Source organism: Candidatus Gracilibacteria bacterium, assembly GCA_010119145.1.
GTDB lineage: Bacteria > Patescibacteriota > Gracilibacteria > BD1-5 > UBA6164 > JAACSU01.
Genome location: JAACSU010000007.1, coordinates 81,869 through 543,241, shown reverse-complemented (window position 1 = coordinate 543,241; position 461,373 = coordinate 81,869). Strand labels below are relative to the sequence as shown.

Annotated in this window: 458 protein-coding genes, 14 tRNA genes, 2 other RNA genes, 6 pseudogenes and 1 riboswitch (1 of these 481 running past the window's edge); of the genes and pseudogenes, 204 read left to right on the top strand and 276 right to left on the bottom strand. The window is 31.4% G+C overall.

The annotated features are described in order from the left end of the window. From GW846_03080 to msrA, 7 genes are all read left to right on the top strand, one after another. Positions 1 to 862, top strand: partial view of an RNB domain-containing ribonuclease gene (locus GW846_03080; protein NDK09737.1) — the 3' portion only. Its footprint begins 758 nt before the window's first position; only the last 862 of its 1,620 coding nucleotides appear in the window; its start codon lies beyond the left edge, outside the window; it ends in the stop codon at positions 860 to 862. Between the two features lie 2 nt (positions 863 to 864). After that, positions 865 to 1,632: a hypothetical protein gene (locus GW846_03075; protein ID NDK09736.1), complete on the top strand. Its 768-nt coding sequence runs from the start codon at positions 865 to 867 to the stop codon at positions 1,630 to 1,632. A gap of 136 nt (positions 1,633 to 1,768) precedes the next feature. Continuing rightward, positions 1,769 to 3,118, top strand: a complete 1,350-nt coding sequence (locus tag GW846_03070; protein ID NDK09735.1) for an MATE family efflux transporter — start codon at positions 1,769 to 1,771, stop codon at positions 3,116 to 3,118. Positions 3,119 to 3,249: 131 nt separating this feature from the next. Then, positions 3,250 to 3,561, top strand: coding sequence for a hypothetical protein (locus GW846_03065; protein NDK09734.1), 312 nt, complete (start codon positions 3,250 to 3,252; stop codon positions 3,559 to 3,561). 14 nt (positions 3,562 to 3,575) lie between these two features. Further along, a complete protein-coding gene (locus GW846_03060) occupies positions 3,576 to 3,851 on the top strand; it encodes a hypothetical protein (protein NDK09733.1) in 276 nt (91 codons plus the stop codon). Positions 3,852 to 3,936: 85 nt separating this feature from the next. Then, entirely contained in the window at positions 3,937 to 4,983 is a 1,047-nt protein-coding gene (locus GW846_03055) for an NAD(P)-dependent alcohol dehydrogenase (GenBank protein ID NDK09732.1), read from the top strand. 23 nt (positions 4,984 to 5,006) lie between these two features. Further along, positions 5,007 to 5,501, top strand: coding sequence for a peptide-methionine (S)-S-oxide reductase MsrA (msrA, locus tag GW846_03050; GenBank protein NDK09731.1), 495 nt, complete (start codon positions 5,007 to 5,009; stop codon positions 5,499 to 5,501). Between the two features lie 296 nt (positions 5,502 to 5,797). Here msrA and rnhA read toward each other — a convergent pair. Then, positions 5,798 to 6,250, bottom strand: a pseudogene (gene rnhA / locus GW846_03045) (ribonuclease HI). 81 nt (positions 6,251 to 6,331) lie between these two features. On the opposite strand from rnhA, the gene GW846_03040 reads away from it, so the two are divergent. Then, positions 6,332 to 7,702, top strand: a complete 1,371-nt coding sequence (locus GW846_03040; GenBank protein ID NDK09730.1) for a DUF4332 domain-containing protein — start codon at positions 6,332 to 6,334, stop codon at positions 7,700 to 7,702. 52 nt (positions 7,703 to 7,754) lie between these two features. On the opposite strand, the gene GW846_03035 is transcribed toward GW846_03040, so the two are convergent. After that, positions 7,755 to 9,632 (bottom strand): ABC-F family ATP-binding cassette domain-containing protein, encoded by a 1,878-nt coding sequence (locus GW846_03035; protein ID NDK09729.1) that lies wholly within the window; start codon positions 9,630 to 9,632, stop codon positions 7,755 to 7,757. Between the two features lie 97 nt (positions 9,633 to 9,729). Here GW846_03035 and GW846_03030 point away from each other — a divergent pair, with 97 nt between their 5' ends. Continuing rightward, positions 9,730 to 10,278, top strand: coding sequence for a pentapeptide repeat-containing protein (locus tag GW846_03030; GenBank protein ID NDK09728.1), 549 nt, complete (start codon positions 9,730 to 9,732; stop codon positions 10,276 to 10,278). A 67-nt stretch (positions 10,279 to 10,345) separates the two neighbouring features. Here the strand turns inward: GW846_03030 and GW846_03025 are convergent, their stop codons facing one another. The 5 genes from GW846_03025 to GW846_03005 all read right to left on the bottom strand — a co-directional run bounded on the left by GW846_03025 (position 10,346) and on the right by GW846_03005 (position 14,687). Next, complete coding sequence (locus GW846_03025) at positions 10,346 to 10,756, bottom strand: hypothetical protein (GenBank protein ID NDK09727.1); 411 nt, start codon at positions 10,754 to 10,756, stop codon at positions 10,346 to 10,348. A 127-nt stretch (positions 10,757 to 10,883) separates the two neighbouring features. Further along, on the bottom strand, positions 10,884 to 11,285 hold the full coding sequence (locus GW846_03020) for a GFA family protein (protein NDK09726.1): 402 nt from the start codon (positions 11,283 to 11,285) through the stop codon (positions 10,884 to 10,886). Positions 11,286 to 11,356: 71 nt separating this feature from the next. Beyond that, positions 11,357 to 11,917: a hypothetical protein gene (locus GW846_03015; GenBank protein NDK09725.1), complete on the bottom strand. Its 561-nt coding sequence runs from the start codon at positions 11,915 to 11,917 to the stop codon at positions 11,357 to 11,359. A 58-nt stretch (positions 11,918 to 11,975) separates the two neighbouring features. After that, positions 11,976 to 14,075 carry a S1 RNA-binding domain-containing protein gene (locus GW846_03010; GenBank protein ID NDK09724.1) on the bottom strand — a complete coding sequence of 700 codons (2,100 nt, stop codon included), beginning with the start codon at positions 14,073 to 14,075 and terminating at the stop codon, positions 11,976 to 11,978. A 72-nt stretch (positions 14,076 to 14,147) separates the two neighbouring features. After that, entirely contained in the window at positions 14,148 to 14,687 is a 540-nt protein-coding gene (locus GW846_03005) for a hypothetical protein (GenBank protein NDK09723.1), read from the bottom strand. A 150-nt stretch (positions 14,688 to 14,837) separates the two neighbouring features. Here GW846_03005 and GW846_03000 point away from each other — a divergent pair, with 150 nt between their 5' ends. The 5 genes from GW846_03000 to GW846_02980 all read left to right on the top strand — a co-directional run bounded on the left by GW846_03000 (position 14,838) and on the right by GW846_02980 (position 18,706). After that, the gene (locus GW846_03000; GenBank protein NDK09722.1) at positions 14,838 to 16,205 is read left to right on the top strand and encodes a hypothetical protein; all 1,368 of its coding nucleotides are present in this window, start codon (positions 14,838 to 14,840) and stop codon (positions 16,203 to 16,205) included. Continuing rightward, the gene (locus GW846_02995; protein ID NDK09721.1) at positions 16,205 to 17,467 is read left to right on the top strand and encodes an MFS transporter; all 1,263 of its coding nucleotides are present in this window, start codon (positions 16,205 to 16,207) and stop codon (positions 17,465 to 17,467) included. The genes GW846_03000 and GW846_02995 overlap by 1 nt, the downstream gene beginning before the upstream one ends. Positions 17,468 to 17,530: 63 nt before the next feature. Beyond that, positions 17,531 to 17,725, top strand: a complete 195-nt coding sequence (locus tag GW846_02990) for a hypothetical protein (GenBank protein NDK09720.1) — start codon at positions 17,531 to 17,533, stop codon at positions 17,723 to 17,725. Between the two features lie 113 nt (positions 17,726 to 17,838). Further along, positions 17,839 to 18,072, top strand: coding sequence for a hypothetical protein (locus tag GW846_02985; protein ID NDK09719.1), 234 nt, complete (start codon positions 17,839 to 17,841; stop codon positions 18,070 to 18,072). Positions 18,073 to 18,145: 73 nt separating this feature from the next. Further along, positions 18,146 to 18,706, top strand: a complete 561-nt coding sequence (locus GW846_02980; GenBank protein NDK09718.1) for a DUF421 domain-containing protein — start codon at positions 18,146 to 18,148, stop codon at positions 18,704 to 18,706. A 13-nt stretch (positions 18,707 to 18,719) separates the two neighbouring features. Here the strand turns inward: GW846_02980 and GW846_02975 are convergent, their stop codons facing one another. Then, positions 18,720 to 20,432, bottom strand: coding sequence for an ABC-F family ATP-binding cassette domain-containing protein (locus tag GW846_02975; GenBank protein NDK09717.1), 1,713 nt, complete (start codon positions 20,430 to 20,432; stop codon positions 18,720 to 18,722). Between the two features lie 190 nt (positions 20,433 to 20,622). Here GW846_02975 and hflB point away from each other — a divergent pair, with 190 nt between their 5' ends. From hflB to murD, 5 genes and pseudogenes are all read left to right on the top strand, one after another. After that, positions 20,623 to 22,515, top strand: a complete 1,893-nt coding sequence (hflB, locus tag GW846_02970; protein NDK09716.1) for an ATP-dependent zinc metalloprotease FtsH — start codon at positions 20,623 to 20,625, stop codon at positions 22,513 to 22,515. Between the two features lie 89 nt (positions 22,516 to 22,604). Continuing rightward, a complete protein-coding gene (locus tag GW846_02965) occupies positions 22,605 to 22,808 on the top strand; it encodes a hypothetical protein (GenBank protein ID NDK09715.1) in 204 nt (67 codons plus the stop codon). Positions 22,809 to 22,812: 4 nt separating this feature from the next. Next, entirely contained in the window at positions 22,813 to 23,148 is a 336-nt protein-coding gene (locus GW846_02960) for a tRNA-binding protein (GenBank protein ID NDK09714.1), read from the top strand. A gap of 101 nt (positions 23,149 to 23,249) precedes the next feature. Then, positions 23,250 to 23,837: pseudogene (locus GW846_02955) on the top strand (DedA family protein). A 136-nt stretch (positions 23,838 to 23,973) separates the two neighbouring features. After that, on the top strand, positions 23,974 to 25,329 hold the full coding sequence (gene murD, locus GW846_02950) for a UDP-N-acetylmuramoyl-L-alanine--D-glutamate ligase (GenBank protein NDK09713.1): 1,356 nt from the start codon (positions 23,974 to 23,976) through the stop codon (positions 25,327 to 25,329). On the opposite strand, the gene GW846_02945 is transcribed toward murD, so the two are convergent. From GW846_02945 to GW846_02930, 4 genes are all read right to left on the bottom strand, one after another. Further along, positions 25,326 to 26,354 carry a phosphodiester glycosidase family protein gene (locus tag GW846_02945; GenBank protein ID NDK09712.1) on the bottom strand — a complete coding sequence of 343 codons (1,029 nt, stop codon included), beginning with the start codon at positions 26,352 to 26,354 and terminating at the stop codon, positions 25,326 to 25,328. The genes murD and GW846_02945 overlap by 4 nt on opposite strands. Before the next feature lie 331 nt (positions 26,355 to 26,685). Then, on the bottom strand, positions 26,686 to 27,786 hold the full coding sequence (locus tag GW846_02940) for an N-acetylmuramoyl-L-alanine amidase (protein ID NDK09711.1): 1,101 nt from the start codon (positions 27,784 to 27,786) through the stop codon (positions 26,686 to 26,688). Positions 27,787 to 27,875: 89 nt separating this feature from the next. Continuing rightward, positions 27,876 to 28,916 (bottom strand): PilT/PilU family type 4a pilus ATPase, encoded by a 1,041-nt coding sequence (locus GW846_02935; GenBank protein ID NDK09710.1) that lies wholly within the window; start codon positions 28,914 to 28,916, stop codon positions 27,876 to 27,878. Between the two features lie 59 nt (positions 28,917 to 28,975). Further along, a complete protein-coding gene (locus GW846_02930; GenBank protein ID NDK09709.1) occupies positions 28,976 to 29,737 on the bottom strand; it encodes a 3',5'-cyclic nucleotide phosphodiesterase in 762 nt (253 codons plus the stop codon). Between the two features lie 223 nt (positions 29,738 to 29,960). Here GW846_02930 and GW846_02925 point away from each other — a divergent pair, with 223 nt between their 5' ends. Next, complete coding sequence (locus GW846_02925) at positions 29,961 to 31,838, top strand: threonine--tRNA ligase (protein NDK09708.1); 1,878 nt, start codon at positions 29,961 to 29,963, stop codon at positions 31,836 to 31,838. Between the two features lie 100 nt (positions 31,839 to 31,938). After that, positions 31,939 to 32,634, top strand: coding sequence for a hypothetical protein (locus tag GW846_02920; GenBank protein ID NDK09707.1), 696 nt, complete (start codon positions 31,939 to 31,941; stop codon positions 32,632 to 32,634). Between the two features lie 102 nt (positions 32,635 to 32,736). Here the strand turns inward: GW846_02920 and GW846_02915 are convergent, their stop codons facing one another. After that, complete coding sequence (locus GW846_02915; GenBank protein NDK09706.1) at positions 32,737 to 33,003, bottom strand: hypothetical protein; 267 nt, start codon at positions 33,001 to 33,003, stop codon at positions 32,737 to 32,739. Between the two features lie 100 nt (positions 33,004 to 33,103). Further along, the gene (locus tag GW846_02910; protein NDK09705.1) at positions 33,104 to 33,790 is read right to left on the bottom strand and encodes a hypothetical protein; all 687 of its coding nucleotides are present in this window, start codon (positions 33,788 to 33,790) and stop codon (positions 33,104 to 33,106) included. Positions 33,791 to 34,026: 236 nt separating this feature from the next. Here GW846_02910 and GW846_02905 point away from each other — a divergent pair, with 236 nt between their 5' ends. From GW846_02905 to rlmD, 5 genes are all read left to right on the top strand, one after another. Next, a complete protein-coding gene (locus GW846_02905; GenBank protein NDK09704.1) occupies positions 34,027 to 34,308 on the top strand; it encodes a co-chaperone GroES in 282 nt (93 codons plus the stop codon). Position 34,309: 1 nt separating this feature from the next. Beyond that, positions 34,310 to 34,750 carry an NUDIX domain-containing protein gene (locus tag GW846_02900; protein NDK09703.1) on the top strand — a complete coding sequence of 147 codons (441 nt, stop codon included), beginning with the start codon at positions 34,310 to 34,312 and terminating at the stop codon, positions 34,748 to 34,750. A gap of 7 nt (positions 34,751 to 34,757) precedes the next feature. Further along, positions 34,758 to 36,404: a chaperonin GroEL gene (groL, locus tag GW846_02895; GenBank protein ID NDK09702.1), complete on the top strand. Its 1,647-nt coding sequence runs from the start codon at positions 34,758 to 34,760 to the stop codon at positions 36,402 to 36,404. An 89-nt stretch (positions 36,405 to 36,493) separates the two neighbouring features. Beyond that, the gene (locus GW846_02890; GenBank protein NDK09701.1) at positions 36,494 to 37,702 is read left to right on the top strand and encodes a hypothetical protein; all 1,209 of its coding nucleotides are present in this window, start codon (positions 36,494 to 36,496) and stop codon (positions 37,700 to 37,702) included. Between the two features lie 71 nt (positions 37,703 to 37,773). Next, a complete protein-coding gene (gene rlmD / locus GW846_02885) occupies positions 37,774 to 39,204 on the top strand; it encodes a 23S rRNA (uracil(1939)-C(5))-methyltransferase RlmD (GenBank protein ID NDK09700.1) in 1,431 nt (476 codons plus the stop codon). A gap of 34 nt (positions 39,205 to 39,238) precedes the next feature. Here the strand turns inward: rlmD and dnaA are convergent, their stop codons facing one another. Further along, positions 39,239 to 40,669, bottom strand: a complete 1,431-nt coding sequence (dnaA, locus tag GW846_02880; protein NDK09699.1) for a chromosomal replication initiator protein DnaA — start codon at positions 40,667 to 40,669, stop codon at positions 39,239 to 39,241. Between the two features lie 221 nt (positions 40,670 to 40,890). Here dnaA and GW846_02875 point away from each other — a divergent pair, with 221 nt between their 5' ends. Further along, positions 40,891 to 41,775, top strand: a complete 885-nt coding sequence (locus GW846_02875; GenBank protein ID NDK09698.1) for a lytic transglycosylase domain-containing protein — start codon at positions 40,891 to 40,893, stop codon at positions 41,773 to 41,775. 3 nt (positions 41,776 to 41,778) lie between these two features. Then, the gene (locus GW846_02870) at positions 41,779 to 43,353 is read left to right on the top strand and encodes a DUF1704 domain-containing protein (protein NDK09697.1); all 1,575 of its coding nucleotides are present in this window, start codon (positions 41,779 to 41,781) and stop codon (positions 43,351 to 43,353) included. 3 nt (positions 43,354 to 43,356) lie between these two features. Here GW846_02870 and GW846_02865 read toward each other — a convergent pair whose 3' ends face one another. Then, positions 43,357 to 44,478, bottom strand: a complete 1,122-nt coding sequence (locus GW846_02865; GenBank protein NDK09696.1) for a DUF1704 domain-containing protein — start codon at positions 44,476 to 44,478, stop codon at positions 43,357 to 43,359. A gap of 6 nt (positions 44,479 to 44,484) precedes the next feature. Continuing rightward, positions 44,485 to 45,465, bottom strand: coding sequence for an ATP-grasp domain-containing protein (locus tag GW846_02860; GenBank protein ID NDK09695.1), 981 nt, complete (start codon positions 45,463 to 45,465; stop codon positions 44,485 to 44,487). 150 nt (positions 45,466 to 45,615) lie between these two features. On the opposite strand from GW846_02860, the gene rnpB reads away from it, so the two are divergent. The 8 genes from rnpB to GW846_02820 all read left to right on the top strand — a co-directional run bounded on the left by rnpB (position 45,616) and on the right by GW846_02820 (position 52,038). Next, positions 45,616 to 45,994, top strand: an RNA gene (gene rnpB / locus GW846_02855) — RNase P RNA component class A. A 57-nt stretch (positions 45,995 to 46,051) separates the two neighbouring features. After that, positions 46,052 to 46,675: an AAA family ATPase gene (locus GW846_02850; protein NDK09694.1), complete on the top strand. Its 624-nt coding sequence runs from the start codon at positions 46,052 to 46,054 to the stop codon at positions 46,673 to 46,675. A gap of 8 nt (positions 46,676 to 46,683) precedes the next feature. After that, the gene (locus tag GW846_02845) at positions 46,684 to 46,872 is read left to right on the top strand and encodes a hypothetical protein (GenBank protein NDK09693.1); all 189 of its coding nucleotides are present in this window, start codon (positions 46,684 to 46,686) and stop codon (positions 46,870 to 46,872) included. Between the two features lie 33 nt (positions 46,873 to 46,905). Then, positions 46,906 to 48,138 carry a sodium:proton antiporter gene (locus GW846_02840; GenBank protein NDK09692.1) on the top strand — a complete coding sequence of 411 codons (1,233 nt, stop codon included), beginning with the start codon at positions 46,906 to 46,908 and terminating at the stop codon, positions 48,136 to 48,138. Between the two features lie 66 nt (positions 48,139 to 48,204). After that, positions 48,205 to 49,314, top strand: coding sequence for an S-(hydroxymethyl)glutathione dehydrogenase/class III alcohol dehydrogenase (locus tag GW846_02835; protein ID NDK09691.1), 1,110 nt, complete (start codon positions 48,205 to 48,207; stop codon positions 49,312 to 49,314). A 10-nt stretch (positions 49,315 to 49,324) separates the two neighbouring features. Next, positions 49,325 to 50,158: an S-formylglutathione hydrolase gene (gene fghA / locus GW846_02830; protein NDK09690.1), complete on the top strand. Its 834-nt coding sequence runs from the start codon at positions 49,325 to 49,327 to the stop codon at positions 50,156 to 50,158. Positions 50,159 to 50,164: 6 nt separating this feature from the next. Then, positions 50,165 to 51,352 carry a hypothetical protein gene (locus GW846_02825; GenBank protein NDK09689.1) on the top strand — a complete coding sequence of 396 codons (1,188 nt, stop codon included), beginning with the start codon at positions 50,165 to 50,167 and terminating at the stop codon, positions 51,350 to 51,352. Between the two features lie 59 nt (positions 51,353 to 51,411). Next, positions 51,412 to 52,038 carry a hypothetical protein gene (locus GW846_02820; protein NDK09688.1) on the top strand — a complete coding sequence of 209 codons (627 nt, stop codon included), beginning with the start codon at positions 51,412 to 51,414 and terminating at the stop codon, positions 52,036 to 52,038. Here GW846_02820 and GW846_02815 read toward each other — a convergent pair. From GW846_02815 to GW846_02785, 7 genes are all read right to left on the bottom strand, one after another. Next, on the bottom strand, positions 52,027 to 52,341 hold the full coding sequence (locus GW846_02815; protein NDK09687.1) for a rhodanese-like domain-containing protein: 315 nt from the start codon (positions 52,339 to 52,341) through the stop codon (positions 52,027 to 52,029). The two genes, GW846_02820 and GW846_02815, sit on opposite strands and share 12 nt — an antisense overlap. Beyond that, complete coding sequence (locus GW846_02810; GenBank protein ID NDK09686.1) at positions 52,332 to 52,595, bottom strand: hypothetical protein; 264 nt, start codon at positions 52,593 to 52,595, stop codon at positions 52,332 to 52,334. Before GW846_02810 ends, GW846_02815 begins: the two co-directional genes overlap by 10 nt. Positions 52,596 to 52,604: 9 nt before the next feature. After that, entirely contained in the window at positions 52,605 to 54,593 is a 1,989-nt protein-coding gene (locus GW846_02805; protein ID NDK09685.1) for a radical SAM protein, read from the bottom strand. Positions 54,594 to 54,672: 79 nt separating this feature from the next. Further along, positions 54,673 to 56,214, bottom strand: coding sequence for a S41 family peptidase (locus GW846_02800; GenBank protein NDK09684.1), 1,542 nt, complete (start codon positions 56,212 to 56,214; stop codon positions 54,673 to 54,675). A 77-nt stretch (positions 56,215 to 56,291) separates the two neighbouring features. After that, a complete protein-coding gene (locus GW846_02795; protein NDK09683.1) occupies positions 56,292 to 56,540 on the bottom strand; it encodes a hypothetical protein in 249 nt (82 codons plus the stop codon). A 3-nt stretch (positions 56,541 to 56,543) separates the two neighbouring features. After that, positions 56,544 to 56,819 (bottom strand): hypothetical protein, encoded by a 276-nt coding sequence (locus tag GW846_02790; GenBank protein ID NDK09682.1) that lies wholly within the window; start codon positions 56,817 to 56,819, stop codon positions 56,544 to 56,546. Positions 56,820 to 56,837: 18 nt separating this feature from the next. Next, positions 56,838 to 58,313, bottom strand: coding sequence for a hypothetical protein (locus tag GW846_02785; protein NDK09681.1), 1,476 nt, complete (start codon positions 58,311 to 58,313; stop codon positions 56,838 to 56,840). A gap of 214 nt (positions 58,314 to 58,527) precedes the next feature. On the opposite strand from GW846_02785, the gene GW846_02780 reads away from it, so the two are divergent. Further along, entirely contained in the window at positions 58,528 to 59,265 is a 738-nt protein-coding gene (locus tag GW846_02780; GenBank protein ID NDK09680.1) for a hypothetical protein, read from the top strand. A gap of 47 nt (positions 59,266 to 59,312) precedes the next feature. Here the strand turns inward: GW846_02780 and ndk are convergent, their stop codons facing one another. Next, positions 59,313 to 59,756 (bottom strand): nucleoside-diphosphate kinase, encoded by a 444-nt coding sequence (gene ndk, locus GW846_02775; protein ID NDK09679.1) that lies wholly within the window; start codon positions 59,754 to 59,756, stop codon positions 59,313 to 59,315. Positions 59,757 to 59,824: 68 nt separating this feature from the next. Further along, positions 59,825 to 60,913: a hypothetical protein gene (locus GW846_02770; protein ID NDK09678.1), complete on the bottom strand. Its 1,089-nt coding sequence runs from the start codon at positions 60,911 to 60,913 to the stop codon at positions 59,825 to 59,827. Positions 60,914 to 61,140: 227 nt separating this feature from the next. Here GW846_02770 and GW846_02765 point away from each other — a divergent pair, with 227 nt between their 5' ends. Further along, a complete protein-coding gene (locus tag GW846_02765) occupies positions 61,141 to 62,325 on the top strand; it encodes a mechanosensitive ion channel family protein (protein ID NDK09677.1) in 1,185 nt (394 codons plus the stop codon). A gap of 8 nt (positions 62,326 to 62,333) precedes the next feature. Here GW846_02765 and GW846_02760 read toward each other — a convergent pair whose 3' ends face one another. The 16 genes from GW846_02760 to GW846_02685 form a co-directional block, all read right to left on the bottom strand. After that, positions 62,334 to 62,993 carry a hypothetical protein gene (locus GW846_02760; protein NDK09676.1) on the bottom strand — a complete coding sequence of 220 codons (660 nt, stop codon included), beginning with the start codon at positions 62,991 to 62,993 and terminating at the stop codon, positions 62,334 to 62,336. Between the two features lie 3 nt (positions 62,994 to 62,996). Next, positions 62,997 to 63,695: an RlmE family RNA methyltransferase gene (locus GW846_02755; protein ID NDK09675.1), complete on the bottom strand. Its 699-nt coding sequence runs from the start codon at positions 63,693 to 63,695 to the stop codon at positions 62,997 to 62,999. Positions 63,696 to 63,775: 80 nt separating this feature from the next. Continuing rightward, a complete protein-coding gene (locus GW846_02750; protein NDK09674.1) occupies positions 63,776 to 64,309 on the bottom strand; it encodes a hypothetical protein in 534 nt (177 codons plus the stop codon). A 74-nt stretch (positions 64,310 to 64,383) separates the two neighbouring features. Further along, positions 64,384 to 65,028 (bottom strand): hypothetical protein, encoded by a 645-nt coding sequence (locus GW846_02745; GenBank protein NDK09673.1) that lies wholly within the window; start codon positions 65,026 to 65,028, stop codon positions 64,384 to 64,386. A gap of 84 nt (positions 65,029 to 65,112) precedes the next feature. Then, positions 65,113 to 65,304, bottom strand: a complete 192-nt coding sequence (locus GW846_02740) for a hypothetical protein (protein ID NDK09672.1) — start codon at positions 65,302 to 65,304, stop codon at positions 65,113 to 65,115. Positions 65,305 to 65,381: 77 nt separating this feature from the next. Next, positions 65,382 to 66,026 (bottom strand): heme-binding protein, encoded by a 645-nt coding sequence (locus GW846_02735; GenBank protein ID NDK09671.1) that lies wholly within the window; start codon positions 66,024 to 66,026, stop codon positions 65,382 to 65,384. A 110-nt stretch (positions 66,027 to 66,136) separates the two neighbouring features. Then, positions 66,137 to 66,778, bottom strand: coding sequence for a heme-binding protein (locus GW846_02730; GenBank protein ID NDK09670.1), 642 nt, complete (start codon positions 66,776 to 66,778; stop codon positions 66,137 to 66,139). Between the two features lie 94 nt (positions 66,779 to 66,872). Then, positions 66,873 to 67,385: a DUF1993 domain-containing protein gene (locus GW846_02725; protein ID NDK09669.1), complete on the bottom strand. Its 513-nt coding sequence runs from the start codon at positions 67,383 to 67,385 to the stop codon at positions 66,873 to 66,875. Between the two features lie 80 nt (positions 67,386 to 67,465). Further along, a complete protein-coding gene (locus GW846_02720; GenBank protein NDK09668.1) occupies positions 67,466 to 67,849 on the bottom strand; it encodes a hypothetical protein in 384 nt (127 codons plus the stop codon). Between the two features lie 62 nt (positions 67,850 to 67,911). After that, the gene (locus tag GW846_02715) at positions 67,912 to 68,331 is read right to left on the bottom strand and encodes a hypothetical protein (protein NDK09667.1); all 420 of its coding nucleotides are present in this window, start codon (positions 68,329 to 68,331) and stop codon (positions 67,912 to 67,914) included. A 29-nt stretch (positions 68,332 to 68,360) separates the two neighbouring features. Next, positions 68,361 to 68,585 carry a hypothetical protein gene (locus tag GW846_02710; GenBank protein ID NDK09666.1) on the bottom strand — a complete coding sequence of 75 codons (225 nt, stop codon included), beginning with the start codon at positions 68,583 to 68,585 and terminating at the stop codon, positions 68,361 to 68,363. A 114-nt stretch (positions 68,586 to 68,699) separates the two neighbouring features. Continuing rightward, positions 68,700 to 70,931, bottom strand: coding sequence for a DNA translocase FtsK (locus tag GW846_02705; protein NDK09665.1), 2,232 nt, complete (start codon positions 70,929 to 70,931; stop codon positions 68,700 to 68,702). Positions 70,932 to 71,000: 69 nt separating this feature from the next. Beyond that, complete coding sequence (locus tag GW846_02700; GenBank protein NDK09664.1) at positions 71,001 to 72,374, bottom strand: hypothetical protein; 1,374 nt, start codon at positions 72,372 to 72,374, stop codon at positions 71,001 to 71,003. A gap of 7 nt (positions 72,375 to 72,381) precedes the next feature. After that, positions 72,382 to 73,410, bottom strand: coding sequence for a hypothetical protein (locus GW846_02695; protein NDK09663.1), 1,029 nt, complete (start codon positions 73,408 to 73,410; stop codon positions 72,382 to 72,384). Between the two features lie 81 nt (positions 73,411 to 73,491). Further along, positions 73,492 to 73,698, bottom strand: a complete 207-nt coding sequence (locus tag GW846_02690) for a hypothetical protein (GenBank protein ID NDK09662.1) — start codon at positions 73,696 to 73,698, stop codon at positions 73,492 to 73,494. Between the two features lie 30 nt (positions 73,699 to 73,728). After that, positions 73,729 to 76,092, bottom strand: a complete 2,364-nt coding sequence (locus GW846_02685; GenBank protein ID NDK09661.1) for a peptidoglycan DD-metalloendopeptidase family protein — start codon at positions 76,090 to 76,092, stop codon at positions 73,729 to 73,731. A gap of 210 nt (positions 76,093 to 76,302) precedes the next feature. Here GW846_02685 and lgt point away from each other — a divergent pair, with 210 nt between their 5' ends. The 3 genes from lgt to GW846_02670 are packed head-to-tail and all read left to right on the top strand — an operon-like array spanning position 76,303 to position 81,572. Next, the gene (gene lgt, locus GW846_02680) at positions 76,303 to 77,055 is read left to right on the top strand and encodes a prolipoprotein diacylglyceryl transferase (protein ID NDK09660.1); all 753 of its coding nucleotides are present in this window, start codon (positions 76,303 to 76,305) and stop codon (positions 77,053 to 77,055) included. Continuing rightward, positions 77,039 to 77,590, top strand: a complete 552-nt coding sequence (locus GW846_02675; GenBank protein NDK09659.1) for a rhomboid family intramembrane serine protease — start codon at positions 77,039 to 77,041, stop codon at positions 77,588 to 77,590. Before lgt ends, GW846_02675 begins: the two co-directional genes overlap by 17 nt. Positions 77,591 to 77,636: 46 nt before the next feature. Continuing rightward, positions 77,637 to 81,572 carry a LysM peptidoglycan-binding domain-containing protein gene (locus tag GW846_02670; protein NDK09658.1) on the top strand — a complete coding sequence of 1,312 codons (3,936 nt, stop codon included), beginning with the start codon at positions 77,637 to 77,639 and terminating at the stop codon, positions 81,570 to 81,572. 44 nt (positions 81,573 to 81,616) lie between these two features. Here GW846_02670 and topA read toward each other — a convergent pair whose 3' ends face one another. Together topA and GW846_02660 are read right to left on the bottom strand one after the other, a co-directional pair. Continuing rightward, positions 81,617 to 83,905 (bottom strand): type I DNA topoisomerase, encoded by a 2,289-nt coding sequence (gene topA, locus GW846_02665; GenBank protein NDK09657.1) that lies wholly within the window; start codon positions 83,903 to 83,905, stop codon positions 81,617 to 81,619. A 103-nt stretch (positions 83,906 to 84,008) separates the two neighbouring features. Continuing rightward, positions 84,009 to 84,515, bottom strand: a complete 507-nt coding sequence (locus GW846_02660) for a hypothetical protein (GenBank protein NDK09656.1) — start codon at positions 84,513 to 84,515, stop codon at positions 84,009 to 84,011. A 146-nt stretch (positions 84,516 to 84,661) separates the two neighbouring features. On the opposite strand from GW846_02660, the gene GW846_02655 reads away from it, so the two are divergent. Beyond that, the gene (locus tag GW846_02655) at positions 84,662 to 85,708 is read left to right on the top strand and encodes a tRNA-dihydrouridine synthase family protein (protein ID NDK09655.1); all 1,047 of its coding nucleotides are present in this window, start codon (positions 84,662 to 84,664) and stop codon (positions 85,706 to 85,708) included. Here the strand turns inward: GW846_02655 and GW846_02650 are convergent, their stop codons facing one another. From GW846_02650 to rpmF, 7 genes are all read right to left on the bottom strand, one after another. Next, a complete protein-coding gene (locus tag GW846_02650) occupies positions 85,709 to 86,665 on the bottom strand; it encodes a hypothetical protein (GenBank protein ID NDK09654.1) in 957 nt (318 codons plus the stop codon). A gap of 1 nt (position 86,666) precedes the next feature. After that, positions 86,667 to 87,854 carry a hypothetical protein gene (locus tag GW846_02645; protein NDK09653.1) on the bottom strand — a complete coding sequence of 396 codons (1,188 nt, stop codon included), beginning with the start codon at positions 87,852 to 87,854 and terminating at the stop codon, positions 86,667 to 86,669. Continuing rightward, on the bottom strand, positions 87,845 to 89,080 hold the full coding sequence (locus GW846_02640) for a cell division protein FtsW (protein ID NDK09652.1): 1,236 nt from the start codon (positions 89,078 to 89,080) through the stop codon (positions 87,845 to 87,847). Before GW846_02640 ends, GW846_02645 begins: the two co-directional genes overlap by 10 nt. Further along, complete coding sequence (locus GW846_02635) at positions 89,080 to 89,373, bottom strand: hypothetical protein (GenBank protein NDK09651.1); 294 nt, start codon at positions 89,371 to 89,373, stop codon at positions 89,080 to 89,082. Before GW846_02635 ends, GW846_02640 begins: the two co-directional genes overlap by 1 nt. A 9-nt stretch (positions 89,374 to 89,382) precedes the next feature. Then, positions 89,383 to 90,111 carry a ribonuclease III gene (gene rnc, locus GW846_02630; GenBank protein NDK09650.1) on the bottom strand — a complete coding sequence of 243 codons (729 nt, stop codon included), beginning with the start codon at positions 90,109 to 90,111 and terminating at the stop codon, positions 89,383 to 89,385. Positions 90,112 to 90,179: 68 nt separating this feature from the next. After that, positions 90,180 to 90,698, bottom strand: a complete 519-nt coding sequence (locus GW846_02625; GenBank protein NDK09649.1) for a hypothetical protein — start codon at positions 90,696 to 90,698, stop codon at positions 90,180 to 90,182. Between the two features lie 63 nt (positions 90,699 to 90,761). Further along, positions 90,762 to 90,974 carry a 50S ribosomal protein L32 gene (gene rpmF, locus GW846_02620; GenBank protein NDK09648.1) on the bottom strand — a complete coding sequence of 71 codons (213 nt, stop codon included), beginning with the start codon at positions 90,972 to 90,974 and terminating at the stop codon, positions 90,762 to 90,764. A 150-nt stretch (positions 90,975 to 91,124) separates the two neighbouring features. Here rpmF and GW846_02615 point away from each other — a divergent pair, with 150 nt between their 5' ends. From GW846_02615 to GW846_02585, 7 genes are all read left to right on the top strand, one after another. Further along, entirely contained in the window at positions 91,125 to 91,778 is a 654-nt protein-coding gene (locus GW846_02615; protein NDK09647.1) for a hypothetical protein, read from the top strand. 35 nt (positions 91,779 to 91,813) lie between these two features. Next, positions 91,814 to 91,925: riboswitch (SAM riboswitch) on the top strand. A gap of 101 nt (positions 91,926 to 92,026) precedes the next feature. After that, positions 92,027 to 93,148, top strand: a complete 1,122-nt coding sequence (locus GW846_02610) for a methionine adenosyltransferase (protein NDK09646.1) — start codon at positions 92,027 to 92,029, stop codon at positions 93,146 to 93,148. Between the two features lie 102 nt (positions 93,149 to 93,250). After that, positions 93,251 to 94,471, top strand: coding sequence for a hypothetical protein (locus tag GW846_02605; GenBank protein ID NDK09645.1), 1,221 nt, complete (start codon positions 93,251 to 93,253; stop codon positions 94,469 to 94,471). Between the two features lie 10 nt (positions 94,472 to 94,481). Beyond that, positions 94,482 to 95,537 carry a hypothetical protein gene (locus tag GW846_02600; GenBank protein NDK09644.1) on the top strand — a complete coding sequence of 352 codons (1,056 nt, stop codon included), beginning with the start codon at positions 94,482 to 94,484 and terminating at the stop codon, positions 95,535 to 95,537. A gap of 94 nt (positions 95,538 to 95,631) precedes the next feature. Next, positions 95,632 to 96,312 carry a response regulator transcription factor gene (locus GW846_02595; protein NDK09643.1) on the top strand — a complete coding sequence of 227 codons (681 nt, stop codon included), beginning with the start codon at positions 95,632 to 95,634 and terminating at the stop codon, positions 96,310 to 96,312. Between the two features lie 6 nt (positions 96,313 to 96,318). Continuing rightward, complete coding sequence (locus tag GW846_02590; GenBank protein NDK09642.1) at positions 96,319 to 97,623, top strand: HAMP domain-containing histidine kinase; 1,305 nt, start codon at positions 96,319 to 96,321, stop codon at positions 97,621 to 97,623. Between the two features lie 138 nt (positions 97,624 to 97,761). Continuing rightward, a complete protein-coding gene (locus tag GW846_02585) occupies positions 97,762 to 98,595 on the top strand; it encodes a hypothetical protein (GenBank protein NDK09641.1) in 834 nt (277 codons plus the stop codon). Positions 98,596 to 98,599: 4 nt separating this feature from the next. On the opposite strand, the gene GW846_02580 is transcribed toward GW846_02585, so the two are convergent. Then, positions 98,600 to 98,884: a hypothetical protein gene (locus tag GW846_02580; GenBank protein ID NDK09640.1), complete on the bottom strand. Its 285-nt coding sequence runs from the start codon at positions 98,882 to 98,884 to the stop codon at positions 98,600 to 98,602. Positions 98,885 to 99,671: 787 nt separating this feature from the next. Between GW846_02580 and GW846_02575 the strand changes: the two genes are divergently transcribed. Next, a complete protein-coding gene (locus GW846_02575; protein ID NDK09639.1) occupies positions 99,672 to 100,283 on the top strand; it encodes a hypothetical protein in 612 nt (203 codons plus the stop codon). A gap of 34 nt (positions 100,284 to 100,317) precedes the next feature. On the opposite strand, the gene GW846_02570 is transcribed toward GW846_02575, so the two are convergent. Next, positions 100,318 to 101,700 (bottom strand): glycine--tRNA ligase, encoded by a 1,383-nt coding sequence (locus tag GW846_02570; GenBank protein ID NDK09638.1) that lies wholly within the window; start codon positions 101,698 to 101,700, stop codon positions 100,318 to 100,320. A gap of 258 nt (positions 101,701 to 101,958) precedes the next feature. Between GW846_02570 and GW846_02565 the strand changes: the two genes are divergently transcribed. Next, positions 101,959 to 102,049, top strand: a tRNA-OTHER gene (locus GW846_02565). A gap of 40 nt (positions 102,050 to 102,089) precedes the next feature. Here the strand turns inward: GW846_02565 and GW846_02560 are convergent. The 6 genes from GW846_02560 to GW846_02535 all read right to left on the bottom strand — a co-directional run bounded on the left by GW846_02560 (position 102,090) and on the right by GW846_02535 (position 107,485). Further along, on the bottom strand, positions 102,090 to 102,758 hold the full coding sequence (locus GW846_02560; GenBank protein ID NDK09637.1) for an S-layer homology domain-containing protein: 669 nt from the start codon (positions 102,756 to 102,758) through the stop codon (positions 102,090 to 102,092). Between the two features lie 72 nt (positions 102,759 to 102,830). After that, positions 102,831 to 103,565 carry an S-layer homology domain-containing protein gene (locus GW846_02555; protein NDK09636.1) on the bottom strand — a complete coding sequence of 245 codons (735 nt, stop codon included), beginning with the start codon at positions 103,563 to 103,565 and terminating at the stop codon, positions 102,831 to 102,833. A gap of 43 nt (positions 103,566 to 103,608) precedes the next feature. After that, a complete protein-coding gene (locus GW846_02550) occupies positions 103,609 to 104,250 on the bottom strand; it encodes a hypothetical protein (GenBank protein NDK09635.1) in 642 nt (213 codons plus the stop codon). Positions 104,251 to 104,271: 21 nt separating this feature from the next. Then, positions 104,272 to 105,183 carry a protease HtpX gene (gene htpX, locus GW846_02545; GenBank protein ID NDK09634.1) on the bottom strand — a complete coding sequence of 304 codons (912 nt, stop codon included), beginning with the start codon at positions 105,181 to 105,183 and terminating at the stop codon, positions 104,272 to 104,274. A gap of 33 nt (positions 105,184 to 105,216) precedes the next feature. Continuing rightward, complete coding sequence (locus tag GW846_02540; protein NDK09633.1) at positions 105,217 to 106,515, bottom strand: hypothetical protein; 1,299 nt, start codon at positions 106,513 to 106,515, stop codon at positions 105,217 to 105,219. 10 nt (positions 106,516 to 106,525) lie between these two features. Then, a complete protein-coding gene (locus GW846_02535; protein ID NDK09632.1) occupies positions 106,526 to 107,485 on the bottom strand; it encodes a carbohydrate kinase family protein in 960 nt (319 codons plus the stop codon). 128 nt (positions 107,486 to 107,613) lie between these two features. On the opposite strand from GW846_02535, the gene GW846_02530 reads away from it, so the two are divergent. Beyond that, a complete protein-coding gene (locus GW846_02530) occupies positions 107,614 to 108,306 on the top strand; it encodes a hypothetical protein (protein NDK09631.1) in 693 nt (230 codons plus the stop codon). Positions 108,307 to 108,337: 31 nt separating this feature from the next. Here the strand turns inward: GW846_02530 and GW846_02525 are convergent, their stop codons facing one another. Then, on the bottom strand, positions 108,338 to 109,027 hold the full coding sequence (locus tag GW846_02525; GenBank protein NDK09630.1) for a 5'-methylthioadenosine/S-adenosylhomocysteine nucleosidase: 690 nt from the start codon (positions 109,025 to 109,027) through the stop codon (positions 108,338 to 108,340). Positions 109,028 to 109,148: 121 nt separating this feature from the next. Between GW846_02525 and mraY the strand changes: the two genes are divergently transcribed. The 3 genes from mraY to GW846_02510 are packed head-to-tail and all read left to right on the top strand — an operon-like array spanning position 109,149 to position 110,737. Further along, entirely contained in the window at positions 109,149 to 110,189 is a 1,041-nt protein-coding gene (gene mraY / locus GW846_02520; GenBank protein NDK09629.1) for a phospho-N-acetylmuramoyl-pentapeptide-transferase, read from the top strand. A 2-nt stretch (positions 110,190 to 110,191) separates the two neighbouring features. Beyond that, positions 110,192 to 110,437 carry a pterin-4-alpha-carbinolamine dehydratase gene (locus tag GW846_02515; protein NDK09628.1) on the top strand — a complete coding sequence of 82 codons (246 nt, stop codon included), beginning with the start codon at positions 110,192 to 110,194 and terminating at the stop codon, positions 110,435 to 110,437. 3 nt (positions 110,438 to 110,440) lie between these two features. Next, entirely contained in the window at positions 110,441 to 110,737 is a 297-nt protein-coding gene (locus GW846_02510) for an RNHCP domain-containing protein (GenBank protein NDK09627.1), read from the top strand. Positions 110,738 to 110,739: 2 nt separating this feature from the next. Here GW846_02510 and GW846_02505 read toward each other — a convergent pair whose 3' ends face one another. Then, a complete protein-coding gene (locus GW846_02505; protein ID NDK09626.1) occupies positions 110,740 to 111,210 on the bottom strand; it encodes a hypothetical protein in 471 nt (156 codons plus the stop codon). Positions 111,211 to 111,289: 79 nt separating this feature from the next. On the opposite strand from GW846_02505, the gene tilS reads away from it, so the two are divergent. The 3 genes from tilS to GW846_02490 all read left to right on the top strand — a co-directional run bounded on the left by tilS (position 111,290) and on the right by GW846_02490 (position 115,085). After that, the gene (tilS, locus tag GW846_02500) at positions 111,290 to 112,228 is read left to right on the top strand and encodes a tRNA lysidine(34) synthetase TilS (protein NDK09625.1); all 939 of its coding nucleotides are present in this window, start codon (positions 111,290 to 111,292) and stop codon (positions 112,226 to 112,228) included. Positions 112,229 to 112,351: 123 nt separating this feature from the next. Further along, the gene (locus GW846_02495) at positions 112,352 to 113,656 is read left to right on the top strand and encodes a hypothetical protein (protein NDK09624.1); all 1,305 of its coding nucleotides are present in this window, start codon (positions 112,352 to 112,354) and stop codon (positions 113,654 to 113,656) included. Between the two features lie 121 nt (positions 113,657 to 113,777). After that, positions 113,778 to 115,085, top strand: a complete 1,308-nt coding sequence (locus GW846_02490) for a hypothetical protein (GenBank protein ID NDK09623.1) — start codon at positions 113,778 to 113,780, stop codon at positions 115,083 to 115,085. A gap of 18 nt (positions 115,086 to 115,103) precedes the next feature. On the opposite strand, the gene GW846_02485 is transcribed toward GW846_02490, so the two are convergent. Next, positions 115,104 to 115,655 carry a nucleotide exchange factor GrpE gene (locus GW846_02485; protein NDK09622.1) on the bottom strand — a complete coding sequence of 184 codons (552 nt, stop codon included), beginning with the start codon at positions 115,653 to 115,655 and terminating at the stop codon, positions 115,104 to 115,106. Between the two features lie 140 nt (positions 115,656 to 115,795). Between GW846_02485 and xth the strand changes: the two genes are divergently transcribed. The 5 genes from xth (at position 115,796) to GW846_02460 (ending at position 120,625) form a co-directional block, all read left to right on the top strand. Further along, complete coding sequence (gene xth / locus GW846_02480) at positions 115,796 to 116,614, top strand: exodeoxyribonuclease III (protein NDK09621.1); 819 nt, start codon at positions 115,796 to 115,798, stop codon at positions 116,612 to 116,614. 1 nt (position 116,615) lies between these two features. Further along, positions 116,616 to 117,299, top strand: coding sequence for a hypothetical protein (locus tag GW846_02475; GenBank protein ID NDK09620.1), 684 nt, complete (start codon positions 116,616 to 116,618; stop codon positions 117,297 to 117,299). A 13-nt stretch (positions 117,300 to 117,312) separates the two neighbouring features. Then, positions 117,313 to 119,184 carry an excinuclease ABC subunit C gene (gene uvrC / locus GW846_02470; GenBank protein NDK09619.1) on the top strand — a complete coding sequence of 624 codons (1,872 nt, stop codon included), beginning with the start codon at positions 117,313 to 117,315 and terminating at the stop codon, positions 119,182 to 119,184. A gap of 72 nt (positions 119,185 to 119,256) precedes the next feature. Next, on the top strand, positions 119,257 to 119,793 hold the full coding sequence (locus GW846_02465; protein NDK09618.1) for a hypothetical protein: 537 nt from the start codon (positions 119,257 to 119,259) through the stop codon (positions 119,791 to 119,793). Between the two features lie 4 nt (positions 119,794 to 119,797). Further along, positions 119,798 to 120,625, top strand: coding sequence for a TatD family hydrolase (locus GW846_02460; protein NDK09617.1), 828 nt, complete (start codon positions 119,798 to 119,800; stop codon positions 120,623 to 120,625). Here the strand turns inward: GW846_02460 and GW846_02455 are convergent. Genes GW846_02455 through secF form a run of 5 tightly spaced genes read right to left on the bottom strand, consistent with a single transcriptional unit; the run spans position 120,622 to position 125,639 of the window. Then, positions 120,622 to 121,227: a hypothetical protein gene (locus GW846_02455; GenBank protein ID NDK09616.1), complete on the bottom strand. Its 606-nt coding sequence runs from the start codon at positions 121,225 to 121,227 to the stop codon at positions 120,622 to 120,624. The genes GW846_02460 and GW846_02455 overlap by 4 nt on opposite strands. Before the next feature lie 15 nt (positions 121,228 to 121,242). Next, positions 121,243 to 122,136, bottom strand: a complete 894-nt coding sequence (locus GW846_02450) for a polyprenyl synthetase family protein (protein ID NDK09615.1) — start codon at positions 122,134 to 122,136, stop codon at positions 121,243 to 121,245. 3 nt (positions 122,137 to 122,139) lie between these two features. Further along, entirely contained in the window at positions 122,140 to 122,814 is a 675-nt protein-coding gene (gene uppS / locus GW846_02445; GenBank protein NDK09614.1) for a di-trans,poly-cis-decaprenylcistransferase, read from the bottom strand. A 47-nt stretch (positions 122,815 to 122,861) separates the two neighbouring features. Then, positions 122,862 to 124,610: an ABC transporter ATP-binding protein gene (locus tag GW846_02440; protein NDK09613.1), complete on the bottom strand. Its 1,749-nt coding sequence runs from the start codon at positions 124,608 to 124,610 to the stop codon at positions 122,862 to 122,864. A 15-nt stretch (positions 124,611 to 124,625) separates the two neighbouring features. Next, positions 124,626 to 125,639 carry a protein translocase subunit SecF gene (gene secF / locus GW846_02435; GenBank protein ID NDK09612.1) on the bottom strand — a complete coding sequence of 338 codons (1,014 nt, stop codon included), beginning with the start codon at positions 125,637 to 125,639 and terminating at the stop codon, positions 124,626 to 124,628. A gap of 111 nt (positions 125,640 to 125,750) precedes the next feature. Between secF and GW846_02430 the strand changes: the two genes are divergently transcribed. The 5 genes from GW846_02430 to GW846_02410 are packed head-to-tail and all read left to right on the top strand — an operon-like array spanning position 125,751 to position 129,132. Continuing rightward, positions 125,751 to 126,497, top strand: coding sequence for a DedA family protein (locus tag GW846_02430; GenBank protein ID NDK09611.1), 747 nt, complete (start codon positions 125,751 to 125,753; stop codon positions 126,495 to 126,497). A 58-nt stretch (positions 126,498 to 126,555) separates the two neighbouring features. Next, positions 126,556 to 127,203, top strand: a complete 648-nt coding sequence (locus tag GW846_02425; protein ID NDK09610.1) for a YgjV family protein — start codon at positions 126,556 to 126,558, stop codon at positions 127,201 to 127,203. A 59-nt stretch (positions 127,204 to 127,262) separates the two neighbouring features. Next, a complete protein-coding gene (locus tag GW846_02420; GenBank protein ID NDK09609.1) occupies positions 127,263 to 128,030 on the top strand; it encodes a YgjV family protein in 768 nt (255 codons plus the stop codon). Beyond that, positions 127,973 to 128,881 carry an RsmB/NOP family class I SAM-dependent RNA methyltransferase gene (locus tag GW846_02415; protein NDK09608.1) on the top strand — a complete coding sequence of 303 codons (909 nt, stop codon included), beginning with the start codon at positions 127,973 to 127,975 and terminating at the stop codon, positions 128,879 to 128,881. Before GW846_02420 ends, GW846_02415 begins: the two co-directional genes overlap by 58 nt. Then, positions 128,869 to 129,132, top strand: coding sequence for a hypothetical protein (locus GW846_02410; GenBank protein NDK09607.1), 264 nt, complete (start codon positions 128,869 to 128,871; stop codon positions 129,130 to 129,132). Before GW846_02415 ends, GW846_02410 begins: the two co-directional genes overlap by 13 nt. A 20-nt stretch (positions 129,133 to 129,152) precedes the next feature. Here the strand turns inward: GW846_02410 and ychF are convergent, their stop codons facing one another. The 8 genes from ychF to GW846_02370 all read right to left on the bottom strand — a co-directional run bounded on the left by ychF (position 129,153) and on the right by GW846_02370 (position 139,834). Further along, positions 129,153 to 130,238, bottom strand: coding sequence for a redox-regulated ATPase YchF (ychF, locus tag GW846_02405; protein ID NDK09606.1), 1,086 nt, complete (start codon positions 130,236 to 130,238; stop codon positions 129,153 to 129,155). A gap of 77 nt (positions 130,239 to 130,315) precedes the next feature. Continuing rightward, positions 130,316 to 131,590, bottom strand: coding sequence for a hypothetical protein (locus GW846_02400; protein NDK09605.1), 1,275 nt, complete (start codon positions 131,588 to 131,590; stop codon positions 130,316 to 130,318). Between the two features lie 3 nt (positions 131,591 to 131,593). Next, positions 131,594 to 134,248 (bottom strand): valine--tRNA ligase, encoded by a 2,655-nt coding sequence (locus GW846_02395; GenBank protein ID NDK09604.1) that lies wholly within the window; start codon positions 134,246 to 134,248, stop codon positions 131,594 to 131,596. 83 nt (positions 134,249 to 134,331) lie between these two features. Beyond that, complete coding sequence (locus GW846_02390) at positions 134,332 to 134,535, bottom strand: hypothetical protein (GenBank protein ID NDK09603.1); 204 nt, start codon at positions 134,533 to 134,535, stop codon at positions 134,332 to 134,334. A 78-nt stretch (positions 134,536 to 134,613) separates the two neighbouring features. Beyond that, a complete protein-coding gene (dnaB, locus tag GW846_02385) occupies positions 134,614 to 135,951 on the bottom strand; it encodes a replicative DNA helicase (protein ID NDK09602.1) in 1,338 nt (445 codons plus the stop codon). Between the two features lie 106 nt (positions 135,952 to 136,057). Continuing rightward, positions 136,058 to 136,969 carry a tetratricopeptide repeat protein gene (locus tag GW846_02380; GenBank protein ID NDK09601.1) on the bottom strand — a complete coding sequence of 304 codons (912 nt, stop codon included), beginning with the start codon at positions 136,967 to 136,969 and terminating at the stop codon, positions 136,058 to 136,060. A 68-nt stretch (positions 136,970 to 137,037) separates the two neighbouring features. After that, entirely contained in the window at positions 137,038 to 138,120 is a 1,083-nt protein-coding gene (gene dprA, locus GW846_02375; GenBank protein NDK09600.1) for a DNA-protecting protein DprA, read from the bottom strand. A 115-nt stretch (positions 138,121 to 138,235) separates the two neighbouring features. After that, positions 138,236 to 139,834 carry a BspA family leucine-rich repeat surface protein gene (locus GW846_02370; GenBank protein ID NDK09599.1) on the bottom strand — a complete coding sequence of 533 codons (1,599 nt, stop codon included), beginning with the start codon at positions 139,832 to 139,834 and terminating at the stop codon, positions 138,236 to 138,238. A 225-nt stretch (positions 139,835 to 140,059) separates the two neighbouring features. On the opposite strand from GW846_02370, the gene GW846_02365 reads away from it, so the two are divergent. The 3 genes from GW846_02365 to GW846_02355 all read left to right on the top strand — a co-directional run bounded on the left by GW846_02365 (position 140,060) and on the right by GW846_02355 (position 142,838). Beyond that, positions 140,060 to 141,433: a hypothetical protein gene (locus tag GW846_02365; protein ID NDK09598.1), complete on the top strand. Its 1,374-nt coding sequence runs from the start codon at positions 140,060 to 140,062 to the stop codon at positions 141,431 to 141,433. 288 nt (positions 141,434 to 141,721) lie between these two features. Then, on the top strand, positions 141,722 to 142,192 hold the full coding sequence (gene ruvC / locus GW846_02360; GenBank protein ID NDK09597.1) for a crossover junction endodeoxyribonuclease RuvC: 471 nt from the start codon (positions 141,722 to 141,724) through the stop codon (positions 142,190 to 142,192). Positions 142,193 to 142,556: 364 nt separating this feature from the next. Then, on the top strand, positions 142,557 to 142,838 hold the full coding sequence (locus GW846_02355; protein ID NDK09596.1) for a hypothetical protein: 282 nt from the start codon (positions 142,557 to 142,559) through the stop codon (positions 142,836 to 142,838). 53 nt (positions 142,839 to 142,891) lie between these two features. Here the strand turns inward: GW846_02355 and ppk2 are convergent, their stop codons facing one another. After that, positions 142,892 to 143,803, bottom strand: a complete 912-nt coding sequence (gene ppk2 / locus GW846_02350) for a polyphosphate kinase 2 (GenBank protein ID NDK09595.1) — start codon at positions 143,801 to 143,803, stop codon at positions 142,892 to 142,894. 455 nt (positions 143,804 to 144,258) lie between these two features. Here ppk2 and GW846_02345 point away from each other — a divergent pair, with 455 nt between their 5' ends. Continuing rightward, positions 144,259 to 145,692 carry a mechanosensitive ion channel gene (locus GW846_02345; protein ID NDK09594.1) on the top strand — a complete coding sequence of 478 codons (1,434 nt, stop codon included), beginning with the start codon at positions 144,259 to 144,261 and terminating at the stop codon, positions 145,690 to 145,692. A 47-nt stretch (positions 145,693 to 145,739) separates the two neighbouring features. On the opposite strand, the gene grxD is transcribed toward GW846_02345, so the two are convergent. Continuing rightward, entirely contained in the window at positions 145,740 to 146,063 is a 324-nt protein-coding gene (grxD, locus tag GW846_02340; protein ID NDK09593.1) for a Grx4 family monothiol glutaredoxin, read from the bottom strand. A 16-nt stretch (positions 146,064 to 146,079) separates the two neighbouring features. After that, positions 146,080 to 146,313, bottom strand: a complete 234-nt coding sequence (locus tag GW846_02335) for a BolA family transcriptional regulator (protein ID NDK09592.1) — start codon at positions 146,311 to 146,313, stop codon at positions 146,080 to 146,082. An 84-nt stretch (positions 146,314 to 146,397) separates the two neighbouring features. Here GW846_02335 and GW846_02330 point away from each other — a divergent pair, with 84 nt between their 5' ends. Then, positions 146,398 to 147,357: a hypothetical protein gene (locus GW846_02330; GenBank protein NDK09591.1), complete on the top strand. Its 960-nt coding sequence runs from the start codon at positions 146,398 to 146,400 to the stop codon at positions 147,355 to 147,357. Between the two features lie 46 nt (positions 147,358 to 147,403). Here the strand turns inward: GW846_02330 and GW846_02325 are convergent, their stop codons facing one another. Beyond that, entirely contained in the window at positions 147,404 to 148,327 is a 924-nt protein-coding gene (locus GW846_02325; protein ID NDK09590.1) for an ATP-grasp domain-containing protein, read from the bottom strand. A 547-nt stretch (positions 148,328 to 148,874) separates the two neighbouring features. Continuing rightward, positions 148,875 to 151,106 carry a UvrD-helicase domain-containing protein gene (locus GW846_02320; protein NDK09589.1) on the bottom strand — a complete coding sequence of 744 codons (2,232 nt, stop codon included), beginning with the start codon at positions 151,104 to 151,106 and terminating at the stop codon, positions 148,875 to 148,877. 115 nt (positions 151,107 to 151,221) lie between these two features. On the opposite strand from GW846_02320, the gene GW846_02315 reads away from it, so the two are divergent. Beyond that, complete coding sequence (locus GW846_02315; protein ID NDK09588.1) at positions 151,222 to 151,794, top strand: hypothetical protein; 573 nt, start codon at positions 151,222 to 151,224, stop codon at positions 151,792 to 151,794. Positions 151,795 to 151,797: 3 nt separating this feature from the next. Here the strand turns inward: GW846_02315 and GW846_02310 are convergent, their stop codons facing one another. The 8 genes from GW846_02310 to GW846_02275 form a co-directional block, all read right to left on the bottom strand. Further along, on the bottom strand, positions 151,798 to 154,938 hold the full coding sequence (locus GW846_02310) for an ATP-dependent helicase (protein NDK09587.1): 3,141 nt from the start codon (positions 154,936 to 154,938) through the stop codon (positions 151,798 to 151,800). A 414-nt stretch (positions 154,939 to 155,352) separates the two neighbouring features. After that, positions 155,353 to 157,170 (bottom strand): hypothetical protein, encoded by a 1,818-nt coding sequence (locus tag GW846_02305; GenBank protein NDK09586.1) that lies wholly within the window; start codon positions 157,168 to 157,170, stop codon positions 155,353 to 155,355. A 620-nt stretch (positions 157,171 to 157,790) separates the two neighbouring features. After that, a complete protein-coding gene (locus tag GW846_02300; protein ID NDK09585.1) occupies positions 157,791 to 158,585 on the bottom strand; it encodes a hypothetical protein in 795 nt (264 codons plus the stop codon). A 110-nt stretch (positions 158,586 to 158,695) separates the two neighbouring features. Further along, positions 158,696 to 160,216 carry an ArsB/NhaD family transporter gene (locus tag GW846_02295; GenBank protein NDK09584.1) on the bottom strand — a complete coding sequence of 507 codons (1,521 nt, stop codon included), beginning with the start codon at positions 160,214 to 160,216 and terminating at the stop codon, positions 158,696 to 158,698. Between the two features lie 135 nt (positions 160,217 to 160,351). After that, positions 160,352 to 162,502 carry a sodium:proton antiporter gene (locus tag GW846_02290; protein NDK09583.1) on the bottom strand — a complete coding sequence of 717 codons (2,151 nt, stop codon included), beginning with the start codon at positions 162,500 to 162,502 and terminating at the stop codon, positions 160,352 to 160,354. A gap of 100 nt (positions 162,503 to 162,602) precedes the next feature. Continuing rightward, positions 162,603 to 163,052: a DUF3450 domain-containing protein gene (locus GW846_02285; protein NDK09582.1), complete on the bottom strand. Its 450-nt coding sequence runs from the start codon at positions 163,050 to 163,052 to the stop codon at positions 162,603 to 162,605. Further along, positions 163,045 to 163,437, bottom strand: a complete 393-nt coding sequence (locus GW846_02280; GenBank protein ID NDK09581.1) for a hypothetical protein — start codon at positions 163,435 to 163,437, stop codon at positions 163,045 to 163,047. Before GW846_02280 ends, GW846_02285 begins: the two co-directional genes overlap by 8 nt. A gap of 102 nt (positions 163,438 to 163,539) precedes the next feature. Further along, complete coding sequence (locus tag GW846_02275) at positions 163,540 to 164,949, bottom strand: glutamate--tRNA ligase (GenBank protein ID NDK09580.1); 1,410 nt, start codon at positions 164,947 to 164,949, stop codon at positions 163,540 to 163,542. 272 nt (positions 164,950 to 165,221) lie between these two features. On the opposite strand from GW846_02275, the gene GW846_02270 reads away from it, so the two are divergent. Beyond that, complete coding sequence (locus GW846_02270) at positions 165,222 to 165,845, top strand: ATP-dependent Clp protease proteolytic subunit (protein ID NDK09579.1); 624 nt, start codon at positions 165,222 to 165,224, stop codon at positions 165,843 to 165,845. Positions 165,846 to 165,881: 36 nt separating this feature from the next. On the opposite strand, the gene GW846_02265 is transcribed toward GW846_02270, so the two are convergent. The 4 genes from GW846_02265 to GW846_02250 all read right to left on the bottom strand — a co-directional run bounded on the left by GW846_02265 (position 165,882) and on the right by GW846_02250 (position 171,798). Then, positions 165,882 to 166,838, bottom strand: coding sequence for a DEAD/DEAH box helicase (locus GW846_02265; protein NDK09578.1), 957 nt, complete (start codon positions 166,836 to 166,838; stop codon positions 165,882 to 165,884). 1 nt (position 166,839) lies between these two features. Next, entirely contained in the window at positions 166,840 to 168,288 is a 1,449-nt protein-coding gene (gene dnaX, locus GW846_02260) for a DNA polymerase III subunit gamma/tau (protein ID NDK09577.1), read from the bottom strand. 7 nt (positions 168,289 to 168,295) lie between these two features. Beyond that, positions 168,296 to 169,609, bottom strand: a complete 1,314-nt coding sequence (locus GW846_02255; GenBank protein ID NDK09576.1) for a UDP-N-acetylmuramoyl-L-alanyl-D-glutamate--2,6-diaminopimelate ligase — start codon at positions 169,607 to 169,609, stop codon at positions 168,296 to 168,298. Between the two features lie 62 nt (positions 169,610 to 169,671). Next, positions 169,672 to 171,798, bottom strand: a complete 2,127-nt coding sequence (locus tag GW846_02250; protein ID NDK09575.1) for a DUF4012 domain-containing protein — start codon at positions 171,796 to 171,798, stop codon at positions 169,672 to 169,674. Positions 171,799 to 171,960: 162 nt separating this feature from the next. Here GW846_02250 and GW846_02245 point away from each other — a divergent pair, with 162 nt between their 5' ends. The 5 genes from GW846_02245 to GW846_02225 all read left to right on the top strand — a co-directional run bounded on the left by GW846_02245 (position 171,961) and on the right by GW846_02225 (position 177,343). Then, the gene (locus GW846_02245) at positions 171,961 to 173,058 is read left to right on the top strand and encodes a PilT/PilU family type 4a pilus ATPase (protein ID NDK09574.1); all 1,098 of its coding nucleotides are present in this window, start codon (positions 171,961 to 171,963) and stop codon (positions 173,056 to 173,058) included. Between the two features lie 3 nt (positions 173,059 to 173,061). Beyond that, positions 173,062 to 173,916 (top strand): cyclic nucleotide-binding domain-containing protein, encoded by an 855-nt coding sequence (locus GW846_02240; GenBank protein NDK09573.1) that lies wholly within the window; start codon positions 173,062 to 173,064, stop codon positions 173,914 to 173,916. 153 nt (positions 173,917 to 174,069) lie between these two features. Beyond that, positions 174,070 to 174,330, top strand: a complete 261-nt coding sequence (locus tag GW846_02235; protein NDK09572.1) for an RNA-binding protein — start codon at positions 174,070 to 174,072, stop codon at positions 174,328 to 174,330. 192 nt (positions 174,331 to 174,522) lie between these two features. Beyond that, positions 174,523 to 176,001 (top strand): hypothetical protein, encoded by a 1,479-nt coding sequence (locus tag GW846_02230; GenBank protein ID NDK09571.1) that lies wholly within the window; start codon positions 174,523 to 174,525, stop codon positions 175,999 to 176,001. 124 nt (positions 176,002 to 176,125) lie between these two features. Beyond that, positions 176,126 to 177,343, top strand: coding sequence for a hypothetical protein (locus GW846_02225; protein ID NDK09570.1), 1,218 nt, complete (start codon positions 176,126 to 176,128; stop codon positions 177,341 to 177,343). Between the two features lie 22 nt (positions 177,344 to 177,365). Here GW846_02225 and GW846_02220 read toward each other — a convergent pair whose 3' ends face one another. Beyond that, positions 177,366 to 177,665: a hypothetical protein gene (locus tag GW846_02220; GenBank protein ID NDK09569.1), complete on the bottom strand. Its 300-nt coding sequence runs from the start codon at positions 177,663 to 177,665 to the stop codon at positions 177,366 to 177,368. A gap of 173 nt (positions 177,666 to 177,838) precedes the next feature. Here GW846_02220 and GW846_02215 point away from each other — a divergent pair, with 173 nt between their 5' ends. The 3 genes from GW846_02215 to GW846_02205 all read left to right on the top strand — a co-directional run bounded on the left by GW846_02215 (position 177,839) and on the right by GW846_02205 (position 179,679). Next, positions 177,839 to 178,042 carry a cold shock domain-containing protein gene (locus GW846_02215; GenBank protein ID NDK09568.1) on the top strand — a complete coding sequence of 68 codons (204 nt, stop codon included), beginning with the start codon at positions 177,839 to 177,841 and terminating at the stop codon, positions 178,040 to 178,042. 82 nt (positions 178,043 to 178,124) lie between these two features. Next, positions 178,125 to 179,312, top strand: coding sequence for a PQQ-dependent sugar dehydrogenase (locus GW846_02210; protein ID NDK09567.1), 1,188 nt, complete (start codon positions 178,125 to 178,127; stop codon positions 179,310 to 179,312). Positions 179,313 to 179,388: 76 nt separating this feature from the next. After that, the gene (locus tag GW846_02205) at positions 179,389 to 179,679 is read left to right on the top strand and encodes a hypothetical protein (protein ID NDK09566.1); all 291 of its coding nucleotides are present in this window, start codon (positions 179,389 to 179,391) and stop codon (positions 179,677 to 179,679) included. A 56-nt stretch (positions 179,680 to 179,735) separates the two neighbouring features. Here the strand turns inward: GW846_02205 and GW846_02200 are convergent, their stop codons facing one another. After that, positions 179,736 to 180,020, bottom strand: a complete 285-nt coding sequence (locus GW846_02200; GenBank protein ID NDK09565.1) for a DUF2945 domain-containing protein — start codon at positions 180,018 to 180,020, stop codon at positions 179,736 to 179,738. Positions 180,021 to 180,339: 319 nt separating this feature from the next. Between GW846_02200 and GW846_02195 the strand changes: the two genes are divergently transcribed. Both GW846_02195 and GW846_02190 read left to right on the top strand, forming a co-directional pair. Beyond that, complete coding sequence (locus GW846_02195; GenBank protein NDK09564.1) at positions 180,340 to 181,362, top strand: glycosyltransferase family 2 protein; 1,023 nt, start codon at positions 180,340 to 180,342, stop codon at positions 181,360 to 181,362. Between the two features lie 193 nt (positions 181,363 to 181,555). After that, on the top strand, positions 181,556 to 182,773 hold the full coding sequence (locus GW846_02190; GenBank protein NDK09563.1) for a DUF2334 domain-containing protein: 1,218 nt from the start codon (positions 181,556 to 181,558) through the stop codon (positions 182,771 to 182,773). A gap of 123 nt (positions 182,774 to 182,896) precedes the next feature. On the opposite strand, the gene GW846_02185 is transcribed toward GW846_02190, so the two are convergent. The 4 genes from GW846_02185 to GW846_02170 form a co-directional block, all read right to left on the bottom strand. Continuing rightward, positions 182,897 to 183,595 (bottom strand): hypothetical protein, encoded by a 699-nt coding sequence (locus tag GW846_02185; protein NDK09562.1) that lies wholly within the window; start codon positions 183,593 to 183,595, stop codon positions 182,897 to 182,899. A 156-nt stretch (positions 183,596 to 183,751) separates the two neighbouring features. Beyond that, the gene (locus tag GW846_02180) at positions 183,752 to 184,717 is read right to left on the bottom strand and encodes a calcium/sodium antiporter (GenBank protein NDK09561.1); all 966 of its coding nucleotides are present in this window, start codon (positions 184,715 to 184,717) and stop codon (positions 183,752 to 183,754) included. A 304-nt stretch (positions 184,718 to 185,021) separates the two neighbouring features. Further along, on the bottom strand, positions 185,022 to 185,774 hold the full coding sequence (locus tag GW846_02175; GenBank protein NDK09560.1) for a hypothetical protein: 753 nt from the start codon (positions 185,772 to 185,774) through the stop codon (positions 185,022 to 185,024). Beyond that, positions 185,738 to 186,289 carry an S-layer homology domain-containing protein gene (locus GW846_02170; GenBank protein ID NDK09559.1) on the bottom strand — a complete coding sequence of 184 codons (552 nt, stop codon included), beginning with the start codon at positions 186,287 to 186,289 and terminating at the stop codon, positions 185,738 to 185,740. The genes GW846_02175 and GW846_02170 overlap by 37 nt, the downstream gene beginning before the upstream one ends. 505 nt (positions 186,290 to 186,794) lie before the next feature. Between GW846_02170 and GW846_02165 the strand changes: the two genes are divergently transcribed. The 6 genes from GW846_02165 to GW846_02140 all read left to right on the top strand — a co-directional run bounded on the left by GW846_02165 (position 186,795) and on the right by GW846_02140 (position 193,950). After that, positions 186,795 to 187,400, top strand: a complete 606-nt coding sequence (locus GW846_02165; GenBank protein ID NDK09558.1) for a hypothetical protein — start codon at positions 186,795 to 186,797, stop codon at positions 187,398 to 187,400. 90 nt (positions 187,401 to 187,490) lie between these two features. Beyond that, a complete protein-coding gene (locus tag GW846_02160; GenBank protein NDK09557.1) occupies positions 187,491 to 188,297 on the top strand; it encodes a hypothetical protein in 807 nt (268 codons plus the stop codon). 307 nt (positions 188,298 to 188,604) lie between these two features. Further along, positions 188,605 to 189,879, top strand: a complete 1,275-nt coding sequence (dcm, locus tag GW846_02155; protein NDK09556.1) for a DNA (cytosine-5-)-methyltransferase — start codon at positions 188,605 to 188,607, stop codon at positions 189,877 to 189,879. Then, positions 189,872 to 190,972 (top strand): HNH endonuclease, encoded by a 1,101-nt coding sequence (locus tag GW846_02150; GenBank protein NDK09555.1) that lies wholly within the window; start codon positions 189,872 to 189,874, stop codon positions 190,970 to 190,972. Before dcm ends, GW846_02150 begins: the two co-directional genes overlap by 8 nt. 6 nt (positions 190,973 to 190,978) lie before the next feature. After that, positions 190,979 to 191,965: a hypothetical protein gene (locus GW846_02145; GenBank protein NDK09554.1), complete on the top strand. Its 987-nt coding sequence runs from the start codon at positions 190,979 to 190,981 to the stop codon at positions 191,963 to 191,965. Positions 191,966 to 192,234: 269 nt separating this feature from the next. Next, positions 192,235 to 193,950: a recombinase family protein gene (locus GW846_02140; protein ID NDK09553.1), complete on the top strand. Its 1,716-nt coding sequence runs from the start codon at positions 192,235 to 192,237 to the stop codon at positions 193,948 to 193,950. Here the strand turns inward: GW846_02140 and ssrA are convergent. The 5 genes from ssrA to uvrB all read right to left on the bottom strand — a co-directional run bounded on the left by ssrA (position 193,939) and on the right by uvrB (position 199,911). Then, positions 193,939 to 194,379, bottom strand: a transfer-messenger RNA (tmRNA) gene (ssrA, locus tag GW846_02135). The two genes, GW846_02140 and ssrA, sit on opposite strands and share 12 nt — an antisense overlap. Before the next feature lie 65 nt (positions 194,380 to 194,444). Further along, a complete protein-coding gene (locus GW846_02130) occupies positions 194,445 to 195,830 on the bottom strand; it encodes a DUF4116 domain-containing protein (GenBank protein NDK09552.1) in 1,386 nt (461 codons plus the stop codon). A 12-nt stretch (positions 195,831 to 195,842) separates the two neighbouring features. Further along, positions 195,843 to 196,595, bottom strand: coding sequence for a hypothetical protein (locus GW846_02125; protein NDK09551.1), 753 nt, complete (start codon positions 196,593 to 196,595; stop codon positions 195,843 to 195,845). A 1-nt stretch (position 196,596) separates the two neighbouring features. Further along, on the bottom strand, positions 196,597 to 197,709 hold the full coding sequence (locus GW846_02120; protein ID NDK09550.1) for a hypothetical protein: 1,113 nt from the start codon (positions 197,707 to 197,709) through the stop codon (positions 196,597 to 196,599). 54 nt (positions 197,710 to 197,763) lie between these two features. After that, entirely contained in the window at positions 197,764 to 199,911 is a 2,148-nt protein-coding gene (gene uvrB, locus GW846_02115) for an excinuclease ABC subunit UvrB (GenBank protein ID NDK09549.1), read from the bottom strand. Between the two features lie 145 nt (positions 199,912 to 200,056). Between uvrB and GW846_02110 the strand changes: the two genes are divergently transcribed. Continuing rightward, complete coding sequence (locus GW846_02110; GenBank protein ID NDK09548.1) at positions 200,057 to 200,932, top strand: hypothetical protein; 876 nt, start codon at positions 200,057 to 200,059, stop codon at positions 200,930 to 200,932. Here the strand turns inward: GW846_02110 and GW846_02105 are convergent. The 4 genes from GW846_02105 to GW846_02090 form a co-directional block, all read right to left on the bottom strand. Next, the gene (locus tag GW846_02105) at positions 200,929 to 201,330 is read right to left on the bottom strand and encodes a hypothetical protein (GenBank protein NDK09547.1); all 402 of its coding nucleotides are present in this window, start codon (positions 201,328 to 201,330) and stop codon (positions 200,929 to 200,931) included. The two genes, GW846_02110 and GW846_02105, sit on opposite strands and share 4 nt — an antisense overlap. Positions 201,331 to 201,343: 13 nt before the next feature. Further along, a complete protein-coding gene (locus GW846_02100; protein ID NDK09546.1) occupies positions 201,344 to 201,592 on the bottom strand; it encodes a glutaredoxin in 249 nt (82 codons plus the stop codon). Between the two features lie 79 nt (positions 201,593 to 201,671). After that, a complete protein-coding gene (locus tag GW846_02095; protein NDK09545.1) occupies positions 201,672 to 201,965 on the bottom strand; it encodes a (2Fe-2S)-binding protein in 294 nt (97 codons plus the stop codon). Positions 201,966 to 202,079: 114 nt separating this feature from the next. Further along, the gene (locus tag GW846_02090) at positions 202,080 to 203,462 is read right to left on the bottom strand and encodes a peptidoglycan-binding protein (GenBank protein NDK09544.1); all 1,383 of its coding nucleotides are present in this window, start codon (positions 203,460 to 203,462) and stop codon (positions 202,080 to 202,082) included. 317 nt (positions 203,463 to 203,779) lie between these two features. Between GW846_02090 and GW846_02085 the strand changes: the two genes are divergently transcribed. The 14 genes from GW846_02085 to GW846_02020 all read left to right on the top strand — a co-directional run bounded on the left by GW846_02085 (position 203,780) and on the right by GW846_02020 (position 218,622). Beyond that, positions 203,780 to 204,832: an S-layer homology domain-containing protein gene (locus tag GW846_02085; protein ID NDK09543.1), complete on the top strand. Its 1,053-nt coding sequence runs from the start codon at positions 203,780 to 203,782 to the stop codon at positions 204,830 to 204,832. A 146-nt stretch (positions 204,833 to 204,978) separates the two neighbouring features. Then, on the top strand, positions 204,979 to 205,932 hold the full coding sequence (locus tag GW846_02080; GenBank protein NDK09542.1) for a glycosyltransferase family 2 protein: 954 nt from the start codon (positions 204,979 to 204,981) through the stop codon (positions 205,930 to 205,932). Between the two features lies 1 nt (position 205,933). Beyond that, positions 205,934 to 206,119 carry a hypothetical protein gene (locus GW846_02075; GenBank protein ID NDK09541.1) on the top strand — a complete coding sequence of 62 codons (186 nt, stop codon included), beginning with the start codon at positions 205,934 to 205,936 and terminating at the stop codon, positions 206,117 to 206,119. Next, positions 206,083 to 207,186: a glycosyltransferase family 4 protein gene (locus GW846_02070; protein NDK09540.1), complete on the top strand. Its 1,104-nt coding sequence runs from the start codon at positions 206,083 to 206,085 to the stop codon at positions 207,184 to 207,186. Before GW846_02075 ends, GW846_02070 begins: the two co-directional genes overlap by 37 nt. Positions 207,187 to 207,189: 3 nt before the next feature. Continuing rightward, a complete protein-coding gene (locus GW846_02065; GenBank protein NDK09539.1) occupies positions 207,190 to 207,993 on the top strand; it encodes a glycosyltransferase family 2 protein in 804 nt (267 codons plus the stop codon). A gap of 122 nt (positions 207,994 to 208,115) precedes the next feature. After that, positions 208,116 to 208,472: a hypothetical protein gene (locus GW846_02060; protein ID NDK09538.1), complete on the top strand. Its 357-nt coding sequence runs from the start codon at positions 208,116 to 208,118 to the stop codon at positions 208,470 to 208,472. 52 nt (positions 208,473 to 208,524) lie between these two features. Continuing rightward, a complete protein-coding gene (locus tag GW846_02055; protein NDK09537.1) occupies positions 208,525 to 209,583 on the top strand; it encodes a polysaccharide pyruvyl transferase family protein in 1,059 nt (352 codons plus the stop codon). A 913-nt stretch (positions 209,584 to 210,496) separates the two neighbouring features. Next, on the top strand, positions 210,497 to 211,423 hold the full coding sequence (locus GW846_02050) for a hypothetical protein (GenBank protein NDK09536.1): 927 nt from the start codon (positions 210,497 to 210,499) through the stop codon (positions 211,421 to 211,423). Then, positions 211,416 to 213,095 carry a hypothetical protein gene (locus GW846_02045; protein ID NDK09535.1) on the top strand — a complete coding sequence of 560 codons (1,680 nt, stop codon included), beginning with the start codon at positions 211,416 to 211,418 and terminating at the stop codon, positions 213,093 to 213,095. Before GW846_02050 ends, GW846_02045 begins: the two co-directional genes overlap by 8 nt. Beyond that, a complete protein-coding gene (locus tag GW846_02040) occupies positions 213,085 to 214,326 on the top strand; it encodes an oligosaccharide flippase family protein (protein NDK09534.1) in 1,242 nt (413 codons plus the stop codon). The genes GW846_02045 and GW846_02040 overlap by 11 nt, the downstream gene beginning before the upstream one ends. Positions 214,327 to 214,328: 2 nt before the next feature. Further along, the gene (gene galE, locus GW846_02035; GenBank protein NDK09533.1) at positions 214,329 to 215,378 is read left to right on the top strand and encodes a UDP-glucose 4-epimerase GalE; all 1,050 of its coding nucleotides are present in this window, start codon (positions 214,329 to 214,331) and stop codon (positions 215,376 to 215,378) included. 60 nt (positions 215,379 to 215,438) lie between these two features. Further along, positions 215,439 to 216,764: a UDP-glucose/GDP-mannose dehydrogenase family protein gene (locus GW846_02030; GenBank protein ID NDK09532.1), complete on the top strand. Its 1,326-nt coding sequence runs from the start codon at positions 215,439 to 215,441 to the stop codon at positions 216,762 to 216,764. Continuing rightward, on the top strand, positions 216,764 to 217,660 hold the full coding sequence (locus tag GW846_02025; protein ID NDK09531.1) for an EamA family transporter: 897 nt from the start codon (positions 216,764 to 216,766) through the stop codon (positions 217,658 to 217,660). The genes GW846_02030 and GW846_02025 overlap by 1 nt, the downstream gene beginning before the upstream one ends. 14 nt (positions 217,661 to 217,674) lie before the next feature. Next, positions 217,675 to 218,622 (top strand): glycosyltransferase family 2 protein, encoded by a 948-nt coding sequence (locus tag GW846_02020; protein NDK09530.1) that lies wholly within the window; start codon positions 217,675 to 217,677, stop codon positions 218,620 to 218,622. A 347-nt stretch (positions 218,623 to 218,969) separates the two neighbouring features. Here the strand turns inward: GW846_02020 and GW846_02015 are convergent, their stop codons facing one another. The 3 genes from GW846_02015 to GW846_02005 all read right to left on the bottom strand — a co-directional run bounded on the left by GW846_02015 (position 218,970) and on the right by GW846_02005 (position 222,868). Beyond that, positions 218,970 to 220,577 carry a methionine--tRNA ligase gene (locus tag GW846_02015; GenBank protein ID NDK09529.1) on the bottom strand — a complete coding sequence of 536 codons (1,608 nt, stop codon included), beginning with the start codon at positions 220,575 to 220,577 and terminating at the stop codon, positions 218,970 to 218,972. Positions 220,578 to 220,654: 77 nt separating this feature from the next. Beyond that, positions 220,655 to 221,575: a hypothetical protein gene (locus GW846_02010; protein NDK09528.1), complete on the bottom strand. Its 921-nt coding sequence runs from the start codon at positions 221,573 to 221,575 to the stop codon at positions 220,655 to 220,657. A 63-nt stretch (positions 221,576 to 221,638) separates the two neighbouring features. Next, positions 221,639 to 222,868, bottom strand: coding sequence for a M48 family metallopeptidase (locus tag GW846_02005; GenBank protein NDK09527.1), 1,230 nt, complete (start codon positions 222,866 to 222,868; stop codon positions 221,639 to 221,641). Between the two features lie 157 nt (positions 222,869 to 223,025). Between GW846_02005 and GW846_02000 the strand changes: the two genes are divergently transcribed. Continuing rightward, a complete protein-coding gene (locus GW846_02000; protein NDK09526.1) occupies positions 223,026 to 223,190 on the top strand; it encodes a nuclease in 165 nt (54 codons plus the stop codon). Between the two features lie 34 nt (positions 223,191 to 223,224). Here GW846_02000 and GW846_01995 read toward each other — a convergent pair whose 3' ends face one another. Beyond that, the gene (locus GW846_01995; protein NDK09525.1) at positions 223,225 to 224,724 is read right to left on the bottom strand and encodes a cysteine--tRNA ligase; all 1,500 of its coding nucleotides are present in this window, start codon (positions 224,722 to 224,724) and stop codon (positions 223,225 to 223,227) included. A 3-nt stretch (positions 224,725 to 224,727) separates the two neighbouring features. Beyond that, a complete protein-coding gene (locus GW846_01990) occupies positions 224,728 to 224,985 on the bottom strand; it encodes a (2Fe-2S) ferredoxin domain-containing protein (GenBank protein ID NDK09524.1) in 258 nt (85 codons plus the stop codon). 223 nt (positions 224,986 to 225,208) lie between these two features. On the opposite strand from GW846_01990, the gene GW846_01985 reads away from it, so the two are divergent. Together GW846_01985 and GW846_01980 are read left to right on the top strand one after the other, a co-directional pair. Beyond that, positions 225,209 to 225,283: transfer RNA gene (locus GW846_01985), tRNA-Phe, on the top strand. 16 nt (positions 225,284 to 225,299) lie between these two features. Then, positions 225,300 to 225,383: transfer RNA gene (locus GW846_01980), tRNA-Leu, on the top strand. Between the two features lie 53 nt (positions 225,384 to 225,436). On the opposite strand, the gene GW846_01975 is transcribed toward GW846_01980, so the two are convergent. The 3 genes from GW846_01975 to GW846_01965 all read right to left on the bottom strand — a co-directional run bounded on the left by GW846_01975 (position 225,437) and on the right by GW846_01965 (position 230,824). Then, positions 225,437 to 225,832, bottom strand: a complete 396-nt coding sequence (locus tag GW846_01975; GenBank protein NDK09523.1) for a hypothetical protein — start codon at positions 225,830 to 225,832, stop codon at positions 225,437 to 225,439. A 69-nt stretch (positions 225,833 to 225,901) separates the two neighbouring features. Then, positions 225,902 to 228,229, bottom strand: a complete 2,328-nt coding sequence (locus GW846_01970) for a penicillin-binding protein 2 (protein NDK09522.1) — start codon at positions 228,227 to 228,229, stop codon at positions 225,902 to 225,904. A gap of 84 nt (positions 228,230 to 228,313) precedes the next feature. Continuing rightward, positions 228,314 to 230,824, bottom strand: coding sequence for a hypothetical protein (locus GW846_01965; protein ID NDK09521.1), 2,511 nt, complete (start codon positions 230,822 to 230,824; stop codon positions 228,314 to 228,316). Positions 230,825 to 231,031: 207 nt separating this feature from the next. On the opposite strand from GW846_01965, the gene rpsO reads away from it, so the two are divergent. Beyond that, positions 231,032 to 231,301: a 30S ribosomal protein S15 gene (gene rpsO, locus GW846_01960; GenBank protein NDK09520.1), complete on the top strand. Its 270-nt coding sequence runs from the start codon at positions 231,032 to 231,034 to the stop codon at positions 231,299 to 231,301. Between the two features lie 46 nt (positions 231,302 to 231,347). Here the strand turns inward: rpsO and GW846_01955 are convergent, their stop codons facing one another. From GW846_01955 to argS, 3 genes are read right to left on the bottom strand one after another with little or no spacing between them, the layout of a single operon-like run. After that, the gene (locus GW846_01955) at positions 231,348 to 233,573 is read right to left on the bottom strand and encodes a bifunctional (p)ppGpp synthetase/guanosine-3',5'-bis(diphosphate) 3'-pyrophosphohydrolase (protein NDK09519.1); all 2,226 of its coding nucleotides are present in this window, start codon (positions 233,571 to 233,573) and stop codon (positions 231,348 to 231,350) included. A 3-nt stretch (positions 233,574 to 233,576) separates the two neighbouring features. Then, a complete protein-coding gene (locus GW846_01950) occupies positions 233,577 to 234,227 on the bottom strand; it encodes a class I SAM-dependent methyltransferase (protein NDK09518.1) in 651 nt (216 codons plus the stop codon). A 1-nt stretch (position 234,228) separates the two neighbouring features. After that, positions 234,229 to 235,989: an arginine--tRNA ligase gene (gene argS, locus GW846_01945; protein ID NDK09517.1), complete on the bottom strand. Its 1,761-nt coding sequence runs from the start codon at positions 235,987 to 235,989 to the stop codon at positions 234,229 to 234,231. Between the two features lie 236 nt (positions 235,990 to 236,225). On the opposite strand from argS, the gene GW846_01940 reads away from it, so the two are divergent. After that, positions 236,226 to 237,392, top strand: a complete 1,167-nt coding sequence (locus GW846_01940) for an ATP-binding protein (protein ID NDK09516.1) — start codon at positions 236,226 to 236,228, stop codon at positions 237,390 to 237,392. A 44-nt stretch (positions 237,393 to 237,436) separates the two neighbouring features. Here the strand turns inward: GW846_01940 and GW846_01935 are convergent, their stop codons facing one another. Together GW846_01935 and gatB are read right to left on the bottom strand one after the other, a co-directional pair. After that, entirely contained in the window at positions 237,437 to 239,623 is a 2,187-nt protein-coding gene (locus GW846_01935) for a hypothetical protein (protein ID NDK09515.1), read from the bottom strand. Positions 239,624 to 239,746: 123 nt separating this feature from the next. Beyond that, positions 239,747 to 241,183: an Asp-tRNA(Asn)/Glu-tRNA(Gln) amidotransferase subunit GatB gene (gene gatB / locus GW846_01930; GenBank protein NDK09514.1), complete on the bottom strand. Its 1,437-nt coding sequence runs from the start codon at positions 241,181 to 241,183 to the stop codon at positions 239,747 to 239,749. Positions 241,184 to 241,492: 309 nt separating this feature from the next. On the opposite strand from gatB, the gene GW846_01925 reads away from it, so the two are divergent. Beyond that, a complete protein-coding gene (locus GW846_01925; protein ID NDK09513.1) occupies positions 241,493 to 241,798 on the top strand; it encodes a hypothetical protein in 306 nt (101 codons plus the stop codon). Between the two features lie 69 nt (positions 241,799 to 241,867). On the opposite strand, the gene GW846_01920 is transcribed toward GW846_01925, so the two are convergent. Genes GW846_01920 through GW846_01905 form a run of 4 tightly spaced genes read right to left on the bottom strand, consistent with a single transcriptional unit; the run spans position 241,868 to position 244,230 of the window. Then, positions 241,868 to 242,302, bottom strand: coding sequence for a YigZ family protein (locus tag GW846_01920; GenBank protein NDK09512.1), 435 nt, complete (start codon positions 242,300 to 242,302; stop codon positions 241,868 to 241,870). Beyond that, the gene (locus GW846_01915; protein NDK09511.1) at positions 242,302 to 243,639 is read right to left on the bottom strand and encodes a carbohydrate ABC transporter substrate-binding protein; all 1,338 of its coding nucleotides are present in this window, start codon (positions 243,637 to 243,639) and stop codon (positions 242,302 to 242,304) included. The genes GW846_01920 and GW846_01915 overlap by 1 nt, the downstream gene beginning before the upstream one ends. Positions 243,640 to 243,642: 3 nt before the next feature. Then, positions 243,643 to 243,960: a histidine triad nucleotide-binding protein gene (locus GW846_01910; protein ID NDK09510.1), complete on the bottom strand. Its 318-nt coding sequence runs from the start codon at positions 243,958 to 243,960 to the stop codon at positions 243,643 to 243,645. Positions 243,961 to 243,969: 9 nt separating this feature from the next. After that, the gene (locus GW846_01905) at positions 243,970 to 244,230 is read right to left on the bottom strand and encodes a hypothetical protein (protein NDK09509.1); all 261 of its coding nucleotides are present in this window, start codon (positions 244,228 to 244,230) and stop codon (positions 243,970 to 243,972) included. 113 nt (positions 244,231 to 244,343) lie between these two features. On the opposite strand from GW846_01905, the gene GW846_01900 reads away from it, so the two are divergent. Then, complete coding sequence (locus GW846_01900) at positions 244,344 to 244,730, top strand: hypothetical protein (protein NDK09508.1); 387 nt, start codon at positions 244,344 to 244,346, stop codon at positions 244,728 to 244,730. A gap of 49 nt (positions 244,731 to 244,779) precedes the next feature. Here GW846_01900 and GW846_01895 read toward each other — a convergent pair whose 3' ends face one another. The 7 genes and pseudogenes from GW846_01895 to GW846_01865 all read right to left on the bottom strand — a co-directional run bounded on the left by GW846_01895 (position 244,780) and on the right by GW846_01865 (position 254,382). Then, entirely contained in the window at positions 244,780 to 246,069 is a 1,290-nt protein-coding gene (locus tag GW846_01895; GenBank protein NDK09507.1) for a DUF285 domain-containing protein, read from the bottom strand. Between the two features lie 24 nt (positions 246,070 to 246,093). After that, complete coding sequence (locus tag GW846_01890; GenBank protein ID NDK09506.1) at positions 246,094 to 246,681, bottom strand: prepilin-type N-terminal cleavage/methylation domain-containing protein; 588 nt, start codon at positions 246,679 to 246,681, stop codon at positions 246,094 to 246,096. A 150-nt stretch (positions 246,682 to 246,831) separates the two neighbouring features. After that, positions 246,832 to 247,869 (bottom strand): hypothetical protein, encoded by a 1,038-nt coding sequence (locus GW846_01885; protein NDK09505.1) that lies wholly within the window; start codon positions 247,867 to 247,869, stop codon positions 246,832 to 246,834. 324 nt (positions 247,870 to 248,193) lie between these two features. After that, positions 248,194 to 248,685: pseudogene (locus GW846_01880) on the bottom strand (DNA-directed RNA polymerase subunit beta'). Between the two features lie 174 nt (positions 248,686 to 248,859). Further along, positions 248,860 to 250,272, bottom strand: a pseudogene (locus tag GW846_01875) (DNA-directed RNA polymerase subunit beta'). A 69-nt stretch (positions 250,273 to 250,341) separates the two neighbouring features. Next, positions 250,342 to 250,848, bottom strand: a pseudogene (locus GW846_01870) (hypothetical protein). Positions 250,849 to 250,896: 48 nt separating this feature from the next. After that, positions 250,897 to 254,382, bottom strand: a complete 3,486-nt coding sequence (locus GW846_01865) for a DNA-directed RNA polymerase subunit beta (protein NDK09504.1) — start codon at positions 254,380 to 254,382, stop codon at positions 250,897 to 250,899. Positions 254,383 to 254,727: 345 nt separating this feature from the next. On the opposite strand from GW846_01865, the gene mltG reads away from it, so the two are divergent. After that, entirely contained in the window at positions 254,728 to 255,747 is a 1,020-nt protein-coding gene (gene mltG / locus GW846_01860) for an endolytic transglycosylase MltG (protein ID NDK09503.1), read from the top strand. Between the two features lie 52 nt (positions 255,748 to 255,799). On the opposite strand, the gene GW846_01855 is transcribed toward mltG, so the two are convergent. From GW846_01855 to GW846_01830, 6 genes are all read right to left on the bottom strand, one after another. Further along, positions 255,800 to 257,170 carry a ribosome biogenesis GTPase Der gene (locus GW846_01855; protein ID NDK09502.1) on the bottom strand — a complete coding sequence of 457 codons (1,371 nt, stop codon included), beginning with the start codon at positions 257,168 to 257,170 and terminating at the stop codon, positions 255,800 to 255,802. Between the two features lie 139 nt (positions 257,171 to 257,309). Further along, positions 257,310 to 258,218: a magnesium transporter CorA family protein gene (locus GW846_01850; GenBank protein ID NDK09501.1), complete on the bottom strand. Its 909-nt coding sequence runs from the start codon at positions 258,216 to 258,218 to the stop codon at positions 257,310 to 257,312. A 99-nt stretch (positions 258,219 to 258,317) separates the two neighbouring features. Further along, the gene (gene aspS, locus GW846_01845) at positions 258,318 to 260,135 is read right to left on the bottom strand and encodes an aspartate--tRNA ligase (GenBank protein NDK09500.1); all 1,818 of its coding nucleotides are present in this window, start codon (positions 260,133 to 260,135) and stop codon (positions 258,318 to 258,320) included. A gap of 252 nt (positions 260,136 to 260,387) precedes the next feature. Further along, positions 260,388 to 261,344, bottom strand: a complete 957-nt coding sequence (locus GW846_01840; protein ID NDK09499.1) for a prepilin-type N-terminal cleavage/methylation domain-containing protein — start codon at positions 261,342 to 261,344, stop codon at positions 260,388 to 260,390. A 106-nt stretch (positions 261,345 to 261,450) separates the two neighbouring features. After that, entirely contained in the window at positions 261,451 to 262,752 is a 1,302-nt protein-coding gene (locus tag GW846_01835) for a hypothetical protein (GenBank protein NDK09498.1), read from the bottom strand. A 126-nt stretch (positions 262,753 to 262,878) separates the two neighbouring features. Further along, positions 262,879 to 263,508 carry a hypothetical protein gene (locus tag GW846_01830; GenBank protein NDK09497.1) on the bottom strand — a complete coding sequence of 210 codons (630 nt, stop codon included), beginning with the start codon at positions 263,506 to 263,508 and terminating at the stop codon, positions 262,879 to 262,881. A 121-nt stretch (positions 263,509 to 263,629) separates the two neighbouring features. Here GW846_01830 and GW846_01825 point away from each other — a divergent pair, with 121 nt between their 5' ends. The 3 genes from GW846_01825 to GW846_01815 are packed head-to-tail and all read left to right on the top strand — an operon-like array spanning position 263,630 to position 266,102. Beyond that, complete coding sequence (locus GW846_01825; protein NDK09496.1) at positions 263,630 to 263,881, top strand: PhnA protein; 252 nt, start codon at positions 263,630 to 263,632, stop codon at positions 263,879 to 263,881. A gap of 15 nt (positions 263,882 to 263,896) precedes the next feature. Next, the gene (locus GW846_01820) at positions 263,897 to 264,610 is read left to right on the top strand and encodes a Bax inhibitor-1/YccA family protein (protein ID NDK09495.1); all 714 of its coding nucleotides are present in this window, start codon (positions 263,897 to 263,899) and stop codon (positions 264,608 to 264,610) included. A 1-nt stretch (position 264,611) separates the two neighbouring features. Next, positions 264,612 to 266,102, top strand: a complete 1,491-nt coding sequence (locus GW846_01815; GenBank protein NDK09494.1) for a hypothetical protein — start codon at positions 264,612 to 264,614, stop codon at positions 266,100 to 266,102. A gap of 30 nt (positions 266,103 to 266,132) precedes the next feature. Here the strand turns inward: GW846_01815 and GW846_01810 are convergent, their stop codons facing one another. Continuing rightward, positions 266,133 to 266,777: a hypothetical protein gene (locus GW846_01810; protein NDK09493.1), complete on the bottom strand. Its 645-nt coding sequence runs from the start codon at positions 266,775 to 266,777 to the stop codon at positions 266,133 to 266,135. Positions 266,778 to 266,914: 137 nt separating this feature from the next. On the opposite strand from GW846_01810, the gene GW846_01805 reads away from it, so the two are divergent. Further along, complete coding sequence (locus GW846_01805; GenBank protein NDK09492.1) at positions 266,915 to 267,415, top strand: hypothetical protein; 501 nt, start codon at positions 266,915 to 266,917, stop codon at positions 267,413 to 267,415. 28 nt (positions 267,416 to 267,443) lie between these two features. Here GW846_01805 and GW846_01800 read toward each other — a convergent pair whose 3' ends face one another. From GW846_01800 to GW846_01790, 3 genes are all read right to left on the bottom strand, one after another. After that, positions 267,444 to 268,175, bottom strand: a complete 732-nt coding sequence (locus GW846_01800) for a hypothetical protein (GenBank protein ID NDK09491.1) — start codon at positions 268,173 to 268,175, stop codon at positions 267,444 to 267,446. Positions 268,176 to 268,249: 74 nt separating this feature from the next. Continuing rightward, complete coding sequence (locus GW846_01795) at positions 268,250 to 268,966, bottom strand: hypothetical protein (protein ID NDK09490.1); 717 nt, start codon at positions 268,964 to 268,966, stop codon at positions 268,250 to 268,252. Between the two features lie 107 nt (positions 268,967 to 269,073). Next, positions 269,074 to 269,259, bottom strand: a complete 186-nt coding sequence (locus tag GW846_01790) for a hypothetical protein (GenBank protein ID NDK09489.1) — start codon at positions 269,257 to 269,259, stop codon at positions 269,074 to 269,076. A 154-nt stretch (positions 269,260 to 269,413) separates the two neighbouring features. Between GW846_01790 and GW846_01785 the strand changes: the two genes are divergently transcribed. Then, positions 269,414 to 269,980: an rRNA pseudouridine synthase gene (locus GW846_01785; protein NDK09488.1), complete on the top strand. Its 567-nt coding sequence runs from the start codon at positions 269,414 to 269,416 to the stop codon at positions 269,978 to 269,980. A gap of 40 nt (positions 269,981 to 270,020) precedes the next feature. Here GW846_01785 and GW846_01780 read toward each other — a convergent pair. From GW846_01780 to GW846_01770, 3 genes are all read right to left on the bottom strand, one after another. Further along, positions 270,021 to 270,094, bottom strand: a tRNA-Cys gene (locus tag GW846_01780). Positions 270,095 to 270,145: 51 nt separating this feature from the next. Beyond that, on the bottom strand, positions 270,146 to 270,700 hold the full coding sequence (locus tag GW846_01775) for a hypothetical protein (GenBank protein ID NDK09487.1): 555 nt from the start codon (positions 270,698 to 270,700) through the stop codon (positions 270,146 to 270,148). 1 nt (position 270,701) lies between these two features. Beyond that, positions 270,702 to 271,025, bottom strand: a complete 324-nt coding sequence (locus GW846_01770; GenBank protein NDK09486.1) for a hypothetical protein — start codon at positions 271,023 to 271,025, stop codon at positions 270,702 to 270,704. Positions 271,026 to 271,088: 63 nt separating this feature from the next. Here GW846_01770 and GW846_01765 point away from each other — a divergent pair, with 63 nt between their 5' ends. The 3 genes from GW846_01765 to GW846_01755 all read left to right on the top strand — a co-directional run bounded on the left by GW846_01765 (position 271,089) and on the right by GW846_01755 (position 273,951). Continuing rightward, positions 271,089 to 271,376 (top strand): aspartyl/glutamyl-tRNA amidotransferase subunit C, encoded by a 288-nt coding sequence (locus tag GW846_01765; GenBank protein NDK09485.1) that lies wholly within the window; start codon positions 271,089 to 271,091, stop codon positions 271,374 to 271,376. A 22-nt stretch (positions 271,377 to 271,398) separates the two neighbouring features. After that, on the top strand, positions 271,399 to 272,418 hold the full coding sequence (gene recF, locus GW846_01760) for a DNA replication and repair protein RecF (GenBank protein NDK09484.1): 1,020 nt from the start codon (positions 271,399 to 271,401) through the stop codon (positions 272,416 to 272,418). Positions 272,419 to 272,544: 126 nt separating this feature from the next. Continuing rightward, complete coding sequence (locus GW846_01755; protein ID NDK09483.1) at positions 272,545 to 273,951, top strand: hypothetical protein; 1,407 nt, start codon at positions 272,545 to 272,547, stop codon at positions 273,949 to 273,951. Between the two features lie 44 nt (positions 273,952 to 273,995). On the opposite strand, the gene GW846_01750 is transcribed toward GW846_01755, so the two are convergent. The 5 genes from GW846_01750 to GW846_01730 form a co-directional block, all read right to left on the bottom strand. Next, the gene (locus GW846_01750) at positions 273,996 to 274,787 is read right to left on the bottom strand and encodes a hypothetical protein (GenBank protein ID NDK09482.1); all 792 of its coding nucleotides are present in this window, start codon (positions 274,785 to 274,787) and stop codon (positions 273,996 to 273,998) included. A 162-nt stretch (positions 274,788 to 274,949) separates the two neighbouring features. Beyond that, a complete protein-coding gene (locus tag GW846_01745) occupies positions 274,950 to 276,953 on the bottom strand; it encodes a peptidoglycan DD-metalloendopeptidase family protein (protein NDK09481.1) in 2,004 nt (667 codons plus the stop codon). Between the two features lie 4 nt (positions 276,954 to 276,957). Beyond that, complete coding sequence (locus tag GW846_01740) at positions 276,958 to 277,329, bottom strand: hypothetical protein (protein ID NDK09480.1); 372 nt, start codon at positions 277,327 to 277,329, stop codon at positions 276,958 to 276,960. 9 nt (positions 277,330 to 277,338) lie between these two features. Continuing rightward, complete coding sequence (locus tag GW846_01735; protein NDK09479.1) at positions 277,339 to 278,145, bottom strand: YmdB family metallophosphoesterase; 807 nt, start codon at positions 278,143 to 278,145, stop codon at positions 277,339 to 277,341. Positions 278,146 to 278,168: 23 nt separating this feature from the next. Further along, entirely contained in the window at positions 278,169 to 279,245 is a 1,077-nt protein-coding gene (locus GW846_01730) for a hypothetical protein (GenBank protein NDK09478.1), read from the bottom strand. 126 nt (positions 279,246 to 279,371) lie between these two features. Between GW846_01730 and GW846_01725 the strand changes: the two genes are divergently transcribed. After that, positions 279,372 to 280,847, top strand: a complete 1,476-nt coding sequence (locus GW846_01725; protein ID NDK09477.1) for a sugar transferase — start codon at positions 279,372 to 279,374, stop codon at positions 280,845 to 280,847. Between the two features lie 4 nt (positions 280,848 to 280,851). Beyond that, entirely contained in the window at positions 280,852 to 282,408 is a 1,557-nt protein-coding gene (locus GW846_01720) for a hypothetical protein (GenBank protein NDK09476.1), read from the top strand. On the opposite strand, the gene tsaE is transcribed toward GW846_01720, so the two are convergent. After that, positions 282,380 to 282,799, bottom strand: coding sequence for a tRNA (adenosine(37)-N6)-threonylcarbamoyltransferase complex ATPase subunit type 1 TsaE (gene tsaE / locus GW846_01715; GenBank protein ID NDK09475.1), 420 nt, complete (start codon positions 282,797 to 282,799; stop codon positions 282,380 to 282,382). The genes GW846_01720 and tsaE overlap by 29 nt on opposite strands. 90 nt (positions 282,800 to 282,889) lie before the next feature. Between tsaE and GW846_01710 the strand changes: the two genes are divergently transcribed. Then, entirely contained in the window at positions 282,890 to 283,243 is a 354-nt protein-coding gene (locus GW846_01710; protein NDK09474.1) for an anti-sigma factor antagonist, read from the top strand. Between the two features lie 44 nt (positions 283,244 to 283,287). On the opposite strand, the gene GW846_01705 is transcribed toward GW846_01710, so the two are convergent. From GW846_01705 to mutS, 3 genes are all read right to left on the bottom strand, one after another. Beyond that, entirely contained in the window at positions 283,288 to 284,382 is a 1,095-nt protein-coding gene (locus GW846_01705) for a glycosyltransferase family 4 protein (protein ID NDK09473.1), read from the bottom strand. 58 nt (positions 284,383 to 284,440) lie between these two features. Next, positions 284,441 to 285,571, bottom strand: coding sequence for a hypothetical protein (locus tag GW846_01700; protein NDK09472.1), 1,131 nt, complete (start codon positions 285,569 to 285,571; stop codon positions 284,441 to 284,443). A gap of 85 nt (positions 285,572 to 285,656) precedes the next feature. After that, positions 285,657 to 287,063, bottom strand: coding sequence for a DNA mismatch repair protein MutS (gene mutS, locus GW846_01695; GenBank protein ID NDK09471.1), 1,407 nt, complete (start codon positions 287,061 to 287,063; stop codon positions 285,657 to 285,659). Positions 287,064 to 287,167: 104 nt separating this feature from the next. On the opposite strand from mutS, the gene GW846_01690 reads away from it, so the two are divergent. Next, positions 287,168 to 288,802 (top strand): hypothetical protein, encoded by a 1,635-nt coding sequence (locus tag GW846_01690; GenBank protein NDK09470.1) that lies wholly within the window; start codon positions 287,168 to 287,170, stop codon positions 288,800 to 288,802. 16 nt (positions 288,803 to 288,818) lie between these two features. On the opposite strand, the gene GW846_01685 is transcribed toward GW846_01690, so the two are convergent. From GW846_01685 to GW846_01635, 11 genes are all read right to left on the bottom strand, one after another. Beyond that, entirely contained in the window at positions 288,819 to 289,676 is an 858-nt protein-coding gene (locus GW846_01685; protein ID NDK09469.1) for a YihY/virulence factor BrkB family protein, read from the bottom strand. A 66-nt stretch (positions 289,677 to 289,742) separates the two neighbouring features. Further along, the gene (locus GW846_01680; protein NDK09468.1) at positions 289,743 to 291,299 is read right to left on the bottom strand and encodes a SulP family inorganic anion transporter; all 1,557 of its coding nucleotides are present in this window, start codon (positions 291,297 to 291,299) and stop codon (positions 289,743 to 289,745) included. Between the two features lie 155 nt (positions 291,300 to 291,454). Next, positions 291,455 to 291,622 carry a hypothetical protein gene (locus GW846_01675; protein ID NDK09467.1) on the bottom strand — a complete coding sequence of 56 codons (168 nt, stop codon included), beginning with the start codon at positions 291,620 to 291,622 and terminating at the stop codon, positions 291,455 to 291,457. Between the two features lie 81 nt (positions 291,623 to 291,703). Next, complete coding sequence (gene xseA, locus GW846_01670) at positions 291,704 to 292,942, bottom strand: exodeoxyribonuclease VII large subunit (GenBank protein NDK09466.1); 1,239 nt, start codon at positions 292,940 to 292,942, stop codon at positions 291,704 to 291,706. Then, positions 292,942 to 293,130, bottom strand: a complete 189-nt coding sequence (locus GW846_01665; protein ID NDK09465.1) for an exodeoxyribonuclease VII small subunit — start codon at positions 293,128 to 293,130, stop codon at positions 292,942 to 292,944. Before GW846_01665 ends, xseA begins: the two co-directional genes overlap by 1 nt. Positions 293,131 to 293,226: 96 nt before the next feature. Then, positions 293,227 to 293,301: transfer RNA gene (locus GW846_01660), tRNA-Trp, on the bottom strand. Between the two features lie 65 nt (positions 293,302 to 293,366). After that, positions 293,367 to 294,152 (bottom strand): translation elongation factor Ts, encoded by a 786-nt coding sequence (gene tsf, locus GW846_01655; protein NDK09464.1) that lies wholly within the window; start codon positions 294,150 to 294,152, stop codon positions 293,367 to 293,369. Positions 294,153 to 294,188: 36 nt separating this feature from the next. Continuing rightward, entirely contained in the window at positions 294,189 to 294,539 is a 351-nt protein-coding gene (locus tag GW846_01650; protein ID NDK09463.1) for a hypothetical protein, read from the bottom strand. A gap of 78 nt (positions 294,540 to 294,617) precedes the next feature. Further along, a complete protein-coding gene (rpsB, locus tag GW846_01645) occupies positions 294,618 to 295,382 on the bottom strand; it encodes a 30S ribosomal protein S2 (GenBank protein NDK09462.1) in 765 nt (254 codons plus the stop codon). Positions 295,383 to 295,470: 88 nt separating this feature from the next. Further along, on the bottom strand, positions 295,471 to 296,748 hold the full coding sequence (locus GW846_01640; protein NDK09461.1) for a S1 RNA-binding domain-containing protein: 1,278 nt from the start codon (positions 296,746 to 296,748) through the stop codon (positions 295,471 to 295,473). A 198-nt stretch (positions 296,749 to 296,946) separates the two neighbouring features. Next, positions 296,947 to 297,023 (bottom strand) — tRNA-His (locus tag GW846_01635). A 146-nt stretch (positions 297,024 to 297,169) separates the two neighbouring features. Here GW846_01635 and GW846_01630 point away from each other — a divergent pair. Continuing rightward, on the top strand, positions 297,170 to 297,847 hold the full coding sequence (locus tag GW846_01630; GenBank protein ID NDK09460.1) for an MgtC/SapB family protein: 678 nt from the start codon (positions 297,170 to 297,172) through the stop codon (positions 297,845 to 297,847). A 64-nt stretch (positions 297,848 to 297,911) separates the two neighbouring features. Then, positions 297,912 to 298,595, top strand: a complete 684-nt coding sequence (locus GW846_01625) for an MgtC/SapB family protein (GenBank protein ID NDK09459.1) — start codon at positions 297,912 to 297,914, stop codon at positions 298,593 to 298,595. Here GW846_01625 and GW846_01620 read toward each other — a convergent pair. The 5 genes from GW846_01620 to GW846_01600 all read right to left on the bottom strand — a co-directional run bounded on the left by GW846_01620 (position 298,592) and on the right by GW846_01600 (position 306,009). Beyond that, on the bottom strand, positions 298,592 to 298,951 hold the full coding sequence (locus GW846_01620; GenBank protein ID NDK09458.1) for a hypothetical protein: 360 nt from the start codon (positions 298,949 to 298,951) through the stop codon (positions 298,592 to 298,594). The genes GW846_01625 and GW846_01620 overlap by 4 nt on opposite strands. Positions 298,952 to 298,956: 5 nt before the next feature. Then, on the bottom strand, positions 298,957 to 299,892 hold the full coding sequence (locus GW846_01615) for a PH domain-containing protein (protein NDK09457.1): 936 nt from the start codon (positions 299,890 to 299,892) through the stop codon (positions 298,957 to 298,959). Positions 299,893 to 299,931: 39 nt separating this feature from the next. Continuing rightward, positions 299,932 to 301,815, bottom strand: coding sequence for an elongation factor 4 (gene lepA / locus GW846_01610; GenBank protein ID NDK09456.1), 1,884 nt, complete (start codon positions 301,813 to 301,815; stop codon positions 299,932 to 299,934). A gap of 87 nt (positions 301,816 to 301,902) precedes the next feature. Continuing rightward, entirely contained in the window at positions 301,903 to 304,845 is a 2,943-nt protein-coding gene (locus tag GW846_01605) for a lamin tail domain-containing protein (GenBank protein NDK09455.1), read from the bottom strand. 123 nt (positions 304,846 to 304,968) lie between these two features. Then, the gene (locus tag GW846_01600; protein ID NDK09454.1) at positions 304,969 to 306,009 is read right to left on the bottom strand and encodes a DUF2304 family protein; all 1,041 of its coding nucleotides are present in this window, start codon (positions 306,007 to 306,009) and stop codon (positions 304,969 to 304,971) included. Positions 306,010 to 306,112: 103 nt separating this feature from the next. On the opposite strand from GW846_01600, the gene GW846_01595 reads away from it, so the two are divergent. Next, positions 306,113 to 306,565 (top strand): NUDIX domain-containing protein, encoded by a 453-nt coding sequence (locus GW846_01595; GenBank protein NDK09453.1) that lies wholly within the window; start codon positions 306,113 to 306,115, stop codon positions 306,563 to 306,565. A gap of 36 nt (positions 306,566 to 306,601) precedes the next feature. Here the strand turns inward: GW846_01595 and GW846_01590 are convergent, their stop codons facing one another. The 5 genes from GW846_01590 to recG all read right to left on the bottom strand — a co-directional run bounded on the left by GW846_01590 (position 306,602) and on the right by recG (position 310,786). Continuing rightward, on the bottom strand, positions 306,602 to 306,952 hold the full coding sequence (locus GW846_01590; GenBank protein ID NDK09452.1) for a DUF3147 family protein: 351 nt from the start codon (positions 306,950 to 306,952) through the stop codon (positions 306,602 to 306,604). A gap of 5 nt (positions 306,953 to 306,957) precedes the next feature. After that, positions 306,958 to 307,560, bottom strand: a complete 603-nt coding sequence (locus tag GW846_01585; protein ID NDK09451.1) for a hypothetical protein — start codon at positions 307,558 to 307,560, stop codon at positions 306,958 to 306,960. 18 nt (positions 307,561 to 307,578) lie between these two features. Next, positions 307,579 to 308,256, bottom strand: a complete 678-nt coding sequence (locus GW846_01580; protein NDK09450.1) for a HupE/UreJ family protein — start codon at positions 308,254 to 308,256, stop codon at positions 307,579 to 307,581. Between the two features lie 50 nt (positions 308,257 to 308,306). Beyond that, the gene (locus GW846_01575; GenBank protein ID NDK09449.1) at positions 308,307 to 308,636 is read right to left on the bottom strand and encodes a hypothetical protein; all 330 of its coding nucleotides are present in this window, start codon (positions 308,634 to 308,636) and stop codon (positions 308,307 to 308,309) included. Between the two features lie 143 nt (positions 308,637 to 308,779). Continuing rightward, entirely contained in the window at positions 308,780 to 310,786 is a 2,007-nt protein-coding gene (recG, locus tag GW846_01570) for an ATP-dependent DNA helicase RecG (GenBank protein ID NDK09448.1), read from the bottom strand. A 104-nt stretch (positions 310,787 to 310,890) separates the two neighbouring features. Here recG and rsmG point away from each other — a divergent pair, with 104 nt between their 5' ends. After that, positions 310,891 to 311,577: a 16S rRNA (guanine(527)-N(7))-methyltransferase RsmG gene (gene rsmG, locus GW846_01565; GenBank protein NDK09447.1), complete on the top strand. Its 687-nt coding sequence runs from the start codon at positions 310,891 to 310,893 to the stop codon at positions 311,575 to 311,577. A gap of 8 nt (positions 311,578 to 311,585) precedes the next feature. Beyond that, complete coding sequence (locus GW846_01560; GenBank protein ID NDK09446.1) at positions 311,586 to 312,149, top strand: Sua5/YciO/YrdC/YwlC family protein; 564 nt, start codon at positions 311,586 to 311,588, stop codon at positions 312,147 to 312,149. Here GW846_01560 and GW846_01555 read toward each other — a convergent pair. The 4 genes from GW846_01555 to GW846_01540 form a co-directional block, all read right to left on the bottom strand. Continuing rightward, on the bottom strand, positions 312,146 to 312,700 hold the full coding sequence (locus GW846_01555; GenBank protein NDK09445.1) for a hypothetical protein: 555 nt from the start codon (positions 312,698 to 312,700) through the stop codon (positions 312,146 to 312,148). The genes GW846_01560 and GW846_01555 overlap by 4 nt on opposite strands. Positions 312,701 to 312,744: 44 nt before the next feature. After that, entirely contained in the window at positions 312,745 to 313,365 is a 621-nt protein-coding gene (locus GW846_01550) for a hypothetical protein (GenBank protein ID NDK09444.1), read from the bottom strand. A gap of 94 nt (positions 313,366 to 313,459) precedes the next feature. Further along, positions 313,460 to 315,481, bottom strand: coding sequence for a glycoside hydrolase family 104 protein (locus GW846_01545; GenBank protein NDK09443.1), 2,022 nt, complete (start codon positions 315,479 to 315,481; stop codon positions 313,460 to 313,462). A 60-nt stretch (positions 315,482 to 315,541) separates the two neighbouring features. Then, the gene (locus tag GW846_01540) at positions 315,542 to 316,705 is read right to left on the bottom strand and encodes a hypothetical protein (protein ID NDK09442.1); all 1,164 of its coding nucleotides are present in this window, start codon (positions 316,703 to 316,705) and stop codon (positions 315,542 to 315,544) included. Between the two features lie 157 nt (positions 316,706 to 316,862). Here GW846_01540 and GW846_01535 point away from each other — a divergent pair, with 157 nt between their 5' ends. Both GW846_01535 and GW846_01530 read left to right on the top strand, forming a co-directional pair. Beyond that, a complete protein-coding gene (locus GW846_01535) occupies positions 316,863 to 317,942 on the top strand; it encodes a DNA recombination protein RmuC (protein ID NDK09441.1) in 1,080 nt (359 codons plus the stop codon). A 128-nt stretch (positions 317,943 to 318,070) separates the two neighbouring features. Continuing rightward, positions 318,071 to 318,973, top strand: a complete 903-nt coding sequence (locus tag GW846_01530) for a hypothetical protein (GenBank protein ID NDK09440.1) — start codon at positions 318,071 to 318,073, stop codon at positions 318,971 to 318,973. Positions 318,974 to 318,998: 25 nt separating this feature from the next. On the opposite strand, the gene GW846_01525 is transcribed toward GW846_01530, so the two are convergent. Together GW846_01525 and hflX are read right to left on the bottom strand one after the other, a co-directional pair. Then, positions 318,999 to 320,069, bottom strand: coding sequence for a hypothetical protein (locus tag GW846_01525; GenBank protein ID NDK09439.1), 1,071 nt, complete (start codon positions 320,067 to 320,069; stop codon positions 318,999 to 319,001). 52 nt (positions 320,070 to 320,121) lie between these two features. Beyond that, entirely contained in the window at positions 320,122 to 321,300 is a 1,179-nt protein-coding gene (gene hflX, locus GW846_01520) for a GTPase HflX (protein NDK09438.1), read from the bottom strand. Positions 321,301 to 321,587: 287 nt separating this feature from the next. On the opposite strand from hflX, the gene GW846_01515 reads away from it, so the two are divergent. Further along, positions 321,588 to 321,794 carry a hypothetical protein gene (locus GW846_01515; GenBank protein NDK09437.1) on the top strand — a complete coding sequence of 69 codons (207 nt, stop codon included), beginning with the start codon at positions 321,588 to 321,590 and terminating at the stop codon, positions 321,792 to 321,794. Positions 321,795 to 321,879: 85 nt separating this feature from the next. Continuing rightward, complete coding sequence (locus GW846_01510) at positions 321,880 to 322,782, top strand: FAD-dependent oxidoreductase (GenBank protein NDK09436.1); 903 nt, start codon at positions 321,880 to 321,882, stop codon at positions 322,780 to 322,782. A 40-nt stretch (positions 322,783 to 322,822) separates the two neighbouring features. Here the strand turns inward: GW846_01510 and GW846_01505 are convergent, their stop codons facing one another. Continuing rightward, positions 322,823 to 323,764, bottom strand: coding sequence for a hypothetical protein (locus GW846_01505; GenBank protein ID NDK09435.1), 942 nt, complete (start codon positions 323,762 to 323,764; stop codon positions 322,823 to 322,825). A 137-nt stretch (positions 323,765 to 323,901) separates the two neighbouring features. Here GW846_01505 and GW846_01500 point away from each other — a divergent pair, with 137 nt between their 5' ends. From GW846_01500 to GW846_01490, 3 genes are all read left to right on the top strand, one after another. After that, entirely contained in the window at positions 323,902 to 324,498 is a 597-nt protein-coding gene (locus tag GW846_01500; GenBank protein NDK09434.1) for a hypothetical protein, read from the top strand. Positions 324,499 to 324,579: 81 nt separating this feature from the next. Further along, positions 324,580 to 326,610, top strand: a complete 2,031-nt coding sequence (locus GW846_01495; GenBank protein ID NDK09433.1) for a hypothetical protein — start codon at positions 324,580 to 324,582, stop codon at positions 326,608 to 326,610. A 25-nt stretch (positions 326,611 to 326,635) separates the two neighbouring features. Further along, on the top strand, positions 326,636 to 327,778 hold the full coding sequence (locus GW846_01490; GenBank protein ID NDK09432.1) for a hypothetical protein: 1,143 nt from the start codon (positions 326,636 to 326,638) through the stop codon (positions 327,776 to 327,778). Here GW846_01490 and mnmA read toward each other — a convergent pair. From mnmA to GW846_01465, 5 genes are all read right to left on the bottom strand, one after another. Continuing rightward, positions 327,771 to 328,829 carry a tRNA 2-thiouridine(34) synthase MnmA gene (gene mnmA / locus GW846_01485; protein NDK09431.1) on the bottom strand — a complete coding sequence of 353 codons (1,059 nt, stop codon included), beginning with the start codon at positions 328,827 to 328,829 and terminating at the stop codon, positions 327,771 to 327,773. The two genes, GW846_01490 and mnmA, sit on opposite strands and share 8 nt — an antisense overlap. 477 nt (positions 328,830 to 329,306) lie before the next feature. Beyond that, positions 329,307 to 329,654 (bottom strand): hypothetical protein, encoded by a 348-nt coding sequence (locus GW846_01480; protein NDK09430.1) that lies wholly within the window; start codon positions 329,652 to 329,654, stop codon positions 329,307 to 329,309. 61 nt (positions 329,655 to 329,715) lie between these two features. Beyond that, positions 329,716 to 330,867, bottom strand: coding sequence for an HD domain-containing protein (locus GW846_01475; protein ID NDK09429.1), 1,152 nt, complete (start codon positions 330,865 to 330,867; stop codon positions 329,716 to 329,718). Positions 330,868 to 330,967: 100 nt separating this feature from the next. Beyond that, the gene (locus GW846_01470) at positions 330,968 to 331,396 is read right to left on the bottom strand and encodes a hypothetical protein (GenBank protein NDK09428.1); all 429 of its coding nucleotides are present in this window, start codon (positions 331,394 to 331,396) and stop codon (positions 330,968 to 330,970) included. An 8-nt stretch (positions 331,397 to 331,404) separates the two neighbouring features. Beyond that, the gene (locus GW846_01465) at positions 331,405 to 331,659 is read right to left on the bottom strand and encodes a hypothetical protein (GenBank protein ID NDK09427.1); all 255 of its coding nucleotides are present in this window, start codon (positions 331,657 to 331,659) and stop codon (positions 331,405 to 331,407) included. A 142-nt stretch (positions 331,660 to 331,801) separates the two neighbouring features. Here GW846_01465 and GW846_01460 point away from each other — a divergent pair, with 142 nt between their 5' ends. From GW846_01460 to GW846_01450, 3 genes are read left to right on the top strand one after another with little or no spacing between them, the layout of a single operon-like run. Beyond that, positions 331,802 to 332,836: a glycosyltransferase family 4 protein gene (locus tag GW846_01460; GenBank protein ID NDK09426.1), complete on the top strand. Its 1,035-nt coding sequence runs from the start codon at positions 331,802 to 331,804 to the stop codon at positions 332,834 to 332,836. A 53-nt stretch (positions 332,837 to 332,889) separates the two neighbouring features. Beyond that, the gene (locus GW846_01455) at positions 332,890 to 333,588 is read left to right on the top strand and encodes a hypothetical protein (protein NDK09425.1); all 699 of its coding nucleotides are present in this window, start codon (positions 332,890 to 332,892) and stop codon (positions 333,586 to 333,588) included. A gap of 9 nt (positions 333,589 to 333,597) precedes the next feature. Continuing rightward, a complete protein-coding gene (locus GW846_01450) occupies positions 333,598 to 334,062 on the top strand; it encodes a hypothetical protein (protein ID NDK09424.1) in 465 nt (154 codons plus the stop codon). 33 nt (positions 334,063 to 334,095) lie between these two features. On the opposite strand, the gene GW846_01445 is transcribed toward GW846_01450, so the two are convergent. Further along, positions 334,096 to 335,430, bottom strand: coding sequence for a ribonuclease HII (locus GW846_01445; GenBank protein ID NDK09423.1), 1,335 nt, complete (start codon positions 335,428 to 335,430; stop codon positions 334,096 to 334,098). 136 nt (positions 335,431 to 335,566) lie between these two features. Here GW846_01445 and GW846_01440 point away from each other — a divergent pair, with 136 nt between their 5' ends. Both GW846_01440 and GW846_01435 read left to right on the top strand, forming a co-directional pair. Further along, positions 335,567 to 336,115, top strand: coding sequence for a tetratricopeptide repeat protein (locus tag GW846_01440; protein NDK09422.1), 549 nt, complete (start codon positions 335,567 to 335,569; stop codon positions 336,113 to 336,115). Positions 336,116 to 336,130: 15 nt separating this feature from the next. Next, a complete protein-coding gene (locus GW846_01435; protein NDK09421.1) occupies positions 336,131 to 337,348 on the top strand; it encodes a hypothetical protein in 1,218 nt (405 codons plus the stop codon). A 49-nt stretch (positions 337,349 to 337,397) separates the two neighbouring features. Here the strand turns inward: GW846_01435 and GW846_01430 are convergent, their stop codons facing one another. From GW846_01430 to GW846_01420, 3 genes are read right to left on the bottom strand one after another with little or no spacing between them, the layout of a single operon-like run. Continuing rightward, complete coding sequence (locus GW846_01430; GenBank protein NDK09420.1) at positions 337,398 to 338,123, bottom strand: ABC transporter ATP-binding protein; 726 nt, start codon at positions 338,121 to 338,123, stop codon at positions 337,398 to 337,400. 35 nt (positions 338,124 to 338,158) lie between these two features. Beyond that, the gene (locus GW846_01425) at positions 338,159 to 338,932 is read right to left on the bottom strand and encodes a sterol desaturase family protein (GenBank protein ID NDK09419.1); all 774 of its coding nucleotides are present in this window, start codon (positions 338,930 to 338,932) and stop codon (positions 338,159 to 338,161) included. A 10-nt stretch (positions 338,933 to 338,942) separates the two neighbouring features. Then, positions 338,943 to 340,307: an NAD-dependent succinate-semialdehyde dehydrogenase gene (locus tag GW846_01420; protein NDK09418.1), complete on the bottom strand. Its 1,365-nt coding sequence runs from the start codon at positions 340,305 to 340,307 to the stop codon at positions 338,943 to 338,945. Positions 340,308 to 340,454: 147 nt separating this feature from the next. Between GW846_01420 and GW846_01415 the strand changes: the two genes are divergently transcribed. After that, the gene (locus GW846_01415; protein NDK09417.1) at positions 340,455 to 341,570 is read left to right on the top strand and encodes a hypothetical protein; all 1,116 of its coding nucleotides are present in this window, start codon (positions 340,455 to 340,457) and stop codon (positions 341,568 to 341,570) included. A gap of 127 nt (positions 341,571 to 341,697) precedes the next feature. Further along, a complete protein-coding gene (locus tag GW846_01410; protein ID NDK09416.1) occupies positions 341,698 to 342,108 on the top strand; it encodes a hypothetical protein in 411 nt (136 codons plus the stop codon). A 17-nt stretch (positions 342,109 to 342,125) separates the two neighbouring features. On the opposite strand, the gene GW846_01405 is transcribed toward GW846_01410, so the two are convergent. From GW846_01405 to GW846_01385, 5 genes are all read right to left on the bottom strand, one after another. After that, a complete protein-coding gene (locus tag GW846_01405) occupies positions 342,126 to 342,935 on the bottom strand; it encodes an RNA methyltransferase (protein ID NDK09415.1) in 810 nt (269 codons plus the stop codon). 270 nt (positions 342,936 to 343,205) lie between these two features. Continuing rightward, entirely contained in the window at positions 343,206 to 343,829 is a 624-nt protein-coding gene (locus tag GW846_01400; protein ID NDK09414.1) for a hypothetical protein, read from the bottom strand. Between the two features lie 9 nt (positions 343,830 to 343,838). Then, positions 343,839 to 344,684 carry a GIY-YIG nuclease family protein gene (locus GW846_01395; protein NDK09413.1) on the bottom strand — a complete coding sequence of 282 codons (846 nt, stop codon included), beginning with the start codon at positions 344,682 to 344,684 and terminating at the stop codon, positions 343,839 to 343,841. An 83-nt stretch (positions 344,685 to 344,767) separates the two neighbouring features. Continuing rightward, on the bottom strand, positions 344,768 to 346,486 hold the full coding sequence (locus tag GW846_01390) for a DUF262 domain-containing protein (protein NDK09412.1): 1,719 nt from the start codon (positions 346,484 to 346,486) through the stop codon (positions 344,768 to 344,770). 11 nt (positions 346,487 to 346,497) lie between these two features. Further along, positions 346,498 to 347,460, bottom strand: coding sequence for a DNA adenine methylase (locus GW846_01385; protein ID NDK09411.1), 963 nt, complete (start codon positions 347,458 to 347,460; stop codon positions 346,498 to 346,500). A gap of 225 nt (positions 347,461 to 347,685) precedes the next feature. Here GW846_01385 and GW846_01380 point away from each other — a divergent pair, with 225 nt between their 5' ends. From GW846_01380 to GW846_01370, 3 genes are all read left to right on the top strand, one after another. Further along, a complete protein-coding gene (locus tag GW846_01380) occupies positions 347,686 to 347,988 on the top strand; it encodes a hypothetical protein (protein NDK09410.1) in 303 nt (100 codons plus the stop codon). Between the two features lie 156 nt (positions 347,989 to 348,144). After that, on the top strand, positions 348,145 to 348,987 hold the full coding sequence (locus GW846_01375; protein NDK09409.1) for a glycosyltransferase: 843 nt from the start codon (positions 348,145 to 348,147) through the stop codon (positions 348,985 to 348,987). A 110-nt stretch (positions 348,988 to 349,097) separates the two neighbouring features. Continuing rightward, positions 349,098 to 349,616: a type 1 glutamine amidotransferase gene (locus GW846_01370; protein NDK09408.1), complete on the top strand. Its 519-nt coding sequence runs from the start codon at positions 349,098 to 349,100 to the stop codon at positions 349,614 to 349,616. 49 nt (positions 349,617 to 349,665) lie between these two features. Here GW846_01370 and GW846_01365 read toward each other — a convergent pair whose 3' ends face one another. Further along, on the bottom strand, positions 349,666 to 350,109 hold the full coding sequence (locus GW846_01365; protein NDK09407.1) for a 6,7-dimethyl-8-ribityllumazine synthase: 444 nt from the start codon (positions 350,107 to 350,109) through the stop codon (positions 349,666 to 349,668). 14 nt (positions 350,110 to 350,123) lie between these two features. Further along, entirely contained in the window at positions 350,124 to 351,749 is a 1,626-nt protein-coding gene (locus tag GW846_01360) for an acetolactate synthase large subunit (GenBank protein ID NDK09406.1), read from the bottom strand. Between the two features lie 80 nt (positions 351,750 to 351,829). Here GW846_01360 and GW846_01355 point away from each other — a divergent pair, with 80 nt between their 5' ends. Beyond that, on the top strand, positions 351,830 to 352,237 hold the full coding sequence (locus tag GW846_01355; GenBank protein NDK09405.1) for a hypothetical protein: 408 nt from the start codon (positions 351,830 to 351,832) through the stop codon (positions 352,235 to 352,237). A gap of 22 nt (positions 352,238 to 352,259) precedes the next feature. On the opposite strand, the gene msrB (GW846_01350) is transcribed toward GW846_01355, so the two are convergent. The 7 genes from msrB (GW846_01350) to GW846_01320 all read right to left on the bottom strand — a co-directional run bounded on the left by msrB (GW846_01350) (position 352,260) and on the right by GW846_01320 (position 360,460). Beyond that, positions 352,260 to 352,706: a peptide-methionine (R)-S-oxide reductase MsrB gene (gene msrB, locus GW846_01350; protein NDK09404.1), complete on the bottom strand. Its 447-nt coding sequence runs from the start codon at positions 352,704 to 352,706 to the stop codon at positions 352,260 to 352,262. 356 nt (positions 352,707 to 353,062) lie between these two features. Further along, positions 353,063 to 353,620, bottom strand: a complete 558-nt coding sequence (locus GW846_01345; GenBank protein NDK09403.1) for a hypothetical protein — start codon at positions 353,618 to 353,620, stop codon at positions 353,063 to 353,065. A gap of 157 nt (positions 353,621 to 353,777) precedes the next feature. Further along, entirely contained in the window at positions 353,778 to 355,040 is a 1,263-nt protein-coding gene (locus GW846_01340) for a Glu/Leu/Phe/Val dehydrogenase (GenBank protein NDK09402.1), read from the bottom strand. Positions 355,041 to 355,151: 111 nt separating this feature from the next. Continuing rightward, positions 355,152 to 355,844, bottom strand: coding sequence for a VTT domain-containing protein (locus GW846_01335; GenBank protein ID NDK09401.1), 693 nt, complete (start codon positions 355,842 to 355,844; stop codon positions 355,152 to 355,154). A 41-nt stretch (positions 355,845 to 355,885) separates the two neighbouring features. Beyond that, complete coding sequence (locus tag GW846_01330) at positions 355,886 to 357,934, bottom strand: FAD-dependent oxidoreductase (protein NDK09400.1); 2,049 nt, start codon at positions 357,932 to 357,934, stop codon at positions 355,886 to 355,888. Between the two features lie 51 nt (positions 357,935 to 357,985). After that, a complete protein-coding gene (gene rnr, locus GW846_01325; protein ID NDK09399.1) occupies positions 357,986 to 359,983 on the bottom strand; it encodes a ribonuclease R in 1,998 nt (665 codons plus the stop codon). Positions 359,984 to 360,046: 63 nt separating this feature from the next. Next, a complete protein-coding gene (locus tag GW846_01320) occupies positions 360,047 to 360,460 on the bottom strand; it encodes a hypothetical protein (GenBank protein ID NDK09398.1) in 414 nt (137 codons plus the stop codon). Between the two features lie 156 nt (positions 360,461 to 360,616). Here GW846_01320 and GW846_01315 point away from each other — a divergent pair, with 156 nt between their 5' ends. The 4 genes from GW846_01315 (at position 360,617) to GW846_01300 (ending at position 362,517) form a co-directional block, all read left to right on the top strand. Further along, complete coding sequence (locus GW846_01315) at positions 360,617 to 361,033, top strand: hypothetical protein (protein ID NDK09397.1); 417 nt, start codon at positions 360,617 to 360,619, stop codon at positions 361,031 to 361,033. A gap of 76 nt (positions 361,034 to 361,109) precedes the next feature. Next, positions 361,110 to 361,805: an NUDIX hydrolase gene (locus GW846_01310; protein NDK09396.1), complete on the top strand. Its 696-nt coding sequence runs from the start codon at positions 361,110 to 361,112 to the stop codon at positions 361,803 to 361,805. Between the two features lie 90 nt (positions 361,806 to 361,895). Beyond that, positions 361,896 to 362,288: a hypothetical protein gene (locus GW846_01305; GenBank protein ID NDK09395.1), complete on the top strand. Its 393-nt coding sequence runs from the start codon at positions 361,896 to 361,898 to the stop codon at positions 362,286 to 362,288. Between the two features lie 10 nt (positions 362,289 to 362,298). Then, positions 362,299 to 362,517, top strand: coding sequence for a hypothetical protein (locus GW846_01300; GenBank protein ID NDK09394.1), 219 nt, complete (start codon positions 362,299 to 362,301; stop codon positions 362,515 to 362,517). Positions 362,518 to 362,544: 27 nt separating this feature from the next. On the opposite strand, the gene GW846_01295 is transcribed toward GW846_01300, so the two are convergent. From GW846_01295 to GW846_01270, 6 genes are all read right to left on the bottom strand, one after another. Beyond that, positions 362,545 to 362,769 carry a hypothetical protein gene (locus tag GW846_01295; protein ID NDK09393.1) on the bottom strand — a complete coding sequence of 75 codons (225 nt, stop codon included), beginning with the start codon at positions 362,767 to 362,769 and terminating at the stop codon, positions 362,545 to 362,547. Between the two features lie 101 nt (positions 362,770 to 362,870). Continuing rightward, positions 362,871 to 363,164, bottom strand: a complete 294-nt coding sequence (locus GW846_01290) for a hypothetical protein (protein NDK09392.1) — start codon at positions 363,162 to 363,164, stop codon at positions 362,871 to 362,873. A 21-nt stretch (positions 363,165 to 363,185) separates the two neighbouring features. Continuing rightward, a complete protein-coding gene (locus GW846_01285; protein ID NDK09391.1) occupies positions 363,186 to 363,605 on the bottom strand; it encodes a lactoylglutathione lyase in 420 nt (139 codons plus the stop codon). Positions 363,606 to 363,618: 13 nt separating this feature from the next. Further along, positions 363,619 to 364,332 carry an MBL fold metallo-hydrolase gene (locus tag GW846_01280; GenBank protein NDK09390.1) on the bottom strand — a complete coding sequence of 238 codons (714 nt, stop codon included), beginning with the start codon at positions 364,330 to 364,332 and terminating at the stop codon, positions 363,619 to 363,621. Between the two features lie 102 nt (positions 364,333 to 364,434). Beyond that, positions 364,435 to 364,518, bottom strand: a tRNA-Leu gene (locus GW846_01275). A gap of 50 nt (positions 364,519 to 364,568) precedes the next feature. Further along, positions 364,569 to 365,270: a hypothetical protein gene (locus GW846_01270; protein ID NDK09389.1), complete on the bottom strand. Its 702-nt coding sequence runs from the start codon at positions 365,268 to 365,270 to the stop codon at positions 364,569 to 364,571. A gap of 121 nt (positions 365,271 to 365,391) precedes the next feature. Here GW846_01270 and radA point away from each other — a divergent pair, with 121 nt between their 5' ends. Next, on the top strand, positions 365,392 to 366,717 hold the full coding sequence (radA, locus tag GW846_01265) for a DNA repair protein RadA (GenBank protein ID NDK09388.1): 1,326 nt from the start codon (positions 365,392 to 365,394) through the stop codon (positions 366,715 to 366,717). Between the two features lie 11 nt (positions 366,718 to 366,728). Continuing rightward, the gene (locus GW846_01260) at positions 366,729 to 367,889 is read left to right on the top strand and encodes a trypsin-like serine protease (GenBank protein ID NDK09387.1); all 1,161 of its coding nucleotides are present in this window, start codon (positions 366,729 to 366,731) and stop codon (positions 367,887 to 367,889) included. Positions 367,890 to 367,923: 34 nt separating this feature from the next. On the opposite strand, the gene GW846_01255 is transcribed toward GW846_01260, so the two are convergent. Genes GW846_01255 through secE form a run of 5 tightly spaced genes read right to left on the bottom strand, consistent with a single transcriptional unit; the run spans position 367,924 to position 370,321 of the window. Then, the gene (locus tag GW846_01255) at positions 367,924 to 368,361 is read right to left on the bottom strand and encodes a divergent PAP2 family protein (GenBank protein ID NDK09386.1); all 438 of its coding nucleotides are present in this window, start codon (positions 368,359 to 368,361) and stop codon (positions 367,924 to 367,926) included. Between the two features lie 16 nt (positions 368,362 to 368,377). Next, on the bottom strand, positions 368,378 to 368,869 hold the full coding sequence (greA, locus tag GW846_01250; protein NDK09385.1) for a transcription elongation factor GreA: 492 nt from the start codon (positions 368,867 to 368,869) through the stop codon (positions 368,378 to 368,380). A 37-nt stretch (positions 368,870 to 368,906) separates the two neighbouring features. Beyond that, on the bottom strand, positions 368,907 to 369,569 hold the full coding sequence (locus tag GW846_01245; protein ID NDK09384.1) for a hypothetical protein: 663 nt from the start codon (positions 369,567 to 369,569) through the stop codon (positions 368,907 to 368,909). A gap of 10 nt (positions 369,570 to 369,579) precedes the next feature. Further along, positions 369,580 to 370,116: a transcription termination/antitermination factor NusG gene (nusG, locus tag GW846_01240; protein NDK09383.1), complete on the bottom strand. Its 537-nt coding sequence runs from the start codon at positions 370,114 to 370,116 to the stop codon at positions 369,580 to 369,582. A gap of 25 nt (positions 370,117 to 370,141) precedes the next feature. Next, positions 370,142 to 370,321: a preprotein translocase subunit SecE gene (secE, locus tag GW846_01235; protein ID NDK09382.1), complete on the bottom strand. Its 180-nt coding sequence runs from the start codon at positions 370,319 to 370,321 to the stop codon at positions 370,142 to 370,144. A gap of 153 nt (positions 370,322 to 370,474) precedes the next feature. Between secE and GW846_01230 the strand changes: the two genes are divergently transcribed. Then, the gene (locus tag GW846_01230) at positions 370,475 to 370,987 is read left to right on the top strand and encodes a hypothetical protein (protein ID NDK09381.1); all 513 of its coding nucleotides are present in this window, start codon (positions 370,475 to 370,477) and stop codon (positions 370,985 to 370,987) included. Between the two features lie 31 nt (positions 370,988 to 371,018). Here GW846_01230 and GW846_01225 read toward each other — a convergent pair whose 3' ends face one another. Beyond that, positions 371,019 to 372,029 (bottom strand): fibronectin type III domain-containing protein, encoded by a 1,011-nt coding sequence (locus tag GW846_01225; GenBank protein ID NDK09380.1) that lies wholly within the window; start codon positions 372,027 to 372,029, stop codon positions 371,019 to 371,021. A 97-nt stretch (positions 372,030 to 372,126) separates the two neighbouring features. On the opposite strand from GW846_01225, the gene GW846_01220 reads away from it, so the two are divergent. Further along, complete coding sequence (locus GW846_01220) at positions 372,127 to 372,678, top strand: type II secretion system protein (protein NDK09379.1); 552 nt, start codon at positions 372,127 to 372,129, stop codon at positions 372,676 to 372,678. Here the strand turns inward: GW846_01220 and GW846_01215 are convergent, their stop codons facing one another. Then, on the bottom strand, positions 372,679 to 374,154 hold the full coding sequence (locus GW846_01215; GenBank protein ID NDK09378.1) for an oligosaccharide flippase family protein: 1,476 nt from the start codon (positions 374,152 to 374,154) through the stop codon (positions 372,679 to 372,681). It lies immediately after the preceding gene. Between the two features lie 97 nt (positions 374,155 to 374,251). Here GW846_01215 and GW846_01210 point away from each other — a divergent pair, with 97 nt between their 5' ends. Next, the gene (locus GW846_01210; protein NDK09377.1) at positions 374,252 to 375,733 is read left to right on the top strand and encodes a hypothetical protein; all 1,482 of its coding nucleotides are present in this window, start codon (positions 374,252 to 374,254) and stop codon (positions 375,731 to 375,733) included. A gap of 1 nt (position 375,734) precedes the next feature. Beyond that, entirely contained in the window at positions 375,735 to 376,337 is a 603-nt protein-coding gene (locus GW846_01205) for a hypothetical protein (protein ID NDK09376.1), read from the top strand. On the opposite strand, the gene GW846_01200 is transcribed toward GW846_01205, so the two are convergent. The 16 genes from GW846_01200 to GW846_01125 all read right to left on the bottom strand — a co-directional run bounded on the left by GW846_01200 (position 376,334) and on the right by GW846_01125 (position 393,406). Further along, a complete protein-coding gene (locus GW846_01200; protein ID NDK09375.1) occupies positions 376,334 to 377,488 on the bottom strand; it encodes a hypothetical protein in 1,155 nt (384 codons plus the stop codon). The genes GW846_01205 and GW846_01200 overlap by 4 nt on opposite strands. Positions 377,489 to 377,546: 58 nt before the next feature. Next, positions 377,547 to 378,785, bottom strand: coding sequence for a glucose-6-phosphate isomerase (locus GW846_01195; protein ID NDK09374.1), 1,239 nt, complete (start codon positions 378,783 to 378,785; stop codon positions 377,547 to 377,549). A gap of 69 nt (positions 378,786 to 378,854) precedes the next feature. Next, entirely contained in the window at positions 378,855 to 379,703 is an 849-nt protein-coding gene (locus GW846_01190) for a UTP--glucose-1-phosphate uridylyltransferase (protein NDK09373.1), read from the bottom strand. A 103-nt stretch (positions 379,704 to 379,806) separates the two neighbouring features. Next, entirely contained in the window at positions 379,807 to 380,355 is a 549-nt protein-coding gene (locus GW846_01185; GenBank protein ID NDK09372.1) for a hypothetical protein, read from the bottom strand. Between the two features lie 55 nt (positions 380,356 to 380,410). Further along, a complete protein-coding gene (locus GW846_01180) occupies positions 380,411 to 381,037 on the bottom strand; it encodes a hypothetical protein (protein ID NDK09371.1) in 627 nt (208 codons plus the stop codon). 62 nt (positions 381,038 to 381,099) lie between these two features. Next, the gene (locus tag GW846_01175; GenBank protein ID NDK09370.1) at positions 381,100 to 381,855 is read right to left on the bottom strand and encodes an ABC transporter permease; all 756 of its coding nucleotides are present in this window, start codon (positions 381,853 to 381,855) and stop codon (positions 381,100 to 381,102) included. A 20-nt stretch (positions 381,856 to 381,875) separates the two neighbouring features. Continuing rightward, entirely contained in the window at positions 381,876 to 382,799 is a 924-nt protein-coding gene (locus GW846_01170; protein ID NDK09369.1) for an ABC transporter ATP-binding protein, read from the bottom strand. An 87-nt stretch (positions 382,800 to 382,886) separates the two neighbouring features. Further along, complete coding sequence (locus GW846_01165) at positions 382,887 to 383,756, bottom strand: MBL fold metallo-hydrolase (GenBank protein NDK09368.1); 870 nt, start codon at positions 383,754 to 383,756, stop codon at positions 382,887 to 382,889. Positions 383,757 to 383,815: 59 nt separating this feature from the next. Continuing rightward, on the bottom strand, positions 383,816 to 384,391 hold the full coding sequence (locus tag GW846_01160) for a DNA-3-methyladenine glycosylase I (protein NDK09367.1): 576 nt from the start codon (positions 384,389 to 384,391) through the stop codon (positions 383,816 to 383,818). A gap of 3 nt (positions 384,392 to 384,394) precedes the next feature. Then, positions 384,395 to 385,786, bottom strand: a complete 1,392-nt coding sequence (locus GW846_01155; protein NDK09366.1) for a DUF4010 domain-containing protein — start codon at positions 385,784 to 385,786, stop codon at positions 384,395 to 384,397. 27 nt (positions 385,787 to 385,813) lie between these two features. Beyond that, positions 385,814 to 387,103, bottom strand: a complete 1,290-nt coding sequence (locus GW846_01150; GenBank protein ID NDK09365.1) for a hypothetical protein — start codon at positions 387,101 to 387,103, stop codon at positions 385,814 to 385,816. 81 nt (positions 387,104 to 387,184) lie between these two features. Then, a complete protein-coding gene (locus GW846_01145) occupies positions 387,185 to 387,793 on the bottom strand; it encodes a hypothetical protein (protein ID NDK09364.1) in 609 nt (202 codons plus the stop codon). A 3-nt stretch (positions 387,794 to 387,796) separates the two neighbouring features. Continuing rightward, on the bottom strand, positions 387,797 to 389,464 hold the full coding sequence (locus GW846_01140; protein NDK09363.1) for a hypothetical protein: 1,668 nt from the start codon (positions 389,462 to 389,464) through the stop codon (positions 387,797 to 387,799). A gap of 76 nt (positions 389,465 to 389,540) precedes the next feature. Continuing rightward, positions 389,541 to 390,785: a type II secretion system protein gene (locus GW846_01135; GenBank protein ID NDK09362.1), complete on the bottom strand. Its 1,245-nt coding sequence runs from the start codon at positions 390,783 to 390,785 to the stop codon at positions 389,541 to 389,543. A gap of 8 nt (positions 390,786 to 390,793) precedes the next feature. After that, complete coding sequence (locus GW846_01130) at positions 390,794 to 392,008, bottom strand: prepilin-type N-terminal cleavage/methylation domain-containing protein (protein NDK09361.1); 1,215 nt, start codon at positions 392,006 to 392,008, stop codon at positions 390,794 to 390,796. Positions 392,009 to 392,059: 51 nt separating this feature from the next. Beyond that, entirely contained in the window at positions 392,060 to 393,406 is a 1,347-nt protein-coding gene (locus GW846_01125; GenBank protein NDK09360.1) for a prepilin-type N-terminal cleavage/methylation domain-containing protein, read from the bottom strand. Between the two features lie 185 nt (positions 393,407 to 393,591). On the opposite strand from GW846_01125, the gene GW846_01120 reads away from it, so the two are divergent. After that, positions 393,592 to 394,638, top strand: coding sequence for a prepilin peptidase (locus GW846_01120; protein NDK09359.1), 1,047 nt, complete (start codon positions 393,592 to 393,594; stop codon positions 394,636 to 394,638). Positions 394,639 to 394,721: 83 nt separating this feature from the next. Beyond that, positions 394,722 to 395,258: an acetolactate decarboxylase gene (locus GW846_01115; protein ID NDK09358.1), complete on the top strand. Its 537-nt coding sequence runs from the start codon at positions 394,722 to 394,724 to the stop codon at positions 395,256 to 395,258. Positions 395,259 to 395,301: 43 nt separating this feature from the next. Here GW846_01115 and GW846_01110 read toward each other — a convergent pair whose 3' ends face one another. Both GW846_01110 and GW846_01105 read right to left on the bottom strand, forming a co-directional pair. Then, complete coding sequence (locus GW846_01110) at positions 395,302 to 395,781, bottom strand: hypothetical protein (GenBank protein ID NDK09357.1); 480 nt, start codon at positions 395,779 to 395,781, stop codon at positions 395,302 to 395,304. 59 nt (positions 395,782 to 395,840) lie between these two features. Then, a complete protein-coding gene (locus GW846_01105) occupies positions 395,841 to 396,584 on the bottom strand; it encodes a hypothetical protein (protein NDK09356.1) in 744 nt (247 codons plus the stop codon). Positions 396,585 to 396,625: 41 nt separating this feature from the next. Here GW846_01105 and GW846_01100 point away from each other — a divergent pair, with 41 nt between their 5' ends. Further along, the gene (locus GW846_01100; protein ID NDK09355.1) at positions 396,626 to 397,270 is read left to right on the top strand and encodes an endonuclease III; all 645 of its coding nucleotides are present in this window, start codon (positions 396,626 to 396,628) and stop codon (positions 397,268 to 397,270) included. Between the two features lie 37 nt (positions 397,271 to 397,307). Here GW846_01100 and GW846_01095 read toward each other — a convergent pair whose 3' ends face one another. The 3 genes from GW846_01095 to miaA form a co-directional block, all read right to left on the bottom strand. Further along, positions 397,308 to 397,598, bottom strand: coding sequence for a hypothetical protein (locus tag GW846_01095; GenBank protein ID NDK09354.1), 291 nt, complete (start codon positions 397,596 to 397,598; stop codon positions 397,308 to 397,310). 28 nt (positions 397,599 to 397,626) lie between these two features. Then, positions 397,627 to 397,920, bottom strand: a complete 294-nt coding sequence (locus GW846_01090; protein NDK09353.1) for a hypothetical protein — start codon at positions 397,918 to 397,920, stop codon at positions 397,627 to 397,629. Positions 397,921 to 398,048: 128 nt separating this feature from the next. After that, positions 398,049 to 398,990, bottom strand: coding sequence for a tRNA (adenosine(37)-N6)-dimethylallyltransferase MiaA (miaA, locus tag GW846_01085; protein ID NDK09352.1), 942 nt, complete (start codon positions 398,988 to 398,990; stop codon positions 398,049 to 398,051). Positions 398,991 to 399,104: 114 nt separating this feature from the next. Between miaA and GW846_01080 the strand changes: the two genes are divergently transcribed. The 4 genes from GW846_01080 to rpmE all read left to right on the top strand — a co-directional run bounded on the left by GW846_01080 (position 399,105) and on the right by rpmE (position 399,781). Continuing rightward, a tRNA-Thr gene (locus GW846_01080) sits at positions 399,105 to 399,180 on the top strand. Positions 399,181 to 399,264: 84 nt separating this feature from the next. Further along, positions 399,265 to 399,349, top strand: a tRNA-Tyr gene (locus tag GW846_01075). Positions 399,350 to 399,404: 55 nt separating this feature from the next. Further along, positions 399,405 to 399,488, top strand: a tRNA-Leu gene (locus GW846_01070). A gap of 65 nt (positions 399,489 to 399,553) precedes the next feature. Beyond that, positions 399,554 to 399,781, top strand: a complete 228-nt coding sequence (rpmE, locus tag GW846_01065) for a 50S ribosomal protein L31 (GenBank protein ID NDK09351.1) — start codon at positions 399,554 to 399,556, stop codon at positions 399,779 to 399,781. Positions 399,782 to 399,914: 133 nt separating this feature from the next. Here the strand turns inward: rpmE and GW846_01060 are convergent, their stop codons facing one another. Further along, complete coding sequence (locus GW846_01060) at positions 399,915 to 400,076, bottom strand: hypothetical protein (GenBank protein ID NDK09350.1); 162 nt, start codon at positions 400,074 to 400,076, stop codon at positions 399,915 to 399,917. A 211-nt stretch (positions 400,077 to 400,287) separates the two neighbouring features. Further along, positions 400,288 to 400,440 carry a hypothetical protein gene (locus GW846_01055; protein NDK09349.1) on the bottom strand — a complete coding sequence of 51 codons (153 nt, stop codon included), beginning with the start codon at positions 400,438 to 400,440 and terminating at the stop codon, positions 400,288 to 400,290. Between the two features lie 350 nt (positions 400,441 to 400,790). Here GW846_01055 and GW846_01050 point away from each other — a divergent pair, with 350 nt between their 5' ends. From GW846_01050 to GW846_01040, 3 genes are all read left to right on the top strand, one after another. Further along, entirely contained in the window at positions 400,791 to 401,435 is a 645-nt protein-coding gene (locus GW846_01050; protein ID NDK09348.1) for a 50S ribosomal protein L10, read from the top strand. 198 nt (positions 401,436 to 401,633) lie between these two features. Further along, positions 401,634 to 402,005, top strand: a complete 372-nt coding sequence (rplL, locus tag GW846_01045; protein NDK09347.1) for a 50S ribosomal protein L7/L12 — start codon at positions 401,634 to 401,636, stop codon at positions 402,003 to 402,005. Between the two features lie 55 nt (positions 402,006 to 402,060). Continuing rightward, positions 402,061 to 402,134: transfer RNA gene (locus tag GW846_01040), tRNA-Gln, on the top strand. A 313-nt stretch (positions 402,135 to 402,447) separates the two neighbouring features. Here GW846_01040 and GW846_01035 read toward each other — a convergent pair. From GW846_01035 to GW846_01025, 3 genes are read right to left on the bottom strand one after another with little or no spacing between them, the layout of a single operon-like run. Then, positions 402,448 to 402,690, bottom strand: coding sequence for a hypothetical protein (locus GW846_01035; GenBank protein ID NDK09346.1), 243 nt, complete (start codon positions 402,688 to 402,690; stop codon positions 402,448 to 402,450). A 4-nt stretch (positions 402,691 to 402,694) separates the two neighbouring features. Beyond that, a complete protein-coding gene (locus GW846_01030; protein NDK09345.1) occupies positions 402,695 to 403,168 on the bottom strand; it encodes a hypothetical protein in 474 nt (157 codons plus the stop codon). Between the two features lie 12 nt (positions 403,169 to 403,180). Next, a complete protein-coding gene (locus GW846_01025) occupies positions 403,181 to 403,633 on the bottom strand; it encodes an NUDIX domain-containing protein (protein ID NDK09344.1) in 453 nt (150 codons plus the stop codon). A 141-nt stretch (positions 403,634 to 403,774) separates the two neighbouring features. Here GW846_01025 and GW846_01020 point away from each other — a divergent pair, with 141 nt between their 5' ends. Together GW846_01020 and GW846_01015 are read left to right on the top strand one after the other, a co-directional pair. Then, a complete protein-coding gene (locus tag GW846_01020; protein NDK09343.1) occupies positions 403,775 to 404,749 on the top strand; it encodes a sortase in 975 nt (324 codons plus the stop codon). A 2-nt stretch (positions 404,750 to 404,751) separates the two neighbouring features. Then, positions 404,752 to 405,042, top strand: coding sequence for a hypothetical protein (locus tag GW846_01015; GenBank protein NDK09342.1), 291 nt, complete (start codon positions 404,752 to 404,754; stop codon positions 405,040 to 405,042). Between the two features lie 2 nt (positions 405,043 to 405,044). Here GW846_01015 and GW846_01010 read toward each other — a convergent pair whose 3' ends face one another. Together GW846_01010 and GW846_01005 are read right to left on the bottom strand one after the other, a co-directional pair. Beyond that, a complete protein-coding gene (locus GW846_01010) occupies positions 405,045 to 406,598 on the bottom strand; it encodes an alpha/beta fold hydrolase (GenBank protein NDK09341.1) in 1,554 nt (517 codons plus the stop codon). After that, a complete protein-coding gene (locus GW846_01005; protein ID NDK09340.1) occupies positions 406,589 to 406,858 on the bottom strand; it encodes a helix-turn-helix transcriptional regulator in 270 nt (89 codons plus the stop codon). Before GW846_01005 ends, GW846_01010 begins: the two co-directional genes overlap by 10 nt. A 91-nt stretch (positions 406,859 to 406,949) precedes the next feature. Here GW846_01005 and GW846_01000 point away from each other — a divergent pair, with 91 nt between their 5' ends. Further along, positions 406,950 to 407,582 carry an NAD(P)H-dependent oxidoreductase gene (locus GW846_01000; GenBank protein ID NDK09339.1) on the top strand — a complete coding sequence of 211 codons (633 nt, stop codon included), beginning with the start codon at positions 406,950 to 406,952 and terminating at the stop codon, positions 407,580 to 407,582. An 8-nt stretch (positions 407,583 to 407,590) separates the two neighbouring features. Beyond that, positions 407,591 to 408,292, top strand: a complete 702-nt coding sequence (locus GW846_00995) for a pirin family protein (GenBank protein NDK09338.1) — start codon at positions 407,591 to 407,593, stop codon at positions 408,290 to 408,292. A 28-nt stretch (positions 408,293 to 408,320) separates the two neighbouring features. Here GW846_00995 and GW846_00990 read toward each other — a convergent pair whose 3' ends face one another. After that, a complete protein-coding gene (locus GW846_00990) occupies positions 408,321 to 408,983 on the bottom strand; it encodes a YaaA family protein (GenBank protein ID NDK09337.1) in 663 nt (220 codons plus the stop codon). Between the two features lie 25 nt (positions 408,984 to 409,008). Next, entirely contained in the window at positions 409,009 to 411,348 is a 2,340-nt protein-coding gene (locus GW846_00985) for a RecQ family ATP-dependent DNA helicase (GenBank protein NDK09336.1), read from the bottom strand. 96 nt (positions 411,349 to 411,444) lie between these two features. Between GW846_00985 and GW846_00980 the strand changes: the two genes are divergently transcribed. Further along, positions 411,445 to 411,738, top strand: coding sequence for a response regulator transcription factor (locus tag GW846_00980; protein NDK09335.1), 294 nt, complete (start codon positions 411,445 to 411,447; stop codon positions 411,736 to 411,738). A 1-nt stretch (position 411,739) separates the two neighbouring features. On the opposite strand, the gene ciaB is transcribed toward GW846_00980, so the two are convergent. From ciaB to GW846_00965, 3 genes and pseudogenes are all read right to left on the bottom strand, one after another. Beyond that, a complete protein-coding gene (gene ciaB, locus GW846_00975; GenBank protein NDK09334.1) occupies positions 411,740 to 413,578 on the bottom strand; it encodes an invasion protein CiaB in 1,839 nt (612 codons plus the stop codon). A 67-nt stretch (positions 413,579 to 413,645) separates the two neighbouring features. After that, a complete protein-coding gene (locus GW846_00970; protein NDK09333.1) occupies positions 413,646 to 414,194 on the bottom strand; it encodes a hypothetical protein in 549 nt (182 codons plus the stop codon). Between the two features lie 326 nt (positions 414,195 to 414,520). Further along, positions 414,521 to 416,119 (bottom strand): annotated as a pseudogene (locus GW846_00965) (DEAD/DEAH box helicase). A gap of 520 nt (positions 416,120 to 416,639) precedes the next feature. On the opposite strand from GW846_00965, the gene GW846_00960 reads away from it, so the two are divergent. After that, positions 416,640 to 416,861, top strand: coding sequence for a hypothetical protein (locus tag GW846_00960; GenBank protein NDK09332.1), 222 nt, complete (start codon positions 416,640 to 416,642; stop codon positions 416,859 to 416,861). A 44-nt stretch (positions 416,862 to 416,905) separates the two neighbouring features. Here GW846_00960 and GW846_00955 read toward each other — a convergent pair whose 3' ends face one another. Then, a complete protein-coding gene (locus GW846_00955; GenBank protein NDK09331.1) occupies positions 416,906 to 417,115 on the bottom strand; it encodes a hypothetical protein in 210 nt (69 codons plus the stop codon). A gap of 127 nt (positions 417,116 to 417,242) precedes the next feature. Between GW846_00955 and GW846_00950 the strand changes: the two genes are divergently transcribed. From GW846_00950 to GW846_00935, 4 genes are all read left to right on the top strand, one after another. After that, on the top strand, positions 417,243 to 417,641 hold the full coding sequence (locus tag GW846_00950; GenBank protein NDK09330.1) for a transcriptional repressor: 399 nt from the start codon (positions 417,243 to 417,245) through the stop codon (positions 417,639 to 417,641). 10 nt (positions 417,642 to 417,651) lie between these two features. Then, positions 417,652 to 417,909: a hypothetical protein gene (locus tag GW846_00945; protein ID NDK09329.1), complete on the top strand. Its 258-nt coding sequence runs from the start codon at positions 417,652 to 417,654 to the stop codon at positions 417,907 to 417,909. A gap of 57 nt (positions 417,910 to 417,966) precedes the next feature. Continuing rightward, positions 417,967 to 418,707, top strand: a complete 741-nt coding sequence (locus tag GW846_00940) for a ZIP family metal transporter (protein NDK09328.1) — start codon at positions 417,967 to 417,969, stop codon at positions 418,705 to 418,707. A gap of 105 nt (positions 418,708 to 418,812) precedes the next feature. Beyond that, the gene (locus GW846_00935; protein ID NDK09327.1) at positions 418,813 to 420,156 is read left to right on the top strand and encodes a class I SAM-dependent methyltransferase; all 1,344 of its coding nucleotides are present in this window, start codon (positions 418,813 to 418,815) and stop codon (positions 420,154 to 420,156) included. Positions 420,157 to 420,193: 37 nt separating this feature from the next. On the opposite strand, the gene GW846_00930 is transcribed toward GW846_00935, so the two are convergent. Continuing rightward, positions 420,194 to 420,667, bottom strand: coding sequence for a hypothetical protein (locus GW846_00930; protein ID NDK09326.1), 474 nt, complete (start codon positions 420,665 to 420,667; stop codon positions 420,194 to 420,196). A gap of 148 nt (positions 420,668 to 420,815) precedes the next feature. On the opposite strand from GW846_00930, the gene GW846_00925 reads away from it, so the two are divergent. After that, complete coding sequence (locus GW846_00925) at positions 420,816 to 421,304, top strand: DNA starvation/stationary phase protection protein (protein NDK09325.1); 489 nt, start codon at positions 420,816 to 420,818, stop codon at positions 421,302 to 421,304. Positions 421,305 to 421,357: 53 nt separating this feature from the next. Here GW846_00925 and GW846_00920 read toward each other — a convergent pair whose 3' ends face one another. From GW846_00920 to GW846_00900, 5 genes are all read right to left on the bottom strand, one after another. Beyond that, the gene (locus GW846_00920; GenBank protein NDK09324.1) at positions 421,358 to 423,064 is read right to left on the bottom strand and encodes a hypothetical protein; all 1,707 of its coding nucleotides are present in this window, start codon (positions 423,062 to 423,064) and stop codon (positions 421,358 to 421,360) included. A gap of 118 nt (positions 423,065 to 423,182) precedes the next feature. Further along, the gene (locus tag GW846_00915; GenBank protein ID NDK09323.1) at positions 423,183 to 424,418 is read right to left on the bottom strand and encodes a HAMP domain-containing histidine kinase; all 1,236 of its coding nucleotides are present in this window, start codon (positions 424,416 to 424,418) and stop codon (positions 423,183 to 423,185) included. A 9-nt stretch (positions 424,419 to 424,427) separates the two neighbouring features. Continuing rightward, entirely contained in the window at positions 424,428 to 425,090 is a 663-nt protein-coding gene (locus tag GW846_00910; protein ID NDK09322.1) for a response regulator transcription factor, read from the bottom strand. Between the two features lie 205 nt (positions 425,091 to 425,295). Continuing rightward, positions 425,296 to 426,012, bottom strand: coding sequence for a hypothetical protein (locus GW846_00905; GenBank protein NDK09321.1), 717 nt, complete (start codon positions 426,010 to 426,012; stop codon positions 425,296 to 425,298). A 237-nt stretch (positions 426,013 to 426,249) separates the two neighbouring features. Further along, positions 426,250 to 427,062 (bottom strand): hypothetical protein, encoded by an 813-nt coding sequence (locus GW846_00900; GenBank protein NDK09320.1) that lies wholly within the window; start codon positions 427,060 to 427,062, stop codon positions 426,250 to 426,252. 199 nt (positions 427,063 to 427,261) lie between these two features. On the opposite strand from GW846_00900, the gene GW846_00895 reads away from it, so the two are divergent. Continuing rightward, a complete protein-coding gene (locus tag GW846_00895) occupies positions 427,262 to 427,546 on the top strand; it encodes a hypothetical protein (GenBank protein ID NDK09319.1) in 285 nt (94 codons plus the stop codon). A 211-nt stretch (positions 427,547 to 427,757) separates the two neighbouring features. Here the strand turns inward: GW846_00895 and htpG are convergent, their stop codons facing one another. Continuing rightward, entirely contained in the window at positions 427,758 to 429,644 is a 1,887-nt protein-coding gene (htpG, locus tag GW846_00890) for a molecular chaperone HtpG (protein NDK09318.1), read from the bottom strand. Positions 429,645 to 429,818: 174 nt separating this feature from the next. Between htpG and GW846_00885 the strand changes: the two genes are divergently transcribed. From GW846_00885 to GW846_00875, 3 genes are all read left to right on the top strand, one after another. Continuing rightward, a complete protein-coding gene (locus GW846_00885) occupies positions 429,819 to 430,277 on the top strand; it encodes a hypothetical protein (GenBank protein ID NDK09317.1) in 459 nt (152 codons plus the stop codon). Between the two features lie 139 nt (positions 430,278 to 430,416). Beyond that, positions 430,417 to 431,079 (top strand): response regulator transcription factor, encoded by a 663-nt coding sequence (locus tag GW846_00880; GenBank protein NDK09316.1) that lies wholly within the window; start codon positions 430,417 to 430,419, stop codon positions 431,077 to 431,079. Between the two features lie 82 nt (positions 431,080 to 431,161). Then, positions 431,162 to 432,274 carry a HAMP domain-containing histidine kinase gene (locus GW846_00875; protein NDK09315.1) on the top strand — a complete coding sequence of 371 codons (1,113 nt, stop codon included), beginning with the start codon at positions 431,162 to 431,164 and terminating at the stop codon, positions 432,272 to 432,274. Positions 432,275 to 432,328: 54 nt separating this feature from the next. On the opposite strand, the gene GW846_00870 is transcribed toward GW846_00875, so the two are convergent. Beyond that, positions 432,329 to 432,514, bottom strand: a complete 186-nt coding sequence (locus tag GW846_00870) for a hypothetical protein (protein NDK09314.1) — start codon at positions 432,512 to 432,514, stop codon at positions 432,329 to 432,331. A gap of 328 nt (positions 432,515 to 432,842) precedes the next feature. Between GW846_00870 and msrB (GW846_00865) the strand changes: the two genes are divergently transcribed. The 9 genes from msrB (GW846_00865) (at position 432,843) to GW846_00825 (ending at position 439,235) form a co-directional block, all read left to right on the top strand. Beyond that, the gene (gene msrB / locus GW846_00865) at positions 432,843 to 433,280 is read left to right on the top strand and encodes a peptide-methionine (R)-S-oxide reductase MsrB (GenBank protein ID NDK09313.1); all 438 of its coding nucleotides are present in this window, start codon (positions 432,843 to 432,845) and stop codon (positions 433,278 to 433,280) included. Positions 433,281 to 433,416: 136 nt separating this feature from the next. Next, positions 433,417 to 433,833, top strand: coding sequence for a PrgI family protein (locus GW846_00860; GenBank protein NDK09312.1), 417 nt, complete (start codon positions 433,417 to 433,419; stop codon positions 433,831 to 433,833). A gap of 1 nt (position 433,834) precedes the next feature. Continuing rightward, positions 433,835 to 434,542: a conjugal transfer protein TraC gene (locus GW846_00855; GenBank protein ID NDK09311.1), complete on the top strand. Its 708-nt coding sequence runs from the start codon at positions 433,835 to 433,837 to the stop codon at positions 434,540 to 434,542. Positions 434,543 to 434,561: 19 nt separating this feature from the next. Further along, positions 434,562 to 434,906 (top strand): hypothetical protein, encoded by a 345-nt coding sequence (locus GW846_00850; protein ID NDK09310.1) that lies wholly within the window; start codon positions 434,562 to 434,564, stop codon positions 434,904 to 434,906. A 1-nt stretch (position 434,907) separates the two neighbouring features. Then, the gene (locus GW846_00845) at positions 434,908 to 435,378 is read left to right on the top strand and encodes a hypothetical protein (GenBank protein NDK09309.1); all 471 of its coding nucleotides are present in this window, start codon (positions 434,908 to 434,910) and stop codon (positions 435,376 to 435,378) included. A 2-nt stretch (positions 435,379 to 435,380) separates the two neighbouring features. Then, positions 435,381 to 435,803 (top strand): hypothetical protein, encoded by a 423-nt coding sequence (locus GW846_00840; GenBank protein ID NDK09308.1) that lies wholly within the window; start codon positions 435,381 to 435,383, stop codon positions 435,801 to 435,803. A gap of 5 nt (positions 435,804 to 435,808) precedes the next feature. Next, the gene (gene secG, locus GW846_00835) at positions 435,809 to 436,024 is read left to right on the top strand and encodes a preprotein translocase subunit SecG (protein NDK09307.1); all 216 of its coding nucleotides are present in this window, start codon (positions 435,809 to 435,811) and stop codon (positions 436,022 to 436,024) included. A gap of 21 nt (positions 436,025 to 436,045) precedes the next feature. Beyond that, entirely contained in the window at positions 436,046 to 438,328 is a 2,283-nt protein-coding gene (locus tag GW846_00830) for a hypothetical protein (GenBank protein ID NDK09306.1), read from the top strand. Between the two features lie 4 nt (positions 438,329 to 438,332). Then, on the top strand, positions 438,333 to 439,235 hold the full coding sequence (locus GW846_00825; protein ID NDK09305.1) for a hypothetical protein: 903 nt from the start codon (positions 438,333 to 438,335) through the stop codon (positions 439,233 to 439,235). 23 nt (positions 439,236 to 439,258) lie between these two features. Here the strand turns inward: GW846_00825 and GW846_00820 are convergent, their stop codons facing one another. The 6 genes from GW846_00820 to GW846_00795 form a co-directional block, all read right to left on the bottom strand. Then, the gene (locus GW846_00820; protein ID NDK09304.1) at positions 439,259 to 440,035 is read right to left on the bottom strand and encodes a hypothetical protein; all 777 of its coding nucleotides are present in this window, start codon (positions 440,033 to 440,035) and stop codon (positions 439,259 to 439,261) included. A gap of 92 nt (positions 440,036 to 440,127) precedes the next feature. Then, positions 440,128 to 441,390, bottom strand: a complete 1,263-nt coding sequence (gene serS, locus GW846_00815; GenBank protein ID NDK09303.1) for a serine--tRNA ligase — start codon at positions 441,388 to 441,390, stop codon at positions 440,128 to 440,130. A gap of 19 nt (positions 441,391 to 441,409) precedes the next feature. Beyond that, on the bottom strand, positions 441,410 to 441,856 hold the full coding sequence (smpB, locus tag GW846_00810) for an SsrA-binding protein SmpB (GenBank protein ID NDK09302.1): 447 nt from the start codon (positions 441,854 to 441,856) through the stop codon (positions 441,410 to 441,412). 8 nt (positions 441,857 to 441,864) lie between these two features. Next, positions 441,865 to 443,028, bottom strand: coding sequence for a M23 family metallopeptidase (locus GW846_00805; protein NDK09301.1), 1,164 nt, complete (start codon positions 443,026 to 443,028; stop codon positions 441,865 to 441,867). 94 nt (positions 443,029 to 443,122) lie between these two features. Then, a complete protein-coding gene (locus tag GW846_00800; protein NDK09300.1) occupies positions 443,123 to 443,941 on the bottom strand; it encodes a hypothetical protein in 819 nt (272 codons plus the stop codon). 49 nt (positions 443,942 to 443,990) lie between these two features. Next, positions 443,991 to 444,920, bottom strand: coding sequence for a peptidoglycan bridge formation glycyltransferase FemA/FemB family protein (locus GW846_00795; GenBank protein ID NDK09299.1), 930 nt, complete (start codon positions 444,918 to 444,920; stop codon positions 443,991 to 443,993). Positions 444,921 to 445,106: 186 nt separating this feature from the next. On the opposite strand from GW846_00795, the gene GW846_00790 reads away from it, so the two are divergent. The 5 genes from GW846_00790 (at position 445,107) to GW846_00770 (ending at position 449,080) form a co-directional block, all read left to right on the top strand. Continuing rightward, positions 445,107 to 446,150: a hypothetical protein gene (locus tag GW846_00790; protein NDK09298.1), complete on the top strand. Its 1,044-nt coding sequence runs from the start codon at positions 445,107 to 445,109 to the stop codon at positions 446,148 to 446,150. Positions 446,151 to 446,226: 76 nt separating this feature from the next. Continuing rightward, on the top strand, positions 446,227 to 446,994 hold the full coding sequence (locus GW846_00785) for an NYN domain-containing protein (protein NDK09297.1): 768 nt from the start codon (positions 446,227 to 446,229) through the stop codon (positions 446,992 to 446,994). A gap of 8 nt (positions 446,995 to 447,002) precedes the next feature. Further along, positions 447,003 to 447,275, top strand: a complete 273-nt coding sequence (locus GW846_00780; protein NDK09296.1) for a VOC family protein — start codon at positions 447,003 to 447,005, stop codon at positions 447,273 to 447,275. Between the two features lie 9 nt (positions 447,276 to 447,284). Further along, positions 447,285 to 447,635, top strand: coding sequence for a DUF2200 domain-containing protein (locus GW846_00775; GenBank protein NDK09295.1), 351 nt, complete (start codon positions 447,285 to 447,287; stop codon positions 447,633 to 447,635). Between the two features lie 5 nt (positions 447,636 to 447,640). Beyond that, on the top strand, positions 447,641 to 449,080 hold the full coding sequence (locus GW846_00770) for a YdiU family protein (GenBank protein NDK09294.1): 1,440 nt from the start codon (positions 447,641 to 447,643) through the stop codon (positions 449,078 to 449,080). Here GW846_00770 and GW846_00765 read toward each other — a convergent pair. Genes GW846_00765 through ruvB form a run of 3 tightly spaced genes read right to left on the bottom strand, consistent with a single transcriptional unit; the run spans position 449,077 to position 451,718 of the window. Next, entirely contained in the window at positions 449,077 to 449,718 is a 642-nt protein-coding gene (locus GW846_00765; GenBank protein NDK09293.1) for a hypothetical protein, read from the bottom strand. The two genes, GW846_00770 and GW846_00765, sit on opposite strands and share 4 nt — an antisense overlap. 6 nt (positions 449,719 to 449,724) lie before the next feature. Continuing rightward, the gene (locus tag GW846_00760; protein ID NDK09292.1) at positions 449,725 to 450,687 is read right to left on the bottom strand and encodes an acyl-CoA desaturase; all 963 of its coding nucleotides are present in this window, start codon (positions 450,685 to 450,687) and stop codon (positions 449,725 to 449,727) included. A 14-nt stretch (positions 450,688 to 450,701) separates the two neighbouring features. Beyond that, on the bottom strand, positions 450,702 to 451,718 hold the full coding sequence (gene ruvB, locus GW846_00755; protein ID NDK09291.1) for a Holliday junction branch migration DNA helicase RuvB: 1,017 nt from the start codon (positions 451,716 to 451,718) through the stop codon (positions 450,702 to 450,704). A 174-nt stretch (positions 451,719 to 451,892) separates the two neighbouring features. Between ruvB and GW846_00750 the strand changes: the two genes are divergently transcribed. Further along, positions 451,893 to 452,363 carry a single-stranded DNA-binding protein gene (locus GW846_00750; protein NDK09290.1) on the top strand — a complete coding sequence of 157 codons (471 nt, stop codon included), beginning with the start codon at positions 451,893 to 451,895 and terminating at the stop codon, positions 452,361 to 452,363. A 54-nt stretch (positions 452,364 to 452,417) separates the two neighbouring features. On the opposite strand, the gene GW846_00745 is transcribed toward GW846_00750, so the two are convergent. Beyond that, positions 452,418 to 453,416, bottom strand: coding sequence for a hypothetical protein (locus GW846_00745; GenBank protein NDK09289.1), 999 nt, complete (start codon positions 453,414 to 453,416; stop codon positions 452,418 to 452,420). A 107-nt stretch (positions 453,417 to 453,523) separates the two neighbouring features. Between GW846_00745 and GW846_00740 the strand changes: the two genes are divergently transcribed. From GW846_00740 to GW846_00720, 5 genes are all read left to right on the top strand, one after another. Further along, entirely contained in the window at positions 453,524 to 454,372 is an 849-nt protein-coding gene (locus tag GW846_00740) for a bifunctional 5,10-methylenetetrahydrofolate dehydrogenase/5,10-methenyltetrahydrofolate cyclohydrolase (GenBank protein ID NDK09288.1), read from the top strand. Further along, on the top strand, positions 454,354 to 454,596 hold the full coding sequence (locus GW846_00735; protein NDK09287.1) for a hypothetical protein: 243 nt from the start codon (positions 454,354 to 454,356) through the stop codon (positions 454,594 to 454,596). Before GW846_00740 ends, GW846_00735 begins: the two co-directional genes overlap by 19 nt. Positions 454,597 to 454,673: 77 nt before the next feature. After that, positions 454,674 to 454,750 (top strand) — tRNA-Gly (locus tag GW846_00730). An 87-nt stretch (positions 454,751 to 454,837) separates the two neighbouring features. Then, positions 454,838 to 454,914: transfer RNA gene (locus GW846_00725), tRNA-Ile, on the top strand. A 27-nt stretch (positions 454,915 to 454,941) separates the two neighbouring features. Next, positions 454,942 to 455,018: transfer RNA gene (locus GW846_00720), tRNA-Pro, on the top strand. Positions 455,019 to 455,072: 54 nt separating this feature from the next. On the opposite strand, the gene GW846_00715 is transcribed toward GW846_00720, so the two are convergent. The 7 genes from GW846_00715 to GW846_00685 all read right to left on the bottom strand — a co-directional run. Continuing rightward, positions 455,073 to 455,852, bottom strand: a complete 780-nt coding sequence (locus GW846_00715; protein ID NDK09286.1) for an SDR family oxidoreductase — start codon at positions 455,850 to 455,852, stop codon at positions 455,073 to 455,075. Between the two features lie 77 nt (positions 455,853 to 455,929). Beyond that, entirely contained in the window at positions 455,930 to 456,433 is a 504-nt protein-coding gene (locus GW846_00710) for a fasciclin domain-containing protein (GenBank protein NDK09285.1), read from the bottom strand. 214 nt (positions 456,434 to 456,647) lie between these two features. Then, positions 456,648 to 457,982 (bottom strand): ABC-F family ATP-binding cassette domain-containing protein, encoded by a 1,335-nt coding sequence (locus tag GW846_00705; GenBank protein NDK09284.1) that lies wholly within the window; start codon positions 457,980 to 457,982, stop codon positions 456,648 to 456,650. Between the two features lie 351 nt (positions 457,983 to 458,333). Beyond that, positions 458,334 to 460,157 carry a glutamine--fructose-6-phosphate transaminase (isomerizing) gene (gene glmS, locus GW846_00700; protein ID NDK09283.1) on the bottom strand — a complete coding sequence of 608 codons (1,824 nt, stop codon included), beginning with the start codon at positions 460,155 to 460,157 and terminating at the stop codon, positions 458,334 to 458,336. A gap of 4 nt (positions 460,158 to 460,161) precedes the next feature. Continuing rightward, positions 460,162 to 460,551, bottom strand: coding sequence for a hypothetical protein (locus GW846_00695; GenBank protein ID NDK09282.1), 390 nt, complete (start codon positions 460,549 to 460,551; stop codon positions 460,162 to 460,164). After that, positions 460,551 to 461,066 (bottom strand): class I SAM-dependent methyltransferase, encoded by a 516-nt coding sequence (locus GW846_00690; protein ID NDK09281.1) that lies wholly within the window; start codon positions 461,064 to 461,066, stop codon positions 460,551 to 460,553. Before GW846_00690 ends, GW846_00695 begins: the two co-directional genes overlap by 1 nt. Positions 461,067 to 461,144: 78 nt before the next feature. After that, positions 461,145 to 461,373: hypothetical protein (locus tag GW846_00685; GenBank protein NDK09280.1), on the bottom strand; the 229-nt coding region annotated here is incomplete at its 5' end.

Below are 461,373 nucleotides of genomic sequence, written 5' to 3'. Positions count from 1 at the left end.
TGTTCATGGAATTTATAGGTTCCATATGCCAGAACTTGAGTTTGAAAAAATACTTCCAAATATATTAGACAGAGCTGAGTATTCACCTACTGCTTGATTCCATAAGGGACTGTGAATCTCGAAATATTCTCATTTTACATCTCCTATTCGTAGACTTGCAGATTATATTTCTCATAGACAGCTCGTGTGTTTACTCGAAGGGAGGCAAGAATTTTATAATACTGAACAAATTGAGCAACTGTGTAGCTATATTAATCTGCAAATTACAGCAACTCTTTCCAATCAGAAAGATGAGCTTCTCGATATGCACGGTAAAAGAATAGTGAGAAAAGGAAAGAAAAATCCTCAAGATTATCAAAGGAGTATGAAGCAACATATTAGACATCGGCAAGAGAATTGACTGCGAACTCCTCGGAGTATCCGAGAATTTATCATGCAGGATATGATTGATAAAAAAGAAGTAGAAGATTGGATTATTCGTAAGTTTTTACTCAGTGGGGAAACTGAAATCATAGAGGTGATGAGAGATATCATTCTGCGTGATTATTCCACGAGAAAATACGTAAATATATTTGGAAGTGTCCCTTGAATCTCATATAGCGAGAGTCAGTTTGTAAGTAAATGAGTTCTCTATTATAGAGTCCACACAAATATACTTTGAGCGAAATTTACAGATACTTCCAAAATACAAACCCTCGCGTCTCATGATGATAATGCAGTGCTCCCAGAATGAAAATTAAAAAACCTAGAAATAGATGACACACAATACCATATTATCAAGGAAGACTTTACCAGAGCAAAAGTAAAGTGTTTGAAAAAAGCCATTGCTGGAACATTTGAATTTATACTTCCTCAAAAATAAATATGTTAGATCAAATAAATGCTCTGAACCTCTGAGTAATCACAGATTTTGATAGGACTTTCACAAAATGAAATTCTATGACAGCCTTTGGTGCACTCGAAACGAGCCCCTCTATTCCAAACGAACTCAAAGAGCTTCAAATTAGAAATCTCTTAAAATATAGACCTATAGAACTCAATCTAGAAATGGACCCTGAAGAGAGAAATAAACATATGAGAGATTGGCATGACGCTTCAATGGAAGCATTTTATACTTATCTCACACAAGAGAAATTTGAAGATGTACTCACACACGCGGCTCATCAAATAGAGTTGCGAGATGGTATGGTTGATTTTGCTCACAGAGCGCATGACGCGTGAGTGCCACTTCTCATAAATTCTGCTTGAATTAGTAGTGTTATAGAAAGAGTCTTTGATCATCACGGAATTCCTCGTACTTGAATCCAAGGAAACTCACTCAAGTTTGATACACAAGGCAGATTTGCAGGACTTAGTAACCAACATCCTGTACATATTGATGATAAAGTTTGGTCAGCTCTTCCTCAAGACTTCGTTGACGTCTTTGCACAGAGAACACATTTTTTAGTGATGGGAGATGCAATTTGAGACGTTAAAATGTGACCAAGCGACAGAAATGTTTTCAATGTCTGATTTTTACTGAAATCTCAAAAAGCACACGAACGAAAATTTCGAGATACTTTTCATCATATTATAGAATCTGATGATTGTGATAAAGGATTTCTAACAGAAATTTCTCACAAGCTCAAATAGTATTTAGCTTGCAATGTAATAAAGAGTATATTTCACCATAAAATATACTCTTTATTTATTATTTAATTCTGAATTCATAAAAAATAAATAAAATACAGCTCGATTTTAAAAACACTTATTTTTTAAGCATTATCTCATGCAAGAGCACAATCTAAAAGACTTCACTTCGTGAGCCATTCTCCCACAACTTTGGTCCCTGTCTTGGCCTACGATGATGACGATATTTTTCTACACGCTCTACAATGTCGTAGATACTTTTTGGGTGAGTAAACTCTCGACAACTTCTATTGCTGCAGTGAGCATTTCTCAAATAACACTCTTTGTCATGTTGGCTCTTAGTATGTGAATCTCAGTAGGTTCGAGTGTCGTGATGTCGATGCATATTTGAGCAAAGGAAAAAACAGAAGCAAGTAGAGTCCTCGCTCAGGGATTTATACTTGCTACCATTGCGTGAGTATTTTTTACAGTCTTAGCTCTTGTATTTAGAGAACCATTTCTCATAGCCTCGGGAGCAATTTGAGATATTTATGCTCCAGCTTTAGAGTATTTTACGATTGCAGCTGCAGGTTCTATTCTTTCGTTTTATCTCATCAACATTATGTTTGCCTTTAATTCTGAGGGAGATACTTTTACACTTACCAAGTTATTCGCTCTCTCGACAGCTGTGAATGTCATCCTCGATCCGATACTGATATTTGGGAAGTTTTGATTTCCTGAGCTAGGGATTGCTTGAGCTGCCTACGCAACTCTTATATCTCAGTTTGTATTTATAGTCCTTGCGATGAGAATCCTCTCATCAAGCTCGAGAAGTGTTCATTTTTCATTTTCTAATCTCAGTATTCAGAAAGATTCTGTTCTCAGAGTCCTCAAAATCTGATTTCCAGCTTCACTCACACAGGTTCTCAATCCAGTCTGACTTGCTATCCTCATCCTCATGGTTTCTCTCACGTACGGAGAGGCTGGAGCTACAGCATTTAGTCTGATATTTCGTCTTGAGTTTTTTGCCTATTTGCCTGCTATTTGATTCGGTCTCTGAGCTATGTCGATGATAGGACAAAATACGGGAGCTTGAAATACGCATCGTTCACTCGAGATATTCAAAGCAGCAAATTATTACGGTGGAATTGCTTCATGAATTCTCTGAGTCCTTCTCATAATATTTGGAAGTATCATACTCAAAATCTTCACAGATGATCCACTCGTGACAGAGTACGCTCTCAGCTATATCTACATCGTAGCACTATCCTACGCAGGTATCTCTATCACTATGATAGTAGCGAGTGTCTTCCAATCGATGGGGAAGTCGTGGCCAGGTTTTTGGCTTACCTTCATTAAGTTTTTCGTCATTGCGATTCCTCTTACTTATTTCATCACTCAAATGACTACGCTCCCGATTTGGTATGTCTGGATTGTGATTTCAGCTTCTAATATCTTTATAGCGATTATTTCATATATTTGGAACTTAAAAGTTTTGAAAAGAGTATAGAAAAATATTTCAAAAAAAACACTTTTAGATTGAAGTGTTTTTTTTGATTAAAATTTAAGGATAGTGAGAAAATTCTTAGAATAGATTAATGAATTTAAAAAAATAAATCAAATAAATATTTAATCCTATTGATGCTCCAACCCCTCCTCCACTACTCTCTCCACCTCCTCTTCCCATGAATCCTCGCATTCATATTTTTTCGAAGTATATGGAAACAAGCTTGGTGAATTATGATACTGACTATGCTGGTAGATGTGGATCATTTACTCGCTGATCCAATATTTGATGCAACAAGATGTTCTATTTGATTTCATCCTCTGCATAGCTATATAGCAATAGTAGTGTATATATGACTCATATTTGTTCCAAATATATATGTGAGAATTATTTGAGTTGGACTCGTATTTCATATGCTGACAGACTTCCAAGATTGCCTGTGGTAAAATAAAAACAAAGTATGAATACACAAGAAATCAGAGAATCTATCGAGATAATTCAAAAGCTGAAAACTGGGAACTATAGTGTACTGTCTCAAGATGAGAGGTATAATCTCACGGTAGAAAAACTTCAGAATAATACAATTCTGAAATTTTTTGCACGAAATCTCCAAACGGGTGAAATTATAAGTGGTAATTTCTATAAAGTGAAGTGAGAATATAGATTTCGTCCATGTGAGATTTCGGTTGAGCGAGCTCATTATTTCCTGTCTGGTATAAAGTGTCTAAACTCTTAAGCTTTTCATACAGAGTTTGTGTAAAATTGGAAGAATCTATGACGGAAAAGAATTATGGAACTTTATCATTTAATTACACGAAAATATGCAAGTACACGCACGATGAGTTACAAAAGAGGGAGGTGCATTTGAAGAACTGATGATTGAGAGACGAGATTTACAGCCAAAAGACATTTTGATTGAAATAAAATACTCTGGTATCTGTCACTCTGATATTCATACCGTAAAATCTGAATGGGGACAAGTAGATTTCCCACTCGTTCCAGGACATGAAATCGCTGGTATAGTCGTTGAGACTGGTTCTGAGGTTACGAAACATAAAAAAGACGATAGAGTCTGAGTAGGGTGTATGGTCGACTCATGCCAAGAATGTAGCAACTGTAAAAACGATGAAGAACAATTTTGTAAAAAAGGAATGACGGGAACCTATGGAGCTAAAGACAAATATGGAGAAAAAACTCAAGGTGGATACTCGAAGTATATTGTAGTACAAGAGGATTTTGTACTGAGTATTCCTGATAGTATTCCACTTGATAAAGCTGCACCACTTCTGTGTGCTGGTATCACAACTTATTCACCACTCCATCACTGGAATGCTGGACCAGGGAAAAAAGTAGCAGTACTCGGGCTTGGAGGACTAGGTCATATGGCTGTAAAAATCGCGAGTGCCATGGGTGCTGAGGTAACAGTTCTCTCTCACTCTGATGATAAAAAAGAAGACTCAATGAAGTTTGGGGCAACGTATCACGTGAATACTAAAAATGATTCAGTATTTGAGGAGTACAACGAAACTTTTGACCTCATAATTAATACAGTTGGAGCGAAGCTCGATATAGATCAGTATTTATCACTTCTTACTGTGAATGGTACACTTGTAAATCTCGGGGTTCCTTCGGAAAAAATGGAACTGAGTGTTGGTTCACTTATTGGAAGAAGACGTTCGTATGCTGGTTCTCTTATTGGAGGAATCAAAGAAACCCAAGAAATGCTCGATTTTTGTGCAAAGCATGATATCACTCCTGAAATAGAAGTTATTTCAGCTGATACGAAGGAAATAGATACGGCATATGAAAGAGTAGTAAACTCAGATGTGCGATATAGATTTGTTATCGACATGAGTACATTGAGCTAATATATTCTAAACGAAACATATTTATGAAAACTAAAAAAGCCTATTTAGCAGGAGGGTGTTTCTGGTGAATGGAGGAGCTTTTTCGAGCTTTTCCTTGAATCATGGGAACAAGGGTTGGCTATATGGGCTGAGAAACAGAAAACCCAACATACAGAAATCACGCGTGACATGCTGAAGCTCTTGAAATAGAGTATGATGCTGATGAGATAGATTATTCTACGGTACTTGATTACTTTTTTAGAATCCACGATCCAACGACGCTTAATCAACAAGGAAACGATAGAGGTGATTCCTATCGCTCTGCTATATTTTTTGAAGATGATGAGCAATTACAAACGGCCGAGGATTTTATAAAAATAGTAAATGATTCTGGGAGATGGCCAAATCCTGTCGTTACCAGTCTTGAAGAATTTGAAGCATTTTATCTTGCTGAGGACTATCATCAAGATTATCTGCAAAAATCTCCGAATTGATATACCTGTCATTATGTAAGATGGCCAACATATATAACAAGCTAATACAAAAAACACTGAAACTATAGTTTCAGTGTTTTTATATCTCGTTTTGCTTCCTCAAGCATATAGTTGGTTTTGCAACTTGGACAATTATGATAATAGGCATAATAATATTTTTTTTCGAGAGTTTTTTTTGTGTGTTTTGGTATTTTCTTTTCGAGTTCTGCTCCACATTTTTTACAGCTTTGTCATATTTTTTCTCAGGGGAGCGAGGCTGTTTTAGATGTGTTTTTTTTGCTTCATGAGATAAGACTCGTTTGAGAAGAAACTGGAGTTTCAATATATCATAAATCAACTCATAAGTCACTGCGTTTCATTGCAAGAGTTGCCAGCTCATCACACATCTCATTTTCAAAATGACCAGTGTGTCACTTAATCCACTTAAATGTCACGGAGTGTTTTTCTATTTCACTGAGCAATATTTCCCATAAATCCCAGTTTTGAGCTTTTTGAGAACCTGTACGAAACCAATTATTTGCTTTCCATTTTTTTGCCCATCATTTTTGTATACCATTGATTGTATACTGAGAATCTGTAGTAATGACTACCACAGATGGTTTTTTCAGACTTTGAAGTCACGCAATTACTCCACGAATCTCCATCCGATTATTAGTAGTTTTTTTAAATCACGCAGAAATATCTTTTTGATGATCTCCACATCTTAAAATAACCCCATATCATCCAGGTCATGGATTTGGATTGGCTCATCCATCGGAAAAGATATGTATTATTTCTTCTGCTTTTGTTTTCATGTGGGCTATTATATAAACGAAGTAAGAATATTTCAATGTTTTTATTTAAAAAATTTGTGCAACTCTCTGTTTATAAGTATTATGAAAACAATTATACAATATTATGTTGTGAAGCGAATTATGTCAGATAAATTGCATACCGAAAATAGCCAAAATATACAAAAAATATACAACGAAAAGTTGCTCTTATTAGGTATTTCTGATAGCCAAAAATTTCTATCAATCACTTCTACTCATTATAAGCGTGTAGCTCTTGCAAAGAAGATAGGTCATCCAATCGAAAAAATAAATAAACTCACTGCCTTTTTTGATTTTATGAGAGTAGAGGGAATGAAAGCAGTTGTAGCAGAGGTGTTAGTAAAAGACTCCGTGAAGTGAGTTCAGGATTTAAGAAAGAAGGATTGAGGTATCCTCTATACTGACCTGATTCACCATTATCCATATATAACTCGGTATATAAATCCTGAGTATTTAGGGGAATTAATACAAAATAGTAATAAGACTCCACTATTTATCTTTGATTTTTGGTATGAATCATTTACTGTTATGAGTAAATGATATGCGACTTCAATCACAAGCGTTGAAAAACAATATTCATACCTTGAAAATGAATCAAAAAACGAGTTTATAACGCTTATGATTCAATGCGTTATTTTCTGATTACTTTCAATAGTTTCACCTTATTTTCTCGTTTTTATTCCTATACTGTTTGTATTTCATTTCTATAGAAATTCATTTTTTATTTCTGAATTACATTATACCATACGAGAGAAACTGGAACACTATATTTTTGAGAATAAAAAATGAACTGATACTTGGACATGGTTCCTTCAAGAGGATTTCAACTTTTTTAAAAAGACGCTTTGTTTATGGTTGATATCACTTCTCGGTATTATATTTTTACAGTGACTTCTCACCTGAAATATTGAGAAATCAATAGCGTGAGTATTCTCAACATCTACAGAATCTACTCAGAAACTCGAGCATCCATGGTATTTAAGTGATAGTGTATATAAAAGCTTTGATCAAGAAGAAATTAGTCGAGAAGAATTAGTTTGAATACTTTTATCTAACCAAAATATAAGCTGAGGGACAGGGGCTCAAAACTGTTTTAAAGATATTTCTGAATCAAACTACAAAGAGCAAATATGTTTTGCAAAACGAAAGTGATATATTCAATGAGATGCTCAAAATAATTTTAATCCAAGCGCTACCGTATCTCATGCTGCGTGACTAAAATTTATTCTGAATTTTAACTGAGAGACTGTACCATGAAGGGCTGCATACGTAACCTTTGATGATTTAGAAAAGCAATTTTGGTATACAACGTACGCAGAATACGCAAAAATAAATGGACTCATAGATCAGTGAGAAAAACTCTTTTATCCAGATTGAGCTATAACAATTAAACAAGTTGATTCATATATTTATAAGCTCGTACAAAAAAAATAAGTACAACAAAAATAACTATATTTAAAAAAAAGAGCTAAGCAGCTCTTTTTTTTTAGAATATTTCTGAGAATCACTTCTCTGGTTCATCATATACACTTAAGATTTGCTCTTTAATCAGCCAGAGTTTGTTTGATACCGACTCAAGTAAGTCTCTATCATGTGAGACAATAAGCGTCGTACCAGTAAATGATTGTAACATATGTTTAATAACTTCTTTAGAGTGGATATCAAGATGATTGGTTGGTTCATCCATAATAATGATATCAGGTTTTGCAAGCAGCATCTTGGTGAGCGCTACCTTTGCTCGTTCTCATCCAGAAAGTGTTTGTATTACTTGTTCTACTTTGTCTCACGTTATGAGGAGTCAACCAAGCATAGTTCTAATTTCTTGAGTATTTTCGTGTTCTTTCGATAGTTCTGCAATAATACTCATACTAGTATCAAGACCCTCTAATACTTGTCAGTAACTTCAAACATTGAGATTAGGGTGAATTTGGCTCGTTCCTGAAAGTGCTGTGAGTTCTCAAAGAATAGTTTTGAGAAGTGTTGTTTTTCCAGCTCCATTTTTCCCTATGATTCCAATTTTATCCTGTTTATGTACCTGTATATATTCTGGGAGTGTCACCAGTGGATAGTCATATCAAACTATTATTTCCTCAAGTTGGATAATGACTTCTGGAAGTCTCATATTTGTTTGCAGAGTAATAAACTTTGCAGTGGTTTCATTTTCTGGTTTATGAAGCCTTTCAACCTTATCCAGTGCTTTAATTCGACTTTGAACACTAGCAGCTTTCGCAGAGTTGGCTCTAAATCTATTAATATAGGATTCTTGAGTTTCTATATCTCGTTCTTGATTATTGAAATCTCGCATCTGTTTGTCGTAACGTTCTTGTTTTTCTGTGATATAAAAATTATAGTTCCCAGCATAGTTATGTATTTGTTTTCCAGATATTTCTGCAATTCGTTTACAAGTATGATTAATAAATTGCACGTCATGGGATATAGAAACTATCGCTTTTTTCCAAACTTGGCAAAATTTTTCTAAAAAGATGATACCATCAATATCTAGATGATTCGTGGGTTCATCGAGTATCAAAATATCTACTTCTGTGATGAGAAACTTAGCAATTTGAACTTTTGTTTGCTCTCCACCTGAGAGCTGTAAAACATTGAAATCTAACTGGTCATCTGTAATGCCAAAATATCTCAGTATTTCTTGTCTCAAAATATCTTTTTTAAATCAGTCACACTCTATAAGTTCTTTATTGAGTGTTTCTCTCTCTTCCCACGCTTCAGCCTGGTCTTGCAAGCTGTGAAGTCGCTCTATTTTGTGCGTAATATCTGGAAATATAGTTGCCATTTCTTGTCTCAGTGTGTTTTTTGAATCTGACCAGAAGAGGTCTTGAGAGAGATATCCTATTTTAATCCCAGAAGCGAGTTCGATATTTCCGTCTATATTTTCTAAATCAAGTACCTCAGCCTGCTCTCATTTGAGTATTCCAGCTTTTGCGAGAATCATTTTTAGGAGCGTTGTTTTTCCAGCACCATTTTTTCCGATAAGTGCTACCTTATCATTCGTATTTATTTTGAGATTTGCATCTATAAGCAATGGTTCAGCTCATATAGATTTTGAGAGCTTGTTTATATCTATTAAACTAGATGCTATAGATGATTTTCATTCAAAAAGGTACTTGGGTATGCTCTCAAGAGAATACTGTTTATTTGCTCAAATAATAAGTGTTTTTTGTTCTGAAGTAGTATCATGAAGTTCAAACTCACTTCTCATATATTTTGCTGTACGTTTGAGTTTGGTTTCATGTTTTATTTTAGCAGGTATTTCATCATAAAAAACCTGACAAATTTCAGCAAGTTCATGCTCACTGAACTCATCATGACACGCAAGTATTTCATCTATTATTTCTTGAAACATATTTTTATTTAATTTATTCTTTGATTATAGGGAGATATAAAATAATGCGAGAGTATTATTCATTTTTTTATTTGTAGAATTTTCGTATGATATATTTATGCAAAAAATAACAGATTTAAATATTCAGGAGATTATGTCTCAGGATTACATTTCAGATGTGCACTTTGTGGGAATAAACTTTTCAAATCATGTTTTTTCTCGTAAAAACTTTTCAAACTGTACTTTTGAAAAGTGTAATCTTTCAAATATAACTCTCAAAAATACCACTCTCAATGATATTAGATTCAAGGGATGCAAGATACTTTGACTTAAGTTTTGAGATATAGACCGACTCTTATCAAACTTTAATTTTTATGATTGTACTATTACACTTACTTCTTTTTTTTGACTGTCTCTCAAAGGTATCCACTTCGAAGATTGCAAAATTACAGAATCAGACTTCACTAATACCTATCTTGAAAATGCAGTATTTTGATATTGCGATTTGCTCAAAACTACATTTCTTGGCTGTAATTTTAAAAATGCAGATTTACGTTGAAGCTTCAACTTCTCTATAGATCCACAACACAATAAATTCTCAAAAACTAAGTTTAGTAGGGAATACTGCGAGGGATTGCTTCACCAGTTAGATATAGAGTTGATGTAATATAAAAGAGCCCCCACGTGGGGGCTCTTTTGTTTTCTTTTAGCCATAGCACAAGTCATAGAATGACTTAACTTGGAATAATAAGTGTAGCCTTGAACTGGCGTCTCAGGACCTCAAGGAGAATTGTTCCCTTGATAAGAGTTGACTTGAGCTCAACGTTGAAGCCTACTTCAATATCTTCAGTCCCTTTGGATTTTCCCATTAAAGGTTCGAAAGAACCGTACTTGACGAGAAATTCTACTGTTGAATTGAACTTGCTTCCAAGTAGATATAACCTCAGCAGAGTTGGCTCTTCACCGTGGTCGAAATATGCATGTTTAGTTTTTATCTCTGAACGACGCCGAAAAGCTAGATAGACAATTTCTTTTTCTTTGTCCGTCAGTTCTCGTCCGAAATAGGTATGATCTTGCTTAAGAATCATACTCACTGGTTTCTTAACTCCATCTTGAACTTGAGTTTTTGTTTTATTTTTCGCCATTTTTTAGTTCCTCACTCAGATTAAGAAAAAATTGGTTAAATTATTATAATGTAATAATTATTTAGTTAATACATCAGTGTTGTATTTCAGAAATAAAAAAACTCACTTTCGTGAGCTTATTTTTGAATTACATAATTTCTTTTTGTTCTCCGTCTGGCATATTGTAATATTCTCATTTAAATTTACAAAATACATTGAGTTGGTTTTTCCATGGTGTCGTATCATCGAGACTTCCTACTGATGGCATAATCTTGTCAGACATGGCTTTTGCGTCATCATTTGGTTTTTTAAATATCGCAGAACCACAGTCTTTGCAGAATCCTCTTTTATTGTCAGGACTTGACTCATACCAACTGAGTCCTGAATCTTCAGTGATTTTTAAATCTGTTTTGTTAATAACGAGCATTGGTTTGTATATCCCGTGTATTTTTTGACACTGTTTACAGTGACAGCTCACTGCTCCATCTATTTCTCACTCTGCCTCGTATCGAACGTTACCACAATCACATCCTCCAGTAACTTTAGTCATAATTTATTATTTAAAAAAATACTCTGTAAAATTACTGAGTATCTGTAGTGAAAGTGTATGAAATGTATGAACTAATCGAATATAACATCAATTTCGATCATATCATTGTTTTCTTCTGTGTCACTTGGGTTATAGCTTCTGAGTTGAAGTTTTCAATTTTTAGTAACAAGTGGACTAGAAAAATCGAGTGTGGCTGTGAAATCAATCATATCTTCTCCACTTAATTCAGCATTTTCACTAATTGGTACGAGCCAATCTCCACTTGCACCTGTTTCCGCAACGACATCGTTACTTTCCACCATAAGTGCTACAGGAAATATTCATTCAAAAAACCAACTTCGAGGAGCTTTTCATTTTATTTCCAATGGAGACGATACCGGCATATTTGGAGTAAAATCAAATAACACTACTGGTGCTCATTTTACTGATTCAATAGTTGTTACTTCTTCTATTTTGCTCGTTTCACTATCTTCAATTCAAGGAATAGATATTCAAGAATCTAATGAAGGATTAGTAGATGCATCTTGAGTAGTACTTCAAGAAATATTACTATCTGGAGCAATTGCTTCACCACAGCTCGATAGCACGAGAGCAAGAGCTCAACAAGAGAGAATAAGTACTATAAATTTCATAAAGCTATATATTAATACATAAAAAGTGATACGTTGATTATATTAAGAATTTTATTTTTTACAAAGATACTGCATCTTTGAGTGAAAGTTGAATCTTACCAGTTGATTCATCTATTGAGAGAATCTTTACACGAATATTTTGTCAGACTTCTACTACTTCTTTTGGATCAGCAACATATCTATCAGCAATTTGAGATATATGCACAAGACCATCTTGCTTCATCCCAATATCTACAAATGCTCAAAAAGCGAGAACATTACGAATAATTCATGGCACTATATCTCAAGCTTTGAAATCACTGTTACTTAATGTAGTTGCCTTTTGATGACTTGAAAGAACTCTCTTCTCAATTCCTGCTTGAGAGAGGCTGTGAGTAATAAATTCTAGAGTTTGTATATTTGCATCATTGTACAAATCTTTAATTTTTACCTCATTGTTTTTATAAAATGAATCAAGTGACTCTATGGTATTTTGTTGTTTTGTTACAAATCTCGCAAGTGCATACTGCTCAGGATGAATATCTGTTGTATCTAGGATTTCCTTGCTTTGTGGAACCCTGAGAAATCAAATTGCCAATTTAAATACTTTTGGACTGAGTTGTTTTTTGAGCTCTGCTCTCGAAGTATAGGGTCTATTATTATATATTTTTTTTGCAGCAGTTTTTGTAATTCATGATATATGTGAGAGAACATATACGGAAGCTGTATTAACATTTATACCTACTTCGTTCACGGTATCCTCTATGACATATCAAAGTTTTTCTTCTAGTTTCTTTTCACTGATATCATGTTGATACATTCATACTCCTATACTTCAAACTGGTATTTTTACAAGTTCTGAAAGTGGATCTATAAATCTTCTTCAAATTGATACCGTTCACCTTTCTAAACTTCCTAAATTTGGAAATTCTTCTGCTGCTATAGCACTTGCAGAATATACAGAAGCACCTGATTCATTCACTATATAAATATCTATATCTGAAATACTTTGAACAAGTTCTGTTGATTCTTTCACACCTGTACCATTTCCTATAACTATAACATCTATGTTATAGTTTTTAATAATTTTACTGAGTTCAATTTTAGAATTATCCTTTTGAGAAAGAAATATTTTACTAAAATACAGAGGGTTTCAGAGATTATCAAGTACTACCATTTTACATCAAGCTGCAAATCCAGGATCAAGAGCGAGAATAGTTTTTCAATACTCAGGTTTCGTCATAAGCAGTTGACCAAGATTTTTACTAAATGTTATGATAGCATCGTCTTCTCATTGCTCAGTGAGAATTCATCTAATTTCATTTTCAACAGATTTAAATAGTGTAGTATAGCCAAGTTTGAGTCACTCTTCAAGCTCTGTAATGAATTGTGATGATATTTCTAATTCTCCAGCATATCTTTTTTTAATAATGTCGTATGTTTTCTCTGTTTTCTCTATTTTTATATTGAGAATTCACAGATTTTCTCCTCTATTGAGAGCAAGTATTTGATAGGGTTTGAGATAATTTATTCTATTAGAAAAATCCGTGTATATATCAAACTTAGAAACTTGACCAGCATCTTTTTTATTAAGTTTTGCGAGTGCAGTTGGTGTTTTTATTTTAGAAATAAGTATTCCATATCATTGTAAATCATCTCTCAGTGCATGTCTAAGATTCATATTAGCTGATATTTCAGCTGATATAATCTGACTCGCTCCTTCTAGTATTTCTGTAGAATCATACTTTGCCAAAAAATTATCAGGAATCTTGGATATATTTTTTTTAAAATTGTCAGCTACGATTTGAAATCCCTTTTCTATTGCCAACATAGCGAGAGTTTTCTTTTTTGTTTTATAGGGTTTGTAAAGTTCTTCTACTTCCTTTATATTATTAGAATTCACTATATTCCTTTCAAGTTCTGGAGTGAGTTTTCATTGATCAAAAATTCCCTGTAGAGCAGTATTTTTGAGTTTAAATAATTGTTCAAGTCACTTTCTCAATTCTATAATAGCTCTTATGACTGTTTCATCAAGTCATCACGTTCTTTCTTGTCTATAGCGGGATATAAACGGAACTGTTGCTCATTCGTCGAGCATATCTTGAGTAGTAGAAACTTGATGCTCTTTGAGATTGAGCACTTTAGCAATTTCTTGATTATATATAGGTTCTAAAATCATAAGTGATGAAGCATTATTTAGATAAAAAAAAGCTCTCCTCAATGAGAGCTTTAGTATTCGATGATATGAAAATTATAAGCTTACCGGAATTTCTAAAAAGTCTCCAGAATTAGCAGATTCTAGTTTGAGGGTAGCCTTGGTAACTCCTTCAGGAACTTCAAAGATGAGTTCAGCAACATATTGAACGTTATCTCCAGTTGGATTTCACTGTTCATCAATTACTTCACCTGAAGCTGTACTGGTAGCTAGTATGGTTCCATTTTCAGCTATAAGACTAATTGGAAATTCACTATCTTTGTACCAATCAACACTTACAGTTCAAATGACAATTTCTCAAGATGTAATAGTAGTTCACTCTTTAATATCATTGAGAGTAACTCTACTTCAGTTTGTAGATTGAACTTCTAGTACCTCTTCTTCGACTGCTTCTTGTTCAACTATTTCTTCGCTCCCTGTTCATGTAGTTTCATCTTGTTCTTGAGTTGTTGCTTGAACTGGGGTAATTCAGCCACTAGAACTTGAGTTAATTTGAACTTCATTTTTGTTTGCGCAAGACGTAAGAATTACAAGAGCTGTGAGCATTCAGATTGTAGAAAGTTGTACTTTGTTCATGAGAAATATCTTTAAAAAATATAATTTACTTCTCTATGCTATTTTAAATTTGATATAAATCAATTTTTATAGCTATAAATAGAGTTACATTTTTAGTTTGCTATTTGAAATATATAATTAAAATTCAGCAGTTAATTCACTCAAGCATTTATGAAAAATACTAAAACTCTTCTTCTGGCTCAAGTTGCAAATGTATCGAAAGAAACACTTCTTTCATTTAGTACTCTCCCATATACTAAAATCCGACTCTTATATTCTTGAAACAAAGATACACTCAAAATAAAGATTCCTTCAAATATTTCTATTGTCAGTTATACTGGTGTTAACTGACTCAACAGAGCTATAAATACTGCGTACACAGATTTTCCAGAATATATGGTATTGCCATTGTTTTCTTGAGATGATAATTCTAAATATGCCATTAAGGTATTTAATAAATCATTTGGATCTAAAATAAATCCAAAAATTTTCAAAGAGAAAGATGTCATGCAAAAATTTCTCTGAGATGTTTGAGAGAAAAATATAATGAAGCGAACATACAAGGAAGTTATGCATATGGAATATGATGAACTTTTAGATTGAGTTGGTCCAATGAGTATTATTAAACCAACCAATGCAAGTGCGTCACGAAGTACTTTTAAAATTACCTCGAAAGAAGATTTTCTTGATATTCTCCCTAAACTTTCTCGAAACTTTGACTATATGATTGAGGAATATATAGGTTGAGAACTCTATTCTGTTGATGTATTTTACGCTGATTCTAAAATGTATCTCCTGACATATGCTCGTGAGATAGCAATGATTGAGCTTTCTGATAAAAACAAATTTTCAAAAGAGTTTCTTGCAAAATATGGGGAAGAGCTACAAAAACATTTTAATTTTATTCTTCCAATTAGTTATCATCTAGATTTTTCTATGCTCGCGAAACTTGAGCTAAGTTTACTTGAACAACTCAGAGTTAAACTCGAGGAAATTGATTACCGATGAGTGATACACCTCGAATATAAATACGATAAAACTGCTAAAAAAATATGATTTTTAGAGTGGGGAGCAAGATATGGGTGATATAGAAAAATTTTTATAAAAGAAATCTACAATACAGATATAAAAAGAATACCGTATTACCTACTCGTTGAAAAAGATACTTCAAGATTCAAACAACTTAAATGAAATATTTATAGCTTCAAAGAACAAGAACATAATCTCAATTTTGTTCGAATCAAAACTAATTTCGTAGATACAACAAATTATATAGATATACTGAAAAAAACTGGGAATATATTTGAAGTCTCGTTTCAAAGTTTTCTAAAGGATTATTTTCTCAGAACTTTTTGAATCAGAATCAAAAAAATAGATTTTTACGTGAAATATTCTTCTGGATTTAACTTTTTTCCTTTTTATAGAGAAAAACTTACGAAACTTGATTATATTTTAGAATTTGATGACGAGAATTTTGAACTCTATAAAAAGAAAAAATTTAAAATTATAGAAAAAACATTCTTTCACGACTATAAATAATGAAAAACACATTCCTAAATATGATGAAATCTCGATTTTTCATTGTATTTCTTATCACTTTTGTAAACGGATTAAGTTTTACTATGCTTTTTCCAGTCCTTCCTTTTATCATTAAAATTTATGAAGCCCCTGAAGTAGTCCTGTGAATATTACTTGGTACTTTTAGTTTATTTCAATTCTTGGCTGCTCCAATCTTAGGTTCTCTTTCAGATAAATATTGAAGAAAACCTATTTTGATCATTACTCAAGCAGGAACTATGTTGTCTTGGGTTGTACTTTGAGTGTCATACTTACTTCCAGAGTATCAGTTTTTATCGTTCATATCTCTTCCAATTCTTGTAATTTTTTTATCTCGTGTATTTGATGGAATTACTTGATGAAATAATTCCGTAGCACAAGCTATCATAGCTGATCTATCTACACCTTCAGAAAGAACGAAAGTTTTTTGAATGAATGGAGCTATTATGTGACTTGCAATTGTTGTAGGTCCATCTATTTGAGCATTTTCTATGTGAACAAGTTATGGTTATTTGTGAACGGCAATTGCTGGTACTATCATTTCTTTTATAACTCTTCTAATCATGATTTTCTTTTTACAAGAATCAATTGCAGAAGAAGATAAAAAATCAAAGATTAAAATCTCACTCAAAAATACAAATTTGTTTGCTCAAATATCAAAATGGTGAAAATTCAAAAATATTAGATATACTATATTTATGAAAATTTGTATGTTTTCTGCATTTGTTTGATATACAAGTATTTCCGCATTATACCTAATAGATGTATTTAGATTCGATGCTATCAATGTATGATATTATATGACATTCACGGGAATGTTTCTTATATTTCATCAAACAGTTTCTATACGATATTTTGTGAAAAAATTTCGAGATCGCAAAAGTCTTTATATATGAATGATTTTTATGTGATTATGATTTCTTGCAATGGCTTCAACTAAAAATATCATATTATTTACTGTTTTTTATTTTTTTGCTGTGCTCGGTATTTCTCTCTCTTGGAGTACGCTGAGTTCTTTATTTTCAAGAAGCGTGGATAAAAAAAATCAATGAGAAATTATGTGAATGGTTGCTGGTTTAGAGAGCTTCATATCAGTTTGAATCCCTATATTAGCCACTCTTATATATACTCATATAGATTTTTCTATATATTTTCTCCTTAGTATCCTTCCACTTGTTTGAGTTTTAATAAGTTCGCTTGTTTATAAAAATATACACTTTGAAACTGTCAAAGAAGCTTCTTAAAATCTTTTGCAAGCAACATATAAATCCTTATATTAAAGCTATTACTTTTCAGTTTTTCACAATATGGATTTTCTTCTTGCACTCATTGTTTATGCTTCTTCACATGATATTTCACGAGATGAAATGCAGATACGACACCAAAATTATTGCCAAAATTTATACTTTCAACCTAATGCAGCAGCTAAATTATCTCAAGCCTCTTGTGATTTAGCTGATACTGAGTATGAAATAGCATTTGTAACAGCAGGGAAGTACTAGTAAATTACTCCTATTCAAAAAATAAAAAAATCTCAGAATAATGTCTGAGATTTTTTTATTTTTCTGAGTTTGTATGATAGAATTATATTAAATAAAATATAATATTTGAATACATGTTTGAGAAAAAAGAAGTAGAAAAAAGATTTACCAAAAAATCACTCCTCAATGATTTACGAATATTTTTAATTTCAGTTGCCATAATAATGATATGGAGATGAATATGGAACCTTTTAGATCACTTTTTTTTGCCTCAATTTTGGGTCCTCTCAAGTATTTTATCTATAGTGATTTGAATTGCTATTCTTGTCCTTAATGATAACAATCTCGAAAAACTTTGAGAGGAGTAGTTTTTTGTTTTCATACGTATTCTATACATTTACGTTCATATAATAATGAGTATTAACTTATTAAGATAATTATATGGAATTTGATTTTGTCCCATTTGAATTTGGAAGAATGTTTCTTGGTGATGCTAGTTTATGGTATTTATTTGAAATATTATTTAGAGTAGTTGTTATATTTGTTACAGCTGTAGTTCTATTAAGAGTTGTATCATGAAAGTGACTCAAAGATATGAGTTTCTTTGATTATTTTCTTGTAGTTGCTATGTGAAGCGCTGCTTGAGATCCAATGTTTTATGCAACTGTACCACTTTTATACGGTGTTGCAGCATTAACATTTATAATTGTTCTCAAAGAATTTCTCACACATCTTACTCTTAAAAATGATTTTTTTCTCCAACTCGCAGTTCCAGATCCTGTCTTAATAATAGAAAATGGAGTTATTGATGAAAAAATGCTTTTTAAAAAAGACATTCCTTTAAAAGCATTTTATAGTAAACTGAGAATTCAATGAATTAAAAATACTGGTGAAATTATGAGATGTTATTTGGAACCAAGTGGAGAAATTAGTATTTTTAAATTTGAGGATTCACAAGTCTTGAACTGACAATCAGTTTTTCCTCCAGAAATATTCAGATAAAAAAAGAAGGAGATTATCTCCTTCTTTTTTTATCTCGACTAAATTTATTTTTGAGTCTCTTAAATTCTTTTTCTCAAAGCTTTTCTTCTAATACAAGATTGAGCTCTGCTTGTTCATCAAAGAGATGCATATCCATATCTAGTTTATGCTCAATCTTGAACCTATAATCCTCATAGTTTCAGTACGAAATTGAGAGCTCTCCATCATGTATAAACCATATATGAGTTGCGAGCTTATTCACAAAGTATCTATCATGAGAAATAAATAATATGGTTCATTTATATGCTCTGAGTGATTCCTCAAGAGACTCGCGAGTGTCATAATCGAGATGATTTGTTGGTTCATCAAAAATTAAGAGGTTGGAGGATTTTTGTCAAAGAATAGCAAATAGGAGCTTACTGGTTTGACCTCCAGAAAGTTCTGATACTTTTTTATCTAAGTCGGTTTTTTCAAAGAGATAATGCTTAATAAGTCAGATGAGATGTTCATCTGGATAATTTACTCAGTGTTTATGAAAATTTTCTCGCATAGTGAGGTCTTTGTAGAGCTCCTCATGCATTTGAGAGTAGTAGAGTATTTCAGAAGCTTTTCAAATTGATTGATACCCATCTAGTAAAGGAATCTGACCTAATATAGTTTTAATAAATGTTGATTTTCAAACACCATTTTCTCATACGACTCAGACCCTCATTCATTTATGAAGTGTAATTTCATTAATAAAAAAGAGGCTTTCACTTCGACCAATAAATGCTTCTTTGTAACTTACCAATTTTTCAGGAGATTCTCCAGAATATTCAAAGAAGAAGTTTGGTTTTTGAGGAATAAAAGGTTTTTCTAACTTCTCAATTTTTTCAATCATTTTTTCTCGACTTTTTGCCCAACCTGCTCTTGAACCTGCTCGAAATCTATTTATGAGTTGCTCTTGTTTTCCAATATAATCTTGTTGTCGTCCCCAGTCATCCATTCTAATTTTTTCTACTTTTTCTCTTTCAATTACATAATCACTGTAGCCAGAATGATACATGGTACTTGGTCGACCTGGTTGTATTTCCAGAGTTTTAGTACAAGTTTTATCAAGAAACTCTCTATCATGAGAAATAATCACATATCAACCATTCCATTTGTTCTGCAGATAGCTCTCAAGCCATTCAACAGAGCTCATGTCTATAAAATTGGTAGGTTCATCTAGAAAGAGCATATCGGGTGATTCTAGTAATACCTTTGCAAGTGCTACTTTCGTTCTTTGTCATCAAGATATTTCTGAGAGCTTTTTATCTAAAAGTTCTAGAACTCAAATACCTTGGCTCACTTGATGAATTTTGTTTTCAAACTCATATCATCCTATGTTCCCAAACTGTTCTAGGAGGTCGGTATATTCTTCTATTACTCATGTGTCTTCTGACATTTTCTCCTCAAGTTCTTTCAGTTTACGTTCCATTGACTGTATTTGAGTAAACGCTTCTCTAAGTTCCTCGTGAACTGTCTTTTCTTCATTATCACTATAAACTTGATGGAGATATCATAGAGTCATATTTCCGACATTCTCAATAAAACCCTCATAGTTTTTGATATTTCCTACAACGGTTTTCATAAAGGTAGTTTTCCCAGATCCATTTGGTCAGACGATAGATATTTTATCATTTTGATTTATCGTAAGCTCAATATCTCGCAGGACTGGTTCTCCTTGAAACTCGAGTTTTTCAATTTTAATTTTTAAATGGTCCACTGTATTTATTTTATTCTATATTTATACAAATTGTATTCAAGAAATATTTTTTACAAACTTTGATTTTCGCAATATATACAGAAATAAATCTATATCACTTCTATTTGCAAATACATACCTTTCCCATACAATAATGCAGCATAATTTAAAAGTGCAAAAGACACATATATTGTATAAATAACTCAATTACATGGCTAAAAAGAATGCTTTAAATGAAAGTGAAAAAAACCAAAAAATTAAAAAAGTAAAAAAACCTAATAACAATTATACTCCGTTCATCATACTTATTGTTCTCTCTGTAGCTCTTGCAGCACTTATTCCTTTTGTTCAAAACTGAACGGTTCAAGTGAATGAAAATATTTCATTGTCTGAACTCTCAGAGAATTATAGTAATTCTGAGTATTCTGAAATACTTATTGACGGTAATAAGGCCATAGCAACTCTTTCTGGTGGAACTGTAACAGAAAATGGGGTTGAGAAACAAAGAGTACAAACTGCAATTCTTCCAGAGCGTGATTCACTCTCAGATTTGGGTCTTCAAAATACTGATATTACTACAAATGTAGAAGTAAAGGATCTTACGAGTTCTAAGTTCTGGGCAGAAATGCTTCCTACGATACTTCTTGTAATATTATTCTTAGGTATAGGATTGTTTCTTATTTCACGAATGTGAGGTATGGCAAATAATGCTATGACTTTTTGAAAGTCTCGAGCTAAATTGTATGATACATCTAAAAATAAAATATTATTTAAAGATGTTGCTGGAGCTGAAGAGGAAAAAGAAGAACTTCAAGAAGTAGTAGATTTTTTGAAAAATCCTAAAAAATATAGAGATATCGGTGCTAAAATACCAAAAGGAACTCTTCTAGTTTGACCTCCAGGTACAGGGAAAACTATGCTTGCTCGTGCAGTTGCCTGAGAAAGTAATGTTCCATTTCTTTCTATCTCAGGTTCAGAGTTTGTAGAGATGTTTGTATGAGTTGGAGCATCAAGAGTGAGAGACTTATTCACAAATGCTAAAAAAATAGCTCCTGCTATTATCTTTATCGATGAAATTGACGCAATCGGGAAGAAGAGAGGACCAGGAACTGGTGGATGACACGACGAAAGAGAACAAACACTCAATCAAATACTTACTGAAATGGATGGTTTTGATAACGACACAAATGTCATTGTTATCGGAGCAACAAATAGATCTGATGTTCTTGATAGAGCACTTCTTCGACCAGGTCGATTTGATCGAAAGATTACAGTAAATCTTCCAAATCAAACAGACAGAGAAAAAATTCTTGAAGTTCACGCGACAACTAAAAAAATTCAAAAAGATATAAATTTTAAATGACTCGCGAGTTCTACAGTATGATTTTCATGAGCTGATCTTGGAAATATACTTAATGAAGCTGCGATTATTACAGCGAGATATGGTGAAAAAGAAATAACTGAACCAAGACTCCAGCAAGCATTTGAAAGGATTGTAATGTGATTACAAAAGAAATCACTTGTTATGAATAATGAAGAACGTAAAATAACAGCGTATCATGAAGTTGGGCATGGATTACTCGGAAGACTTCTTACTCACTCTGATCCAGTTCATAAGATTTCAATCACTCCACGAGGATGAGCACTTGGAGTTACGTGGTTTATGCCTGAGAGAGATGCTATACTTACCAGTAAAGCAAAATTCTTAGATGAACTATGTGTTTTATACTGAGGAAGAGCTTCTGAAGAAATATTCTTTTGAAAAGAGTTTATCACTACTGGTGCAAGTAATGATATTGAAAGAGCTACTGCAATAGCAAGAAATATGGTGATGCGATATGGTATGTATGATGAAATAGGTCAAGAAAATTTTGCTGGAGAAAGAGGTATGTGAAACTATACTGGAGTTGAAGGGGATAAACCATATGTTTCTGAACAAACTCAAAAATCTATAGACGCAATGGTTCAAAAAATACTGACAGAACAATATCAAAGAGCTCTCAAAATCATTAATGATAATAAGAAACTTCACGAAACTATTTCTGAAGATCTTCTCAAAGAAGAAGAAATGGATAGAGCAAGATTTGAAACATATTTTGCATAAGCTAAAAAAATCTTACAACAGTGTAGGATTTTTTTCTTGATTAAATTTCAATAATTCCTAAAGTTAGTTTTATTTACTAAAAATTTAATATGCCGTACGGAACAAATTTTTGAAATATAAACCCTGAAACATGATTCCCAGATTTATCTATTTATCCAAAAGCCTGATCAGATCAATGAACAAGAATTCCTGAAGGATTTATAGCACCAAAACCTTTAACACGTATTAAAATCAATCCTTGTGAGGCAGTTGCATCGTGAAAGAAAGACATACATGATATTTTAGATACTTAAAATTATGAATACTATTTCTTGGAAAGATTTTGAAGGTTTAGATATGAGAGTTTGAACAATAATAGAGGTTCAAGATTTTCCTGAAATTAATAAACCCAGTTATAAAGTATGGGTAGATTTTGGAAAAGAAATTGGTATAAAAAAAACTTCAGCACAAATAACTCAACTCTATAGTAAATGAGAACTAATATGAAAACAGATTATTTGAGTGATAAACTTATGACCGAAACAAATAGGGAATTTTATGAGTGAGTTTCTTATTACTTGAGTGCAAACTGAACATTGAGTTGTACTAACAACTGTAGATAGTAATGTTCTAAATGGGATAAAACTTTCTTAGGTATATTCATCTTTACTTAAAAGAATTAAAGACCGAAAATAATTTTTTGGTCTTTTTTGCTGCTTGAGTATAGTAATAGTAATATTATTAAACTAAAAAACATGCATAACATTGTTGATATTATATTAGGTCTCGTAGATGGACTTGGTTATTTTGGTATATTTATCATGATGACGATAGAATCGTCGTTTATACCGTTTCCAAGTGAGGTTGCTATGATACCAGCTTGATACCTTGCAAGTTTAGGGAGAATGGATTTTTGACTTGCTCTATTAGCTTGAACGCTTTGAGCAATAGTGGGAGCAAGTATAAATTATTTTCTTTGAATGTATCTTTGAAAACCAGTGGTAAAATCACTCATTCATAAATACGGTAAATATATACTTCTAAACGAGAAGCATTACCTCCAATCTGAAACGTACTTTAAAAAACACTGAGCAATCACAACACTTGTCGGGAGATTTATTCCAGCTGTGAGACAACTCATCTCTATACCTGCAGGTATATTTCATATGAATTTTGGTACATTTATAGTATTTACTGCAGTTTGAGCTGGAATCTGGAATCTGGTTCTCCTCTCTATTTGATATGTTGCATGAAAAAATGATGATCTTATTAAATCACTCAGTTCAGAAGTTTTACTATATTTAATAGTTATACTTGGTACTATAATAATAGCGTATGTTAAATACGTAAAATCTCAATCTGCTAAACTGAGAGATATAGAAGAAACAATAGATCATAATGATGAAGTATTACTCGAGGAAGCTAGTCATAGAAAGAAATAGTTTTATTATCAAATTTTGTACATAATTATAAACAATTATGAAAATAGATGACCTAAAAAATAAAAAGATTGCTATACTTTGATTTTGAAAAGAGGGAAGAAGTAGTCTTTCTTTTTTGCAGAGTTTATGAATAAGTGATATTACTATTCTGGATAAAGAAATTTCTGAATGAATAGAAAAGATTTCTGGTATTAATTATATTTCATGAAATAGATACCTGAGTGATCTTTCAAAATATGATTATATAATAAAGTCACCTGGAATTAGTCCCTTTCATAAAAAGATAGCTGAAGTAAAACATAAACTCATATCACAAACACAAATATTTTCAGAAAATTATACTGGTAAAATAATCTGAATCACAGGAACAAAGGGGAAATCTACTGTTGCGACACTTCTGTATACAATGCTAAAAGCTGCTTGATATGACACTGTTTTAGTTTGAAATATATGAGCTCCAGTACTTGATGAAATTGATTTATTATCTCATGAAGTTCATGATTTTGTTGTGTATGAAATGTCGAGTTATATGTTACAAGATTTCATTCCTAATCTGTATATCTGATATTTCAACAATGTCTATCCGTGTCATTTAGACTGGCATACAAGTTTAGAAATATATAAAAACGCTAAAAAGAATATAGTAAAGTGAGCTACAATAAGTGTGATTCAAGAGGAGTTCAAAGAAGAGTTTTCAGAAATAAATAAAAAAAATATTATTTATTTTGATGGTGACCAAAAGTATAAATACATTGAGGCAGGATTTTATATTTGAAATGAGCTAGTTTTTTGAACAGATGAAATATGACTTAAGTGAGAACACAACAAAAAAAATATTTTGGGAGTTATTACTATTCTTGATGTTATTTTACAAGACTCAAAAAATATTTCAAAACTTCTGCATGATATATTACCAAAGTTTAAGGGACTTCCTCACCGAATAGAAATTATAGGTGAATACGAATGAATAATATTTGTAGACGATGCAATAGCAACTACTCCAGAAAGCACCATAGCAGCGATAAAAAGCTTTGATTGACCAATTCAGACACTCTTTTTAGGTTGAGAAGATAGTTGATTTGATTTTAAAACAATTCGAGAAACTATACTTAGAAGTAATATTCAAAATATTATTGGATTTCCTGATACTTCAGAAAAAATATTTCCTGAAATACTTCATAGAGACTATGAAGTGCCATTTGAAATGGAAATAGATGGAATGATTCTCCAATTTTTAAAAACCAGAAGCATGAAATCGTGAGTTGATTTTGCTTATAAAACAACCTTTCCTGGAAGAGTAGCCTTGTTATCTTGTGCTGCTCCAAGTTTTTCTCTTTGGAAAAATTATATCGAAAAGGCGAATGAATTTAGAAAAGAAGTCGTTTCTTATTAAGAATTGAGATCTTTTTGAAATATTTGTAGTTCTCGTTCAAGTCTATTAAGTAAATAAACTCGAGTATGGGTTTTAAGTGATTTTATATCAATGGTATAACCTATATTATTTCAATTGTTATCATAGGTATCAATAGAATTTTCCTCATAAATTTTAGATCGAGCTGTTTTAATAGCTCAAAGCACTGCATCAATACGAATGTTTGCATTGCTCAGAGATGCCTTTTTAAAAGCTGGAGCTAAAATTTTCATTATTTTATCAATCTTCATTTCTTCATTAGATACATTGAGTCATACTCTTTCAACAACAAAGCCATCAAGAATATTTCTTCATGAATATTCTAAACGTCTCCCGTTATAAAGAAATTGACTTGAATTTCACGCGTCTAAGTTTATAGCATCCCAGCATCCTAATTCGTAAAGGGCAGGAGTCAGATCGTTTAGCGAAGCTGCCGAGGTACTCCCAAAAGTTATTTGTGTTTTATCTTTGTTTGAACAAATATAGTGTCTTTTCATTGCACTTTTCATCTTGTTATCGTAGAGTCAAACGTCATGATAATGCTCTAATTGACTAATACCATTTGCAAACAGAATAGGGAAATTTCACATTCCTTCAAAAATATCTGCACGAGAATCAGCATTTATTCTATTTGTTTGGTGAAGCAAAGGAACTCAATCTTTATCCCATCAAAATATTCACCGTTCTCAAGAGTCAGGGTAGAAGCTATAATCTACTCAGTTAACTATTCGTTCATTGATAGTAGAGCTTTTTCAATTACATACTGTATAGTCCTTTGGACAAAAGAATATACCATTAATTCAAGTGATAGCATTTTGTTGTTTTGCTAAATCATCTATATTTGTTTCAGAATCTGATATAGCAACATGTATTTTGTAATCATCATCGTTAATATCGTATACAACATTGTTAAATGTGATTCAGTTCACTACAATATTTTGAAACGTATTTGCTGAAACAGAAAATGGAAATATAAGAACACAAAGTCACAGTATTGTTTTTTTCATTATTTATAAAAAAGAATTATATTATTTTCAATTATAGGAACAGTAGGGGAAATAGATAGTAAAGTATGTGAAGATTGCATAAATATTAATTACTTAACATAATATAACTTATGTTAAGTAATTAATATCAAAATTGTAGATTGAATGACTGTTTATAATATTTGTATAAATTACTTATTTTGTTTAATTTAATAATTAAATTATTAAATTAAAAAATTTTTATCTAATAATTTAATTACTAAATTTTAAGTTTAATTATTCAAAAGTTATATTTTAATCTTATATAAACATCTCATTAAAAATTAAACACATTAATATATTATGTTAAGTGCTATGATTCAGATATCTCTATAGATTGATTCACTCATAATTCTATTATTTGGAGCTCTTTTAGAATATTTTCAGAAATATTATCTCTCTCAAGATATATTTTTATTCTCTCTAAGATTTGTAACTTTTGATCGAGAGTAAAATCTGAAATCAGTAAAATAACTTTTTGTAGTTTTTCATTATCAAGATTAACTGGTTCAATAATATTTTCTGTAACTTGAATAGGTCGATTTACTGGTGTAAATCAAGATGTAAAGTTTATATTTCTAAGTCTCATTTCATCAACTTGAGCATAGAGCATATCTCAAGGACAACTCGTATGTCAGGTATCTCTATGTCAGACAAGAGTAAAATCCTGTTTAGTTTCAAGTGGAAAAGTACTACATGCAGCTCAGGAACAAGCCATATTGTAATAATACTTTTTTGAAAAATCTATTCAGTATTTGTATGCCAAGTATTTAATTAATTTTTCTAAAGATTCATATTGGCTAGAGTTTATTTCTTTTTTTTCGTAGTTTCACATAACTGCAATACCAAGTGTAGAATAATTGTTCCACTTCGAATGCGCTCATGATACGTAGTCTCCTCATTTTTTTCACTCGTATATTTCTCCATCATATCAAATAACAAAATTATACCCAACATCTCACCAAGCATTACTTATACTGTGATATCTATATATATTTTTTATTCATTCTGCACTACTTGAATATTCATCTGCGGTATGATGTACAACTATTGCATTGATATTTTGCGTATACTCTAATGGCCAGGCAAGTTTATAATTTGAAGTTGGATCATATTGAAGTTTCTGCGTAATGGTATTTTGTTTTCAAAAATTTTCATTTATATAATCATATGTTTTTTTGTTTTTTTCATCTCGAAGCTTTTTAGCTTCTGGACTCACATATGGTGCTACATATTTACTCCATCGCTCTAAAATGCTCACCCAATAACTTGATTCTCGAGAAGTATATTGCTCATCAGCTCACCAATCTGCTCTAGAAATAATTAGTGGTTTTTCAGGAGCTTGTAATGTGAGAGCATAACTTCCCTGTACTCAAAAAACAAGTAAAATGGTGATTAAAATTATGAACTTCATGAAACTATATAAAAAAATAAAACCTTAATTATATTTTAAGGTTTTATTTTTTATATCAATCTATATTTCTGTAAAACTTCTTACTTAGACTACCCGTCTATTCAGTATTTTTTAATATGGTTATCAAAAATTTCTTGATTAATTTCTCATTTTTTCAGAAGGTACTCTAGATATTTTTTCATAGGAATCATTCCATGTTCCTTCCCTGTTTCTATTGCTCCATTAATTTGATGAATATGATCTTCACGTATCATATTCTCAATAGCTTTATTTTTCACCATAACTTCTGTAGCTACCACTCTCGTTCCATCCTCTTTTTTAATAAGATCTTGCCAAACAACTCATAAGAGTGACTCTGCAATTTGTGCCCTGATATATCATTTTTCATCTCATGGGAACATATCTACAATTCTAGAAACCGTTCTTGCTGCTCCAGATGTATGAAGAGTAGCAAATACAAGGTTCCCTGTTTCAGCGGCTCTAAGTGCAAGTCTAAATGTTTCAAGATCTCTCATTTCCCCTACCATAATTACATCACTTGCTTGTCTGAGAGCGTATTTTAATCCATTTTCAAAGCTTAATGTAGAACTTCAAAGTTCCCTTTGTTCTATCAGAGATTTCTTGCTTGTGTGTACAAATTCAATTGGATCCTCTATAATAATAACATGTTTGTTATAGTTTTTATTAATCTCATTTATGAGTGATGCGAGTGTAGTAGACTTTCCTGATCCAACTCAACCTGTAATGAGAACAAGTCCACTTTTTCTGTGTGAAAAACTCTTAATGATACTAGGAATGTTTAGGTCATCAAATTCTGGAATTGAGTCAGCGATTACTCTGAAAACGAGTCAAAGTCCATTTTTTTGTTTAAAAGCATTTACACGAAATCTTCCGTATCATTCAATTTGTAATGAGTAATCAAGTTCAAAATTTATCTTAAAATTAGCTCTGTGCTTTTCTGGAATTATATTCATAATTTCAGTATCGATATCTTTTTGCTCTAATATACCGTATGTATCCAAATAGACAATTTCTCAACTCTTTTTTATAGCTGGGAAATTCCCTGCAGATATGAGTATATCAGAAGCCCCCATTTCAACAGCATCTTTTAAAACTTGCGAAATTATCATAACAAAAATAATAATAAAATATATATATAAATTATAACATATAATTTTTTAACAAACAACTAATAACATGCTTTTTTGAAATAATCTTCAAAGTATTTAAATGTTATATCTCAACTATTCCAAAAAATGAACAGTTTTTCAAATAACTCGTCTGATATCTCTACATACTTTCTAATATTTTGCAAAGCTCAAGGATACATAGTTTGAACTTCTGGAGTTATATAAATATCTTTACTTATACTCATAAGAAATTTAAAATAGTTTACATCCTTGTTCCATTTTTTGATTTCTGTATTCATTTCAATCGAAAATGGAAAATCTGCAAAATATAGAAATTCTGCAAAACTCATTCAAACAGTTCCAACATCTAAATCAGCGAGTATGAGAGCATATTTATCTTTGTTAAGCGCTCTATTTTTAAATACTGTTCCAATTATTGCCTTTCGTACGATTCAATAGTCTATTCAGTTATAGTTGTATTTATTTTCAAAATCAATAATTCCCTGAAATGCTATATCCAGGGATCTAAATTCATCAAGGTCTTGAGAAGTTCCAGTATGTCAGGCATCGTGAAAGAGTGCAGCTATAAATAAACTTTTTATTTCTATGATATCAAACATGTGGCTTGGAAGTTTTAATACTCACTCTGCTACTTTGAGTGCATGTACGAAATTATGGTATGGAACCTTTTGATTATATGATTTTTTTATTTCAAGAAGTTGCTCAGTGTTGATGAGTTGAGACTGAGCAAGATTCTCAATAAGGAGAGATTCTTCTTGAGATTTGTATATGAACGGAGATGTAGCTTTTAGTTCTTTCATAGTAAAATTATAGCACATCACTTCCCTTTTACAAAAAATTTTGACTTTTCGCTGACTATTTTTACTATTGATTTTGGTATCACTTAAAGAAAGCACGTATATGCTAGCATTACTTGAGACATCTACAACTACTACTCTCAACTGAGGGGTTTTGTAGCTTGCGTGAAAACAACTCAAAATCTCTCAATATTGAGAGATTTTTTTATTACTTATACTCACAACAATGGATTACTCAATTGATTTAAAAAGACATGGACTTGCCCATATAATGGCTCAAGCAATACAAGATAATTTTCCAGGAACTAAAATAGCTACTGGCCCGTATACTGAAGACGGATTTTACTATGATTTTGATTTTGGAGATGTAGAATTTTCTGAAAATGATTTCAAAAAAATAGAAAAATCTATGAAAAAGATAATCTCTCAAAACCAAGATTTTCAAATGTTTGAAGTGAGTTATGATGAAGCCAGAGAAATCCTAAAAACTATGTGAGAAGAATTCAAGATTGAGCTTGTTGATAGACTTGAATCATGAGAATTTAAAAATAAAGAAAAAATTACAGGGAGAATATCGTTTTATATAAATACTTGAAAAGGTGGAAAAGTATCTGAAGTTCAAGAATTTCTAAAACAAAAAGGTTTTTGGGATTTTTCAGGAATGGATGGTGATCAAGTTCGAAATCTGAAATTTATTGATATGTGTACAGGTCCTCATGTAGCTTCTACAAGTGCGCTTGATGCTAATAGCTTTAAACTTGCGAGGGTTGCTTGAGCATATTGGCTTGGTAATGCTGAAAATAATCAACTCACTCGTATATATGCGTATGCTTTTGAAAACAAAGAAGCACTCGATAAACATTTACATATGTTAGCAGAAGCTAAGAAACGAGATCATAGAATACTTTGAAAAAAATTAAAATTATTTACAACATCAGATTTAGTTGGGTCTTGACTTCCTCTTATGCAACCAAAAGGGATGATAATTAGAAAAGCTATCGAAGAATACCTTTGGGATTTACATAAAAATAGATGATATGATAGAGTTTGGACTCCTCATTTAGCAAAAGAAGAGCTTTACCAAAAATCAGGTCATGCAGGGAAATACCTTGAGGATATGTTTTCAGTCTATGGTGGGACGAGTAAAGAAAACTTTTTTTTGAAACCTATGAATTGTCCGCATCATATGCAAATATTTGCAGATAATCAGTTCTCATATAGAGATATGCCAATTCGATACTTTGAACCAGCTACGGTATACAGAGATGAGAAAACAGGTCAATTATCAGGACTTACACGAGTGCGTTCTATTACTCAAGATGATGGGCATTTATTTTGTAGAGTCAGTCAGATTCAAGAAGAAGTATGAGCTATCGTAGAGATAGTAAAAGAGTTTTATAAAACATTTGGACTTCTAGATGGATACTGGGTATCACTCTCAGTTCGAGATCCAGAAACTCCAGAAAAATATATTGGATGAAATGATGTGTGGGAAATAGCAGAAAAATCACTAGAAGAAGCAGCAAAAGCTCAAGGACTCAATTACAGAGAGATGCCTGGAGAAGCAGCATTTTATGGTCCGAAACTCGATTTTATGTTTCAAGATGCAATTGGTCGAGAATGGCAGCTTGCTACAATTCAGTGTGATTTCAATCAACCAAATAGATTTGCTCTCAGTTTTAAAAATGAAGAAAACGAAGATGAACAACCAGTGGTTATTCATAGAGCAATCTCAGGTTCACTGGAAAGATTTATGGGTATTATGATTGAGCACTTTGCAGGGACATTCCCTCTTTGGTTAGCTCCAGAACAAGTACGACTGGTTCCAGTTGCTGAAAACTTTGCTGATTATGCTTTTGATGTAAAAAAGAAACTCGAATCTCAGTGAATACGAGTTACGGTGGATGCTTCTTCAGATAGTCTCAATAAAAAGGTAAGAAATGCTGAGCAAATGCACGTAAACTATATTCTTGTAGTTGGAGAAGAGGAAGTCACAAAATCAACAGTTTCAGTGAGAAACTATAAGACAAAAGATCAAAACACTATGAATCAAGCTGAGTTTATGTCTATGGTACAAAAGGAAATACAAGAAAAGAGTTTATAAATTATTATTAAATACAGGAATTATAAATATATGTTTTTAATAATAATTGAGTATTACTAGTATGTATGATACTCTTACATTATAACATTAATTATTATACATGTGAGAAGTAGAAAATTTAAGATTCAGGAATAAACCAGAAAATGAAAAAAATTTACTTTGAATTATAAGAGAGCAGGTTATAACTGATATGTATGATTGTTTGTTTTCAGTATGAAATGACAAAAAATCAATGGTTGAATATCTAAATCTAAGAATTTTTACAAAATTAATAAGTCCGATACCATCAGAATATATGTTGTCAATTATTAATTCGTTAGATTTAATTGATGATAGTTTTGATGTAGAAAATTTGGAACGAACTGCTCAAAAAATAGCTGAAAAAATAGTTTTTGATATTTTTATTTCTTGAAATTGAAACTCAATTGTAACAATGGTAAGAGATTTTTGATTTGAAGATATAGCGAATAAATTGGACTTACAGATTCAATCTTGAACTCAAATTTTTGATATCTTAATGATACTTCTAAAAAATGAATGAAAGAGGCAAGATACAATGGATTGAGAAGAATTTGTAAAATTTATATCTTCTGATAGTAAAAAGTTAGAAATTCCATCTGACTATGAAATTCATTTATTAGCACTGAGACTTCAAAGAGAACTACTAAACTCATTAAATTGAAGAGTAACTGATATTTATAAATTAGCACAATTATGATATGAATGAATTTCAATAGATACAATTCAAGCAGCAAGAGAAATACTAGAGAGGCAAAAAAATATTACGAGAATATAATTTTTTCATAAAAAGAGATTCAAATTATTTGAATCTCTTTTTTTGTTTCATGTTTAAGTGTGAACCGCGGCCAGAAGGCCGAGGTTCGATAGTAGAGTCCGATTACATGAATGCATGCACATCTAGAAATTCACGATGAGTTGTACTTTCTGAGAATATTTTTTTCGGGAATAAAATTCCACTGTATTTTCTATTCACGATTGGACCGAAATCACGCTTACAGGGAGTAATCATGCAACCAGGATTTGAACGACTAATACGACGTCGAGCCTGATCAGCAGTTTCTCCTTTCTTTGCATATGAAATTTTAGCTGCAATTCGTTTTGAGATTGGCGTTACGTTAAAGCCGATTCTATAGTTAAGTGTCATGTGCTCTTCCTCTTACTTTTTTACATATTCCTACAAACCATTCATATGGTTGTATATACGTATAGAGGATTATGTTTAAAATTTCAAAATATCAAGTTTTTTATTGTATAATTAACTTTATTTCATCATATTTAAATCATTTAGATATAAGTTTTTGAGTGATTTTTTGTTTTCATTCTCTTGTCTTGAGTAATTCTGGCTTATTTGAAGTTATTTTATTATATTCTCGCTGAATGTTTTCTAACTCTCCATCTGGAAAACATTCACTCAAGAGTCATTCAAGTAATTCCCTATCTGCTGATGTTTCTCAGAGAGTATAAAAGATATAGCTGCGACTCTTTCCTCTTGCTGTGAAATTTTGTATTTTTTTTCTGAGCCAGTTTTCGTCTAATATACTGTTTCCTGATTCTGCTAGTGGTTCTAGTATGCTTTCAATTTTTTCTTTTGGAAAGAGTTTTTCTCGCATTTTTTGTCTGATATATCTGAAGTTTTTGTTTCTAAACAGATAGTTATCTATTTTAGCTTTTATAATTTCATCTTCTTGAGTGAGGTGTTGAATATCTTTAAATACGTGAATTGCATCAATTTCTTCTCATTTTTCGTGGAGTTTCTGCAAGAGTCTTCCATTACTTGGATAGTACCTAAAATAATACCAAAGAGCATAGTCTTTGAGTCTTTGAGGAGAATATTTTTTTTCTACTGTCAAAAAAAGAGTATTATTAAAACTATTGGTATAGATATTATTAAGATAGTGAATAAGCTGGAAACTAAGAATGTCAAAATTCATCAAAAAAACTCTCAAAAAATTTTCTTGAGAAATTTTCAGTAAAGATTCTCTATTTTTTTTCTTGTTTTAGTTATTCAATCATTTAGTAGGTATCAAAAAAAATCTGTTATCAACTTATTTAAATTAGTAATATATTAATGCATTTTTATTATAATTATACACAAAAAAAAGATAGTATTTTTCTTAAAATCTTTATACTCATTATATAAAAATATTTTTTAATTATCCAAATGAATATGAATATCCAACCTCTTTTCGATAGAGTTATTTTAAAGTCAATTTCTCCAGATGAATCAAGTAGCTCTGGAATATTTGTTCCAGAATCTACAAATAAAGAAAGAACGTTTCTCTATGAGGTAATTGCCGTTTGACCTGGTAAAACTGGCTCAGATATGTCTGTTATATCAGTATGAGACACGGTGCTTGCAGGACAATTTTCTGGTGATGAAGTCAAAGTTGATGATACAGAGTACAAAGTAGTGGCAATAGAATATATATTAGGAAAAATAAATAAGTAATATGAGAAACCCTGAATATTATGTTGCAGTATATGGAATACTAGAAAATGAAGAAGGTGAAGTATTGTTTCTCCAAAGAAAAAATACAGGATTTATGGATTGAAGATTTGGACTTCCAGCATGACATCTTGAATGATTTGAAACTTTAAAACAATGAGTTCAAAGAGAAATATTAGAAGAGATATGAATTGAGGTTTCAGAAAATAACTTAGAGCTTATTCATAGTTCTCATAGAATAAATTTTGAAGAAAGAGTATATTTTGATTTTTATTTTAAAATTCATAAATATAGTTGAGAAATACGTAACTGAGAACCTGAAAAGTGTAGCGAAATCAAATTTTTAAAAAAAGATGATGTAAATATAGTGCCATATTTGTGAAAAGTATTCAAAAGAATGAGTGATTGAGAAAAATTTTCAGAAATTTTTATAAATAAAATCTAAAATTAATATGCCAAAAATAATTAAATACTGAGACGATGCTCGAGCAAGTATGTTTCAATGAATCGAACAAATTGCCAAGACTGTTATCATAACAATGGGGCCTAAATGAAGAAATGTTATTCTAGGTTCTGAGTACGGTCGACCTGTTATTACAAATGACTGAGTTACTATTGCAAAAGAAATTGAGCTTGAGGACATATTTGAAAATATGTGAGCTGAGTTAGTAAAAGAAGCTGCAGAGAAAACAAATAACCTTGCATGAGACGGTACTACTACTGCGACACTTTTGACCTATGCTCTTGCGAAAGAATGAATGAGGAATATTAAAACTTGAGTGAATGCAGTTGAACTCAAAAATGGAATGAAAAAAGCGTGAGAACTTATCGTGCAAGAACTTGAAAAAAATACAAAAAAAATCTCAACTCCAGAAGAAATTGCTCAAGTTGCATCAATCTCAGCACAAGATAGTGAAGTATGAGATATTATAGCCGAAGCAATGAGACAAGTGTGAAATGATGGAGTAATTACTGTCGAAGAAGGACAATCCTTTTGAATGGAGGTTGAAATAACAGAATGAATGGAATTTGAAAATGGATATTTAAGTCCCTATATGGTCAGTAATACTGAAAAAATGCTTGCAGAAATTCAAGATGCACTTATTTTGATTACAGACAAAAAAATATCTACAATGAAGGAAATGCTTCCAATCTTGGAACAAGTAGTTCAGAGTGGCAAAAAAGACCTTGTAATCATCGCTGAGAGTTTAGAGTCAGAGGCTCTGACTGCACTTATTCTCAATAAACTTAAATGAGCTGTAAATGTTCTTGCAATTAAAGCTCCATGATTTGGAGAAAAGAAAAAAGATATTCTCAAAGATATTGCAATTCTTACATGAGCTAACCTTATAGCTGATGAGCTTGGGATGAAGATTGAGAATGTGACACTCAGTGATTTATGATATGCAGCAAATGTTATAGCTTCACAAGAAAATACTACCATTATATCTTGAGCTTGAGAATCTAGTGATATAGAATCGAGAGTATCAGAACTCAAAAAACAACTTGAAACAACTACGAGTAAATACGACTGAGAAAAACTTATACAAAGAATCGCAAAACTCGCATGATGAGTTGCGGTTATAAAAGTGTGAGCTGCAAGTGAAACTGAGATGAAAGAAAGAAAACTAAGAATTGAGGATGCTCTAAACGCGACTCGTGCAGCAGTGGAAGAAGGTGTAGTAGCTTGAGGATGAGTTGCTTTATTACGAGCCTCAGTAATTTTACAATGAATATCACTTTGAAATTCAGATCAGGATGTGTGAGCTGAGATTGTTTTAAGAGCTCTCTCATATCCACTGAAGCAAATTGTAGAGAATGCTTGAAAAGAATGATCAGTCGTGATGAGTAAAATACTTGAAAATGATTCAATAAATTTTTGATACAACGCTTCTGATGATACTTACGTTGATATGTTAGAAATATGAATCGTTGATCCTAAAAAAGTAGCAAGAATAGCACTTACTGAAGCTATTTCTCTTGCTTGAATGTTTCTTACAACTGAGTCAGCTGTCTGAGAACTCCCTGGTAAAAAAGATAATTCTGACATGTGAGCAGGATGAATGTGAGGATGATATCCTGGCATGTGAATGATGTAATCGAATTAAAAGCCCCCTCAAAAGGTCTTTTTTTGTGTATTTAAAGTATATGTGTTACCTTATTTACATATAAGTAATTCCATATAACTATGTGAGCAGAATCATATGATATACCTGATAATACTTTTTCAGGTTTAAATATTCAATTACCTTTAGAATTAAAGCAATGAGTTATTAATGAAACTCATAATGAACTTTTAGAATGTTCAATTGATATTTTTATTGAAAGTTTATGAATAAATTGATGAAACGATGTATTTACCTCTATGTTTCACGATAATTTAAGAAGTCATTTAATTAATAAATGAAAATTAGATTCAAAATTAGATTCAGCTAATATTCAAAAAACACTGAGAGATACTATCACTGAAATTGAATCAGTTGGTTGACTAGAGTTTGTAAATTTAAAAGAAAATATTTCTCAATCTTATATTGTAATTAATTGAGTTTCATTAAATTATAGTAGATTATTTACAAACTATGCCTCTAATAGTATCCTAAGACCGAAATCTAGAGAAGAAATAGAAAATAGTCAGGTTAAAAGTCTTGATGAATATGAGCCTGAAGGTTGATTTCAAAGAGATGAAAAATGAGGTTGATTTAATCTTAGTGATTTGATTAAGGAAGTATGAATTAGTGAAAATTTATCATTATTTCTTACCCAAGATTTACTAAATATGAAAATATCACCTGAATGATTTGAAAATATAGGTCTTTTAGTGAGATATATTGCAGAAGCAGAGTCGTGGGGATGATATAATAGAGTTCATGATGAGGGATTTCCAGGTTCGGGATGATATTTTGAATATCAAAAAAATGATTGAAAAAATGCATGGGAAAAATTGGATTCTGATGGAAATTATCAGGCACTTTTAGAAAAACCAAGTGTAGTAGATTCATCTGTAAGAGAGGTTTGGCTTGATAGTTCTTATGATATGGCATTGAGAAGAATACCTGCAGAGACCGTAAAGTTTGACGAACAATTACAATTGGAAATAAAAGGTATTTGAACTCCTGAATATCAAAATATGGCGAATCTCTCAGCTGAACAGCAAATCATAGTATTATTATCAGATTTGTATGGAGATCCACAATGACCTGACTTGTTTAAATTACTTATAGAATGAGATAGAAGTGCGATTACTGAAATTTATACAAAAATTCATCATACTGATTTAACAAACCCAAAGACTGCTCAATTAGTAAACAGACTTAACAGAGATATTTTATGAATTTATCCACGACCATTAGCCAGACCGAAAGACCTATGAAATGATTTGATTGCTCAAAATAACTAAATCAATCTCAACTTTGCAATTCTCCCCTTCTTGCCTACAATCTACTCAATATTATTTGAGTAGATTTTTTTATGAAAAAAGGAGAAATAGTTGAGAATATTGTGATCGAAAAACTTGTTTTCTGAGGAAAATGATTTGTTCGACTCGAAGATGGTAAAGTAGCATTTATCACGGGATGAGCTGTGCCGTGAGCAAAAGTAAATATGAAAATCATCAAAAAAAGAAAAGATTTTTATGAAGCTCAAATTACAGATGTAATTCAAAAATCACCTTTAGAGACAGGAGATTATGATTTATTTCCAGGAGCTCCGTGGATGAATATAGCCTATGAATCACAACTCGAGATTAAACAGAATCAAATTATCGAATCGATGTTTCATTTAAAACGATACCAAGAGCATATTAATTTTCTTCCTATTATTGCGGCTCCAGATCAATTTTGATATAGAAATAAAATTGAATTCTCATTCGGAAAATACATCTCTCATAGAGATGATATACGGCAAGATTTTAATGTAGGATTTCATAAACGATGAGAGTTTTCAAAAGTTGAGGATTACGATGAGTGCTTACTTATTGATAACATCCAAAATACAATATACGCTGAAGTAAAACAATTCTGTAAAGAATCATGATTGCCTGTGTATGATCAAAAGATGTGAACATGATTCTGGAGACATTTTATGATGCGAAGAATGCATTTTACTGGTGAAATACTTCTCGTACTCTCTATCTATCCAGATTACTTCAAGAGTGAGGAAAATACGAGTTTTCAAAAGGAAGAAGTACTTATTAATATAAAGAATTTTCTACATTCACTATCTAAAAAACACGTTGGAATTAAATCTGTGTATATTTCCCATAACAAGAATAAATCGGATACAGTTATTTGAGATATGGAGTTGGTAGATTGAGATGAAGTGATTCATGAAACACTCTTAGGGTATACTTTTGATATTGGACCAAAGAGTTTTTTTCAAACTAACTCTCGGTGAGCAGAAATTCTTTATAAGAAAGTCCAAGATTTCTTTTTAGAGTATCAAAAATGAAACCAGATTGGTACAGTTTTAGATCTCTATGCTGGGACTGGTACGATTGGTATGATATTTTCAGACAGTGCCTCTGACGTTATCAGTGTTGAACTCGTAGAAGAAGCATCTAAGAGTGGTGCTCAAAATGCACAAAAAAATGGTGTTACAAATATGGAGTTTATAAATGCTAAAGTTGAAGATTTCTTAGAAAAATATATTAAAGATTGAAAACAAGCTGATCTACTTATTATAGATCCTCCAAGAGCTGGGATGCATCCATCTGCTCTTCCAAATATTCTGAAGTTTGGTACAAAACAAATGATTTATGTAAGTTGTAATCCCGCAACACTTGCAAGAGACTTAGAATTCATTCTCAGAAACTCTGACTATGAGATTGAAAAAGTACAAGCTGTAGATATGTTTCCTCATACGCATCATATAGAAACAGTAGTAAGTCTTATTAAGAAATAATATAAAAAAAAGAAGCTTTCTCAGCTTCTTTTTTTTATATTCCGATTCCATCTTTGATTGCATTCACTTCGTAGAGAAGATTTTTATCTTTTTTAATTATTTTTTCTAGTTTATTGCAACTATAGAGAACTGATGCATGGTTTCTTCCATTGAAGATATTCCCTATTCTCTCATAGGTATAGTTAAGCTTAGTTTTAAGCAAGTACATCGATACTTGTCTTGGAATCATGAATTCTTTTTTTCTGTTATCTCAAAGGATTCATTCTTTTTCAATTCCAAAATGTTGACTTACAGCATCAAGAATATCTTCATAACTCTTAATAGTTCGTGTATTTTTAAGTCGAGCAGCACTTCTACTTTCTCAGAGTAAATCAGTTGTAAAGCTTAACTTTTGTAATTTTGCAGCGATTCTTGTAAGGCTAGGTGTATTCCCAGTTAACTCATATTCTGCAATCATTTGATTAAGAACTCACTCTAATTCTCTCACGTTTTCAGTTACATTTGCAGCAATAAACTCAGCTACTTCTTGAGGAATCATAAATTCTTTTTCTCGAGCTTTTTCCTGAATGATGGCAAGTCGTGTTTCGAAATCTGGTTTCCCAATATCAACGGTAATCCCCCATTCAAATCTACTTCTGAGTCTTGGTTCTAGCTCTGTAAGTTCTTTTGGAGCCCTATCACCAGATATTATGATTTGTTTGTTGCTATCATAGAGTAGATTGAATATATTATACAGTTCATTTTGAGTTTGTTCTTTTTTAGAAAGAAATTGTACATCATCTATAACTAATACATCAATTTCTCTAAATTTTTCTCTCATCCGTTCAACATTTCGTTTCTTAACTGCTGTTACGTATTCTGTAATAAACTTATCAGCTGTAGTATAAGCCACTTTTTTATCTTTGTATTTTTTAAGTATTTCGTTTCAAGTAGCTTGCAGAAGATGTGTTTTCCCAAGTCCTACATCTCAATATATATAAAGTGGATTATATGATTTACCTGGATTTTTACTAACTGCTTCGCACGCTGAAAAAGCAAGTTGATTGTCTGCTCAAACAACGAAGTTGTTGAGAGTATATCTCATATGTGCTCCAGCTTTTTGCTCTATTGGACTGACACTATTTCTTGATTTTTTATCTGCAATTTTATTAGACTTAAGAGTTTCTTTATAAAACTCTTGGCAATCTACAGCATTAGTATTTGATGGATTATCTATACTAGAATCAACTAAGAAACTAATAGATGTGATTTTTTTTCAAAGTTCTTTTTGACTTGCCTCAAGTACGAGAGTATTGAATTTGGCTTGGAGATTATCTTTCATGAAACTAGAAACAGTTCCAAAGACTACATGTGAGTCAGATATTTCTAATATAGATATTTTTCTAAAATATACGAGGAAATCTTGTTTTTTTACTGATTCAATGAGATGAGTCAGGATATTCTTTAGCTTGTAGTGTTTTTCCATAATATTTTAGTACGTTGTTTTGAAGAAAATAATGTAACATTTATATCTAAGTTGTTCTGCTTGATGTGAGCTAAGAATATACAAAAATATACTTGGGTCAAAAGAAAAAATTTATTTGACAGCTTTGTATGTATACAAAAATTATACATTATAATTTTTGCTTTGCATGGCTAAATGAATACAATAACTAAGTAGTTTTAAGTATAATAAAATTTTTACAAATGTTAAAAAATAATTCATTATTGTGAATAGTTTATTGAGTGTTATTTCTCTGTATTATTTGAGTGTATTTTGCATCAAAGTTTAAAGATGCTGATAATACTCTCGTGTTTAAATATCCTGAAAATGAAATACAATTTGCTTGAGACGCTATTCCGTTTGAATGAAACAATTTTGATAATAAAGAGCGTTTTGATAAAGAGTTTCTTAATACTTCAAACAATCTTTATCAGTTCTATCTCTATGTAAAACGCTATCCTGCTTATATTCCTTATATTGAATGAGAATTAAAAAAGGCTTGAATACATGATGACTTTAAGTATTTACCAATTGCTGAGAGTGCATTACGTGAAGATGTTGTTTCAAGTGCTGGTGCTGGATGAATTTGGCAATTTATGCCAGATACAGCACGTCAGTATTGACTGAGAGTTGATGATCAAATAGATGAGAGATATCATTTTGAAAAATCTACCACGGCTGCATTAGAATACTTGGGAGTGCTCTATAACAGATTTTGAGATTGGGCACTTGTCGCTGCTGCATATAATAGATGAGAAAATGGTCTTTCTCGTGAAATGGAAGAACAATGAGTTACTACGTACTATGATTTATATCTGAACGATGAAACTTCTCGCTACGTGTTTAGGATTGCAGCAATAAAATATGTTATGGAGTCTTATTTTGATAGAAAGGATGCTATTGATACTCTTATATGATGAGTTCAAGATGCTCCTAAAACGAAAATAATAAATGTTTGAAAAATAGATAATCTTGCTCAGTGGAGTAAAATAAATAATATTAACTACAAAGATCTTAAAATTCTCAATAGATGGGTAATTTGAGATTCATTACCAGAATGAGATTGGGATATTACTGTTTTACAATAAATTATGATCTACTATCTAAAATTATATTTTGCACGAAGTTTAGATGATGTTATGAATTTAGTGAACTGAGAGGTTTTTGACGGTAAACTCGAAAAAATTATTGAAGTAACTTATAGCTATAAACAACTGGATGATGGCTATTTATATAATGAGACCTTATTTGAAGAATATCTTAATATTCCATATACAGAGAATATTAATTATAATATTCTCTGAAAAAAATTTATATATAGAATTCAATCCCGAATTACAGCTATAAATGATAGTATTAAAAAACTTGAACATATAAATGTGTCATCAAGAGTCGAAAGTGTAAAACGTAGCATACTTATTGATTCATTGCTCTATGTAAAAAATATTTTAGAAATTTCGCTCATCTCTATTAATTTTGAACTGAACAAGGCTTGAGCTCAAATTAATATGCCCGATTCAGAAGTTGACTTGAAAATAGAAAAAATAATAAAGAAGGAAAAACTAGCTTTCTGAAGTTTGATTATTGAAAACTCCAGAGAATTTTCTCACTGTTATAATTTTATTGAAAAAAATCATTCGCTTCAAAAACATCTTCTTTCTCGATCTGATGTCATTAAGATGAATAAGTTTCTCAAAATTATAAAGCAGTCGAGTAAATGTGATCTTATTGAAACAGATGAAACGTTGTATAAGACTGCAAATAGTATATTTTCTGATTCTAATATATGCAGAAAAGATTATAGGTATTTATTCGATGCAGTATGTGAATTATATCATCTTCCTCAAAGAACAAGTCTAACAAATGCTGGATCGATTTACGACTGAGATGATGCTCTTGAAATACCTAGAAATGAAGAATTCTCTCATCTTACATTTGATAGGGTTTTGAAGCTCTTAACTCATGAGATAGAATCACACTATATAAATCAATATAATGGAAAAAAACTTCTAGGTAATTTTCGGTGAGCAAGAAATCTCCCAAAAGAGGAGTGACTTGCTATGTTTATGGAGAGAATATTTCATTGATATACATATGATACCATTGATAACATCATAGATTATTTCTTTACCATACTTGCATGAGAGTGTTTGAACTGAGATGATTTTAGTGAATTTGTAAGGATTATGGTAAAGGAGTATAATTTTATGCGATCCTATGATACTGCTATTCGAAGAGCAAAGAGGAATTATTCTTTTGAGCACGTTTGAGTACAACACAAAGATGTAGTATACTTTAGATGACTCACTGAGGTTATGGATTACCTAAAGTCTGGATGAGAGTTTAAAAAATTATTTCTTTGAAAAGTTTGATTCTTGGATTTAGATAATATGTATGACTTATATCAAAGGTATGATAAAAAGGAAAATATAGTATTCCCTATTTTTATATCTGATCTCATTTGTTATTATTTTGAAAATAAACAGGAAGACAAGATGTATGAGTTTGAGAGTCAAAAATATTACCTGTTTTTAAAAAAGAAATATTGGTTCTTGGATTTGGATGGTTTTAAAATTATACAAAAGATTGAAACTGATTGGATAAAAATAGAAAAAATTCTTAAAAATCTCGAGAAAATATTAGACATAAAGATAGATAAAAAATAAAAGCTATAATATAGCTTTTATTTTTTTAACCATAGAATTAAAATATAATGAAACATTATAGTTATTATCTGCAGATACAAGTCAGTGGCTTACTTCATCAATTCATATATCTCAAGCCATAATTTTTTGATAATTTAATGTATTTAAATGCAACAACTTAGTTACGTTTTTATATCATTTTTGATATACTAGGTCTTTCAGGTAAAAGTTCCTTTCTCAAAAAACATTGTACTTATTGAACCTGTAATAGTACTTGAGTGACTGTTCTTCTGAGAATCCTTTACATTTGAGTATTTCATAGATTTTTGATATTTTTTCATTCTCATCTATATTTTGCATCAACACTTGAAAACATGCATTATAATAAGGTGTAAATTTTCATAAATTTATAATTCTATTTCCATATTTATGCTCATTATAAATAGCAATTCCCTCTTCTAGAGTGTAATAATCAGAAAATCTATATTTAAATCCTAAGTTTCTTTCTCCATTATAACTTCTAAAAAAGTGAGTAGTTTCATGAAAAAAAATAGTAATAATAGTTTTAATGCTATAAAATTTTCTTCTGGGAATTTTTATCACTCATCAACTATGAGAGAGATTTGAAAAATTTCAAAATTCAAAACGTAAATCAGGAAAAATTGTGTTTGAGAATTGTATTAAGAGTTCTAAATCTTTTTTTGTATACGTATTTACATAAATTGGACAATTATCTATAGAGATTTTCTCTCATATATCCTTTTTAGTAACTCAAAACAGAGATTTGTTGTAAAAATCCATATTTGAATTTTCAAATACATCTATATTCTCATCTATTTTTTGAGCTTCTATATCAAATTTTTCTCTAAGAAATTGTATCTTTATAAGACTCGCATGTATTTCACTTAACAAAATACTTTTATCTACAACACTGAGTTCTTCTTTATAGGCGCGTTCTTGGAGTATTAATATATTTTTCTCTTTAAGGCGAAGCTTTCTAAAAAATTTTTTTTTATAAGCCATGACATCTCATCGAAACTTTTTTCAAAAAATTATGGTATTTATAAGTTCTCACTCATTTTCCTCAACTGACCCATTAATTGCTACTTGGTTTTGAGATAGTATTTCGAGTAATTCTTTTAACATGAATTATTAAGCTATATTAAATATTTTTTTCAAAATTATTCTTCCAGTATTTACTGAAGTCAGTTCCCTGTGTCATCAAATTCAAGGTGAAGCATTTACTTCTAATATTATTCCATTTCAATCTGAGAGATCTTTCGAAAAATCTTTCATAATGAGATCAATTCAAGCTATTGATAATCAAAATAACTCTGCAATTTCACAGCATATTTTTTTAGTATCATCACTCAATATTGATGTAACTTCGTGAAGTGTCCCTCACGTTCCAGTGTTGCTATTTCATCTTAGCTGCACAACTTCCAAGTCCTTCAATATAGTATCAAGATTATATCATTGTTTATCTATATAGCTTAAAAGTTCATCATCAATCTCAATATTACTAAGTAGATTATTATAACCATCTCATCTCATAGGATTGAGATTTTCCTTCTGTATTAATTCTCAAATTTTTAATATTCCATCTCATATAATTTGAGCAGGAATTCTATTAAATGCAAGTACTACTTCTCACTTTATTACAACAACTCTCGCTTCATCTCATTTTGCTAGTTCTTGGATAATCATTGTACCATACTCTTCAAAAGATGCACATAATTTAGCTGATAATTCTTCAAAATTTTCAATATTCATCATAACTCCATTTCAATGCCCTTCATTATGAGGCTTGATAATAAGTGGATAGCGAAAGTTTTGTATATCTGTTTCCTTAAAATCTTTAAAATCTTCTTGTATTATATAATATGATTTGGCTATTGGAAAGCTGTTTTTTTCTAAAATATTATATGTGAGTTCCTTATTATTACAGAGCTTAAATCAAAGAGCTGAATTTTCTCAAAAATCAGTAGTTTTGAAGAGTATTTTTTTACTTGAGGAATATATGTAATACAGATTTTTATCTTTATTTATTATATCAACATTCAATCCTAATAACTCAGCTTCTTCAGTTAATACTTTTGAGCTAATAGACCAGTATGTCATTGCGTGAGTCATAAAAATAATTTATGTGATAGATATAAGTATTATATTAAATTTTCATAATTTATAAAGGCTATTTTATTTGATGAACTGCATTAATTTAGTTTTAAATTATGAAAAAATCAGCTTAATTTTATATATTTTATAATTTTAGTATACTCTTTCTTGTGAGAGCAGGTATCTACGTCATAGTAATATGGTGAGGAAAGTCTGGACATCAAGAAAACAGCCCTAAAGCTAACGGCTTTGAAACGAGTATAATTCATAAAGCTCGTTGACGGATAGTGCCACAGAGACAATACTAATCTTGCTTGCAAGATGAAAGGTGAAAAGATATTTGATGTAAGTGATTGCTACAAATATTCCCTTCTGGTGACAGAAGGAGTTTGGTAAACCCAGGGTGATGCAATGGGAATGGTTGTGTGAAATGTTATTGTTTTCTATTGCATTGAAACATAATACCCAGCTAGAGCGTATCAGTGATGATGCGCCCAGATAGATTGATACCGAAGTACAAAATCCGGCTTATTACTCTCACATTTTTCTTGAATAAATTGAATAATCCCTATACTATCAGGGATTATTTTTTTATATAAAATAAATGAAATTAGTATTTACTGGAATTCAAGGTTGTGGAAAAGGTACTCAAGCACGATTACTTGTTGAAAAACATGGTTTTAGACTGCTTGAAATGTGAGGCGAGTTTCGAAGAGTTATTGCTTCTGGGAGCGAACTTGGAAAAAAAATCCAAAAACTTTATGATGCGTGAGATCAAATAACAGCAGAACTATGAGTAGCTGTGATGGAAGATGCTGTTCAAAATATTATTGATAATCACAATGATGAAAATGTTATATTTGACGCATTTGTTCGAAATGATTGGAATCTAGAAATATTCAATAGACTTCTTCCAGATTATCAAGTAGTATTATTCAGGTTATCAGAAGAAAAATCGAAACAAAGACTTTTGGGGCGAATGTTTAATCCTAAGACAGGAGAAACATTTATGACTGGAATGACCATAGATCCAAAGACTTGAGATGATTTAATTCAAAGAGCTGATGATAACGAAGATGGAATACTGAAACGAATAGATCTTTATAACGACGTTACTCTTCCAATTGTGAGAATTCAAAGGCAAGAATGAAGAGTATTAGAGGTCAATGCTGATCAAGCAGTTGAAGAAGTATTTGCTGAGTTAGAGAGTATATTAGAACTTAATTAAATATATACATGGTAGATATAGAATCATATAGATGACCACATAATCCATTAAATTGAGATATGGGTTTTAAAAAAAGAAACTCTGATAAAAATAGAGAAGTTGATAAAATTTTAGGAAATGAATTTTCAGAAGATAAAAAGAATTTTAGTGGAATCGTTCAAGAACGAGCTAACAAAGTTAGAGAACTTCTTGAGTAAATAGTTATCTTAAATTACATCATATATATTATTATGGATAAGCACCTCATAATTTATGCAGCCCTGTGACTTACTACTATTATCATGGCTTGGCTGCCATATGTTTCTAAAATAATAAAAATTAGTTATCCAATTATGTTGTTAGTAATTGGAGTATTATTATATTATTCAGGAGTTCCCATTTCTTGGCCAGACCCACTTTGGCCAAATTCATGGGTGATGTACATATCTGAAGCTATAGTGATTATTTCACTTATGTGAGCTGGTCTCAAAATATGAAAAAATTATACTCTGAGCGACTGGAAAGTAATTCTTAGACTCATTCTTATTTCAATGCCTATTTTTCTTGTAGGGTCATTTTTGTTTTGATATATGTTTCTATGACTCGGTCTGCCAGCTGCAATATTATTGTCTGCTGTATTATCCCCTACAGATCCAGTATTGGCTTCAGAGGTTCAAATCCAAAAATTGACTAATAAAAATGCTATAACGAGTAGATTTGCCCTTACGTGAGAAGCTTGAATAAACGACTGATTAGCATTTCCATTTACTATATTAGCACTGGCAGTTTTTACTGCGGGAGAATTTAATAGTGAAGTTGGAATGCAATGGTTTTTAGATTCTTTTTTATTAAAAGTATTTTTGTGATTTCTGCTATGATATTTATTTTGAAAATTTTTAGGTTGGCTTATTGATAAAGTACCTGATATAAAATGAATTTGAGCTCCTGCATGATTTATAGCCCTCTCTATTACCTTTTTTGTGTACGCAACAACAGAGCTTCTTCACGGATATTGATTTTTAGCTGTATTTATTGCTGCAGTTGTGATTAGGCACAGAGAAGAGGTTGAATGAAATATCAAACATAAAATGCATAATTTTACAGAAGAAATTGAAAAAATTCTTTTAGTTTTTTGGATTATTTTATTTTGAGCCTCTATACTTAACTGAATATTTGATTCTCTCACTTGGAAAGATTTTATTTTTGCTTTAGTTATAATATTTATTCTCAGACCACTTGGATGAATGATTGCTCTATATTGAGTGAAAGAGAAGATATCTGAAAAATTAGTTATCAGCTTTTTTGGTATTAGATGAATTTGAAGTATTTTTTACTTATCTTGGGCCTTTGTTCAAAATCCTAATTTTCCATGACAAGAAAAACTATATGCCATTGTGAGCTTAGTGATATTAATTTCTATCATAACACACTGATTGACTGCCCCATACTTCATAAAAAAAGTAGAAACAGATATAGCAGTATAAGTCAGTTGATTTTTCTCAATAATTCAATACTATTTATGCGAAAATATTAATAAAAATCACAGATTTATGAAAGTGAAAGCAGCTGTAGCGTGGGAAGCAGGAAAACCTCTCAGTATTGAAATGGTAGATTTAGAAGGCCCAAAAGCTTGAGAAGTACTAGTTAAAATGAAATCTACTTGAGTGTGTCATACAGATGCATTTACACTCTCATGAAATGATCCAGAATGAATTTTTCCTTGTATACTTGGTCATGAGGGTGGATGAGTTGTTGAAGAAATTGGAGTATGAGTTACAAGTCTTGAAGTATGAGATCACGTGATTCCACTCTATACTCCAGAGTGCCGTGAGTGTAAGTTTTGTTTATCAGGGAAAACAAACCTGTGTCAAAAAATACGAGAAACCCAATGAAAATGACTTATGCCTGATGGAACAACACGTTTTTCAAAAGACTGACAGCCTATTTATCATTACATGGGGACATCGACTTTTGCAGAATATTCTGTAATACCTGAAATATCACTCGCTAAAATAAACAAAGAGGCTGATTTAGAAAAAGTATGTCTTCTCGGTTGTGGAGTAACTACCTGAATTGGTGCAGTTCTTAACACAGCTAAGGTTGAGGTTGGATCAAGTGTTGCAGTATTTTGACTTGGATGAATAGGTTTATCTGTAATTCAGGGAGCAAAAATGGCAGGTGCTACAACTATTATTTGAATAGATCTTAACGAAGATAAATTTGAAATGGCTACAAAATTTTGAGCAACTGAGTGTATTAATCCTAAAAATCACGATAAAGCTATTCAAGATGTTATTGTAGAGATGACGGATGGAGGAGTAGACTATTCATTTGAATGTATTGGAAACGTACATGTTATGCGCTCTGCTCTTGAGTGTTGTCATAAATGATGGTGAGAATCAATTATAATTGGAGTTGCTGGAGCTGGTCAAGAAATATCGACTCGTCCATTTCAACTAGTAACTGGAAGAGTTTGGAAATGAAGCGCATTTGGAGGAGTAAAAGGTCGAACAGAACTTCCAGGTCTCGTAGAAAAATATAGGTCAGGAGAAATAAATCTTGATGATATGGTTACCTATACAATGCCTCTTGAAGATATAAATAAAGCGTTTGAACTGATGCATGCTGGAAAATCTATACGAACGGTAATTAACTATTAATAAAAAAAGAGTGAAACTCACCAAAACAATTAAGCACTTTGACTGAGAAATTCAATTTTTTGAACATAGTTCAGTGAGTACAAAAACAACTATGAAGTTTTCAGTTTTTTTGCCAGATCCTAAAAAAGTTCCAGACTCAGCGCTAATATGGCTTTCTGGATTAACATGTAATGAAGAAAACTTTATCTTAAAGTCAGGATTTGCTCATCACATGGCAGATTCAAACACTATGATTATTTGTCCAGATACCTCCCCGAGAGACTTAAACCTTGCATGTGAACACGAAAGTTATGATTTTGGAAGTTGAGCAGGATTCTATGTGAATGCTACTACAAAAGATTTCAAGGATAATTATAATATGTATGACTATATAAATACTGAAATATATAATCTCGTTACTAAATTTTTTAAGATAAAAGCTACTAAAATCTCTATTTTCTGACATTCTATGGGAGGACATTGAGCTCTAATAATCTGATTAAATAATCCTGAAAAATACCAATCTATTTCAGCATTTTCTCCAATAGTCAATCCTATTAATGCTCCATGGGGTAAAAAGGCATTTGAGTGATATCTTGGAAGTAATAAAAAAGATTGGGAAAAATATGATGCTACTGTGTTACTTCAAAAATGAAATGTGCATAAAAAATTAATTCTCATAGATCAAGGCACTAATGATGATTTTTTGAAAAGTGAGTTACTCACAAATAATTTACAAAAAGCTGCTGATTTATCGCAGCAGAAAATACAGATAAATATGAGAGAATGATATGATCACAGTTACTATTTTATCTCAACATTTTTAGGAAATCATATTGATTTTCATTTACAACATCTTAAATAATTCCACATGTACGCTTTTCAACTCGGTCGAGAATCTAAATTGTCACTCGCAGAAATATTTTCAGTTTTTCCACATTCAAAAATAGAATATGCAGATAAAAATATCTGTATTATTGATATAGAAAAAAAACAAGATCTCCTCAAATTTCTTGATCAAATGTGAGGTACTATCAAAGTTATAGAGTTATTTCAGTCATACCGATGAAAACCAGTAGATACTATTATTGAAATAGCTAGAGAATTTGAAGGTAAGTTTAGATTTTGACTCTCATTTCTCTGAAGTGACGCTTCCCTTAAAACTCTTTTGATGCAGGCAAAAAAAATGTTGAAGGAAGAAAAAATATCAGGAAGATTTATAAATAAAAATTTTCAAAATCTATCAAGTGCCCAAATAATTTGAGAATGACTTGTTGAAAGACAATCTGATTTCACTATTATTTCAGCTTGAAAACTTATGTATTTTGGGACAACTATTTGGGTACAAGATATAGAAAAATATTCAAAACGTGATTATGGAAAGGCACGTGACATGGTCGTTTGAATGCTACCCCCAAAGCTTGCTCAGATGATGATCAATATTTCTACTTCAGAATTTGTTCAACTTAAAAACTCAACTCCAACTATCTATGATCCATTTTGTGGTTTAGGAACAATACTTATAGAATCAATTCTTATGCAAAACAATGTTGTATATGGAAGTGATATCTCAGCAGAAAATATCGAAAAAACAAAAGAGAACTTAAACTACGCTCGAAAGAATTTCAATAATTCAGTAAAAACAGCAGAAGCAATGGTTCTTGACGCAACATGAATATCGAGCAGTCCATACTTGAAAAAATCTGATTTTATAGTTACCGAGTGATATCTTGGGCAAGTATTTCTAAAATACTCTGTTACGGAGAAAAAAATAGATGAAGAAAAAGTAAAACTCCTGGAGATGTATTCTAAGTTTTTTGAATGACTCTCTCGAGCAAATTATACTTGAGTGATAGTTATATCATTCCCATTTTGGGAAGTACGATGAAAGTATATATATTTCAATGAAATCTATGAACTTATCAAAAAATATACAAAAAATCTCCCACTTCTTCCCTCTCATGAAGAAATAAAACATACGCGTTCTTGAAGTCTCTTATACAAAAGACCAGACCAAATTGTAGGTCGTGAAATATTTAAGTTGAAAATGAAGAAATAAATTGGACAAAATATTTTTTATATTGTATAATATATTCTATATTAATTAATAGCAATAAAATGGCATTAAATTTTTCAGATAGAATAGGAGAATCTGACTTTTTGAATAAATATCTTCCCGTTGACTTAAATAAATGAATATATTTTCAAGAAATAAAAAAAGTATCACCTAGATTTTTTGAAATTTGTGAATTGATTCAACAAAAAGTACTCGCATGAGAAATGGACGATGCTAGTTTTACTGAACTAACATCAATTTTAAAACAATTGAATACTGAAGAGGTAGAAAGAGTTACTTGAGTAAATTATAGTATTACTGAATTTATAAGATGTAAGATTTTTACTGTCAAATCTGATTATCTTCAAACAACTTTACGGGGAGAATCTTTAGAGGAATTATTATTACCTAATGATACACTCGATTTTATTTATTCTATGTACTCTCCTAATCCTAATAAAGTTGATGATAATACAGGTGAGGAATTTAGAACTATACTGAGTGAAGAGATAGATAAATTTAAACCTAAAACAAAAATATATATATCTGAATTGATTTCAAAAAAAGAAAATACCTGAATATTTCTATCTTTTTTAATAAGATTTATAAATGATTATAGGTCAAATTTATGAATTACTACTACAGAAAAAATTACAAAAGATGGTATTCATAAGACTTTATCAGACTAATTTCTTCCATTCATCGATTCATCAAATTAAATCTGAAACATCGCTGAATCAAAGTTCAAGCATCATATTTCATATTTGTTGACTTCTGTTTCCATGATAGCAATATATAAGATACCTCCCTTCTTTGGGAAGTTTTTTTATTTGATCAAGAGCTTCAGGTTTATATATGTCAATATGTGTTTGATTTTCAGAAATTACTCAAAAAATATCCTGTTCTTGTTTTGTTCTGACATCTATAAGCGTGACTCACTCTTGTTTTATCACTTCTTTAAAATCAGAAGATTCTAATCGTTTTATTGTCATGTTCTTCATTTAATGTTTTGAGAAGTATTTGGAGCAATATTATCTATTTTAGAATCTATATTATTCTCTGTTGTTCTGATTTTTCATAATAATTGGTCTAGTTTTATTAAAAGATTTTGATTTACCTCGAAATTATAAAAACTTTCGAGTCACCTATTTACATTGGGAATAAAATAAACGGTTCAAGTATATATAATTGATAAAACTATAAATAGAGTTACTGACTTTAAAAAGAACCAAACATTGTAATTCATAGTTTTAATTTATAATAGTATTATTTTTTCAAACTCACCTTTCAGTACATACTTATCGAGTTCAGTTATTTTTACATTCAAAATACTCCCTACTTTCGTATCTAATGGCGCTTTAAAAAAAACTTCTTTAAAATTTCTGGTTCTTCCAAAAAAAACTCAGTCCCTACTACCGGAAACAAGAATTTCCTCTGTTCTTCCAATCATGCGTGCATTCCTACTTTTTACAGATTCTAAAAGTGCATCATTGAGTATATGCCACCTACGCGCTTTCTCAGCCTCTGGAACATCATCAGGTAACATTTTTGCTGCGAGCGTATTTGGTCTGACTGAATATCGAGCGATATAACAATAATCAAATTCACACTCTTTCATAGCTCTGAGAGTGTCTTGAAACATTTCTTCTGTTTCACCAGAGAATCATACTATTATATCAGTAGAGATGGAAAAAAGTGGGTCTTTTGACCTCATATAGTCAACCATATCTTTAAAATCTGTATAACTATGTCTTCTATTCATTCTTTTGAGCATAGCATCGCTTCCTGACTGCAGGGCAAAATGTAGATAATTACAAGTAGAATGACAATCGAAATGTGCATCAAGAATATCGCGCGTCATATCATGAGGATTACTAGAAGTGAATCTAATCCTGTCAAGTCATTTTATATCATCTAACTCTTCTAGTAATTCTCTAAATGGTGAAGTAAAACTAAGTTTAGGAAGGAGATTTTCAAAATCATACCAGTCAATAATTCTAAAAATATTAGAATTATTTTCTTTAATACCCCTGTTCCAAGGTGCGTGGAATACGCAAATTTTTCCATTAAAATGAGTATCATAGGATTGTATATGATGAGGACCATCATCAATTACAATATCAAGAGAATGTTGATTTGCTGCTGTGTACTTATTGTCATGTCATGCATCTTTGATAAAAATAATATCTTCAAAAAAATCGTCTCAAAAATATTTATTTAAAATAGTATGTGTATCATCTTTTGCCTCTATTTCTCTTGAAGTAATGACATATATTTTGTGTCACTCAGACTTAAGTCATTTTAAGACTTTCTCTCATCCAGAATGAATTTCTAGATTATGGGCATTATCAGATTCAAAAATATGATACTCATTCATTAGTTCCACGATTCCTCAACAATCAAAGGTATCTATATCATCCATTTTGACAATATCATGAAATTTTTGATTATATTGCTTAAGTAATTCTTCTCATAGCACAACAAATAGTGTGTCATCAAGATCTACTCATATTTTTAGCTTATTATCCTCAGTGTTCCATTTAGATTTTTCAGTATTCCAAAGTTTTGTATTTTTTTGTTTCCCATAAGAATTTACATTTTGACCGAGAAGCGTTATTTCTTTTGCTCATGACTCTACTGCATTCTTTGTTTCAAGAAGTATTTCCTCTTTCTCTCTCGATACTTCAGCTCAGCGTGTAAATGGAACGATACAAAACGTACAATAGTTGTCACAACCAGATTGTATTATCACGGAAGCTGAAAATGGATTCTCTCTTTGTTGAACTTGCTTTAAATAATCATCATATTTATCTTCTTGACCAATTTTTTCTCAAAATATTTCACTTAAAATTAGAGGTAAATACTTTGTTTCCTCAATTCTCAGTGTAAAATCTAATAGTAAAGTACGACGAAATAAATCATCATCATAGTTATGAATTCAGTCTTTATTTTTGAGTAATTGTATTCTTTTTGTTGAGTGTTTTTCAATTTTTTCTTCACTTTCGTGTGTTTCTAAATATCTCTTAGCTAATCAAGTTTTTCGAACCATACACCCTGTGATTCCACTTATAATTTGTCATCTTACTCATGAAGATTTTCTTAACTCATTAAACTTATCTATTTCATTAAGAAATCAAAAAACTCTATCTTCTCACTTTTGTCGAACACTACAGGTATTGAAAATAACTAAATCAGAATCATCTATACACATGGCACGAAAAAAACCAGATTGGAGAAGAATCATATGAATCTTCTCGCTGTCTGCCTGGTTCATTTGACATCAAAATGTTTGTATGAAATATTTTTTTTGCATTCACATTAAATTAATATTTGAGTGCTTCTTCAAGCTGATTATCTATTCACTGAGTTTTAAACATATCAATATCATATTCTAGATTTACATCTGGGCTGATTCAAACATGGTCGATTCATTTTCGAGTCTTTCCTGTAAACCATTTTGCTGTTGTATACTTAAGAGTTGAACCATCTTGGTAAGTTTTTAAAGATTGAACAGAACCTTTTCAAAAACTTTTTTCTCAAATGATAACTGTTTTAGGAAAGTAATCCTTAAGAGTTCAAACAAGTATTTCAGAAGCAGAAGCACTTCCAGCATTTTGAAGTATGATAATATTATATTGAGACGCATCAATTATTTCAAATCATAGTGAAACATATTTAGTATCTTTTGTCCCATTACTTACTATAGCTGTAGGCTCTCATTTTGGAACAAAGTAACTGAGTATAAGTGAAGCTTCATCAAGATATCCACCTGGATTATTTCGTACATCTATAATAATATTTTTTATACTTGTATCATTTCAGATGTTTTCAGCTGCTTTGTTGAATTCTCTTTCTACGTTGTCTCCAAATGTTTTTATTTGAATATAAAATGTATCAGAATTTTGTTTTCTGTAATCTACATTATTTATAGTTATTTTTTCTCTTTTTACGGTAAAAGTTTTTACTAGACCTTCTTTTCATCTTAGTATTGTGATGGTCGTTGTAGTTCCACTTGGACCTTTTATCCAACTCACAACCTCTCCAAGTGTATTGTTTGGTGTGACTTTTTTACCATCAACTTGTGTTACTATATCTCAGGCTTTAATACCAGCTTTTTCAGCTGGAGAATCAACTACAGGACTTACAATAAGTAATATTCCAGGTTCATTCATTTCTACATATGCTCCTATTCATTCAAATTCACCATTGAGTCAGCTAAAGAAGTCAGTACTTTCAACAGAAGGAAAATAACTTGTATAAATATCTCAGGCTCAAGAAGCTAATCATTTAATAGCTCCATTTACTAATGCTTCATCTTCAAGGCTAGAACGATCATAAAATCAATTTTTGAGAGTAGAATAGACATCGTTAAATATAGCTTCTTTATCTCATAAAACAGAGTTAGAACTATTTTTAGGAGTTTCAGTAACAGAAACTTTTCATTCAATTGGTGTTGACGTGAGTGAGTTTTCTAAGCTTTTAAGATCTTTTTCGAGTAAATATTGTTGTTTCTTTGAACTCATGGTACCACTTCCCGATATTTCAAGTCAAAGTATTTTTTTAGCGAGAAGTTCAAATGTATAGAGATTAACAGCAACACTAGGTTGTACAGACACTTCAACATTCTTAATAAGATTAAGATATACAAGTTTTTGTAGTGCTATTTCTAATTTTGATCACTCTGAAATATCATTAAATTTTAAATCTATATATTGATATGATTCAGGAATATCTTTGGATACAGCATTTGATAAAAATATAAATGTATCTTCACGATTTATTTTATCTTCAGGGGCAGCGTGTAGGCCTGTTGAAAAGAGTCCAGTAAGAATAAATGAGAGAAGGAAATATGTAATTTTTTTCATAATTGGTATTATTAATATTGAGATAGTATTGTACTGTAAGTTTTTAAATAAAAAACTCTTTTTTACGTATAAATGTACTATTTTGAAGCAATATCTGTTGATGTGGGTCAAAATATTAAATCTAGTCATCCAAAAGGATATAATATACCTACAAAAATGAGAAATAGACCTATTAAAATCATAATGAGATAGGTTCATCAACTTCAGAGATATTTTTCTGCCCACATAAAATTTCCAGTCCAAGACTTTACATTTCTTCTGTACTTAATAAGTCACATTCAGCTCGCTATAAGCAACAGAGCATAAAAAATTTTTAGGAGTATCATAAGTTATTCAGTTCAAAAATAAGAATCGTACAGTGCTTTGGCTCTTGGATTTTTTATAATTTCTTCAAAATTTATAAAGTCTCATTCCTTAGGGAAGGAAGGAATTTTATCCAAAAAATTTGGAATAGTTACAAAGAAAAAATACAACATATATAAGAGTATTATAATTCTATATCACCAAGTAAAATACAGACTTATCCGTTGATTTTTTTCATTTTTTCTCATTGTAAGAAAAATATAATCAAGCTTTTCTTTTTCAGTGAATCAATCCAGTGACATAATATTAATATAAAGTAATTATTTACATTCTTTCCAGTTTTTTCATTCTCCTGAATCCACTTTTAATTCTATAGGAGCATCTTTAAGAATAGATTCCATTATTTTAGGAATCTCTACTACCAGTTGTGAATACTCATTTACTACAATATTGAAAACAAGCTCATCATGGACTTGAAGTAACATAGTGCTTTTAAAATTTCCTTTCTCCAAAAAATTATCTATTCTAATCATTGCTATTTTTATAATATCAGCACTACTTCATTGAATTGGCATATTAATAGCTTCTCTTTCTGCACTCGAAGCAAGCATTTTGTTTTTATCATTAATAGATGGAATATACCTACGACGTCCAAAAAGTGTTTCAACATACGAGTTTTTTTTACAAGATGCTATAGTAGCATCGTAAAATTCTCGTACTTTAGGATAGTTTTCATAAAAAGCATCAATATATTCTCTGGCTTCTTTCTGAGAAATATCAATCATTTTTGTGAGTCAAAAAGGACTAATTCCATATATTACTCAAAAATTGACTGCTTTTGCAAATTTACGTTGAGTGCTTGTGATTTCAGTAGTTTTAAATATAAATTCTGCTGTAACTTGATGAATATCTCTCCCCTCTTTAAATGCCTTGAGCAGGTTTTCATCTCCGCTCATAATAGCTAAGAGCCGTACCTCTACTTGTGAATAATCAAACGCAACAAGTAAATCACCTGCAGAGTCAACTATAAATGCTTTACGTATTTTTCAAGCTATACCATCTCCTGTAGGTATATTTTGTAAATTAGGATTTGTACTTGAGAGTCTTCATGTAGAAGCGATAGTTTGATTATAGCTCGTATGGATTCTATCATCTTGAGTAGCAACACTTAAGAGTCATTCAACATAAGTAGATTTTAGTTTTGAGTAATGTCTGTATTCAACTATCTTACTGGCAATTGGATAATCTTTTGCAAGTTGTTCCAATACTTCTGCATTTACAGAGAATCAAGTTTTCGTTTTTTTTGCTGTAGGATATCATAATTTTACGAAAAGTATTTCTCAAACTTGTTTTGGAGAATTGATGTTAAAATTCTCTCACGCAAGACTAAAAATTTCAATTTCTAGTTCTTTAATTGCTGATTCAAGTTGCATCCCAAGTCATTTTAATATGTCTCTTTCTATCTTAATTCATGTCATTTCCATCTTGGACAGTACTTTCATAAGTGGGAACTCAATAGATTTGAGGATTCAATCAGTTTTGAGCTCTTGAGTTATATATGGGTTTTGTTTTTGATTTTGATAGAGTTTATGAGTCATGTAAACATCCTCTCAAGAATAAATAGCTGCTTGAGGGAGATCTACTTCTTCAAAGTTTAGTGTTTTTTTTGCTGTAATTTGATCAAATGATATCATCTTATACTCAAATTCTCTCTCTGCTATACTATCCAGTCATAGTCACCTTTGACCAGGATTTTTAATGTACTGAGCCAACATTGTATCGTAAAATTGAGCCATAAATATATATAAAAATTATTTTATATAGTATATGACTTTTTAATATATAAAAAAGTTAGAATACTTCACAATATATTATGTTATAATTGACATTTTATTAATATAATTTATATTGTTGCTTATATTTGATAATAAAAGAAATAGGAATCAAATGAAAGTATCCAATGAATAACGAGAGAACTTATAATTAGATTTTTAAAAAATAAGTAATTTTATGAACAATATAAATGAATCATCTTTAGAAAATAGTGAATTTAAGTCAAATTTTGTAAAAATGTTTGATACTTTACTTTCATTTTATGAAAGTAAAAACTTTGATTTTTTTGATGAATTAGAAAAATATATGGATTGAGTACTATTTCAAAAAATGTATACATCTCTCACTCAGCTTGATGAAAATAAAAAGTATTTGTGAGAATTTGATGGTAGATTTATAGTGTGAAGTAGTGAGTTCTCAAAAAATGAAATAGTTGATATATATGATGCTATTCATAAAAATAGAGAAGTGCAAGACTTTTCAGTGTTGAGATATTGATCGGAAATTAAATTGAGTGTGACTAGTGAAGTACAAAAAATACTTGAGGATGAAATAATAATTGTAGATTTTATAGAATCATCAAAAATTTGAAAATTTGAAAATTTCTCATCGATTATTTCTACATTAGTAAAATACAGAATTAATTTTGATAATATTCCTGAATTTCCACCAATAATTTTTGATAAAGATTTAAATATTTCTACAAATTATAACGTTATTAAGAAAGGTACAAGTTTTCATATTGTACAAGCATATAATTGAAACTGATGAAATTTTATTGAATCAATGGGTCCAATTGAATCAGTAATATTCTCTATATCTTCATGGGAAGTTTCAGAGATATATAAATTGCATAATATCTGAATAGTTCTTCCAGGGGAAGTATGTAAATTTCTAGAACTACAAAATATTTAAATAAAAAAAATAACTCAATATTGAGTTATTTTTTTATTTGAATTGGATTATAAAACTCCATCAAAACCTCGAGAATATTCAAATACGTTTTCACCTTTGAAAAATCTTTTTAGTTCAATTTCTGCAGTTTCAGCTGAATCAGAAGCGTGGATAATATTTCCATCTATAGTAAGACCGAAATCTCCTCTAATTGAACCTGGAAGTGCTTCTTGAGGGTTAGTTGCACCTGTAAGCATTCTCACAGTAGCAATAGCATTAGCACCAGAAGCAGCTATAGCAACTACTGGAGTTCTCATCATATATTCTTTTATGCTAGGAAAAAATGGTTTATCAGCAAGAAAGTCATAATGTTCTGTAACTATTGCGTCATCAAGTTGCATCATTTTTAGACCATTTATTTTAAGTCCTTTTTGTTCTAATCTCGTTAATACTTGTCCAATGAATCCTCTTTCTACCGTATCTGGTTTTAAAAGAATAAGTGTAGTTTCCATATGTGTGTATTTAATAGTAAATTGGGATGATTATAGTGAATATAAGCTTTTTGCAAGTCATTTTTAGTCTAATCTATGACAAAATCTTCTTTTTGAGATTCTTTATGATTGAAAGTCACTCATTTTAAAAGTTTTTCGAGATGTCTTCTAAGTTTTTTGTCAATTTCAGTTTTGAGTTCTGGGTATCTTTTTGCTACTCATCTTTGTTTTTTGTACTCCATAGGATCAAAACTTAAATCTGTTTTTACAATGAGATTCTCTAATGCTGACTCGGCACATTCTTCACTACAAAATCAAGCATGATCTATGTATTCTTGTCTGTCAGCTATAATTCGAGCATTACAACTAGAGAGTCGGCAGTTTTCGCAATTGTCAGTTTTGAGTCAAGAATATATAGATTCTCAAATAATCGTATGTGTTGTATCATCTCCGACAGTTTGACTGACTCTATCGTCAAAAACATAGAGATTACCAAGCCAATTCCCATCATTGTAGGTATTTATGTATTTTACAACTCCACCATCAAGTTGATAGGTATTTTTGAGACCAGCTCTTTGAAGCATTACAGTTGATTTTTCACATCGTATTCCACCAGTACAGTAGGAAATAACTTTTTTATCTCAAAAATCTTTTTTGTATTCTTCCACTTTATCTTCCAGTTCTCTAAAAGTAAGCGTATTTGCAGGAATAGCATTTTTAAAGTGCCCGAGATTGTACTCATGATTATTTCTCATATCGAGAAGTATATAATCATCCATTTTTCCTGAATCTAGTATATATTTGAATTCTTTAATTTGCATTCTATTTCACGCAGCTTCAATTTCATCTCGAGTAAATTTTTTACCGAGTCATACTATCTCATCTTTTACTTTTACCTGCATTCTTGGAAACTTATGACCATCTACTGGTGAAGATTTTGTATCTAAGTCTGCTATATTATTCCAAAGTGGATGATTTTGTAGATAGAGCTTATAGGCTTGAATTTGTCATTTATTTCAAGTCACAGTACTAGAGATTCACTCAGTTCAGATATATACTCTTCCCTTCATTCAAATATCTGTTGTAAATTGAAGGTGTTCTAAAACTTCGTCCTCAGGTTTTTCTACATCCACAAACTTATAAAAAGTGAGGAGTGTGAAATCTTGTTCGTATTTCATTATGTCAGATTATTATATAACGTGCCGTGTTATTATATCTTCGTTGTAGGAAGATTTGGCTGATTGTATTATATTATTTTACTTAAATTTTCAAATTGTATATCTGTAAAAATATTTTAGTGTTAAATATAAATTATATTTAATGTCAATTGTTTTAAACTTTGTCTTACTTGCAACTCTCTTAAAAAGAATACACTATAAAAAAATATTTAAATTAAATACTTATTGTGAAATATATTAAAATACTCTTCATCGTATGAGCTCTCAGCTATGGTTTATATTATAATTTTATAGGTGGAAATGATATAAGCTATTGGGCACGATTTAACTATACTAATGGAGCGCTCTATCTCTCTTATTTTCATGCAACACTTGTATTCTTAACTATACTCATATCTTTTTGATACTTGATTGATATAATTGTAAAAATTCTCAAAAAATTTCTAGTTATGCTCACTCTTGGTCATAAAAAAGAATATCCAATCTTAGTAACTTTTTCACTTCGTTTTTTAACTCTAGTGAAATACTTGTGAGCACTATTGATTGCGAGTTTTTTTATAAAAGAGAATTATATTACAAGGAATTGGCTTGTAAATATACAAATAATAGTAGCTACTACTCTAGCTGTATATTTCCTAAGCTGAGTGAGTAGAATATTGCTTGAGAGAAAATTTCAAAAACTTTCAAATGAAAAATCATCAAGTGCTTCAGTACTGAAGTTTTGAAATAAAGTTATATTCATATTAATTTGGTTTGTTTGAATCGCATATATACTTTGAAACTTTTGATATAATCTCAATGCTTTATTGGCTTGAGCTTGAATTTGAGGACTTGCTATAGCTCTTGCAGCTCAAAAAAGTATTACAAATATATTTGGAGCTGTAACTATTATTCTTAATAAACCTTTTCAAATTTGAGATTATGTAAGTATTAATGGTCAAGAGTGAACAGTGAGAGATATCGGGCTGTCATACGTAACACTCACAGATAGAGCTGGTCATCAAGTGATGATGCCAAATGAAAACATTATTACGAGTTCTATTGCAAATATGTCAGTTCGAGAAAGTAGAAGAGTGGATTTTATTATTTGAGTTGTGTACTCGACAAGTCTAGAAAAAGTGAAAGAGTGAGTAGATGTAATAGAATCACTCCTAAAAAGATATCAAGAAAAACGAGAAATTAGCGATGATATACGTGTAACTTTTGATACATTTAATTCATTTTCATTGGATATAAAGGTGACTTATTTTTCACTCGTGTGAAGTCTGATTGAATTTAATCATCAAAAACAAGAGATTAATTTTGAAATTAAAAAAATATTTGAACAGTCATGAATTGAAATGGCATTTCCAACGAGTGAGATGATAATTAAAAATGAAACAGTTCCAATAAAAATGAGTCCAAAGAAATAATATGAACCTTAATCCTCATATTCGTTTCATCATGCTCTGAACTCTTCAATTGTATCATCTTTTGGATGTTTTCTACTTTCGTTCCATCATCTATAAAATTGAGGTATGAGAACCTTCCAAATCCATTCAAAAAATGCAACAAGTAGTAGAAACAATGACTTGTAAAATATTAAAAATCATAGTAATAAAAAAATAACCCAAGGAAGTTTTTCAAATACTCGATACAACATACTTTGTTCAAAAAAATCAAAAATTTTTCTCCAAAACGCACTATCAGTAAGGAAACTAGCTTCTGCTAAATTTGCTAAAATTCAGATTAAAAACACGGGAAGGAGTATTCATAATAATATATGTGAAATACTTTTGTAACTTGTATGAATCTGAAACTTATTATTGAGCATAAAAAACAGCCCAAGAACTGGAATACTCAGTAGTATAGCAGAGAGAACTCAAGTTGTATTATTTGCAAGAAATCTCTGGTATCCATTCCAAACTGCGGGAGAAAGATAATTAGTTATTTCAAGTTGGTAAGATACGATAAGGTACATCATAAATCAAATGATGAGTCCTAAAAATAACTTATGAAGTGAATCTCATCAGTTTAAAAATGAAGCTATTCCAGCTGCTAATCACAAAAATATAAGTGTAATATCTAAGATTCAAGGCATTTTTTATTTTTTTCAAAAACAAATAACATATTCTTCAAAACTTCTATCTCGACATGCGAATGGCTTATACTCTGTAAAACTATTGTATCTCTTTTGAATTTCTTGAGTTAAGTCTCTAAAATCTTCTCATTTGAAAACCTTAAGCAAGAGATTTCATCATTTTTTTAAATACTCATCTGCAAACTTAAGTATCTCGATATTCAGTTCAACACTCGCATATTGATCAATATCTTTTCTTCCGGTTGTATTAGGTGCAATATCACTTGTGATGAGATCAAACGTATTTCCATCTCAAATTAACTCATTAATTTTGGGTCTGAGTGTATCAAATTCAAAAATATCGTGCACTAAAGTATTAATATTTGTTTGAGAATATTTATCTATAGGTTTAAGATCGATTCATACGATATTCCCAGTATCTTGGATGATTCTCTTAATATACTGTATAAAACTTCAAGGAGCAGCTCCTATATCACAAATATTCATATTTGGAGTAATAAGCTCAAAATGCTCTTGAATTTCCTTGAGTTTATACACACTTCGTGCTCTATAGCCTTCTCGTTTAGCTTGTTGAAAATATTTATCATGCATTACATAAGGAGCAGGACGTTTTTTTCGAACTTTTTGAGCCTTTGCTTGATGTCAGACACCTTGTTTCTTTTTGTGAGATGTTTTGACTGCTTGAAATTTATCTTTCTTCATAGTGAGTATCTGTTTAATATTGATGTAAGTATAAATAAAAAAAGGATTTTAATAAATCCTTTTTTTATAAAATTGATATGTTAATTAGAATTAGCATTTTCTTCCTCTATAATTACTTCCCCAGACCCAGATATTTCATCCTGAACTTCTTGAGGAATAATTTCATTTATGATTTCATCAGCCAAATCTTGATCAACGTCGTCAACTTCATCAGCATTTGATTCATTTACTCACTCATTGCTTTCTCCAGTATATTCAGGACTAGAATGAAAAAGCGCTAATGCTGGCTGAACTCATACAGCAAATTCTCCAGTAGATCTTTGTAACACGAAAGGAACACCTACTTCAGATTGGTTTATTCAAAGTGCTTTTACTGTTTCAGTAAAGAGCTCTTGATTTGTACTATTAAAATAAACTTCTCTTTTTTCAACAGATATTTTTGAGAATAAATCTTCATCTTCTACGAGTCCATTCAGTTCTTGACAGTGAGGACAACTTGCTCCGTAGAAATAGAGAAACTCTGATTCAGGATTAATAATATCGTTTGAGTTTGATCCCCCTGCACAAGATGCAAGAATGAGTACGAGTCAGAGTAGTGCGATAATTTTTTTCATTGATGTAAAATAAAAAATAAAATATATGTTTACGTTTAGAGTTTAGCTAGTTCAGGTAAGAAATATCTAAGAAACTAATGTTTATGTCACTCAGAGCTAAAACTTTTGAGTAAATCAGTCACTAATACAGTGATTGAGTTCTCATTTGTTCATCCACAACTTCCTGGGTCATATTTTGCATTATATTCTACAGCATCTTGATCTATAGAGTTATAAGCTTGATTCAGGTTTTGTGTATCTTCGTTTCAGTAATACACCAATAGTGTATCTTCTGAATTTATAAGATTAAACACTGGAAAATCAAGTTTTTCTCAGTTCAAAACAAATTGAAGTGAGTTATTTTCATTATTTTGAAGTAGACCTACGGATTCTCAGTAGATAAAATCTGATCATATATTGTATCAAATATTATTAAAAAAATGTTCCCAAGACACTCCATAAGCATGAATATGTATACTGTCATCATCATTATTATGCATATGTACACGAGACTGTGGATATACTACTCAACTAAGTGAACATGCTGCTACATCTTCCATAAATTCATCAGCAGATAAATCAATTTTTACTCACTGAATATAAATTGCAAAATTAGCGTGATAATGTGGTGGAACATATTTGAGTCCAGAATACACGTATCAAATTCAAAAGATCACAAATATTGATATGAGTAATAGAGCAATGACAACTATGTTTCTCAGTAATTTTTTATTATTCACGTCACTCGTTTTAGGTACTAAATATAAAAAAGTATATCTATAAAAAATAAAAACCCAAAATTGGGTTTTTATTTTATGAACAAATTAGCTAAAAAATCATTTCTTTTTAGGAAGTTCTACTTGTTTACTAAATATACAACCAGAGAACTCTCGTCCATATATTCCATCAAGAGCTAGGTATAAACCTATAATGAAGAATGCTAATCAACTCATAAATGGAGGATTTGATACTTCAGGAAAACTATACATCATCACGAGTCCAATTATTATAAGCATAACCTTCAGGACAAAAGCAAAATATCTCATAGCGAATTGTTTAAAAAATTAAGTGACACAGTAAGTATACTGATAATTTATCATATATCTACCATAATCTCATTTCTTTTTAAAAGAGGAAAGGTCATTGGTGGATTGTATTGTGCAGAATATATATCTCCAGTTTTAGGTATTTTATTATTTCAAAGAATGACTTCTAATTTTCTTGTTTTACTATCTATAATATTTGAGTTTGTTATTCAACCGTATTTTAATACTGCTCTTCTTGTCATCGGATTCTCTAATATTTTTATATCAGAGTTAGAAGGAACTGGGAGATTTTTAATTGAATACTTTCTCGGCATTATAAACTGAACAATATGAGTTCAATTCCCTGTTTTAATATCAATAAAAGGTGCAGTCATTTTTATGCTTTCACTCGTAATCTCTGCATTAACGCGAGAATGTTGATAATTTGGATTTCTTTTGAGTGTTTTATTATCTCAAAATATATAAGAAGCGAGTTTTCAAAATCAGATTCAGATTGCTTGCTCTCTTGGTCCTGTAACTTCTACTTGAGCAAAAATATATGGTGCATAATCACGAATTTCAAATTTTCAATCATTTTCTACAACAGTATATTCAGGTTCTTCAATATTAAGTATACTGATTATGGATATAGTAATCCATAGCATTATTGATACTATGACTCAAATCAGAATATAGAACACAAAGGCTAACATGCTTAACTTTTATTAAATTATTTAAGTATATTATACAATAAACTTGTATGAATAGTGTAATAGGTTTTGAAAATAAGAGAATGCTGAAATTAATCGAAATTTAAATGCAATTATAGTGAAATCTCTACCATGACTTCATTTCTTCTCATGAGTGGAAAACTCAGAGGTGGATTGTATCAAGCTGAAGTTACAGGACCATTATATTCAACATCCTTGAGTTCTAAAAATGAAAGCAGCTGCCTTTTTTTCTTTTCTATTATTTTTGCTGAGTTATATCATGAATATCTCAAAACTGCGACTGTTCTTCTTGGTATAGTTCTCAGATTTACTTCATCACTATCAGGAATTGGAAGAGATGCAAGTGTATAGCTGCTTGGCATAGTAAACTGTATAAGATGCTCATCTCAAGACTTTGTATTCATAACGGGGCTTGTCATTGATATTTTTTCTGACTTCATTTCCATAACTGGACTTGTCATCGCGATGGAATCATTACTTGTATTTCCTCAAAATATATACGTTGCAAGAGTTCTAAAGCCATTGTTCATTGCATCTTTATGTGTTCATGAGACAGTAGTTTCAGCAACTATGTACTCTTTGTATTCTCTGATTTCATATTTCCCTTTCTTCTCTATGAGATTGTATTCAGGGGATTCAATATCTTTTATAGCATAATAGCTCAGTCAAACCCAAGCTCCAATACCTGTAAGAGCTGCAGTTCCGATTCAGAGTCATAATTTTGAGGCTTTCATATACATACTATAAGGTTTTAAATTTATTATATAGTAATGTATTGTTGTATGAAACACGTAAAAAAATACCACAATTTGTGGTATTTTTTATATATTATTTATTAGGAATAAGAGGAAGTTCTCCTATGTATTCTTTTTTTCCAATCTCAAATCCATGATTTCTACATATATTATATGCTGTTGTTGTATGAAAGTATAAGTTTGGAAGATAAAATCCCATCATGTATCCAGCAGAGGTGAAATGCATATCTTTGAAATAATCCATCTCTATGTTTCTCTCTTGAGCCCCGATAAAATCATCAGGAGTTGCACTATTTACATAATTAATTGTTTTTTCAACTCTTGTGAGAAGCTCATCAATTGTCGTTTCGTTGTCTTCTAAAGTCATTGCTTCTTTTTGCGTCAGTCTCATAATACAAGCCTTTGCATTATCGGTAGCGATTTGAATTTGTTTTGCAAAATCCAACATATCTGGAGCAAGTTTAAGAGCTAATACTTCAGCATCTGTCATACCCTTTTTATGAGCTTGTTTCTTCATAGCCTTGAGAAATAAATCTAGAGCTTTGAGTCTACTAGTTGTGTGAGTTACTGCAATTTCGTAAAACATAGTTTTGTATTTATATGGTAAAAAGAGACACTTATATTATTAACACTCCTTAAGGATACAATAAGAAATAGAAAAATACTTTATAAATGGTACTTTTGTTCTCATCTAAAAATATATTCTTCTACTATTTGTTGGTAATAAAATGGCAATCTTAATACCTCTGAATCTCTAAATCTCATGATAATATCTCGTAATTCAGTATCTTTTAAGTTTATGATTTTTAAAATACCATCACGTTCCTCAACTGATAAATCTTTATCAAAATAGGATCCTCGATTATCAATAAGTATCGTATCTATATTTGAAACCTTAATTCTCATAGCTTCTGAATCAAAATCAGGAGTTAAAATACTATTTATATCAATAACTTCTCATTTGATACTACGAGATAGTTTTTGGCATGGATTTTCAATCAAAACACAGGAAACATCTGTTTTAGGAGTGAATTTCAGAATTTGAGCCATATAAAATATATAATATATAAGAACTTAATTATATACTACATCTTAAAAGCAATCAAGATTATTTACCCTAAATCTGGATTTCAAAGACTTAATAACACTCTAGAGGTAATTTGATCAATTAATATTATATAAAAATGCGGATTAGTCATTACTTGAGAAGCATTTGCAGTAGCTATATCCGATCTCAACTCTTCGTCATTTTTTGCACTCACATCTCGTAACATTTTAGAATTTATGTGTATATCTGGAAGATGCGAAGAATGATTTTGAGCTAATTGTACAAATCCAAGAATTAATTCAACCTTACATTTTATATACGCGTCACTCAGATCTCAGCCCTCATTAAAATAGCTTGGTTTATTTGTTACTCATTGTTTTTTTAAATCAGTATAAGGAATAGTATTACTATTTGCTGCACGTATGATGCAGTGGTTTATATTTGCATTATCAAAACTCGGCTTATTTCAATTAAATCTAGGCATTATAAATTCTATTTATATACTATTTATTACTATCTTCCTCTTTGAGCTGCTCTTCCCATTCGTTTTCCTGTTGCTCATCCAAATTTATTTCCTGGTCAAAATTTTGTATTATTAGCTGGATGATTAAACCTGAGATGTTGTTTTACTGGAATGGCTTTTTTTTCTTTTTCTTCTTCTTTCACTTCATTTTCAACTCATAAATCTTTATTTTCTTCATTTATCGAAGTTATTTCATCTTGTGATTTTTTTGTCATATTTATTTTTTTAATAATTTAATTTATTTATATATATTATGAATTCTTATATTTTTTACTACTCTAAAAAAGTAAATTGCTTCTATCTAGATTAACCATTTCTGGCTCTAAAAACTAATCAACATACACATCTCTTGGCTTACTCCCATTGGCAGGTCAAACAACTCAGAGCTCCTCGAGGATATCAAGAACCTTGGCTGCTCTCGCATACCCAAGACCAAGCTTGCGTTGGATGAGAGAAGTACTTCCCTTTTTAGATTCTTTGACTACTTGAATCGCTTTTTCTATAATTTCTGGAGATTCATCTTGGTCTCATTGGTATCACTCCATGATAGAACCTGCTGTAGATGATTTCCCGTCTGCTATTTCTGGATCTTGCATATTTTTGAGCATATCTGGATCCACGGTCAATTTGAGCTGATTCACGACTGCTTCTATTTCATCAGTTTCTACCAGCATACCTTGAACACGCTCAGCAGATAGATTCCCTGTTGGGAAATAGAGCATATCTCAACGTCCAAGTAAGTCCTCTGCCCCCATCTTATCAAGAACCGTTCTAGAATCGATTTGAGAAGCAACCGTAAATGCTATTCTAGATGGTATATTCGCTTTGATAAGACCAGTAATAACATCGACCGATGGACGTTGCGTTGCTACAATTAAGTGCATACCGACTGCTCTGGCCATTTGCGCTATACGAGCGATATTTCACTCTACTTCTTTTTTCTGACCAGACATCATGAGATCAGCAAGTTCATCAATAACGATGACAATATATGGAAGTCGTTCTTGTTTTGTTACTTTTGCGTTATATTCCTTGAGATTACGAGCATTTACTTTGGTTGCCATATCATATCGACGTAACATCTCTGCTACACACCACTTAAGTGAATTAAGTGCCTTTTCAGGATTGGTAATAACTGGAGTCAGAAGATGAGGAATACCGTTATAAACTGAGAGCTCCACACGCTTTGGATCGACCATGATAAGCTTGAGCTCAGATGGTGAAAACTTATAGAGCATAGATATCAAAAAACCATTCATCCCTACAGATTTTCCAGAAGCTGTTTGTCCAGCTACAAGGAGATGCGGCATCTTCGTGAGATCACCAAACACAAGATTTCCTGAGACGTCTTTTCATATGGCTATTGGAATATCGAGTTTTTTATTTTGGAATCATGGATCAGAAAGTAACTCGTGGAGTCCTATAGTTTGTCGCTCTTCATTTGGAACCTCAATACCAACTACTCAGAGACCTGGGATGGGTGCTTGAATACGAATATTTTTCGCGTGAAGGGCAAGTGTGAGATCTTTTTTGAGATTTACGATACTTTGAAGCTTCACTCATTTACTCGGTTTAAGTCGATATTGTATTACGGTTGGACCAACCTTGTATCAATCCATCGTTACTTGTATCCCAAATTGTAGGAGACTTTCTTGTATTTCTATTTCTTTCGTTCTTATTTCATGTTCGTCTACTGGAATATCTGTGCCTCGTTTTGTCAAAAGATCTAGACTAGGAAGTTGCCAATTACTAAATGTCTTCACAGGGATTTCAGTTTTTCAGGCAGGATTGATTTCTTTTTTACTTCCAAAGAGTGAGGAAATTGCTCCACCACTATTCCCTCCTGAGACAGATACTTTTCTATTTTTCTGTTTTTCAAGTTGGAGTTGTTTGGGTTGTTTCATCCGAGCAAGTTGCTCTTTTTCTCTTCTGAGTTCTTCAAGTTGTTTTTCAAGACTTGATGATTCTTTTGATATTTTCTTTTCTTCTACTGAGAGTCTTTTTGATTTTGCAACTGATCATCGAGCTTCTCTTTGTGCTTTAGTGAGTTTTTTTTCTGAAGCGTAGCTATCTTTGAAATCGCTAAAGGTTGGAAGTACTTTTGCGGTATCAAGCGCGTGGTGTACGATAGAATATCGAAATAATATAAAGAGAGAAACGAAAAATAATATCAAGAAACTAAATAAGAGTGGAAGTCTTCAAAGTATACTTTCTAATACTGGATAGAGATTTAAAATAGCTTGATAGTTTATATTGTACCAACCTATGAGTGTTGTAAGCGAGGTAAAATAAAATAATAATCACGTGGCTCTATAGCTATTAAAATGTAGATTTTTCTCCTTGAATAAAAACACCGCAAGGATAATCAGAACAGGAGAAAATATCCATATATAGAGACTTCAGAAAGCTTGGATTAAAAATCCAAAGAGGTATTTTCATATAAGTGAATTTGTGTCTCATAGAAATGCTATCACTCATAAAAATAAAAAAACGAGCGCAAATGCTGTTGTTTTATAATCTTCGGGAATTTGAGAAAGCAGTCATTTTTTTCGTCTTGCCACGGTATCTTGTGTAATGCAGTAATAGTATGATACTCAGTATATACAAAAAAACTCCCAATTCAAGGGAGTTTAATGGTATCTAAAATGAAACTCTAAATCTTCAGACACTCAAGTTTCTGGGTTTTTTAGAAATGAACTCGAGGAATAATTTGTACATATGTACACTTTTTCTCAAGAATCTGGATGTGTAAAAGATATCATGGTATATTCACTATTCTTATCAAGTGATAACTCATGGACTTCTGATGCACTAAATCATGATTTCAAATCCATGATATAATCTCACTGCAAAGTATGATTTAAAATGATATAGTTATCATTTTCTTTCACAATTACATATTTTCATTTTTTTCATCATTGAAGCTCAAGAACTATATCTTGTTCATTAAGTGAGTACACGCTTCTTATATGAGTCGTTCCAGTATCAGAATCTTGATCATAATATTCTTGTTCGTATAAAATAAATGTATCAAATGATGTCTGAGTAACATCTAAAATCTCTCCATAACATGTAAATATAATTTCTCAATTTGAATCTGCTAAGTTTTCATAGTATTTTTTTCGAACTTGAGTATTTGTTTCTTTTCATGATTCTATATTTCACTCATTTGCAATGTAGAACTCAATTCAAAACACAACTACTCACACTATATTTCAATCTATATCTCAGTAAATATCTTGGAAACGAGTAATTTCTCATCAATTTCGCTGTGTGTATTTCAATATTTCAAAATGATCTCTTGATTCTAAAATAGTAATTGATTCTTTATTTCCTTGCGACGCATTAATCCAATTCAATCAGTTTGATTCAAAGCTTCATCTATACACTCATGGAATAGAAAATAGCTGAAGAGTTTTTCAATTTAATATAACAATTTGGTCATATAAAATAAAAAGATACAAAGCTTCACCATTGCAAAGTAATTGCTCATCGCAGGTATAGAGAAGTCCTTTATTTATGAGATAAATTGTATTGTTATCATTTGGAACAAGAATAGTTCAAAACTGCTCACTTTTCAATGTTAATCTATACTGTGAATTCAATGCATCAACATCATCTAAATGCTCAAAGATTTTATATTTTTGTAATATTCACTCAAAATGTTCTTGTGTATCGAGCATCATATCTCAAATATCTTTGTCACTAAAAGATTTACTCTTATATCATTGTGCACTTTGAGAAATAAAATTACGACACTTATCAGTAAAATCAATCGTATCTATATATTTTTTTAAGGTAAAATATTGTTCTCAAGAAATGACCCTACCAAGAAATACATTCATAACTCCATCTAAAAATACTGTATCATCTGACTGATTCACTTCTAGAACTTGAAGCATATTCGCAAGAGTTTTTTCTTGCTGAAAAAGAATTGATATATTTTCATCTCTTTCTTCTAGTTCTCGTTGATTTAATTCACTTAATTGCTTGTCTTGTGTCATTATTATTTTAATTATTAATCCTGTCTTTATTTCAAACAACCTTTAGTTCAGAAAATTCATCTCCATCATAATCGATATATGTAAGTGGTGAGAGATTGAGAAATAATCTAATAATTCCTCCTTGCATTTTATTTGGTACAATACCATTTAATTGATGATATTCTCACTTGCTAAAATTGACTATGTCATATCAAAAATTTCATTCAACGAGCCCATAATCATGTTTTTCTGCCGTTTGAGAGTTATCAGCAAGTTCAAGTCTTAAAAATGAATAGGTATCTCCATGAAGTTCTAAGAGTAACGTGATTCAATCTGATCTTTCAAATGGTCAATAATATTGTTTTCAATTTGTTGAGTGTAATTTATTCTTTAAAATAATAGCTCAGAAAAATTCAACATACATGTATCAATTAATATTTAATACGAGTCAATTTTCTCAGCCAAAATCTCAGTCCATTTTTTTAAATGTTTCTATTCAATGTCGTTTTAAAAGTTGTAATATTTCTTGATTTCACTTTGAATGTCTCACTATTTCACAAATAAGTCATAAGTTATAGGAGTTATTTAAATCATTTTTTAGAATACTTTTTAGAGAGCTGAGTAATATTTTTGTAGGGTTTTCTATTATTTTCTTAATCTCACTCTTATATTTCAAAAATAATGTACTACTTCTGGAAGATACTTTAGTATTTACAGTCTCGAGTGAAGAAATTTCATTTAATAAAATACATCACCATTCTTGGCCAGTTATTTTTTTTTCTTCATCGTTCCCTTCCAAAAATATCAATCATACTTGCATACAAATTTCTTGTAATAAATATGCTGGTATTTTTTGTAAAATTTCAGGGGAAATATCACTGTATAATGTATTATTTTTTACCATAATTTGATATATTAAAATAGGAGATATCGATAAATTCGGATATCCATACACAATTCAAATAATTTCAAGAGCAGTCTCAGATTTCATTCAATTCACCCTAAAATCCAAGATTTCTTTTTGTGGCTCAGTAACTATTGTATTTAAGATATTCAAATAATATTCTTATAAATATGTATATATAAAACTAATAAAAAAAGAGACTTTTGCAAATCTCTTTTTTTATATTGTAATAATTTATGCAGCTACGAGATAATCTTGTCTGATTACTTGAGCAGTTTGAGAATCCTGTGATCCAAACATCTTCGCAAGACGAGCTGTGATAGCAATAGATTCTAGTTTTTGCACTGCCTCAAGTGCAGCATTAATACTCTTGTTGTATTGTCATAGTGCTTCAGAAACTTCTGGAGCCAAATTCATAGTTTGTATTTGTGTATTTTTCATGTTTCAAAAATTAATTATAAATAAAGTGTATTAGTTTCTGGCTACGGTAAGTTGTCACTGTGCACTGAGAGCAGCTTGCAAAAAGTAACTCGCCTCTCCCCTGCTGAGAGTTTTATCTGGTTGGAAATAATTTTCTCAAAATTGATCCTTCCATTGGTACTGAGCACCTAAGAGATTCGCAACTTTGCTTTGAGTGACAGCCTCTAAATCTCTATACTGCTTCCCTGTACTTGATATAATATTTGTTCAGAGATACTTATGAGTGAGTTCTAGAAACTCTTCTCTGTTTATAGTAGTAGTATTTGATGCTGGCTCTGCAGCTAAGTCTTTGAGAAGTGGTCTGAGTGTGCTGTTATTCTTTATACTATTTCTTATCCACATCACTGCGTCATATTCTTTGAGGTCTCTATCCTCTAGAAAGTATCATTTATTGAGTCAGGTAGCAATACCAGATTCTATCATCGTTATAACTGAGTCATAATATGGATGACTTTGAGCAAGTCCAATTGGTGTATTTACTTTTATATCACTAAATGCGAGAGTTGCATTTAGATTTTTAACACTGAGTTGTGACTTTGTTTGACTCAGACTTCTGTATTCAAATAAGAGAAGTCATCCGATAGTATCACTATAAGAAAATTTAAGAGAGTCTGTAAATTCTTCATCATAACATCTACGTTTATAGATTTGAAAGATATCTTTTATCTCTCCTCGTTTAATACAGTATTGTATGTCTCATGATGTGTCAGAATTAATGGTGAAGTTTCACTTATAATCTGCCTTGAGCATATTGTTTCCGTATTGATCTTTCATGAGGACAATTCATGGAGTACTTTCACCTAGTACCACCTGATCCTTGATATAGAGCTTCGCACTCTTTACTTCAGGCAATTGTCCAGCACCAGTCACTGATACAGAGAGGGTTTTAACGACTCGTTCTCATACTTTTATATCTATACTAGTGTGACCTGCTGAGAGACCAGTTATTGTTATATCTCTCGTACCATTTGTAAAGTTATAAAAACTTTTTGGAAACACTTGAACTTTTGTTTCATCATATTCAAAACTAATATTCCCTGGAGTATTTCACTTAAATGCCTTTCCTCTTCTATCTAATATTTCAAGAGTAGTGACTTTGTTCTCATTTTGAGAAATTTGAGAGATAGGACTAATAAAGTTTAATTGAAATGATTCTAAAAATTCTTTCACTTCTCTGGCCTCAATTTCTTCTCTTGTAAGAAGTTTTTCTCGAGAAATAGTTTGTGTAACTACTTCACTCGTATTATTTTCTACTACAGTATCATTATCGGAAGCATCAGATTTATTTTCTTGGTACGCAAGACTAGAATAATCAAGTTTTGCTTGAGCACGAGTTTTTGGACCAAACCAACCTGCTCCATCATCACTTCGAGAGCTAATAACATTGGTCTCAAGTTGATATTTAATAATTGAAGATTCAACATCTTTATACTGTCAATTTATATCTCAATCATAATATCAAAGTTCTTTCATAACTCTTTGTACTTCTCTCACGTCTCCTTCGTTTCCATATTCATAATATACTGTTACATTAAAAATATAGTTCGTGTTGTTTTTAAATGTATCACTTGAAGTTGGAGTCTTATTTTTATTTGTATTTTTAGATACCGTTGTACTAATTTTATCTAATATAGCTCCATTACTTTCTAAAAATGCAAGTGGATCAAGTGTATTTTTTGCTAACACGTTGAAACATACACCTTTTTCAGTAATTTGATAATATGAATACGGGCAATCACCATAATCATAATAATATGGATGAAATGGTGTTTCTAAGTCTATTTGGAAATGTAGATGATTCCCTGTAGAGTTTCATGTACTTCACACCTCTCAAATTTTTTCTCAAACTCTGAGAGAATCTCATTTTTTAATGAGGATTTTAGAGAGATGAGCATAATTAGACACAACTTTTTTTCATCGTATTGTATGCTCGATAGAGATATAGTTTCCCCAAGCGAGGTCCTTTCACGCTTCTATAACTATACCATCAGCAATATTATACACCGGAGTTCATTTTGCTGTGGCTATATCTGTCCCTTGGTGTCATCCACTTCATACATCCCATCAGTATTTATAACTTGACCCCCATAGTACAGTATAAATACGTGTAAAATCATTATATCATCCTCCAGCAGTTGCGTATTTTTGGTAGTCTCCAGTATTGAGAACAAGAAAATCTTGTTTACAATCTGAATCCAAAGTTCCAAATTCTTCGAATCTACACTCTAATTTAGACATCTGTTTTAGTGGATATATTATTTCTGATTCTGCTGCCTGTGTAGTAACTGGCACTAAATTTCAAAATAACAGGACTAAAACGATGTAACTTAACATTTTTTGTATTTGAGTATTCATACAAGGTTTTTAGAAATATTATATTCAATACATGAGTATTTTGTACTATCCTTTGACCGACTTCCTTAATTGGTTAAAATAAGAGAAGTTTACAGAATATACATGTATTGACTATTTGTTATATGTGTACATAATTTATTTCTGTAAATATATTAAAACACAATTAAATACTATTGTCAAATATCATTAATATATTCTTATTAACTTTCTATGAAAATTTTTGAACTTGATATATTTGGGTTTACTCTTGCTCCTACATACTATGGTCTGATGTATATAATCTGATTTTTGTACTGAATATGGGCACTTAAAAAAACATGACGATATACTGAGTCACAACGTGAATCATTGTTTCTTTATATATTTGCTTGAGTGTTACTCTGAGGTAGAATTGGATATATTCTCTTCTACGATCTGTGAAAATACATAAGTGAACCAAGTAATATACTGAGAGTTTGGGAATGAGGAATGAGCTTTCACGGTTGATTCCTTTGAGTAGTAATTGCTCTCGTAGTCTTTGCAAAACTTAAAAACGTTAATTTTTGGAAATTAGCTGATGATATAGCACTGATTATACCTGTTTGACTTTTTTTTGGACGAATATGAAATTATCTCAACAAAGAGTTACTATGATTTCCCTATACAGGACCACTCGCTGTACAAATAAGTTCATGATCATATTTCCCTTCTCCTCTATTAGAAGCATTTTTAGAATGACTCGTAATTTTTGTAATTTTGAAACTTGTGGCTCAAAAAATCTGATTTGACGGCAAGCTAGCTGCACTATTTCTCATCTTGTATGGAACATTTAGAACTATAGTAGAACTTTTTTTCAGGGTACCTGATCCACAAATTTGATATTATTTTGGATTTCTAACTCAAGGAAGTCTGTTAAGTATCCCTATGATACTCGTGTGAATCTATCTATATTTTTATCTAAAAACTCATGATACAACAAAATAAATTTACAGTCTCAAATGTACTGATTGCTGTAAGTATACTGTTTACTTGAATGAGCTTAGTTTTAAATATAATTCCTACTCTCTGACTCAGTAACTATTACATCGACAATTGAAATTATATATTTTGGTTTATAACACTATTTACATCTCAGTTTCTTCATGGTTGATGGATGCATCTGTTATTTAATAGTGTTTTTATATATTATTTTGGAAATATAGTAGAAGTGATACTAGGCAGAAATAAGATGATCTTGTTCTTTATATTTTCTGCTATAACAACATGAATTGCAGTTACATTTCTGTCAGATTGAGTTACCATTTGAATCAGTTGATTTGCAATGGCACTACTAAGTTTTTATACACTTCAACTATGGAGTAAAAATAATCCTGAATACAAGTGATGAATTACTGCTATGGTACTTAATATTGTTATAGGATTTGCCCCTTGAATCAGTTTTGTTGGTCACTTTTTTTGAATCATTTCATGAGTTTTGTATTGGGGTATATTAAAATTTACTAAGTATTGACTAAGATAATATTATATATATCATATACTATATTATACATAAATAATCCTCATATATGTCGCAGCTCAATTCTGATGGAATAGAGTTATCACCAAAAGAATCACTGTTCAAAGCACTTAAGGTGTGAGCAATATCACTGTGACTATCTTTTCAAGCCGATAATGCTGTAGCTCAAACTCAACAAAGTTTGAACACAATTATGTACTGTGATATAGGGCCAATAGATTTTTCAAAACTAACAGTACCTTATACTGTTGTTTGATGAGATACTCTTTCGTGAATATCAAATAAAATAGGAGTTCCCTATGCTGATATTATTCTTGTATGGCAATATCTCTATCCAGAAAGAAATATAAATCAACTCAAATTATGAGAAACTTTTTTAGTCCCAAGTTCAAATGAACAAGACTTGGCTACTATTGCACTGCATAGAGAAAAAATACAAAAAGAGCGTGATTATGCAGAAATCATTGAACTTTGGGATAATTGAGAACATGATAAAATTTTAGAAAGATTTTGATTCCAACTTTTCCCAAGCCTACCAGTGTGAATATGACTTCAAGCATTTAACGATGCCATGCTTTTAGAGTATCAGGATTCTCCCAGAGCACTTTGACCAAGGATTGTAGATATAGAATTACAAAAACTTGTTATATGTGCAAATCTCAGCCGATGATCTGATAGATATGCCATCTGATTGGATAAAAATTTACCAATAGAAGTACTTGAATGGCTCCTCACTGAATGAATGGACGCATGGAAATTTACACAGTGATATACAAAAGTATGATATACGCAACTTTTTGATGCTCGGTGAATGTTCGTCAATAGACTCAGTAAGTGATCTATACCTATAAAATCTGAATCCAGAGAAGCGTACTGAGAATATCTCATAGAAATGCAAAAGTATTTACAAGAAAATGGAGTTGCCGGTTCTAAAATACCAGCATTCTTTCTGTATACCAACGCAATACCAGATATCAACTCTTTTCAAAACGGAGCAAATCCAAATTCTCATGTATTTTCATATGTTTGAGAGTCAGTAAATGATCCATTTCAAGCTCAGGAATTTAAGCCATTTTTATGAGGCAGAAAAATTGATACATTTCAAGAGTGAGTTTCAGTACTTGATTACCTTACGTATGTCTCTCAAGATTTATGAGGTATGTGGAATTCTTTGACACCAAATTCATTTAAAGTCATACAAAATAACTTAAAAAATTACACACAATTCATTGAATTATATATAAACTGAGAAAAAATAGATATAGCTTGAGAGTTTGAAAACCCGACAATATGAATTAATTCAACTGATATGATTCAGTTCTGAGGAAGTATTGTGTTTGATGGTTTTCATGTTAATACTTCAGAAGATGAAGATATCAAAGAAAATATGAATATGAGACTCATGCCATTTTGGGCAGTGCTCTCTCTAGAAGTATTTTATCCAACAGAGATACTTGAAACTCCAGAATATATTCTCAATTTATGATACTCAGGAAAATACTGAGAAATACTTAAAAAAATAGTGCCAGAAGAAACATTTTATCTCGGAGAAAATGATAAAGTTACTGATGTATTCTATAGCTTAATATCAGAAAAATTATATTGAGACAAAGACTATAACAGACTCAGTGAAGAAGAAAAATATTGAGTACAAAGTGAATACAAACTCCAATCGCTTGCGTACCAAATGTACTGATATCAAACAAACGGCTGAGCAGAGTGGAATCCAGGTTCTACAAAGATTAATGCACCTATGTATTTATTTAAATCTGATAATATACCTGAAGTCTATAGAGAGTATATTTCCCAGAAAAAAATTGATTATTATAATAGTTTACAAGTATTTTGTGAATCATGAGAATTGCAGAAACTTCCATTTTTTCAAGTACAATTTTTCCCAGGTGATACCACAGCAAGCCTATTGTATCAACTTCAATATCAGTTAAGTTATACAAATCCTGAACTCGCTCGTAAACTCTGAGATTTTGACAGAATTCAAAAAAATGCTTTACTTAAGAATATATTTTCAGATGAAATTGCATCTTGAAATATTCCTGCTTGAGAAGCAATATTATTATCTGTTGATAAACAAATTGTCTCACTAGAGATTTTATCAATGAATATCTATGATGAAGGGTTTGTCTTACTAGATAAAAATTGAGAATTAAGTTTAGATACTCAACTCATAGAGCAGACAAGTACAAATCCTACGATGCAATATCTCTTGTCATACATATTAGCAAGTGAATCCTATATACAAAAATGCAACGATTGTAGTGAGGCATATAAACAAATAGTTTGGATGATTTGGGACAATACTATCACATCAAGACGATGAATTAAAAATATCCTTTACTATGTTCAGCAATATGGATACACTCAAGAACTCAATACATTACTCAAAGAAAACTGATTTTCAGATTTCTTTGAAGAATTGTGACTTCCGAGAGATATTCCAACAATAAGTTCATATTGAGATTATCAACTACGATTTTTTAATTTACTGTGACCAAATTATGAAAGTATATGGCCTTGAAAATATTTAAAAGAAATAGTAGCTAGCATTACAAATAAAGATAGTGAATATTCTTGATTTATTGAATCTATATCTTCTCACTATCCTGATATAGTGGAAGCTGATTTAAAAGTGCTACAAGAAATTCAAGAATTACTAAACACTGAGGATTCGTCATCTCATGGGAGAAAAATTTTCGAAAAAATAAAAGAACTACTACGATTAGATGATGGAACTCATAGTAATATCATAGGAAAAATTTTATCTCTTGAAATGATGAACTACAAAATTCAAGAGCATTTCGAAAATATCGCAACACAAATATCTCTTTCATGATGAAGTATTGAAAACCTCGATGATAATATGCGAATTCGTTTTGCTCAAACTTCTATGCTTGCAAACAATATGTGAGAAGGGACACAACTGCTAGCAATAACAGAAAACTATATTCAAAGAATTATTACTACCCTTGATATCATATATCCTGGATACAGAAAAACGCAGTATCCTGAAGTAGATAAGTGATCATGATTTCTCGATCAAATAGAATATTGAAGAGGGCAATTTAGAAAAAATATAGTTATTTATCAACAAATGCTCTCAGAGTATCCTGAATACAAAGAAGTTATAGATATTAAAAAAATACTAGCCACACTCACTGAATTTCCAGAGAACTACAGTTCTCTTATCTTTGATTTTTTGAAAAGTGAACATACACGTTGATTTTTAAGTAGTAAAAATATAGATGACTCAATACTTCCAACTCTTTGAGAGTACCAATCTCAAGATAATACCTACTTCAAGACCCTGTTTCGATATGTAAATAATAAGTCAGATATTGAACAAAGAATAGAGCAACCAGAAATGACTGCAAATAATTTTGTAGCTCCTTGAATACTTATAATGCTCCTTCTTTGAAAAATAGCACAATTACCAATTTGAATTATTAAGAGAAAAGTTAAAAGAAGTATAAAATATAGTAAAAATAGAAAAAATAATATTCAAAAATGAATAGAATCTAGAAAAAGAAAAACACTTAAAAAAAACACAGTTTTAGCGGAAACTATCATGTGAGAAAATGTTGAAAAAATTTCTCTATGAGATATTGATGCTTATATGAAAACAGTACTTAATTATCAATGACTTGTACTAAGCAATGAGCATTGAACATGAATAGAAAATAACTATTTTGATTGAAACTATACTATCAAATGAAATAAATGAATTCAACATTTTAAAGCTTTCAAAAACAATGAAAATTTAGTACTTACTAATATTCTTGATAATTCTGAGTCAATAAACTATGCTGACGGTCAATATCATTTTTTTGATTCACTTACTCAGCTTGTTCGAGACGTCACTAATAAAACACTTTCTGAGACTATTATGTTAGAACAAAGGAGAGAAAAACAAGTAAGCGTAATTTGAAACAACATTGAAAATATGTATCAAGATATAGCAGCTGAATAAAAAAAACAGAAGGATTAGAATTCTTCTGTTTTTATTTCATTCATTTACACTTCAGTTTCCTCTTTCTCATCAGCTGCTGCCATCAGTGCATTGAGTTCTTCCCACACATCTTTTGGAATATTTTTTGCTATTTTGACATCGGGATAGTTCTTGGCTGCGAGAAATGGTCATCGTCTCGATCATTTCACTACCATCTCTTCTCAAGTTTCCTCATCTACGAGTAATCCTTTTTTAGCAAGAATAGACTCGAGAAGCTCATCTTTTTCAGATTTAATCTTCCCTATCCACTTTATTTTTGGATACTCACTACTCGCGAGAAATGGACCGAATCTTCAGACTTTTACAACTACAGTCCCCTCTATTCCGTCTGGACAAGGTTTTCATTCGTATTTTGCTCTGAGTCAATCGAGCATATCTCTTTCCTCTTTAGGTTGTTCTATATGTTTACATTCTGGATAATTTGAACATCCTATAAATTTTCAAGCTTTTGAAAATTTGAACACAAGTTCATTTTCACATAGAGGACATTTTTTACCAACAAGTTCTACGACTTTTTCAGCTTTTTCTCATGCTTCTTCAATGCTTTTTTTGAGAGTTCATTCCCAAAACTTAGAAAGCATAGTTTGAAATTTTACCTTACCTTCTGCTATAGTATCAAATTCTTCCTCTACTGACTTTGTAAAACTGTATTCCATCATTTGAGTGAAATACTCTTGAAGAAAATCTGTAACAGTAAAAGCTGTTTCAGTTGGATGCAGATATTTTTTATCAAGTTTTTCAACATAGCCTCTATCAATAATGGTAGATATTGTTGGTGCGTAGGTAGAAGGCCGACCAATTCATTCTGCTTCGAGTTTTTTTACAAGACTGGCTTCAGTAAATCGAGCTGGTGGTCGAGAGAATGTTTGAGTTCCAGTGATATTCTTTGAAAGAGCTATCTCGCCTTCACTTATAGCTGGAAGCATACCAGATTCTTCGACTTCTTCTTCATCATCAGTCCCTTCAATATAAAGTGTCATAAATCCATCAAATTTTATTACTTCACCTTTACTCGTCCAAGTTTGATTTGATGCTTTATTTGGAGAAAAATGATAGCTTGTTACCTCAACAATTGCATCCTCCATTTGACTCGCAAGTGTACGTTTCCAAATGAGTGTATAGAGTTTAAGTTGCTGTGCATCGAGATCTCATTTGAGACTCTCTGGAGTAATAGATAAATCCGTAGGTCTAATTGCTTCATGAGCTTCTTGTGCTCCTGCTGACTTCGTTGTGTAAGCTCTCTTTTTGTGATACTGTTTTCAAAATGATGATGTTATGACTTCTTTTGCCTGTGTGAGTGCAAGTTCTGATAGATTCATACTATCAGTTCTCATATAAGTGATGAGCCCTTGTCTTTCTCCATTTCAAAGGTCTATACCTTCATAGAGCTTTTGAGCTACCATCATGGTTTGTTTTACTCCAAACCCAAATTTTCGAGCTCATTCTTGTTGAAGCGTAGACGTGGTAAAAGGAGCACCTGGAGATCTCTTGGAGTCTTTCTTTATACTTTCTTGTAGTGTAAACTCTAACTCACTGTCATGAGAAAGTTCTGTCATATCTTTTTTATTCTTAGTTTCTTTGATAGAGCTGATTGTATCTATAAGTGTAGCCAGAATTTTTTGAACATCTTCTTTCGATTTAAGTTTTTTTACTTTTCAGTCTATTTTTGCAAATACAGCTGAAAAAATACTTCAGCTAAAGTTAAGTTGAACTGTTATTTTCCAACTCTCTACCGGGTTGAATGCAAGAATCTCTCTTTCTTTTTCAACTATAAGTTTCACTGCCACTGATTGAACTCTTCAAGCAGAGAGTCATTTTCTAATTTTTTTCCATAAAACTGGTGATACTTTATATCAAACGAGTCTATCTAGGAGTCTTCGAGCTTGTTGCGCATCTACGAGATCAATATCTATAGTTCTCGGATTTTCAACTGCCTTGAGTATTGCAGTTTTAGTAATCTCATGAAATACAATTCTTTGAGTCACTTTTGGATCTAGATCTAGAGCCTGACATAAATGCCAACCAATTGCTTCTCATTCTCTATCCTCATCCGTTGCTATCCAAACAGTTTCTGCTCATTTTGCGAGTTTTTTTAGATTATTGACTGTTTTTTCTTTATCTTCAGATATTCAATACTCTGGGGTAAAATTATTTTCAATATCGATTCAAAGACTTTTTTGAGGAAGGTCTCGAATATGTCCCATAGAGGCTACTACTTGATAATCTTTTCATAAGAACTTTTCAATTGTTTTTCATTTAGCTGGTGATTCGACTATAACGAGATTTTTTGCCATGTGTGTATATTTTTTGTATATTAATTCATACACTACTTTATAAGCTTTGATTTTTAAGTCAAAAAAAAATAGCTAGTCAGCTAATTTTTTCTATATAGAGCTATTACACTCATAATACATTTTTTACTAAATTTCTATTATCATAGGGAAATTTATGATTTTCTAAATAACGAATAAGTGCATAATAGGCTGACCATGAGGAATCTTTTTCATAAATATATGCATTTCACTCTGCTCTCCCTGGATGAAACTCTTGAAGTATACTTCATAAATAACATTTTTCATTTACGAGTGGCACTACTCAGGCTTTCATAAGCTCTTCGAGCTTCATAGTATCACAGGCTCATAGGAATCAATCGAGTGAATTTATATTAATATCATCTATCGATTCTACAAATGAAATATTTTTATAATCTTTATTGAGTTTATTCTCTCCAAATACTACAAAGTTAGCAGGTAATATTTCGAGTCAATCTAGCACATGAGAAGTAATTGACTGATTAGAAAAGCAAACTCACACAAGAATTTTAGATCTTTTTGGGAGTGCCAATTTTGATTTTAAAATATCTCTTTGAATCGTTTTATTTGCCATGATGTCTGTAATATTCATTTTGTACTATTAATATTAGGTGTATCTATATATATCTTAGCATACATATAGTTTATATTTCAAATATTTGAGTTTGACAAGACGTAAAAAAAACTAGCAAAAATATATTTATAGCTATAATGCTGCAAATAAAATTAAATAATACTATGTCAAAAAGCTTCTGGCAAGACCAATTACAAATACATGAGAAACTCTGTTTTCTCGCACCTATGGATGGATATGGTGACAGTGCCTACAGACAATCGATGAAAAGAGTTGCTCCACACGTATACTGTATAAGTGAGTTTTATAGTGCTGACTGACTTATACATTCTAAATTTTTAGCAGATAGTGTTCTTCCGCATCAAACTATTGAGGATCCACTTATCATTCAAATATTTGGTAAAGACCCTGAAGTATTTGCAAAAGCAGCAAAAATAATATCAGACCCTAAGTATAACATAGCTGGAATAGATGTAAACATGGGTTGCCCTGCAAAAAAAGTGGTTCGAAGCTGACATGGTTCAAGTTTGCTCATTAATGAACAAACAGCTTTTGACATAGTAAAAGCACTAGACGAAGCGACACATTTACCAATTTCTGTTAAAACAAGGCTCAGTTTTGATGGAAATCAAGATCTTATTGCATTTGCACAGTGACTTCAGAAATCAGGTGCAAAACTTGTAACCATTCATGGAAGAACTGCGAAACAAGCTTATACTGGTAATGCTGACTTCACTAATATATATGAATTACAAAAACATGTTGATATACCAGTCATATGAAATGGTGATGTAGAAAACTATGATGATGGGATGAAAAAAGCTCAAAATCTCAATGGATTTATGATATGAAGAAGAAGTTTTTGAAATCCATGGGCATTTTTATGAAAAAAACATTTTGAAACTGATACTTGGAAGGATCACGTAAATTGATTCAAAGATGGAATCTATTATCCAACTCTTTGAGAAATGCTTGAGGCAATGGATTTTCATGCAGATAAACTCGTCGCAACTAAATGAGAAAAAAAATGATCTCTTGAAATTAGAAAACATCTCGTTCAATATATAAAAAGCTTCCCTGGAGTGAAAGAATATAGAAAAAGACTTGTAACAACTGAATCATACTCTCAAACGCAAGAAACTATTTTAGAACTCAGACAAAAATTTTCTGCAGATTTACTCAAAAGACCTGGACTTGGAGAAATAGAATAATTAAAAATTTAAAAATTTAATACATATTTTTTCTATTTCTTTATAAAGATCTTGTTCGTCTGAACTTATAAGCTTCCCTCTTTTCATATGTGAGTCAAAATCTAAAAGCTCATTAAACAAATAAGTTATACTCTTTACATCGGAATTATGACGTTTTTGTATAAGAAACTTTCTATTTCAAAGTTTCAAAATATCTCCAATTTTTTGAACTGGAATTTTTTGATGTTTTAAATGTTCTATATATAAAAATACACGTAAATTAGCAATGAGTGACTGATAAAGTTGATAAATACTAGTAAACTCAGTGAGATTTTGTAAATATAGAAATATCTTTTGAGAATCTTTTTCTAAAATAGCGTCAACAAACTGAAAAATGGACTCCTCAAATTCTGGAATAATTATGGTATTAATTTCTCAAACACCTATGTGTTTAATAGTAATAAGCAATTTTTGAATTTCTGAATTTGTTTTTTGATAATCTCATCATTTTAATTTGAGAAGGAGTGAAAGAGCAGCATTATCTATTCTATTTCAGTACTCAGAATGAAGTTTAGTAAGTACGTCAGATTCTGAAGCAAGTGTAAACTCCTTTACTTCAGCTAATTTTTGTATTTGCTTGAATGAGCTCAAGCGTTTATCAGGCGAATCAGAGGTGAAAACTATTATAACTTCATCGGGAACGTGACTAAGGCTCTGCAAGATAGTTTCTTCGACTCATTCACCGTTAGATATTGTTTTAGATGTAGTAAAAGGAAATCCATCAATTATAACAAGTCTTTTTTCTGAAAATAAACTTCTTCATACTAAAGTTTCTTGTATTTCAGCTAAAGAATAATCTCAAAGTGAACTTATATGTGTCACATTTTCAGCACCAAATTTTTGAGTAAACGCTTGTTTCCATTTTTGTGCTTCCTTTTGTATAAGAAATCGAGAATTTCAATGGAATAAATACAGCATATTAAATAAGTTTTTTTAAAAGTGAATTTTCAGATTTTCGTATTATATCTGTTACATTACGAACAGCTATTAGACTCTTCTTAAGTGAGATGAGATCTCTTGGACCAGCTCTTTGAATTGAAAGACGAGTGAGTATAGCATCTATATCTGCTATATACTTCAATTCATTTCTCACTTGATCAAGTAGTATCTGATTTTTTTTGAACTCTGCTATAAACGATTGTCGTTCTTTAATTGTATCAATATCTTGAAGAGGTCTAAGTATTTGTTCTCGCATAAATCGTCTTCACATTGGAGTTTTTGTTTCATCTAAAACTCAGAGTAACGTTCATTTTTTAGAAGATTTTGTAGCGATATTGTAAACTAAGTCTAGACTACGAATAGTTGATTCATCAAGTTCCATATATCAACTATAATTCTTGAACACAAGATGTTTTAAAAATGGAAGATCAGATTGTTGGTTCTCACTTACATATTTAAGGAGTATCGCACATGATTTTTGGACGAGGTCCTTCTTTTCAATTCAAAAAGACTCAAGATTAAGGACTCCAAATTTATTTTTTAAAAGTGAGTATGAATTATCATGAAAGTAATAATAAAATATATTGAGTCCGTATTTTTTTTGTAAAATGTCTAAAATCTTATTGTTATTTATTGCATCTTTTTCAAGTATAACTTCATTAGGTCAAATTTTATAGAGTTCGTTAGCACAATCATCAAAGTTATCAAACTCACTACAGGTCCAAGTATGTTCTGAAAAATTCATGATGCTCATTGCAAATAAATCATCTTTAAAAACAAGTGAAACACTGATTTGTTGTTGAGTAAGATTTTCATAATCATCAGACTCTAGAGCTAGAGTTGCTGGGGTTATGATTCTGCTTACTCTTCTTTCTACTATTCATTTTTCTTTTGGGTTTCAGACTTGCTCGACTATTGCAACTTTATATCACGCTTTGATAAAACTTGGAAGATATTTTTCTTTTGCATGATACGGAAATCAAGCAAGTAATATAGGATTTTCAGCATTTTTATTTCTACTTGTGAGTGTGATTCAAAGTATTTTATGAGCAAGAGTAGCATCTTCTTCAAAAAGTTCGTAGAAATCTCACATCCTAAAAAATATAATACAATCTGGGTTTGCATTTTTTATATCGTAGTATTGCTGCATAGCTGGAGTTATACTCATAGAAATTTTCTTAGTGAGAATTGTTTTGTTCTTTTATGCTTTTTATTGTACTCATCTGGGTCTATATCTCTAGAAATTGAGAGAAGTACTGCGAGTCAAAGTGATAGTGATAAGAGTGAAGATCATCCGTAACTAATAAATGGAAGTGTGATTCAAGTAAGTGGAACAATATTGAGGTTTACTCAAATATTTATACACGCTTGTAATAGTATCCAAGTCGTTATTCAAAATGCTGCATATTGCGCAAATGGATCTTTAGAATATCGAGAGATAAGGAGTCATCGATATCATATATACAGATAGAGTCATAATAGTACGAGTGCTCAAACAAATCCAAGTTCTTCAACAATTACAGAAAATATAAAATCTCACTGAACTTCTGGGAGGTATCAAAATTTTTGTATAGATTGCCCAAATCATAGACCTGCAAATCAACCACTTCAAATAGCAATAAGGGCTTGTTCAGTCTGATAGTTAATAGTTTTGTTATTAATAGCGTCTTGATTATCAGCAAGGAAGTTATCCATTCTCTGAGTAATATATCAAAGTGTATTTTCATTTTTACCAGTCACTGGATCATAATCTCATGCAAGATATATTCAAACCGCAAAACTAATTCAAAGTACCAGCAATAATAATAAATATCTAACATTGGCACCTGCAATAAAAAACATCATGAATGTAACGGGAACTACAACAAGAATTGTTCAAAAATCTGGTTGAGCTCACACTAATATGAGTATAACTCAGAGAACGAGTGCAAAAGGAACGAATCACTCATAAAATGTATGGAGATATTTTTTATATTGTTTGAAAAATGCTGCAAGATAAATTATCACAGAAAACTTAAGAAACTCCGTAGGTTGTATAGTAAAAGGGACTCAAGGAATAGAAATCCATCACGTGGCTCACTTATAACTTTGTCAGATAATAAGTACAAGTACTAATAAAAATAACGAAAATCCAAATATTTGTTTCGAATATATTTCATAGTATTTATAAGGTATTTTAACAAGTACACCAATTAAAGCGAAGGAAATAATAACATGAGTAATGTTTCTAATTACATAAAAGTGATTGTACGCTGATTCGATGAGTCCAGCACTAGCCATAGAACTAGTAACACGAAATGATCCATAAACAGAAACAGAGCTTATCATAATCATTCAAAAAACTACAAGAGCAAGAACTGTAAAAAATAGCTTATAATCGACAGATTTAGTCATTATTGATTGAGTAATTGATTAAGAGTAACTTGTACTTCAGGAACACTCATAACTATAAGTCCTCTGATAAATGCAAGAAGTAAAATTATAATTATTGGAGTAAAATCAAAGGCTCAAAATCTTGTTGGAATATATTTTTGCACTCAGGAGTAAATCGGATTGAGTATGTCTGCCATAAATTTTGGTCGAAATTTCAATCCCACGAGCGAGAGCCAAGATAAAATGATATCAAAAATAACGATATATTCTATAAATTGAAGAAATATTATAAGAGCAAGGAGAATTGTTATCATTTGTTTAGTTTAAATATTAAATTGTTGATAGGCGTTTTCAGCAGCAGCTTCTTGAGCTTTTTTCTTACTACTTCATTTTCAGATTCAAATATGCTTCGATCATATATACACTCAGACAGTATAGGTCTTGTCATGATCAGGTCAAATATCCTCTAATACCTCATAATGAGGTGTAATATCTACGGTTGCTTGAGTATACTCCTGAAGAAGTGTTTTAAAATCTTTAAACAACTTATTTTTTTGAAGATTTCATAATGTACTATATATATGTTTTTTGATAAAATCTCGAGCTAGCTCAAAACCAGAATCTAGATAGAGTGCACCAAGAAATGATTCAACAGTATTAGCTAGTATATAATCGTTTTCTCTTCATCAGGATTTTTCTTCTCATTTTCATAAAATGAGATACTCTTGAAAATTAAGATTTTTAGCTATTTCAGCTAAGTTTCTTCATCGAACGAGTGCAGATCTCATATCTGTAAGCTCTCATTCTTGAGTGCTTGGAAAATCATTATATAACTGCTCTGTGATAACTAGTTCTAAAATAGCATCTCAGAGAAACTCAAGTCTTTCGTTATGCTCAGGTGCATAATCATTTCGCTCGTTCACTATAGATCTATGAATGAATGCCAATATGAAAAGTGATATATTTGTATGCGGAATGTTTAATTTTTCTAGAAGTTGTCCTACTTTAATAGAGCAAACTTCTGAATCTACGGCTTTTTTTGTAATGACCAATTTCTCTATTTAAAAAAAATAATATTCTTGATATAGAATATTATTTTTTGTACGTTTGTAAAGACTTATTATGACTGGAAAAAGTTGAATTTTTCTTTATGTAATTGCTCTACATTGCTGTAAAGTTCAATATCATTAAAAAAAGAGTTCAAGATTCCATTTACTATATTTTTACTTAAGTTGTCTCAAAAATATTTTGATAAATCTATTGCTTCATTAATTGATACTTTTGCAGGAATTTCTTCTGTCAAATATAACATTTCAGCAATTGCTATACTCATCGCTAAAATATTAGTCTTCAGCATAGTATCCAGATCAAATTTAGGAGCATATTTTTTGATAATACCGAGAATAGAGTCTTGTTTTGAAACTATAATCTGAAACATTTCATTCAAGTATGCATCATCAGCTTTATATTCCATGATTCATTCAAAATATGATTCAAGAAAGTCACTTTCAGAGAATTCTCAATAAATTCTTGCGTATAGTTTTTGAAGGAGAAATTTTCGAGTTTTTTTTCGCGAAGCGTGCTGCATAGGTTGTATATTTACTGCAAGTAAAAATGAAACTCAAATTGAGAAACTCAATGATTTAAAGAACAAAAAAATCTCAATAAAATATTGTAATTTATGAGATTTTTGAATAACACATTATATTCGAGTTACTTTTTGTTTAGATTTTTTAACTGCGACTACTTGTCGACCTTTGTACATTCCATTTTCGTCTGCAAAATGAGAAAGACCATTTCCTTCAGCATTAAGAGAAACTCTGTCCCATAGTTTTTTCGCTGATAATTTAATCCAGTTTGTAGTTCGTTGTCTACTTCTGTGTTTTGATGTTTTTTTCTTAGGAGCAAATGACATACTTCTTTCGTTATTAATAAAGAACAAAAAATTTGTTACGAGCGGGATTATAGAGAGAAATAAAGTGAATGCAAGTTTTTTCAACTAAAATATTGCATAAATAACTAAAAATATTATAAATACATAAAAATAAAAAATAGCAAGAATCTAATGAATGAAAAAGTAAAGAGAAAATGAGAATATATAGTTTGAAGTAGTTCAAATGTGACAAATGAAAAAATTACTGATTTAATGATAGAAAAACTTATCGATACCGAGTCGATTACATACATTGATTGAGTTATTCTATCTAGTAGAGAAATTCTTGAACGATCTCAAGACAATATAGATTGAAAATGAATTCAAATAATAAGAGATATTCAAACGAGAATTGCTTTACTGCAGAGTTTGACTAAACCCTGACTTTTAGAGGAACTAGAAGATGATGTTAAGAATGAATTAGCATTCGTAAAAACTCAACTCATAGATATTGTTAACAATGCTTGATTTGATGTAATGCAAGCTTGAAACTCTATTCATTTTGCTTGATATATCCAAATAATAGATAGATGAACTAAAAAAATCAATGTAGAAAGTAAATTTGTACAAAAGAAACATTTACTTATTTCTTGAATAGATGTATATATAAGCGAACGAATGTTCAATGTATTATTACATATGATTAATTCACCTGATACAAGTATTGATTTTATAGTGGGGAGTATCGAATATCAATTTTATATAAGACTTAAAAGAGTTTTAGTTGAGTTATGATTACTTAAATTAGTCAAAATACTTGAAAGAAAGAGGACTAAGAAAAAATAAATTTTACAAATTTGGACTTTTATATACTATATCATCACATATCCAGAGAGAGCATGAGAGTAGAGGCTCATTGATTGCTCCAGCAACCTGATTTTTGTCAAAGAAAATAAAGGTGCTACTTCCTCCCCTATTTGGGAAAGATATAAAATAAAAATTTTAAACAAAAAGTTTTTCTCTTTATATTGAGAAAAACTTTTTTTATATCAAAAAACTGGAATGTATATTTTATTTATATAAATATATATTATATGAAACACTTCATAAGTGCAGAATCTGTAACCTGCGGTCATCCTGATAAAATATGTGATCAAATTAGTGATGCTATACTTGATGCATGTCTTGCGGAAGATCCTGAATCAAGAGTTGCATGTGAATGTCTTGTTACTACATGAACGATTATAGTTTCTTGAGAAATAACCACAAACGCATGGGTTAATTTTCAAGATATTGCTCGAAAAGTTGTAGCTGATATTGGATATACAAGTTTAGAGGCTGGTTTTTCAGCTAATGATGTTTCGGTACAAATCCTTATAAATTCTCAATCACCAGATATAGCTCAATGAGTAGATACTGGATGAGCTGGAGACCAATGAATTATGTTTGGGTATGCTAGCAATGAAAATGAAGCGTATATGCCTACTCCTATTTATCTAGCTCATAAACTAGCAAGAAGATTAGAAGTTGTAAGAAAGCAATGAACACTTCCTTACTTACAACCAGATGGGAAAACTCAAGTAAGTTGTGAATATGAAGACTGAAAATTACTCAGAGTAGCCACGGTTGTTGTATCTAATCAGCACAAATCAAGTGTAGATATGCCAGAACTCAGAGCTTGAATTGAAAAAGAAGTGATTAAACATGAACTATGAGACCTTATAGATGAAAATACTGTATTTCATATTAATCCAACTGGAAAGTTTGTAATTGGTTGACCAAAGTGAGATGCAGGATTAACTTGAAGAAAAATAATTATAGATACGTACGGTTGAATTGGTCGACATGGATGAGGTGCATTCTCAGGAAAAGATCCTTCAAAAGTAGATAGATCTGCTGCGTATATGGCTCGTTATCTGGCAAAAAATATAGTGGCTGCTGGACTCTGAGATATCTGTGAAATACAACTTGCCTATGCAATTTGAGTCGTAGAACCAGTAAGTATATATGTTGATATAACTTGATGAGTTGCATCTGAAGAAAGTATTATCACTTGCATTAGAAAGAATTTCGATCTCTCACAACGATGAATCATAAAATTTTTAGACTTAAAAAAACCTATATTTCAAAAAACTGCAACGTACTGACATTTTGGAAGAGACGACGTGAGTTGGGAAGAACTAAAGAGCATAGAACTATTTAAAAGTTTAAAATAAATATATTAAAAGTAAACAAGTTTAGTCATAATACTAGACTTTTTTATTTTGTATTTTTAAATATATATTTATAATATATTAAATATTTTGCTACTTAGATATATGGAAATAGAAGAAAATACACAATGATTATGAGATATAAATTCATTCATTTGAGCAATAAATGATTTAGAATGAAACATTAATAATAATTCAACTGTATCATCAAAAAATATTGAGATATTCAAGGATATTGTAAATTCTATTTTTGAAATATGAGATTTAAATAAAGATTTAATTGAGAGAGTAAGAAATATAAACAAGTCTTTTCCTCTTATTTTATGAGTAAATATTTCTCAGAAAATTAAAATTTCTCCAACTTGTGTTCCATCAAGTTTTTATCTAGAATGAATCGAGATTAAGCTTACAGATATAGATTGAAGATGACGAAAAGTAAAATACATATGAACTATAAATTGAAAATCAGTTGTAATTACATCTAGAATGATGCGAATACTTCAATGAATCATAGATGAACATCCTAATTTTTTTAAACCTCGAGGAAATGATTCTGAACATAGAAATGAATTAGCAAAAATATTCCCCGAATGAACATTTCATTTTAAACATTGATTTTGAGTTAAAATTTTATCACGCCAATGTATAGAAACAAGTTCAATTGATGAAAGTCCAAAAGAAGTTTTTACAAATGAACCTGATAACTCAGACATCCAGAGATGTAATATAATGATTGATTGAATAGAATCTGAGCTATACTTACAAAAAATAGAATGACATGAAAAATATGCTTTTGTTATTTGATGAAAAATAGTAAGTAAAGAGATAATATTATCCAGTGATGATTTGCGGAGTATGATTGATATACTATGAGAAAAATCTACCATTGTAAGTAAACACATTAAAAGTAAACTAGAGCAATATACTCCTTTTTCATTAAAAAGAGAAGAATGAATTATCAGAATATTTTTAAAAAATAATCTCCAAAAATTTCTTGATTCAGTTCTTGAAATACAAAATTGAAACGATATTGAATCAGATTCAGAAAATGACTATCTATTTGAAAAAGAAATATGTGGAGTTAAAATAATATCTTCAAGCACACAGTTTGAATGAAAAAGAAAATTGTACTTAGGAAAAATATGAGATAGTGAATTTGAGTTTACGATTTGAACTATGCGCGTTCTCAAATGAGTTATTAAAAATTTTCCGAATTACTATAAATCAACAGTGAATGATGTTCGTGCTTGAAAAAAGCTCATATGTTTTTCTGATTGATTTAAAATAGAATATGTAGCAAAATTTGGATTTAAAATAAGTATATAAAGATAACTATATGAATTGAAAGACATCAACATGAAATCAAATACATCAACTAGAACAAATATGAATTACAGATTTAAACTCCTTAGCATCTGCTTTAACTCAATTAATGCACGATGTTAAGTCGCGTGTAAATATTGAGAAACATATAGAATTTATTTGAGTTTTATCTCATAATATTGAGACACTTGATACATTATATCCGGAATCAATTGATATTATTAAAAAAACTTTATCGCAAGTAAACTGATTACTTATGCTTCAAAGTATGGATACTCTCAAGTATTCTCTACAATCTACTCCTGATGAAGAACAGAAACTGCAAAGTTGACCTGAAATATTAGACTACGATAACAACCAAATATATTTAGTTCTTTGATGAGTTGAAATTATAATAAATAATACATCAAAAAATGGAAAACATAAGATATATCATTGAAAAATATGAGGAGATATTGTAACAATTAATAGTGGAACAAAAAGAGTTTTATATTGAATCATTCAATCATATCCAGAAGTATTTAGACCTAAGAAATGAGATGTACAGTTTGGAAATAGACTTGTAGATATATTTCCGAAGTGAAAATTAGTATATACATCAAGAAAAGGTTTTTCTATCTGAGGATCTCAGGAATCAAGCAATAGAAATAAAGCTAGAAAGAAAGTTATCGGAGTCTCTAAAAAGAGTAAACCAAGTGAAGAAGATTTAGAAAAAAAACAAAAAGATATGCTAGATAAATTAACCCCAGAGTTAACCAAAGAAGCAATCACTCAAAAAAATAATCTACAATTTGTAGTTTCACATAATTGAGTGAACTATATATTTAGTGTCGAGAGAGCTACTTGATTACATACTTATAGATTAAAAGTGTGAGAGAAAACAATCACCGAAAGTCTCATTCTTGAAAAAAACGATTTAAGAGTCTTAATTGATATAATTAATGGAAACAATACTTCATTAAATTGACACTTAAAAATAAAACTAGAATCATATACTCCCCTTTCCATAAAAAGGGATGATACTTGAGAAATCATTATTTTTATAAATAAATGAGATGAACTAATGTAATTTTGTGACATTCTTCACTTAATCTACTAAAAGAGCTCCTTGCAATAATTATAAAAATATTTAAAATATAGAGTAATATTTTTTGCAATAAACAATGAAAAAGATTTGTATAATCGAGGATGACCAAGGGATTCTTAATTCCTTGAAGCTCTATTTAGAAAATTCTGACTTTTGAGTAGTCACATTTGAATCTTGAGATGGTGCAAGTGAATTCATAGGCAAAGAGAATCCTAATTTAGTGATTTTAGATATTAATTTACCTGTTATTGATGGGATAGAAGTATGTAAACAAGTACGTATTAAATCAGATGTTCCAATTATAATGCTTACTGCAAGAGGATGAGAATGAGATAGGATTGATGGGCTTGAATCTGGTGCAGATGACTATATTGCAAAACCATTTTCTCCAAGAGAGCTTTTAGCTAGAATTAATTCTATACTCAGAAGAAGTAATGAAAAAAAACAAGAAGAGCTTTCAGAAAGCCCTCATATACTTAAATTTAATGATATAGAAATTGATACTCAAAAAAACGAAGTAAGGGTACTGGGTGAAGTTATATCACTTACTAAAAATGAATATGATATACTCGTGAAAATTGTTTCAGCGCAATGAAATATGATAAGTCGAGATGTTCTTATGAAGGAAGTAATATGATATGAAAACTACATGTATGACAGAACTATAGATACACATATAAAAAATTTGAGAAAGAAGCTTGGTTCAAAAGATACAATAGTCACAATTCGTGGGAAATGATACCGATTAAATATATAATAATACATGTCACTTTCAAAAAAGTTCGTCATTATGCTTATCGTGAGTGTAGTAAGTATAGCTATATTAAACATAGCTACTTTTTACGGTCTTTATAGTTATTTTATACGGCTCTATTTGTCAGAAAAAATTGAATCAAGACAAGATGTAACTATAGAGTTTATTAATAATATTATTGAAAGACAAACTCTTGAAGATGTCGATACTATATTTTCAGATGTAGAAATCGAGTTTTTTGAGTTGCTCGATATAAATAATTGAGTTATTCCTTTAGCTAAAGATGAGAATATCAACATAGTAGTGGATTACCTAGTAAAAAGTTGAGTGACTCCAAAGTATATTGAGGAAATTATTCCAGAAAATAATTTAGAAAAAATTGTTACACTCCTTCGTGATCCTGATAGTCCAGAATCCAATTTTGTTCAAAGATTATTATTTTCACTGGTAATTATAAATTTTTTGATACTGAGTTTTTTAGCAATAATTATATGGTATTTTACAAAGAAAATAATTTCTCCTATCCAAAAAGCAACCCGAGAAATACAATCAATGAAATATTGATATACAAATTCTGAAATCCATTACGATAAAAAAGACGAAATCTGACTTTTGATTCAATCAATTAATAACCTTAACAAAAGACTTTCTTATCAAGAAAATATAAGAAATAGACTTTTAGCTGATATTTCTCACGAACTCAAAACACCGATAACCTCAATACAATGTTACCTAGAATGAATCTCTGATGGTGTCATTGAGCTTACAGAAGCTAATTTATGAGCCATTACTTCTGAAATGACTCGACTCATTGAGTTGGTAAATCAAATTATGGAATATGAAAAATTTGAAAATGCTCAACTGGAACTTAGTAAAAATTCAGTAAATCCCCTAGATTTACTGAATCAAGTGAAGGAAACACAAGAAGTCTATCTCCAAGAAAAGAATCAAACGATTATACTTAATGGATCAAGAAATATAGAGATATTTCTTGATGAGAGTCTCTTTATCCAACTCGCTTATAATCTCATTTGAAATTTCATTAAGTATGCATGAGTTGACTCTACTCTCTGTATAGAGCTTGATTCACAATCCATAAAGTTTTCTGATAATTGAAACGGTATTTCTAAACGAGAAATTCCATTTATAACTGAGAAATTTTATCAAGGTAAAACTGAAAAAACTTGAAATGCAAAATCTAGATGAATTGGTGTATGACTCTCAATAGTTAAAAAAATTTGTGAAGCTCATAACTGGGATTACAAAATAGATTCCGATACTTGAGTGTGATTTAGCATTATGATCACGTTTTAGTCCTTCACTCAATTTTCACATTAACAGTTCGCTACTTATTCATTTTTTAGTATACTCAATGAGTTAAAGAGTTCTCTCATTGATGGTTAAGCCTTACAAAACTATTTATTTTATGAACTCTTTAATTTTTATATAAATATGCAATTTCCATTGTTCGTAAAATCAGCAAAAATTATCCTTTTTGTTATAACTTATAGTCTTACTATGAGTGTTTTTTGAGCAAGTGGAGAACTTATTTGAGAAGAAATAAAAGATACCGAAACTCTGAAAGAGATGCAAGAAAATATTAGTACACTTGAACAAGAAAAAAATAACCTCGCATTTAAATGGGAAACATTTCTTATTTGAAATGAATCTTTATGAACTATAGTTAAAAAAGATCTTAGTCAATGAGATAAAAAAGTACTTGAATCATTTATAAAAAATTATACTAATTCTAACTCAAATTTCGAATTTAGAGTTGCAAATTCAATTTGATTAGGTCAAGATATAAAAACTCTTCGAAAAGAACAACTTATTCTCAAGCAAAATTTTTATATAGCACTTCTCAATTATATTCAATTTGCTAAATTAGAAGAGTACAAAAAATATGTTGAGAATGAACTAGTATTACTTGAAAAAAGTAAGACTGTAGGTGATGAAATATATGAAAAAAATATTCAAAAAGAGCAAAGAGTAGTTCAATTAGAAGAAAAAGTTCAAAAAAATTCTGATTTACGCAGATTACAAATACAAGAAAAACTTACAAATCAAGTTGAATCTAAATTAGATATTTTTGTACAACAAGCTTCATTTTCTGCACTCAATCCCAATCTTAAAATTAGAATCTTTCAGAAGTTTATAGATAAAATTGATGTGAAACTCAAAGAGTATGATTCCATTAATAGTCCTACAACTGTCATTGAAGAAAGAATATTTTTATTTAGTATTTTCAGAGATATTCTTATGTCTTATGTTATAGATTGGCAATAATTCACTATAAATCATCTGTCTGAGCTCTATTATCTAACTCCTGCTTCAGATAAACAAATAATAAATACATAAAAATTATTGTTAGAGAAAATGCTATACTTGAAACTCACGTTTCAAGTATTTTTTTTAAAAATGATATGATTGAAAAATGAGTCGACTGTTGTATGTATTGAATTAATATCTCAGGATTTTTATATTCTCCAGACAAAAATATTGAGTAGTCACTTTGCACAGGAAGAAGAACTTTTATAAAGGATTGAACTACTCAGCTTATGAGCGAAATGAGCATTGAAAGTAAAAATAAATTTTTGAATATACATCACCATTTATTTTTCGTATACTTGAGGGATTCTTTAAAATTGTCTTTTGAATAAATATTTTTATCTATAGCATTGTATAATCAAAAAGTTGATCTGATACCTCTATATATTAGAAAATATAATCCAATTATTACACTTAGTCCTATAAACAAATATGAAATATTTTTAATAACTCCTATGTAGTCTATAGACGGAAATAAAAGAGTGCATACAAACAATATCCCTCATGTTATAAAAAGTAACGAAGGTATGAGTAATGTATAAGCAAAAATATACCAATATGTATTAAAAATGTTTCAAATATTTTTAATAGAAAATATAAAACTTTCCTTAAAATTCACAGTTTTTTTATGAATTAAGTTTTTTGTAATATATATCAAATAAATATTAAGTGGTACTAATATTGAAACATATAAAATAAAAAAGAATAATCCTAAAGTCAGAGCAAAACTGATGTAAAATGAGTTTTTTTGATCTATAGCTCCCAGTTCTCAGGATCATATATCCACATAGCTCATAAAGAAAGTCGTGAAAAAAAGTGGGAGTAGTACATGAAATATTAATTGAAATAAAAATACTGGAGCAACAAATAGTGCTACATTAGTTTTCATGATATTGAAACTTGATTCAAACCTTCCTAAAAATGTATTATTTTCTTGAATCATATTAATTAAATTATTGATTTTAACTTGTTCTATATTACTATGAATAGAGTAGAAAGTAAATTTTAATAGTATTTCACCTAATTTAATACTTATGCCGGAACAAAATATGGATTTCAATCAAGTAATGCAAATGGTTCAAAGTGGGAGTGGTGCTTGAAATGGAATGTGAATGGAAAAAGTATTTGACTCATATTGAATGCAATCAATGTATCCTGCTTTTGAACAATACATACCTATGATGTGACAAGCAAGCTATATATCAAATGTCTTTTCACTTTTATCTTTTCTCCTAATTTGATACGGACTGTATCAAATTAACAAGAAACTTTGAAATGAAAACTCATGGCTTTCTTTTATTCCTGTAATTCAAATATATATGTATTTTAAAGCAGGAAACAACTCTTTTTTAAGTTATCTATTGTACCCAATACTTTTTCTACTTATATCTTTTGTTCTCGCAATACCTACTTTCTGATTATCAGTTTTAATTGCAATACTATATCTGGTGTATTGTATTGTAAAAAATCTTCATTCTATCTCTAAAAATACAGGACATTGAGCTCTTATGACTCTCTGAATAATATTTTTTCCATATATAGTACTTCCCTATATTTGATATACCATGAAAGATACTCAAGTTGAACTAAGTTGAAATTGAGAATGAGAGGATATATCTCAGAAAGAAGAAATAATTGAGTTATAAAATAAAAAAAGACTGTAATAACAGTCTTTTTTTATTATTTCAATCTCTCAATTATATATTTATTCAGTTCAGATATTTTTACTATTTCCTGTTCCATTGAGTCTCTGTGTCTTACAGTAACATTTCATTCATCATAATTAGTAGAATCAATAGTTACGCAAAATGGAGTCCCTATTTCGTCCATTCGAGCATATCTCTTCCCTACTGAACCCACATCATCATATTCACATACAAACTCTTCGGATAATTGCTTATATATTTCTTTCCCTAAATCTCAAAGCTTTTTAACAACTGGAAGAACTCAGACCTTAATTGGAGCAACTCTTGGTTCTAACTTAAGATATGTTCTCTCTTCTTCAACAGTATACGCGTCACAAAGTGCTGCAAGAGTAATTCGACCAAGACCCATTGCTGGCTCTATAACAAACGGAAGAAATCTTTTATTATTAACAGCATCAAAATAACTGAGGTTTTGTCCTGAAGCTGTCATATGAGCCTTGAGATCATAGTCTGTTCTATTAGCCAGTGTTTCTATTTCTCACCAACCAAACGGATAGTTATACTCAAAATCTCCAGCTTCTTTTGAATAATGTGGAAGTTCTTCTTGTTTTATTTGAACAAACTTAACATTTTCAGCTTTCAGTCAGATTACTTCAGTTAGGTACCTATTTGATTCCGCTTTCCATTCTGCAAATGCTGCATCATCTTCTCACGGTGTTACAAAGTATTCCATCTCCATTTGCTCAAATTCTCGCGTTCTAAATATGAAGTTTCCAGGTGTGATTTCATTTCTAAAACTCTTCCCTACTTGGGCAATACCAAAAGGTAGTTTTCTTCGAGAGCTTCTTGCTACATTTACAAAATCAACAAATTGCCCCTGAGCCGTTTCTGGTCTGAGATAAGCTTGAGCTGCTCCATCTTCTGTAACACCAAGAAAAGTTTTAAGCATCAAATTAAATTTTTTAATTTCTGAGAAGTTTTTTTCTCCACACTCAGGACATGTAATATCTAATTCATCAATTATTTCTTTTAATCTAGCTGATTCAGTTTTATCTCACGCATATCATGATGGTTCAGGAGTTCCGTCTTTTAGTTTCGCGTCAACGAGTTTATCTGCTCTGTGACGAGTTTTACATCATTTACAATCCATCAGTGGATCTGCAAATCAACCGACGTGTCAACTAGCTTCCCAAACTTTAGGATTCATGATGAGTGAGGCATCAAGTAACATAGTATCCATTCTTTTTTGGACAAATTCTTTAAGCCAAAGATTTTTGATATTTTCTTTGAGAAGAGAACCATATGGTCCATAATCCCATGAATTTGCAAGTCATCCATAAATTTCACTTCCAGGGTACACAAATCATCTATTTTGACAAAGATTTACTATGTCTTTCATTTCCACTTTTGTTGTCATTTCCACTTTTGTTGTCATTTGATAATTATTAGATTATATTTTTCAATAAAAATCCCCAAAGATACTTATTTCTAAATATCTTTGGGGTCTAGGATTATAGACGGTTCCACCCAAATGCTTTACTTTACTCATAGTCATTATTTTTCATAAACTCTTTTCCAAGAGAGCTTTTCTAGCGATAAATAACATCTATAAACTACTTCTATAGTATAGAACTTGATTTTATTGTCAAAAAAAATATAAATAAGATTCAATTTTCGGAATGTAGCTCAGATTGGTAGAGCGTCTTTAGTTATCACATATGATAATCTCAAGAAGGACAGAGGTTCGAATCCTCTCATCCCGACCAAAAAAGCTGCATATCTGCAGCTTTTAAGCCTATTAAGTGATTATAATGCTTCATCACTCATAAGTTTTTCGTTCATTCTTGTTTTAATTTTACCTTCTTGTTTAATAGTAGCTGCAGCTATATCAAAAATCCAAGCTCTATTTGGTGTTGCGTCATAATCATAAAACTCTGTTTTTATGATTCCATATTGAAATGCAGTTTCAACATAGTCTCTCTTCCAATTATCAGTTTCTACAAATTTTTGAATCCCTTTAGATTTTAGTACCAGTTTTAGAGCTTCAATTTTAGAAGTTGTATCATTTGGTCTGAAAGTATCTGCTTTTGATATCATACCAGCATCAAGTGCAGATTCTACATATTTACACCCCCAATCATCTGACGTGACGTCTTTGAAATTACCTCTACAAACTGTATTTATTTTTTTTCAGCCAAGATTCATAACTATTTTCATAGTTTCTCTTCGAGTTATAAGCTCTCATAGTTTAGTTTTTTCTACAAATTCTTGAATATATTCTAAATATTCTTCTTGATTATTAGCATACTTTTTTGAAAGTTCTTTTGAATCCAGCTTCATAATTTGTGATGAAATAACACTTTTATCTTGCAATAGCATTGCATTGTTTATTTGATCAATGTTTGGAGTGAATGAATATGTATTTTGGACTAAAAATAATCCTAAAACACTGATCATCATAATATCTTTTTTCATAGTTATTAGATTACTTATAAATAAATGTAATCTAAAATTAACACAATAAAAAATAATTGTCAAATATTGAACTTATTTACTTTTATACTTCAAAGCTTTCTCCAAAACACTGAAAATGTATCAACGTTTTGCAGCTAAATTATAATCAGAAAACTTTATGTTTATAAATCAGAGATAAAATGCGCTTGAAATATAATCCTGCTGCCATGAATTTGTGGTATATCTTTTTTCAATATTTAGGGACTGAAATACTAGCTTCAAGGCTTCAGACTGAGTAACAGAATCATTAGGACGAAACTCTTGATTTCACGCAATAATTCACTGAGAAAGGGCAGTTTCTATGTATTTGCATCCCCAATCATCTTCAACATCACTAAAAATATTCTTGCATGAATCTCTTGTTTCAATCCCAGAAGCTTGAATGATAATCTTCATAAGCTCTTTACGACTAATATCTGCATCTAGCAAATAGTTAGAAGGATCTAAACTATGATTCACTATAATATTTTTTTGAGCAAGGTATTCAGCAGCACTCCTGTTTTCACTGATGATTACTTGACCGATAGATACTCACGCATATCTATATCAAAGATCTTTGCAACAAGCACTCGTATTTCATTTTTGGCATGATTGAGTAGCATTAAATCTACTGAATAATCATTCAACCAATGTTACTGATTCAAATCACTCAGGGACCCAGTTATTTTTGCTAGCAGTTCATTGAATAAATTCTCAGCATATTTGAGTATTTTTATTTATAACATAATAACTATCTCAAGCTGCTCAAAAAACTCACAGATATAACATCTGTGAGAAAATTAAAGACAATATTATTTTTTTAAATCTCATATTATAATTCAAAAATTGAATTAAATAACTCTTCTATCTCTGGAGAAATATCAGGATCACTTCAATTCGTAGTATCAACTGAATTCTCTACTGAAGTATTAGCTTTGTATTCAAATGAAGCGTCAGCTTTTGCTCAAGCAGTAAATATCCAACCTCTATTAGCTTTTGTATCGTAAATAATATCACCGCTGATAATATTTTCACTTTGAGCTTTCGAAACATATCCTGCTCTCCAATCTTGAGCAGCATCTCTTTCTAGTCATTTTGCTTGCATAACCATTTTAAGAGCTTCGATTTGAGTTACTTGGTCATTAGGTCTAAAAGTATTATTTTCTGCAATAAATCAAGCAGTGAGAGCAGCTTCAGCATATTTACAACCCCAATCTGAACCGTTCATATCTGAAAATTCTCATGAACATGTATCTGCAACAGTTTTTCATGATATATTCATCATAACTTTAAGCATTTCTCTACGAGTAATATTAGAATCTAAGTTATATTGAACTATATCTAACGAATTGTCATTTATAATATTCTTAGTTGCGAGAAAATTGGCTGCTTGGATTTCTAAGTCAGTCGCAGCAGATGTAAATATTGGAGATAAAAGTCCAAGAGTAAGGAGAGCACATGCTATTTTTTTCATAGTTTATTTTTAAAATTAAAATTAAGAGATTCTTAAATTTTCTAAGTTTTTTATTCTTTCCTCAATTGGAGGATGAGTCATAAAGAATTTTTTAAATCCAGTATCAGTTTTAGTATTTATTTTCATAGTTGCCAACTTATCAGCATTAGACGGAGCGAGCTCTTTCATTCGTCCAAGTGCTTGAAGTGCTGCAATCATTTTTTCCTTTCAAACAAATTTTGCACTTCCTGCATCAGCATGAAACTCTCGTCTTCGAGAGAATGCATTTACAACAAGTGAAGCAAGTATACCTAAAACTATTTGCAAGACAATATACACAGCAAAGTATACAACTCAACCTAGTTTTCACTCTGTTCTTTCATTAATAATATTTGCTATAATTCGAGCGAAAAATATTACAAAGGTGTTCATTACTCATTGTAATAAACTCATAGTAACCATATCACCATTTACAACATGAGCCATTTCATGAGCGACCACAGCTTCAATTTCATCTTCTGTCATACTTTGTAGAAGTCCTGATGAACAGGCAACGAGTGAACTATTTTTTGTAGCTCCAGTTGCAAATGCATTAGGATCCTGAGATTGATAGATTCAAACTTGAGGAGCCTTTATATTTTCTCTTTGAGAAATATCATGAACTGTTCTATATACAAGTTGCTCTTTTGGTGATAAAAAAGAGACCTCATCAGCTTTAATTGGAGTTATTGAGTAGAGTTTTTTTGCTGACCATCGTGATATGGCAAGTGAAAAAAATGATCCTACAAACCCAAATATAGCTGCATAAATAAGTAATCACGTATATCAAGTCCCAGCGGAAGCAGAAATATTGATTCAAAATATTCTTTCTATTAAAAATATAATAATAGAAAATAGAAATATAACTGCAATGTTAGTTAAAAGAAATAATCCGATTCTTTTTATTAGATTCATGTATTGTTTTATTATAAATTAGCAACTCTAATTTTATAATTCTAAAGTCATTTGTCAATTTCATAGACTTACATTTAAGTTATTATTCACAGAATCTTTAGATAAAAAAAATTGTAAAATCTGTAGATCATATTTTAGATTATGTCACACTATTTCAATATCTGAATCAAAGAGTCTTTTTATAAAATTTTGAACTGAATAATAATCAATTCTAGAACCTCTATGCATGAGGTTAATATAATAAATATTTGCATCATCGAGGTATAAACTCACTCAAACGAGTTCAGCTTCACGTACATTAAGACTGGTTGTTTCTGTATCTAGAACTATTGATGTAAACTGTGATATTTTAGAATCAAGTTCATCGAGTCATTGTATATCTCATATAATTTGTACTTTAAGTCAGAGATTTTTCCAGGTTTGAAGTTCTATTACTCACTGAGTGAGGAGAGAATGGAACTCATACTCCTTAAAAAATGATTGAAGTGATGGAGATTGGATTTCAAAGCCATTAAAAAGATACTCATCAAGATCAAAGTTAGATAAATCCATAGAACAATCAAGAGTAGCGAGCTTTTGTGACAGAAATGCAAGCTCTCTTCCCTGTTGAAATTTCTCTAAAGTTTTTCACTTCAGTAATTTTTGTACATCATCAGGAAATGAATCAAATAGTGACTCTATATCATCAATTCACTCATATATTTTTTCTAAACTTCAAAAATAGTTGAGAAGAACTTGAGCTTTTTTCGGTCAGATTCCACTGATTCATGGAATATTATCAGAAGTATCACCACAAATAGCCAGATAATCTCTTACACAGCTTGCCGAGACTCAAAATTTTTCAAAAGTTTCATCAAGTCATGATATTTTTTTTCTTTGTGTATCATATACTTTTACTTGATTATTTACCAGTGCATAGAGGTCTTTATCTCCAGATAGAATAAACACTTCATGATCTTCATCTTTTCATAACTCAGTAGCGAGAGTTCAGATAACATCATCCGCTTCATATCATGGAATCTCTATAACCTTCATATCTAAGACATGTAATAGTTCTTCTATATCACCTATTTGACTACGGAGAGAATCTGGCATTCGCTCTCTTGTAGCTTTATATTCACTATATAAATCGTGACGGAAATTTTTTCATTTTGCATCCTTTATAAATACTACATAATCAGGATTTTCTTTTGTGAGCTGAGATGTTAAAAACTTAGCCATTCAAAAAGTAGCATTTACAATTTTTCAGTCCTTGGTAGCAAATTCAGGAAGGGCAAAAAACATTCGATATATAAATGAATTTCCGTCAATAAGGTATATTTTTTTTGTCATGAAACTGTTTTTAATAAGGTCTTTTTTTATAGAGATCCATTTCTACTGAGAACTTGTCTTTCATTTCTTCTCAAAGTACTCATAAACTAAAATGATGTTGCTGAGAACCTGGAGCTACTACACAATGAGAAGCGAGTAAACTTCATAACTGACATCATTCAAGAAGTGTATATCACTCTACAATTGCCTTAAATACTCAGGCTCTGTAAGCATCTCAGGCTCAAGTAGAATCATAAAAATCATCTGTTAATATCGCAGGTATATGAATGAGTGAATTTCACTGGTGAAGTTGAGACCCTTGGGTTCCATATGTTACAATATATGCAGTAAGCTTCTCTTCTAAATCTTCGTCTAAATATCATCCTATTGATTGTAAGTCAAGCAATTCATATTGATTTACTATTAAATAATCAGCTAAATCAATCAGTTCTCGGAGTTCATCATGCGACATTTGTGAAATCTGCTGAGCTGGATCGACGTAAAGATCAAGTCATAATGATTTTATTTCTCTTGCATGCTCTAACATAGTAGGAATATGATTTGCAGAGACCACTCAAAATGCTATTTTTTCTTTTATGAAACTAATTTTTGATTCTGAAGCTTCACTCATAGCTCATGCATTGAAAAGTGACATTCTATTATCGTCACTATCTGCAAAAATAATACTGTGAGCAGTAAGTTCTTTTTTTGTTTTATGAATATAATTAAGATTTATTTTTTCTGTAATAACATCCGAATACTTAAAATCTTCACCCACACTCGATAGTAAAACTGAATGCTCACCTAAAAGTGCTAAGTTATAACAAATATTTGCTCACGTTCATCCATGATATTTCTCCATGCTTTTAGCTAAAAGTGACATATTGAGTCAAGATTTGATATCTCAATTTTGAAAATGTGACTCAAACAGACCATCATATAAACAATAGGTATCAAAAGCTGTAGAACCACTTACTAAAATTTCTTTCATATGAGTATTTATAAAAAACTATTTTAAACCTAGTATACCAATTTTACGGTGAAATTAAAGTTTGAAAACTTATTTCATTCTTATCTCACTTACTATATACTAAGTGAAATAAAACTAACTAAATTATTATGGCAATGATGATAGCAACTCTCAGTAAAAAAATTGCTCTCACAGATGATGTATTTGAACTTCATTATATTCTTTCAGAAAAAAAAGAAATGATAGCTGGTCAATTTATTACATTTATATTACCTTGAGTGTGAGGGAGATCATACTCGATACTAGAACTTATCTGAGATTCTGCCATACTTATCATAAAACGTTGGCCACAAGAAACTGGATGAAGAGGAGGGAGTGTACTTCTTTGTGACGCAAGTGTAGGAGATGAATTTAAATGTGTCTGACCGGTTGGTCATTTTGTACTTAGTGCCCATAATGTTCCTCGTTTATTTATAGGTACAGGAACAGGACTTGTTCCTCTTTATAGTATGATTTTAGAGTGATTAGAAAAAAAAATATGAGATAAGTATCAACTTGTATTTTGAGTACGATACAAAAAAGATATGTTTTATATAGATAAATTTGAAGCACTGAAAGAAAAATATCCAGATTCTTTTTACTATCATACTGTAGTGAGTAGAGATCCTGCAGATTGAATCATTCATGCTTGATATGTAACTGATTTTTTAAGTCCCAAAGTTATCTGAGATTTTGATGAGTTTTATTTATGCGGAGCTCCGGCCATGATTGAATGAGTTGAAAATAAACTAAGCGAACTATGAGTCGAAAAAGAAAGCATATTTTTTGAGAAATATGCTTAGCTTGATGAGATAGTGTAGTAGATATAATTATTTATAATACAAAATCAAGTATTATTATTGCATTATCCATTGCGAGTTTTAAATTTGCAACATGGTCTTGTGCAGCGTCACCGTTAGCTCCATCAGAAACTGATTTTATAACTACTGTCTTATCAAGGGCATTATAATTTTTAACTATAGTTAAAAAACTATAGGCTTCCATATCTACTATGTCGGCACTGTGAACATCCACAAGTTCATTTTTTAAATCATTGTTATCTATGAACTGATCTCAGGTTACACAAATACCATGTAAATGAAGATTAAATTTTTCTAAGTTATAATCTTCTCAGACTGCATATTCTGTAAAAATAGGATCTCGCAGGTAAGACATAGAATCAATAAAATCTGGAATATATACATCATGTTGCATAAAAGTATTTGGGATGAGAACATCTCAGATTTGTATCGTATCAGGTCGAAGATTTCAAACGACTCAAATATTAAGGACTTTTTCAAATAGATAGTTTTCAAATAGATAGGTCGTAGCAAATGCTGTATGTATTTTTCCAACTCAACAAAGAACTAAAATCAAATTTTCCTCCTCACTTTCTGTATTTTTTCTTTTTCCCTCATATATCTTCATCGCTCCAATAACTTTTGTTTCAAGCAAGTTATATTTTTGGATAATGAGTTCTGCTTCTTCAGGCATTGCAGTAACTATAGCCTTTGAGATTATCATATAGTTTTTATAAAAATTAATTAGAATTGAGACTATTTTTTTTTAAGCTATTGTAAAGGGAAAATCTTTACTTTTGCTCATTTTTTCCTACACTTCCAAAATATTTACTTACTTTGACACAGTGGATACGAATCTTGTTTCAATATTTGGTTTTGGACTTGCCACTTTTTTGGTAGGTTTTTTAGTGACTCCCTCATACATTACTCTCTTGCAAAAGCTAAAACTTGGGAAACAAATACGTGAAAATGCTACTATGTGAAAAGCTTTTGAGTTTTTCAAGCTTCACGCATCTAAAGCAGGAACTCCAACTATGTGATGAGCTATGATACTTGCAACTGTTTTTTTCATGGTACTCCTGAGTATTATTCTACAACAACTTGGTTTTACGAATAACTCACTTTTTAATCAAAATGAAACATATCTCAGTTTATTTACTCTTTTTACAGTTTGAATTCTTGGATGAGTTGATGATTATATGAACATTCGATGAATAGGGAAAACAAAATGAATATCTGCAAAATTCAAAATGGTATGGCTTATACTTTTTGCGTGAGCGTGAGCAGTATGGTTTTATGATAAACTTGGCTGGTCAGAGATACTTTTAAAAATACCATTTATTCCAGGAATAGAAATAGGATTTCTGTTTATTCCTCTCTTTATATTTATTATAGTTTGAGCTGCCAATAGTGTCAATATAAGTGACTGACTAGATGGATTGGCTGGATGATTACTGTTGTTTGCATACTGAGTATATTGATATATCACTTTTGATAAATGACTTTTTCTCCTCTCAACACTCTGTGTCAGTATCTGTTGAGCACTAGTTGCATTTTTATGGTTTAATATAAAACCTGCTAAGTTCTATATGTGAGATGTTTGAAGTCTCGCGCTTTGAGCCAATCTCTGACTTATGGCTCTGCTTACTAATACTCTAGCAATACTTGTTATAGTTTGAATGATTTTCATACTTGAAACACTTTCAGTTATTATTCAACTTACGAGTAAAAAACTGAGAAATTGAAAAAAAGTATTTAAAATTGCTCCCTTTCATCATCACCTAGAAGCAGTAGGTTGGGCAGAAGAAACGGTTGTATTTAGACTCTGGCTAGTTGGTATGATACTCTCTGTGGTCTGAGTAATATTTTATATAATAACAAAATAGTTATGAAATATTTTCAAGAACAGAAAAACAAACTTATTTGAGAATTTGAGTTCAAAAATTTTAATCAGGCTCTTGATTTTGTTAATCTCATAGCCTGAATTGCAGAAATGAGTCAGCATCATCCAGATATTACAATGCATGATTACAAGTTTGTTACAGTAACAACTACGACACATGAAGAGTGAAATGCCATTACTGATAAAGACTATAATCTCGTGAAACAAATAGAATCATTTTATAATAGATAGATTATGTGATTTATAATGAAAAATGAATCATTTCAGTGTGAAAACTGTCATGCAGAAGTTTCTAAACATCCGTCATGAAGTGCTCGTAACCATTGTTCAAAATGTTTAAGTTCAAAACATCTAGATCAAGATACACCATGAGATAGACTCAGTCAATGTTACTGACTGATGAAAGCAGTTTGAAAAGATTTCAAAAAAAATAAAGGTTGGATGATACAACACGAGTGTCAGAAATGTCACAAAAAAATCCTCAACAAATTAGCTGAGGATGATGATGTTATCGTATTTGGTAAATTGTAGGCTTACTTATGTGTCGATTCTCTAAAATATGGAAATGCAGCATAAATTATAAGTAATGCTAATCAGAACAATGCAAATAAAATATTTATAGACATATCGTGGATTCAAAAATTAAATACTACTTCCATGAGAAGAGCTATGATAGATATTTCTACTAAGTCTTTGATGGCAATATGTTGATTTTTTGAATATTCAACGAGTATTTTAAATGACTTTACCAGTACTAGTATAAAAGTAACAATATTAAGTACTTGTTCTGCTAATCGTATTCAAAGGGTAGAAGTATCCGAAAGTCATTGAAAAGTAAGTTGATTAAACTCTTTCATATGTACAAAAATTGCAGCAAACACAAAGAAAAATAATACGAGAGTTTTATAAAAAATAAAAATCGCAACTATGAACATAAGTATGTACATAGATCATGAAACAAAAACTCTCATCAGTTCTCTAAAAAAATCTTTCTCTTTAGACATTATATCAGCTATAAATATATATTGCCTTTATTGTACTATACTTTATAATCAATCTCAAATATTTCATCAGTTCCCTGCTTTGAAACTTGATTTAGAAAAATTTCTAGAAAAATATAACTCATGAGATGAGAAAATAATACTGTGATGTTCTACGTGAGCAGATAGTATGTTTTTGTTGTACCAATTACTAGATACAAAATTTAGAGATAATATAATTGTGGCATTTTTCAATCACAACACAAGAGTACAATGTGCAGAGGAAGAAAGGTTTATTGTAGAACTCTGAAAAAAAGAATGATTCACTGTAGAAGTTGCAGATTGTGACTTCGATAAAATAATGAAGTTATATCCGAGCAAAGGTTTTGAAGAACTAGCGAGAGAAAAGAGGTATCAATTTTTTGATGCACTTATGCATATTCATTCTGCTAAATATGTAATGACAGCTCATCATTTAGATGATAGGATTGAAACGATGATGTTTAATATGATACGTGGTACAAAACTCACATGACTTATCAATATGACTCTTGAATCTTGAATTATGCTTCGTCCTTTGATATGAGTGAAAAAAGGTGATATATATGAGTACTTACAAGAAAATAATCTAAAATATTTTGAAGATGAATCCAATAATAGTAATGATTATTCACGAAACTATATTAGAAACGAAGTTATTCCAAGTTTTAAACACATTCATCCAGAGTATCAAAAAAATATTTCTCAACTTTTAAATTATTTTGAGGTATTAAAAGAATATATAGATAGTGAAGTTCTAGAATTTTTATGAAAATACGATACAAAGTTTTTTTCAATCAAGAATTTTCTTTGACTCTCCCCACTTCTACAAAAAGAAATTATCAGATATATTTATTTTATAACGAATAATAAATCTACGATATGACTCACGGAGTCTAATATCAACGAAGTTATTAGATTTATGAACTGAAAAAATAATAAAACAAAGAAAGAAATTCAAGGTATGAAACTCTTCAAAGATTGAGATAATATTTTATACTAGTTTATAAATATAATTATAGTCAAATATAATATTTGTGAAGTTTTGGTGAAGTCTGATATAATAAAACTTGCATTATATATTTCATATATATAATCTTCCGGCTTTATTCTTTAAAAAAATACTATGTGCCCCACGAAAAAGCTCATACTATGAGCTGTCGTAGCCACAATGTGTTTCTTTTGAAATACTATTTGAGCTGCTGCTAATGAAGAGACTTACTTTATAGCTACTGCCTACTACTCTCCCCTTCCAGGTCAAGATTCTTATATAACGTGAAGTTATAGTTGAGATGTGAGACTCAATGGAGAATGAGTTACTACTGCATCAGGATGAGGAGTATTTCCTTGATTGCTTGCTTGACCAAAAAACTATCCATTTGGAACCAAAATTTATTTTGAATGATTCTGAATTGGATCTATTCAAGATAGATGAGGAGCTATTGTAAAAGCCTGACAAAGAAATCAGGGATATGACAGACTCGATATTTGGATGTGATATGGTGACGAATGACTTCAAAGAGCTATTAAATGGTGAAGAAAAACCGTGAAAGCTAAAATCGTTGTCCCGAGTTCTGAAATTACACTGAATTTTTGAGAATCACAAATATGATATATAAAACCTTCACTCAGAGTAGAACCTGAAAATGAGTGAGACAATGTGAAAGAGCTTCAGGAGATATTTTCAAAGGTCAATTTATATAATTGAGAAATAGATGGAAAATATGAGAGTATTAAAAATGAACTTATATCCTTCCAACTTGAATCTTGAATAATTACAGAAATTGATTCAGAAGATGCCTGATACTTCGGTCCTAAAACAATAGTTGCTTTAAGAGAAAGGTATTGATATTCAAGTGCAAATTTAGTAGAAGAACCTATTGAACTTTTTTCAAAATATAATCATAAACAAGCATCTGAGCATTATAAAATTATATTGCAATATGGCGACCTTGTGATAAATAATGATACTAAAAATATCGAGGATATATACCTCTTTCAAGAAATGATGACTCAAATCTGAGAATACAATGGTCCAATAGATGGGAAGTATTCTAGTGTTAAAAAAGCACTTGTAGACTTACAAATTAAAATTGGTCTGATTGATTCTGCTGATCACTGGTATGCTGGTAATTTTTGAAACAGGACAAAAACAACATTGTTTGAATATTATGAAAACAATCCTTGAAATCCACCAAATAATGTACTTGAGCGTATAGTTCAAAACTATCAATTAAAAGAGTCAGAAAAAAATCAAATTAGTTCTGCGCTCGTAATAATTAAACAAAGACTTCAACAACAAGAACTTAGAACATGAAAATCAGCTGAATTAATCCTCAGTTGACTCGATGCTAAAATTAATGAAGTGCTTCCAGATATTAAAAACGCTGTCCTTAAAGCTAAGATTGTATATCTACAACAAATACTTTAATATATTTTTATTCAAAAAATACCTCACTTGTCAATCAAGAAGGGGTATTTTTTTTGTAAAGTTTATAACTATTTTATGTTTCTTATGCTACGATACTTGTATATTATATCTTACTCATTTTATGAAAAAATTTTTAACAAGTATATTTTTAAGTGTATTTATTTTACAATCAACTTGATCAGTCATTCAAGTATTTGCTGAAGAAGTAGATCAAAATTATTTTATAGTTACCGCATACTATTCTCCACTTCCAGATCAAAATAATTATCTTACAGGAAATTTCAAAGATGAAGTAATCTTGAACGGTCAATGAATTGCAGGTGCTTCAGGGAAAAAAGTATTTTCAGGTATGCTTGCTGCACCTTCTAAATATTCATTTTGAACAAAAATACACTTAGATTGATTAGGTATAGGTGAAGTTTCAGATAGAGGTGGAGCCATTGTTCCAGCTGGACAACGATGATATAGTTATGATAGAATTGATATCTGGATGTGATATGGTGACGAGTGATTAAAACGAGCACTTTACTGGGGAAAAAGAAAAGTAGCATGAAATATTGTAGACGCTACGAGTTCAGTAAATCTAGATTATACAAGTGTTCCTTCTCCAAATTGGATTAGTGTATGAAAAGATGATATTTCAAATAAAAGTGTTCAACAAAGTGTACTAGAACCTGTAGAACAAAATGTAAGTATATTTGAAATAGTTCTGAGTTCACTGAATTCTTGAAATTATGTAGCAGAGCTTCAAACGCTTCTCTCTGATCTTTGATATATTGCAAGTGATTACACAGCATGAGTATATGATGATAAAACCATAGAAGCAGTACGAAGTTTTCAATTAAACTTCTGAGTTATTTCTCATATTAATGACGCATGAAATGGTGTATACGGACCTAAAACTCAGAAAGAATTTAAAAGGCAATATGATATATATCTTAAGGAACAAAAGCTTTTTCAAGAATATGAAGAATCTTTAGAATTACTACAACAAGAAGCTCAATTAAATGCTCAGGAAACTATAAAAAATATCACTAATGTGTGATACTGAGAAATAAGTAGCTCAGTTCGAGAATTTCAAATAGTGCTTTCAAATTTAGGGTACTTTGATTATAAAGACACTGCAATTTTCTGAGCAAAGACAAAAAGTTCTCTTATAGACTATCAATTAGAAAATAATATTATAGATAAACAATCTCAAGTAGATGCATGAATCATTGGACCTAAAACTTTAGAATCACTTACTGAAGATATAGCTGACACATATTTTATACAAAAACTTATTGAACAAAATAGCTTAAATTGATACATAAGTTATGTAAAAAAAGAAAATAAAAAAATAGCTCTAGAATTAGAGCAAAGAAAAAATTCTCAGGAACAAATATCAAACAATACCATAGAGAATACTCCTATCATAAAAAAAATCTAGCCTCAGGCTAGATTTTTTTTATAGTCCATTTCAAGCAACAACTTTTGCAACTCTCAGTACTCTATCTCAAAGCATATATCAAGATTCAAACTCGTCAATAATAATTCACTCTTCTCAGGGAACTTGAGTCATAACATCGTGTCGTTCAGGATTTATAGTGCATCATTTACTCTCAAATTTTTGTATTCAAAAAGAATTAATATCTTTTTTAAGTGTTTTTTCCAATGCAACGACTCATTCGAATAATGCTTGAGTTTTTTGATCTTCTGGAGTATTTTTAATAATTCTTTCTAGATCATCGAGTCTAGGAAGTATTTTTTTAAAGATATCTCACTTTAAGAAAAAAATCATATCCTCTTTATCTCTCTGAGTTCGTTTTTTAAAGTTCTCATAATCAGCTTGATTTCGGGCTAAAAGATCCTTAAGTTTTGTTAATTCATCATCTCAACTTACTGTTATCTCTTCATCTAGTTGAGCTTCTTCACTCTCTTCTAAATCTGCAACAACTTCTTCAGCTTCTTGCATGAGTTCTTCTTCCAGTATTTCTTCTTTGTCATGATTTTCTGACATATTTTTATTATTATTTATGTAATTTTAGTGATCATATTCTAAGATTAAATCATAATAAATCAAGATACAGAAACAAGAAAAGTAGATAGACTTTTTATCAGTATTTTATACAATGGAGCTATTATTTAAAATATTTTTATATGAAACTCATCTCATGGAACGTGAATTGAATTCGGGCTGTTCTTAAAAAAAATTTTATAGAGTATCTCAAAGAGGAAAACCCAGATGTTGCTTGATTTCAAGAAATTAAAGGAAATCCTTCTCAAATTACAAAAAAGGATATCGCTGAACTTGAGACACTTTGATATCATATGTACTGGAACCCAGCAAGCAGACCTGGATATTCTGGAACAGCAGTATTTTCAAAACAAGAAGCTCTTAATGTTATATATTGAATTCCTGAAGCAAGTTATGACACAAAAAGCATAGAATATGTTGACGAGACTCTCCTAGAGAATCATGAATGAAGAGTATCATGCCTAGAATTTGAAAACTATTTTTACATAACCGTTTACACTCCTAACTCAAAAGATGATTTATCGAGACTCAATTATAGATACTCAGTATGGGATAAGGCATTTTTACAATATTTACAGTATTTAGAACAATCTAAGCCAGTTATTATTTGTGGAGACCTCAATGTAGCCCATAGAGAAATAGACCTTGCTAGACCCAAACAAAATACCATGAGTGCTTGATTTACGCGAGAAGAAAGAGAATGAATGGATAATTTTATAGATGGAGGTTTTATAGATACATTTCGATATAAAAACCCTGATAGTATCGATCGATATTCATGGTGGAGTTACAGAGCTTGAGCAAGAGCTCGAAACGTCGGCTGGAGGATAGATTATTTCCTTACTTCAAAAAGTATAATTGATAAAGTTGAGAGAGCATTCATTCGAGATGATGTCCTATGAAGTGATCACTGTCCAGTTGGTATAGAAATAAGTTTATAATATGAAATTTTATCAAAAACATATACCTGATGGTCAAAGTATTCAAGCTATAATTCACCAACATTGGCTTATAGTATTTGATAAATATCTTTTATGGCTCAGTTTTTGAGCACTCATTCCGTCTTTTTTGTATTATCAATCTGAAAGAGTCCGTGACATAGTCCCCTTCTTTATTTTAGAGATTCTTTTGCTTTTAGTATTTTGGAAAATAGTGTATGAGCTCTATAATTGGTACAATGATGTTTGGATTATCACAGAGCAAGCAATTTATGACTTGGAATGGTCGCTTTTAAAAACAAATGTTCAGAGTATTCATTTAGAAAGTATTGAATGACTCGAAGTGGATAAACATAGAATATGGGATACAATTTTTAATAAAGGAGATATTATTATTCATAAATTTGGTGATGAAGAAATCGCTATTTATAGTGCATATGCACCTCACAGAGCCATCACAGTAATCGAAGAATATATAAATCCACCTGAGGATGAAGAACAAGATAATAATTTTGATCTCGTTATGGATACGCTCAGTTGAGTAGTAAAAGATTATCTTCAAAATAACTGATTACCAGATCACATAAACACTCGATTGAAACACCATCATCAATCTGATGAAGAGTATGATGAAGAATCAGAGGAAGTAGATGACAAAGATTCAGCGTATACGTTGGACTTAAGATAATATTGAAGATATAATGAGTGAGTATATAGAAAATATTCTGAGAGACCTTCCAAAAACACCTGGTATTTACCAGTTTTTTAATACGTCTTGAGAAATAATCTATATTGGTAAATCTGTACGTCTTAAAGATAGAGTCAATAGTTACTTTAGAAGTCATACAAAGCTAACAGTTCAAAAAAAAATTATGGTTCGGCAAATTGTCGACATAAAAATTATTATCACTAATAATGAGACAGAGAGTTTAATTCTGGAGAGATCACTTATCAAGGAACACAAACCTCAATATAATATACTTCTCAAAGATGATAAAAATTATTATTATATCAAGATAACAGACGAGCAATTTCCAAAGGTTATCAAAACAAGATTTAAAACAAAATCTTGAAAATATTTTGGGCCTTACACACATGGATTTTACGTCAGCAATTTGCTACGAATCATTAAAAAAGTATATTGATATTGATGTTACGGAATCCATTTCTTCAGAGTCTGAAGACAATATAATCTTGATCAGTATATATTTAAAAATAATACCCATAGAGAAAAACCTGATATCACGCTCGCAGAGATAGAAACGTACTACAAGGAAAAAATATCAGAGATAGAGGATTTTTTAAAAGGAAATGTAAATCATATAGCAGAGTGACTTACTCGTAAAATGCTTGCGTATGCAGCTGAATTAAAATTTGAAGAAGCTGCAAAACTCAAGATAGATATTGATTCACTCAGAATAACGCAAGAAGAGCAAATAGTCAGAGACTTTGTAAATGGAAATTATGATGTTATAAATATACTCGAAAAATATGGAAATACCTATGTTTGATGTATAGAGATTCGTAATAGTGTCATAATGTGATACTTTAACTACGAAATTGAAAACTCATTAGAGGAAGATAGTCATGAAGTACTGAAAACCTTTGTAGAGAATAGATATATTGATCATCTTGAGGAAGCAGATACAGCTACCTATATTATTCCGTTCGCCGTAGAGTGATTAACCCAATGAATTAAGACTGAGGTTCCTAAAATATGAGGGAAATTTGATGTTCTGAGACTCTGTTACAAGAATTTATATAATTATGCTCATAAAAAATACTTGGGGTCTCTATCGGCTAAAAACTTCACAAAATCTACCATGTCAGATTTACTGGATATTTTATGATATACACAAGTAAATAAAAAAGATATTGTATTCGAGTGTAATGATATCTCTCATCTCTCAGGAACACATACGGTAGCGAGTAGAAGTGTGATTGAAAACTGACGAACAAATCCCAAAAAATATAGAAAATTTCATATTAAAAATCTCAGTCAATGAAAAATTGATGATTTTGGTTCTATGAAAGAGATTTTTGAACGTAGACTCTTAGAAATGATAAAATTATGAAATATTCCTGATCTTATTATCATTGATGGTGGAAAGTGACAACTTGGTTCAGTTGTGAGAATTCAAAATGAATTTATCGATAATCTAGAGCAAAAATATAAGAGTCTAGAAATTAAAGAGCTCAGTTTTGAAGCTTCAGAAAAAGCAATAAGAGAATTGCAGATAGTCAGTCTCGCAAAACAAGAAGAAGAACTCTTTCTCCCTGGTATTTCAAAAAGTATTGTACTCTCCAAAGACTCACCTCAGTTAAGACTGGTACAATCTATTCGTGATGAGGCTCACAGATTTGCTATTACGTTTAATAGAGATGCAAGAAGCGCTAATATGAAAAAAAATATTTTAGAGTCACTCCCATGAATTTGACCTGTAACTCGTAAAAAAATAATTCGAAATTTTTGAAGCGTTGGTTGACTTAAAGCTATGTCAAGAAGCGATATTGAATCCAAATTATGACTTAAAGTTACGCAAATACTTGATGACCATTGACTCCTGATGTAACACAAACTTGTCATTGCTTTGCAATCTACACAAAATATATTACAATATAGCTATTATTTCCAGTACATATCTATGAAAGACATATTTCAAAAATATAAGCGTCACTCACTTATCACGCATCTTGGTATTTTTTCTCTCAGTGTTTTTTTTGCACTATGAATTAATCTGCTACTTCAGTGAAATATTGATTCAGACTTACTGAAAGCAAGTACTATTTGAATCTCAAATGATACCGAATTGGTAAATAGTAATGCTGATTTATTTGCAACATTCACTGATTCTTCAATAGTTATTCAAAATACTGCTGCCATGCAAGATGTATCTGAAATTTCATTTACAGTGACGTATGATCCAGATATTTTAGAAATAGAAATTCCAAATAGTAGTAGTCCAGATATCACTTACACTACTATAGATAACACTCCTTGACTTGAGACTATTATTATTAATTTTAAGTCATCTTTAGACATAGAATCTGAAACGGAAATATTTAAAGTACTGTATACGAAACTCAACGACAAAGTTGCACAAGTAAATCTTATTAATACTAATTTCACAGATTCCGTTTGAGAAAAATATTTACTCAGTAGTCAGTGAGCTATTAATTAAGTCTATGTTATACGATACACATTGTCACCCGTATCTTGCAAAAGAAAAAACTCAGAATGAAGTCATTGCTAACTTTTTATCACAGTGATGAAAATTTCTCAATACAGTTTCAGTCGACATGCAAAGTTCTCAATTAAATGTTGCATTAGCACAGGAAAATACTTGAGTATTTGCGGTTATTTGAATACATCCAACTCATGTGCTAGATTATATAGATAATGTAGAAGAAGTAATTAAAACTCTAGAAACACTCTATAAAAATAATTCTCAGAACGTCGTTGCTCTTTGAGAAACGTGACTTGATTATTATTGGCTAGAAAAATTAAGTACAAACTCTTGAATCTCAGAGAAAAAAATTAAAGAAATTCAAAAGGAGTTTTTTATTGCCCATATAGCACTCGCAAAAAAATTATGACTCCCCATTGTAATTCATAATAGAGAATCCGCGAATGATGTATTTGAAATACTAAGAAATGAAAATTTTACAAATTTTATATTTCATTGTTACAGCGAGGATTTGGACTATGCTCTTGAGCTCATTAAATTTGCACCTGAATGCAAACTTGGTTTCTGATGAGTCCTTACATTTAAAAGTGCACAAAAAACAAGAGATGCTGCAATTTGAATACCACTGAAAAATATTATTATAGAAACAGATAGTCCTTACTTAACTCCAAGCCCTCATAGAGGAAAAATAGAAAATGAACCAGCATTTACGATACATGTACTCGATATGTTACAACATATACGTCCTGAAGATGACAATGTAATTAAAAAAATAGTTTTTCAAAATTCACTAGAAATATTTAACATAAAAAAAGAAACAGCTTAAACTGTTTCTTTTTTTATGTTTTTTGCTTTGTAGTATTCTTTTGTTGAATTAAAATTTTTTTTAAATTCTTCTGGATCTCAATAATCAGCAAAATGTTGTTCCCATTCATGACCTCCTTTTTTTCTTTTAGCAGCTTTAATTGGACACCAATACTTTTCAGTTCGTCATCAAACTTCAACAGCAAATGAAAACAAACCATTCATATAAGAGCAATACAGACAGTTTACTTTTTGGATTAAATTCAAGTAATTTAAATGTCTTCTATCAAATACAATATAATCTGAACGCTTTACAAGTGGGATTTTATAAAGTCTAAAAGCCGTTTGTTGATATAAAAATAATCAAACATCTAATACAAATCCAGGAATTATCATGCCATAAATAAATGGCATAGAGATAAAATGTCTCACACTTTTAGGAACTGCGTAGTCCTTGAGAGGGACTTTAAATCATTTTTGATATTCTTTCGCTTTATTTGAAAATTTAATTCTGCCGTTTTCTACTGAGAAGTCGTATTTCTTCCTTAGTTTTTCATACTCTTTTTTAATTTCTTCTTTTTTTGCATCTATATCTGCAAAAAGTTTACTAATCTTTGAATTCATACGGTATTTATTAAACTATTTAGACCTTTGTTCTACATAATCAACCAGAAAATCAATTTTATCTGATCCTAGATGTCGAGAAATACTTCGACAATCTGAAATTATATTATGAAGGAGTGTACGACTTTTGTCCAGACCTGTCAAATACACAAATCATTTCTCTTCTCAACCAACACTTTTTCAAGTTTCTTCTTGAGTCCCCTCCACATCAAGTAAATCGTCTTTGACTTGAAAAGCGAGTCCAAGTTTTTTTCAAAAATCTTTAAATATATCTATATTAGCTCTTTCTCATGAAAGAATTATACCACCTAAGATACTTGCTTCAATAAGTTTGCCAGTTTTTTTATTATGAAGTTGAGTCAGTATGTTTTCTGTTAATTTTGAAATATTTTCTTCGAAATACATATCTTCTACTTGTCATCAAACCATACCATAAAATCAAATAGCATGAGAAATCAATTTTGAAAGTTCTTGAGATACATACGGTGATTTAATGTCAGCTATTAGCTCAAATCACAAGGTATTGAGCATATCACCAACAAGTATTGCTTCATATTGGCTATATTTTTTCCATACAGTGAGCTCTCAACGTCGTAGCTCATCATTATCCATACATGGCATATCGTCGTGTACCAATGAAAATGCATGAATCATTTCCAGAGCAATACAAAACTTCATAATATCTTCATCTGTTTTGATACTAGAAAACTCTCTTCAAGAGAGAGTAATATAAAACTCAAGAGCCAGAATCGAGCGAAGTTTTTTTCATCATTTACATGAATACTTAATTACCTCTTTAAATTGCTCAAGAGGTTCCGAACTTGGAAGTGATAGATATGTATCTAAATACTTATCAATAGAGCTCTCAATCAAATTTTTATATTCATTGTACCATTTTGGAAGTTTCATATTTTATTTTCAAAAATTACGTTTTCGATCATTGTAGCTAGCGAGTGCTTTCAAAAGTTCTTCTTCATCAAATTCAGGCCAATTTTTATTGGTAAAATAATACTCAGCATACGCACTGTCATAGAGGAGAAATCACGAATGTCTAACATCTCATCAAGTCCTAATAATCATATCAGGAGCTGGTAAAATTGCGCTGTCGGTATATTTTCTAAACTCAGTTTCATCAAGATCATCGGGATTAACTCAAGCGAGTATAATTTTTTTTGTGGCACGTACTATTTCATTTTGTCCTCCATATACCAGAGCAATTGTAAGAAATATTTCAGTATTGTTTTTAGTTATTTCTATAGTATCACTCAGAATTTTTTGTGTTTCAACAGGAAGCTTTGATATATCTCAAATAACTTGAATTTTTACTCAATTTTCCATAAACTCTGGCAAAAGTTTTGGAACATACGTTATTATTTTTATTATTCCAGCAATTTCTTCAGCGTCTCTTTTCACTAAGTTCTCAGTAGAGAGGGCCCATAGAGTAAGATACTGAATTCAAGCATTTCTCGCGTGTTTCGTGATTTTTTTTACAGTATCAAATCACGCTTTATGTCAAAAAATTGCAGGCATAAAACGTTCTTTAGCCCATCTACGATTTCAGTCCATTATAATTGCGAGATGATTCATGATTTGAAATATTTTTATAAATGGTGAGTATTATAGTAAAATTAACCTTATCACAAAATGAGTTTCTCTGGGTTTGCAAGACTCCAAAATTTTCACTTTTTTGATATGAGTTCCTTATAATTGCCAGATTCTACAATTTTTCAATTTTCAAGTAAAAAAATAGAGTCAACATGTTGAATAGTTGAGAGTCTATGAGCAATAATAATACTTGTTTTTCCTTTCATGAGATTTTTTAAGGCTATTTCGATTTTTTTCTCCGTGACATTATCAAGGGCAGACGTCGCTTCATCAAGTATAAGTATCTCAGGATTTTTTAAAAATAATCGAGCTATAGAGATCCTTTGTTTTTCTCAACCAGAGAGTTTCAGTCATCTCTCTCAAATCACGGTATCTATTCCATTCTCTAATTCATACACAAACTCTGCTTGTGCTGAAAATAAGGCTTCTTTTATTTGTTTTTGAGTTGCCTTTGGATTTGAAAATAAGAGATTCTCTTTGATAGAAAGATTAAATAAACTATTGTCCTGTGATACCACTCATATATGACTCCTGAGTGATGATTTCTTAAGTTTTGATATGTTAGTATCATCAAGCATAATACTTCACTCAGAGACTTCCCAAAACCTGAGTAACAAGTTTACAATCGTACTCTTCCCTGCTCAAGTATTTCAAACGAGCGCTATTTTTGTTCAAGCATCTATTTTAAGATTTATATTTTTTAATATTTTTTTAGATTCTGTATATCAAAAGAATACATTTTTAAACTCAATGCTTCATTTCAAAATTTTTATATTTTTTCAAGTATCCATATCTTCCTTTTCATAGGAATCAACAAATTCTTCATAATATTCAGTAAATCAGGCTCACCATCGCTGAACTTGTCGTATTTGAGCAAATAATCATCCCAATGGATAATAAATCCATCCGATCAGTAAAAAAAATAAAAATAACTCTGAAAAATTGATACTCCCGTTTTGGAAAAAATAAAATCAAAAACCTAATACCAGTATTCTAAGAATCGCAATAAGTGCTCATATATATACGTTTGCAATAGCCCATCTCTTTGAAATATCATATTGTATCACTAATAGTTCTTCTTCAGTTTTATGAAAATATGTATTAATTGATTTCTCTAAATTTAGAATTTTAAGGAGTGAAAAATTTGTAATAGCATCTCATATCACTCAAAAAACAACATCTTCTTTTTTATTATTTATATTTTGTAGATTAAGTGTTTTTTTATTAAAAAACATACCAATAATAATAGCAAATGGGATACCAGAAGTTGTTATAAGTGCCATCGTAACATCTATGTAAAACAAGAAAAAAATAGCTATCAAGATTCATGATAAGTCTTTTACTAAATTGAGATAAAAGAAAAAGAAAAAGTTCATAAACGACTCTCGTGATTTTTCAATCTTTTTAAATACTTCTCAAGACTTTTTTTGCAAGTATTTTCAGTATGGAATACTCAGAGCCTTTTGAGCTGTAGTTTGTAAATTATTAACGTAAAAATCGAGAATATTTTTATCTACAAAATGATATCTGTATATGTACTGTAAACATATTGAAACAAATACAACTATTCCCCATTGCACATTGTAACTAAATATTTTTCAGGATACTATATCTCAATTTTTAATATATTCTTCAATGAGACCTATGACTCTTGCAGCCATAAAAGTTTCTGAAAGTGCTACAGCAGAAGTTATAACTCAAAATAATAACATAAAATAGAATTTCTTTTTTCAAAGAAATTCTATAAATGATTGAATTGCACGTAGATATATATGCATACATGAAAAGATTATTTAAACCACCATTTTGTCATCATCTGTTCTGTCTGCTTTTTTTTCATAGACTGTAAGAATAGTTTTTTTGTGAAATTCGTAGAGAAGTGGTGAAGCAATAAATATAGAAGAAAATGTACCAATGATAGTTCCATATAACATAGTGAGAGTGAACCCAGTAATACTTTCTGGTCAAATTACAATAATACAAAGCAATACAAAAGCTATGGTCAAACTCGTGTAAATACTTCGAGTCATCGTCTCATTCACTGAAAGATTAATAATTTCTGAGAGTTGTTTTCATTTTCAACCGAATTCTTGCAAGTTTGATCTGATTCTATCAAATATAACAATAGTGTCATTTATAGAATACCCGAGGATTGTTAAGAGTGCCGTAACAAAAAAAGTATCAATTTGAAATTGTGGGAAAAAATATGAAGTCAGAATATAAATACCACTCGCAATTACTACATCATGAAAGAGTGTAATAATAGTAATTGCAGCAAAACTCAATGATGTAATACCTCAAACAGTTCCAGAAAATGTATAAGCTATATAGAGTGCAATGGCTCCTATCGCTATAATAAGTGTTAACTTAGCTGTATTTCTAATATAATCTCAAAAACTGGCTCATATATTTGTATATCTTGAAAGTGTGATATCTCAGAGCTTTGCATACTCAGTTTTTAGATTATCACGAAACACTATTTTATATTCTTCACTTTCTATATCACTGAGAGTATTTGAGATTCAAGCTTCTACTACAAATGTATTTTCACCTGTGATTTTATACACATTAACCGTATTCATGATATTTCATGACTGGTTAATAATATCTTTTTGGGTTTGTGCAATTTGACTCGCACTAGCTATATCTAAATTGTAAGTTTCATATGAAAATTCATTTTGTGAACCTCAGGTCATATCTATTCAAAGATTGAGAGTTCAAAAAAGTATAAATAATAATGATACAACAAATAGAACTCCAGAAATAGTAAAGTAGACAAATCTAGATGAAATAATATCGAGCTTCATATATGATGAATAAGTTAATAATGTGGGTAGTGTACACAAAATACGACGAAAACAAAATTAACTTGTAAAAGAGATTGGAGTCATATAATAAAGCAACTATAACAAAAAAACATGAAAAAAATAATACATTATATCATACTTTGATTTCTCACTGCTATGATACTTTTCCTCGTCGTTACAATGTTTAAACCAGACTTATTACTCCCTATTATAGAATGGATAAAGTCTCAGATTGAAGTGCTTTGAAAATGGAATTATCTCGTAGCATTTTTATCAGCTCTTATTGAGTCTCTTCCAATAATTGGAACGATAATGCCTGGTCAAATTGTTTTAATATCAGTAGGTTGATTTTATGGATGACTTTGAGTAACTCAATTTATATGAATACTACTATCAGCTATAGCATGATCGGTAATATCTAATGCAATTTGATATTTTTTATGAAAATACTACGGTGAAGAATTTTTTAAGAAATATTGAATGTGGGTAGGAATAGAGCAAACAGAATTAAAGTATCTAAAAAAATGAGTGAATACATGGTGATCTTGGGGAATAATACTCTCTAAATTTCACCCACAAGCAAGAGCATTTTTGCCATTTATTGCTGGAAGTATGTGATTTTTAAAAACTAAATTTTGGATTTTTAACATAATTGCCTCAGTAATTTGGGCAGTAACTTTTGTAGTAATTTGAATATTTTTTGCAGAATACTATGAACTTATAATTAAATACATGTGATATTTTATGTTAGTGATAATTTTTTGTGTATGAATCTATCTTTGGAAATTTAAAAAAGAAAGTGTCAGAGCATATTGGTCAGAAAAAAACAGAGAAATGGAAGCAAAATATAAAAAATAATTGAAGTTTTTAAAAACATTTTTATACTCCAGAAAATTTTAAATTATATTTACATATTATGGAATTTATTTCAACACTCTTGAATGGAGTGATTTCTTTATTTCTAGAAAATCCATTAGGTCAATTATTTTGATTCATAGCAATGTTTGTATGAATCACAGGTTTTATTGTGACAGATGATACAAAAACCATCAAAATATTTATTGCTGCTACCATATTTTGGCTTCTACATTTCATTTTTATGTGAAATTATTGAGCTTTGCTTGCTTGAATTATTTGACTTATTAGACTGATACTCTCGCTTAAATATAAAAAGAGTGTTTCAGTATTTATGGCAATATTAGCTGTCAGTATTGCACTTGGACTCTATAGTTTTGATGGAAAGATTATTTCTATTATACCTCTTATAGCGACGGCAATATCAAGTTATTGATTCTTCTTTTTAGAAAAGGTAAGACTTCGATTACTGTTGGCATGAGTATCATTTATGTGGCTTTTTTACCATTACAACACTGGTTCTATGAGTTGAGTTACTAATGAAATAATAGTTCAATGAACTATTATTTATTCTGTTTATAAATTTATGACTGGAGCTGAGAAAAAAGAAAAAATACTTGATCGATTCAAAAGAAGAATTTGAAGAGCACCTGTGAGAGTTAATTTCTGAAGATATGTATTTTACAGAGATAAAGATAGATTTGAATAATTTGACTATATTTTTAAATTATGTTTTAATATAACTATATTACTTCATAAGTTGTACCTGTGATAGAATTAATCAGTCTATACATTGAGTTTATTCTCAGAGATCCTTTTGCGCAAATCACCGGATTTATGGCTATGATTGCAACGATGATAGCCTATTTTCAAAAAGATGATATGACTGTTAAAAAACTCATACTCATATCTTCACTCTTTTGGTGAGCTCATTTTTACTTGATGGGATTATATGCGTGACTTGCAGCAGTTATTATTTATGTATTTCGTTTCGCACTTTCTCTGAGATACAAAAGAAGTAAGTGAGCATTTATGGCGATTATACTCACTACTTTAGTTGCAGCTTATTTCACTTTTGATGGTTTATTTTCTATAATTCCGATTATTACCTCAATGTCATGAGCCTATTCATATTTTTTCTTAGAAAAAATTAAGCTTCGACTTGCTATGATGTTTAATTCATCACTTTGGCTCGTATATCAAATCAGTGTTTGATCAATAAGTTGAATCCTAAATGAGTCCTTTGTGCAAATTATTCTCCTCTTAACAGTGTACAGAATGTTACATCCTGAAGGTGGAACAAAATACTATGCTAACAAAATTAAAGATATTCTTTGGAAAAGAAGCAGACCTGATTATGATAGGTTTATCTTTATACATGATAGAGTTATCCATTACCGACAAATTATATGAACACAATTCCTGAAAATCTTACATTACGACTTGCGGAAATCTTTTCAAAAGAAGAGTTCGATCTTTTGAAAACTTCAATTTCACAAGAAAGACGAAGTGTCAGCTGTAGACTTAATGCATTAAAATCAACTGAAACTGAAATAGAAGAAGCTTTTTTTAAGGCTTCTTTGTCATATACAAAATTAGAGTTTCCTGCTTGATGCTATTTATTTGATGAGAATGTCCAAGAATCAGATTTATGGAGACTCAAAATCTACAAAGCTTGAAAAATATATATGCAATGAATTTCAAGTCAGATTCCCGTTCAGTATTTTTCAAATGAAAAATGAAAAATTAAAAGCTTAAAAATACTTGATGCTTGCGCAGCTCCAGGATGAAAAACAGGTCAACTGCGAGAACAATATCCAGATGCGGAAATTTGGGCTTTTGAATCATCAAAAATTCGCTATGAGAAGATGACTCATAACTTTGAGAAGCTTTGATATGAAAATATCAATACCATTCATGATGACGTTAAAAACATAGCAAAACACATCGAGGAACTTAACTATTTTGATATGATTCTCATTGATGCTCCGTGTAGTTGAGAATGAGCTGTAAGTTTATCAAATACAAAATTTTTAGAAAACTGGTCACTCGGCCAGATAAAAAAATACTACAGCATACAGAAATGAATTTGTGATGCACTCATTCCATATCTAAGAGTTGGAGGAGAGTTATTGTATTCTACTTGTACCATGGCACCTGAAGAAAATGAGTGAGTAATTCATTATTTATTATGTAAATATCCTGAATTACAGTTAGAAAATATTGACTTAGAGCAAAATAAGTATATAAAGACTAAGAAATGACTGAGACAATTTGAAAAACTTACTTTTAAAAAAGAAATTTCTGAAAATTGTGTAAGAGTAATTCCTTCTGAATATTCAGAATGATTCTTTATAAGTAAAATTACAAAAGTATGAACTGAATAGAACATAATGTTGAAGAAGAACTAGATGCAGGTGTATGGAATATCAGAGAAAATTCCAAATTACAGGATTGGGTGGCCAATAAAGCTATGGAAATTTTGCTACTAGATGAAGCTAGACCAAAAGTAATATATAATACATCAAGGAATTGAGATTCAAAGGAATGAATATACTTTGTAGACTTCTGAATAAAAGAATTAGAAATTAGATTTGATTGAAATAATATTCTAGAAAATAAAAAAGAAGCAGCCTAAGCTGCTTCTTTTTTTGTTTCTTATTTACTGAACTTAAAGAGCATCACATCTCCATCTTGTACGATATAGTCTTTTCCTTCAAGTTTTACTTTTCAAGCTTCTCGAGCTTTTGACCAGCCTCCATGTTCAATGATATCCGTTGCTTTAACTACGTCAGCTTTGATAAATCATTTTTCAAAATCAGTGTGGATCACTCAAGCTGCCTGAGGAGCAGAAGCTCATTTTTTTACAGTCCACGCTCTCACTTCTTGTTCTCATGCAGTAAAATAATATTGAAGTCATAGTGCGTCATAACTTGCTTTAATGAGATTATCCAGTCCAGTTGAAACAAGTTCCATGTCATCGAGAAATTCTTTTTTTTCTTCAAGGCTCATTTCTAACATATCCTCTTCAAGTTTCGCACAAATAGAAACTACTTGCGTATTTGCATCTTGAACTCAGATAATTTTTTTGAGCTCATCAGATGTTGAATCCATCATTTCTTCTGAAACATTACATGCATAAACAAATTGTTTATTAGTCAGTAAATGAGAATCTCTTAAATGAAGTTTTTGTTCATCACTCCAAGGCATAGAAGATACAAGATTACCAGCTTCTAATCACTCTAAAGCAAGTTCTAATGTTTTAACTTTTTCTAGGAGTTCTTTATCAGAACGTGCTTTTTTTGATTCAGATTGGATTCTCTTTGTAGTAGTTTCAATATCAGCAATAATAAGCTCTGCATTAATAACTTCTATATCATTTTTGGGATTTACTTCACCATGTACATGGATAATATCTCCATTTTCAAAAATACGTACTACTTGAAGAATAGCATCAGCTTCTCGAATATTAGCTAGAAATTTATTCCCCATTCACTCTCCTTCGCTCGCTCATTTAACTATTCAGGCAATATCTATAAATTCACAACTTGCTGGAATAATTTTTGCTCCATTAACAGCAACTCGAATTTTCTCAAGTCTTTCATCATGTACATTTACAAGTCCAACATTAGGTTCAATGGTACAAAATGGAAAATTTTGAGCATCAGCTCCATAATTTTTAGTAAGCGCATTAAATAGAGTCGATTTACCAACGTTTGGAAGTCACACAATACCTATCTTCATGAATATAATATAAACAAATAATTTCGCTGAGTATAGTGATTTTTTAGAGTTTTTAAAGCTAAAATTGATTTAATACCCTATTTTATATTAGCACTTGAAGTATTTCAAAGTCTGATGATATTATTTCTTCACATAATAGTATCAGTAGAAAAAAATGACTGAGATTTTTTAACACCTGTTGCCTGCAAATATCACTGCATGGAAAGGTCATCAGTTATAATATAATTTGCTGTATCTAAAGTTCTATTGAACTCATTTATGAAATTATTTCACACATACATATGTCCTACCATAATTCCCCTTTGAATTGAAGAATAAGTAGATAAAAAATAACTAAACACATCAATATTTTTTTGTGTATATTTTGGAAATCATGAAATATCTAATATTCATATATGAGAATCTGTATCTCATATACCGTGTCATGGGAAATGCTTTCAATATAAACTCATCTCTAGTACTTCACTTGAGAGAATAAAAGCATTTATAAGCATTTTAAAATCAAGAATCTCTGAACTAAAACTTCTGTCATATCAAGATATTACTGGGTTTCAGTCATCTAAATCCATAACGAGTCAATAAGTATTTACTCATACTTGCTTCAGTGAATTCATTCTTATATACGCAGCTATTTCAAGAAAATATTTTTTACTCATTTCATCTTGTATAGAATTGTATGTTTTTCAAAGATCTTGAAGGCTCGGATAAAAATAAAGTTTTTTTGTATCAAATAAAGAATTCATAGTACTAAGACTCTCTGTACTCATTGATTGCATTCGTATTTTGACAAAAAATGTATTTAAGATTGACTGCAATTCTTCAGTAGAAGGAAAATCTACAAACCTATGAATCTGTCATCCTTCTTGATCTATAAATATGAGTATTTGTGGATTTATATTTTTTATTTCAAGAGCAATCTGAATCATCTCATCTCTTGAAAAATCTTCTTTACCTCTGAAAATAAAAACACTTTGAGTTTTTTTTAAAGCTTCTTTATTTATTTGTATCAAAGAACTGTGATTTTCTCATTTTATAAACTTCAAAGAGAGAGCGCTGTGAGAGACTATAACATTAGAGTGTGTTTTTTCTCACAAGTTGCTCAGCATATATTTTAAATTATATTTAAAATACAAAATATCATCTCTATTTTTTATATTTGGATTTTGAGAAAGTCGAGTATTTATTTCAGAAATAAGATACTGAATTAAATTTGTTTTATATTCAATGGTTTCTCACTCTATGAGATTTTCTAAAGTTTGTATTTTAGAATCTATATATATTTCATTTATGGCGTAGCTTGAGTGCCATAAAGAAAAAAAGAGGATTATTATAATCCAAATTTTTTTTATCATATTCTATGAGATATTTTTTAATTTATCTTTAAGTTTTTCAAGTTTTTGTTTTGCTTGTTCTTTTTTCTTCATTTCTTCATGAACCAGATTCTTCGGTGCATTTCTCACAAATGATTCGTTAAGAAGTTTTTTATCTAGAATACTTATATACTCTTTTGTATCAAGTATCTGCTCTTTGAGTCTGAGTCTCTCTGAATCAAGGTCGAGAGCATTTGCTGTATCAACATATACCTCAACTCAAGCCTTAATAACACTGTAGACTAGGTTTGGATCAGTAAGTTTTTTATCAATAATTTCAGTTTCGTCTGATTTTAGAATTCAACTTAATATATTTAAAGTTGGTTCCAGTATTTCTGCATTTTTATTTTTTGCGTAGATTTTGAGCTTAATACTTTTATTAGGCATAATATTATTCTCAGCTCTGAGTTTTCGTACCTCTTTTACAATCTCAACAAATAATTCATGAGCTTTAATAGCTTCCTGGTCAGATTCTATCTCGACTTTAGGCCAAGGAGCAACTATGAGATCTCCAGAGAATCAAAGTTTTTTGTATAGTTCTTCTGATACAAAAGGGATATATGGATGCCATAGCTTGAGCAAGACTCCCATAGCATATCTAATAACAGTTTCACCGTGCTTAGAACTTGTCTTAGAAAGTTTAAATTCTTCAATATAATAATCACAAAAACTATTTTTTGTAAACACATAGAGCTCTTGTCCTGCATCTGAAAAACTATAGTTTTCCATAGATTCGGTAACAAGTTCAGTCAACTCAACAAGTTTTGATAGTATCCATTTCTCATGAACAAGGAGAGTCTGAAAATTATTTTTAAGTGTAGTATGAGCTGCTTCAAAATCAAATTCATCTGATGAAATATTTCCGTGAACAAATCGAGAAGCATTCCATAACTTATTTATGAAAATCTGATTATTTTTTACATTTTCCTCATCAAACTTAAGATCATTTCATGGTGTATTTCAAATAGAGAGTGTCATTCTTAGCGCGTCAGTCCCATATAGGTCTATCATATCAATTGGATTAACTCCATTTCAAAGTGATTTACTCATTTTTCTTCAGTGCTTATCTTTTACAAGTCCATGTAAGTAGACCGTTTTAAATGGAGTTTGATCTGTAAACTCATATCAAAACAATAGCATTCTGATCACCCAGAAGAAAATTATATCATGTCATGTCTCTAAAACCTGAGCAGGATAGAACTTTTTAAATAAATCTGGCTGTTCTCAACCCCACATATCAAATCATAGTGTAGCAAATGGCCATAGGGCACTTGAAAACCATGTATCAAGCACGTCAGCATCTTGGGTAAGATTTACTCAAGCTCAGGCTTTGTTTTGCGCTTCTTCTTGTGATTCTGCAACTATAACTTCTCACGCATCTGTATACCAAACTGGAAGTTGGTGACCCCACTGTAATTGTCGTGATATACACCAATCTCTCAGATTAAACATCCAATCTTCAAATGTTTTCATATATCTTTTTGGAAGTATTTCAAAATCTTTCTTTTTGTATCCAGAAATTACTTTCTTCGCAATTGGTTCTATTTTTACAAACCATTGTTTCGATATAATAGTTTCTATCTTTGCTCATGTTCTTTCTCAGTAACCAACTTTGGATACATGATCCTCTTCTCTTAGAAGATTTCATTTACTTCTTAGGAGTTCAACAATATTATCACGTGCTGTCATGAAATCTTGACCTGCGAAAATTCAAGCTATTGCGCTCATAGTTCCATCTTTTTCAATAACAATGTTATTGAGAGGGAGATCATGTCTTTTCCCTACTTCAAAATCACTCGCATCATGTGCTGGAGTGATTTTTACTGCACCAGAACCAAACTCCATGTCTACCATCTCATCAGCAATAAGTGGTATTTCTTTATTCACTATAGGAAGAATAAGCCTTTTCCCAGCTTTAAGAAGTTTTTTATATCGTTTATCTTTTGGATGAACTGCTACGGCTTCATCTCATAAAATAGTTTCTGGTCGAGTTGTCGCAACAATAACTTCATTATCACTTCACGCAACAAAATATGTTACATAATAGAGTTTTCCAGCTTCTTCCTTATGTATTACTTCTTGGTCAGATACGACAGTTTTAAGAACTGGGTCGTAGTTCACCATATACTCCCCTTGATAAATGAGTCATTTTTCATAGAGCACATTAAATGCCTTCACGACTCTTTTATTCATATCATCATCGAGTGTGAATTTTTCTTGAGTCCAATCACAACTCGTTCACATCTTTCTAAATTGATTTTGGATTTTACCTCCATATTCTGTATTCCAATTCCAACATTCAGCCAAAAATTCTTCTCTTGAAAGCTTAGATTTATCTATTCATTCTGCTGCAAGTTTTTGCTCTACTTTCACTTGTGTAGAAATACCTGCATGGTCTGTTCAAGGTAAGAGGAGTGTTGTATCTCACTTCATTCTGTGATATCGAGTCATTATATCCTCAAGCGTAAGCATAACAGAGTGACCAACATGTAAAACACTTGTTACGTTAGGTGGTGGCATAGGTATATAGAAACTATCACCAGTAATAGATTCACCAGGTTGAAATGCACCAGATGTTTCCCAATGCTTATAAGTAGATGATTCAAAACTCTTAGGATCATATTTTTTAGGAAATTCCATTCGTGTTCTACAATAAAAAAATAACTTTGTACTATGATAGCAACAAAGTTATTTTTTCAAAATCGAGTTTGAGGAATTCTTCCTTAAAACATACCATTAACGAGCCAAGAACTCGAAGCAATTTCTGGGTTTTGTACTATGAGTGCATACGATGCAGTAGCTGCTCCAGAAACTGTACCAACTACATAGGTGAATCCACATGCAATAAATAACATCCAATATGTAAGTTGCCCCATTGGTTCACATTCTTTCTTGTACACTCTATGAAATGCATTCTTCCAAGTCATAATATATAAATAAGTAATAAAATACTTATATATGCTATCACGATTCCCGCAGGAATGCAAAAAAACACTCTGTAAATATTAATAATCTTCTTGTGGTTGCATATTTGTCTCAACTTCAACAAATTTTTGATTATTTTTCTGAAACATGAGCTGCACAGCTCAAATAGGACCGTTACGGTTTTTACGGATAAAAATATCTGTAAGTCATTTACGTTCTGTAAATTCATCATAATAATCTTCTCGATAAATCATCATAACAATATCAGCATCTTGTTCGATAGATCCAGATTCTCTGAGATCTGAAAGAACTGGACGTTTATCTGGACGAGATTCTACAGCTCTTGAGAGCTGAGACAGTGCAATAATTGGCACATCAAGTTCTCGAGCCAGAGACTTGATTCCTCGTGATATTTCAGATACCTCTTGAACACGATTCATAGAGTTCCCATTACTCATGAGTTGAAGATAATCAATGATTATGAGATTGAGATTACTCTCCATTTTGAGTCTTCGAGCCTTACTTTTAAGATCTACGAGATTCCCACCAGCACTATCATCAATGTATATATCCGCAGCTGAAAGGCGCTCCATAGCTTCTCATATTTTTGCAAACTCTGAATCTTCAAGCTCTCATTTTTGTAGCTTCCAACTGTCTATTCCCATAGCACTCGCAATCATACGATCAGTGAGTTGCTCTTTACTCATCTCAAGAGAAAATATAGCTACTGATTTTTTCGCAAATCAAATATTTTGAGCCAAATTAAGAGCGAGTGCGGTCTTTCACATAGAGGGTCTTGCAGCGAGAATAACCATATCTCAACCTTTGAGTCCAGTTAATTTATGATCCATACCTTTAAACCCTGTTTGGAGTCTATGAAGCGTAACAAGTTCAGGATTTTCATGAATCTCTGCAAACTCTTCATATCTTTGAGTAAGAATATCAGTAATATGAACGAGTTTATTTTTAATAAAAGTTTGAGTGACTTGGAAAAGTGATTTTTCAGATTTTTCTAAAAGTTCGTTAATAGGTTCATCTTCTTGATATCAAAGAGATACTATTTCGTTTCAAGATTTAATAAGTCTTCGAAGTACAGCTTTATTTTTTACAATTTGAGCATACTCAAATATATTTGCAGATGTTGGTACTATCTCAGTAAGTTCTGCGAGATAAGAGATTCAGCCGATAGAATCAAGAAGTTTTTTATCATCCAGTTTTTCTCGCACAGTTATGAGATCTATAGGTTTATTAAACTTGTAAAGATCAAACATAACCTCATAAATTTTCACATTTGAATCTGCATAGAAATCCTCGGCTTGCAATAAGTCTCAAATTATAATAAATCCGTCTTTATCAATAAGAAGACTTCAAAGAACTGATTGTTCAGCTTCTAAACTAAATGGAGGTATTTTGAGCATTGGTATAGTAAAAAGAAATTGATATGACAATAGACTAAAAAAATATTCTCTCAGTGCAAGAGAGAATATTATTCTATGTAAAATACTTTTTTATGTAGAAAAGTTGTTAAAAACTATTTTTTTCATCTTGTACAGGAGTTGACTGCAGAGATTTTGCATCATTTTGTTCAGCTTCATTTTGTTTTTTTTCTAAAGCTTTTACTCTATCTTGTATCTCTGTATTATAAGGTTGAACCTGTAATACTAACTCATAACATTTGATTGCCTCCAAGGTTTTTCATAATTTTTCTAATGCGTATGCTTTGATACTCAATTTTTCAGCATTTCTTGGTTTCTCTTTAAGATATGCTCAAGCATATTTAAGCGCTTTTTTGAATTCTCAAATTTCAATATAAAGATGAGCAAGTATATCTAGTATTTCAGTATTAGATTTGTCCTTTAATTGAGCAATTTCATATATTTCTATCGCTTTTTGAGTCTCATCTAAAAGTACATGAATATTTCATAATCTTTGCAGTGTATAGAGCTCTTCTCCATAAATATCTATGACATCTTTATAAATATAAGCTGCATTTTGGTATTTTTTTTCACGTTCATATACATCAGCAAGTAAAAGATTAAGCTCTTTATCCTCTTTCTTTAGTGCTAGTCACTCAACTATAAGCAGTCTCGCACTTTCAAAATATCATCTGGAAATATGAATTTGAGCTCTTTTTGCAGTTTCTCTTAATCATTCTCATTGTTCTTGAGTTATGACTGTTTTTTGAACTTCTGATTTAATTGATTCTGAACTTTGTTTATTCTGCTTCTTTTTTGATTTTTTTTGATTATTTTTTATCACAGCATTTTCAAGTTTTTCATTATCTTCTCGAATTTTTGCTCTGAGTATTGATTTTTCTTCTTTTTCTAATTGTGCTGTTTTTTTTCTTTTGTATACCAAAAATAATCTATCTCAAAGAAAGAAAAGGATATAAAAAAATGAAATCAGAAACAATACGACTTCCAGCTGTAACAGCATATAATATATATCTAAAAATATAGGATCAAAGAGATTGTATCTATATTTTTTGAAATTAAAAATCTAAGTTACACAAGTACATATTTTCAAGAAATATTTTTTTTGATACATTTTTTTAGCTCTAAAAGTGTAAGCTGTAGTCATATTTCACTTGCCTTTTTATCCAATGAATCAGCTATCATATCTGCAGTTTGCTCTTCTAATGATATAAGATTATATATTTCTAGCTCTATTCATCATAATAGTGGAAGTATCTGAGCATGAAATGATTGTTTAACTGAGTTTTGGTATTCCTCTAATACATGAACTGAAGATAATACACACTTAGCTTCTCATTTTTTAATAAGAAGGTTGGTTCATGTTGACTGAGAGTGAAAAATATTTCACGGAACACTAAATAAGTCTTTTCATAAATCTAGTGTCAAAGCTGCTGTGATCATACTTCATGATTTTTCCTGAGCCTCAATAAGAAGTACTCCCCTACTCAAACCGACAACTATTTCATTTCGAACTGGAAAATTATATGGATTTCATGGTTCATTAATTGGAAAAATACTCAAAATGGCTCATCCATTGTTCACTATATCTTGAAAAAGTTTAGCATTTCAAACTGGATATGTCTGATCAATTCATGTTCAAACAACTACAATAGTTTTATTTCAAGCATCAATAGCACACTTATGAGCGAGGCTATCACAACCTGCAGCTCAGCCTGAAACGATGGGAAATACATTAGATATATCAGGGACTATTTTTTCAATAACGGATTTTCCATATGTACTTATTTTTCGAGTTCCAACGACTCAAAACATATCACTTTGAGGTATTTCTCATCGAACATATAGGATAAATGGACTATGAGGAATATCATTAAGAGATTTTGGATATAATTCTTCCCACTTAATAATAATTTTTACTCATAATTTATTTATTACTTCGTCAATGAGTTTTGTTTTTATAATCTGTTTTCTCTCCATTATTTTATCCCTTCTCTTTGAGTCGTTAATATATTGAGCTAATAATGAACTTGATATATTATCATATACTTCTTGTGCCTTAGCAAAAGATTCTATTTTACAAAATATTAATCATAAATCTCTCTGAGTGAGTCATATCCAATGAAGGTACACAAAATATTTTTTTTCAATCATTGTAGTTTATAATTATTCATATACACTAAATATATACAAATAAACACTTATGTAAAACTGAAATTAAATATTTGTTTAAATAATAATAATAATAATAATAATAATTGATAAGTATTTAAGGACATGTTCCCCAGATTGGTCTATTTCAAGCTTGCAAAATACTATCCCTTGCAAAATCACTTGAAGAGACCGCAAAATTAGATACGCACCATCATGTAAGATTTTGATTAAAACTTCAAGAATCTCTAAACATAGCACTCATATTTGTTACATTACTAACATCCCAAGATCAAATGTTACTACTAAAAGTTACAGATTCTCTCACCATTTCAAACATATTAGTGACGCTCGAAACATCCCAGCCACTAATATCTTGATTAAATGCTGTAGTTTCTCTAAATAGACTATGCATATTGACTACATTACTTACATCCCAATATCCAATATCTCAATTAAAATTAGATCTTCTAAATAATCACTCCATATTAGTTACAATTCAAGTAAAGACATTATATTGTGAATCTGTAAAAGTATAAAAATTTGAATCTGGGCCAGTGATTCAGTACTGTCCATTTCATCATCTATCTGGAGATGATACGTTACTGAGTCCAACATCACTTACTATAAGCATTCCATCACATACAGTTCATGCAAGTCATATCGTACCAATATTAGTTGGATTATAACAATAACTATTATCTACTACAACTTCTTCAACTACCTCAGGTTCATTAGTAGGATTATGATTACTTACTCCAGTTAACAAGATTGACTCAATTCAAGGAGATACTGTTTTATTTGTAGAGAGAGAAAGGAGAGTAGAGTGAACAATCTTTTGTTGATTTGTCGAAGTAGAAGGATTAATAACTATATAAGGATTAAGTGACTTATGGTTATTTATACCAGTTCAATTATATAAATCATAACTTTTTTGTGCAACTAAAAGTGCTCAAGAATAACTTATCAACTCTTCAGGTGTCCCATCAAAAATTAATACATTTCATGCGTTTGATGGTGTAAAATTCACTTCTCATAGTATAGCTCCAGTATTAGTTGCAAAAGAGTTAGGAAGAGCTCAATATCAATCCAAAACAAATCATTTTTGATTAATTAAATCAACAATGTCTACAGAATCAATATTTTTAGTTATGATACTTGGTACTCAAAAAATATGAAGTCTATCACTGATATTTTTTCATAAAATTGCTCAGTTATAGTTTCATCTGACAATGGCTCGAGAGAAAAAGGCATTTGTTTCAGGTACAAGAGAGTTCAATGCCGTTGGACCTCAGCTTTCTGATCAACCAGCAAGTTGATATTCTTGTCGATTATATGTTACAGAATAAATATATGGTTTTCATGTTAACTTTTCACTAGGTGTTTGAGAAATTCTATTTGTATTCGCTCTTACTTCTTCCGTAAAGAATCATTGTGTCCAAAGTGTGGAACCTGAGTATGTGACAGTAATTCAGCTTGCTGTATCAGGATAAAAATTATTCTCTAAATACGTAAGATCTAGAGCCCTAGAAATCATACTCATGTCAGATATTCTAGCACTTTCTCGAGCCATTAATGTATATCATCCTATGGAGATAAATCATATGGTTCATAAAATTGCTAAAATAGTAATAACCACTATCAATTCAACGAGTGTAAATGCTTTGAAACTCAAAAAAATATTCTTATTTTTTCAATATGAATTATCTGTATTCATGAGACTAATATTAATGATATATAATGTTTACTAGGAAAAATTATGATACTTTAAGAGTCTGTTGTAAAATGCGGTTTCACTATGAATTAAGAATAAATTTACTTATTAACTGGGAAATGTCAAAAATTACAACATTGATAAAACTAAATATTATAGTATAAACTTATTTTGCAATTTGATGATTCTTGAGCATACTGCTGTACAATATTTTTTTATAAACTCTTCATGACTTCAGAAGAAAAACAAATACAAGTTCGAGATTGATTTTGGATTGAAATGAGATCAAATCCTAAGAGATATGCTCATATAATTATGATTGCTACTAAGCCAGATATCATAAAACAAGCTCCTTTGTATATAGAACTTAAAAAAAGAGGAGAACTCGTTGTTTTAATTCATACAGGTCAGCACTATGACTACAATCTCTCTCAGTGAGTGCTCGAAGAGTTTGGAATGATAGTTGATATAAATCTTAATATTACTGGGAAACTTCATCAAAAATACTCTCTTATTATAGAAAGACTTGGAAATATTCTTATTGAAATTAATGAAGAATACAAAAAAATACCAGTTCCCTACGTACATGGCGATACACTAACAGCTACAACAGCTGATAAAGCAGCGTTTCTTAATAAATTTTCTGTAGTGCACGTAGAAGCAGGTATTCGAACATTTACACCTAATAGAGAGTTTTTTCATAAACTCTTTACAGACTATGAGGCTGGGAAATTCGATTGGGAAAAATATTATAAAATGCTTCAAAATCCAGATATTTATGAACTTGGGAGTATAGAACCATATCCTGAACAGTTTGATACAAGAGGAGTTGAACCATCAGCTGGGTATTTTGCACTCCCTCACGAACTCTATCTCAAGACACTCAAACGTGAATGATTTCCTAAAGAGAATATGGAAGTAACTGGAAATACTATTGCTGATGCTATTGAAATTTCAAAAAAGAAAATATCTCTTTCAAAAGCTTTTGAACAGTTTCCTACTATGAAATGAAAAGATTTCATTTTTGTAACCATACATAGAAGAGAAAATTGTGAGAAAAAGGAACGTTTCCTCGCAATTTATCATGGAATTAAAAAACTAGTAGAACAAGGAGTCTATGTTTGTTTTCTTGGACTCTATGCTAGTGAATTTGCTATAGATAGTTATGGCTTACGAGATGATATAGAAAATCTCGTAAAAAAATACCCAAATAATTTTGCGTATGGTAAAGCTCTCGCTCATCATCATGAAGTAATAGATATGATATCAAAAGCAGGTGCAGTCGTTACAGATAGTGGGAGTATGCAAGAAGAAGCTAATATAGTTGAAACACCATGTGTTACTATTAGATTTGGATCAGATCGAACTGAAACTATTTTAGAGTGAGCAAATATCATTGCTCCACCTATAAATGCCTGACTTATAGCTGAAATAGTTAATGGAGCTATTTGAAATATAAAAATGAAAAAGAAAAACATTTATGGGACTGATGTTTCACAAAAAATAGTGAATTGAGTACTAGCTCGACTGCATACACAATGACAACTCTTTCAATTTGATGATGAAAGACTTGGACTGGAACAGTATTTTAACTGGAAATAAAAAAAGAGGGTACCATCCTCTTTTTTTATAGTAATCGAGAGAGTTGTAGTTGTTCTTTATATGTCATATATCAGACATATTTCAAAACTCTTAGTTTTTCTCTTTCATTAACTATTGTGCTCCCAACCAAAGTTTCCAGTAAGTATGGAGCAACATAAATTTTGTTTTTATTCATGGAAACATATTATTAATATATTAACAGGAATAAATTTTGTACACATATGAAGTTGCCTTCATATATATATTATTACACAATTTACACACTTTGTCAAATAACGAAAAGCATTTATGATTATTCTCTGAATTGATCCAGGAACTACAACTATCTGATTTGCATTAATAGAAAAGAAATGAAGAGATTTTGTATTGCTCGATTTTTGAATCATTCATACAACTCCTAAAATATCTCTTGAACTCAAGCTCTTAGAAATATGAAGAGATATCGAAGAACTTATAACAAAATATAATCCTGAGAGAGTATGAGTAGAGAAACTATTCTTTAATACAAATATTACGACAGGGATTGCCGTTGCACACGCAAGGTGAGTCATACTTTACGAAATCATGAAACGGTGAATTACCTTGTACGAATATACCCCACTTCAAATAAAAAAAGCAATCACATCTAATGGCGCTGCAAAAAAAGCTCAATTACAAAAAGCTATACAAATAATATTTAAGCTTGATAGTATACCACAACCAGATGATGCAGCAGATGCAATTGGAATTGCTTATATGACTGGTCTTGAAAGAAATTAGTTAATATTCTTCACTTTTAAAATTTGTCAATAAATATATTGACATATATGTTTTATAAATTATAGTATTTTAAGTGTAACTTATAAAACATATATAATTCTGTTTCAACATGATTGGTAGATTTACTCAAACATGAGAAATAGAAATCGTATTTGTTTTAGTGCTCTCCAACAACTTACTCTCAAGTTGAATTATAGGTTGATGTTTTTTGTTATTTATTACAATATAAATAATATGAAACATCGACTTATAATAGTGTGAGTAGGTGTTATTGAGGGAATCTGAGATGAGAAGAATTATTCTGCCATTACTTGTCCTTACAATACTTGGGGCATGCCACAAACCAAATAGCCTTGACGGCAACTTGGTGAAAAAACCTCCGATGAATACAGCCGGTGGAGTCGATGCACCTGGTGTTGATTCTGGTGGTGGTATGAACAAACCACCGAAAAAGCCTGCTGTCATCGAGCAACCTCCAGTTGTGGATACAAGTAATCCACAAATTCCAAAAGAACCAACAAAAAATGGTTCCAATGGAGGTGGTACTGGAGGAATGGGTTCCGGATCCGGAACCATCGGTGCCGGTGTAATCACTGGTATCATGGCTGGATCGGGTACTGTATCCGCTGGTTCTGGCACACGCTAAACATATACGATAAAAAAAGGCCCGCGCTCTGCGCGGGCCTTTTAACGTTATTATTATTTTTCTCAGAATAAATCTGCTCCTTTTTCTATTTCGTCTTTGAGGCTTCTTATTTTTTGTTCTGCAGTCATAATAACATTGTCATCATATTCAAGTTCTTTAGATGTAATCTTTTCTGGATAATCAAAAAGTGAAAGTACATACTTGATGGAATTAATTCTAGATGCTTTTTTATCATCAGAATTAATAATCGTCCAAGGTGATTTATCGTTGTGTGTGTTTTTAAAGTTATGATACTCTGCAAGCGTATATTTCTTCCAAAGTTGTTGAGAAAATTGGTCGATTGGAGAAAGTTTGTATTGTTTCAAAGGATTTCTTCTTCTTTCCTCAAAACGATCAGCCTGTTCTGATTTAGAAACAGAGTAATATAATTTGATAACTTTTATACCAGAATCAATAAGCATTTCTTCAAATTTAGGCACATCATGCATAAATTTTTCATAATTATTTTTATTTACAAACCCCATAACTGGTTCCACTCCAGCCCGATTGTACCATGACCTATCAAAAAATACCATTTCACCTCACATAGGAAGATTTTGAACATATCTTTGAAAATACCACTGAGTTCGTTCTTGTTCTGTTGGTTTTTGGAGTGCTACTACTTTAGAGCTTCGAGGATTTAAATATTCCATAAATCTCTTAATATTTCCTCCCTTCCCTGCTGCATCTCTTCCTTCAAATATTATGAGAACTTTTTGACCAGTTTCCTGAATATGTCTTTGAAGTTTCACAAGTTCAAGCTGCATTTTCATTATTTCTTTTTCATAAGAAATTGTTTTCTTTTTAATTGCGACTTCTTTATATTTATCTCTTTTGTCTTCTTTAATTTTATTAATGCTTCTGTATTTTTGTTCTATTTTTTTTATAACATCAACCAATTCTAGTTTTTCTTCACCTTCTTCCATCTCATGAATAATATCATCAATTTCATGAAGAAACTTTTTTAAATCTTTAAGATGTGCTCGAATTGGTTTATGCGTTTTGTCATCTTCCTTGTATTCATCAAGAAGACTTTCAAGTTTATTTCGAAGTACTTTAATATTATCTATATCGTTTGCTTCTTTAAATCATTCTAAGAGTACTATGAGCTTCTTTTTAAAGTCTTTATAGTTCTTATGAGTAATTTTTTCAATGTTGTTAATTATTTGATAAAACAAAGCGGTCATAAAATAGTTTTAAAATGTAAATATACAAAAATTATGTCACATATTTATTTTTGTGTCAAATAAAATAGACTAAAAGTCAAACAAAACTTCATCTGACTTTATATTTCAAAGTAAGATACAGTTAAGGACTCTTACAATTATCATACTTAGTAGAAGTAGTTTAAGTACGTACTTTTATTTTTAATTTAGATAATATGAATACTTTCAACAATTACATGTCTCGAATACCACAATCTTTTATTGCTGATTTATGAGACTTTGCTATTGCTCTCCTTATAATCATAATTTGATGGTTTGCTGCTAAACTTTTAGCATCAATAGTAAGAAAATGAATAATTAAAATAGATTTTTTTGAAAACTTTTTCAACTCAATGGGTGTAAAAACGAATATTCATAAAATAGCTGATATTGCTTGAATTATTACTTTTGTTATAGTTTTTGCATATGTACTTGTAGCTTTTTTCCAATATATAAACCTCCCAGCTATATCTGAACCAATAAATAATTTTGCTAATTCTATACCACAATATGTAGGGGTATTAGCACTTGTTATATTTACTTGGCTCGCATCTTCTCTTACGAGAATGTTTATATTGAAGCTTGGGCAAGAAAATAATGTAGATTCAAAAGTTTGAAATGGTACTACAAAATCACTAGCAAATGCTGGATATGGATTTGTAATATTATTTTTTCTTCCAGCTATTCTTGCCGGACTAGGACTTTCTGATATAGTATGACCTGTAAATAATATTATTGGTCAAATAACATCATATATTCCTAATGTTATTGCTGCAGTTATTATAATAGTTATCGGATTATTCGTTGCAAAACTTGTAAAACAAATTGTAACTTCAATTTTGCAGGCAACTAAAATCGACACATTTACAGCGAGACTTGGACTCAAGGATGTATCGCTCTCTCAAGTTGCTTGAATTCTCGCTTACATAGTTATTATTATACCTGTAGCTATTTCAGCTATAAATAGACTCGGAATTGAATCAATCTCTTCTCCTTCTCAAAGAATGCTAGAAGAAAGTATATTACTTATACCTAATATAGTAGGAGCACTCATGTTACTCACTCTTGCATTTGTTGCTTGAAAATTTATAAGCTCAATGCTAGAAGATATACTTAAAAATATGGGTTTTGATACTTTTTTACAAAAAGCTTGAATTCCACTTAAATCAAATGTCTCTCTTTCAAAAATTATTTCAACTTGAGCATTTGTACTGTTAATGTTATTTGCAATTTCTGAAGCTTGAAACTTACTTGGTCTAGAAGTTATTTCACAACTTGTTCAAGATTTCATAGAATTTGCCACTCTAGTACTATGAGGTATTGCAACTATTATTATAGGACTCATTATATCTAGTGTTGCTTATGACGCGGTTATGAGTACATCTCATTCAAATAAGACGGTAGCGAGTCTTGTTAAATATGCAATCATACTATTATCTGTAGCAATTGGTCTTCAACAAATGGGAATCGCTGACACAGTAATTACAAATGTATTTACTCTTGTATTTGGTGCTGCTGCTGTTGCTGCTGCTCTCGCATTTGGTATAGGAGGACGAGAAGTTGCTGGAAAACAACTCGAAAAATGGGTTTCTAATAATAAAGATTTATAGAAACAAATTTATAAAAAAAAGAAGTAACAATTTGTTACTTCTTTTTTTTATAAATTTTTAGTTTTCTTTAATTCCTCAAGTTCTCAGCACTCCTGCATTTCTGATAGTATATCGATTCAGCCAATAAGCTCATTATCTATATATAGTTGTGGAAAAGTGGGCCAAGAACTAAATTCTTTGAGTCATTGTCTTACTATTTCATTAGTATAAACATCAAAACTTTCAAAATAGATATCTGTATCAATAAGCATTGCGACGGCACTTGCCGAAAATCAGCAAGCAGGAGCTTCTGGACTTCCCTTCATAAATAATACAACTCTATAACTTCAGATTATATCTTTTATTTGTTGGTTTAATTCCGGTGTTAACATTTTTGAACTTTAAAAATTATTTATTTTGAACTCTACATTTCATCCTCAGTGCATGAATGTATCAACTTTTCATAAATGGGTCGAGACAATCATATACAAGTTTAGATTGTTCAATTCTACTTAGTCATTGGAATAAATCAGAAGTGATATCTAAGTAAAAATGTTTTCAATCATTTTTTTCATCCTTAAAATCTACCATAACAGATTCTCAAAAACTTTTATTTAGTGCCTTATGTATTTCTAGAACCATATTCTCCATATATATTTTGTTAGTCTCTAATATTTAACTATACTATAACTATTATTTATTAATACTATAATTATGTTGAGATTTATGGTGCCTATACTTATTATTGTAATACTTATAGTATGAGTATTATTTTGAATAGAATGAATTATTGTAGCTGTGATATTAGATATTATTCTGATTGCACTTTCTGTGAGGATTATCTCTCCTAACACAGTGAGAACAGTAGAGTTTCTCTGAAGATTTGATAGAATTCTCAGACAAGGTCTTAATTTTATTATTCCTTTTTTAGAAACAACAAAGACTCAGGCACTCTATAGAAGAAATTTTCCAGTTGAAGTGGATGGAATAACATCTGATAACGTAACAGCTTATATAGGGCTCAATGTTATCTATTATGTAGAAGATGATAATAATAATACTCGTGAATGATCTATCTATAAGTCAGTATACTCTATAGATGATGCTCGTACTATGATGAAATCTACGATTGATGAACAACTCAGAGGTATGATAGTAGCGTTTACACACAAAGAAATATTTGCAAAACGGGAAGAGATTGGTGAAACTATTGAAGAAAAACTGAGAGTTAGACTTGCAAGTTTTGGTTTCAAACTTGATTCTATTCAAGTGAGGGATGTGAAACTCGATAGTACAGTAATGATGGCTATGAATAAAGTAGTTGAAACACAAAAATTCAAAGAAGCAGCAATGAATGAATGAGAAGCAGAAAAAATCATGAAAGTGAAACAAGCAGAGGCAGAAAAAGAATCAAAAATTCTTTTATGAGAAGGTATGGCAGGTCAAAGAACGAAGATTGCAGAATGATTCAAAGAAGCAGTTGATATGATAAAACAATCTGATAAATCACTCAATGCAGAAAAGATACTTCAGTTTCTTCTTGATTCATCAAGAATAGAAACACTCGGCAACATAGGGTCAGAATGACAGAATGCCAAAATTATCTACCTTAATGAAGATCTCGAATGAAGAGGTATGAAACTCGGTAAATGAGATAAGCTCATCGCTGGAAGTGATCTTATGTAGTAGAATGTACTAAAATAAAAAAAAGACTCAATAACGAGTCTTTTTTTTATTTTATTTCTGAAACAATAAATTCTACGAATTCGTCTAAAGATTTTCATGAGAGTTTCCAAGCTTTAGGGAGTATGGATACTTCTGTCATACCAGGAATAGTATTTATCTCAAGAAAGTAAGGAACACTATCTCGAACTATAAAATCTACCCTTGATACTGTTCTACACCACAGAGTTGAGAATATTTTTTCTGCTTGGCTTGACAGATTATTTCTAAGTCATTGTTCTAATTCAGGAAATCTTTCAATGTCTTCTTCATATTTGTTGGCATAATTAAATATTTCTGATTTTTCTTTTTGAACTTTCATTATATGTGGGAGAGCTTTTCATCACACTATAGATACACTATATTCCTCTCAAAGAATAAACTCTTGAATAAGAAACGAATCTGCTATAGTTCAAAAACACTCTAGAGATTTCTCTAAAAATTCTCCTTCGTCATGAATTTTATATGTATAAAAACTACTCCCTCAATGAGTTGGTTTCATTATGAATGGGTATCAAATGTCAGCAATTCTTTTACTATTATTCTCTAGTATTTGCTTTGGAGAATATTTCATTTGTTCTCCTTCATCTATCAAAAATTGTTTTCAAGTATGTATTCACATTCAAGAAAGTAGATTATTGCTTAGAAATTTATTGAGACAAAATGAGTGAACTTCGCAGCTTGAAAATGGATATTTCATTCAGAGGATATCAAGCATAGCAAATATCTTACCATCTTCTCACCATTCTCAATGAAATACTGGAATTACTCAATCAAATTCACTTCTTTGATGTAAAAATAAATCGAGTTCTTCTGGAAAAATAAAAGTTTTGAAGTTTATATTGATATATTTTTCAAAAAGTTTCGAACTTTTTAGTGCGATTTCTCTTTCATATCAAGGACCTCAAGTAAGTATAGCAATATTTTTTAACATTCGTTTTATTATAAATATATAATTATATTTTTACAGTCCTTGTTTTAGAAACTATTTTTTGACTCACATAAAAATAAGCGGGAATAAATATCATAAGTATAGAAATAATGAGATATATCGATGCTTTATAATACCACAAAAAAGGAATTAATGTTAGTAATATTAATACAAAACTTACATAGGATTGTTTATTTCATACGAATGAAACGCTGTTTCATCTTAGTATTTTTCAGAAAACAAAAATATTATAGAGTATTAAAAAGTAGAAAAATATATTATATAAAAATATTTCAAAGACCTTATCAAAAAACACAACAAAACTCATAATAAATATTGGAATTTCTACAAACAACCAAAAATGATATGTTTGTTTTATAATATTTTTTAGACTTTGATCTCACTGTGAAAAAAAATGTGACCAATACGAAAACTTATATTTTATGGGAAACACAGAGACAAAAACTAGTAGAATATATTCAAAAGGCATACTATATAATTAGAAACATCATTGAAAGTATGATGTTTTTTTGTTAATTTGCAATTTAAATTATTCGTCAGCAATAAGCTTAACTGGAGCTATTCTGATGTTCATTTTTTTAATTCAAGAAGAGAATCGTAGTTCAGCTAATTCTCATACTAAAGACTCTATTCTCCCCTCTCCAAACTTATGATGATAGACTCGTTGTCCAGCCTTGAAGTCGGAAACATTATTTTGTTTTACTACTTTTTTCGCAACTCGCATCGTTGACTCATAATCAGCTCAAGAAAAAGAGTTTGATGTATCAAAACTAAATCATCCTCACAGTTCTATAGATTCAATATTTTCAGCAGGTATCTCTAAAATAAATCTACTTTCAGGATTTCTAACATAATCTCAGAAATATAATCTTTCTTTTGCTCTGGTTAAAAAAAGTTCCTGTTTCGCTCGAGTCATCGCAACATACATAAGTCTTCGTTCCTCCTCAAGTTCACGCATGTTTGAGTGAGTCCTTGAATGTGGAAATATTCCATCCTCAAGCCCTGTTACAAACACTCTTTTTTGCTCGAGTCATTTTGAGCTATGAATAGTCATCAAAGTAACTCTATCCTCTGGTTCCGTCGTTTTATCAAGATCACTAATAAGTGCTACCTCCTCTAGAAACATAGACAACGACTCTCTCGGATCAAGGCCATCATATTCACTCGCAACATTTTGTAACTCTGTTAAATTCTCAAGCTTTGAATCCAGCTCATCTCATGAAAACTGAGTTTTTAAATAATCTTTGTATCTAATTCTTTCAATTACTTCTCATACAAGAGTAGAAAGTTTGAGAGTGTTACTTTGAGAAATAAGCGATTGTAGTACTGAATAAAATTCTGATAATGAGCTCTTAGCAGCAGGTCTGAGCTCATCTATTTCTTCTATATTTTCAAGAACTTGTAGATAACTAATCGAATAATCATTTCTGTAGTTATGAACAATTTCTGCAGACTTAGCTCAAACTCATCTTGTTGGAGTATTTACAATACGTCAAAAAGCAACAGGTTCATTTGGATTATGTATAATCCTGAGGTATGACAAAATATCCTTAATTTCTTTTCGCTCATAAAACTTAAGTCATCCAACTACAATATATGGTATATTTTTTTTAAGAAGTCACTCCTCTATTCCACGTGACTGAGCATTGGTTCTATATAAAATAAGATTATCACTCAGTTTATTTTCAATATCTTCATCATTATAATCCTTAATATTTGTAGCTATCCAATTTGCCTCTCACTTATCATCATATGCTTCTAAGTATTGAATCTTCGTTCCTTCGTTATTTTCAGTCCAGAGTTCTTTATCAAGTGCTTCTTTATTGTTTTTTATGACAACATTTGCAGCATTTATAATGTTTTTTGTTGATCTATAATTTTGCTCTAATTTCACGACTGTAGCACTTGGATAGTCTTTGTTAAAGTGAATAATGTTTCGCATATCTGCTCCTCTCCATGAATAGATAGATTGCCAGTCATCTCCTACAACTGCAAGGTTCTTATGTTTAAGTGCTAATAATGCAACTATTTCATACTGAATCAAATTCGTATCTTGATACTCATCTACCATAATATATTCATAGCGTTCATGAAAGATATCTAAAACTATTTTAAGGTGAAAGGCTTGAAGTAACTTAGAAAGTATATCATCAAAATCCATAGCATTGTTGGCTTGAAGACGTTTTTCATATCTCTCAAATACACTCCCTACTACTTCTGCAAGCATACCATCAGCTTGATTTTTGTATCACCTAGAATCAAGCGATTTATTTTTTGCATCTGATATATAATGAGCTATTTGTCGAGCTGGGTACTCCTTTTCTATAAGTCCCATTTCATTTTTTATAATGTCTTTCATAACAGATATTTTATCTGATTCATCATATATTATGAAGTTTTCTTTGAGTCATATTGATTCACTAACTTGTTGGTAATGAGTGAAATTATGAGACAAAATTTCTTTTAAAACATATATTCAAAAACTATGAAAGGTCCCAATGTATGGAAGGTGTCTATTTTTAAGCATATATGGATGATATTCAGCTCAAATAGTTTTTCATGTTCTTTCTTTCATCTCTCAAGCAGCTTTATTGGTGAAAGTGAGAGCTAGGATTGAAGATGGTCTGATTCCACACTCTGATATCATATAAGCAATACGTTGAGTTAGAGTTGCTGTTTTACCAGAACCAGCTCAAGCAATTATAAGAAGTGGTCAAGTAACACACACCATTGCTTGATGTTGAATGGGATTTAGCTGCATAATATAATTATTTAAAGACTATAATCTAAAGATACCTTGATTAGCAAAAGTTCAAAACTTTATTTTTCTATTTTTTGTGTTATACTCTGGTAATATAATTATTTTTACTAGATTCATGAAAAAATTTTCAATCATACTTGCAGTCGATAACGAAAACTGACTTTGAAAGAATTGAGGTCTTTCGTGGGATATTCCAGATGATCGTAGCTACTTTAAAAATGTAACTACCAGAACTAAAAATCATAAAAAACAAAATGCGGTAGTAATGGGAAGAAAAACTTGGGATTCACTTCCTAAAAAGTTTAGACCACTTCCACTCAGACTTAACTGTGTACTCTCAAGGAGTTATGAAGATGAAGTAATCTGAGAATCTTGAGAAATAAAATTCTCAGAAACAAAGAAATGTATGGAATACCTTTCTAAAAGAGATGATATAGAAAATATATTTATAATTTGATGAGCTGAGATTTATAATCAGGTTCTCTCTTCGCCATGTCTCGAAAAAGCATATGTTACTCGTATCTATGAAAAATATCACTGTGACGTATTTTTTGATGGACTCCCAGTAGTTTTCGAAGAGGTATCACGTAGTCCAGTTAAAACTCATGAAGATATTGAATATGAATACTATGTTTATAAAAGAAAAAAGAAATTTATGGATAAATTCCTTCACTACTTCAAAAAATAAGCTCTATTTTAAGTTTAAAAAATCTTTCCAAAAACCTATATCTATCATTTTAGAGTAGGTTTCTTTTATGAGAGATTTAAACTCAGCGTATTCATCTTCGTTCACTTCAACACTGACCCTTTTATAATTTCATTTTTTTCATTCACAAAAATCGAGCTCTAGCTCACATAAGTTGTACTGAGAAGATAACTCTGAATCATTTTCAAATAATAGCTTATAAAACATGAGTTGTCGTCAGTATCTCCCTCTTTCAAATCATTCATCTTTTTTTCAATCTTTGTTTACTCACTTTATTTCTCAAATATATTTCACAGATCATGTTTTGTAATCTGTGAGCTTAATATTTTGAGAAAATAAAGCACTTCACGAATCATTTCCAGTAAAATCCTCGCTTAGAAGCTCTATTTTATCAATGATTCAAGTTAATGGGATAGTCTCAAAAAATATATTTTTTCTAGAGAACTTATATTCAGTCTTTAAAGGTGCTACAAAAGTACCGTTATATGTTTCATAATATCACTTGAGAGACTCAAGTCACCTTGATTTCAGTCTCTGGAACTCTTCAAAAGTAAGGTATTCTTTTTCTAGTTGACGCAAAAATACATATTCTAAATATTCATACTCTTGGACTTCTCATGTGTCTTGTATTTTTTTGTAAAAAAGTTCTAATGTTCTATGGTACATAGTCCCAAAAATAGAGTTTTCATTTTCTTCAAATGGATATTTGAATACTGACCTATACAAAAAATCTTTAGGACTTATTAAAAATGTGTTGAGGTCACTCACTGACAGCTTGTAGCGTAAGAAAAACTCTTGTATAAAATTAATTTCCTCATTATTGTGCTTAATAAGCTTGGACTCTTGTAACATTTCTTGAATCATTTCATTTGATTTCTCGTCTTGTGTAGATACAAAATCTACTGCAATACTATCTCAGATTTCTCATAAAAATGGTGATATGAGTTTTACACTTCAAAGTATTGAACTGGGGAAACTTAAATATAATTGTTTTTTTGCTCTCGTGAGTGCAACAAAAAAGAGCCGTCTATCCTCTTGCATTTGCCGTTCTTTATTATGATTTTTTAGTTCAGCGTCACTCAGAATATCCTCTTGGGTAGCTTGAAAACCATTTCAGGCAATACCTGAAGGAAGTGGTATGAGCTCTCTGTTTGATTTAGTATCCCAGTTTCAAGTATATAAGCCTGGAATGAACACATACTCATATTCAAGTCATTTAGAACTGTGAGCAGTGAGAACTTGTACTCAGCTATCATCTCATAGCGAGGTCGTTCTATTTATTCTGTACCCATACTTAAAATATAATTCATATTTATTAATGATTGATCTCAAGGAAATATTATTATTAATTCAAGCCCAAGATTTAATCGTGTGAAAAAGTGAATATACATCTTGTAGATCTTGAAAATTTCACTGAGATTGCACGGTATCAAGAATTTTGAATTCTGATAAAAACCATGAAAGTGCTAAAATAAAATTTCGACGTGAAAACTGTTCTTGTGCCTCTACATATTTTGATATGAATTCATGAATTTTATGTCCTCATTGTACTCAAATAAATTGCAAAGCAGCTGAGTCTGAAAGTACATCAAATAGCTTGAGTTTTGTGTGACCTCTTTTAGAATAATTTTGTCTGTAGAGATACGTATTTATTTTAAGTATATCCATTCCATCTATATCAATTAGACTTGATCTTAGGAGATTTAGAAAATCTGTCTCATAACTATAAGGATCTGATAGTACCTTAAAAAATGTAAAAATCGATTTTACATAATCTGACTCAAGAATATTGCTTTCAAGTTTAGATGTAACAGCAATTTCATGTTCTTTAAGTATATCACCATAAGTTATGACTTCTTTGTTAGAACGTACAATGATAGCAATTTCACTTGCTTGAATTCAAGAACGTAAGAGTGACAAAACTCTTTCAACAACAGAGAGTTTTTCATCTATATCGTCTTTAGTAATACATATACTTGGAACTTCTCTGACTCATCAAGTTTGTGAATCTAATTTTTTACTGAGACCTGGGATTTTGTTTATGAGTCTCTCAGAATTATTTTCTATAAGATTTTCTGCAGCATTAAGTATTCATTGTTGAGATCTGTAGTTTTTGTCTAAAATAATAATCTTAGAGTTTTGATATTTTGTAGTAAACTCAAGCATATTTTCTATATTTGCTCCTTGAAACCTGTAAATAGACTGATCATCATCTCCAACCACCATGATATTTGGAGTCTCTGATACTGAAAGTATTAAATCCACTATTTCATTTTGCGGGTTATTTGTATCTTGATACTCATCTAACATAATATATTGATACACTTCAGCATAATATGTTCGTAATTCATCATCTTCTCTAAACTTTTCAAGGACAAAATTAATCATATCATTAAAATCATAGAGATGTTGATCCCTAAGTTTTGCATTATATATTTCAAAAATTGTCGCAAGTTCCGTAAGCTTCCCTATCTTTTGCTCATGTTCAGCTTCATATTTTTCTATTTTTTTAATTCTTTTATTATTTCGTTTTTCTTCCAACCAAGCAAGTGATTTTTCTGTTTCTTCTTTTATTTTTAGCTTAAATTTTGTAACACTCACTCATTCACGTTTGAGATTATTGAGTGCATTTTTTATAGCCCGCACATAAAACAATGGATCTCCATAACTCATCAAATACTGTAGCTTTTGCTCAGAGAGGAGTGATCCAACTATATCAGAAATGAGCTCTAAACTCTCTATGTCATCTATTGGGGTATCAAGTTTTTCTACTGTAAACTTTTCAGGGAAACTTTTTATAACATCCTGAGCGAAGCTGTGAACCGTTGAAACATACACCTTATACGCGTCACTTCAAATCATTGAGATAAGTCGCTCTCGAATAGCTATCACTCACGCTTCTGTAAAAGTCGTAATCATGATGTTTTCTGGATGTACTCAAGACTTTAGAATAATATTTGCAGTACGCATCCCAATAATCTGGGTCTTCCCTGTTCCAGGTCACGCTATAACCATGACTGGTCCATCAAGTGTATTCACTGCATCTTGTTGCTCTGGATTGAGTTTTCAGTAGTTTAGTTCAAAGGTTTTTGTATCCACAATTGTATAAGCAAAAAAGTATTTCATGTAGTGTAGTGAAATACTTATAAAAGACAATAATTTTTTATATACGATATATATTCAAAATAAAAATATCTCCTGATTAAAGAAGATATTAGTTTTCATATATGTTGAAGGGAGCGCATAAATGCGCTCCCAAATTCAGCCTGCTCGGCCAACTGTTTCTTTTTTCCGAGTATCAAGAGCTTTGCCCGAGATACCAGTTTTAATCGCTGCGTTCTTCATCCGTTGAACCTTGCTCTGTTGCTTAGCTTGTTTCTTCGGGTTTTTTGACACAATCAAACGCGACTTCATATTTAGTCCCTCCTAGACTATTAATCGAGCAATACGAGTTGCCGATGCCCCATACAAATTGTTGAGGTACTATTGATATTAACAATAACAGACTTATTTGTCAAATATTTATTTTAAGTTTAAGAATTATCTTAATTTTATATTATATCAGAGCCTCCATTCACTGCTTCCATCCTCTAATAACCACTTATAAAGTTTTGTATCATCTAGATTATAAGATAATTGTGAAAGTACAGTTTCAGTATTATCAGCAGTGATAAGATAATAATTAAGAGCTGAAATTTGATAGGTAGTTCCATTATTAGTGTAACTAAAAGTTTTTCATTCCACTGTTTCAAATCACACGTTTTGAGCGATAATTTCAGGATTCAAAATAACATTTGAAGAGATATTAAATGTATCTCTAAACACTACTGGATTAAATATTTCATATTTTGATAATTCACCTCTATATTTAGGAACAAGTGCCAGAAGTCATTCATAAATAAATTGTTCTATATCATTTTTACTCGCTGTATAAAATGACTCTGGTAAATCCTCATAATGAAACCTATTTGTATAAAAAATATCCTGAGGTATTTGAAAATACTTATATTCATCACGAGTTTTATTAGCAAGTGCACCTATAGGGTCATCAAAAGTTGGATCATAAAATCTATCTTTATATCTCACCCATGCGTGTCATATATTAGGAAAGTCAGGAGCATCAATGACATATCATTCTATCATTTCAAGGTCATACATTCACGAGTACATCATCATATAGACCATAAGTTTAGAGTATGCAGTACAGACTCAGTCTTTTCTAAAAAATGCTTCACTTCATGAAAATATTTTCATATCATCGAGATCTAAATCTTTTGTGTATTCAACATTATTAAGTACCCAATCATAAATAGTCTCCAGAGCTTCATCGTCAGTTTGTCAGTTTGTTAAAGTCTTCGTAAAAGACTTTATTTTTTTCATATTTTCTGGAATATCTGACTCTAAAAATTTAGCATCTGAAAGAAGATATTTTAAAAATAAATGCTTTTCAGGAATTCAAAAACTCTCAGAATCTGAAATAAGAAGTCTTTTTGTAAACTTTTTTACAAAATTGTATTTTCAAGACTCATCTCTGTACACTAGAATATCTCATATAACACTTCATGAATTTTCAAGTTGTTTCTCAAACACTCCATACCTATCAGGATAGTATTGAAGTGTTGTAAAAATAAAACCACTGTATTTTCAGTTTTCTAACTGAATTTTGTATTCTGGAGTAATAAATGCAAATGCTTGTCCAGAGAGTTCAGAATATGGAATCTTTTTATTTCTAGAATATGACTCTATAAAATGAAAATCGCCATTAGAAGCTTTTATGATTACTCATTTTTTTTGAGAAAGAGTGCTTGCATTACTCGGGAGTATTTTAAAATATGTAGCGTAAGATATCTGAAATATTTCTTTTCAATCAACATACTCTCTATTTGAGTTTACTCAGATATAACTAATCGAATCCTTTTCTAAAAGTCCTGAGACATAACTTGGAAACTCTATATTTTTATCTATATCTTTCAAAATCAGTCGAGTTTTGAGCTCGAGCGAAATTTGAGAATTTTGATTTTGATTTTGAAGAAGCCAATTATCGTAAATAGCTTCATGATTGAGCTCAATTATTTCACTGACAACTTGTGACTTCGTAGAAGATAATTCTCATGTGTAATACTGCGTAAGTCTAGATCTCAATTTTTTTAAAACAATTTCCTGATCTAATAGAGAATAATTTTTCTCAACTTGAGTTATAAATTGAGTATATATATCTTGTGATTGTTGAGTTAATGCAAAAGTGCTGTGAGAGAGTGACACAAAAATACAGAATCAAAAGAGTATCTTACTCAGTAAGATACTCTTTTTTCTAAGAACATTTGATATTTTTATAGAATTTTTGTATTTTTTTGTCATATAATTTTATTTTTAATTGGTGAATAAAGTAGATACCACATAAGCAAAATATCACATACAAATTCAATTTTTGATACAATACCTCAATAATACAGAGGATTCCAATAAGATATTGGAGATTGAAATTGATATAAGCTAAGTGGATAAAATATCCTTGGTCCATCGTCTTGGTGAGTAACTATATCTATAGCTGAGTGAAGCAAACAAGCAATAAAAAACCAGATACATATTATTCAAATTCTCTGATTTATGAAATGTTTTATATACCAAGATATCAGTAAAAACAATATTAAAAGAAATATAGAGTGTAGAAAATTATATGCAAAAATCCACACAGGATTATTAAAATACAAATCATCAAACATCGTCTTAAATACAACACTCATTTCATATCAAAGAAAAAAATGAGCATACATTGTATATACAAGTACGCAAATATAGAGTCCTACATCTGGTGCTATAGCTCATAGCACAAAGCTTTTAGATATATATATGTCATATTTGCTTCTGAAAAATTTTCTTATTCCTAGATGCAGGAGAAAATGTGATGGAGTATTCATACACAAACAAAAAAAAAGCTAATACGTATACTGTATAGCTTTTGATTTTATTACAAAGATTTATTGAGAGACTCTCCAAGAATCATAACTTTTTGCATTTCATATACCATTAATTCGAGTTGGTTCTTCAGAAGGTTTTGTATATTTTGGTGTATAATTATTAGTTGTTGGACTCTTAGGTATTGTTAGATTATTCGTTGTAGGTGTGAGTCCATATATACTTCTAATCTCATTTTCCAAATGAATTATTACGAGATTAAATACATTCACTCGACTTGGATATTGTAATCTTCTTTCTTTCAGTAGAGCTATTTCACGAACAAGAGCTGAAACACGAGTTGCGTCTGTTGAATATTGAGTTTTAATATTTGCAATTATAATTCTACTTGCTGTCAGTGCTGATTGTTGTTCAGAACTCAGTGGAGTATTTGGATTATTTGAAGTTGGAGTATTTGGTTTAGGATTTTGAGTAATTGTTCCAGTTTTTATACTCAAACTTCATGATGCTGTAAATTTAGTGAAAGAATTCTCATCTATAACCGATAATTTGTAATCGAGGTTTGAAGGAACAGTAACATATCTTGTTGATATATCAGCGTATAATTTTGTAGAGAGAGAATTATATTTCAAATTTTGTTGGTATGTCTTTCCATTAATCGTAACAATAGTTGCGTATGAATTAATAGGTTTTTTAGATAAAGCGTACTCTATTCGTACATCAACTTCTTTATCAATAGTATCTAACTCACTAATGATTGTATAATTATTAAATGAAATGTTTTCGTTAAAGGCAAAAATGCTTTGAAATGGCACAATAGCGAGTAAAACTGTAAGAGCTATGAGTATTTTTTTCATATACTTAAATTATTAATAATAAACATAAATTCATAATAGATAAATTACATATATTGTCAAATATAAATACATAATAAAAAAACACCTTCGTACTGAAGGTGTTTTTAGAACTACAATGCAAGCCACATAAAGTAAATTGCGAATGAAGCTAAAAATACTTGTAATAACATAAGAGGAAAACCTAATTTAAGGTATTCTACAAAAGAAAGATGATATTTTTCTTTTTCAAGAAGTCATGCAGCAACGAGATTTGCTGACGCACCTATGAGTGTACCATTCCCTCCAAGACATGCACCAAATGCAAGAGCCCACCATAAGAATGTTGCGTCGATTCCCTGCCCTGTATAAAAGGCTATAAGATTCGCAACTACTGGCAACATTACAGCTGTAAAAGGAATATTATCAAGAAATGCTGAGAATATTGCTGATATCCATAATATTGCTAAAGCACAAATCAGGAGATTATCTCCAAATCTATCTTGTATTTGAAGCGCTACTAAATCAAGTAGACCTGTATGCTCTACAGCACCAACAATCATAAATAGAAATACAAAAAATCAGATAACGAGCCACTCTACATCTCGAGAGAATGTTTCATGAATCCTCATTTCCATCATTTCTTTACTTTGATGACCTCGTCCAAATTTTCTTCTAATAAGTCTATCACGAATCAACATGAGAAATGCAGCTCACATAATAGCAGGAACGGCAGCTGGCATATGAAAGTATCCATGCAAGAAGAAGAATATAATTACAAGAGCTAGTACAAGCAATGATGCAATGAGAAGTTTTCTATGACGTATTTTATACGTCGCTTTCATTTCTTTGAGTGTTTTTTGAAAATCATCAATCTTTTTAACTTGATTCAACTCTTTTCTCATAAAGAGATAGAGTGTAATTGAGATAATTGAAGATATCACAATAATAGGAAATCATAGATTTGCAATAAACTGATTGAAAGAGAGATTAGCATAACTCCCAATCATGATATTTGGTGGATCACCAATAAGGGTTGCTGCACCTCAGAGATTTGAAGCAATAATCATAGGGATTACAAATCTCACTGGATTAATTTCAAATATCTTAGATATTGATATAGCTACAGGAACAATAAGAAAAATTGTAGTAACATTATCTAGAAATGCAGATAGAACAGCCGTTATAACGAAGAATGAAAAAAACAGTAAATGAATATTTCACTTTGAAACTTCAAAGAGTTTCACTGCAAGCCATTCAAATACACGAGTTTGTGAGAGTACTCAAACTATCATCATCATCGATACAAGGAGTGCTATTACTTCTCCATCAATACTGGCAAATGCTCTATCTAAGTCCAAAAATTGTAAAGCTGGAATAAAACTTCCAAAGGTATAATTTAAAAATAGGAGCGAAGCAGCTATAAAAAATACTACCAGGGTTCTATGTACTTTTTCAGTAGCAACGAGTGTTATTACAAGAAACATGACAAGTGTCATAAATATTCCAGATGCAATACTAAATGCTGTTGTTGCATGCTCTGCAGTCGCAGCAATTTCTGTTGCAGCTGAGACTTGAGGAAGATATGAAATTCAAATAATTCACACTCACAAGATCTTTTGTAGAAATCAAAATTTCTGACAGAATTCTTTCATGATTCTTACAGGTAAATAAATTAAAGCCTACCAGTTTTAGTCAAAAAATAAAATGAGTCAAATTTTATGTACTATAAAAAAACTTTGACATAAATTATATTTATATCAAAGTTAATATTTTTTATATTGAAAAAATTATCAAATTCTTCTAAAATCTTTGAGTATTTCATGTTCTATATCCTCTAAAAATTTTATATAAATCTTTGGGGTAATAATCTCTTTTTTAAAAAGATCTTGAATTACTTTTTCTTCAATTTTAAGAAGTGATTTATCTGCTAACTTCGCCTCTAGTGACATAATAGATATATTATGATTTTCCCTAATTTGATCCTTTTTTTCTTGAGCTGATTGATTAAATTCTTCGTATAGATCAATAATTTCATCAAACAAGGAACTATTAAACCCAAACTCAATGGCTTTAAGATGTCGAAGCTCTTTTCAGACTTTTCTAGTAATAATGAGACGCGTTCTGCTTCTTATATATCTATCAGTAAAGTTGTCTCTTCCACCTCTCATTTTTTCTCAAAATCTTTCAAAAATATTAAGTTCATGAGGTTTTTCCCCGTGATCTTTAAGCTGTCTCACTCATTGCTCCACCCTATCTATTTGGCGAGTTATTTTTCCAAGAATTATTTTGAAATTGTATTCATCAACTTCATGATAATGAAAGAGATCTTTAAGATATTGTTTCTCGATTCAAAGTGCGTGAAGAGTAATCGCTTTTTTAATTACAGCAGATGCCTGTTGAGTATTATTAGTAAAGAGTGACTTAATATTTCATATAGATTCTTTGAGAATAGTTTCATATTTTAACCTCAATTCGTGATGTTCTCACTTGTTTATATATCATTTTTCTTCAATACTCGTGAGCTTTTCAAGTACTTTAAGATTCATAAGTATTTTACCTTCTTCGTATTCAAATTCTTCCACTTCATGGAGTTTATCTAGCTTCATTTTTCTCATAAAAAATGATATAGTCGTAGCTTTGATAAAAAGCGTAAACATAATACTTCAGATTGTGATAACAATGATAAAATCTTTGATTGAAAAATCATAATTCCACCCTACTGATTCTTGATACTTTAATAGTAAATCGTATCAAGTCTGACCAGGACCAGGAATGAGATAAACCATCATAACAGCTAGCGCTCATCTAAGACTTCACCATGAAAGAAGATGCTGCCAGGTCATAGGAATATGTTCTTCGAGTTTAAATGTATTAATTATTCAAATAGGGATATAGACACTTATAGCTCTTGCAATCATAACAATCACAATTACTAGAAGAATTGGTGGTATGAATAGAGTAAAATTTATATTTATATCAGAAAGAATGAGACCTAATAAAATAAATACAAGAGAATTCGCTACAAATGCAAAAAATACCCAAAATTTTTCAATAGACTCTTCAACCTTTGGACTTATTTTATAACGACCATAGTTCCCTATCGTAATACCTGCAATCGCAGTTGCAATAACTCAAGATACTTTGAAATGAAAATCTCAAATAACAAGAAAGTGTCCAATAAGTTCCGACAACAGAAATGTTAAATGTGCCATAACAATCGTAAGTCCTATTTCTACTGATTCATCGTTTTTAATTTTTTCTAATATTTTTGAAAACAGAACTCACATAATTAAACCAAATATAAGTCCTCATGAAACCATTGATATAAATGAAAAGAATCATAGAGTCATACTAGCAGGAGTCACCACTCATTGGAGTATAATTCAGAGTATTACAAGAAAAAAAGCTAATGCAGTACCATCATTAAATATACTCTCTCCTTCAAATATAAGTGCCAATCGTCTCGGAGCTCATACTGTTTTAAAAATAGAGAGAACTGCCACTGGATCAGTAGCTGAAATAACGGAACCAAATAATAAACAAATGAGAAACGGTATATGGAGTCCAAACAAAGGAAATAGAAAAAATAGCGCTCAAGCGATTACAAATGCCGACATGAGGAGTCCAAATACAGCAAGCATACCAATAGACCTCCAGTTTGCGAGTAACTGTTTATAATTGATATTATATGCAGATTCAAAAAGTAGAATTGGAAGAAATACATAAAATAATATGTCTGGTGTAAGTTTAAAGTCGTCTATAAATGAAAATAGTGGAAAGTTTGAGAGTGGAACTAAAAGTAGACCAACAAAAACAAGCATAACCGTGTACGGGAAACCTATTTTTTTAGAAAAAATGTAGGTAAATATAGAGATAAGAAGCAAGCTTAAAAGCGACAAAGTCGATGTAATAAATGCTGGGAGAATTAAATGTTCCATATTTTAATAATAGAGATGAATAAAGCTGCATAGTTTTAGTCAGAAGACTAAAAAAGTCAAATCATACTTTGTTTTTATGACTTGACTAAATTGTTTCATCTTATTCTTGAGATGATATAGAACCACTTCCAATTATTTCTTGTGTTCCATCAATAAGTGTTTTTATTTCGATATAGGTTCCACTTGCTTCATCGTATACTCTTTTAATACTCTCAATTTGTTCTTTTCACTTTTCTATAGTTCCTTGCATCTCTTGAGCTTGTCACCTGAATCCATCAATAGTATTTTTTGTAGATTCTACTCCGTCGTTAAATTTATTTTGTACATCACGAGCTCAACTCAGCGTATCTGAGTAGGAGTTTGGCAATACTCAAACATCTGGATTGGTCACTATTGTATCAAATTGCGTCTTTTTTCATCGAATTGATTCACTAAATCATGGCATTCATAACAAGCTATCGATTTTAGCAGTTACACTCGGAAATATAAATATACTCAGAGCATATAAAACTGTCAGTACTACAAACAGCAAGAGTATTTTTTTAATCATTGTTTTCTGTATCTGAAAATAAATCCTCTACTTTAGAATATCTCTTTTGAAGTGTATTTCTTATTTTTGTTATATCTTCATCTTTAATTTGTTGAGCCTTAATGGTTGCTTCTAAATCAGATTGGTCTATTTCAATATTTCAACCAAGTCTTCACTTTAAAGCTGAAAGAGATTTTTGAATTTGTTCAAGCTTTTGGGCATTTACGGGTCACAAGTCCATATGCATAACCTCTGTTTTTGCCATAAAGTGTTTTTTACAACTAGGACAATGCATATCAATATTTACAGTATTTCCAGCTGCTCCAATAATATCAATATTTTTTTCAGAAATATTTTTTCCTCCACAAAACGGACATTTATATGACGAAACAATATTTTCAACCATATTTTTTAACATTCAAAAATTCATTTTTCTTTTTTTACCAAGTAATCAATATTATATTCTATATTTCTTTTGATAGAGTTGTGTAAAAATAGTAGCATAATTCTATAGTTCTTTCAAACTTTTCTCTATTCTTTGAATTGACTTTTCCCTTCAAAGTATGTAGATGAGTTCAAGAGCTCATGGAGAAAAATTCTCAGCAGACAATGCTACTCTAACAGGCCAAAGCACCTGCCCATTTTTCATTTCAGCTTCTTTTATTTTCATGATAAACGTCTCTTTAATACTCTCAGGACTTTCTAAGTCAATATCAGTGTTATTCAGTACATCTAATGATACTTTGAGCGCTTTTTTTACGTCAACAACTGACTCTATTTTCATTTTTGGATTTAAATACATATCTATTTCTATTGATTTGATATCATTATAGAGGAAATGAGTGAGCTCTTTATAGTCTGAAAGTTTTTTGAGTCTCGTTTGAAGCTCAGCAAGTATTTTACAATTATACTCAACTGGAAATTCTGAAATCTTTTCTAAAAATACTTTGTCATAACGGTTCAAATATGTTTCTAACTTATTCCATAATTTTTGTGTGTCGTAATGTTTAATATAATGAGCATTAAATCACTCCATTCTTTCTTCTTCAAACACAGCTCCAGCTCGATGTACGTCTGAGAGTTTAAATCGTTCTATAAGCTCTGTAACAGTAAAATATTCTTCTGTTGTTTTTGGATTCCAACCAAGGAGTGCAATATAGTTCAGTATAGCTTCAGTGAGAAATCACTTTTCTAAAAAGTTCTCAACTGCGACATCACCTGTTCTCTTTGATAGTTTTTTTCATCCGGCTCAAAGCAGAGGAGGTACATGAGAAAATCGAGGCATTTCCCATCCGAATGCTTGATACAAGAGTACATGTTTTGGTGTTGATGGAATCCACTCATCTCCTCGAATAATATCTGTCACCTCCATAAGATGATCATCAACCACTACCGCAAAATGATAGGTCGGGAAACCATCTGTTTTCATAAGAACTTGTTCATCTATATCTTTACTTGGAATAGTAATTGTACCACGAATTCCATCTTCAAAAGATATTTCTACATTTTCAGGTACTTTCAGTCGAATGGTGAAATCGCTTCACGCATCGAGTTGAGCCTTAGTTTCCTCAGCTGTGTGATATCGACACATTTTATCATATTTTGTTGGAAGTCATAGAGACTGTTGTTCTTCTCTGAGAGCCGTAAGCCTCTCACTACTACAAAAACAATAATATGCTTTATCATCAGCAATAAGTTCTTTAATATACTTTTGATAAATATCCAATCTTTCAGATTGAAGGTACGGACCATGATTACCTGGATTATTTGGTCCCTCATCAGCAATAAGTCAGACTGAAGCAAGCACATTCATCATGTTTTCAATACTCCCCTCTACATATCTACTTCGATCAGTATCCTCTATTCGAAGTAAAAATTTTCAGTCATTTTGTTTCGTATACAGGTAGTTGTATAACACAGTTCTTAAACTTCAAATATGTACATATCCTGTCGGGCTCGGGGCAAAACGTGTTACTATGGTCATCTTGGCTTGTTAATTTCTAAGTATTCTTTGTATAGTATAAAAAAAACTAAGATTTTTTCAAGAAGCTTTTATTCAAAACAAAACAGTTCTTTTAAAAATATTTATTCAATAAATTAATGCTAGTCAAATGTATTTTATACAACTCTCTCTTGAGAATTCATTTTTTATGATATACTAGATGGACTTACTATACATTAAAATAATCAATGGCTAAACAAATAGAATCAAAATTATCGCAAAGAAGTATTATCTCAACTCTAATTCCAACTGTTATAGATAAAGTTGGGGGGCAAGAACGAGCCTATGACATCTATTCTAGACTTTTGGAGGATAGAGTGATCTTTCTTGGAGAATGAATCGACAGTGCCGTAGCAAATACTGTTATAGCTCAATTATTATTCTTAGAAAAACAAGACCCGAAAGCAGGAATTACTCTGTACGTAAACTCACCAGGATGACACGTAACAGCAGGTCTTGCAATCTACGATACGATGCAATATATAAAATGTCCTGTTACAACCGTAGCTATGGGACTTGCTGCGAGTATGGGGTCAATCATACTTGCTGGTGGAGAAACTGGCAAGAGATATGCTCTACCTCACGCTGAAATTATGATACACCAACCACTTGGTGGAGCAGAAGGTCAGGCTACAGATATTATGCTTGCAGCACGACATATAGAAAAAACAGGGAAAATTCTCTATAAAATATTAGCAAAACATACAGGTCAAACTCTCGAACAAATCGAAAAGGATTGTGACAGAGATAACTTTATGACTGCAGAAGATGCACTCAAGTATGGTCTCATCGACAAAATAATTAAAAACTAAATCTAAAAAATAAAGAGGAATCAAATTGATTCCTCTTTATTTTTTACCATACACTTCAAGAAGTTGGTGGAGAGAATATTCTCATTGAAGAGATTTATAAAAACTTGTAGCCGTTGGAGTTCCTGAAGCGAGAACAAGAGGTATATGTCCTATGCTTGAAATCTTTTCTGCGACATCTTTCGTAGAGTATCTTGGAGCTGAATCAGAAATATAACTTTGATCGTGTTCTTCATCCATTATTATCGTCCCCAAATTTGAGTAGGGATAAAATAGAGCACTTCTTGTCCCTATAACGATTTTCGCATTTCCTGAATATATATCTATCCAGAATTGCGTTTTTTTCGCTGCACTGACTCAAGAATGTAGTGAAATAACCTGTGTACCGAAAACTTCCATTATTCTTTCGCTTATCTGACTTGTTAAGATTATTTCTGGAATCAGTAAGAGTGTTTGTTTTCAAGTTTTGAGATTATCCTCAATAAGTTTCATATAAATCTGAGTTTTTCCACTTCATGTAACCCCGTATAAGAGATGCCTGAGTGAAGCTCCATTTGAAATCGATTTGTATATTTCAGCTTGTTTTTCTGAAAGAGATATTGTATTTTCTCTAGTATAACTGTATTGCTTGGGATTCACTTTAAAGATAGTTTCTTTTTTTATTTTTTCAATGAGATTCGTAGGGAAAAATAAAGAAACCACATTGTGAATCGCAACAATATAATATCGGGCTATAAATGCTATGATCTCACACTGTAGTTCTGAGAGATTAAAATTTACATCAATTATTTGAACAATTTCTTTTATAGCACTCGCATCATAGCTCTCATCCAGTTCCCAGATTTCTTCATAACATACAGCTAATTGAGTAGATTTTTGAAATGGCACTTCTACCAATATTCAAGTGTGTATTTTGGATTTTAAGTCCTCAGGTACACTATATACCAAACCATACTCGTCAAAACTTCTAGTTAGTGGAAATACTCTATAATACATATTAATTTAATATTTGGATACGAGAAAGAGGGATTCACATCTCCGTCGCTGCTTGAAAAATAAATTCTTGATTATCAGTTTTTTTAAGTGTTTGCTCGGCAATCTGAGTTTTTGTTTGAACGCTCAGAACATCTCACTCTAAACTCACGTGTGAGCCACGCAAACTCATACTAGCAGCTGCTTTAGCTCATTTTTTCTTCATTTCTACAATGAGCCCCTCTATATCAAATCAACTTCCTGACGATATATGACTTTTTGGAGACGAGATTTTAGCATTATTCACTTCTTGATTATTTCAAAAGATATCCTTGGCAGCTTCTACCAGATTTTCTTTAGATTGAGTTATTTCTGGAGTATTTTTTGTTTCGGCCTGCTTGTCTATTTGTGTGACAACAAGTGGAATTTTTCATGCAACTTTTTCTTCGTGACGTTCTCACAAATAATCAACCGTATTTAATATTTTTAAAAGAGCTATTTTTAGAGTTAGAGATTCGTCAAAACTATGTTTTGATTGCTGAAGTCAAGTATGTAAGATATCGAGCATATCAATATTTCGACTAATATCATTTCATTTTTTGAGTTCCTCTATACTGTCAGTTTGCAAGAGTTGTATTATTGTTTTTATAAAATTCTTAAGGTTTTTTCCTTCATTTTTATATCATTCAAAATCACTCAAAGCAGAAATATCTTTATGCAGAAGTTTTTGTAAAAATTCCTGTTGTTCTTGCTTTGATAATATTCAGAGTGTTTCTTTTATATACTCGTATGAGATAGTTCAGCCTACAATAAGTTGCTCAAATAAACTGACCGCATTTCTCATCGCTCATTCTGAACTCTCAGCAACATAATGATAACTCGCTTCATCCACCACAATCCCTTCTTTCGATGCTATATAACTGAGTCGCTCTTTAATGTCAGCTTCTGAAAAGTTCTTGAAATCATATCTTTGGCATCGAGATAAAATAGTATCTGGAACTTTATGAATGTCTGTTGTGGCTAAAATAAATTTGATATGTGCAGGTGGTTCTTCGAGTATTTTCAAAAGTGCATTAAATGCTCATTTTGAAAGCATATGTACTTCATCAATAATATATATTTTGTATTTTGTATGGGTTGGTTGGAACTGAGCTTTTTCAATGATTTCTCTGATATTATCAACTCACGTATGACTCGCAGCATCTATTTCAATAATATCAATCAGTGAGTTATTACCAAAAGCAACACAGGTTTCACATACACCACAAGGATCTCCATCTATTGGGTTTTCACAGTTAATAGCTTTTGCGAATATTCGAGCTGTAGAGGTCTTACCTGTCCCCCGTGGTCACGTGAAAATATAAGCACCAACTGTTTTATCCTCAGATATTGCTGTTTTGAGTGTCTTTTTTATAAACTCTTGTCCTGTTAAGTCAGAAAATGTAAGTGGTCTATATTTGAGGTAGAGTGCCATAAATGGATTATTGTATTATTGTATTATCATCTATTTCTTTCAACATATTTTCAACTATGGTTCTTTCATGCCATTCTACTGCTCCTGCATTGGTGAGCATAGCGTGTTCATCTCATTTCCCTGCTATAAGAATAATATCTCCTGGCTTGGCCGTTACAAGTGCCGTTCTTATGGCTTCTCTCCGATCGACTATTATCCAAAAATCTTCTCCTTGCTTTCTATCAATTCCTGGAAGTATGTCTTTGATGATTTTATGAGGATTTTCTGTATAGTCATCATCTTGAGTCACGATAACAACATCTGAGAGTTTCGATACGACTTGTCCCATAATTGGTCGCTTGCTCGTATCTCGGTCACCAGTACATCCAAATACCGTAATAATTCTTCCTTCTCATTTCATTTCTCACAATGTCTCAAGTACATTTTCAAGTGCATCAGCTGTATGGGCATAGTCTATAAATACCGAAAATCATTCGTTTGATTTTACTTGTTCCATTCTTCCTGGAATCGTTTTTACTTCTGAGATTATTTTCGCAATAGTATCGCGCTCAATTCAAAGAGAAGCAAATACTCAAATAGCTGCGAGTATATTAGAAACATTGAAGTTTCATCTCAGTTGTGTCTTAATTTGTATATTTTTTCCAGGCATAGTTACGAGGAAATCCATGGATTCTTGAGTATTCACTATATTACTTGCTCTAATATTTGCATCATAAGACAATCCATAAGTAAACAAAGAATCATAGGTTTCAGCGAGAAATACATCTTTGTACGCACTCTCCATATTAATAATTCCTGTTTTTTTCACTCAAGTTTTTCTTTTGTAATACATGAGATTCTTAAATATTTTGAGTTTAGTTTGTACATAATCATCCATCGTTCGATGGAGGTCGAGGTGATCTTGTGTGATATTTGTAAGAACTGAAATATCATAATTAATCCCCCAGTTTCTATGCATTTTAATTCCATGACTTGCTGTCTCTATAATTGCGATTTCACAACCAATTTTTTTAGCTTCTGCGAGCCATTTTTGGAGTTCAAAGGCATCTGGAGAAGTCATTTTAGAGTTATTGGTAAATTCCTTGTCTCACAGAATGATATTTACTGTTGTATACATGAAAATATTTTTTCCATTCGCTCTGAGTCACGCTGCTATAATATTAGAGGTAGTTGTTTTTCCATTGGTTCATGTCACTCAAATAATAGTCATATCTCTTGAAGGAAATCAATATGTTATATTAGCAGCAACAGCTCTAAAAAAGTGATATCCTAATCTAAACGGATTATCAAGTGAAACAAGAGATTTAAGTTTCTGTAACATGGTCAAAAGTTATGATGTATAGTCTCAGTATACAATAAAAATAGTATGATTCAAGCTTGTATTTAGCGAACTTCAAAATAGAAATCTTCTTCTAAATTTGGATATGAAAATCTCTCACCATCAACTTCAATTATCATATCATATTGATTGATTCACGGTTGTTTGTAAAATGTGTAACTATATGGTTTACAAGTAGGATTTTCTAAGACATAATTCAGAGTATTATAACTTGTTTGAGTAAGCTCTGTTTGAGTAAAATACTCTACTCATTTCCTACTTCAATAATCTACAACTGCCACGTCATTTTGTGGAATTATCTGAGATTTTGAAGGGAGAATCATCCTTACAAATTGTCTATTTCTCGCTACTCCTTGAATTTGTAAAATATCTGGGGATTCTACTTCAAATTCTGAAATAAGCCCTTCCAAATATTCTCGTTTTCGTTTTCATATATCATGAGTATTTTCTACAGTCATCTCTACATCAAACGAACAGTCAAGTCCCGTTGTCACTTTATGAATAAATTTTCTTTTCATATATCTGTCAGACTTATTTCAAGAGAGAGAGGTATAGACTGGATACACAAAATCTAAACTAGAATCATAATCAATATTTCAACTTAGCCCCATCTCAGCTAAAAAGTTGCGTGCTTCATTATCAAAACTATATACCATGATATCTCTGCTTTTTGTATCGTGAATGAGTGACTGCATATAATCGAAATACTTAGCATCAGTTTGAAGCTTTTGTCAAAAAACTTCAATGAAATCAAAAAGTACTTGTTTTGGAGTTCAGAGCGTTCCTTCTTGGAAATTTTTTCATTCTACCACAAGTGACATTATTTCTGAGAAGTTATCAGCTGTTATATCCCTCTTCAGCTCATCAAAATACACTGGACCAGTGAGTTCTAAAAGATGGAGAAGTATATTTTGATTTATGTACACAATTCCATCAATAGGTATTCAGGCTCTATCAGTAAAAAACTTAATTGCTTCAGATGAATCCTTGAGATTCACATAATAGTTCGCATCTCTGAGTCAAAATGTGTCAGTCAGTTCATTAATTCACTTAGGAGCCGGAAGTCTCTCATAATCTGAGCTTTTGAGATCCCACTCTATCGCATAAACATCCTTTTTTTGGAAAAGTTGTACCTTTCATCGAAATATTTCAAGGAGTCACATACTTCACATAAAACCTCAGGTAGGTCGAATCTCATCAGCATTTTGAAATACAATCAGATATCTTTTTCTCTCCTCATGACCAAGCATAGTGAGAAATGTAGTATAATTTTTATTGAGTGCTCAGAGGTATCATAATAGTGAAGTAATATTCTTGATATTTGCATCTCGCTTTGATTGTAAATCAGGAGTTGGGAGCCAAGATATAGCATCATAATGATAGAGTGCTGATTTGAGAGACGTTTCTATACTTAAAAGCTCAGGAGATACATTTACAAATAATTGACTAAAGTAGATGTTTGAAAAACTCTTCTCATCAATGAATCATCGTGTCTTTGTATAGAGAGCTAACATATCATCTAGTGCCTTTGAAAGATATCTTCATCAAGCAATTACATGGTCTACTGAGTTAATTTGTGAACCTGGAAAAAGAGAAAATGGACTAAAAAAAGTATCAGCAATAAGGAGATCAAAACGTGAATTATTTACTTTTTTTTGAATTTCTCAGAGACTCAGTTCTCACTCCTTTATATCTATTAGTTTCTGGTATCCAGCATTCACTCTGTTTTCTACAAGGGCCTTATCTAAAAAACCAAGTCAAACAAGTATAAGAAGTGAAGCAATGACTACACTAGCAATTCAATATACTCAAAGACTCTTTATTCTTCTTCTCAGGAGAAGCACATAGGGGGTAGGATTTTTATTTTTCTTTGGTGAAAGAATGATAGCATCTTTACTGGAGTTTAAAATCGATTTTATATGTGACATCACATCAGGTTTTGACTTTTCAAGCGCATCAAATTTAATACTTTTTTTATAAGTATTTTTCTTTTTCTCCACACCAATTTCACGCTTTGATCCAATATTGAGAATTGATTTTTCTCAAGGAGAAATATCTAAAAGTGATTCCCCTTTTATTTCATCAACTTTAGGCTCAAGTTCTTCAATAGAATGCTCAAGGTGAACTTCATTTTTATCTTGAGAATTTTTTAAATCTTTGAGTGTGTTCACAGTTTTTTAAGTGTGCAGATAAATGTTTATTTTTATTGTAAGTAGATTCGATTTTTTTCAAAGTGTTTTTTTTGTATCTTAGCTTGTTATATTCAGTAAAATAGTAGATTTATTTAAAAAAATATGATATCTTTTATACATATATAGTTTTTAACCATTTTTATGGAAGTAGAACAAACATTTTTAAAACTTTTAGAGTACGTTGAATATAACAATCTCTCAGATATTCACTTTGCTACCTTAAGTCACCCAATGGTGAGAGAAAGTAATGGTGATATAGTAAGCGTTTGAGAGTTTACTCTTGGAGATGAAACTATTGTTTTTGATATTTTAAACGCAGAATCTATAGACATTATAATAAAAAAAATACTTACCCCTGAACAATATATAGTTTTTCAATCTGAAAATGAGATTGATGTGTCATATATTGGATCAATCACTAGTAGATTTCGTGTGAACTGCTTTAAAGATAGTAAATGATATTCAATAGCTATGAGAAGTATTCCTCAAGATATTCCAACCTTAGAATCCTTATGACTCGGGCAACAAGTTAAAGATATGTGCTCAAAAAGTAAATGACTCATTCTCCTTACTTGACCCACTTGAACATGAAAATCCACAAATCTTGCTGCAATGATTAATTACATAAATACTGAATTTAAAAAACATATTATTACAATAGAAGATCCAATCGAGTTTGTATTTGAAAATAAACAAAGTCTTGTCTCTCAGCGAGAAGTAGGAATGCATACAACAAGTTTTGCTAGAGCTATGAAGTCGTGTCTCAGAGAAGATCCAGATGTCATAGTAATATGAGAGATGAGAGATCCTGATACAATCAAAACAGCTATTACTTTAGCCGAGACAGGTCATCTCGTTATTTCTACACTTCATACGAATGATACCGTTCAGACAGTGGATAGAATTATAGATGTGTTTCCAGCAGAACAACAAGATCAAATCCGTATGCAACTTGCTATGAGTTTGGTGTGAGTTATCGCTCAACGACTCATCCCACGTAGTGATAAGGATGCCAGAATCGCTTCTAGAGAAATACTCCTCAATAATGATGCTGTAAGAAATCTTATCATTTCTTGAAAATCACACCAATTATATTCAGTTATAGAAATAGGCCAAAAACAAGGAATGGTTCTTATGGATCATTATCTTGCGGCACTCTATAAAAAATGATTTATATCTCTAGATAGTTTTAAAGCCTATGTTAGAGATAGTGAGAATATTGATTATCTATTACAATAAAAAATGTTAGATATACAAAATATTACATCATCTTGATTTTTTGAACATCTATCACTTGCATCGTGAGAGTATTTATTTCATGAATGAGATATAGACGGAAGACTCTATATAGTGTTGCAATGAGAACTTGAAATACAAAAAAGTATTATAACTCAAGTCTGACAATTTAAATCCCTCGGAAAGATACACTCTTGAGATATTCTGTGAGAATCTGCTCTCATCGAAACAAAAGCAAAAGAAGTGAGTATTCAATCTACAATAGATACTGAAATACTTTTTATAGATGTAGCAAAAAATTATAAAAAATTTACACTCCAGTATCCACTTTTATCAGAAAATATTCTTCTCTACATTATTGAGCTCAATAACCAAAGATTATTACAGTCAAACAACGAGATTACGACGAACTATGAAATATCTACCGTTATTTCTCAAATGAAATACATAAATTCTCGCTCAGTTTATACTCTTTTAGATACTATTGAACATGTACTGTGAGTAGAACAAATAATGTTTGTTGAAAAAAATCAAGCATTAAGAGATACCTATATTCTCAAATATGATTCACTTAGTGAGAAAAAAATAAAAAATACGGTTTTAAACATAAAAAGTAATCAACTTACTTTAGATACACTCAAACAAGAAAATATTGAGATGAAAGTACATACTCTATTGACTCCTCTCATCCTCTGAGATATATATTATGGATATATTGTCATATCCAGATCTCAAAAAAAGTTTAATGAAAACGAAGAAAAAATACTACAAAATATTGCAACGAGTTTGGTTGGAGTTATACGTCAAAAAGGAATACAAACTGAGCAAAAAAATATTAAATCACTGAGAAATTCGTTTTAAAATTCTGTTATAGTCTCAAATTCACAAAAAATCTTTTGCATTTTAACTTGATTCTCTCATAATTGTTTTTGAGATAAAAAAGTTGTTACTCATGTTACAAGCATTACAGTATATATTTCGTCTCATATTTTACATTTTTACTATATATATAGTATGGAAACGAAAAAACTTTTCGTAGGAAGCCTTTCATGGGGTTTAACATGGCAAGATCTTAAGGAAGCTTTTGGTCAACACGGTGAAGTAGTATACACTAAAGTTATTACTGATCGAGAAACTGGAAGATCTAAAGGATTCGGATTCGTAGAATTCGCTTCAGTAGAAGAAGCTGCTGCAGCTAAAGAAGCTATGGACGGTGCTGAACTTGATGGTCGAGCTATCAAAGTTGATTTCGCTGAAGAAAAACCAAGAGATTAATTCACAAAAAAAATAAAAGTACTGATGTATATCAGTACTTTTTTTGTGTTTATAATAATTTTGGCTCTATAAGCTATGTTGTTTGATGAAATACAGTTATCTACACACTTAAATCACAATTTATCTACGATTCTCATACAAGCAGTCATTAATATAAGTTATGTATTTTAATTTTCCTAATAAAAAAACATTATGAATACAAAGAAAAAAATAGTATCTGGATTATTAGCTGCTGCATTTGCAGTATCACTCAGTCCATCTGTAACTTTTGCTGACCATTGAGCAAATCTTGACCAACAAACTCTAAAAATATCAGAAAAGTTTGTTGCTAAGTACGCTGGATATGATCTAGAAAAAAGAATGAAGATGAATGATAGAATATCTGAGCTTGTTCTCAAACTATCACAATCTAAAGGTAATTCTGCTACTAAAATAAAGGATTCAAAATGAAAAGAAATTTCTGCTACTAAGTCCCAAAGAGATAGACTCGTTAATGCATTAACATATATTGATATCGAACTAGATAACTTTGATATGACAGTTAACTCTGGACAAAGTGCTGCAGTTGACCTCAATGTTACACTTCAAAGTTTACTGAAAGAACACGTAAACTTATCTCTTAATGTATTACGAAGTGCGTATGATGGAAATGCAGAGCTTGGAGCTTCACTTAAAGAACTTGACGATAATACTGCTGATCTTGGAGCTACCATTGGTTCAGTCTATGGAGCTGAAGCTGAAGCTAGATTTTTAGAAATTTGGAGAGCACATATTGGATTCTTCGCAGACCAAACTACTGGCCTTAAAACAAATGACGATGAAATAGTAGCAAAAGCAGAAAGAGATCTCGTTCAATATCAAGATGATATTTCAGATTTCTTCTCTGGAGCTATTCCATTAGTTATGAAAGAAACAATCGTTGCCGGTTCAGGGGTTCATGCTAAATTACTTGGTGATTCAATGAAAGCATATGATAAAGGTGATTATGCTGAGGCATATAGATTACAAGCTGAAGCTGATACACAAATTGAATGAGTAGCTGATTTACTATCAAAAGGAATAGTTGCACAATTTCCAGCTAAATTCAGTACATATAACGTTGAAGATCAATCTAAAGCTCTTACAAGTAAAGCTGCTGTCTTAAGATTAGAGCTCAATGACTTACTTCGAGAACATGTAAATGTCTCGCTTAATGTACTTAGAAATGCTTATAGTGGTACAGAAGATTTTGATGAATCTCTTGCTGCTTTAGATGTTAATACAGTAGAACTTGCTGCAACAGTTGGTTCAGTATATGGAGCAGATGCAGAAGCTGCATTTCTCAAAATTTGGAGAGACCATATTGGATTCTTTGCTCAACATACAACAGGATTAGCTACAGATGATGCAGAATTAACTGCATTAGGAATAGCAAATCTTAAAGATTATCAACAATCTATAGGAGACTTCTTCTCAGGAGCAGTACCATTTATTATGAAATCTACAGTTGTAGCTGGTTCAGGTGAACATGCTAGACTCTTACTTGAATCTATGGAAGCATTTGATAAAGGTGACTATGCTACTGCATATGAACTTCAAACTCAAGCAGATGAACAAATTAGTGGAATAGCTAATTTACTTGCTATGGGTATAACTATGCAATTTCCTGAAAAATTTGCAGAAACTAAATAATTACAGTTAATTATTAAAAAAAGAAACACTTTACGGTGTTTCTTTTTTTTTCGTATAAATACTGTATGAGTATGATTTTTATCTAAATTATAAATTTCATTATATAAAATTTTTAGTTATATTTATGAATATATTAATCCTAGCTTCAACACACATGTTTCACAAAATTCTTATGAGTTCCCTCTTATTTCTATGATTACTTTTAAGCATGTCATCATCATATGCTGCTAGTATAGCTGGAACTTTAAGTATTAAAGAATCTGAGCTTAGATTTATAGATTTTTCTCGATATTCAGAAGTAGAAGAGCTTTTTGATACAGGGGAACTTATCATTGATTTTGAATCTCAAACACAAACTAAGCTCAATAAAAATTGAAAAGTTTTACAATTTGAGAGTCCAAACTGAGATCATAGTGGAACGTGAGTCATTTCTGTTGCTTATAAAAATATTCAAAGAAAAATCTTGGTTGATATTAATATCAAACAGGAGTCCACTACATCCCTCATTTCTCAACGTTCATCATCGGATTTTTCAAATATAAAAGATTACAACATTTTTTCTAAAATGCCCTATCATCGACTCCAGGAAAGATCTCTCTCATGTGAATCATCAGCTACCTCAGATGTACTATCATATTTAATGAGTAGCAAAGTAACAGAGTTATCAGTAATAGAAAAGCTTTGAAAAAGTGATTTTTACAACAAACTTCCAGTAAAGCGTGACGTATGAACTGTTTGGTGAAACCCAAATAAGTGATTTGTAGGATATATCAACTCAACATCTTGAGTGACAGCGAAACAAAAACTTATGACTTGATATGGTGTTTATGAAGCTCCAATAGCATGAGTGTATAACGACTATTGATTTAAAACTAATATTATAAATTGAGAGAACCACACTGAGAATTATTGAGAAACAGAGCAACTCACTCAAATATTAACAGAACTGGCTTCTGGAAATATGGTACAACTTTGGTGAGACTGGTGTACCATTCCAAAATATGAAGATGGTGATATATCAAATCTCAGTATAACTAATTCAAAAGCACGAAATTGAGAAATAAGTGGTAAAAATGAATGTTATAATGTCTTACAAGACAGAACTCTTAATTGGTCGTATGTAAATGAAGTTGGGGAATATATTTCTCATGAATGACTTGATGGTCAACACGCTTTTATACTCTTAGGATGGAAGTGAGATATAACTAATCCCAGTCATGTGAGAGTTTGGGACACCAACACATGATATCATGAGTATCAGACTATTGAATGGCTTAGAAAATGGAAAGCTATGGATTACAGAACTGTAATTATAGAAAGTATTCAAAAAAGTAAGACTTAGGTCTTACTTTTTTTATTATTATCTAGAATGGAAGATCTTCAACTGATACTTCATCTGTATTTGAGTTATTACTTTGAGAATTTCCAGAATTATTATTTGAATTTTCATTGTCTCTCGACTCTGGTGACCATTCATTAAGAGTGAAATAATGAGTATCTCCATATTGTCCTGGTTCTTTTCTCTTGCTCATCGTCATATTTACGTATCATTTTTCATTTGCGAATGCTTGAAGTTTTTCAATATTTACCGAAATATTGAAAAATTCTCAAAATTGTCCATTTACAGCCTTGCAGCTCGTCCCATCTATATACGTTTTTGCCATTTCAAGTATTATTAATTGCTATATTTAGTATACGAGATTATGTATTTTTTTTAAGATAAATCAATTTTTTTCCATTATCTTTTGCATTTTAAATGAAAAATATTAGAATAATGCTCGATTAGTTAAGAGTAAAATTTTAATTGATACACATTTAATTTTTTGACTCTATAAATATGGAAGGTACAATAAAGGTTCTCAAAGCAGGTTTTGGTTTCATAACTGCAGAAGGACAATCAGGTGATATGTTTTTTCACGCTAAGAACTTAGTAGGAATGGAATTTGACTCTCTTCAAGAAGGGATGACAGTTCGATACGAAGTTGGTGAAGGAAATAACGGTAAAGAACAAGCTCTCAATGTAGAAGTTGTTCAAGATTAATTTTCACCCGAAAATACAAAAAAGGCATTGAAATTCAATGCCTTTTTTGTATGCTTACATATATACTTTCTAAACAAATATTATGAAATATCTTATGAGTGTATTTTTACTTGCTAGTATAATATTTATTACTTGATGTAATAATAATGACCCGGAAAAATCAGTTAGTACGAAAAGCAATGGAAGCTGAGAGATTGAAAATAAAGGAATTAACGAAAATAAGTGAAACTTACAAGAAGAAAATAAAAGTGTAAACCAAGACGATATTACTATAAGTCCATGGATAGAATGACTTGATACACCTTGGGAACTCGTATTTGTTGATAGTGATACAGCTCTTGTCACTCAAAGAAGATGAGTAATATCTATTATAAAAAATTGAGTCCTTCAGAGTGATCCATACTGGGAAGCTCCAAGTACAGAGTTTTGAGAGTGAGGACTTATGTGACTTGAAAAAGACCCAAATTATGAAAATAATTGATTTCTTTATACGATGTATGGAACAGACAAAGATACCAATATCGACTGATATATTACAAAAGTAGTAAGACTCAAAGAAAATTCTGCTGGAGAATTAGAAATCAATAAAATACTCATTGATAATATTCCTGCTGCGAAATATCATGATTGAGGAAGAATCAAGTTTGGTCCAGATGATAAGCTCTATATCACTACTTGAGATGCTACTAATCCTGATTTAGCTCAAGACCTCAATTCCCTCGCTGGAAAAATACTCAGAATTAATTCTGACTGAAGCATTCCAAACGACAATCCATTTGAAAACTCACCAGTTTATTCATATGGTCACCGGAATCCCCAAGGACTCGCTTGGAACGAAGCATGAGACTTATTTATGTCAACGCATGGACCAAGTGGAGAGTTTGGACTCACGGCAAAGGATCGAGTAGATTATATCACAGCTTGAACAAACTACGGGTGGCCTGAAGCTTATGGACCTGACCAATGATTTCCTAATCCTCTTGCCTATTGGCCTGATACAGCAACACCTCCAGGATGAATGGTATTTTGGAATGAAAGTCTCTATGTTGCAACGATGAACTCAGAAACACTCGTCAAACTTGATATCGAGAATTCTCAAGAAACGTATAAACTCATTAACGAAGAGAGGTGGTTTGAGTGAGAATATGGAAGACTCAGAAATATAATAGAGTGACCCGATAATAATCTGTATCTCATGACTACGAACGCTGATGGAAGAGGGAGTATTTGACCGTGAAAAGATATAATATATAAAGTCAGTATTAAATAATAATTTAAATAGTAACTTACTAATGTCATACATTTTAAGTATAAAATATATATGCTTTATTTATTAATTATTACTTATGTCGCACACTACAAATAATTGAAAATGGAATACATATTCAAAAAGAGTTCAAGAAGAATATCCTGAAATCAATCATGACGAACTTCATGCAACTGAGGGATGGTATGATAAGATGGCTCACCTACTCATGGAAAAATATGGAATGACTCATGATGAAGCAATGGAAAAAACAAAAGAAATTGCTGAAGATGTAGATTACGATGAAAACGAAGTTGATAATGATAAAATTAGATCATTTAAACTCGATACAAATCCTAATCACACTGGTGAGATGACTGATATATTATAATATTTCATACATAAAAAAATACTTTCAATATTGAAAGTATTTTTTTATGTAGTTTTTTAATATGTATGCTTTTTATCTTTCATTCTCACATGAGGATTGTCATCACTATGATCATCTTGATCATCGGCTTCGACGAGCTCATTATGAGAAAGTATAAATTCTTCTCCAGAATCTTGTTCTATAAGATATGCTGGAGCATCAATAGTTGGATTTCTGTGAAATTCTTGTCCTTCTATTGTTCGGGTAAATTCTTCTATAAATACATCTACGATTCTCCCTCTCATTTTTTCATTATCATGTCTCATCCAATTCACATACTCCCCTTTTTGTAAATTTTTCATATATGTTGTATTAAAAAATATAATACTTTAAATATAAGCAAGAGATGTATGAGAAGTGAAAATAATAAATGAAATAGATTATTTTAAAATTATTATTATAATTAAGAACAAATTATTGCTAGTTAGTTTAATATAAATGTGAGATTGTAATCTCTAAACTTTATTTTGAGTCATAACGTAGTGCTCTATGAACAAAGAATATTTCAATTTTTGTTTTTTTTGTTTTCTGATTTATTAAATGAGTTACTAAAATTCGAGAATACGGGCTAAATACATACTCCGCATAACATATTTTTATTTGAATGTAACTATTACAAGAATGAAAATTACAATATTGATTCCAGCATACAATGAAGAACAAACTATTAAAGATAGTGTTTTATCTTGTTTACATCAAACAAAGAAAGCGCATCATATAATAGTAGTGGATGACTGAAGTACTGATAAAACAGGTGAAATATTAGATTCATTCTGAGACACCATAACTGTATTACATTTAAGTAAAAATACGTGAAATAAAAGTATTGCTCAACAAGTTGGATTAAAACAGATAAAAGATAAAGTTTTTATAGCGACGGATGCTGATACGATACTAGATATAAATTTTGTGAAAGAGATAGAAAAATCCTTTAGAATTGATAGAAAAATAGTTGCTGTATGTGGCTATGTTAAAAGTATAAAAAATAATTGGCTAACAGCCTGTAGAGAGCTTGAATATATTATATGACAAGATTTACATAAATCAGCCCAATCTCATGTAAATTCTATTCTTATACTTCCCTGATGCTGTACAGCTTACAAAACAAAATTTTTTAAAAAACATATAACTTTTGATCATGATACGATAGCTGAAGATTTAGATTTTTCTTATAAAATTAACAATTACAAGAAAAGTAGATATATCAATTTTAATAAACATGCAATCGTTTACACCCAAGATCCAAATACAATTTATCAATATATTCATCAGTTACGCAGATGGGCTGGATGATGATGGCAAAATTTAAGAAAACATGTCCCAAACGTTAATAAATTGCCATTTATATTTGAAATAGCTATTTTGTATTTAGAATGAATTATTTATTCTATAATAATATTTATATTACCTTTTATAAATTTAAGATTATATCTAGTATTATTATTACTCTTCTTTATATATTCGATATCATTAGGAATATATGGAGCCATAACAAGAAAAAGAATTGATTTATTTTTTTATTCATTCTTTTTAATCATTCCAACAACTATTAATTCTTATATTTTTTTATCAGAATTTTATAAGCAAATAATTAGAAATCAAAAAATTTTAATTTGGTTTAAGCCACAAAGAAGAAAAATGTAATTTAGTACTAATTTAAATTATTATGAATTTCAATTGAGCTCTATCACTTATATATCATTCAATAATATTAATAGTTCATTGGATTATTAAAAAACCAATGCAATTTATCATAATTTTATTAGTATTTACTTTCTTATTTAATGGATTTATTTTTATATCTAGTAGAAGCTTAAAAGATTGAAATATTCAATATATGCAAAATTTACACTTTTGTGCAAGGAATGAAGATATTGATCCAAATAAAAAATATATTATCCTCCGATTAGATGATGTTCAATCATATTATCTAAAGGAACTTACAATCAAGATGTTAAATGAGTGAATCAGTAGAAAAATGCCATATACTGTAGGTATAATACCACTTAACCTTACTGAAGATCCAGAAATGACAAGATATCTTAGGCAAAATAAGTGTAGCATTGAAATAGCTCAGCATGGTTTTAGTCATAGATCAGATATTGCAGAGTTTGAAGATTTACCCGAAAGTGTTGCAAACAAAAAACTCAATCAATGACTTGAAATATTAAATAAAATCTCAAATCATGAGATTATTACTTTTATTCCTCCAGAAAATAAATATTCTACTTGAACCGTGGAAGCTGCAAAAAAAAATAACTTTAATATTATTTCATGAGAATGAGACGGTTTATTTGACTATTCAGCAACGAGTTTTAATTTTGATACAGATACATTAAATCCAGTAGATGTAGTAATTGATGCATCTAAATCAGATGCAGAGCTCAAATGATTTTCTATTATCATGCTACATCCACAAGATTATATAGGGGAAGATGGAGAAGAAGATCCCATAAAATATAAGAGATATATTGAATTGTTAGATAAATTGGAAAGTGAATGATTTGCCTTTACAACTATGCATGATTATTATAATTTTATAAGAAAGACGTGATGAGAAGATGTCTTTTATGATTCTGAAATAAAAAAAGATAAAAAAAATATATTACCAGTCGTGAGTAACGATGTAACTAGCAGCTGAACAGAAATTATTAATAATGAAATCACAAAAAAAAATTACTTAAAAAAATCTAAATTAATTAGTATCCCCAGATGGATTAATAACTATAATTATATCTCTGCTAAATATCTTATTTTACAGTGAAATATAAGCGAAGATAATGTTGAAAATGTTTATATAAATGAATATCAATTGGCTGCATTTAAATCCTGAGATAGAAAATTTACGTATAAATTAAATACTCATTTTTGAAATTTGCAAGAATGAGAAAACACATATAAGATCTATTTCGAAAAAGCTTGAGTAAAGACTTTTAAAGAAAGCATTGTTTTTTATTATAGCCAAGACAGAGCTCAATATGATAAATATACCGAAAAGTTGTTAACTAGACTTAATAATGAAGCCATAGATACTATTTCTTCACCTAAGTATTAAGAGAATTATTTATTTCCATGTAATATCTGTATTCGTTATTGTTTCAAGCCATGGTCATTTCCAAACACAATATTCAGGAACAAAACTCCAATCTACCAATCAACTACTATTTATACCTAAATATTAAGAAGCATGAGGTGATAAATCTATTCATGCTTGTAATCAAAAAGTATTTTTTGGCTCAGAATTTCAAAATACGTAGTTTACATCATCCGTGCTTAATGGACCTACATCCTCCCATTGAGCAAAGACGGTTTTTCAATTATGACTTATTTTGACCCATCTATTTTTTACTATGGATTCATTATTTTTCCATTCTTTTGATTTATACCAAGGAATGTCTTTACTATTAGCTTTTCTCACTCAGTTGTCACCAAAGTCATTATATGGCAATGCAAAATAGTAAGTATTTTCAATTCCTTGTTCCAAATGTTCTACCCATCTTACATCCCAAGCACTCACATTATTTGTAATATATGCATTTGATGAATTAGCCTCTTCTCATATCCAAAATACTGAAGCAGTTATATTATTATGTGTTGGATAGTAATTATTACAGGATCTGACTTTTAATGCTTCATTAACATCAATAACAAAATTTTTAAATTCACTTGTATATGCTTTATTATTTAAAAGTACATCTATACGACTTACTATAACTTCAAGATTTAAATTATTTTCTCTTCCTAAAAGAATAATTTTATTAGTTACTTTTCTGACTAAATCATTATAGTCGCTCGTTTGAACTGATGATGAAAAAGTATTTTGAAATAAGATTCAAGATAAAAATAGTATAAAAATAAATTTTATGATTTTTAACATTTTTCTAATTAATTATAATACTATATTTTACTCTTTTTTTTTATTTTTAAAACATTTTATACCTTATAAAATAGAGTAAATTATTTTCTTTTAAAATAAAAAATACCAATAAATTTTTACACTATATTCTTTTACAAAAATTAATAATTAATATTTTTAAGTTAAATTTTGCACTATAATAAACGTAATGTACATAAAGTAAGTTAGAATCATCACTATTCACTGCCATTTTTCTATGACATATTTTTTTCATACGAACATAAACCCAAAGAGTACAATAGTGACAAATATATTCATAAATACATCAAGATTTGAAGTCATTTGAAAAGGAAGTGGTTGCACAACTGCTGTGATTCCTAGTATCCAAAATACATTAAATATATTACTCCCAATAACGTTACCAATTGCAATATCTGTTTGTTTCTTGAGAGCTGCTACAACGGAAGTTGCAAGTTCTGGAAGACTTGTTCACACCGCTACTACGGTGAGTCAGATGACTGCTTCACTCATTCAAATGAGGGTAGCCAACTGCACTGCTCAATCTACTATCCATTTCCCCCCAAGTGTCAGACCTATGAGTCCTAGAGCTATATAAATTGAAGATTTCCAAACAGGGAGAATATCTATATTCTCAGGATTGACTTCCTCTGGACTATTTTTTGCGATTCAAAAAGTATACACTAAAAATACTACAAAAAATGTTAAGAGAATGAATCCATCAATACGAGAAATAATATTTCAGCTTCATCCATCTACAAATACGTCATTTGCAACAATAGATACTATAATAATAGCCAGTAAGGCAAAAGGAATTTCTTTCCAAACGGTTGATTTAATAGCTTTGAGTGGATAAATACAAGCAGCTACTCACAGTATAAGCAAAATATTTGCTATATTACTTCCAATAATATTTCCTATAGCTAAGTCTGTTTTTCATTGAAGCGCTGAGAATATATTTACCGCAAATTCAGGAGCTGACGTTCCAAATGCGACAATCGTCAGTCAAACTACTATAGCTGGTATTTTATAACGTAATGCAATAGAAGAAGCCCCAGAAACCAGTACATCTGCCCCCTTAATAAGTATAAAAAATCCGACAAAAAATAGAATATATGTAAGCATAAAATACGTAAAAAAAATAACTCACGAAGTATATCAAACTGATAATGAAATGCAAAAATTCGATTAAATACCTAATGTTTTAATATTCGTACTCATTAAAAAAATATGCTATTATTTTACAGATATTTCTAATTATCACAGACAAAACAGGAGGATTTAATATGGCCGATACTCAGCACAAAGGAAAAGGTCTGATTGAGACATTGTATCTCAAAGGTCTTGTCCCTCGTCCTTGAAACTTTTCGCTTTGTAACAAAAAGGTCGGCAGTATTGCCGACCTTTTACTGTAAAAAAAATTAAAGTTTTATCTTTCCCATACATAATCTAAGGTATGTTGATAGACTATAGGATTATCTTTTTGAGTATCTTCTCCTTGGATTACTATCCATGATGAAGATTGTTTTTCAAATATTGCTAAAGGATTACATGAAATCGTGGAATCTATGGTATCACAATTTAATAATGCTCTATACAAATTGTGTCAGTCTTCATAATCCACGTAAGCATGATGAGTTGATGTAAAACCATATCAGTCAGCAAACCATGTACCATTTACTGGTAAAATAGAAGAATACGGAGTGATGATTTCTGTAATATGTTGATTTACATAATCCATAACATCTTGATAAGAAATTTCTGGGATTATGTATTGAGGATCTAGTACAGTAAAGCCGATTATATTACTCTGCTTTCCCCATGGTGAGGTATAAATTTTATATTCTCATGGGATTAAAGTAAACCAAGTGCTACAGGTGAGACCACTATATGAAGTGTCGCTTTGACATAAGGGAGATTGTAAAGTAATGTGGAGAATATTTGAAGTTGATGATGAATCTCAATATATAATTCATTTAATCCCTTGATTATCTTCAATCCAAGCATTTTTATCTCATTCAAAACCTGAGAAGTTACAGCCCTTTATGGTAAGTTTTGCATCAATAGTACCTGAATAGGCAGAAATAGAAGTAATCACAGGAATACCTCACACTTCATCTATACAAGCAGTTTGTAAATCTGGTGTTATATCAATAGCATTAGATCAGAGAGAAAAATTCATCCTCGAGTTCAAGCGGTATTATAATCTGTATAGAGTTTATCCAATACTCTATTTTGTATAGCTGCTGCTATATATCAAACTCTCCAATCCTCATACGAATAATCTTTAGAAAGACCTCTCGATTGAAAAATCATTTTCAATGCTTCTGCTTTTGATACACTATCATCTGGTCTAAAGAAAGAATTGGGAGCAATAAAACCTCTTGATAATGCAACTTCTGCATACTTACATCCCCAATCAGATTCTGGTAAATCAATAAACTTTCCGGTACAAGTATTTCAAACTTGTACAAGAGACATATTTATCATAACCTTAAGTATTTCTCTTCTCGTAATAGTAGCTCCTAAATTATATGCCTCGGGAGTACCCGATTGGTCGACAATGATTCAAAGAGAAGATAACGAATTTGCAGCATCCGTTTCTGTAGAGACTCCAGCATGTACTGTTAAGAAAATTGAAAATAAAAGAGTCGTTAAACTGAGTGTACTAGCAATTTTCTTAATTATATTATTCATAATCATAATTAAAAAGTATAAAGCTATTTTCCACTGTGGTTTATAGTATGTATATCTTACTTAAAAAAACAGAAATTACTATACGATAAAAAAGCAGGTTTGAAAACCTACTTTTTCGCTTATTTATCGGACTCATTCCTTGTGAGAAAGAGATAAAAATCATATGGTGGAGCAATAGCTCACACTTTGAACATATAGAGGCTTTTATGAAAAGAAGTCCTCTTAGAGTAGCTAAATGATTAATGGCTTTTTATAGAAGTGAGTTTGACTGAAGTGAGAAGATACTTTGAAAGCTCTCCCGAGAAGAGAGGCTTTTATATGAAGTAGTATAGTAGTACAAATAAAACTATAGTATTTATATATAAGCTAACTATATATGAACACTTCCCTACAGGCTAATGATTTCGGTTAATAGAGAGAAAGTAAATGCTTACAAATTGCTTACTAACAAATGCTAACTAATGTTAACCTTTATTGATAAATAACACCCTAACAAAACCTTACCATGTGAAGATATTACTACTGACAGTGAAGAGATAGTGTAGAAGACTATTCAAAGACTCTTAGTATTAAATTTCTTAAAAAGTACTGATACTTAGATGCTTGAGTAGATTATAAAAAATGAGGGCTTTATTGGAAGCTATGATGAGAGGATAATTGAAATATATGAATAGAAGTAAATAAATGAGAAACTTCTTGATATATAAGAGTTACTTTCACTCAAACAAATAGAGATTGAGAAAAAAAGTCTTTTGATTATAAAATCTCCCTTGTATCTACTCTTTGTAATTACTGAGGAGTCAGATGGTGGTTCTTATGTCCTTGTAAAGAAAATAGATGCTCTATACTCTACCTACAAGGGAATTGAATATTTGCGAGTAGAAAGACCCTTAATCTATGCTACGACGATCAAAAGAAAAGTAAGAGATACAGGTATATGTGATATTTGATGTGAGATGCTTTTGTAAAAATAGAAGTTATAAGAAGAACTATGAAATACCCTGTAAGAAATGGGAAACTCACAAAGAAAGCTCAGAGAATACTTAAATTAAAGCAAAAAATGCCTTCAAGAGAAGAAGTAGAAAATATGAGTAGTCTTTTATGATGGTAAAAGTTACAGACTAATGATTTCGGTTAAAACTTTTCATTAATCTTTAAAGCTCGTTATATTACTATTATAATATTTATATAAATATAAAATATGAGTCCAGCACAAATACAACTTTTTCAATTTGAAGAAGACCAAAAACATTTCGCAAATCTAACAACTATAAATATAGATGGTGATATTTGGTTTGTTGCAATTGACGTTTGTAAATTACTTGAAATTCAAAATGCAACCATAGCTATACAATGATTAGACGAAGACGAAAAGCTGGACTATGTATTACATAGGTCAGGTCAGGAACGTAATGTGAAACTCATTTCTGAAAGTGGATTATATGCTTTGATTTTTAAAAGTAGAAAAGAATCTGCGAAAACATTTAGAAAATGGGTGACTAAAGAGGTAATTCCATCCATAAGGAAAACCTGAGCTTATTGAATTAATAGGCTTGAGACTCCCAATTTTGTAGTACGTTTTAATGATAACTGGGATAGAACAGAAAGGGGTTATTTTTCTGTTATTTCTGAACTCTTTATAAGACTGTATGGACAATTTGAAAGAATTTGATACCAAATACCAAATAAGGCTTTAAATAACAAAGAGATTAGACCTGATAATTCAGTATGAAGATTATTTTCTGATTACTTAAAGAAGAATCATCCTGAATTTTCAAATAAATATAAGATGTACTCTCATAAGTTTCCTAATGGTACAGAATTTGACTGTAAGCAATATGAAAATGATGTACTACCAACTTTTATCTATTATGTAGATAATATATGGATTCCAGAGAAATGAACTTGATATTTTAAAGAAAGAGACCCTTTAGCTTTACAATATATACCTAAGCTTTTAGTTCCCTGAAAAATATTAGTAGAAACTGAAAAAAATATCTGAATTTAATTAAAATCTAAAATATAAATAATTATTTGATGACCCGATTTAACTTAGAGCTATTTTTAATAATATCTTGATTTATACTACTATTATTATCGTTATAAGACGTTAGGTAAAAAGACTGTAAAATTAAAGTATTGTTACCTAATTAAATGTATGTTAAAGTCTAATTTTAGGATTGTTTTTGCACTAAATGTTAGTATATTTATATAAATAATATAATACTAAATTTTAATAGATAAAATTTAATATTGAATTTTACAAAATCCAATATATAGTACCGAAGAATTTTATACACGATATATATCCAAATATGAACCCCCTTGTTTCATCTAATATAAAAGAAAGTAAAAAAAAGGTAATATTTGCACTTGAGAATTATCCAATTAATTTTAAAAAGCAACCTAAAGATAAAGATTGGAGATATAATACTCTTTCGAACCCTAATGCCAACATAAAAATTGCAACAATGTTTTCTTGAATCTGAGCAATTGAACATTCATTTAAGAGGCTTTGAGTAAAATCAGAAATTGTTTTTGCAAGTGATATAGATAAATTTGTAAAAGAAAGTTACTTTACTAATTATGGTATAAACGATAGTCAATGGTATGATGATGTTAATGACATTAAAGGTAAGAAATATAAATGAAAAATTGATTTACTAGTTGGATGAAGTCCCTGCCAATCATTTTCTATGGTATGAAAAAGAAAGTGATTTGATGATACGAGAGGGACTCTATTTTATGAGTTTGCTAGGGTAATAAAGGAGAGCCAGCCTAAAATATTTATATATGAGAATGTTAAATGACTTATTAACCATGATAAGTGAAACACCTTTGAGGTTATGAAAGCTACATTTGATGAACTAGGCTATAAATATAGCTATAAAGTTCTAAACTCCAAAGACTACTGAATACCTCAACATAGAGAACGAATATTCGTAATATGATTTAAAGACCATAAAGTTGATTTTACTTTTCCAGCTCCAATTAAACTTGAACATTCTATGCAGGATTTTTTAGAAGATTATACTGATTCTAAATATTACCTAAAAGAGAAATGAGTTAAATTTGTAACAAGTTCTAAGAATAGAAAAAAAAGATATACACAAATAAATTGAGATATAGCTATATGTCAGAAGGCAAATCAACAATATAATTGGCATTGAGACTTTGTATTTGAAGAGGCAAATGAAAGTTGATTTGATGATTTTATTTTTAATATTAATGAGGTTGAAGAGAAATACTATCTTTCTGAAAAAACTAAGAAATATGTTTTGGCTTATTGAACAAAAAACTTTAGAACAAATAATAATTCCACTGACCTAGAAGTAGCAAGACCACTTTTACAGAGTATGCATAAAATGCATCGAGCTTGAGTTGATAATTATGTTACTCACAATAAATGAAAAATAAGGAAACTTACTCCTAGAGAATGTTTGAGACTAATGTGATTCTGAGATGATTTCAAACAAAATGTAAGTGATACTCAAATGTATAGGCAAGCTTGAAATAGTATTGTCGTAGACGTTTTAATCGCTATCTTATTAGAAATAGATATTACTAAGTATTCTGAAAAAAATGACTAATTATCAAAAATTACGCATAGACTGAAATGATTACTATGTTATTGATTCAATACAAGATTTGAGAGCTGAAGATAGTTTTATACATAGAAAAAACAAGCTTGCTCTATACAAGTGAAATTGAGAGGCTAGAAAATATGTAGGAAGCTATAAATGAGATAGCTGAGATAGATTAAGCACTTTTTTTGAATATAAAAAATGGTGACAAGGAAAAAATGAAGACTGAGAAAGAGAGTATACTCAAATCCAAAATAAGTGTTTTTTTAGTAAAAATAATTTATTAAAATATCTATACGACTCAAGAATTGAATATCAACAACAAGAACAATTTTACAATCAAAATATTTCTGAAAATTATAATCAATATTTTGAAGAAATTAATAATTTAGAATCTGAAGTAAATTGATTTCAGATATATGATGTTTCAGATTTCTTAGATAGTTGAAGAGACAGATGATATATTCGCTCAGATGATAATATATGGAAAACTTGGAGGAAAATAATCCTACCAAAAATTAGTTACTTATCTATACTAAAGCTAATTCCTATTGATTCTAACAATGGCACTGAGCCTCTATACTACTTCAGAATCCTATTAGATTATAATTTCAGGTCTATCACTCATCCTAAAATTACCGAGTTTAGTGAAGAGATATTAGAAGAGGAAACAAAAATTACAAAAACTAAAAGAGTAAAATCAAGAGAATGACAACAAAAATATAGAAAAGAGGTCATTGAATATATGCCCCAATGTCCATTCACTTTGATATCGGATGAAAGATTACTTATTGCAAGTCATATAAAACCATATAAAGCCTGCGTTAATGAAAATAGTATGATAGAAGCTAATGATTATTTAAATTGATTAGCATTTTCTCCTACCTATGATAAGCTATTTGACCAAGGTTATATTACTTTTACAGATCAATGAGATTTAATATGTTGAACATTATTAAGTAAATACACATGGGATAAATTAAATATTAATCCTAATATTAAAAGGAATGTTAGAATATTTCCAGAGAAACGAGAAAAATACTTAGATTATCATAGAAAGTTTGTTTTTCAAGACAACTTCAATGAATTGACACTATAGTAAGCTATGATAACAAAAGAAGATGCTCTAAAAAATATTGAAGACTGATTTGAAGAACTCAAGCAAATCTATTCTCATTACTCTTCAAAAGATGTATGAGTGATGCTAAAATCTCAATATCACTATATTATATTTACAAATTTCATCAAAAATTGATGGGATATTAATAGCTGAGCAGAAATATACAATTTTCTAGATTTTTTTTGATTAAATTTAACAAATAGAGATAAATTAGTTTTCTTTTATCTAAACTTTCATTTCTATTGACTATGATACTTTGAATTAACAGGTAATAAATCTATAGAAAAATATAATATAGTAGAGTTATTTCAAAATGATATATATATAAAGCTGAAAGAAAAAGACTTAGAAAATGTTTGTATCATACCTGCAAAATGTATGAACCATAAGAAATTTTATGAAGATTTTTATAAATGATATATAGAGGGATTTTTTGAAACTATTTATTTTACATATTATGACAATGACCTAATTGATTCTAAGTATAGATACGATAAGAAGATTATTATAAATACTATATCTTACCTGTATAATGTCTTATGAGATGAATTTGAAATAAGTAAGGAAATGTTTCAAAAGAAACAAGAAATTTCATTTATGGAGTTTGTTATATGCTATAGCTTTCTTTGATTTATAGAAATAACTGGGCTTTCAACTGTATATGAAGAAAATACTAAGTATTGAATAAGAATCCTACCTGACTTTAAAAAAATATTAGATGAAATAGAAGAGAAAAGAAGTCTAATTCTAGATAAAGTATTTGATGAAAAATATAATGAAATAAAGATAAAAAAGCAGAAATGAGAAATAAGCTTTATAGAGTGACAAATCAATATATATTGAGACGATACAAAGTTTGTAGACTTAAAAAAACAATATCCTTTCTCTAAAATTGAAACTGATATTCATAAATGAAAAATCAATAAATATAGCATTAAAGAAAAGATAAAATTGAAAGGAGGCAAAGAGTAAATATAATATATTTACCTACTACCATATAGGACTTATTACTGAAATCAGAACTACTCTTTTACTATAAAGAGCCTATGATGAAGTAAGAGATTATGTCTTCACAAAATAGTGAAAGCACTTCTGTCTGAGAGATTCTTTATGAACTCCTTGGAATATTCCAAGAAATAGATAGAAACGAGAAAGAAGCTGAGTAATCAGCTCTTTTTTTATTGTATAAATGTTCAAATTGAGTAAAATATATTATATATTCCTATACCTATTTTGAACATATGAGCGATATAAACTATATAATTTATTGCAGGAAATCTACTGACGAAAGCTCAGACAATCAAAAGCAGTCAATACCTGACCAAATACGAGCTTGCGTTTCATATGCTGAAAGAGAGGGGCTGACTATAGTAAGTAAGCCAAAAGATTTTTCACTCTTTGAAAGTGAATCTGAAGTATATAAAGAGGATAATGAAGCTGACTTAGTAAATAGAAAGACCTTTCAAGATACAAGGCATTTATTCATTATAAAAGAGCAAGAAACAGCAAAAGTCCCATGAAAACGAACGAAATGGAAAAACCTCATAAAGAAAGTGAAAAGCTGAGAGATTAATGGAATCATAAGCTACTCTCCTGACAGACAAGCAAGAAATATGCTTGAGGCTTGAGATATCATTGATTTACTCGATCAAAACAAGCTTAAAATCAATAGAGAGCAAAGTAAAACCGTATTATCCGTAAAATACCCTAACTTCCATTATGAAGATACAGCAAGTGGGAAAATGATGCTCTGAATATGGTTTGTATTCTCTAAACAATATAGTGATAAACTCAGTGACGATATTACAAGATGAAATGATAGTAAGGTAGCCTCTTGAAAAGCTATAGGAAGACATAAGCCGTGATACTTTCAAAACGAAGATGGATTTCACGAACCCCATGCTGAATACTTCCCTCTTATTAAAGAGGCTTTTGATATGAAACTAAATTGAGAAGTAGAATCAAAAATAAAAGATTTCTTAGATGCAAATTGATACACTAGATATTATATAAAAGCTTGAGAAGAAAGACCTATTAGTAAAACAATGCTCAATAAGATGTTTCAAGATGAATTTTATTATGGAATGTTTATAAATTGAGATACCGTCACTGATTTAAGAGAGACTAATAAGTATTACTCCCCTGTTATTACTGAAGAGCAATTTCAAGTCCTACAAGAGAGATACTATAAAAATCCTACTGTTATTAAAAAAAGCCGTACAAAAGATATATATGAAGATATTAAAGTTTTTGATATAGATTTTATAAAAACAGAAGATAATTATGGTTTTACTTTTTCTCTTCCGAATAAGAAAAGATACTTTGATAAAATTGATGAAGCAAATAAGAAATGAAAACTTCTTAAACTACAAGATGTAGTAAGTCCATCGCAAATAAACTATAGATGTGCAAATACAGCCTCTAAGAGTCACAAACTCAGTGTTTCGTTAGAAGATATAGATAATAAGATTATCGACGTACTATGAGGCTTTAAGGTATCAAAAAAGCAGTTTGATGAATATGTAGTTACTATAAATACTAAATTAGAGGATATAACTCTCACTACTAAAGATAAAATACAAAAGAAACAAGTTGAAATAGGACGTATTAAAACAAGAAAAGAGAAATATATTCAAGCTAATATGTCTAAAATAACAGATAATGAGGAAAGAAGTATCTATGAAGCTACAAGAAATGATTATGATTCTAAAATAAAGTTTCTCAGAAAAGAAATAGAAGCTCTCGATGAATGAGAGAGAAATGAGATAGTAGAACTTGAAGTGTTTATTGATATATTAAACAATGCTCAAAGCTATTATAAAAAAGCTAGTTATGTTCAAAAGAGGAAAATTGCTAAATTATTGTTTTTGAACATACAAATAAACAGCAAAAAAGAGCTTCAAATACAGGTAAAACCTGAAGTCGAAACTCTATTCAATCCTATTTGGTGGAGCTAGTGGGATTTGAACCCACGTCTTGGGAGGCCAGCTCGTACGTCTACTATCATAGTCTGTTTTAGATACTCCCCTTCAAACGAGAAAACAGACAAAGCTGAAGAGAGAAACGTTTTGAGTTGCGAGACGAGAGCTAAAATATTTTTAAAATACTCAAATCACGGTTTAGATTAAAATAATTCATACAATGTCTCCTAAACGCAAGTTTGTATAAATGGTGTGGCAGGCAATCGCACTCATCTCCTAAGAGAGGCCACGTTTTACACTATGCAAATGATAGTGAAGGAGTAGTTGAAGCTTTGAAAGCAGCAAGACCTTTAGCAATTCGTGTTCCGTTTAAGGATGAATGTGTTGATTTCGGAAGTCACAAACATCTCCCGGATAGCAATAGGAGTCTGACGAATTCTCCCAATAGAAACCAAGAATAGCCCCATATACTTCAAAATAGAAGTGAAGAGATTATATGCTTTTAGACTAAAATGTAAAGTTTGACTCTCTTATCTAAACTTGGCAACGGCAAGTTCAAAATAGGGAGGTATAATGAGTCATAGTTGAAGCATAGCAGTTTCCACAACTGATTTGTCTCACAAATTTTCGAGACTCGTGATTTCCCTTCCTTCTATCATTCCTGAGGACTTTATTTCTCTAAAGGTATGAAATGCCTCGTCAAGTGACCTAAAACTTCTCCTGTGAGATTTTTGATGTGTATCTTCTCTCTCTTCTGGCTGATAGTTTTTCTCTGGAACTCAGATATTTCTCCCTATTGTGTTCAAAAACTTAAGAAATCTTGCATCCGTCATTCCCTCTCACTCAAAGAAATCTACATCAGTGGCTATCATAACTTTAAAACTATGTTTTTTGAGTAAAAATCAGAGTCAAAGTGCTCACATTTGATATGAAAATGAAATATAATTCTCTAAACTTTTTTCAGTCATACTCGCTACTTGCTCATTTAAGAGAGTTACTGCAAAAAGTGGATTGGATTCCCAAACTCTATAGATTCATCAGATTTTTGAACTATTGTAATGATCTAAAATATCATAATCATAAGTTTCTAAGTCTTTTGATAATTCTTGCGTTTCATCTCATTCAACAATATTTTCAATATCATCAGATGTAGTATTTTTATTTTTTTTGAAAGTTATGGTTCAAAGAAGTATCGAGAGAAAAGAGAGTGATTTTGCACTCATATTCTTCTGCTCTAAATTAAGAAATTCAAGCGCAAGCTTTAAGATATACTCATTTCTTTCATGAACTTTCAAAGCAGCGTATTCCTCTTGGTGAGCAAATAGGTATTTTCAGAGTCAATATCATAGTACGAGATTTCATGATGCTATTTCAAATGCTCAAGATTCTAGAAGTATAGAGTAGCTTTTGTACTCTAACGTGTAGAGGTCAAAGAGACGAGATTCAAGTTTTGAAGAAAAAATATCTTCAGAGTCTCGAGTAATACTAGAAATGAGATGAGTATAGAGAGATTTTGATGCTCTATACTTTTGTAAAAATAGAATAATACTTCAAATATTTTTATTTTTTGAGAGTAAGGATTGAAAGGACGCAGAAACAATTTCCTTGTCTTTTTGAATACTCACAGGAGCATATTGTAAAAAATCACCATTCACTTGTACCATTTCTAGTACTATATCCCTATCTTGTTGTAAAACTGATGGGAGAAACTGATAGAGAGCTATATCTTTATTTTTAATATACTCAAGTGCGAGTTTTTTGTGAGCTGTATTTCCAAAGTTAGCAAGTACATGAGATATCTGAGTTTTAATATCTGAATTCTCTATTTCTGGGAGCACTCGCATAGAGAGTATTTCATCAATTTGTTCGATGGTGCTGAGATTTTCAGACTTATTTTTTGAAGTAGATTTTTGCATAAGCTAATTTTTTTATTGTCCTAAAATCCTTTTAGCTTCATCATATCCGATTTTCATACAGTGTTTGTACTTATAAAAATCTAAAAAATCTACATCATCATATTCTGGACGAATAAGTTGTACGGTTTTGCTACAATTTTTGAGAGACATTTCTTCATTATGCAAAAATCAGATGTTACAGGCTTTTGTGAGATAGTTCTTGGTAGATTTTGTGGTAAAATCTGGGGTCAAAGTTGTGGATACTGCAATTATATTATCTCAATCAAGTACTGAAATTGGAAGATTTTCAGTGAGCATTCCATCCATATAATGCTTGCCATCTATAATATGGGGAGCAAAAATACCAGGTACGCTCATACTCGCTCGTACCGCATCTACAATAGATTCGTCGTGAAACACAACTTTCGTAGAGTCATCAAGTCGGGTGGCTATTATCTTGAGTGGTATTTTTGTACTACATACTTTAGTTTTTCCATATACTTCTGCCAACTTTTTAAATATTCTTACTCCTGAGATCATCCCTTTTGAAAACGAAAAATCTATGAGTTTTCTGTACGAAAATTCTGACTCTATAAAATCATAAATTTCACTTGAGTTCATTCAAGTTGCGATTCAAGCTCCAATTATAGCTCAAATAGATGTACCAGAAACTTCGACTATTTCATATTCGTTCTCTTCCAAATATTTCAGAACTCATATATGTATATAACCTCTCGCACCTCCACCTCAGAGGCACAGTGATATTTTTTTATTTTTTTCTCACATATTATTTTTTAGATTGGAGCATATCTATGGTGTCTTTTTGAATAAGATCATAGTTTTTTTCTTTACGTATAGAAAGTATCTGATGGCTATATTTTTTTCAGACTCTTATTATTTCATTTTTCTCTTTTTTAGCAAGTTGAACCCCGTCTTTTTTATGTTTCTTGAAAAGCTCTTTGATAAGTTCTGGAGTCATTTGTTCTCCTGATCTTCTATAATAAAAGTACATTACATATATTTTTCACAGTGCGTAGGATACTCCAAAACTTACTGGTGCAAATAGAAGTCACCCAAATCAAGGGAGCAGTATCTTTACGGCTGTTCCAGCTCATTGGAGTGCAAAAAATGAAACTCAAAGAGGAGTAATAAGTTCTGCAAATATTTTTGAACTCTCTTTCAGATTCACCTCTAATTCAAATCGCTCAGAGATTTTGAGTATCATATAGAGGTGCGTCGCAATGAGATTAAAGTTTTCTAAAAATGGAATAGGTTGAATAGAAAGTACCGCAGCCACACACGAAGCGCGAAATATAATATCATCACAATTTTGAAAATCCGTATTTTCACTATGATGCAAGTGATTAAGCTCTTGTTCGCTCACTGGAGTAAGTGAATAAATACTCGTTTTTTCAATACTTCCGTGAAAACTAAAATCTCAAATAAAGGTAGAAGAAACTACGCTTGGGAGTTTGTGCCTCACTTCTTCACTGCAAAATATCTTTCCAGCTGGAGTGATATCCATAATTCTAGAGCCCATATTTATAGCCTCTCCAAAATAATCTTTGAGATTCAAACTTATATGTTCAGAGATATGCCCATAGGTCAAAGTAACACGAAGAGAAATCTTTTTTAGGTCAAGTTTCTGAGTTGTGTCATACTTTTGAGACACCTTCACAATCTCCTGAGAGAACAGAGTCGTATCGTTTACGTTATCAGAGAGGGCTAAATACGAATCCCCAATACTCTTAACAAGTGTAATATTATGCACTTCTGCTGAAGAAGTAATGATAGACTCAAATTTCGTAAGAATCTGGCCTATTTGCGTATCTGTTAAGAGAGAATTTTTATATGTAAAATTCTTCAAATCAGTGAATATAATAAATTTTTTGTTTTCCATACGTTTATTCTAACATATTGACAGGAAAAAATGCAAGAAAAAAGGAGTAAAATATTAACGTCTTTTCCCTGTTTTTTTAGAATTTTTAAGATCAAGAATTGCATCTCTCAGTTCTGCTGCTTTTTCATATTCCATATTTGCAGCAGCTATATCCATCTCAAGCTCCAGTCGTTTTATTTCTTTTGGTATAAGCGTAGGATCTCACGCGAGCTCTCGTTTCTTTTTATTACTCGCTATTCCTATTTCTTTGATAGAACTATACACCGTTTCAGGATTCATACCAACTCTCACATTGTGTGCGTGTTGAATCGATCGTCTATAGACGGTGAGATCTATTGCTTTTTTCATAGCTTGAGAGATAACAAGTCACTGATTATTTATAAATTTTCATTGATTGAGGATTCTCAGATTATCATCAAAAACTTCATATTCTTCTTTTTTAGATTCATAGTTTCGTATTTGCTCGACATACATCGTGACTTCACCATGTACATTTCTCGCAGCTCGACCAATTATTTGAATCAGCGCTGATTCACTTCGTAGAAATCCTTGTTTATCCGCATCCAGTATCGCTATTTTTGAAACTTCTGGAAGATCAAGTCCTTCTCGCAACAGATTCACTCCAACTATGACATCTATTTTTCATTCACGAAGTTCTTTGAGTATTTCAAGTCGCTCTAACGTATCAACTTCTGAGTGGAGATATTGAACTTTAATACCATTTTCGTTCAGATACTCTGTAAGTTCCTCACTACTCTTTTTAGTAAGCGTTGTTATTAGCATTCTCTGACCTGCTGCAATTACTATTTGCAAGTTCTCCATAATATCATCTACCATGAAATCCATAGCTTTCACTATAATATTTGGATCAAGAAGTCCTGTTGGTCGTATCATCTGGGGAACAATTCGCTTATTGTCTTCAGATTTCCAGATTTCTCCACTCGCTGGCCTAAATTCATAAAATGTTTCTGCTATTTTAGGAGTTTTTGAACTGTGGAGAATTTCAAATTTTCACGGAGTCGCTGAAACTGCGATGACTTGTCAGAGTTTTTGCTCAAACTCGTCAAACTTGAGTGGTCTATTATCCATTGCTGATGGAAGTCTAAATCCATTTTCAACAAGATTTTCTTTTCTACTTCTATCCCCTGCATACATCCCTCCAACTTGAGGAATAGTCATATGTGACTCATCTATAAAGGTAATAAAATCCTTTGGAAAATAATCAATAAGCGTTTGAGCTGGATCACCAGGATTTCTTCAGTCTAGATACCTCGAGTAATTCTCTATCCCATTGACATACCCTACTTCTTTCATCATCTCTATATCATACTCTACTTTTGCCTTGAGTCGTTCGTATTTCACGATCTGATGCGTTTCTTGAAAATACTCAAGACGCTCTTTAAGATCAGCTTCAATTTGAGGAACCACTCGCTCAAGAGTCCCTGCTGAAGTTACCGTATGTTTGGCTGGAAATATCTCAATTGATTCGTGTGTTTCATATACATGACCCGATATAGGATGTCGAGAAGATATCTGGTTCACTTCATCTCCCCAAAATTCAATAGTATACACAAACTCTTTACTGGCAGGCCAAATCTCTAAAATATCTCCAGAAACGATGAAGTTCCCAGACCCAAAATCTGCTCACGCACGTGTAAACTGTATACTCACGAGTTTCTTGAGTAAGCTCTCTATACTATAACTCTCCCCTACTTTAATTTGAAATATTTGATCAACGTAGCTTGATATATCTCCAATACCATAAATACAACTCACTGATGCCACTATGATAACATCCTTTCGACGAAGTAAGTCCTGAGTCGCAGCATGCCGGAGTCTATCTATTTCCTCGTTAATCGTTGCTTCTTTTTCGATATAGGTATCTGTTTTAGAGACGTAGGCTTCGGGTTGATAATAATCATAATACGAAACAAAATAATGCACTGCAGCATCAGGAAAAAACTCTTTAAATTCTTGAGCGAGTTGAGCTGCAAGCGTCTTGTTATGAGCGATAATCAGAGCTGGTTTTTTGAGTTGTTGTATCACATTTGCCATTGTAAAGGTCTTCCCACTTCAGGTCACTCACCAGAGAGTTTGCCACTGATGTCAGACATCAATATATTCCTTGAGTGATTTGATAGCAGAAGCTTGATCTCAGGCTGGAGAATATTTACTTTTAAGATTAAAAAGATTTTTTGACATAGCATTTTGAAAAAATATATCCGCGGATTATACACAAATTATACTCTATATACAATCTAATTTTAGAGAAAATATGTTATTTTTTTCCTGAATACTCAAAAATATGTTATAGTATATATAATTTAGTACTTAGAAATGTACCAACATGAACTATGAAACTTCTGGAAACGTGTATTTAAAACTCATTGTCATAACGAGTGTACTTGTTGTCGTCTTTCAATTTGCAACGATGATGTTAGATTCAGAGAGCTTGGAATTAGCAAAAGTTGATCAAAACCAAGAAGAAATAGACACTTCAATAACTAACAAAGAACAATATCAAAGTGCCTATGCTGCAAATTACTGAAGTGTCGGGGTTGCTCTCTCTACAAGAATCGGGATGCAATATACAAATGGGAATGTGAATGCGAGTAATACCTACTATCGAGATATTCAGTCTCTTTGAACAGACCTCAAAGAGCGTAGTACTATTCGTGAGCAACTTATCTCTCAAAATATGCTCATTATCCGAGAATACCTCAATCTCTCTCAAACAGATATAAAACAAATGCTAAACACTTCTTCAAATAGAGAAGCAACCCTAGAATGATTTGTTTCTCAACTTGAAAATAGATACAAAAACTCTACCCTCTCTATTAAAAGTCTGCAGTCTCAAAAAGCACTCTTAGTGCAAGAAATAGACAGACTTTCTCTACAAATTGAAGCTACAAAAACAGCTATGCAAAATAGTTTTAGCAGCTTTGATGAAGCTGGAACCTTAGAAAAAGTTGACTCGTATTATGAACTCAGACAACAATACACGGAAGCGTTCACGGATGTTGTATTTGTAAATCAGTTCTTAAAACAACACGAGTTTCTCAATAACTATAATAAAACGGTTCTTGATACTCTCATAAACAATAAAAAAGCACTCATAAATGAGAGCTTCGTTGTATTACCAGATTCTGGTACTCAGTTTCTGAAACCACTTGACCTCATCCTCGATGAAGCAGAGTTCAAAACCAATGTTCAAACAGACTAAAATAAAAAATCTGCTTTTACGATATCATTTCCATAGGACGGTGAGATTCCAGCTTTTCTGACACTCACCAGTTCAGCACTGTCAGTAAATCGCTCTATTATATCTTGCATATCGACATTTGGTCCTTCAAATGATACGCATTCATACACTCCATCTTCTGGATATTCTTCTGAAAGAATTTCTACTCTGTTATCATCTCTATCAAATGAGACATCAAAAACAGATATTTCTCAAAACGATTTTTCTAAATCAGCTCTCAGTTCCTCAACCGTACTAAAGTTTTCAGTACCTCACATGATGAAGAAATTCTTTTGACTGAGTGTGATAATATCATAATCCAGATCTGGAATCTGTAATATATTTCATGGGAGGGTCATATTCCCTGCAAAGATGTTCATAATTGTATTAAATTTATTGAAATATTTTTCCTGCTTTGTATTTTGCCATCATATCATCGTATCAACCGATGAGATTTTCTCGAGTTATGTCACCATCAAATATCTGTGGAACGGTCATGAGTCCTGATATTTGAACTATTTCCATCATTTTCTCTCTATCATTTTCTAAATCAACCACTTGATATTCTATATCGTGGGAATCGAGAAATTGTTTTGTTGCCGAACAATATGGACAATATTCTTTTGAAAAAACTGTTATCATTTTTTTATAATTTTTAGGAACTAAACTTCTTTCTATGAATCATAGAATATACTACAATAATTTAAGAAAAGTGTATGAACTATTCATACAGTGTTTGTAGTACGATTGTCTCGTCTGTTTCTTTCACTCAAGCGATACAGGTCATGACTTCGTCTTCTCACAGTGGAAAAGCTGGCTCACCACGCAGATTTTTTATAACATGCTCACTCCCCGAGACTATCTTGCACATACATGCTGCGCACATACCAGTTCTACAGGCATTAGGTATCTCTATATCATGAGATTCAAGTTGAGAGAGCAGTACTCTGCCCACGTCTATAGGAACCTCCTTGATGAGTTCTCCCTTATTATTTTCAATTCTCAGTTGTGTCATAATCTTTATTTTTATCTTTATGTAATATTTTTAAAACCAGGACAAGGACTCAGATAATTAAAACGGGCCCTACACTGAGACTCAAAAATTGTATCAGTTCTGTGTTCATATATGTTAGTTATCAAATCTAGCTACAACTGGGATTTGCATAGTGTCTATACACTCTTTTGACTGAGGTCAAAATACTCCTTGGGTAGTTTCTGGCCAATCACACGTTTCTATAAGTGCTCGTATGAGAGATTGTCTCAGTACTTCATCAAAAGTACCATTTATTTCTCCCTCATAATATCCAGCCCTCGCTAACACTTCTTGTAAATCACGAACCCCGTCTCAGCTACTTCCCACACTGAGTCAAGGAGTCAGAGAATAGTTTTCCCCAACAGATTCAAATACTGTATCTCATGGAAGTTGATCTGCAATTATTTCCTCATCTACAATCTGAACTGGTTCAGTTGTCACGTCAGTGAGTGAACTATCATCTGCAAATTCAGGAGCAGCGACTCGAGGTATAGCAAATAGTATGTTATACACAAGTATAGCTACCAAAGCTACAATTACCAGCAAACTTGCACTTTTATACACTCAAAGTTTTTTATAGTCTAAAAACGGGATGTCAAAAAATACTACAAGACCTCAAAGTATAAATACTATACTTACGACGAGATGATAGATTCAAAAAGCAACTGTTCCTATGCCTGAACCGTTAAGTAAGAGAGAATACAATATCATAAAGAGTGCGTAGCTCAGTGCAAACACTCTTAGCGCTGTGATGTCTGATGGTTTATATCTCGTAACTGTGTAATCAATATTGTATCCAATAAACTTCGATATCATAAATACTACATAGAACACTATTACTACAATCCATGCAAATTCGACGCTTTGCAGTACAAAAGCTTCGAGTAAGAGGATGCTGAGAGCTCAGGAGCTCACAGATACAAGCGTATTTACATCGTAGGTGTAAATGTATGGAGTTGTTTGATAGTTTTGATTTGCAGTGTCAGTGTTTTTTGAATCTCGAATGGATTCTACTATTTGCAGGAGTACTCAAGCCACCAGTAGGTAATATGCCAAAACAGAGAGAGATTCTGCGTACATATTGGAATCTAGGATCAATGAGAGAGCTACAAAACAAAAAATAACTAATGCTCATCCAAAAACATATCTGGTATCAAGCTTAAAATACAAACTCACTCCCGTATAGAGAGCTATGTAGATGATTGGGTTAGAAAATCAAGATACGTAAAATCAAAGAGTTATGAGTGCGACAAATCAAACAATACATATATTTATAAATAGATTTGAATCAAATCTAGAGTGTGAGTCATCAGAAATAGTATTATATAATAGGTTCACAAGTGGAAGCAGTATCACTGCGAATAGTGGATATATTCACAAACTAAAACTTCCTGGTTGCATAATTAAAACTGTCAGTATGTATCATACAGCACTTCACACCACTGAATAATATAGCATCTTTGCAAGCCAATTTACCATTTGATTTATATTACACATTAAAGTTTTGTAAAAATATTGTATAAATTTTAAGAGATATGTAAAAGTTAATCTTGTACTCCATAAGTTTATTCTTATAATCCACACAGTTTTTAAGGAGGCACTTACTTTCCACCCAGTAGTGTATTCTTCAAAAACTATAGTACGCGCGTTTATAGTTACCAAAACACATATACAAAAGTGATTGTGATTCTTCACAAAATAATCACTTACATTATTCGACAGGTAAACTATTATAGATATACTTGTCATTATGCTGAAAATATTTCACGCATCTATTTTTTAACTTTTATAGAATTATGAAAAATTCTAACTCAGTGTATTCGAGAGCTTTTACAGTTGCAACTGTAGCTGCACTTGTTTTTGCACTTAACGTATCAGGAGCTCTTGCGGGTTTCTGGAGAACATTTGATGGTATGACTGCTAATGGTGTCCCTAATCCTGCTGAATTCCTATTTGGGTACGGTACAACTGGTAATCAATTTGGTTACGGTTTTGGTTACGGATATGGATATGGTGACTTTGAAGCTGGATACATAGTTACTGATGAAAATGGTAATACTATTGCTAACGGTTCAACTGGTGGTACTGGTGGATCAACTGGTTCAACTGGTGGATCTAGTTCAGGTGGTGGATCTAGTTCAGGTGGTGGATCTAGTTCAGGTGGTGGATCGTCTAGTGGTGGTGGATCTAGTTCTGGAGGTTCAGGTTCTAACGGTGGTTCTACTGATTCAGGATCAACTGGTGGATCTACAGGTGTAGATAATGGAACTGACGAAGAAACTAATAATGGTACTGACGGAGTTGGACTTGTTGTTCCATTCTGTGATATCGAATCAAACTTCGCTTACGCTTATATCGTTGCACTTTATGACCTTGGAATTGTTTCAGGATACACTGGTACTTGTGAGTTCAGACCTCAAAATGAAATCACTCGAGCTGAGTTTCTTAAAATAGCTCTTCGATCATTTGGTCAAGCTTACACTTCTGAAGATGCTCAATATGAGACATTTGGAGATGTTGAAAACGGAACTTGGGTATCTAACGCTGTTGGACGAGCTCAATTTCTAGGTCTCGTTGATGGAAATGACGGAAACTTCTTCCCTAATTCAAACATCACTCGAGCTGAAGCTATGAAGATTCTTCTTAACGCTTCTGGTCTTGCTGTAGATGCTTCAGTTACTACTACTACTTTTCCAGATGTATCTGGTTGGGCTGTTAAGTACGTAGCTGCTGCTAGAAACTATGATATCATCTCAGCTAATCCATTGTTCAGACCAAGTGATAGTATCACTCGAGCTGAAACATCTAAGATTGCTGTAAGAGGTATGAATGTTGTATCTGCTCAATAATCATTTGTTTGATTAAAAAAGACTGAGATTTTCTCAGTCTTTTTTTTGTATATACCTTGTATGAAGAATACGTGATTTGCACTGATTTAAACTTTATTTATTCCTGTATATTTGTATAATTCAGACATATTTTTAAGTATACATCAATGCCTCCTAAAAAGAAACTTATATCTCTTGTAATTCCTGTTTTTAAAGAGGAAAAAAATATCCCACTTTTATATGCAGAGATTCAATGAGTTCTCTCTCAGATAAAAAATTACAATTTTGAAATCATATTTGTAAATGACTGAAGTTCTGACACGAGCTGGTTTGAAATCGAGAAGCTCGCTCTTGATGATTCTAATGTGAAGTGAATTAACCTCAGTCGAAACTTCTGAAAAGAGGTCGCTATTACTGCTGGGATTGAGCATGCTATGTGAGATGCAGTTATTACGCTTGATTGAGATGGACAGCATCCTGTCGAACAAATACCAAATTTTATTTGAGAATGGGAAGCTGGGTACCAAATAGTTTACAATATTCGTCCGAGTATTGCTGGAGCCAGTAAACTCAAGAAATTATCCTCAGTAGTTTTTTACAAAGTGTTTAATGCTATCTCAGAATTTGAGTTTGAGGACAGGACTACTGACTACAGACTCCTTGATCGAAGAGTGGTTGATTATTTCCTCAAGTTTTCAGAACGAAATAGACTTTATAGGGGTATAATTGATTGGCTCGGATTCGATAAAAAGGCACTCGTATTTGATGCTCGTGAGCGACTTGATAACTGAGACTCTAGTTATAGCTACAAGAAGCTCTGGACTCTAGCTATAAACTCCCTTACGTCTTTTAGTATATTTCCTCTTCGGCTTGTTGGATACTTTGGTTTTTTTATGACACTGATATCTTCAATCCTTTTTGTATTTGTTGTAGTGGATAAATTAACTATAAATAAATTCTTTTTTTCAAATATAGCTGCTCTCTTGCTGATTAATATGGCACTTGTTTGAATCGTGCTTATGGCTCTTGGGCTTATAGCACTCTATATAGCACGTATTCATGAAGAGGTGCAAGGTAGACCAATGTATATTATTAAGGATTGCAAAAATATAAAAAAGTAATATGGCAGAGCGAACTGTTGCAAAAGATGCAACAGTTCAAATAAAAAAGCATTATGCATATTTTGCATACACCACTTCACACTGAGCTTTAAAATGAAAAATACAAACAAAAACAGTAAGATTTTACAACTTTGCCTTCAAAAATAATTCATGAAGCATATACTATTTCTCACATGGAAAGATATAAAACACCCTCGTGCAGGTTGAGCTGAACGAGTCATTTTTGAATACGCTGTGAGATTAGTACAAGATGGTCATAGAGTGACATGGTTCGGGAGTTCATTTGATGGAGCAGTTGAATCTGAGATAATAGAGTGAATACGAATAATCAGAAAATACTCAATCAATACAATATATTTTCTCGCTTGGAAATGGTACAAGGAGTTTAAAAAAAACAATCCAGTAGATATTATTATCGATGAAGCTGGAGGTATTCCCCTCATCTCCCCTTTATATGAAAAACATATTCCAATATATTTCTTTATTCATCATATTGGTGATCATGAATATAAAACAGCATTTCCCTTTCCTCTTAATTGGATGTTTATTCGCTTTGTATTTTGGACTTTTTCACTCTATAAGCATATTCCAACTATAACTGTATCAAATTCTACAGCGAATGAGCTAAGAGAACAGCACTGATTTACAAATATATCAGTCGTAGAAAATGCAACACACTTGGTACCTATAAATGCTATCAATTGGGAAAATAAACAAAAAGAAATAGTGTTTTATGGCAGGCTTACGCCAATGAAGCGAGCAGACCACGCAATCCGAGCATTTCAGATTTTGGCTCAAACAGATTCTGAGTATCATATGAATGTGATTTGAAACCCACAAGACCAGGAGTATACAAATGAACTAAATCTGCTTGTAGCTGAGCTCTGAATAGCTCATAGAGTTCATTTTCTCTGATTCTCTCATGATTTGGTTACAAAGTATTTACCTAGAGCTCAAGTTATGCTCGTACCGTCTACAAAAGAGTGATATGGACTTATTGTACTTGAGTGAAACTCTTTTGGTCTTCCAATTATTGCGTATAATGTACCGTGACTTCGAGATAGTGTGAGAGACTGAAAAAACTGAATATTAGTTTCAGATTGAGATTATGAAGCTATGTGAAGCAAATTAGTAGTGTTAACATCTGATAGGCACGCACTTATTACGATTTCAGAATCTTCTCTTGCATTTATAAAAAAATTTGGATGATGGGATGAGAGATATAAGGAGTTTAAAAAAATAATCAAAATATAGTATATGCCACTCGTAAGTATAATTATCCCGACCTATAACTCTGCTCGCACTCTCGAACAGTGTCTTATATCTATTGTAGCTCAAGACTACAAAGACATAGAAATAATAGTTGTTGATAATAATAGTACTGATACTACAAAGGAAATTGCTCAAAAATATACTCAAAACGTTTTTAATAAGTGACCTGAACGAACAGCTCAAAAGAATTATGGTATAGAGCTAGCAAATTGAGAGTATCTATTGATTATTGATTGAGATATGTTTATTGATAAATGATTAATTACAGAATGTGTAAAATTAATATGAAAAGACTTAAATAATGCTTGAGTTTGTGTTCCAGTAAGTGATGTGTGAGACTCATATTGGGTTAAGTGTATAGCATTTGAAAGAAGCCTCTATGTGTGAACGCAAATGGAAGCTCCTAGATTTTTAAAAAAAGAACTAGTTAAAAAAGTTTGAATGTATCCTGAAGATATAATATTTTTTGAAGAATTTATCGTTCCACAAAAAATTGAAAAGCTAGGATACAACATCAGACTACACTCAGAAAATAAAATTTATCATGATTATTATGATTTTGATTTCATGCAGAATCTAAAAAAGAGATTTAATTATGGAAAAACAATGAAAGCTTATAGTGAAAATCAAGAAGAATACTCAGATTCTCAGCTTTGAATTTGAAACAGACTTAAAATATTTTTTACTAACAAGTCTTTTTACACAAAACCTCATTTAAGTTTAGGGATAATAAGTTTGAAGTTTATAGAGTTAGTTAGTGGTAAGCTAGGTTTATTTTTAAATAAGTAAAAATGATAGGAAAAATAGGTTGATTGTTAAGTAATTTCCCAATACTTAAATTTATTCCACCGTTTAAATGGATAATTAAAAAATGATTATCTAATTGCAATAATTGTAAATTCTCATGAAAAATGTCTTACCTTTTATGAAAAAATATATATGCAAATAACGTCTCTTTATGAGGTACATTCTTTCAGGATATATGAAATATATATATCTGAGATTGAACTATTCTATGATACGATTGTATGTTATTAACATCCGGTTATAAAAGTACTGATAAACTTCTTAAAGACCCATATATTAAAGAAATAATAATTTGAAAAAACGTATGGATAACATCAAGAGTTATAATTCTATGATGAGTTACTATTTGAGATAATGCAATAATTGGTGCTTGAAGTGTAGTTACTAAAGATATTCCAGGTAATACGTTTGCAGCATGAAATCCTTGTAAAGTAATAAAAAATATAAACGATGAAAAATAAAAAATCTATCCTTTTTCTTTGATCATACTGAAGAGGAAATTTATGAGATGATATGTTCTTAGATTTAATATTAAAGTTTTATCCAGCAGATAAATTTAATATATATGTAAATGCATCTGAAGATGCTGAAATACCAAAAAACATAAAGAATAAAATAAATATAATTGATACTAATTTTTTAAAAGATTTTAACCAAAAAATAAAGATATTATATAAGATTGATTCAGTAGTATATTTTTGAGGTGATCTTTTCATGGAATTAAAATGAGCTCGATTCTTTCGTATTGTATTTTATAAAATGTTGATAGTGAATTTATTTTCAAAAGTTTTATGAAAAAAAATATATTATATCTGAGTTTGAGTATGAAATATATCTTGATATTCATTGCTTTTAGCAAAAATCTCATGAAAATTATCTAATTATATAATTTTTAGAGATAAAGAATCGGCAAAAAAATTACAATTAAATAAAAATAAATTTAGTGTTTTTCCTGATTTAGCTGTAAGTTATTTCGATAAAGAAAAATTTGATATTAAAGATTCCAAAAATATAAAAACTAAAATTTGAATTTCTCTATTATATTTTGTTCCAAATAAAGAAAATTTCCAAGATTTAATAATCACCATATCATGAATAGTTAATAAACACACTGAATTAGATTTTGTTTTTTTACCACTGTTGATTTCAAAGAATGAAAAATTTGATGACATATGGGTATGAGATAAATTAATTAGCCAATGTAAATATGAAAATATAGAAATATTAAAATATTCTTGAATTAATGATTATATAAAAAAAATACAAGGTCTTGATATTATTATTAGTGCAAGATTACATTGAAATATTTTTTCAGTATTATCATGAATTTCAACAATTGCATTATCTTATAGCCCAAAGGTTACAAATTTTTTTATTGAAAATAATCTTAAAGAATTTTGTTTAAATATAAATGATTTAAGTGGATTAGATTATATATTCTCTGACATTCTATTAGATAATAAAAAAGTTAAGTTTAAAATGGCTTCAAAAAATTTACTAAAATATAATACCAGCTATAAAGAGAAAATAGACGAATTATTTATAAATAATAAAAAAAAATATGATGTATAATTATGTAATCTATATTTTAATTTCATTTATAGTTTCTGTTTATATATATATTAAATGATTTATTTCCTCTTCTTTAGTTGCAGCTTATGTGTGAAATAACAATGCAACTTCATGATTAAACAATATTTGAGATTATTATTCTACCATTAATTTTTGAGAAATTAAATCATCTGATTTTTGGCTTAGTATACCTATATTTATTTATAAAAATATTATTTATTTATGAATTAATCCTCAAATATTTCATTCTTTATCAATATTTATATTTATTTTTATTTCAATGGTTTGAATAGAACTATTGATAAAAAATTACAATAAATCAAACTATAAATATTCTGTCCTTATCTCATTAGGATATACATTTTCTACATTCTCAATAATAAACTTTGTTTGAGCTAGTATATTTGTATACATTTACTGGATGATACCTTTGAGTATATATGTATTACTTAAAAAGTCATATTGGGGATATTTTATTTATTATTTACTCATATGATTAGCCTCAGCTGTAAATCTTCCATTTTGATTGATGTTAATAGTTTTATGAATTATAGTAAAAATAATTTTTCAAAGTAATAATATCATATCAAAAGAAAATTTTACTTTTTTAATATTCTGAATTTTAATAAGTTTTATTTTTATCTTTCCAAATATATTTTTCTTTTTTTCTAGTAAAGAAGCTGCAAATAGTATACTATCAAGTGAAATATTTTACAGAAATTGAACAAATATAATAACATTTATAAGAGGAATTACTGACTGGTGATTTTTTAGTTGAAATAATTGATACTTATATAGAAACTATTCTCCTTTTTATAATACATTAATTGGATACTTCACATCTCTATGGATTTTTGTTCCAATTTTTATATTAATATTAAATAAGTCAAAAAAAAATGTAAATAATATTATAATGGTATGATTAATTATTTTCCTATCATTTTTAATACTATGAGAAGTCACTCAAATTTCTAATGTTTTTACAAACATATTTTATTCTATTCCACTAAGTTCAATTTTCAGAAATACTTCTAAATTCTTCTTTCTCATTTATGTTTTAATATTACTTTTACTTATATATAATAAAAATATCAAAATTCCATCTATTTTATTTTTTATTGCTTCAATTCCAACGTTGATTATTTTTTTAAGCTGAAATGTAATAACAAGTAACATAACAAAATCCAATATACCATCTGATTATAAAATATTAAATAATGAAGAACTCATTTCAAAAAATGATAATATTTTAGTCTATCCTCCTCAATACTTTCCTGTTTATAATTTTTGAAACTGAATCAAGCAATTTGGGTCTTCTTCTTTATTAGAATTATTTATAGATTGAAACTTTATTCAAAGTAGATGTGTTGGATGTTGAAATAAAAGATTTGAGTTAGACTTAAAAAATCTTACAAATTTTAGGCTTTTAAACTGGGTAAATAAACTTGAAGAATATTGAGTAAATAAGATTATTTATGACGACAATACTGATAAAAATTTTTATAGAAATACTATTTCTAGATTAGAGCTTGAAGAAGAATTATTGATTCAATGAATTTTAGTGAATACAAATCAAATCTGAAATATTTATATTTATAATTTGATACTTGATTCAAAGAAATTATCAGTTTGTAATTCTTTTTGGATAGATTGAGATACAAATTTATTAGTTGAAGACTGTAAAAATTGAGAAGTTTACTTTACACCAAGTTCTAATGATTACTTACAGATTCAAAAAGTTTGAAAATATCATATATACTTTGTGTTGTTTATTATAAATATATTAATAATTATATGATGATTACAAAGTTATTATAAATATAGAAAAAAGAATGCTTAAAAACTCTTGGCACATAATCATACTGATACTTGGAATACTGATAATTAATCTTTTCCCAAGTTTCTTCTTATTACTCGGTACATATTTCCTACTTGATACTGGATTTGCACCTTTCACAGAATTTAGATGATTTTTTGAAGTATCAATATTTTGACACTTAACTCATTTATTATCATATTTATTATGATATGCACTGTTTTCAAAACTTTTTTTTGTATTTGTAATTCTTGTTTGAATCACTACATGACTACTAATATCAAAGTATATTTGAACAACATTTCCCCAGTTTAGAAGTAAAACGCTTGATATAGCTGCTATAATTGCGGCTGTATATAATCCATTTATGTATGAGCGACTTATTAGTCAAACGGGAATAGCATTTGGAAGCTATATGCTCATAATATGAATACTAATAATTCTGATTTGTAGAGCTCGACCATGCGATGCAACATATGATTATCACAGGATTCTGAAGTACTACAACCTGTGAATACTCTCTATGTTTCCATTTGCTGTGGCATGGATGATATTTCCACACGCAATATTACTGATCGTACTGATATTAACAGTATTGACTCTGATGTACCCAAAGAATATTATCCAGTTTATGCTCATACTTTTTGGTGTTATTTTACTCAATATAAATTGGCTTGTTTGAGATTATGCCCTTCGACTCAATACAAATGTGTCCAAGCTTGAGTCATTCACTCGTGATAATATTGAAGTATTTCAATGAAACAGCTTATCTGGACTATGAGTGGATCTCACTCATCTGTTTGGATATGGTTTTTGGGGTGAAAAATATCATATCATATCTCCCGATGATATCATGAAGTATTGGTATATATTTGCAATTCTAGTACTCACTATAGTTGTATACGGATGATACAAACTCTATATCAGAGATAAATATATAGCGATTGTTCTCAGTAGTATTGCAGTTATAGCATACATATTATCTATGTGAATCGCATCGCCAATTTGGGGATGGTCAAGTGAAATACTTTATGAATATCTGCCGTTTTATATCGGTATGAGAGAACCTCAAAAGTGGTTAGCATTGACGCAGTGAATATACATGATATATTTTGTCATATGATCTATGTATTTACTCCACTCTAAGTGGCTCAATAATATACAAGAGAATATATTTAAACGACTTTTTCAATACCTTGTAAAAGTATTTATCGTAGTATTGCCAATTCTATGGGTTCCCACAATGCTTATTTGATTCTGGGGGCAACTCAATATATCTGATTATCCAGATGATATATTTGAAGCTCGTGAATTTGTGCAAACTAAGATTCCAGCAGACAGTAAAATCATAAATTTTCCCTGGCATAGCTATATGGCTTGTGATTGGACTTACGGTAAGGTGACTGCAAATCGAGCAAAGGATTTATACTATCCTGCTAATATTGTCACTTCTGATAATATAGAAATAGGGAAACTGTATTCAAATAGTGTTGCATCCCAATCTATAGACATAAATAAGTTTGTAAATAACAAAGACATAAACTTACTTATAAAAAATAGGATTGAATATGTTCTATTTAATTCAAGTTGTGCAGACTGGAGAAAATATATGTTTTTAGAAGAGGATACAGTTCATTATGAAAAACTGTTTGATAGCGAACATATCAAAATATATAAAGTAAAAAATGAAAAATAACTATTACAATATAGCACTTATAATGTGAGCGAGTATAATAGCTTGAGCTATTAACTATGCCTACTATCCTCTCATGCTCCAGTATATGACACTGGAGGATTTTTGAGTATTTGGAAGTATTATGTGAGTCCTGAATCTCATATGAGTTATATCTACTGGGATTATACTGTTTCTCAATAAAGAGATATCTAAAAATATCTGGGACACTGGTCGAGTGAAATATATTTTTGTAGCTTCACTCAAGATATTGAGTGTAGTTTGATTGATTGGAACTCTTATTTTTTGGATGTTTACTCCCCTGTTAGCTCGCTATTTTGATGTGAGTGAATATGGGTATTTTATACTTATTGGAACTACCATATTTTTGAGTTTTGTATCAACTGTCGTTCAGTCATCTCTCAGATGATTAAAACAATTTAATTATCTCTCTTTCTCTCAAATTATTGGTCCTGTAATGAAGCTCATGATTTGAATCTGACTTGTGTATTTAGGGTACAATATTTATTGAGCTATTTATTGAGTAGTACTAAGTGGATTGATCTCACTATGAATATCTATACTCTATTTAAAATTCATATTTCAATGAACAAGCTCTGTTTGAAAAACAAGTGAATTACTCAAAGATTTTAGAAATAATAAAAAGGAAATTATAAAATTTTTTCTTATTAGTTTCTTTTTTGCACTGTTCTTGAATATTGATGTTATATTTGTGCAAAATATATTTGATGCTACAAGTGCTGGAGCGTATGTAGGTATTGCTGTACTGGGAAAATTTTTGATATTTTTACTGCTCTCCATTGAAACGGTGTATTATGGACAAATCTTAGAACACTCAAAAGCAACAGTTCCACGACACCTCATACTCAATCCACTCGTCATTATGACTCTTGTTGTTGTAAGTGCTCTAGTATTTAATGTATTCTTTTGAAATTTTATACTTCATATTCTGAAGCCTGAACTCACAGAGTATTTTGATATTTATCTTTGGTCACTGATGTATTATGGTTTACTTGCGTACATGAGTTTTTTCTCAAAGATACTTGTGTGATGGAATAGTAATTATGCAAATAAGTTACTAGCAGCATGCTCAATACTATTAGTGATTGTAGTATATACACTATGAACGAGTTCTCTTGAGAACTTTATTTATAGTTTCGTTTGAGTATGATGTATCACAACAATATTGCTTGCAGTATTATTTTATTTTGAACTGACTCACGTTAAAAAATAATCATGAAAACTCTTCTCCTCACATGATGAACTGGATATATCTGATCTCACTGCGCAGTTGCAGCTCTTGAGGTTGGATATGATATTGTCATACTCGATAATCTCTCAAACTCTGATAGTGACGTTATTCAAAAAATAGAGCAAATCGCAGGTTCTTCTTCCCTTTCCAATGGAAGAATTGAGAAGAGTTCTTGAATAAAATTCTACCAATGAGACATACGAAACTCAGCAGATCTCGAAAAAGTATTTTCAGAAAATAAAATTGATACTGTCCTACACTTTGCTGGACTCAAAGCTGTGTGAGAGAGTTGTGACAAGCCATTTATGTATTATGAAAATAATGTAGAGTGAACTCTCAGACTCACGGAATCTATGGAAAAACACGGAGTGAAAAATATAGTTTTTTCCAGTAGTGCTACGGTATATGACCCAAGTGCTCTCTCACCACTGCGTGAAGACTCACCAACTTGAAATACCTCTAACCCATACGGTACAAGTAAGTTTATTATAGAAAATATCTTGCGAGATTTAGCCACTCATCAGTGACTCAAAGTAGCAAATTTGAGGTATTTTAATCCGATTGGAGCTCATAGCTCTGGACTGATAGGAGAGAATCCACGAGATATTCCTAATAATTTGCTTCCATACATAATGAAAGTAGCATCTTGAGAACTGAGTCAACTCAAAGTATTTGGGGATGATTATGAGACAGTAGATGGTACCTGAGTTCGAGACTATATACATGTTGAGGATTTAGCTGCCTGACATATCGCTGCACTTGAGTGGTTAGAAAATAATAAAACTCAGTGAATATTTGAAACTTTTAATCTCTGAACGTGAACGGGGAGCTCTGTGATGGAAATGATTGAAATAACTGAGGAAGTCACTGGTACAGCACTTCCCTACACAGTTTCCAATAGACGACCTTGAGATATCGCAACAGCCTATTGTAATCCTGAAAAAGCTCTAAAAATCCTCGCTTGGAAAACAACAAAAACTATCCAAGAATCCATTACAGACAGTTGGAACTATATAGAGAAACAAAAATCATAAGATTATTGAACTTTTTATAAAAAAAAGTATTCTATACTCAAAATATAATAAATACCATAGATGAAACTTACAATATTTGGAACTGGATACGCTGGGCTCGTATCATGAACGTGTCTGGCTCAAGTAGGTCATGATGTGATGTGTATTGATATTGATGCAAGTAAGATTGATCAGCTCAATAATGGAGAAATACCTATTTATGAACCAGGACTCGCTGAACTGGTAGAACGTAACGTCAAAGCCGGGAGACTCTCATTTTCAACAGATGCGCAGGCTGGAATAAAACACTGAGTTGCTATTTTTAATGCAGTTTGAACTCCCCCAGATAGAGAGAATGCAAACAAAGCTGACCTCAAATATGTCAGAGCCGTAGCACAAACTTTCGGAGAACAAATATCTGAATACAAAGTATTTATCAACAAGTCTACGGTTCCCGTTTGAACGGGAGAAATGTGTAAAGAAATCATAAAAAGAGCTATCTACACTCGTGAAAAAGATATAGAGTTTGATGTCGCTTCAAATCCTGAGTTTTTACGTGAAGGTACGGCTGTACAGGACTTTTTATCTCCTGATAGAATCGTGCTAGGTTCAGAGTCGAGTCGAGCTAAAAAAATACTCGATGAAATCTATAGACCCTTTGAGAGGTTGCATACTCAGATACTGCATACAGATATCACAAGTGCCGAACTTATTAAATACGCTGCCAATTGTTTCCTCGCGACAAAAATCAGTTTCATCAATGAAATCGCAAATTTTTCAGAAATTGCTGGAGCAAATATAACTGATATAGCTAAAGGGCTAGGTATGGATCCGAGAATTGGACGTAATTTTCTTTCTGCTGGACTTGGATATGGAGGGAGTTGTCTTCCTAAAGACGTCAAAGCACTCATAGAAACAGGAAAAGAACACTGATTTGATTTTCAAGTCATTTCAAGTGCTGACAAAGTAAACGAATCCCAAAAAAGTATCGCAGTTCAAAAACTAGCCCAACATATGTGAAGTTTGAAATGAAAGACTATTTCAATTTGGGGTCTTGCCTTTAAGCCAGAAACAGATGACGTTCGAGAAGCTGTGAGTATGACGGTAATTGATGAACTCCTTGGAGCGTGAGTAGAGGAAATACGAGTATTTGATCCAGTTGCGATGGAATCTATGAAATTCTTTGGAAATAGAAGTGATAAGATTATATACTGTGAATCAAACTATGAGACTCTTATACACTCTGATGCTCTCATGCTCCTCACTGAATGGGATGAGTTTTTTGCACCAGATTGGAAGTCTATGAAAAAATCTATGAAGTGAGATACTGTATTAGATGGTAGAAATATTTGGAATAGTAAAATTGTTAAAGATTACGGGTTTAAATACATAAACATCGGGAGATAATGATCTGAATATTTTTAGCTCTCGTTGTAGCATTTATCAAATCACTGTGAGAACTGGCTTGAAAATCATTTACTGATATCAAAAAAAATGACTCACTTGATGAATATACTCTTGCCTGGGGAACCAGGCTTTTTTCATTTATTTTATTATTGCCATTTATATTTTTTGTAGATTTTAACAATCTCAATATTGAGTTTATTGGTATCCTCCTAGCGTCATCACTCATAAATGCAGTTACAACTATCACTGCTCTAAAAGCAGTAAAGTATTGAGACTTATCTCTCGTATCTCCACTTACAGCGCTCACTATTCCATTTTTATTTGTGACTTCTTACTTTATAAGTGGAGAACTTTCAAATATATATGGAGCTGCTTGAGTTGCTATAATATTTGTAGGGACATATTTTCTCAATATTCAGGAAATTAGGTGATGATTTCTCGCCCCCATTCGAGCATTAATAGAAAACCTTTGAGCTCGATATATGCTGGTCACAGCGATACTCTGGAGTGTGAGCTCTCCACTTGATAAGCTCTGAGTCTTGCAAGTAGGTGCCATTTGATGGATGCTCTTAACTAACGCTGTAATATCTCTCATCTTTGTGGGAATTATGCTCGTGATGTGAAAAAGTATGAACCCTAAATCTATGCTCACCAAAAAAAATATTTTAAAAATAGGAGCTTTGAGTATCTTGACCTGAGCTGCAGCATTTCTTCAAATGCTCGCTCTCAAATACACATTGGTTATCTACGTTATAGCGCTGAAAAGAGCGAGTTGAATATTTAGCGTATTTTTAGGATATTTTATGTATAAAGAAAAAAATATAGTCGCTAAATTTGTGGCTGCTGCAATTATGCTTGCCTGAGTCCTAGTTATTAGTATACTTTGAAATATATAACCTAAACGTTTTTTATGAAACTTATCATACAAGTCCCATGTTTTAACGAAGAGAAGACGCTTAGTAGTGTTCTCAGCGAATTACCAACTCATATTGATGGGATAGATATCATAGAAACTATGATAATAGATGATGGTTCAAGCGATAAAACTATAGAGATAGCAAATGAACACAAGGTTGATTATATCATCAAACACAGAGGAAATAAAGGACTTGGAAATGCGTTTCGTAGCTGAGTTGAAAAGGCCCTTCGAGAATGAGCAGATATCCTTGTAAATACTGATGGAGATAACCAATATCCAGGGAGGTATATTCCAGATCTTGTTGCTCCAATAGTAAACTGACACTCTGATTTTGTAATGGGAAACAGACAAACCAAAGATATACAACATTTCTCACCCATGAAAAAGTTTTTTCAATGGCTTGGAAGTTTAATAGTACGAATACTCTCAGGAACAAAAGTTCCAGATTCTGTGAGTGGATTTAGAGCCTACTCTCGAGAAGCCCTTCTCAAACTTAATGTAACCAGTGATTTTTCATATGCGGTTGATACTCTCGTACAAGCAGGAAGTAAAAAAATAAAGATTGATTACATACCGATGACGACGAATAAACCAACTCGTCCATCTAGGCTTTTTAAAAACATATGGCAACATATGTACAAAACCCTTTCAATATTACTCAGAGTATATGCGATGTACCACCCACTGAGACTTTTTGTCAGTCTTGCGAGTGCATTTTTTATAATTGGACTTATTGGGATAATCAGATTTACATATTTTTACATTACGATTGAAGGACCAACCGGTCATGTACAGTCTCTCATCGTCTCAGGAGCCTTTCTCACGATTGCTACAATATTTTTTGCACTTGGTATCATCTGAGACCTTATATCTAAAAATAGACGACTTATCGAAGATAATCTCTATTTCACTAAAAAAGTATATTTCGATAAGAAATAATATATTAAAAAATCTCTCGTACTTGAGCGATTTTTTTTATTGTCAGAATGTATATAAGCTGAAAGCCCGCATAAGCGGGCTTTTATTCAGGATTTTTCAAAACACGTAGCACAGCTAGGTTTTGAGAAAAGTGCTTTGCAGTGGGTCAAGAACCCACTGCAAAGCAAGTAATGACACACTATAACTTTTTTTCGGCAGAAAAAAAAGCAAGAGCAAATGCATCATCCCTAGTGTACTTTTCTGCGGGGCAAGCAGAATTTCCAGCACAGGTTTAATAATTCTATTCAAAAAAAATATAAGTCAAAAGATAATTTTGACTTATATTTATAATTATTTCTAAGATAGTTTTATTGAGTAATTTCTATTCTTTGAAAGAGAGCTTCTCATTTCTTTGTAATATTGAATACTTCTGATTTATTTTGAAGATCTTGAAGTTTTCCAGACTCTAATTGCTCAGTGTAATTTATAAGTCAGAGTTTAGTGAACATCTCAGACATCTTATCTGGAAAAAATGCGTAGAGTCCGAGTCCTACTTGTCTGAGTCATTCTGCGAGCGTATAGAGAACTTCTCTTGTTCCCTCCTCATCCTCTTTTATCATTTTCCAGGGTTCTTTTTGGTCTGCAAATTTATTGAGCATATCAAGAAATTCAAAACTCGTATCAAGTGCTGATTTAAGTCTGTACTCATTCATTCTGAGTTTCATCATATGAGCGTAGCTTGCCATTCACGTTGAAGTCAGATTGATGGTTTCAAGCGTCACTTGCTCATCAGCATTTCACATATCAGGGGCAGCATATCACTCAGCTTCCACTTGCGTGTTATGTAATCAAGTATCAAGTATTCAAGTCTTGTCTTGGAGTTTGAGTGCCAGCACGACTACTCTGTTAACGAGATTCCCAAAATTGTTTGCAAGTTTTGAGTTGTAGGTCAATAGAGCTTGTTTTTGGTCAAAATCTCCATCTTGCCCGATATTAAAGGTCGAGAGTAAGTAGAGCGTGAGCATTTCTTTTGAATATTTTTCTGAAAATTCTACGGGATCAATCGCATTTCACAGTGATTTAGATATTTTTTGTCCATCAACAGTAAAAAATCAAGTGGTCAGAATATTTTTTGGCAAATCAAATCCAGCTGACATGAGCATCGCAGGCCAATAAATAGCGTGAAAACGAATGATATCTTTTCCAACTACATGCAGGTCAGCTGGCCAAAAGTCCTCATCTCCATTTTGACACACTGTGATATAATTAAACAACGCATCATACCAAACATAGCTCACATGAGATTCATCAAAAGGAAGTTTGATCCCAAATTTATTGGTTTCTCGACTCACAGAAAAATCCTCAAGTCATCGCTTGGTAAATGCTATCACTTCATTGAATCTATCTTGTGGGATTACAAATTCTGGATTATTTACGTAGAAATCCTCAAGTTGGTGTTGATATTTTGAAAGTTTGAAAAAATAGTTTTTTTCTTTGATAGTATCTGGAGCTTTGAGATGATCAGGACAAATGAGTACTCCGTCCTGTTCTATGAGGTCATCGTCTTTTTTAAATGCTTCACATCCAACGCAATACTTCCCTTCATATTCTCCTTGATAGATATCACCTGCATCAAAACTCTTTTGAAGGACTTCTCTCACAAGTTCATGATGCCTTGATTCAGTTGTTCTGATAAAATCTGTATAATCTAAACCTAGTCCATCCCATACTTCTTTGTGTTTTGCTGCCATCTCGTCGAGATAGACTCAGATTTCTTTTCCATCTTTTTCAGCTGAATCTACTATTTTTTGACTATTTTCATCTACTCAAGTACTAAACTTCACCCGTTTTCCTGATATTTTTTGAAAACGTGCGATGCTATCAGCGATAAGACTACTATAACTATGACCAATATGAGGAATCCCGTTGGTATAGTAAATTGGAGTGCTTACAAAAAAAGTATTTTTCTCTGACATACATGAGTTTTTAAACGTAAAATATAGCACTATTTATACTCAAATAGTGCTATAAATCAAAGAAAAGTAGGGATTATCTACCTCCCAAATAATTTTTTCATAAATCACTTGAGTGGGGTACGAATATGCTCCGGTGATATAATATCGGTGAAATGTTGTTCTCCACAGTTTAGGCAGAAATTTGCATGTTCGCTATTTCTAGTTTTACAGGTTCTACATATTTTCGAATCTGTAATTTTTTGACTCTCAGCCACGTCCATAAATACAAGTATGGTGATTGACGAAATTACTGCTAGGAGAACTGGTCCTAGAAGAATAAGCAATACTCAAAATACTTTTCATATTGCAGTTACCGGTACCATATCTCAGTATCACACGGTAGACATAGTCACAAATCACCACCACAGTGATTGCGGAATTGATGAAAATGTTGGATTGACAGGAAACTCAACATAGTACACAAAACTCGATATAATTATGAGCAGAGACATAAAAATACTGAAAATAGCTTTGTATTCTTTATGGTATTCTCGAATAGTTTTTAGAAATCACAAAGCTATCGGTGAATGAGCCGATACTTCAAAAAGTCGCATAATTCGAAGAAGTCTTAAAACTTTTAAAATTGCGAGTCACGATAAAGCAGGAAAGAAAAACATGAGAAAAAATGGAGCAAAGGAGAGTAGGTCGATAATATTAAATGCTTTGAAGGGAAAGAGTAGTTTACTTTTTGAACGAAGGAACCGGTAGAGATACTCCAATAAAAAAATAATAGAAACTAAGGCATCAGCAAAAAATAGATTGAGATACCATGAATACGGGAGTCACTGTACTGTTTCTATAATCAGAACTCACACACTTAAAATGACACAAATTACGATGAAAGTATTGAGTTTTTTTCATAGTCTACTGTCGGGATCATGAAAAATATTTTCATATGTATCTCTATCATAAAATGCTCAATCCTTCAGCACTTCGTATTTCAAAAGTCGTTTAAACATAAAAAAACTGGAAATATATAATATATATCCCCAGTATAACATATCCAATCACCGTTGTAAAAATTATTTCAGTGCTTGAAGTCTCTTTAAAACGGTAGGATGAGAATAATAGAAAAACTCATAGGCTGGATGTGGTCTCAGATTAGAGAGATTATTTCTCGAAAGTTTAATCAAAGCCTGAGAGAGATGTTCTCCAGAATAATTTTCTTTTGCATAAGCATCTGCTTCATATTCATTTTTTCGAGAAAATATGCTTGATATCATCCCAAAAATCATTGAAATTGGAGTGAAGAGAATTCCAAATGCCACTGCACCGAGATGAAAGCTTTGAACTTGACCTCAAAGAGCTTGTGAAACAGCAGGAACAGCAAGAGCGAGTGAGAAAATAAAGAGTATAACTCAGGTTTGAATCGTCCCAAGAGCCAACATTTGAAGGGTATGACGTTTTTTATAATGACCAATTTCGTGTGCTAATACTGCAACGAGTTCTTCAGTCGTGAGGTCTTTTATAAGTGTATCAAAGAGAACTATTCTCTTTTTAGGTCAAAATCCACTGAAATAGGCATTCGCTTTTGAGCTTCGTTTACTTCCGTCAATAACATAGATATTATCGAGTTTGAATCAAACCTTGTCCCCAAATGCTCCAATGGCTGTTTTGAGTTCTCAATCTTCAAGAGGAGTTTGATTATTAAAAAGAGGAACAATGAGACTTGAGTAAAACATCATAAAAAAGAGTGAAACCAATGTCGTAAGTATCCAAGCATAGATCCAGAAACTTGCTCAAAATGTAAGATAGATGAATACTATTAAACTCAATAAAGGAGCTCAAATAAGAGCTGAGAGTAGAAGCCCCTTTAGCGCGTCAGCAAAAAAGAGATTTTTTGTCATTTTGTTAAATCCAAATTTTTCTTCTATTACAAAGGTTGAATAGTAAGAAAAAGGGAGTGAAATAATGCTAGAAAGAAGAGAAATGGTCCCAAAAAAATACAATGCCAAAAGTATTTCGTTTTGCGTATATTGTCTAAAAAAATCGTCCAACCATCCAAATCCACCAAATACTAAAATAAGGAGCATAATAATAAATGATGGAATAGAGCTGTACCATCCAAAAGTATACTTTGCTCGTTCGTATTTTTGAGAACTTGCATATTTGTCCGCATCGTAAATATCAGAGAGTTCAGCAGGTATAGTATCAGACCAACGAAGGGTATTGAGATATCCAAGTACTTTTGTGAGAAGAGTCTCAGCTATAAATATAGATATAATGAGAATAAAAATAGTTTGAACTGACATGAAAAATTGGTAAGAAATAAATATATAGGTATTCTAAGTGGAAATACTGAAATTAGAAATTATTTTTCTCTCAAATATGTACTTCGTCTATATTCTGAAATGCTCTGATGATTCTCTCTATACTTGAATTACTAACAATATTGAGAAACGACTCAAAATGCATAACTGAGAAATTCCAGGTGGTGCAAAGTACACCAAAGCACGCTCTCCTGTTGAACTCGTGTATTCTGAAAGCTCTGATGATAGATCGAGTGCTTCAAAACGAGAAATAGAAATAAAAAAACTCACTCGAGCAAATAAGTTACAGTTAATTTGAAAATAAAAAAACTGAGAAAAATTCTCAGTTTTTTTATAGTTTAACTTTTTTCTACCACTGTTCCCTGCTTCGTATCAACAACACTATATCACGCAGCTATAATCTCTGCTCTAAGTTTATCGGAAAGTTCAAAGTTTTTTTCAATTTTGGCTTCGTCTCTGGCAATTGCTAAGTGAAGTATTGCTTCTGGGATATCTTCTCCCCCTTCAAATATTGATTCATCTACAATACCAAACACAGAGTTGAAACTTAGGAGCATATCAACACAACTATTTACTTCATCTGACGTGAGTTTCTTGTCTGCAAGCTCAGAGTTTATATATTTCGTAAGTTCAAAGAGTGTGGCTAGTGCTTCGGGAAATGAAAAATCATTTTCTAGTGACTCTATAAAATCAACCATTATATCCTGCATATAGTCTCGAAACTCAGGTCGAACTCATGAATATTCAGCTTCAAAACGAGCTAAATTTTTACTGGTGTTATCAATATTTTTAATGGTTTGAATATTTTGTTCTAGTTTATCAAAACTAAAACTGATTTGATCTCGATAGAGTCCATTGATGCATGAGAGTCTAAAAGCTCTGTACAATCGAGACTCGTTTGGATATTTTTCTTCTAGATCTCTGAGAGTATAAAAATTGCCAAGTGATTTACTCATCTTTTTCCCATCAACCATCAAGTGTCCAGAATGAAGCCAATATTTTGAAAATTCTTTCCCAGTACACGCTTCACTTTGTGCTATTTCATTTTGATGATGTGGGAATATGAGATCTTCTCCCCCCATATGAATATCTATTTGTGCTCCAAAATATTTCATCGCACACGCACTACATTCAATATGCCATCCTGGTCTTCCTTTGAGTACTACGGTCTTTTTATCTAAAATATTTTGAGCTTGATTTTTGATTTTTACGGCATTCTCTCAAAATGTAGGAATTTCAAAAGATTCTTCCCAAAAATTTTCTCCATCACTTTTTTTCCAAGCTTTCCAAAGTACAAAATCAGCAGCGACGTCTTTTTCATATTCGTCATTGTCTATTCTCACTGATTCTTTCATTCCAGACATATCAAGATTTGCAAGATTCCCGTACTTTTTAAATTTCGAAATACTATAATACACACTTCCGTCATCAGCAAGATAGGCAAAGCCTCTATTGAGCATAGTTTGAATCATTCGAACCATTTCTGGAACGAGTTCAGTCACTGGTTTAATATTTTCTGGAAGTTCAATCCCTAATTTTTCTAAATCACTGAGAAATATTTCAGTAAATCACTGTGTAAAATCGCTGAGAGACTTCCCTGCTGCCTGACTATCACGAATGGTTTTGTCATCGACATCTGTAATATTCATCGTAATTTTTACCTTATATCCAAGAAAGTTGAGCGTTCTCGCAATTGTATCCTCAATAATTGAAGTTTTCAGGTTTCAAATATGAGCGTTATTATACACTGTTGGACCACACTGGTACATTTTAACTTCTGGAAATCGAATTGGTTTGAATGCTTCTGTTTGTCTCGTAAGTGTGTTATATATTTGCATAGATTATTTTTTTTGAGTAGGTTTTTTATAATTTGTACGTTGCATAAGGAGTTCGGAAGCTTTTACAGGAGTCATATAATGCTCAATATTTCAATTAAGTTTAATATTTGGAGCCTTTTTACAAAAGTTCATACACATCGTTTCTGAAACTTCTGTGTTTTTAATGTTATGAAATTTTATATCGTTTTTCAATCTTTGGGTGATATATGTACTAAACTTTGCTTTGCAGCTCATTCAGGTGCAAACTTGGATGTTATTCATAGGTGTATATTGTATGTATTTTTTGTATTGTACCGATAGAACTAAAATCTCAAAAACGAAAAAATGAAAAAAATATTTGCGTAATCTCATTTTCTCATATAATTGCTACGCTTTAAATAAAGCTGTTTACACAAATGTAAATGCCGGGGTAGCTGCAGGGCTAAAGTATCTAGTAGGACTACGTACATTGCTGTGAATAATGTTGGTGCATAAAATTTTAAATGCCGGGGTAGCTCAGGGGTAGAGCAGAGGATTGAAAATCCTTGTGTCGGTGGTTCAAATCCGCCTCTCGGCACCATACAAAATTTTAAAATGCGGATGTGGTGGAATGGTAGACACGCACGATTGAGGTTCGTGTGCCGCAAGGTGTGAGGGTTCAACTCCCTTCTTCCGCACCATAAGCAAATAAACAATAAAAAAACTCTGAGATATCTCAGAGTTTTTTTATTGTTTATTTTTTATTTTTCTTTCACATAATATCAGAAATTTCTCACGCATACACATCAGTAATGTTATCAACAATATTATTTAAGTCCGTGAAGCTTTCAAATCTTTGAACAAATATAAGTCTATTAAACTTAAAATAAACAGTTTTGTCTTGATCGTTTTTAAATTTTTTTCACTCTCTTTCAACATAAAAAGTAACTGACTTTTTTCATGATTCTTCTATTTTAATAATATCATCTCTTTTAAATTTAAAATTAGACATTCAAATAACAGATATTCCCTCTCAATCTAGATCTCTTTTAGATAATTTATTTTTTTCTATAACTTGAAATTTCATTCACTCAGAAATATTTTCAGCTAAGAAATCTTCTCTTTCTTCTTTCATTTTTTGCTTTGACATACTACATTATATAAAAAATAATACATTATATATAATGTATTATCTAGTAAAGTCAAGATAGTTTTCAGTTTACTCAGGAACTACTTTTTTTGGAATTCCATAATATTCTAGAATCTCACGAGTAATGTCGGCAAATATAAATGAAGAAGTTGAACCACCATATTGACTTGATCTTGGACGTTCAAGTTTAACAAGCACAACTACTTGTGGATCCTCTGCTGGTGCAAATCATACAAATGAACCATTAGTAGCAGCTGCCCCTCACTCATATCACCCTTTATAAGCAATTTGAGAAGTTCAAGTCTTCCCTGCTACGGTAAATCACTCAATCCCTCATGCTTTTGCAACTCAGTTCTCTACTCAATCCACAAGCATATCTATAACCATTTCTGAACTTGATTCTTTCAATACTCTTCTCTGTGCTTCAGGTTCATATATAGTAGTTCTTCCATCAGGATACTCAATTTTTTCAATGAGATAGGGTTTCATATATACTCACCCGTTTGCAATAACACTATAGGCAGAAGCCATTTGCAACGGAGTCACTGCAACTCATAATCCATATGAACTTGTAAGAAGCTTCGCTTGAGACCAACGTTCATAAGGTTCTATTTTATTTGAAACTTCTCATGAGAGAGTAATTCATGTTTCTTCAGCAAAACCGAAATCTAAATAATATTTATATAAAAGAGCTCTTCCTATTTTTTGTACTATTCGGATCATTCAAACATTACAAGAAAAATTGAGTGCATTTACATAAGTATTGTACCCCAGACATTCTTTCGCAACATTTGAAATTGTAAAACTATCAATAGATACCTTTCACTCATCGTTATACATATCATATGGTTTAATCTCACCAGTATCGATTCATACAGCAACTGTAATAGCCTTCATAATACTCCCAGGTTCATATAAACTTGATATTGCGTCGTTTTGATACACTCATGCACCAAAACTATTTTTGTATATATATTTTGTAATATCATTTTCACCATATTCTGATCTATCTGCTTCTCGAAGAAAAATTTCTTTTCCATCATAAATAAACGCATCACCTCTCACCGTATCCTCTACAAATACTGATCGTCATAATAAATCTGTAGTTGGATTAGGGTATTTATCTCAGGTGACTTTTTCTAAGTCATATACATCTCAAGGATTGTTTGGGTCATAATTTGGATAATTAGCCATTGAAAGGATTTTACCAGTGTGTGGATCCATGACTACTACCGTTCATTTATTAGCTCTATATTTTTTGACCCCAGCTTCTAATATTTGCTCTACTGTCTTTTGAATATTTCTATCAATAGTAGTATACACATTTGCTCATTCTAAAGCTCATAGTTCATCCTCATCGAGAGAAATTGGATCTATCGTTCTGCCTTGAGTGTCTTTTTTACTGACTTTTTCTCATGGACTTCACTTTAAAATATCATCGAAATATCCCTCAATTCCATAATGTCATCTTCACTCACTATCTATAAATCAAATAAGTTGCGACGCTACATCTCTTTCTGGATATATTCTCTGTGCGTGAGGATTAAGAATCATAAATCACCCAATAGAATCTTCATCTTCTATTACTCATTGGCTCAGTGCTTGATTTTCATCTGAAATATACTGAGATAACTCATCTGAAGCGAGGAGTGATAATTTTCTGTATATAGGAATATATCTCAAATCTCTTTTTCGAATAGAAGTCAGTACATCTTTTTCAGCCCCTCAAAATAAATCTATATATTTCTCAACAAATGCTTCTACTTGTACAAGCTCCTCTGGATTAACATACAATCCATTTGGACCAGGATACACTCCTTTGATTCCCCATTTTATGGTTTGAGATTCTTCGTCAGGAGAGAGAGAATCCTTGAGTCTTACAGCAGTGACTTTCGTTTTAGAAATTCTCTCTACTATTTCTTTAGAAATAAGTCATTTGAGATATTCTTCTTCTTGGTTAAAATCATTAATTTCAAGTACTTTCAGGAACCTGAGCATATCATTGTAACACTCTTCGCTCTCTTTAAGATAACAAATCTCTTTATAGACCAGATTTGTGAGAAATATTCAAAGTTTTCATTTATCTCATTTTATTTGTGGATCGATTGCTAGGTCATTAAGATCTACACTCGTTCAAAATACACTTCAATTTTCTAAAGTTGTCGTAGCTGCAGAATAAAGCGTTCAGCGTGTAACGGGTATTTCGACTTCTCACACTTGTTGATTATATGCAAGAGAGTTATAAAATCAGTAATTTATAACGGTATAGGAAAAAGTTTCCCAAATTATTGCTCAAAAAAACAATAAAAAAAATACATACACAAAGTATTCTCTCGGATATCTATCAAAAATTTCAAAAAATGCATCTACAAAACGAGTCTTTTTTCGAGGGTTCATAAAAAAAATAACTATAAAAATCTTATAGTTATTTTACTAATTTTTTATAAATTTGAAAATGTAAAATGCTTAAATATATTCTTATTATGCTCTACTCTTAGGGTAGTATGCAAATCATTCAAATCATGTATGTCTCTTGTATTGGTTTCAAGTTGCTTGTGATCTTGATGATCCTCCGGGAATATTACTGTGATAATAACTATAAAAATCTCAATCAAGCCCTTTTATTTCAACGTGTCAGTATTTTTTTCTCACATTTGTTCATCGCTCAGCATTTTGTCAATATGTTACGATTCAACCAGGTTTTGCTTCATTGGGATGGGAAATTGCAACCCGAGTAAATTGGTTTGGTCTCGCCTCTAAGAATCATTTCCATTTATATCAGTCTCTTCAATACTGTGGAAGTCCCCTAATTCAAAAATTTGTCATCGCATCTCAGCAAGAAGCTCAACAACTATTATTTCAATTATTTACATAATTTCGTTGAATCCACTTCCCAAGCTCACCGGATAATTGCGGATTTTCACCTATTTTTTTAAATTCTGATTCTTCTCTGAAAGATGATTCAACTATATTTATTTCACTCCCCTCTCTAATAGATAATCTATTTCACGCTGATGTATAATCAAAATCTGAAATTGAGTGGTATTGAGTTCAATTAGATTCAACAGTTTTATAATCTCAAAATAAATCAAATGCTGTCAAACCATTTTCAAATATTAATCCTACTCAAGGTGCGTCCTTGAAGCTTTGAAAAATAAAATTTCAGTTAGAATTTTCTACTGCAAAAACATTTCTAACTGCATCAAATCAGTGCTCTGTCCTGCTTAATTGCTTAATATTATACAGTAAGACTCTTTTCTTTGCATCAGAAAATAACTTACAATACAAAAGAATAGATTCAACATCTCACTGTTCAAATACTTGTATGAGATTATCTTCAATTTTATTTTTGACTATGTCTTTTTGTTCAGATTCATTAATATTTGTGTCTATATGATTTTTATCCGCTTCAGTAGGTATTGAAATTTCAGAATTATTTTTTAACTCAAGTCTTTTATTTGATCAGTCTATAGATATATAATTTTCTCATTGTCGAGAATAAGCCTCATTATTTGAAATGAGATAATCTTGATCATTAAAAAGAATGTTCGCAGTAAATTTATCTCCAAGTTCTTTATTTCATTTAAAATCTATAGTATAAGTGTCTCTTCAAGCAATTATACTTTTCGTAGTAAACATGCTTCGAGCCTCATTAAATAATTCCTGCTCCATTATATATGAGAATAACATCTCAATGTATTTTATTTTTTCTGAGCTATCTCCAATCCTGTTTAAGGTGTTTAATATTGAATGAAAATCATTTTGAGTAAATGCTTCACTAATACTATCATTTATACCTTTTGCTACATTTATCGTTCATTTTCTTCAAGATTCTATATCATAATGAGTCATTTCTCACCATAATACATCATATAAAATATAATCACCTATTGAAAGTGGTCAGAACATTTCATTCGTTATGTCTTCACTTACATTGTAGGTACTTTGAATTCTTCACAATAAAGTTTCTAAATCTGATTGAGTAACAATTTTCTTTGAATCAGCTGTTTCTTCAAGACTAAATCATGCTTGGTACAATTCACAAGATTTAAAATATAAAAATGTTTCAGGTCAAAATTGTCAATCAATATGAGCTCAAGATATCATTTGGATATTCTTTTTCTGATCACTCGATAATTTTTTAGCAATTTTACTTGCATCTATATATTCTGATGAATTTTTAACAGCAGTTTTAGCTGCCTCAAATTCAATTTCTGTCATTCAAAGTCTCAAAGTATTTATTTCTATATTTTCAGGATTTTGAAAATTAGTAATTGATTCATTTTTCTCTCATGTAGTATTTACTGATTCATTTTCTCAATTTTTTTGTAGATTCAAATCCCCATCACTTCATTCTATGAGTTCATTACTAAGCAATTCATCATTTTTTTCTGACATATTTTCGTTTCCTATAACATCATTGAGAGAATTTGTTTCATCTTCAATAGTAAGAACAGATTTACTTAAAAATAAATCTTGTAACTCATTAGAATTATGTATATTTTGCATGATTGCTTGAAAGGTATTTGGTCAAAATACTCAATCAGTACCACTTCATGCTGATTTTTGAATATTTTTTTTCTCATCTATCGTATCTTGAGAATTAAATATATCTTCACAATGAGAATAAAGAACATTATACGTTTCTTTAGGACTCTTGATGTTGAGATTTCAAAATAAACTTATGAGATTTTTATAATAGGCAAAGGTATTTGGTCCTCTCAAACCATCTATATCTTGAGCTCATGAAATTATTTGAAGATCTTTTACTTCTTCGCGAGACATTTCAGTCATTGATTGATATTGGAGGATTTCATTTTGTAGCTCATCGCAGAGTGTCTGAGCATCATCATGAATTTGTTCACATTCTTGGTAATATGATTGTTCTATATCTGTTTGCTCTTGCTCACTTAATAGTGAATCAGAAAAAGCATCTCTGAAATCTATATATTTATTTCTGTTTGCCTCAAAATTTGATTGTTCTATTCACATAAAATGTAATTATAGAAAGTATATAGAGTTCAAAATATCATATTTTTGCGATTGAGACTATAATTTTAGCTTGACGAAGTCAGGTATTTATTCAGCTTTTTTAAATATTTATTTTGCAATACAAGCTTTTATTCCTATAATATTTTTTGTAATTTACTGATGTATTTTTACGGTTTATTACACAATTTATTATTTAAAAAATACAACATGGTAGTTACTAAATCAGACAAACAAGGAATCATTGAAAAATTTGCTAATAAAAAAGAAGATACAGGATCAGCTGAAGTGCAAATTGCAATTCTTACAGCAAAAATTGAAAATCTTAAAGAACATCTTGCAGAACATAAAAAAGATAATCATTCAAGAAGAGGGATTATGATTATGGTTGCAAAAAGAAGAAAAATGCTTGCATACTTAAAAAGAAAAAGCCAAGAAAAATATGAAGAAGTTATTGCTGCTCTTGAAATTAGAAAGTAATACACAAAAAAGAACCTCAGAAGGGTTCTTTTTTTTTGTGCACTTTTTACGTTGGATTTTTGATTTCTTTAATCTTGCACTCAATGAGCGCGTCTCATAAAAATGTACGAATTCTTTCTATAAATCTATCGACGATGAGATAATCATAATCAGCTATTTCAATTCAGAGAGTAAGAAGTGTTTGAGAAGATGAATTCTTATGAGTGTGTATTTCATCTATATTTATTCCCATAGTATAAAGGGTTTCACTTATTTTTTTGAGGATTCAAATTTTGTTTTCTAGTAAAAAAGTAATTCGAAACAAAGATACACTTTCGCCTCATTTCACATATGCATTCATAAGCCGTTCTTTGTTGACCGTTTCAAGCACAGTACAATCTCTTGCGTGAATAGTAAACTGACCTCGAGAATTTATATGAGCTACAATTTGATTAGGAATCTCATCTCAAATACAGTTTTTACATGTTCTGTAACTAATATCATCCTCTCCCCCTATCATAATCTCTTTTTGCTCCCTCTCTTGTGTTTCATCTACTTCTATATAATCAGGATTTTGAAGCTTTCGTTCTGATTGGTAATTAATCTTATTTTGCTTCAGTATTCGTTTAATAAGCGCTGATGGAGTACTTGAAAAGTTCCCAACTTGCTCTAAGAGTGGAAGACGCTCCTCTGTCGAAAACTCTCTTCCATCTATAACCTTTAAAATTGTGAGGTCCTTATCTAGCGCAGATAGTCATGATTTTTCTAGGTATCAGTTTATAATTTCTTTTCCTCTATCTCTGTGTGAATCCTTATTTCATTTTCTTAAATAGGCTTTGATATTATTTTTTGCTTTGATAGTTTGTACGAATCAGAGCCAAAAAGGACTTGGTTTTCTATTTTTATCAATAATTACTTCTACCACGTCTCAATTTTTCAATTCTTTATCAAGTGGATGAACTACTCCATTAACCTTCGCAATGGTAATATGATCTCCTAAATCAGTATGTACCTGATACGCATAATCTATAGGAGTAGACCCTGTTGGAAGATTTATTAAATCTCACTTTGGGGTAAATACAAAGATTCTATCTCGAAAAGTATCTATCTTGAGTGATGATAAAAGATCGTTGTTTCAAATACTATCGACCATATCTTTCAGGTCGTTTACCCAATCAATTTCAGTTGCTATTTTGCTTCATTTTTCTTTGTACTCAAAATGAGCTGCAACTCAAATTTCAGCTCGTTTATGCATTTCCTCTGTTCTTATTTGTATTTCAGTAGGTTGAGAGGTGAAATTTTTAAGAAATCATATAACAGTCGTATGGAGACTCTGGTATCCGTTAGGTTTTGGAAGAGCGATATAATCCTTGAATCTATTCGGGAGTGTTCTCCATTTCCCATGGATTTCACCAAGTACCCTATAGCAATCAGCAACAGTTGGAACTACGATTCTAATACCATAAATATCATAGAGCTCACTTGGGTGCTCTATTGATTTTCTCTGCATTTTATTGTAGATAGAATATGGAGATTTAATCCTAAAATCAACTTTATGAGCCAAATCAATTCATCACAGTAACTTTTGAATTTCTAAGATAGCAGAGTTTTGAAACTCAAGTCGTGTATTTGCTAAATCTTTAAGTTGTCATACGAGTTTATTGTAATCTTCAGGGTGTAGTATATGAAAACACTCATCCTCTAAGTCGTTTTTCATCTTGTATAAACCAAGCCTCCCAGCAATAGGAACATAAATGTTCAATGTTTCAAGAGCTATTCGTTGCTGTTTTTCTGGATTTGGATGGTGAATGAGAGTCTGCATATTATGCAATCTATCTGAGAGCTTAATAAAAATAACTCTCAGATCATCTGCCATAGCGATGAACATTTTTCGTAAGCTTCCAATAGCTCTATCTTCTCATCTATAACGAACTTTTTCAAGTTTCTCCATTCAGTAACAAAGATTAGCTACATCTTCTCAAAAAGATTCGAGAATATCATCAAAGGTAAAAGGAGTATCCTCAATAACATCATGAAGCAAACAAGCTTGAATAGTAGCTATATCAGGAGTAAGAGAAAGCAGTATTTCAGTCGCTGCAACTGGATGAGAGATATATGGTTCTCCTGATAATCGAGATTCACTTTTATGAGCATCTTTTGCAAACTCATAAGCTTCTAAGATTTCAACAGAAATAATTGCTTCATCCTGATCTTGCATATATGCTTGAGCACGTTTGATGATATCGGCAACTTGTTTGTCAATAATACTTATGTGTTGTTCGTAGCTTTTCATGTATTATTTTTGTAAAATTGAAATAATATTTCGTTTGTTATCAAAGAGTCTATTTTCCAAAATTTTAAATCAGGCTTCTTTAAAAAGTGTATCTAATTCCTTAAGTGTAAAATTATGATAATATCTTGTATGAGCTCCTATTTTAACACTATAATCAGTTGAACCAAATTTATTCTCGCTTCAATCAATTTTAGATGATGCGTATTTATCTTTGTTGAGACTTGAATCTAGGGCCCAATGTGTCATATAGATTGTGGCTCATTTTTGAGAAATTGAATAGAGTTGCTTCAAAACAGATTTTCTATCATCATAACTTTTTAGATGATGGAATGAAGCAATACTAAAAATTGAATCAAACTGAATATTTCAAACAAGAGACTCAAGTTCTAACATATTTCAAACTCTAAAATCAAAATCAGGAAATGATGATCTCGCTTCTCAAATGAGTTCACTTGAGAGATCAATTCATACATACTCAACTGGATATAGTTTAAAATATCAATAATACTGCTCTAATAATCTTCCACTTCAACAACCCACATCTAAAATTGATGGCTTATTTTTTAAATTAGAAAAAAAATAAATAATTTCTTCCCATTTCATATTATTCCGAGAAGCTGCAAATGTCTTTCAAAATTGATTATAATCTACCATATTACATTTCGTCAGGAAGTGGAATCGCAAGAATCTCAAATCACTCTTCTATAATTTTTAGAAATTGAGATACTAGAACAAGTCTTGAATTTTTAACAGAGCTTTCTAAACTGTCGTCAATAACTTGAACATTTGCATAAAAACTACTAAAGAGTTTCGTGAGTTCAAAGAGATAAATACAAATTATATGTGCATGATATGTTTCTGCTGATTTAAGGACAATTGATGGGTAGTCTAAAATTTTTTTAATAAGATCTTTTTCTTCTGATTCTGAGTAAACCAAATTTTGGCTCACTCATACTATTTTACTTTTTTCTAATACTTTCTTCCCTCTCACGTAGGCATATTGTATATATGGTCCACTATTCCCATCAAAAGTCATAAACTCATCCCAATCAAATATCACATCAATTTCTCGAGATTTTTTAAGGTATCAGTATTTTATAGCTCAAAGAGAGATTATTTTTTGAAGTTCTGTTATTTTTTCTTCACTAATATCATCTCGTTTTTGCAGAATAATTTCTTTTGCTTTGGATTCTCACTCGTCCAGCAGTTTTTCAAGTTTTATGATTTTTCATTTTCTTGTACTCATTGCACCATCTTTAAGACTCACAAATCAGTTGTGAGCATGAGTAATTTCAGTTTCTTCTTTCAGCCAGCCTGCAAGTCTCGATATGGCAAAAGCTTGTTTAAAATGAAGCTGCTGTCTCACATCTACAAAATATATTATCTTACTTGGATTCCAGTTTTGCATTCTGTATTTAATACTTGCTAAGTCGCTTGCAAGATAGCCGTGTGTTCCATCTCTTTTTTGCAGGATACATGAAGGGAGTTTTAATTCATCTGGAAACACAATTCAGACTGAACCATCTTCATTTTTCGTAGCAATATTCATAGAAATGAGTTCACGAACAATTTCGTGCATAGGAGTTATAAGATCCGGATAATCCTGCATTTTTGGGAGTCAAAGTCATTCATAAAAACTCTCTCAAATATCATACTGAGGAAATACTCAAAATCTCGCCAAAAGTTCATCCATTTTTTGGATGGAAAACTTGGTAAATCGAGTCCAGTTATCAACCATTTTAGTGTCTCACTGTGATAATTTTTTAAAGGCATCTCGAAATTGTTGATCAAGAGACGCGTCAGTTTCGCTGTCATTTGATATTTTCACATAAAGTTGAAATAAGTGTTCAACAGCATCTTCTTTTAAAGCAACTTCATCTCAATACTTTTCAAAAGCAACAATAAGTTTTCAAAAAATAATCCCCCAATCTCATATATGACTATCACTTATAACGGTGTACCCTAATTTATTAAATAGATTAATAAACACTTGACCTTGATTTGGAGTACACATATGTCAAATGTGCAGTGGCTTACCTACGTTCGCTCAGATATAATCAATATAAATATGAGTATTTTTATTTTTTGATACTTCTCAATATAAACTGTTATTTTGAATAAACTTCTCAAAACTCAGAGCTATACTCTCTTCATTAAAATAAATATTTAGATACGGTCCCGTTGCTGATACTTTTTCAATATCTTGAAATTTATTTTCATCATTATTAATTGCTTCAGACAACAAATTACTTATATCAATCGGTGATTTCTTAAGTTCTTTCGCGAGAGTAAAACAAGAAAATGTTAGATCTCACATATTTTTTTTTGGTGGAGTATCAAATGTAATGTCATGCAATGTAATATTGAGCTCGCGATCAATAAGTGATGTAAAATATTTTTGAAGTTCCAAGTACATAATAACTATTCTTAATATAAGTATATACCTAAATTATAGTCATAAATCATATTTCTCAAAGGCTGTTTCGTAAGTAAAAATTTTAATCTTATTATTAAGTATTTATTATTAGGTTTACACTAGATTTAATAGTATTTATAATGAATTCATACAACTGAACTATAACAAAATAAGAATTATATTTGTATTTTTTAAAATATATTTACAATAAGTAAAACACCCTCTAAAAATAACATATGTTCGAAGAACTTCTTGAAAATAATATTAGATTCATTAAAGAACTTAAACTCTATCATCCAATGGATAGTGAAGTGTCACTTGCTGTTCATTACCTCAATACTGAAAGGATACTGAGTGTTTCTTGAATTCGACATAGTTGAAAATCTAAGCTCATACATTCCTTACTCAAAAAGACTCACAGTTTTGAATCTTGTTTTTATTATAACTCAGATATAGATACACTCTGAGTTATTAGAGAACGGTCTGATTTAATCACTCTTTTAGATATGTTTATAAGAATATATGGAATACCCAAAATAATTATTCTTCAAAATATAAATATGATTGAAGGAATAAAATGATTTATTTCTCAGCTCATAAAAACTGAAAAGTATAAAATTGTCATAGTATGAAACAATATAAAGATTGAATGAGTAAAAGAAATCGAGCTATTTCCTTTATGAATAGATATAAAAAAAAGAGAGCTTATTCAATTTGGTGGAATCTCAGAGGTGAGAGTAGTTCCAGAAATATCATATAAGCAGTTTTTACTACAAGCCCTCAAACACGATATAGTAAGTAGAGATATTCTGGAGTCATACAGCATAAAAAATATAAATTTGTTTTATCAAATAATGACATTTTTATCAAAATGTGACTCTTTTCAATCTATGAGAAATCTCCATAGAGAGTTGGCTGCACACTCTATAGAAATATCTCTTCTCACAATGATTGAATACCTCAGTGCTGCAATTAACACAAAACTCATTTATAGATGCTACCTCTATGATATTAAACAAGATAATGTCATACAATCTCAAGCTATATATTATTTTGGAGACGTGGGGATTAAAACTGCATTTTCACATTCTGATGATATTCTCGAAAATCTTATTTATTTAGAATTTATGAGAAACTGATTCGTCGTATATGGATGACTCAGTGGAAGGTTTCAATTCTCATTTCGTGCAGAAAAAAATATGAGAGTAATCAGTATTGCAATCGAGAAGTCTCAAGATAGAAATGAAATACGAAAAACAGCTCGCAAACTTGCAAAACTCTGAGATAGTTCCAGTAAATTTGTCCTCATAGAAAATAAAGATGATCTCGCTATGAGAAAATTTGAAGAAGAAGGAGTCGTAATTTGAAATTTATCTGACTTTATGGAAATACTTTATACATAAAAAAAATCCCTAAAGGGATTTTTTTTATTATTCTCAATATATTTTTATACAGTTCAACTATCTGTATTACTTGAATCTGAAGTGTTTTTTCTTCATGCTTCAAATGCTACAACTACTGCATTTACTACATCATCATCATCTATTCATTCAGTATTCAGCTTAGCTTTTACATCGTTTGCTGAAGTGTAGGTACTATCACTTGCAAATGCCTGACCTGCTTGTTCTGGACTCGTGTAAGTACTAGTCGCTGCACCTCATACTCAAGATATTGTAATATTATTTACAGTATCTCAAGCTGATGATGAAGTTCATTTTATTCTTGCGTCAACACTCGCAACTGATGCAGATGTTCATTTCTCTTCATCTACAAGTAAATCTCATAATCCTGGTTTAGTTTTACTTATTACTAAATCCATTTCAGATAATAATTGAGCCATTCTTTGTTCCTCTCAATTTGAAATATTTCCCATTGATTTTATATTTGCAAACATAGGATCTTTTTCAACTATAGTATTAATAGTTTTTAGAAATTCTGGATGTCTTGATAGTTTTTTAATATCTCATCATGTTTCAACTGCTGATTTCAATTCATTAAACGACTCAGAAGTTAATTTATCGCTATCGTTCTCAAATCTAGTTAAAGCATTAATAGATTTTTGAGATAAATCCATTGAACCATCATCATTCATTCATGGTAAATTTTTAGCAAATTCAGTTCCTCTATTTTGTGCATCAGTTTGAAATTTGGAACTCACTGATGATCCTACTTGTTGCAATCAAGTAATACTCATTCAACCATTTCCAGTTGGAATAATCGGCGCATAAGTTGGCGCAGCAGCTGCAAGTTTTCAGACTGAAGCTCAAAATGCCGTGATAGGAGCTATAATCGCTTTAGTAGTTGCAGATGTGTTGAGTGCTGCAATTACAGCAATCCAGAGTATCACGACTCCGAATAATTCTACTATGAGTTTTCAAATTACTGAAACTTCTTCAGGACCAGAACCATGTGCTCAGATTATACTAAGACTAAATCATCCTGCATTAAGTGTATCCATGTCATCAGTACTAGCATTTTGTTTTATTCCTTCTGAAGCAACCATAATGAATGTGAGACCAAAGGCTAGCGCAGCTGCAACATATACTGGAACAAATGCGAGTGCTATGAATTCTTTTGGGGTAAATTTTGATTCTGATCATTCTTCTCAAGCTTTTCATAAAAAGTATAATAGACCAAATACCGGAGAGAGCATCATATAAATCCATAAACGAATTCATCTTGTGAGAAGTGCTAAAAATAGAGCAACCATAAGGAGCATATAGACAATTACAAAGAGAAGATCAAAGAGTATTTTAAATATGAGGTCAAATATTCCTTTCACAAACTGTAAATTTACATTTTCTACCGTATCTAAGTCTTGAACACGCAATATTCAATACGTATAAACATTGATAACACCAAATATATTGTTATCTAACCCTTCGGCATTTCATTCTCCAGAAATGATATCTTTTATGCTCACCATACCTTCTCAACCTTCCTCTCATTTACAGCGAATATTTTCATCAAATTGAGTTTCTTGTCATTCTACAAGATTAGTGGTAGCTTGTCATCCAAAATCTTGTGAAAAAGATATAATAATATCTTTACAAAACTTTTGATCTGCAATTTCACTGTTATCAAGTGCTTGAGAATATAGTGGTTGATTTTGAAAACTGTTATATGGAAGCGTGAGTACTGATACTGTAAGAATTGCTGAGAGAGATAAGAGAAACTGTACAGCAAACCATGAAAATGGTACTATGAGTACCCCGATAATAAACTTAGGCATTGCTTGCTTGAGTTCCCATGTCCCATCACCTTTTCAGATAATATTCATAAACGCTATAACAATCAGTATCCCAGCAAATACAAAATATACTACGTTGGAAACGAGAATCCAAATCTCTTTGAGATAATCTTGTAAGCCAAACATAGTACCATTTACCCAACCTGGATAGAGGAATATTGAAATAAATGAAGTTACAATCGCTAAAATTGCCCCAGCTCCACTCAATATCATATTCAGTATATTAATGAGCTTATCTCCTTGCTCTTGCGTTATTCATGTAGAATTACTTGGAGCTGCAAATGCTCAAGAAAAACTAAGAAGCCAGAATCATAGGATTCAAGCGATAAAAAAGAGTATTTTCTTATTTATTTTTATGTAGGATGTGATAGATTGCAATACCATATTTCAATATTTTGATTAAATATACTCTAACTCTATCATAAAAAGAATAAGTCTGCAAAAATCTGGTCTCAAAAAAAGCACAGAGATGTCTGTACTTTTAGTATTCTATAGTTTTGAATTTGTTTAAGTATTGAGTTTCTTTTTAAAAATCTCTGTAAATACTTTTGGATTTCATTGCCCTGCTGACTTTTTCATTGCTTGTCAGATGAAAAATCAAAAGACTCTTTCATTTCATGATTTATAATCTTCTACTTGTTCAGGATTTTCAGAGATAATTTGATCGACAATTCATTCAAGTGCTCATAAATCATTTTTTTGACGAAGATTATTTGAATCTACAATAGTATCTGCATTTCATCAGTTATTAAATAAGTTTTCGATGACTGACTTTGCGTTTGTAGATGATAATTCATCAGAGTTAACGAGTTCTATAACTCTTGAAAGTTCTTTGATATCAAATCTAAGATCACTTATAGATGACACACTGTTACTTTCGTTCATCATTCATAAAAGTACTGAAGTTATATAACTGCATGATTTTTTAGGATCATTTGAGAGAGATACTAATGCTTCAAAGTATTTAGAGAGTTCTGAATCTGCAGTAAGAATACGAGCATCGTCATTTCAAAGCTTATATTCACTGAGATATCGAAGTCTTTTTGTATTTGGAAGCTCAACAACTTGAGTTCTACAGGCATCTAAAAAGTCATCATCAAGTACGATTGGAAGGATATCCGGTTCTGGAACATATCTATAATCCATAGCATCTTCTTTAGAACGTTGAGAACTACTCGTTCCAGTAGCATCATCCCATCCTCGAGTTTCCTGTACTACTTCATTTCCAGCTTCTACGATTTTAACTTGTCTTTTGTACTCTGTATCAATACATCTTCCGATAGCAGAAAATGAATTAACATTTTTGTGCTCTGTTCTGTTAAAAAGTTCATTGCTTCATTCTGGTCGAATGGACATATTCACGTCACATCTGAGTTGTCATTTTTCCATATCAGCGTCACTTACTCCAGCTGCTCTCATAATTTTTTGAAGTTCCTTGAGAAATTCCATAACCTCATCTCTATCATGAAACACAGGCATTGTTACAATCTCCATAAGTGGACTCCCTGCTCGATTATAATCACAAAGAGTTTTTCCACCTGCATGTGAGAGCTTCCCTGCATCATTTTCTAAATGCATATGATGTATATCAAAACTTTTTTGTTCATCACCTATAAGTACTTCAACCTTTCATGCTCCTACAATCGGTTCAAATAACTGAGTCGTTTGAAAACTATTTGGAAGATCAGGATAAAAGTAACTCTTTCTATCAAATCTTGAAACTTTGTTAATCTCGCACTGCATCATCATTCAAGCAACAACTCAAAGTCTTACAACTTCTTTATTTATTGCAGGAAGTTGTCCTGGAAATCACATACAAATAGGACAAACGTGAATGTTAGCCTCGCTTGCAAGTTCTACAGCATTTTGGCAACTACAAAACATTTTTGTTTTTGATTTTACTCTGACATGTATTTCAAGTCCGATAACTTTTTCGTATTTCATGTATTGATTCTAATAACTAATTATATAATTGATTTTCGTGATATATACTACTTTAAATTTCTTATTTTCAAAGATTTTTCACTCTAAAAGTACATATTAAAAAAAAATAATAATTTTCTTGATTTTGCAGAGCATTATGATAGACTTAGTGGGACGTTTTTTTATAGTTGGAACTGTGTAAAGTATGTTTTAAGCCTTCATATCCATACATAAGCCTCCTATTCATGAGATAGTTACATAATAAAAAATGAGAATTGCGCTTCAAGTTTTTTATTATAAATCTCGCAATATATTCTAAAACACAAACATATGGAAGTAAAAATTTTAACGCACATTGGTTCAGATATGCAAAACGATAAAGAAGTTGTTGATAAATTAGTAGAACACAATCTTTCTACAAAACTTGATAACTATCTAAATAAGTTTAGTAAAGAAGATGCAGAAGGAACTATTGAAGTATCACTTGATAAAAATAAAAAGTGACTCTTTGATGGAAAGATTCAAGCAAATCTTGATGGAAAATCATTTCGTTTTGAACGTGAGGATTATAAAAATCTAGATGACCTTATTAATCACCTATTCGAACATTTTAAAGAATCTTTAAGTGCAATGTAATTTTTACGTTTATCTAAAAAAAAAGACTCTCGATTACGAGAGTCTTTTTTTATATCCATTCTTTTATATTTAATGCGCTTCCTCGTCAGGTAGAACTATTTTAGCCGCATTTATAACATTTTTAAATCTGTCGTTATGAAGTTGTATTCATCAATAAAACCTCGTGACTACCAGCATAGTATTTTGAGCATTGACTCTTTGAAGCTCTCTAAGGATACAAAGTCCAGCTCCTTGTTCTCCATCATCATTTTTTCACTCTAAAATACTTCAATTTTCTTCCTTAATTCTGTAACTATAGCTATTATGGCTTGCTTTTTTAAAATAATGATCAGATTGTATATCTTTTATAGCTCATTTTACAGCTTCAAAACTATCTACTTTTAGTAAAATCACAGTGTATTTGGATTTTCTATCTATAATAATTTCTTTAAATATTTCTTTCACTTTATTTGGAGTAAAACTGTCCTCGAATCAAAGTGAAAATTGTCATTCCTGAAATACCATTATTTACAAGGGCTAGAGAGATTTAAAAGTGTTGTTTGCTTCGTAGCAGTACAAACTACATAAGCCTTCATAGAATCAAAAAGTGTTTCATATCAGGATTGTTGATCCAATATTTCTCTCAGTCTATTATTATATATATTTACATCTCATACATCAAAACTCACTTGAGTTGCAGTTTGGTCAATAAAATTTTTATATATTATATTGTATTCTGGGAGTATTTTTCGCTCTAATATCTCTGATTCCCCTGCAACACTTGTTGGAAGATAATAAGGATATATTTCTTGAAACGCATTTTGTCATTCAGCTGTAGCCATATAACTCAGTAATTCACTTGCCATACTTTGTTTCACTGAATCTTTATTTATAACAAAATAATTATATTTAATACTCGAAATATTATCCTTTCCAGAATAACTTGGAAAAGGTGTTGCGTACAAGAGAGTGGATTGATATCAAATATCATCAATCTTGAGTAAATCTCTTGGATATCATACCATAGAAGCCACATCACCTTGAGTAAAAAACTCAATGTCAGTATTATTCAAAAACGGTGCTGAAATAATATTGTATCTATTATCTCAATCTTTTTGGCCAAAGGCTGTATAAATAGAAAGGGCTTGTCTACTCTGGGTTGTGTTAGTTTTAACAAGTGACTCAGTTCCTTCTAAAACTAAAAATGCTGATATGATGGATGCAGCTCTGGTTACTCCAAATCAATTTCAAAGTGCTATTGGCACAATATCTGAATATCTCTCCTTAATAGTGTTTATTTCTACAAGAATATCTTCCCAAGTTGTGAGATCTGATGGTCGAAGAAAGTATTTTCTATTGTAGAATAATCACAATGCTTCATATCACAGAGGAATTCACTTTACATACTCTATAGTTGAATCTTCTGAATCTGAAACAATGAGATCATTTCCAAAAATAGGTTTAAAATCTAATCTAAAATCGTTAGGACTTATCGTATTAGGATCAATGACAGAAATTTGATTTTCAAAAATTGAACTTTCAGAATTTGGTAGGACGAAGACATCGGGTCCAATTCCTTGCATAAATGCCGAGGAAAGTGAATTATAATAAGCTTGAGTATCAGAAAAGCTTTCAACCACTATATTTTGTGACGCGTAAGCTGGATATGACTCTTTAAATCAATCAGTGAACTCTTTAAGTCACGCGATATCATCTTCTAAAATCCAAACTTGAAAATCACCTGGGCTTGCCTTTGTACCAGTTTTTTGAGTTCCAGAGTTTCATAATTGAATTGCAAAATAAATAAGTCCGATAAAAACTAAGATTCAGATTATTATGAAAAATATTTTGTTTTTAGTCATTTTTTAAATTTCTGAAGTTAAATGTAAATGTATATGAAATATTTCTTGACCCGCTTTTTCTCAAACATTAAATCGTAATTTGTAAGCCTCTTGAATCCCTAAATCTAAAGCAATATTTTTTGCAACCAGAAACATATTTCAAATCAATTCTCTATCAGATTCTTGTAGGTCATTAATCGTAGGAATTTCCTTTTTAGGAATAATAAGTATATGTGTTTTTGCTTGAGGATGTATATCATATATAGCTATAATATATTCATCTTCGTAGATTTTTTCACTTGGGATTTCTCAATCTATTATTTTTGTAAAAATACTCGTCATAATATAAATCTAATAGTAAACTTCTTGAGCTGGAGTTTCACTTGAATCAATGGTAGGGAGCTCTATAAATGAATTTTGTAAATCCAGACTAAATATCATAACAGCACCAACTATACTTAGCACAATCATAACAATAAAGAGTACATTAGTTACTGGAGCTATGTTACTACTATATCATCAAAATTTAAGTGCATGATGACGAGCAACAAAGAAAAATCCCCAAAGTATAGCGAGTAGGAATATATAAATTCAAAGGTACACTGCCAGCATGGATTTTTAATTAAAAACTATAAAAAAAGTATAGCTTTCTTATTTTTTTTTGCAAATTTTTAAGAACACGGGTATAATACTTGTATCAATTATTTCAACTCAAATATAAAATAATGGCTACTATAAAAAAAGAGGATGTAGACTTCACAATCTCAGATGAGCTACAAGCTAAATACCCAGAATTAGTGACTCTAATCATTGCAACTGAATCTATGGATAATGACGAACGACAATATTGGTTTGATATTATGCCATCGATGACTGATCCTCAAATTGATAGGTTGTATGATATTTTAGAAACAGAAAAGAAAAAGCTTCAAGAACTTGAAGTAAAATATCAAAAAGAAATTAAATCTCTCAATGAAAAACATCTCATAGAATGGCAAGAAATGCAGGTAAAAGAAGGAAAGAAGAAAGTTGCTGCTGCGAAAGAAGAAGATAATAAAAACGGGAAAGATGAAAATCCAGATGAAATACTCGCTATGCTTAATGATTTATAAGAAATTGTATAATAAAAAAACTCTCAAATTTGAGAGTTTTTTTATTATACTATGGGCAAACTACTCACCATTTTGGTTGACGACTTGTTTTGACCCACGCGGTAGTAGTACTATCAAATAAACTTGGTTTAGTTCAAATTTTACTGACACACCACGCAGAAAGATCTTGGTTAAATTTTGTGGCCCTATTAAACATACCAATCATATTAGTTACATTTCATGTATTAAAATTTAGGGGTTGATTAAAGTTGTTAGCCAGATTGAACATTCCATACATATTCGTAACTTTGGAGGTATTTAAAGTTATTGGACTATTCATGGCTGCAGCACTATTAAACATACTATCCATATTAGTGACATTTCAACTATTAAAGTTAATTGCTTTATTGTATGCTAAAGTAGCTTGAAACATTATAAACATAGAGGTAACGTTTATAGTATCAAATGTCAGTACTTGATTAAATGCTTTTGCATAGGCAAACATACCATCCATTGTCAAAACACTAGACGTATCAAAGGAAAGAGGTTTATTGAATAAGTCTGTACCATAGAACATGGCATTCATATTTGTTCACTTAGAAGTATTTAAGGTTACTGTCTGATTAAATCTCTTTGCATCACGAAACATCGCTCAAAAATTTGTTACATTTCGAGTGTCAAAATTTATTACTTGGTCAAATACAGGTGTTTCACGAAACATCGCTCACACACTCGTTACATTTATAGTATTAAAACTTACTGGATTATTAAAGACCTTAGCTTGATAAAACATAAATTCCATATTTGTGACGCTAGAGGTATCAATCGAAACAGGTGAATTAAAAGCATTGGTTGTCGCAAACATAGCAGACATATTTGTTACTTTAGAGGTATCAAAAGATACTGGCTTATTAAATGCGTTTGCTAAATAAAACATCCCCTCCATATTTGTAACATTACTCGTATCCCAATATGATATTTCATTATTAAAATTATTCATTCCACCTATAACATACGACATATCTGTGACTTGACCGGTATACACTCCATCTGGAAGAAATGTCCGAAAGGTTTTTCCATCAACAATTACTGCCGGTTGAGTATTATCATTATCATAAGCTACAACTTTGTCTAACAAGGGTCTATCGACAATTAGTAAATCTAAACATTTCCCCTCAGTCCCAATTTTTCATACATTTATAGGATTTAAACATGAATTAGGTAATGATATAGATCCTCCTGTTGATAAATATTCTAATGGACATCTGCCATCGTTGTTCACATCAAAACATTGGAACTGATTATTCACTGCTCTCCATCATCTACCATTTCTTGGTATTAACTGAGCTAGTGCAATCAATGCCCCTCCCCTTCATCTTACGTATTAATCCTGAGAAACAAATGACGTCAGTTCGTAGCTATTTCAAAAATCTTCAAGATTTAGGGTGTCACTCCCTAACGGTAAATCCTCTAAGGGAATTAAGGTTTTAGACTGTGTTATAATTCAAAGTCAGGTTCCAAATGTTCGTGGATATCTATTTTCATTATTAGCTAAGGCTGTAGGAGCAAAAGAAATAAGGTTTTCTTTTTTTTCCATAAATGCTACAAATTGAAATACTTTTCTATTTTCTCACAATAAATAACTATAGAGAGTATTATCTTTTGGATCTCTCATATCATCCTCCAATCAAATAGTTTCTAGAACATTTGGTCAGATTTTTCATTGAAATCAAACCGTTCATCCACTCATTGTAAGAGTTATAGCAGAATCAGGGATAGGTAATTTTTTAGTAGTAGCATATTTTTGAAATGTTTCTACTGCCTGCGTCATAGTTGCTATTCTATTAACATCTCTCGCTCATACTAAATATGAGCTATATGCTACAATTCAAACAACAGAAAGAATTCCTACGATTGTAACTACTACAATAAGCTCTACCAAAGTAAAAGCTTTTTTGTTAATGTAATGCATAATAAATATAAATAAATAATACTATATTTATATCAATAAAATTTCTGCTTGCAATTTCTTGAAGTTGACGTTTAAATACTATGTATATTACTACAAAAAAAAGGATACCAAATTGGTATCCTTTTTTTTATTTATATGTAATTTTATTTACTAGAAATCACTTTCATGTTCCATTTCTTTTGCCACTTCTTTCAAGTGTGTTTCAGAAGTATCAACCCCATAAGCATTTGGGTCAAAGTATTCATCATCATCTGGAGCAATATGCCCATTGATAATATTATATTGTTTCCCTGCAGGGATAAGTCTACCAATAATAACGTTTTCTTTGAGTTCTTTGAGCTTATCAATTTTACCTGATACAGAACTTTCAACCAGTACTCGTACCGTCTCTTGGAATGAAGCTGATGATAACCAACTTTCTGTATAGAGAGATATTTTCGTAATACCGAGTAGGAGTCTTTCTCAGATTCAAGAGCTTTTTCCTTCTGAGAGAAGTTTATCATTTTCTTTTTTAAAAGTAATGATATCAACGATATCTCCAGGAAAAAATTCAGTATCACCCTTATCGAGAACTCGTATTCGAGAGAACATTTGTCTCACAATAAGCTCGATATGTTTAGAGTTTACGGTTTGCCCTTGAGAAGCATATATAGATTTAATCTCATCTACGATATATTTTTCAGCAGCGAGAACCCCACCTATTTGCATAAGTTTTTGAATTGAAAGGTTTCACTCTGTAATTTTCTGAGCAATTTTTACAGTATCACCTGATTTCACGAGAATCGTTCTACCAAGATCAAAGTTATATTCATAAACTCTTTTTTCTACATCTTTGATAACAATCATTCCATTGCTTGCTCGTTTTACCTCTCAAGCAAAGTTTGAAGTAATTCTTTGTTTCTCTTTTTTATTTCGAGCTAAAATTTGTTTTGCTTTTACTTGTTGTCCTTCTTTAACAGCTAATTCAAAATCTTCTCCAAAATAATATTCTTCTTCTACGAGTTCATGAGCTGTAACTTTTACAGTAGCTCCAGAATTATCGTGGTCGATAGTAACGGTTCCATCAATATCTGAAATTTCTGCAACCAGTTTAGGATTTCGCGCTTCAAATAGTTCTTCAACTCGAGCAAGACCTTGAGTCATATCTCATCCTTCTTTTGCCACTCATCCCGAATGGAAGGTTCTCATCGTAAGTTGAGTACCTGGTTCACCAATAGATTGAGCCGCGATTACTCCGATTGGAGAACCAATTTCTACTCAAGCATTTGCAGCAAGATCTAGTCCATAACATTTTTGACACACTCAACCTTCTGTTTCACAGGTAAGTACTGATCTGAGTGATACTTTTTGAATATTGTTTGACTGAATGATAGCAAGTACATCTTTATCAATAACAGTTCCTGACTCTAACATAACTTTACCAGCTTCGTCTTTCACGTCGAGAGCAAGAGTATGAGAGTAAATTCTATCTTCAAATTTTTCATCAAACCCTGATTTTTGTCATTCTCTGAGAATAGTTTTGTAATGTACTGTATTACAATCTTCTTCCCGAACGATAATATTTTGAGATGAATCAACAAGTCTACGAGTGAGGTACCCAGATTGCGCTGTCTTAAGTGCTGTATCTGACTTCCCTTTACGTCAACCATGGGTTGCAATAAAGTACTCAAGAGTTGAGAATCATTCTTTCAGAGTAGATTTAATCGGAAGTTCGATTGTCTTACCAGTTGTAGAAGATACAAGACCTTTCATACCCGCTAACTGAGTAATATTTCACCAGTTACCTCTGGCTCCAGAGTCAATAAAGTTAAAGATATGGTTAGAGTTGTCATACAAGCTCTTCATCTCAGACTCGATTACTTTTTTAACATCTCACCATATAGTAACGGATTGATTAAATTTTTCATCTTGCGTAAGAAATCCATTCCAATGTTTCTTTTGTATATATTTAACCTTTTCAGATGCTTCCTCTAAAAGTTTCTTTTTATTTTCTGGAAGAATCATATCTGATTCAGAAATAGACAGTCCTGAAAGAGTCGCATACTTAAACCCAAAGTCTTTAATGTTATTAACAAATACTGCAGTTTTAGCTGAACCAAAGAGTTCAAAACTTTCTGAAAGTATTCTTTTAAGGACTCCTTTTTTCAGTGTTTCATTTATATATCCTAATTCTTGTGGAACTATCTCATTAAAGAGAAGTCTTCCATAAGTTGTTTCAATCATTTTTCCTTCAAGTCTCACTTTAATAAGTGCGTGAACTGAAAGACTTCCAGCATCGTAAGCGTGAGAGGCATCTATGATAGATGCATATGTATTTCAAGTACCATTTACTCCTGGTTTCTCAGAAGTAATATAGTACGCTCCTAAAATCATATCTTGAGATGGTGTAACAATCGGTTCTCCAGAAGATGGAGCAAGAAGATTTTTAGAAGTAACCATGAGATTACTCGCTTCGTCTTGAGCTTTTTGAGTTAACGGTAAATGAACGGCCATTTGATCACCATCGAAATCGGCATTAAAGGCTGTACACGTAAGTGGATGTAATTGGATTGCTTTTCCCTCAACCAATACTGGTCTAAAAGCTTGAATTGAAAGTCTGTGAAGTGTCGGTGCTCTGTTGAGTAGAACATATTTTCCATCAATAACTTCATCAAGTGCGTCCCATACTTCTTTTGTTCCTCCTTCAATATATTTCTCAGCATGCTTTACATTATAAACAATTCCTTCTTCTATAAGTTTTGCAATAATAAAAGGCTTGAAGAGAATAAGAGCCATTTTCTTTGGTAGACCACAGTGATCCATCGGAAGATTTGGACCTACTACGATTACAGATCTCGCAGAGTAATCAACTCGTTTCCCAAGGAGATTTTGTCTAAATCGACCTTGTTTCCCTTTGAGTACTTCTGTAAGAGATTTTAGTTTCTTTTTATTTGCAGTAACATATCCACTTCTATTGTTTCGAGATTCACCAGTGATTAACATATCTACTGATTCTTGAAGCATACGTTTTTCGTTTTTCAGAATAACTTCAGGTGCTCCAAGTTCGATAAGTTTCTTAAGACGATTATTTCGGTTTATAACTCTTCTATATAAGTCATTGAGATCAGATGACGCGAATCTTCAACCATCAAGCTGAATCATAGGTCTGAGATCTGGTGGTATAATTGGAAGCACTTCTAAGATAAACCATTCTGGTCTTTGTCCTGATTTTAGGAGGTTAGACGCAAGTTTAATTTTTTGAAGTATTTTCTTTGTTTTGGCTTGAGTTGCTGTTCTAAGATCTCTTTGATTAATTTCAATAAACTTGAGAAGATCAATTCTTTCAAGTAAGACTTTGAGATATTGAGCACCAGTACCTCCTTCAAATACATGAGGAAATTTATCTCGAAGTACTCTATATTCTAGTTCTCCAACTACAGCTCCAACTTCAAGAGATTTAATATTCGTTCGAAGACTTTCAAATTCTTCAGTTAAGTTATCAAGTCTTGCCATTACAGATGCTTCTGCTTCAGCGAATTTTTTTGGTGTGAGTTTCTTTTCTTCTTTTTGAATTTTTAAATCATTTATTTCTCTTTGCATCTCTTTTTGCATTTCTGCTTTTGAAGTTTTGTATTTTTCTTCGAGAGCTTTCAGTGATTCGTCTTTTTTCTCTTCATGTACATCAGTAATAATATATGAAGCGAAATATACAACTTGTTCTAATTTTTTCACTGGAAGGTCAAGAAAGAGACCAATTCTACTTGGAACTGATTTTAAATACCAGATATGAGCGACTGGAGCATATAGGTCTATATGAGCCATTCTTTCACGTCGAACATTTGCTTTTGTTACTTCAACTCCACATCGTTCACATACAACTCCTTTATATCTTATTCTTTTGTATTTCCCACATGCACATTCGTAATTCTTTCGTGGTCCAAAAATTTGTTCACAAAAGAGTCCTCCTCTTTCTGGTCGTTGAGTTCTATAGTTAATAGTTTCACTGATAAGAACTTTCCCATGAGAAAGTCCTCTAATTTTGTCTGGTGAAGTCAGACCTACTGTTATACCTGCAAGATTATCTAAGTTTTTTCACTTAGTAACATCTTGTTTTCCGACACCTTTCCCAATTTCAGAAAAATCAGTGATTTTATCATTAAGAAAGTTATCAAATTGTTTATCAAACATAAGCTGAATATTATTTTAAAAAATTAAGTATTGAAAGAAAACTGTAATTTACGCATTTTCATCTGAATCATCTTCATCGTCTGATGTTGAGTTCGATGTAGCTTCTGCGAGTTTTTCAAGTTCTATAATTTGTTCATATCGTTGTCTTGCAAGACCTTCAGTTTGTTTAAGCTCTTCTGCGTCTAGGAGACCGACATCGAGACCAATAGCTTGAAGTTCTTTTATCAATACATTAAATGATTCTGGTATATTTGGTTTTTTAATTGGAAGATTTTTAACGATTGCTTCGTATGCTTGCGTTCGACCTGCAACGTCATCGGATTTAATAGTAATCATTTCTTGAAGTATGTTACTTGCAGCATATGCTTCAAGTGCCCACACCTCCATTTCTCCGAATCTTTGACCTCAATTTTGAGCCTTTCACCCAAGAGGTTGTTGTGTAACCATAGAATATGGTCCAACTGAACGAGCATGTATTTTATCCTCAACTAAATGATGAAGTTTTAACATATATTTTACTCATACCATTGTTTTTTCTTTAAATGGTTCACCTGTTTCTCCATCAAAGAGTTGTACTTTTCAATCGAGATCCATACCAGCTTTTTTCATTACTTCATGAATTTGAGAGATTGATACTCCGTTTAAAACTGGAGTGGCTACTTTTATTCATAATTTTCGAGCAGCCATACCAAGATGAGATTCAAGCACTTGCCCGATATTCATACGAGATACAACCCCAAGTGGATTCAAGATAATATCTACAGGAGTTCCGTCTGCCATAAATGGCATATCTGCGTCTGGAACGATTCGAGAAACAATACCTTTATTTCCATGTCGACCTGCCATCTTATCCCCTACTTCAATTTTTCGAGTTTGAGCAACAAATACTTTTACTTGTTTAAATACTCAAGTCGGAAGATTATCTCCAAGTTCTCTTTTTAAGATGTGTACATCAAGAATTTTTCAACCTTGACCAGATGGTAGTCTCATAGAAGAGTCTTTTACATCTTTTGATTTATCACCGAAAATTGCTCTAAGGAGTCTTTCTTCTGGAGAAAGCTCTTGCTCACCTTTTGGAGTAATTTTACCTACCAATATATCACCACCTTCTACAAACGCTCATACTCTGATGATACCATCAATATCGAGATCTTTTAGTTTTGCAGCTGATACATTAGGGATATCGTCCGTTGTTTGTTCGGGTCCGAGTTTGGTTTCTCGTACATCGAGAGAGTATTCCTTGATATGTACTGAAGTGAAGAAATCATCTTTCATCAGTCTTTCAGAAATAATAATCGCATCCTCAAAGTTGTATCCCTTCCAAGGCATATATGCAACTGTTAAGTTTCGACCAAGTGCGAGTTCACCGTTTTCAACCGCGTGACCATCAACAAGAATTTCTCCTTTTTTAAATTTTTGACCATGAGACACTAGAGGAGTTTGATGAAGAATCATATCATGATTCGATCTCTTAAATGTAACAAGTTCATGAAGAACCTTTTCTCATGTTTTATAGAGAATCGTGATATGTTTCGCGTCAACTCAGATAATTTCTCCATCATCTTTTGCAACTACAACATATTCACTATCTTCACCAACGGCTCGTTCCATACCAGTTCCACAAACTGGAGAGTCTGTTCTTACAAGAGGTACAGCTTGTCGCATCATGTTCGATCCCATTTCCGCTCGAGTTGCATCATCATGCTCCAAGAATGGAATAAGAGAAGTTTCCACAGACATTGTTTGTTTAGGAGAAACATCAATATGAGTTACTTCGTTTATATATGCGATAGTCGGTTCATTTCAAGCTCTCGCAGAAATACGAGTATCAGTAAAGTTTCCATATTCATCAACTGGTGTACCAGCTTCTGCAATAGTAAGGACTCTTTCTTGATGTGCATCAAAGTAATCATGTGTTGGAGCAAGAAACCCTCGAACATTAATCATTTTAGCAGATACGTTTTTTTGAACGAGTTCTGCTTCCTTTGCAGTCATAAGAGTTTTATCTTCTATCACTACTTTACCTTTTTCATCTTTAATATCTCACAGAGCAATTCGGTTTATAAGAGATTTTCCATCATTTTTTACTTCATGAATAATAGGTTGAAATGGTGTTAATAGAAAACCAAATCTATCAACCTTAGCATAGGTTGCCATATGGAGTACGAGTCCAATATTCGGTCCTTCCGGAGTTGCAATAGGACATATTCGTCCATATTGAGTCGGATGAACATCACGAACTTCAAAACTGGCTCTTTCTCGAGTGAGACCACCAGGTCCAAGAGCAGAAATACGTCTCTTATGAGCAAGTTCAGAAAGAGGATTTGATTGATCCATAAATTGTGACAATTGAGACGAACCAAAAAATTCTTTGAGTATCGCTACAATAGGTCGCGAGTTAATAAACGTACCTGGAGTTGCATCATCGAGTTCCACAATCGTCATACGGTCCTTTGCAATTCTCTCCATTCGAGCGATACCAACTTTAATTTTATCAGTTACTAGCTCTCAAACTGATCGAACTCTTCTGTTTTCAAGGTGATCAATATCATCAAGTTTATAACCGTCTTTTCCAATATAGAGATTCAAGTAATATTTCAGTGACGTAACTATATCGTCTGAAGAAAGGAATCGTCCATTTTCATCAGCATATTTAGTTTTGATTCCAAGTTTTGAGGTCATTTTCATTCTAGCGATTTCCCCGAGATTAAATCTCTTTTCATCGTAAAACGTTGTTTGAAATAGGTCTTCTACTCGCTCATCAGTAGCGAGATCACCTGGTCTAAGAAGTTTATAGAGAGCGTGAAGTGCCTCAAGTCTGTTTGAAGTTTTATCTTTTTCTAGAGTTGGTGCTATATAGGAAGCCATGATATCATCGTCAATTCCTTTGAATGCGTTCATAATATCAGCGTTTGATTCGAGACCAAAAGCCCTGAGAAGAACTGAAATAGGAAGTTTTCTCTTTTTATCAATTTTCACATTGATAATACCTTTCTTTTCAATATCAATTTCAAACCAAGATCCTTTTTCAGGAATAAATTTAAGTCCAGCTCCTGAATCTCCAGAAGTGAAGAAAATACCAGTAGAACGTATAATTTGGTTTACGATAACTCGCTCAATACCATTTACTATAAATGAAGCTGATGCTGTCATAAGTGGAACTCCACCCATATATACTTCTTGTTCTTTAATTTCTCCTGTTTCTTTATTCAGCATTTCAAGTTTTGCCTTGAAAGGAGCTTCATAATTAAGATTTTTTCTTTTACAAGTTTCTGCGTCATATTTCGGTTCTTCAATAGACATACCTTTATAGTAGATATCTATTTTTTCACCAGAAAAATCAGAAATAGGAAAACTTTCTTGAAATAGACCATCTAGTCCTGATTCTAGAAATGTGTTATATGAATCAAGTTGTACCTCAAGAAGCTCTGGAAGACCAGCTACAGAACGATCGTCTGTAAAATAATGTCTTCCTTTTATCTCATACAAACTCCCAATTTCTTGAGGAGTTGGTGCTTTTGTTGCTTTTGGCATTATGTAAGCGTATGTTAGGAAAGTATAAATATAGTGTCGATTGTATATCTCTGTTCAGGAGATATCTGTTTCAAAAAATGTATATTTAAGGAGTTTTTCGTACTTTCTAAACGCAGTGAATTCAGTCGAAGACTTTCCCGTGTATTTTGTGTCTTAAACACAAAAAAATGCCCTAGCTTTTCCCCGAGAACTCATCATAAGCTAGTGCGAACTCAAGTATTGTATGAATATAGCTACAAAGTCAATAAAAAATCTTAGTAAAAATGATTCATTTAATCACAATATATTTTGCCATTTTATTTTTTCTCCCTAAAATCTGCTCATACAAATTAATAAAAATTAAAAATGATTCGACTCGTAAAGCTCTTAGTGTGGATAGTTATAATTTTAGTATGAATATTTTGATATAAATATTATAGTTTTATAAATTCTGCTACTTGTTATGATTGAATATGATGAGTATGATATGTAACAATAAAAAAAGGGGATACATTTAAAAATGCTATTCTTTATAGATATGATTCTGAATTGTTTACAAAAATTTATTTAAAACTTAATCCACCAGATTTTGAGTTACAGGCTGGAACTTATGATATAGAATGTTGGGATATTTGAAGTTATATAGAACAATTAAAAAAACCAATAAACGAATCTGATGAACAAGTCACATTTTTAGAATGATGGAATATATATGATATAGATAAAACTCTAGCAGAAAAATGATTGATAGAATCTGGAGCATTTACAAGTTACGTCACAACGGTAGCAAGTTTTGCAGGACTCAAGGCTGATTATTGATTTATATCAGATGCTGAAACACTTGAATGATTCTTGTATCCAGATACCTATGCTATTAATCCAAATAGTTTTAGTATAGAAGATTTAGTCAGAAAAATGCTTGCACGATTTCAAAATAAAGTTATAGATTCTGGAATTATCTCGGATATGGGAAGTATTGAAATACTGGATATCATCACTATGGCAAGTATTGTTCAGAAGGAAGCAAACAAAGCAGATAATCCCGAAGAGATTGCAATTATTGCTGGAATACTCAAAAAAAGAGTAGACGAAAATTGGCAAATTGGAGCTGATGCGACGATTTGTTACGCTCACGGACTTGCTACCCAAGATTGTGGTCCAAGCGAAGTATTTAAATATCTCTACGACGATAATAAGTACAATACTCGAGTTATAGAGGGTATGCCAATGGGACCAATTGCAAATCCTGAAGCTGAAGTAATTGATGCAACCATAAATTCAAAATCAAGTCCCTATTATTTCTATCTCCATGACAATAGCTGACAAATTCATTACGGTGAAACAAATGCTGATCATGAAAGAAATAAGAATCAGTATCTTAGATAAAAATAATAAGATATAAAAAAAACTCTCAATTATTGAGAGTTTTTTTTATATCTTATTTGCTGACGTCTTTGAACTTCCCTCTTCCTCGAAACTCTATTGTTATAGGTGTTCCGTGGAAACCAAAGTTATCTCGGATTTTATTTTCAAGATATCTCTTGTAAGAAAAATGGAAATGATTCGGATTATTTACCGTAATAAGGAATTTAGGAGGATTTGTATCAACTTGTGAACCGTAGTATATTTTTGGACTATGAGATTTTTTGTTCCCAGTTGGTGGATGCTTGTAGATAACTTGTTCCAGAAACTCGTTAAATATTCCTGTTTTTACTCGTTTCTTTCTCTCAGCGTCTATTTCAATCGCTTGATCAAGTATTTTCGTAAGTCTCTTTTTTTCTGTTGCAGATGTGAATATAACTGAAACCCAAGGGATAAACTCTATTTTTTCTTTGAGGTACTCGATATATCTGTTCATCATTTGGTCTTTATCGACTCACGTCTTTGCAAGAACGAGATCCCATTTATTCACCACGATAATAATACCTTTTTTTTCATCAGAAATTTGAGAAATAAGTGATAAATCTTGTTGAACTATTCCTTCAAAACCATCAATGATAATAGCGATAACATCTGCTCTTTTCAATGCTCGCTCTGTTCTCATAATTGACCAGTTTTCAATATTTCTTGTTCCAACTTTTGAAAGTCTTCTGATTCACGCAGTATCTATGAGTGTGAAATCAGTTTGTTCGTAATGAAACTTTGTATCAATAGCATCTCGAGTCGTTCCAGAGAGGTCTTTTACCATAACTCTGTCACTTCAAACAATAGTATTTAAAATACTAGACTTCCCTACATTCGGTCGTCCAATAAATGCCATTTTAAGTGATGGATCCTCTTGTTCTTTTTTATAATTGAGACCCTTATCTTTCAAATATTTTGCAATATATCGTCTCACATCACCGATACCAGCATTATGAGATGAAGAAACAGGAAAAAACTCTAATTCTCACTTTCCAGCCATAGAATATGATTCCATAACTTGTGTCTCGTTGTCAGCTTTATTCGCTAAAACAATATAGTTTACAACTTTGTGCTTTTGTATGATTCTATAAATAGATTCATCAAGTTCAGTAAATCTGTCATATTCTACCACCCAAATAAGGAGGTCACTTTCTACGATAGATCTCTCAGTTCTCTCTGTAATATCTACAGCTATTTCATCATTTGCAGAGCTATAATCAAGTCCTCCAGAGTCTGCAATTATATAGGTCAGATCATTTTTTTCATCTGTATATTCAAACTCTGAGATGTCGCGAGTCGTACCCGCTTCATCTGCAACAATGGCAATTTTATGCCCCGTCATCATATTAAAAAGGCTCGATTTTCCGACATTCGGTCGACCGATAATAGTAATTTTCGCTAACATAGTATGTGTGATAACATCAATTCATAATTCCCTCCTCGTGGCATCGCTCTTGAGGTACTCTCTATATCGAGAGTTCTAGGAAATAATCATGAAAAATAAAGTGAGGTGATTATACAACTATATATTTAAATGCAAGAGATTATACTTTTCTTCTTTTTAGAAAAACCCAAAATACAGCTCATAGTACTACAAGACTTCAAAACATAGATATATACGCGATTTCAGGAGAATCTTGATATGGAAGTTCGATATTCATCCCATAAAAACTCGTAACGAATGTAAGTGGCAGCATAAAGGCTGAAAAAATTGTGAGGAGTCTTATGATTCAATTTGTTTGAATATCAATAAGAGACTTAAAAGCATCTTCCAGTGATTCAACTTGTTCCTCTAAAACAAGAATATCTGTAATTATTCGTTGCAGTTTATCCTCAAGATCTTCAAAATAAGCCTCAATATCATCATTAAATAGTTTTTTCATATGATTCTCTAGAGCGATGAGTACTCACATTTGAGGTTGAAACATATGTTTAAGAACAATAATATTTCTCTTTTTAATCAATATATCTTTAACAAGTGGACTCGAAGATTTTCTAAAAACCTCTTTCTCAATCGTTCGTATATCTTTTCGAATATTTGAGCTGACCTGAAACATTTTTTCTAACATGGCTTGTATAATCTCATAGAGAACCAAACCTGGTGATATTTCTAAGTCATATTCATTTTCACCTTTTTTTTCATATTTATTATAAATATCATCAATATATTGCCCCTCAAAATCTCTGAGGGTTATGAGGAAATCTTTTCCTACAAAGACATGAAACTCATTGAGATTATATATTTTTTGAAGTTGATTATATTTTGGAAAATGCAGTGTTAAAAATAGATAATCATCATAGCTATCAATTCTCGCTCTTTGATTGGCTTCAAGTGCTGCCTCAATATCTAATTCATGAAAATCGTAGGATTCTAGTATTTCTTCTATTTTCTTTTCTGGAAGGTCAATTCCATCAATCCATTTCAGTCATTTGATTTTGAGTTCTCGAAGCATACATTTTAAGTTAAGAAGTTTCCATATTACTATAGTATACAGAAATAAATTTATTTCAAAAAGATGCAGGATAAAAAAACTCCCTTTCGGGAGAATTTTTTAATCTTCATCAATCTCAACTTTGATTGAGAGTTCATCAAGGAGTGATTCCTCTACCTTCATTGGTGATTGCATCATCATATCTTGGGCTTTTCCAGATTTAGGAAATGCGTAGATATCACGAATATTTTCTTCGTTTTTATATATCATCATGAGCCTATCCATTCCGATAGCAAAACCACCATGAGGAGGGACACCATACTGAAATGCTTCGTATACTGCTCCAAATTTTTCTTTCACTTCTGACTCATCTCTTCCTACAATTCAGAAAGATTTTACAAGATTTTGAGTCGAGTGATTTCGAATAGAACCTGAAAGTATTTCATATCCATTACAAGAGAGATCATATTGAAATGCTTTTATTTTAAGGAGTTCATCTCAGCTCAGACCATCAAGTGATGATTGAGGCATAGAGAATGGATTATGTGAAAAATCTATTTTTCCAGTGGCTTCATCTATTTCAAACATTGGAAAGTCAGTTATCCAACAAAATGCAAGTTGAGAGCTATCTCGAAGCTTCATCAAGTCTGCAATGTAGTTTCTAAACTTCCCCATATAGTTACATGTAAGAGTCGTTTCACCAGCTCCAAAAAATATAACATCTCAGAGAGAAAGTTCTGTTCTCTCTACGAGTGCTTGTAAATCAGATTCTTCAAAGAATTTACCAAGTGGACCTTTGAGGCCGTCTTCTTTCATTTGAAAATACCCGAGACCTTTTGCACCAAATTTTCGAACATAGTCCTCAAATCATTTCATTTGAGTTTTAGAAAAAACTAAGTCTCAACCATGTACTTTCATAGCTTTGATTCTATTATTTTCAGTATCAGAAGCGATACTTGTAAATATTTCATTAGAGCTTTTTGCAAAAATATCTGCTACATCAATAAACTCAAGTCCAAATCTTAGGTCTGGTTTATCTGTTCCATATTTTTCAATTGATTCATCGTATGTGAGGGTGAAAAATTTACCATTTTCTCTCATAAGATCTTTCCCTGGATTTTCACTTATTATTTTTTTATCGGAAAGTTCCGTTGAAGCATCAATAAGAAAATCCTCTACTACCTTAAATACATCATCTTGTTCTACAAAACTCATTTCACAGTCAATCTGATAGAAATCACCTGCATGTCTATCAGCTCGTGGATCCTCATCCCTGAAACATGGAGCGATTTGAAAGTATTTATCAATACCACCAACCATAAGGAGTTGCTTAAATTGTTGTGGTGCTTGAGGGAGAGCATAGAAAGTTCCAGGATTCAGTCGACTTGGAACTAAAAAATCTCTGGCTCCTTCAGGAGAAGAGTTTGCAAGAATTGGAGTTTGTACATCTAAGAAATCACGACCTGTAAACCAGTTTCGAGTATAGGTCGTCATTCTCGATCGAAACTTGATAAAATCCTGAATTTTTTGTCTTCTGATATCGAGATATCTATACTTAAATCTGATTTCTTCATTTGCTTCTTTTGCGTGAGCATCGAGTTCAAATGGAGGAGTTTTAGAGCTTGAGAGTAAATCAACCGATGTTATTATTATCTCTATTTCTCCCGTTATCATATTTGGGTTTGCTTGACCTTCTGGTCTCTTTCGAACTTTCCCAGTTGCCTTGATAACATACTCACTTCGAAACATATCTGCTGTTTCCCAGGCTTCTTTGTTATCTTCAGGATCAAATACTATTTGAGTGAGTCCATATCTATCCCTGAGATCAATAAATATAATTCAACCATGATCTCGACGATTACTCACCCATCCTGAAAGGACAACAGTTTCATCTATATTTTTAGCTGTGAGCTCTCCACAGGTATGACTTCTATGCATTGTATTAATTTCTTTAAATATATAAAAAACACACGAAAAAATTCATGTGCTTTTGGTTTGTAGTATCTACAAAAGGTGCCACCTAAAGCTATTGCTTAATTTTTATTTTTTAACGAAGATAGATACTTCGAGAGGTTCTACTAAGAGATGTTTCTGTTCTTCCTCCAGCATTGCAGGTGTTTTCTGCTCAAGTGCTTTTCTATATTGTAGTGTAATTATATTTATGAGATTGCAAGCTTTAAAAGCTAAATTCTATCTATAATAACAATTTTTCCTAATTCATGGTGCAGGATCTCAAAATACTCAATTTGTACAATTAGTACTATTAATTATATTTTTTATCTTAAACTTACCCACTTCAAAAATTCAATATAGGATATCCTTTGTTCCTTCAAAAGAACAAAGGTTATTTTCACTTGCACACTCAGTCCAACCTCATCATTCGAAATCCATTTCACAAAATACAGTTTTGGAAAGTAATCAATCTGGATTGATATTATAATTTCCAGTTTTTGCATTAGTATTTTTTCTCAATACTTGTGCACAGTCCTGATTTCATCAATCTTTTATGAATGTTAAAACTACCCCAGTTCCTGTAACTGAATTTTCATTTGAAAATATGGCTGTAAAAGATGAGTTTGTATTCACTATATCTAAATATCCATTACTCAGAATAGAACTTATTTCTTGAACTGGAGTATTGGTGTCTTTTTGTGTGAGAACTCAAAGGTTTTTTCAGTATACTTTTGGATATCTGTCTGAGTAATCTGCAGCAATCGTTTTATTAAATAAAAATTTAGTATTAAGTACTGTATTTCAACCCTCCTCCATGAGTGCCAAAAGTTGGAGACTTTTTCTATCTTTCGTGAGGTAGTAGGTATAGAAAGAACCATCTTTTGGATCTCTCCCTCAATTGGTATAATCAATAGTTTCAAGTACATCGCTTCCAACATATCACTGATACGCTAGGACATTAATAGATCAACTCGTTGTGATTTCAATAGAGTCATCTGGAAGTGGGAGTGATTTTTGAGTTGCATAGACTTGGAGTGAGTCTGAAAGTTTTGTGAGTTGAGAGTATCTACTTGAATCTCTGGCTCATTTCAAATAATTTGAATATGAAACAAAACCTATAGTAGAGAGAATTCAAATAATCGTTATGACAACGATGAGTTCAACGAGGGTAAAGGCCCTGAGACTTTGTCACATAGTCTAAAATTTAATTTGATAAATTAAATTAAGTGTAAGGAATTTAATAGATATAAAAAGCAGAATTACTTGATTCTGCTTTTTACTGTTGCATAAAACACCTTAATTATTTTGTATAATCTTCAATATTTGTGAAAAAATCTCTCATTTCATCTGCTCCACTTTTTGGCCAACTATGCTGGTCTCATCCGTAGACATCATATGCATTACAAAAAATAACAGTATTTCACAGTGAACATGAAGTCTTTTGCTGGCATCATCTCAGATCTCAAAATTCTAATGGTGCTGTTTGAGGCTCGCATAAGTTATTTTCACTTTTGAGACTATACGCTCTTTCTCAAGCAGTATAGGGAGACAGTGGATCTCCAGGTAAATGAGTTATCAAACTTGATACAGGGCCAGTACAGTCTCCATCATATCCATTACTCGCAACACCTACCATTCACCTGATTACATCTCATCGCAAACAAGAAGTTTTATTACTCATATATGATCCTAATGAATGTCCAACTGAAAAGACAGCATCCCTATTAACACAGAGATTTTCAGAAATTTGGGTAATTATGGCATCGAAAAACTCAATACTTTCAATTTGTGACCAGGAGTATGGACCATTTCAAACTCACGCAGGATACGCTACAATATAATCATTTTGATATCCATTTCTACTGTATCAACCACCTCACATCTTCATATAGTTTCTCACCATTTCATTGTCATTGGTTCGTCAATGAAACGCAACTATAAGTCACTTTTGCGAATCAGCACTGACATTTTCTGGAACGTAGAGGAGATATTTTCTCGTAACACCTTTTATATCTGCAGTATATTCTCCACTTTTCATTCATTTAAAATCAAAGCATCAATCACTTTTATTATCTAGTTCTTGACCGGCTTTTACTTTTTGCATTTTTAAAATAATATCTGCTGCTTGTCCTCTTGAAACGAGAGTATTTACAGTGTATGCATGTTTTTTGATTATATTTTTTTGATCAGCATATGCCTGGTATTTCTGAAACCAAGTATCTCATTCTCCCAAATAATTTAAATCAATATCAAAGGCTCGTACAGCAAATGCGAGCGTTTCAAGCACGGTTACATTTCCACCAGGCTTAAATTTTCCATCTTCATACCCTTTTGTTATTTCTTGATTTACTCACGCACATATATACTTATTAAACCAAGCATCAGTAGAAACATCTGTAAAACATTGTGTCCCACTTTCATACACTTCACTTCATGCAGTATTCATAATTATTTTAAGTATTTCTGCACGAGTCGTCTTATCCTCAGGAAGAAATTCTCAATTATCAAAACCATTTATAAACTCTTGTTTCTCTAGTCACTTAATCGAATTTTTGTACCAATTATTTTCTATATCTGTAAAAGCAAAACTCTGTCACATCATGACACTCAATAAAATAATGCATGACGTTATTTTTGTTATGTAATTCAAAATTATGTTTATATTAAAAAAAATACCAGCGTATATTTTAACTGGTATTTTTTAAAAAACAATATTAATAAGTGAAGATTAGAAGGTGAAAACGTCTACTACCTTCCCACTTGCTTCTACTTGATCGTCTTCTGATAATATAATTGGAGTATGGTGTTCTTCTGAAGATTTTGGAAGGAGATAGATATTTTTTCCTTGTTTTTTGTACTTTTTAATAGTAGCTCATCCATTTACTACAAATAGAAACGGGTCTTTTTCATTGAGAGTGTTATCATTTTTATTGATAAGGACATAGCTCCCGTTATCTAGAATCTTTCCTTCAACTTCACACTCATTCATACTCGTACCAGAAACTCTCAGTATAAAATAGTTTTCACTTTTTCCAGAAACTATATTTTTTGAAATTGGGAGTGTTCAGTAGTCATTGGCTTCTGCAATAGCAAGCGGAGTTCCAGCGTTTGCGTACCCAAGAATTGGTATATTCATAGTAGTCTGAAATCCAATATTGTTTCAGAGTCTGATACCTCTATATCCATCACCTCTGGAAATGAATCATTTTTTTTCAAGTACTTCGAGATATTGCGTGACTCACCTTTTAGATTTTTGATGAAGTAAATTTTTAAGTTCCTCAATGGTTGGTGACTTCCCATATCTGCTGGTATAATCTGTAATGATATCCAGAACATGTTGTTGTTTTTCTGTTAACATAGAATTGATTTTGTTAATATACTAAATATACTCTTAGTATATACATAAATATATGCTGTCAAGAAAAAGTTTTGGAAACTTAGCTTTATGAATATTCTATTTACACTTTAACAAAAGAAATATGGCTAAAAAACAAAAGGATTTCTCTTGGCTTGATGATAGTGCTTCAAGCCAAGAAGTTATCACCCAAGACAGTAACTGAGCTACACTCCAAAATTGAGATAATGTTCGAGCAATAAAAGATATAAAAGTATCTTGAGCTTCTGATATTAAAAGAGGTGATATATTTAAAAATATCCGTCTTACAGATGACAGTACACTTATAGAATCATGAAAAATGGTTCTAAAAACAGAGTTTTTTAAAAAACAATAACATTAACTAAAAAATATGGCTAATCCTGCATTTAATGAAAAGAGTTTTTCATGATTGAAAAACGATTGAGAATCTATGACTATTTCTTGAAGTATTAATAAATCAATAATATTGGTTTCTCTCACTGTATTATCAGCAGTACTTGCATGGGGATATGTTGATATATTTCTTCCATTTCTTATTCCTTTGGTAATTTGAGCTTTTGTATTTTCATTAGTTATCATATTCAAAAAAGAAACTGCTCCTTATTTAGCTCCGGTATACGCACTTCTTGAGTGAGTGGTTATTGCGACATTTTCAGCATTTTTCGAGACACAATATCCTGGAATTGTTATCCAAGCCGTAACAGCTACTTTTGCGGTATTTCTCACAATGTTGTTACTATATAAATATAGAGTTATTCAGGTAACACAAAAATTTAGAAGCTGAGTCATTGCAGCAACGTGAGCTATTGCTGTGCTGTATATTATTTCTATACTAGGAAGTTTGACTTGATGGTTTGAAGTCCCTTTTCTACATAGTAATGGTCCACTTTGAATTTGAATCAGTATCTTTATAGTTGGTATAGCTGCATTCAATTTACTCCTTGATTTTGATATGATTGAACAGTGAAGCAAAGCACACGCTCCAAAATATATGGAATGGTTTGCATGATTTGGACTCCTTATTACGCTTGTATGGCTTTATTTAGAAGTGCTTAGATTACTTAGTAAAATTCGAAGCAAATAATATGAATAAACTACTCCATTTACGACCTGAAATAATAGCATTCTTCTCATGAGCTTGAGTAATGGTCTTTGAAATACTAGGTTCTAGAGTTGTATGACCATATATAGGAAACTCACTCTTTGTGTGGACGAGTCTCATAGCTGTTATACTCTGAGCACTGAGTCTTGGATATTATCAATGATGAAAAATAGCAGATAGAAATGCAAATCTCCCAATTATATCATTTATATTATTATTAGTTTCAATCTCTTTACTCCTTCTTGTTCTTATTAAAGATCCTGTCTTGCTCAGAATAAGTAATATTTTTCCAGATGTAAGAATTTCATCCATTTGGATAGCTGTATTTTTATTTAGTCCAACAAGTTATCTCCTTTGAATGCTTTCTCCAATTGTCACAAAAATTAGACTGATACATTTAGAAAGTTCTTGAGCTGTAGTATGAAAAATAGGAAGTATTTGAACCGTTTGAAGTATTGTTGGAACACTATGAGCAGGATTTTTTCTCATTCCATTTTTTGGAGTGACCCAACTTCTCATAGTTCTAGCACTATTTTTTTTAATACTTTCTATTTTTTGTGATTTTAAAAATCATATATACGCTCAATGAATCGTAGCATTATGACTTATCTGTATGTTCATTGTATTTTCAAATATGACTGCTTATGCAGCCCTCAATAATTCATTTACCTATGACACATCCTATTCTCATATAAGAGTTTCTGAGAGAATAGATCAAAGTACTGGAAGAGAAGTAAAAGATTTACGAATCGATGATATAACTCATGCTTGAATGTATCAGGATAATAATGATCTTGTGTATCAGTATACAAAATATTATGATATTTTTGATGCTCTGAGCCCAAATGCTCAGGAAATAGTTATGTTCTGAGGAGCAGCATATAGTTATCCAAAGCATTTCTTAGAAAAATATCCAGACAAACATCTTGATGTCGTAGAAATAGATCCAAAAATAACTCAAATTGCCAAGAAGCATTTCAGGTTACAAGAAACTCCAAAGCTTGAAATACATCATCAAGATGCTCGAGTATTTCTCAATACAAATGTGAATACATACGACGCGATACTTGGAGATGCTTTTGGTTCATTTGTATCAATCCCCTATCAACTTACCACCAGAGAAGTAGCTCAAAAGAAATTTGATATGCTCAGTGATGACTGAGTTGTAGTCCTAAATCTTATTGCTTCACTTTCATGACCCAATGCTCAATTCTTAGAGGCTGAGTACAAAACGTACGCAGAAATATTTCCAGAGGTTTTTATTATTCCGGTATATTCCCAAGTATCACAATGAAGCCAAAATATAATGCTAGTAGCTTCAAAAAATCCTGAACTCATAGAGCAATGAATACAAGTAGATGAATACAAAGATTATTTCTCAAAAATAATGAAGCTAGAAATTCCTTCAGATACTCAAGTACTCACTGATAACTTTGCTCCTGTTGATTATATGGTCGCGTGAATGCATAATTAAAAAAATCTCAGGAATCTGAGATTTTTTTAATTATAAAATTGCGCTAATAATTCCTTCTCTTCTTCTTCCACCTTCTTTTATAATATGTACCTCGACTTTATCTTTTGTCTTTGCCTCTCATTTTCTCGATCCAGCAATAAATATGTCACCTGATTTATCATCAGGTTTTACGAATCCAAAAGTATCATTATCTAAATACACTCATGTTATTATTTGAGTCATTGGGGGAAGTATCTCTGTTACGATGGCTTCTTCTTTTCCATTATATTTCTTGATATCTGCTTTCACTCTATCTCCATCGATGGCTCCATTTCTTTTGAGTCCATAACAAAAATATCACTGATCAACTCAGGGTACGTCTACAAATCAAAAATCACCGTTTCATCCACTATATACCCCTTCAACTACCTTCAGTGCTTCATATTTCTTTGCTTCAGCTTTTTTTGCTTCAGCTTTTTTACTTCAAAACACTTCTACTATTCGAGCTTCTGGTTTCTTCCCGCTCGCTCGGTCCATCATTTCAGCTGCAACACGTTGACCATCCTCTGCTCAGCCAAAGTTCTTTTGATGCACAAAAAAATCTCATCCCCAATATTCTCTTTCATCTGGAATGACAAACCCGAAATCCCCTTTTTTACATTGAAATTTTCCTAGTATTCTTTCTTCTGCTTTCATATTTTTGTAAGTTTGAGATATATTTGAAATATTATAAGTCTGAAAATAAAATAGGCAACTAAAAAGCTCAGTACTTAGAATTAGTAAATATTTGTTATATTATTATAATACCATTATTATTATTTATAAATTTCATAATGAAGGCACTCCTCCTCTTCCCTGTCCTCCTCTATCTTGCTCTCATGTTAGTAAATACTGACTTGCTACAAACAGCTCAACAGATTAATCTCTTTGGAGCTCAAACCATTATGGTTCCGATGTTTCTCTTTAGCTCTGCATTTATTGTAATATATGCGATGCTTATCTACCTGAGTTATAGTTGAATACACGCATATCAAGCTAGAAAAATTCATAAACTTGAAAGACAGATTGTTGATGTAAAGTGAGAACTTTATAATAATCAAAAGGATCTCCTAGCTCGTATACAGTGAGACTTTGAAATGCAATTTGAGAATTTTAAAAGAGACAATGAAAATAAGTTTGAGACAATTATCAAGTTTAACGAATACACATTAGAAAAAGTACTTGATGAAACTCATGGAGACTTCCTGAAATATAAAAAAGAAACTCAAAAACTTCTGTCACAGGCTCAATGAGTTGATAAAAGTTTACTTGAAAAACTTCAAGTTTGGAAGTAAATTAAAAATCTCACTTCAAGTGAGATTTTTAATTATTGAGATATATTTCCAGTCATACTATCAGAGATTTTCTTCTTTTTGGTTCTGGATTTTCCATTTCTGCATTATACAGCCATTTCAAATATCATATATCGATTTGTGAAATTTCTTTGAATGATTTTCATTTATATTTTCAAAATGTGAATCGTTTCGTAGGAGCAATATCGTGCGTGATATCATACATAATCTGATGTGGATCCTGTCCTGGGTATTGAAGCTCTATTTCTGCAAAGAGGTATTTATAGAGCCAAAACAATACTATAGTATCATAGAGAGCAGAATGAGCGTATCATGTCAAAGTATCTCCAGAATTCAACTCTTCTAATTTCAAATACTCCTTTAAAAATTGGAGTCAAAATCTTGGTACTCAGTGTACTTTTAGTATTTTGCGAGCAACTTTACAGGTACAGATATAATTACTCAGATGGACTCATTCATTCGAGAGTATTCATATATCAAAGGGAGCATGATGTGCTATCAAAAATTCTCCGTTATCAACTCGCTTCATGAGTTCTTTATATCATTCTGATTCTTTAAAAAATGGTTTATCAGCAACCATTTCAGGTGTTATCTTGTGTACATTAATACAACCAGGTTGTATATAACTATCTGGATTTATAAGCCACTCTTCCCGATAGTTTTCATCAACAATGGCAACCTGCACAATTCTTCCATCTCGTGAACCTGCTGAAGTCTCTGTATCTAAACAAAATATTTTCAAACTCAATCTTTTATAATATATACTGTATATATACTTATAAATTTCTTAAAATCAAGTCTTTTCGTTCCAGTCACTTATTTTATATTTCAAAAAAATGGAATAGATTGAACTGGCTTATTCATTCATGTTAAATTTTGAGGCAATGGAGTAACTTCTTTTTTCGCTAACTTATATCTATTTATTCTTTCAACAAGTTCTAATTTTTTGGGATTTTGAGATTTTAAAGCTACTAAAAACTTTTCAAGCATATAAATATACGCTGTTTCCAGATTTTCACTTCGACCAGTCAGTTCTACATCAAAATCACTATGAATAATCTCTTCAATTTTAGTCTTAATAAGTATTCATAATTGTGGGATTGTCGTAAAAAATCTTTTTTTTCTATTTTGTCCTATGTACACAGATTCAAAAAAATACTCATCTTCTCCAATTATTACACTCATATTTGGAAGTGTCCCATCTCATTTTGAGTTCACACTAAATAAAATTCAAGATGGAGTAGTTGAGAATCAAGTAACTTCTGTGTCCTCTACTTTTTTTACTATTTTTTGATTATCAAGTTGTGTCTCAGAATTTGATACCTCATTCATTGCTGAATCACTTTGGTTTTCAATTAAATCAAGCTCATGTCATGTAATATCTGTTTTTTCTTCTATAATATCATTTATTTTTTCTCCGAAATTATCCCATCTTTTAAGCGTTAATCTTACTCATTCTGCATCATCATCTCAATCCTCAAACCTTTCTTCCATTCTTCTATCGTCTATCATATCCTCATAGTAATCAATCATAAACTCTCATTATTAAATTTTACATTTTAGTATATTATAAATATATTTTATAATAGTCAAAATATCTTTCCAATAAAAAAACTCTCATAATTGAGAGTTTTTTTATATTATCTTTTATCCTTCAGCATTTCTGAAAGATTAGCATAGTTATTTTCTTTGAGATACGTTCATAGTTCCATATCACTTCTGACTCAAAGTTCGAGTCCATATTCTTCTTCAATAGTTCACATATGCGTATCGTCTCTCTTTTCTCTCCATCTTCCATCTAAATTTCTGTCTCTTTCATTAGTCATACTCATAAAGTTAGAATCTAAGATACATCTATTATAGCCTTATAATAATTAAATCAATTTTCAGATACTAAGGCGCCAATAAAATAGTTATTTTGGAAAATAGAATTATCAACTAAGATGTATATTAATATTTTGATTTATACTCTAAGTAATAATGTCGTCGAATAATTCAAGCAATATTCTCGCACTCAATAAACCCAAAGGATATATTGTCACTCGGTCAGATGAAAAATGACGAAAAACAGTCTATGATTTGTTGCCAGATTGGGCATTTGATGATGGATGGATGCCAATTGGAAGACTCGATTTGGATTCAAAATGACTCCTATTATTTACGAAAGACTGAAAAATTGGGAATGAGCTTACAAAGTCATGAGGATGTATAAAAACGTATGAAATACTCGTACGTGGTCATGTCACAGATATGCATATACAATCTGCTCTAAAGTGAGTTGAAACAGCAATATGAATTCTCAAAGTACATAATGTAGAAAAAATAGGCAATGCTTGAGCAAAAACCAAGCTGAGAGTTCAGATTAATGAAGGAAAAAACAGACATATACGACGATTGTTTTGAGCCATGACTGATCCAAAATTTCGAACTCCACTCAAAGTATTAGAGCTGAGTAGGGTAAGTATTGGAAGCCTAAAATTAGATATTGTAAGTTGAAAATGGAGATTTTTGAGTCAAAATGAAGAACATGAATTGCTCAGATATTAAATAAATCCCTATTTCTAGGGATTTATTTTTTCGATTATATTGGAGGCACCATCCGGAATCGAACCGGACTACGGAGCTTTGCAGGCCCCTGCATAACCGATCTGCCATGGCGCCAATTTATCGCGAGAGCATTATATGACTTGAGCAGAAAAATCAAAAACTTTTTTAGCTACACTTGAGTGTTTTAAGAATTGTGATGTATTTGTCATAACTCTCGGGTTTTTCTGAGAGTGATATGGTAGCAAAATAACTATCTTCTCCACAAACTCTGGCTGTTTGTATATAGGTAACAAGCGGAGTTTGAGTGTTATATTTTCATTCAAAAGTGATTATAAGTCATCCTTCCTCATCTGAAAATACTATATCTTTTTCTTCAACCAGTCTAAAGCTCTGAAGTTTCGTATCAAGAAAATTTGCACTATTTTTCATGAGTGATTGAGATGATTCATTGAGTGAATTAGAAGCTTTTAATATCACGAGATTATTCAAGTAATTTTCTCTTTGTTCACTTGATGCAATAGCAAGTACTACCTCTCATGACTTTGGAATTGGAAGATTAGAAGAAGCAATTGTATTCCAGTTTGCAGGAACTCAAATTGATATACTTCAAATATTTTTTGAAACGAGTCATGTAACTTCATCAACTTGAACAGCCTCATCTGTGGAACTACAAGAAGCTAGTACACTCAGAGTAAAAAGAAATAAGAGTATTTTTTTCATATTAAAATAATGGTATTAGAATAAAACTCAGTAACAAAGCTATCAGAACATCTACCACGTAAATCACTGACCTAGGAAGATAGGATGTGAGAAACTTATTACTAGAAAATATTAGAAATATCACAAGACTTACAATAAATGCACTATACAAAGGATAAAAAATAGTACTTAAAAATTCTGTAAAAATATTTGCTGTAAGCAAAAAATATACGAGAAAAAATGTAAACGCTACGAGTAAAAAGACTATTTTTGAAGACTCATAACGTAGGGTGCTCACATCAAGTTTTGTTCCAGATGACGAGAATATATTTTTTTTGAGTGTCATACTTGATTTTATTATGCCTTGAGATATAGTAGTCAGGAAATTATTGATTAAATATATGTAAAAATGAGTATATCGCAAGATGACTTACAAAAGATAGGAAAAAAACTGTCTAAGATTCCAGCTGACAATGAGAAGCTTCTTAAAAATATTTCTGATATTGTTGATTATATGGAGCTCTTATCTGAAGTAGATACAACAGGTGTTATTCCAACTATTTCTGTCATAGAAAACAAAGCTCTTCTCCGAGAAGACGTCCTTATTAGTTCTGACGCAACTCCAGATGAGCTTCTTAATTGCACAAAACAAAAGGTTGTGGCACATCAAATTGTACTTCCCAATATCATGAATTAGCAAATTGATTGAATCAATTCACATGAAAAACTTTAGAAATTTCACACGTCGTGAAATTTCTTTTCAAGCTAAGAAAAATATTATTATTTGAAATAACTGAAAGTGAAAGAGTAATATATTGGAGGCTTTGAGTCTCCCAGTGAGTCCACTTGTAGAAAGTCATCCAGAATATCTCATAAGTAGAGGTGAAAAGACCTTTTTTATACAGTATTCCCTGACACAAGATACACTCAGTTTTTCCTACACACTTGAGTGAAAAAAAAGAAAATACGCTATAGGCAGCAAAGCAACTACAAAACAAAACCTTCGATCAAGATATCCTCATGTTGTGAGTTTTCATCCTCAAGCTATGAATCTTATGTATCTTGGTCCGAGTGAAAGACGCTTATTTTTAGATGAACTACTCAGTCAGTGTTATCCAATCTATAGAACACATCTTCAAAAATACAAAAAAATAGTACAACACAGAAATAAAGTCCTCAAAAATATTAGCGACCAAAAGTCGAGTGTTTCAGAACTTGAGTTTTGGAATGAAAAATTTATATCCAGTGCTCTTGAAATTTATAAGTACCGAAAGAAGTTTGTCCGATTTCTAGAATCAAGAGCTCAAAGCTTAAATAAATTTCTTTTTGGAAAAGTGGAAACTATTTCTTTTGAATATATAAGTCATATTAATTTAGATACTATTGAATCTTCGCTGAAAGAAGCAACACAACAACTTCAATCAAGAGAAATCTTGTTGCGTAAGACTCTTCGTTGACCACATTTAGATGATTTTAATATTATTCTTGACTGAGTTCCACTCATTCATTACGCATCGAGAGGAGAAGTAAAAAGTATATTACTTGGACTCAAGTTTTTAGAAACGCAGTATTTACAAGAACAAGCAGCTGAAAAAGAAATAATATTTATAGTAGATGATATACTCAGTGAACTTGACGCTTCTCATCGAGACCTATTACTTGAACATATTGATTCAAGACAATCAATCATATCTTGTATCGAAGATCCATGAATTGAATGAAACAAAATTTATATATAATACATATAATATAAATGTAAAGTAAGATTTAACATTAAAATTGAGTATAGTGTAACAATCGGGTATTATAGTCAAGAATATAGACTTTTTAACATAAAAGCAATACTTTTTAACACGCATTGTCCTATGAAATGATACATCAAATCTTTCGTATTTTTCTTCTCTATTTGTCTGATTACTCCAAGTTTTGCAGCCTGAGCACTCGACCACTTTGAAGTCATATTGTGAAAAGAAAGTGCAAAAGTAGGTGAAGCACTAGATATTACCATCTCAGCTGTGGATAAAAACAATGAAATAATAACTGATTATACGTGAGATATTCTTGTATTTTCAGAAAGTGACAAAGAGGCAGAGTTTCCCAATGATCTTTCAGAAAATAGTTACTCTTTTACAACAAGTAATGAATGAAGTGTAAAATTTGAAAATGCTGTTCAGTTTAAAAATGCTTGAAAACAAGATGTATACGTCTATGATCTCAATGATGAGAATATATTAGGTCTTGCTGAAGTTACCATTACAGAAAATCAGGCAGGAGCAAATTTAGATATAGAAATACAAAGTCCTGAAAACGGAATAACTATAGGTCAAGACTCAATACTTGTTTCTGGAACAACTCAAAAAAATTATCAAGTTCGAATTTCAGTAAATAATAGTGAAGGAATATTCACAACTACCAATGATCAATGAGTATTTGAAAAGAAAATAGAAGATTTACAACAATGAGCAAATAGTATTCAAGCTTTTGTATTAGATGCTGATGATAAAGTCGTTGGAGAATCAAAAGCTATTAGTGTCAAAGTGGATGCAAGTCTTCCAAGCTTCAAATCAATCACCATCACTCCAGAAGGAAATGTAGCAGCAGATGCACCAATTACTATTACCGTAGTATCAAGTATCTGACTTACAGAAGTTCAAGCTATTATAGATGATGCAATCACTGTACTAGAAGAGTGAAAAGACTGAATTTATACTGGAAAATCTAGAGCTCCAAAAGTAGATGGTAAATACTGAGTTGATATCATTATGAAAGATGAATTTGCACATGAAGTACGAGAAGCCAACGCAGCAACTCTTATTGTCTCTTGAGTAGCTCTCAATGCTTGACCAGAAGAGGCTAAAGTAGAAACCATTGAACCAAATAGTCCTAATGCTCAAGTGGAACTGGATCTTAAAATAACTGGAATAGAACTTACTGAACTCAAAACTAAATCTATTCTCACTTGGGATGCAGTTGATGATGCTAAAAGCTACAATGTTTATAAAAAAGTTTCAGCAACCCAAATTGAACTCGTTGAAAACGTACTTGAACCTCGTTATGAAATAGCTATTGTAGGAGATGAAATGAAATATGATGACTTCGCAATCAAGGCAGTTGCTATGACAGCATCATGAGAAACTATACAAGGAGACTTATCTGAGATGACAAAGGTACAGACTGGTCCTGGTCTCTATATCCTACTTGCACTCCTTGCATTCCTAATAACTGGATGAGTATTCTACATATCTCAAAATTCTTGAAAGAGATATTCATAAAATAAATATTCTATAAAAAAAGAACTGATTGATTAGTTCTTTTTTTATAGAATATTTCTCAGTCATTCTCATACGAAATTACCTCAGTTTTTCTTTATACAGTCTAAAAATAAATTATATAAATCTTGATTTATATTTCTACTGAGTTCCTTTAATCTATTAAACGACATATTATATTTATAGGGAGCAATATTTTCAAAAATCTCGTGATCCAAAATATTTCCGTATTTTTTGATTGCTTTCGTGATTGTATTTATAGCAATTCACTCTTCTATTGAGTCTACAAGACTTGATTCTAAGAGTGAGAGCTCTAAACATGATATTTTAAACTGTAGTCCTCATATATCAATATTGTTGTGGTAGGAAAATGTTCTTGCAAAGAGATTAATTGTCTTAGCATCTTTTTTTCATTTCAGTGTTTTAAAAACTATTTCGTTTGCTCAAAATTTGATTCGTTTATTTACGTCTCTATTTATAACACATATCTTTTCAGGAATAGAGTAATTTTTCATATGGAACTCAAGAGCCTTTGTTCAAGATATATAATACTGACTTCCACATGTTTGAGTTATATATTTTTTGGCAAGTTTAAGGTAATACTTCTCTCACAAATCAACACTATTAAGTTTCTTGTCCTCCTCATCAGGAACGATATAAACTCACGCTTTGAGTGATATTATATCTCCATTTGCTTTCAGCCTGTACACTAATTTGGAAACCTGTGAATTGAACTCTGGTCTATGGTCCGGGTCTATAATATCGTGAATTTCATCTTTAAAAATAACTTTTCATCAACTTCTTCACAATATTTTAACAATTTTGTTAAAATCATTCATACCTTATATCCTCGTTAAATAGCTATAATATAACTATAAAAATTCTATACTTTTTACTATAAAAATCAAATAGTTTTTACTATAAAAATAAATGAGTTTTATTATTTATAGTAAAACAATAAAGCTCTCATTGCTGAGAGCTTTATTGTTTTTAATACATAGTTACTTAATACTGATTCTATAATTATAATCATCTGGTATATATTCTCCTTTCACGTGACTCATACATTTGGTAATATTATTATGCCAGTTGAAGTCACTTGATGCGTAGATGGCTCAGGTTTTATTTCCATATCTACTGAGTTGGTTAATCGTATTATATTTTCAGAGATATTTATTATTAAAAGTGGATGTCATTGCTGCAATAGCTGAACGGGCATTTGGGAAATCTTTGGTATCTCCCCTATCGTTGTTTCAGACATTTCAAATATTATAAGCACTCTTGAGATATTTTCCCAGAGATGTTTCAGCGAGTCAGACACACATCATAAATGTTGGGTCTATTCAACCTGCAATTGATTCTTCTACCCATATATCCCAGTTTCTAAAGTCCCCTACAGCGTAGGTTCCTAGGAGATATTTTTGTCTTTCTAATTCGTTTTCTCATTCGATGACAAACGTACTTCCAGAAGTACTTTGTTTTTTAGAGGTATCTGCATATTCAAATCATTTTCGAGACTTAAAGTCAGATTTATATTTAAATTGATATTTACTTGGTAGACTTTTATATGACAAATATGATAAATTGAGATAATTGAGAGGATCATTGTATTCCTCTTCATCATACACTACAAAGTGGAGATGAGGTCAAGTTGAGAGTAATCACGCTCCATTTGTACCATATTCTCATCACGTCAATCCAATTACATCTCACTTTTTTACAAAATCATATAACTTCACATCAATTTGATTCACATGACCATACAAGCTTACGAGTCCATCACTATGTTTTACTGCAAAGTACGCATATCACGTATTAACAACTGGTTGAATAAATACAACATATCAATCCATAGGAGCTCTAATTTCCGTTCTCATTGGTATCATAATATCTATTGCATCATGATCAGTTCAAAAAAGACGTTGATATCCAGTATCATTAAAATACGAGCTGATTCACAATGATGGATTAACAGGCCAATCCAATGGATTATTTTCTAATGGAATTCCACTTAACCTCGATTCTGCAAAAATAATTTTGTTTATATTTGCACACTGTTCATCGAGAGCTGAAAACTCTGTTTGTTGTACTTGGATATCAACAAATTCACAATTGTATTTTTCTAGAAGTTTCTTTTTAGTATTGTTGAGTTTAATCTGCTCTTTTAACTCTTTCACTTTAATATCACGCTCAAGTTCTAACTGTTCAGAAATATATTTTTGATACAATTCCTCTTGTCATTTTGTTATTTCTAAAATTCTTTGTTTTGAAGACCGTTTATCATCTAATATGTTTCTTTCTAATATACCTTGTTTTCGTAGAGTTTTTAGTTGATTCTCAGATTCTTGAAGCTCAAGTTTTTTAACATATAAGCGAGAAACAAAATCTCTATGTTTTTCAATAAGTTGTTGACCTGTAAGTTGTATAATACTTTTGAAATATAAATCATTTACTAATTCATCAATTTTTTCACCAGAAAGGAGAATTGATTTAATATTATCTATATCATTATCTGTCGTAACATAATCTCATTTTTTATAGAGATATACAATATATTCTAATAGTATCACTGTACTCTCTTCTATACGAGACTGAAGGATATCAATGGTTTTTTTATTTGTATCAATTTCATCTTTTGTACTCACAACTTGTTCATTTATTTTATTTACTTCTATAACAAGCTCTTCAATATCTTTATCAAATTGAATAATTGATGATTCAAGAGAGTTCACTCTACTATTGATCTTTTCGTTTTGTACTTCAAGATATTCTCTTTTTGACTGAATCTTATCTCAAATACTACTATACACATTGAGTTTATTATAAGTTTTAAGAATATTTCTATCTCATTCATCTAAAAATATAGTCTGACTTTCAAAAATCATTTCTTTTTCTTGTCTTTTAAAGTTTTCAAGCATCTGACCTTTACTCGTCAGCGCAAAAACAACAGGTATCGTGAGTGAGATAAAAAGTGGAAGGAGTATAATATATCTAGATTTTTTCATGAAGTTAGAGTCCTTGGATAAATAATTCTATAAGTACTATAAGTATAAATGATAGCGCAGCAGGAAGCAAAAATGGTATCTGAAAAACATAAATAAGAACTAGACTAAGTAAAAATATAGTGAAGAAAAAAGATTGACGTAAACTGGTGATAACGTGCATCATTCGAACTTCTCATCTAAAATAGATTTTTTTGAAGAAATATATAACTAAACTTAAAAAACTAGTGAGTGAAAATCAGAAACTCAGTACTAAAAAAGCTATAGCTAATGTCGGATAGGTATAGGGATCAAAATATACAAGAAGGAGTGTAAAACTCGCACCACTTACAATGGAAATAGCGAGCAATATGAGAAGGATAATTCTTTTTCTAAGCATAAATTATAACTATGATGTAAAAGATATTGCTTCGATTGAAGTACATTTTTTTGTTACTTCATCAATTTCAGCAAAAACAGCGTTTATTTTGTATTTTCCACTGAGTTGTTGCTCTATTTTTCCTCTCTGAACTCATGAAAGAAATCTTTTTTTAACAGAAGCAAAACTTGCCCCAATAACTCACTCAAATGGACCATTCATTCCAACATCACCAATTATTCCAGTTCAGGCTTTAAGAATATGGCAATCATTGGTTTGTATATGGGTATGTGTTCCGTAAATTAGACTAATATCACCATCGAGAAAATGAGCCAGACCATAGATTTCAGCTGTAGTTTCTCTATGAAAATCTACTACTACAGCGTCGTAACTACTTGGATCAACTTCACTTAATATTTTTTTCGCTGCATGAAATGGATTACTGACTTTGTGTGACATAAATACTTCTCAAAGCAACTGAAGTACTAAAAGTCGTTTTCATTTTTTTTCAATAATTTTATAGCCTTTTCACACGAGAGAAAATTCATCTGATTCATAAAAATTTGCAGGTCGAATAAGTTTACACTTTTCACTCGTAAAATAGTTACTTATACTTGGACCATTATCAAATATGTGATCTCAACCTGTCATAAGATCAACTCACAATCATTCAATGTATTCAGCATGTTCTGAGATAGGACCTCGACCTGAAGTAGCATTTTCAATATTAGCAATGACGAAATCTGGCTCATATTTCTCTCTGAGTGCTCAAATATTTTCAGAAATTGCCTTTCTTCAAAGTCGCCCGTAAATATCTCAAAAAATTAAGACTTTCAAAATTATATATAATTGGAACTAAACTATTTTTTTCTTAGTAATACGTGGTAATAAAAAGAACTAAGAAGTAACACTCCTATTCCACCAAATAGGAAATATCTCAGAAAGTACACAAAAAATGAAAGCTTTGTGTAGAGTGAAATTTTGTCTAAAAGTTCTTCACTTGTATTGGATTTATATTTTTTTGTAATATATTCGAAATACTTCACATCTTCAGCCTCAATATTTTCTATGAGTTCGCTTTTGTATGCTACTGCTGTAGACATATTGTATGAGGCAGTATTAAGTGAGTCTTGAATTGTTTGTATAGGTAGGAGTATAAATGCGTAAACTACCAATATAAAGACGAATTTTATAATACTTTTTCCTCAAGTAAGAGAAATTGATTCTTTAATATACGACAGTGATTTTTTTTCAGTATTTTCTTTTTTTTCAAATGCGAGAATAATGTATGAAAAAATAATTCGGTAGAATAAATAAAATTCAGTTATTACAAATAGTACTATAAAAATGAATAAAAATATTGAAAATAGTGAAACACTTATGACTCCAATATTTAAGAGATAATAGAGAAAAAATACTCAACCAACTACTATTATGGCTGGAGCAAGCAAATACATTACAATCCATGATAAAATCGCAAAAAACTTTGTTATGTAATGTTTTGAAAAATAGAGATTTTTTTTGTAATTAAGCAGTTTTCAACGTACAGAATAAAAGTACATTTTAGCGAGGAGAAATATATAGTAGTTCGTCGCAAATACAAAAGCAAGCATCAATACAACAAATAAGAATATCATAGTAATAAACCAAAATGGATTTCATGCAAGCGCTCACAGTAGCACGTCTTGTGAATTAACTTCTTTAGAGAAGATACTTAACCAATTAATAGGATCAATGAGTCCAAAAATAAACATAAGGAGTAAAAATGGAATCATAACTAATACTCAAAGAGCTATCCCCCACGCAGAAATAATAATCTTAGACAGAGTCCAATGGATAAAATTTCTGTAAATGAAAAAGATATCCTTCCATATTTCTTTAAATTCTACACGAAATTGTCAGTAAAAATTTTTTTCTTTCTTTTTAAATCAAAACATAATCTATTTTTAGTTTGAGAAGTAGTAAAACATCATTATACTACACAAAAATAAACGCTTTGCAATGTTTTGGATACAGTAGCATTGACAGTATGAAATCAATATTAGCGAATCAAGAAAAGGAGTATGAAACATCATGAATTAACATTCTCTGCAATAAAAATTCCACTTGATTTTTTTGTTATCTTTTTTTCTTTTTTTCTCGCAAAACAAATCCGTCTTATTTCAGATGGGATTCCTGGTTTATATCTACCAGTTCAAACAATAGATACCTGATACCTTAGTGTTTTTGCTATCTTTGGATCGATTCTTTATATTACATTATTTGCGAGTCATCATTTATATAGCTTGCAAATTTCTCACTCAAAAGTTGCTGAGTTAGGAGATATTGTAAGATATAGTATATATTGGTTCTTATTTTTCTCAGTTGGAGTCTATCTTTGAAACTGAATTGTATATTCTGGAGCTGAAATCCCAAGACTTATCATCGTATTTACAACTATTTTAGCGATGTTTTGAAGCATGAGTGTTAGAATCATCCTCAATTTTATTCAATCGTCACTCTTGCAAAATAATATTATTGCAAAACGAAATATATTACTAGTATCAAATAAATCAGAAACGAAAATGTCTTGAATTCTCAAGGATATTTCAGCTTCCAAAATTTACAATATAGTGTGATACGCAAATAGCTCACCCAACGAAAATATATCACTTAAATTTTACGACGGCATATCCAAAATAGAGAAACTTATCTCTCATCACAAATGTGATGAAATTCTCTATATAGATAGTGACTTTAATAAAAAAGAATTGTATAGACTTTGGGAGCTTTCAAGAATTTATGGAGTCCGATATAGATATATCACTAACAATTTTGATATAACAAAAACCAATACTACCCTCTCACTCATCAATCAAACTCCTGTCATAGAAATACAAAATACTCCACTTGAAAATTGGGGACGAATTCTTAAAAGAGTATTTGATATCTTCGCCTCACTTTTTATACTCATCATCACCTTTCCATTCTGGATTATTATAGCAATATTTATAAAATATGAAGACTCAGAAGGTCCTGTCATCTATAAAAACAGAAGAATAGGTCAAAATTGAATAATATTTAATTGTTTTAAATTTAGGTATCTTAAATGGAAGTTTTGCATAAAAGAAAGTTATGGAACTGAAAACGAAACGGATCCAGCAATAGAAATAGAAAATAATCTTATTAAAAACCAAAGTAAACGTAATTGACCACTTTACAAAATTCATGAAGATCCGAGAAAAACAAAAATCGGAACATTTTTAGAAAAATATTCTCTCGACGAATTGCCTCAATTTCTCAATGTACTTACCTGAGAGATGAGTATAGTCGGTCCACGACCTCATCAACCTCGAGAAGTTCAAAAATATGAACAGTATCAACAAAGGCTTTTGACTGTAAAACCATGAATTACTGGAATGGCTCAAGTAAATGGTCGTGAAGAAAATAACTTTGTAAAAGAAGCAGAACTCGATATATTTTATATTGAAAATTGGAGTTTCATACTTGATCTCAAGATCATGCTGAAAACTCTCTCCGTTATATTTAACCGTAAATAAAATTATGAAATTTCTACTCACAAAAATTCTTCTCATTACAATATTATTTTTTGTATGAATGTATTCTAGCGCCCAAGCTGCAACGGTAGAAGAACTTGAAAGTACCCTCGAAGAGTATGGACTTGCGTACCAAAAAAATAGTTTCATCGATAATCCTGTAATGATTGATCTTTCCCCACTTGAGACTCTTTTGGTTGAAAATTTTCCCGACACTGAGCTTGAATACGAATGGCTTATTTTAGGTCAAGATACACAAACATGACCAGTTTTGGATTTAAAATTTGATAGTCCTTGAAAAAAAACAATTGAACTTAATATGTACACTCAAACAAGTGTTGATGAATGAGAAGACACTGAACCAGTAAGAGTGCGAGTATATCAATCTGATATATCTATTTTTATATACGAAAAGAGTGTGCCAGTTTTACTCAGTATATCTTCAGACAAAAAAGAATTTAATGACTTTGTACTCAATGCTGAGGAGCAATGAATCTACGTTCGGGTTATTTGAAAATACGATGAAAAGAATATGGAAGATGGTGAAGTACTTGAAAAATGGGATGAGTATATCGTTTCATTTCCAGAAAATTCTGATTATCTTGTAATTTGGTGAGAAAAAGAGTTTTTATTCTCAGCACTCTCTGGATTTGCTAGAGGAATCACTGAATGATTTACTCGAAACTTTGTACTTATTTCATCATATAATGGCTCAATTCTACAAAATTATATTGGAAATATTATAGCTGGAACAAACTTCATAAATAAAGCATTTATCATTGATGAATCTCTCAGTTTCCAAATATTAAAAAATCCTGAAAGTATTCTCGCTTTAGAGCAAGAAGTGTCTCAAAACAGTTATAATTATACTCCTATTTCTACAGATATTAAAATATCTCCGTATCTTTTTGCTTCTCAATTTGTAAACAGACTCTCTTCTACATGAGTCAGTGTGAGTGATATTTATATCATACTCTTACTTCCGTTGTTCCTGACCTTCGTAGCTGCGTGAAAACATCTCATATGATTCTCTACTATATGAAATGTTGTCCCTATCTTTCTGGCACTTTTATTTTTAAAAATGGGGCTTATAAGTATGTTAGTATTATTATGAGTACTTTTTATAGTAAACATTATACTTTCTCTCTTTTTAGGGAAATATACGCTCTTATATACTCCTAAAGTCGTTTGTATTACGATAATAAATCTCCTTGCATTTATGTGATACTATCAAGCACTTCAGTATTTTGATATGCCAATGATACAATATGATAGTGTTTTATATATAGCTATTTTCCTCATAACATCAGAAAAACTTATAACTCTCATTACTTCTAAGGAATTTAGAGAATATAAAAAAAGCATAACTGGAACCATTATTATTGCTCTCTTGTGCTACGCATTTTTCTATTTTGATACCTTTAGAGTGTTTCTTTTTTCATACCCAGAACTCTTACTCATCCTTGTACCATTCAATTTTTATCTTGGACGATTTACGTGACTGCGTGTAACTGAATATCTTCGATTTAGAGAAATTAACCAAAACAATGATTCTGAGGAATAATAGATTCTATTTCTATCTCTCTTTTCAAATTATCTTGAGTTTTACTCAAGATGATTTTTATATCTGGAGTATAATATTTTTCAAGCAGCTCTGGCCATTCAATTAATATGATTCAATCATTGTTATCAAGTATTTCTTCTCATCCTATAGATACAAACTCATCATAATCTCGTATTCTATAGAGATCAAAATGATATATATCTTCATATCTATTATAATATACATAGGTTGGTGATGTAACTGAAACTTTACCACTCAATTGATTATTAATTATTGACTGTGAAAGGGTTGTTTTTCCAGCTCATAAATCTCAATATAAAAATACTAAGCATGGTTTTTGAAGATTGAGCTGTATTTTTTGTATCTCTTGAAGTCTTAGTTCTTTTTTCACTGTATTTGATTTAGGTGTTAAAATTTGCGTTGAACTGTTTTTTGAGATATAATAATTGTATATTGTATTTACAGTAATTAACGAAATTATATGGAAACTTTAATAGAAGTAAAAAAAAGACAAGAATGAGATATCGTTATTTTTGATTTTGCCTGAGAACTTGATGAAACAAATGCTGATAAGACATTTACTACTATCTATGAAATGATTGGAGAATTTACAGGGAAAAAGATTATATTTAATCTTGAATGACTCAAATATCTAAATTCTAAGTCTATTGGGTATATTGCTGATGTATTTTCAAACCTAGAAGACAGTGAAGGAGAAATGTATATTTCAAATTGTGATGAAGGAGTCAAAGACGTCCTTGAACTAGTAGGTATTACCACTATTATTCCGACGGTAGATACTGAAGCTGAAGCTATTACTGCGATGAACGCATAATATTCAAATACACACAAAAAAAGAGCTCAAAATTGAGCTCTTTTTTAATGTACAAGTCGTTGTAACTCTGTTTCAAAACTCTCTAGTCAAAATGTATCTGCTCTGTCCTCACAATCCGTTCTCATAGAAAGACATTTTTCTGGACTGAGGTACATGACCGCGTCCATAATATCCTGAATTTCACATTTTGGATGAATAAGAAAACCCGTTTTTTCATGAATAATTGTTTCTTTTAATCATCCCTCATTCACTCAAATAACTGGTTTTCAAGCTGACATACTTTCAACGGGGCTCATACCAAAATCCTCATCTATTGGAATGTAAATACTTGCTCTCGCATTTCCTAAATATGTATAGAGAAGATCATTATCTTCTAGAGTTACCAGCTCAATATTTGGGTATCACTGCGCAAGTGAAAATATCTTATCCTTTTGTGGATCATTTTTCCCATAAATTACTTTGAGGTTTTGATTGGGAAGTTTTATAAATGCTTCTACTATCCTGTCTACTCTTTTTGCGTCTGCAAGTCGAGCAAAACTTAGGAAATAATCATCTTGCTTCAAGTATACAAACTTCGATGTATCAACTGGTGGATAGAGAACTTGAGAATCATATCCAAGATACCTTTTGATTCTATCTTGAGTGTTTTTGGAGTTTGTGAGTATTACATCTATTTTTTTGAGGTCATTTTCATAGAGGTGTTTAAATACTATGCACGCAAGTTTAAAAACTGGTCGAAGAAGAAATGGGACTTTTTTAAGATACAAGTCATGTAAATCATAGAGGTATCTTGGTGGAGTATGACAATAGTATATTTTTTTAGATTCAAGATTGCAGTTTCTCACGGCACTAATGGAATCTCAACTAAAAATAATCGTTTCATACTCTTTTAAAAATGAGGTTCAAAACATGAAGTTGTACTTCAGTTTTATATGACGAAATCACTTTGTAAATACCTCACTTGAAATAGAGATCATTTTTCCAGTAAAACCTTCTTTTCTAAGATTAAAGCTTCATGAACTAAAAAATCAAGAAGCAATATCAGCATTTAATGCTTTTCACATCATAAGGATGAGTCTTTCTCATCCTCATTTATAAAGAAAAGTATCGTGAAGAATTATAATTTTGGAAGGGTTCATTATTTTGAATCAAAAAATATAAGTTGATTTTATATTTTTTTGTAAAAAACTCAATGATTTATCGAAGTTCTGACATACACATTTTTGCTACTTGCTCTAATGAGCTTGCAATTTTAGCTGTAAATACTCGTCCTATAAAACACCCAGCTGAATCAAGTTTTGTCATTTGATCAACACTATCTCATTTTTGTAATTTGATTTCTCAATTATCAAAAGAAACATTGTCTACGTTTACCATTATGATATCCCCTATTTGAGTTTGCATTCCAGAGTATTTCACTTCTTCTTGTACTTTTTGTTCAGATTGTACATTCTTTTTTATTTCCTTTTGAACTGGAGTATTAACATTTCAGCCAGTAGTATCTTTAAGGTATTTTTTACAAACATATCACATTGATCAGTTGTTTTGAGTCGTAGATGATGAAATTATTTTAATTTTAAAACATCCATAACTATTTTCTGGAGTTAATTGTTCTACTCTATCTCATTCAAACATAAATGCTAGAGTCTCATTAAAGTATACGTTGTTAAGTCTTAGGCTATGAACTCATACCTTAAACTGTTTTCCTACAAATGTTTTCAAAGAAGTTCCTGGGTAGTTTATGGTATGGTCTTGAGTAGTTTTCCAAGGAGTTTTATTTGTAGTCGAAGTTAAGTTTGAAGCCGAAGGTGCTTTTGAAAGATCTTCTCATCTGAGAGTTTGTACTTGATTTGGAGTTGAGCTTGTACTTCAAGCTTGAGACGTACCAGTATTAGTTACAACTTCGTCTGAAGAATCTACAGATCATGATGCAGAATCTTGAGCATCTGTACCAGTTCCAGTTTGGTTATTTTCAACGGGTTTGGTTTCTTTTTTTCCAAACAATCTTTCAAAGAAACTTAAATCAGCATCTTTTGTTGGAGTATCTACTGTATCTTTTGTATCTGTACTCAGCTCTCAAGATGAACTGATTACTTCTCATGAAGCGCTCAGTTCATCTTTTTCAAGAGACTCTGATATTGCACCTGTTTCATTTTCGATTTTTTGAGAGAGTTTCTCTAAATTTGCTTCTCCTGTACTGGTATTAGTCACCGTAGAACCAGAGTTACTAATAGCGTCTTCATCACTGTTAGATGAAATTATGACTAACATAAATATAAAAAATGCAAAAAGTAAAATCCATCAAAGATTTCTAGTAAAGAAGTTCATAAAAGTAAAAGTTAAGTTGTACATATTGACATTTACAATACCTACAGCTTAAGCTATTACAAGTTTTTTAGATTTTTTCAGTTGATTATTTCGTTTTTTTCATCAACTGTTTCAATTCACTTACATACTCCAGAGCTTTGAGTGGAGTCGTTTGATTAATATCAATATGAGACAATAATTGTTCTATATATTTAAACTGTTTATTTTCTTCCTGTAAATGTTGATAATCTGAAGGAAATTTTTCTACAACAGACGAATCTTGAAACATTACAAGTTGAGAGTTATGAGCTTTTTGTAAATCAATAAGGGTTTCTTTCGCGTCTCTCAGTACTTGATCTGGGATTCAAGCAAGTTTTGCAACTTCAATTCCATAACTTTTTTTTATTCATCATGGGATAAGCTTTCGCAAGAATACAATATTTTCTTCATTTTCTCAGACAGCTACACTATAATTAGCAACATGCTTTAATTTATATGTTTCATCTATAATTTCATGATAATGAGTAGAAAATAATGTTTGAGAACCTAATTGATTGTGTATATATTGTAAAATAGACCATGCAAGACTCATACCGTCATAAGTACTCGTACCTCTTCATATTTCATCAATTATGATAAAACTTTTATTTGTAGCATTTCTTAAAATATAAGCAATTTCTTGCATTTCAACCATAAATGTAGATTGTCATAAATAGAGATTATCGCCACTTCAAACTCTAGAAAATATTTTGTCAGTAATTAATATATTTCATTTTTGTATAGGTATATCATATCAAATATGAGATATTATAATATTAAGAGCATTTTGTCTTAAGTAAGTAGACTTCCCTCACATATTAGGTCAAGTGATCAAATGTATAAAAGTATCTTGTGTAAATTTTAGATCGTTTGATATAAAATCTCAAACATTTTTTTCAATAACAGGGTGGCGAGCTCAGAACATTTCAGTAGTTCATGATTTGATAATATTTGGAGTATTATATCGACCTGCATGAGATATATAAGCACCATTTGAATAAAAATCTAGATGAGCAATACTTCTACTTAGTATGTATAAATTATCAAAATGTAATGATATAGTATTACGTATATCTAGAAAAACAGAATATTCTTTGTTAGACACTTTTTCAGAAGCTGAAAACAATCTTGATTCATAATCACTGAGTTCGGGTGTAGTATATCTCACTGCTTGTAAGAGTGATTGTTTCTGAATAAATGAATCCGTTATTTTAGAGACTTGAGATTTTGAAAACTCTATAAAATATCATAAGTTTTTTGTATACTTGATTCTCAGTCCAGTAATTCCCGTTTCTGTGATTAAAGAAGCTGCATATTCATCTAACCAAATATGTCAATCCTGAAGTATAGCTCTGTATTCATCTACTTCTGAGTCGTATCATGATTTGATGATATTTCAAGCCGTGATAGTATTTTGAGAATCATCCATGATGGAACGTTCTAAAATATCGATTATTTCGTCAAGAAAATCCATAGAAGCAAGGGAAAATACTATTGTTATTTGATTTTCAGTGTATAGTGATTATCTTTTTTGTAAAGCCTTATTTTTATGCTACTGGATAATAAATATTCACAAATATGATACATGTAAAATCGGAGGATACTATAATTGATATAGTTGAAAAAATACAAGCGCAACAAAACTGAGACATAGTACTTGATTTTCCACTCTGACACCCAATCTTACATAACTATATCTCACTCAAGATCTTAAAATCCAAAGTATGAGACCGTAAGCTCATTATTGCAACAAATGATAGAATAGGGAGAAAAATTGGGAAACAACTGTGAATCGAGTACTCAGTTATAAAAGACAGTGCATTCATAAAACAATCAACATGAGATAAGCTCATGCAACACAACTTCACATTTATAGAGTATTTAAAATTTCAACTCAAGTCATATTTTACTGAACTCAAACATAGTTTTGAAAGTAATAAAAAACTCAATTCACTTTGAAAATATTCTCGTATTTATAATGAAAAGACTTGAGTTTGATTATTCTTATGAGCATTTCTTATTTCTCTTCTACTTTTTGTATTTATTTATTATTTCGCTGTTAGTAAAACATATATTTATATTACTCCTGAAGTGAGTGTAAAAAAAGAGGCCTATAATTTCATATTCAATGAAAATGATGATAATGTAATACTTTGAAATAACAAATACATAAAAATAAAAAATGTTGTCAAAAGTGTAGACATTCAAGAAACGTATACAAGTAGTGAAATTAAGAATAATTCAAATGATGTTTCTGCTTGAAGTATTCAGTTTTACAATGAAACCACTGATGCTATTACCCTTATTAAGTGAACGAGGGTCAGAACAGAATCTTGAGTTGTGTTTACTCTTGATGCAGAAGTGACAATTCCTGCAGCTCTTACAGATAACTTCTGAGAAAATTCACCCTGAATATCAGAATGATCGGTTACATCTAAAAGTAAAGATGAAGCTGGAGTTTACGTAGGAACGAGATGAAATATATCGACTGATACATCCCTTACTATCCCCTGACTCGAAGCTGAATTACAAAAACTCATATATGCTAAAACTATTGAGGATTTTACAGGATGAATTGATGATTTTGAAACTGTTGTGTCTCAAGAAGACATAGATAACGCTATTTTATTATTTTGAGCAAAATTAAAATCAGAAGTGCTACGAACTCTTAAGAATTCTATTGCTGAAGAAAATGAAATAAATAATACTCAAATAGATATTCTCTCATGATGAAAAAGTATTAGATACTGAGAGGCGACTATCACAGTGCTTGAAGATGTTCAAGCAGGTGATGTACGAGATAATTTTGTACTGAAATGAAATATTGAAATTCAGGCTTATACGTACAATAGAGAAAGTGTTATCCAAAAATTAAAAACCCTCTTGAGTGAACGTAACCTAGAATGAGTAGAAAAGATATCTTTGGTTGATTCTAGTTCTCTTCGGATGTCTGAGATTATCTCCTCACAAACTAATCCCTTTCAAATGAAAGCAACCTTTGAAATAGAAGCACTTCTCTTACATGATTTCCTTCACACACAAAACAAATATATAGAGCAACTAAAGTCAAAAGTGCAGGGACTTCAAAGAAAAGAAGCTACAAAAACACTGATTAATGACCCGAAAATTAGAAACGTAGAAATAAAAATACGACCATTCTTTATAGATAGCGTCTCAAAGATTCAAAATAATATTATTTTTGAAGTAAGATAATAAAAAAAAACACTGATTAATCTCAGTGTTTTTTCATTCCCTCTTTTCTAATTATATATTTTCAGTGAAGTTTCAGAGTATATGAGATTATTTCAAATCATAAATACAAAAGCAGAGCAAGATACTGTATCCACAGCATAAATACTATTATACTCGCTCAGGCAGCGAATTTACTTCAAAAATCCACCAGTCCAAATATCAGACTCATAGCTATAATAGAAAGTACCGTTATTACGGACATAAATAATCATCCAAGAAATGCTCATCCATTTGTTACCTGAGCCAGTATCATAAATCGAAGTAGAAATGCGTAGAGTATCGTATAGATTGCAAGAGTGGTCCCAAAATTCAGAAAACTCACTAAAAGTGTATTTGAAAAGAGAATTGAAATTATATTCTCAACAACAAGTGAAGCTCCTATAACACTGAGAAATAGAAGTATAAATAATAATCCAACTAAGTGAGTTTTTATAGTATAGACTATGTTTGTAGTATTAGTATCAATCATCAGTCCAAAACTATTATTTACAGATAGGATAAATGTTGAAATGAGTTTTGTTCAGGACCAAAATAATAAAACAACTGTTATGATTCCAATCAAAGATCCTTGAATCTCAAAATCCTGTTCAAGAAATTGTTGTATCAGCTCTCCAGAATCACCAGGAAGGGTCGCTGCTAGATTACTTACATAGTTACGAAAGAAATCAGAGCTCCCAAAGAGTATCTTCACAATAAATATCAGAAAGAGTATCAATGCTGGCAAAGAGAGCAAAGTATTGAATGCAAAAGCACTTGCATGAACACTCCCATTATGTCGAGAAAATGAGTTTTTTACATATTTTATATGTGTGAGAGACTTAGAAGCGAAGTTCATAGCTATTATTTAGAATTGTAATATTGGTATTATAATAAAAACTCTCAATATTGAGAGTTTTTATTTCTATGATTTCTTCGAATTTGCTATATTTGCTACAAAATACTTTGGATCTTCGATAACATTTATATCTACTACCTCCTGCGCATCTTTGATAAGTTTTCGACAATCTGGAGAGAGATGTTTAAGATGTAATTTCTTCCCTGCATTTTTATATTTTTCAGTAAGTGAGTTAATGGCTTCGGTTGCTGAGTGATCCATAACTTGAGAGTTTTGGAAGTCTATGATAACTTCGTGTGTATCAATACTGATATCAAAGAGCGTTTTAAACTTGGTAATAGAACCAAAAAAGAGTGGACCGTTGAGGTCATAATGTGTTGTTCAGGCAGTATCAATATATCTCGTGACTTGTATTTGTTCAGCCTTTTTCCAAGCAAAGCTCAGTGCAGAAATAATGACTCATGCTACCACTGCGAGAGCCAAGTCACCACTGATGACCGTTATGGCAGTTACAGCTACAATCACAAACGCGTCAGCTCTTGGTATTTTTGGAAGGAGTTTAAAAGTAGGCCAAGCAAATGTCCCGATAACGACAATGAACATGAGTCCTACAAGTGCTGCAAGTGGAATAATCGCTATGAAACTCGTAGCAAACACAATCAGGAGTATCAAAAAAACTGCCGCAGATACACCAGACATACGTCCCCTCCCCCCGTTTGAGATATTGATCATCGATTGACCTATCATGGCACATCCTCCCATTGCTCCAAAAAATCCACAAATAGTATTTGCTATCCCCTGACCAATTGATTCTTTATTATTATCACCACGTGTCTCTGTTATCTCATCAATGAGGGTAAGAGTCATGAGCGACTCTGTGAGTCCTATAATAGCAAGTACCAGAGCATATGGGAATATAATCACCAGCGTATCAAGAATCCCAGTCGTGAGAACAGGAATATGGAAACTTGGGAAAACTCCTAAGAGTTCAGAGTAGCCATTAGCAGCTAGGTAACTTGAAACATTTCATACATTCTCAAATCATGGAATGAATATAACTATAAGCGTCACTACCACTATGGCAACAAGACCTGATGGAAGTACCTTTGTAAATTTTGGGAGATAATAAATTATAGCCATAGTTAGAGCTACCAGTCCGAGCATGATAACGAGTGGAAATCCAGATATCCATTGCTCTCCTACTTTAAACTGTTCAAGTTGTGACATAAAAATAATAATCGCAAGACCGTTAACGAAGCCAAGCATAACAGTATGTGGGATGAGTCGGACGAGTCTCCCAAGTCCAAAGATTCAAAATAGTATTTGGAGTACTCACATGAGTACGAGTGTAGCAAAGAGATATTCTATTCCAAAATCACGAACGAGTGATACCATAACTATGGCAAGTGCTCCCGTTGCTCCTGATATCATACCAGGTCTCCCTCAAAATACTGCAGTAATAATCCCAACTATAAATGCAGCGTGTAATCCTATAATAGGATTAATATCTGCCACAAATGAAAATGCAATAGCTTCAGGTACTAGTGCTAATGCAACCGTTAAACCAGATAATATATCGGTTTTGAGTTGTTTTGGATCTCAGAGTTCACGTTTGAAATCCATGATTCCAAAGAAGTGTAAGATGGAGAGTAACATGATGCTTGTTTAAAAAAATATTTTAATAAAAAAACTCTCTGTTTGAGGCAGAGAATTTCTACTTTATACTGACTCATCAGTAATGATGCCGAGTATATATAATAATGCCTTGAAGTAAATACTTATATGACAGAGAGTTTGTAAAAATCTCTGTCATCTCACTCATCTCGTTTATATTGTTCTATAAGTGCTTGATTATTTTGAAATGATTGTTGTTCTCTGAGATATCTATTGGCTTTCACTTGAATAGCTTTTCCATAAATAGTATCGGAGAAATTGAAAATATACACTTTACAACTCACTTTATTTCCGTCATTAAAATGTGGACGAAATTATGTACAAAAATAAAAACTCTCAATATTGAGAGTTTTTTATATATCAGATTTATCCAAGATAGTTATTTTATACATAGATCAATGAGTTAAGAGTTTATAATTCTTATTGAGTTCAAGTTCATTAATAACCTTTCATTCTGCATCAAGGACGAGACTATATCATTTTAAGAGTATCTTTTTAGGATCATTATACTTTATATTTTTGTATATATTTTCTAAAGATTGAGATAGGATTTGAATATGATATTTCACTTTTTTATCTACTATGAATCCTTCAAGCTCTTTTTTATATATCTGAACTTTTTTTGAAATATGGTATGGTATATCTTTTGAGAGCCCCTCAAGTTCAAGAGTATACCTTTTTACGAGATCTTGGATTCATAACACAATATACTCAAACTCTGATTCTATATCTTCTTTGTATTCTTCATATATATCTATGAGCGTTTGAGCCGCTTCACTTGGTGTTTTACAATCATATCTTGCCACCATATCAAGTATACTCTTGTCGACTGTATGTCATACAGCAGAAATGACTGGTACTCTAAATTTACACACCATTTCACATAGTTTTCTATCATTAGTCCAGTTCATTCATTCACTTCATCATCCTCATCTCATGATTGCTACACCATTGTATATCTTTCAATTATCTATTTGAGACATAATTTTTTGAAGTTGCTTGAGTACTTCTCAACTTGCTTTTTCACCGTGAACGAGTGATGGAAATATTGTAAGCTTGTAATTAAATCATGATTCACTCAGAATAGTTTGAAAGTCTTTGAATCACTCACTTTTTTCTCACGAGATAACAGCAATATGAAATGCTGGTTCTCATAACTCTGTCTCATGATTGAGGTAGAATATTTCTAAGTCTTTTAAATGTTCAATATCTTCTTGTTTTTGTTTTTCAAGTCAACCAATATAAAACTCAGAATATATTTTTAGAATATTAATCGAAAAATTATAGGTTTTATGAAATGTTGGTCTGACCGTAAGTAAGAGTTTTTTACCAACGAGTTCTTGAATATCTAAAATATTAATATCTCTCAAAAAAGAAATCATAATACTCGGATTAAAAATATGAGAACGTGCTGAGTCTACAATCTTTCAGTTCTGTATCTCAACCAAATCGATGTAATAAAAATTCCTATTTTGTTTAATAGCTTTCACTTCAGCTTCAATGGTATAACTATGATATCAAATAATATCATCAAACTGAGATTTGATGATATCAAGAAACTGAGAGAGTTTAAGTTTTACTTCTTCGTTCATTATTTCGTTTCATCTTCTAATTTAGCACTCACTCCTTCTAGTTTTTCACCACAAAATTTATACAGTTCTTTTGCTTCTTTTTGAACCTTGATAAGTGTATCTACGTCAATGACTTCATCCTTATCAAGGAGGTCTGAAATCTCTTTAAGTCTTTCAAAGGAATCTTTAAATGTTTTTGCTTTTGGCATATATATATTATCTTAAAATGTATTACTCTATACTACGTGTAAATATGATTATAACAAAAAAATCCCCAAAGTGAGGATTTTAGTAGTAATCTTAAATGGCAGGCCCACTAGGAATCGAACCTAGCTCGCAGGATTTGGAATCCTGAATTCTAACCGATGAACTATGGGCCTATACATTTTAAAAATAAGATTTTTACAAGGCTTAATTTGCATCTTATTTTTAAAACTTGAGTGCACTATATAGCGTATCTTTTAAAACTTGTAAGTTCTGTAGAACCTAGAAAGTCTTTTACTTTCACACTTGGATCTATCACAAATGCTTGTTCTAGAAGTGATACTTCTGACTTAAATTTCCCCATTTTTCCTTCAATAATTTTGAGAAGTACTTCGTCTGGTTTGTTTCCCATATTTGGGTCATTTTTCATCATTTCAAGTTGAATTGCCTTTTCTTTTTCGATAATATCATCAGATATTTCTGACTCTGAGAGATATTCTGGGTTTGCTGCAGTAACGTGCATAGCAACTTGTTTCAGTTTTTCTTCGTCTCCACCAGCTTCAGCAACTACAACTGCAGCAAGCTTTGCATTTGAGTGAACGTATGAAGATACAGTTCCACCTTCAATAATTTCATAATCTTTTACTTGAAGATTTTCACCCATTTCCATAGAATAATTTGATTCTAATAGTGTTTGAGCTTCTGATTTAGATGCAACACCATTATTTTTCAGGTGAAGAGCTATAACTTCAAGCATAAGTTTGAATTTTTCAGAGTTTGCAAGAAAATCTGTTTCACAAGAAACTGATACAACGTACGCGTTTGTTCCATCAATAAGTATTTTAAGACCTCATTCAAGTGCTTCTCTGTCAGCTTTTTTAGCTGCTTTTGCAAGTCCTTTTTTTCTCAGTTCTTCAATTGCTTGTTCGATATCACCGTCAGTTGCTTCGAGAGCTTTTTTACATTCCATCATACCGATTCATGTTCTTTCTCTTAGTTCTTTTATGAGAGCAGCAGTAATTGCCATATTTTAGTTTATTAGTACATATAAATATATATTGTTCTATTTTTTAAATGTTTCTTCTATTTTTTCTTCGATAACATCAAGAAATTCTACCTCAATAGCTTGTCCCTTAAATGCTTTAAAAGCAAAATATACAGAGAGTCAGATATAAAGTATCACTGCAATATTTTGGAAATACCAGTTCAGTAACAATAGTAAAATGACTGCAAATACAGATAGTATAAGAGAGTATTTTACATGATGCATCAGAGCTTCCTTGTTCGTTTTAGCCAAAGCATACATAGAGATTGCTCCAACAAAAAATGGAAAATACGCGAGTGCGTGCACTATATTTTGTTTTTGTAGAAATGAAATATTTAAAGTTTCATTTTTTTTATTATCTATCGGCATAAAATGAAGTAAGAATATAAATGATACTTCCAGTATATATAAGCAGCCTCAAAAGTTAAAATTATTTTAATAATAAAATTATTTTGAAGTTTCTGTTTTTTTCGTTTCATCTTTTTTTGCTGGTGCTGCAGTATTTGCTTGAGCAGTTTTAGCAGGAGCAGCTTTTTTAGGCTGAGCTTTGAAACCTTCTTTGAGAGCTGTAGCAAGATAATCAAGAGATTTTACAGAATTAGTATTTGCAGGAATAGATTCTTTTACTTGGTATGGATCACCATTTGTATTATAAATAGCAAAACATGGAATTCCAAGAGTTTGAGCTTCTTTTACTGATTGTTCTTCGTAAATACCATCAACTATAAAGAGAGCATCTGGAGTTTTTTTCATTTCTTTCAGACCTTTAAATGCTTTATCTAGTTTTTCTAGTTCTAGCATTTTAGCAGCTTTTTCTTTTTTAGTAAGCATTTCAAATCCACCAGTATCTGCATCTTTAATAAGCTTGAGATATGTAGCGATTCTTCCTTTTATTGTCTTAAAGTTAGTAAGAAGTCCAGGAACCCATTTTTCAGTAACGTAGAAGTGACCAGTAGATTCAGCAAGTTTTGCAAAAGCGTCTCTTGCTTGAAGTTTCGTAGCTACAAATAGTACTTTTTTTCCAGAAGCATTCAGCTCTTGAAGTTGAGAGATAACCTCTTCAAGTTGAGTAGCAGTTTGCGTTAAATCTATAATATGAACTCCGTTTGTAGAACCATAAATATATGATTTCATTTGTGGATTCCAGTAATTAGATTTGTTTCAAATATGTAAGAGATTATCAAACATATCTTTGAGCATTTTTTTATCCATAGGATGGTGAGTTAATATATACAAGCCTTAGAGTATAAGACTTTAAATAAATATTTTTGTGCAGTATTGCTTCCCAAAAATATTTTAATTACGCAGCTGAGTCTTCTTTTTTTGATTTCGCAGGTGCTTTTGTTGCTTTTGGTTTTTTCTCTTCTGTTTCGTCAGATTTTTTTGCTTTTTTAGGAGCTACTTCTGCGTCTATTTTATCTTCTTCAGATGGACCATCCTTCATTTTTGGTTTAGAGTCTTCTTTCATTCCTTCTGGAGCTGGTTGAAGCGCTTTAAGTGAAAGACCAATTCGTTTCTTTTGTGGTTCAAAGTTGATAATTTTTGCTTCAACTTCTTCTCCAACTTTCACATGATCTCTAATATCTTTTACAACGTGGTGAGAGATTTCAGATAAATGAATTAACCCTTGTATACCACCATCAAGATCCATAAATGCACCAAATTGAGAAATTCTTGAAATTGGAGCTTTAATTGTATCCCCAGTTTTCACTTTTTTCGCAAGTACATCCCAAGGATTATCTTTGAGTTGTTTGATAGAAAGTGAGATTTTTTCTGAATCAAGTCCAATAACTTTCACTTTAACTTTCATTCATACTTTCGCAAATTTTCCAGGGTTGTTAACATGCCCCCAATCAATTTCAGAAACATGAACGAGACCTTCAAGACCATCAAAGGTAACAAATAAACCATAAGAAAGAATACCAGATACCACTCATTCAACCACATCTCATTCTTTGAGAGTTTCGAGTGCTTTTGTTCGTTGTTCTTCCATTGCAGCTTTTTCAGAGAAGATGATTTTCTTTCCTCAGTCATCTACATTGATAACACGAACTTGGAAATCAACTGTCAGAAGTGAGTTCAAATGTTCAAGTATTTTTTCTGGATCTGCTCCTTCAACACGTGGATAGTGAAGTGGTGTCAATTGAGAAACTGGTATAAACCCTTTGAGACCATCAATATCAACAAGGAGTCAACCTTTGTTTGCTTCACTTGCTCGAACTGTCATAACTTCACCTGTTTCAAAGTTTGAATTCAGAGCGTTGAGACTCTTGATTTGATTTGCTCTCTTAAGAGAAAGAATCAGAAGTCCTCTTTCTACAGAATCACCAAGAACCATAACATCAATATTTTGACCAGATTCAAGAGTATCTATATCAACACTATTCCCAAGTTCTTTAGAAATAACCAAACCAGTAAACTGGTTGTTAACATTTACAAGTATGTTTTTCTTTTCGATTTTTTCAATCGTACCAGTAATTACTTCTCCTTCTTTTGGATATTGTATTTCTGGAGAATTTTCAAATAACTCTGAAAAGAGTTTTTGATCAGCACTCAGTGCTTTTTCTTTTTTTGCCATAGCTCAAAGAATATTAAAAAATAAAGTAGTGAAATCCTTGCTCAGTGAGCGCAATCACTGTGACTTTCGTCAGGAATACTTTTCAGGGGCTTAAAATCTGAGAAATATGTCCGAGAATTTCGCTTAAAAATTAAGTAGTAAAAATTTGAAGTAAATTTCCACTATATAATTTTGAAGTACCTTTTTTATCAAAATATATGGGGTGCCCGAAGGGTCTCGAACCCTCGACCTCCAGAATCACAACCTGGCGTTCTAACCAACTGAACTACGGGCACCGTATATTGAAAAAATTGCTTTTTTCTAGAAAAAGCCTCAGAAGTATATAAAATTGGCTCTCAGAGTCAAAAGATTTTTACATAATATTTGGCTATTTCTGTGGAGCTATGATATCATAGAAATAACTATTATCAAACTAAAAACAATGGAAATACTTTCAAACGCAGAGATAGTCATTCGACTCATGGTAACTCTCGCTATCTGTATAGCTCTTTGAATAGAACGTGAGCTCAAAAGTCAGCCTGCTGGACTGCGAACCCATGTCCTTATTTGAGTTGGTTCATGCCTTATTATGATAATATCCATTCTGGTTCCAGAGATTTACAATTCTAATATTAATGACCCAGGCAGAATTGCAGCTCAAGTCGTATCTTGAGTGTGATTTCTCGGTGCCTGAGCAATCATGAAGCAATGATTTGATACAAAAGGACTTACAACAGCTGCCAATATATGGGTCACTGCTGCTATTTGACTTGCTGTTTGAGCTGGGCTCTATACTCCAGCACTTTTTACAGCTGGTATTATTCTTGCTAATCTTGTTATTATTACAAAAGTTAAATCAAGATACCTTCATCCTAAAAAATATTGTAGTATCCACATTATATTTGAGACAAAACAAAAAAGTCTAGAAAATATATATGAACAAATAAAATTAGAGCCTATTAAAATTATCTCAAAAAACATCAAAGAGACGGATAGTTGAGTAACACTTGATATTGTCTCTCGAATTGACTATGATACAAACCTCTTCACTCTCAAAGCTAATATTGAGAGAATAACAAAAGCAAAGAAGATATCCATATCTGAAAATATGCGCTATTAAAAGAACTTTTAATTTTTCCTAATATTCTTAAAATACTTAGTATTATTCACTAAGTATTTTTATTTTGGTCGATTTCATACCTAATTTTATTGTACAGTCAGAAATGATACTCAGAATTATATTTGTAATAATTGCTAGTTGAATTATTGGTCTTGAGAGAGAATATAAATGAGAATCCGCATGACTCAGGACTCATATACTCATTTGACTAGGAGCTTGTATAGCTATGGTTCTGTCAATCTCCTACATAAATCTCAATCCAGATTCTGGGATAGATGCACTGAGAATAGCCTGATCAGTTATGTCGGGAATATGATTTTTATGAGCTTGAGCTATCATGCAAGTAGGACTCAATACAAAGTGACTCACTACTGCAGCAAATATATGGGTCGTAGCTGCTTTATGACTCCTTATTTGAGCAGGATTTTATTATATCTCAGTACTCGTTGTAATAATTATCCTCATAAATCTCATAGTAATCTCTAAACTAGAAAAATACTTTATTTTTGGATATATGCATTTCCAAATGAAGATTCAACTAGAATCAGAAGATATGGATATTTCAGATTTAAAATCAGAACTTACCTTACTATGTATTAAACTCGAGTCACTTGAATATAGTGAAGAGGAAAAATGAATTTCAATAAAAATCACTGGAAGAATACAAAGAAGCAATTCACTCGGAGAAATATCAAAAAAATTGAAGCAAAAATTTGATATCAAAAAAATATCAATAATCGAAAATTAGTTTTTCACTTGTTTTAAAAAACTTATAATTATTTTTCTGTATTTTCCAGCTTGCTGGCTAAGTAATAGTTGATTGTGTTTTTCAAGTTCATGTACCAGAGTATTCCTCAGTTTATGCAGAGTCCAAATGTCCTGAATATTTGTAATTTCTTTTGGTGTACGTTTCAGTATCTCACCAAACGTGCCAGAATATCCGAGTTCTTGTAGAATATGATGATACACCTTATCATACTGCACGATTTGTTCTGAAGCAGAGAGTTTCTCAATAGATTTCGTATGGCTTAAAAATTTTTGATAACTCAATGATGAAATTGTTTTCTTGTGAATTCAGAATAAAAGTTTTATAAAATTCCACATTATATTTATATATCAAATCAAATAAGAAGAGTCGCGTCATATGCATCAAAATCTTTAAATTTTGGAACAAGATATTCATGTACCGCAAGTCACGGTGAGCTTGAAATTACAGAGTCTCTTTTAATTTCATGAAATTTTACACTTGGAAAAATTACTTTTTCTCAAGCTTGTAATACTATGGCTTCATCTGGATCTCTCAAAGAGACGTCATGCGTCGCTGCAAAAAGTACTTTTTTTCTGAGAGCTTCATAGACTCAATGATTTCGATCTTCTTCCAGTGAAAATATTTGTTTTCTATCTACCCCATCAAGTAGTACCACTTCCCTAATTCATTGAATATTTAAAAGAATATTTTTTTCTTTTTCAATAACTTCTTCAAGCGTTTCTTCTACAGTAAATTCTGTTAGATTATTTACTTTCTGAGATGAAAGTGGTAGAAGTATTTGATCAAGTGATGAAATATTTTTTCTCTCGCTATCATCCATACTATGAAGTGCATTAAGTATTTTGTATACTTTTTCAATGTTGGGAATCTGTTTTGCTTCTAAATCCCCAACTGCTCCAGCACTACTTCGAGCAAAAATAGTTCCATAACCAAGAGCATAATGCATAATATTATTCTTCGAAAATGCCATATCTCGGATATTTTTGAAATGAATCGACATATGAAACTTTGAAAATATTCAGTTTCGCACTTTAACAATTATCTTCTCGTTTGAAATGATAAAATACGATTTTACCCAAAAGAAATAGAACCAAGCAAAAATCAATACTGCAAAAAGTACCTCAAAAATAACTATAATCGCAATATTAATATCAATGAAATAGAATAGAACGCTTGAAATAATAAATAAAGGCAAAAATACAGCCAAAAATTTAGTAATCGGCACAATAATATGCTGATGTGTTTTATAGAGTATTTTATCTGTGAAGTGTTGCATAGGAAATTATTTTTGAAGTTTTTTAAACTTATAGATAACTTATTTCTTGAGTAAATTTACAAATGCTTCACTTGGTAAACTTACCTTACCAAATTGTTTCATCTTTTTCTTCCCTTTCTTTTGTTTATCCAAAAGTTTATTTTTTCGAGATACGTCTCATCCATAGAGTCCTGCTGTCACGTCTTTTCGGAAAGCTGAGAGTGTTTCTCGGGCAACAACGTTGTTCCCTACTCCTGCTTGAATTGCTATGGAGAACTGTGCTCGTGGGACTACCTCTTTGAGGTTTTTCGTGATTTTTCCACCAATAAATTTGGCTTGCGATTCATGACACATAAGTGACAGTGCTGCGATTCTCTCTCATGCTATAAATATATCGAGCTTAACGAGTTTATCTTCATTATATTTAAGAAATTCATAATTGAGTGAAGCGTACCCACTTGAAAGAGATTTCATCTCATCATAAAAGTCTCCAATAAGTTCGTTCATCGGAAGTTCATAGGTCAGCATTACTCGAGACTGATCAATAAATTGCTGATTTTTAAATACCCCTCTTCGTTCTTGAGCTAGTTGCATCATCGCTCAAACAAAATCTAGCGGAGTAATAAGTTCTATTTTTGCAATTGGTTCTGAGATAGTTTCAAAGGCATCGCGAGGAGGAAGATCCTCAGGATTTGAAACTGATATAATTGTCTTAGTTTTTGATTCATGCTCTATAAGTTCTGGGGAGAGTCTTGAATATTCTGATTTTTTATCACCATACATTCTGAGTTTATACGTCACCTGAGGCGCTGTCATGATAACATCCATATCAAACTCTCGAAACAGTCTTTCTTTTACTATATCTAAATGTAATAACCCAAGGAAACCACATCTAAATCATTGACCAAGTGCTGCTGAAGCCTCTGTTTCTTTCTGAAGTGCGGAATCATTGAGCATCAGTTTTTCCATAGCATCGGCGAGTTGTGGATATTCATCTGTTGCGACAGGAAATACTCACGCATAGATGAATGGAGTCACTTTTTTAAATCATTCTATTGCCAAGCTCTTCTCTGGTTTATCCTTTGGTCATTCAACATTTTCAGCTTTCCAAAGTGTATCCCCTACTTTTGCGTCACGAATAGACTTTAGTCCTGTTACGACGTACCCAACTGAACCATTATCAATCAGTGGAGCACTCATATATCATGGTGCAAAATATCCGACATCAAGAGCTTCGATTTTTTTCCCTGTATTTAAGAAATGAAGACTATCTCATTTTTTTATCTGACCTGAAAATACTTTTACATACGAAACAACTCCTCTGTATGGATCATATTGGCTATCAAATACAAGAGCTTTTAGTTCTTGATTTTGCACTTCAGAATTTGAATCAAACACGACTGGTTCGGGAATTCTCTGTAAAACTGCATCGAGTACAGCTTCAACATTTTCTCATGTTTTAGCTGAAATAGGTATGATATCTGATTTATCACAGCCAAGTAGATTAATAATTTCTTCACTTACTCTCTCAACATCAGCAGCTGGAAGATCTATTTTATTAATCACTGGTATAATATCGAGTTCATTTTCAATAGCCAGATATACATTTGAAAGTGTTTGAGCTTCGATTCATTGAGTCGCGTCAACAATAAGCAGGCATCATTCTACCGAAGCAAGACTCCTTGAAACTTCATATTGAAAATCGACGTGACCTGGAGTATCAATAATATTAAATTGAAAACCCTTCCACATCATTCGAACAGGTTGCAATTTGATTGTGATTCCACGTTCTTGTTCGAGTTCCATTGTATCGAGCATTTGTCCGTGCTTCATATCACGTTTATCAATCGTCCCAGTGATCTCCAGAAGTCTATCAGCGAGTGTAGATTTACCGTGATCTATATGTGCGATAATACAAAAATTTCTAATCTTATCTAAATTCATAGAGTGCGTGATTCTTAGTGCTAAAATTTGGCAGTAGTGTAGCTATTAAAATAGAAAAGTAAATATGTATCGAGATTTTTATTTTTATTATGCTGAGTGCAAAACAAGCAATACTTTTTCTCTGGTTGAATAGTTTAATACAAATATATCTGTTATACTTTTTTGTATATATTTAGGTACGATAATACTGAATATATGAAGTACGAGGAGTAATAAAATAGAGAGCATTCAAATAAATAGAGCTATTTTTTGTCTCAGAGGAAGCACTACTACGGGTTCAGTCGTTGTGGCATCATAGGCGTCAGCTTGAGAGACGATAAATTGTGAAACTTTTGGAAGTTTTGAAGTTTTAGTTTTTGCTGGTTTTTTATAGAACCATGAATATCTCTGAGCCTGAGTTATTTCAAAGTTTCAAGCATTTTGAAGTAAGTACTCATTTTTAGAACTTATTACTCTCATATCAAAGTCATATATTCAAGCTGCGAGAGATTTTGTTTTAAGGAGAATTTTTCCATTTTTATCAGAACGCACAGTGAGAAATACTGTATTATTTTTATATAATTCTAGTGTTGAATTTGGAAAGGTATTTCATGTTATTTTCAGTCATCATCTTTTGAGAACGAGAAATTTGAGTTTAAGATATTGGCTCATAACAGTTTCTAGTTCACTATTTGAAATGAGACTCTTCAACTCTCAGATAGTAAATCATTGAAATATTGCACCACTTAAGAGTTCGTTATCTTTTATTTTTCTTTCATACGTCACTGAATCTAAGAGATTCTCTCCACAATGAAGTTCTACTGTATCTTTAGAATTTCAAAGAGTTATTTTTGTTTGATATTTAAAGAAATACTTTTTTTCTCAGGCTCATAGTATTTCACTTCAAAAAATATATTTTTTTGACCCGTCTGATATATAACATCCTTCTAGATTTTTATATACACTACTTGTATTTTGTATTTGTATAAATTCAAGAGTATCTTTTCAAGCCGGATTTGGAAGAATATCTCATAGAATCACTCAGTTCATATCTCTTTGTAAAAACTTAATTTTTTTATTATCTGATGAAAATAATACTTCATCAAGCAGTCACTTTTTCTTGCTTCATTTTGAGACACTATTATTCTGAACCAAAACTTGGAATATTGCCTCTTGTAATATTTTTCCGTCTTTAGATACTTGAAGTTTGAACGTATATTCTCATAGTTCAAGCCAGATTCATGCTGGATTGAGTTTTGTAGTAATTATTTCATTATTGAGTAACCATACATAATCAAGTCATTTTTTTGAGCCAGTTATAATTCCATTGAGATTTACATTACAGGTATCTTTTCATTCACATATAAGAGTAGAATCCTGAAGTGTTTTATTTTTAGATAGTTTTCATTGTAGTTCTATCTCTACTCAAATATCTTGAAATTCTGGATCTGTAATTACAAAATTTTGTGCTACAACTTTTATTTCTTTTTCTTTTTTTATTTTCAACTCTCTGGTGCTCTCTAAATTTAAAACGTTGAAATATATTTTTTTAAAATTTGTATCATTTCATTTTTCAAAGACCGTAAGTGATCCTTTAAATTCTCATATACCGTATTTTATAAGTCCAGGATTACATCTGGTATGTGTTAAATCGTTGGACGCAACTCATTGTCAAAAATCCCAGAAACATTTTTCGTATTTCTCTTGCGTTTTATAATCAAGATTCATACTACATTTTTCTTTTTTACACTTATACACATTGAATCCATCTAAGATAACTCATGATTGAACTATGATTTTTTTCATCACTACCGTAAATACTGAAAATGCCTTATTTTCTCATGTAATACTCTGAGAAGTAGAAATTGAAAATTTTGGAACATATCATGAGTTCATGAGTGTCACTTTTTTTGTAGAAAATACTTCAGGATGAGTTTTAGAAAAAATTTTAAACTCTAAATCATAGTTTCAAACCGGAAAGATAACTGTATTAGGATTACACTTATTTTCTTCTCATGTGATTGTTCAAAATCCAAAATCTATTTCACAATAGAAATCATTTTCTTTGAATCCTTCTCAAAAGCTTGAGTCAAGATTGAAATTAGCCTTGCATTCATCTATTGAATCGTCGCACGTAAAGAGAGAACTATCATCTGAAGGGATTATATAACTTGGTCGCTGAAATTCTATTTTTATATTTGGAGCAGTGATACTATTATCTATATTTTTACTCAAAATAGTTGAGTCAATAGATTCTATAGTATCTTTTTCTGACTGTAGATTGTTTATAGTTATGATTTTTTCTGTAAAAGTAATAGGACTCTTTTTTGGAAATATTTTAACAGATATTCTATGTATTCATACTGGAAAAATTACGGTATTTGGATTGCACCTCTCTTCTTGTCATGTTATTTCTCAAAATCCAAAATCTATAAAGCATTCATACTCTGACTTTGAAAAATCGCCTATAAAGCTCTCTTCAAAATTAAAATTAATTTTACACTCATCTTGAGAATCATCACAATCATAAATATCAACTCATGACGTTTTTAAAATATAACTTGGACGCTGAAAATCATACTTTATTTGTGGCAACTGAGTAACTATTTTTGTAAGTAGTACTTTATCTCCTGTAGCATCTTGTATATAAACTTCATCAGACATAAGTGCTTCTCAGGATATCAGTTGCTCAGTAGTATCTGTACTCAAGTCTTCAAAACTCAAAAACTCTCACTTTTCAGAATTTTCATAATACACTGAATCTACAAGTTTATATTCTCAATCATAGAGAAATATTGTTTCTTTAGTATTATTTAAAATAATTTTTGTGACCGTTCTAAAAAAACTTTTCCTTTCTCACGCTTCGAGTATATCTTCAGCTCAAAATATATATTGTTTACCAGAAATATCCTCTAATGTGTATCATGAAAGTGACTTTGATTCTTGATAATTATTCTTTATAGTCACATATTCTAAATTTTTATCATCAAGCGTATTAGGAAAAACTTCTGCTATCTCAAAAGAAGCATTGGCTGATATGCAGAAGTACAAAAAAGTAAAAATTCAAAATAATATTTTCTTCAGCATATGCTCATAGAATTGTATATAAAGAGAGTATACGAAAAAACAGCTCATATAATAAAATAATAGCTGGACTTATAGCTTTATTTTCCTCTACCTAAAAAACTTTGCCCAAATTGCATCCCAAGCTATAAAGAGTGCATTACTCGATTTTTGTCACTTTGAAAGTGAGTACTCAGTGTAAATTATTTCTACAGATACTTCTCCGTATGCAAGATGATTCTGAGCCACTTGTTCCGTGATTTCTGAAGCGTATGCCATAGAATCAGCTGTAAGACGAATCTTTTGAAGTGTCGCGAGTCTAAAAACTCTATATCAGTTATGTGCATCCGATAGTTTTATTCAACTGAGTAAATAGGTGAATATTCTTCCTCACTTGAGAACTATTTTTCGGATAAATGGGATATTTTGAAGGGAATCTTTTTTGAGAAATCGTGAACCGAAAACAATATCAAGATGTGGGTGTTTTTTGAATGCCCGCATAAATGTCTCATAATCAGAGATTCTATGTTGTCCATCAGCATCAAAAGTCACCACAAACTCAGTTTCTCCAAATCGTCTCAAGTATTCAAATCACGTTTCGAGTGCTGCTCATCCACCCCTATTTTTAAAATGTTTTAAAACTACAATTTCAGAAAATCTATCTTGTAGATTGAGAAGAATCTTGTGAGTTGAGTCAGTTGATCAATCATCAACTACGAGAATATTTTTATAGCCTGAATCAAGTATAGAATAGAGTGTAGTTTCTAGGACTTCTGCTTCATTGTAACTGCGTACGAGAAATACTTCATTTCCTGAAATGATTTTTTTATCACTGGCATTTATAGCAAGTTCTCGAACCATGCGAGATATGTGGTGCTTATTATTTTCTACTTTTGTGAGTAACAATAGAACGAAATATAGCAAAAAGATAATTGACCCATACACGAGTACATCTGCTCACCTTTGAAGTCCAAATATTCTTCAGAGATTATTAAGAACTCATGGAAAAAATGTAAACACTAGGAGTCAACTTCCAATTAATATAAATATAAAAAAATGCAGCGCATTAAATTTTTCTTTTTTGGCAATATCGAGCGCTAAAATAAATATAATGAGCCCAGAAATGATGAAAAATACTTCGAGTAAGGTCACGCTTGATTTTTAACAAAAATAATTTCTCGTAATTTTAGGGAAAAAGGCATTGCAGTCAAAGAAATTGTTTTTATACTCATTTTAATAATATTAAATATATAATATGAAAAATATTTACGAGTGAGTGAAACAATGTCATTATAGAATTTCAGCAAAGGCAATACTCAGAAATTCAGAATGAAAATTTGCCCTGTGTTTAAAAGAAATGTTGGTTGACTGAGTTCTTCAATCACGACTTGATATTCCTTGAGGATGAATTGACCACTGAGAAACAGCAATAGAAACTATAAAAAGAGAGATTTTTGAAGAAATGTGACTTATAGTAAGGCATATCGATCCAAGTCCAAAATATTTTTTTACCTGAGAAAGTACTTGTACACGAATTCCAATGTGAATAGTTTGTTATGAAACAGAAGTAGAAAATTTTGATTATACCCCATCGGAGGAATGTAGAGTAATGAATTTTTATTCCCTCGAAGAAGCACTCAATGCAGATTTATATCCTGCAGTAAGAACGAGTTTAGAAGAAGCTCAAAAATTATTTTGAAAATTTTAATAAAAAAACAAGAAGCTTAAGCTTCTTGTTTTTTAGTTAGATGAGAAAAATTCAAAATCTTTTTAGTATGACGGAATATATAAAAAATATAATTATTGTCATAACAACCGAGAGTCCTAATGCTCCCCAAAATCAAAATTTTTCTAAGAAAAAAGGAAACGTTAAAAACATCGGGAGAGTAGGAAGTACATACCAAAACGTATAGTACATATGATTTGATATTTTTAAAGTACTTACTCAATCAAAGTGTAACCAAAATAATGTCAAAATTGTCATGAGTGGTAATGAAATAACCAAGGCTCAGAATTTATCTGAAACTTTGGCAAGTTCTGAAACTCAAACAATTATAAATGCTGTTATTATATATTTTAAAACGAGATATGTCATAATATTTATTTAAAATTTCATTTTGAAACTAAAGTTATTGTAACTTTGTTATTGGATAAATTTCTCCAATACCAACCATGTGTTCAAGTAAATTCAGCCGTTAAAGTTGCTTCATCGCTAGACTGCTTTCATTCTTTTACCGTCTTATAAGGAAGAAACTCTTTTCATTCTTCAGTTGTGGGTTCTCAGTGTTGATCAAAATATATAACTTCTGATGACTGCCAACTAAAGCGCATTTCATCTCATTTATTCATATCAAATTTAACTTCCCTATCCTCTCAAGCTTCTAAAGTATAGGTTTTTTCTAACTCTTTATATTCATAAGAGGATCAAGTATTTTCTGTATTGGATACTTGTTTATTCACTGTATCTTGAGTTACACTAGTACCTGTTTCTAATGTTTCTGATGATTCTTGAGAATCTATAGATTCAGCTACATAATTTGGAGCCAATTTATTTAATCAAGTCAATTTTCAAGTTCCAAATGGATCTATACCATACTCTGCCGGTAAAATAAGAGTTAAAAAAATTATTGTAGCTCATGTTGCAGTATATTTCACATTTTTTAAAATTTTTTCTTTACTATATTCAGGTTGTAAATTATTCATGTTTTAAGTATTTAATTATTAAGATACAAAGTATCAAGTAAGTTGAAAGGCTGTAAGCAAAAATCATGCTAGCATTAAGAATCCATTAATAAAATAGGATTTTTTAGGGAAATTTTCATCCATTCTCAGATAAGAAAATCAAACGAGGACAACAATGAGAGCTAGAATTTGACCTATTTCCACTCAAATATTGAAACTAATAATATTAGTAAGAAGACCCTCTTTAGAAAAAGTATAATCTTGAAGTTTCGTAGCGAGTCAGAAACCATGGAAAAGACCAAAGATTCCTACAGCAGCTTTAGTATTTGGTTGAAATCAGAAGACTTTTTTAAATCATCCAAGATTATCAAATCATTTATATACAACTGATAATCAGATAATTGCGTCTATAAGGTAGGGATTCAGTACAATTCATCCTAATACTCAAATTAACAATGTCGTACTATGTCAGAGAGTAAATAATGAAACATATACGGCAACATCTTTTAATCGATATAAGAAAAAAATAACTCACATCAGAAACAAAATATGATCATAACCTGTAATCATATGCTTTGCTCATAAGTACATATATTGTAATATTGCAGGTCATGAGTTTGTTTCCATGAAACTAGCATCTCAGGACGAAACTCCATGAGCAAAGGCTGAAAATGGAATTATAAAAAGACTCAAAAATATTAAATTTTTTAAGTACATAAAATATTAAATTAAGAAAAATAAAAAAATAGAGATTTTAATATATTTCTTTAAATATTAGATTTAATTATTTTGATAGTATCGGTATAGGAGTAGTTTTTTATAGGTCTAAAAAAATATGGAGGATAGTCTTTTTTTAATAAATTTTTGGTATCAGGAAAATATCTGAATGAGTAATTGAATTTTTCATTTTTCTTAATAGCAACTAACGCTAAAATTTTTCACTTAACTTTATTATTTGATTTTTCAATACCGAAATCATTATCTAATTCTCCTTCATGATTGATATCAGAGTGGTCATGGTGAGTATGATTATTATTTTCATCAAATCATAATAGATTTTCATCATGATGAACGACATGATGAGATGCGTAAATCATGCTATGATGAAATATCCCCAATAGTAAAGAGATTAAAAATAACAATCATATAAATATTTTCTTACTCAATCTCAATATTTTTAAATTTAACTATATATAAACGTAAAGATAATTAAAAGTAAATAAAAATCAATAATTTAAATTTATGTTTTTTCAAACATTTCCTCAATATCTTCTCTGATTTGCGATACGAGTTGTAAGTCTGTAATATCAGCAATTTTAAGATCAGGCAGTCCTGATTGTCGCACTCAGTAGACTTCTCATGGTCCTCTAATTTCTAGATCAATTTCAGAGAGCTCAAAACCATTATTTGTTTGCTCCATTGCTTTGAGTCTGTCTGTGTTATTTCATGTTGTTGGGAATAAATAACAATACGATTGATGTTTTCCTCGACCAACTCTACCTCGAATTTGATGCAATGAAGAGAGCCCAAATCGTTCGGCTCACTCTATACACATAATAGTTGCGTTTGGGACATCGACTCCAACCTCAATAACCGTAGTACTGGAAAGAACTTGGATTTTATTTTCTACAAACTCCTTCATGATTGCTTCTTTTTCTTTTGCTTTCATTTTCCCGTGAATGAGACCAACTCGAAATGGTGACATGATATCAACAAGTGATTCATAGGTACTTACTGCATTGGCTAAATCCATTTTTTCTGATTCTTCCACGAGTGGAGAGACCCAAAATACTTGTCGTCATTTCTCGAGCTCACTTCTCACAAAAAGTTCAATTTGTCTTCGCTCTGCATCATTTTTTGCTACTTTCGTATGTATGAGTTTTCTCCCTTTTGGATATTCTGAAATAATGGATAAATCTTGATCTCCGTACAAGGTCAATGCAAGGGTACGAGGTATAGGAGTTGCAGTCATATTCAGATTATGTGGGATCAATCCTGAACCATTTCAGAGTCAAGACTCTAACACTCCTCTTTGATGCACTCAAAATTTATGCTGCTCATCAATGATGACAAATCATAGATTTGAAAATAAGACATCTTCTTGCACAAGTGCATGGGTTCCTATGATGACATCCACATTTCATTTTTTGAGTTCGTCTTTGATTGATTTTTTCTTGCTTGCTGTCGTACTCCCGACTAATAAGTGAGAGGTCAGTCAAAACTCTATGAGCATATTTTCCATACTCGAAAAATGCTGTCTTGCAAGAATTTCTGTTGGAGCCATAAACGCGACTTGTATCTTGTTTTTTAGTTTCTCACTTTGCTTAATCGCGTGTATGAGCGCTATAAGAGCCACTATAGTTTTCCCTGTACCAACATCTCACTCAAGTAGTCTTTGCATAGAGTGAGCTTTTTCCATGTCTTTGAGAAGCTGAAAAAGAGCTATTTTTTGACCTCACGTAAGCTCAAAAGGTATGTGAGTCATGATTTCTTTTATATACTCTGCGTCCATAGGAATTGGAAGTGATTTCCCTTCTGAAGCTTCAAATTTTTTATACTTCGAAGAAATAGCTGTATAGTTAATTTTATAGAGCTCTTCATATGCTAGACGATGTTTTGCTATTTCAATATCGTGTGAGTTTTTTGGAAAATGAATTTTATAAATAGCTTCTTTACGACTCACAAAATTATATTTTTTTATAATTTCTGTTGGAAGATTTTCTTTGATATCAGAGATGTATGATTCAAGATTTCACATCTTTGATTCTATCCACCTTCCCGGAATATACTGCGCGTCTGAATAAATTGGGACAATTCAACCCGCAATCTTAGAGAGATCAGTTTCTGTTTCAGGAGACACAAAGCTTACTTTTCCATAATTGTATTTCACTTTTCAAGATAAGAGAATCTTTTTCCCTTTAAAAACTCAAAGCTGCGAAGCAAGATATTTACGATTAAACCAAACTGCTTCAGCTAAAAATCCATTTTTATCTTCTACTACCGCTTTAGATAAAAGTTTATTTCAGCTGGTTCTCGTAGTCTCAAGCGAGACCAAAGTAACGAGAATTGTATTTTTTTCTTTGAGATTTATCAAAGAAAAACTATCAAGTACTTCTGTTCGGTCCTCATACTCTCTTGGGAAAAACATAAGCATATCCGAAACTGTTTTCATTCCCCCTTTTTCAAGAGCTTTGATATAGTTATCGGTTGTTCGAAGCAAGGATTTTGTGAGTGGTGTTGTTAGCATAAAATTTTTTTATTTTCTTTAGTATAGCCTTGAATCCTCAAATTTCAAGCTTGCATTTTAACTATTTTCTCATACTATCCTGACATAATTTATAGTCACCACTTATGCAAGAACTTTTAAAAAAATATCACATAGAATTAGAGGAAGATGAAATAAAAAAATTCGAAAAATTTTTAAGTATTTTCATAGAAACTAATAGCCAAATTAATCTGTCAGCTATACGTGATGAAGCCTGAATCATAGAGAAACACTTTGTTGATAGTCTCATGCTGGCTGCGCTTTATGATATAGAATGAAAAGTTGCTGACCTATGAACAGGTGGATGATTTCCAGGTATTCCACTTGCAATTGTTTCACCCGATGCTGAATTTACTCTCATAGATTCGGTTGCAAAAAAAATGAAAGCAGTTGATGGATTTATCGATGCCTTAGAACTTGATAATGCTGAAACCCTCGTAGGTAGAGCTGAGGATATAGGAAGAAATATGGAATACAGAGAGAGCTTTGATCTCGTTGTTTCTAGAGCAACTGCGTATTTTCCTACTTTGCTTGAATATGTGCTCCCACTGATAAAAATATGATGAGTTTTTGCAGCTTATAAACTGACGGACAAAGAGGAGCTTACGAGTACTAAAAAAGCACTTGCCAGACTAGGAGGAAAAATTATGAAAGTAAAAAACTACGAACTTGCTGGACAAGAAAGAAGTATTATCTTTATAGAAAAAGTCGCAAAAACACATCTCAAATATCCTCGAAAGGTATGAGAACCACTTAAAAATCCAATAATATAAAACAAACTATGATATACATATTCCCTACTGATACATGTTATGGTATCGCGTGTGCTATTGATGATAAAAAGAGTTACGAAAAAATCTATAAAATGAAAAAACGTAAATTTGATAAACCACTCGCAATAATGGTCTCAGGTTTTGATTGGCTACGAAAAAATACTGACTTACTTCCAGAACAAGTAGATTTTTTAGAGCGTTATGAAAAACCATTTACTATTTTGACAAATTCAGACACAGTAGAGCTCTTTTTACAATATGCAGATGACAATGAAGAACACTTTATCAATAAAGATGTCTATACTCAAGTAGCTTTTCGAGTTGCGAGTAACGGAATAGAAGAAAAACTCATAAAAAGAGTTTGACCAATTTGGCTTACTTCTGCAAATACTTCAGAAAGCTGAGAAAATTATAATATTGAAGAAATTGAAGAAGATTTTGCTTATTATATAGAAAAAGGAAGCATAGAAATCCTTGGTGGAAACACTATTTTAGATGAAGATGTTCCTGCTTCTGATGTATTTCGTTTTGATTGAGAGACTTTAGAGCTTGAGTATGTAAGAAAAAACTAGATTTTTGATCATTCTGGGTTAAATCATAGACTCGTCAATAAATCTGTAAGGTCTTTTGAATATGCTGAATAAAGTGAAACTGTATTTGAAAATGTATCTTTCCAAAGATTAGAATTTCAAGAATATTTTGCAATCACTAAATCTGCTATAGAAGGAATATCTTCCCAGCCCAAATATAGCTCTAATTCTTCTGAAAATTTTCGTATAATGAGTCCTGTTTGATGTAATATTTCTGGATGTGAAAATGCCTCTAGATAATATTTTCTCGTTTCTTCATCAGTATATTCTGACAATTCAGAAGTTGGAATTCATGCAATTTCTAAACGAAGAAGTTCAGCAATTAATTTTCATGCTTCAATACTCTCTATTCAAGGGTCATTTCATATTTGAACCGAATCTCAAGCTGCTGGAGTAGCTGTAAGTATAAACATAGAAGTTGAAACTGCAGTTCTTAAAGGTTTTATTTTTCTTAAAAAATCTCTAAACCTTCATTGTTTTACATCATCTATAATTTCTTCAAATTCTGTAGTAGTTAGAGGTACTTGTACCATTGTTTAATATTATTTTAATTATAAACATACTTAAACTTCCAGATTTAGGCTTCTAATGGGATAAGTTTAAGATTATCCAGAGCATATTCTAAATTTTGCACCCAAGAAAAAATACTTTTAAAAATTGAAATAGTATTTTCAGCTGCTTTATAATCATGATTTTGTAAATCTCAATATACTTGTACTAACAAAATCAATTCATTTCATTTGAATTTATAGCCTGTATTTTCATACAATGAAATAAGCCAGGTCTCTAAAGTTTTTTTAAAATCTAGACTCTTTAAAGTGTCAAACTCTGTCATTAAATCAAGGATATTTCAAGCTGGATTTCACTGACTATCAAATCATTCATTATATAAGTATGATTTTAACTCATCTAATCACATGTCCCACATGTTTCCATCAAATACTGGTTTTTCATATCGTTGGTTCAAATCATCGTAGAGATAATATTGCTCCATTTCTTGTCATCTCACTTTTGAAGCCATTATTGTTGTGACACCTCATACAGTTAACATGATTACAAGTCCCATTTTTTCCACTCCATTCAAGCGCAATAAAAATGTATCTTTTTGAGAATCTAAAAAAATTTCTTCTTTATTTAAGTTTTCAAACATATCTGCATTCTCACCAATTCCCCACTCTGTGTGTCAAAATTTATCCATATACCTAAAATATATAAATTATTAATAAATCTATATTACATAAATAAAATATTTGTCAATAAAAAAAATCTCCTGAGTGGAGATTTTTTTATTGTTATCAATTTCAAATTTGTTTCAAATGTTGCATAATTTGTTGTGGACTTACGAGTGCATGATTTAATCAATCTCAAGCATAGTAGCTTGCACCTGACATATCTTTTGGAAGTGACGCCCACTCTTGAGAGAGTTTTTTCATGAAGCTTGCATCTGTTATTTTTCATGACATAAAGTCATCTAAACCTCTTTCATTCATTTTCCATATTGTAAATTTATTTTGAGCTGCCATATCAAATTTATCGTTTGGGTTCAATACTCCAGCACTTATTGCTCAATCCATAGTATCTCTGATTATCTGACAGGCACCAACTGCAGATGATTTGCTTCCTGCAGCTACCATTCTGTCTTGAAAAATTCTTACTTCCCTAATTGACATCTCTGTAATAGGCATTGGAGGTTGAATAGGACATCAAGAATAGATAATATTTGGATTCCCATTTGATTCTGCTTGATAAATAGTATTAATTAATGATCAAACTCATTTAGGTAGATTTTCAAAGCTTGAACTCACATCGATTCTTTGACCGTTATCATAATATTTTCACATCGTATCATTGAGAATATCCTCATTACTTAATACATCGCCGTTTACTTCTTTCCAAATATTCTCTCATTCAACGAGTTCAAAATTTTTATCTGTAAAAAATTCTATAAACATTTTCATGAGCATCCCTGCAATACCTCCAGGAAGAGTCATTCATTGAAAAGCTTCTTGAGGATTAGGAGAAATCATTGCTTCTCGGATAGATCTTTGCTGCGTAGTAGCAACTCAGCTACTTTCCAAGAGTCAATTTATTTGCTTAAATCTCTCAGTTTGTTCAGGCGACCCCTCATCTGTAAATTTTTTAATAATTTCAATTTTTGACCCATCCCTTAACGGATATAATTTTCAATCTGATTTAAACTGGCTCCCTTCAAACTGCATGTTTTTTCAGTCTAGTAATACTTCTTGAGAATTTCTTGCTATAATTGCAAGATTTAATTTTCAAGCTAATTCAGTATTTCTTCAAAAATTTACGATATATGATTTTCCTTGTTCTAAATCTTCAGAAATATTTGAACCATCTTCATGTACTAAAAATAATTTTGCTAAATTAACTCATTTTTTTTGTAGTATTAAAATATGGTCAGAATCTAGTTCTTCAAATGTAGGAGTTACTCACTCAGAATTCGTTAATGCTTGTTTTATTTCTTCGTTTTCTAATATTTCATTATAATTTTCATGACTTGAATCAAGTCTTTCTTCTCCAAGTTTCTCTTTATTATCTCATACCATCGTCTCATCTCTCAAGGCTATGTCAGCTAATCTATTTATCTCTTGAATTCCAGATATTGCTTCAAGTTTAAAAAAATCTAATTTATCTGAATCAGTCATGTCTTTTAGAACTGAAGTATTAATTTGTTTAAAGATATTTACAACTTTTTCCATAGAATTAGTATTGTTCTCTTTTCAAAAAAATGGAGATAATTTTATTCAAATAGCTTCTATTCGAGCTCTATATTCATTTTCAAGTGAACTAAGTTGATCAATTTCAATTTTGTTATTTTCAGCTTCTTGCTCAAATGCTGCATCAAGTTCTGTAGTAATACTTCATCACTCTATGACCGTATCTACTGATTCATTGAGCTTTGATATATTTAAGCTTATTATATGCTCTATTTGATGACCTCTATCTCTGAGAGTGTTTAATTGCTTGAATCGAGAAGTATAGAGCTCTAATAATCTATTAAAATCATCATCCTCTTCGCTTAGACCTGGATATTCTCAAGATTTCACTTTTTGAAGAAATGTACCAAGTATATTTGCATACTTACTAATAAGACTTGAATCATTATCAATGCCCTCAAGTTCTTCATTTAATTCTTTAAAGGCTAGATTTTCTGTAGAATCTACTTTATCTTTTGGTACATTAAGTTCTCATGATTCAATTCATCCACCATCTGGCCCATCGGTAGGATTTGCATTATAACTTACTACTAAGTTCAAAAATTGTTTTATTTGTTGATTGAGAAAATACATACATATGTATAAAAAAATAATATCCTCTTAAGGATATCATTTTTTGGATAGTGACGCAAATTATGCAAGATTTCTATCTGTATTTCATCTATTAAATACTATTATCGCTCAAATTGGAGGAGTTCATCCTTTATTTGATGCTTTTCATTTTTCAAGATCTTCTGGCATGGTCCATCCTGCAATAGGTTTTCTAATAGGAGCTAATGATACTGAATCGGATTGATTTCATCCAAGCATTTGATTATTTCAAGCATAAAAAGCAACATGTCATTTCCCTGTTTTTCATATAAATGCTTGAGAAGACAATGTTGGAGTAATGTTATATCAAGCTTCTTTTAGTACATAACTCACATATCAGGCACACCATGGAGTTTGTCGAGCTGATTTTGCCATTCACATTAAGAATTTATCCGCTTCTCCAGAATTTTCATGTATTCCAGTGTAAGTCATTCCTCTTGCGAGTACATCCTTATCTCAGACCACATCAATTCACTCAAATCATCACGCTTGAGAGCCTGGTTGTTTTCATTCAATCATATCTATGATAGCTTGAGCAAAGTTTCATAAAAAAGTAGATTGTTTTTCTAAGGCTTGTCTTTCTTGAGAGCCTTCCGGAAGTGACTGTATTTGAGAATCAATTTTAGCTATTTCTGACTCAACTTCAGTTTTAGATCATTGCAACATTTCTGGAGTTGATTGTTCTATTCACTCAGGAACTTCAGTTTTACCAAGTCAATCAATTCCCGCAGTACGCAACACTTCTTCCATTCATAGGTCTTTTGCAAGTGCAGATACTTCTGGATCATCAAATCCAATCGTACCCTCAGCTAGTTTCCCTAACATTACTTGTTCCTGTGGTGAACTATACCTTTCTCATAAACTAAAAACATCTCACTCAGTTTGGCCTATAGGAGCTGGCATAGATTCAGAGAGATTATCAGTTCTCATATCAAATCAATTTGTTTCGATATTTTTAGAAGAAATATTTCAGTATGCTAATTCTCAATCTTTTATGAGTCATCTTTCTTTTTCTTGATTAATTTGAGCATCTAATTTACTGGATGTCTTTTTAGCATGTTCAAGGGTATTTTCTGGAGTAGTTATTTTGTCTGATTTTTCAGAAGGTGTTTTAGCGATTTGTTCTGGGTTTTGAGCCCCCTGCACTTCAAAATCTACTCTTAAATTAAGAATAAACTGAGTTTTTATTTGTTCAAAAAAATACATATTTTACATATAAAATAATAATATAAATCTATACTATCATATATTTTCAACAAGTACAAAATCTCATATATTAAAAACATTGAGTTTTAAGCTCAATTCAAATTTCACAGTTTTAAAAAATACTATATACTCATACTATATACTCTTAAAAACTTATATGGAAAATATAGATATTTTTATAATCCTGCTGTCGCTCTCAGCTTTTTTACTCTGTTGAGTATTAGTAGCTATTCTCGTTTTAATAAGTAAGACAAAAGGATGAAACCAAAATAGTGAAAGCTCAAGTATGATTCAAGAACAACTTCTCAATATACGAAAAACACTCGATTATAAACTCGCAGAAAGTAATAAATCTATGACCGATAATATGAGTCGAACCTTTGCTACGAGTAGTAAAATATCTGAAAACTCAAATAAACAAATCGAAGAAATAACTAAGAAACTCACGGAACTGTGAGAAACAAATAAACAAATTCAAGATATAGGAGCTCAACTCAGAGGACTTGAAAATGTACTAAAAAACCCGAAACAACGAGGAAATCTCTGAGAATATTTTCTCAAAGAGCTTCTTGAAAACGTGTTTTCAAGTGATCAATATAAATTACAATACGCACTCTCTATTTGAGTGGTAGATGCTGGACTCTTTTTATGAGGCAAAACTATTCCTATAGACGCTAAATTTCCTCATGAAAACTATGAACGTCTGACTCAGTCAGAGGATGAATTTTCCATAAAAAAATACTCTACAGATTTAAAAAGAGATATAAAAAATAGAATCGATGAAGTTTCTAAATACATATTACCAGAAGAAAACACCACTGATTTTGCCTTTATGCTGATTCCAGCAGAGTGAATGTACTATGATATTTTTATAAACAAAATCTGAGATATCTCACCTACAAAACTCATTGAATACGGTTTTTCTAAAAAAGTTATAATCTGTTCACCAAGTGGATTTTATGCATATTTACAAACAGTATTACAATGAATGAAATCACTCCAGATAGAAGAAAAAGCAAAAGAGATACAGAAATATGTCTTAAAATTACAAAAAGACATATCCAGTTATGAAGAAGTATATTCTAAACTTTGAAACTCTCTCTCTACTACAGTGAATCATTTTAATACTTGAAAGAAGAGACTTGAGATAATAGATAAAGATATTTTGAAAATAAACCCAGAAGCTCAAGAATCTAGAACTAGTATGGAATCTATAGATAAACCACTACTAGATTAAGTATGAGTTACAATGCCATAGGTCAATATCAAAAAATTGGCTTAAAAACATTATTTTTTTATAATTCTCTTACAAAGTATCTCTATACTTTGATGTGCTACAATGATTTTATTATTTAGAACTTTATTATGAAAAAGAATTTATCACTCCTTATGTTACTAGCATTACTATCAATGCCTTTAGCACAGACTACATTTGCTGACCATGAAGACGATAGCGACGACACGAGCATTGAGACTCAAGATTCTGATGAAGACGAAATGGAAGATGAAGATGAAATGGAAGATGAAGATGAAATGGAAGATGAAGATGAAATGGAAGATGAGGATGAAATGGAAGATGAAGACGAAGATAGAAAAGATATGAGAAAAAATGAGATGAAAACTCAAAAAAATGAAATGAAAGACTCAGTTAAAGCAAATAGAGAAGAAGCAAAACAAAACAGAGAAGACTTCAAAGACGAATATAAAAATAAACTGAGAGATTTATGAAGTGAACTTACGAGTGAACAAAAATTGGAACTTCAAACTTTGAAAGCTGAAACAAAAGTTCAGTTAGAAGCACTTGAGAACCAACTTGAACTCGCTACGACTGACGCTGATAAAGTTCTTATTCGAGCTAAAATGAAAGAAGTAGCTATGGCTTCTTATGAGGCTATAAAAGAAATAATAGGTTCTAGCTCAAATGGAATTGATATCATTGAAAAAAGAGAACGAGTTTTAGAAGCGAATGCAAAATTAAGAGAAGAAAGCAAAGAACTCAGAGAAGAATATAAAGAAGTAAAAAAGAGTCTTGTTGAAAAATATAGAAAAGCATTTCTTAAAAGATTGGAGAAAACTTTAGACAAAATTCCTGCAGAAAGACTACCACAAATATCTGCTCGAATAGAAGTAATGATTGAAAATAACCAAGATAATACTGCATTACTTGCTGCTCTTATCGCTCTACAAGAAATTATAGACGACAGAACAGATTCAGTTGAGGTTGAAGATGAAATTATGACAATAGTAAATGACTTACTCGCTGAGTAATTTCTTTATAGCAAAAAATAACTACTTATACAGTAGTTATTTTTTTTGTGTCAGTTTTTTCTAGGTGGATAAGATCTGGAGTAGAAAAATATAATGAGTTACTTTGTTGATGCTTGAATAAATACTGATTATACAGTCGCTCAGCTTTGAATATATAAAATGGACTAGTTATACTATAAAAGAGTTTATATTTTACAGCGTAGTTGGCAAAGTCATCTATTTCAAGTGATAAGTATTTATCATCTCAAAAGTAATTTGTCACTTCAGAACCAGTCAAATCGAGTAACATTTCATCATACGCATCCTGACACACTTTTGCAACAGCTTCCTGAGAAATTGAATAATCTACAAATATTTCTTTTTCTCTGAGTATTTTATTAGATTTTCATCCAATTCCATTTGATAGATTTTTTACGATGAGATTACGAAATTCACTGGGACGAAACATTATTGGATTTGAATATCGTAAATCTATACACTTCACTTCTGTCAGTGAGATACTTTTTATCCAAACATGTAAATCTCTATCATAAATATAATAAACATTTCCCGTCTCGAAGTTCTTTGATTGTAAAAGAATAATTCAGGCTATCATATCCAAAGCCCATACTGGTGCTGTGAATCACATAAATGCCAATATTCAAGCCCAAAGTCCTCCTATTTGGATAAATGTATTGAGCTCAAATATTTGAATACAAAGAAATATTCCTATAAAAAAAACAAATACATTTACAAAGAGACCAAAGAGACTGACTTTATATCATTTTTTGAAATATTTTTGCCCTGAAACCTCAACTTCTTCTCCATAAATAAGAAGTATTTTTCTTTGGCAATAGAGTGAAATAATATAGAGAGCAAATATTGAAAAAGTAAAAGTTACAATATTTTGTAACATTTCAATTTTAAAAATAAGCGAAGCAAAATAAATGCTTGTCACAATAACAACAGCTCAAATCATAAAAAACTCTTGTTTTCATGCATTAAGTTGTGGAGTATTTCATTTTGTATGTTCTTTTTTTTCAATATCAGTTCTAAGAAAATACCTTGAAAAAACAAATATTATTATAAGTATAAAGAAAACGAGAATATCCCACATATAGAGGTAAAATGTATTGAGAAAATCTATCAATGCAGAGAATTAAGCAGTATTAGCTATATTCTAACATAAGTTCTAGTATTTCGTCAAATCCAGACTGAGTTTTCGTTGATATATATATTGGATCTAAATATGAAAATTTTTCCTGAATTACTGACAATTCATCTTGTGAAAGATTATCAGTTTTGTTAAAAATATATTTTTTATCTTGTGTCGCTCATATAGTATCCAGAATATCATCGACAACTTTTATTTTCTCAACGACTTTGGGATCACTTGCGTCTATAACATGAAATATCAGATCAGATTCTATGGAGTCCTCAAGGGTTGATGCAAAAGCATCGACAAGTTGAGGTGGTAGGTTTCGAATAAACCCAATCGTATCTGAAAGGAGCACTTCTGTTCCCTTCATATACTCAGATTGTGAAGTTTCCTTTGGAGCAATCCAAAGTTTTCACACACTCGTTGTGAGCGTAGCAAAGAGTTTATCCTCAGCCAACACTCATTTATTAGTAAGTGCATTTAGGAGACTCGATTTTCAAGCATTCGTGTATCCTACAATTCAAACAGTAAGAAAACCTTTTTGTTTTCGACCTTGTCTATGAGTTTCTCTTACTTTTTTATATTTTTCTAAATCTTTTCTGATTTCTAATTCTCTACGAGCTAAATGACGTTTCATGGTCTCAGTGTTTGTCTCACCTGATCCTTTTCAACCTTGACGACCAAGTTCCATTCACATATTGAATATTCTTGGTCACATATGTTTGATTGCAGCGAGTTCAATTTGTAGTTTAGTTTCTTCCGTTCGAGCATTTTTTTCAAATATTTTGAGAATGAGATCAACTCTATCCCAAGCAACGGCTCATATTTTTTTAAGTTCTTCATTCAAATTATACATCTGATGAGGTTTAAGTATGTTTCAAATAACGAGTAGATTTGCTCATTGTTGGTGCATCTCATGAATTATCTCGTCGAGTTTTCCTCCTCATATATACGTGTTGTAATCAGGAAGAGCTCGTTTTTGTATATGCTCTAAAATAACAACTCACCCAAAAGTATTAATGAGACTCTCAAGTTCCATCATCCTATCTTCCAAATTCTCTTTTTGAGCTTCATCATGAGGTAATATATCTGCCACAAACACTTTGAGTTCTCATTCTCAGTTCCCAATTTTTGCTTGCAATGCTTCTAAATCTCGCTCAGATACTTCACTATAATCTATTATTCACATAGTTTTTTTATTATTTTTTGTATTTTAAAAATCTATTTTACCTATTAATTGTAAGAATAGAAGAAATATTTTGACTATGTTTTAAAATTACATATTCTACATTTAGCACAAACCTATAAAATAAAAAATGAATATAAGACTTAAAAATACTTCTTGGAGTTATTTCTTTTACTTTTTCTACCAGAAAAATGGAAGGATTTCTTTTTGTATTTAAAGCACTCAATTTTAAAAACAAGCACAAGTTCTTCCAATCGGAGGAACTTTTTTAATTTATATAACTTTGGAAGATGAACAATTTAAATGAAAAATGAATACTTAGAGCTCCTGAAAGTGTAAAAAATGCTACTATAGAGGAATTAATGAGCTTGATCCGATGACAACAAGATGCTCTTTTTACTGGGATATATATGGACGAAGAAACAGTAGAAAGAAAACAAGAAAGATTTGATATGCTCAGTAATGAGCTTAATGAGAGACAAACTAATAATATTTAATTATATTTCTCGATAAAAATTACTCTTTATTTACAGTGTATTTTTATTATACTAGCCTACAATACTCATTAAACAAAATAAATAAATGGATTACGAATTAATAGTTGTGGGAGCTTGAAGTGCTGGACTCCCAGCTGGAATGTATGCCAGTAGATATAAAATACACAATGTTGTCATAGGAGCACAACCAGGTGGTGCTCTTGCTACCAGTCATAAAGTTGAGAACTGGCCCTGAGTTATTTCAGCAAGTGGAAAAGAAATAATGGATAGTTTCAAAGAACATGCTGAGTTATCAGGAAGTGATATACTTCAAGATACTGTTGACTCTATCACTCAAATAGAGGGATGATTTTGTATTAAAACTACTAATAAAGAGTTTACAACAAAATTCGTTATACTCGCAACATGAAATACCTATAGAAAACTATGAGTTCCTGGAGAAAAAGAATTTCTTGGAAAAGGAGTAAGTTATTGTGCAACGTGTGATGGTATGTTTTTTAAAGGTCGAGATGTGGTGATTGTAGGAGGGGGAAATACAGCACTTACTGAAGCGCTCTATCTCGCAGAAATATGTAACAGAGTTACTATTATTCATAGAAAAGATACATTTAGAGCTGAGGATATATGGGTTGACCACGTAAAAGAAAAAGACAATATCGAACTCATGATGAATGAAGAAGTAGACCATATTGATGGTAGCATGTTCCTCGAGCACGTAACACTCAAGAGCTGAAATATTGTAAAAGCAGATGGATTCTTTGTTGCTATTGGTTCAGATCCATCTATCAATCTTGTTTCTCATATGAATCCTGAAGTTGATGATGAGAATTGTCTCGTGGTAGATAAAAGACAAGAAACCACTATTAAATGACTCTACGCTGCCTGAGATGTGACGACAAACTCAAACAAATTTAAACAAACAATTATGTCAGCAGCCGAGTGATGTCTCGCTGCAGATAGCATTCACGAAGATATTCTTCGAGGATAAATAAACAATAAAAAGAGCTTCCAAATTGGAAGCTCTTTTTTTATTTTATAATCTTAAGTGAAGCTCTTTGTGTTTTTTTACGAAGTATTTCAATATTTTCAATCAAAAATTTTTCAAACATATTCCCCCATTTTCATCATTGTTGAATAAAAATATCTTCTTTTGAATCATAAGATTTATCGCTTAAAGATTGAATCCAATTATCAATAAAATCACCATAATTTTCCATTCAATCACCAGTTACACAGTATTCATAATCTAATTTTCAATGCAGAGCTCTATATATATTAAGAAATAATTCAAGTGAATTCATTTTTTCTAAAGAAACTTCTCTACTATCATCATCAGAAAATAAAATAAACTCTGGATTGTGAATTTTTAATACTTCTCAATCCTTTTTTACAGTTGCAATTTCATTTGAGAATTGCTGAGTTACGTTATATTCTCATCACTCTTTAGAAAGGAAAAATATTATTTCTCACTCTGAATCTATTGGAAATAATCAATGCTCTCTTCATAATTGTAAAGATTCTGGAATAGATAATCCATTTATATCATTTCTTGTTTCTTTCCCGGCTGAGATTAATTGATCAACTTTCTCTTTGCAAATCTCTTTAATTGTGAATTCAGCAATTCATAATTCTAAATAAATTCACATAAAATTCATTATCGTATTCACGAATTCTTCATCTGATAATCAAGTATTAATCTGATCCCATATTTCAGGATGAGATATCATTTCTTCTCTGAATGTTTGTAAAAAATGTTTTAATTTTGAAGTATCTCAAAATATATCTTCTATATCAGAATAAAATTCGTCAGAAAAACTACTTCTCCCAACTTTTGGAAAATTTTTATATCTTTTTCTTTCATTGCATTTCGTTGATTTTTGGTATTTTAGAAAAAATCTTAAAAAAAACTTACTCTTCAAAATATTTCATACTTCTAAATACTTATTTTGATCTAGTGTGTGTACATTCATTTATTATTCTTTAAAATATATAAATAAAAATAAGGTTTTTAAGAAGTTTGTCAAAATATAAAAACATGCTTTAATAAAAATTTTAAATTCTCAGATATTATTTTATACTTCATTAAATAATTTATAATGGATAATGCATGAAATCTTCGTGGGATGAAATAATAGCAAGTGATAAACAATATATAGATTTGATATGATATGGCAGTATTCTCAATACATCCTCTCATGAATGACAAACCTCAACATCAAAAACAGTATTAGTTTCTGGTTTTAAGCGAATTTATAATCTCAAAATGGTACCATGAGATATGGATCCTGATATACTTGAAAACTTCCGAAAAAAGTATTGGGTAAAATACTGACTCGAGTCATATGAGGATGTCATCAAATTACAAAAATCTAATAACTGCGTCCTCAATATCATTCCATGAGATTGTGATGATATACTCAACGGAGTACTTATAAGAATTCACAGAGAGGATTTTGTGACCTATAAACAAAGAGAAGAAATATATGAACTGTTTGAAACTCAGTTTGAATTTATTCACCCAGTAACGTGAGATAAAAACTCTAGTGACCATTCAGCTTATATTCTATCAGCTCTTCCAGAATACACAATTGATTGATGACATGCCTTTCTTCCCTATCATAACTTTTCAAGAGATGGAGCCTATGAATTTGGAGATTATTTTGGAAAACTTTTTGATGAGACGACCCATCAAGTAGGTGTTTAAACAATAATAAATAATATATTCTTTACTTGACTTAATATTTTATTATAGTAATAATAATACTTCTGATTTATATTCGTTTATATGAAAGATACCATTGATGCTCAGAGTTTTATAGATTGAAGTTTAGAATTACAAACAAGTATTTATAAATTTGTACGATATTGCAAAAATCTTGCTGAAGAATTAGAAGCAGGAATGGATTTTAAACAAGAATGAACTAAATGAGCATGATATACTGCCATTATTCAAGAATATCTTCCAAATATATTCACTTCTACAAATGAAACTATAAATCTTGATTCAAATATCAAAATCCTTTTCAATCTTTTACAAAATTGATTTTTTGATGATAGCCCATATATGTACTGACAAGTACATGTATTATGTAAAAAACTTACAGTATTTTCGAAAAAAGACTTTAGTCTAGAGCTACAAGAAAGTCTGGAAAAATGATTTATTGTACAAGAAAATACAACACTATTAGATCCTACAAAATCAGAAAAAATTCAAATCGATGTAAAAAATAAATATAATGAATCGCTCGAAGGTTTTATTGTTTTTATAAATATATTAAAAGTTATTGCTCCAGATCTAAGTTATATCTATGATGGAAAAACTAAAAATATTCATCCACTCTTTCAGAGAAGATATTTAACATTTCAAAAATTGGTAGAGCAATATAGAAAATGGGAACTAGAGAAGCTCAGAGAAAATCATAAAATAGTATCAAGATGAACCCAAAATAAAACTCTAGATTGAATTAATAATTTTTATTGAAAATTATCTACTTTATCACTTGGTGAGCAAATACTCGAATTTTGAATCCATGTTATGAAAAATTGAGAATTTGATTGAATAAACGATGAAAACGAAGTTTTTTCATCACTATGAATTCTTGCTGCAAAATTTGGTACTGTGTATACCAATCAAGTAAAAGATTATGTTACTCAACTTGATGAACCAGAAAATTTAGATTGGTTTCAAGAGAACCTGTCTATGAATATTTGGGAATTAGTAAACGAACTTGAGTGAGAAGAATATGGGACACTATCAGATACTTTAAGTATAATTTTAGAGTCTTTACAAGTTGAATGATTTAAAGTTTCTCAAGAATTATGAGATACAAAAGATGAAACTAAAAAAGTATACACGCTATTTTCTGAACTCTTGAGAAAAAATCTCATCAAAGAAAAAGCTTTGAAAGATATAATGTTAAAACTCTGTTTTCAATATTTTAAAGAACATGATCCCATTCAAGAAAATGTACTTTGAGAATTCATTCGTTCAAAAAAAACACAAGCTAAAATTAAAGAACTTCAAGATGACTCAGAATCTTTATTAGAAAGAATTGATAATTTTTATCAATTCTTGAAAGTAATTTCAAAAAACAAACCTGATTTATATATAGAATTTGAATGAGAACTTATACCTAATCCTAAATATTGAATATATATTTCAAATATGGATGAACTCATTTCCCAAGTAAACGGTTTACAACAAAAAGAATTAGAGCAAAAACATATTTTATGAAAACAAGCTTTCTATAATCAAATTTCTTGAGAATTAGATGAAATGACTCTCAATATTACATATGATGAAGATATTTTCATGAAAGCATATCTCTTATGAACTCATTTACTCTCTTTCTGAATATTAGATGACTACGCATTGAAGTCTGATATGCGACAAATACTCTTAAATTTATCTCCAAGAAGTTCAGAAAGATATGAGGATATAATTGCAAAATATACCTTTAAAGATGAAGTGGATGAATTTTCTTGAGAAGTAGAAGGTTACATTTACAATATCCTCGATGCAATTGATAATTGAGAAGAAGATACAGTACTTCAGACACATATTGATGGATTTCTCATATTTTTGGAGAGTAATGGCCTACTTATGCCTAAAGAAATACTCATCTCAGAAAATTTGTGAGACCTTATTTACAGGTCACTGGCATATATTCTCCTTCAATGAATTATTGAAGATAAAAATATGCAATCAGAAGTAGGACAATTTTGTGTTATGTATTTTGAAAACTCACAATGTGATACTGAATCTTTAGTTTTAGATTATATGAGAGGCATCCAACTGTGACCAAAAAATTGATAACTATTTTACAATTTAGATTTAAAAAATGAATTGAGGAAGAAATGAAAGCTTACAATCAGATGAAAGGACAGAAATTTTTGAATATTCACTGGATAAATTTTTAAAATTAGCTGATAATATCAGTAAAGAAAAATTAGACAAATGAGAATACAAAGAACTTGGTGACAATCATATCAAGGAGGTTTCGGAGTATCTATATTCAATTTGAGTTCTCAATGAAACAGAATTAAACTCAATGTATGATGGAAGCCTTGATTTTGATGAATGTGTTTTTTTTCTCCTTGAAAAACTTATATTCGGATTGTATTTTACAGAATTAGAACCTATTATTGTATATAATGCGAGTGTATCATGAAATTATGTATATGCCTGTAATAGTTACGTTCGTCTTGCCAAAGATTTATGAAAAACAATACGTTCTCATCCATTTTTAAAAGCTGAAATGCTTCAAATAGAAAATAAAACTATAGATTATGAACTCGAAAATTTTACTGAAGAAATTATTGATATTTTCATTCATTGAACTCACCTTACTAAAACTGAGTCTTCTACACAAATAGATGATTTTTTAAATTATTTATTCAGAAAGCGAGTTTTAACTCAAAATGAGTTCGTATCTGCAATTTCAAGTAATAACATTGAAGAATCAGTAGAACATATCATTTCTGAAAAACTTATTACATCTGGAAAAATCATAAGTAAGTGAGTTATTAATCATTTTAAAGATTTTAGTCACGCACTTATTTCAAGAAAACAAAATGAAACTAAAAATAAAGTGGATTGAGTATTAGGGTTTGACGATGGAGAAGTAGATTATGAATTTGAGTATGATGTTTTAATCTCACATTTATTTAAAGGTGTAAGAATTTTAGAAAACCTATGAATTTCTGGAGGTGAACTCATTGATTATGATGTAGAAGAATTAATTGAATTAGCGAGTGAATATGATGTATTAAATCTTGATCAAGCTCAAAAATTTTTGGACCTGCTACTCAAAGATAAAAAATTTAGTGCTCAGATTATATTTCAAGTCTATCAAAATTTTTATGAAAGCAGCTACGTAACAGATATAGATATAAGTGATAAAGAAAGAAGTATTTTACAGCAAGATATTCGTGATAGTTTATATTCTTTAAATATGCTCGCTTCTACATGAGAATTTAGATAATCACTCCACTTCCCCATAACTCATCACCATAATAGAGAGCTAATAATTGACCACTCGCAATTGCTCGCTGTGGAGTTTCAAAGACTATTTTATATCTCTCTCCCTCATGAGATATGACGCAATTTTGATCCGCTTGTCTGTAGCGGATTTTTGCTTGAGATTTTTTAGGAAGTAATTTTTCTTCTCATAAAAAATGGAGCTCATCTAAATAGAGCGTATCACTATACAGTTCATCATCAGCTCCATATCAAACAATGAGTCGATTAGTTTTTATGTCTTTATTCACCACAAAAATTGGCTCTGGCATACCTCAGATATCAAGACCTTTTCTTTGACCAATCGTATAATAAAATACTCATTTATGCGTTCCAAGGAGTTTCCCAGAGGTATCATAAACCTCTCAAATAGAGTTTGGTATTTTTTTTTGTAAAAATTCTTTAATATCTACTTTTCACACAAAACAAATTCCTTGGGATTCTTTACGCTCAGCATTTGGGAGCCCTGCTTTTCGTGCTATATCTCTCACTGAAGATTTTTCTATTCATCCAATCGGAAAATATGACTTACTTAATTGGTCTTGAGAGAGTCCAGCGAGAAAATATGATTGATCCTTATTTGAATCAACTCATTTAAGGAGTGTATAGCTTCAATTATTTTCTTCTATCCTTGCATAATGCCCGGTCGCAACACCATCAAACCCGAGCTCAAGTGCTTCATCCAGAAATACTCGAAACTTGATCTCTGAGTTACACATAATATCAGGATTTGGAGTAATCCCCTTTTGGTATCACGCGTACATATAGTTAAGTACTTTATCTTCGTATTCGTCTCTATAATCAAAGGTAAAGAATGGAATCTCTAAATAGGCAGCCACTTCTTTTGCTACTTCGATATCTTCTTTCGTCGGACAATATTCTCCTTCTGGAGCCATATAGTTTATCATAAAACCAGCCGTGATATCATATCACTGCTCTTTGAGGAGATAGGCTGTTACCGAACTATCTACTCACCCAGAGAGTCCAACGAGTATTTTCTTATTCTTATTTTTCAACACAATATTATCTTAAAAATCATTTTCTTTATTGTAAACAAAGTTGCGTTGAAGGCAAATAAACGAGACTCACATAATTGATATTTTTCTTACTTATTTTTTACAATCAATCACTATTATACCTGTACATGAAATGAGTTACTCGCTTCTATGGGACATATCGAGAGAATATAATTCTACAATTTCGACAAATATCTGTCTTGTACTCATTTTCATTTATACTAAAACAAATTAAAAACTCTCCAAATCATTGAGAGTTTTTTTATTGTTAGAAATTTGTACATCAGATATTATATATTATATTTTTCTTTCTTTTTACTTACATTTTATTCATATATTTTACGTAACGCAATGATTTACTCGCTTCTACGGGAATTCTGAAAGAATAAATATTTATAAAATTTCAGCAAGTATTCGTCTTGTTATCATTCACGTTAAAGCCTTAAAAAAAGCTCTCAATATTTGAGAGCTTTTTTATTATCTATTATCTTCTTCGAGTTTATGTATATAGGCTTCTATTTCATCTTGGCCTGCAAAAATACTATTTCAAGTTATAAGTTCATACATAACTTGAATAAGATAGTATCCAAAAGTAGAAAATAAAACATATATAAATGCCCAACTTAGTTCCACAAATCACAAGTCTATCGTCACAGAAGTGAAATATAAACTAAATACGTACATAAAAATTAAAAAGAATATTATTTGTGAAAAAAATTGTCGATGCATCAAAATGACTTTGTTTTTGAGTTCTCTATTACGAAACCATACTGACATAAGTCCTGATACAATTCAAGATAAAAATGTGAGAGCTATATAGAGCATTATTTAATTTTTTATATTTTAAATTCAATACAATATAGTATGAATCATATGTAAGAAGAATCTAAGAATCATAACTTGGTCTAATACTATCATCCGAGTTTGAATCAAAGTAAAATAGTATCTCTTTTAGGAGAAATTCTACTCCTGGATGATTGATATGTGAGATATGAGCAAGAATATTTTGATATTTTTCATGGAAAAATTGATTCCCTATTCTATCCTCTACTTTTGCTTCAATCAGTGCTGAAAATATATCAGCGTATTTCACCAGTTTCCCTGACTCTCCATCAAATGGCTCTAAAATATATGAGTATACAAAGTTTTTATATTCAGGGCTTATATATCCAAAGAGATAATCGTCCATCATCGTTTTTTCTACTTCTTCCAGTAATTCTACAAATCAAGGAACCGCTTTTTTAGTTGGAGTAATAATATCTCAAGTAATAACTTCTGGAACATCGTGATAAATTGCTCTGTAGAGCATATCTTTGATATCATTTTCTTCTCACTCTTGATTTCCAATCATACCTATGATGTATGATATATATGCAACCACTACTTTATGACTCATCACTGAAATAGGAGTATTTCTTCCGTATTGATTCCATCTCATAGAAAAACTGAGCCTGTATATATGAGAGAGGTATTTTTCTGAATCATTTGAGTTCATGAGGTTTTTTAAACTTGGGAGTTTATCTGCCAGCTTTTTGAGCTCTGTTTTCATCTCTCCCATAGGTACCTCATACATATCTGGAAATACTCTCGAGTTCGTTGATCCCTCATAATATCACACGTATTTTTTTGCAGCAAAATAAATGGTATCTTCAAGTTCTCTATCCGTTCTCGTAAGAGTAGTTTTAAAATCTCGTTTCAGTATTTCTGGGGCTTCACTTTGCAAGAAATAATCATAGGCTTTTTCGTAGAGTTCATCAAAAATATCTGGACTCAGTTTCTTGATATATCACTTCGTACCAGAATTAATATCTGATAAAATAAGATCAGCCAGTGAGGTGAAAATTATTTTTTTCATCAAATACAGGGTATCTATACTCTCTCATGATATTTTTTCTTCATCATACGCTAAAAATAATGCGGTATGAAGTGTTGCTCCAACATTATCCATTTGTTTAATATCTACAACTCTTGGAAAATTATTCCATCTAATAATAGAAAGTCCTCGAGTGAGCATAAGCCTCAGTGTATTACCTACCATGGGTTTAGGTTGTTAGAGTATACGAATTTGCAATTTGAAATCTATATTACAAAAAAATAAAAAAATCCCAAGTGGGATTTTATTTTTTAATTATGTCATTTTATCACAACAAGTTTCAGACTTTAGAAGCACTGTTTTGTCGTAATTGAATCATTGGCTCATTAGTTTTCAGCTTTTCTATCTGCAAAGTGAGCTCTTCAATATCTGGATGAGATAATCAAGTATCAGCTTGAAATATATTATAAACTCAAATTCAACTTTGAATTCATTGCTCAATTCAGATTCAGATTTTAGCCTCTTGGCTAACTTTTTCTATATTGTTGATGACATAATTCATAGCAATTAGGGCTCTAAATGCTCTAAGTATGTGCTCTTCATTTTTTTGAGCTTGCCTGATTCTCAATTTAATTGATTTGATAAATCAAAGACTTAAGGATACTTCAGAATCTGGTGTTCAAAGAATTCGCTCTACTATTGGAACATACTTATCAATGAGGCTTGAATTAGGGTATTTTAATGGTTCATTCATAATTTTTTTTATCATTCTAATCAATGTCCACCATTTCAATGTTTTAAGTTTGGTATTTCTTGTAATTTTAGTATAGCATCTGTAAGATTCATAGTTCATTTTCTCGCTTTGATAACAATTGAATCTATATGATTTGTTTCTGAGTCATTTCCTCACATAATATTAATTTGCTGTTTTACTATTTCACCTATAAGCACAACATCTTGTATTCAAGGAGAAATTAGCTCTCATTCTCTCGGGAGGTTTGGAACTTCATTTTGCATAAAATTTATTATAAAAAAATATTATAATTAATATAATTAATAATTAATAATTGTCAATTAAATTTTTAATATTTTTATAATCGCTCATACTTGCTTCTGCATCTATTTTTTATAAAATAATGACAACTTAAACAAACAAATTATGAAAATTTGAATTGATGCTCGTATATATGATGATGGCATATATTATAGAGCTTATGTAGATGAGCTCATTGAAGCATTTGCTAAGATTAATACTGAGCATACAATAGTGGTATATAGAGAAAGTGATTTCCCTAAAAATATTCTACCGTATGTGAAAGATGTTCAAATAAAAAAACTTTTTGAAGCAGAAAAACTCTGACTTCTTATTTGTTTTGATGTCCCAACTCCTGTTTGATACTCTTGAGATGCATTTATAATTATAGAAAGTTTAAAAGAAGTATTTTTCCCAAAAAAGAAATTTATTTCGCGTAAACTCTATAAGCATACGCTTCAAAAATCAATAGCTCACTCTCAAAAAGCTATTGTAATGGACACACAAACTGCTTTAGAGCTCAATGAACAACTCAATGTTTCTGAAAATAAAATTGAAAAGATTCATTGATTTTTCCCCAAACTCAATATTTCAACACATTCTTCACTTGAAACTGATATTAAACTCAAGCATAATTTGAAATGAGAATACCTCATTTATGATTCTGGAAATGAACTCCATCATAACTTTGAGAGAATACTGAGAGCTATAAAAAAAATATCAGACTCATGAGTCATTCTCTCTATTATTATACTTTGTGATGACACCATTCAGGATCTAGATATTAGAAGTAAAGCATTAGAATATGGTATCAGTCAAAATATTATCTTTCTCTGAGCAGCTCCTCAAGAACTTGAAGCCTCGTATTATAAACAAGCAGCTTGAGTCATATTTTCAAGTATTTATGAATCTTTTCCATTTTCATTTTCTAAGGCACTTCATTATAATGTACCTATTTTTGCAAATGATATAAATAGTATTAAAGAAGTAATGTGAAAGAGTATTTATTATCTCGATCCATTATCACTCTATGGAATGACTGATATTATAATTTGAGGTCTTTCTAAATGACAAACTCCAGATTATAGTCATTTACATGATATTTTTAACTCTGCTCAATCTGCAAAAGAACTTATGAGACTTGTAGAGATGAAAAACTAGTCAATTACGGTAAAATGCATATAATACATCAAATTATTCACTAGATATATGCTATGGCAAGTCTGACGCAGAGAAACATTGATATCCTCAAAATAATCATAGAAGAATACATAAAAACCTGAGAAGTCCTCTGAAGTAAACTTCTCCTCAAAAAATATGATTTATGAGTAAGTAGCGCTACCGTCAGATGAGATATGTCACGTCTTGAAACACTTGAACTAATTTATCAACCCTATAATTCAGCTGGGAGACTCCCAACTGCAAAATGACTTCGGGCTTTTGTAAGTTATCTCATGCAGGATACTCCAGAGTACTTTCTCGAAGCCAAAAATAATCATATACCTCTCACGAATTTGAGAGAATTTTCTGAGTTTATTCACTGAGTCGTGTACAATCTTGCAAAAAACACGAAGGAAATAGCATTTTTTGTCTTGCCAGAAAAAAAAGTAATCGAATATTCTGGAGTCGCTCAATTTTTAGAACGAAATCATAAAAGACTCTGAGATGATATTTTTCATCTCCTTAGAATGCTTGAGGATAAGCCCAATTTTTCAAATTTTATCGAGAGTTTTTCTACACATCCTGGAGTAAATATTTATATAGGAGAGGAAAATATACTTCCCTACCTCAAAGATTATACCATTATCTTAAAACCAATAGAAATAGATAATATCACAGGATATATTTGAATTATCTGAGGACTTAAAATGAACTATAGTTTCAATATATCTGCAGTAAAAGGAATAATCTAACCAAATTATATGAATAAAACACTAGTACCATGAGAAATCAATACAAAAGCTAATGTCTCTGATATCATCGATATATTGCATTTTCATATTATCATGCTGAACCATGAGAGTTCTGATATTTCAAAATCATGAAGAAAAATCACGTCTTTAATTTCAAAAATTCTTTCTTTTAAATTATGAGATGAGTTAAAAGAAACCGAAACTAATCAAATAGTTGAGGAAGAATTATTTTGTAGAGAAGTGATTGAATTATTTGAACCTCTCTTTAATTATCGATGATATACTTTAGAAGAATCAAATGAAATTGTAGAGCTATATAATAAATATCTCAATTATTATCATACAAGATTTCCAGAAAAAAAATGATACCATTATTTTTCTGCTAAAAATCCCAACAGAACATTAGCTCAAAGCTCTGGCTGAAAACTTCAGTATCATGATTTGTCTGATACAGGAAAACTCGAAGAAATATAAAAAAACTCTGAAAATTTCAGAGTTTTTTTATATTTATCCACTAAATCCTCACTTCGCAGTTTTGTTTCTAGGGCTTCCAGGAAAAGTATCAGAATACACACAACCACAGTAGTTTTGTCTAAAAATATCGTGCTCGTTGGTATAGTCTACACTTCGTTGAAAACCTCAGTTTTTTCGAAACGCAAGTTTGAGAAATTCTAGATTTTTTTTGATGCCTCAGGCAGCAATTTCTTTGTCTTTTTTTTCTCCAGTTTGAATTAATTCGTCGATACTTACTCATAGTATTTCTGAAGCTTGCTTACGTTCATCCTCGCTTAATTGTTGAGAAAGTGTAGATTTAGAATCCCATTTTTCACCTAAATCAAACATCTTTTCCATGTCTTTATGAGGAGAATTATTAAGCGAGCTCGTCCATTTAGAGATTCACATTTCACGAGCGAGTTTCGCTGTTCGCTCAAGTCGCATATCATAACACTCAGTACATTTCTCTCCTCTTTCTGGAGTAGATTCGAGTCATTTTATTTTTTTAAAGAAGTTTTTTACATCATATTCTCATCTGATGTATTTCACTCACTCAATCTCACAAACTTTCACAAAGGCATCATAGCGTTTTTCATACTCTGCAACAGGTTGAATATTTGGATCATACCAATATGCTATCACTTCAAATTCGTCTTTTAAATCCATAAGAGGGACCGTTGCATCTGGGCCACAACAAATATGTACAAGTACTGATTCTTTGTACTCCAGTACTTTTTTGATTGGTTTATAGGATGTTCTGTGTATTCCTGATACATCTCCTATAGTTTGAAGTGCATCTGAATGTTTTTTTGTACCATAACCAGAGTGCGTTTCTAAACCCAAATGTGGATAGAGTGTTGCGTACTGATCCATGAGTTTATCCCTGAATACTTTTGCTATAATACTCGCAGCTCCTATCTCAGAAACCTTAGCATCTCATCCTACTATATACAGTGGTTTTTGATCTAATTCTTCAAACACATAATTATCTCTTCCATCGATAACGACTGATACATCAGTAAAATCTTTTGGTATTTTTCTCAAAATCTCTACAAGTGCTCTTCTCATAGCTTCTTTATTAGCTTGTCTGATATTGATAGTATCTATGACAAAATTATCAACGACTCCGACTCAAAAAAATAATTTATTTTCCCCTGAATATTCTATGAGTTTTAGGTAAAGTTCGTCTCTCTTTTTTTTGCTTAACTTTTTAGAATCATTGACTAAGTTAATAAACTCTTTATCTGGAGGTGTATTTGAGTTCCAAGCGAGAGCGCAGGCAACAACAGGCCCAGCCCATGGACCACGACCCGCTTCATCGATTCAAATCTTAATTTTAGTTTTCATCACTTGTAGTATTGTGTAATATATATCTGTGCATAGTATAAGCAGTCAGTCAAATATACAAGTATAATTTGTGAAAAAATATGAGAAAAACTGTTTGATTTCTTACAATAAATATTTACTATATACAGGTTACATTGTGTTTATTCTCGCAAAAAAATATATGGACGAGGTTCGAAAAATTATACTTCTAGTTGAAGCACTCAAAGCTGATAAAAAATTCTCCGAAGCAATTGAACTGCTACAAAAAACTATATCAAAATATTCAAGTGATTACAGACTTTATGAAGAACTTGCTGATATATATCTTTTTAGTTCTGAAAGTGAAAAAGCACTCGCTGCTCTTGATTTTGCTCTCACGCTTAATAGTGAATCAGCAACGTGAAACTATCTGAAAGGATTTATCCTATTATCAGAAGATAAACTCACAGAATCTATTAGTTACTTAGAAAAATCTAATAAACTCTTTTGAAATAATGCTGAGGTTCTCAGAAACCTTGGTTGGGCCTATACTATGACAAAACAACACGAACGTGGAGTTATTATTCTCAGAAGAGCGCTCAATATCTCACCAGAGGACGAGCTCATTACTGAAGATCTCGCTATGGCACTTATAGGGAGTTGAGATGTCGCAGCTTGAAATAAGCTTTTGAAAAAAATAGGTAAATCACCAACAACTCATATTTAATATCCAAAATTATCCGTGGCTTTTACAAAAAAAAATATCCCCTCAAAAATACTATGTATCATAGATATAGGCAGCTACAAACTCCGTGTTTGTGCTGCTTCTTTTAAAAATAAAGAAATTAAGATTCTCTGATATACTGAAAAAAGACAGGATATCAGCTTCTTTTCCAATGGAGAATGTCGCAACTTACCAGCCTTATGTGAAAATATTGCAGAAAGTATAGCTAAACTCGAAGAATCATGTGACATAAAACTGGATCAAATAGTTATTAACTATCCATTTGGAGAGCTCTTTCTCTCAAGTAAAAAAATAAATTATAAACGAAAACTTCCGCATAATACCCTCCAAAAAGAAGAGCTTGAGACTATTATGCAATCTGTAGAAAAACTCTGTCTTAAACATTTAGCCAGTGAAGTAGATAGACTCTACGGATTATCTCCACAGGATATTCAGATTATACTGAGTCGAGTAAATAGTGTCACGATAGATGGAATGAAGCAAAAAAAAGTAATATGAAAAACCTGAGAACATCTACGGTTTTCACTTCTTAACGCATTTATTCCACGTTCAAAACATAATCTCCTCGCTCAAATTGGAAATGTTGTTTGAAAAAAAATATATAAAATACTCCCGACTGAGTACTGTATTACTAAAATATTTCAAGAAAAAAATATCGTAATTATAAATATTTGAGCCACGCAAACAAGTATTTCACTTAAAGTTGATGATGAAGTAGTCGCTATTTCCAAGATATGAATTGGGATTAATGATCTCGTGAATAAAATTTCTCAACATCATGATGAAACTAGAGCCGCAATTATATCAAAACTTAATAATGATGAATATTTTCAATTAGAAAAGGCTAATTTTCTCAATATTTGGGGAGAGAGTTTTTGAATTACCCTAAAAGAAATGTTATGAGATATTATCTGTCCGAAGTATTTTTTCGTGTGAGGTGGTGGATGAAATAATGTATTTATCGCAGAGTATCTACAAAACTTTTCATACGCAAAACACGATATTAGAATGCTTAATACTATTGAGTTTGTTCAAGAGGATATGAGTTTGGTTCTTGATTGCATGAAATCAATTAGTATAGAGGATATTAAAAAAATACCACTGGATATGTTTGTGCTTCTCAGAGAAAGTAATCATCTCATATCTCGAGAACACGACACGCTGAGTATTTCACTCAAAACAGCTATCAAAAATCTCTGATACATCAGTTCATAGATACAAAAAAAAAGAGCATTCAGAGAATGCTCTTTTTTTTTGTGAATAATTATTTTTTGAGAACTTCGTTATGTTCGATTACTTTTTCTATAAAAAAGTCTTCGAGTTTTCATTTCAGTTCACTCACTTTTTGACCTTCAATAATAATATATCATTTATTTATGATACTCACTCTATCACAGATACTCTCTACATCGGCAAGTATGTGAGTATTAAAAAATATAGTAGTTCCAGCGTCTCTCAGTTCAACCAAAAGATCTTTTACCATTTTTCGTCCAATAGGATCAAGTCCACTCATCGGTTCATCGAGAAATAATAACTCTGGGTTATTTATAATAGATTGAGCGAGCCCAACTCTTTGTAACATCCCTTTTGAATAACTCTTTAGGTATGCATCTCAAGCTTCACCTAAACCAACTCGTTGTAATAGTGCTTCAACTTTGTCATCAAGATCTTTTCCTTTATTATAAAAAAAAGAACCATTGAAATGTAAAAATTCTCTTCCAGTAAGATGTTTATAGAGATAGGTATTTTCTGGCATAAAACCAATCCTCTTTTTTGATTCTATGGAAAGTCCTTCACTTCAAAGTATATGTATAGATCCAGATTCGGGTACTATGAGCCCCAGAATCGATTTCATTGTTGTCGTCTTCCCTGCTCCGTTTGGCCCGAGAAATCCATATATTTCTCCAGCTTCGACACTGAAACTCACATCATGAAGAACTTGTTTTTTAGCGAGTGTTTTTGTTATATTTTTTACATCTAGAATTGGCATATACTGGTGATAAAGCTATATTTATGAAGCTAATATTACTTATCTGTTTTCAAAAGTAAAAGTTTTTTGAGATTGTATCTTTTATTTTGATTTTTCATTCCTAACTTCGCTATTTTTCGTTGATGCGGTACATATGTTTTATACATATAATCCCAAATAGAGAGAAAAAATCCATAATTTGACATACTTTCACTGAGGTCTTGAGAATGATGTACTTCGTGAAATTTTGGAGTCACTATTATTTTAGATACGAGCCTATCAAGTTTTTTTGGGAGATTGATATTACTATGATTCCACATAGCAGACACATTGAGCACCACTTCAAAAGCTATCACGGACCATACTGGAGGTCAAAAAGTGATAATAAAGAGTATCTTAGTCAGAGAAGAAAAAATAGCTTCTCCAAAATGAAATCTCAGTGCCGTTGTAAAATCCATATCGAGGTCTGAATGATGCACACTATGAAATTTCCAAAAAAACGGAATCTTATGAAACATAATATGTTCCAGAAATATTATCATATCAAGCAGTAAAAACATGAAAATACCAGCAAAAAACTCTGGAATATCAAAATAATTGAATATACCTAAATTATTATCAGCAGCATAGAGTACTACTGAAATAGGAGTTACAAAAAATAAAAACCTAATGATGAGAGTATTTACAATTGTCATGGAAAAATTTTCTCACCATCTACTTCCGGTTGAATCAGTTGGCATTCTATAGCGAAAGAAATATTCTGAAATTCAAAATATTATGATTCAGCCAACAAAAGCTCACAGGTTGATAAGGTAGAGATTTTCAAGCATTGATTTATATTTAATACATTACTACTTTTTTATTCACAAATGCTCTCAGTCCATCTGGACCATTCTCTTTTCCATATCCAGAGTGTTTTACTCCTCAAAATGGGAGACTTGCTCTTGATCCAGATGGTTTGTTGATAAACATCATTCCTGTATGTACATGAGTTGCTACATATTTCAATTCTTCCTCATCATCTCAGTACACACACCCGCATAATCAAAAGTCAGAATCATTTGCTACTTTAATAGCTTCTTCTATATCTGCTACTTTTATAATAGTCGCGACAGGACCGAATACTTCTTCATTATAGGAAGTCATTTCAGAGCTTACATCGGCTAAAATTGTTGCTTCATAATAGTTCCCTTCTCATTCAATTTTATTTCAACCAATTACGAGTCTCGCTCATTGCTTTATAGTCTTTTGAACTTGTTCGTGTACTTCATCTCTCAGATCAGGACGAGCAAGAGGCCCTAGGTCTGTAGCCTCAAGCATTGGATCTCAAACCTTGAAGTTATTCATTGCTTCTTTTGCGTATTTCACAAAATCATCATAATATTCTTCGAGCACAATAAATCTCTTTGATGAGTTACATTTCTCTCAATTGTTCGCAATTCTCGCTTTCATTCATTGTTCTGCTATTTCTTTGATTCTGTCGTTATGTGCGACGATAAATGCGTCATTTCACCCAAGTTCTAAAACTGATGGCTTCAAATATTTTCAAGCAAGAGCTCAAACAGATTTCCCTGCTCCTTCACTTCAGGTGAGATTAACCCCTCGAACATATTTATGTGATATAACTTGTTCACTTTTACTCGAATCTATAAACATATTCGTATAAACCCCTTCTGGAAATCACGCATCAGTGAAAAGTTGCTCTATTCTTGCACCGGCTTGAGGAACATTTGAGGCATGTTTATACACCGTAGTATTTCAAGCAATGGTATTTGGAATAGCTGCTCTGAGTACCTGATTAAATGGAAAATTCCACGGAGCAATCCCAAATATGATTCCAAGTGGATCATATACAAATTTGCCTGCTTCTCCGTCTCTTTCAAAAGATTCATCTTGTAAAAGAGTCTGCGCGTTATCTGCAAACCATCTTGCGAGGTGGGCTGTATTTTTTAGACCTGCTAATGACTGACTATATACCATTCACATTTCAAGGGTTTGAAGTGTTGCGAGTTCTTCTATATTTTTTTCTATTTCACCTGCAAGATTATGATACAGCTTTTTCTTTTCATCAAAACTCACATCCTTCCAAGTGAGAAATGTTGTGTGAGCTTGTTGTATTTTTTGTTCTATTATTTCATCTGAAAATGTTTCAAATGTTTTAAGTATTTCTCCGTTGTGTGGATTTATTGATTTGAGTGTTGTCATATTTTTTATTAGAAATTATTACACGCTCTATAATAAGGTTAATATAAATAAGTTCAAGAGTAGGCTGCTCTTAAACTCTCAAAAGCTTACATCTCTCTTACATAAGTATTGTACAATTCGTGTGCTTTTATTTACTAAAACTATTATATGAATTATAAAAAAGCAGTTGCTCTCATGGCACTTGTACCATTTGCAGGAACAATGGCATCTACGTATGCTGCAGAAGAAATTTTGAATGACAGTGTTATTAATGTATCTGCTACTACTAACGTATCTGCATCTAGTGCAGCTGTAGTAAGTGCTAATTTTCTCGCGAATCAAAATGTAATTGTAGATCAATCTTCTAATACAGAAATGTATAAGTTAGGTTCTGAAATTACACGAAGAGAAATGATTAAAGTAGCTATGAATATTTCTGGACAAACTGTTACAGATTCTTGTACTGGTGAATTCTCAGATTTAGACAGTTCTGACTTTGGATGTAAATATGCTGAAGCAGCTTTAAAAGCTGGATTTATCGCAAACAATGATATGTTCAGACCAGATGATAACATTACTGAAGCTGAATCATTAAAAATGATCATGCAAGTAAAAGGAATTGAAAGAGACGCTAACGCTGATTGGAGACTTGGATATAGCTCTAAAGCTCAATCAGAAGGTCTTATAGATTCTCAAATCGATCTTGGAGCTAACGCAAAAAGATCATGGATTTTTGAAACAGCAGCTCGATCATACACTGAGTTCAATCTTTCAGCAATGATGGATGATGACAAAATGATGGATGACGATGAAATGATGGATAACGAAGATGGTGTAATGGTTGGTGGTGCTATGATGGTTGAAAGTAAAAACATAGTTCAAAATGCTATGAATGCAAGCAACGTAACAACTCTCGTTGCTGCTGTTGAAGCTGCTGGACTCGTTGAGACTCTTGAAGGTGAAGGACCATTTACAGTATTTGCTCCAACAAACGCTGCATTTGAAAAACTTCCAGACGGAACGGTTACTACACTTCTTATGGCTGAAAATAAAGCTCAACTTGCTGATATTCTTACATATCACGTAGTTGCTGGTTCTTATACTTCTGCTGATATCACTGATGGGCTTGAGCTCACTACAGTAAATGGTGAAAAACTTATGTTTAACGTTGATGCTAACGGAATGATCACTGTAAACGGTGAAGCTATGGTTGAAACAAAAGATGTTATGTCTTCTAACGGAGTAACATTTGTAATAGACACTGTACTTATGCCTGCTGAATAATTCATATAATAATAGGTATATAAAATATAAAACCCCTCATCAGAGGGGTTTTATTATGCCAAAGTTTTTGACTCAGAAGCAAAAATAAATAGTATACTAAGACAAAATATTAAAATATAGTATAAATATGTCTTGAAAAATTATTCAGTTTCATAAAATACAGGATAGATTATCAGAACAAGTAGATTCTAAGGATACTAAACTTATACAAACAAAGAATTCTTTTGTACATGCCATAGATTACTGTTTGTTATGACTCAATGAACTTTGATACCAATATATTTCTCAACTCATTGAGGGAATTTATCAAAATATCATAGAAAATAATCACTTTTGAACCAATTCAGATTTTATGCTCAGAATAGAGTTTCAATTACAGAGTTGTAATATCTTTGAATGCAAATTTCTCCTCAGACAAATTGATAGATATCTAGAGAATATGCAAGTACAAGCATCATCTGAACTAGATTTTTATAAAACTCTCAGAAATGTAGTATTTTATAAGCATGAGGAAATAATAAATCGATTCAAAAAATAAAAGCTCCTGATGGAGTTTTATTTTAGTTTTTTAAATATAAATAGATGCTCGTGCATGATAAGTAGAAAATTAAATTCTTCACTTCTCTTTTTCCAAAATCCTGTTGCTTTGCAGTTATGCTGTACTTTTATAATATCTTCTTTCAAAGCAAAACCTGATTTTAAAAATCTCTCCATTACTTTAAAAGCCATAGGTTGATACATCTTTTCTCTTCTTGTATCTCCCATGAGAACTGCACAATATTTTCAAGGTTTGAGTAATCGAAAACTTTCATGAGCTACCTTTTCAATCTCATCACAAAATTTATCAATATCATGAATATGGGACAAATCTCATTCAATTCCATCGCTGTATTTTATTATATCTGCGTATGGAGGATGCATCATTATAAAATCTAGACTCTCATCTTTGAGCTCTTCATTTTTTTCAGTAGCATCTCTGTGAACTACTTTTATCTTACCCCACTTTTTTTTCTTGAGATGGTGTTCTTCTAGAGAAGCATTTATCATATCAAGTCAGACATCTTCGAAATCAAGAAAACTTTCTGTCAGAGCTATCGCTTCTGGATTAATATCATAACATATGAGGTTTCTACCTAGGAGTTTTGCTTCAATTGCAGTCGTTCATCCACCTATCATCGGATCAAGGATATTCTCTCACTCATTTGTATATCTCAGTATCAGATTTCTCACCACTTCAGGTGACCAATTCCCACGATATTTACTATTATGTGTCATCCAGTTTCCACGTCTTGGAAAACTCCAGACTGTAGAGCATTCCCAATCGAATTCTTCTGGTGGGAGTTTGAGTTGTTTCTTTTTAGGCATATAAGATCTATTTAAGTATATATTTTATATACATAATATATACAATTATTAATTTATAACAAATTATTTTATAAACTTAACCCCAATTAGCAGATATACCATTTACTATCAATCATTCTCAAAGAAATTTTGTGCAGAGAAGTGTCTTTTTAATATATGTTTTAGGATTTTTCATATTTCTATTAGTTAAACTAATTAATCCAATTAAGGAAAATATTAAAATACCTGCTAATAACACTAGGAGTCCATTTTCAGGGACAAATCTATAAATTAATTATTTTCCCAACAACCATATGGATATCATGCTCTTGTTAATAGATCTGTGAAAGCAACATACTCTATTCCTTTGTTTTTATAAAAATCTATTATCTCTCAAAGTTGTCTCGTTCTACCACCTAATTCATCAACTAAATCTCAACAAGCAAAATGATGTTTTGCTTCATATTCTTGGTATCAAACTAAAACAATTTTTAAAGGTTTTCAATATAATTCAGGAAGTTCAGAATATTTCATAGGTGTACCTAAGATTTTTTCTCAAGCTGTTCATGGAGTAGTCCATCATCTTCCTTTTACTTCCCAAACAGCTTCATCACTTTCTAAATCTGGATCATATCATTTATTTCGAACAGTTGATTTAAGTTTTCGAGAATTTTTAACATTCTTATATCATAAAGAGATCAAGACTTCTCTGACTGCCTCCTGACATAAGCGAGTTGTCCATTGTTTATGTTCTCACTCTGCTCATATCCAAATATTTCACAGTCATTTTTCTATATCTGCAAACTCTTTTAGGACTTTTCAGCTAGAAGCATTTATAAGACTTTTTTCAGTAGCTGCTTCATAACACCAACGAATAAAATCCTTATTTTTTAACAGAAAAAGTTGATTTGGCATAATTGTTTTTTAATCAATAAATTTACTTCTTTCATAATCTCATAGTGTAACTCAATCCTTTGACTTCCATTTTTGTGGACCACTAACAGAGTATCATAACAAAATTTGAGCAGGTGCAGATGCAGATGTAAATATATAATCTTTTGTAAACATAAGTTTTCAATCAAATTTTTGAATTATCCCCTTTTCTATTAATTCGTTTTTAAGTGTTATATAACTCTTAGTCATTGAAGGTTTTTGATTATCTTTTCAAAAACTACCAGATACAACAATATATCATTTTTCATCAAGAATTAATTTTCATTTTGTTTCTTTTGAATCAATATAAAAAAAATCATCATTAGAAATTTTCTTTTCTCTAGTTTTTTCGAGGAAGTTAGATCCAAGTATATTAAGTATGAATTTAATTTCATCTGTATATTGGTCTAAATCGGACTTTCTGAAATTTCTAATATTAGTATTATTTCATATATTAAGATTCATCAAACTCATATCACTATTTTGTTTTGCTTGCGAAATTATAGATTTTTCTAAATAATTTATGTCTCATTCATCAAAAGAATTATTACTAGTTGTAAAACAAATTATATCTTTAAATTCTTTTTTTCATTCTCTAATATGACCTTTCAATCGTTCAAAAATATTCAAAGCTTGGCCTATATATATTTCTTCTCACAATAAGAAATAAACTCATGAATTTGTAATAATATTTTCAAAATAATTGCTTTTCAAAAGTTCATTACTAAATAGAAGTTTAGGAATAAAAAAACCAATAATTTCTCATCTAGAAAATTCCAGAATTTTAATTCAGTTCGTTTCACTTTTATAAAATGTGATTTGTAGTGTTTTATCCATAAGATTTTTAGCTAATCTTTATAAAATGAAAATAGAGATTGTTGGGGTGAAAGAAGATGTGAGGGATTAAAAAGTAATAAGATTTAAATCTTCCATATTTTTTCAAAACTATTAAATAATTTTAAATGTCTTTCTTTTAATTCTTTTAATCAAAAGAAATTTAATTCATTCAATCAACTAGTTAATTGAATTCTTGACTCTTTATATATTTCTTTTTTCTTAATAAAATCTTTTTCACTTCATAAGCTTTCATTATCATCTGAAGTTAATAAAGTTAGATTTCACATTGAATTAAGTAAAAAGTGACTTGTTTCAAAATCTGTTCAAAAAAGTTTTTCAAAATTTTCTATATCAGATTTTGGAAATATATGTTCAATTGTATTTCCATTTACACTAAACTCTTTATTTTTTCATAATTCTAATCTTTGTAGTACGTAGTTTAATAACTTATTATTTCCATCTTTTACATATATTAATGAATCAAATAGTTTTCTTATATCAATAGATATTAATTCTGAACTTAATTCTTGAATTAAGTTAGTAAAAATTTCATCAATTTCTCATTTATTTGCATTTGAAATTTTGATTGCATATTCTGAGTAATATCATTCAATTTTTGATGGGGAAAGATCAGTTTTTATATATATGAAACTAAATTTCTCAATTTCAAATAAATATCTCTCAAAATTATCTGCTGAAATATCTCAAGATAAAAATTTGTTATATAAAACTAAAATAATTGGGTAACATTGTTTAACTTTAAATTTATCAATATATTCCAATACTGTAAAAATATTCTTTCCTTTATAGATTCAAGAAAAATTATCTAATTGAGGAACATATATCTTTTTATAATTTTTTGCAGAATTAACTAATTCAGTAACAAAATCCAATATATCTTTATCACTTAAATTTTTAATTTTATCTTTAAGTTCATCATATAATTCTTTCTCACGAACAAACTTTACTTTTGAAATCCAGTAGTGACGTATAAACTGAGTAATCGTAATTTTTCACTCTTCTAATACAATAATCATTTCATCCCATAGCTTTTTGATTTTCTCTTTATTTTCACTAGAAGTTTTTTTAAATAATAAATTTTTTAGTAAATCTCAAATATTTAAATCTAGACCTCTATCATTTAAAACTTCAAATATTGTGTATGCGTCATACTCATTATTTACATATATCGGAATAATAGAAATATTTTCAATAACTTCTAGCATCTCAGCAATAAAATCTAATTTTAACTCTTCATCTTTATATTTATCAAGATTCTTTTTAAATGAATCATAAATAATTTTAAAATTTTTAATAAAGAGTTTTTCTTCTTCTCTTAAATTATCATTAGAATATTTGACTCCATTTATTAATTTTGAATAAAGCTCATTTGAATTTCTGCTAATGTTAATAATATTTATCTTTTTTGCTTTTTCTTCACTAGTTAAATAATAATGAAATGAGGACCTTAATTCATTTTTTCTTTCTTCTAAATCAGGATTCTTTAATGGCAGTTCGTTACATATTTTATAAAATGATGCAACTAATAACGATATTGTTATAAGTCTTTGTTGACCATCAATGACAAAAATTTCCTTATCATCTTTTCATCCTGCTAATACAATAGATCAAATAAAATGACTCATATTATTTTTTCTTGAAGACTCTAAATCAGTAATTAATGATTCAACATGTTTTTTTTGCCAAGAATAATCTCTTTGGTAATCAGGAATAGAAAATTTATGATTCTTTATAATTCATTCAAACCTTCTAGCCTCAGCAAAAAATTCTATAGTTTTCATAAAATTTATAATTAATAATTAATAACTACAACCTCATCAACCTTCCCACGACCAGTCCCTTTAGAATTCACACTCCTTTTAGCTTTCACAATATGAATCGTAAAATCCTTGTAGAGCTCTCGGATAAGTGGAGTATCGTGATTGGACATCATGAAGTTCACTCATTTTTTATCTAAATCTTTACAGACTTGCGCTAGATTATACTGAAGATCTGTACCACAATCCTCTTTGATATAACTCGTAAAATTGGAAGTCTCTGAAAGGACATCATAAGGAGGATCGAGATAGACGAAATCATCTTTCTCAGATTGTTCAACCACTTTTTCAAAACTCTGATGCTTAATAATAGCTCATGTTTCATTCAGGAGCTTTGATGCTGCAAGAATATTATCTCGCTGAACAATATCTGGATTATTGTGAGCTCCATAAGGAACATTGAATTGTCACTTACTATTTACTCTATAGAGACCATTGAATCCAAGTCTGTTGAGGTACATAAATCGTCCTGCTCTCTCTATATTTGAATATTTTTTTTCATAGTTATCCTCTCTATCCCAGAGTCTCATCTCTAAAAATCTATCTTTTGAAATTTCCTCTGATTCTAAAAAAGCAATGAGTTTCTTAGGGTGTTTTTGTATAACTTGATAGAGATTTATGAGATCTCAATTAAGATCAGAGAGATAACTTTGTTTTTTCTGGAGATTAAAAAATACAGCTCATCCTCAGAGGAATGGCTCGTGATAGTTATTAAAGTCAGTTGGAAAAAGATCTTGAAACTGAGCTATAAGTTGTCTCTTCCCTCCTACCCATTTAATGAATGGTTTCGCTTTTATGATTTCTTGGTTTTCTTCAAAAAAAATCTTAGCTTCTTGAATACTAGAAAAGCGTTTATGCTCCCACCAAGACTTCACAACAAAAGAGTTGTATCCAAAAACTTGGGCAAATCTCGTATAGTATGGAAGAGGATAATACATAATTTTTGTTAATAAGTATATACTCAAAATATATACAAAAATATCTGCTTGTAAACTTATAATAAATATACAGAGTTTTTAAACAATATCCACATTTACTCGGAAAGTATGTTAAAAAGTTGTTACAAAGACTTAGTTTAGAAAATTCATTATTATACTTGACTTAACTATATATAGTGAATAATATACTCTTACAAACAAAAACAAAAATGGAGAAATTGAGGTATGGAAGAATATTCTAAGAAACAAATCGCAGGAAGTTTACTGCTGATGCGTCGAGCCAATGGCTACATGTCTAATGGAAAATGGGCAGTATGCTCATTTCAAATGCCAGATGTGGATATGACTGAAGTTGAACTTCTGGAGTTGTTTTCTACAGAGCTCAATAATAGCTATACTGGCGACCCACAGGTTGCATCTGTAACACTGGAAGGAGAATATAATCCAATAATATTTTTCCTCATTCCAGCAAAACATATCGGTGAAATTGGAAGGCATGAATGCTCTTTTAATTTAACCAATGAATAAAATAAGGGCCTACGGGCCCTTTATTCGTTTTAAAATCTACTATAAATAAAAAATAATAATAAAAATTTAAAGTATTGTACTTATGATATATTTAAATTATAATATTTTTCCAAAATTCACATCACTATCTGATGTGAAACAATATGAATCAAAAACATGAATCCAAAAGTATCCGTTATCATCCCCTGTTACAATGAACCTGAGAATGTATTCCGCAGGTCTTTAGAGAGTGTGATTAGGCAGACTCTCGAGGATATAGAAATTATTATTATTCTCGATAATCCAGATAATAATGAGCTCAAAGATATTATTTGAGAATACCAAAGTCGCTGTGATAAGATAGTACTCCTCACTCCTGAGAATAATCTCGGAAGAGGAAATGCAAGAAATCTTGGAATATGGAGTGCTCAGGGGAAATATGTCGCTATCCATGATGCTGACGATATTGATGCTCCAGAGAGACTTGGAGAACAATACGACTATATGGAAGAAAATCCTGAAGTTGGAGTCGTATTTTCATGAACCGTTTTTACTGATGAGCAAGGATCTATTATTCCTGATTCAAAAAGTACCCCAACTCCAGAGTCCAAATCTCTCTTTCAGAAGCAACTCAATCACCAGACCATGTTTATAAAAACTGAAATTATACAAGCTTTTGGAGGATACGCAGATATAAACTATGGAGAAGATATTGATTTATGGATGAGACTCTATCTCGAAGATATTCAAATGTGAAAAATTGATGCTCTACATAGTTATTATCTCTCACCTCTTGAGAGTTCACATAGTGATTACATAGAAAAATTAAAAAAATGGAGACTCTCAAGTCTTCAATTTTATGTAAAATACTTTAGGCACACTGCGAGAGATCCCTTATTTTTTAGATTTCTTGTAACAACATTGAGTGACTATGTCGCTTTGCATTTTTGAAAAAAGAATTATATAAAATATAGAAACTTTACTTCAAGAGTAAAAAATTATAACTCTGAAAATAAATAATATTTTACTGAAAGAATCTATATAATTTTTATTTCCTTATAAGGTCATATTTACACTTTTCTTACCTCTCTCTAGTACAATTCTCTTTTAGATGAATAACGAATACTACTATGAAAATTGCAATCCTCGCAACCAATGGTTTTGAGTATACAGAACTCACAAAACCACAACAATATTTAAAAGATTTGGGACATGAGGTGCATCTCATCTCTCCTGAACTAGGAGAAATAGAAGCAGCTCATAACGATGGAAGCGTAACAGTAGATAAGAAACTCTCAGACACGAATCCACATGATTATGACGCTTTAGTACTTCCAGGGGGGCAAGTAAATCCTGATACACTGAGAATAAACAAAGACGCTACTAACTTCGTATTTGATTTCCATAAACATGGGAAACTTATCGCTGCTATCTGTCACGCTCCATGGTTACTCATAGAAATAGATGGAGTAAAAGGAAAGAAAATGACTTCTTGGCAATCACTCAGAAAAGATTTAGAAAATGCAGGAGCACTCTGGGAAGACTCTGAAGTCGTACAAGATGAGTTTTTGATTACGAGTCGTAATCCTGATGACATCCCAGCTTTTAATAAAGCAATAGAAGAATACCTCGAAAAACATAGTTCTTAAAATACTAAAAAACTCTCAAGTTACTTGAGAGTTTTTTAGTATTTTTTACTTATTTTATATTTGCGAGTACTGCGAGTGTTTCCATACAAGCATCTGCGACCTCTTCTCATTTCCCTCGCATATGTGAACTGTAAAAATCTACATCACTGCTTTTATTCATATCTATACTAACAGGAGTAAGAACAGATGAGAGAATTGGGAGTTCTATTTCTGAACTGAGTTTAATTATCTGATCAACAACTGAGGCTGCAACAAACTCATGTCGATAGATTCATCCACCATACACAAACGCTATCCCAATAATTGCCTTGTAGTTCCCTGTTTTTGCCAGCATTTTTGCTATAAGAGGTATTTCTACAGCTCACGGAACTGTTATAATCTCTATCTCATCATCTGAAATATTTTTTTCTTTCAGTCTACTGACACATCCTTCAAGACAGGGAGTCACAAAGTCTGTATTCCACTTTGTGGTAATTAATGCTATTTTTTTCATGTCTATTTTACGTATTAAATTATTTTTCCATCTGACGGATAATCAAAGGTCAGATCTATTATATGGACTCATTTTCCAGCTATAGCAGTTTCGAGTGTGGGTTTGAAATCTTCTTTTTTTTCAATAGTGTATCATGTTGCTCAGAAACTCTCAGCCATCATTTTAAAATTTGGATTTGAAAAATCGAGTCCGTAGTCAGTGAAGTTTTCATTTTTTTGTTTCCATTTAATCATCCCATAGCTATCGTTGTTGAGGATTATGATAACTATATCAAGATTGAGTCTGACGGCTGTAGAAATATCTCATAGGTTCATCAGTACTCCTCCGTCTCCTGTAACACACACTACCTTGTGCTGAGGATTCAATCTCTTTGCCTCCATGGCTGTTGCATATCAAGCTCCCATAGATGCAAGAGCATTATCAAGCAAGATAGTATTTGGTTTACGAGCCATATAGTTACGAGCCAACCATACTTTATAGAGTCCATTATCCAGTGCGAGGATATCATCATCAGCTAATACCTCTCTGAGCTCTTTAGCGAGTCTTCGTGGTTGCATAAAAGAAATATCGTCCTCAAGAGCAAGATTGTCCTGTATTTTTTGATGATTGAGTTTATTTATTTCAAGAATCTTTGCAAAATCCCAAGCTGAGGAGTCTATTTCAGATTCACATAATTGCCAAAATACATTTCCGATATCTCAAATAATATCTAGGTATGGACTATAGACATAATCAAAATTGGATGTAACGAAGTTAACGTTTATGACTTTGATTCCGTGGATTCAGAGGATATCTGTAGGTTTTTCCGCATTATCATATCCAACTGAGATTATAAGATCAGACTGAGAAATAGCATCATGGATATAATCTCAACTTGTGAGCGCTGCAGTCCCCAGATAACTTTCGAGACTTCCATCAACCACTCACTTTCCCATTTGAGAAGTAAAATGAGGAATATTGTATTTCTCAATAAATCGAGTGAGATACTTTGTGATTCGTTTTCTATTCGCTCAGGCTCAAATGAGGATAATAGGAGAACGTGCAGACTCCAGTTCACTAATAAGTGTTTGGAGAGATTTACTATCTATGACAGGTCGTCTGATTTTTCGAGTAGCTAAATCAGTAATTGAGTATTCTGTTTCTACTTCCTCTGCTGCGATATCTTCTGGAAGTTCGATATGTACGGCTCCGGGTTTTTCTTCTTCTGCGATACGAAACGCATTTTCTAAAATATATGGAATCCTATTTCATGAAACAATACTTGTAGCATATTTTGTAATGGGAGTCATCATCCCAACAACATCTATAATTTGGAAAGCTCCTTGTTTAGATTTATTTTGAGGTTTTTGTCAGGTTATGACAATTACAGGCATACCACCAAGCTGCGCGTAAGCAACACCCGTCATCATATTTGTTGAGCCAGGTCAAAGAGTCGCAAGAGCTACTCAGGGTTTCCCAGTGAATCGACCATATGTAGCAGCCATAAATACAGCTGTTTGTTCGTTATGAACAGTGATAAAATCAATACTTGAGTGAGAGAGACTTTCGAGTAAATCGAGATTTTCTTCTCATGGGACTCAGTATATCGTCTCAACTCACTTATTTTCAAGGATTTTTACAAAGAGGTCAGATGCTTTCATAGAGTTGTTTTGATTATCAATTTGTAGTATTATAAGAGTGATATATAAAATGCATAAATTATTTCGTTTTTTTATTATATATGAACTCAAAAGATTTACAGGATTTGGCTCTTCTTCAATCAATAGTTGATTCAGTTATACAATCATATAATGATTCAGTTAAAAGCATAAAAACTTCATTTGATACTATATTAATATGACTCAAAGAAAGTAATGAAAAAATATTATTAGATTATTCAAGTTCAGATTATATAACTGACATTGAAATATGAATTCTAAGGAAAAAATTAGAAGAAGATTACTTAAAACGAGTAGAAGAAATTAATTGAGAACGTAAACGAATGTTAGATGTAACGTTTCAGGATTCATCAACATTAATAATGACTTTAAAAAAGGATTATTTAAATTCTTGAGTTTCCAAAGAAGTTTTAGATTCAGTGCATTGATTTAGTGCTCAAGTAATTGAACTATTTCCTGATAAAAAATAATCCAGAATTACTGGATTATTTTTTATTTAAAGTTTTTTTCGAGTTCTGGATATCATTCTTCTTTGAGTTCTGAAGCTGGAACGAATCTGAGAGCTGCAGAGTTCATACAGTATCTGAGTCCTCCTTTGTCTCTTGGTCCATCTGGGAAGACGTGCCCCAGATGTGAGTCGCTAGATTCACTTCTCACTTCAGTTCTTCTTGAAAAGAGTCAGTTATCTTCATATTCTGCTATATTTTCATCTGAAATTGGTTTCGTAAAACTTGGCCAACCAGTTCCAGAATCAAATTTATCCTGCGAGCTAAAGAGTGGAGTACCATCAATAACATCTACATAAATTCAGTCCTCTTCATTATCATGATATTCATTTTGAAAGGCTCGTTCTGTTCCGTTTTCTTGGGTTACTTTGTATTGAATCGGAGTGAGTTTTTCTCTAAGAACTGATTCACTGTATATTGTTTCATCTTTCATAGGTGTTTTTTTAGAAGCTAGAGTAGTATGTAACAAAGAAGCGTTACCGAGAAATATACCAGCTATAAATATAAAAAATGTAGGAACGAGTATACTCAAGTAGGTTTTCATGCATTTTTTTAATATTATTTCTACATCTTCCTTTATATTACCTAAAGAGTGTATGAAAATTCAATGAATACAATACTAATTATTTATTTGAGATACATTTACAAAAAAAAGCCTCCATATTGGAGAGCAGATTTTTTTCATCAGTCTATACTTCATCATAATTGAAAAGTATTCTTAGTCTGGATTATTGAGTTTTAGTTTTTGTGCGAGGGGCCGGAGATGAAGCCGGCCCCTGTGAGCAATGTTTAGGCCATCGCGAAGTTGGCGTTCCCGACTGGGACTTTCGCTTTCTTGCGGCCGAACGCTGCGACGCTCCCGAGTGCGGCAAGCAAAAGCAGGCCAGCTGCGGGAATCGGCACAGGCGAGACAGTTGCCGGCGCAGATTCAAACATCACGTTCGCGTCGATCTTGCCACCTGGTTTGGAATCCAGAAAGTTGAAGAAAAAGGTCTGCTTCTCGCCAGCATTGAACGCAGTCTGCGCCAATGTGAAGGTAGAGTTCACCGATTGGGACGAAATGATGTCGCCGATCGCGTCTTTCCATCCGACAACGACGGAGAAGAAGTTCCCGAGATCGATTCTGTTGATCCCGATGACCCCGATAGCATCGGACGCAGGATTCGGTGTGAAGTCGGCACTGAAGTTACCTGCTCCACCAGCCGAAATGTAGGAGATATTGAACTGATCCCCATCACCCGGAGTATACGAACCTCCGTTTTGGAGTGTGGTCACTGTCGCTGCACCAACAGGTGCGGCGAAAGCAAGAGCGGCAGCCAAGACTGCAAATCCAACAGTATTACGCATGGTTACTCTTTCTCCCCTATATGGGGTTTTTGGTTTTGACCTTGTTGGTCAAAAAGATATTAAACTAAAAAATTGATTTGTCAAAGAGAAATAATAAAGTTAACCAATAAAAAAGCACACACTATAATAGTGTATGCTTTTTATAACTCAGTTCAGACTATAAAACTCATCTATCTTTCATAGCTGCAAATACTCTTTCAAGTGCCACAATAAATGCTCAGACTCTGTAGGTAGATTTGTTCGTTTTTGCTGTGTTAAAAACATTTTCTGCTGAATGTACGATTCGTTTTTTTAATTTTTCTTGTACTTCGTCTGCAGTCCAATAATAGTTTTGATCATTTTGAACTCATTCAAAATAACTTACCATAACTCAACCAGCATTCGCTAAAATATCTGGAATAATATCGATTCCTGCTTTTTCTAAGATTTCATCCGCTTCTGGAGTAATCGGTCCATTGGCAAGTTCCATAATAAGTTTTGCTTGTACTTTTAAAGCATTTTCTCAAGTAATTTGATTTTCGAGTGCAGCAGGAATGAGGATATCACATTTTTTGTATAATACTTCCTTTAAATCTAACTTTTCTGCTTTTCACTTATAGTCTGTAACTGATTTTTTATCAGCTTTCAGTTCTGAGATAGCATCTATATCCAGACCATCTTCATTGTAAATTCATCCTCCTGAATCTGATATTCCAATGACTTTAATTCATTTTTCTACCATTAGCTTTGCCATAGTAAGACCTGCATTTCAAGCTCCTTGGAGACAAAGAGTTTTTCAATCTATAGAATCATCTCTGAGTTCTAAAAATTTATCAAGAACATATACTCATCCTTGAGCCGTTGCTTGACCTCGACCAGCTGAACCTCAACTCGTCAGTGGCTTACCAGTAAAACTCCCTGGTGTATACACTCCAATAAGCTTAGAATATTCGTCCATCATCCAAGCCATAATTTGTGGTGTCGTATTTACATCTGGAGCAGGAGTATCCGTTTTTGGACCAAGATATTTATAGAGTCCCTGCACATATCCTCGAGAAAGTCTCTCCAACTCTGTTTGGGATAACTCTTTTGGATTCACAACTATACCTCATTTACCTCCTCCAAGAGGAATATCTATCACCGCGCACTTCATAGTCATCCATGTAGAAAGTGCCTTGACTTCGTTTCTTGAAACTTCAGGATGAAACCTGATTCACCCTTTAAATGGTCATCTTGCATCATTGTGCTGACATCGAAATGCTTGGTAGAGTTTCACACTTCCATCATCAAGTGTGAGTGGGACTTGGAGTTCTATGATTCTTTTTGGCGCACTTATAACCTCCAAAAATCCATCTTGAATTTTTGAGGTGTCCATAATATCATAAGCTTTTTTGATTTGTGCTTTTGCATTTTCAAATGCATCTTGTTTGTGTTCAGACATTATTTTTGAAATTAGAAGTAATATATTTAGTATAGTAGAATTATAGGAAAGTTACAAATCTATATAAATATGACACTGAGATTTAATACAATCGTCATACATACATGGATTTTAGAAACGAATATCTTTATATTTTTTCTTTAATATGTGTGCTACTAGTAATATAAATATGAAAAACACTGATGCAAAAAGTAATAGAGAGTAATTAATATTTTTAAGGAGTGTTTCATAGCTCGTAATTTCACTTCCATAAAATGCAGCTCAAGCAGATACGTATACAAATGTAGCAGGTAATACTCACAGAGTGGATCATGCTACAAATTTTAAAAATGGCACCCTGAGTACTCAGCAAATATAATTAGTTAAATCATAAGGTAACTGTAAAAAACGCATCATCATAGTTGTAAAAAATGTATGCTCATGAAGTTGTATTTTGAGTTTTTTAAATTTCTTTTCTTTATTTTCTTGGATAAATATTCAACCTGTCATTTTTCAAACTACATATCCAAACATCGAAGTAAAAAATGTAGAAATACTTGAAACTAAAAATCAATACCAAGGTCCAAATACCATACCAGAAAAGAGATCAAAAGGACTAGCTGGTATAAAAAATAAAGGACGAACAATATAAGCCAGACTGAATAAAAGTGTTCAGTATATTAGATTATCTTCCACAAATTGCTTTGACCCAAAAATTGCTTTCTCAAAACTCAGGTCGTACAAAAAGAATAAACCAAATCATATACTGAGCGTGAGAATCCAAATACAAAGTGAAAGAGTGGTTGTGGTCCTATGATATTTCATCTATAACTTGAAACAAACTAATAATATATAATAATTGTACTTTATTTTTGGTATTTTCGTATTACTTTTGCAACAATAAGGGTAAGTAGAAAAACTCCTGCAGCGATATAGATATACATTGAGTTCACATTTTCAAATGCCTGAGAAAATGAAGTTAGTTCTTTGTTATAAAATGCTGAACCTGCAAGAACAAAAACACTCGAACCTGGTATAATTCAAACAAGTGTTGCGAGAATATATTTTACATATGGAACTTTCAAAAATCCACAAATATAGTTTGTAAGGTCATATGGTAGAAATAATATTCGAGTCATAAGTACTGATGTAAATGGATTTTTAGAAGTTTCAGTCTGAAGTTTTCATAAGATTCCAGAGTCATCCGGACTCAGAATTTTTTTTCAAAATATTAATCAAATAACATAGGCTGTTGTAGCACTCAGTCCAGCTCACGCTAATGTGACCGCTAGACCAATTCCAAAACCAAATAGGGCTCAAGCCATAAGAGTCATAAGACTTGCTGGAAAGAGAATAATTGGTCTGAGAGTATATGCTATAATAAAAATGAGGATTCAAATAGGATTTCCAGCAACAAAATTATAAAAACTCAGGGCTATTTCTTCAAAACTTTGATCTGTTGATATTTTATACCAAAAGAATCATGTAATAATAGCAATCCAAATAATTCATGTGAGTATTTGAAGAATATTATTTTTGAAGAAATATTTCATTTCTTCTTTCCCATTGGTTAGAGTGGAAATCACAAAGTCTGTGTTGACTCGTTTGAGTAAGTCTGATTTCGTCGGATATGCTTGAATGACATTTGAGAACTTGTAAGCAGATATTTTATTATCCATAGCAAGCGTTATTTGACCTATCATTTCTCCAGCATTTTCTCAATATATAGTAGCTCACAGAATACGACCAGTAAGCCTCTTGAAGTGGATCATTATAAATCACTGCGTAGAATTTGTAACTTTACTTCTGTCATTATTTTCAAAGGCTTGCATTTTTGTCACTATATCCTCTGGAGAATTATATTCAAGAAGTTCATTTTTAGTTTTTCAAACTCTTGCTATTTCTTGATGCGTGTATAGCACGCTTGGAAGAGTTTTATTTCTCACTCCTGATTTATAGTAAGGAAAAAGTATATTTCTTACTACTCCTCTCCCTTCATTATTTACCCAATGAGTAAATTGTGGATTGCCGTTAACGCAATCTCCAATAGCAAAAATATGCTTTATATTGGTTCTATTATACGCGTCAACAAAAATTCCCTTTTTATCATGCTTGATACCGATTTGATTGAGTCAGATTCAGATGACATTTGGTTTTCGCCCCAGAGCAAAAAGTATCTTATCATACTGGATATCATGGCTTGTTTTTTCATCTCAAGAAACAATATGCAAGCTTTTATTTTTTGATTTTTTTCAGGTAAAATCAGTATAAACAGCTATGCCTTTCTTTTTAAATATTTTTTTAATGAGTTGTGAAGATTCAGCTTCTTCAGCTGGAATGAGGTCCGTATTTCTTTGAATGATTGAAACCTCTGTTCACACAGCTGAAATACTCTCAGCGAGTTCACAACCTATATATCATCCCCCGATAATGACAAGTTTTTTTATTTCATCTTGTTGTTCAAATATAGTTTTATTTGTGAGTATGTCTTTTTTATCTACTCCATCAATATTAAGCTTCATAGCAGAACTTCATGTTGCGATAACTATATACTCTGCTGATATTTCTTTTGATTTACAGTCTTCAAGAATAATACAATGCTCATGATGAAAAAATGCTCTAGATTCAAATACCGTTACTCCGTGTCACTCAATCTTATCAACTGTTTCTTCATCTTGAATTATTTTTCTACGGGCTCGTACTTCCACCAAAGCATCTTTTAGACTCTTGTATTTTCAAGATTTTGCGATATCAATAAGCGCTTTACTAGGGATGCAACCATAGTTAGTACAGTCTCATCACATTTTTCATTTTTCAATAAGGGCTACTGTTTTTCATGCAGCTGCAAGTCAAAAAGCTACCGTGAGCCCTCCACTTCAAGCTCAGATAACTGCGACATCAAAATCGTATTTCATATTTTTTATTTTTTTAAATATACTCAAAATTTTTCTCTTATTACTTATATTTTATATAAGCTCAAACTCAAGTCTCATCTTACTCATGTCTACTTGAGATAATCGAACTTGGATTTCATCTCAAAAGTGGAACTCTTTTCCAGTAGCTATTTGCATGACACACATCTTCTCTAAGTTAAATTCTAACCCAGTCATCCCAAACGGAACAAATCATTCGATTGTATTGGGAAGTTCGATAAAAAATCATTTTTCTATCATACCAGAAATATTTCAGGTAAATGCTTCTCCAATTTTATCTGACATATATTTGCACGCGAGCATATCTCGAACTCTGTATTCCATCTTTTCAGCCCTATCTGCGGTATCACTACTTCGTCTCGCTACTTTTGGGAGGACTTCTGTATAGTGCTCACGTCGTGTCGGAGTATAATCCTTGGAGACTATTTCCTTAATAATTCTATGAATTTGTAAATCTGGATATCGACGAATTGGTGATGTAAAGTGGCTATAAAACTTGAGTGCTAGTCCAAAATGTCACATATTTTTTTCACTATAGCGAGCTTTTTGTAAACTTCTCAGTAAAAGTTTTTGCATATGAAAGAGTCTTGGGTTTTCTTTGAGAAGCACTAACAAAGTAGAAAAGTCAGTTGATTTTTCTCACTCAGATATTTTTCCATCTAAGAGTTTCACAAACTTATCCACATCTTCTGGATCTGGTTTTTCATGAATTCTATAGAGAAATGGATATTTCATATAGAGTTTTGAGACTGATTCATTCGCCAAAACCATACATTCTTCAATAACTTTATAGGAATCATATCGTTCGTATTTTTTGTACTCTATTGGTTTTCCTGTATCATCAAGCACGATTTTTGTTTCCGGAAAATCAAAATCGAGAGACCCTCGTTGATTTGTATTTTTTCACAGTCTATCTGTAAATTTTTTAAGCAACATGATATTATCCTTGAGTTCAGGATTAAGTTTTTTTCAAAATTGAAGCTCATCCTCGAGCTTCATTTCTCCTGATGTTATCTCATCTATTTCTCTATATGTAAGTCTATAATCTGACTCGATAACACTCTCATACACGCTTGAACTGATGACGACTCAGGCATTTGAAACTTCCATTTCACACGTGAGCGTGAGTTTGTCTTCTCAAGGGTGTAAACTACATAGTCCATTAGAAATCTCAGCTGGAAGCATTGGAATCACTTGATCCACCAGATAGATACTGGTCCCTCTTTTTCGAGCCTCTCTATCTAGATGACTATTTTCAGTAACATAGTGAGCTACATCTGCAATATGCACAGATAAAATATATCAAGTGTTTGTTTCTTGAATACTAATAGCATCATCTAAATCTTTACTCTCAGCTCCATCAATTGTATAAGTGAGAAGTGATTGTAGGTTTTTTCTTTTGAGAATTTCGCTGTTTGGGATTTCTTTTGGAAACTGTTTAATTTGTTCTTTTACGGCATCAGGAAAACTACGTCTTGCCCCCATTTCAAAGGCTATTTTATAAATATCCTCTCTTCCAGCTGGCAGCGATTCAAGGGATTCAATAATTCGTCATTCAGGATTTTTTTTGTCCCATTTGATAATTTGTACTCATACTCTTGCTCCATCAGTATATCAACCAATAAACTTTCATGGTATGAATATATCTTGCGTGATGAGTGGGTCGCTTGTAACCACAAAAGCAAAGTTATTCATGATTTTAAGCTTTCAGATAACAAGATTTTCAGATCGTTTTATAACTTTGGTAATGATAGCTTCGTCTTTCCCTCGAAAGCTTTTGGTTTCAAACGCAACTTCATCTCATTCAAACGCGTCAAGTTTCTTAGATTCATGGACATAATATCATTTTTTTTCGCCCGACTCTTCATTTACGGTATCGACAAATCAAAATGGGCCATTCCCCTGTTTATAGACTCACGTAAGCTCATTCTCTGGGTTTCTTTTTTGCTTGAGTTGCTTCTTTGAAGTCGAAGAATAGAATACTCGTTCTTTTTTCTTTTTAATGTATGGTTTTTTCTTTTGTTCTGACATATATAATCTGTGTAAATAATTACTAAGATTATATCTTAAAAAGCAAATATTGCGAGAGTTTTCTTATTTGATGGTTAATTGGCCTATTCAACCGTGATTTCATCCACTTGCAAAAGATGGCACAGCTTCTAAAGCAGCTCTAATGTCATCACTAAACATTGATACTTGTTTTCATATTTTATGTTCAGATTTTTTTTCCTCATATCTCCTCCAGAGTAATGAATAACTCAATTTTGTATCATTAGATTTCAAATTTCTTACTTTTTTTAGAACAAAAGATTCAAAAGAAATGAAATTCGTATCGTCCCATTTTTTTACTTTAATGAGATCTGAAAGAGTTTGGACTATAACTTCGTGATCATACCTGTGTTTTATAAGCTTATTTATAACCATTTGAACTCATTTTTCTCACCATACATCTAATCAGAGTATTTCCCTACTTTTAGAAATAGGCTTAACTTTTTTTTCTCAACCCATAATTTTGTAATTATTTATTATTTTTTTTATTTTACTTTAAAAATGCATTTTGTACAAAATCTTTTGACACTCTTATTTGATTAGATATTATATGAGTGTAAATAATACACTTACTATGATATTTACTATATAAGTTTAATTGATAATTTTTGAAATATGACTGATAGTCCCCTCGTTTCTAAACTCATTAAATGAGAAAGCATAGAGAATAGAATTTCAACATTTTCTGAGCATTTGACAGAAATTCTTGATACGACTCGAGATAAAGTTGATGTAGTTTTAGGATATGATAATTCAGAGTTAATGTCAGATGAAGTTAGAAGTAAGATTATGTATTTATTTGAACTTATTCAAGTCATAGAGAGTTCTCCAAGCTTATGATCTCCACATCAGATTCTTTTTAAAGAACTTAGATGACTCAATGTGTGATGAAATAATACACAAGAATGATTGCCAAATACGGAAGTTCAAAAATATACAAATCGACGTGATATTATTCTCTCTTGAGATATGGAAGCTATAAAAGAAAGTTGTAACGTATTATTGCATATATATCACTGAGACTTTAGCTAATCTAGCAAAAACTCTAAAAATAAAAAAAAATACTTATTTCTATCCCTGTATGTTTTATTAAAATATAATATTTCCTATGTTAATTCATCACGCAAAACAAAGCGATATTTGGTCTCATGAACTCTCTATTCCAGTGCTAGCTCTCGATGTAGTAATTTTTACAATTTATAAAGATCAATTGTGTGTCTTACTAACTAAAAGTCAGAATAATTGCACAAATTGATTCTCACTTCCAGGAAGCATCGTTTCAAAATGATACACACTTAATGAGGTTTTTGATGAAACACTGAAACGAAAAACTGGAATTACTGGAGTATATAAAGAGCAACTTTGCACTTTTGGAGATAATGTAGCTCGAGATCCTCGAGGTCATGTTATATCACTTGCCTATTATGCTCTCGTAAAATCTGAGGATTTTTTAAATCAGGTAGATTATACTCAGGTGGATATTGTACCAATAGTAGACGCTTTGAAACTCAGACTTTTCTACGAACATGATAAAATTTTAATCTATGCTCTAGAAAGACTAAAAGGAAAACTTGGATATACAGATATAGTCAAAGTACTCCTAGCAGAACAATTTCGTATATCACAAATGCAAGAAATGTATGAAATAATACTTGGCAGAAAACTTGATAAACGTAACTTCCAAAAAAAGATATTTTCACTAAAGATTATTTGTGAAACTTGAAAAAAAGACACAAGTACCAATAGACCAGCAAAGCTGTATCAATTTGAAAACAAAAGAATAAAAGTAATAGATATGTTGTAATAAAAAAATACAGACAAAAATAAATGATAATTGACAATAATTAAATATAGTTAAAATTATACTTTTAATTTATATGTTATAAATATAACAATGCAAACAAATTTAGGACCAAATGATTTTCCTAATACAGCAGACTGACGAATTGATATGCTCACAGATTCTCTGCAGCAAGAGTTGAACTTGAGTAATAATCAAGCGCTCAGTATACTGAGTCATTCATGAAAAAGTGAAATAGATAAAAATAAGTACATAACTATTTTGTGAACACTTATTATGAAACTCTCTACACTCACTGAATCTGAAAAAAATCATTTTCTTAACAGTACTAGTTACTGGGATAGTCAACGAAAAACTGTTGTTTCACTCATTGATAGACCTTTACGAGAATTACTCCTTTGAGGGAAGCACACTGATATCCAAATACTGATTGACACGTATGATGAGATGCTGAAAAGAAAAAATGCAGTAAAAAAAGATTCTTAAAAAATAAATAATGAAATCACATCTAGATATTTCATACAAAGAAAATTCCGTTCCAAAAATGTTTAGTGATTGGGTAAAAATTAATCACAATAAAGTTTGAGTAGGCATGCATATATGAGTTCTCCTCTCTGATAACGAATTAGAGAAAGCTCTTTGAATATTTAATGATAGAATTTGAGATATGATAGAATATGAAACTATGAAAAATATAATTCCAAGAATTCATTAAAAAAAACTCCTAGAAGGGGTTTTTTTATTATTTTGCAGAATAGAGTACAAATGCATCGTTGTTTCATATTTCTCTTGCTCCGTAAAATCACTCAGGTAACAGGGCTATAGTGTTCCTACTCACTGCTTCAACTATTTTTTCAACGATCAAAGTGTCGTATCAATCAAGTTTATGACGAATAATATCTTCTAAGTTCTCATCATTAATATCAAATGTTGAGATAGGTATTGGTTTTGGAATTTGGTAGTTCATGGGTGATTAATTATTTCTTACTATTTCTTTTTCATTTTCATTCAAGCCATATAAATTAAAGACCCTTTCATCAAGAAAAATCCTTATTTGAAGTAATAGAATTATACCTGTTGCATTTGTTCTATCAGATTTTCAAGTTGATAAATTTTTACTGTTTGGATAACAGCATTTACAATGAGAAGTGCTATAATGATACCAGCAATAGCTGCATATATTTTCGCGAGCCTAATTTTTTCTTTTACAGTTTGGAACATAACTTGTGTAGTTTTAAAAGCTAAATATAACTCTACTCATTTATAAGCATATTTTATAGTAGGATGCTTAGATACTACTTTTTTAATAACTGAAAACCTATTAGATTGTCCAATCAGAGAATGTATAAGTGATTCTATCATAGAGTTATTATATTGATTATTTTACCAGCTTCAAACATTTTCCATCTCATTCCATGGAGATTGTGGTTCGAGAGCATTGCCTTTTTGAAGTATTTCAATAGATACGTCATCTGGAGATTTGATAAATGCCATAAATCCATCTCGTGGTGGTCTAAGAATGGTGACTCACTTATTTTGAAGCATTTCACAATATTCATATATGTTTTCAACTTCGTAAGCAAGGTGTCCCCAACTACGACCAGTTTTATAGTTTTCCTCGCTTCCCCAATTATAGGTCAGTTCTACTTCTGGAGCTCCATCGTGAGTCGCTAAAAATACAAGGGTAAATTTACCTGCTTCATTTTCTTTTCTTCGTATTTCTTTCAGTCCAAGTATATCACAGTAAAAATTGAGTGATTCTTCTAAATCATGCACTCTGACCATTGTGTGTAAAAATTTCATTATTTTTTTATTACTACCAAGTATTTCTCAATCTTCTCCATTCTATGAATTCTTCTTCACTTGCATGTATAAATACATTTATACTGCGTTCTTGTAAGAGATTTGTAAAATATACACTATCTCCTTTTTGCTGTAGTATCTCTTGAGCCTTGAGTTTAAGTTCTGGAAAATATTTTAAAGTAAACTGTATATTATTTTCGAGATAATCATGTCCAGGATATATCACGACCTGATCTCTATATTTTTTAAATTTTTGAATACTTTCAAATAAATCATTCACATTTCAAGAATAGACATTTCCTACTCACGCAGCAAAAAGAGTATCTCCTACAAAGAGTGCTTCCACTCTCTCGTGTACGATATACTCAAACATAACATGTCAGGGTGTATGACCTGGTACATCTACTACTCGCAGACTCACGTCTCATGCTTCAAAAAATATTTCTTCATCATCTTTAAATTCATAACTCACGTGAAATGGTAGAGATGCTGATGCTATGCTACTTGCATATATCTCATGACAATCAAGCTCAGAAACAGCACTATAATGATCAGCATGTTCATGAGTGATAAGAATCTTCTCTAAAGTCAGATTATTTTCATCAAGAAAATTATTACAAAGTTCAGCATCACAAGGATCTATTACGAGAGCTTGTTTATTTCAAAACTCTAAAATATAAAAAATATTTTGGAGTGAGTTATGTGTAATAATTGGATGTATTTTCATAGTTTTATTGTATAAAAAACTCATATTCCTCTCTTGAATTCTCTCCTTTTATAAAAAAGGAAAGAAGCTACAGATAAAGAATATGAGTTTTTAAAATTATTTTGGTACCTAGGAAGGGACTCGAACCCTCACACCCGAAGATAAGGGATTTTGAATCCCTCGTGTCTACCATTCCACCACCCAGGCTTATACGCTCAGGTATTATATTGAAAAACTATTTATTTCAAGATGAGTCTTTATTTTCGTCAGTTTTTTATTTTTTCTCTATTTTTACAATATATCCATAAATTTGCATAAATATCTGGAAGTGGGATTTTTAATTCATTCACTATTTTCTTGTGATTGGTAACTCATGTCATCAATTGAGCTAAGACAGGAATTGATGTATCAAGGATTTTTTCTCCAGGGACATATCCATTAAGATGCTGTAAAGATATAATTTCAGCTTCGTTTCCTCTCAATCTAATATAACAATCTGTATATCCATGAACGAGAAACATAGAAATTTCTTTTGGGAGGATTCACTCTATTTCTCAGTTGTTTCATCTACGCAAAATTTTAATTCCACTTTCTTGTATAAGTGATTCTCTTGCCTTATGTTCAAATGTGGAATTTTTTGAAAGTTGCAATTGAGAAGCTATTGATGCTGCTACTCGCTCCCTTTCTAAAGAGACATCTTTTGAATCAGAAATAGCATTCTGCACTACTGGAGAAAGTGAGTCAGGAAGTTGATGACGTGTACGAGATGGTCATTGTCATGATATTATAGCAATTTTACGTTGTTGATGAAGTTGTTGAATAGATAACTTTCTCGTGTCTTCAAAAAATGGATCAGTATTTTCATCCAAAGGTTTATGATTGTGATTCTGAGAGCTTGTGTCTTGGAGTATTTCATCCCGAAAGATTGAACCACTTTCTGCAGATACATATTTTTCCATATTTTTTATATTCTATACTTATATATTTAATTTCGTCAAACCACTATAATGAAGAATAAATTTTTTACAAACCAAATTTAATTCTTAAAATACATACAAAGTATATCCAAATAAAATAAGTATGTATATCTGTACAGATTGTGGGAATGAATCCCTCAAGTGGAAGGGGCAATGTGAGTTTTGTAAAGAGTGGAATACACTCAAAGAATCTAAAGTGAGTAGCAAATTAAAAAAGGATTGAGAAGTCTGAGAACTACAGAATATAAAAAGTAAGTGAGAAAATACTGAAGAAAGAATCGTTACCAGCTCTAGTGAGCTCAATGCTGTGCTTGGAGGATGAATAGTACAATGAAGTATTATCCTCTTGTCTGGAGAGCCAGGAATTGGGAAATCTACACTCTCACTTCAACTTGGAAACTGGATACATGAAGATATAATCTATATTTCAGGAGAAGAAACACAAGGTCAAATCTCAAGTCGAGCAGAAAGACTTGATATAGAAGGAAAAAATATAAAAATACTCGCAGAAAATAATATAGAAAATGTTATTTCTACTCTCAAAAAAAATGAGACAAAGCTGGTTATCCTTGATTCTATATCAGTGATGTACTCAAGTGAAATCTCTGGAACAGCAGGAAGTATCTCTCAAGTGAGAGCGATTACAGAAATGGTCGTTGAATATGGAAAAACGACAAATACTACATTCATTATCATAGGACATGTCACAAAAGATGGTTCTCTCGCTGGACCAAAGACACTTGAACATATGGTTGATACGGTACTGTATTTCGAATGAGATAAATTTGATAACCTCAGAATCCTGAGGTGTCTCAAGAATAGGTTCGGATCTAGTTCTGAAATTGGGCTCTACAAGATGGAGGAAAAGTGACTCATTGATATAGAAAATCCAGGTTTAGAATTTATAAGTGATTCTGAAGACGCTCTTGGCTCTGCACTCAGTGTGACCATGGAATGAACTCGTCCACTCGTTATAGAAACAGAAGCACTCACGATGTATACGAAGTTTGGATACCCAAAACGCTCTGCTCGGTGAATTGTTGGTTCAAAGCTTGATCTTATTATCGCAGTTCTTGGAAAATATAGCTCAATCAAACTAGATAGTCACGACGTGTACTGTAATATATCCAGAGGACTCTCTATCTGAGAACCAGGCCTTGACCTCGCTATTGCTGCAAGTATCATCTCGAGTAAAACTGGGAAAGCTCTTTCTAAAAAAGCACTCTATATTTGAGAAATATCACTTACTTGAAAAATTAAAAATGTAATGTTTCTCGAAAGACGTATAAAAGAAGCTGAAAAAATGTGATTTGAAACACTCTATATTCCTGAGATTTCAAGCTCTCTTAGTTCACTCTTACCAAAAAATGCAAAAATAAAGTGTGTTCAAATAAAAAATATTTGAGAATTATCTAAAATGTTTCAATAATATATAAAAATATGAAATCTTCTTTCCTGAGTATCCTACTTATATTTTTCTCAATTATTTGATGAGTTATATGAGCTGCCTGATATAGTTATATTTTAAAAAACTATGATATTTTTGAGTTTTTATCTGATTCTCAGACAATATCAAATAAAAATATTACAACTCTTACCACGGACCTAACTGATTTACAGAGTAATATTACAACTCTCGCTCGTGATGTTTCCCCATCAGTAGTGAGTATTGTTATAAAAAAAGATCTCGTTGTATACCGGAGTGATCCTTGGGGCTTTTTTCAACAACCTGCTGGAACTATAAGCAGGCAAGTTGGCTGAGGAAGTGGATTTTTTATTACAAAAAATGGTACTATTCTTACTAACAAACATGTCGTTGCTGACAACACTGCCGCGTATACTGTTATAACGAATGATTGAATTGAATATGACGCAGAAGTATTAGCAACTGACCCTATAAACGACCTAGCGGTAATTCAAATTATTAATTCTCAAAATAACAACTTTAATCCCCTTCCATTTATTTCATCAGCAGAAGAAATAAATATCTGAGAATTTGCAATTGCTGTTTGAAACGCACTTGCTGAATTTCAAAACTCAGTTTCTCTTTGAATCATCAGTGGAAAAGAAAGAAGTATTGAAGCTTCATGACAAAGTCTCACAGGACTCATTCAAACTGACGCGGCTATTAATCCTGGTAATAGTGGATGACCTCTTATTGACTTATCTGGTCGAGTAATAGGTATAAACACAGCTATCGCCTCAAACAGTAACTGAATTTGATTTTCTATAGCACTGTCTCAAGAAAAAATAGATTATATACTTAAATCTATTACAGAAAGTGGGAAAATAAAAAGACCATTTATAGGAATTAATTATATACAAAATTCACAGTGAGTCGCAAGTGAGCTCTGACTCGAAACAGATATTTGAGCCTATATTATAGATGAAGTCGATAGTATTGTAGTATGAAGTAGCGCTGAACGTGCTTGACTCAGGCCTTGAGATATAATATTAGAAATTAATGAAAAAGAAATTAACAGCAATAATACTCTTCAAAATATAATTCAAAACTCTATTCCTTGAGAGACTCTTCGTTTAGTCGTACTTAAAAAATCATGAGAACAAGAAGAAATAGAGCTAGACTTAGGAGAATTTTAATAAAAAAAAACTGAGAAATTTCTCAGTTTTTTATTTATATGTAGAACAAGATTATTGCGACTATCACTCAGAGCATAGAACCTGCGAATGCTTCACTGGGAAGATGTCAAAGAGACTCTTTGAGTTTTTTTTCTGGAATAAGTTTTTCTCCAAGACTCTCGTTTATGAATTTAGCATGAAGCCCAGCTTCAAATCGTACATTTATAGCATCATAAATAATTATAACAGTAAATCACATCACAATTGCAAAGAAATCAGAATGAATTCCATACTTTAGTGCAAATGCCGTTGCGAGAGAGACTACAACAGAGGAATGAACCGAAGGCATACCTCAACTTCCTACAGCTCGCTCAATATCCCATATGCCAGTTGCGTACTTAACAACAAGCCCCTTTATAATTACCGATAACATAAATGTTACTGCGGGAACCAATATGAGAGTGTTATAAAATACGTTGTATTCTGTAGGCATGTGATAAATTATTAGGTTATGCTACTTCTAAAATTTTGTAAGAAATTGATTCTCCAGCTCCATTTTTTAGAGAAACTGAATCCCCTATTTTTTTTCAAAGGAGTTGTTTTCCAAACTGAGATTCGTTTGAAACTCTCGGAGTTTCAGCGAGAATATCGGCTTCAGTTGTACCAACTATTTTGTAAGTTTCTTTCTCTTTACTTCCAGCTTCTTGTACAGTAACTGTCATACCCATATTAACCTTTTTCTCTCCTGATTTAGATTTTTTATCTTCTTCAATGAGTTTAGCATTTTTAAGTTGATCCTCAAGCTCAGTTATTCTAAGTTCAACCTGAGATTGCTCATTACGAGCATCTTCATACTCAGAGTTTTCAGATAGATCTCAGTAACTAATTGCTTCTTTCAGTTTCTCAGCTATTTCAACTCTTTTATCTTCTTTTAAGTATCGTAATTCTTCTTGGAGTTTTGTAAGTCCCTCCTGCGTTAAATATATAAACGAATCAGCCATTTTTATTATTTTATTATTTATAAATTAGTATTGCTCTCTAAAAAATATCTTTGAGTGTATTATAACTATCTTTTTTTATTTTCAATCAAAAAGTTACGCTTTGTGTTTCTCATAGTATTCTCACTTCACCATCATCAACCGTATCTTTGAGATTTATAAATAATGACGAAATTCCAAAACTATTTGTTTCATTAATAGTGAAAGGAAGTTCAAAAGTTTGCACATCAAGTATTTTTTTAACTTCAGTATAATTTTTACTTGGAAATATATATACAGTAAGTTCCGGTGAATAATAGGTGTAATATGGATCTGGATACTCAGTGGTAATATCATAGAGGGCAGAACTCGTAGTTAACTCTATGAGATCAAATGATTTAAATCTCTCTAAAAATTTTATATCTTCAGCACTCAGTGGTATGAGATCTTTTTTGACTGTATTATTACCAGCAAGCTCACTGAGAAAATTAAATCATGTTCAAGTACTTTGTATCTCACTATTGTTTAGAACCTGACTTGCACTTGAATCAATTATTTTCACACGATTGGTATCATCTACAATTAATCCTGAATCATAGACTACTTCTTCTTGGTATTTTATTTTTTTCAAGAAAAATCTATAGTCCTCACTGATAATATATGCAAAAATATTAACAAAGAGCAAGAACATGAGTCAGACTAAAAATATTATTGTATTTCTCATGTATTTAGGATTATCGAACAACAACTTGTGAAAAATCTAACTCTATTGGAGTGTCTCGTCCAAGAAGGTTTATATTTATCTTTACGAGTCCCTTACTTTCATTTATTTCAGTAATGAGTCCTTCGTTCCCTTCAAAAGGTCATTTTGTAATTACAGCCATATCTCAAGTCTTGAATTTTGTTGAGTAGGTATCTTCTTTATTTTCAACTTTTCATCTTAGTTGAGCAAGCTCTTCTCATGAAACTGGAACTGGGATATTTCCTGCTCCAAGAAAACCAGTAACGTTCGGAGTATTTCTTACGATATACCAACTTTCATTTGAAACTCTCATTTGAACGAGGATATATCAAGGAAGGATATTTTTTTTCTTTTTAACCTTTGTACCTCCCGCTCTCACTGTAACAACATCATGAGTTGGAACAAATACATCGAGTATATATTCTTCGAGTCAAAAACTTTCTCTTCTTTGAAAAAGTGATTGTTTTACGTTTTCTTCTGTTCCTGATATTACCTGTATTACGTACCAGTCTGGTTTGATTTCTGCCATATTTTTGTATTTGTTAAATAAAAATTTAAATTACGTTATTGAGCCACAAAATGAATTGTGAGAATATATTACTAAATATAAATAAATATATAGTAAAGAGTGTTAAAATAAGTAACACGAGAAAGAAGAAGTCTCGAGTTTCTTTTGGTGTTGGCCATACAACGTGTCTGAGCTCTCGAACAGAGTCTTTGAAAAACTGTATCATAAAGATAATTCTTAAAAATAAAAAGTATTACAAAATAAGCTTGTAACACCTGTCAACATGAGTATATCTGTTTTTCCAATAAGTCAAAGATTTTTTGACCTTGGAGATGCTTTGTGTTACAATAAAAACACATGCTTATCACTCTCTTGGATTATGCTTATTTGAATTGCTATTTTCGTGCTTATTACACTCATTATATGATGAGTTTTTGTTGCGCTCCATGTGATATCTCAAAAAATAGAACTCTTTGAACATTGACTCATAGCTCATTTCCAAAGAAGAACTGATATGATTCCATGACTTTCTGAAATATCAAAAAAATATATCATGCGGCATAAAGAAATATTTTCAGAAGTATTAGAACTTCGAAAAAATGAATTTGCGCTTGTTGGAATAACGCAAGACCTACAAAACTTTATTCAACTTCAGGAAAAAATTCATCATGAAATAAATTTTATTTTTCAAGTATGTAATAAACATCCTAAAATAAATAGAGATACTCATTTTCTTTATTTGAGAGATTGTATTATTCAACAAAGTACGGTTATAGAAAAAGAATTTAAAAAATATAAAAAAATAATAGAGATATACAACTCTCTCATAAGATATAAAAATCTTTCTATTATTTGAATGATTATCCCCTATTCAAAAAAAACAGTTCTATAGAACTGTTTTTTTATTATTTATAGCGAGTAATTTATACACTTCTACGTCTCGTATTAATAAAATAGATGGCTCCAACAAATAAAAATGCAATTATCAGGAGAATCCATTGACCCGGTCAAGTCTGAGGAAGGGCTTCACTTTCTGCAGCTGTTGAGAGAGTATTAGAATCAATGTCAGCTTGAGAAATAGTTTGACCAGCATTTCATTTATTTATTGTAGCTGAGGGATTAGAATCTACTTCTGTTGTATTTTCTTCATTAGGAGAACTAGCTTCGTTTTGTGTATTTTGGCTCGGTGGAGTCACAGCTGTGTTGTCTTCTTCAATGACTTCTGTATTTTCAATTTTAACAGGTGCTTTTGATTTAAAAGTAGGAGTTTCAAAGTTAATAAATGCATTAATCCCAGCTTCAATACTGTTTCATGCAGAGTCTCTCATATCTAAAACTGTTACTTTGTATGAAGTTTCAGGAGTGAGACTCTCACCAAGAACAACAAGAACCTTTGATGGATCAGCTTCATTTACAGAACTAATATCTACAGGAAGTTGTTTTAAATTTGATTTATTTTGTATTGCAAACTCGTTTACAGCACTTCCAGACGAGTCAAGTTGTGAAGAAAACTGAAATTCTAAAGTCTCTGTATCTATAACACTCACTGAAAGTATTTTAAATTTTGATACATTTTTACTCTCTCACGTTTTGAGTGTTGTGTATGAAACTTCTTTTGAAAAATCTGATTCATTTCCATCACTATCTACGGAAGTAACGGCGAAAAAATATTTTGTTTCTGGTTTTAAGTTATCAACACTCGTCTCACTTCCATCAATGAGATCTACTCACTCAGATTCATACGTACTCCCAGAAGCTGATTTTGTACCGTAGTATACGTAATATCACTCTGCATTTGCGTCAACATCCCAATCGAGTGTTACACTTGATCCAGTAACTTGTGTTACCTCTAAACTTGATGGGGCAACGAGTGCATAAACTCATTGTAAAAAACTTAAAAGAATCGCAAACAATAGAACTCAAATTTTTTTCATAGGTATTGCTAAAGAATTAAATTTTCTTGTATTCACTCTATTTTATAATAGTATGTTCTTATAGTAGAAAAAAAAGTATTTTTGACAACTCTTTTATATGAAAATACATAGACCTAAAGCCTTTACACTTATAGAGTTATTAGTTGTAATTGCAATAATATGATTTATTGGAGTAGCTGCGAGTAAGTTTAATTTTTCTAGACTTAGTCAAAATGAACGACTCAACATTCAGGTATTACAAATTAATAATGTTCTGCAAGAAATAAAAAATAATGCCCTCATTGGAAGATGAGTGGGGACTCAAACTATCACTCCAGATGCTTGGAAGGTAGATATATCCCAAAGTGCCTCTTGAACTATTACGAGCTCATATACACTAGATAACCAGGCAACATGGATTGCATACTCAGAAAGTTGGAAAAGTGAAAATAGTATATTTATGTCTGAACTGTATTGTGAAGATTTAACCTGAACTCGAACTACTATATCAAATGTTGCCTCTCTCATTATTGTGTGAAATACCATCAAGCTTGTTTCAAGTAGCTGTAACCCTCAGAGAGATAAGTACTTATGACTTACATTGAGTAGTTGACTACGAGAAACACAAATTAAAGTCTCAAGTATTAGTTGAGTAATAGAATCAAACTAACTATATATTTGTACGTAAATTTTTAGAAAATATAAATTCCCATCAAGCATATAGAAGTAAAAACAAAGGTGTATAGAAGCAAATATTAATGATGTCATTAAAATTTGTGAGTCATTTTAAGGTATCAAATATCATATATATTATGAGCATACCTACAGCTCATAAAACCATACTATGTACATATTTCATAGGAAACGAAATAGTTTTTAAAACTATTATCGCAGTACAAATAGTGAGTAATATCTGACTCACAAGTGTAACTATTGCGGCTCAATAAAATGAATAATAGGGTATAAGAATTATATTTCCTATTATATTAAGAGCTGTTACTCACGAATTAATCCAGAGTAGTATTCCCTGTTTTTCAGAAGCTATGAGCATATATATAAAACTCAGCGAGACAAAATAAAACATAAGTACAGCCAAAACAATTCTAAAAGCGTCGAGTGAAGAATATAGACTGCTTATAGGATCTAAATATTCTGGAGTTGCAATAATACGAATAACTTCTGTTCAAAATAGATTTCAAAGGGCAAAAATGAGTAACCCAAAACTAAATAATATCTTCAGTGAAATTCAAAGCATATTTCAAAGGGAAATATAATTTTTAGATTTATATTTTTGCGTGAGTGATGGAAGCAATGAATTTAAATAAAATCACCCGAGTACCATGAGTACCTCAATTATTTTCATAGGAAGTCAATAAAGTGCTATTGAAATATCTGCCTGTTCTGGAGATTCTAACAGTGATAATAATATGACGTCTATTTTAAAATAAACTACTGACAGAAATAAAGCGAGTCAGTATGGGAGAGATGTTTTAAATATATATGATATATAATCCAAATCAAATCTGTAACGAATATCTATAAATTTTTTTGCGTAGTTATAGTTTAACAATGTATTGACTAGTACTCACAAAAAACCTGCAATAAAAACAGAAATAAACGCTATATTATTTTGACTCGCATCAAACATAAAAATCAAGAAGTATGCAATGAGAACAAGAGTTATAAGCTTCCCACTTACAACGGATATAAGTGAAAATTCCATCTTGAGTTGAGATTGCATGAGTGCCAAAATTGCCGAATTTATGAGACTTACAAGTGTAAAAACTCACACGATAGCGATTGCAAGAAGTGTATAAAAATCATTATATCAAGGCAAAAAATACGCAATAGCGAGAGCTATAAATATAATAATAACTCAAAGTCATGTTCGAAGTGACAATACATTTCCAATAATCTTCTCGGGAGCTGTCTGAGCTCTCGAAATTTCACGGATGGTTATAGTATACAGTCAAAGATCTGCTAAAAATGCGAAAATACCAAGATAACTATATATCTTATTATAGCTTCAATACAGCTCTATAGGAAGATATTTTGTTAAAATACCGATGAGAAATATGGAAATTATTGCTGTTAAAGCTTTTGAAATAATTTGTGCTATAGTATTTGATGCTATTTTTTTGTACAATGTCGAGTCACTAATAGAAATATAGTATTGCAATTCTGGCTGTGGGTTTTATTATACTGACAGTCTGATTAAAAAAAAGAAAATAAAAACTGAATATATGAAAAAAATAATTATCCTCATTGTGTGAATTTTAGGAGTACTTTGAATGTGATGAGTACTCGCATATCAGTATTCACAGGATACTCCTCTGATTATAAATACTCCAACTGAAAAAATAGAGGAAATAGTACCTGATGATATAGCGTTAATAGATAATGATGAAATCGATAAAGAAGCTATTGTTCAACAAAAAATTAACAGTATTAAAAAACGTCTTGCTCTAAAAGGACTCATTATAGAATGAGATGGATACTATAGAAATCAACAACTTCCACTCGCACTCAAAAAATATTTAGAATTTTATAAACAAAATTCAAACGATGATCTCGTGATACAAAAACTCTGAGATACATATTTTGAACTAAAAAAATATGGAAGTGCTCTCAATTACTATAAATTACTTGGTCAATTAAATACTGACACTAAAAAGAAACTAGCACTGAGTTATATTGCAAGTAATGATATAACTCAGAGTACTATTCAAAATGAATTTAAGACTCTCATGGAAGCTAAAAACTTTAATGAACAGGAGCTCTTTTATTATACGCAGTCGCTTTCATGTATTTGAGATTTTCATCAGTGTAAACTCGGTTTTTGAGAATATTTTGATACTCTTGATGCAAATGGAATTGCTCGAGAAATAAGCTATGAACCACTCATAGATTTGAAAAAATCTCTTGAAAACTATGTAAATTTTCAGGTAGATGAAGTATATCTCAAAGATGCCTACATGATAAGTTCATGGTATAGTAATGGTTTATATAGCTTAGCAATTGATTTAGGAAATAAATTACTTCTAGAAAAAATAAATTATAAACCTATATTAAAAATCGTAGCTCAGAGTGAGTTTGAACTTTGAAATTATGAGCAGGCTCGAAAAGAACTTTGAAAGTATTATGCTATAGATGAAAAAGATTCAGCTATAAACTACATTTTATGAATCGTAAATGAAAAACTCAAAGACTATGTTTTGGCTAATATATATTTTCAAAAATCTCTCGATCTTGGATATAATCCAAGTATAGATGCGAGAAGACATATAATTCATAACTTTTACCTCTTACAAAACGACAAAAGTCTTTTACAAGCATTTAAAAAAATGGTTGAAGAAGAAAAAAATCTACAAAAAGAAGATCTGGCTCTCGCAATTTATTATCATATTATTTTTGAATCGTATGATAAAGCATTTTTATGGAGTAAAAAATGACAAGAATTATTCCCTGAAGATTGAGATTTTTTTGCTTATGAATGATGGATACTTCGAGAAGAATGAAAACTTAAAGAGGCCCTGTCATCACTTCAAGCAGGAGGAATCATAGATGAAAAGAATCCATTTATTTTTATAAATATAGCCTATACGGTACAGGAACTTTGAAATATTCCAGGTGCTAAGATATATTTTGCAAAAGTAATAAGTATTGCTCCAAAAAGTGACTTCGCATCGCAAGCCAAAGCAGAACTTACAGCCTTAGAAAAATAATATGAGCTTTGAACAATCCGAAAAAAATGCTGACTCTGAAAAAAAGAGACTAAAAAAAGAATCCGAACGTCATAATGATTTTTTAGTTGAAAAAAGAATTATGCGTGAAAGTAACGCATTGTTAGAAAAACTTACTGCTGAGATTGCTCGAGACTTTTGAATTGATATATTACAGGCCCAAGAACTCATTTTAGAAAATACATGAAAAAGTCTTGAATCATTTAAAAATAATTTAGAGTCTCATTTAAATATTAACGTCTTCGCTTTAGAGGAAGCTATAAATAATGCGAAGCAATCAATTTCAAATCTTTCAATACAATCTAGACAAGAACTCAAAAATACACTTTTAACAACTGAATTTAAACCACATAATTACCAATATAAAACAAGTCAGTTTTTATTTTGAAACAATATGCGAAATAGAGCTCAAAACCCAAAAAACTTATTTGATCAATGAATTGGACTTTCAATAGGAGTGGTAGATAGCTCTGAAGCACTTATCTTACTGACCTATTGAGTTTGAAAGTGAGTGATCCTGAGTCCATATCATTTATACAAAATACTTACTTGAAAAGTAAAATACGACTGACTCACTAAAATCTAAGCTATAAGTTGTACTAGTATATCAGCAAGTGACTTCTTATCATGTTTATAAAAACTTTTTCTATCCAGTAAATCTGTTTCGAAGTATTTAATATGTCTTCTTTCAAGTTCAGATTTCTCTCCATCACTCAGATATAAAAAATCTCCTCATTTCACTGAAACATTTGCCTGAAAAATTATTCTTTCGTCTTTTGATAATTCAAGATGTTTATTGTTTGAAACAAAAATATCGATTTTTCTTCACAAAAATCTCTCAATCTTATTTATAAAATCTAGATGTGTGAGTCACTGTGTTTCTCCTCATTTATTTGTGGTATTTCATATATAAATTATTTTTGCTTCTGATGATCCTATTACATCTTTGACTCCACCGATAACAAAATTAGAAATAATTGAAGTAAATAAATCTCCGGGAGAAATCACGATAAAATCTGCTTTTTTTATTGATTTAAAAACATCTTTGTGTTGGTATGCGTGCTTAGAATCCTCCATAAGCTTCAGGTCAGCAATTCAGGATGAATACGCAGCAACGTTAGATATTCTATCCTGTGACTCTATAACCTCACCATTTCATAACACAGCTTGTATATACGCTCTTGAAGTAGTTACAGGAATTATATCAGCTCGCACTTCTAATATTTCATGCATTACTTCAAGCATTGCGTGATAATCTCTATTAAGATTGAAGTAGAGATTTGCCATAAGTACATTTCAGACTTTATGTCACTTAATAGAGCTTGAAAGCGGAAGAGTAAATCAGAGTATATCATAGTCACTTTTTGATCCGTTTTCACTTATTTTTTTGAGATGCTTTTTAAAATCACTATCAGCTCACACATATTTAAAATAGTCCCACACTGTCATGTCAGAGATTTTTACATCTCTTTCAATCACCGTTTCCATATATTGTTGAAACTCATTTCTTTTTTTAGAATCAGACATCATAAAGAGACATCTTCTCAAATCACCAGGTGGTGGTAGGTGCATTCCAAGTTCTTCTTGGAACTTACGCATAAGCTCTCCAGTTGTTCGTCCATCATCACTCATGGAAACAATAGAGGATATTTTTACATCTTTCGGAAAATACTTATACAGAGCGTCGAGTAAGTTAGATTGACCATTTCATCCCCCAATGGTTACGATTTTTTTCATGTATACAATAAAAAATATATAATTATATTGTATATATTTTTAAGAAAAGTGCGATATTTTAAATCTTAAATGCTTCTAGCATTAAATCTAAATCTGGAAAATCACTGAGTAACTTTTGTTTTGTAATAATTTTTGATTTTTCTACTCAGGGTTGATCAAAGGCATTGATATCAAATAGTTCTCATAAATAGGCTATTTGAAATTCAAATATATAAAGGAGCTGAGCTATATTTCTTTCATCGAGTTTTTCCATAGCAAGAGAAATAACTGGAATTCACTCATTTCTTAGAGAAGATTCTGTTCCATATTTTTCTATTTTAAGAAGTGAATCAAAAGTAAGTGATTTATTTTTATCAATAAATAATTCACTTTGAGAATTTAGTATTTCTAGAGTTATAAAGAGTTTATCTTGTGGCCCATCCTGATAGAGTTGTAACTGAGAGTGTTGATCTGTTACTCAAATTGCACTACAAGGAGTCACTCAAACTCAGTCTTTCCCAATACTCTCAGCGAGAAGTTGTTTATACCACTCTCCTATTTGCCCTAATCTGCTTGAGTAAGGAAAAAATACACAAATATTCTTTGTCTCAGTTTTGTAATAATAGTACTGCATGATAGCGAGATGTAGTGCTATATTTTGAGATATATCTTTGGATAAACAGTTTGTTTTTATTCCACTGAGCCCAGAAATCAGTCAATCAATATCAATTCAAACAAATGCAAGTGGCAAGAGTCAAACTGCTGTAAACACTGAAAATCTTCCTCAAATATTATCAGCAAGTTCAAAGATTTGAAAATCATTTTCTAACTCAGATGTATATAAAAAATTTTCACCAACTACAAAACAAAAATGTTTCTTCCAGTCTGATTGTATACTTTGTACTTGTTTTCTAAAAAATACATACTGTGACTGTGTTTCTATAGTTGATCATGATTTTGAAATCACGCAAAACATAGTTTTTTTTAAATCTAGTATCTCTAGTAAATCAGATATTGTGTCTGTTTCAATAGTATCGAGGATATAAAGTTTTTGAACTCCAGGTATTTCATTATGATTTTTTCATCTGAGTGCTTCAAATATAGCTCTGGTTCCAAGTGCTGAACCTCAAATACCAAGAACAACCATTGTATCAAACTCTAGAGTGACAGAGTCAATATATTTTAGTATTTCTTGCGTGTTCACTGTAGAATCTACATCAATAAATCATAAATCTTCTCTCTTGTTTAAAATATTTCAAACTATATCTTCTGGAGATGTATCATGAGTCAAAACTGGAGCAGTAACGATTTGTATCATAATCTGAGCATTAAAAAATACATACAAAAATTGTATGTATTTTTCAGTGAAATGCGAGAATCTTTATATTTAGAATGATTTTAAGAAATCTTTCATCTCGCTGGCAATCTCAGGATTTTTCATTGCGTAGGCGACACAAGCCTTGAGGTATCAAACAGTATTTCATGTATCATAACGTGTTCACTCAATCGTAAGTGAATATATATCAGTCTTTTTATTCATATCTATAAACGCGTCTGCGAGACGAATCTCTCCATCTCACACACTCGACTCTGCATTTTCCAGGTATTCAAAAATATCTGGAGTCAGAATATATTTTCCAATCGCTGCGTGACGAGACTGTGTTTCTGAGGCATTTGGTTTTTCTATAAATTTTGTTATTTTAGAATCTGTTGTTTCCATAATTCCATAACTTGAAACTTCTTTTTCAGTTACTTCTATGCTCGCAATCACTGATTTCCCAACTTCCTGAAACCTGGAAACGAGTTGCTGCGCTGCAGTAATAGGATTATCTATAATATCATCACCAAATAATACTAAAAAAGGTTCATCTCAAATAATACTCTTTGCTCGAAGTATCGCGTCACCATCTCCTCTAGGGTATGGTTGTCTGATATAAATAATATTAGCTTCACCAGAAACTGATTTTACTTTTTTTAAATATTCAAACTTTCCAGATTTATCGAGTCGTTGCTCAAGTTCTGGGTTTGAATCAAAATGATCCTCAATAGCTCGCTTGCTTCGTCCTGTAATAATAATAATATCCTCACATCCCGCAGCTATAGCTTCTTCTACAAGATATTGCATTACAGGTTTATCAACAATCGGAAACATTTCCTTTGGAAGAGCTTTTGTAGCAGGAAGAAATCTTGTTCCCATTCCCGCAGCTGGTATGACACACTTTGTTATTTTTTTCATTTTTCTAAAATATTTTAGATTCAAGTAAACTATAATAAAATCATACAGAAAAAAGAGCTTTGTTCAAGCTCTTTTTATATATAGAAAAATGATAAATATATTCTTAAACTTTATTTCTAGCACTTAATTCTGTAGTATTAGGATCTCAATATCCATCTCCCATTTTTCATAATATAATTCATGCATCAGTTATTTTCAAACAAGATTGCTTATCACTCATACCTGCTTGATCATCATAATCAAAACTTGAACTCGAATCTGATAACCAATATTCATCTCAATTCATTCATACTATTTCTCTCAAGAAAAATACTTGTTGAGCACTATTTCATGCAATTAATTCTAATATTTCTTGAACATCAACTTGAGTTAGCTTTCAAACATAATCCTTTCAAGTAACTAACGACTTAGTATCATAAAACTCTAAAACAACACTTCCAATCTTTATGTGAGATGCATTTATATGAATCATATCGTTTTGAAAACCTTGCCAAGTACATTGACTGAGAGCTATGATTCGACGATTTAAATCACTATGAGACAAAATATCACTTGCAGCTCCTGTAGTTCATGATGTCACAAGAGCCGTTGCAATTCAAGAAGCTAATACAGTTCTTCTATCAATTCATTTTTGTTTCATTGATTCTCACATAAACATTTATTAATAAATATAAAATATTATAAATGTATTTTATTAATAATCAAAATTATGATTTGATATCATCAATAATTTCTTGCAGTTCTGTTTCTTTATAAAAATGTCATTTATCATAAAACTCTCGAAAAATAGCCTCAGGAAAATAAGAATTGAGTTTAAGGGATTGTTCAAAAGGGACAACTGTATCGTCATGACTATGGTAGATATATATTTGCTGGCACCATCTTGAGATTTTGTTATATATTTTTTCCAAATCTATTTCAAAACTTCATAATACTTCGTTTTTTGAGTCTTCAATAGCAGCTGCAATAAAAAATATTTTTTTTATGATGATTTTTTTTCCACTTTTAGGATCAAATATCCCGTCATTTTCTCAGATATATTTCAAGATAAATGTTCACCCCAAAGAACTCGCTCAAAGATAAATCTCAGGATTTAAAAATGGAATCATCTTTTCAAACATTATTTTCCAAGACTCATAATCAGCGAAATCTCTATCATGCAGTGGAGCTCTAAAATATTCCCAGTCTTCTCAAAGTTTTTTTCACAGAGTCTTATTCCAACTCAAAAATTTTTCTTCATACGGGTTATACTCAAGTTTGCGCAGCATATCTGTATAGTTTTCAAAATTCTCTTTCGGCTCTCATCCATTGATGAAAATAAATTGTTGTTTCATTATTTTACATAAAAAAATACATACCTTAAGTGTATGCATTTTTTATAATTTTTCGAGAAATTTTAAGTTCTTATTCCATACCCTCTTTTAAGGAGATAGAGAATAATTATAATGAGTACAGTTATAAGAGAAAAGAGGATTCCAAATGAGAGAAATATATTTATCTCAGATTCTCCAATAAAAGCGTATCTGAGTCCTCAAATCATATAGAGAATAGGATTAAATTGACTCACAAACTGCCAAAATGGTGGGAGTATTGAGATTGGATAGAACACACCTCAAAGATAAATAAGTGGAGTAATAAGAAATGTAGGAATAAGCGCTATATCGTCAAAACTCTTAGCGTACAGTCCATTAAAGAGTCCAAGCAGAGCAAATAAAAGAGCAGAGAGTAAAATAAATACAATTGCGAGTCATATATGAGCAATTGAAATATCTGTCATGAATGCTGCAGCAATAAAAACAAGTCCTGCAACCATAACGGCTCGAAGCATTGCTCAAGCACAGAATCAAAGTAGTATTTTCCAATAGGCCATTGGAGAAACAAATAATTCTTCTATAGATTTTTGAAACTTGGCTCCAAAAAAACTACTTGAGGTATTTTGATAGGCAGCCATAATGACTGACATCATGAGAAGCCCTGGAAATATAAAATCTATATAACTAACTCCTTCTACTACTGAAATTCTATCTCCAATAAATTTTCAAAATATTCAGAGGTATAAAACTATTGTGATAACTGGTGGAACCAGAGTTTGTTTCCAAACTCGAAGGAAACGGGCTACCTCTTTTTTTGTAAGAGTAATAAGATCTGTCATGATGGTAGTTTAAATTAATATTATGTTTTCGGTGCAAGGCTTAGAAATAGTTGCTCCATTCTGTTTGATTTATTTCTCATAGAGAGGACTTCAACATTTTTTTCAGTTAACACTGCAAATATATGATTGAGACTCTCGTCTGCAAGAACAGTTACTTCAAGTGTATGGTCATCTACAAGTTTTGGACTGTATTGTTCAAATCTTTGAGGAATTTCTTTGAGTGAATCTTTGAGATCTAAAACAAATATTTCTTGATTCAGTGTTTTAAGCAGTGCTTTCACTGAAGAGTTTTTTACTATAAGACCTCCTGATAATATAGCCACATTATTACACAGTTGTTCTACCTCTTCTAGATAATGAGTCGTTAAAATAATAGTAGTTCCAGCATCATTGAGCTCACCTATAAAATCCCACATTGTTTTTCGAAGCTCAACATCAACTCCTGCAGTTGGCTCATCGAGCACTAATATTTTTGGATTATGAACGAGTGCTCTTGCTATCATAAGTCTTCGTTTCATTCCTCCTGAGAGTTCTTTTGCTTTTGAATCCTTTTTATCCCAAAGCTCTAATTTTTTAAGGTAGTATTCGACTCGCTGTGCTGCAAGTTTAGGTTCAATTCCATAATATCAAGCCTGAAACATACATATATCATATACTTTTGCAAAGACATCAAAGTTAAACTCTTGAGGGACAACCCCTATTTGTTTTCTTGCCTCTGGAAAGTCTTTATCAATATCTATCCCAGCAATTTTCACCATTCCACTGTCTTTGTTTACAAGACTTGTCATGATTCCAATAGTAGTAGATTTCCCAGCTCCATTATGACCAAGGAGGGCAAAAAAATCACCTTGCTTCACTTCTAGATCTACTCATTTTAATACCTCAAGATTTCAGTATGATTTTTTGAGGTTTTTAATTTCTAGTACGTTTTCCAATTTAATCATCATTATGTAATATTTTCTGCACCAGTTATACTCTTTAGAACTTAAAAAGTCCAATTATTTTGGACTTTTTATAACTAGATTTTTTTATTAATACCATCTAGCCAGTACAACATCTATAACTTTGGATGAAGATGTAACTTCTGTTTTAAATTTTTCTACATCACTCATTCACTCTTCACCACGGAAATGATATGGAAAAATCGTTTTAGGAGCAAATGCAATAACTCAAGAAATTGCACTATCAATAGGCATAGTATAAGGAAGATTCATTGATACAAATGCCACATCAATATCTGTTAATGCTCTCATTTCTGGTGTATCTTCAGTATCACCAGAAATATACACTCTAAATCCGTCTGAATCTATTACATAGCCATTATCTCTTCATTGAGGATGATAATTGAGTGCTTCTTCTCGAATATTATATGCTGGAACAGCCATAATTTCAAATCAAGCAATATTTTCTAAGTCACCATTTGCCATTACGATTGCTTTAGCTTGTAAATCTTCAGAGAGTTTTTGAAAAACTGCGTCGTTTACATATAACTCTGTATCTTCTCATACAATTTGTTCTAATACCTCAAGATTAAAGTGATCTCCATGCTCATGAGTCACAAGAACTATATCAGGAGAATTATATCCTGCATAGGATTCTATTGCTTCAGCTGGATCAATATACATAGTAGTATCAGACCAGTTTAAGATCATCGTTGCATGACTAATTGGATTCACTTCCACACTTTCTCCATTTTCAGTTGTAAATGTATAGACATTGTTAGACTCAGTATAATTTGAAGACATATTATCAGTATTAGAATCTAAGCTTTCAGTCTCAACTATTTCTCAAGTATTTGTATCTGGAGCGACAGAAATATCTGGAGTGGGAGTAACTTCTTGTGAACAAGACGCTAATACTCAAGTGATTCACAATAAAAACAGAATAGAAACAAATTTCATAGAGAAATAATTAATAATAAATTCCAAACAGATTAGTTTATCTTTGTATGAGAATTGTATTAATCTCATTTATCTCATTTTATTTTTAAATAACAATCGCTAGTGTGGTCACTGACAATTCAGACTGCTTGCATATAAGCATATATGATAGTTGGTCATATGAAATTCATACCTCTTTTTTTGAGATTTTTTGAGATTTTTTGAGATAGTGTTGTTTGAGCTGGAACTTCTCAGAGATTTTGAGGATTATTTACTATTTGTTTCTTTCAAACATACTTCCAAAGATACTGACTAAAGCTTCAAAACTCTTTTTGTATTTCTAAGAATACTTTAGCATTTCTAATAGCAGAGTTTATTTTGAGTTTATTTCTTATAATTCACTTATTATTTAAGAGTTCTTGTATTTTTTCCTCTCAGTATTCAGAAATTTTTTGAACATCAAATTCATCAAAAGCTGATCTGTAATTTTCCCTTTTATTTAAGACTGTCTCCCAACTGAGTCCAGCCTGAGCTCCTTCTAAGACTAAAAATTCAAACAATATTTTGTCATCGTATACAGGTCTTCCCCACTCATTGTCATGATATGTAATATACAGTGGATTCTCCAGATTTACCCAAGTACAACGAGTAATCATAGCCTATATTATAAAAAGTGTAACTATCCCTCACAGTGCGGAAGCAACGAAAGTAAAAAGTACTTTTTTTCAAAATTGTGATTCTCAAAATCTATAGGCAAGTGTTCATTTTACTAAGTTATTAGACATCACAGCAATCAGAATCGTCGTCCCTGCAACCACTATTCCAAGTCAGCCACTACTCGCGTCAGATGCCATAGTTTGGGTTATAGCATCAACGTCAGCAAGACCTGACACAATTCCAAGTGTATAATAAAAGAGTCCTTCTCCCCATATATCTTTATAAATTATCCCAATAGCTGCTATAAACTTAATGAGCAAAATAAATCATGCAAATTTGAGAGCCGGAGTGATACTAAATGGACTTTGTACTTTTTCCTCAATGCTCAGTTTATCTGATGATTCTTTTTTAGAGGTATAGTAAAAATATCCAGTACAAAGCATAAATATCACAAACATCACGAGTGCAGGTATAAATATAAATGAGAGTAAACTTGCATAGACAAATGCTACGATAGCTATAACTCGAAGAAACATTACAGCAGAAGCAAGCAGTGTCCCAGTGGTATAGAGTGAACTATTTTTTGGATATTTCTTACTTTCCTCACTCATTGATGCTGTGACAGCTGTAGATGATACGAGACCTCACATGAGGCTTGAGAGGAGTATCCCCGAAGTACTTCAAAATATTTTAGTAAGAAAATATCAGATATATGAAATACCAGACATCACTACGACAAAGAGCCAGAGAGAATATGGATTAAAAAATGCTGTGGTCCATATAGGATGCGTTATAGCATTGGCTCACGCAAATCATAGTGATTCAAAAAATGTGAGAAATGAATATTTAACATCAGGAAGCAGTGGTAATATCACAAATGCAATGGCTGCAAACTTCAGGGTCGTATTTATTTCTTCTCTCGATATTTTAAGTACATATCAGTGAATTATGTCTCTTGAAGAAATAATGATTGAAAGAGCAATTGCTAATATTATAGCTACTTCTTTCGCTCACAGAAATACGAGTACTCATAAGAAATATACTAGTATAGCAGAGATTTCACTGGCTGGAGAGTGATTTTCTCTTTTATACACATTAAAAATATAATCAATGACTATAAATACACTCATCAGAACAAATCAAAATACCGTTACTATGAGATATGTAGTGAATATTTGATCGAGATATTGCGTGAGAGCACCAAAAAGTGCTATAAGTCAGAAAGATCTGATTCAAGAAAAATTATTGAGAACTTCTTTTTTAGAAGTCAGAAATCATGATTTTTTATCAGAAAGCACATCTTTTTGAATTCCGACAAATGCTCAGAGTACAAAACTGAGTACAAAATAGAATATTATGGTTGGAAGATTTGAAAATACGACAAGTTCTGACATAAAAGTAATAATTAAAAAATAAAAATACTAAGATTTTTCAAGTTCTTTTTCCGTTGTCTTGTGTCAATTAACAATATCTGACCACGAAGCTCCTCTACTAAAATCATTATAAGAGCGTTGAAATCATTGGAGTCTTGGTCCATTTGCTGTAGATCATCCTAAATTTGTCGCTATATCTCATATCATAGCTCAAATATGTCTATCTGGTAAGATATAAATGGTTGAAGGTTTTTCAACATCCATTCATTTTTTCTTTGCTTTTTCAGGAAGAAATGCAGTATCAAACTGTACTTCTACAGGAATAACCGTAACATCAGTAATTCACATTTTATGAAGCGTTTCTGGGAAATCGTGAGCTGCTTGCCTCGCTGCTAATATACTTTCTTCATTTTTTCAACTTCACTTAGTTGAAAAACTCAAAAAAGCTACTTGTAAGTCGTATCACTTAGTTCTTGCGTATTTGATTGCTTCAAGTGCTGATATTTGAAGATCTTCACTGGTTGGACTTGATGAGAGTATGTCATATCAAAATATACAATTTTGATTTTCATCAGACTGTAGATGCAAAAGTGCTGATTTCTCAGTTTCACTTGAAAAATCAGGTTTAAAATCTTTCATTCTCTCTGCGACTTTGTAAGCAATATTTCCTTGATTGAGATTTCCAAATATAAATGTATTACACTCACTTTTTCGAGCATCTTTTAATGACATATTTCAAAGTATTTCTACTCACGCTATGGGATTATTTTCAAAATAATCTGAAACTGCTTGGATTTTATCTGAATCATACCCACCATCCAAGAGTGCTACTTTGGGTTCAAATCCATGCACTTTAGCATTTTGAACCGTAAGTCACACAATTTCTATCAGTTGCTCTACATTTGGATTTGGCTGGCACCCAGAGTCAGCAAAAATATATTTTCCATATTGTGGACTCTCCATCAAAAAATATGAAGAAGCTCGTTTTACTCATTCGAGCATTCCAATTTCGTGAAGTCACACACTAATAACATCTCAGGTCTCAGATATATTACCAGCCAAAACCGAATGAACACTTCATTTTTTCAGTTCTCGGGCAGCAATTACAAGGTTATTTTCATTATCAGGCACTTCAATAAACTGTAATCACATTGAAATTAAATCTCTATAATAAAACAGTTCCTCTCTTTTTCAGCATATAACTGGGAGGTGCTGAGAACCATTTATGTTTTCACCTAGAAGTGTTTCAAGTGCTTGGTAGAGCTCTTTTGATTCCTTGATATCTGGATAGACTATCCTAAATTGCATTTTAGGAGCTTCTAAAGTATCTCATTTCATAGAGTATAGTAATCAAATATAATATAAAAAAGTATATATAAAAATATACTTTTTCAAATTTAGAATCTGCTAGAAATTATACTAATCTCCCCATCTTTTAAAACTCGGACAATCTTGTATAACGTTTATAAGTGCAAATCCCGGATATTCAATCGCTTCTTTAATAAGCTCTTTGAGTCACTTGAAATCTTTTGAGTGTCACATCTTAGCAAAACCACAGCCAGCATCTGTTGCAAGCTTGAGTGCATCTATTGGAGCAGTAGTATTTCAGTCTGGAGTAGTTTTTGTTTTAGCTCATAGTGGAGTTGTTGGACTCGCTTGACCTGTTGTAAGGGCGTAGTTCTCATTATCAAAGACTATATACACCATATCTACATTTCTTCGACATGCGTGGATAAAATGCCCCATCCCAATTCCATACCCATCACCGTCTCCTCCCATAATTACGACCGTAAGATTATTATTTGTGAGTTTTACTCAGGTAGCAAATGGAACAGCTCTTCCGTGGAGGGTTTCAGCAGCATATCAGTCAACATACTGACTCGCTTTTCCTGAACATCACACTCCTGAAACTACGACTCTATTATGAGAAGCAATTTCTAGCTCTTTAAATGCATTTTTGAGTGCCATAATAATCAGGAAATCTCCACATCCTGGACACCACTGTATGTTTGTTAATCAGCTACGCATAATTTATTTTTTTAGTGTTTCAAAATCTTCATAATAAAATGGATAGAGGTTGTATTTTCTCAGATTCCTTATTTTAAGAGTTGGTATGAATTTGAGTCCAAATTCTTTGGAAATATAGTTTTCGAGTTGGCCTCCATAATTTCATTCTACAAATATTACTTCCTGCTTATCTTTTATTTCATCCAGAAGTCTTGCGTCGAGTGGTTTTAAGAAGTGTATTATAATCAGACCAAATTCTGGATTATTTTTTACAAATTCTTTTGCCGTATAAATAGTATAGCTTGTTGTAATGATGATTTTTTTAGCACTTGCGTTAAAAACTTCATATCATGATATTCATTCTTTTTGAAAAAAGTTTTCCAGTTTTTTCATTCGTTTTTGTGTCATTGCAACTTTCACAGCTGAATCCTCTGTTGTTGCACCATACTCATCATGTTCATAACTTGTTGCTATGAAATCTCAGTCAACAGTTCCAGGAAGAGTGTAGGGAGATACTCCATCATCTGTGAGTTTATATCGTTTGAATTCTTTGTCAGGATTCAGTTCTAATTTTCCTCTTTCCACTTCAGGAATAATGAGCTCTGATTCGAGTGTAGCTTTTCCGTCAGCAAATTGTTTATCAATAAGAACTATAACCACTGTTTGGTATTTTTGTGCGAGATTGAGAGCTTGTCCTCCGGTATAATATGCATTTTCTAAACTTGAAGGAGCTATGACGATATGATCAAACTCTCCAAAACTGGGGTTCAGTGCCATATTTAGGTCTCACTGTTCAAAATACGTCGGTGTTCCAGTACTGGGACCAGCTCGTTGCGCTAAAACCATAACAAGTGGAATCTCAGCTTGTTGCGCAAAAGAAATGGATTCTACCATAAGAGCAAATCATCCTCCTGAAGTTCCAACCATAGCTCTTTTTCACGTGAAACTCGCTCCAAGGGCTGACATAGAAACTGATATCTCATCCTCTGCTTGTAGGTATGGAACACTTCCATCTTTTATAACTTCAACCAAAATACTCGATGCTGGAGTCATAGGATAGGCAGAATAGTATTCTAGTTCTCAAGCTATCGCTCAGAGAGTCAGAGCTTTATTTCAATAAATAGTTTTTCTTGATTCTCAAAGTCTTTTTAAAGCTCAAAATGAGTTATTTACAGTAATTTCGTACTCTGCAAATATTCTTTCAAACACTTCTAAGTTACTGTTCACAACATCTTGTCATTTACGAGCAAATATTTTTTGTATTTTTGATTTAATAATTTCTTCATCCAAAGAAAAGAGTTTTGCTAAAAGTGATATGAGATATGTATTATCGTATTTAGCGTCTATTTCTAGAGGAAGTATCTGAAATCATGTGAGAGAAATATCTTTTTTTTCTAATTTTAAGAGATGTTTTGAATTCACTATAATAATCGCATTATCTTTCAAAAATGGAAGAGAAAACTCTAGATTAGCAGCGTCTAGAGCAACTATCACATCTACATATTTTGAGATATATTTTGAACTATCTGATACAAAAATATCAAAGTAATTGATTCCTCCTTTAATAATAGATTGGTACTCGATATCTGTATTCACGTGATATCCAAGTTCAGCGAAGACGTCAGCTATAATATCAGCGGTTGAATTCATACCAAGACCTGCAGCTCATGTAACTCGTATATTTATTCGCATAGTAAACTATAAAAAATAGATTCATATTATTATGCAAAAAAAGAAGTATTTTTCAAAAAATACTTCTTTTTTCTCATTAATTTTCCAATGGTGGTCATTCATACATTTGCACTCAATCCAAAAGAAACTCTCAACTATCTTTTGTGGTCCAAAAAATTATCAAATTTTTATCAATATCTAATATACAAGTTTTTGAAAACTTACTCCATTCTGAAGTTAATAATCATCATCCACTAAGACAATTATTATCTCAAGATCAATTTTGAAAACTTTTGCTAATTGATTGATTTCATGAAAGTGATTTCGCATAAAATTCTATAGTATATTGTTTTCAAACAGTTAGAGGATTTTTTCTTGTAATGATGACTCCTCCATTATTTCATACATTAGTTTTTGTAGCTCATCATTTTACATATAAAGAATTAGCTTCAATGACTGAATCTGTATTGTATGAATTATATTGTTGAGAATTTGAATATACTCAGAATCAATCTAATGAATTTTCAAAGCTTCCATTAAAAATTGAACTCTCTAGATAAATAATATTTTTCTTATTTAAATAAGTTCATTTTTCCATATCACAATAAACCTCAATTTCTTCTCAAAATCTATCTATGATATAAACTCAATTTCACTGAGATTGACCTGTTTGCTTTATTCTTTTACAACTTCATTTTGGATTTGTAAGATAGAGTGATGAACCAGATCATATGATGGTCTCTTCATTAGATATATAAGAATTATAATTAAGGTTTGTTAATAATATATCTAAATATCCTGAACCACTCAGTATGCTACTGAGTTCCTGAACAGGTGTATTTGTATCTACTTCTGTCAGTACTCAAAGTTTTCGTCCATATACTTTTGGAAATCTACTCGAATAATCTGCTGCAAAAGTGGTATTGCTGATTGTATTTTGTGCGACGCTTCCAGCTTCTTCCATGAGTGCCATGAGTTGAAGACTCTTTCTGTCTTTGGTAAGGTAGTAGGTATAAAATGAGTCATCTTTAGGATCTTTCCCTCAATTCGTATAATCAATCGTTTCTAAAACATCTGTTCCTACATATCATTGGTACGCAATTACATTGCTCGCTCCACTGGCTGTAATTTCTATATAGTCATCTGGAAGTGGAAGGGATTTACTTGTTGCATAGACTTGAAGTGAGTCTGAGAGTTTTGTAAGTTGTGAATATCTGTTGGAGTCTCGTGCTCACGTCAAATAATTTGAGTAACTTACAAATCATACCGTCGATAAAATACCTATAATCGTAATAACCACTATAAGTTCTACAAGAGTGAAGGCTGGGAAAGTTTTTTTCATATTTTTATTTATTTTATAAACATCATTCATTGCTTATTTAGTAGATTTCAAAAACTTGTATTTGAAATGTAATACCCATTTGCTCTGAGTCAATAGTTATTAAATGTAGCGTCATCAATATGAAATACTGTTGTAGAATTTATAAATCACCAATTTCTAAACCTATCACATCAATTTGATAATCATAAATTTCATAAAATTATACTACACTCCTTGCTCGTGTTAGAAAATGATGACTCAGCAATTACAAAATTAGGATCTACGTCTATTTTTAATGCTATATCAATATTAAAATTATCAACATATCTCGTAATCAACATATCTTCATAAGCTATTGATTTCACTATAGGTCATAAAGAATATGAAAGATTCGTAGTATTGATATTTCAAGCTTTTTGAAGCCATCAAAAATTTCATGTTCCACCTACTACACTTCTTGCTATGAGAGTCCAGCCTCCTCAGTCTGTTTCCATATCACAATACACTTGCAAATTTTCTCATAAAGGTGAAATAGCATAGATTCAATTTCATTTACTTCCTCAGGTTTGTTTTATTCGCTTACAACTAGCCTCTGGATTTACACTTATAAGTGACGCTCACGTTCAAGTTATATTATCATTCTTATCATTACTAATTGTTGCATTATATTCATTACTTGTATTAACAATATCTAAATATCCTGAACCAGCGAGTATAGAACTCAGTTCTTGAACGGGAGTGTTGGTATCTACTTCTGTTAGTACTCAGAGTTTTCGTCCATACACTTTTGGATATCTACTGGAATAATCTGCAGCAAAAGTATTATTGCTGAATGTATTTTGAGCTACACTGCCTGCCTCTTCCATAAGAGCCATAAGCTGCAAACTCTTTCGATCTTTCGTAATATAGTAAGTATAAAATGTATCGTCCTTTGGGTCTTTTCATCCGTTCGTATAGTCAATAGTTTCAAGAACATCACTTCAGATATAGCCTTGGTACGCAATTACATTGCTCGCTCCACTTGCTGTAATCTCAACATAATTATCCGGAAGTGGTAGGGATTTTTGTGTTGCATAGACTTGAAGTGAATCACTGAGTTTTGTCAGTTGAGAATATCTATTAGAATCTCGTGCTCATTTTAAATAATTTGAGTAACTTACAAATCCAATTGTTGAAAGAATTCCAACTATTGTGATGACGACAATGAGTTCTACAAGTGTGAAAGCAGGTGTTTTTAGTAACATTTTATTAATTATAAGTTCTAAACTTTAGTACATCAATACCTATCTTATTTTCTAGATATTATCATTTATTACTTTTATTTCTTCATCTGATAGAGCTCGATTATATATCCTAATTTCATCAATCATACCATCAAATAATCTTCAAGCTACTCAATTAGTATAAGTCTGTCATCATATTACAAAATTTTGGATTCTATCTTCATATGAAGAAGCAAATGTCTCCATTACAGATGATCAAGAACCACTTAATACTTTTAATCAATTTAAATAATAGTCTCAATTAATTCATGATCTTCTCAGGGCTACTACCATATAACTTTTATTTGGGACTTCAAAGTCAATTTTAAAACCTCATCAGCTTGGTGGCCAGTTATCATAAACAAATGAGGTATCATATAATCTAAATGCATGATTTTCATAAGAGTGTGATCATTGTAAATCTTTAGTGTATTGTCAAATCAAAGCTCATCATGTTCCACTAAATAAATTCACTTTTGCAATATAGGTAAATTGATCGGTGTAAAGGTCATATACAAGTTTATCACTTGCAAGATATCTATTTCCATTCATTGTAAGATTTCATCATTCTGATGCAAAAATAGAACAATTAACTTCTCTATTATTTTCATAACAAAGTAAATCATTGTTATATTTACTTCAATCAGCCATTCGTCACGTATTGCTTAAATCTGAAAAATTCATATGCAATACCAAGCTATTATCTTGAAGTGCTAAAGTTCGATTACTCTGGGAAAGTCACAGAAAAATGTTTCATGTTCATTGTAATACATTTCAATTATCAATGGTAGAAATAATATTTTCATTGGTATTTAAAATATCTAAGTATCACGAACCGTTCTTAATACTTGTAAGTTCTTGCACAGGAGTATTGGTATCTACTTCAGTAAGGACTCAGAGTTTACGTCAATATACTTTTGGGTATCTATCCGAATAGTCTGCAGCAAAGGTCTTGTTAATCTGAAGATTAGGAGTTAATGCAACACTTCCAGCTTCTTCCATGAGTGCCATCATTTGAAGGCTCTTTCTATCTTTAGTGAGGTAATAGGTGTAATAAGAATTATCTTTTGGGTCTCTTCCTCAGTTTGTATAATCAATAGTTTCTAGTACATCACTTCAGACATATCCTTGGTACGCTATTACATTTGTAGCTCAACTGGCTGTAATTTCTATATAATCATCTGGAAGTGGAAGAGACTTTTGAGTTGCATAGACTTGGAGGGAATCTGAGAGTTTTGTGAGTTGAGAATATCTATTGGAGTCACGAGCTCAAGTAAGGTAGTTAGAATAGGAAACAAATCCTATAGTTGAGAGTACTCATATAATAGTGATAACAACGATGAGTTCTACAAGGGTGAAGGCTGGGAAGAATGGTCTCATAGTTGAAAAATGAGTTGAATTAATGTATTTCAGTGTACGTAAATTTATTTATATAAAAAGAATTTGTTCTTGCTAAAATTATAATTTACTGTCTCTATAATCACAATATAGTATTTTTCAAAAAATACTTCATAATTACTGACTTTTTATATATACTCAAACCATTAAAATATAAAAATCCATATATGTTAACATTTTTTCTCGTTATGTTGTTCATATTTTGAACAATGTTTGGGAGCTTTGCATCGGTTATAATATACAGAATCAAAAGTGGTGAAGGGTGAATTATAAATTGAAGAAGTCACTGTAAAACCTGTGACCGTAATCTCTCAGCTCTCGAGCTAATACCGATATTTTCATGGCTATTTCAATGAGGAAAATGCAAATGATGTAAAAAAAGCATAGCGTCTATTTATCCAATACTCGAGCTCACTATGTGAATCCTCTTCGCATGTGTTTGATATTTTATGATTGATATTTGAAGTATTTTGGATTGAAATAATTTTGAGATTTTCAGATTATTTTTCTTCTTAGCTATTATTTTTCTGACAGTAATTTATGTATTTTATGATATTTTATATCTCGAAATACCTGAAAGTATTTTAGCTATACTCAATATATGAGTTTTAGGAGCACTCATGTTTGAATTATGTTTCGCAGTATTTTTTGATCTCAGAATGAGTATTTTTCCTTGGATGGAGTTTGTGAACTGAGCAAGTCTCTATTGGCTTCAGATACTCATAGCATTTATAACGCTGTGATGACTCTACATTATTATGACTAGATGACTCAAAGAAGTATATGACGTACTCATAGTTATAGCATTATGGATGATACTTATTTGATCTAATTATTTTATATTCTCTGACTCAATGTTAATTTGATTTGAAAGTCCACTCATGAGTTGACTCCTCGCTGCAATGGCACTTTTTACATTTTTCTTTCTACAAATACTGGTATCTGGATGAGAATGGATGTGAGCGTGAGACCTCAGAATAGCTATAGTTTCATGACTCATAGTATGAATATACCTCACTCTTCCAGCATGAATGATAACCTACGTAAGTGGGAGTATAATCTGAATAGTACTCGTTGTATTTTCAAAAGCGAAACACGGACTCAAGAATAAATTTCAACATCAAATACCATTTTGACCATTTATTGCAGCTTGATACGTGAGTATAATGTTTTTTCATAGTCAAATTTCGAGTTTTATAGCATTGTATTTTTAGTAAATGTAAAGAGCAGTTTTTTTACATTTTTGCTCAAAATTGATATACTTAAGGAATATTTAGAAAAATAAATACAAAAACAGATGACAAAAAAACGAATCGCAGCAATACGAGATTTCATAGACACGGCTGAAAAATCTTTGAAGAATGCTAAAAAACTTCTCAAAGAGATTTTAGAAGAAGAAAATATAGATCTCTCTGCGAATCTAGATTTAGATACAAAAGGGCTATCTAAATATGATAGTGGTGATAATAAAATAGTCGAAGGAGTATTTACTTGAGAAGAAATGCTAGGCTCTGACGGTAACAAGTATCCTGTTCCTGTCAATTACGCCAGTAAATCAAAACTCGTTCAATGAGATAAAATGAAACTCACAATAGAGTGAAGTGGTAAAATGCTCTACAAACAAATTAAACAAATAGAGCGAGAAACAAAGGTAGGACTCCTCACACAAAATAACTGAAAATATCAAATTATATCCGATTGAGTTGCTTACGATGTACTTACAGCCGCTGTAACTCACTTCAAGGCAAGTATTGGTGACACTGTTACAATTTTAATCCCAGCTGGAAAAGAAGCTACATTTGGAGCCATTGAAGCTGTTATGCCGAAAGAATAAAAAAAAATGAAAATTACAAAACTCCAGATATCTCTGGAGTTTTTTATAATATGTTATTTATATTGATTTGGGTTTCTATGAGACGAGAAATTGGAAATGTTTTTGAATTGAGAACATCTTGTAATTGTTCTATAATAACTAAAATTTGTTTTCTAAAAGTTTCTTGATTTTCAAAGTTATATGATTTCTTTATAAAGCTTAATAGCCTATCTATTTCTTGAATTCTTGAGCTGAGACCAGGGATGAGTTCTTCCATCATCACAAAATCTGTTTGATTGTTGATATATATATCTCTTTGTTTATAGAACAAAATTTGATCAACCAGTAATTTTATATCTGTGTGTTCTACTTCATTTCTTATAAGTTTTGCAACGATTATCAGTAATATTTGGCAGTTATTATTAATATCTCTCGTTAATCAATTCTCATTGAGCTGTAAATTTTGTGATTTTTCAACTCACAAAATATCACTTGGTCTCTCAGGTCCAACATATGTTTCTATAGGTAACAGAGCTTTATTCATAGTATCATACTAAAAAATTATTAGTATATAATAAACTAAAATAATATATATGCAATATATTATTGGAAAATATCTCTCAATACTTCTATTGCTCTTTCTTGATTGATAAAATATGGACTCGTACAGACCGTTATGAGGTCTGCTCTTTTTGCTATATCTAGAATGACTTGTTTTTTAAGTTCATATTCGATGTAATCCAGTTCTGGTTCAAAAAAGTCTAAATCAAGATTAAGTATGATATTTCTACCCTCTTTTTCATATTTTTGATAATCTCAAGACACGTATTTTTTGAGAGAGTCATCACTGCGAATTTGAATAGTCTTTCAAATCAGTCATTCTTTTTCTGCTGGAATAATATAATTTCCAACATTGAGAAAAAAATTAGTATACTCAAATACTTTTTGTAAATCACGAGAATCTGGTTTCAAAAGATATTTTTCAGGATCTCTGGTATCAGCATGTTCGTCAATATGATACAAAAGCGAATTATCTGATATAATTCCCTGCTTTCTTGCCAAATACCAAAAATAAAAAACATGATTATGATTATCTACAAGATATATTTTTTTTCATTTCCACTTCATTTCATACAAGTTCTTAAGTCCAAAACATTGTTGCATCACATCATCAAAATCATATTCCTCAAATGTTATTTTTTCAGAGTTTCCAGTAAGAAGATTAATCTCCTCAAAACTTTCTATTTTTTTGAGAGCTGGAACAAATAATTTAGGATTTTTTCTATCAGAAAAAGAGAAAGCGTTATTTCAAACATTTTCTGTAATATAAAAGTTTTGAGTATACATAATTTTTTGCTATTATTTTTGTATAACTTTAGTAAAACTATATGAAACGGCAAGAAAAAATAGAGCTTCTAAAAAAAACAGTCTTTGAAATGTTTCCAAATGCAGAAACAGAGCTCGAACATAATAACGAGTTTCAGCTTCTTATTGCCATACTCATGTCAGCGCAAGCAACTGATAAACAAGTAAATATCATTAACAGAAACTTTTTCCAGCATCTTATAAGTCCTCAAGATTGACTCAATTTATGAGTTGAAGAAATAACTGATTTTATAAATTCTGTTTCATTTTTTAATAATAAGGCAAAAAATATCTACAAAACATGTGAAATACTTGTTCATAAATATAACTCAGTCCCTCCTAAAACACTCGACGAACTGACAAGTTTACCATGAGTATGAATAAAAACGGCTAAAGTATTTCTCTCCGTTACCGAAAATGCGCCCTATCTTTGAGTTGATACTCACGTGCACAGAGTGCTCAATAGAATAGGAATTGTGAAAACAAAAACTCCACTGGAAACTGATAAAAAAGCTTCAAAAATATTTTCAGCAAGTGACTTATGACCACTTCATAATACGCTCGTTTTATTTTGAAGATATCACTGCACGGCCAGAAAACCTAAATGTTATAACTGTAAAATAACTGAGGGATGTTCGTATAAGTTCAAGAATTTTGAAGAAAAATAAAAACCTCTTTAGCAATGAGGTTTTTATTTTTTGATTATTATTTTCTTTTTTCAAAAGCTTCAATAATAGCTTTTGATGATTGCATATTATGCACTCTTTTTCTTTCTTGCATTTGTGAGTCTAGTTCTCAGAGTTCTTCAGAAACTATATCCTCACAATCAGGATCTTCATCAACAATGTCGAGAATCCTGGCTCGAAATTCTTCAAAACTTTGCATAAAAATTGGATCTACATGAGCTGAAATTGCTTCAAGTTGAGCCGACGTTGTATCTTTTTTTTGAGAACGTTGTGCATCAAAATATTTTTGGAGTCAGCAGCTTACTGTCATAAAAAGAAATTAATTTGTATATTTGTATTTATATTGCATTTCTAAGCACTCTCATCTCATCCTGTGCTTGAATAGAAACTTGTTTTTTTCTTCTACTTAGAATTCTTTCCTCTATAGTTGCAAGAGTTTTTCCAAACATTATTTGTTGTTCTACGGCGATTTCTTGCTTAAGATTTAAGATCTCGCTTGCAATACTCTCAAAGTTTTCTAATGTCTGTACTCTTTTGTGATTTGGCAGCATTGTATAAATTTGCATAAAATCATACTTATCCTTTGGAGAGAAGTCGTATTGGGAAAAGAGTTGTTCAAGTTTTGAGTTCATAGTTTGAGAAATTTTTATTTAATTTTAGTATAGTGTCCTAAGATAAAAAATCAATCAATAGAATATAAAACTAAAATAATTGTATCATAGTTTTTTATAGCTCACAAGAAATAGCTGTTGACTTTGTCTTACAAATCAACGTCTCAATTATTTAAATATTTTTGAAACCAAGTGAGCTGTCTTTTTGCATAATTACGAGAATGCTGTTGTATCATTTTTTTGACCTCTTCAATGTTTTGTTCTCAAAGTATATATGGCTCAAACTCTTGATATCCAATAGATACAAATCCAGGATTTCAAAAAACATATCCTTGTTCTAAAAGTCATTGTAGCTCTCACTCTAGTCATCCTTCAAACATCTGTCCAACTCTTATATTTATTCTATTATACAGCCACTGTCTGTATTCGTCTGATTTTAACTGGATAGATGAGAGCTCAAGTGAATCAAATGGGCCAGAAGGGGTTAAAAATAAAACATCATATTTTAAAATTTTTTCAGTTCGAAATGCTGTTTTTGATTTTCAGGTTAATTTCTTTACTTCAATAGCCCGTTCTACGTAGACTCTGTTATTTGGATGGAGTTCTACTGCATATTTAGGATCTATTTCTTGAAGTATAGCGTACATTTCATCATTACTTAAACTTTCCATTTCAGCTCTCAGCTCATAGTCGGCTTCTACTTTTGGAAGATCTCTCTCATATATGAGACTATCTATATACAGCCCTGTTCATCATACAAGCAAAGGGATTTTATTCTCGGAGTGAAGTTTTTGAATAATAGGTTCTGCTCTCTCCTTAAAATCTCAAACAGAAAAATTCTTATCTGGATTTAGAATATCTAACATATGATGTGTTATTCCCTGCATCTCTTCAGCTGTAATTTTCCCAGTTCATATATCCATGTTTTTATATACTTGTTTGCTGTCTGTTGATATAACCTCAGAGTTTAGGTACTTTGCTATATCAATACTCATGGCAGTCTTCCCTGCTCAAGTAGGTCAAAAAATCACAATTACTTTTTGCTTATCTGATTTTTTACCTTTAAATTTTTCGATAATCTCTTCATACATAGTCTCACTGTTATATTACAATTTATATCAGTATATATCTTCATGAAAAAAATGCTATAAAAAAATTTGACATTAGTCTCTTCATCAATAGTATTTGTCGCGCACTCAGATAGTGCCACTTTAGCTCAGTTGGTAGAGCGCTCGCCTTGTAAGCGAAGGGTCGTCGGTTCAACTCCGACAAGTGGCTCCAGTAAAATTTAAAGTGAAAACCTTAGCTTCCAACACTCTCCTTTACACAGAGAAGAGGCTTGAAATCTGAGGTTTTCTCCATTTTGGGCAGTTACCAGAGCGGTCAAATGGGGGGGACTGTAAATCCCCTGGCTACGCCTTCGGGGGTTCGAATCCCTCACTGCCCACCATTTTTTTCAAATAAACTACCATTATTTGACGAAAAAGTACATAGAAATAAATTATGCCCAAGTGGTGGAATGGTAGACACGCTGGTCTTAGAAACCAGTGCCGTAAGGTGTGGAAGTTCGAGTCTTCTCTTGGGCACCAAAACAATCCGAATATTATATATTTTTGCAACGTATTATAGCGGGCAAGTAAAACAAAGAAATATTATGAAACAAGCAATTCACCCAGAAACAAAAACAGTTCCAGTTATCTGTTCATGTGGAAATACATTTGATACAGAATCAACTATCAAAGAAGATGAAATTAGAGTGGAAATATGTTCTAAATGTCATCCGTTCTATACAGGAGAAAAAAGAATCCTTAAAACTGGTGCCGTTGATAAATTCTACGCACGTCAAAAGAAAATGGAAGAAATGGCAAAAAATAAAAAATAGTCACTTCCCTATAGAAAAAGACTCAGAATACTCTGAGTCTTTTTTAGTATCTAAAATTTAAAACAAAAAAAATGGACCGAGCAAGCCTGTATGGTTCGCTCGGGTCCTTTGTCATTACATCAATGAAAGCAGTTTAGAACTGACTCATTATGTAGCTTGTGGTTTTGTGATCAGCCTCAATTTGTGTAGTTGTTTTACCTACATTTTCTTCTGAACTTTTTTCTCCAACTCCGACGTACTCTTTCTTTCCATTACTGAAATTCTTGAATAGAGAGCTTCCTCCTGAATGATACATGTTAATCTCCTTTAGATACTTGTATTTATGTTGTTTTCCTTTTATGATGAACAAACATATTTCTTTCCCGCATCATTATTAATGCAAATGTAGAATATAGAATTTTGACTAAAGAGCAAATATATTTATAAAATTAAACCAAAAAAAAATGACCCGAGCAGGCCTGTTACGCGCTCGGATCTTTTGCATCTCAATTACAAGACTTCACGAATTACTCCGCGGCTTGCATTTGAGGTTTGTCGGGCTGCTCAGCCTGCATTGGTATAACCAATTCTTGGATAATCCGGTCATAGACTGGTTTCTCATATTTTCCTTTGGTCTCAATTTCTAGACCGGTGTATTCTTCAACATGTACCGTAGCCATTTTTCTTAGGCCTCCCAAGCCTTATTTGTTTTGATTTTTACTACCCCCACCCATGGAGGCAATCCACTAAGATTATTCTAGGGATGTCTATTAAGCTAAGGATTTTTGGCTTAAAATCAAATGATTTTACTGTTTTTCTATTAGATTTGACATAGTATTTTTTTCTATATAATAGTTGCGTATTCATATTTTTGTTTAAGACCGTAGGCGAAGTCATATAAGACCTACCGAGACAAAAGAGAAAGAAGTTATTTCAATATATACTTCCCTAATCTCTTTGCTCGCGCAAAGAGATTTTTTTGTAGATATGAATAAGATAGAAAATATTTATTTTATTAGAACACGAGACTATGGCAGTTACTAAACAACAAAAACAAGAAATACTTGCAGTTCTTACAGCAAGATTTAAAGATGCTCAATCTATAGGTTTTGCTAAAACTAATACTCTTACAGTTTCAGAATTCGAAGGAATGAGGAATGATCTTAGAGCCGTTGGAGCTAACTATATGGTTGCTAAAAAAACACTTATCGTAAAAGCAATTAAAGATGCTCTAGATATTGATATGGATCTTAAAACACTTCCTGGTCAAATTGGAGTTGTTTGTTCAAATGAAGATGCTATGGCAGGACTTGGGAAAGTAAATGACCTTGTATCTAAATTCAAAGGTGAAAAAATCGAATGGGCTGCTGCAATATTCGAAGGAGAACTTAAGAGTCTAGAAGAAACAAAAGCAATTGCTGGTATGCCTTCAAGAGATACATTACTCGGAAGATTGGTTGGTTCTATGCAATCACCTATTGCAGGTCTTGCAAGATGGTTTGATGCTGCTGCAAAAGAACTTGAATCTACTGGAAAAGAAAATGTTGGTTCACTTGATGTTGGAACTTCAGCTGTATCAGAAGCTAAAGCTGAAGAAGCTGCTCCTGAAGTAAAAGAAGAAGTAAAAAGTGAAGAAGCACCAGCTACTGAAGAAAAGAAAGAAGAAGCTGCATAATTTTTTGAACTAGTATATATCAGGATGAGTTACAATATTTAGGTATTTTTCTCATCTTGGTATACAACTAGCTCAAAAGCTAGAAAAGCATTGTAGAACTCTCTTCAGTATCTTACATAAGATACTTCTGTAATTGTGTGATATTGAAACACAATTCTACAATGAATTATTATTTTTATTTATATAATTTTTTGCAAAATGGCTGAATTATCAAAAAATGCTACTAAGATCATGGATCTTGTTAAAGAACTTACTATCGTTGAACTAAACGACCTTGTTACTGCAATGGAAGAAGAATTTGGTGTTTCTGCTGCTGCTCCAGTTATGATGGCTGGTGCTGCTGGTTGAGAAGACGAAGGACCTTCTACAGTTAATGTAGTTCTTACTGCTGCAGGTGGTCAAAAAATCGCTGTAATCAAAGTAGTGAAAGAAATTACTGGTCTTGGACTGAAAGAAGCTAAAGATATCGTTGATAACGGAGGGAACGTTAAAGAAGGTGTTTCTCGAGCTGAAGGTGAAGAAGTGAAAGCTAAACTTGAAGAAGCTGGTGCTTCTGTTGAACTTAAATAGTTTTCCTTATAATAAAACTGAGATATCTTTTATGATTTCTCAGTTTTATTTTTATTCGGGATTGGCCAAGTGGTAAGGCAAGGGACTCTGAATCCCTCATCGTAGGTTCGACCCCTACATCCCGAACCATACTAAAAATTAAACTATAACCTCTATGCTTTGGCAAGATATTCTCATGACTTTTGTGAATTGTATATTTATAATTTCACTCTCTAATCAAGTAATATCTTGAATAAAAAGTAAAACGAGTAGTATAAGTATATTTACCTCTATACCTACATTTTTGTGACTATTTGCTATGAGTTTTGCGCTCTATACCCTCAATTTATACGTCACTTCTTTTTTTACAGCAATTTCATGACTTCTTTGGGTACTTATATATTATCAAGAAACAATATATTGAAAGTCTGTATTAAAAAACTCTCCAAATTAGGAGAGTTTTTTATGACATAAATTTTAGTATTAGAGTGATAAGTAAGTATACAAAACCTAGTATAACTCATCCAACAAATATGTACCATAATATAATAAGAAACCTCCAAAAAAACAGTAATTTAAATACTTTTTCAACGAGAGTTGCAGCTAAAGGACTGCTTTGAGTAATTTTTTGTATATTTTGTTTATTATTTGTGAGATACTTAGAATATTTTTTTCACAAAAAATAGGTCATTAAAAGTCTAAACATAATTTTAGTCTTCAAGATTAACAAACTCTGTTCTATCTCAGCTGAGATCAGAACCTATTTTTGATACTTTTATAGCTTCTGAATGTTGCCCAAGAGTATGAAGAAAGAGGTCTTTTCATTCCCCGTATGGAATCACGAGTTTTGCTTCAATATTTTCAAATATTTTTACAGCGTCTTTAGTTCAAATGATTATGAGAATATCAACGTCCCCAAAGAATCCAACAATTTCCTCTTTGAGCTCAAAACTATCAGATGTTACGATACACATATGTTTTCCATCTATAAGAAACTTATAGAAAAGTAAATCAGTATACTCTTTTACTTCAAGCAAGTTTCCAGATTTTTCATATTCACCAGGATGAGTGACATCATAATCCTCCATATGAACCGTTTTATCGGAGAAATTAAAAAGAATTTCCTTTTTATCTGCATTTTTAATTGCTATTGTATCAGCATTTTTGTATGAAACTTCAATCATGTCTCTAATTTATTATATAAAAAATGGTTTATTCCGATAGATTATTCAACTGAGATCAAATCGAACAGATATATTTTTTATTTTATCTATATCAATCCACTCATATCCAGTAAATCTTTCCTCTTTTCGAACAACTGGTTCTTGGGTTCCGTTATAACGAATAATAAAAATATAGACATCTTTATCAATCACAGGATTTCACTTTAAATATCCTGCTGTATAGGTGTAGTTAAGTTTTGTTACAAACTTAATTATCTCTAAATCACTTTCAGGAATTCAAGCTTCTTCTGATATTTCTCTCACTGCGGTGTCTTTTGCTACTTCTCCTGCTTCTATTTTTCATTTAGGAATTACGAGTTCCTCTTGTTTTCGCGAATTGAGCCACCTCAAAAGAAGTATTTGAATTTTTCAGTTTTTCTTTCTATAGACGACTCAACCCGAACTTTTTTCATATTTTCTAGCCATTGTTGGGTATTACGGGTGCTGTAAATGTATTGAAATAATAGTACAAAAAAAACAGTCTAAATCAAGTTCTTTTATTTTTGCACCACAAAAAAATATATGATATTATTAAAGTACAAAACAAAATAAAAATAAAAATACATTATGCAAGAACATGACGATATCTTAGCAGGTTTAGAGTCTGAAGATATGACATCTTTCAAAGAAGCTGTAATTATAGAGAATTCTGAGGCTAATACCCTGAACTTTGAATGATTTAAAGTGAGTGAAGATAAGACTGAAACAGTCAGTGAAGAAAAAATTGAAAAAAAAGTGACTTCTCAATTAAAAAAGTCATTTTCTTGAGCTATGTTTATGCTCAAATATGTTTCAACTTCAATCTGAATATTTTGAGTATTATTACTCGCATCAAATTACAGTGCATATTGGAATCTTGCTTCAAGTTATATTTACGCAGATGATTTAGAAAATAGTAAAAATGGTCTTATCCAATCTGTTGCAGCATGAAATGTAACAGAACAATCAAAAGTTACTGAAGAAGTAGACTCATTTAAACAAGTTTGAAGTGCTACCTGAAAAGAAAATGCTATGCACGATATGAATCAATTTGTATCACAAAGTAAAAATAATGCTATTGATTTAGGAATCGAAATTACTCCATATGAGAATCGTATCGTCATTCCTAAGATAGGTAAAAATATTCCTCTTCTTGATATTACACAAACAAAAGTAGAGTGACAAAAAGAACTTGATGATATATTTATGAAAGAGCTTGAAAACTGAGTTATTAGATATCCAGGAAGCGCAAAACCTGGTGAAGAATGAAATTCATTTATATTTGGACATTCTTCTAATTTCCCATGGATTGATGGAGATTACAACGATGTATTTGCACTCCTTGACAGAGTATCATTTGAAGATGAAGTCATAGTATATTATGGGCAAGAAAAATATATTTATAAAGTGAATGCGAAAAATGTTATTAGACCATGAGATGTTTCAGTTTTAAAAAAAGACAATGATGATAGAAAAAAACTCACTCTCATGACTTGTTGGCCTATTGGGACCACTCTTAACAGACTTGTTCTCACGGCAGAGTTAATAGAAATTCAAAAATAAATATGAACTGATTTCAGTATAACTATAAAACATCTAATGAAATTTTAGAACTCATTCCTCAGATTAATGAGTTTTGATTTTTAGATATCATAGGATTATGACTGAGTATATGATTGACTACTTTACTCATATTTTTTGTAATCCCGATAAGTGTCATCTCATATACAAAATACAAAAAAACAAAAAATACAAAGAACAAACGTAAACTCTTAACACAAATTCTTCTACGTAAAGAAATAGAGGATGAAGTGGAAAGTGAAATTAAAATAGAAGAAGAGGAAACAGTAGTATAAAACTACTGTTTTTTATTTTTGTTATAAAACTCTGCATAAGTTATATTTTCCTCATGAAGTCTTGTGGCAATTTTCGTTCCAAGATACCTCCAATGCCAAGGCTCTATGTCATAGCCATCTATAGTGATTCAATTTTTGTATGAATTTGTAAACCCAAACTTATGTGCATTTTCATCTAACCAATTATAATACTCCATGAGTCGTGAAGAATTTTTCCAATAAGAGTTAGTACTTGCTGACCATAAATCTGCGGTAAGTCATGACTGATGTTCACTAAATCATGCTTTGGCACACATGTTATCAGGACATCACCTGGCTTTGATCCCAGCCTGATACGAGTAGCTTCTATAACTACTCACCACTACTATTTTTTCTTTAAAATCTCAATAAAATTCTTGAGCTAGTTTTTCGAATGCTGCCGCTGCTTGCTCTCTCATTTGAGCGTCTCATTTCGTGTCAGATATATATTCTCGAGACAGCCTTCGCATGTCACTTGGTACATATGATTTTTGAGTAAAAGGTATTTTTGAATCTACATATTTTTGAATAGACGAGTCGCTTGTCATATCAAGTGAATCCCAGAATTTTTTCTCTATTTCTTTTTCAAGCAGTTCTCTTTCTGTGGTTTCTATAAATATTTTATCTAAAGTATTATATTTCAAAAAATTTCTAATATCTGTATCGACATATTCATGATTATAAAAACTGAAATGATCTCATCACTCTACCTCAATAAAATATTTTTCTCCTCATGCAGCTAGAAATACATTTTTTCACTGAGAGTAATCAATAATATCATCATTGGTTCCATGAATAATAAGTTTGGGAGCTAGTATTTTTTTGATAGAGTCTATCGTGACAAAACTATTTGGGAGAAATAAAAATTTTTGGAGTACAAAATGAAAATTTAAGCGAGATAAATCATAAAATGACTCGTATGAAGCAAAGAGTAATAAGGAGCGAATATCTTTTCAAACTGAAAATTGGGTTGCAACTCACGTCCCAACACTATATCACCACACAATAGTATTTTTTTCAGTGATTTTATATTTTTCTTGAGCAAAGTTATAGAGTTGTTCCGCATACTGCAGTACATCAGTTTCATATGGAAAACCTGTAGATTTTCCGTAACCAGGATAATCAAGAGCTAACACGTTGTATCATAAATCAGATATGTATTTTATGTCATGATAAAAATATGTGAGATCTCCTCCATTTCCATGGAGATAATAAATAGTGATATCGGACTTCTTATCTAAAAAGAGTCCATTTATATTTTCTCATTTGTATTGGATATTGATATCTTCAAAATCTAAGTCAATAAATTTGTATTCTGGATTAGTGTGTGAAATAGTATTTACGTACACTCCTGGAAAAGCAAGATATCACTGTAGTTTTGGAGCATAAATGATAATCAGTACATAGAGTAACGTAATAATTGTTATAAATATCAACAGCGACGTGTACACAAATTTGGAATTAATCTTTGAAAGATATAATTTAATTTTTTTGTGTGTAATTTCTTTGTAAAACTTAAGTCTATTGTTTAATTTCATGTTTCTAGTTGTTCTAATATTTTACTAATATGATACAGTTTTTCAGTCGCTTGGTATTTTCAATCAGTATTTTTTTTTATTAAATCAAAATTTTGGAAGTCTTTTAATCGGACAGTAATTGTTGTGGCAGTAACATTTGGAAATTCTCGACGAATATCTCAAAAAGATAATACATCTCTCTTACAAAATGTAGCCATAATATGAGTTGACCATTTTTTTCACATAAGTCATAAAAATGGAGAAAGTGAACAATGATTCATTGGAGTATATAAAATGATACTAGTTAGATATTGCTATAAAATAATAGCTTCTTATACTAAAAAAACAATCTTATATTTTAAATAAATAATTATGGATATGATTCTAAATAGTCTCGGATGGAGATATGCAACAAAACAATTTGATACAGAGAAAAAACTCAGTGAAGACCAACTGAATACTATAAAAGAAGCTCTCAGAATGACTCCATCTAGTTTTGGATTACAACCTTGGAAATTTGTGTTTGTAAAAAATCCCAAAACAAGAGAAAAACTTAAAGAACACGCATGGGGGCAAACTCAAATTACAGATGCAAGTCATCTGCTCGTTCTATGTAGAGTAAATGAAGTTGACCAAGACCTCGTTAATAGTTATTTCGAGGATATGAAAAAAACTACTTGAGCAGGTGAAGATGATATTAAAGGTTATAAAGATATGGTTTCAGGTTTTGCATGAAACCTAGATGAAACATCAGCTAAAATTTGGGCTGAAAAACAAGTATATATTGCCCTATGAAATATCATGACAGTGCTTGCGGAAATGAAAATTGATTCATGTCCAATGGAATGATTCGATGCAGCTAAATTTGATGAAATACTCTGACTTCATGAAAAAGGTATCTCATCAACTGTTGTGCTTCCAATAGGGTTTCGTTCAGAAGATGACTCGTATGCGTGAAACCCTAAAGTTCGATTTGAAACAGAGGAATTATTTATTGAAATGTAATTGTAATTATGTATACGCTCTACCCTGCTAATGAAAGATGATGATCTGACCATGGTTGGCTAAAAAGTAATTTTAGCTTTAGTTTTGCTGATTATTATAATCCTAAAATAATGTGATTTTGAACTCTTAGAGTTATTAATAATGATATTGTACAAGCAGGAAGAGGATTTTGAGAACACCCTCATGATAATATGGAAATTATTACGCTCGCTCTATCTTGAAGTCTTACTCATCGTGATTCTATGGGGAATGAGGAAACACTTATCCCTGGAGAAGTTCAATCTATGTCTGCTTGAACTTGAGTTGTACACTCTGAAATGAATGAGTGAAATGAAGATTGAGAATTTTTTCAAATATGGATTGAAACTAAAAATAGAAATATAGCTCCACAATATTCACAAAAAAAGTTTTCAGAAGATTGAAGAAAAAATACATTTCAACTACTTGCGTGACCTACAGAATGAGAAAATGTACTAATAAATCAAAATAGCCATATATCTAGAATAGTTTTAGAAAAATGAACTTCTCAAAAATATAAAAAATATAATGAAGATAACGGTCTTTATATTATGAGTATATATTGAGACTGCATGATTGCTTGAGAATCTCTTTGACAAAGAGATGCAATTTGAATCACACAAGAAGATTCTATACTATTTGAATCATTATATTGATCAGATATACTTATTATAGAAGTTCCAATGAAATAAAAAAAGAACGAAAATTTTCGTTCTTTTTTTATACTATTATTTTTAACTCCTGATGTATATTATTTCAAACTATTACATCATCTATTGATCCCTTATTACAAAGAGTGTGGATATATTCTCACTTTATTTTTTTGACTCAATGCGTTATTTTTTTTAGTTCATTTTTTTTCTCTGAGTAGAAGTTTATAGAAAGAACTTTCGATGTAATATTGTTCCATTGGATTACTTTTTTATACGAATTTGGAAGTAAATCAATTATTATGTCTGCTCAAATATTATTCAGTTCATGAGTGAGTGATTCTCACCAAAAATCCTTGAGTCACTTCGTCTCGATTGGGAGTTTATAATTTCAAATACTATCAAGAGGACGTATGAGTCAGTACATACCTGAGACTATAATAAAATTATCTTCAAAATATTTTTTTCACGATTCTGACATTCAAACATAATCTATAGAACTATACATCACTCAGGAATATCTCTCAATTGCTGCTAATACTCATGAGCTATTTATATTTTTATTCAATTCTATTCCCTCTTCAAATCTTTTTCAAATACATTTTAGATCCTTTTGCGACGCAGAAATTGCTATATTCAATGGTTTCTTAAAATTGAAACTGAGTTTTTCATATTCGCTGATTCATCAATTATTCTTTCCCTCACTTGGAGGAATCAAATAAATAATTTTCATAATAACTAAATTTATAAAGTATTATTTATACGTCTCCTTTTTCCATCATAGCAATTGTTAACTTGATATCAAAATAACTTATATCAGTTTTTCCGTCAGCTTCTAAAGCATCCTTTATTGGCTTGAGTTGAGTATTTTCAAAAAGTGCATCTGAATCAATAGCCTTTTTTACTATTTTTGTCTTTTCATAATCTACTAATTTCATAGCATCAGCCAGAGATACCTCTCACTGAGTATAGAGAGTTATAATATGTGATTCGACTGTTTGAACAGAAAGCTCTCTTTCTATTGAAATTTCTTGGATAGACTTTTTTTGTTGAAATAATTTATGCGTTTCCGAATACGTACTTCACTTAGAAAGTCTTTGTTTTAGAGATGACGTTCATTTTTTTGCAGTAGTAGTATTTGAGTTTGAAAGTTTCTTTCAAACTTTTTGAAGTACATAGGTATTGAGGTCAGACAAAACATTTTGGATATATTTATCTTTGTAAACGGCTGCTGATCCAAGCTCAGTGACTCAAATGAGTGGATATTTTCCATCTGTTTTAAAGATAAATCCTTCCATTTGAAGTGCTTCAAAAAGTGCTTGAATTCATACAAGTGAATATTCTTTGAGTGCTCCAAAATGTTCATATACATCCAAATTCCAATCTTGGATTCTTTTCTCGCTACTTCCATGAAGGACTTTAGAGAGAAGAGTTTGGCCAAACTTTTCGTTGTATTTTTTTATTGTTTCAAGTACCAGTCAGTAGGTACTCGCTGGAACAATTTTTTCTTTTTCTTCTGCACTAAATTTATTTCATTCTAAACAAAAATCACACAGTCAGCAATTATCTCAGAGAGTTGCAAGATCTTCTGTATCTCCAAAATATTCGAGTATAAACCTCTTTCGACAACTTGGATAAAAAAGCAGTCGTTTCATTTGTTCCAGTTTGAAGTTTGATTCATCTTTGAGTAAATCCTGACGTTTCCAATCTATCATGAGATGTGAATGTGGCCTCTTATCTTGTAGTAGTGTTAATCCTCGACCTCTAAAATCAGACTCACTGTCTGTTTCCTCGAGTCATCTGCGAATAATATTATATTTTTCAAGGATTTTTATAATACTTCAAACTATCATATCATTTCCTACTCCAGACTCACTCGCCATGACAAAATAGGTCTTTGCAACTCGAGTTCATTTCCCTTCTGACGTTTTAAAGTCTTTGTATAAATAATCATAGAATTCTAAAATTTGTTTCTTTTCAGGATAGGTGTGATCAATAAAAAATTCTTGAATTTTTGTATCACCATAACTCGCAAGTACGATACCATAACTCATACGACCATCACGTCCAGCTCTTCAAACTTCCTGATAGTAATTTTCAATACTTCCTGGTAAATTATAATGGATAACAAATCGAATATCTTTTTTATCGATTCACATACCAAAAGCATTGGTTGCGACCATAACTTTGTATTCATCATTCATAAATTTATTTTGTTCATCTTCTCGAGCAGAGGGTGATAAATCTCATTTATATATTCATGCTTTGATTCATTTTGAAATAAGGTACTCACTCACTTCTATAACATGCTTACGACTTGAACAATAGATAATTCAAACTCAAGGAGTTTTCTCGATTATTTCTACAATTTTCTTTTGTTTTTCTTCTTTCACCGATATCTCTCGTACGACAAGAATGATATTTTTCCGATCAAATCCTGAAATATAATTTGTAAATTTTGTAAGTCAGAGTCGCTCTACTATATCTGTACGTACTTTTTGAGTGGCAGTAGCTGTCAGTCCAACTATAGGAAACTCTCTTTGTTCTCCTGCAAGCTCCTCTATGAAGCTTTTAATTTTCATATAACTTGGTCTAAAATCATGTCACCATTGACTGATACAATGCGCTTCATCAATTGCAATGAGGCTAATTTTTGTTTGTTTAAGAATAGATATAAACTCTCTTGAGTTCAGTCTTTCTGGAGCAATATAGAGAAATTTGATAGGATTGTTATCACTTAATGCTTCAGAGTATTCGTCTCACGCGTATCTTGGTTGAGAAGAATATTTTAACTCATACATAATATCGTCTTTTTCTTTTCCTGAAAGGGTTGAGTTGATAAGCTCTGCTCGTACTCAGAGTTTTCTCAAAGCATCTACTTGATCCTTCATAAGAGAAATAAGAGGAGAAATAACAACGGTAATTCATTCTCTCACTAAACCTGGGAGTTGATACGTGAGTGATTTTCCTCACCCAGTAGGCATAAAAACAAGCGTGTCATTTCACGCTATTATATTCTCTATTATTTCTTCCTGTCGGTCTCGAAATGACTCCAAACCGAAGGTATTTTGAAGTATTGTTTGTATATTTTTTTGCATAGCCTTATTATGCTCTATTTAGTTTTTAATTCAAGGACTTTATAATTAATTTTACTTATATATAAAGATATATATAAGTACTAAAATAACAAAAATATGTCTGAGGATTCTGAATGAACTTGATTATTAGAGGAAATAAAGCTTTTAAAAAGAGATTGAAAAGTATTTGAAGCATCTCATATTTCTAAAATTGAGTTAGAAAGATTGCAATTATTATCTGAAGGATTAATGCTAAAAGAAATAGCATATAAGCAAGGAGTTTCTGAATGAGCTATAAAACAATCAATTGTCAGTGCTCGAAAAAAATTAAAAGCCAAAACTTCAGCAGAAACTGTTGTGATTTTTACAAGATACAAAATTTATAAAGCCTTATGAGTTTACATACAATAATCTATTTCTCCATCACTTCGTTTCCTATTTCTTGATATTTTGAGTAATAATCTTCTACAAATTTTCGGCACTTAGCATCTTTTGGGAGAAATACTCAATTCTCTTTGACTACAAATTCAAAGAGAAAATTACCTGCTTCCATTTGGTTGAGGTAGGTAAACATGAGCTGTGTATAGGTTCCTGTGAGTAAATCTTTGAAAATTTGGAGGAGTTCAGAAGTGAAATGAAATGAAATTTTTCCAAACCTATAGGTCAAAATACCAGATTCAAAGAGTACGTGGAGATGTATGAGACACTCACAATAATAAGGAAGTATATCCTCAACTTCACGATAACGCATCATTTTAATACTTCGATAGAGATAGGTTACTAGGACATCCTCATCAAGCTCAGCATTTCATCACTTGATAAAGTATGCGACCATTCATCCAGCTGTTGCCTTGAACTCTTCTATATTTTTAAAGAGTCATTTTTCTCACATCGTTACTTCAGAGCTTGGAGTTAACCAAAGTGTATGACCATACTCGTGACCGATGGTTTCTATATCATATATTTCGTAGTATCTATTTTCATCTCATTCTAAAATTGCTGTGTGTTTCTTAATAATTTCTCTGTCTATCATTTCATAATCAAGCTTCATCTTTGGAGCTGATTTTTGAGCCTCGAGTATATACTTTGGAAAGGCAAATATCTTTTTTCCAAACACTTTACTTACTTCTCCATCATTTGGAACGACTTGTGCACTATAGGCTCATGTTAAAAATGAAGCGTATTGTAAAACTGGAGCTCAGATATAGAGCTGCACTTGTTTTTGGTTTTTGAGAGAATACTCGTAACTCTCTTTAAAATTTTCACGACCAATTTCATCAAACATAGCTTCGTACATATGTTCAACATCCTTGGCTACTGTAGACTCCATTAAACTTGGATCTGAAAGACGCAGGTCAAATTCTATAGCCACACTTCTTCTATATGCATCATCGTAGTATTCCATAAGATGTCATGGTTGAATGGGAGTATCAATTGCCATCCACGCAATATCTACCTCACTCCAGAGTTTTACACAGTTATTTGGATTTGTTTCAGTGAGTGCTTTTTGAGTTGCCTTAAAATATCTAATATACGCTGATTTTCTGTCATAAATTTCATCCTCAAGTGTTTCTAATTTCGCAATACACTGATCATAAGACAGTGAAATTTTTTGAATGATATCTGGAAAAGCTAGAGCGTAACTCACAGATTTGTATGTCTCTCAATCCTTTTGTAACACAGAATAACATCTATCAGCTAATTCCCCATGATGTCCTGTATCAAATAAGTTATTTTCTTCTAAGAAAAAAATAATAGCTTCTTGATTATCATCAAAGCGAGCTTCGAGTTCTCTGTTTTGTTCAAACATGAGTTTTCTGTTCCACTCAAGAAATAGTTCACTATAGAGCTTTCAAAGCTTATGAACAGTGGTAAAAATTTCTCAGTAAAAATCTGAGAGTAGTCCTGCAGATGTGATATCACTGAGAAATGCATCTTGGAGTTTTTCATAATATGCTTGTACATATCTGTAACTACTATCAAACGCAGCATCTCTCTGTGTTTGTGAGTATCCATTTTTCTTAAGATACACATCAAGAGATTCACATTTTTTATCAGAGATTCTCGCACTCGCAATATATCTCGTAGTGGCATTTTTTTCTAATCACATATGATCTAAAAAGTCATCAAGAATTATTCGCGCTTCATTATCTTTGTGGATTCAAGAACTTAAGGTATTAAAATGAGATTCATTGGCTTCAAAAAGTTTGTGTATCTGAGCTATATTTTTTTCAAATTGCTGTTTATTCATAATTTTTTCCATATAAAAAGTAGTATACTTCTATACTACTTTTAGAAACTAAATTGTAAACAGTGACTTATATGTTTCCATTATTTGGATGTTGATTTACTCTCACGCTTGCTCTCGAGGTAATATCTACTCCATCACAATTTACACGAGCTCAAAGAGACCATATATATTTTTGAAGTTTTGGGACACGATTATAATATCCTCTCAGAATCTTAAATCGTCCTAATGAAGTCTTGATTTCTGGGACATCACTTGCAAGAGGAATACGTATTTTAAAATCAAAGACCTCTGTATCTCATGATATGTATTTTTTGGGTCCTGCAATATCTATAGAATATCTTTTAATTTCAACAGATCTCGATCTATTTCTCCCAGCTGCATATGAGTTTTGTCGTTCTCGAAGAATTAAATCAAGAGTAATTCAGGTACTATCAATGTCTTGTTTCGTTTTTAGTGTGAGATTTCATGATATCTCGTCTCACATATGATAGATCTTTCTTGGTATTTTGATTTCAAGACTTCATTTCATAAATTTACTCAATTGATTCACCAAAATATACCCAATTACTCAGAGTATAACTACAGCAAAGAGACCAATAATAATAAAACTATACATAAAAAAAGACTAAGAAGTAACTTAGTCTTTAATTGTATTGATTTTCAGGAAAATAGCGAGAAGAATTATTTCTTCCAACCATAACTGCTCCCTCCAGAATCTCTTGATCCTCCACCTGAAGAGCTTCTTGATCTTCAAGCTCCACCTCACTTGTATCCAGATCATCCACCACTTGATCGACCACCTGAACCTCCTCCAGAATATCCACTTCCACTTGATCGACCACCTGAACCTCCTCCTGAGAATCCACTTCCTCTGCTTCCACCTCCTGAGAATCCTCGACCTCCTCCACTTGATCGTCCTCCACCTCCATCTGAGTTTCGAGCCTTAGCTTGAACGATGAGTGGTTGTCTTGGGTTTTGTTCTTTGAAATGAGCAAGTATTTGCTCAGCGTCCGCAGCTTGAACGTTCATATAAGAGAATTTTTCTAGGATATCAATTTTCCCTACATCTCCAATCTTCATCCCAACTTCTGTTTCGATGAATCGAATAAGGCTTCCTGGGTCCATATTATCAAGTTTCCCTTTTGCTATAAAGATTCTTTGTTCTCCATTTGGTGCCATTTGAGGAGTTTCAGCGATGATATTGTATGATTTTTCGTCAAACTTGTCAGCGTGCGCATCTTTTAAAATTGCAGCAAGTACTATTTCTGGTGTTCCAAGCTCAAGTAAACTTTTTGCCATTGCTTCAAAATCTGAGAGTTTTGCATCACTAATAAGATTTGCAATATTTCCTACCATTCTTTTCTTTTGTATATCCACTACTTCACGAGCACCAGGAACTTGTCCTTTTGTCATTTTTTGTTTGAGGAGTCTTTCAATTCCAAAGAGTTTTCTACTATCTGTTCGTGATACAAAGTTGATAGCTGTACCAGTCTTCCCTGCTCTCGCAGTTCGTCCAATTCTATGAGTATATACTTCAGCGTTATCTGGAAGTGAATAATTTACAACGTGTGTAAGATCCTCAACATCAATCCCTCGAGCAGCTACATCAGTCGCTACAAGTATAGAAATCTTTTTAGATTTAAAACGAGCAAGTACTTTTTCTCTGTTTTTTTGTTCGATATCACCATGAATTGCTTCAGCTTTGATTCCTCGACCAATAAGTTTAGAAGCAACTTCATCAACATCCATTTTCGTTTTACAAAATACGATTCCGTAAAAATCAACGGTCATATCTATAACTCTTGAAAGGGCTTCAAATTTATTTCTCGGAGCAACTTCGTAATATATTTGAGTAATCCTATCTGAAATAGTAGATTTAGATTGAATAGCGACTGTATCATAATCGTGCATATATTTTTTAGCAAGTAGCAAGATCTCTCTTGGCATAGTTGCAGAAAATAGAAGTGTTTTTTTATTATCTGGAGTGTGACCAAGAATTTCTTCAATTTCTTCTCTAAAACCGATATTCAACATTTCATCAGCTTCATCGAGAATGAAGTAATCAATCGTTGAAAGATCAAGAGTTCTCTTTGTGATAAGATGATCTTTTACTCGACCTGGAGTACCAACAACGATATGTGGTCCATTCTTGAGGGCTCTTCGTTCTTCTGAAATATTTTGACCTCCATAGAGAAGTGTTATTTTAACACCTCTATCTGCAAATGATTGTATTTCATTTGCTACTTGGATAGCGAGTTCTCGAGTTGGAGCAAGTATCATTGCTTGAACCCCTCGTTTATTCATATCAAGTCTAGATAAAAGTGGTAAACCAAAAGCTGCAGTTTTCCCAGTTCATGTTTGAGCTTGACCAATGATATCTTTGTTTCCGTTAAGAAGAAGTGGTATAACTCCTGCTTGAACTTCTGATGGGAATTCATATCCCTTTTTAGTAATAGCAGCCAGGAGAGTATCTGAGAGTCCTAAGTCAGCAAAAGTAACTTTTTTAGCTGTAGTTTCAGCTGTCTGTGTTGTTTCTGTCATGTAAATTTTTACAAAAAAATAAAAGAGACACAATCCTAAAGCCGATAGCCTTAGAAACCTACATACAAAATACTAATAAAATCTCGCAGTGAAGAGAATTCCAAAGTGTATATCGCGTGTGGAGTGTCTCTTCTAATGGTCATCCGAGATTGCTCTCAGATGTATGTCGAGGCAGACTATACAAAAATATTTTATGATTGCAAATTTAAATTTCATATTATTTGCCAAATTTTCAATTATATGTTTAAATATAAATATATTACCTATTAAACATTAATTATGGCATTAGATGCAACGAATTTCTGAGGACAGATTTTAGATACAGACACAACTATTACAGCACTCAATCCTTATGGGAACGTAGGATATTGAAGTTCTCTTAATTCATATCAAAGAGAATATTATGATACTTTAGAAAAACCAATACAAAGTAAAATCTGAACTTTAGCAGATCATTTATATAAGAGACAAGGTGTATCAGATGCTATTTGATATCAAATTGAAAAGTGAAATTTATTCAATGCAGAAACAATGATGATACAAATTGTTGATGATACAAATTGTTGATGATATAAAGAGAGTAACGAAGGATGAGACAAAAATGGAATTTTATGAAGCAATTCATGAATTTATAACAGTACTTGCAGCTTCCAACTTTGGGGATCAAATTGATGCAACAAGAAATCAAGTAGAACAAGTACTCGATGCTTCAGAAGATCAATATGAATCTGTTGCAGCATAAATATAATTATAAAAATAAAAAAATCCTCATTTAAGAGGATTTTTTTATATCTTGATTCTTCGCATCAAAACTCATGATCCTACGAGTATTAAAATAATATATATCCAAATATTTCACGTCAGTAAAACAGGGAAAATTTTTGCAAGGACTATTCAAGCGATAATCATAATAAGTTTAAACAATGCTACTTCTTCAAGTGAAAATGTATGTACTACTTTCATAGATTTCTTAATATATTTTTGTATCATGTTCATAGCTTGATGCTTAATAAGTAAATAACTTCTTACCAGTATACGTATTTTAATAATTTTATTAAAATATTTTGACTTCCCTTTTTAGATTCATATATTATATTTACTTAATTGATACTAAGTCGCAATTATGAATATTGAAAATATATTAAAAGAACATAAAAAAAATGTAACTCCAGAAAGAATTCAACTCTTTGAATCGATGGACGCAAAACATATTTTTTCAGCGAGTGATATAGAGTGAGAATTTCCTAATTTTTCTCGAGCCAGTATTTTTCGAACACTGAAGCTCTTTTTAGAACTATGAGTAGTACGGAGACTGCCTCTTTGAGAAAATGGAGATATGTATGAGGTCGAACATGAACATCATCATCATGAACATATGAAGTGCCAAAGTTGTGGTGATATTTTAAGTTTTGAATCTGATGGTATATGTAAAAAAATATTTGAAGCTGCAAAAAAACAAGGGTTTAGAATTTCAGAACATTCTTTATGAATCTTTGGAACCTGTAAAAAATGTATTTCTTAAAATAAATATTATGAATAAATATTGGTTTAAACAAAAAACGTATGGCTATGGACTCACTCCTATTAGTTGGGAATGATGGCTCATGACAATCCTGCTTGCTATACTTATAGTTTGGATGGTGCGATTACAAATAAATATGATTGCAGAAAACTTTCTAGGCTTACTCATCGTTCTTCTTGAAATTGCGATTGTCTCGATAATATTTATAAAACTTTCAAAAAGTAGAAGCTCTGGAACGCTTGCGTGGAGATGGGGAAATAAAAAATAGTTTTTTTGCCTATAAAATTAAAACAGTAGAACTTTCCTAATTTTAAATTATACAATTATGTCTTATATATTTCCTCTTATTCTCTTGAGTCTTATTTCCTGAAGTGGTTTCTTCTTATATGGAAAAAAGAAAATATCACGCTGTGTCCTCAATATGCTGATTGGGCTTTGAGCTGGTTCTATGCTCTCTCTTTCGCTCGTTCATATTTTTCCCGAAGCTCTTGAAGAAAATAGCTTAGCAGTCTATAGTTTCCTTGCTTGATTTTTGCTTGTATATCTCATAGAAGAATTTCTGACTCCTCATAAGCATGACCATGAACATGGGAATCACAGCCATGAAGATATACATGAACATTATGATCATGTCGCAATTGTTTCTCTTATTTGAATCTCTATTCATACTTTATTCGATGGAGTTGGAGTACGTGTGTGATTTGGGATATCCCCAGAGATTTGATATGCAGCCATATTTGCAGTAGCACTTCATCAGATTCCTGTTTCACTCTCACTCGCTGCTATTTTTAGAGAGAGTAAAATTGTAAAGAAAACGCAACTCTTGCTATTATGATTTTTTGCACTGAGTGCCAGTATATGATTTATACTTTCAGATGTATTATTTTCGTTTATAGACACTTCTATCATCCCACTCATCGCAGCCTTTGCTGGATGATCTCTGCTCTACATAGCAACTACTGATTTAATGCCTGTCATTCACGCTCAAAATGAAAAAAAGTATCTCAGTATCATAGCATTTCTCATTTGATGTATTGGTATGACGCTTGTACGATTCTTTGAATAAAAAAAATACTCTAGAATGTTCTAGAGTATTTTTTATTGAGAATATTTTTATAAATTGACTATATTAATTTTAATGTATTATATAATAAATAATTAACATACATTCATGAGTATTCTTAAAAATACAGGGCAATTTCTTATACACTGAGCTGCAAATTTAGAACTTCAAAGAGTATTTCCAAAAGCTTTAAAAGAGGCTGGTTTAGATATATGAGAAATGTGAATAGAAAATACTAGAGAATTCTATAAAAGTCTGGCAGCTTGAACCTTTGAAGCTGGAGGTGCTTCGGCGCGGTTATGAGAACAATATGTTATTTGAGGATGGAATCCTCCAAAATGACTTGATACTTTTTTTGCAAAGCTCACTGGAAGTAACGCTGCAATGAATAGAATTAATTATCATTGGGCAAACAAACTGTATGATACATCAAAACAAAAACAAGTTCGCACACCAGAATCAGTTTGAGCTTCACACTACGATATTCCTGTTTTGATGTATCAGCAGATGCTTGGACCAACGATGAAATATACAGCCTCTGAATGGAATCCTTCTCTTTGAAACTTTGATCTTGATATAAGTCAAAAGCTTGCTATGGAAATGATTTGCCAAAGATCAGAATTAGAAAAATCACAGGCATGAGAAGAAAGCTTAAAAGTTTTAGAAATATGATTTGGATACGGGACGCTTGCTCATCATATGATTTCAAATTATGGAGTACAAGTAGAAGGACTGACAGTTTCTGATGGACAAATGGGATACGCGAATAATCTGCTCAAAAAAAATGGAACACTTGAAAATGCAGATTTTAAAAATTTAGACTGGAAAGTCATATGGAATACTCCAGAACTAAAAGAATTATACAGATGAAAATTTAATAGAATCGTCTCAATTGAGATGATTGAAGCTGTGAGCACTAAAGATCTTCCGGATTTCTTTGCATTTATGTATCATTGTCTGAGTAACGATGGAATACTATTTATTCAAGCTATTAATTCTGATAGAAATTTTGAAACAACTGAGTGATTTATTGATAAGTATATATTTTGAGATGGAGTAGTCCCACAACACGAAAATTTATTATATTGTTGAGAAATGTCTTGATTTCAACAAATAAGTGCTCACAAGAACTTAGCTACGCAGGCTTATGATAATGCACTTATAGCTTGGTATAATAATTTAGAAGCGTGATATACAGAGTTGCAAGAAGAACTTGATTATTATTATAGTAATAATCATTCTCCTGCATTTCCGTATCCAAATGCTCCATCTTTTCTTAGAATATTTGAATACTATCTGAAATCTTGTGCTGGTTCGTTCCGTTCTGGATACAACCGTAATGGTCAGTACAAGTTTTATAAATCTGCAAAAAATAAAGTACATTCAATTGTGCCAGCAACGAGTAAACAATCTGATTATATAATACAAAGTAAAAATTGGTGAAATACCTAAGCGTCATAAAAAAACTCCTCAACGGAGTTTTTTTTATTTACTTTGGTTGTCCAACTGAATAATCATATCAAATAACTTGAGCTGCATAGTTAAGTACCGCAACTAATTTAGAGTCTGGAGTATTTTTGTTTTTTTCGTTTTGTATTTTTTGAGCTACTGCAGGAAAAAATGATTGTTTCATAAAAGTTCTTCCTTTCTCATTGAGTGACTCATATGCCAGGTCTTCTCATACATTGAGATCTGAGTACATAGTATTTCTTTCAAAGTATGATTTCATAATTTTAAATATTCTATTCTCTTCAGATTTTGTAAGTGCTGAGGTTTTTACACATTCTCCTTCATAGGCAGTTGGGATACTCCAATCACTCGTATCACTTATTTCACCAGGAAATGAAGTATGATTTGTTCCACTTATACTACAAATTGGATCTATTTCTTTATAGACAAATCGAGCAGAAGCTTGAGGAACAACAATAGCAATGATACAACAAGCCAAAATTATTTTTTTCATAGAATAATATTAATATTAAATACTTACAGTATATAACGAAAACAAAAAAATAAAGTGACAAAAATAATAATTTTTGAAAAAAAAGATTTACATATTTCTTACAGCAGAGTACTATACTAGTGTTACTTAATTCTTTAATATAATAATTATGGCACATACAGATCACGCTAATATTGGACTTGAGAGTTCTGATATAAAAAAAATATCAGATATATTACAAAAATATCTTGCTACAGAGATAGCTCTCAATTTAAAGATTCGAAACTATCACTGGAATGTAGAAGGAGCAATGTTTAGAGATCTTCACCTATTTTTTGAAGAATTGTATGATGCAGGAGCTCAGTACGCTGATGAAGTAGCAGAAAGAATCAGAATGCTTGGAGAACATACACATGCGAGTATGGAGGAATACGTAAAAATGACGATAATATCAGAAGAAAAAAATATAACTCTTCCTGCTATGGATATGCTCTCTAATCTTCTCAAAGACACTGAAGTTATCATTCAAGAGATGAGAAAAGATATCGATGTGGTTTGAAAATGTGGAGATCAAGGAACAGAGGATTTCCTTACAGCTCTTATACAAAAACACGAAAAAGACGGATGGATGATCAGAAGTTTATGTAAAAATAAATAGTCAAACATTACATAAAAAAATAAAAGTCTCGCAATTTCGAGACTTTTATTTTTTTATGTAAGATAATGTATAAGTCATTCTATCGTATCTTTTCATGGATTTCCATCTATTTGCTGATCTGATGAACCATTAAATTGAAGTATTTCTGCTTGAACAAGTTTCAAAGCATTTCACGATTTAGTTCCCCACATAGCATCTATTGTTCCCATCAAATTAGCTGGTAGTAGCATAGATATGGCAACTTGGAAAATAAAAGCATATCTCAGAGATTCGGGTCTAACCTGAGGAAATTTTTGACCTCTGATGCTTTCTAACGCTGAAAGTAAGTCTCATTTTGAGTCTATACTTGGTAAAAATTTTATTTCACTTTCACTGAGTCTCGAAATATTTATTTCATTATGTAAAGTGCAGTGTGAAACAGCATCATCCAATACTTCATTCACTACTGGTATATTATCAGGATTTGGAGTTCCATAATCAGGATGTGTAAATGGAATATCAGAATCTGGGACATCTTTATCAACGGGTCTATTTGGATCTAGATACCTAACATCTGGAAGTGAAGTTGTAATAATTTCTTCAGGTCTATTAAACTGTGAAATATGTTCTGGTTCAGAGTTACTTTTAATTATTGGTGCAATTGGACTAAATCTATTTACATCTCAATCTCTATTTCCTGTTATATGAGGAGAAGATTCTCATTGTGGAGCCAGAGTCTCAACTGGTGAAGTACTCATGATGCTTATATTTTGAAGTTGTTGTTCGTATATCAAACACGAGTTTTGCATTTCTGATATAAGTTTTTTTAATTCCTCAATTCGTAAAATCGTTTCACCGTCTATTTTTTGAAGACCTAAAATTGCAGATTCTAGTTTTGATAATTCTAAATTTAATTGTAATTTCGTTGTTCAAATTTCAAGCAGAAGAGTTTGTATTTTATAATTCGTTTGTGTATCAATTTCTCATAATAAAGCTACTGAATCACTGAGAGTTGAAATTGAGACTCTTAATTGACTTATGAAATCATTGAGCTTATTCAAATTTGTTTCAACTGTTGAAACTCGAATACTTAAAGCTTCATTTTGATCTATAAGATGCTCTATTCTATGAGCTTGCATATCCTCCATAGCGGCATCTGCAATCTGAGAAGAATTATTTTCGATTGAATTTGTGCGTGACAATTCTCATGAGGTCATATCTTGGATTGAAGTATATTTTGCAAATCATGCAGCTTCCTGGATTTTAGATTGTCACGATTGAATAACTCCAATAAAATCATTATTACGAACACTATCATTTTTTATAAACACATTAAGATTTCATGATGAAAGCTCAAAAATGATTTCTCTCTCAGGGGCTTGAATTACTTTTTGCCCATATTCAAAAAATTCTGGTCCATCCTTCACAATTATAGTATTGCTTAAGATATTCGTATTTTGACTGTAAATTTCTTCAATATTAAAATCAAGCCCTGCAAGATGAATCATTTTTTGAAGTTGACTCATCGAATCAGTTCATTGAACTACAAAACCATTTTGCAAAGAATCTTGTAATAATTGTTTTAAAACTCACTGAGAAGATGTATATACATTTTCAGAATCATTTTCTAGCGCTGAAAATATAGCATTTACAGCGTCAGCATCCAAGTTATCTAGTTTTCAATCCTGACCTATAGATCAAATGAGTTCATCTAGATTTGTATTATTTGAATTCAAATCAGATACATTCTTCTGATTCGGAATTAAGTGATCAAAAGGCATATGTCATATTTTAAATAATATATAGTATATATTACCATAAAAATATATTTCAAGTCAAATTAAATGTATAAGCAAGATATGAGTAACTCTTACTACATAAATATAGAACTATAATCACTTAAAAAGTTATAAAAAATGTCGTCCCTTTTCACTCTTCACTTTTTATAGTTATTTTCCAACCATTGAGTTCGGCTATTTTTTTTACGAGTGATAAACCAATCCCATATCACTCTCCGTTACGACTTCCTGCTCATTGATAAAATCTTTCAAATATTTTTGATTGATCCTTTTGTGAGATTCAAGGTCCATTATCTGAAATTGAAAGCACATTTTTTTTCAATTTTAACTCTATCTTTCAAAATTCCGGTGTGTATCTAATTGCATTTTTAATTATATTTGATAATAATACATATAGCTCATGTTTATTAGCGTATATTTTATAATCCGGTAATACAAGTCCTAGATACTCAATATGTTTCTTATCTATAAGATCCAGAAATTCCCGATTTATATTCTCAGCTTCATAGGTGAGAGAGAGTTGTTCTTTTTCACTGAGAGACCCGAGTTCTGAGAGTTCTCTGAGACTTTCTATAAGTCCATTCATCATATCTATCTCACGAAATGATTCTTGAAGTAATACGGGATCTAATTTATTTTCCGCTTTCATAACTTGCAGATTTCCACTCATAACTGCAAGCGGAGTCTTGAGTTCATGTCAGGCATTATGTACAAAATCCTTCATATCCTGCAAATTATCTTCGACAGGTCTGAGCGCTCTTCCGACAAATCTATATCAAACAAAATAAAATAAAATTGAAAATAAAAGCGTCATTGAAGCAAGTAAAATAATATCATTGAGTAATCTAGCGAGATCGTAGGACTGTTTTTTATAAAAAATAATAGTATCTCAGGATGAGTTATTCACTAATGCGTGAGATTTAAAGAAATACCCGTCTCGTTTCAATATCTCATCAGTATGTCAATTAACTGGAAATGCGTCAAAAGCAGGTGCTTCTACAAAGTTCTGAAATACAAGCTGACCTGAACTATTTAAAATAAAAAAACTGATACTAAAACGATTATTGTTACCTATTTGAGTTTTAAATTTCGGAAAACTTTGTTTTTCTTCAAGTGCTTGTTTCAAGAGAAAATTTTGTGGAAAATTGGAATCCGTTTCTACAAGTTTAATAATCTCTCAACTCGATATATCAAACTCCTTATTTTGAATTCGAATATCATTAAAGTATTTCGCTCACAATGTCGATAATCACAAAATGAGTACAATACAAAAAACCACACCTGTAAAAAGTATAGTTAAATTATTATGACTTTTCTTAAGTTGTGATTCTTGCATGAACGTAGGTTATTCAGAAATATATCAGTATCATTTTTTTGTTAGAATAATCTCTCTTCAAAGTTTTTTTCTGAGATACCCTATATATACATCTACGGTTTTAGAAAACATGAAATTTCATTCAAATTCTCACCAAACTTTCTCATAAAGCTCTTGTCTCGTTATAACTTTATTTTTGTTTTGTGCAAAGTATTTTAAGAGGTCAAACTCTAAATTAGAGAGATGTACGGTCTTTTTACTTGTATACACTTCCCTTTTGATAAGATCTATGACATAATCTCATATTGTCAGGGTTGTTGTTGATTTATTTTTAAGATTTCGACGAGTAAGTGCGTCGAGTCTCGCTACCAGGATTTCATAATCAAACGGTTTAATGAGATAGTCATCGGCTCACGCTTCGAGTCACGCAATTATATCCTCTTTACTGCTTCGGCTTGTTAGCATAATAACTGGAACATCTTTTTCTTTTTCTCTGAGCTCTCTACACAGAGTAATTCCATCTTTTTCAGGTAGATTTATATCAAGAACTATAGCATCGTAGTACTTGGTTGCTGCTTTGTAGAGTCCATCAATTCCATCTGGACTAATATCAGCTTGTATATTCTTTGTAGCCAAGAATCTTACCATAGTAGTAGCAAGTGCTTGGGTATCTTCGACGATTAAAACTTTCATTTTTTTATATTTTTTATTATAGATTATATCCTCTACTATACATCAAGAACAGTAAGAGACAAGTAAGAGGATATAAAAGATCTCTCAAAATTGAGAGATCTTTTATGTTCTGAAATATGAATTTTATTTTATTTTATAATGAATCGCTCTAAATTACTCAACTGTGTCCCTTATTTTTAAATCATCAGATGATTTATTGTTATATTTATTTTGACGTATTTTTGCTTTGTCTCTCCAAGTTTTTAGCTTGTATCTCAGTAAGTCTTATTTGTTCAGTAGCAGTGAGCTCATCTCAAGCAATAAGTTTTAATATAAGATCTCACTGTCCTTTTCTTATTGGGTGTTTGTTATTTTCATCCTCAAAGCGAGCAATCAGTTCAAGTCGAGTTGTTTCCTCACTTGCAGTAAGAGCTTCTCAAGTGATAAGTTTATCTATCACTATTTTATGAGCATTCTTTTGAGCCTTAAACTGCTCTTTTTTCTCTGAGAAAAAATCTTGTTTTTCAGCTTCATTCATAGAAGCTAATGCAATTTTATCATCATCTGTAAGGTGTTTAAACCCACCTCTCTTTCAAAATCATTCGTGTCATCTCATCTTTCCATGCATCAGTGCTCCATTTGCTTCAGCTATATCAAGAAGTGTCTGTTCCTCAGTAGAGAGTGTCTCACCTGCATCTAATTTAATTTTTATTTCTCAAAGAGCTACTATTTCTGCCTTATGTGATTCTAATTCATCGAGTTTTGCTTGTTCTGCAGAAGTGAGAGATTCTCAGGCTTCGACTTTATCCATGAGTTGTCTTATTTCAGACTTACTTCCAAATAAGAGGGAGTGAGTAGAACTATTATTTGCATTTGTAACAGCAGCAAAAGAAGTAGAAGCAATTCAAAGGACTAATACGGCTGATAATATTTTATTTTTCATGTGTAATATAGTTATTAAGCTAAAATTCAATGGTACAAACTAAGTTTATTCTATTCAAGTAAGATAGAGGTAAGTAATGCATATCTCTGAGCTCTAAATAGAAATTAAATAGTAAATGTTCAGAGTTCCGGAATGAACATAAACAAGTATCATTATTATTGGTAAGAGAAAAATAAGTAAACACAGCAACACAAAAAATACTCTCTAAAAACAGAGAGTATTTTATATTTTTATATGTTATTTAATATATTCAAGAAGTTTAGAAGCAGATACTGCTCCTGGATATTCAAAATCATATTGTTCAACAATAACTCCATTAGACCATTTAGTCAATGCAAGATTAATTTCTTGAGATTTAGCTGTTCTAGTTTGAGGAGCAGCTGGTACAAGTGAACCTGTAGCTGAAAGCTCTATTTTTACTGGGATATCAGTGAATACATCTTTCACACTTGTAACCACTGTCCATTCACCATCAGAAAGCTCTACTGGGTATCCAGTTATTTTATTTTTATTATTCTCTAAAGTGAGAGCGACTTTTAATTTCTTTTCATACGCAGCAAATGAATCAGCTGAGATAGGACCTTCTATATGAAGTTCAGGACTATAGAAGAGAGCAAGACTATTATCGAGTGTTTCAGTGATTGGAGTTAGAGTGCTAAGTTCAGCGAGTGAATCAATGACTTCTCCCGTTCCCGTACTCGTAGCTCCACTTGATGTTAGATCAATACTTCCTGAAGCTGTAGCTTCATCAGTAGCTCCGCTTTGAGTTTGAGAAGACGGTTCTTCTTTTCATGACAGAGCCATAACCATTTCACTAAGTGCTTTATAAGTAGCTACATTTTCCATTTCCGACTTTTGTGCTTCACTTATTGTTTGTAGCTCTTGTGTTTGTGCTGCTGATTGAGATTGAACTGTTGTGAGACCTGTTTGAAGTTCAGCATTTTTTGTTTCCAGTGTCTCAATTTGAGATTGAAAATAAAAATATCCTCCAACTCCAGCTCCTATAAATACTAGTGCAATAACTACTATTGCGATAATCGTGTTTTTCATAAATATGAACTATTAATATTAAATACAGCCATATAGTACCGTAAATATCTTTGTAACTCAAAATACGAGATTCTTTTTAACTTGATTGTTTAAGGAAATTATGTGATAGTAAACTATAATAATTTGATTATATATTTTTTTAATTACTATACACTTCGCAAAGAAACATATAGCTAATAGAAGGAACAATGCTATGCGTATGAAAATGATAGCCTTATTGATATTCACATTCTTTTATGGATGTTCGACTGCCTTTGCAGAAACTGTTTATATGTACTATCCCTATAAAGACGATATCTCTACAAAGACTGAAGCAGAACTATTACTGGATAGTGATTATCAGAAGTTTCTCAATAGTCATTTGAGATATTTTCTTGAACTCCATACTTTGCATGGAAATGCAGGAGGTCCTTGTAGAACCGTTGCACAAATAGAGGGAGATCCTAGAGAATTCTGCCTCTCTATTCCACTCAAACAAAAATAAAAAGGAATCTCCGGCATGAATATTAAAACAATTTTTGTTTTATTTGGCCTGCTTGCATTGCTTGCAATTGCAGCTGGGACATATAATGCACCACTGAAATCCACCGCGATTCAGTACAAATCCAAGTAACGACAAACAATTATGTTTGTTACTTGTGAAAAAAAATAAAAAGCCCCACGCATCACGCCTGGGGCTTTTAGTTTTTGAGTTCCTAGTCTTTTATGTATTCACTGGCAAATTGATTCGTGAGTTTTACAAAGTCTGCTATATTTTCAAGCTCCCCTCACTCAAGAAGTATCGCTTGCATATATGCGTAATTTGTAATATCTTTCAGTTTTTTAGATTTCACGTCCGCTTTAAACTCTTTCTTCATCGCTTTTACAAGCTTATTATTTGGATTGAGTTCGAGAATTCGTTTTGTTGCTGGTACATTTTGCCCCATAGATTTCATCATCTTTTCCATTTGAGGATTCATAGCTCCATCTGGAGTTTTTAGAGCTCCAAGAGCTTCACCAAGGTGTGGATTGAGTTCAACTTTTTCTATTTTATCTGATCCAATTGTATTTTTTACAAGTTCTAGAATATCCTTAAAATCTTTACTTAATTTTTCTTGTTTTTCTTTTTCCTCAGTTGTTTCTTCTTTAAGTTTAATATCACTTGCCGTTATTGATTTGAGTTTCACATCTTTGTACTCATCAAGTACTCCTATCATCCACTCATCAATAGCATCAGTAAGGAGAAGTACATCAACATTGTTGTCTTGGAATTGAGAGAGATATGGGCTCGCTAGTACCTCAGATTTAGATTTCCCTGTGATATAATAAATAGTTTTATCATCTCATGAGAATTTTTCTAGATATGTATCTAAACTTATTTTAGTATCTGAAAGAAGCGTATGAAACATAAGTATTTCTGCGACTTCTTGCTTCATATCCTGTTCATAATACACTCATTCCTTGAGGATACTTCCGTAATTATCAAAAAATGTAGCATAATTTTCTGACTTTTGCTCTCTGAGTTTTTTGAGTTCAGAAATTATTTTCTTTGTGAGTGATTTTTTAATAGTTTCAAGCGTAGTATTTGATTGTAGCATTTCCCTAGAGATATTAAGTGGGAGATCAGTTGTCTCAACCACTCATGACACAAATCTGAGCCATACAGGGAGCAGTTCTTTCGCATGTTCGAGTATCAGTACATTTTGAACATACAACTTCGGACCAAAATCTTTTGCAGGATCTCTATTATCCGAAAACATATTCGTTCATTCAGGTATATACATAAGTGAGTTATAACTCACTTTTCCTTCAACACTATTATGAATATGCCCAAGTGGAGTCGTGAAATCCATACTAATAGATTGATAAAAATCCTTATATTCATCAGCTTTAATTTCAGATTTCATTTTTTTCCAAATAGCTTTTGTTTCATTCACTTGAGTCCATTCAGTTTTTGTTTCATCTCATTCTCCTAGCTCTTGCATCATAACAGGCACCGCTACATAGTTTGAGTATTTTTTGATAAGTTCTTTTATTTTCCAGTTTTCGAGTAACTCATGATTTCCTTCACCAAGGTGAAGTACGACTTTTGTTCCTCTTCAATCTTTTGTTGTTTCCTCAAGTTCATACCCAGATTTTCCATCACTGGTCCATTTGTGAGCCTTTTGATCGAGCCCTGACCTTGTAATAAGATCAACTTTTTCAGCCACCATAAAAGCTGAATAAAATCCAACTCCAAATTGACCTATCATATTATGCTCTCCTCCCTCTTTTGCTTTTGCGAGTTTTTCTACGAATTCTTTCGTTCCAGATTTTGCTATGGTCCCTATATGTTTATGTATTTCATCAGCTGTCATTCCTATACCATTGTCAGTAATGGTAAGAGTTTTAGCCTCTTTGTCTGCTTCTATTTTAATCTGAAAATCAGTATCATCTCATAGAAATGTTGTATCTGTAAGTGCCTTAAGTCGAGCTTTGTCGATAGCATCACTCGAATTAGAAATAAGCTCTCTAAGAAATATTTCTTTGTTAGAATAAATAGAATGCGTGAGCAGTTCTAATATTCTGCCAGTTTCAGCTTCAAAATTGTGTTGTTGTGACATATAAAGTATTTTAAAAAGTATTTTTAATTAAGCACCTAAAATTATTAGGTGCTAGAATTTTAATGATTTTTAAAAACAGGTCAAGAGATTATTAAGCTTCGTTCTCGTTAATTATATTGACATATAATCTAATATTTTATAATATACATAAATATATTTTAAAAATAAGAAATTATGCTAGAAGATAAATGGATAGATCATGAAAATGTAACTGTACAGTACAATAATGGACCAGAAATACTTCAGAATATGTTAGAAAATTATTCTGATGAAACGAATTTATATTTTGAACAAATTAAAAAATGAATTTTCGAAATATTAAAGTCTTGAGATCAAATTAAATTCAATAGACTGATAATACTTATTAATTTTGTGTTTGATACCAATTGAGTAGATTTTATAAATGGTTGACAGAGAGATGGACAAATGAGTTTATGAAGTTTGAAAGTTTTAACTCTTTGACTCCTGCTTTGACTCAAGACAGATGAGACTTTAGAACTTTTTTGAGAGCACTGGCAAGAAATAAAGTCAGATCCTGATAGTGACATACATCCTAATATAACAGAACTTAATTGATGATGAATTGAAGCAGTTAAAGTGTTTTGACTTCCATTTACACAAAAACATAAATAACATAATTCTTACAAATCCCTACTTGAAGGGGTTAATTTTTAATTATTTTAATTTCTTACAATAGTTAAAGATACTCTTACAATTCTCTTACACAAAGTAGGATACTATAAGTTATATATTAGAATTAAAATAATTAAAAATGAAAGTACTCATCATCGAGGACAACGACATACTGAGAGGAAATGTAAAAAAATATCTTGAAATAAAATGAATCGAATCTGACGATCATTCTAAATATGAAGGAGCAACGTATAAGATTATGACTTGAAATTATGATTGTGTCCTGCTTGATATTTGACTATGATCTGAAGAATGAAATTGACTTGATATATGTGGTGAAGTTCGAGAAAAATGAAGCAATGTTCCAATCCTCATGCTCACTGCCAGAACTTTGACGCACCAAAAAATAGAATGACTTGATATTTGAGCTGATGATTATATGGTTAAACCATTTGATTACGAGGAATTACTTGCTCGAGTAAAAAGTATGGCACGAAGAAATCATAGTCTTAAATGAAATAAAGTAGTTTTTGGAGATATTGAAATATTAGAAGATCAAATGCAGGTGAAACAAGATGGAGTTGAAGTGAATCTATCTAAATTAGAATTTAATTTATTATTATTTCTTGCTCAAAATAAGGGAAAAACTATGACAAAAGAGTTTATTACAGAAAAAGTTTGGGGAGAAATAGATTTATTTAAAGAAAGTAGAACACTTGATATATACGTCGGTTATTTAAGAAAAAAATTAGGAAAAGATGTTATTGATACGGTACGAGGGGTAGGTTATATCATAAAATAGGTCATCAAAGATGGAGTGAAATTTAAAGTTATTAGAAATACATAGACAAAAAATGTGATTACTGGTTGGGTTAATCATTTTTATGTTCATATACATTTGTATTATTATTATTTGGATAACAGCTGTAACTTCTTGGCAAAGAATTGAGGATGAAAATATTTGGATAAAAACTGAAAGAGTCGAGTGAGTCATTGTTATGAGAAATATTCTACAAAGATATGGTGATACTGACACTGAAAAGATAGTGAGTAATATTCTCGAAGGGACACAAGTGGTTGATTCTAATTGATTAGAAATAAGTTCTCTTTGAGCCTCATATCCACAGACAAAACTTATAGAAGATGGAATTGTGTATGAAGATGGATACAACTTTTTGTATAAACAGTTTGAAAATGACGGAAAGACTTATGACATTATAGTAAGAAGTAGTGCTTTTAATGTGACACAATCTCATCTGATATTTATACTGTTTCTCATTATCCTTAGTCCATTTCTCTATAGTTTACTTGCGTTTATCTGATGTAGGCTCATGCACAAAGTATACGCGCCTATTCAGGAAATAGTTATGAATCTTGAAGGATTTGCAACAAATATCAATCATGAATTTAAAACCTCATTAACTGAAGTTCTCTCCTCTCTTGAACTAGCAAAAGTAACTCAAGATTACGAGCAGTGAGTTGATCAAGCAATTTCTTCAGCCAAAAGACTTAATAATATACTTGATAGTTTATGAATATTAGTACGTTTTGTTAACGCTGACTATAGAAAGACTAAGGTAAATATTATTTCTCTGCTGAACGAATCAATTACTGATTATCAAAAAGAAATTCAGGCCAAGGAAATAAAAATTGTTAAGAAATATAAAGTAGATTCTCAAATTTTTAGTTTCATCGATAAAGAGCCTCTCTTGTTGTGTTTCACGAATATATTAAAAAATGCAATCCGATATTCACATGAATGATGAAAAATCGAATTATTTATATCAAAACACAAGTTTGTAATAAAAGATTACTGAATTGGGATAGATGCAAAAAATCTGGACAAGATATTTGAGCGATATTTCAGAGAAAACTATTCAGGTCAAGGTTCATGAATTGGTCTTTCACTCGTAAAACGTGTCGCTGAGCGATACAACTGGGAAATCGATATAAAGAGTGAAAAAGATAATTATACAGAAATAAGTTTTACATTTTAGCATAAAAAAAAGCTTTGAATATTCAGAGCTTTTTTTATATTTGATTTTGTATTCTTATTTTCTTCAAAGTAAAAAGTAAATAATAAGACCAACTAATGGGAATAAACCAACTACCAAAGCCCATATAATTTTATGAGCTACATCCATATTTGAAGTTAGTATGAGTACAAGAGCATATATAAATAGAATCAGATGAATTATTGCAAAAACTCAACCAAATGGGCTTGTAAAAAAATCCATATATATAATTTAGAAAATATTTAAGTGCTTTTATTTTATACTATATTTGTAAGAAATATGTAGAAAAGTAATAACATAATAACAAGGTATTACATCAAGCTTCTTACAGAAGATATGTATAGTATTACGTAGAAGCTAATTTATTTTTAAATTTAGACCTATGAAAAAAATATTATTTATTGGAGCATTTCCAGTTTTATTACTAATGGCATCATGTTCGCCTATGAGTGGATGAAGCTGAGATCTCTCAAGTACTCCAGATACAAGTTTAAGTACTAATAGTTGAACTACCATTACTGACGACTCTCGAAGTGTTGTTAGGTTCAATATGGAAAGTGAAACACCTGCCGAACTTAAAGCTCGACTTACACCATTACAGTTTGAAGTAACACAAAATGATGGGACTGAAAAACCATTTTCAAATCCATATGACAAAAATTATGAAGATGGTATTTATGTAGATATAATCGACTGAACTCCCCTCTTTTCATCAACTACTAAATATGATTCTAAGACTGGATGGCCAAGTTTTACGAGTCCTATCTCTATGGACAACATTGAAACTCCTGAAGACAATACATTTTTTATGACTCGAACTGAGGTTGTAGGTGCAAAGAGTGGTTCACATATTGGACATATATTTGAGGATGGACCAGAAGAAACGGGTGGTCTTAGATATTGTCTCAACTCTGCGTCGCTTGTGTTTATCCCAAAAGATGAAATGGAATCTCGATGATATGGTGAATTTAGCTCACTATTTCAATAAAGTAAAAAAAAACTCTCCTCAGCGAGAGTTTTTTTAAAAAATACTATAAACAATGTGCAAGTACAATTTTAGTGCTTAAATTCCTTTTTGAACCCTTTTTCTGTACAATAATATGAGAAAAAATAAATAAAATAAAATGCAATACAAGATACCTGTACAAATAGAAAATGAAGATCCTATTTTTTTAGGACTCTCTCTTCGTCAACTGACTATTTTAATGATTTGATTTGGGATAGCGTACCTTATTTTTAAAACACTTGCAGAATCTACCGGTCCAGAAATTGCGTTTCTTCCAAGTGGTTTCATTGCTATAATAACAGTAGCAGTTGCTGTATTTAAATTCAATGAAATGACATTTATACCTTTTATACTTTCACTCATTCGATTTAAAATTTTTCCATCAGAAAGGAGTTGGCAAGCTACAACTGATAGTTTTCAACCAATTGATATTTGATTTTTATCTCACGCTGAAGAAAAGAAACAACAAAATATAGATATGAACGCAAAAATAGATACAATGCAGGAACTCCAAGAAAAATTAAAAAACTTGTAATATGGCAGTAAAAACAAAAAAAACAAATGTTCCTGATAGCTCGACTCAGAGACACCTTCCATTTTCTCAACTGAGAGAAAATGTTATTTTGATGAAAGATTCTTCTGCTCGTATAGTAATGAAGTGTTCTACCATTAATTTTTTACTCAAAAGTACAGAGGAACAAGACTCTATTATTATGAGTTTTCAAAGATTTCTCAATTCACTTGATTTTCCAGTTCAAATAATGGTTCGTTCTACGAAACTTGATATTGACTGATATCTCGAAAAATTAAAAGAAAAAGCAGTAGCTCAAAAAAATGAGCTGTTACAAAAACAAACCTACGAATATATTGAATACTTAAAAAAACTTGTAGAAGTTGCTCAAATTATGAAAAAAGACTTCTATATTGTCGTCCCTTTTGATCAAGAAGAAGATAGAAGTGTCAAAGATACATGAATTTTTGGAGTATTTAAAAATTTTTGGAGATCAATTAATAATAAAGATGATATAGCAAAAATAAGAAGCCAAATACGTAATTTCTGAAATCTCAAAAAATGAGTTGCTGGAAGAGTCAATACTGTAAAAAGTAGTTTAGAGAGTATAGGTATTAAAGCAACTGAGCTTGATAAAGGAGAACTCGTAAAATTACTCAGTGATTATTATAATCCAAGTCTTTGAAATCTGAGAACTATGAAATCTGAAGTTTCTGAATATAATCTCATATAAATAAATGATCCCTTCTTTTATGAAAAAAATAATACTTACACTTATAGCTTTTAGTTTATCATATCAAGCCAGTATAGCTGCTGATGATAATATATTATGAATCAGTGATGGAAGACTCAGAAATTGAGATGTACATCTCGATGATATCCCTGTAGCTATTAAATCGCTTATCGATTTTTTGATGTGAATAGCTGGAACTATTGCTGTCATAATGATTATAATTTGAGCTTATAAAATACTCTTTTGATCTATTCAGCAAGATAAGACAAAGTGAAGAGATACCATTATTATGGCTATGGGAGGTTTTGCGCTCGCTGCACTTTCTTGGTTTATTATCAAAATCATACTTTCTAATTTCGCGTAATATGGCATCAACTCAAAACATACTATATGCTTGGCAATTTGAAGACACCAAACACAGAAGTCCAACTTGGTATATTCTCGCTCTCGCTATAGTAATATGACTTGTTATTTGGTGAGTACTTACTCGTCAGTATGGAATGAGTATCGTCGTAATGTTATGAGTTTGATTTTTTTATTTTTTGGAAAATAATTCAGAAGATACTGTTCGGGTGGTTATTACAGAGCTGGGTATTTGAGTTCAAGATAATTTTTATGATTATTCTCGTATTGCGAGTTATAGTTTAGTATACGATGGATCAACAGCAATATACTTGAGACTCAAACTTAAAAAAAAGTGAATTTCTTTTGCCAATATTAGTATAGACAATGCTACTGCTACTGAACTTAGGAGTATTCTCCCTAACTATATAGAAGAAAGTGATAAGCAAGAGCTCACTGCAGTAGAAAAAATTAGTCATTATCTCAAAATATAACTATGAAAATACTTATATCCATTCTCCTCAACGCATCTATACTCTATATTATCACGTATTTACTTTGACCTAATGCCGACCAATCTATTCAAGCAGGTATAATACTTGGTTGTGAAGATTGTAGTTATGGATCTATTGAAGCGATGAAAACCTATATTACCGGTGGTATTATACTGGGTATTATCAATGCAACTATTCGTCCCGTTATAAAAATATTATCACTCCCTCTTTTCTTTATATTTTTCGGACTTGTAAGTTTTGTTATTAATGGAATTGTACTTTTTATATTCACTTTTATTGTAAACAATCTCTTACTGATTAACGGGGTTGGATACGAAATTAATGGCCTCATAAATTTTGTAATTGCAGTTGCAATTTTCACTGTTTTGAATACTCTCTATTCACTATTATTTTTTAAGAAATAGACCATATGGTCCAAATATTACAAATCACAGAAATTATACTCTCTTTCCTTATAATTGGAGTTGTATTAATACAAAATAAAAACGTAAGTTTAAATCTATCAAGCATGTCAGGTGGAATGGGTGCGGTTACAAAAAGAGGACCTGAGAAAGTTCTTCAAAATGCGACAATTCTTATTGGAGCCCTTTTTATAATCAATTCACTCCTTCTATTTGTTCTATAATTTATTATTCAAACAAATATAATGAGCGACCTTATTGTTAAAAAACTTAAAAAGTATTTTCTTTTTCTCTCACTCTTATTTTTCTTTTCACTCGGAATTCACTTAACTTATTCATATGTATATAGTGATTCTTTAAGTGAACCTGAACAATGAGGGACTATCTCAGAGGCAATCATAGGAACTTTTCCACATCTCAATCCCTTGATTCCTTCAAATGACCATAATGCTTATATTAATGGACTTTTATATCGCTCATTATTAGAGTATTCAACAATCAGTGGAACACTTGAAAGTGATATTGCGAGTTGTAATATTGAAAATCTACTCTACATAGAGTGTGTCATAGAAAGTAATCTTAAATGGAGTGATGGAACCCCAATAACAGTTTCTGATATAGAAGCTACTTTTAATGTGATTTCTCAAACAAAAGTAAATCCAATTATCGCCTCTCTGCTTGAAAATACGACTATTGAAACTACAGAAAATACTATCAGTTTTGAAAATACTTCAAAGGATGTAAATTTTTTACAAATTTTTCTCCAACCAATTCTCCCTAAAACAATTGTCGAGTGATTAACTACAGAAACAGTAGAGCAAAAGTTTTCTGAAATAGATGGAATCTATTCAGGAAGATTCACTCTGACAAATATCAGTAAAGATGATACCGTTTGAATCACAAAAATAACTTTTTGAAAAAATGATATGTATTTTTGAAATGAACTTTTCATTAAATTTTTGATATTAAATCTTTATACAGATGAAAATCATTTTTTGAAAAATAAAAGTTCTTTCAATATATTCAACGATAAAGAGCGATTAATTGGAAATTCAATACCCCGTTTAACAGCTTATGAATATACACTTTCACAGTTTGTTGCAAGTTTCTTAAATACTGAACAAGTAAGTGAAAAACTTAGACCCCATATCCTCAATGCTCTCAATAGAGATGATATCATTGAAGCTGTTTGAGAAAATAATGTAATAGCTGCAGAAAATCCATTTCTATCAGAAGAAGATTTCGAAAATCCCAAACCAGCAGTTGAAATACAGGATTTTATGAAAGAAAAATGATATTATTCAAAAAAAGAACTTTTAAAAAGTGCTTCAGAAACAGAGGCAAAAATAATTGCTGATGTCGAGAAAGAACTTAAGGCTAAGGAAAAAGCAGCTGAAGAAGAAGCAAAGGAAGTTATCGTTCCAGAAGAGAAAAAAATTCTTCCAACACAGTCTGATTTAAAAGTCATTGTATCTCCTACAACTAAAAAATATAATTTTACGAGTGAGGAAAATATATTAGTCGAATGAGAGGTAAGCCAATGAGTGAGTGCTGTTTTTATAAATGACTACAAGCTAGAGTGATTTGATGCCTGAGATTCAAAATTCTTTTATAGACTCTTAAAGAGTTTTGACTCTATTAAAGAGTGAGAAAATAATTATAAAGTATATTATGAAACTGATGGTGAAAAGAAACTTGTAGATGAGTTTTCTTATTACTATAATACAGATGCTGATGCCCTTCAAAAATATAAAGATTCATTTTTTGAAACAGCTGTTGAAAATAATGGTTGAGATATAGAAGAGAGTAGTGACACTGAAAAAGCTGATGATGGAAATGAAGATAATGAAAAAGCGGCTGAAGTAGCTTGAGTACAAACCGAGCTTTCAAGCAAAGAAATAGAGGCATTAGATGAGAACTTATATTATAATGAAGCATGAAAATCATACTCAATCAATATTGTATACGCACAAACAGACGACGAAATGCAACTCACAGCTGCAGAAATCCAATCACAATTGTTTGCAGCTTGAATTAACTCTCAACTTATGCCTATGACTCTTTGAGACATAACAGTTGGATTGAGAAATGAAACCCTTGAGTATGATATGATTGTTATTTGAGTGAATCTCTGATACTTTGGATCAAATATTTTTCCATACTTTCATTCAAGCCAAGTTGCTAATGGATACAACTTTTCTAATTATAAAAAGCTCAGTGTAGATATTCTTCTTGAAGAGTTAAAATCAAATACTCTTGCTATAAGCAAACAAGAAGAACTTGAACTTAAGCTCCTTGATATCATAAAAGAGGATAGTGTTGTTAAAGTGCTCTACACTCCAAAGATACGTCTCTTAGTAGATAAAAATATAAAAAACTTTGAACTTCCTGCATATCTCCCTGACTCTCGTCATAGATACTTCCCTCTTGTTGCTGCCTATCTTTCTGAAAAAAGAGAGATTCAAACCTGAGATAAATGACCAATTGGTTTTGTTTGATATATAATTCGAACACTGTTTTCTTACTAACTCTATGGCTGATAAATTCACAGATAATATTCTCACTCCGAGTCTAGAAATTATTAGAAATGATACTCGAATCAAACGATTTTATTTCTTTCCATGACTTATATCAGTTATATTCGTAAGTGTCCTACTAGTATATCAAGTCGTTTATACCTATGTAGTACTCCTTGGGAGTGAAGATGAAGCGTTTCAACTCCTTCTCTCATTGTTTCATACAAGTTATATAACTCCGCTTCTGATTTCTGGCTTTGTATTTATCATAAGTTATATCATACTACTCCCTATTTTTGAATGAGCACTTATTTGATATCTCCATAAAAAGGATGACTGAATGGCAAGTCGATCAGATGCTATTTGATTTTGAATTTATAGATTTTATGCACTTTTTGAGTTTAATAATATCTTCGGGATGTTTAAACTTGCTAGTATTCTTAACTGATTTCTGTTCAGTCTTAGATATTTGGGAATAGAATATTTAAGTGGTCTTTCAATATTTTTCTTTATAGCCTTTCTCTTTTCTATTATCCTCAATATCCTAATTGCTTACGCGAAGTATGAAGTTGTACTCGAAGATGCTTGAGTTTTTGAAGCTATAGGAACCTCTTCACAGATTGCGTTACTAAATATTAAAACAACCCTAAGACTCTATGTTCTGATGTTTGCCATGAATATAAAGGTTATCATTAACTTTACTATATTTCTTATATTTCCCATTTTTGCTGCATTTCTTGCGTGAGTTCTCAGTTCTCAGCTTTTTACAACTATAGCTTTTACTGTTCTTGGATGAATATTTTTGTTTTTCATACTATTACTTTGATATCTCGCTGCAGTCTTAGATATTTTTACAACTTCGATGTGGTATAGAGCCTATTTGGAAGGGAAAAAAAAGACATGAGAATTAAAAAAATAAGAGCTTAGCTCTTATTTTTTTAATTAATCATTTTTATAATATAGAAAATGTTTTTCATAGTATTTCTTTATATAGATGAGCTTATTGATTACATCATTTGCATCTCATACTCACATTTCTTTAGGACTTACTTTTATCGTGAAGTGACCTTCATAGTTAGAAGATTTGAGTTTCATAAGGAAGCTCTCAAGTGGAAGGTGAGAAAGACTTGCTCCAGCACTTCCTGGTAAGAGGCCTCGTTGACTTGAGAGTCTATCTGCAAAAAATATATTTTGTAGTGATCTCCCCAGTTCTGCCTGAGCTCTCATAATATCCATAGTAGTTGAACTATCAATTGCGGTAACATCTAAGGTAGTTTTTCAGGTAACTGTTTTTATTTTTCCAAGGGTTGCGTTTCTGTATTCTGGAATGACAAAAAAGAGGTATTTTGATTCAACATTTTGGATACAGATTTCAATACTGGAATCTTTTTGTAATTTTTTAAGTGGATCTCAAAACCATTTCGTGTCTTTATCCATAAAATGAGGAGGTGAAAATGTCACTACCTCACTTTCTAAAACTTCAGCCATATCCATGATACTATCAAGTTTTTTTTGACTCATATCCTTTCAAGGAGCAGTAAGTGAAATAACAGGGATATTAAAATTTTTACTTAATTCAAGTATATACTCAGAGTCCCAAAGATCAAAATTAAGCATTCAAAGTGCAATATCTATTCCTTCATATCAGGCTTCTTTCGCAAAACAAAAGACTCTATGAAGTCAGTATCCTGTTAAACTTGATGTGGAAAGTAATAGCATTATTTCTACTCATTAATATAATACATATATAGTAACATAAAAGCAGCTTATATTCAAAATATAAGCTGCTTTTTGTAATTTGTTATACTTTGTTATCCAATATGAGTTTTTCCACCCATAAATGGACGAATAACTTCTGGTATTTCTACTCGTCAGTCTTGTGTTTGATAGTTTTCTATAATTGCTATCAGACATCTTGAAAGCGCTACTACTGTACCGTTGAGTGTATGAACAAAGTCTTTTTCACCATTTTCATTTATATACTTAATTCCCAGTCTTCTAGATTGAAATTCTCAAACATTACTACAACTCGTCACTTCTCTGTATTTTTCTTGACCAGGCATCCACGCCTCTAAATCAAATTTTTTCATTGCTGGATTTCACAGATCACCGGAACATACGTTGAGTTTTTGATATGGGATTTTAAGTGATTGCCAGAGCGATTCCTCTACTTCTACCATCATATCATGTGTTTTTTGAGAATCTTCTGGTTTACAAAAAACTACCATTTCAACTTTTTCAAATTGATGTCCTCTTAAAATACCCTTCATATCTTTTCCATAACTCCCTGCTTCTTTTCGAAAACATGGACTATAACCAAAATATAGTTTTGGTTTTTCTACATCAATAACTTCATTCATATGGTATGACGTCAGTGGAATTTCTGATGTACCAATTAAGTATAAATCTTCTTCTCCTGGATTCACGTGATAGAGTCCATCCTCTCCTGCTGGAAGAAATCCAGTTCAAAAAAGAGAAGCTTCTTTCACCATATATGGTGGAATAATGAATTCAAATTCTTTCGCAGAAAGAAATGAAATAGCGTAGTTTATAATAGCCATATTGAGAAGTGCGAGTTCTCATTTCAGGTACCAAAATCGTGAACCTGCAACTTCTGCTCATTTATCTAAATCTATCCAATTTTTAGCTTCTCCTATTTCCCAATGAGACTTAACTTCAAAATCAAATGTTGTTGGCTTCATAAAAAAATCAACTGCGGTATTTGCAGAGTCGTCTTTTCAAAGAGCTGCGGTAGGATCTAAAAAATTTGGAAGTCTGTACAGGGTGTAATTAAAGGCTTCTTCTTTTTCTTTAAATACCGTTTCTTTTTTTGAAATTTGTTCTCAGAGTTCTTTCATTTCACTTATTTTTTTTATTTTTGCTTCATCTTTAAGTGTAGGAATCTCTTTAGAAACCACATTTTTCGTATTTCTCATCTCATCAAGCTCTTGACCTAAAGTATTTTTTTCTGATTCAAGTTCTAAAAAAGCATCGAAATCTATACTGAGATTTCTATCCTTGATATTTTTTTTATAGGCCTCTAGGTCTCTCTTAGCTTTTTTTAAATCTATCATATGAGGAAAAGTAAATTAATTAATAATTTTTTTTAAGCATCATTTTTGCTTCCTTATCTAAACTGCGTTCTTTCAAACTTTGTTTCTTTTGAAATGACTTCTTCCCCTTAGCAAGTGCGACTCTGACCTTGATGAGTCATCATTTTAGATATATTTCAGTTGCGAGAATAGTATAACCACCTTCTTTCACTTTGGAGCCAAAATAGAGTATTTTTTTCTTGTGGAGAAATATTTTTCTTGGTCGTTGAGTCTCCAATATATCACGACTTGCTAAAGTCTTCCATGGAGATATATTCATTCACTTTAAAAAGAGTTGTCCCTGATTCATGGAAACATAACTTCATTTGAGGTTGACTTGTTTTGCTCGCACAGACTTCACTTCATGACCTTGCAGTTCGATTCCGGCTTCCTGAGATTCTAAAATCTCATAATCGAAGTAGGCTTTTTTATTTTTAGTAAGTTCCATAATTATTTTTACTTAAAAATATTTTTTTGAGCTGCTATAGTTTGTGCAGTATTTAATCATTTCGTTTGCCAATCCCAAGACATATAATCTCAGAAATCATAGCTTCCTGCACGAGAAGCATTATACGGATTTTTCATAATTGGGAAATGGAGATGATAATCATCATATCCTGATTCTGGAACTCATGATACACCAATTTTTCCTAACTTCGTTCCGGACTGAACGAGTTGTCATTCTTGAAGAGAATCAACAACAGAACTCAGATGACTATAAAATATTACTTCACCTTTCATAGTTTTAAGCCATACTTGATTTCATCTCAGAATATCTAAATTTTTTAATTTTTGATTATCACTCATCCCAGCACCATACACTACTCTACTAAAATCGCTATCCATAAAATCATCTACGATTCTCACTATCACTCCATCATCCAGAGCCACTACATCAGAATTAAGAGCTGCGTCAATATCCCATCAGTGATGAATTCCATCTGTATAAGCAGATCTATACGGTCTCCCAGCATTTGGAATTTTGTTTGGATTTTCTGAGATATTTCCCCCAGGAACTGGAGAAATATATTTTTGTAGTCGAGCTTTGAGAATAGTCTGTATAACTTCTTGAGCTAATATTGCTTCATTATAGAGTCTTTGACCTTTCAAAAAGCTGTAATTCTTTGTTATTTCTGCCCCGTTATAATTTTTGAAAATAGCATTTTTCTTAATAACTGGAGTGAGTTTTTCAGCTAGTCATTTTAGATCAGAATCACTATAGTCTACATACTGCAAAACCAAGTCAGCACTCCTAACAATAGATATATCGTGCATGGTTCCAACATATTTTTGACCGAGACTTTCAAGATATATATTCCCATTTTTACAATCGGGAGCATTTTTATAATCTATTTCAAAAAAATATAACCCTTGTTCTTGGGTGAGAAATGACGAAGATATGTTACATAAGGAACGAACCTTGAAACTTGAAATATCATTTTGAGATTGATATATGGCAATAGTTTTGGAAAGTTCATCACTATTTGGATAAACTGAATCTGAAAGTGTCGCTACAAACTTAGTATCAGAGCCGAAAACGAGATTAGAACCAAAAACCAGTCCATATCATCCAATGAGCGTTATGATTCCTAAAATGAATCCTATAATTGTTTTTCACATAATGGTGTATAAGAATTGAAAATCGGCTTCTATTATATAAAAAAGCGAGATAATTCAAAAGAAAATCTCGCTTTTTTGTATTTTTATCTTTTAATTAAAAACCATCAAATACTGATTCAATATCACCTAGTGAATTACTATACTCTTCCTTCAATTCAGTGAGCGCGAGTATCATATAATCTACAATCTTATTATACGTTACATTTCATGATAATTTTTCCAATCTTTCTATCACGAGATCAATAGTTGCAGCTATTTTTTCATCTGAGTCACCTCGTGCCTCTAATCGATCTATAAAGTTTTCAAGTAGAACGTTAATTCTCGTTTTTAAAGCTGTATTTAAATTGCTTGATACTTTCATTTTAGTATCACTTTTGTTTTCTGATTTGTATTCTTTTTTTATTTCTTTTTTAGCTTCAGTTTTAGTTTCAGTTTTTTTTACCTCAACCTTTTTTGAGTGATCTTTATTTATTTCTTCTGTATGAAAATCACTTTCTGATGTTATGAGATGTTGTGTTTCACCGCAATATCTATCTTTTGAATAATCATCATTGAGAATCACAGCACACAGTCTCACATAGTGATTATTTGAACTTGAATCGAGTTTAAAAGTGTTTGTAAGTTGAAGTCTTTCACCTATAAATACCGTTTTATCATGAGGATATACTGGATTAGTATTACTTGTCGAGTACACAAGCTTATACCACTCAAAACCTTTATTTGCAGGAAAATCATCCCAAGTAGCTACCGCTTTTCCATTTTCAATTTCTACTTCTAAATCAAAGTCGTACATGATAACTTCTCTATCTTCCATACTTTTTGATTTATTTTCACCTGTGATTGCTTCTTCTCACGCAAATGTATAAGAAAATGAAACAAGTGATAACAAGACTATTGCTAGTAAACTCTTCATAATTGTAGTATTAGAATAAATAAATTACCTACTTATTATACTCAGGCAACTACTTTTTCAATTTCCGTAAGAACTTTATTACTTGATATTTTATTTTTTTATTGACGTATATATATCATTCTGATACGTGAGTTTTTCTAGGTGAGAGCTTCATCTTAAAATCAGTCACTCCAGCAAGAGGAGACTCAGCATCATCTGGACTCGCAACTCACAAGAAATCATAGGTCTTCATCCCTCTTTTTTTAGCATGACATATAGCAGTCCATTGGAGTAGATACGGAGCCATGAGATTCCTATGTGTATTTCCTGAAGCCCCATAATAATAGGTCGCAACATCAACATCTAAGACAAATATCCCAGCTGCAATTACTTTTCAATCATAGTAGGCAAAAAAAAGTTGAGATGACTCTATTGTCTTGAGAAATGTTTCATAATATATGAGATTATTTCCAGAAAAATCATCTCTTGAAGTCGTTTCTTGCATGAGTTCATAAAACTTCTTGGCATTATATGGTATTTTTTCAACCTGTTCAACAACTACTCATTTTTTTTCTGCGAGCCGAATATTGTATCTCCCCTTTGGTTTCATGGCAGCGAGTATCACGTCCTCAGTTTGAGTGAGATCTATAAGTGCTGTATACTCTGGCATAAATTTTTTATAGTACCCCTTTTTAAAATCTCACGAATATTCTGTAGTTTCTGAAAGATTTATTCCCCCATAATTCACAGTTTCTACTTGCACAAAGAGACAGTTTTCTTCTTGGCATAACACAGTGAGACTTTCTTCAAGTCGATTATCAATAGATTGTTCCAATCATTGTACAAACATTCAATATTCTCAAGCAGAAACTTTGCGTTTTTCTACAAAAATACTGGTTTTTTGTTCGCTAGAATAATCAAGCTCAATGACGAAATATTCTTCGCTTTGTCAGCTTGCAACCAACATATTTTGCCAAGACTCTGTTTGCCAGATAGACATGTTTTTTTTTAGAACTAATAATTCTAGTATACGGTTTTAGGATAAAAAGAAAGATTGATTCGATTAGAAATATCTATTTAAAGAGATGTAAATATTTTGAAATATTATTTTAGCACTATAATAACTTGTATCATAGAAGTAATTTTTTGATTGCTGAATTCTATTTCATTATCTACTGCTTTATATATGCTAAAATATTTACAGAGTCTTTTTCATAAGTTGCCGGTAGAAATAACACGAGACAAACTCCGAGATGCTCTGAGACTTGCACTTCAATCTTCAATAGCAGCTGCCGTAACTTTTACCGTTATGAGAACTTTTGGATTTCCAGAAATTTTCTTAGCTATTATGTCAGCAGTTTTAATCATGGAAAGCAGTATAGGAAATACCTTTAATAGTGCCAAAGGGAGAGTACTTGCAACTATAGTTGGTATTGTAATTTGATCTATCTTCGTCTCAATTATCCCTTATGGATATGGAACAGTTGTATCACTCTTGGTCACTATGTTTATTATGAACGCTATTGCCAGTTTTCAGCCAAGCTGGAGATACTGAGTAGTAGCAGCAGTAGCTATATCACTTGGGTCTGAAAACGATCTCCTAGAAATATCACTCGACCGTTTATTGGCAATTGGAATAGGTATCTGAGTAGGTCTCCTTGTTGCTGGAATAATCTGGCCCGAAAAATCTAGTAATCGAGCATTGAAACATATACGCTACTCACTGAACAGAGCACAGGATATTTTTAAGGTCACATTTAAAAATATTAGATCAGACGAAAATGATAATTCTTCAAATATAGTAAATGATTTTCACCTCAGTCTCGGAAAAGCCAAAGATGCTGTAGAAAATATTCACTTAGAAAAGGTTGATAAATACAATAAACTCATAGATGGAACAGAAAAGTTATATAATTCTATCCTTATAATTCATCGAGTATCAAATAATAGCGATACATCCCTGCTGAACTACTGAGATAATTTCAAAAAAAATTGTGATGAGTTCAGTGAAAAAACCTGTGAAATTCTTACATCTCTTATTAACAAAGAAATGGTGGATGACACTATTATGCAAGAATATAAAACACTCATAAAAAAAATAAAAAAAAGTGTACTGCAGGAAAATAATAACGAAGATCAGGATGTATTTCGTCACGCATTTGTTTTTGGAATACAGGAAATTCACGAGAGCTTACGAGTTCTAGAGGATATAATGGAAGCAAAGAAATAATATGAGATACGAACTAGAATTGATTTACACTTAAAAAATACAATAATAAGATATAAATATATTCTAATTATTTTGTATGAATACAAACCTCAATCTCGCAGTACTTATAGATGGAGACAATATTCCATCAGCGTATATCGGAGAAATGATAGAAGAAATCACGAAATATGGAAATCCTACCATCAAACGTATCTACGGAGACTGGACTCGACCAGGACTCACAAAGTGGAAGTCTCTCCTCCTTGAAAATGCCATCACTCCGGTGCAACAATACGGATATACAAGCTGAAAAAACTCAACTGATTCAGCCATGATTATCGATGCGATGGATATCCTCTACTGAGAAAAAGTACAGGGTTTTTGTCTCGTGTCCTCAGACAGTGACTTCACGCGTCTTGCTACTCGGCTCAGAGAAGCAGGTCAGCTCGTAATCTGAATTGGAGAAAAGAAAACTCCCAATCCATTCGTCGTAGCCTGTGATAAGTTCGTCTATATCGAAATCCTCAAAAAACAAACAGAAGAAACAAAAGGAACTGCTGACTGAGTTGATACGCTCTGAGTAAAAGAGATATCTCTCATCGCTTCGAGTATCACTGATTTATCCGATGAAAATGGGTGGGCTTTTCTCTGAGACGTCGGAGGACTCATCCAAAAGAAACGTCCAAGTTTTGATGCTCGAAACTACGGCTTTGTAAAGCTCACTCCCCTCATCGTCTCAACTGGTAAATTTGAAATCGAGCAACGAGAAAATAGTAAATCAAGATATAAACTCATTTATGTACGGAATATTGAAACAAAAAAGAATATTTCTGGAAAAAAAAGGAAAGTTATGAGAGATGAGTAATTTTTAAATTGAATGACCTCGTAATATATAAAAATAGAAAAATTTCAGTTCTTGAAATTCCCTATCCAAAATACTGAAGTCCTTATAAAGAATGATTGGAACATGTTAAGTTTGTTATTGACACAGGATTTCAAGAATTTATGAAAAAATATGAAAACATTTCTTTTGATATTAAATCTCTGCAGAAAAAAATTAATCCAGATATAGGAATAGAACATCAATGAGTAAGAATTAAATTTCATCAAAACTCACTTGAATATGTTGTAAAGTATTTAGAATAATTATAGATTATGCAAAACACAAAAATATTCTCCATGTCATTTTCATCAGTCTATCCACTTTATGTCAAAAAGGTAGAAAAGAAAGGACGATCAAAAGAAGAAGTAGATACCATTATTCTCTGGCTTACCTGATACTCAGAGGCTATGCTTGATAAACAAATTAAAGAGCAAGTAAGTTTTGAAATATTTTTTGATGAAGCCCCAGAGCTGAATCCAAACGTCTCTGAAATCACGGGGGTTATTTGTGGATATCGAGTGGAGGAAATTGAAAATCCACTTATGCAAAAAATTAGATATCTTGATAAGCTCGTTGATGAACTCGCAAAATGAAAAAGTATGGATAAAATTTTGAGAAAATAAAAAATATGACTTCTATAGACATGCCTCATTTTAAACATAGCTACCAATCCCTCCCAGCAATATTTTTCGCTGCCCAAAATCCAGAACAATCAGACAATCCTAAGTGCGTTTTATATAACATGGAACTTGCAAAAGAACTGTGAATACAAGAGCTCCTCCCTGCTGAAAACGCTCATAAACTCCTCTCAGGAAATATCGTGCCAGAATGAGCAGAACCAATTGCACAGGCCTATGCAGGTCACCAGTTTGGATATCCAAATATGCTCGGAGATGGTCGAGCTCTTTTACTGGGAGAATGGGAAACTCCTGAATGAAATCTTGTTGATATAGTGTTAAAAGGAAGTGGAAAAACTCCGTTCTCTAGATGAGGAGACGGACGAGCGACACTGAAAGCAATTCTGAGAGAATACTTAATGAGCGAAGCGATGCACGGACTCGGGATAGCAACTTCGAGAAGTCTCGCGGTTGTAAAAACCTGAAATAGAGTGCAGCGAGAACAGCAAGTAGAAGGAGCGATTTTGACTCGAATTATGAGCTCACATATCAGAGTTGGGACCTTTGAATTTGCAAAGTGATTTGGCAGCAAACAAGATATGTGAGCACTGATTGATTATACTATTAAGATACACTATCCTGAACTGAGTAATCTTAAAAATCCTGCACTGTGACTCCTGCAAAAAGTCATAGATGTGCAGATTAATCTTGTGACACAGTGGCTACGAGTCGGATTTATAAATGGAGTGATGAATACTGATAATACGAGTATTGGTGGAGAGACTTTTGATTATGGACCATGTGCGTTTATGAGTGACTTTCACTCTGACCAAGTATTTAGCTCGATAGACACGCAAGGTCGATATGCATTTGGAAACCAAGCAAATATCATCCTCTGGAATGTATCAGTATTTGCGTCAACCCTTAGCGATTTTATAGATGAAGCTACAATAGCTAGCGTCCTTGGAACAATGTGAGAACATATACATAGTGCGTGGTTAGTGATGATGTGTCAAAAGCTTGGAATACTAAATCCCCTCTCAAAAGATGAAGCTCTGATTCGTGAGCTCCTCTCATGGATGCAAGATATTTGAGCAGATTATACCAATACTTTTTTGTATATTTGATGAAATACTCAGGTAAAAAATAAAGAAATATATAGTGATACTAGATTTATTGCTTGGCAAAATATCTGGAAAGATCGAGTTTCTATTCAGTCGTGAGGATTTGAAAATGCGCAAGAGTCTATGAAGCAATATAATCCTGTATATATTCCTAGAAATCACTTAGTTGAACACGTATTAGAAAAAACAGTCTCGTGAGATAATACAGATTTTCTTTCATTTCTAGAAATACTAAAAAATCCCTATATGTATAGAGAAAATACTGAAAAATATATGGAAAGTATAGATGGATTTGATGAACAATATCAGACCTATTGTGGGACTTAATCTCCTATTTGAATCTTTTCCCCTGAAAATTTCGGATCAATTCATAGTATATCATCTAGGAGCATTTTCACTCGAGCAAGTCGTTCTCGAATCCAGACTTTAGGACTCATACGTACTGGGACGTCTAGAGCTGGGTATCCATAGACGGTTAAGCCCTTTGACTGAGCAATATAGATAGCACGTTCTAAATGAAAACGTTGAGAAACTACGATAAAACTCATCTGACTAAATATATCCTCAGCTCTGACAATAGAATCAAGCGTCCTAAATCCTGCATAGTCTGCAAAGATTTTATCTTCTGGAACTCAGGCCTCAATAAGGTCTCGCTTCATCGTGTCTGGCTCATTGTACTGCGGAGTCGCGTTATCTCCACTCACTATAATATACTCTATTTTTCCTGTATTATACAGCTCCAAAATCGCACTCAGACGATACACATAAAAACCATTTTGACGTCCGTCAGTGATATATTTACTCGTTCCCAGTACAAGTCATACTTTTTGAGCTGGAATTGTGTTTATGTCATCATAAATAAAACTGCTTGATACGGAAACCGTTCTCCACTGTGCGAAGAAAATAAGCAACACTGCAAGTAAGATGAGAACTCAGAATATTTTTAAAACAAGTGAGACAGTCATAAGTATTTAACTTTTAGAAAATTCTTTTAGTGAAGCATATATTTCTTTGTATGAACCCAAAAATGTGGTTTCTCTATATGGGATATTATTCTCAGTACAGTATTGTTTAACGATTTTTGCAACTTCAGGATAATTTTTTCGAGGCATCGTTTGATACAAATGGTGCTCTATTTGATAATTGAGTCCTCCAAATATATAATTGACCAAAAACCCAGGATAGAGATTTCGAGAAGTAATAATTTGAAAATATCGCTCATAGGTCTCATCCTCCTGTATTTCTTCCATTCCAAGATGATTGGGAGCAAAGCTAATCCCCATATAAATACCTATAAACACAAAATGGAGTAAGAGAAATATGATTCACTGAGTTACTCACATTGTAACTATAAAGAGAGAAGCATACGCTATAAAATTAACAATCAATAAAAATAATTCATATATTTTAACAGCCGTAATTTTCGTAAATATAAACTGCAAGGATTGTACTATATACATATAGTAGCCCAGCATAAATGAAGGAAAAAATAATAGATGTATGTTCCTGAGAATAAATACCCCTCCTGGAAATGATTTAAAAAACTCAGCATCTCTGAGAAACGGAAAATCAGGATCATTATCTCCTTGATTGGTGTGATCATGATGTGCGTTATGGGTACTTCTCCAGAAGCCATGACTTACTCACATAATGAGTGTCCCCGATAAGTACCCAAAAAATCTATTATATTTTCGATTTTTAAATACTTGGTCATGTGCGAGATCGTGACCTAGAAATCATATCTGTACACGAAAAAAAGTGAGAAAAGCCAGTCCCAAAATAAGAATCAGAATTGAATCTGTAATAAAAAATATTCAGACACTCAAAATGAGTCAACTCATATTTATTATGGCCAGTATTATATAATAACTATATTGTCGTTTCATAAATCATTGTGTAAAAACAGATTTATCCAGAGACTGTAAATTATGCATTGTGTTGTTTAGTTTTATCTTTCTAAGTGACTAATTCATCTTCCAGTGATTTTTCGACCCCGAGGAGTTCGCTCTATAAATCCAATTTGGAGTAAATATGGTTCAACCACATCCTCGAGTGTGGCTTCTTCTTCTCCAAGTGTAGAGCTCAGAGTTCCAAGTCCTACTGGTCCTCCTTTAAAGTTTTTAAAAATACTGGAGAGATACTTTCGATCAAGATAATCGAGTCATTTTTCATCTATTCCTATATCCTGAAATACTCAGGCAAGTACCTTTGGGTCTGCAATATCCTTTCAAATAGTATGGTAGTCTCTGAGTATTTTAAGGAGTCTATTTGCGATTCTTGGAGTTCCCCGAGATTTTGTAGCTATCAGAGAGAGTATTTCATCAGAGAGATCAAAGCCAAGCATTTCGCAATTGTTTTTGAGAATAATAGCTATTTGAGGAATGTCATAAAAATCGAGTTTGAGTACATTTCCAAATCTATCTCGAAGAGGTGAACTCAGTGCTGAAAGTCTGGTCGTAGCACCAACAAGTGTAAATGGCTTCACTGGGAGTTTCACACTCTGCGCTCAGGTTCAAGACCCTACCATAATATCTATCTGAAAATCCTCCATAGCTGTATAAAGAATCTCCTCTACTTGTGGACGAAGTCTGTGAATCTCATCGATAAACAAAATATCTCCTGATTCTAAATTGGAGAGAATACTCACGAGGTCAGACTGTTTTTCAATAGCTGGGCCGGAAGTAGTTCGTAAGTGACTCTCCATTTCATGGGCCAAAATATTTGAAAGAGTCGTTTTTCCAAGACCAGGAGGCCCATAAAACATGATATGTTCGAGACACTCTCCCCTTATTTTCGCTGATGAAATAGAAACCATCAAGTGTTTTTTGATCGTATCTTGTCAAACATAGTTTTCTAAAGTTTTTGGACGAAAACCATTTTGAAAGACAGTACTGTCTCAATTTTTTTCTTTTGGAGACACGACTCGCTCTGGAGTTTGAGCATCTGAACTCGATGATGAAATCATGAAATATTTCTGTAAAAGGGTGTAATATACAGTCTTTATTGTAGAGAAAAGCAAAAATAATACAATTAAATAAAATAAAAAATTTGCATTTTGAGTATAGTGTGTATATACTAATTTTTGTATAGTTCTATTTTGAGATATATATACATTTTTTTACTAGCTTATTACACACATATGGACTTAAATAAAGTACAAATCATCGGACGAATTACTCAAGATATTGAGCTCAGACAGACTCCAAACGGACAAAGCGTTACGACTCTTTCTATAGCTACCAACCGAAACTGGACTGACGGACAAGGGATGAAACAAGAACAAGCAGAATTTCATAACGTCGTTCTCTGGGCTAAGCTCGCAGAAATAGCTTCTCAATACCTCCAAAAAGGAAAAAAGGTATATATAGAAGGGAGAATGCAAACTCGAAGCTGGGAAGCTCAAGATGGTTCAAAAAGATACAGAACAGAAATCATAGGAGAAAATATGATAATGCTCGATGGAAACGGAAATGATTCTGGAGGTGGAAACAGTGGAGGATATAATCAAAATGATTCTTCCAGTAAATATCCAGCAAATGATACTCCTGCCGTGAAAAAATCTACTCCAAAACAAGAAGAAGAAATATCAGTAGAAGATCTCCCATTTTAAAAAAATATAAAAAAGACTCTCCAAATTTGGAGAGTCTTTTTACTTACGAGTTTATTAATAATTAAGCAGTTCAAAATCTTTGTTGCCTGCAGTGAATATAACCTTGTCATCTACATTTTGGATGTGAGTTATAGGAAGCAAAGTTTCTAAAATTACTTTTCGCTCCTTGCTGTCAGGATTATAGAGAACAATGAGGTTTCATTTTTGCTCAAGTCAGAAGTTAGATTTTTTTTGTATTTCATCTTTATAAATAACTCCAATAGTTCACTTATTTATATATACAAAATCTCGAAATAAATATTCAAAATTAGATGTATTGTTTATAGCATTGTAATGAAATGTCCCATTTTCAGTTACTATAAGATATGTTCAAGTATTTTTATCAGGTTTAATATATCTAACTTTTATTTCAAATGGAAGTTTTGTAACTCTTGCTTGTCTCGTTTCAAAGATATATGAAGTATTTCAAAGACTCAGAAATATATTTTGTGTTGTTCCAATAAGAGAAGCATCTATACTATCAGCTGAAATTTTAGGAAAACTTTGTATTTCTCGCTTAGAACTTCAAGTTATATATAACATTTTAAGAGTGTTTGATTCTTCTGTGAATCGTATCTCACTTTCAGTATTTATTTGAAATCTCGCAAATGAAAGATTGTTATCTCTCAGTCTTTGTATTTTTTCTTGTGGAGTTTCTAGTGCTTTCATATCGAGGACCTCTTCAAGAACTGCTTTTTTTTGAAGCTCGATGAGTATCTCCTGATTTTGTCGAGCTCAGACAACTATATTTAAGTTCTTAGTTTCATATCCGTCTTTCGAAATACTAATATTGTATTCAAAAGGAGATACATCATTTATAATACATAGTGACTGAGGACAAAGTTGCTCTTTTTTTTGAGCAAGTGATGGTGAATATAAAGTAACTTTGTATTCTCAAATATTTGAATTAAAACTCAGCTGAGAAGTATAAAATACAAAAAAATAGAGATAAAACAGCACTAGAGCTCAAATGGTTCAAATCAGGATGAGAAATGCGTAGAGTTTGCGATGCATAGATATTTTCATTAATACTTATTTACTCCAGTATATATCACTACATTAAATTTGCAATGTAGAGAAACTTGTCTAATCTTGTGATACTACTCTTGATACACGAGCCGATGAAAATTGATGGAAAAAAAATAGCTCAAACTATATACGATGAGCTTAAAATAAAAATACAGGATTCACCAACAAAGCCATGTTTGTGAGCTATTTTAGTATGAGATTCAGCTTCACCGAGTTTGAGGTATATAAAACAGAAACGTAAATTTGCTGAGCAAATTTGAATGGAGTTTACCCTCTTTCATTATCCAGCTGATATATCTGAGTCATCACTTTTAGATCACATAAAAGAAATTAACAAGGATAATTCTGTATCTGGGTATATCGTGCAACTCCCTCTTCCTCAACATATTGATACACATAAAATTTTTCAAGCCATTGATCCCAGTAAAGATATAGATTGATTTCACCCACTCAATCAATGAAAACTTATGCTTTGAGATGAGAGCTGATTTATTCCTTGCACTCCAAAATGAATTCTGAGACTTCTCAATGAGTATGATATCACGCTTGCATGAAAAAAAGTAGTGATACTGGGCAGAAGTAATATTGTGTGAAAACCAATGGCTCTTTTATGTATAAACGCATGAGCAACTGTTGTGAGCTGCAATTCTCAGACTCCCGATTTTACAATGTATACAAAAGATGCTGATATAGTAATATTAGCTACAGGACAAGCTCATATACTTACGGAATCGATGATAGGAAGTAATACTGTCGTAATAGATGTAGGTTTTAGTATTATAGATTGAAAACTGCAATGAGACGCAACATACGATACTATACTGAAACAATGAAATCTCATCACTCCTGTACCTGGTTGAGTAGGGCCAATGACCGTTGCCATGCTTATAGAACAATGTTATATTGCTCATCAAAAATCACTATGAAAACGGAAACAATAAAATTACTTGCTTCAAGTATGTTGATAATACTATCATTTTTTTTGGGATACGTATTTGCTGTGAGGCAACTTGCAATACAAGAAAGAAACTATGAACAAATACCTGTTTATATAGATATTTCAACCAGTAAAAGCAGCATAAGAATTAAGGATTCACCCAAAAATATATTCTTTCGAGTAAATGGAAACATTATACAAACTGGGAGCATTGATTTAAAAGAATAGGAAAATAATAAAAAAGGAATAAAAAATTTTGACAGAGGAGAGATTTTTTATACAATACCCAAGCTTTTAATAGTTATGCGGGTGTAGCTCAATTGGCTAGAGCATCTGCCTTCCAAGCAGAGGGTTGTGAGTTCGAGTCTCATCACCCGCTCCATTATTAAAAACACAAAAGACTTAGGATTTAGGATTAGAGATGCCAAACATCTGAAATAAATTCTAACACCTAAGTCTTTTATTATACGGGTGTATAGCTCAGCTGGTTAGAGCGCACGACTGATAATCGTGAGGTCGATAGTTCAAATCTATCTATACCCACCATAAAATAAACAAAGGGATTTATAGCCTCGGGAACTGGCGCAATTGGCTAGCGCACACGCTTTGGGAGCGTGGGGTTGTGAGTTCGAGTCTCGCGTTCCCGACCATTAAAACTTTTGAAAAAAACACTTCATATTGAAGTGTTTTTTTGAATTTATTTTTTATGTATTTGTTTCTTGAGCTTTTCTAATTTGTGAAAGCAGAAGAGATTTTGGAATAAAGGGGATGAGATACATAAGTATTTTTCAGGCAAATCCTACTCCTGCTAAAACATTTCTTTTTCCTTGCATCATAGCTTCATACCCAGTCTCAGCAACCTCCCTCGAGCTTGCAGTATTTTGAAACATTTTTGTTCTATCCATTCCAGAACGACTTCAAAATCCTGTATCTGTAGCTCATGGTAAAAGTGCTGTTACTGTAACATTTTTATCATATAATTCTTCATTTATAGCATTTGAAAATGAAGTGACAAATGCTTTACTCGCAAAATATACAGCTTGGTTTGGTCCAGCTAACAGACTTGCAGTTGATGAAGTATTCATAATTCTTCCAGAATTCTTTGCTACAAAATCTGGGAGAAAGAGCCGAGTCAGTTCTGTTAAAGCTAATATATTAAGTAATATCATATTCTTATCTTGGCTCCATTCTCTCTCATAAAATTTCCCAACTCCACCAAATCACGCATTGTTAATAAGGTACTCAATTTCTATCTTTTCTGATTTAATTGTATCATAGATTTCTTTAGCTGCATGAGTTTCTGTAAGATCGTATGCAAGTACTAAAACCGAAACTGAATACTTGGATTCAATATCTTTTTTTACTTCTTGTAAATCATCATTACTTCTCGCTACTAAAACAAGGTTTCAAAGATTTTCAGCGTGAATATAAGCCAGATCTTTCCCAATTCCACTAGAAGCTCACGTGATTAGTGCTGTTCCCATACATTAATTATTAATAAATAAATTATGAAAAAAGATATACCTAAGTATATCTTTTTTCATAATGATAATTCAAGATATTATGCAGAAGGCATAAGTACTGAATCTATTACGAATGTTACTCCATTAGAAGAGATAACATCAGCAGTTTGAATCTCAACACCGTTTACATACCATACGTTATCTACGTACGTAATTTCAAGTTCTTCGCCTTGAACAGTAGTAAGCATCATACCATCTTCTAAATCAGCAGAAGTGTATGAACCAGGAACAACATGATATGTAAGAATATTAGTTAACATATCTTTATTTTCTGGAAGGAGTAGAGTATCTACTGTACCTTCTGGAAGATCATCAAAAGCCATGTTAGTAGGAGCAAATACTGTAAATGGTCCTTCTGACTTAAGTGTATCTACAAGTCATGCAGCTGATACAGCAGCAACAAGAGTAGTTACATTATCAGCGTTCATAGCGTTATCTACGATATCAAGCGATGGAACCATCATTGCTCCTCCAACCATAACACCATCTTCATCCATATTGTCCATATTTTGATTATCCATTCCCATATCTGTATTATCCATAGTGTCAGTAACTTCAGTACTAGGAGTTACGGTAACATCTGGGTTTTCATTCACTGCAGAATCTGCACATGATGCAAGTACAAGAGTACTAAGTACTAGGAGTCCAATAACATTTTTCATAATAATTATATTATTTAAATAAAGAGAAAGTTCTCTATAAACACTTTCACAAATGGTAGTATATATGCTCACTGTATGAGATATGTATGTCTTACTATTTTAAATCTAAATATTGATCTATACGTATTTGCCATACAAACTCATCCACGTGGGATACAAGTATCATACCACCTTCAAAAGCATCAAGAGCTTTTGCTATAACTGGGATATGTCTAAAATTAATATGGTTTGTTGGTTCATCTAATATAAGTATTCAAGGCTTCAAAAATACGAGTCTACAAAATGCTACAAGTCATTTTTGACCTTCAGATAAATTTCAAATTTCAGTTTTCATTATTTCCCCATTTATAAGAAATCCTGCTGCTTTTGATCTCAGGTCTTGTTCTGTCATCTCTTCAGCTGCTTCTATGAGACAATCATACACTGTTTGATTAAAATCAAGGTTTGAGAAATCTTGTCTGTAATATCCAATTCTTACTCAGTGCGCAAGTTCAACTCAATCTTCTGCCCCATTTACAATTTTTTCAAGTAACGTAGACTTTCCTATTCCGTTTGGACCAGCTAATAAGAGATGATCAGCTTTTCGGAGTTCAACATTTTCTTCACGAACTACGACTTCGTCGTTTTCTATAATATGAACAGAATTTATTTTCAGAAGAACTCCTCAGATATCATCTTGAAGTGGAATTTTGAAATCTTTGATTGCCTTATCTTCTTTTCTATTATCTACCATCTCATCCTCCATCTCAGCTGCAGCTTCTTTCATTTTTTTTGCAACAGCTCGGAGTTTTCATCCTTTATGTGCAAAGACATTTGCTTGATCCTTTTTTGCTTGTGCTTCTTTTTGAAGTCTCGCATTCGCCATATTATCCTTCTCAATTTTTCTTTTAATTTGTTCTACTACATCATGGTAATCCCCTACATACTGCTCTACAACTTTTGTATGAACATCAAGATATAATACTCCATCTGTAAAACTATTAAGAAATTCAGCATCATGAGAAATAACCAAAACTGTCTTTTTATATTCTTGTAAAAATGTAGTGAGGTGCCAGATTCATTCTGCATCAAGATTATTCGTTGGTTCATCAAGCAGTAAAATGTCAGGATTTTGAATAAGTGCTGCAGCTAATAGTAGACGTGCTTGTTGTCCTCATGAAAAAGCTTGGATTTTTTTATCAAGTGGAGCCTTAAGATTTACTACCTGTAAAATTTCTGATATTTGCTTATCTATATTGAAGACTGAATCATCATTAAAATATTTACGAAAAAATTCTTGAACTGTTAGGTCTTTGTCTTCTGCTAATACGACTTGATATCATGTTGCTATAGTAGCATCTTTTCCAGTATTGATAACTCAAGTTTTTTTATCCAGAGAGCCATTGATAAGCTTAAATATAGTACTCTTTCCAGCACCATTTTGTCCCATAATAGTAATCTTTGATCCCTTACGAACGTTGAAACTCACATCTTCTAAAATAGGTTTTCTAAAATCGTAGTGAAAATCAACATCCTTAAAGCTGATTACTGTTTCATTATTTGTAGCCATAGTCTCACACATTTAACATATAAAATCAGGGCTATTATAGTGAAATACATAAAAAAGAAAGCCCATTTAGGCTTTCTTTTTTTACTGTGATTCTATCATTTCTGCTTTTTGTTCGATTTTTTGTGTGAAGTACTCTGAAGCAAAAGCAATATTTGCGGCAAGAGATATTCAAAGTAAGAGATATATGAGATATTGTTTCATAATTATTTAAATTGATGTATGTATATAAACTTATTCAACCGTTACACTTTTCGCGAGATTTCTTGGTTTATCTACATCTCGACCGAGAACTTCAGCCAGATAAAGTGCAAAGAGATAACTTGATACAAGTCCTGTAAATACAGAAAGGAGCTCTGAAGTTTCTGGAAGCTCAATCATATCTGAATAGAGTTCCTTGTGAGTGTCATTTGAGGAAATAATTCCAAGTATTGGACCTTTTCTTGCTGAAACTTCTTGAATATTAGAAATAGTTTTTGCGTAAAATTTTCCCATAGGATTAAATACGAGTGTTGGAAAATCTTTACTCACCAGTGCAAGTGGTCCGTGTTTCAGCTCTCAAGCTGAGTAACTCTCAGAGTGAATGTAGGAGAGTTCTTTGATTTTAAGTGAAGCTTCACCAGCAACTGGGTAGAAATAGTTTCTTCCAAGCACAAACATATCATTAAACGATGAATATTTTTTAGCTAGTTCTTTTATGTGCGGACCTTGCATAAGAGTTTGCGATATTTTATCTGGAAGACTTGCTAACTCGGCAATTATTCCCCTTGCTTCAGATATTTGTAAATCTTTTTTAAGACCTAGGCTGATTGACATCATAAGAAGCACTCATACTTGTGCTATAACATTTTTTGTACTGGCAACTCCAACTTCAACTCCCGCATGAGAATAAAGCCCAAGGTCTGCCATTCGAGCTATCGTTGAACCAACTACATTTACTATTCCAAAGGTCATACATCATTTTGCTTTGACGATTTTCATAGATTCTCTTACATCTGCTGTTTCTCCTGATTGACTAAGAAATACATAAAGTGTTTTACTGTCTGGAAGAAATACATCAGACAAAAACTCACTGGATATAACGGCACTTGCAGAAATACCAGAAAATTTTCTAAAAAAATATGAACCGATATCACCAGCATAATAACTCGAACCAGATGAAATTATACATATTCTCTCAATATCTAAATCAGAGAGTTCCTCCAGAGTTTCATTATGAATCGACATATTTGTAAAATCGATTCTTCAGCTCCATACATTTTCAAGAACACTTGGAATATCGAAAATTTCTTTTTCAGTATAACTCGTAAAATCTCATAGCTCATCAATTTTTTGGCCTTCCTGTACTTCTTCTGCTGCTCTTTCTACCAGGTGACCTGACATAAATATTGAATACTCTCATTCTTGAATGACTACCATTTCATTATCTTCCAGAATACTAAAACTCTCTGCTAAACTTGAAAGTGCATTTATATCACTTGAAATATAGACTCAATCTGTTCCCTTTCCAACTATGAGTGGACTTCCAAGTTTTATCCCCACAATAGTTCACGGATTCTCTGAATCAATCACTGCAAGTGAATACGCACCTACCAGTTTTTTAGATACTTTTTCCATCGTAGACTTTAGGTTTCCATCAAAAAGTGACTCAACCAGCTTAGCAATAACCTCTGTATCTGTTTGAGAATAAAAACTATAGGTTTCACTGAGTGATTTCTTCAGTTCTTTGTAATTTTCAATAATTCAGTTGTGAACAACATAAAATCTCTTGTTTGTAGATATATGTGGATGAGTGTTTTCAACGGTCACTCCACCATGCGTTGCCCACCGAGTGTGTGCGATTCAACTTGTATATTTTTTAGTGTCTGACTTAGATGCGTCAACTTTAGAGGCCAGAGCAGAGACCCTTCAAACAGCTTTTTCCAAAAATATATCACTCGATGAACTTATTGCGACTATTCCTGCACTATCATAGCCACGATATTCAAGCATTTTTAAACCGTTTACAAGCATCTCTCTACAATCCTTTGTCCCAGTATAAGCAAATATTCAGCACATAGTTTTATGAGTTATTTTTAAGTGTACGTAGTATACTCTCAAACTCTTTTTGGGTCAAAGAATATATCTTGAGACTGTTGTCTAGTTCTTCAATAGTGAAGCTTCGATTTCCCCCAATATATACAGCTGCACGAGACTCTAAAAAAACGTGAAAGATTTCACTTTGAAGATTATTTTTTTCAACAAAGTCATAAAATTTATGAAGTCCAGCATGATCAACTCAAAATTCTCTGCCTAAACTCCTCCATGATATTTTTTGAGTGATATATTTAATATAGGCTTTTGTAAATACAATAGGTGAATGAATACGCGTAATAAAACCATATTTTTTACAAATACGGTGAATTTTATTATAGTCCTTCGTCTGTAAGAGATGGAATCGGAGAATCCACATTATATTTTTTCTAAAACATGTATTTTTGCTTCATTTTCTTCCCCATAGCTCATAGTATTTTCTCTCCATTCTTCAGGAATAGAAAAGACATACGAATACAGCTTTGCTCAAGATTTTGCTTCTTTGAGAAATTTTGGTACTATTTTTTTCTGCATCTTATCTGGCATACCAAATACATATATAGCATGATAGTTTCAAAAATCTTCTTTAAAGGCATTTGCGAGTTTGAGTTTCATATTTTTTGGTCCACTTATGTATTTTCTAATCAGGGCCATGAAGTATATTGGAAAGGCCATTTCTATTCCGACTATACTGTTGTTAGGATATTTACGAGCAATAGCAGCTGATATACGAGCATCTCAAGCTCAAACTTCTAAAAACTTCTCTCAATCTTGTAGTATCACAATATCTGTAACTCTTTTTATATCTTTTTTTCTTGTTGGAACCCAAGGTGCCATAGAATATCCAGAAATGGCCAGTGAAACGATAATCACAAAAAATATAATCCCATACATAGCTCAAAAATAGAGAAATAATACTCTTACTATAAAGACAAACAAAAAATATCCTAGAGTATCTAGGATATTTTTTTACTAATGAGAACATCTGTATCTAGAATATATGCTGAATTCTCTTGAATTACTAAATATAGTTCTATTTCATGTATCATGGTAGTTATAACAATAGTCTCAATAACTTGGAACATAGTCATTTCCATACCTATATGGTTGAAATTTATTATAATCTATGTCGTATTTTAAACCTTGGTTATAGGCATTATAATCTACTGGAAAATCATTTCATTGAAAATTGTCATAATCA